The sequence below is a fragment of the Idiomarina zobellii genome (assembly GCF_900100855.1).
Taxonomy (GTDB): domain Bacteria; phylum Pseudomonadota; class Gammaproteobacteria; order Enterobacterales; family Alteromonadaceae; genus Idiomarina; species Idiomarina zobellii.
The window spans coordinates 1-324022 of the sequence record NZ_FNCB01000001.1 but is presented as its reverse complement, the minus strand read 5'-3'; the positions used below and the strand labels follow the sequence as shown (position 1 = coordinate 324022).

Genomic DNA, 324022 nt, shown 5'->3' with positions numbered 1-324022 from the left:
GTCCCCTTCGTCTAGAGGCCTAGGACACCGCCCTTTCACGGCGGTAACAGGGGTTCGAATCCCCTAGGGGACGCCATTTTTAAGGACAACACACCAACCGCCCGCAGGCGGTTTTTTTGTGCCTTTATTTTGCTAATTCCAATAAGTAGGGCTCTAAAAAGTCAGCAATTTTGGGCTGCGCTTCAGCGGTTGGGTGAATGCCATCGTTCTGCACATTATCTGGATTGGTCGCTATCTGCTCCATAAAAAAGGGCACTAATTTAACCCCTTCTTCTTCTGCAACCTCTTTAAATACCTGGCGAAACTGTTCAGCAAACCTCTGGCCATAATTCGGTGGCACCATAACCTGACTCAATGCCACTTTAACGCCTTGTTGCTGCGCTTTATCGATCATTTGTTTTAAGTTTGAACGAACTGTGTTGAGGTCAAAGCCTCTAAGTCCATCGTTACCACCTAATTCAATAAATAATGCATCGGGTTGGTGACGCTCTAAAACGCTTTCTAAGCGGCTTAAGCCACCACGAGTGGTTTCGCCACTAATACTGGCGTTTATGATGTTAATATCGGGGTGAGAGCTGTTCCACCGGCGGTCGAGTTCGGCCACCCAGGTTTGCTCCTGTGAAAGGCCGTAACCAGCGCTTAGGCTGTCACCTAAAACGACAAGTGAGACATTTGCGGAAACACTGCGTATAACTAACAACAGTGATAAAAATAGACACGTTTTCAAAAGGAAGTTTTTCATTTTATGCTCATTCAAGCTCAACAACTGGAAAAAACCGTAGACACCTCTGAGGGTCCATTACAGATTTTGCAGCCAATTAACGTCAGTATCAATGCTGGCGAGACTGTTGCCATTGTCGGCGCGTCAGGCTCCGGTAAATCAACGTTATTGTCGCTGCTTGCGGGGTTAGACCTCGCATCCTCCGGAGAGGTTCTTATAGAGAACGAAAAACTGAGCGAATTGGATGAAGAGCAGCGCGCGAAAGTTCGTGCTGACAAAGTTGGATTTATTTTTCAGTCGTTCCTATTGGTGCCAAGCTTAAGTGCTCTGGAAAACGTCATGCTACCGGCTGAACTGGCCGGTCATAAAGGCGCAGAGAAGGAAGCCCGCGAACTATTAGCCAAAGTTGGGCTGGAAGATCGCTGGCACCATTACCCGAACCAGCTGTCAGGTGGTGAGCAGCAACGTGTTGCCATTGCGCGGGCATTTGTCGGCCAGCCGAAAATTCTGTTTGCTGATGAACCTACCGGTAACCTTGATGCAAAAACCGGTGGTAAGGTCGAAGAATTATTATTCGACCTCAACAAAGACTACGGCACAACGCTGATTATGGTGACACACGATCAGCAGCTGGCGAAGCGCTGCCAGCGCGTGTTGCAAATGGAAGCAGGGCAGTTATCGGAGGCAGCACAGAATGTGGCATAAAATTTCGTTTCGTTTGCTAAAGCAGGAGCTGAAACGAGGCGAGCTGACAATTATGGCGCTGGCAATTATTTTGTCGGTGACCGCTGTATTGTCTCTTTCTATATTCAGTGATCGCTTACAAGCCGGGCTCACCGAGCGTAGCAGTGAGTTTTTAGCGGCTGACCGTGTATTGAGCTCACGCCGTGATATACCTCAGGAATGGCTGGACCAAGCCGGACAAATGGAGCTGCAAACTGCCTGGAAAGTCGTGTTTAACTCCATGGCGTTTTCTGGCGAAAACATGACCTTGGTCGATGTCAAAGCTGTCAGCGACGGTTACCCGTTACGGGGTGAGCTCGAAATCGCAGACCAGCCGTTTGGACAAGGTTACGTGGCTGAAGGACTGCCTGCTGCAGGCGAGGCTTGGGTGGCATCACAGCTGTTTCAGGCTTTACAGCTGGATATTGGTGACTCCATTGAAGTGGGTAACAGCAGTTTTAAAGTGACTAAAGTCGTCACTTACGAGCCTGATGTCGGTTTCTCGGTCTTTACTGACAGCCCAAATGTCATTATTCGCCATTCTCAACTAGAAGAAACGGGGCTCATTCAACCGGGTAGCCGTGTGCGTTTTAACGTATTAATGGCTGGGGAACCAGGCGCTATTGATTCGTACGAAGACTGGCTGTTACCTCGGCTTAATGACGACACGCATAGCTGGCGCAGTATTGAAGATGGTGATAGCCCGTTGTCACGTTCATTAAACCGTGCTGAGCGCTTCATGATGTTGGCAAGCTTATTGGGCGTGGTGTTAGCCGCTACCGCTGTTGCTGTGGCTGCGCAACGTTATTGCCAGCGAAACTACGATGTCGTTGCCATTTTTAAAACGCTGGGCGCAGACAAAAAGCAGATTCGTCGTATCTTTTTACTTCATTTGCTACTACTTACAGCTGCGAGTGTGGCGGTAGGTATGGCGCTTGGCTGGGCTATTCAATATGTGGTTATTGAATGGGTTGCACAGAAACTGGATGCGACCTTACCTCAAGCCGGATGGCAGCCTTACGCATTAGCCGGAGCGACAGGTGTTATCAGTGCGGTTATGTTTACCCTGTACCCATTGTTTAGGCTGGTCTCGATTCCTCCTTTGCGTGTATTGCATCGTCAGCTAACAGCGGGTAACGCCATTCGTTGGCTGCAGTGGGTATTAAGCGGAGGCACCATTTATGCCTTGTTGGTAATTTACAGTCAGCAATGGTGGCTATCGACCGCCTTGTTTGCCGGTGGTGCCGTTGCCGCTGTTATCTTGCTAGGACTAGGACGCTTATTCATATCTGCGAGCCGCAAAGCGGGTATGCAAGCAGGCAGCAGCTGGCGCCTCGCAATGGCTGGCCTGCAACGTCGGGCAGCGCAGAATAGTGTACAAATGTTGAGCTTTTCAACGGCGATTATGTTGCTGTTATTAGTCATTGTTTTGCGCAACGACTTACTGGAAGACTGGAAACGGCAGTTGCCAGCAGACGCTCCGAACTACTTTGCCATTAATATTGCCCAGGACAATGTGGATGATATGCAGGCAATGTTCGAGCGCGAAAATATTCCGTCGACTGATTTGTACCCGATAGTTCCTGGTCGCTTAACTCACATTAATGGTGAAAAGCTGCGAGATGAAGTCACCAAGGAAGATAGTGATGAAGACGAAACAGAACGACGGGAAGGTATTGGTCGAGAGTTATCACTGACTTGGCGCGATAGCTTACCACCGAACAACGAGTTAACCGCCGGTGAGTGGTGGGGAGAAGACGCCAAACCTCAGGTCTCTGTCGAATTGAATGTATCAGAGCGACTGGATATTAAAGTGGGTGATGAACTACGCTTTAACTTAGGTGGCGAAGTCTTCACGGTGCCGGTCACCAGTTTGCGAAAAGCCGACTGGAATACCTTACAGCCTAACTTTTACATGATATTCAATACGTCGACACTAGAAGACTTTCCGGCGACTTATATCACCAGCTTCAGACTTGGTGAGGAACGTAAAAGCGAACTCTATGAGCTCTTTAAACCTTTCCCACAAACGTCGTTGATTGATCTGGACGCTATGATTGATCAGATACGAGAAGTCATTGGGCAGGTGAGCTTAGCCATTGTGTTCGTACTGGTGCTTGTAATTATTGCTGGTGCGTTAGTGCTAGTGGCGCAAGTACAGGCCAGCATGGAAGAGCGCCAGAAAGAGCTAGTGATTCTGCGCACGTTAGGCGCGCCCGGTAAGTTATTAAGTCGCAGTATTACCTATGAATTCCTGGTGTTGGGGGCTATTAGTGGGTTAATAGCCACGTTGGCGATGGAAATATCCTTGTTCATATTGCAAAACCAGGTGTTTAACATGACGCCGGTAATTCATTGGAAACTATGGCTTGTAGGACCGCTTTGCGGAGCCTTGGCTGTGGGTATTTTAGGTCGTTTGTCATGTTATCGCCTAATTAAACGCAATACAGCGCAACTTATTCGCAAGCTCGCGTAAGTTTGCGCCAGTGATCGACTCAGGAGGTGACCGATGAATATTTTGATGACGGGAGGTACTGGCCTAATTGGCTCCGCGTTTATTCGCACGTACCAAAGTGAGCACAAGTTTACGGTCACCACGCGCAACAAAGAGCGTGCCCGGAAATTAATGGGCGACGATGTCACTTTACTGTCCTCGGTCGACGAGGTGGTAGATATTGGTCGATTTGACGCTGTTATTAACTTGCAGGGGGAGGGTATTGCCGACAAGCGCTGGAGCGATTCCCGCAAACAGGCGTTAAAAGACAGCCGCTGGCAGGTTACCGAAAAGCTGGCGGCTATGATTAAGGGTGCCGAAACGCCTCCTAAGGTATTTCTGAGCGGCTCTGCGATTGGCTATTATGGCCCGCGAGACTCTTCGCCGGTAAACGAAGAGGGCAAGCCCGAGCATACGGATTTTGCAGTGACGCTATGTCAGGAGTGGGAGCGCAGGGCTTTAGCGGCTGAAAAGGCCACTCGCGTTGTTTTACTTCGCACAGGCGTCGTGCTGGCAAAAGGTGAAGGTGCGTTAGCGAAAATGCTGCCGCCTTATAAATTCGGTTTAGGCGGACCTTTAGGTGAAGGTAAGCAAATGATGTCCTGGATACAGCTTGAGGACATGATTCGGGCAATACAGTATCTACTGGAGCACGATAACTTAATGGGTCCCGTGAACATGACCGCTCCGGGCCCTGTTGCCAATGAAGCTTTTAGTCGTACTTTGGCGTCGGTACTGAATAAACCGCACTTTATGAGAGTGCCTGCATTTGTGCTTAAACTTGGTTTGGGGGAAATGTCTTCGATGCTACTTGAGGGGCAAGCTGTGGTACCGGACAAACTGCGCAATCATGGTTTTGAGTTTAAGTATCCGACGGTGCGCGAAGCTTTTCAGGTGAGTGTGTAAATCTTTACGGGGTCTTTTTATTTCCTTAACGGACACTGCTTTCGGAACTCAGTAAGATTAAGGAATGAAAACTAAAAACACACACTCCGTAAAAAAGTTCATGCTTGGCGCCAGTTTATTGATGCTGGTGCTGAGTGGCTGTAGCTCCATTCCGGCGAAGAGTCCCAATAACTTAATTGGCAAACAAGAGTCCGGAAAGGCGTCGTATTACGCCATGAAATACCAATTCAGGACCACAGCCAGTGGTGACCGGTATAACCACTTCGCAGACACCGCCGCTCACAGAACCTTGCCATTTGGTACCAAAGTTCGAGTCACCAATATCGCTAACAACAAAAGCGTCGTGGTCAAAATTAACGACCGTGGACCTTTTATTGACGGCCGGATCATCGATTTATCCCGCTCCGCGTTTGGCGAAATCGCTGACTTGGACGTCGGTATTATTGAAGTGACTACTGAAGTAATTCGATAAGGTTTACGATATTTACCAACCCATAATCCTTTGCCAGGTGTTATGTGAACCGTCACTCATGAGTATATGGTAAAGCGGATGCATGGCGGCGGTTGCACAGGCGTGGTTGGGCAATATGCGCAATTGCGAGCCAACGGGAAAGTCTTCTGGTTGGTAAGCTTCGGTTAATTCGATAACGCCGTGCTCTTGCGATGTGCTGTTAACGCACAATTCAGTTAAAACAGAGCCGTCTTGTCTACAGACTTGTCCGTAGCCAAAATCTTTACTCTGGCCTGCGGTGCCGCGATCACGCGATAGTGCCATCCAGCCGCTGTCTGTCAGTACCCATCCTTTCTCTTTGTTGTGTCCGATAATGGTTGTTACTACCGACATGGCGATGTCTGAAAAGTCGCACACACCGATGTTTTTCATGACCAAATCGAATGTCGTGTAAACGCCGGCACGCACTTCGGTAATATCACTAAAGTCTTCGCCATAATGCGCAGTTGGTGTTGAACCGACGCTGGTTATTGAACAATGAATGTTAGACGCTTCCAATCGGCTTTTAGCGCTGCGAACCGCATCACACTCTCGCTTAGCGAATGCTTTTAAAGCGTCTGCGGTATTACAACCGTATGAGCCACCGGCATGGGTCATAAGTCCGGTAAAGTGTCGACCAAGTTGCTGCGCAATATCAATAAGCTCGGGCGCTTCGGGCTTAATACCACCGCGATGATCATCACTGTCTATTTCAATAAAAACGGAAAAGTCCTGTTGGTGTTTTTGTGCAAAGTCACTTACTGCCTTTGCCTGCGCCATATTATCGAGCAGTATATGTAGGTTAATACCGCGCTTACGTAGTTGAGCGACGCGTTCCAATTTTGCCGGTGCAATGCCTACGGCGTAAAGTAAGTCGGTGTAGCCAGCGTTTGCGTAGGCTTCAGCTTCTGCCAGTGTTGACACTGTGGCTGGCCTGGTTTTATCCGCGAGTAAGTAATCGGCGGCCTCTAACGTGCGCAATGTCTTCAGGTGAGGACGTAGGTGACCTCCCAGTGATTCAACCCGGTTTTTCAAATGCACGATATTGCGCTTTAGAATGGCTTCATCAATCAGCAAATATGGCGTATCAAGGGTATCTATCCACTGAGGTACTGTCATTTAATCCTCCTACTTTTTAAGAGCTTAATAGTTCTGCATAGCGGCTTATGTCGACATTGCCACCGCTAATGATAACGCCAACTCGTTTGCCTCGAAGCTCATCTTTAAGCTGCTCCACAGCAGCGAAACCGAGACATCCCGTCGGCTCAACAATCATCTTCATTCGCTCGGCGAAAAAGCGCATGGATTCAACTAAGCTTGAGTCGCTGACGGTGAGAATATCATCGACATTATTTTGAATAATAGGGAAGGTATACTCGCCCAAATACTGTGTTTGAGCGCCATCAGCAATGGTTTTGGGTGTTTCAATACGGACAATTTCCCCTTTACGGAACGACTGTTGGCCGTCGTTTCCGGCTTCGGGCTCAACACCATAAACTTTGCAGTCAGGTGCGAAGTGGCGCGCCGCTAACGCGCAGCCAGAGAGCAATCCGCCGCCACCTAGACACACGAATAGCGCGTCAAGCTCTCCGACTTCCTCAAACAGCTCTTTTGCGGCAGTGCCTTGCCCTGACAAAATGTGCGGATGGTCGTAAGGCGGTATGAGCGTATAACCGTGTTTCTCAGCAAGCGCTCTGCCTATTTGTTCGCGGTCTTCGGTATAGCGATTATAGTGAATAACGTCGGCACCATACCCGCGGGTCGCGTTCACCTTCGCGACAGGGGCGTCTTCGGGCATGATAATGGTCGCTTTAATACCGAGCAATTGAGCCGCTAAGGCTATCGCTTGTGCGTGATTCCCCGAGGAAAATGCAATGACACCGGCTTTCTTCTGCGCTTCATCAAACTGCAGTAGCGCATTCATGGCGCCGCGAAATTTAAACGCGCCCATACGTTGGAAGTTTTCACATTTAAAGAAAAGCTCAGCGCCCAACTTTTCGTTCGCTGTGCGCGACGTTAGCACCGGCGTCTTATGAGCGTATGGACGGATGCGTTCAGCGGCAGCAGCCACTTCTTCATAATTGGGTAGTGATAGCAAAACTCCTCCTTTTAAAGCACGTGCCAAAAGCCATAAAGCAAACCGGGAACAACCGCTAAAATCATGTAGGCAGCGTATTTGTAACGCTTGGCTTTAAATGTCTCTATTTATATATCCTCAAGACAAAGACTTTAGTTGACCTGTAGGGCGTCTAGCAAGCTTTTACGCCAAAGCGACTCTTTAAATTGACTGCGGAAGAAGTTGAAGTGACCAATACCCTTACTGTTTGCCATGTCAGGGGTTAAGTCTGTTAATGACTTTTCGGTGTTCGGGTAATGACTCAACAACGCCTCAATATTTGATCGCTGAAGTAACTCATCGTCGGTAATATGGAACGCACGAATGGGCGCGCTGAAGTCATCGTAGCGCGCTTTTTGTTCGTCAGTAATGTTATCGAACAAGTAGTTTTTGCTACGGCACCAACGACTCCACTGCTTCATGGCTGGTGCCGGCATATCTCCCACCATGTTCAGGCGCTTACCCGGAAAATAACCTGCTATGGGGGTACTGATTGGAGCCGCAAAATACCACAGTAGCCAGGATGTCCAGCGAACTTGTTTGCTGGCTTTTAACCAATAACCGGTTCCGCTGGCAATAGTCACCATTTGGTCGATGCTGTCACTGTTAGGTGCCAGGGCAACTATCTGACCCCCCAGGCTGTGAGCCAGCCAAATGAGCGGTTCATTTTGCTGGCAAGACTTGGCGTAGTCGAGTACGGTTTTAATATCCAGCTCGGCCCATTGGATAATATCGGACTTTATTTGTTTCAGCGGTTTATCAACCGACTGGCCAATACCGTAGTAGTCGAAAGTGATAACCCGATAACCCTGTTCGCTCAGCCAGCGTGCTATGGGTTGGTAAAAACGTTGTTTCACACCAAGAGCGGCAGCGATAACAATAGTTGCTCTGGCTTCTGCCTCTGGCTCAAATTTAATGCAATGAAGGTAGCGGTTGTTATCGGTTAGCTCGATACTTTTCATGTTTGTTGGCATAGTGACAATTAATTGGGGAGCACGGCATTGAAGGGTTTTACCGTCGCTTTTTTGTAAACCCCGGCTTCCCAGTATGGATCGTCATTTGCCCATTGCTCAGCGTCTTGCAGAGTGTCGAACTCAGCAATAACCACAGAGCCAGTATAACCCAGTACGCCCGGGTCAAGTTCGGCTATGGCAGGGCATGGACCCGCAACCAGCAAACGCCCGTCGTTTTGTAATGCTTTTAGACGCTCAAGATGAGCAGGGCGGGCTCGCTTGCGCGCTTCCAGTGAGTCCGGGTGATCTTCTGCAAAAATAACGAACCACATTATTGAGTGTTCTCCTCATCTTCTGCGTATTTGTTTATATAAATTTCAGTACCTAAAATAAACAAAAATGTTGCAATCAGAATCCCGAAGACTTTGAAGTTCACCCATACTTCCTGACTCAAAAATTCAGCAATGTAGAGGTTAATAGCTGCAAGGAAAAGGCAGTAAACAATCCAGGAATAGGTTAACCGAATCCATACAAAATTTGGTAATTCGATGTTCTGCCCTCTAATTGACTGGATAGGGTTTTTCTTTTTTAGTAGTAAGCTGCCGGCCAGAAAAAGTGCTATAGCAGCGTAAATAACTGATACTTTCATTTTTATGAACCAGTCATCATGCAGAAGCAGAGTCAGTGAACCGAAACCAATTACGACTAGGGGTAAAACCCAATGTCGGGTTGTCATAGGATGCTTAATTAGTTTCAACCCAATAAACTGGACCACAGTCCCTGCCATTAAAACACCGGTTGCGACATAAATGTCCGCCATTTTGTAGAACACAAAAAAGGCGATAATCGGTATATATTCTAATAACAGGGCCATCTACTACTCCGGTGTTTCGTTTTTCTTTATTTCAGCGATGTAGCGGCTTTCATGCTTTGGGTAAAAGCTTTTAAGTCCGCAAGTTGTTGCGCGTTATTGTCGAGGTTTTTCTCAATAAGCGCAACCACAGCTGAGCCGCTAATGGCACCGTTCGCTCCTGCAGCCAAAGCCTTTTGCACATGCTCAGGTTGCGATATGCCAAAGCCGAGCAAAATGGGTGGCGCCCCGGCGTTTTTTAGTTTGTCGATAAGCTCTGAGGCGGGCGCCTGCATTTGTGTCTCTGCGCCAGTAACTCCTGAGCGACTCAATAAATACACATAGCCCGAGCATTTCGTTGCAATGGTTTGTAGTAGGGCATCGCTGGCGTCAGGCGGTGCAATAAACACGGCGTCTATACCAACGTCTTTTGCAATTTCCGCAAATCGCTTGGCTTCTTTGGTGGGAACGTCGGCAATAAGCACTGAATCGACGCCAACATCTTTCATTTGCTGATAAAACTCATGAACGCCTTTAGCGTAAATTAAGTTCGCATAAACCAGTAAACCTATGGGTATTTGCGGTGAATAGTCGCGAACAGCTTTTAAAAGTTTCAAAATATCACTAAAGTTAGTGCCTGCATCCAGCGCGCGTAAGTTAGCACGCTGAATCACTGGTCCGTCGGCGACGGGATCAGAAAACGGCAAACCTAACTCCAGTGCGTCGGCGCCGCCGTCAATAAGTGCCTTTATAACTTCAAGGCTTTGCTCAGGTGTCGGGTCACCAAGCGTAACAAAAGGAACAAAAGCGCCTTGATTATTGGCTTTTAAATTAGCAAAACAGTCTTTGTAACGGCTCATTATTGCTGTTCCTCCGTAGCTTTTTCTTGGGCATTAAAAATACGACGAACATGATCAATGTCTTTGTCACCACGCCCCGATAAATTAATAAGCAGAATTTCAGGAGCGTCTGGCTCTGCCGCTCTTTTCAGGGCGTAAGCCAGCGCATGTGCTGATTCCAGTGCCGGAATAATGCCTTCATGACGCGATAATAACTTAAATGCCTCTAGAGCTTCCTCATCAGTGACAGATTCGTAGCGCGCGCGACCAATAGCTTTTAAGTGTGCGTGCTGCGGACCAACACCCGGGTAGTCAAGGCCGGCTGAAACCGAATACGATTCTTCAATTTGGCCTTCGGTGTCCTGCATTAAGAACGACAGGCAACCGTGCAAAATACCCGGTTTGCCGGCAGTAAGCGTTGCACCGTGATGAGAGGTTTCGACCCCTTTACCAGCAGGCTCGACACCGACTAAATCAACACCTTCCTCATCAATGAAGTCCGCAAACATTCCAATAGCATTGGAGCCACCGCCAACGCAGGCAATGACCTCGTCGGGTAAACGTCCTGCTTGCTCTTTAATTTGAGCCTTGGCTTCTTCACCAATCATGCGATGAAATTCACGCACAATGGTTGGGAAAGGGTGTGCACCCGCTGCGGTTCCTAACAAATAATGAGTATTGGGGTAGCTAGCCGTCCAGTCGCGCAAGGCTTCGTTAACTGCATCTTTTAGCGTGCCGCTACCGGTATCGACGGGAATAACCGTTGCCCCCATAAGCTCCATGCGAAAGACATTGGGTTGTTGGCGCTCGGCGTCCTTTTTACCCATGTAAATAATGCACTCTAAATCGAGCAGGGCGCAGGCAAGGGCCGTTGCAGTACCGTGCTGACCGGCACCGGTTTCCGCGATAATGCGGGTTTTGCCCATACGCTTTGCAAGCAGAGCCTGTCCCAGCACCTGGTTGGTTTTGTGGGCTCCGCCGTGAAGTAAGTCTTCACGTTTTAAATAAATTTTGGTGTTGTTTGAGCTCTCCAGCGGCAAATTACGGCATAGGCTCAGCGGTGTTGGTCTGCCTAGGTAGTTTTTCAGTAAGCCTCGAAACTCTGCCTGAAACTCTTCGTCTTGCTGGGCGTCAATAAAAGCTTGTTCCAGCTGTTCAAGCGCCGGTAATAAGATTTCAGGAACAAACTGGCCGCCGAAATCGCCAAAATAAGCGGGTAATGACTGACTCATACAGCCTCCTGTTGAATACGTTGAGAAACGTTCTTCTCTGAAAATCGCCCATACTGGCGAATTTTCATGAATGTTTGCGATACTTTCTGGCTATTTTTAATGCCCGGCGTCCATTCCACGCGAGAGTTCATATCGACACCTGCAAAACCAAGTGTTATTGCTTGATCAATACTTTCAGGACCAATACCGCCTGCCAGTAGGCAACGCTGGCGCTGCCGGGGCGTTAAATTTTCTAGTAATGACCAGTCAAATACCTGGCCACTACCGCCTTTTCGATTATCCAGGACAAAGGCATCGACGGGTAAGTCGGGTAACTGAGCGGGTGTTTCGATAGCCATAGCTTTCCATATTTTCACAGCGCTAAGACCTTGCTCACGCAGTTGCTGGCGCAGCTGCACGATGTAATCGATGTCTTCGTGCCCATGCAGTTGAACTACTGATAAACCTACCTCAGAAACAGCTTCAACCACTTTCTGCAAGGCGGTGTCGGCAAATACACCAACATAATTTAGGCCGTTGACTTCAGTGGTTATTTGTTGTGCTTGCTCGATATTAATGCAACGAGCCGAGTGCTCGACAAATATCAAACCGCCGTAGGCTGCACCTTGTGAGCGTGCGTTAATGGTATCTTCTGCGCGCGTTAAACCACAAACTTTGTTTTGCCCAAAAAGCAGCTCGCGACAGGCTAAATCGACATTGGGTTGTGCGCTCAAGGCGCTGCCGACTAAAAAACCATTAACGTAAGGAGCAACCCGACGAATGTCTGCATGTGTTGAAAAGCCTGATTCCGCGACTAGCAACGCACCCTGCGGTGCTAACGGCGCTAACTCTGCGCTGCGGTTCGGATCAATGCTTAAGTCGGTTAAATCGCGGTGGTTAATACCAATGATACGGGCATCTAATTTAACCGCTCGCTGCATTTCTTCTTCGTTAGCAACCTCAGTCAGAACATCCATACTAAGTGAATCAGCAATATTGCGAAGCGCGGTGTATTGTTCGTCATTAAGCACTGACAACATCAGTAAAATGGCGTCCGCGCCAAAGTAGCGAGCACGGTAAACCTGCTCTTCGTCAATGAAGAAGTCTTTGCACAGTACTGGCTGAGTCACTTGCTGGCGAACGGCTGTCAGGTAGTCCAAACGGCCCTGGAAAAACTCCGGCTCTGTCAGAACAGAAATGGCAGCTGCGTAGGGCGCGTAGCTCTTTGCCAGCTCAGGAGCGTCAAAATTGGCACGAATGAGACCTTTTGACGGAGACGCCTTTTTGCACTCCAGAATAAAGCCTGCCTTCTCACCGTTCAATGCTTCATATAAGCTTCTGTCGCTGCGGCTTAGTTGAGGCTTTATCTCACTCAGTGGCATAAGCTCAGACTGGACTTTGTTTTGCTCAACTTTGCGATCAACAATGGTTTTCAGTACATTTTTTTGCAGTGATATTGCATTAGACATGATACGTCTCCTGAGCGTCCTGAACACGGCGTAAGTGCAACAGCGCCTGCCCGGTATCTAAATGCTCAAGGGTCGCCGCTGTGGCCGCTTTCATATTGTCGTATTGTCCGCTTAAATACAGCAGGGCAGCAACATTCATGGCAACAGAGTGGCGCTGTGCAGGACTGCCTCCACCGGCCAAAATATCTTCGAGTATGCGAGCATTAAAGTCAGCGTCCCCACCTTTTAATTCACTGAGCGGTGCCGATGGTACGCCAAAGTCAGCGGGCTCGACCTGATATTCGTTAAGTTCACCGTCGCGTAGCTCAATAACTCGGGTCGGCCCGTGTAAAGCCAGTTCGTCCAGACCACTGCCGTGGACAACCATAGCACGCTTTACGCCTAATCTTTGTAGGGTTTCAGCCATTGGTTGTACCCATTCATCGCTGTACACGCCCAGAAGCTGTGCGTCAGGGCGCGCCGGGTTAACCAGTGGCCCAATTAAATTAAACAGAGTCCGTGTTTTTAAGGTTTGTCTTACCGGCATCGCGTGTTTAATACCCGGGTGATAGTGTGGCGCAAACAGAAAGCAAAAACCGTTATCTGCCAGTTGCGAAGAAGCGTCAGACGGGTCTAAGTTGACGCGCAGTTTTAACGACTCTAAAACGTCTGCAGACCCTGATCGCGAGGACACACTGCGGTTACCGTGTTTAGCAACCGCCAGTCCCATGCTTGCTGCTACCAAAGCGGCGGTGGTCGAGATATTCATAGTGTTACTGCCGTCGCCGCCGGTACCGCAGCTGTCAATAACGGTTGAATCCGGGCGAATAAAAGGCTTCGCTGCTGACAAAATAGCCTCAGCGGCACCAGCCAGTTCAGCGGGTGTTTCGCCACGCATTTTCATTGCGATCAGCGCGGCTGTCACTTGAGTATCGTTGAGCTCGCCTTTAATCAAGCGCTGGAAAAACTCACGGGTTTGATCTTGTGTCAGAGACTCACCGGACATCAGAGTTTGTAGGGCCTTCATGGCTGTGCTCCTTCCAATAAATAATGAATGCTGTTACTGAGTAATTGTTTTCCCTTTGGTGTTAGCAACGACTCGGGGTGGAATTGAAAACCAATAGCGTCGCTATGGCCGTGACTATCAAGAAACTCTGCCGCCATGGGAATACTGCCTTCGGGACCGTTAATTTGCCCAATGACCTTTACGGTGTCCGGCAGGTCGTAACCACTTAACGAATGATAACGAGCGACAACACATTGGTTGTTGTCAGTCGCATTAGTAAATACGGCGTGTTGCAGGGTGGTGATAGTAGCCGTCTTGCCATGAACGATTTCGCCACAGGTATCCACACGACCACCTGCGTATTCAACCAGTGCCTGAAAGCCCAGACAAATGCCCAGCATTGGAATACGACCGCTGCAAAAGCGAATAATTTCCATTAAGTTACCGGCATTAGCGGGGTGCCCCGGTCCCGGAGACAGACACACCAGTTGCTGTCCCTGATAATTATCTAGTTGTCTTATGACATCTTCAGCAGCCAGCTGATTACGATAGACCACCAGAGGGTAACCCAGTTGTCGCAGTTCATCGACCAGGTTGTAAGAAAACGAGTCGACGTTATCAATGAGTACAATACGAGTTGGTTGCGTCATGATTGCACTCCTTGTTGAACCGTGCTGTGTTGAAACGTATCCTCCTGAACTGAATGCGCCTGTTGAATCGCTAAAATAACGGCTTTGGCTTTACTTTCTGTTTCTGCAACTTCGCTGTCAGGGTTTGAATCGTGAACGACGCCGGCACCAGCCTGCACTATGGCTTCGCCGTTTTTAACGAACGCCGAGCGAATGACAATGCAGGTGTCCATGTCGCCATTTCCGGCAAGATAACCAACGGCTCCGCCGTAACTACCACGACGCTGCTTTTCGACCTGACGAATTAACGTCGCAGCGCTGACTTTGGGGGCGCCAACTAATGTGCCCATATTCATGCAAGCCCGGTAAGCGTGCAAAGCGTCGCAGTCGTCTCTTAATTTAGCTACCACGCGTGACACTAGGTGCATGACTTGAGAATAACGGTCCACTTGCAGTAAGTCGGCGACATAACGGCTACCGGTTTCACTAATACGTGCGAGGTCGTTGCGGGCTAAGTCCACCAGCATTAAATGTTCTGCCAGTTCCTTTTGGTCGAGTCTTAATTCCAGCTCCATACGGCTGTCTAAGTCGAGGTTAATACTGCCGTCCGCATTTTTGCCGCGTGGGCGCGTACCGGCGATAGGGTATAGCTCGACTTGGTTCGAATCTTTTTGGTACTTAAGTGCGGACTCAGGTGAAGCACCAAACAGGCAGAAATCCGGGTGACTCATAAAAAACATATAAGGCGACGGATTGTTCTTCTTTAACTGATTGTAGGCAGCCAGAGGCTCCGGGCAGGGCATTTTAAACCGGCGCGACGGCACTACCTGGAAAATATCTCCGGCGACGATGTTCTTTTTCAGCTGGGTAACAATGGAAGCAAATTCGTCAGCCGAGGGTGTTGCGGTTACTGAGACATCAACCGGCAGTGGTTTCGGTGTTATTGCCGGTAACTGGCAGCGCGCCGCTAGTTCACCAACGCGCTGACTCATGGCCTGGTAACGCTTATCATGGTCTTTGCCCCCAAACACACTGCCAAGCAGTTCGGTGGTTTGCGCTTGATGATCAATAATGAGCAGTGTTTCAGCTAAGTAAAAAACGTAATCAGGGCAGTCGTTCTCACCTTCTTCAACTTGTGGTAACGGTTCGTAGCTGGCGACAAAGTCATAGGCAAAGGCACCGCCAAGAAACACTGAAAATGGGTGCTGCTGTGCTGTGTCGTTTGCTTTCATTAATTGCTGCTGAAGAATGCGTAATGGCTCCATATTGCTTATTTGGCGCAAGCGGGAGTCTTCATCTACCGGCACATCCCCTTGAGAGGGGGTTGTAAGGGTGAAATCGGCGACTAAGCCATTACCGAGGGCAGTAATGGTTGCACAGCTTTCCAGCTTTTTCTGAATCCATGGAAGCAGGGCGTTACCATTATCTGTCAGCGCCTGAATGGTCACTTGTTGCTCGTTACAGGTAAGCTGCAACGCGGCATCAATCAGCAATAAGCTTTTGACTTGTTGTTTGGTACCAATGTCAGCCGAATCAAGCAATAAATGAGCACCATTGGTTTGGCAGGTATTTTGATAAACCTGCAGCGGCTCCGCTTGATAAGGCAGTGACACTCTTAATGTCTCTAAATTGCCGTCTTGTTCAGTTGTCAGGTTGTCCACCTCAGACCTCGTTTTCTCTTGTTGATTTTTAAACCTGCTCCAGTGAAACGGCAATAAAAAACCCGCTCAAAGGAGCGGGTTTCTCAAAGTGAAGCTATTTACGTTACACGCACAACTACACCACCCGCTCGTTCGGGAAGTGCCACCACCAATGTTGGGTTGTTGTACGTAAAAACATAAGTTGTATAGCTCTCTTAATTTGCGTTAATGCTGACAAACTAACGTTTGTGCGGAAGTCTGTCAACAGTTGTTTTGACTTGTGTATGCAAATAGTTACTTATATTCAGCCGGTTGACCTTTAGAGTCAGACTGACGAATAAACTCACGTAAATCGTCATTGGCTTTTTCCAGGTCGGCACGACGTAAATACATCATGTGACCACTGCGGTAGCCTTTAAAGTCGATACGATCGCTCATTTGCGTACTCGGATCTAAGTGCCACATGTTGTACTTCGCATCGAAATAGTTAGTAGCGCCGTCGAAGTAGCCTGACTGAATCAGTACATTCAGGTAAGGGTTCTGAGCCATCGCCTGACGTAACTGCTTGCCGGTGTTGTTGTTTGAGCGATCCCACGGGTGAACGGGACCAAACATGTTGTATTTAATGTCAGTTTCGAAGTTGAGTTCTTCACGCAGGTAATAGTTAATGGCTGGCGTGAACGAGTGCAACCACGATGTTAATTCAGCGTTGTAGTCAGGACGGTCGCCTGAGCGTTTTTCATCCAACCCTAAATAGCGCGAGTCAAGGCGGCCAATAGTGCGGTCGCGGTCACGCAGGAGTTCTTTCCAGAAATACCAAGTGCTTGGAGCCAGGTTGTTATCTAATACCGCTTGCTTAGATAACCCGGAGTAATAGGCCACACGCTCAGCCATTTGCTCGCGGGCGTCACCGGTCAGCATAGCGCCTTTCGCTAATGCTGGCAGGTATTGCTCAAGTGCGAAACGCTCAACTTCTGGTAGCATTTCTTCCAGATCTTTGTTTTGCAAAGCGTCTGGAAGTGCATCGTGATACCAGGCGGCTGCAGCAAAATAAGGCAGCTGGTTAGCTTGTTTTACCGGGCCGTCGCGGTCAATACCAATATCAGTTGGTGACACTAGAATAACGCCGTTTAGGTACATCCACTGACTGTTTTGAAGCTCTAAAGCAAGGCCAGATACACGAGTTGTACCATAGCTCTCGCCAATTAAGTACTTAGGTGACTGCCAGCGGTTCATGCGTGAAGTAAAGGTGTTCATCCACTCGGCAAGATATTTAACGTCGGCATTAACACCGAAGAACTTTTCTTTTTGCTCTGCACGCGAAGGCATTTTGCCGTCTTCATTTGGCAGAACGCGCGAGTAACCGGTATTCACCGGGTTAATGAAAACAATGTCAGCGACATCGAGAATAGAGTGCGGGTTGTCCTGCACGCCATAAGGCTGAACTGGATAACCTTCGTCGCTCAGGTTTAATACTTTTGGACCCGTGTAAGCAATGTGCATCCAAACCGATGCCGAGCCCGGACCACCATTGAATGAGTATACAATAGGGCGTGACTCACGGTTATCGACGTCCTGACGCTCGTAGTAGGTATAGAACAGCGAAGCGGTTGGGTTGCCCTCGTCGTCCCATACCGGTTGAGTGCCGGCTGTGGCTGTGTAGTCGACAGTTTCGCCATTAATTTCTACGCTGTGCTCGGTAACCACTTCGGTGTCGACCGGCAACATGCGTTTATGATTCGTTGAACTCTCTTCGGCAACAACAGGTGCTGATACTACAGAGCAACCCATTAGTGACAAAGAAGCAATTAAAGCGAGACTCTTTCGCATGAGATTGTTCTCCGTTTTTTATAATGTCGCTTCAGATTAACAAATAATTACTTTAAAGAGTCAAAGGTTATGCGATTATTGGTTTTATTCCTGCGACTGGACTCTCGTATTGAGTCTCGTTTTCTAAAAGAGTGGGTTTTTAGAGGTTAACAATGATGAAAAACAAACTAGTGGCTGCGGGGTGTGGCCTTTTATTGTCACTGAGCAGCATTGCGGTGTTTGCTCAAAGCTTGTCCGACGCCATGAAAGATGGCTTACAAACTATGGCGTCAGAGCAGCTAAACGCAGATTTAGAGGTTAGCGAGCTACAGGTAAACTCACTGACCAACGGCTTAACAGCAAATAAAGTTCGCCTGGCGACCCGTGTTGACGAATTATCAGAGCCAGAGAATCAGTTATTGCTGGCGAAACAGCTTGTTTTGACCGGAGACTGGCAGGCGTTAGGCAGTAGTCGTGTCGATATCTCTAAAATAGCGGTGTCAGATGCTCAGCTTACGGTTTCCTATTACGGAACAGGGCGCTCAAATTTGCATGAGTTTTTAAAGCAAATGAGTGACATGAAAGTGCAAAAAGTCAACTCAGTGCCGCTTCGCTGGCAGGTCGATGAATGGGTGATGGACAATGTCACTATTAACTTGTTTGATAAAGGCGAACCGATTCTCAGTGTTCACGTGGATGAGCTGGCTTTAACCGACTTACAGTCAATGCAAGACCCTGATGCTCAGGTGAAAGAATTACTCTGGCCGATTTTAGATCAGGTTGTTGAGCAGGTACAAAGCGGTAATTCGAGCCTGCAAGTGGACAGCATGGCGCTCTCGCGGTTTTTATTGCGTGAAGCCATGGCGTTCTAAACTTGAGTTAAACGGGTTTACGAAGTACAGTTAGGAAAAAATTAAACACCCGTTTAAAATAAGAGGTTGGCGTGGCAAATTCATACCCAAATTTACTAAAACCCCTTGATCTTGGCTTTACAACGTTAAAGAACCGAGTGCTGATGGGGTCAATGCATACTGGCCTGGAAGAAGAAAAAAATGGCTTTAGTAAATTAGCCAGCTTTTATGAAGAGCGTGCTAAAGGCGGCGTCGGGCTGATTGTCACCGGCGGTATTAGTCCAAACTTTCGAGGACGTTTAGCGCCCTTTGGCAGTGAAATGTCAAAGCCCTGGCATGTGGGTAAACACCGTCAGGTGACCGATGCCGTTCATAAGTATGGCAGTAAAATCTGTCTGCAACTTCTGCACGCTGGTCGTTACAGCTACCATCCGTTTTCGTTAGCGCCCAGCGCGATAAAAGCGCCTATCAATCCGTTCAAACCGAAAGCCATGTCTGAACGGCAAATTCTCAAAACCATTAAACACTATGCCCGTGGCGCTAAGTTAGCGCAGAAAGCCGGCTATGATGGTGTTGAGATCATGGGATCAGAAGGTTATCTGATTAACCAGTTTTTGTGCCCAAGAACCAATAAGCGCACTGACGACTGGGGCGGTAGCTTTGAAAACCGTATGCGTTTTCCGTTGGAAATTGTTAAAGCCGTGCGAGCCGCTTTGGGTGAAAAATCGATTATTATTTTCCGCTTGTCGATGCTGGATTTGGTGGAAGACGGACATCAGCTGGACGAAGTGCTGCAGCTGGGTAAGCTACTGGAGCAGGCGGGCGTGACCATTATTAATACCGGCATTGGCTGGCACGAAGCAAGGGTTCCAACCATTGTGACCTCGGTGCCACGTGGCGCCTTCAGCTGGATAACTGAGCGCGTGCGCCGTGAGTTGTCGGTACCTGTTGTTGCTGTTAATCGTATCAACACGCCGGAAATTGCCGAGCATATTTTAGAAAGTAACCAGGCTGACATGGTGTCTATGGCACGGCCATTATTGGCTGACCCAGAGTTTGTTAATAAAGCGGAACAAGGTCAGTCTGAACGCATTAATACCTGCATTGCCTGTAACCAAGCGTGTTTAGATCATGTCTTTGAGAATAAACGAGCTTCTTGTCTGGTGAACCCAAGAGCCTGCTATGAACAAGAGTTGGTTATGAAGCCCGCTGATAAGAAAAAGCGTCTGGCCGTTATTGGCGCAGGGCCTGCGGGCTTAGCTTTTGCCTGCAATGCGGCAGAGAGGGGACACCAGGTTGACTTATATGACAAAGCTGCGGAAATTGGCGGTCAGTTTAACTACGCGAAACAAATTCCGGGTAAAGAAGAATTCTATGAAACGCTGCGTTACTTCAAACACCGTATTGAAGACACTGGTGTGCAGCTTAAGTTAGGTAAAGAGCAAAGTTGTGAAGGCCTGCTGGCAGAAAAATACGATGATGTGGTTCTGGCAACCGGCGTCAGTCCTCGCAAGGTCGACATTCCTGGTGTCGATTTACCGCATGTTCTGGGCTACTTAGATGTTTTGCGCGACCACAAAGCTGTGGGTAAGAAAGTGGCTGTGATTGGTGCCGGTGGTATTGGTTTTGATGTCTCTGAATACTTAACGACCGAAAAGTCACTGACGCTGGATGAAAAAGAGTGGTCCGAGCGCTGGGGTATAGACAAAGACTACAGCGATCGTGGCGGCTTGAAACCCCAGCAACCAGAGCCAAGCCCGCGTCAGGTATGGTTGTTGCAACGTAAAGAGAGCAAAGTCGGCAAAGGCTTGGGTAAAACATCCGGCTGGGTGCACCGCAACGAGCTGAAAAGTAAGTCGGTTAATATGTGGAACGGTGTCACCTACCACCGTATTGTGCCGGAAGGCATAGAAATTGAGCGCAATGGTGAAAAACAGTTGTTGGAAGTGGATAATATCGTTATTTGTGCCGGTCAGGTGCCTCAGCGTGAACTTCACGACGCTCTGGAAGCGGCCGGTCAGTCAGTACATTTAATTGGTGGAGCTGACGTTGCGGCCGAGCTGGATGCGAAGCGCGCTATTCGTCAGGGAACCGAGTTGGCAGCAAGGATTTAATGACTTTATACGACCTGCATTGTCACAGCACGCATTCAGATGGCTCCTTGTCTGTCGAGGAGCTTTTGCGTCGTGCCTGCGAGCACAACGTCGATGTACTGGCGTTAACCGACCACGACAGCGTTGAAGGGATAGCTGAAGCAAGAGCGTTGGTCGAAAAAGAACAGCTGCCGCTTCAGTTTATTAACGGCGTGGAAATTAGCTGTCGCTGGGAAAGTTTTGAAATTCATATTGTTGGTTTGAACTTTGACCCTGACAACGAACATTTAAAAGGTTTGTTGGCACAACAACAGCAACGGCGCTATGACCGCTTTGCAGCCATTTTAGAAAAGCTGGAAAAGCGTGGTGTCATGTTGTCTGCTGAGGAATGTCAGGTTGATGGCATGCCAACCCGCAAACACATAGCCGATACCCTGGTCGAAAAAGGCATTGTCAGCCATCCGCAAAAAGCGTTCGATCATTACATTGGAAAGGGCAACAGCGCTTATGTTACGCCGCAGTGGTGCGACATTCCTGAGGCCATTGAAGCTATTCATAAGGCCGGCGGCCAGGCTGTACTGGCACATCCTCATGCCTACAAAATGTCGAATAAGTGGCTGCGTCGATTATTGGTCGAGGGGAAGGAGTGGGGTCTTGATGGCATGGAAGTCAGTTTAAGCCAGCAGTCACCGGGACACCGTGATGCGCTCGCTAAAATGAGTCAGGAATATGGCTTAAAAGCGTCTCAGGGGTCTGATTTTCATTACCCCGGCAATTGGCGTGAGCTCGGTAAAAACCTTTGTCTGCCAGCCGACTGTGTGCCAATATGGGAGCATTGGTCACAGTAGAAAAAGGTTGGGGGAGGTTATGAGTCAATTTTTTGAAATTCATCCGGAAAATCCTCAGGCGCGTTTAATTCAGCAAGCCGTACAAATTATTCGCCAAAGCGGGGTTGTGGTTTACCCAACCGACTCAGGGTATGCCATTGGCTGCCAAATAGGCGATAAAGCGGCTGCAGACCGTATTTGCCGTATTCGTGATATCGATAAAGAACACAACTTTACGTTGATGTGCCGTGACCTCTCGGAGTTATCAACTTTTGCCCGCGTCGACAACGATGCGTTCCGGTTACTGAAAAACAACACGCCGGGGCCTTACACCTTCATTTTAAAAGGCACGAAAGAGGTGCCGAAGCGTCTGTTGAACCCAAAACGGAAAACTATCGGCATTCGTGTACCAACCAACCGTATTGCAATGGCGCTTTTAGAAGAGCTTAATGAGCCGTTAATGTCGACCAGCCTTATTCTCGGAGATGGCGAACTGGCTGAGTCAGACCCTGAAGAAATTCGCGATAAGCTTGAGAAATTAGTCGACTTAATTGTTGATGGAGGTCACTTAGGCGAACAACCGACTACGGTTGTTGATCTGTCAGAAGGAGCGCCGGTGATACGTCGTGAAGGCTCTGGTGAGACGGAACCTTTTGATTTTTAAGGCGACTTAAATGGCTGAACAACAGTCGTTACCACTGGGATTTGTTCGTGGAGAGCCGGTTATTGAAAAACCGGAAGACCTCTACATTCCGCCCGACGCACTGGAAGTTATATTAGATACTTTCAGTGGTCCTATGGACTTGCTTTTATACCTTATTCGCAAGCAAAAGCTCGATATCGTCGATATGCCGATTCTCACCATTACCCGACAGTACGTCGAATACGTGGAAATGATGAAAGAGCTGAAGCTTGAGCTAGCAGCTGACTATTTGGTAATGGCGGCTATATTAGCGGAAATAAAAAGCCGTTTGCTGCTTCCGAAGCCACCGCAGGAAGAGGACGAGGAAGACGATCCAAGAGCAGAACTGGTGCGGCGCTTGAAAGAGTATGAGGCGATACGCGAGGGTGCCGAGCATATCGATTCACAACCGCAGGTTGGCCGGGATATTTTATTAAGCGAAGTGGCAACTGATGCGCGCGAGCATGTGACGACACCACCACCGGAAGTGACTATTGAAGACTTAACGCTCGCGTTTAGCCGGGTGTTGCAGCAGGTTGAACTCAATGCCCATCATCATATTCAACGTGAGCAGCTGTCGACCCGTCAACGTATGAGTCAGGTTATTGAATTGTTGTCTGAGAAAAAATACGTTGCTTTCAGTCAGTTGTTTAAACGCACAGAGGGGCGTGCAGGTGCGGTGGTCAGTTTTTTAGCAATTTTAGAACTTGTGAAGGAATCAATGATAGAATTGTCGCAAGTTGAACCCATGAGTGATATTCGCATCAGTTTGAGAAACCGTCAGCAGGATGAATCAGTTACAGCTTAAACAGCTAATAGAGGCGGCATTGTTTGCCCATCCACAGCCGTTATCGGCAGAGCAGCTTCATCAACTGTTGTTGAGCGAAGGTGAAGCCTCTTTGACTATGGTTAAAGGCTTACTGAAAGAACTGCAAACCGATTACCAGGAGCGTGGTATTGAATTAGTGAAGGTGGCTTCTGGTTACCGGTTTCAAACACGGGCGGAACTTGGGCAGCGCCTCGCTTCGTTATGGCAGGAAAAGCCTCAGAAGTATTCTCAAGCCCTGTTGGAAACTCTGGCTTTGATTGTTTACAGACAGCCTATTACCCGGGGTGAAATCGAACAAATACGGGGTGTGAGTGTCAGTAGTAATATTATTAAGACACTACAGGAAAGAAACTGGATAAAGGTGGTGGGCCATAAAGAAGTACCGGGGCGACCGCAACTGTACGCCAGCACCAAAGAGTTTTTAGATGACTTTAACTTAAGTGACTTGTCCGAATTGCCGGATATCGACACGCTTGATGAAGACGATGAACGTACCGCTGAGACAGCGATTAACGAGAGAGAACAGTAAGAATGACCGAAAAGTTACAAAAGGTATTAGCCCGCTCAGGACATGGCTCAAGACGAGAAATTGAAGCCAAAATTGCTGCTGGACGCATTCGTGTAAATGGAAAAGTGGCGCAGCTGGGCGAGCGAGTTGATGCAGACGCAAAAGTTCGCATTGATGGTCATGAAGTTGAAATAAAGCCTGAAAAAGAAGTTATCTGCCGGGTCTTGATGTACCACAAGCCTGAAGGCGAGTTGTGTACACGCAAAGATCCTGAAGGACGTCCAACGGTGTACGACCGTTTACCGCGCATGAGCGGAGCGCGTTGGGTCGCTGTTGGTCGACTTGATGTAAATACCTCAGGATTGTTGTTATTTACCACCGACGGGGAATTAGCCAACCGGTTAATGCATCCGAGCCAGCAGGTTGAGCGCGAATACGCAGTGCGTGTTTTCGGTGAAGTCGACGATAAAATGATGAGTCGTCTTAAAAAGGGTGTGCAGCTGGAAGACGGCCCCGCGCATTTTAATTCGATAAAGCCGGCTGGTGGTGACGGCATGAACCGTTGGTACCACGTAACCATCAGTGAAGGCCGTAACCGTGAAGTGCGCCGCTTGTGGGAGTCACAGGAAGTGCAGGTGAGCCGACTGATTCGTGTGCGTTACGGTGACATTCCTCTTGAGCAAGGCTTACCGCAAGGTGGCTGGTCGGAAATGCCGCTGGAGCAAGTGAATGCGTTGAGAAAGCAGGTGAAACTGCCACCTGAAGAGCGTTCGTTTATTGACCCTCGGAATCAAGAGTCCAGGCAGCGTAAGTTCGCTAAAATACGCCGAGCGACGGCAAAGCACCGCGAATACAAAAAGACAGATAAGCGTCGCAGATAATGAAAGGCTCTACCAAGCGCTGGTTAGCAGATTTTTCTGATAACCAGCGTTTACTCTTAGCCTGGCCTTACCGCCGGGACGTTTGGCGAGATAATGCATTGCCTGCTCGCGAAGTCATTGCTGAGCTGGCGCGTCAGGTCAGTCACTATACCCCCGTTACTTTACTGGTTCATCCAGACTACCAGGGTTCTGTGCCAAAGAAGCTGTATGACTGCTGCTCTGTTATCGTCGAGCGATACGATGATATTTGGCTACGAGACACCTTGCCGTTATGGTTTTCAAAGAAGAGGCAGACGTCTGGTATCGTGTTCCAATTTGATGGTTGGGGCGGCGTTCAGTCAGCGGTGGAGTGTGATAGAGCCTTAGCCTCACAACTGTCGTTAAAGTTGGAACGCTCGTTATCAGTCTGTGATTTGGTCACAGAAGGAGGCACCTTTACTCATAATGGTCAAGGTACATGGCTTGTTGGCTTATCCAGCATTATTCAGCGTAATCCCTCGTTATCGAAAGACGTTATTAAGAATAAGCTAAACGACTGCTTTTCGGGTGAGTCGTTGTTTTTCTTTGAAGGCGCTCTGACTGCTGATGAGACTCAGGGACATATGGACAATATGGCGCTATTTCTTAATGAAAATACTCTTATCTATGCGCTAACTAAAGACGAAAACCACCCCGACTATAAAACCTGTAAGCGGTTAGCGGAGCTTATTGAACTGCTGCCTGATTCAATTCAGAAAGTAGCCGTTCCATTACCTAAGCCATTGCGACCGACACGGATTGAACGAGAAAGTCTGGAACAGCTTCAGACGAGTTTAAACAGAACGGAAGAGCTTCCGTTGCTGTGCAGCTATATTAATGTGTTACAGACTGACACTCTTGTGGTTGTGCCGGAATTTGGCTTGCCGGAAGACACTATTGCCTTGTCGATAATACGAGAAGTGCTGCCCGAAAAAAGGGTATTGAGTGTTCCTGCGCGGGAGTTAGTATTAGGCGGCGGTGGACTGCATTGTATTAGTCATAACCTAGCTGGATTAAGCGATAACCAAACGCTCACGGCCTGACTTTTTCGCGTCGTAAAGTACATCATCGGCGCGCTTATAGAGTTCGTCAAAGGAGTCATCGGGCAGCGCTTCAGTAAAGCCCATGCTAAAGGTTATTTGATAGTTTTCAGGAATTCCTTCTATGGGCTGACTGTTCAAACCTTCCTGAAGTCGCTTGAACAGTTGTTGGGCATCTTCTTTTGAGGCATCTAAGAATAGCAACAACCACTCTTCACCGCCTAAACGGCCGTAACTGTCTTGTTCCCTCAGGGACTCATCGGCAACCTGTGCAAACCTTTGCAATACGCGGTCGCCGGCGTCGTGTCCGAATTCGTCGTTGATACTTTTGAAGTAATCGAAGTCGACCACTGCTAAGGCAAGGCTGCGGTTTTGTTCCTTAGCTTGTTCTAACTCTTTTTTGCAACGTTGCACAATGGCTCGGCGGTTAGGGGCCTGGGTTAAATCGTCTTTAAGAGCGAGCTCGGCAAAGTTTTTACGCGCTCGCCATTGTTGAAGCAGAAAACCAGAAATAATAACAACCAGCAAAGCAACCGTGATGATTGCCAAGACGAGCAAATAATAAGAGTTTTGCTGCTCTTGTAACGCTAGTTGCTGTATCTGGTTTTCTTTTTTGAGAAGCTCGTTCGTTGTTTCCTGCTCTTTAATCTCCAGGCGAACCATAACTTCCTGAACTTGCTTGTCCTGAAGGTTCTCTTGCACGGCTTTCATTTTCTCAACCGAGCTTTTGTAATGTGTTAGCGCCTTTTCAAACTGTTGGGTTTCTTCGTAATAGCGAGACCACTTGCTTTCAAGGCGTTGTTTCAGGCCGTCATCGTTAAGTGTATTAATTAATGAGGTAGCGGCTTCAAGCTCTTGTTGAGCGACCTCTATTTGCTGAGTTGCCAAGTAAACTTCAACCTGGCTGAGTCGTGTTTCGGCCTCCATGGGATGTGCCCCGGCAGACCGAAACTGAGGCAAGGCTTGCTCAAAGTTAGATAAAGCAGCTTGGTAATTCTCATTATCCAGCTCTAATGTCCCCAAGCGGAACATGGCATAAGCGACGCCGAGTTCGTCTTCTATTTCGCGGCTTATTTCCAGAGCTGTTTCAAAGTGCTGTCGCGCTTTATTGGGCTGACCCGCCTGGTGATAAATTCTGGCAAGGTTATACTCTAGAACCGAGGTGTCCCACTGGCCAAGATGCTCCTTGCTAATCTCCAGGGCTTCAAGTGTGTGTTCAATAGCGATATCAAAGGCACCGACATCGGTGTAGATAATGCCGATAAGACCATGAAACTCAACTTGAAGTTTGGGTATAGCGCTGTATGCGTCTCGGTTTAAGCCTTCTAAAATTTCCAGAGCTTCGGCAATATCTCCGGCATGTTGCATGACTTGAGCGTGAAGTATCTCCGCTTCAATAAATAAGTCTTCACTACCCGACGCTTTGGCGTTTTCAATAGCATAAATGACACTGGCGTTAGCTTGCTGTAGTTGACCACGCTGAAGTTGATACCAGGTTTGATTGATACGAAGCAGGGCGGAAGCGACTTCAGAATCTGCTAATTTAGCGAATCTCAGTCCTTCTTTAACGGTTTCAATAAGCTTGGTTTCATTGCCGGAATAGCGGTAGGCCTCAGATTGCAGGGCATAAGCGAGTGCGAGCTTTTCGAACTCGCGACCTTCATCGTATTGGCTTATCCATTGATTGGTTTTGGTTATCCATTCGTCCGGATTGCTGCTTGCGTCAATACGCTGCTGCTGCCACTCTTGTGCAAAGAGCGGCAACGACAGTAACAGCAATACGATGTAAATGAATCGCAACTTAAAAACCAATTGCTACTTTTCTGTTAATAAAATGTTGCTAATTATTCTACCTGACTCGCGTCCCGACGCAATCAATTAATTGCCTTTGTTTTGTATGTTTTCGACACTAAATACAGCTTCAACGGAGGCTTCGATGGTTTGTTGACCCGGCAGCGACACCTTGTCAGAACGTACACTGGCTTCTGCCATTTGCATCATAAATGGGCGCGAGATTGAGCGCTCAGTAATACTTAAGGTACCGGTGAGATCAAGGCCGGCTGTACTCGCCAACTGTTCGGCTTTTTGCCGGGCTTGTTTGTAGGCATTAATTAATGCTTGTTGATAAAGCGCCTGTTGGTCACCAATTTCGAACTGAATTTGTCCAACCCGGGTCACACCTCTAGATAAAGCTAAATCAATCACATTGTCATAATTTTCAGGGTTGCGTAGAGTCACTTTTATCTCTCGTCTGACAATAAAGCCGCTCTGCTTGGTTTTACCGTCGGAGTCTTGTTCGTACTGCGGGTAAATTTGCAACTGGTAAGACTGAATGTCTTTTTCTGCAACGTCTTCTTTAAGTAAGTCGTTTAGTAAGCGTTCAGTCGTATTGTCGACCACGGTTTTTTGCGAACTGAGTTTATTGCCGCGCTCTTCTATCCAGAAGGTAATTCGCATTAAATCCGGCACGGCACTGACGCTGCCGTTGCCTGTCGCCGTAATGCGCTGCTCTGTTGCTTGTGAGACTTGGTGGAAGCCTGCTGTAAGAACTAACAGACAAACCGAAAGAATGCTTGATTTTAAGTAACTCTTGGTCATGATTAGTGTCCCTGTATAGAATTCCCATAACTCTTAGCTATGGAGTATAGGTCATGGGTGAAAGTTCAGAAGAATATGATGAAAGCGCATTGAGAGACTCGGTGTTTCGCCTGTTAGGGCGTCGTGAGCAAAGCTATCAGGAGTTGCGCCGAAAATTGATTCAAAAGCGTTGGCCCAACGACATGGTTGACGCAGTGTTGAAAGACTTTAAAGAAAAAGGCTGGCAAAGCGACGAGCGGTTTGCCGAAATTTTCATACGTGAAAAGGTATCGCAAAAACAAGGTCGGCTGAAAATTTTAGCTCAGGCAACTCAGCAAAAAGGATTATCGGTAGAGCTTGTCGAGCGGCTGTTGGAAGAAATGGAAGTGGACTGGTTTAGCTTATGTGCGGAATTAAAGGAGCGGCGTTTTGGGGAAGAACCACCCGCTGACCAGAAACAATGGCTGAAACAAGTTCGCTTTCTGCAGCAACGAGGTTTTAATTCGGAGCAAATATTCGCTTGCGTCAATCGACCAGAAAGCTAGGCTGAGCAACGACTTCGTGATAATCTAACAGTATATAAGCAATTACACCCATAGGCTTTTGGCAAAGCAAGCAGGACAAACTAGACAAACTAAAAGTAGGACAAACTATGAGCATGAACAGTGCCCAAATTCGTGAAACATTTCTCAGTTATTTTGCGAAACGAGGACACGAAAGAGTGCCTTCGGCATCAATGATACCGGGTAATGATCCAACGTTATTATTTACTAATGCCGGTATGGTGCCGTTTAAAGATGTTTTTTTGGGGAGCGATAAGCGTCGTTACGACAAGGCAACTTCTGCTCAGCGTTGCCTGCGCGCTGGCGGCAAACATAATGACCTGGAAAACGTGGGGTATACGGCTAGACACCATACATTTTTTGAAATGATGGGTAACTTCAGCTTTGGTGACTACTTTAAAAAGCAAGCTATTGAATATGCTTGGGACTTTCTTACCAACGAATTGAAATTACCGGCTGAAAAGCTGTGGGTGACTGTCTTTACAGAAGACGACGAAGCTTACGATATCTGGGCAAAAGATATTGGTGTACCGGAAGATCGTATTTCACGTATTGGCGAAAAAGATAACTTCTGGTCGATGGGTGATACAGGGCCGTGTGGGCCATGCTCAGAAGTCTTCTACGACCATGGCCCTGAAGTATGGGGCGGTCCTCCGGGCACACCGGAAGAAGACGGTGACCGTTATATTGAAATTTGGAATTTGGTTTTCATGCAGTACAACCGTCAGGCTGACGGTACGCTGGAACAATTGCCAAACCCTTCAATAGATACAGGCATGGGGTTAGAGCGTATTTCGGCCATCATGCAGAATGTCCACAGTAACTACGAGATTGACTTATTCCAGGCACTGATTCAGTCAGCGGCTAAAATCATTGGTACTGACGACCTTAACAATAAGTCATTGCGTGTTATTGCTGACCATATCCGTTCATGCTCTTTCTTAATTGCTGATGGCGTAATGCCATCGAATGAAGGGCGCGGTTATGTGTTGCGCCGTATTATCCGCCGTGCGGTTCGACATGGTCACTTACTGGGTGCTAAAGAAACATTTTTCTTCCAGCTGGTTGATGAACTTGTTAACCAGATGGGCGAAGCGTATCCGGAACTGGTAGAAAAACAGTCGATTATAAAAGATGCGTTAGAGCGTGAAGAGCAGCAGTTTGCGCGTACGCTTGAACGAGGCTTGGCAATTCTCTCCGATGAGATCAAGCAGCTTGATGGCACTGTTATTCCTGGTGATGTCGTCTTTAAGCTTTATGACACATACGGTTTCCCGGTTGATTTAACCGCTGACATAGCTCGCGAACAAGAGCTAACGGTTGATGAACCCGGCTTTGAAAAGGCAATGGCTGAACAGCGCAAGCGAGCTCAGCAAGCCTCTCAGTTCGGTATGGACTATAACGAACAAATTAAGTCAGAGCAGAAAACGGCATTTACTGGTTACGAGCAGGTCAATGGTGACGCTAAAGTCGTAGAGCTTTTCAAGGAAGGTAAAGCGGTTGAACGTTTAGAAGCGGGTGAAAGCGGCATTATTGTCTTGTCCGAAACTCCTTTTTACGCAGAAAGCGGCGGTCAGACTGGTGATACCGGTAAATTAGTAGCGAATAGCGGCGTCTTTGAGGTCACCGATACTCAATATATTGGTAAAGCGATTGGGCATCACGGTAAGGCGTCGGCGACTATTCAGCTAGGTGATTCAGTGAAAGCTGAGATTGATGCTGAACGCCGGGAAAATATTAAACGGAATCACTCTGCGACACACTTGGTGCACGCTGCATTACGTAATCTGTTAGGTGAGCACGTTACTCAGAAAGGCTCGCTGGTAGAAGCGGACAAAATGCGTTTTGACTTTTCACACTTTGAACCTGTTTCCGCTGAACAAATCGCTCAAATTGAGCGTGAAGTGAATGCGCAAATTCGAGCGAACTTGTCGCTAGAAACACAGTTAATGGACATTGAAGAAGCAAAAGCTGCTGGTGCAATGGCGTTATTTGGTGAAAAGTATGACGAGCAGGTCCGTGTGGTACGCATGGGTGACTTTTCGATGGAGTTATGCGGTGGTACTCACGTTCGTTCAACCGGTGACATTGGTTTATTCCGTATTACTTCTGAAGGTGGTATTGCCTCGGGCGTGCGCCGTATTGAAGTGGTTACCGGTGAAGCGGCTATTCGCTATACACAAGGCCAGCAAGCTATGCTTAATCAGGTTGCGGCCGAAATTAAAGCGAAACCTGATAATTTAATTGAGAAGATTCAGCAGGTGTTGCAGAAGCAGCGTGAGCTAGAGCGTCAAAATGAGCAGCTTCAGAAAAAACTGGCGTCTCAAGCGGGGGGCGGTTTGGTTTCACAAGCGGCTGAAATTGCAGGCGTTAAAGCTATTATTGCTGAGTTAGATCAAGCTGATCCTAAATCACTGCGAGAATTAGTTGATGATCTGAAGAACCAAATTGGCTCTGGTGTCGTATTACTTGGAACTGCCAATGGCTCCAAAGTGAGTTTAATCGCTGGCGTTACTGGCGATTTAACCGCTAAAGTCAAAGCAGGAGATTTAGTCAACCAGGCCGCTAATGTAGTCGGCGGCAAGGGTGGTGGTCGTCCTGATATGGCGCAAGCCGGGGGTTCACTGCCTGAACATTTAAATGAAGCCTTGGCTACGGCAACAACTTGGTTAGAGCAGCAGCTATCGTAACTTAGGGTTATGAGTTTCGTTATAGTGTAATCATTGCCATTATTGGTAGACTGCTTACATCACATTTAGGGAAATGTTCGATCGTTGCGGTAACATCGGGACAGTATTGAAGGAGCAATTTATGCTAATTTTGACTCGCCGTGTAGGTGAAACACTGATGATAGGTGATGATGTTTCGGTCACTGTCCTTGGCGTAAAAGGGAACCAGGTACGTATTGGTGTAAATGCCCCGAAGGATGTTTCCGTCCATCGAGAAGAAATTTACATGCGCATTCAGTCTGAAAAAGACGATGAACATGACGAAAAAGAATAGTTAGAAAAAACCGGCATTCGCCGGTTTTTTATGCGCAACGCATAATTTGCGGAAAAATCCAACGAGATGGTTAATTATCCCACACTTGAACCATTGTTTTTAAAAAACCAATTGACATTATTGCCAACATCGCTAGAATTCACGCCACAACGATTTGGAGAGGTGGCCGAGTGGCTGAAGGCGCTCCCCTGCTAAGGGAGTATAGGGTTTGTAGCCCTATCGAGGGTTCGAATCCCTCCCTCTCCGCCATTCGTTAAGTGAAAAATTTGCGCCCGTAGCTCAACTGGATAGAGTACCTGGCTACGAACCAGGCGGTTAGAGGTTCGACTCCTCTCGGGCGCGCCATTTTCACTTCAAAACACTTCAGGCAATGCGCCCGTAGCTCAACTGGATAGAGTACCTGGCTACGAACCAGGCGGTTAGAGGTTCGACTCCTCTCGGGCGCGCCATTTCTTTGCTTTTCCATACATTTTATTTTTGCTATTTATTCTCATATTTCCCTTATTTAGCTGTTGAATACCGACTATTTGACGCTGCAAATTCTTGCGCTACTTGCTACCATAGTATTTAATAAATTTATAACAATTTGCAGTCGTTCCGAGGTGTTTTTTGCAAGAGTTACTTACCCAGGCAGCACAGCTTATGCTCGTTGGTATGGGCGCTGTCATTGTCTTTTTGTGCATATTGGTTGTGTGTATGGCCGTTATGAAACGGTTAATACCGACACCGACTCCAGCACCAGAGGCACTCAGTCAAACCCGTTCTGACGCTCCCGCCGGGACGTCCCCAAAAGTGATTGCAGCAATAACTGCTGCTGTGCACCAGTACCGTCAGAGCCATTCGGCCGCAGAAAATAAGGAGATGTCTAAATGAGTAAGCCTTTGTTGTTAACTGAGCTTGTTTTAAGAGATGCTCATCAGTCTTTACTAGCGACCAGAATGCGCTTAGACGATATGTTACCTATTGCCGAAAAGCTGGACAAAGTCGGCTATTGGTCCATGGAGTCCTGGGGTGGCGCCACTTTTGATTCTTGTATTCGTTATCTGGGCGAAGACCCATGGGAGCGCATTCGAGAGTTAAGCAAGGCAATGCCAAATACCCGTCAGCAAATGCTGTTGCGAGGACAGAATTTGTTGGGCTACCGTCATTACGCCGATGACGTTGTTCGCCGTTTTGTTGAACGAGCAAAAGAAAATGGTGTGGATGTATTCCGTATTTTTGATGCTATGAACGACGTTCGCAACTTAAAAACTGCAATAAAGGCGGCTAAAGATGTTGAAGGGCACGCTCAGGGAACCTTGTCATACACCGTAAGTCCGGTACATACATTGGATAAATGGGTCGAGATGGCGCAAGAACTTGAAGGCTTGGGTTGTGACTCATTATTTATTAAAGACATGGCTGGCCTGTTGCGTCCGAATGACGCTTATGAATTAGTCAGTGCACTTAAAGAAAAGACCGACTTACCTATTTCTATGCAGTGCCACGCAACCACAGGCCTAAGTGTCGCAACCTACCAAAAAGCAATTGATGCGGGCATTGATATGCTCGATACAGCGATTTCTTCGATGAGTATGACTTACGGTCATTCGCCAACAGAAACACTGGTTGCAATGACGGAAGGTACTGACAGAGATACTGGGTTGTCTTTACCTGATTTAGCGGAAATTGCTTCATACTTCCGCGACGTTCGTAAGAAGTATGCTCAGTTCGAGGGCTCGCTGAAAGGCGTGGATGCCAGAATTCTGTTAGCTCAGGTGCCTGGCGGTATGCTGACGAACATGGAAAGCCAGCTAAAAGAGCAGGGCGCTATCGATAAGTTTGATGAAGTGCTGGAAGAAATTCCAAAGGTTCGGGAAGATCTCGGCTTTATTCCACTGGTAACACCGACTTCGCAAATTGTCGGGACACAGGCGGTACTTAATGTATTGAGTGGAGAACGATATGCCAACATTTCTAAAGAAACCGCTGCTGTTCTTAAAGGTGAGTACGGGTCGACTGCTGCAGAAGTGAATAAAGAGCTGCAAAAGCGTGTACTCGATGGCGCAGAGCCAATTACCTGTCGTCCGGCTGACTTAATCGACGATGAAATGGATGCTCTTACCGATGAGCTTAAGAAGACAGCCAAGGAGCAGGACATTCGTTTGGCCGACAACATTGAAGATGATGTATTGACCTATGCGCTGTTCCCGCAAATCGGTCTGAAATTCCTGAAAAATCGTGATAACCCGGATGCCTTTGAACCAGCTCCTGAGGAGCCCGGTGAGAGTTCAAGTAAGACATCTGGAGAAGAGTCTGTTGCGGCACCGTCCAGCGGTGGTGTTGAGCTTTATGATGTGGAAGTTGACGGTCAAAAGTTCAGTGTGAAAGTGGGGCCTTCTGGTCAAATTGATTCAGTCCAAGCACAAAGCTCAAGTAACGATCAGCAGGCATCTAAACCCGCCAGTAATGGTGAAGGGACAACGATAAAAGCGCCATTAGCAGGGAATATTTTCAAAGTCGTTGCAAAAGAAGGAAGCCAGGTTAAAGCCGGGGATGTTGTTTTGGTTATGGAAGCCATGAAAATGGAAACCGATATCAAGGCGGAAAGTGACGGTACCGTCAATGCTATTCATGTAAAAGAAGGCGATGCGGTAACGGTTGGCGATAGCTTAGTAACGGTGGGCTAACATGGATAAGTTAATGACTTTGTGGGAAACCACCGGTATTTCCGCAATGACGCTGGGTCAGTTTAGTATGATACTGGTCGGCGGGTTATTGTTGTACTTAGCTATTGCGAAAAAGTTTGAACCACTACTGCTTTTACCTATAGGTTTTGGCGCGATACTGGCTAATATTCCCCTGGCGGGCTTTACCGAGCCGGGTGGTGTGCTTTACTACGTGTACTCGGTGGGAATAGACACGGGTGTGTTTCCGTTACTTATTTTTATGGGGGTCGGTGCATTAACTGACTTTGGTCCGTTGTTGGCTAACCCGAAAATGCTGTTTCTGGGCGGCGCGGCGCAATTTGGTATTTTCGCAACTTTGTTTGGTGCTATTGCTTTGAACATTGTGCCAGGTATTGAGTTTTCAATGTCAGATGCGGCTGCTATTTCCATTATTGGCGGCGCAGATGGACCGACAGCGATATTTTTGGCATCAAAGTTAGCGCCGGATTTACTGGGAGCAATTGCTGTTGCAGCTTATTCTTACATGGCGTTGGTGCCAATTATTCAGCCGCCAATTATGAAGCTGCTTACAACAGAAAAAGAGCGTCAGGTTAAAATGGAGCAGCTGCGACCTGTAGCGCGTCGCGAAAAGCTGTTTTTCCCGCTTATTGCTATTACCTTAACGCTACTGTTTTTGCCGTCGGCAACGCCGTTGGTTGGCATGTTTTGTTTAGGTAACCTAATGCGTGAGTCTGGAGTTGTTGAACGTTTAACCAAAACGACTCAGAACGAGCTTATTAATATTGTCACTATTTTCCTTGGCCTTGCGGTAGGTTCAAAACTTCAGGCTGATCAGTTCTTAAGTTTCCAGACGTTGGGTATTTTGCTGCTTGGTGCTGTGGCATTCTCTATAGGTACGGCAAGCGGTGTACTTATGGCGAAATTAATGGCTAAGTTTAGTAAGGATCCAATCAACCCGCTTATTGGTGCCGCAGGTGTTTCGGCTGTTCCTATGGCAGCGCGAGTGGTTAATAAGGTTGGGTTAGACTCTAATCAGCAGAACTTCCTGCTGATGCATGCAATGGGGCCAAACGTTGCCGGGGTCCTGGGCTCAGCAGTTGCTGCAGGTGTCTTGCTGGCTCTTGTTTAACAGTTAAGACACTATCGCCCCGTAATAAACATCATCGCCGTGTAAAAAGCGGCGATGACTGCACTTATCACCGCAATATAAACAAACCCTTTGTATCCCTGCTTTATCGTCCAGCCGTTGGTCTTAAGGTAAAGCAACCAAAGCAGGCTTAGCAGCAAAGGAATTAAAAAGAAATAACGTATCATAATTGGCCTTTAAGATTGGTGCTGCTGAATGGTTTCTAAATCTTGTGCCGCCTGATGAGCGAAACGCAAACGCTTTTCCAGTTCGGTAATTTGGTCGGCAACCTTATCAATTTCGCCTTCCGCCATGAATGCCTCTAAGTCAGCGGCTTTATTTCTAAGCTGAGTGAAACCTAAGTTAGCTGCAGCGCCTTTTAATGAGTGGAAATAACGCTTAGCACTATCATGCTGGCCACGAGTAATAAAGTCAGAGACTTTGGTTGCGCTGCCTTGGTAGCTCTCATAAAGCTGTTCTACCAGCTTCAGGTACAATTCAACATTGTATTGCAGACGGCCAAGGGCAGATTCAAAGTCGATACCTTTCACCTGGGGGATTTTTATTGGCGCTTTCTGTGCAGGCTCTGGTTGCTGTTCGGCTGAGTCAACGTAATTATTGGTGTCATCGGCTGAGTAGTCCCCTGGGACCGCCCAATTGGCAATGGCCTTAAGTAACACTTTTTCATCGATAGGCTTAGGTATATGACCTTGCATGCCGGCGGCTAAAGAGCGCTCTTTGTCACCACTCATGGCGTTAGCCGTCATAGCTAGAATCGGCAGTTGCTGGTAGGTAAACTCAGTGCGAATATGTTGAGCAGCTTTCAGCCCATCCATTACCGGCATTTGAATGTCCATAAGCACTATGGCGTATTTTTTCTCGCGAACAGCATCAACCGCCAGTTGGCCATTCTCGGCAATGTCCACCTGAAACTTATGGCTGCTCAATATCTCTCGGGCAACTTGCTGATTTATTTCGTTGTCTTCAACGACTAACACCGGTGCACCGGTGAGGTTATCAGGAACGCCTTCAGTTGACTCAGAGCTCATGTCTTCATCAATATCACGATGGAGCAGTGTTGACGTTAAACTGCGCCCAAGCGTCGAGGCGGTAAACGGCTTCGATAAAATATCGTTTACGCCGGCACGCTTGGCTTTTTCTGAGAGCTCCTCTGCGTAGTAACCCGTTGCTAATGTTAGCTTAGGTCGTACGTCAGCCTCGTAGGTCTGTGTTATTTTCTCACACAAAGTCAGCCCGTCCATTCCTGGTAACCGCCAGTCGACTAACAATAACTCGTAAGGGTTTCCTTCATGAACGGACTCGTCAAACACTTTAAGAGCTTGCTCGGCCGTACGGCATACTTTGACATCGACCTGATAGCTTCTAAGCATTTCATAAAGCATTTCACGGGTGCTGAGATTGTCATCGACCGCCAAAATGCGTTTGCCGGTTAAGTGCTTCAATAAATACTCGTGATGCGTATTGTCCTGCTCTCGTTGAACCGGCAACTTTATTTCTATATAGAATGTAGAGCCTTGCTCGACCGCACTGGTTACGCCAATATCCCCTCCCATTAAGAGAATTAACCGACGAGATATAGCCAGCCCCAGGCCAGTGCCGCCGTATTTTCGCGTGGTTGATGTGTCGGCTTGAGTAAACTCTTTGAAGAGGTTCGCGCGTTGTTCTTCGTCCATGCCAATGCCGGTATCGGTAACGGAAATACGCAGTAGAACGTCTTCATCAGAGCTGTCTAATAAGTTCACTGCAACATTAATTTCGCCGTCTTCAGTGAATTTGATGGCGTTACTAATTAAGTTAACAAGGACCTGATTTAAGCGTAGCGGGTCACCAATTAGCTTGGTGGGGATATTAGCCGGCAAATTGATAATAAACTCGAGATCTTTGTCGTAGGCGCGATACGCAAACATGTCAGCTAATGATGTAAGAACATCCTGTAAATCAAACGGAATTTCTTCAACAGTAAGCTTGCCGGCATCAATTTTTGAAAAGTCGAGAATATCGTTAATAACACCTAATAACGCCTGCGAAGAGGAGTCGATAACTTTTATATAGCGTTTTTGTTTTTGGTTTAACTCTGTCTTGAGGCACAGGTTAGCCATCCCAACAATGGCATTAATTGGCGTACGAATTTCATGACTCATATTAGCGAGAAATTCGCCCTTAGAGCGGTTAGCATTTTCCGCAGTTTCTTTTGCTTTCTCCATTTCCTCGGCAACTGACTTAATGCCGGAAATGTCGTAATAGCTGCCTAAAATACCAATAATATTGCCGTCGTCATCATGCAGGGGAACGCTGGAGTGCTCAACCCAACGACTGCCTTGCGCGAGAGACAGTTCTAGCTCGTCGTTAGTAGACGGCTTTTGCGTTGCGAAGGTTGTTTGATCTTTCTCTCGTAAAATAAGGTTGTTCGCGAGCACCGGGATATCATTGTCAGACTTCCCGGTTACTTCTTCCGGATTAAGGCCTAAATCTTTGGCGAAGGCTTCGTTACCGCCTAATAAGTTGAGTTCCGAGTCACGCCAGTAAACGCGCGTCGGCAAGTCGTTAAACACTTGTTCAAACAGCTGCATTGAATCTGACGATAAAAACGGCTGACGGAAGGGCGCCGTTAACGCGTTGCGGCGCGACCACCACCAAATGGCAATACCAATAATTAAGCTGAACGTTATCATTGCGACCAGAACGGTGTCGCTCCATGGAGAGGGGAGTAGAGCGTAGAGCACGAGGCTCGATACCTGCAGAACAACGAAAATTAGCTGTAAAAACGTCCAGAATGAGCTCATGGTAGTCCATAACCGAAAGGGGTTGTATACGTGCGTTAGTCTGCCATGTCGGCGGCGAATCGCCAAGCAATATTAGGAAAATTAGTGTCTCTATCATGGACGTTTAAAGTAATTACCAGTAAGCTTAGCAACAGAAAATAATCCGTTTTGGTCAATGGAGTAGTCTTTTGCAAGCCACATTTCAATCAGTTGTAGAAACGCTTAAGCAAAGTGATAAGCCAGATGTTTGGCAGGGAATAAAACGCGGTATTGAGCGCGAGGCCTTGCGAATAAATGAAAATGGTACTTTGGCAACAACCGACCACCCGAGAGAGCTGGGTCGGACGTTGACTCACCCGACTATCACGACAGACTACTCTGAGAACCTTTTAGAGTTTATTACGCCTGTTGCGACGGATATAAATACTACGTTAAAGCAGCTTAGAGATATTCACCGAGTGACTTATAACGCCATCGGTGAAGAGTTGTTGTGGCCAATGAGTATGCCGTGCTATTTGGGGTCAGACAAAGATATCCGTATAGCGAAATACGGCGACTCTCATTCCGGACGAATGAAAAGCCTTTATCGTCGTGGGTTGACCTATCGCTATGGTGCAACGATGCAGGTTATTGCCGGTGTGCACTATAACTTCTCAGTGTCTGATGACATGTGGGAGCAGTTGGCGCAAGTGGATGGCGAAGTGAACGATAGCGCCTACCGCAGTAAGAGGTATTTTGGGTTAATTCGCAACTTTAAACGCCTCGCCTGGGTTATCCCTTATCTTTTTGGCGCCTCGCCGGCGCTTTGTAAGTCGTTTTTTACACAAACAAATAATGAAGAGCTGCTGAAAAAGTGGGACTTTGACACTGTTGGGAAGGGCACAGTGTTTTTGCCGTACGGCACGTCGTTGCGCATGAGCGACTTGGGCTATACCAATAAAGAGCAGGCCACACTAAAAATTACTTATAACTCTCTGGAAGAGTATGTGGCAGGGTTACGTAAGGCGATAACTACGCAGTCGCAGCAGTTTTCGAAAATTGGTGTAAAAGTCGACGACGACTATCGTCAACTAAACGATAATATCCTGCAGATTGAGAACGAATTTTACTCACCGATTCGCCCTAAGCAGATTGCTCAGGATGGTGAAACTCCTAGCCAGGCACTCGAGCGTGGTGGGGTTGAGTATATTGAAATACGCGCACTCGATGTTAACCCATACAGTGATGTTGGTATTACGGCTCAGCAAATGCGTTTTCTCGACTTGCTACTGTTGTACTGTCTGTTGCAGCCGAGTGAAGAAATGACTTGGGAACAGCAGCAGCAAGCGGATAAAAACTTTACCAAAGTTGTTATGGAAGGGCGTAACCCGCGCTTAAGCTTGGCGCAAAACGGTATTGATCGGCTTATGGCCGACTGGCTGGAAGAGTTGTTTGCCGACCTTTCTATACTAGCGAAGACGTTGGACAATTCAGCCGATACAAAGGATTATCAAAATGATTTGGCGGACTTGTATGAATGGGTGCTGAATCCAGAGCGCACATTGTCCGGGCAAATTATGCATCAGTTGCAGTCGGAGAACTGGGACAACAGCCGTATCGGTATGCTGTTGGCTAAAAAGTACAGACAGGAAATGACAGACTCTGCGTTAGAGTTTTACGATAAAAGTGACTTTAGCGAGTGGGCGCAAGCGTCTGAAAAAGCGTTTAGTGATCGTTACGAGCAAGACAATACCGTCGATTTCGATACGTTTTTAGCCAATTATTTTGAAAACGCAAAACAGCCTGGATAACTACGCTAGGCTCGAATGCATAAAAAAACGCAGCCAATGTTGGCTGCGTCAAATAAAACGTTCAGGGGATGAACAAATACGTTAACTCACAATGTGTTCATATACTCAGAGTGGCCTATTTGAAGAAAGTTCAATGAAAACGATTTTTTTTAAACCTATACACCGAACAACCTTATCAGCAGCGGCTTTCGCTATTCTGTTAAGTGGCTGTGCCACACCTCCACCTGAGAACCCTGAAAATATTTGTGCGATTTTTGAAGAGCACCGTGACTGGTACGATGCGGCGGAAGACGCGCGTGAACGCTGGGGCGTGCCCATTCATGTCCCCATGGCAATGATGTATCAGGAAAGCTCCTTTAAACACGATGCGCTGCCGCCAAGAGACTATTTATTAGGTTTTATCCCCTGGGGAAGAGTCAGTTCTGCGTATGGCTATTCGCAAGCCAAAACCATGACTTGGGAAGACTACCAGCGTGAGACCGGAAACAGTTGGGCGAGTCGCTCTTCATTCGAAGATGCTATCGATTTTATGGGTTGGTTTATTTATAAAACCTATCAAGTTAACGGAGTATCTAAATGGGATGCTTACGGACAGTATCTGAATTATCACGAAGGGTGGGGAGGCTACCAACGTAAAACCTACCTGAAAAAACCGTGGTTGGTGCGTGTGTCTAGAATCGTTAAGCGTCGCTCGTTAACTTACGCGACGCAATTGAAAACCTGTGAAGAGGACTTACAAAAAGGGTGGTTGTGGCGCCTCTTCTTTGGTTAGTCGTTATTGGTTTCTGTCGGTGCTTTATAAAGTGCCGGCAGAACCCGAGCTTGTTTTATCATCGTATCTCCGACTTCTACCAGCTCAACCGGGTAACCACCAAGGCGTAAGCATAAGCGTGAGTCAGGAATATCACCAAACTGTTCTATAATAAGACCACTAAGTGTCTTAGGACCGTCAATTGGGAAGTCCCATTCCATTTCTTTATTCAACTCGCGCAGGTTGGCAGAGCCGTCAACGACATAGACTCCGTCACTTTCCTGAGTAACCGATTCGCTTGGCGCTGGCGCCATTGTTGTCGTGAAGTCTCCAACAATTTCTTCCAGTATGTCTTCCAGTGTTACTAGCCCCTGGATGTCACCGTACTCATCGACCACCAGCCCTATACGTTCTTTACTGCGCTGAAACTTTAATAGCTGGACATTGAGTGGAGTGCCTTCTGGAATAAAATAAATATCTCGCGCCGCCCTGACCAAAATGGACTTATCGGCATTAAACTGATTCTTTGTCATTAACCGCATGACATCGCGAGCATGCAGGAAACCGACAACGTCATCAATTTCGTTGCGGTACAACAAAACTCGAGTGTGCTGACCGTTAGACAGCTGCTTAACTATGGACTTCCACTCGTCGTTAATATCAATACCGATAATTTCATTTCGCGGAATCATGACATCTTCGACCGTCACTTTTTCTAAGTCGAGTATGCTGACCAGCATTTCCTGGTGAGACGACGGAATTAAATTGCCGGCTTCGTTAACCACTGTTCGTAACTCTTCCGAACTCAACGCATCGGCCATTTGCGACTGTTTGGGGTTGACGCCCAGAATGCGCATAAAAGTGTTAGTAATTGCATTGACGCCAATAACAACAGGGTACATGACTTTAAGCAAAGGCAAGAGAATCAATGAGCTTGGAAAGGAAACCCGCTCTGGATGCAAAGCCGCGATGGTTTTCGGGGTGACTTCCGAAAAGATCAAAATGATTAAGGTTAACCCGAAGGTTGCTATGACAATACCGGCGTCACCGAACCAACGCAAGCAAATGATGGTGGCTATGGCTGACGCGCCAATGTTGACCAGATTGTTGCCAATGAGAATAAGGCCGATAAGCCTGTCAGGGCGGTCTAATAAATGCTGGACACGCTTAGCTCCACGGTGATTGCTTTGCACCAGATGTCTTAGGCGATATCGGTTAATCGACATCATCCCGGTTTCAGAGCCTGAAAAGTAAGCGGATAAAAATATCAGTACGGCTAAAATAACGAGCAACAAGCTCGTCGATATCTCGTCCAACGGTTATTTCCTTACGTTAACTTAGAATGTGACAATTTAGAGTGCTGAGCCATGAAGTCAAGGGTTGATTAGCCCAAAAGGAAGTCTTTAACAAAACGGCTGCCAAAATACCCGAGTGTCAGAAGTGTGCTGGCTATAAGCGTCAGCAATACGATAATGCGTCCGCGCAAGCCGGAAATCCGGTGCAGAATAAGTGCTATCAGATAAATAACTGCCGCCAGGCTGGTTAAAATTGTTTTATGAGCCTGGTTCTGAGCAAACATATCTTCCAGAAACAAAAAGCCACTGCCTAAGGCGACAAATAGAGCAATGGTTCCTAACGCCAATAAGTTAAAGAAGTTTCTTTCAATGCTCATTAGTGGTGGCAGTTTGCTGAGTAGAGAATGATTTTTGCGCTGCTTTAAAATGCGGCTTAGATAACTGGTTTGTATTGCGTATAAAGTTGCTAAAGCCAGAATGCCGTACGCAATTAATGACAGAGCAATATGAATAAACAACGCGTGTTTCGAGCTGATGTCAGCTCCCAGGTGAACCGGAGTGAAGACTAACAAAACGCAGGTTAATGCTGAAAACAGATAAATGACCGGTTTCAGAAAAAGGTTATTAAAACGCTGGAATCGAACAAATGAAGTAATAGTTACAAACAGGGCAACAATACTCAGGCTTGACGATAAATTAATGTGGTCGAAGTCATCGAGGGCGAGCTGCTGAACGATAAGCCAGCCATGCGCAATAATGGCAGTGCCTGCGGGAATAATCTGTAACGCTGGTTTATGCGCTTTGCCATTAAATACCGTCTGTAAAATAATGAAAGCACTTGCCGTATAACCTACGACACTAATTAGCAGCAATATAAAGAGCATCACGCGCTCACGTTCCCTGATGTTTGTTGTTCTTGATGTTGAGTATACGTTGTCAAACGGGTAAACCCAATACTTCGGGGGCGAAACTTTCTTGCAATTCAGATATACTGCCCCCATTAACTTTCTACGCCAGAATTCCAGAATTAGAAGAGACGACCGATATGTTTGAGAATCTATCAGAACGCTTATCGCAGACCATGCGTTCTATCGGTGGCCGGGGTCGGCTAACAGAAGATAATATAAAGGAAACGTTACGCGAAGTGCGTATGGCGTTACTTGAGGCCGATGTTGCGTTGCCCGTGGTTAAAGACTTTATTGCTAAGGTCAAAGAGCGAGCAGTTGGTACGGAGGTCAATAAAAGCCTGACACCGGGTCAGGTGTTCGTGAAAATTGTCCAGTCAGAGCTGGAAGCGGCAATGGGCGAAGCCAATGCGCCTTTGCAGTTAAATACACAGCCACCAGCTGTTATCTTAATGGCGGGTTTGCAAGGTGCGGGTAAAACCACCAGTGTTGGTAAACTTGCTAAGTTCCTGACAGAGCGCCAGAAAAAGAAAGTGATGGTGGTCAGTGCCGACGTTTATCGTCCGGCAGCCATTAAGCAGTTGGAAACTATTGCTGAGCAGGTTGGTGTCGAGTTTTTCCCATCATCTACTGAACAAAAACCGGTGGATATTGCAAATGCAGCCATAGCTGCAGCGCGTAAGCAATTTGTTGATGTCGTCCTAGTGGATACTGCCGGTCGTCTTGCCGTCGACGAAGATATGATGGCCGAAATTCAACAGCTGCATTCAAGCATTAACCCTATTGAAACGCTGTTTGTTGTTGATGCCATGACCGGTCAGGATGCGGCAAACACAGCTAAAGCATTCAGTGACGCTCTGCCGTTAACCGGTGTTATTTTGACGAAAACCGACGGTGATGCACGCGGTGGTGCTGCGTTGTCAATTCGTCACATTACCGGTAAGCCTATTAAGTTCCTCGGGGTTGGCGAGAAAACCGATGCCCTGGAAGCCTTCCACCCAGACCGTGTCGCGTCACGTATTCTTGGTATGGGTGACGTACTGTCACTGATAGAAGAAGTCGAACAAAAAGTCGACAAAGAAAAAGCCGAGAAAGTTGCCAAGAAGGTCATGAAAAAAGGCCAGTTCTCATTGGAGGATTTCCGTGACCAACTTGTGCAAATGCGTGAAATGGGCGGCATGATGGGGCTGATGGATAAAATGCCCGGCATGGGAAAAATGACCGATCAAATTAAAGGTCAGATGGATGATAAGATGACCGTCCGTATGGAAGCTATTATTAATTCAATGACCCCTCAGGAACGACGCCACCCAGACGTCATTAAAGGTTCTCGTAAACGCCGTATAGCAACGGGTTCAGGTACACAAGTGCAGGACGTGAATAAGTTGCTGAAGCAGTTTATGCAGATGCAAAAAATGATGAAAAAAATGAAAGGCGGCGGCCTTCAAAAAATGATGCGTGGTATGGGCGGCAAATTCCCTCCGGGAATGTTTCCAGGCCGTTAGGAAAAAGCGCGTCAAGCTTGCATTTCAACGAAAAATCAGTAGAATTGCCGAGCCTTCCGACTCAGTCGGAGGGCTTTGCTATTTTTTACATTTAAACAACAGTTATATTGAGGAACGCAATGGTAACCATTCGTTTACAACGTGGCGGTGCGAAAAAGCGCCCCTTCTACCAAATGGTAGTTGCTGACAGTCGCCGTTCACGCGACGGTCGTTTCATCGAGAAAGTAGGATTTTTTAACCCACAGGCTCGTGGTCAGGAAGAGAAACTTCGTGTTGATGTTGACCGCATTGAGCACTGGGTAGGCAAAGGCGCACAATTATCTGAGCGCGTTGCTAAATTAGTTAAAGATGCAAGCGCTGCGGCGTAAGCATTAATTGTTCAGGATAGTTAATGATGTCTCAGTCAGAACATATCGTTATAGGTCGCTTAGGTGCGGTATATGGCGTCAAGGGTTGGCTGAAAGTGCAATCATTCACGGAAGATCCTGAGTCAATATTTGAATACAGCCCTTGGCTGCTCAAACAAAAAGGTGAGCAAACTATCGAAGTCGCTGAGTGGCGTCGCCACAATAAGGGACTGATTGCTCGACTGGAAGGTGTGTCCGACCGTGATCAAGCTGCGCGCCTGACTGGAGCGGATATCTGCATTACTGCAGATGAGCTGCCTGAATTAGCCGACGACGAGTTCTACTGGCATGACTTAATTGGTCTGCAAGTAGTGAACCTTCAAGGTTATGACATGGGGGTGGTTGAACAGATAATGCCAACCGCATCGAATGATGTGTTGGTGGTGAAAGCGAATAGCAACGATGCGTTTGGAAAGTCTGAGCGTCTCATTCCGTTTATTCAAAGTGAATATATCACTGAGATAAACCGGAAAGAGAAGCGTATTCAGGTTGACTGGCCATCTGACTTCTAATGGAAGTCCCATTGAAAATTGGTGTTATTAGCTTATTTCCTGAAATGTTTTCTGCGGTTACCGGTTTCGGTGTTACCGGCAGGGCTATAAAGGAAGGTTTGCTTGAGGTCAGTGTCTGGAATCCTCGCGATTTCACTCACGATCGCCATCGCACGGTCGACGACAGACCATACGGTGGAGGACCTGGCATGCTGATGATGGTACAACCACTGGTTGATGCTATTGAAGCAGCTAAAAGCGACCTTGGTCAGGACACCCCAGTAATTTATCTGTCACCTCAAGGGCAAAAGTTGGATCATAAAGGAGTGCAGTTGCTCTCTGGTAATGATCGAATGATACTAATTGCTGGCCGTTATGAAGGCATTGACGAGCGCGTTATTGAAAAATATGTCGATGCACAATGGTCAATTGGGGACTACGTGTTAAGCGGTGGTGAGTTACCAGCAATGGTACTTATTGACGCAGTTTCACGGTTAGTACCTGGCGTATTGGGTCACCAGGACTCAGCAGAAGAAGACTCTTTTGCGAACGGATTACTGGATTGCCCGCATTATACGAGACCGGAAGTTTATAACGAGCAGCAGGTTCCCTCAGTACTACTGAGCGGTAACCATGAAAAAATACGTCGCTGGCGGTTGCAGCAGTCCTTAGGGCGAACATGGCTGCAACGTCCGGAGTTACTTAAAGACCTAGCTCTGACTGACGAGCAGGAAGCCTTGTTGAGTGAATTTATCGAACAACGGTCATCCAGCTAAAAAAGCGGACAGTTTATCTAGGATAGGAGATATAAAAATGGCAAAAGTTAGCCAAAATATCATCAAGGCTCTTGAAGAAGAGCAAATGAAAAAAGATTTACCTGAGTTTGCACCAGGTGACACTGTTGTTGTAAATGTAAAAGTTAAGGAAGGCAACCGTGAACGTCTGCAGGCGTTCGAAGGCGTTGTTATCCGTATTCGTAACCGTGGTCTTCACTCTGCATTTACGGTACGTAAAGTATCGAATGGTGAAGGTGTTGAGCGTACTTTCCAAACGCACAGCCCATTGGTAGATAGCATTAAAGTTAAGCGTCGCGGTGCAGTTCGTCGTGCGAAACTTTACTACTTGCGTGAGCGTTCAGGTAAGTCTGCACGTATTCGCGAGAAGCTTTCTTAAGAACGCGATTAAAAACCGAAATAGCAAAGAAAAACCCAGCCTTGTGCTGGGTTTTTTGTTAGCCTAATTGCTATGGAAGAAGACATTGAAATACTTATCCAAATTTTGGCTGAATGTTTGGACTCCCAACATCACTGGACAGAGCATCAACTCATTGAAGCTTTGCAAGCCGAGCCATATCAATTCTTTGATAAGGCGGCGCTGCGCGACCCACTGAACTTATTTCAAACCCACTTCATTTTATTCCATAGTTTATACAAACTACGAGAGCGTTGGCGTTTGCAAAAGAAGTATGAGTTATTCATTCATACGCTGAATATAGAATGTCAGCCCTGGCAGCAAGGTGAGAAAGATTTAGCCGAAAACGACCCTCTAGCTGAATACTATTTAGATTTGAGTCAATTAAGCAGTACTTCAGAAACCGATGTCGAGTCGATGCTTAATGACTTTTGGGAAAGAATGGGGCAAGATTTTTCGACTAAGCAACTTATGCCGACCGACGAAGCTTGTGAAGTGATGGAATTAACACCGCCGTTGACCGAAAAACAAGTGAAAAAGCAGTATCGTCGCCTGGTACATAAATACCACCCCGACAAAGGGGGAAGTGTTGCCAAGATGCAGAATGTTCAAAGAGCGTACCGCGCTATTCTAGTCAGCCTTAATTAAAGCGAAGCCCATGAATAAAACACCGCAAGAAAAATTAGACGAGCTACGACAGTCGATAGACAGCACTGACGAAGAACTCATCCGCTTACTGGCGAAGCGTGAGGCATTAACCGCCGAAGTCGGGGACGTCAAAAAAGCATTGCGGCAGCCGCTCTATGTGCCTGAGCGCGAAAATAAAATGATACAGTCACGCAAGCAAAAAGCGAGAGAGCTTGGGGTTTCAGAAGACTTTGTGGAAGATATCTTACGCCGGGTTATTCGCAACTCTTACCAAACTCAAACAGGGCAAGCCAGCCAGACATCGAATGCACCGCAAAGGCCGGTCATGATTGTGGGTGGTAAAGGCGCATTAGGGGCTAAATTTGCGGAGTTTTTTCAACAAACGGGTTATGACACTATTATTATCGACAAAGGCGATGTCTGGCCAAATGCCGAAACCCTTAAAAGCTTACAGTTAGTGCTTATTAGTGTCCCTATTAACAATACTGAGGCAGTGATAAAGGCATTGCCGGAACTTTCAAGCGACTGCGTTTTAGCCGACGTGACAAGCACTAAATCGGGTCCTCTTAGCGCAATGATGAGCTCCCATAAAGGCCCGGTGGTGGGGTTACACCCAATGTTTGGCCCTACGATTAAAACATTTGCCAAGCAGCTTATTGTGGTGACGCCCGGTCGAGATCCGGACAAATACGAGTGGTTGATAGATCAACTCTCGAACTGGGGAGCACACCTTTATCAAACCGACGCTGACTCACACGATGAAGCAATGGGCTGGGTTCAGGCCTTCAGGCATTTAAGCACCTTTGTGTATGGCCTGCATATGGCGAGAGAAAATGTCGATATTGATAACCTACTGAATGTCAGCTCGCCTATTTATCGTATGGAGTTGATGATGGTTGGTCGTCTATTCGCACAGAACCCGGAGCTATACGCTGACATTATGCTGTCTCATGGTGAACGCACAGAGTCTATCAGCCGTTATCTTGATTTATTTTCGGAGTTGCTGGAAACTCTTAAGAAAGGCAATAAACAAGAGCTTATTGCGTTATATGCAGAAGCTCAGAGCTATTTTGGGGACTTTTCCCAACAGTTTATGAAGGAAAGTGAAGCCTTAGTCCAGCTGGCTGACGACCAACGCTTTAAGGAGCGTTAAGACTTCACGTACTCTTTAAAAAGCTCTTCTAAAGCCTCAGGTGATACCGGCTTATGTAGCGTGGCATCCATGCCGGCCTCTCTGCAGGCCGTCATTTCACTGGCGCTTTGGTGGCTAGTAATCGCAATAATCGGCGTATTTTCAAATTCTGGTTTGCCGCGCAGTGTTTTACAAACCTCAGCACCAGACATATCAGGCATTTCGTAATCGAGGAAAATAAGGTTAGGCATTTCTTTGGCTTGAGCCAGCGCTTCCTGGCCGGTTGTAGCGGTAAGAATCTCGACGTCGTATTGGCCGAGCATCGCTTTTAAAACTTCCAGACTGATAAAGTCATCGTCAGCAATTAAAACTTTCGTCATGCCTACTACCTTTTTCATTGAATTAACTATACCCTAGCACCTGGTACCGGTTTTTCCTAGTGTTTTGGAGTTAACACGATGATTCAGAAAGAAAATCCTGTAAAAGTCTGGGACAGTTTTGTACGTCTTTTCCATTTACTGATTATTCTGTTAGTTGCCGGCTTGTGGTGGACAGCCGATAACGGCCGTATGGATTTGCACAAAGACTTTGGTATCGCCATTTTATCACTGTTAGTCATGCGTATTGCCTGGGGTGTCTTTGGTAGTAGTAACGCACGTTTTAAAACATTCGTTCGCTCTCCTTTGCAAATTCCCTCACATTTGAAAAAGCTTTTTAGCGGCCAGTATCAGTCGGAAACAACGCACAGCGCAGCCGGCGGATGGGCAGTAATTATCATGCTGGGTTTGTTAGTTGCTCAGGCGGTGACAGGCTTGTTTTCTAGTGACGGAATTTTATTTTCGGGACCATTGGCAAGCTGGGTTTCTTCTGACGCACAAGAGCTCCTGACTGACTGGCACAAAACTCAGTTTGATGCGATTTTAATTGTTATTGGGCTGCACATAGTTGCTGTGCTTATGTATCGTCTGAAAGGGGTGAAGCTAATAGGTGCCATGGTTCATGGATACAAAAAGACCACACAACCGGCCCCGCAATTAAAGCCCGGGTGGCAAGGTTTGCTGCTGGCGATAGCTGTGTGGCTGCTGTTTATGTTACTGCTTTAAAATTAGTCTTTGTATTCGTCATGACAACCTTTGCAGGTTTGCGCTGTGTCCATAAATACGGGTTTAATGTTATCCATTGAACCCGACTCTGCGGCGCTGGCAAGCTTTGAAGCGTATTGTTGTAAGTCATTTGAACGCTCTTGAAAGTCTTCCCAGTTGTCCCAAATTGCGGTTAATGCATCGCTGTTATCGCCGGGCATAGCACCTTCGACAGCGAAACCACTCCAGGGGATGCCAGCTAGTTTCTCAAAATCATTTGCACGGTTTGCAAAAACCTGCGCGTCATAGTCCACTTCGCCTTTAACCATTTCTGCCATAGCAGCAAAGTTTTGTTGCATCACCGACAGCGCCTTTTGACGGTACTCAACAGCTTTGTCGCCGTCGTTAAACGCATTCTCGTCTGCTACGGCACTTGTCGATAAACCTAAAGCAACCGCTGTAAAAAGTACGGATAGTGATTTTTTCATTGGATATTCTCCTTTTTATCGTGCACTTACCGTTAATAATACACGATTTATCGGTTAGTGCTTGTTTCTGGCATGATAAACGCTTTAACTTGTATACGAAATAATAAAAGAAAAGCTCATTATAGTGGGGAACACATTCATGAAGACAATGCATAAGCTCAGTGCGGCAGCGTTAGCGGTTACCTCCGTGCTGGCGTTACCGACGAGCGCTGATCAAACCTCTCGAACGAATGGTATGCGGGACAACACGCCCAGCTTAACCGCCATTCAAAATGCCGCGGTTGTGACCGAGCCTGGCGAAGTCGTCACCAACGCAACGCTGGTTATTGAAAATGGTAAAGTAAAAAGCGTTGAAAGCGGTAACCGCGCACCGGCAGGGGCACGCGTTATCGATGGCACCGGCTACACCATTTACCCGGGCTTTATCGACCCTTATGCCAGCTATGGTATTGACGTGACTTACGAGAAAGCCGATACCGACAAGCCTATTTATAACAATGAACGTGAAGGTGGAAACGCGGCAAATGACGCCATTCACGCTGAAAAAGACTGGTACAGTGTCTTTAAAACCAACTCTGACGATGCCAAAAAGTGGGTTTCTGAAGGTTTTACCAGCGTTCAGACGGCTAAGCTAGACGGTATTTTTCAGGGGCAGGCAGCGACAGTTTCGCTGGCCGATAAAATTGCCAACGATGTTATTTATCGCAGCGAGTCCAAACACTTTGGCTCTTTTGACAAAGGAACCTCGCAGCAGCAGTACCCGTCGTCCTTGATGGGTAGCATCGCTTTGGTCAGACAAACCCTGTCTGACGCGAACTGGTACGAAAATGCTTACGGTAAGCAGTCACATAATCAGCCGGCGGAGTTTAATGCTGCGTTGGATTCACTTAAAAATATTGAATCTGAAGGCATCGTGTTCAAGGTTTCTGATGAGAAAACCTTGCTACGTGCCGATGACGTGTTGGATCAGTTTAACGTACCAAGTGTGTATGTTGGCTCGGGTTATGAGTACGCTCGTCTGAACTCAATAAAAAATACGGGAAGTGATTTAATTTTACCTCTTAATTTCCCGGCAGCGCCTAATGTCAGTGGTGTTGATGCCCATCTTGATGTTGATTTAGCTAAGTTACGCCATTGGGAGCGCGCTCCGTCAAATCCGGCTATGTTAGCGAATGCCGGCGTTGATTTTGCCTTGACCCTGAATGAGCTTGAGAAGTCAGGCGACTTCTGGCCAAACCTGCGTAAAGCCGTAAAGCACGGTTTAAGTAAAGAGAAAGCGCTTGCTGCATTAACGACAACCGCCGCTAAAATTGCCGGTGTTGATGACAAAGTGGGACGCTTAGCCAGTGGCTATATGGCCGACTTTGTCATGGTGAAAGGCGATATTTTTGAAGACGGTGAAATACAGTCAGTTTGGTTACAAGGTGAAGAGAACGAGCTGGTTTCTCGAGAATTGGTGGACTTTGCTGGTAACTACACCATTGACTGGAATGGTCAGAGTGTGGCGCTCACTTTGAAGCCGGGCGCTAAGTTAAGCGGCGAACTGACGCTTGGTGATAACACTCAGTCTCTTCGTAATGTAGAGCGTACGGAAGATACCCTGTCTTTTGTGGCCGATATGGATGTCCAGCCAGCGGGCACATGGCGCTTTAAACTGACTCCTGCGTCTCAACAAAACTTCACACTGGAAACGGTTTCTCCAGAAGGTGAGTCACAAGCTCTGACAGCTGAAGTTAGCGACGCTAATGAAACGAGTGAAGAAGCTCAGAGCGATAGCAACAATCAGGTTGACTATGTCAGCCAGCTTACGTTCCCGAACGTTGCCTATGGTCTAGATGGCCTGCCGGAGCGACAAGATGTGCTAATTCGTAACGCGACGGTCTGGACTGCCAGCGATGACGGTATTCTTGAAGAAACCGACGTATTAGTTAGAGATGGCGAATTTGCCGAAGTCGGTAAAAACTTAAGCGCACCGTCAGGCGCAATGGTTATTGATGCAGCGGGTATGCATTTAACACCGGGCATTATCGATGAACACTCACACATCGCAATTGATGGTGGTGTGAACGAAGGCTCTGAAGCCATCACCTCAGAAGTTCGTATTGGTGACGTTGTAAACCCGGACGATATTCATATTTATCGCTCATTAGCGGGTGGTACGACAATGGCTCAGCTGCTGCACGGCTCTGCTAACCCGGTTGGCGGCCAGGCGCAGGTTATTAAACTGCGCTGGGGGACTGATGCTAATATTATGAAGTTTGATGCGGCACCTGAGTCTATCAAGTTCGCATTAGGTGAAAACGTGAAGCAAAGTAACTGGGGCGACAACATGACCGTTCGTTACCCTCAGACTCGCTTAGGCGTTGAAACCATTGTTCGTGACGGCTTTCAGGCGGCGTTGGAATACCAGCAGCGTAAACAAGCGTATGACCGCATGAGTCGTTCTGAGAAGAACCGGATTGCACCACCAAGACCAGACTATCGTTTAGAGACGTTAATCGAAATTCTAAACAGCGAGCGCTTTGTTCATGCGCACTCGTATGTCGCGTCTGAAATTCTTATGCTGATGGAAGTGGCTGAAGATTATGGTTTCACGCTGGATACTTTCACTCATATTCTGGAAGGTTACAAAGTCGCAGACGAAATGGCGGAGCACGGTGCCAGCGGGTCAACGTTCGCTGACTGGTGGGCATACAAATTCGAAGTGTATGACGCAATACCTCAAAACGCGTGCTTAATGCATGACAGAGGTGTATTAACCAGCATTAACTCGGACAGTAATGACTTGCAGCGTCGTCTGAATACCGAAGCGGCTAAGTCGGTTCGCTATTGTGGTATGGACCCACATGAAGCGTTCAAAATGGTCACTATTAACCCTGCTAAACAATTAAAAGTTGATAAGTACGTTGGGTCAATTGAAGAGGGCAAACATGCTGACTTTGTGCTTTGGAGTCACTATCCGTTAAGCGCTTACGCGCGAGCAGAGCAGACCTGGATTAATGGTCGTAAGTTCTTTGACCGCGAACAAGATAAACAGCGTCAGCAAGCGGTAAAACAAGAGAAGAATGCTCTCATTCAGAAAGTCTTAGCAGCCGGTGATGAAGCTCTGAAAGGCGACACCGACGGTTATAAAGACGCACAGCCGACCTGGCACTGTGATACCGAGCATGACTTCTGGCTGGATCACTTCACTACGCAAGCGCATCAGCATGGAGGACAACACTAATGAAGACTTTACTATCCACATTGAGTGCTGCGCTGATTGGTGCAGTGACCGTATCGACCGCCGTTGCTCATGACGAAGTGCCTGGCGATGCACAGCAACAACCTATAGTTTTGCAGGGTGGTACTTTGCACACGGTGACTAACGGCGTTTTAACCGACTCTGATTTGGTTTTTGAAGACGGCAAGATTACAGCCATTGGAAAAGATCTTGAGGTTCCTGGTAACGCGCAAGTCATAGACGTGTCCGGTAAGCATGTTTATCCGGGTGTTATCGCGATGGACACCACTTTGGGTTTGAACGAAATTGAAGCGGTGCGAGCGACGCGAGACGCACGCGAAGTGGGTCCGGTACACCCGGAAGTGGCTGGGCACATCGCTTTTAATGCGGACTCAGAAGTTATTCCTACGGTACGCTATAACGGCATTACCCATGCGCAAGTGGTTCCGGAAGGCTCATTGGTCATGGGGCAGTCGTCGCTCATGCACCTTGATGGCTGGAATTATCAAGACGCACTGGTTTCTGGTGAAATGGGTGTGCATGTGAGCTGGCCGAGAACCTATGTTATCAACACATGGTGGGAGCGCCGTTCTCCTGAAGAGCAACGCAAGGCTAATGAAGAGGCTCGTAAAGAGTTGATGAAGGTGTTTGCTGATGCGAAAGCCTACTTTGATGCGAAAAAAGCAGACAGAGACATCGATATGGATCAGCGCTGGGAAGCAATGCTCGGGCTGTTTGACGGTAGCAAAACTCTGTATGTGCACGCCAACGACAAACGCCAAATGGAGCAAGCCATTGATGTGAGTCGTGAGTATGGCTTTAAGTTGGTACTTATGGGGGCAAGAGACGCCTGGCGCATTGCTGATAAACTGGCTGAACTTGAGGTTCCGGTTGTTTTCGGTTCACCGTTCGGGTTACCGGGCCGTGACGACGAAGGTTATGATCAAGACTTTTCTACGCCAGCTAAATTGGCGGATGCCGGTGTTAACTTTGCTATCTCCTACCCAGGTTACTGGGATGTTCGGAACCTGCCTTTCGCGGCCGGACACTCGGTTGCCTTTGGCTTGGATCAGCAAAAAGCACTGGAAGCTATTACGCTTCAGCCAGCCAAGTTTATGGGCGTTTCAGACAAGCTCGGTTCGCTTGATGTTGGCAAGAGCGCTTCCTTGATAGTTTCAGAAGGGGACTTGCTGGACCCTATTGGACAGAGCCTAACGCACATGTTTATTGATGGTCGCAATGTGAGCTTAGAAAGCCGTCACACTGAGCTTTACAACAAGTATCAGGAAAAGCCGGCTAATTAAAATGAGTTAACGGCTAAATAGAAAAAGGCCCCTGGCGTGATAAAGCGTCAGGGGCCTTCTTTTTATGGGTTACTGTTGGTCAAGTAAACGTGAGATTAAGCCGCGTATGGCTGCCGGCTCAAAGGGTTTGTCGGTCAGAGCATCGACGCCGCTTTGTTTTACGTTTGCCAGTTGTGGCTCATTGGCGCGCGCTGTCACCATCAGTACAGGAGTGTGTGCATGTGCTGAACTGTTGCGAATATATTGTGTTAATTCACGACCATTCATTTCCGGCATATTGAAATCGGTGACAATTAAATCGAACTGATGTTCTTCTAATATATCAATGGCTTGTTGACCGTTTTCGGCTTCAACAAATATTTCAACGCCCAGGTTTTCAAACACGCGACGTAATACATGACGCGAAGTCAGGCTGTCATCAACAATAAGCACCCGTAAGTCTTCTATGTCATACAGCTCTAGGTGGAGTAATTCCGGCTCCATTAAGTCCATAGTCGCCGTAATAGCGCGCTGTAATTGCTCCGGAGTAAAAGGTTTCGGTAAAATAGCAATAATACCGGCTTGCTTAAACTGTTCGAGCTGGTCGGCTCGGTGTTCAGACGATACCAACATAAAATGTAAGGTGTCGTGAAGATCGTTTCGGTTGATGAATTGAATAAGTTCATGCGCCGTACCATCTTCAAAATACATGGCGCTCGTTACGATATCAGGCTGCCAACGCAGGATTTCTTCTTTTGCTTCCGCTATAGTAGAAGAGCCTCGGGTATGTTGGATACCTGCCTGATTGAGGTGTTGGGTAATGACTTTACGCTGCACATCGGAAGGCTCGATGAGCAAAATTCGGAGTTCGTCGAAGGCTATCGCCATAATCGGTCAAAATGAGTTTATGATGTAGCAAAGATTAGGGTATTCAGGCAATAAACTCAATCATAAAATTGTGTTAGGCTCATGAAAAAAAGGGGTACCTATGAGCGTTAGTCGTGAGTTTTCAAATGATGGCAAACAACTGATTATTGCCATTCAGGGTAAGTTTGATTTCAGTTTGGTACAAGAATTTCGTCAGGCTTATAGCCATATTGGCGACTCTCAGCCAACGGTGATCATTGACTTGAGAGAAACCGAATACCTGGACAGTTCAGCGCTGGGTATGTTGTTGAATATGCGTAAGTCTTTAGGCAGCAGTGTTAAAGACATTCAGCTTATTAACGCCAAGCCGGATGTTCGTCGTATTCTTGATATTTCTCGTTTCGATAAGATGTTTACTATTGCTTAATGCACATACTTATTGTTGATGACCAAGCCGCTAATCGGGTAATGCTGAGGGGGCTTATTGAGCGTTTTGGACACAATGTGAGCTGCGCGGAAAACGGTATGCAAGCGCTGGAGCTTTTCAGTCACAAAGGTGCTGACATTGTGTTGCTTGATGTCATGATGCCGGTTATGGACGGCCTTACAACCGCAAAACACTTAAAACAGTTAAGTGGTGAAATTCATCTTCCTGTGCTGTTTATTACTGCACTTGATGATCAGAAAACTCTTTTAGAATGCCTGGATGCGGGCGGCGATGACTTTATCAGTACGCCGCCAGAGCCTATTGTTTTACAGGCTAAGCTAAATGCTCACGCACGTGTGCGAGAATTGAGCTTTAAGCTGAAAGAAAAGAATGAAGTACTGGCTTATCACTCGAACCGCATGGAGCGTGAGCAAAATGTGGTGAGCCACATGCTAAGCAACGCACTGTTAGAAAATGAACTGAGGTTCGATTTTCTGCAAACCTATTTATCGCCGGCAACCGAATTTAATGGTGACTTGGTCCTGTCAAAAGGGGGCCCCTTAGGAAACTACTATATTTTTGTCGGTGACTTTACCGGTCATGGCTTGGCGCCGGCAACGGGAGCACTGCCGGTTGCGCAGACGTTTTTCGATTTGGCTGAGAGAGGGTTGTCGGTTGCGACTATGGTCAAAGAGTTTAATCGGCGCCTGGTAAAATTGTTACCTGACGACATGTTTTGTGCAGCATTTGTCGCAGAGCTATCAGCAGGGGGCGACCGCCTCAGCTATTGGAACGGAGGCATTCCGGACGCTCTTTTCATTGATAATAACGGAGAAGTAACCAATCGCTTACCGTCTGAGCATCTCGCACTGGGAATTTTACCGCCCGACGAGTTTAACAGCTCTCTGAGCCATTGTTTTATCGAGCGTGGACAACGGCTGGTGGCATACACAGATGGTGTGATTGAAATGGCGAATACTGACGGTAACCGACTGAAAGAAAGTGGGTTTGAAAACAAGCTCAAGCAGTTTGGTCATCAAGACCAGTTCGATGACTTGGTGAGTTCTCTTGAAAGCTTTCAGCAGGGAACAGAACAAAGCGATGATATTTCATTAGTCGTTGTGAACTGCGTGCCAACCGGTTTACCGGTAAAGCAGGATGATCACTCAATAATCCACCTGCCATTTGAACTAAAAGTGAGCTTAACCGAACACAATATCAAAGGGGAAGATCCGGTCACTCGGCTAGTGGACTCTTTGTCGCACCTCGAAGGGATAAAAGCTCATAAAACGACGCTTTATTTGTTGTTAGCTGAAGCGTTCAATAACATTTTAGAGCATAATCTATTGCGTCTAAACTCCGACATAAAAGAAGAAGACGAGGGCTTTGAGCGTTACTATTCTGAGCGTGAGCGCCGCTTGAAAAGTCTTGAAGACATAGAAGTAGCAATTGATGTTAACTACCAGCCTGTTGATAGTGTGATTTGTTTCGGTATTCGCTCTAACGGAGAGAATGGCTATCCGGCAGACGAATTTTCGCCAGTGCTGGATGAAGAAAAAATGCACGGGCGCGGAATGCAGTTGATTAAAAATTTCTCTCGTTATTATGAGTGGAAGGACGAAGGGCAGTGCCTATATATAGAGTATGACCTTAACCTCCCGAGCGTTTAACCTTATAGCCTTGCACTTTTAAATAGTTTTCAATACTGTCTCGCTGGTCACCCTGAAGTTCAATATCGTAGTCTTTGACAGAGCCGCCCACACCACATTGTTGTTTTAGCTTTTTCGCAAATGCCTTCAGTTCGTCTTTTGGCAGCGCCAGACCAGTGACAATAGTAACGCCTTTTCCTTTTCGGCCTTTGGTTTCTCTTCTAAGGCGTACAATGCCGTCGCTTTCTGGTATCTGCTCAGGCTCTTTCTCGGGTTCAATGCGGCCTGAATCCGTCGAATACACCATTTGGCTGAGTTGATTTTTCCAGTCAGACATAAACTACCATTTCTTTTTCGGTTGAAAGAGTTCTTCCAGGTCGTCTTCTTTTTTGTTCTTTGCTTGATCACGAGCATGTGCGTCGGTCAGCTCTTGCGCAATTTGTTCCAGAGCTTTTTTAATGGACTCCTCACGAGACGTTGTGTAATCGTCAGAAAAGCTCTGCTCTTCGATAGTGCGCAACGCTTTCTCGTAGTATTGACGCGCTGACCCTAACATATGGCTTTCATAGGCGTGACGACCGCGACGGATGAGCGTTTCAATACTAATTTTCAGCTGTAACTTGCTTAAACGCTGGTCTTCTACACTAAATACATTACTGTCAACGCGGCCACGAGCGTGCTCGCTTCTTAGGGTCGCTTTCAAGCGCTTGAGCGCATTGATCATGGCAATAATTTGCTTGTTGTTCTGTGGAATTTCAAACTCTTCACTAATTAGAGAAGTGTCTTTTGGATCAACTCCTTCCATTCTTTCTTTGTAATCTTCAATACGAGCCTGAAAGTCTTTGGTCGGTGATACGGCATACATTTGTTGCAGAACTTCGTAGGCACGCATATTCAGGACAGCCAACATCGACTTACCAATAGGGAAGAAGCTGGACATGTGAATAAGGTCTTCAATCTGCTCCAGAGCGCTTCTGTATCGGGCAAGTTTTTTGCGTCGCTCAAGCTCCTGACGCTGCTTATGTTGTTGCACTGAACCGACGACAATCGCCAGTATTATCAAAAGTATAATCAGTGCTATAACAATGGTGTAAATCATATAACGCTCATTAGGTTGTTATTATTTTTAAGGTAATGTCAGAGAAAAAACACCACCACCTAAGTGTCCATTATTTTTCAGTTCGATAAAACCTTTTTTATCGTTTCTTTGGTGGGCTTCAGCGATTAGGTGGGCAAAATAAAGCCCTAAACCGGTACGGCCTTTTTTCATATCCAGTTGCTGCATGGGCATTTGCGCTTGTTTTAGCATGTCGTTCGGAAAACCATCGCCATTATCGTGCACTGAAATCTGACACCCTTTATTCTCGTCGACTGTCACTGTAATAAAGAGTTTATCGGCGGTATAGCGCATAGCATTAATAATAACGTCGTTCAGTAAGTGGCTAATGAGGTCTTTGTCAAAATAGCCCGCCGCTGACTCGTCGATATCGGTTGTTACGCTGATACCACGTTGCTCAAGGTACACTTCATTGTTAAGTAGCAGTTCCTCAAGCACCTCGTCCCAATGATGTTCGTCAACATTCAGCGGCAACGCTCCCTGCTGGTCTCGGTATAAGGTCAGCAGTTGTATAAGCCCTGAGTTAATTCGTTGCGCCTCGTAATGGACTTTTGCCATGTTTTCTGTTGCACTGCCTTGTGGTACTTGCTCGGAAACCTCTTCAATTAGCTGAATAAGCAAGCAAAGCGAATTTTTCATGTCGTGAGCAGAGGAGGCGAGTATCGCAGAAAAGTCGAATGTGGGCTGTGTCATAGTTGAATTCCGGTTCCAGCTGCTTATACCTACCAGCTTTTCTATTTGTCATAGTTAATAAGATTATTATACTATTTTTTTATATCACAATTCGCAAACTGAGTGGCATGTCCTGCTATGAAATTACAGCAATTAAAATATATTGTTGAAGTGATGAACCATAATTTAAATGTTTCTGCGACAGCAGAGAGTTTATTCACTTCACAACCAGGTATTAGTAAGCAAATACGAATGCTGGAGGACGAGTTAGGGGTTCAGATTTTTGGGCGAACAGGTAAGCACTTAACACATGTCACCCCTGCAGGGCAGGACATCATTCGGGTGGCAAAGCAGGTGCTCGATAATGTTAATTCAATAAAGACAGTGGCGGCAGAGCACACGCAGCCCGATCAAGGCAAATTAACGATAGCAACCACACACACTCAGGCTCGTTATGCGCTACCCAATGTGATCAAGCGGTTTATTGGTCAGTATCCGAGAGTGTCATTGCATATGCATCAGGGCTCTCCGCAGCAAATTAGTGAGGCGGCGGCAAAGGGACGCACCGACTTCGCTATAGCGACTGAAGCATTGCATCTTTATCAGGATTTAATCATGCTGCCGTGCTACCACTGGAATCGCTCAATTGTGGTGCCTAAGTCACACCCGCTGGCACAATTAAAAGATATCTCTATTGAAGATGTTGCCCAGTATCCAATTGTCACTTATGTGCATGGATTTACTGGTCGTTCTGAGCTCGACAGAGCCTTCGCTCAGGCAGGTAAAGAGCCGCAAATTGTTTTTACGGCGACAGACGCAGACGTAATAAAGACCTATGTGCGCATGGAGCTGGGAATTGGGGTCTTGGCTTCAATGGCATACAAAGAAGATGAAGATCGCGATTTAGTGGCCATTCCGGCCAGTCACTTATTCGAAGCAAGCACCACTAAAATTGGCTTCCGTCGCGGAACATTTTTAAGAACTTACATGTATGACTTTATTGAAAGCTTTGCCCCGCATCTGACACGTGAACGAGTGCAGCAAGCGGCGCAGCTTAAAACTCAAGAAGAAATTGATGCGTTATTTGAAGGGTGTGAGTTGCCGATGCTGTAATACACCGGCTTCGTTTTTCAGCACTCGATAATATTAACCGCTAAGCCGCCCCGGGCGGTCTCTTTGTATTTAGTCTTCATATCGTTACCGGTATCCCACATGGTCTTAATGACCTTATCCAGAGACACCTTATGGTCGCCGTTGCCACGCATTGCCAGACGGGCTGCGTTAATGGCTTTGACGGAGCCCATTGCATTACGCTCAATACACGGAACCTGAACCAGGCCACCGACAGGGTCACAGGTTAAGCCAAGGTTGTGCTCCATACCAATTTCGGCAGCATTCTCAACGGTTTCAGGGCCTCCGCCCATGAACTCAGCCAGTGCGCCGGCGGCCATGGAGCAGGCAACACCCACTTCACCCTGACAACCGACTTCAGCGCCGGAAATAGAGGCATTTTTCTTGTACAAGATGCCAATAGCGGCCGACGTTAGTAGAAAGCGAACCGCAGAGTCTTCGTCCAGTGTTTCAATGAACTTATCGGCATAACTCATGACCGCCGGAACGATACCTGCTGCACCGTTAGTTGGCGCGGTGACAATACGACCGCCCGCAGCGTTTTCTTCGTTTACTGCCAAAGCGAATAAATCGACCCAGTCCATAACTTGCATGGCATCGCTCGACTTTTCTTTTTTCAGCCGCTGATACAACGAAGACGCTCTGCGACGCACTTTCAAGCCACCGGGTAAAATACCTTCGGTGGTAATACCGTTGGTGATACTTTGCTGCATGGTGCGCCAAATTTTCATTAAGCCTTCGCGAATCTCATCTTCGCTACGGAACACTTTTTCATTCGCCATCATTAATGAGCTAATGCGCAGTCCGTGCTCCTTGCAATGACCTAATAGTTCAGCGGCACTGTCGAACGGATAGGGAATAGGTTTAGATGACTGTTCAATGGCTTCTTCTAAGGTTTCATCAAAGTCTTCGTCACGAACAATAAAGCCGCCGCCAATAGAGTAGTATAGGTCGCTATAGATAATATCGTCGCCTTTTAGGAGCTTAAGCTCCATAGCGTTGGCATGCTTTGGCATGGTTTTACGACGATGGAATGTAATAGCGCCTTCTGCCGGGAATGCGACTTCGTGCTCACCTAATAAAGCCAGTTTCTCGGTTTTGCGAGTCTGTTCAAGGAAGTTGTCAACGTTGTCGGTGTCTACGGTCTCCGGTAATTCGCCCGCCAAACCTAAAATAACCGCTTTGCCGGTGCCGTGACCTTTGCCGGTTTGCCCTAAAGAGCCAAACAACTCAACTTTAACGCCGTCTGCCTGAGTTAAGTGGCCAGCTTCTTTAGCGGCTTTCAGGAAATCGAAGGCCGCTTTCATAGGACCCACTGTGTGGGAACTCGAAGGACCGATACCAATTTTGTAAATATCAAAAACGCTGATCATACTTATCCTTACCTGTCGCGTTCGTTACTATTAATTATAGTATTGTCGCATGAATTGTGTGGGGGCTGGCAAGCTTTATAGCGAAATAACTGGTCAGTTGAGTGGCTTAAAGTGACTTTTCCGCTCTGGCTGAAGCTGCTCAGCCAATTCTCGCAAAATTCCTGCGGTTGCTCCCCAGATATTGCGGTGTTGCCAGGGGATAAAATAAACCCGGTCATAAATGAACTTGCGAATGCGGTAAACGTAATGATTGCTCGGATCAAGAATGTCCGCCAGAGGGACTTCGAATATCTCGGCGACTTCACTCTCTTCGGCAACAAGCTCCTGCTGAGGCGACACAAAGGCCACATAAGGACGTATCATAAAGTAAGACAATACCGGATAGTCATGTAGACGACCAATCACTTCAACCTGAGACCGAGGCAAACCAATTTCTTCCTCGGTTTCTCTTAATGCCGTATCCAGCAAGTCATTGTCGGTTCTGTCGTAGCGACCACCGGGAAAGCTAATTTGTCCGGCATGTTTTCTTAATGAAGCGGAACGACGTGTCAGTATCAATGACAGCCCATGCGGGCGCTCAATGATAGGAATAAGCACTGCTGCTGGTCGCAAGCGTTTACGCAAGGGCTCGTCAAGTTTTCGGTCAACTGACGGCGATGGGGTGAGGCTGAAACGTCGAACAAACTCGGCGCGGTTTTTGATAGTCATGAGGTTAACACCGGCAAAATACGAGACACTTTGTCCTTGGTTTCCTGGTATTCCTCATCGGCTTTAGAGTCGGCAACCAGACCTCCGCCGGCCCAGCAATAAAGCTGACCGTTTTCTGCTAATAACGTGCGAATGGTAATACTAGAGTCGCTTTGGCCGTTCTGTGAGAAGTAGCCTATGCTGCCGCAATAAATGCCGCGGCGATTCGGCTCGAGCTCTTCAATAATTTGCATAGCCCGAATTTTAGGAGCTCCGGTAATCGAGCCACCGGGGAAAGCTCCTTTAAACAGACGTAAAGCAGAGCCGCCCATTTTTAATTGCCCGGTAATGGTTGATACTAAATGATGCACAGCCGGAAAGCTCTCTATGGCAAACAGCTTCGGCGTTTTTACCGAACCGGGCTCGCAGTTTTTACTGAGGTCATTACGCAGTAAATCGACAATCATCAGGTTTTCGGCACGATCTTTCTCTGAATTCAGCAAGGCCTGTTTACTGGCGGAATCCCTGCTGCTGTCTTCATAACGTGGGCGGGTGCCTTTTATCGGCTTAGTTTGCACCTCTCCCGCACCAGTAGTGCTTAGGAAGCGCTCAGGAGAAACGCTGAGAATGGCGCTTTCAGGGGTGCGCATGAAGGCTGAAAACGGCGCGTTATTAGAAGCCCTTAACTTTTTATAAGCTGCCCACTCACAGCCTTGATAACTCGCCTGATAACGTTGCGCTAAGTTAATTTGATAGGCGTCACCGCTAAGTAAGTAGGCTTGTACCGCATTAAATTTAGTATGGTACTCTGCCTCTGACATATTGCTTCGCCAGGCGCTGGCCAGCTTGAAAGGAGTGTTTGAGTCTGACTGCGGTGACTGCTCCCAATAAGCTTTCTGCGTTTTAAGCGCCTGTTCAGGAGCGACCAGCCAAACTTTGTTGCGCTTTTTATCAAAAATAACCGCTTCGCAATAGTACGCAAGTACTGCATCACTGGAGTTGTATTCGTCACGGTTAAACTCAGGAATGACTTCCAGGCAACGGCCGAAATCGTACCCCACTGCGCCGGCAAAACCGCCCTGGAAAGGCAAGTGTTCGGGGCCGTTATAATGGCCTGTCAGCGCCATTAATTGCTCAGCGTAATCGAACATCTGGGCAGCGTGAGTTGGGACTTTCGGGAGTTGGGCTATGCTATTGGCGGAGACAGTGAGTTGCTCGTTTTTACTTCGGATGACGCATTCAGGCGCTCTGAAGATAAAGTCATAATGAGCGTCTTCGTGTGTTGTCGAGGCTGAGTCAAGGAAAAGTGCATAAGGTTCGCTTTGGCAGAGCTCAAATAGCTCAAGCGCTGTTAGGGTGGTTTCCAGTTTTACGGCACACAAGTTAGGAAAAATGCTCACACTTAGCCCTTTGATTTACTTAATAACAGCCACGAATTAAGGATAAGAATCATTCTATCACAGTGACACTAACTCGGTTAGTTACACTGGTCAGTTGTTAGTGAAAACGCTATTATAGCGCCACGTTTATCAGAACCAATATCGGAACCGTTCGATATAAAAATGAAGAGGTAGAGCCATGACCACCATTCGTCAGGCGGATTTTATTGACAGTATTGCCGATGCCCTGCAGTACATATCTTATTATCACCCATTAGACTTTATTAAAGCGTTGGACGAGGCGTATCAGCGTGAAGAGAGCGAAGCAGCAAAGAATGCCATTGCTCAGGTGCTGACGAACTCGCGTATGTCTGCGCAAGGGCACCGTCCAATTTGTCAGGACACCGGTATTGTCACCTGCTTTGTTAAAGTTGGTATGGGTGTGCAATGGGATAAGACCGACCGGACAGTTCAACAAATGGTAGACGAAGGAACTCGCCGAGCTTACAACAATCCGGATAATCCATTACGAGCGTCAATTGTCGCAGACCCGGCAGGTGCGCGCAAAAACACAGGTGATAACACTCCAGCCGTTGTTCACATCGATATGGTGCCGGGCGACGAAATTGAAGTCATGATTGCCGCAAAAGGTGGTGGCTCTGAGAACAAGTCGAAAATGGCTATGCTAAACCCCAGCGACTCGATTGCTGACTGGGTTGTAGAAACTCTGCCAAAAATGGGCGCTGGTTGGTGTCCACCGGGTATGCTGGGTATTGGTGTTGGTGGTACTGCTGAGAAGTCAGCCGTATTGGCGAAAGAGTCGTTGATGGAGTCTGTGGACATCCATGAACTGATTGAGCGTGGTCCGCAAAACGCGGAAGAAGAATTACGCTTAGAAATTTTCAACCGCGTTAACGCACTAGGTATTGGCGCCCAGGGCTTAGGTGGCTTAACAACGGTGCTGGATGTGAAGATTAAATCACTACCGACACACGCCGCTTCTAAACCTGTGACCTTAATTCCAAACTGTGCGGCGACTCGCCACGTTCATTTCACACTTGACGGTAGTGGTGCCGCAGACTTAGCGCCACCGAAACTGGAAGACTGGCCGGATGTCACTTTTGAGCTGGGCGATGATGCTCGTCGTGTGAACCTGGATGAAGTGACGAAAGAAGACATTCAAGACTGGAAAATGGGTGAAACAGTGTTGTTGTCCGGTAAGTTACTTACTGGTCGCGATGCCGCTCACAAGCGCATTAAAGGTATGCTGGATAACGGTGAAGAGTTGCCGGTTGATTTCAACAACCGCTTTATTTATTACGTCGGACCTGTCGATCCGGTGGGTGATGAAGTGGTAGGCCCTGCTGGCCCGACAACCTCGACACGTATGGACAAATTTACCGACCAGATGCTGGAAGAAGCCGGTATTATCGGCATGGTGGGTAAAGCTGAACGCGGGCCAGAAGCCGTCGAGAGTATTCGCAAGCACAAAGCCGTCTACCTGATGGCTGTGGGCGGTGCGGCGTACCTGGTTGCTAAAGCGATCAAGAAAGCCAGAGTCGTTGCGTTTGAAGACTTGGGTATGGAAGCTATTTATGAGTTTGAAGTGGAAGACATGCCAGTCACTGTCGCTGTCGATAGCGACGGTCAAAATGCACATACTCAAGGTCCTGCTATTTGGAAAGCGAAAATTGCTGACTTGAACGAAAAATTAGGAGCTTAATGATGTCGCTGGCACTGTGGCAATGGATGGCAATAATAGGTGTGCCAGTTCTGACTGTTATTACGGCGTTGTTGTTGCTTTGGCAGCAGCAGCGCCGTTTGCGTATACAGACAGAGCAACAAAATAAGGCACTGGAACAAGATGCAGAAATTCTTCGTGAGCGTATCGATGAATTGCAGCACGACGTCTATGAAAAAGACAGTCGTCTGCGCGAGACGTTGGCCCGCGCTGATCACGAGCAAAAAACCGCAGAAGAAAAGCTGAACTTGTTAAAAGCCAGCGAGGAGCGACTGACGCAGCAATTCGAGAACCTGGCTAACCGTATTTTTGAAGAAAAGTCGAAAGGGCTGCAGCAACATCATCAGCAGTCTTTGCAGGCAACATTAGAGCCCTTTAAGCAACAAATCGATGCATTTAAAAAGCAAATTACTCAGCAGTATACCGACGAAACAAAAGAGCGTTCAGCGCTTAAAAACGAGCTGTTGTCACTGAAAGACTTAAACCGTCGTATGGCCTCTGAAGCTGAGGCGCTGACTAAAGCATTGAAAGGCGATACCAAGCAGCAGGGTAACTGGGGGGAGGTTGTACTAGAACGTATTCTCGAACAGTCGGGGCTGCGTGAAGGGCATGAGTATCAAACCCAGGCACACCATCGCGATGAAGACGGTAAGTCATTCAAACCAGATGTTATTGTGCATTTGCCCAATAAAAAAGACGTGGTTATCGACTCGAAAGTCAGTTTGTCCGCTTATGAGCGTTACTTTAACTCCGACGATGACCTTGAGCGCGAACGAGCATTAAATGAACACGTTCAGTCACTTAAACAACACATAAAGCAGCTTGGGAAAAAGAGCTACCACCAATTGGAAGGCTTGAGAACGCTCGACTATGTGTTGATGTTTATTCCAATTGAACCGGCATTTCTATTGGCGGTTGACCGTGACCCAGAGCTCATCCGGCTGGCGCTGGACAATCAGATTATGCTGGTGAGCCCAACTAACTTGCTGGTTGCACTACGTACGGTTCACAATATCTGGCAGTATGAATATCAGAATCAAAACGCTGAGAAAATTGCCACCGACGCTGCGCGCTTGTACGACAAGTTTGTCGGGTTTGTAGAAGATCTGGAGAAAATTGGTAACGGCTTACAAACACTGGATAACCGTTATCAGGAAGCGATGAAAAAGCTGAGTACTGGTCGCGGGAACCTTATTGGTCGAGTCGACAAGTTCCGCCAGATGGGTGTACAAACGAATAAACGGTTAAGTTCAGACTACTTAGAAAATGACTCAGAAAGCGACGACTGAGCAATGCGCTCAGTCGTCTTCTAAGTCCTTTAGCGCTGCTCTAATGCACTGCGACGGTAATGGTCGACCCACAATGCTGTCGCACCCGATACAGCCAGCGGCATAATAATTAGGTTCACAAAAGGAATCATGGTTAATAGCGTGATTCCCAAGCCAAACGAGAAAGTCCGACTCCGCTGTAACCCCAACTCAGAGCGCATACGATTAAATGAAATTTTGTGATTATCGAACGGATAATCCAAATACTGAATAGACATCATCCAGCAAACAAAAACGTACCAGAGAATTTGCCCAAATACCGGGATAATTAAAGACAGCAAGAAAAAGCCGATGGCCCGTGGCAGGTAATACATGAGTTTTTGAAATTCACGGCCAACCGTTCGGGGTATGTCCTTAACGAGTCCCATAAACCCCTCATCCCCTAAAGCTTCGCCACTTTCATAACGCTCGACTTTTTCCGCCAGTAAGCCATTAAAAGGTGCGGCGAAAAAGTTCATGATGCTGGTAAAAATAAAGGAGAAAAAGGCGACCATCACAATGACCACCAGTGGCCATAAGATAAATTCCAACCATTGGAAAAAGTCGGGTAGCCAAGCCATGAATTTATTAAGCCAGTAGTCGGCTTCGCCGTACAGCCAGCTGAAGGCAATGGTGAAGAGAATCAGGTTGGCCAAAATAGGGACAATAACGTAGCGGCGTAGCCCTTTGGTGCGGATGAGCTGTAAACCCCTTCCTATATAGGATATTCCCGACTCACTGTAGATCGGTTTGTGCATGCGAACTCCTGCTGTCACTTTTGTTGCTCATAATAGGGCAAAACCACCCTTATGTGTGGTTGAAATTGTTACAAATGACTACGGGATCTGCTAGAGTCTTTGGATTATAAATAACGTCAGTAATAACTATAAAAACAGCCGAATGCGACTGAAACACATCAAACTTGTGGGCTTCAAATCATTTGTTGACCCGACCAAAGTTCCTTTTCCCGATCAAATGACCTGCGTAGTGGGTCCGAACGGCTGTGGCAAGTCGAATGTCATCGACGCTGTGCGCTGGGTTCTGGGTGAAAGCTCAGCGAAAAACCTTCGCGGCGATGCCATGACTGACGTGATTTTTAATGGTTCTAACGCCCGTAAGCCTGTGTCTCAAGCCAGTGTTGAACTGGTATTTGATAATAGCGCAGGGCGTATTCAGGGTGAGTATGCCGCGTTTAACGAAATCTCCGTCAAACGCTTAGTTACCCGGGACGGCCAGTCGAACTATTTTCTGAACGGCAGTCGTTGCCGACGCCGCGATATTACTGATTTATTCCTCGGGACCGGCCTCGGCCCCCGAAGCTACGCCATTATTGAACAAGGCATGATCTCCCGCTTAATTGAGTCAAAACCTCAAGAGTTGCGGGTGTTTATTGAAGAAGCTGCGGGTATTTCTAAATACAAAGAGCGTCGCCGTGAAACAGAAAACCGGATGAATCACACGCGCGAAAATTTGGAGCGTCTGAGTGATGTGCGTGAAGAATTGGGTCAACAGCTGGATAAGCTAGAGCGTCAGGCGGCTGCGGCAATTCGATATAAAGAACTGAAAAAACAAGAGCGCCAGTTGAAAGGCGAACTGCAGGCATTGCGTTGGTTAAAGTTAGATAACCAGCGGCAGCAACTTGATGCCCAATACTCTGAGCAGCAGGCTGAACTTGAAAAGTGGCAAGCGCAGCAAAGCGGCGACGAACGTGGAGCTATAGAGCTGAGAGAAAGGGCTGAAGAGTTACGCTCTCAAGTTGAACAATCGCAAGAGAAAATGTTCATCCTGGGTAATGAAGTGACTCGTATTGAGCAAACTCTAAAGCATCAGCATGAAATTAAAGCGCAGCGTGAAGAGCGTTTGCAGCGAATTCAAAGCGAACTGACGCAACTTGAGTCGCAACTTGACGAAGATAAACTGCAAAAAGAGCAGTTGGCTGAGCAGGAAATGATGCTTGAACCGCAGCTTGAAGAGCTAGCCGAACAGGTTGAAGAGGTGTCTGAGCAAGCGCAACAGGCTGATGAAAACTACCGAAGCTGGCAACAGCAGCAACGCTCACAGCAGCAAAAAGTGCGCGATATTGAACAACAGCATCAGCAGGCGCAGCTGAAAGAACAACAGCTTCAGCAAAGCCGTGATTACACTAAGCAACAGCTAGAGCAAGTTAACGACCAGCAACAGGACGTTAAAAAGCAGCTTAGTGACGTATCGTTAGACAGCCTGCAACGCGAATTTGATGAGGCTAGTGAGCGATTAAACAGCGCTATTGAGCGGCTTCAAACAACAAAGCAACGGTTAGCGGACAGTCGCGAGCAGGTTGAGCAGGCACAGGAAGCGAAGCGCAGTGTTGAATTAGAACAAAATAAAGTACAGGCGAACCTGCAAGCCATTGAGCAGTTACTCATCAAGCATCAGTCAGGCGATGACAGCGCGGATGAGTGGCTTGAAACGCATTATCCAAATACCCCGAGAGTCCGTGACGTTCTGAAAGCAGAGCCTGGCTGGGAATTGGCTGTTGAGCAGTTTTTGTATGAGTGGCTGGATGCCGCGGTTCTTGAAAGCTCACCTGAGCGAACTGAGTCAGTAGCAGGTCTGAAACTGATATGGCCAAGCGCCGGAGAGGCTAAATCGGGTACTTTGGCGAGCAAAGTCTCTGGCGCATTAAGACATTGGCCGCCGTTGCAACTGTGTGCTGTGGCTGACAGTGATGAGCAAGCACAAAAGCAGGTATTAGATGGTGAGGCTGAGTTTGCTGTGTCAAAACAGGGTAACTGGCACTGGCCTAACGGGTTTATGTCATCGCGAATTGATAGCAACACCAGCCAACTGCAGTTGCAGAGTCAGTGTGACAGCCTGAAACGTGAGCAAGAAGAGTTAGAAAACTCGCTAGAAACAGCGACACAAAAATTGGAACAGGCACGCGCTTCTCAGAAAGAGATTGAGCAGGAACTTGAGCGCGAGCAAGAGCAGCAACAAACCGCGCAGAATGACACAAATAAAGCGGAGCAGCAGTTAAACTGGGCTAAGCAACAGCAACAACAGTATACGCAACAACTGGAGAGGCTTAGCGAGCAACAATCAGAGCTTGAGCAAAAAGCAGAAGAGCTTAATGAGCGTATTGAGGAAGCTGCATTACAAAGAGAAGAGCTGAACGAACGGTTATTGGAGAGCGACGCGGCGAATGACGACTCAGGTGATGAGTTAGAACGGCTGGCCAGCGACAAGAAAGAGCAGCTGCAGGCACTAAAGTCTAAACAACAGCAGCTGTCTATGCAGCAACAAAACATTACTGTTCAGGTACAGCAGCTCGACACGGTCTTACAACGCAGTGAACAGCGTTACCAGCAGTTAGTGGATGAAAAGACCACGCAACAAAGCTCTGACGGCGAAGAAAATAAGCAGGAATTGGAAGAGCGACTGACAGAGCTTCTTGACCAGCGTCAGGAGCAGGAAGCCATTTTGCAGGAGCAGCGTGCGCAACTGTCTGAGTTAGAACATGAATTGTCAGAGCTTAATCAAGGTCAGTCGGCTGTTCAAATGCGTATTGCGCAAGCTAAAGAAGCACTGCAAAGCACTGAGATTGAAAAGGCCAAGTTGCAAGAGCGCAGCCAGGGTGTGCTTGAGGGACTGGCAGAAACCGGCATGACCTTGAAAACCTTACTGCAGGAGTTGCCACAGGAAGCAGAGGAGCAGCCGTGGCAGACTAACCTGGAGAACGTGCAGAATAAAATTAAGCGCCTGGGAGCCATTAACCTGGCGGCGATTGAAGAAGCTGAAGCGCAAAGAGAGCGTAAACAGTATCTGGATCAGCAAGTGGATGACCTATCATCGTCTTTAGAAACGCTGGAAACGGCCATACGAAAAATTGATAAAGAAACCCGGCATCGTTTTAAAACGACTTTTGATGCGGTGAACAGTGACTTACAGGTATTGTTTCCAAAAGTGTTTGGCGGCGGTAGTGCCAGTTTAGAACTCACTGACGACGACTTGCTGGAAACAGGCGTTACTATTATGGCAAGGCCACCGGGTAAAAAGAATAGTACGATTCACCTGCTAAGTGGTGGAGAAAAAGCATTGACCGCATTATCATTGGTGTTTGCCATTTTCCGGTTGAACCCAGCACCATTTTGCTTGTTAGATGAGGTTGATGCGCCACTCGATGATGCGAACGTAGGCCGCTTTTGCCGCTTAGTGAGTGAAATGTCAGAATCGGTACAGTTTATTTATATCAGTCACAACAAAGTGGCTATGGAAATGGCGTCACACCTTGCCGGGGTGACAATGCAGGAAGCAGGTGTGTCGCGCCTGGTTGCCGTTGATGTAGAGCAAGCCGTCGCTATGACGGAAGCCTGACAATAATAAGAAGGTTGATAGAGCACATGGGCAATTTACAATTGACGCTCGGAATTTTAGGGGTACTGGCCATTGCCGGTATTATCGCGCACGGATTATGGAAAATTCGTAAAGGGAACCAGCAGCAACGCCAACAAGAACAACGTGTTGCTGAAAAGCGCCAGAAACAAAATAGTGGCTTTGATGATGATGGTATAGGGGAAGTCAGGGTGGTTCGTCAGGCTTCGTCTGAAGCACCGGATACCACGGACTCGGTGCCAACTGACGATGAAGACACGAGTACCAGAGACCCTAGTGCTGAGCCGAAGCCGTCAATGCGTGAAGAAAAGCTTCAAGAAAAAGCTCAGGAGAAACCGAGTCAGCCTCTTTCTGCGGCCGAGCAAATGGCTATGGACCTGGACGTCGACGACGAAGTCGATACGCCGCTACCTTCTATGCGTGTGGATAAAAATGAGGAAGTAGAGCAATCTGAGTTGGCGTTAGAGCCTTCAGACGAGAAACCACTGAAACAGCCTGAAGCGTCAACTGAGCAACCTGAAGAGCCCGAAGAACAGGGGGAGACAGACATTGGCGAGCCAGAAGAAGTTATTGCATTGCATGTAAAAGGCTCAGTGCAGGGCGCATTATTGTTACAAATGATGACCGAACTCGGCTGTAAGTTTGGCGACTTAGGTATCTTTCACCGTTATGAAAATACGGCGGGTACGGGCGAGTTAATTTTTAGTGTTGCCAATATGTTTAATCCGGGAACTTTTGATCTCGACAACCTGGAAAACTTTGAAACAGAGGGCGTTGCGTTTTTTATGACCTTGCCGATGAAGTTTGACGGCCAGCAGGCCTTTAATATGATGCTTAACGCAGCCAAGAAGCTGGCGACTGAAATACCTCAAGGGCAGGTTTTAGATGGTCAGAGACAATTGCTAACCCGTCAGTCTATTCACGAAGCACGACAAACTATCCGTGAGTTTGAACGTCAACATTCAGCATAGAATTAGGTGTTATGAGTCAATCTACTGCCCAGCGAATGCAAGAGCTGGAACAATTACTGAATCGCTACAACAAAGAATATTACGAAAACGATGAGCCGTCGGTTCCTGATACTGAGTACGACAAACTATTTCGTGAATTGCAGACGCTGGAAAAGCAAAATCCAGACTTAAAAAGCAAAACCTCACCAACGGCGAAAGTGGGTGGTAAACCGCTAGCCAAATTCAACACGGTAAAACACGAAGTACCTATGTTGTCTTTGGATAATGCGTTTTCTGCGGAAGAATTCGCAGCGTTTTCTAAGCGTATTGGGCAAAAGCTGGATGAGGGGACTCAGGTCACGTTCTGCTGTGAGCCCAAGCTTGATGGTGCGGCCGTCAGTTTACTGTATGAGTCGGGAGTGCTGGTACGCGGTGCCACTCGAGGTGACGGCGAAAGTGGTGAGGATATTACTGAAAACGTCAAAACCATACGCAACATTCCCCTCAAGTTAAAAGGCGATGTCCCTGACCGACTGGAAGTGAGAGGCGAAGTGGTGATGCCAATCGGCGCTTTTGACCGCTTTAATGAAAAGGCTCGTCAACAGGGCGAAAAGGTTTTCGCTAACCCAAGAAATGCCGCTGCCGGGAGTTTGCGTCAACTGGACTCCCGAATAACGGCAAAGCGTCCATTGCATTTTTACGCTTATAGCCTGGGGTTAGTGTCTGAGCATACGGTATTGCCCGACAGCCATTATGAACGTCTACAACAGCTAGCCGAATGGGGGCTTCCCGTTAACAGTGAAATTGAACGGGTAGACTCTGTTGAAGGTTGTGACAGTTATTATGAAAAAATTCTTGAGCGCAGAGACTCGCTGAATTACGACATTGATGGTGTTGTCTTTAAGGTTGATACCATAGCTCTTCAGGAAGAACTTGGCTTTGTTGCCAGAGCGCCGCGTTGGGCTATTGCCCGTAAGTTCCCGGCACAAGAGCAACTGACGACTATTACTGGCGTCGACTTTCAGGTAGGACGTACCGGAGCTATTACTCCGGTTGCCCGGCTAAAGCCTGTCAGCGTTGGGGGAGTAACCGTATCGAACGCGACTTTGCATAACGCCGATGAAATTGAGCGTTTGGGCGTGCGCATTGGTGATACGGTAAGCATTCGCCGCGCTGGGGACGTTATTCCTCAGGTTGTCAGCGTTTTGAAAGAAAAACGGCCTGACAATACACAGGAAATAGCTTTTCCAACACGCTGCCCAGTTTGTGACTCTGACGTTGAGCGCATTGAGGGGGAGGCCGTGGCTCGTTGTAGCGGAGGACTCTACTGCGCAGCTCAGCGTAAAGAGGCGATAAAACACTTTGCCTCGCGTAAAGCCATGGATATTGATGGTTTAGGCGACAAGTTGGTTGATGTGTTGGTTGAAAAGGACTGGGTAAAATCTCCTGCTGACTTATATCGTCTGAGTAAAGCTGAATTGGCAACGCTGCCAAGAATGGCCGCAAAATCTGCTGAGAATTTAAAGAACGCTATAACAGCGACTAGGGAGACTACACTCGCGCGTTTTCTTTATGCGTTAGGCATTAGAGAGGTCGGAGAAGCCACAGCAAAAGCCCTGGCCAGACATTTTAAAACCTTTGACGCCGTTCAGTCCGCCAGCAGTGAACAATTGCAGGAAGTCCCTGATGTTGGCACGGTCGTGGCTGAACACATTGTGCGCTTTTTCCGTGAATCGCATAACGAAAACGTTGTGAAAGAGCTACGTGAGTTTGTCCATTGGCCGGAAGGCGAAGAGGCAGGCGACATACAAAGCGATCGTTTAGCTGGAAATACTTACGTGATTACCGGTACTTTGTCGACAATGACTCGTGACGAAGCCAAACAGGCGTTAGAAGCGTTAGGAGCAAAAGTCAGTGGCAGTGTGTCTAAGAAAACGACGGCGTTAATTGCCGGAGAAAGTGCTGGCTCAAAACTGACGAAAGCCCAATCCCTCGGGCTTTCGATACTGTCTGAAGACGAATTAAAAGAGCTTTTGGGCGCTTAGCGGCCGCGTGTGCTCAGGTCTTTTAAAAGGCCTGAGCCGCTAATATCAGCTATGCCTTTTTCTTCATCGAACTCGAACTTAATGGTTGGGTGTGTGCTATCTAACAAATAGCTTCTGTCGTTAATTCTGACGCGCAAGTGCTTCAACGGCTCTTCGTCATCAAATTCCCGGCGATGCTCAATAACGATGTTGTGCTCACCAATGGCCAGTTCGAAGCCTTTAAAAAAGCCTTCTGCAAACTCGGCAACATAGACCTGACCTTTGTCATTCACAAACATATTGAGAATGTAATTAGGCGGCATTTCAGAAGTGCGCATTTGCGACTTGCCCGCGGTGAATATCACCGTGTCATAGACTTTTTTATACTCAAACCCGAAGTTAAGAGGTTCAGTCCTACCTGAAGGGTAAATAACTTTACCTTCGCCTTTGGCTTCCCAGTCAGCCAAACTCTGGGTACTGAATAACAAAGCAATACAAGTAATAGCGTATTTCAAAATCTTCATAACGGGCCTCAACTACTCACCTCGGTTACATCTACTTTCAGTCTCAGCATCTGTCCAGGCTGCAGGTAACGGTTGCGTTGAATATTATTCCATTGCTCAATTTGGCGAATGGTCACGTTAAACTTATTAGCTATCCTTGCAAGAGAGTCTCCTGAACGTACGCGGTAATTAACCGTTCGAATAATGCTGTTAACACTACTGCGTACGACGGAAGAGGCCTCAGCTTCAGTCCAAACAACAAGCTCTTGCCCAGGTCTTAAGTAGTCTCCGGGCGCCATTGAATTCCATCGAGCTAGATCTCGTAGATTGACGTCATAAGCACGACTGATATCCCAGAGAGTGTCACCCGACTGAACAATATAATCAATACGTTTGCCGTCGCGTTTTTGATCTTGACGGTTTTCACGGCGCTGATCTTGCGACAAGGTGTAATTTTCAAGACCTAAGGTGGCAACAGGAACCAGTAAGTGCTCACCGGCGCGAATAATATGGCTGCTAATGTCGTTAAGTTGTTGAATGACATCGACAGAAGTATTGTATTTTTTTGATATCGTTAGCAGGCTTTCTCCTGACTTCACCTTGTGGCGTGTCCAGGAAAGCCAGTCTTTAGGCTCGGTCTCTTGCAATGCCAGGCTGAACCGCTCTGCATTTTCAGCCGGTAACAAAAAGCGGTGAGGGCCGTCAGGTGCTGTGGCCCAGCGGTTATAGCCCGAGTTAAATTGGTGCAGTTCTTCCAATGACAAATCAGCCATATCGGCCGCGAGGGCTAAGTCGATTTGCGCTGGCGCTTCTACTACTTCCAGCATTGGCTGATTCTCAATGGGGTACCAGGTAATACCGTACTTCTCGCTATTGGCTAAAATATCAGCCAAGGCTAATAATTTAGGAACATAAGCGCGAGTTTCACGCGGTAAGTCCAGGTTCCAGAAGTCGGTTGGCTTGCCGGCACGCTTGTTTCTTCGAATTGCATTACCAACGCGCCCCTCACCTGAGTTATAAGCAGCCAAAGCATGCATCCAGTTGCCGTCGAAATAACGGTAGAGGGCTTCTAAATAGTCCAGCGCAGCATGGGTCGCGGCAAATACGTCCCGGCGGCCGTCGTACCACCAGTTAATATCTAAACCATATTGACGGGCTGTGCCCGGAATAAACTGCCAAACACCGGATGCACTGCCATGAGAATAGGCGAACGGGTCAAACGCACTTTCGACAATAGGCAACAGCGCCAGATCAATAGGCATTTCACGGCGCTCTAATTCTTCGACGATAAGATGTAAATAAGGCTCTGCGCGTTTAGCAACCCGGTCTAAATATTCAGGATGACTGGCGTACCAGTTTCGTTGACTTTGGACTCGTTGCACATTCGGCACGTCAAACACCAATTGTTGACGAATACGCTGCCACAGGTCGTCTTGTTCCTGCGGTGTCAACTGAACCGGCTCGGGCTCTTTTTTTGTTGTCGCTTCTGCAGCAACAATCGTTTCTTCAGGAACCGGTATCAGCTCTAAAGAGGTTTTTTCATGGTTAGTTTCTTGCTTTTTCTCAGCAAAGAAAAGGCCAGTGCTTTGGCATCCTGAAAGAGCGATAGCGCTTGTCAGTACACTTAATTTTAGCCAAGTTGTGCGGCTTCTTGTTATAACCATGAATTTTAAAACCCTGAATATGTTAAAACTTGGTGAAGTTTAAAGAATCAGCCGTTATCTTTCCACTGTCTAATAGTGTAAAAAACGTCCTCAGGGGCATTTTTTACACTTCCGGCATGTTCCGAAGCCGCTTTCATCACACTTTTCTGATCAAACCGTAAGAATGGGTTTATCGCTAACTCAAGGTTTAACGTACTTGGTAGAGTAATTTCATTTTGTTCGCGTAGCATTTTGACCTTTTCGGCATAACTTTTCAGTATCGGGTTGTCAGGTTCCACTTTTTGGGCGAAAGTTAAGTTAGCTTGTGTGTATTCATGTGCGCAAAAGACCCGAGTATCCCCCGGAAGCTGACGAAGCTTAAGTAACGACTGACTAAATTGCTCAGGCGTTCCCTCAAACATACGCCCACAGCCGCCGGAAAATAACGTGTCTCCACAAAACAGAAAGCCGGGCGTGTAAAAACTAATGTGATCAAGTGTGTGTCCCGGAGTTTCTATCACTTCCCAGTCAACGCCAGCCATTGAAAAACGCTCACCTTCTTGAACCGCCTGGGTAATTGTTTTTATCTCTGGGTTGTGCGGACCAATAACCGGACATGAGTATTTTTTAGTCAAGTCAGCAATGCCGCCGGTATGGTCATAATGATGGTGCGTGACGAAAACAGCGGTAATGGTTTTATTGTTTTCTTTCAGCCATTCAAAAACCGGAGTGGCTTCGCCGGGGTCGACGATAATGACGCCATCGTTTGTGTTTGTCTCAATAGCCCAAATGTAATTGTCGTCGAACGCACAAATAGGGTGAACTCGCATAGAAACCTCGATAACGCTAAGCTATGATGAGTTAGCGATAGTGACAGAATGCTCCCATAATACAGGATGACGCAGTGTTTATTAAACCGGCATATTCTAAGGTCCCGTTAAAGACACCTACACAGTGGAGCAGTCTGGCCTGCGGAGAGTTCATTAAGTCGCAAACCCGTGAGGTTATGCACCGTTATGAGCGCAAGATGAAGCCAGGCTGTCAGGTCATTGTCGGCAATTTGGGGGCAGAACTTCAGCAACAAGAGCATATAGACAGGGTTTCAGTGGCGCCATCAGGGCAGGCTGACATGTTAGGCATATTGACCGAGCTGCCAATAAAAACCGACAGTGTCGACACGTTAATTAGCCCCTTTACCCTTGAATTTCACCAACATCCCCACCAACTTTTAAGAGAGTACACGAGAGTATTGGACGATGACGGGGTATTGGTTCTAATGGGTTTTAACCCGGTCAGTCCGGCGGTAGCCAGTGGCTTTTTTGTGCGTCATGCAAAACCATTTCCCTGGTGTGGACGTTATTTTTCAATAGCAAGAATGAAAGACTGGCTGGCGCTTTTGGGGTTCGACGTAAAATACAGTGAATACTTCGTTCCTCATTTATTGCATAAAGCGGAGTTCCAGGGGTTGGATTGGTCCAGCTCGCTGTGTGAAAAAGTCAGGGTGTTTAATGCGGCTTATGTATTGGTCGCAACCAAACAAACATTGATTGGTCGAATTAATACGGTTTCGACACGCAGAAAAGTGCGTTTATCAGGGCAGCAGCCCGCCACTGCCATGACATCGGACAGTTTTAAATTAGATAAGTCAGAGAGGTAATTATGATTACAGCAAAAGAATTATGTGGAAAAGCGAAAGCAAACGTAAAAGAAGCGAATACGGAAGAGTTGCAAAAAGCCATAGAGCAGGGCGCTAGAGTGATTGATGTGCGCGAACCGGCGGAATACAGTCAGGGTCACATTCGCGAAGCAGTGAACATGCCGCGTGGGGTTCTGGAAATGCAGCTGAATCAACATCCCGACGTTGCTGGATACGATGATGCATTAGAACGTATTGCTCAAAAGCCCCTGTATCTTATCTGCAAAACCGGAGGGCGTTCGGCGCTAGCCGCTGAAAGCCTTGAGCGCATGGGCTTTAATAACGTTTATAGCGTCGACGGCGGCATGACCGCATGGCAAGAAGAGAAACGTCCAGTCGTGGCGGGTGAGTAACTCACCTAATCGGGTTTAAACCCTGTATCTTCGAGTAAAGGCTCGCGACTGGCGGCGTCGCGGGCCAGCTCATCACAACGTTCGTTTTGAGGGTGCCCTGAATGGCCCTTTACCCATTGCCATTTTATTTTATGGTTTCGAACCTGTTCGTCTAATTGAATCCAGAGATCCTGGTTTTTTACCGGTTTCTTTGCCGCTGTTTTCCAACCGTTTTTGCGCCATTTGGTCATCCACTGTTCAATGCCTTGTTTGACGTACTGGCTGTCTGTGGACAAAACAATATCGCAAGACCGTTTCAGTGCTTTTAACGCAACAATAGTTGCCATCATTTCCATACGGTTATTAGTCGTTAACTTATAACCCTGGCTCATTTCCTTATGATGGGAGCCATATTCCATAACAATGCCGTAACCGCCGGGCCCCGGGTTGCCAAGACATGAGCCGTCAGTATAAATGTGAACAGTTTTTGAGTTGGGCATGTTAATTGGTACTATATTGAATGATTTCAGCCAGTATATCAGGAATTTTAAATGCGTCAGGTCGTTTTAGATACGGAAACCACGGGTATAGACCCTCAGAAAGGGCACAGAATTATTGAAATAGGCTGTGTTGAGCTTATTGACCGAAAGCTCACGGGGAATCATTTTCATGTGTACATCAACCCTGAACGAGTGGTGGAAGAAGAAGCCATAAAAATTCATGGTATTACCAACGATTTCTTAATTGATAAACCGGTGTTTGCTCAGGTTTGTGACGACTTTATTGAGTTTATTAAAGGCGCTCAGCTGGTTATTCACAATGCACCGTTTGACGTCGGGCATATGGACGCTGAGTTTTCGAGAATTAAGCCTTTCCCGGGCTTGACCAGCGACTTCAGTACGGTATTGGATACTTTGCAGCTCGCCCGGGAAATGCGGCCGGGTCAAAAGAACAACCTAGACGCTTTGTGCCGTGCTTATGATGTCGACAACTCGTCGCGTGAGCTGCACGGAGCCTTACTCGATGCGGAAATACTGGCTGACGTTTACTTAATGATGACTGGCGGGCAAAGAGCCCTTAATTTGTCAGAAAACAAAAAGTCAGCTTCAGGTGTAGCCGGTGAAATTCAGCATCAGGCCATTGAAAACCGTCCTCCACTAAAGGTTTTGCGTGCATCAGCCGATGAAGAAGTATTGCATCAACAACGGCTTGATAAAGTTAAAGAAGAGGGTGGACGCTGTTTGTGGCTAGATTCGTAACTCAGTTTGGTTGGGCTGCACTGGCTCTGTTTTTGTTTAGCTGCTCGGTGACAGCGGTTCAGCAAACATCTGGCGCGTCAGACAAAGAGGAGGTTCTTAAAAAAGCGATGTCGCTGATTGAAGGCGATATGAGCAATAAACTTCCTATCGACGGTCAGCGCTTTCGAATTGATGAAAATGTTGATGAAATTACCCTGCTATTTTTCCGGGAGCCCGGCAGTAAGCCCTTAATATTAATTAAGCCTGACGGCAGCAAGTGGTATGACAGTCGTTATCCTACCGACCAAGTAACTTGGTATACCGATCCAAACTTCGACATTATTCGCATTAAAAACCCGCAGCCTGGTCCCTGGCAAGCGGCAGGGCGCATCGACGAAGAAAACAAAGCCTTGGTTGTTTCCGATATTCGTTTCGAGGCCGACCCATTGCCGGAACCGCTTTACCAAAATGAAGAGCTGAAGGTCGAGGGGCGACTTTATAACGGTGAAGAAATTGTAGAAACCGCACGCTTCCGGCAAACAGTGACGCTCGATGTGCTTTTTATCAGCACCAATAATGCTGATTTTGATAACTTTGGGGCAACACCGGTACGAGTTGCGCAGTTCCTGGATAATGGGCGAGGTCATGACGAGCGTGTTGGTGACGGTGTGTTTACCGGCTTTTTCAACCTAGATGTTGAGCCCGGTCAGTGGATGGCAACCTATGAAATGACCACACCGCTTTATGAGCGAGTCTTTGAGTTTGGTCCTTTGGTGGTAAAGCCACTGCCGGTGAATTTTGAGGTGATTGAGTCTGAAGCGGTCGAAGATGATCACCAGTTGAAAGTCACCGTTAATGATGAAGAAATAGATCCAAAAAGTTTGGTGGTTAATGGTGAAACGCAATTCCCCAATGGCGAAGTGCGTAAGTTTACCTTTAGTCAAGTTGATGAATTTCCTTATCAGGTGCCCATTGCGAATCTGGCTTTCGGGAAACACTTAATTGACATTGACATTTTTGCGACGACGTTGGACGGGCGTGAATTTGAAGCAAGGCTTGATGACTTTAGTTTTATTGCAACAGAGCCGCCGCCACCAGAGCCGACAGCTGCAGAAATAGCAGAACAGCAACGCATTGAAGCAGAGCGTCAGAGAGAAATAGAACGACAAGAGCGTCAAGCAAAAGAAAAGCAGGCCATGATGAACTTAATTATCATTGTCATGGTGAATGTATTGATAATTGCTATCGCCCTTTTTGCGCTATGGTGGTTTAAGTTCAGAAAGAAGAAAACTGATAAAAATGACGCTTAGTGGTCAAAAAACCGCAAAACTGAATATAAATCAGACAAACAGAAAAAATCTTTAAAAAAAGTGTTGACTCATTTGTCCCTCACTCGTAATATGCACGCCGCGTTGAGGGACATACTTCAACGCAGTACTGATGCGGAGTGGTAGTTCAGTTGGTTAGAATGCCGGCCTGTCACGCCGGAGGTCGCGGGTTCGAGTCCCGTCCACTCCGCCATTTAGTACATCCCCAAGAAATTTGCGGAGTGGTAGTTCAGTTGGTTAGAATGCCGGCCTGTCACGCCGGAGGTCGCGGGTTCGAGTCCCGTCCACTCCGCCATTTTTCTTAAGTGCGACTCAGCACAAGATAAGTATCACTTCTTCTATCGAAATATTCCCAATACCGCCTTTGCGGCTTTGTTATCGCCTGTTTTCTGGCGCCGTTTCTACCTTCTGCTTTTTACCTCTAATAATGGGCTTTTTGACGTTTACCCCTTGAGCAAGCGCTCATACAGGGCTAGAGTAATGGCACAAAAATCACAATGACAAGAAACAGTGGGAGTTATCCATGCGTAAAACATTATTAGCCGTTGCAATTGGTGCTGCGGTATCACTCGGCGCCTGTAGCGATGCGAGTAAGCCGTCAAATACTGAAAACAGCTCTGCGAAAGCTGAAAGCAGCCAGGAAGCGACAGCGATGAACCCATTCTTCGAAGCCAGCCCGTTGCTTTATCAAGCACCTGACTTCGATGCTATTGAGTTTAAACACTTCAAGCCTGCTTTTGAGCGTGGCATGAAAGAGCACATGGAAGAAATTGAAGCCATTGCGACTAACTCTGAAGAACCAACCTTTGAAAACACCATTGTTGCAATGGAAAAATCTGGTGCAATTCTTGGTCGTGTAAGCTCAGTTTTCTATAACCTGTCTTCGTCTCATTCAAACGATCAAATTCGTGAATTACAGGCTGAGCTGGCGCCTAAAATGGCTTCACACAGTGACAACATTCGTTTAAATGCTGACTTATTCGCGCGCATTAAAACATTGCATGAACAGCGTAATGATTTGGACTTAGACAGTGAAGCGAAGCGTTTACTGGAAGAAACTTATAAAGAGTTCATCCGCGCAGGCGCACAGCTTAACGATGAAGAAAAAGCGCAAATTCGTGAAATTAACGAGCAGCTTTCAAGCCTGACTAACGAATTCCGCGATGGCTTAATGTCTCTTACTCAAGAAACCGTTGTGTTTGTTGAAGATAAAGAGAAGCTAGCAGGCTTAAGCGAAAGTCGTATTGAGAGCTTAGCGAACGCAGCGAAAAGCCGCGATAAAGAAGGCCAATACGCCATTGTTCTGACGAACACTACACGCCAGTCTATCTTAGCGGAGCTGGAAAACCGTGAATTGCGCCAACAAGTTTGGGAAGCGTCAGCGAACCGTGGTACGGGCGATACAGAAACTGACCAGCGTCCATTAGTTAAACAGCTTGTTAAACTGCGTGCCGACAAAGCTCAACTATTAGGTTATGACTCTTGGGGCGACTATGTTCTTGAAACAAACATGGCAGGTAACCCTGAAGCCGCACAAAAAATGCTGCGTGACTTAGTACCTGCAGTTGTTTCAAATGTAGAAAGTGAGGCGGCTGAAATTCAGGCAGCGATTGACGCTGACGGTAAAGATTTCGAACTGAAACCGTGGGATTGGTTCCATTACGCAGAAAAAGTGCGTGCTGAGAAGTATTCTATTGACTCAGATGAAGTGAAAAAATACTTCGAGTTTAATCGTGTATTAGAAGACGGCGTTTTCTATGCGATGGGCGAGCTGTTTGGTATTAGCTTTGAAGAACGTAAAGACATTCCTGTGTATCAGGAAGACGTCAAAGTTTATGAAGTGTTTGATGTTGACGGTAGCAGCTTAGGCCTTTTCTATGCCGACTACTTCGCTCGTGACAGCAAGCGCGGTGGCGCGTGGATGAGCTCGTTCCGCACGCAATCTGAGCTAATGAATCAGAAGCCCGTTATTCTGAACAACATGAACATTACCAAGGCACCGGAAGGCGAGCCTACGTTGTTAAGCTTCTCCGAGGTTTCAACTATGTTCCACGAAATGGGACACGCGTTGCATGGTATGTTCTCAGACGTAACCTACCCGTCGCTGGCAGGTACATCTGTTTCACGTGATTACGTTGAGTTTCCGTCAACTTTCCAGGAAGACTGGATGCTGAATGAAAAAGTGATTAACAACTTTGCGAATCATTATGAAACTGGTGAGCCAATTCCTCAGGAACTATTGGACAAAGTTTTGGCAGCGCGTAATTTCAACCAAGGCTTTGATACCCTTGAGTACGTTGCGGCGGCATTGCTTGATCTTGAATATCACACAGTGTCGGCAGGGACAGAAATTGATGACGTTGAAGCGTTTGAGAAAGAAGCGTTAGAGCGTAATGGTGTTGCTGTAGAAGCGGTTCCGCCTCGTTATCGCTCAACTTACTTTGCGCATGTTTTCGCCGGTGGTTACTCAGCGGGTTACTACGCGTACATGTGGAGTGAAGTATTAGCAGCGGATGCGTTCAAACACATGAACAACAATGGTGGTTTAACGCTGGAGAATGGCCAGGCTTTCCGTAAAGAGATTCTCTCTCAAGGTAACAGCAAAGAGCCAATGCAGCAGTACATCGACTGGCGTGGTCAAGAGCCAACGGTTGAAGCTCTGTTGGAACGTCGTGGACTGACGGACCCTAGCATTGACTAATATGTTTTAAATACGACTGAATAGTCGCTATAAAAAGCCACTGGCGTTATCATCGTCAGTGGCTTTTTTGTATCTATAATGCGAGGCAAGCAATGAAAGAGCGTATCGTGATTGTTGGAGGTGGTGCAGGGGGACTTGAGTTAGCTACACAGTTAGGTCGCAAATTGGGTCGTAAAGGTAAGGCTCAAATTACCCTGATAGACCGCAATACAACACATCTTTGGAAGCCATTACTTCATGAAGTGGCTTCAGGGGCTTTGGACTCCCGACTTGCCGAAGTTGATTACCGGGGGCAAAGTGCCCGCGAAGGGTTTCAGTTTTTAATTGGTACTCTGGAGCATGTGGATAAAGAAGCGAAGACTGTCACGCTTGCTGCAATTAATAATAACGAGGGCGAAGAAGTTTTAAGCTCACGGGACGTGCCTTACGACCGTTTAATTTTAGCCCTTGGCAGTGTCACTGCAGACTTTGGTACCGCCGGTGTGCAAGACAACTGTTACTTTCTGGACTCACTAAAGCAAGCCGATGCTTTTCATGGTGAGTTATTAAATGAGTTTTTAAAAGTTAACCAAGCATTAGAAGACGGGAAAGACGCTGATTTGTCGCTGGCTATTGTCGGCGGTGGCGCAACGGGCGTTGAATTGGCCGCCGAGCTTATTCATTCGGTCTCACTCCTGTCTATTTATGGTCTTAAACATCTGGATAAAACCCATTTTAAAGTTCGTTTGATTGAAGCCGGTGAACGGTTATTACCCGCATTACCAGAGCGGTTATCGAACTCGGTTCTGAAAAAGCTTCGTAAGCTGGGCGTGGAAGTCATTTTGAGTAACCCGGTAAAAGAAGTAACGAAAAACGAGCTTTGCTTATCCGAAGGCGAACCTGTAAGAGCCGATATGATGGTTTGGGCAGCGGGTGTCAGAGCACCTGATATTACTCAATCGTGGAACCTAAACACCAGAAAGAATAATCAAATTGAGGTAAACGAGTACCTTCAGTCGATTTCTGATAGCGCAATATACGCAATTGGCGACTGTGCGGCTTGCCGAATTGATAACGAACGCTGGGTACCGCCACGCGCTCAATCAGCCCACCAAATGGCAGAGTGCTTATACAAAAATATCTTACGAGAGTACGGCGGACGTGAGCCTAAGCCGTTTCGCTATAAAGACCGGGGCTCGTTAGTTTCACTGAGTCGTTTTTCTGCCGTTGGTAATTTAATGCAAAGTAAAAGTGTGTCGATGTCGATTGAAGGCACGCTGGCACGTTGGGCTTACGCGAGCTTGTACCGCATGCATCAGCGGGCATTGCACGGTTGGTGGAAAATGTTTTTGATATTGCTGGTGGACAAGTTAAATCATGCGGTGAAACCACGCTTGAAGTTGCATTGACGATATACTTCAGTAGTCGCATCAGGCACAATATGGCGTCTGATATTAGAATAAAAACGTAAACTGAAACGGCGAAATGACAGCACCAAATTTTATCCATTTACGCATTCATAGCGACTTCTCCATGGTTGACGGCTTAGCAAAAGTTGGCCCTATCTGTGAAGCGGTAGCTGACGCAGGTATGCCGGCATTGGCCATGACCGACCAAATGAACTTTTGTGGCTTGGTTCGCTACTACGGTACGGCTCATAAGCTGGGGTTAAAACCTATTATAGGTTGTGACCTGTGGGTGCAACACAGCTACCCGGATGGGGAAATTTTTCGTCTGACGGCGCTGGCAATGGATAACGAAGGGTATCAACAAATTACGCAGTTGATGTCTAAAGCGTACCTGAGAGGGCACATTGCAGACAAACCGGTTATCGATAAAGACTGGCTAAAAGAGCATAACCAGGGCGTTATTCTGCTCTCCGGCGCTCGGGAAGGCGACATTGGTCATGCTTTACTTAAAAATAACGACAAAGAGCTCGACGCCGCACTGGACTTCTATCAGGAATATTTTCCCGACCGTTTTTACCTTGAGCTGATTAGAACAGGCCGACCAAAAGAGGAAGACTACCTCCATAAAGCGGTGAAGCTGGCGGGCGAGACTCAGTTACCGGTGGTGGCAACAAACGAAGTGGTCTTTTTAAAAGAAGAAAACTTTGACGCGCACGAAATTCGAGTCGCTATTCATGACGGGTATCAGTTAGAAGACCGCCGTCGTCCGAAAAAGTATTCGCCGCAACAATATTTAAGAACGCCGGAAGAAATGGCAGAGCTATTCTCTGACATTCCCGAGGCACTTGAGAACACTGTTGAAATTGCAAAGCGTTGTAATGTGACGGTTCGCCTGGGTGAATACTTCCTGCCGAAATTCCCGACAGGCGATATGACTACTGAAGACTATCTGGTTAAGGTGTCTGAAGAAGGGCTTGAAGACCGACTTGAGTTTTTATTTCCCGACCCGGAAGAGCGGGCCGCTAAACGACCTGAATATGACGAGCGTCTGAAAGAAGAGCTTAACGTCATTAATGGTATGGGCTTTCCAGGTTACTTCCTTATCGTTATGGAATTTATTCAGTGGAGTAAAGACCACGGCATACCCGTTGGTCCCGGACGGGGCTCTGGTGCTGGCTCATTAGTTGCTTATGCATTGAAAATTACCGACCTGGACCCGCTGGAATTTGACCTGCTTTTCGAACGATTCCTAAACCCTGAACGGGTTTCCATGCCTGACTTTGACGTCGATTTTTGTATGGATCGCCGCGATGAGGTTATTGACCACGTTGCCGATTTGTACGGCCGCGAAGCGGTTTCGCAAATTATTACCTTCGGTACTATGGCCGCAAAGGCAGCAATTCGAGACGTAGGGCGTGTTTTGGGGCATCCGTACGGCTTTGTCGATCGCATATCAAAGTTAGTGCCCGGCGATCCGGGAATGACACTGGAAAAAGCGTTTGAGATAGAGCCTCAGCTTGGTGAAGCGTACGACCAGGACGGTGAGGTTAAAGCCATTATTGATATGGCGCGGATTTTAGAGGGTGTTACCCGTAATGCCGGTAAACACGCCGGTGGTGTGGTTATTTCGCCAACGACTATCACTGACTTTTCTCCGTTGTATTGCGATGATGAAGGCAAAAACCCGGTCACTCAGTTTGATAAAAACGATGTCGAGTCGGCTGGTTTGGTTAAGTTTGACTTCCTAGGCTTAAGAACACTGACCATTATTCAGTGGGCTGTCGATATGGTGAACGCTCGCAAAGAAAAAGCAGGTGAAGAGCTTATCGATATAACGGCCATTGATTTGACCGACCCGGCGTGTTTCAAACTACTGAAAAAAGCCGAAACAACAGCCGTCTTCCAGCTGGAATCCCGCGGTATGAAAGAGCTGATTAAGAAGCTGCTGCCGGATTCTTTTGAAGATATTATCGCATTGGTTGCTTTGTTCCGACCGGGTCCTTTGCAGTCGGGCATGGTCGATAACTTCATTGACCGTAAGCATGGTCGTGAAGAAATCTCTTACCCCGATGTTAAGTATCAGCATGACAGTCTTCAGCCTATTCTTGAGCCGACGTACGGTGTCATTTTGTACCAAGAGCAGGTCATGCAAATTGCTCAGGTTTTAGCCGGGTATACACTCGGCGGCGCTGACCTTTTACGTCGAGCTATGGGTAAGAAAAAGCCCGAGGAAATGGCGAAACAGCGAGAGATATTCCGTGAGGGTGCGGCCAAGAACAATATTGACCCAGAGTTGGCGATGAAGATCTTCGACTTGGTAGAGAAGTTCGCAGGCTACGGGTTTAACAAATCGCACTCTGCTGCTTATGCGTTAGTCTCTTACCAAACGTTGTGGATGAAAACGCACTATCCGGCTGAGTTTATGGCTGCGGTTATGTCAGCGGATATGGACAATACCGACAAAATTGTCACGCTGGCTGACGAATGTGAGCGAATGGGGCTTGAGTTACTGCCGCCAGACGTCAACAAGGGCGAATATAAGTTCACGGTCGACGAACAGCAACGGGTGGTTTACGGCATTGGCGCTATTAAAGGCGTTGGGGAAGCTCCCATTGAGTCAATCATTCAGGCCAGAAATGAAGGCGGTCCGTTCAAAGACTTGTTCGACTTCTGTTGTCGAGTGAACTTGAAGAAAATGAATAAACGGGTGCTGGAGCGCTTAATTCGGGCGGGCGCTATGGACAATTTAGGTCCTCACCGAGCGGCGCTTATGGCGACGCTGGAAAAAGCCATTCGCCAGGCAGAGCAGCACTTGCAGGCAGAGCAAATTGGTCAGTCAGATATGTTTGGTGTGCTGACTACCGAGCCTGAAGCGGTCGAGCAGGAGTTTGTGCAGGTACGCCAATGGCCAGAAGCAGTGTGGCTGGAAGGCGAACGGGAAACCCTTGGGCTTTACCTGACAGGCCACCCAATTAACCGCTTTAGAAGTGAGTTGAAACACTATGTGTCAAATACTCTGTCTAATGTCGGCCCGACACCGAAAGATCAAAGCGTTGCTATTGCCGGACTCGTTATAGATATTCGCGTGCTGACAAATAAACGAGGTCAGCGTTTTGCTATAGTGACCTTAGATGACAAAACGGCGCGCATGGATGTACGATTATTCAGCAATGAATACGAAAGTTATCAAGAATTGCTCGAAAAAGACCGAATTTTGTGGGTAAAAGGTGAGGTCAGATTTGATAACTTTAGTAATAGCAATACAATGACCGCTAGAGAAGTGATGGCTATCGAGCAAGCGCGTGAGAGTTATTTGCGTAGTTTGTCGATTACGCTGACGGAAGATGCACTTGAAAATGGTGTGGCAGGTAAGCTGGAAACAGTGCTAGAGCCTTACGCAAAAGGAACCTGTCCAATAAAGCTTCGTTATAACTCGTCTTACGCGAGAGCGGAATTGTCAGTGGAAGCGAATTGGTATGTCACGCCATCGGATGAATTAATAGACGAATTACAGAACTTGCTGGGAAATCAGCAGGTTTCACTCGAATTTTAAAGGAAATGACAGCGAATGAGCCTTAATTTTCTGGATTTTGAACAGCCAATAGCAGAGCTCGAAGCGCAGATTGAAGAGTTAAAGTCAGTCGGCAAGCGCGGCGAGCTCGATATTAATATTGAAGAAGAAGTTCAGCGTTTAACCAAGAAGAGTCAGGAACTCACCGAGAAAATTTTTTCTGATTTAGGTGCCTGGCAGGTTGCGCAACTTGCTCGCCATCCCCTGCGTCCGTACACACTGGACTACATTCGGATGATTTTTACCGAGTTTGATGAGCTTGCGGGCGACCGAACTTTTGCAAATGATGAAGCTATTGTCGGTGGCATGGCTCGTCTTGATGGCAAACCTGTTATGGTCATTGGCCAGCAAAAAGGTCGTGAAACAAAAGAGAAAATTCGTCGTAACTTCGGTATGCCAAAGCCTGAAGGCTATCGAAAAGCGCTGCGTTTAATGGAAACCGCTGAACGTTTCAATTTACCGATTATTACTTTTATTGATACGCCAGGAGCCTACCCAGGTATTGGCGCGGAAGAACGCGGCCAGAGCGAGGCTATTGCCCGTAACTTAAAAGTTATGTCGCGACTGAATGTTCCCATTATTTGCACTGTTATTGGTGAAGGCGGCTCAGGCGGCGCTTTAGCTATTGGTGTTGGCGACAAAGTAAATATGTTGCAATACAGCACTTACTCAGTTATTTCACCGGAAGGTTGCGCATCCATTTTGTGGAAAAGTGCCAGTAAAGCACCTTTGGCGGCAGAAGCTATGGGCGTTACGGCGCAGCGCAGTAAAGAGCTCGGACTTATCGATGCCGTTATACCTGAACCGTTAGGTGGAGCGCACCGTCATGCTGAAGAAATGGCGGTTCGCTTGAAGAAACAGCTTCTGTCAGACGTTAAGTCTCTGGAAGGGCTAAGTAAGTCTGAACGCTTAGATCAGCGTTACAAAAAGCTGATGTCGTTTGGGTACTGCTAAGTATAATGATGACTGATGCGCTTTATGAGCGTTTCTTAGCAGCTATTAATAAACTCTCTCTGCAGCCAGGGCAGCAACTTGTTGCTGCTTTAGGTGGCGGGGCTGACTCACAGACTATCCTCGACTTATTGATGCGCTTTCGGCGCGACAACCCACAGTACCGATATTTAGCAATTCATCTGGACCATAGCTTTCATCCCGACTCAGGCCAGTGGTCTGACACTATTCATGAAGCGGCAAAAGCTTATGGTATTGATACCATTTTCGAGCCCCTTGAAGTGCCGATGAAAACGCGTGTGAGTAAGGAAGCTATTGGCCGCGAACTTCGTTATAACAGACTGGCTGAACTGACAGAGCCAAACGCCGTTCTGCTGGTAGGGCAACATAAGAATGATCAAATAGAAACATTCTTGTTGCAGTTAAAGCGGGGCAGTGGTCCTAAAGGCTTGGCGTCTATGGCCGAGATTCAGCCCTGGGAGGGCGAGCGCACACTCTGTCGACCGTTACTGACAACCAGTAAGGACGAAATTTTAGAGTACGCAGCGCATCACCAGCTTATCTGGATTGAAGATGACACCAATTACGACACGACAATAGAGCGGAATTTCTTAAGACACGAGGTTATTCCAACGCTGGAAAGCCGCTGGCCACACTTTGGCATGAGTGTTATACGCTCTGCCAGACTGTGTGCAGAACAACAGGATGTCATGGATGAGCTACTTCTGGAAAAGCTGCACGCGGCGCGGCAAAAGCAAAGTCCAGATTGTTTCCCGTTGTCGTTACTTGAAAATACATCGGCGGCAATGCAACGAGCACTATTACGTACCTGGCTGCAGCAATTAGGCAAAAGTTTGCCAAGTTACGAGCAACTTGAGCAAATTCGCCGGCAAAGCTTGAATGTGCGGTTAGATACGCAGCTGGCAATTAATTGCCAGGGCTATTCGGTTCGTTATTTTAAAAGTGCGCTCTGGGTTGATGACGGTGTTCCTGAGCTGTTCTCTGACGTGGCGATCTCGGAGCCAATAACGCACTTCGGGCAGTGGGGTATACTGCAGATTGCGGAAGATGTAATAACAGAATCAGAGACTCTTACAGTGAGCTTAACTCACCCAAAAGGTAAGTTAGGTAAACCCGGCAGAGAAGGACGAAAAAAACTGACAGACTGGTTTAAAGAATGCGGCTTAGCGCCTTGGTTAAGACAACGCGTACCTGTTTTGCAGGTCAACGAGCATGACGTTTGGACACCCGTTACCGGCTGGTTAACTCCAGCGCCGGAAAGTCATAGTGTACCCACAGTAAGTCCAAGCTGGCAAACCACTTTAGAATGGCTTAGCAAGTCTTAGTTAGCTATAGAGCGCAGCGATTTAGCCTCGTATAAGCGTTTATCGACTTCATCAAGGACATCATCGGCTGTGTGAAAGCTTTCCATCTGCAAAGAGCCTGAACTAAAAGCAACATTCAAAGACATTAACTTTGAGTCGTGACTAATCGCTTTTTCCAAACGTTCAATAATATCATTTACCTGGCTTTTGGGTGTATCTTCCAATACCAACACAAACTCATCACCGCCGTAACGGAACACACGGTCAGTGTCTCGAAGCTGATGTTTTATGAGCTGCGCAAATTGTTTTAAGACTTCGTCGCCAAGTTGGTGACCGAAGTTATCATTAACCTGCTTAAAGTTGTCCATATCGATAAGTACGATACTGACATTTTTTTGAGGGTCACGCTTAAGCTTGGCGGTTATGTGTGCCAAAGTTTCATCGAGCAGAGAACGGTTACCAACACCAGTTAGATGATCTTTTACTGCGGCTTGCCGCACTTTTGAATAGGTCATCGCATTACGCAGAGGAAAGGTTAGCTGCTTATGCATTTGTTCCAGGCGAAGCTTAACCGCGTAAGATGCAGGTTGTTTGAACTGATAAAGCATTTGACCCAAGTATTGGTCATCGGCATAAAGCATGACAGCATATTCAAAATGGCTTTCGTCATATTGGCCGTGTAGGTTAATGACTTGGTCATCGGAGACAAACTGCAAGGCTTTTACAGGCAGGCGCTCTAATACGGCATGACTGTATATTGACAGTAAAGACGTAATATCCAGCGTTGTTTGTAATTTTTCTGTCAATGATGACGAGTTCGCTTTGATGTCCTCACTTGAGGTGAGTTGGCTGACCAGCGCCTGAGTTTTGTTGATAGCAGAGTTTAAGCGATCTCTAATTACAGCTTTACCTAACATGTGCTTTTCGACTCCAATGAATTTTGTCTGTTTTGAAGTAAGCAAAATTCAAGCCAAAAAATTAAAAGTTATTTAAAACAATGATTTATAAAATCAATTTTTCTGAAACAAAAGAGTGTTAATATTTTGACAGCCATATTTAGAAAACGAGGGACCGAATGAACGGAACATTTTCCAGCCTGCTGATGCTGCTTGCTATAGCGGTCGTGCTTGTATGGTTATTTCGGCGCATAAAGCTACCAGCCATACTGGCTTACCTTGTCGCCGGTATTATTGCCGGACCGGAGGTTATGGAGTGGATTAAAGATCCTGATGATTACCACTTGGTTGCTGAGCTGGGTATTGTTTTCCTGCTGTTCTCACTTGGCCTGGAGTTTTCGTTACCTAAAATGATGGCAATGCGGCGTTGGGTATTTGGTCTAGGCGCTGCGCAAGTTATTGGTTCGTTGCTTGTCTTCATGCTCATCGGTTTTTTGTGGCTGGGTGAGTGGGCGGCTTCGCTGGCTATTGCCGGAGCTTTGGCGTTGTCGTCAACCGCTGTGGTTATTAAGCAGCTGAAAGAAAGCGCGCAAACGGCCACACGTCGAGGCCAAATGACAGTTGCGATTCTACTATTCCAGGATATTGCGGTTGTTCCCTTACTGATTATTATTCCGTTGTTAGCTTCAGATTCCGGCAGTATTGGATACACCTTACTAATTGCGTTGGCTAAAGGCACCGCGGTTATTGCTGTACTGATGGCTGTTGGTAAGTGGGTATTACCTTATCTGTTTAAAGAAATCGCCAAGCAAAGAACCGACGAGCTTTTTGTGTTGGCAACGCTGCTGGTTGCGCTGGTTGCCGGTGGTATGACGCATTTATTCGGTCTGTCTATGGCGCTTGGAGCGTTTTTAGCCGGAATGATGCTGGGTGAAAGCCAATATAAGCATCAGTTGGAAGCTGATATTCGTCCGTTCCGTGACATTTTAATGGGGCTGTTTTTCACCACCATAGGTATGCAGCTGCAATTAACGGGGTTTGTAAACAATCTGCACTGGATTTTACTCGCAGTGTTGGTCATGTCGATTGTTAAAATAGCCATTATCAGCTCTGTAGCAAGGCTTATGGGCGAGCGCGACACTGACGCTTGGGGCAGTGCAATATCGCTCTTCCAAATGGGGGAGTTCGGCTTTGTTATTGTAGCTTTGGCAAATAACCATAATTTGCTGTCTCCGGAAATTGTCACCAGCATGATAGGTATTGGTGTTTTCAGTATGGCGATAACACCTATCATTATTCACCGACTGAAACCTTTGGTCGACGCTATTATTCGCACGCCCGACCCCATTGAGCAAATTGAAAGCCAGCACACCCCGCAAGGCGATGGCCTTGAAAACCAAGTGTTAATTTGTGGCTTTGGGCGCACCGGGCAGACGATTAGTCGCTTCCTGGATGCTGAGGGGATTACGCACATTGCGGTTGATAACGACCCTTTACGTGTTCAGGAAGCGGTGGCTGGCGGAGCGCGTGTTTATTTTGGTGACAGCGCCCGAAAAGATATATTACGGGCGGTTGGTGCTGAAAAAGTTGATTTGGTTATTATCAGCTTTGCGGACGATGCGCGTGCGGTGGAAGTTTTAAAAGAGCTGCGGCTATTAAACCCGAATGCCTATGTCATTGTGCGCAGTAGAGACGACCAAAACTTAAATGCTTTGCAAAACGCCGGCGCTTCTCAGGTGGTACCCGACACACTTGAAGCGAGTTTGATGTTGATATCTCATGTATTAAGCCACAGCGGCATTCCTATTCGCCGTATTTTGGCACGTCTGGATAAAGAGCGTCGTAACCACTATGGTGAAATGCATGGGTTTTTCCAGGGCTCAGAAACCGACATGGGCCCAGAAATGGTCGATAAACTGGAATTTTTGCGTGCTGTGACTTTACCGGAAGGCGCATGGGCGAACGGAAAAACCGTGGCTTCGCTTGATTGGGAGCAACATAACGTTCAGCTTAAAGCAATACGCCGAGAAGACGAAGAATATCCAAACCCTGATGACGCCACCGAATTTGAACCGCAAGATGTGGTCCTGTTAGTTGGCAAGCCGCGCTATGTTGAGGCGGCGGAACGTTGGTTACTGGAGGGATAACCGGGTTTTGTAATAGTCCGTTACAACTTATTAGGGAAAAATCACAGTTCGCAACAGTTAAGGTCTAACAATTTACATTTGTTAGGCGGATAATAACACTATAAGAAATTTTAAAATTAACTAAAGCTGAGCGAACTGTGATGAAACTGAAAAAACGCGCTTTTATACCACCTCTCATTATTCTTGTGGCTATTCTGCTAGCTGTGTTAGCGAGTATGGCTGCTAAGCCCCCTGAAAAGAAACAGCAGCAAAAGCCTGCCGTAATGGTGGAAGTTAAAGAAGTAAAAGCCCGCGACATGACCTTCCTGGTCGACTCGCAAGGCTCCGCTACCCCTAAATACTCAACGACATTGCTGGCGGAAGTCAGTGGGCAAATTGTTGATGTTGCAGATAAATATAATGCCGGTAGTTTTTTCAAAAAAGGTGAGACATTACTGCAAATTGACCCATCCGATTACAAGGTTGCCGTTCAACAAGCTCGCGCTCAGTTGCTGCAAGCACAAGCTGCGTTGGAAGAAGAAAAAGCCCGGGCTCGGGTGGCGGAAGAAGAATGGTCTCAGTTTACCGAAGGAGAAGCGCCTGCTCTGGGCTTACGTAAACCTCAGCTAGCGAGTGCATTAGCTTCACTGGAATCTGCTGAAGCAAACCTAGCCATGGCAGAGCGTAACCTGGAACGTACTACAATTAGAGCGCCTTATGACAGCGTTCTGCGTAGCAAGCAAGCTGATTTAGGACAGTTTGTTGGTGCCGGTGCTCAAATTGCAACATTGTATGGCACCGAAGTGGCCGAAATTCGTTTGCCACTCAGTGACCTGGACGTTACTTACCTTAACCTTCCGGAAGAGTCGCAGACAGAGCCTAAAGTGTTACTAGAGTCACAGGTATCTGGTGTTGATACTCAGTGGCTCGGAAAGCTGGTTAGAACGGAAGGTGTGCTGGATGAAGCAAGCCGGGTTATTTACGGCGTAGTCCAGGTTGAAGACCCTTATAACCTTAATGGTCAAACACACGAAGAGCCATTACGTTTTGGTCGCTTTGTGCAGGCGCAAGTGGAAGGGCAGCAAGTGACCGGGGTTATGGAAGTTCCGACCTATGCGATTAACCCTGATGGAACGGTTTGGACCGTTGCCGATGAGCGCAAACTTCAGAAGAGAGAAATTGAAGTCATTCGCACGCAAGCCAACACCAGTATTGTCAGTGAAGGCCTTGAAGAGGGTGACTTAGTTGTTCTGACACAGCTGAAAAACGCGCTGAATGGCATGAAAGTTCGCTTGGAAGGCGACCCGTTGCCAGAGCAAATGGAAACCTCCGCTAAAAATGAAGATACAGTTGCCGCAAACGACAACGAGCAAGGTGAGTAAGCGTCATGGAAAACGAAAAGCAAAAAGGTATTATCGCTTGGTTCGCGAATAATCCGGTCGCTGCGAACCTATTAATGATAGTCATTTTGGTTGCGGGCACGCTGTCGGTCTTTACTGTTCGCAAACAGATGTTCCCTGAAATTGAACTTAATATTATCAGTATTCAAGTACCGTTCCCTGGTGCTGCGCCGCAGGAAGTTGAGCAGGGTGTCATCATGCTTATTGAGGACGCCATTGAAGATGTTGATGGTATTGAGGAAATGACCTCACAATCTCGTGAGGGAATTGGTAGTGTCACGCTGGAGGTTGAGCCTGACTATGACGTTCAGGTGGTCATGGACGAGGTTAAAATGCTTGTCGATGCCATACCCAACTTTCCGCAACAAATCGAAAAACCGAATATTTATCGAGTACGACCGAACCGCGACGTTATTTGGATGACGGTATTTGGTGACGCCAACGAACGAACCCGCAAAGAGCTGGCGAAAAGCATTCGGGATGAGCTCAAAAGCGTTGGCGGCATAACCAAAGTGTCAGTGGTTGGTGCACGCGACTACGAAATTGCTGTTGAAATTTCGCAGGAAGATCTCGAACGTTACGGTTTAACCTTCCAGCAAATAGTGAATGCGGTTCGGGGCACCTCGATAGATGTTGCCGGCGGCTCTATAAAAACACCCAACGGTGACATTCTTTTGCGTGCCAATAACCAAGCGTACTATGGCAGTGAATTTGAGAAAATTGTCCTCATTAGTCGCCCCGACGGTACCCGTTTAACCCTGGGGGACATTGCAACGGTAGAAGACGGCTTCGTCGAAACTGAGGCATTCACGCGCTTTGATGGTAAGCCAGCCACATTTATTCGTGTCAATTCGGTCGGTGACCAAAACGACCTGAAAATTGCCGAGTATGTAAAAAACTATGTCGATCGCAAGAAAAAGGAGTTACCGAACGAAATTCAATTAGCGTCGTGGGGTGATTCATCTTATTACCTCCAGGGTCGCTTGGACCTCATGTTAAACAACATGTGGATTGGTGGCTTGTTGGTATTCTTAATGCTGTCTCTCTTCCTTCAGTTGCGCTTGGCGTTTTGGGTCATGATTGGTATTCCGGTATGCTTCCTGGGAACCATCGCGTTACTGCCGCTACCGATGGTTGATGTGTCTATCAACATGATTTCCTTATTCGGGTTCATATTGGTCCTCGGGATAGTAGTCGATGACGCTATTGTCATAGGAGAAAGTGCCTATACCGAAATAGAAGAGAAGGGAAAGAGTGTCGACAACGTTGTTGCTGGCGCCAAGCGTGTCGCGATTCCTGCGACCTTCGGGGTACTGACGACAATGGTGGCCTTTATTCCGATGCTGATGGTCGAAGGCGGAATGGGGGCTATTTGGGAGTCGATAGCCTACGTCGTAATTATTGCGCTGGCTTTCTCTTTAATTGAGTCAAAGTGGATTTTGCCGGCTCACATTGCGCAAATGAAATATTCAAAAGACGGCAGTGAGAAACCGAACGGCTTCCAGCGTTTTCGCAATAAGTTTGCCGAGGCGATTCAGCGCTTTGTCTATAAGTATTACCGCCCGTTTTTGAAAAAGTGCCTGCATTATCGTTATGCGACATTGGCAAGCTTCGTTGGCATGATGATTCTGATGATAGGCCTTATGAGCGGCGGTATTGTTCGCTGGGTCTTTTTCCCGGATATTCCAAGCGACTTTATTCAGGCCAATGTTGAAATGCAGCCGGGCACCTCGGAAGAGCGGACTATTGAAGTTCTGGAAAGTGTATCTAAAGGTCTGGCTCAGGTTGATGAGAAAACCGAAGCGGCTGAAGGTGACGGTGTGGTGCGTCATACTAACATTTGGATGAATGGCACTGAAGCCGGTACTGTTTTCGCAGAGCTTAAGAAAGGTGAAGACCGTAATATCGACGGCTATGAAATTGTTAATCAGTGGCGAGAGTCGGTGCCTGAGCTAGCTGGTGTTCGCACTATTAACTTTCAGGGCGGCATAGGCGGCGGTGGCGGCTTCGACATTGAGTTTCAGTTAGTGGGTGATGACCTTGATGAACTGAAAGCGGCTGCCGACGAGCTGAAAGCCGTGCTAGGCGAGTACGACGGTGTTTTTGACATTGAAGATACTTTTGGTGACGGTAAAGACGAAGTTCTGGTGACCACCAAGCCGTTAGCTGAAGCAATGGGCATTAATCTGGCAGAATTGGCGACTCAGGTGCGCTATGCGTTTTATGGATCTGAAGCTCAGCGTATACAACGTGGTGACGAAGAAGTGAAAGTCATGGTTCGTTATCCGGAAGAGCAGCGACAGTCTGTGGGGAACCTGCAAGACATGAAGTTACGCATGGCTGACGGGTCTGAAATTCCGTTCACTGAATTGGCTGATATTGAGTTTGCAGAAGGCTATTCAACCATTACGCGAATTGACCGTGAGCGTTCGGTGAATGTGCGCGCTCGAGTTAACAAAGACCGGGTTGAGCCATTCCGTGTGGTTAATGAAGTGCGAGAGCAGAAGTTACCTGACATTCTTGACCAGTACTCCAGTGTGGGCTTTAAACTGCAAGGCGCTACACAGGACGAAGCGGAAGCGACAGACTCTTTAGCTTTAGGTGGCTTGTTGGCAATGCTGGCAGTGTATGCACTAATGGCGATTCCACTGAAGTCATACAGTCAGCCGCTTATTATCATGTCGGTTATTCCTTTCGGTATTATCGGTGCGGTTATTGGACACTGGATATTGGGTATGCCGGTCAGCATTTTAAGTCTGTTTGGTATTATCGCGCTGTCTGGTGTTGTGGTTAACGACAGTCTGGTTATGGTCGACTACGTCAATAAGGCGAAAGAAGCGGGTACCGACTTGCGACATGCGGTCTTAGATGCAGGTTGCCGTCGCTTCCGAGCCATTACCTTAACCTCGTTGACAACCTTCTTCGGGCTGCTACCCATTGTGCTTGAAAAGAGTATGCAGGCGAAGCTGGTTATTCCAATGGCAATATCATTAGCGTTCGGTATTATTTTTGCGACGATAATTACGCTGTTATTAATACCATGTCTGTATTTGATATTAGCGGACGCAAAACGCAATACGCAGTCGTTTTTATCCTGGTATGGGCTGGCGAAGCCACCGGAGCCAAAAGATATGACGACAGAAGAAGCATTAAAAGACTATTAGCTTTAAGTCAGAAGAATACAAAGCCGGGGCAAAATGCGCCGGCTTTGTCGTATGTGCTGTCATAAACTGGTAAACTTGATGTTATAAATTTTAAGACACTATTTGAGGCTTCGGGTCATTTACATGCTGCTGTCATTCCTTGATATTTTTGCGTTGGCCTTGTTCTTCTTTTGCTGGATAGGCTACTCTCTTTTTGCCCGAAAGCGCGCTAAGACCACCCACTGTCTATCGAGTATTTTATGTTCTTTGCGAATTGACTGGTTTAACACCGTGGTTCATAAAGAAAACCAGGTTGCTGATGCGTCACTTATCGGTAATGTTGAGCGCACGGTGACCTTTTTTGCATCGTCTACCATTCTTGTACTGGCGGGGGTTATAACGGTACTGGCACATGCCGAAGAAGTTGTGACAGTTTTAAATGAGATTCCGTTAAGCCCGGACACGAATGCGTTGCTGGTACAGTTTAAACTGGCAGTGCTGGCGCTCATATTTGTGTATGCGTTTTTCAAATTCACCTGGTCGATACGCCAATTTGGCTTTGTTTCTGTGTTACTCGGCGCATCGGTTGAGTTTCATCAGGAAAACAAGACAGAAGAAGAGCGCGACCGCTTTGCCCGCCACGCTGCAAAAGTGTTGGATCAGTCTGGACATGAATACAACAAAGGGCTGCGGACTTACTATTTTGCATTAGCGTACTTATCGTGGTTCTTGCATCCGGCAATGTTAGTCGTTTCAAGTCTCATTGTTGTTGCTGTTCTCTATCGTCGTGAGTATCGCTCTCGAGTATTGCGTGAGTTGCTGGCAACAAAAGGTTTCGTACCTGGTAAAAAATCATAGGAGTTTGGTTTGAATAAGGCATTTGAGGACTTTTTAGCTTGGACATGCGCCAATGAGTGGGGCAGTGAAGAGACTCAGAAAAAGACACTGAATAACGGTGTAACCCTGTCAATATGGGACAGCGGTGTATTGGAAGTCTCGCCGCCAAAACCTGGTAAAAAAGATATCGTCTTGTCTTGTGCTGTGCACGGTAATGAAACTGCTCCTATTGAAATATGCCGCGATATTATTAATGACATTATCACTGAAAAGCAGACAGTCATTCATAGAACCTTATTTTTGATAGCGAACCCGGCGTCTATCAATAAAGGCGAACGCTTCGTTGAAGAAAACATGAACCGGTTGTTCAGCGGTGCGCACAGTAATGGTAAAGCGCACAACAAAGAGCGTGAGCGTGCGGCGAAAATAGAACAGTATGTGAAACGCTTTTATGAAACGTCGCCAGAAGGCGAGCGAGAGCGACTGCACTATGATTTGCACACGGCTATACGTGACTCAAAGCGCGAGAAGTTCGCTGTCTACCCATTTACTCATGGCAAGCCTTATAACAAACACCAGCTTCAGTTTTTACTAGCCTGCGGCGTGGACACGGTGTTGCTGAATCAAGCACCGACAACCACGTTCTCATACTTCAGCGTGAATGAATTTAACGCGCACGCGTTTACTGTTGAGTTGGGAAAAGTACGCCCGTTTGGCGAGAATGACCGTTCGAAGTTCGCTGCTGCAGAGCAAACGCTACGCCGGTTAATTAGTGAAGACTCGCTCGACTTTGGCTCGTTCGAGCCTAATAAACACTTTATCTTTAAAGAAGCTCAGACAATTAATCGCATGAACGAAGATTTTGAGCTTAACTTTGCAGACGATGTGGCTAACTTTACGTCTTTTGACAAGGGCGATTTACTGGCGCGAGACGGTGATGAAAACCTTTACGCACAGCATGACGGCGAGCATATTATTTTCCCGAACGCCAAGGTTGCTTTGGGACAAAGAGCCTTACTGACTGTCGTGAGAGTACCGACAGAATCACTCGAATTGGAGTAGACTAAACTGGTCTAAGTAGTCAGGCTTTATTGTTAATCCTGTTCGTTTCTATTTACACTTACTGCGTTAACTTTTCGTTAGTTTGTGGTTTGCATGTCACTTTACGTAAAGGTAAAGTAGCGGCAAATTTCACCCAGCTTGCAACCGAAAGAGAAGGTTATGGCAAAGGATAAAAAACACAACACAGAGATTGTGACTAAGCCGCAATGGTTTGACGGTGAGTCGGTTACAATTCCGATGCTACAGATCCTCAAAGAGGACGGTAGCTTCCATAAAGGCGCTGACATGCCTGAGTACGATAAAGACCTTATCGTTAAAATTCACGACACAATGCAATTTATTCGTACGCTCGATGAGCGCATGATTGCCGCGCAGCGTCAGGGGCGTATTAGCTTCTATCTGGCTTCGCGCGGTGAAGAGGCAGAAAGTGTCGCTTCTGCGGCCGCCTTAGATGACGGCGATATGATCATGGGACAGTATCGCGAGCAGGGTGCCTTGGCGTACCGCGGCTTTACCGTGGAACAGTTCATGAACCAGTTGTTCTCGAACGAAAAAGACTTAGGTAAAGGTCGTCAAATGCCAGTTCACTATGGCTGTGCTGACTTAAACTTTATGACTATTTCTTCGCCGTTGGGTACACAAATACCACAAGCGACCGGTTATGCGTTCGGGCAGAAGATGGATAAAACCGGCAAGTGTACAATTTGCTATTTTGGCGAAGGTGCCGCTTCTGAAGGTGACTTCCACGCTGCCCTAAACATGGCATCGGTTTATAAAGTACCGGTTATTTTCTTCTGTCGTAACAACGGTTACGCCATTTCAACGCCGTCGCAAGGCGAGCAGTATGGCGGTGATGGCATTGCGCCACGCGGTATTGGCTATGGCATGAAAACCATCCGTATCGATGGTAACGACGTGTTTGCCGTACTAAGAGCGACTCAGGAAGCACGTCGCTTAGCGGTGGAAGAGAACGAGCCTGTACTGATTGAAGCCATGTCTTATCGTATGTCGGGTCACTCGACGTCGGACGACCCAACGGGCTACCGTACGCGCGAAGAAGAAGACGACTGGAAAGTAAAAGATCCGCTTGATCGTCTGCAAAAATGGATGATGAACGAAGGCTGGTTGGATAAAGACCATGTTGAAGAGCATCATGCAGAAGTAAAAGCGAAGGTTCTGGCGGCATTAAAAGAAGCCGAAAAAGTACCTGCGCCACATATCGATGAACTGATTAATGATGTATATGACGAACCGACGCCATTGCTGAAAGAGCAATTGGAAGAGTTGAAAGAGCATATCCGTAAGTATCCGGATGCGTATCCGAAAACGTCAGGGAGAATCGACTAATGGCTAAAATGAATTTATTACAAGCCATCAACAGCGCACTCGACCTGGCGATGGCCAAACACGACAATGTATACAGTTTTGGTGAAGACACCGGTGGCTTTGGCGGCGTATTCCGTGCAACTTCTGGTTTGACCGAGAAATACGGCAAGCACCGCAACTTTAATACACCACTGGTTGAACAGGGCATCATTGGCTTCGCTAACGGCCTGGCTTCACAAGGAAGCTATGCGGTTGCTGAAATTCAGTTTGGTGACTATATATTCCCGGCATTTGACCAAATCGTTAACGAGTCGGCTAAGTTCCGTTACCGCTCAGGCAACGAGTTTGATGTAGGCGGTTTAACCATTCGTACGCCATACGGTGGCGGTATTGCTGGTGGTCACTATCACTCTCAGTCGCCGGAAGCGTATTTTGCGCACACCCCGGGTATGAAAATTGTAACTCCGCGTAATCCTTACGAAGCTAAGGGTCTATTGCTGAGCGCCATTTTTGACAAAAATCCGGTATTATTTATGGAGCCGAAGCGCCTGTATCGTGCATCGACGGGTGAGGTTCCTGAAGAAGAATACACTATTCCATTAGGCAAGGCTGACGTCGTTAAAGAAGGTACGGATATTACCGTACTGGGCTGGGGCGCACAGATGGAAATGACCGAAAAAGCGGTCGAGAAAGCTGAAGAAGACGGCGTGTCTTGTGAAGTGATCGACTTACGGACTATTTTGCCGTGGGACGTTGAAACTGTCACTCAGTCCGTACTGAAAACCGGACGTTTGGTTATTTCTCAGGAAGCCCCGATTACTGGTGGTTTTGCCAGCGAAATTGCTGCAACGGTGCAGGATAAGTGTTTCTTATACCTTGAGTCACCAATCGCGCGTGTATCAGGTATTGATGTGCCGTATCCGTTGTGTCACGAGAAAGAGTACATGGCTGATCACTTGAAGATCTACGAAGCCATCAAACGCTCAATGAACTACTAAGGACCCATCGACATGAGTAAAGATTTTATTCTGCCCGATATCGGCGAAGGGATCGTAGAGTGCGAAATCGTTGAGTGGCTGGTAGCCGAAGGCGACGAAGTTAAAGAAGATCAGCCCGTTGTTGAGGTCATGACTGACAAAGCCATGGTTGAGATACCGGCGAAAGACGACGGCGTGGTTGAAAAGCTGTATTACCAAAAAGGCGATATTGCTAAAGTCCACGAGCCGTTATTCCGCATTAATGCTGCGGGCGATTCAAGTGAAGCTGCTGAAGAAAAAACGGCTGAGAAAGAAGCGCCAAAATCTGACAGCAAGCCAGATAGTAACCAGGCAACTGGCGGCGAAACCACTGACTTTATTTTACCGGATATCGGTGAAGGTATTGTTGAGTGTGAAATCGTTGAGTGGTTAGTTTCTGAAGGCGATGAAGTGAAAGAAGACCAACCCGTGGTTGAGGTTATGACTGATAAAGCCACGGTTGAGATTCCAGCGAAAGATGATGGTAAAGTCGTTAAGCTGTATCACAAAAAAGGTGATATCGCCGAAGTACATAAGCCTTTATTTGCCTTGCAGCCAGCCGGTGGCGCTCAGGCTTCAGGCTCTGGTGAGACTGCTCCAGGCAGCTCGTCGCAGAATAGCGCTGAGTCTAAACCGCAGGCAAGTACAAAAGCGGAGGCAGAACCACCAGCGAAAGCGCGTCAGGGTAAAGCTATTGCCAGTCCGGCAGTACGTCGCTTAGCTCGCGAGAATGATATTAATATCGCTGACGTTCCTGGCTCTGGTAAGAAAGGTCGCGTCGTGAAGAAAGACATTGAAGCTTTCAAGTCGGGTGGTCAAAGTGCTACAACCAGCACCGACAGCAAACCGGCACAGCAGCCAGCAGCGACTAGCGGCGGTACGCGTACCGAAGCGATTCGTGGCGTGAAAGCAGCTATGGCTAAGCAAATGATGAACTCGGTCAGCACCATTCCTCACTTCACTTATGCCGATGAGTTTGACGTTACGAACCTGATTGCGCTGCGTGAAAAGCTGAAAGAGCACTACAAAGAGAAAGGCGTACGCTTAACTGTCATGCCGTTCTTTATTAAAGCTCTGTCGCTGGCGTTAAAAGAGTTCCCGGTAATGAATGCGCAGGTGAACGAAGACTGCACTGAAATTACTTACTTCGATGACCACAATATCGGTATGGCAGTCGATACCAAAATTGGCTTGTTAGTACCTAACGTAAAACAGGTACAGAACAAGAGTATTATCGATGTGGCCAATGAAGTGACTCGTCTGACTCAAGCTGCTCGAGAAGGCAAAGTGCCTCAGGCTGATATGAAAGGCGGTACTATTAGCATTTCGAACATTGGTGTTATCGGCGGTACGGTGGCAACACCTATCATTAATAAGCCGGAAGCAGCTATTGTTGCCTTAGGTAAAGTGCAGGAATTACCGCGTTTTGACGAAAACGGCAACGTGGTAGCCCGTAAGATAATGACGGTAAGCTGGTCAGGCGACCATCGTATTATCGACGGCGGCACCATTGCTCGTTTCAACAAACTCTGGCAGGAGTACCTCGAAGACCCAACCAGCATGCTGGTTAACATGGTCTGAGATAACGGAAGAGCCAGAAACTAAGAGTTAGGAAAGTTAAGAAACACGCCGTGAACCCTCCTTGGGGGCTTGAGTGACGCCATCCTTGGCGTCACACAGTTTCTTAACTTACGCCTAACTCTTTTTTTGTTTCTGGCTATCTACATCTGCGTTCAGTAAGTTAAATAAAGCTAGCAGATCCTACGGATTGTGGGCGTAGCGTTTAGAGTTAAAACCCTCTGATACAGGAGTGTCGAAGGCCATGGATGGCCTTCGTCAAGCCCTCATGGATGAGCTTGTTGCGTCTCCTGTATCAGAGGGTTTTGACTCCAAGCGGAGCACGCTATCCGTAGGAGCTCCACCAAGCTTAACACTTCCTTTCCCCTTATTTTCTATAGCTGTGCTATGGTTTTCTTATCTGAAAAGCATAGAGAGCCAAGATGTTTGAAATTATTTACCTTTCTTTAGCGATATTACTGGCTGTGCTGACGTTAGCGCCGTTGTCGTGGTCGCAGGTTTGGTGGATTCGCGGGTTGGATTTTCCGCGTTTGCAGCTTTCGGTGCTGCTTGGGGTACTGTTGATCATTGGTTTTGTGGTTATACGTGACTGGACGTCGGTCACTGCGGTGGCTATGGGGCTGATTATTGGTTGTCTTGTTTGTCAGCTGTGGTGGGTGGTGCCTTATACGGCTTTATTCCCGAAAGAAGTGAAAGCGGTTGATGTAGGCGAGGCAGGGGCTCGGCTTAGAATTATGACGGCGAATGTGCTGATGCCTAACCGTAACAGTGATGGTCTTATTCAGCTAGTGAGGGACTATACGCCGGATGTTCTGGTAACGCTTGAGTCTGATGGATGGTGGGGGGAGCAGTTAGAGGCTATTGAATCGAACTACCCTCATACGGTTAAGGTGCCTCTGGATAATCTCTATGGTATGCATCTCTATTCTCGGCTGCCGTTATCTGACGTTAGCGTTGAGTACTTAATTGAGGACGATAAGCCGTCGATACATTGCTTTATTGAGTTACCGACCGGGCAAAAAGTGAAAGCGCACTTTGTGCATCCGGCGCCGCCGAGTCCAACGGAAAATGAGGAGTCGGAGGAGCGTGATGGTGAACTCCTGTTAGTTGCGAAACACGTAGAGCCCCAGAAGCATCCGACTATAGTCACTGGCGACTTGAACGATGTGGCCTGGTCGAGAACCACTTTGCTCTTCCGTAAAATCAGTGGATTGTTAGACCCGCGGGTGGGGCGGGGTATGTTCAACACTTTTCACGCGGACTATTGGTTTGCTCGCTGGCCGCTTGATCATATTTTTCATAGCCACCATTTTGCACTGGTTTCAATGACGCGACTGCCTGGCTTTGGGTCTGATCATTTTCCTCTGCTAACGGAACTGGCTCTCTCGCCTGGTGAAAATAGTATTAATGATGGCCCTTCGCCTGACGAAGAGGACAAAGAAGCGGCGGATGAAATCGTTAAAAAGGCTATGGCTTAAGCTTTTTCTTAAAGTGAAGCCGCTGCACTAATAAACCGGTAATAATAAGTGCCAAGCCCACAATAGTGCTGACATAAATGGTCTCGCCAATAATTGCTGACAGTAGCAGCAGTGAAATAAACGGCGATATAAATATCAGGTTGCTAATAAGTGCGGTGTTGGTGGCTGTTTTCATAGCTTTTAGCCAAAATAAAAAGGTAATACCCATTTCAAATAATCCGACATAACTGACAGCTGCCCAGCCTTGCCAGGGTATGTTCGACCAGTCGCTCCAGACAAAGCTGGCAATAATTAAAATTGGCAATGCTAAGCCAAAGGACAAGACTAGGCTAACGACTGAGTCCGCATTACGTCGGGTGTTGAGTATCCAGTAACCGGCCCACAGGAAGGTTGATATCAAGGCTAATAAAACACCCCAGGGATTACTAAAGCTAAGCCCGAATAGGTCACCGCGGGTCGCTATAATTAACACACCGAAATAACCCAGTGCGCAGGCGACCCAGTCGCGGCGACGAATATGCTGCTTTAGAAACAGGGCGGCCATAATACTGAGTGCTATTGCCCATGTGTAATTCAGGGGCTGAGCTTCGGAGGCGGGTAGCAGTTTATAAGCTTGAAAGAGCACTAAATAGTAGATAAGAGGGTTAATAAGCCCCATTAGTACGTAGTACAAGGGCATTTTCCGCAGCTCAAGCAATAACAAGTGAGACTTTTTCTGAATCACACAGACCAAGCTTAGAACAGCAAAGGAAACGACACTGGCGGCTGTCACCATTTGTAATGGCGTCATGTACTCTAGTGTGATTTTAAACGCTGTAGCGACCGTCGACCATAATAAAACGGCAATAAGGGCGTAGATAAACGCGATTTTATCAGCGGCTATGGTGTGATGGCATGGTGCCCCCTTAACTCATACGTCGATGAGTACTGCAGCGTGTCGGTATTCAATCCAAAGAAAGGCATTCTGCTGATATCGGCGGGCGAGGTCAATAACTGTTTGCTGTTGCGCACCAAAAACCATAAAACTTTCTTCGGCTGGCCATTGAAGGCTACGATCCTGACCGGCTCCGTAAAAGTATCGAATGCCTTTAAAACCCACTAATTCAGCTTCTAATTGCTGGTTTCTTTCGCGATTCTCGTCAAAGGTTAACTGCCGACTTTGAGGGTTATAAGCGGTAATAAAGGCCCCTGTTTTGCAGTTTAAGTCATGACAGAGTGTATTAAAGTCGCTATTGGTGCTACCTACCGATAAAGTCATTTTTTGGCCATTCACAACAAACCAGTAGTCGGTATTTTTATAATGTTCCAGCAATGTTGCGTCCATACTTTGACCATCACTTAAGCGTTAATTAAAGTAAGAGTTTAACTTTTGAGGCAGTAAGATTCTATGAACCCAAGTATCAGTGTTATTACGCTGGGAGTCGATGACTTAAAGCGCGCACTTGCTTTTTATCAGGACGGTTTAGGCTGGGAAACGAAGGGCATTGTCGGTGAGGACTTTGAAAATGGCGCTGTTGCCTTCTTTAAGCTGCCTAGTGGTTTGAGGTTGGCTTTGTGGCCGCGTAAAAGCATTGCTGCTGAAATGGGTGTTGATGTCGCTAAAAATGCCAATGAAGTTCTGTTAAGCCACAATGTTAGCTCCCGCTCTGAAGTCGATGCCGTTATGAATGAGGCTAAATTGGCAGGAGCAACCATTCTTCATGAGGCTAAAGACTTATTTTGGGGTGGCTACGGCGGTTTCTTCAAAGATCCGGACGGCCATATTTGGGAAGTCACCTGGAACCCGGCATGGAGTTCTTAATGCCGGCTTCAGCAAGTTTGATATAGACCAAGTATTGGTGAGTATTTACTCTAAAATAGATCTTTTTTTGATCTGATACATGTGAGGGAGCGTAAACTACTGCATTCAAATGTCCTTATTTGCAGTAGGAACGCCCAAATGCTTTGCGCTAAAACGAAACACCAGCTCGCTAAAACCACTGAAGAACTGTCGCAATATAAACAGTTAATGGATGCCATTGACAGTAATGTTGCGCGTATTGACTTTACCCCTCAGGGCTATGTTTTAAATGCCAATAATCAGTTTCTGGAAACCATGGGATATGGTCTCGATGATGTTATCTCTAAACATCACAAAATGTTTTGTGAACCGAGTCATTCGTCTTCTCAGGCGTATCGAAATTTTTGGCAGCAGCTGGCAGAGGGTAAGTCGCAGCATGAGCGATTTAAGCGCATTTGCAGTAATGGCGACATTATTTGGTTAGAAGCGACGTACTTTCCTGTTAAAAACGAGAAAGGCGAGGTTGTTTTCATTACGAAAATTGCCAGTGATGTTACTGACGAAGTCACCGCCTTAGAGCAGCAAACCGCCATTAATACGGCAATTAATAAGTCAATGGCGACTATCGAGTTTTCACCTGACGGAGTCATTACCTGGGCAAATGATAACTTCCTAAACACCGTGGGTTATTCGCTCAGCGATATTACCGGCAAGCACCATAAGCTGTTTTGTGAGCAAAGCTTTTACGATGAAAACCCGAGCTTTTGGCGTGAACTTGGCAAAGGTGAGTTCAAAACCGGGCGATTTAAGCGTGTCAGCAAGCACGGGCAACCGGTTTGGCTGGAAGCCAGTTATAACCCAATTTTTGACAGTAATGGTCGAGTTGTAAAAGTCATTAAGTTTGCCAGCGATATTACCGAACGAGTGTTAAAAGCCCAACAGACCACAGAAGCTGCAGAAATTGCGTATTCGACGTCTCAGCAAACAGCCATGATAGTGAAAGACGGTAAAGCGTCTATTGATGTTTCTGTGGAAACCTCTAACGAAATACTCACTAAAAGTCAGCAAACCGACGCTATTATTGAGCAGTTACAAGAGCAAGCCGTTAGTATTGAAGAAATTGTTAAAACCATTAACGCACTAGCTGAACAAACAAATCTTCTGGCATTAAATGCGGCGATTGAAGCTGCCAGAGCGGGTGAGCATGGGCGTGGGTTTGCTGTGGTTGCTGACGAAGTAAGAAATTTGGCGACTCGAACCACTCAGGCCACTAGCGAGATATCGGGCGTTATGCAGCGCAGTTCAGAAGTTTCAGAAGCTATCTCGTTGTCTATTGACGATATTCAGGAAATGGCAAAGCGCGGGAAAGAGCAAATTGAAAAAGTGAAAGCCATAATGGATGAAATAGACGAAGGCGCAACCAATGTGGTTAACGCCGTCAGCCATTTATAAAAAAGCCAGTGCGCAAGGCACTGGCTTTATGTTCATTTGCAACAAGACTTTTAGCCTGCCGGGTAGGTATAACTAGCCTGGAAGCCCAGAGGAATGCCTAGAGTCCAGTATAGAATCAGGAAGGCAGACCAAAGCACCAGCAGTGAGACTGTGTATGGCAGCATCATGGAAACTAGCGTGCCTATACCGGTCTTTTTAACGTAACGCTGGCAGTAAACCACAACCAGAGGGAAGTACGGCAGTAACGGAGTAATGATGTTACTGGACGAGTCGCCCACACGGTAAGCCGCTTGCGTTAAGTCTGGCGAGTAACCCAGTTGCATCAGCATAGGCACGAAAATGGGTGAAATAAGTGCCCATTTAGCCGACGCTGAACCCACAAACAAGTTGATAAACGCGACCAGGAAGACAATACCCACCATGGTAACGCCGCCTGATAGCTCTATGCTGGCAAGGAAATTAGCGCCTTTTACTGAAATAAGTGTTCCCAGCTGCGAGTCACCAAAAGCCTTTATAAACAGCGCACAGAAGAATGCCATGACCATATAGTAAGCCATACCTTCCATCGACTTGCTCATGGCGCCAATAACGTCTTGTGAGTTGGTGAAATTACCCGACACGTAACCGTGAACAATGCCCGGAATAATAAACAGCAGGAAAATTAATGGGACAATCATGCCCATTAACGGTGCGCCCAGAGAGGCTAATTCACCCGTTTGTGGATCGGCCAGCGGCGAATTTTCTGCTGTTGCTGAAAATACAGTAATACAATACCCGCAAGCATGGTGAGAGAAGCCGCGTAAAATGCTTTGCGATCACGCGGAGATACATCATCAACCGCCGGCATATCGTCAGGATGGCCGTCGATTTCAGCGCCGCGCAGACGCGGTTCAACCACTTTGTCGGTCAGGAACCAACCAATAGCGACTACCACAATGGAAGATGCAGCGGTAAAGAAGTAGTTATTCAACGGGTTCAGCTGAATATCAGAATCAATAATTTGCGCCGCGCTTTGAGTAAAGCCTTGTAGTAATGGGTCAATAGCAGAAGGTACAAAGTTAGCACTGAAACCACCGGAAACCCCGGCGAATGCCGCTGCAATACCCGCCAGTGGATGACGACCTGCGGCGTAGAAAATAACGCCGCCAAGTGGAATAACAAGCACGTAACCAGCGTCGACTGCAGTGTGACTGACAATTGCGACCAAAATAAGCATCGGTGTGAGTAAGGTTTTTGGCGTTACGTTCAGCATAAGCTTAATGGCCACGTCAATATAACCTGAACGTTCAGCTACACCGACACCCAGCATTGCCAGCAATACAACGCCTAACGGCGCAAAGCCCATAAAAGTATCGACCATGTTGGCCAAAAACGCGGTGATTTCAGGGCCGCTGAGCAAGTTAGTAACGCTAATAGCCTCACCGGTTAGTGGGTGAGTTTCGTCAAAGCTAACGCCTGACATCGCCCAGGACATTACCCAAACAATAATGAGCAAGCCAAAGAACATAACGGCTGGGTCAGGAAGCTTATTGCCGACTTTTTCTACGCCGTCGAGCAGGCGGTTGAGCAGACTGTTCGGCTTTTCCTTTTGCGAACGGTCCGGTTGTGGAGATTGAGCCATGATGTATTCCCGATTGTTATTTTATTGGTCTAATTATTATGCGCAGGTATCATAACCATTATTTGGCGTATGAACAAAGCAACAAGGTGAAAATTTCCTCATGATTTGTGGTGTCGATGAAGCGGGCCGAGGTCCTATTGCAGGACCCGTTGTTGCCGCTGCGGTTATTCTTGATCCTGAACGTCCTATTGAGGGGCTTAATGACTCAAAGAAACTGAGTGAGAAGAAGCGCGAGAAGCTCAGTGTGGAGATAAAGGAAAAGGCGCTGTATTGGGCAATAGCGCAGTCAGACCCTGACGAGATTGAACAAATAAATATACTCTGGGCAACCATGAAAGCTATGCAACGCTCAGTAGAAGCGTTACCCGTATTACCCAGCAAAGTGCTGATTGACGGTAACCGAGTGCCCGAATTGACGGTACCCGCTGAAGCTATTGTTGGTGGTGACGCTCGTGAAGAAAGCATTGCTGCTGCGTCTATTTTGGCAAAAGTAGAGCGTGACAGACAGATGCTGGAATGGCACGAACGCTACCCGCAGTATGAGTTTAATAAACACAAGGCATACGGAACAGCACGGCACATTGAACTACTGAAGAAATACGGACCTTGCCCCATTCACCGACGTGACTACAAGCCGGTTCGAGAAGCGCTGGCTAACTTGTGATTTTGTTGCCTAAGCCCTAAAATACAGGGCTTTCCTGTTTTCCTAAATTAATAAGTTGGAACGCCACCATGCAGTCTATTCCGCACGTCGATATGCGACGTTATCACGATAATTTTGATGCATTTACTCAGGATGTTGGCCAAGGTTATGAAAAGTATGGCTTTATTGCATTAACGCAACACGGTGTTGATACAGCGCTTATTGAACGTGCGCTAGACACGTGTCGTGAGTTATTCGCATTGCCGGACGAGGTGAAAAAACAATATCACCGTCCCGGAGAAGGTGGCGCTCGCGGCTATACGCCTTTTGGCACTGAAATAGCGAAAGACGCAGAGCATGTGGACTTAAAAGAATTTTGGCATGTTGGGCGCGAAGTGGAAGGTACGCCGGCTTATCCGCAGCTGTTACCGAATGTTTGGCCAGAAGAGTTACCAAAGTTTAAAGACGACATGCTGGCCATCTATGAAGCACTGGATAAGCTGGGTAACCAGGTGTTAGATGCACTGGCCGTTTACTTGGGTCAGCCAAAAGACTTTTTCCGCAACAAGGTGAATAACGGCAACTCAATTTTGCGCCCACTGCATTACCCGCCTATTATTGATGAAGATACACCGTCTGTACGAGCGGGTGCGCATGAAGATATCAACGTTCTGACCTTATTAGTTGGCTCAAGAGAGCCGGGTCTGGAAGTTCTGGCGAAAGACGGTAGCTGGGTGCCGGTAACCATTATTGAAGGTGCCATTATTTGTAACGTGGGTGATATGCTACAGCGTTTAACCAACCATGTGTTGCCCTCGACTACGCATCGTGTGGTTAATCCGCCTGCGCCTTACAATGAGAAGTCGCGTTACTCTATTCCGTTCTTCTTACACTTTAACCCGGACGTAATGATAACCCCGTTGGAAAGCTGTATAACTGAACAAAACCCGCAGCGTGACGAACCCATTACGGCGGATGATTATTTAATGCAGCGTTTGCGTGAAATTGGTCTTATTAAAGACTAATAGCAACCGACACTAAGGAGTATGCAGGTGAATAAGAACAAGCGTCTTTTGAGTCAGTTAGTGCGCGGTGCTGCTATTGCGTTCGGCTCTGTTGCATTACTGAGCTGTGCATCAACACCAGAGCAAGCGCCCCAAAATGAGAGTTTTGAGCTGACAGTGCTGCACGTTAATGATCACCACTCAACCTTAGACGCCAAACAGCAAACGCTGGTATGGGCTGAGCAGGAGTGGCAGGTAGAAGCTGGTGGCTTTCCACGCGTTGGCGCGCAGATAAAAGCGCTGCGAGCGGCTAATGATAATGTTCTTACCCTGCATGCCGGTGATGCGGTGACAGGTAGTTTGTATTTCACGCTGTTTGGCAGTGAAGCCGATGCCCGCATGATGAATAACGTTTGTTTTGATGCCTTCACTATTGGTAACCATGAGTTTGATAACGGTGATGCAGGCCTTGCTAAGTTCTTACAGCAGTTAGGTACCGAGCAGTGCCAAACCGCCAAATTAAGTGCCAATATTAAGCCTGAGGTGGGTGAGTCGCCACTGACACCAGACAACGAGTGGCATATGTTTAAGCCTTACACCATTGTTGAGCGTGGCGGTGAAGAGGTAGCAATTATTGGTTTAACCATTGCCAGTAAAACAAAAAAGTCTTCTCAGCCAGACCGAAGCACCGAGTTTTTAGACGAATTTGAAACGGCGCAAAAATATATTGCCGAAGTTCAGCGCCAGGGCGTTGAGAAAATTGTTTTGCTCACTCACATTCAATATGAGCGTGACAAGGAACTGGTTAAACAATTACCTGGCGTCGATGTGATTATTGGTGGTGATTCGCATACTTTACTCGGTGATTTTAGTGAGTTTGGTATGAAGTCTGCCGGATCGTATCCGACAGAATTAACCAATGCGGATGGTGACAAAGTGTGTATTGCCCACGCCTATCAGTACTCGCTGGTTGTCGGTGAATTAAAAGCTGAGTTTGACGGCGATAAAATCGCAGCTTGTGGTGGGCGACCTCACTACTTATTGGGTAAAGACATTCAGGTGTCTGACGGTATTGTGACGACCTATGAACCGATTACCACCGCATTAAAAGAGAGCGGTGTTTATAGCTTCGTTGAACCCGATACCGAGCTTCAGTCCATATTAGAAGACTATCGAAGCAAAGTTGACGATTTTTCAGCAGAAGTTATTGCGGATGTGCCTCAGCAAATTTGCTCTCAACAAGTTGATAGAAACCGTCGTGCTGGCTGTGCGCAGGTAATCAGCTCAGGTGCTCATCGAGTGGTTGCTGAGGCCTTTTTGCACTCTGTACCAGAGGCTGACTTTGCGATTCAAAATGGTGGTGGGGTGCGCTCAGATATTTCAGAAGGCGACTTTACCGTCGGTGACGCTTTTACCGTGCTGCCTTTCGCGAATACTTTGGTGAAGCTAGAGCTGACAGGCTCCGAGTTTAAGCAGGCAATGGAAGAAGCTTTAGCCTATGCTGTTTCTGATGGCGGCTCTCAAGGGGCTTACCCTTATGGTGCCGGCATTCGTTATTCAGTCGATTTAACGGAAGAAACCGGCTCCCGCGTATCTAACCTGGCAGTGTGGGATAAAGGCAGCCAGACCTGGCAGCCTATGTCGGCCAGAGCGACTTATATTTTGGTAACGAACAGCTTCATTGCTGGCGGCCAGGACGGTTGGGATACATTCTACCGTATTAGTGAGCGGGGGCGTGCCCGCAATACCGGTATTGACTATGCTGAGTCACTAGTGAATTACGCCAGAGCTCAAGAGGTTCTGCAACGACCTGAGGAGTTTGCAACTCAGTCATATACGCCTGTAGAGGATAAATAATGGCTCACTCGTTTGAGCCCAGGCCTGTCTCCGATAACGCCAGATTCGATTTTATTGTTGTCATTCTGGCGTTACTTACCGCGTTTGCGCCGCTGTCTATTGATATGTATTTGCCGGCGTTTAGTGCTATCGCCAGCGATTACGTAACCGACACTCATCACGTCGAATTATCGCTTACGTCGTTCTTCTTTGGCTTGTTCATAGGTCAGCTGCTGTACGGTACGGCTACCGATAAGTTTGGCCGTAAGAACCCACTTTATATCGGTTTGGCAATTTATGTTGTTACTTCCGTTGCCTGTGCTTATGCACCGGACATTCAGTGGTTGATTGTGCTGCGATTCTTTCAGGCTATTGGTGCCTGCGCGGGGATTGTTATTGCCCGGGCTGTCGTGCGTGATCTCTATACGCCGCAAGCATCAGCGCGGGTCTTTTCGTTTTTAATATTGGTTATGGGCGTTGCGCCTATTTTGGCGCCGTTGTTCGGGGCATATATTACCGAATGGATGGGCTGGCGAGCACTGTTTCTTATTGTCGCGGCTCTGGGGGTTGCTTCCGCAGTGACTATTCACTTTGTGCTGCCGGAAACACGCGGACGCCGTTACGATGTGCGTATGCGCCATACCGGAACAACCTATTGGGCGGTATTTCGGGATCCTTCCTTTTTACGCTATTCACTGACAGGGGCTATTGCTCAGTCCGGGCTGTTCGCCTATATCACCGGCTCGCCGAAAATGTTTATTGAAATTTTCGGGTTGGATCCAACGCACTACAGTTGGTTATTTGGTGTGAATGCTATTGGTATTATCGGTTTTTCTCAGCTCAATGGTTGGTTACTGAAATATCATTCCTCACGAAAAATACTGAATGTCTCTTTGCCGATACTGGCCATTGTTTCGACTATTATGTGTGTGATGGCGTATATTCATGCCAGTTTCTGGGGCATTTTGCTGCCTTTATTTGCTTATATATCAACGCTTGGCTTAGTCTTTCCTAATGCTATGGCGGGGGCGCTGGCAGAGCAACAGGAGCGCGCAGGTTCGGCGTCCGCCGTTACTGGTAGCTTACAGTTTTTAATTGCGGGGTTGGTATCGGCCGGCGTAAGTCAGGCAGGGAGTTTTACCGATTACGCAATGGCGTGGGTGATAGGTGTGGCCGGCTTATTAGCGGTTATTGCATACCGCGTAATGCGCCGGCCAGAATAAGAGTTTATCCGTAATAAGTTGGGGCTGCCGGACCAACTGGTAGCCCAAAGCCGAATACCCAAATAAAGAACAATATTGTCCAACCGATGAAAAACATCATTGAGTAAGGCAGCATCATCGCGACCAATGTGCCAATACCTAAATCTTTCTTGTAACGAGCTGCAACAGCCAGTATCAAACCAAAGTAACTCATCATCGGTGTTATGACGTTAGTCACCGAATCGCCGATACGGTAAGCCGCCTGAATCACTTCTGGTGAGTAACCAATAAGCATCAGCATAGGTACGAAAATTGGCGCAGTAATAGCCCATTGTGCCGATGCTGAACCCAGCATTAGGTTTACAAACCCACAGACCATAATGAAGAACACAAAAATGAGTGGGCCGGTCATGCCTATATTGGTCAGAAACTCTGCGCCGTTAATAGCGAAGATGGTGCCAAAGTTGGTCCATTTAAAGAAGTTAACGAACTGCGCGGCGAAGAAAACCAGCACAATGTACATACCCATGGTTCCCATGCTGTGCGACATTGCGTCAATGACGTCACGGTCGTTTTTCATGGTGTTTACGACACGGCCGTAAACAAAACCCGGAATGGCAAAGAAGAAGAAAATGTAAACCACGACACCTTTTAAGAATGGAGAGCCTTTCACTAAGCCGGTTTCCGGGTGTCGGAGAATGCCCCATTCGGGTACCACAGTGAGAGCGAGAATACCTGACAGTACTAACACACTTAGTCCGGCTAACTTTAAGCCACGCTTTTCCAGAGCACTTAGCGGCTCCATAGAAGACTGATCGGACAAATCAATAGAAGCTTCGTCTTTATTGTATTTGCCAAGTTTGGGCTCCACGATTTTGTCCGTAATGACTGCACCCAGAATGGCGATGAGAAAGGTGCTTATCATCATGAAGTACCAGTTGGCTTCAGCGCCAACGGTATAGTTCTCGTCGACAATCTTTGCGGCTTCCTGGGTTATCCCTGACAGTAATGGGTCAACGGTACCAATTAACAAATTGGCACTGTAACCTGCAGAGACACCGGCAAATGCAGCGGCCAAACCAGCCAGTGGGTGGCGGCCTAAGCCGTAAAAAATCATTGCTGCAAGCGGAACCAACACCACGTAGCCGAGCTCCGATGCCGTGTTAGAGATAACACCGGCAAAAACGACCGTTACGGTAATTAACTTAGGTGGGGCTTTCATAACCAAGCCACGCATAGCCGCAGAAATGAGACCTGAACGCTCAGCCACACCAACACCTAATAAAGCGACAAGCACCGTCCCCAATGGCGTAAAGCCAGTAAAGTTCGTCACCAGGTTGGTCACAATTTTTTGTATACCTTCGGCGTTTAATAAGCTGACTGCCTGGATAACAGTCTCGCCGTCGCGAGGGTCGATAGCGCTGACACCAAAATAAGCAGCAATGCCACTAGCGACAATAACCAGCAGACAAAAAATTGCGAATAGCGTTATAGGGTGAGGAAGTAAATTACCCAACCACTCGACCATGTCGAGGAAGCGAGTAAACCAGCCGCGCTTGCTGGTCTCTGAGTAACCATTATTGGAAGACTGCATACCTTTCGCCTTTATTATTTTAAAGTCAGAATGTTTAAAACAGCGCAGAATTCTAGCATAAAAAAAAGGCGACCCTGCAAAACAGAGTCGCCTTATTTGCGTTAAGACGCTTAGCGTTTAAGCTGCATCACTTTCTTTTAGGTTTTTCAGCGCGTAATCAAACGCCGCTTTACCTGCCAATAAGTCTTCCGGTGCGAAGTCGTCAACATTGATAGTGCGTAAACGGCCTTCTTCCGCTTTTTCCAGAAGAGCAACTTCGTCATCGCTTAGTACGCCCAGTTCTTTACCTTTGGCACCAATTTGGTCCAACTGAGTAAAGCTGAAGCGTTTACCCGCTGCTTTACAAACTTTGTCGTACAGTGGCTCAGCGGCAATAACGTTTTGTAGTGTTTCTTCTAAGAAGCCAAAGTGACCTTCAGGGCTCAGGAACTGGCCTTTACCCAGGCGAGTACGTACGTCATTAGGTGACATCAGCATACGCGCAATTTTGTGGTCGTTCTTGTCGCTTGGACGCTTCGCAATGCGGCCCAGCGGGAACATAATGGCGCGCATGACAGAGCCAACACCACCAAAGTTATCCAACATAGACAGTTGAGCTTCCTGAAGCTTGTGCAAGGTATCCTGCATAGCCCAATGCATCAGTGGCAAGTCTTCTTTAATTTGCCCTTCATCATGGAAACGTTTCAAAATTGCAGAGCCAATGTATAGGTAGCTCAACATATCGCCTAAGCGGGCCGATACACGCTCTTTACGCTTCAGGCTGCCGCCAAGCACACCCATAGCAACGTCAGATAATAATGCCATGTTGGCGCTGAAACGGTTCATTTGTTGGTAGTACTTACGTGCAGGACCACTGACTGGTACTGAACTTAAGCGGTGACCACCAAAACCATAGAATACCGAGCGCATGAAGTTGCTTGCCGCAAAACCGATATGACCGAATAGGGCGTTATCGAACTTCTTCAGTGCTTCAGGACCTTGTTCTGCAGACGCTTCCATTTCCTTAAGAACGTAAGGATGGCAGCGAATGGCGCCTTGACCGTAAATCATCATGTTACGAGTCAGAATGTTCGCACCTTCAACGGTAATAGCCACTGGCACGCCCTGATAACCACGACCTAAGTAGTTGTTTGGACCTAAACAAATACCTTTACCACCATGAACATCCATTGCGTCATCCATGCAGGCACGCAATTTTTCGGTCATGTGGTATTTCGCGATAGCACCGATAACGCCAGGCTTTTCACCCAAGTCGATGCCTTTTGTTGAAAGGGTAGTGACTGCGTCCATTAAGTACGCATTACCAGCCAGGCGAGCCATTGGCTCTTCAACACCTTCCATTTTACCAATTGGTAATTTGAACTGACGACGAATGCGTGAATACGCACCGGTCGCCAGAGCAATAGATTTAATACCACCAGCACTGTTTGACGGTAGGGTAATTGAGCGACCAACCGACAAACACTCAACCAGCATACGCCAGCCTTTACCGGCATTTTTCTGACCACCGATAATGTAATCAAGTGGTACAAATACGTCGTTACCGCGAATAGGACCGTTTTGGAACGGAACGTTAAGCGGGAAGTGACGACGACCAATTTCAACGCCTTTGGTGTCACGCGGAATAAGCGCACAGGTAATACCCAGCTCTTCTTCTTCACCGATTAAACCGTCAGGGTCGTACATTTTGAATGCCAGACCTAATACCGTCGCAACCGGTGCAAGCGTGATGTAACGCTTGTTGAAGTTAAGTTTAATACCAACAATTTCTTCGCCGTTCCATTCGCCTTTACAGACAACACCTGAGTCAGGAATAGCCCCTGCGTCAGAGCCTGCTTCCGGACTGGTCAGCGCGAAACATGGAATTTCGTCGCCACTAGCCAAGCGTGGCAGGTAATGATCCTGCTGTTCTTTGGTACCATAGTGCTGCAACAATTCGCCAGGACCTAATGAGTTAGGTACACCGACTGTTGATGCTAATACCGTACTAACGCCCGCAAGCTTTTGCAGCACACGAGACTGAGCGTACGCTGAAAACTCAAGACCACCGTATTCTTTTTTGATGATCATGGCGAAGAATTTTTTCTCTTTCAGGTACTGCCAGACGTGCTCAGGCATGTCTGTCAGTTCATGCGTAACTTCCCAGTCGTCCAGCATTTTGCAGACTTCTTCACACGGGCCGTCTAAGAACTCTTGCTCTTCTGCTGTTAGCTCAGCTTTTGGTACGTCCAGTAACTTCTTCCAGTCCGGGTCGCCACTGAATAAGTCGCCGTCCCACCAAACTGTACCGGCTTCTAACGCATCGCGCTCAGTATCAGACATTTCTGGCATGACTTTGCGATATGCTTTAAGAATCGGTTTGGTTAGCAAGTTCAGGCGAACGGGTGCTAAATTAATAGGTACTAAGATAACGGCAAGAATTGTCCAAAGCACAGGGCCGACAATTTCCAGTACGTTACCAATAGCAAACATAGCGACCATGCCCACGCTGAATAACAGTAGGCTGGCGCGCTTGTAAATAAGAGCTGCCGCAACAATAACGGTAGCGATAATCCAAAGTGCAATACTCATAGTGTAATACTCCGATTTGGAGGTCTGACCAGTTATACTGTGCAAGTTAGATCAACCAGACATTATTTTCAAGAAAAATTTGAACGCGCGTTTGAATTTTCTGTCAATGTAAGTATCCAGTTGTCACGGCGAATGGAGTGGTGATGTTAAAACGGACAATGTATTTTTTAATGGCTTCTACTGTACTGAGTTTCTCTCAGCTTGCGCCAGTTCACGCAGACGATACTGCAAAAGCAACTCAGGGCATTAACGATACCATGAAACCGTATGAAGCAAACTACGTTATTACACGTGGCGATAGTGAATATGGTGAGGGCTATCGATATTTAGAAGTGTCGCCTGACAACGAGTGGCAGTTGCGCACAAAATCTGACATTTCCTGGTTCATTTTGTCGGACACAAGAGAAGCTCGGTCTGTCTTTATTGTGGATGATGAAAATAATCGACTGGAGCCCCGCGAGTTTATTTACATGCGTACGGGAACCGGATCAGACAAGTCTTTTCATGGTGAATTCCGAGCAGATGATAAGAAGGTCCGCAATGTCGATACCGGTCGTATGTTGGATATAAATTGGGAAAATGCGTTGTTTGATGAAGCGAATGTCATTGAGCAGTTACGCATTGATGTATCGGGTGGAGCGGAGCAGTTTAAATACCGGGTGGTTAATGAGAAAGGTGAAGAAGACGAGTACCGTTTCAGAGTGATGGCCGAGAGTCAGATTCTGTCCTTGCCATATGGAGAAGTTGAAGCGATAAAAGTAGGGCGCGTTCGCGACAATAACCGCCGCCAGACGTTTTTCTGGTTTGCCCCCGAATTAAACTACGTGATGGTTAAAATGCAGCAATTCAAAGAAGGTGACGAACAAGCCACCATGTCTTTGAGAAGTTTAGATATGTGATCAATTTACTCCGAGGCGTAGCCCTGAGCGCCTAATACTTCACCGTCTAAGGTCACGCGGCCGTTTTCGAGCTTTAAACGCTCCTGACAAAACCAGTTAACCACAAGCGGGTAAATGCGGTGCTCTTGTTCGTGAACACGGGCTTGAACTTCGTCGACTGTGTCGCCTTCAAAAATAGGTACTTTGGCTTGCAATACGATCGGACCGCCATCGAGTTCTTCGGTGACGAAATGGACGCTTACGCCATGCTCGGTGTCGCCAGCGTCTAATGCCCGTTGATGGGTATTTACACCTTTGTATTTCGGCAAAAGAGAAGGGTGGATGTTGAACATGCGACCTTCGTAATGGCGCGTGAAGTCACCAGTAAGTATTCGCATAAAGCCAGCTAAGACGACTAAATCGGGCTGGTAACTATCAATTAACGCTTTAAGTTCAGCATCGTAAGCCTCGCGTGAATCAAATTCTCTGTGGCTCAGCACTTCGGTGCTAATTCCCTTGGCTGCGGCTTTTTCCAGACCTTTCGCGGAAGCTTTATTCGAAATAACGGCAACCACTTCACCGGCGACTTTACCGTCTTCGCAGGCCTGTTGAATGGCCTGCATATTACTGCCGGTGCCTGATATCAATACAACAATGCGTTTCATTAGTGAGTCTCGTCGGCCAGAATGTCGACTTGCTCTTCGCCTTCTGAGGCATTGGCAATGCGGCCGATTTTCCACGCATCTTCGCCAGCGTCGGTCAGTATCTGAATGGCTTTATCGGCTTGGTCATTAGGCACGGCAATAACCATACCCACACCGCAGTTAAAAGTGCGGTACATTTCTTTCATACTGACGTTGCCGTTGTCTTTTAACCAATCGAAAATAACCGGCCAGTCCCAACTGTTCCCGTCAATAACCGCTTTACTGCCTTTCGGAAGGACTCGTGGAATGTTTTCCCAGAAGCCGCCCCCGGTAATGTGTGACAATGCATGTACAGGAACATGCTTAATCAGTTCAAGCACTGACTTCACATAAATGCGAGTTGGCTCTAGTAAATGATCCGCTAGCGTTTTGCCTTGTAGGTGAGACTCTAAGTCGGCACCGCTGACTTCAATAATTTTACGAATCAGTGAGTAGCCGTTTGAGTGCGGGCCGCTTGATGCCAGAGCGATTAAGGCATCGCCGTCAGCAACTTTGGTGCCATCGATAATTTCTGATTTTTCGACAACACCGGTACAAAAACCCGCTAAGTCGTAGTCGCCGTGTTCGTACATGCCCGGCATTTCTGCTGTTTCACCGCCGATAAGTGCGCAGCCTGATTGTTCACAGCCGTCACCAATGCCTGCGACTACGTCAGCAGCAACGTCAACGTCCAATTTGCCTGTTGCGTAGTAGTCCAGGAAGAACAGAGGCTCTGCACCTTGCACAATAAGGTCGTTAACACACATCGCGACTAAATCGATGCCGACACCGCGGTGTCGTTTAAGGTCGATAGCTAAACGTAATTTTGTACCAACACCGTCAGTACCTGAGACTAAAACGGGTTGTTTGTATCCTGCCGGAATTTCACAAAGTGCGCCAAACCCACCAATGTTACCCATTACTTCTGGTCGATGCGTGCGTTTAGTCACGCCCTTGATACGGTCAACCAATGCATTACCAGCGTCAATATCGACGCCCGCGTCTTTGTAACTTAAAGAAGGTTTGTTATCGCTCACAGAATTATCCCGACAGGCAAAAAATTTGCGCGCAAGTTTAACACGATTCGTGGTACAAAAGGTAGTCTGTAGCCTGAGGTTATTCCCTCAGGAACTTTGTTATGAGGTGTGCTCTAAGTATGGCTTCTCAAAGCTATAAAATAACCTGTGCTCAACCACTTCATCTGGATGCCGTAGCAATACTGGAAGCCCGGACTTACCCCGAAGATGCCATCAGCAAGCGTAGCTTCCGCCGTTTTATTGAGTCTGAAACGGCCGACTTTTATGTACTTGAAGTGAACGGCAACGTCGAAGGTTATGTTGTGGTGTTGTATCGCAACAACACCAACTTGGCTCGTTTGTATGCGCTGGTGGTCAGTGAGCGTTGTCGTCATAAAGGCTACGGACGTTTATTGCTTCATAAAGGCGAAGAGTTAGCTGACGAACGGCATTCTTTATTTTTACGCACCGAAGTGGCGGTGTCTAATAAAGTCGCTCAAAAGCTACTTATTGGTGATGGGTTTCACTCTATAGAGTTGCGTGAAGCCTACTTTCCGGTGACTCAGTCACAGTCGAGTGACGCGCTTGTTCTGCAAAAACTCCTACCACGCTATGAACTCGGCGAAGATGCCGGTGTGGGCGCTACCGAAACCTACGTTCCTATGTTAACCCAGTCGACAGAGTTCACCTGTGGGCCGGCGAGCTTATTAATGGCGCTTGATTACTTTGGCTACCCAAGTCATGACCCTCAATCTGAAGAGCTGGAAATTTGGCGCGAAGCAACCACTATTTATATGACCTCTGGACACGGCGGCTGCGGGCCTTATGGATTAGCTCGCGCCGCGTTAAAAAGAGGCTTGAATGTTCGTGTTGAGGTGAATACCGATCAGCCATTGTTTGTCGACTCGGTAAGGCATGAGCAGAAGAAAGCCGTTATTGAGCGAATACAGCAAGTCGATATCGGCTATTTGCGTGAAAGAAATGTAGCCGTGTCTGTGGGCGATTACACACTAGAGTCGTTGTGTCGTGACTTGGCGGCCGGGTCGTTGGTCATGGCGCTTATTTCAACCTATTTGTTTGATGGCATTCGAGCACCCCATTGGGTTCTGATATGCGCCGCAGACGACGGTTTTGTTTATATTAATGACCCCGATTACGATACCTTACCCTGGCAGTCGCCGACAGAAAGACAATACCTACCCATACCGGTCAAAACGTTCAGTAAAGCCTTTGGATATGGCGGCAAGAAGCAAAAAGCGGCAGTCATTTTATCGGTTAAAAATAGATAAAGTGATCAAATCACCTTGAAATCTTCGTAAATATGCACAAAGTCATAGATTAGTTCCTAACAAAAAAGGATTCCGTATGAGCTCTGCATTTGATGATTTCGAGTTAAAAGGCCACAAGTTTGATAATCGCTTTGTGGTTGCGCCAATGACCCGCACCAGTGCTGATAAAAAAGGTAAGCCAACCGAGCTTATGGGTGAATACTACGAGCGATTCGCTAAAGGTGGCTGGAGTATGATTATCAGTGAAGGTGTTTATACCGACCGTCAGGCAAGCCAGGGATATATCAATCAGCCGGGTATTACTGATGCACCGCAAACCGATGCCTGGAAAGAAATTGTTGAAAGAGTACATGAGCATGGCTGCAAATTTATATTACAGCTGATGCACGCGGGCGCCCAGTTCCAACACAATGAATATACGGACACGCCGATCGCGCCAAGTGCCGTGCAGCCTAAAGGTGAGCCATTGAGTTTATATGGTGAAACTGACGGCTGGTCAGAAGTTAAAGCAATGGATGAAAGCGACTTCGATGCGGTTATGCAAGGCTTCGTTGGCGCCGTGAAGCGCGCAGAAGAGGCAGGGTTTGACGGTATTGAGCTGCATGCCGCCAATGGTTATTTACTGAATGAATTTTTAAGTGACTATTTCAACCAACGTGAAGACCAATGGGGTGGCAATATTGGTAAGCGTATTAAGTTTGTTGAAATGGTTGCAAAAGCGGCGAAAGCAGCTGCAAAAGATGACTTCATCATCGGTATTCGACTGGGGCAAATTACGGTGACCGACCCGGATTATCATTGGCCAGAAGGCGAAGACGCGATGATAAAGCTGGTGAAAGCCTTGAAAGAGGCTGGAATAGACTATATTCATACAGCGGATACCGACGTAAATCGTAAGCCATTTAAAGGTGGCAGTGCGAAAACGCTGGCGGAGATTGTGCAGGAATTCAGTGATATTCCATTGATAGTCAACGGCGGCATTGACCAGAGTAATTATGAACACGTAGCCGCGCATTATCCGAACGCGATGTTGGCGGTGGCTAAAGCGGCGTTGGCAAACCCTGACCTCCCGAAGCGTTTGAAGTCAGGTGACAAAATTGAAGATTTAGACTTCGCCATGTTGCAGCCGACAGCAACGCTTGAAAATGAATGGAAATGGCGAACTGAGCACGATAAACATATAAACGATAAATAAACTGACGTTTAAGTAGAGGTTTTTATGAAAAAAGTAGCGGTACTATTGTCAGGTTGCGGTGTGTTTGACGGCGCTGAAGTGAATGAAGCGGTATTAACTCTGTTGCACCTTACCAAGCAAGGTGCTGCTTATCAGTGTTTCGCTCCCGACATCGAGCAAATGCACACCATTAACCACTTGAAAGGCGAAGAAAATGGCGACAAACGTAATGTACTGGAAGAAGCCGCACGCATTGCTCGGGGAGAGGTGAAACCGTTAAGTGAACTGGAGGCATCAGAATTTGATGCCTTGATGTTACCGGGAGGCTTTGGTGTTGCGAAGAACTTTTGTGATTTTGCAGTGAACGGAGCCGAAATGACCGTTAACGAGCAAGTTCTTAAGGTTGGTAAAGCCTTTATTGATGCAGAGAAGCCTGCAGGCTATATGTGCATTGCGCCTGTTTTACTGCCACATATTTATGGTAACGGTGTGAAAGTGACTGTGGGGAATGACCAAGAAGTCGCTGGCTCAATTAATACAATGGGTGGCGAACATGTTGACTGTGGCGTGCGCGATATCGTGGTGGACGACAAGCACAAACTGGTGACAACGCCTGCTTATATGTTGGCAGACAACTTAGCGGATGCGGAAGAGGGCATTCGCAAATTGGTAGAAAAAGTGCTTTATATGGCAGCATAAGGCGTGAAAGCCTAATAATTCACCGTTTAAGTACGGAACTTATAGCGCTTAAACGGTGTCTGAGTTATAGTATCGACATTACGTCATTAAGAACTGACAGAAAACTTTGGGGCTGATCAGGATTCGACGGGATACACGAAACCCAAGGTGCATGCCGAGGTGAGGCTGGCCTCGTAAAAAGCCTCAACGTTATAGTTGCAAACGACGACAACTACGCTCTAGCGGCTTAATAACCCGCTAAGCCCGTCCCCCAGCGCTTTGTCTACGAGACTGGATCAGGACGGCTCGACCTAAGGTAGACTCGCGTGGATGCTTTGTCCGGAGCTGAGGCGTTAAACTTAATCGGACTCACCTATGAACGAAGCCTGTTAGTCGGCGTCGCATAGGTTAAACAAAAGACTGACTAAGCATGTAGGACCGAGGATGTAGGTATTGCGGACGCGGGTTCAACTCCCGCCAGCTCCACCAATTCCATAAAAAGCCGCTCACCCGAGCGGCTTTTTCATTGCCTGTAGCCGACGTTGCGCGTCAGGTGTAGACTCTATCCAAAGAAGTAAGCCGGATAAATGAGGAGTGACTAATGAGACAGGTTCTATATATCGCTCACGGTGGCGGCCCTATGCCACTATTAGGCGATAAAAGTCATGAAAGCCTGAACAACGCGCTTCAGGATGTTGCCTCGCGTATGCCAAAACCCGATGCCATTCTTGTTGTTAGCGCTCACTGGGAAGCTGATATTCCGCATGTAACGACCGGTGAAAAACCGGAGCTAATTTATGATTATTACGGTTTCCCGCCAGAATCGTACCAAATCACTTATCCAGCACCTAGCGAGCCTAATTTAGCTAAAGAACTACTTGGAGCAATAACGGCGGCGGGCATCGAGTCGGTGGGGGAGCCGGAGCGTGGTTTTGACCATGGCCTTTTCGTGCCGCTTAAAATTATGTTCCCACAGGCTGATATTCCTTGCGTACAGCTGTCGCTGTTGAATACGCTTGATGCTAATGCTCACATCAAACTGGGGAAAGCCTTGGCGAACCTCGATTATGACAACCTGCTAATTTTGGGGTCCGGCTTTTCATTCCACAATATGAAGGCATTTTTCTCTCCGGAAGACGCGACAGCAGATAGTAAAAACGCAGAGTTCCAAAGCTGGTTAGAGCAAGTATGCAGTAGTAAAACGTTAAATGAAGAAGAGCGCGCTGATAAACTCAGTCATTGGCAACAAGCACCATTTGCCGAGTTTTGTCATCCGCGCGAAGAACACTTGCTACCGTTACACGTTTGCTACGGCGCTGCAGGAAAAGCCAGTGACGAAGCGATTACCGTAACAGCACTTAATAAAGAAGCTCGAATGTTTTACTGGCAGCTAAATTAGCCTTTAGTTAGAGAGTCTGTGAAAACGACGCTAATTGCTGCGCCAACACACCATCAACTATCGGAGCTAGCTTGGTAAAGTCGGTGGTTGGGTAGCCGCCGACGATGTAATTCAGCGACACTTTGTTATCGCTAAAACTAATGGTCATGGTGCCGTTCATACCTAAGGATTGTAATGGTCCTAGACCACCGACTAACCGCAGGGTTTTTCGTGGGTCAACATAAGCAACCTGCATGTGCATTGCCTGCAAATCTCCGTTAATTTCGCAGAAACACCCGCCGGCTGTTGCTTCAATACTTAAGTTCGCCGCATCGCCAAACCAGGTATGATCGTCCAGCCACCATTCACTAACGTTATTGATAAAATGTCTATAACCCTGTTGAGCAGAGCCCTCAAAGCTTTGCTCTAGTTGTATTTGAAAGCCGTGCTCTGATGATGAAGCGACTTCAGCCTGGCTGAACGTAGCGAAACAGAGTGCTACCGCTGCTAAAGCCATTTTTATTGTTGTTTTCATTTTGTGTTCCTATTCTTAGTGGGCGGCTATTTTAAAGTAGACCTCAGGGTCTTCGTTGATAGTTTCTAATACTTTAGCAGCTAACCCAGTAGGGTTTCTTCTTTTGCTTTACCCAATTTCAGTTAAACTGGACGAAAGTTTGAAATGAAAGCAACGGATACAACACCTTCATGCAAAAACTCTACTTAACCTACGTTGGCGGTACTGCTCCCGGTGCGAATATTGAGCTACATGATGTTCGTTTTGTTGTGGGGGAAACTATTGAGAATACCTATTCGGCCATTCGAGCAGGTTGGTTCGGTACACAAAAAGGCTTGCATCTGGACAGCTATGTTCAGTTGCACCATGTCGATGGTTATCGTATTGAACTTGCACAAGAGCCACAATCGACTTGTGCTAAAAAGCTTTATTTCGTGAACTTTGGCGGTTACTTTGACGGTAAGTTGGCGGAGTTTCATGATTTTACGGTTGTTGTGGCCGAATCTGTTCAAGCGGCTAAACAGTTGGCGAAAGTACAAGTTATCAATAAAGGCTTAGCTGGTGCGGAGCAATTGCATAAAGATGACTTGATAGCTGTCGACGATTGCCTGTGTCTCGATCTTATCGATAGTCACTACATTCACTTGTACCACGACGGCAAAAGCCAGCCTTTGGTTCCTGATTGGAAAGGTTATCAGCCGCTTCCGTGATGAGCGTATTAAATGACATGGGTATTACTGTTCGAGCTTTTTATGACGAAGGTTTTTCCACACGTGATAAACCAACGAAATGGTGAAAGCCGTGGCAAAGTGTAAAACGCCGGCGTGTCCCCAGGTAAACTCCCCAGTTTGAAAGTAAGTGACGAGCATGGCGGCAACTGAGTAACCACCAACCAATACTAGTGTTAAGTATAGCGTAGAGAGTACCGGGTTACTGTCTGAAACCATAACGGCATATTCCTTCGGTTGTTTATTAATCTTCATAAGGTAAGTTATTAAAACTACTAGTCAAATTTTTCGATGCAACCATAAGGAAGTGCTTGTTTCACACCAACACACTCTCAATATCTTCATCTATTTTAAATGTAGCTAAGTCATCAGCGCGGGTTTTACCGCGTGTTAAAATGGCGATGGGTTGGTTATTTTTAGCGGCCTGGCGGGCAAAGCGATAACCCGAAAACACCATTAATGATGAGCCTATAACTAATAACCCTTCGCTTTCAGCTAACGCCTGCTTTGCTTCTGCGACACGGGTCTTCGGCACCGTGTCGCCAAAGTACACTACGTCTGGTTTTAAAATACCGCCGCAATTTAAGCAGTCGGCTATTTGGAAGGTTGAGAAGTCGGTTTCTATGTCAGCATCGCCGTCGGGTAGGGCGGTGGCGTCCATTTCAGCGAACTCTGGGTTCAGTGCCAGGCAGCGTTCGTGCATTTCCAAACGAGGCGATTGTGCGCCACAGCTCATGCAAACCATTTCATTAGCGTAGCCATGTAAATTTATTACGTCTGTGGCTCCGGCTCTTTGGTGTAAGCCGTCTACATTTTGAGTAATGATAGTACCGATTAAGCCTTCTTTCTGCATTTTTGCTAGTGCCAAATGTGAAGCATTAGGCTGTGCGTTATAGAGCACCGGCCAACCGTGTAAAGCGCGTGCCCAGTAACGCTTGCGCAGTAGCTCGTTAGTCATGAAGTCGCGATGCTGCATCGGAGGAGCGCTTTTCCAGTTACCGTTACTGTCGCGGTAGTCGGGAATACCTGAAGCCGTACTTAAGCCTGCACCTGTTAACACGGTTACTGGTTTATTCTGCTCTAAAAAATGTTGGAGTGTTTTTCTATTCTCAGACATAAAGCTTCTAGTTGAGCCTAACCTTGCAGCAAACGCCGCTGCAGTAATGCTTGCATATCCCGGCGACCATCAGCAACGATAAGAACAAAAACATCGGTGTTGATTATTCTGTATATACAGCGATACGGAGGCGTTTGAATTTGACGAAACTCTTTTATACCAAGTGACGTAAGTTCGTTTGGGTATGCCCCACGCTCCGGCGATTCGCTTAAGCTGGCAACTGAAGACCTTAACTTTTCAAGAGTATTAAGCGCTTTAGCTTTAGAGTCGTTTAGAGCTATGTAATCAACAATGTCCTGAATATCTTTAATTGCGTCAGCGGTCAGTTTTACAGAGTAGGTCATTAACGATCATTAAGCTCTTGTTTTAGATTATCAAAAGCGCTGTCGGCCGCTTGAATGTTGCCGCTCTCTATTTGCTGGTTACCCAAGGCTAGAATTTTAAGCATGGCCAGTGTTTCCTGAGTCTTTTCAAAGCTCTTTACGTCCTGAACCACCATCTTCGCTTCACCATTCTGAGTAATGTACATTGGGCCTTCACTCTCAGTGAGCTCTAATGAAATTTTCGCAGCATTGGCTTTTAAATAGCTTATCGGTTTAATTTTGTCAGAAAGTGCCATAACAGATCCTGGTAACTAAATTTGGTCTAAATATAGTCTTTATTTGCGATGCGGTCAAAAAGCTTTACTATGAAAAAAACACGCAACAAAGAAGCTTATGACAATAACCCCCGGTATTTACGAACACTACAAAGGCAACCGTTACCGAGTGATAGACATGGTAACGCACAGTGAAACGGAAGAAACGCTGGTACTGTATCAGCCGCTGTATGGTGAACAAAAACTATGGGTAAGACCGTATGATATGTTTATCGAGTCAGTCGACGTTGGAGGGCAGAGCGTGCCTCGATTTCGTCTCATAAAGGAGTAGTCCGGCAGTATGGACTCAAAATTGAAATTTAACGAGCTCATGATGGAATGCAAGGAAGGTCAGCTGAAGCCGAACCTCCGCATTATTCTCCCTATTCTGCTTGCTATTTTGTTGCTTGTTCCTGTTACTCGTGCGGTGACACTTCAAGTGTTGTCGGACGCGTTTTTGCAGGTATCTGTATTTGTCTTTGCGTCGCTGGCGCTGTATTACAGTTTAACTCGCAACCTCGATAAAGAGCGTTTAGCCAGTTATATGCAACGGCATCCACTACAGGAAGTTGCTATAGCTGCGTTACTGGGCGCGTTGCCCGGCTGCGGTGGCGCCATTATTGTCGTGACACAGTTCACTCGCGGTATGACAAGCTTTGGTGCAGTGGTTGCTGTGTTAACCAGTACTATGGGCGATGCTGCGTTTTTACTGCTGGCACAAAAGCCTGCTGATGCGTTACTTATTGTCGCAATAAGTTTGGTGGTTGGAGCCATCAGTGGCTATATCGTTAATCTGTTTCATAAAGGGAAAACCGATTGGCTACTGAGTAAAGGCGCTACTGAAAGCAAAGAAAGCCTGTGTGGACCCGAGCCAAGCAGAACCCGCAAAACGGTGCTGAGGTGGTCTGTGCGTTTTTGGAAAGTTATTTTTATACCCGCACTTATTGGGGCAGTCGCGGTTGCACTTCAACTTGAGCTTAACGAGCCGTTAAATTTACCCCCTAATACCGTTGAGACCATTGCCGCAACAGCGACTTTTCTTATTTTGGTGTTATGGGCGTTTACGTCAGATCTCACCGGTTATTCATCGATTACCAGTGAAGAGCCCACAACGCATCATGAAGGGTGGTTGAATAAATCGGTTCTAGACACTCAGTTTGTAACGGGATGGGTCGTCCTGGCGTTTTTAGCTTTCGAGATTCCAGTACAGCTTTTTGGTATTGATGTGGCTGGCATGTTTAATTCCTGGGGACCAATGGTCGTATTAATGGCTGTGGTTATTGGCTTTTTGCCAGGCTGTGGACCGCAAATACTCGTGACTAGTTTGTACATTAATGGTTCTATTCCTTTTTCTGCCCAACTTGGTAATGCTATTAGTAATGACGGCGATGCGCTTTTTCCTGCCATCGCGTTAGCTCCAAAAGCGGCAATGTTAGCAACGGTTTATTCGGCTATCCCAGCCTTTATTGTGGCTTATGGCTATTACTTTTTATTTGAGTAAGGGCTGGGCGTTTCTGTGTTACTATGCGCGCCAATCTGAAAACGCTTAACCTTTTATATTATGACTGTTATTGCATTAATCCTCCTTGCGTTTGCTATGTCAACGGATGCGTTTGCTGCAGCAATTGGTAAGGGAGCAGCATTACGCAAACCAACGTTCAAACAAGCCGCTAAAATAGGTATTCTGTTTGGTGTGATTGAAGGTTCTACTCCGCTTATCGGCTGGCTTATTGGCTATTCCGCAAAGTCTTACGTGCAGGCGTGGGATCATTGGTTAGCTTTTGGGCTATTAACGATATTAGGCCTTCACATGATTTATGAGGGAGTAAAAACAGAAGAGGATGACGCTGACTTTACTCCGAATACTGGCTCTTTTCTTAAGCTAGTCGTGACCGCAATAGGAACGAGTATTGATGCGCTAACTGTAGGAATAACCCTGGCATTTATTGAAGTGAACATCTGGCTTGCGGCTGGGTTAATTGGGCTAGCGACCGCAATAATGGTAACTATTGGTGTGCTCTTGGGCCGTATCGTTGGAGGCTGGCTAGGGCAACGAACAGAAATTTGTGGTGGTGTGGTTCTAATTACTATTGGTATATGGGTTTTGTATAGTCATTTATAGTTATCAGAAAATACTAGGTGTAGGTTATGAGTAGAGAGCTGTGTCCATGCGGCAGTGGAGATGAGTATTCAGGGTGTTGCGAACTGTTACATATTGAGACGATGCGGGCCGACACCCCAGAGCAACTGATGCGATCACGTTACAGTGCCTTTGTAAAACAGATTACCAATTACCTACTGAAAACCTGGCACTCCAGCACACGTCCCATGATGCTTGACTTATCGGACTCACCTGATTGGCTAAAATTACAAGTCATGTCTTCTGAACAAAAAGGTGATAAAGGCAAAGTACACTTCCGGGCGTTTTATAAAGAGGGCGCTGACGTGGATTTTATGGAAGAGTATTCCGACTTTGTGCGCGAGCAGGGCCGTTGGTTTTACCTAAGTGGTAAGGTGAAATAACGACGCTCCTAAGAACGTCGTTTTAAAAAGAGAGCGACAACAGCTGCGGTGATTGCGCCCATCACCAAGGCGCCTATTGCTGATTGCATCATGTACGATGTCAGATTGAAATATTTTTCAGCCTGGTCGTCGTTCATCATGCCAGATGCAATGGCGTGGCTTTTCATATTTGGAAAGAACTGCGGAGAAATAACATAGTGAACCAATAATTGCACAGCGGGCGATAGCACCGCCACCACAACCGCAATTTTCAAACCGCTAATAAAACCTTGTAACCATGTCATTTCTTGATTGGGTAATGACGCCCTTTTATCGCGTAACGCAATGATATAAATGACAATGGCCACCATGGCAAACACGTTGGTAAATATCGCGTGATACTCGATATTATGAGTGTGTAAGCCTGTTAGCCTCTCAATGATCAGCCACAAAATAATCGCTGCAACGAAAATTAAGCCCCATTTTATTTCTTTCATGTTGTAACCTTTGTTTGTTTATTCAATTATTAGGTTATAAAGATAGCAGTAAACTCTGAGATTACTTAAAACCGTTAATATTTTCAGCGGTTAACTCAATAATGCGCTGCCTTGCCTCCGGAGAAGTCCAGGCGTTATGTGGTGTAACAATCAAGTTTAGTGGTTCATTTAATGCATCGAGTAACGGGTGGCCGTCTTTTGGCGGTTCTTGTGGCAGAACATCGGTCGCATAGCCGCCGATTTGGCCTTTCCGTAATGCGTCCAGCACGTCCTCTTCATGAGCCACACCACCGCGGGCATTATTAATAACTAAAGTGTGGGGCGGGCAGTGTTGGATGTTGTTACGATTGAGCAAACCTTTCGTTTCCTCCGTTAGCGGGCAATGAAACGAAATAACATCGGCTTCAGGCAATAGCTCATCAAAACTTGGGCGCGAGTCGTCTGTTTTACCTGGTCGTGCGGTAAAAGTGACGCGCATACCTAATGCTTCAGCTTGTTTTTTTACTGCTTGCCCAAGTTCGCCTGAACCAACAATCACTAAATGCTTGCCTTCGAGTTGATAAGTAGGCGGGTTAAGCAGAGTAAATAACGGGGACTTTTGCCAGTCGCCAGCGGCCATACGCTTTTGCATAACCGGCATTTTTGTTGCTAACGACAGCATCATCATTAATGTGTGCTGAACCACACTGGGTGTTCCGTAAGCTTCGACATTTTTAACGGGAATGCCAAGCTTTTCAGCAGCTTTTAAGTCGATATTGTTCATACCGGTGGCTAGCACACAAACCAGCTTCAGCTCTTTTGCCTGTTTTAAGCTGTCTTCGTTCAGCACCACTTTATTGGTAATAACAATGTCAGCGTCTTTAATACGTTCATCGACTTGTTCGGGCGAAGTCAGTGAATGGCAAATGAACTCGTTAACCTGATTTTCAATAGGAGATAAATCAACGCCTTCACCCAAACTGTCGTTATCTAATATTACCGCTTTCATAATGACTCCTACTGCAAACAATATTTATTGGTTTAGCGATAGCTTATCATTAACTCCAAGTTTTGCTGGTACTGTTGAGGAAGAAACATTAAGCTTTCTTCCTCAATTCAAACAAATTGATATTGCCAACCGTGCTCTACTATAAAAACAACAAAGCACTTATTTCGCTGCTAAACACGATTAAAAGCAAAGTATCGCTAAGCCGCTCCAGGGAGGAGTTAGACGTGGTTATTTCCGAGCTGAAATCGTTTCCCGGTGGTTACCAACTTAAAACAAAAGTCTACTGGGCTATTTTTACCGGCTTATTATTAGCAACAACGGTATTCGGTTACTGGGACTGGTCACAACGTCAGTATTTTCAGCAAAGTACCTGGATTATTATTGCCATTGGTGGTTTGTTAACGGTGCTTGCCGGTATTACCGCCTATTATCCGCATCATCTGATGTCGAAAGTGTCCCATGCTTTATTGCAGCGCGACGGTCTACTCGACAACAACCTGACGTTGGTAAGCTTTAACGGCAAAGCTACCGCTCAACAGTTTCAGCAACGCTTTAGCGAGTTTAATCGAGGCAACTACAGCCGTGAAATTAAAGAACTGTTTAAAGGCAGTTACCAGGGCGATGAATATTCGTTTGACTATCACTATTACCATTTTCATTACGTCGATGAGCGTATTGTTACCGAAACCTACACTGACAGTAACGGCCGGGTAAGAACGCGCACTCGTCGCGAGTACGATCATTATGATCGCTATGGTCTGATTTTACCTTTTGGCTTACTGCGTAATTTTGTGGTTATTGGTTTTAACCTTCCTGGAGCGGGTAAAGCTACTTACAAGCCTGCATCTAACCGTTTTAATAGGGTATTTAAAGTTATAGCGGCGAGTCAAATTGAAGCGGCTAAAGCCATGAAGCCGACCGTTGTTGTCGCGTTTGAAGAACTTAGCAATGTATTATCGAAAATAAACTTCGAGGTGAACGACGCGGCCGATTTATGTCTTTCATTTGCCGACAAAGATCTTATTGCAACACCGAACAAAGTAAATATTAGCGAATTTGACGCCTTTATTGAAGCGTTGGAAGGAGAACAGGAATTTGAAAAACTAAGAGCGACACTGAGTCATGTTCATTATGTAATGACTAAATTGGACAGTAATTTTTAGGAGAAAATAAATGACTGGAATATGGATAACGGTTGGTATTGCGGTAGTTTTGGTGATAGCCATTATTGCCATTTATAACGCCATTATTAACCGGGCGAATGCCGTTGAACGGGCTTGGGCAAACGTTATTACGCAAGAGCGCCAGAAGAATAAAATCATTCCGCATTTAGAGGATGTGGTAAAAGATTACAAAGAGTTTGAACAGGGAACACTGACTAAAGTCACCGAGCTTCGCAGTGCGCTACAGGGCTTAGATAGCGGGAAAGTTGATACAGCGAAACTTGAACAAGCTGAAGCAAAAACGGGTGAGTTACTAAAAAGCTTAAACGTGACGGTTGAAAATTACCCTGAATTGAAAGCGTCAGAAACCTATCAGAAACTCATGCGCGAAATTACCGACCAACAGGAAAACATTGGCGCAGCGATTCGTATTTTTAACCAAAACGTGGAAGACTTTAATAATGGTATTGAAGTGTTTCCGAACTCACTGGTTAATGCCATGCTGAACCGTAAAGAGAAGATAAAAACCTTCTCCGACTCTCAGGCAGAAGAAGGTTTTGAATATAAGCCCAATATCTAGCTCTGGGTTGCGTAAAAGAACTGCAAATGGCGTTAGCGAATTTCTGATTTGATGCTAATTTTATGAGTACTCAAAGCGTTAAAAAGGAAACGGTATGAAGAAGTTAGCGTTATTAACGGTAATGACATCTCTCGCCTTAGTCGGCTGTGAGAATATGAGTAACACTCAAAAAGGCGCGACGATTGGCGCGGTGACAGGTGCTTTATTAGGAAAAGGCACGGGTGACCACGATAAAAGCCGTTATGTCTGGGGGGCGGCAGTTGGTGCATTAGCGGGTGGTGCTATTGGTTCCTATATGGACAAGCAGGAAGAAGAGTTTAGGGAAGAGCTGGCTGACAGCGGCGTTAAAGTCATACGTGAAGGCGATAATATCCGTCTGCAGCTACCAAGTAACATAACTTTCGCTACAGGTAGCGCAACCATCTCGCAGAGCTTCAACCCGGTTTTAGACGACGTTGCCCGAGTGCTGAAAAAGTATGAGAAAACCACCATGCTTATTCAGGGACACACGGACAGTACAGGCACCGCTGAATACAATCAGCAGTTGTCGTTAAACCGGGCTAACGCGGTGCGTAACCACTTAGTGGGTAATGGCGTTGACACTCGTCGGGTGACAACCGAAGGGTATGGTGAAAGTCAGCCAATAGCAGACAATGACACAGAAAGCGGACGTCAACTCAATCGCCGCGTTGAGCTGCGAATTGTCCCCAATACCAAATAAACTTACGCGTAAAGACTAACGCTGAAACTCCAGAAGTTGATTGTTTGCCGGCATAGTATGGGTGTTTTTCAAATGAAACCCATGCTGGCTGGCAAGCTCTGAAATCCATTGTTTATCACGGATTCCCATTTGGCTGTCACGCGCTTTTAATGATTCATCAAATGAGCGGTTACTCTCACTGGTAAACTGACCGTTGTCGTTGAATGGTCCATAAATGCATAAACGCTTTACCGACTTAAGGCTGTTTCCCAAATGCTCAAACAGTGCTTTCACTCCTTCTTTAGGCATAATGTGGCAGGTATTGGCGGTAAATAAAGCATCGAACTGACCCGCAGGAGCCTCTTTAAATACGTCGAATTCCACCGGCAAAGCTTGGCCTGGCGCTCCTTCTTTTAAAATTCGGGCTTTTACGCCCGATAAATAGGCCGGTTGGTCACTTGCCTGCCATTCTATATGAGGGAGTTGCCTAGCGAAGTAAACCGCATGTTGTCCGGTGCCACTGCCTACCTCCAAAACTTGTGACGCATTAGCAAAAGCGACTTCCAGAACCTCAAGTATTGGCTTTTTATTGTTTTCACATGCTTGTGAGAACGGTAGCTCCATAAAATATCACCGAGTTGTCGTCGTTAGTAATCGATACTCTAACAAAAAAGCGGGCCGTGTTTTACATCCAGGATTTCTTTAATGACTCAACCTGATGTAGCGTTTCGTCAATTAAAGCGTCACCTGTGGTTTCCTTAATAAAAGGAACTGACTGCCCACCACAGGCAAGCACGAAGCCGACAGAGCACAGTTTAAAGCGGCGCATAAACCAGCTTTGGTAAAACGAGGTTTGTTGAACTTTGTGAATGGGAAAGCAACGGTAATTAACGCCAATGAGACCTTTACGAATGTATATAAACTGGTCGTCGCTTGCATACCCCCAGCGCTTCCAGCGTAGCGAGATAAGAGGCAGGCTAGCTAGGAACAGGGCAACTAAGGCGGCTGAAAGTTGGTAGTGGCCAAAGTAACTTATAACTAGTGCAGAACCCACCAATAGCCAAAAGGAGACCAATGCGTTTCGCACCATTAACCGCTTGCTTATCGGGTGAAACTTAATGCTGCCCATTTGATGCTCAGGCCAGGCATTGCCTGCCAGTTCCCCAGCTTCACTCAAAGTAACGGAGGGAACCATTATTTTTCCACTCGCTGTGGAAGCATTGTGCCGCTCAACACTGGAATTGAGTTGCTCAAATTTCAGGTTCACGCGCTGTAGCAAGCGGTCCAGCCAGTTTTGTTGGTATACGATCATCTGTAGCCGACGCAGTCGCATTGCTACTTCGTGACGGGTAAATAGACCATTTCTTCGAATATAGCGATCGCCTGAACGAGTAAGTCGAAAATCGTAAAAGGTAATGACCGAGCCAATGACAGAAATTAACGCCAGGAACGCAACAATAATGAAGGTGGCCGAGGCAATAACCAGAATGTATTGCCACATCGCGTACTGAGTGGAGGACATGAGCGCTTCCAGATCGACACCGAAGCTTTCTATTCCCTCAATCACTTGTTCAGAAATCGAATTAAAAAAGGGCGCTAATGCCCCTAAGACAATCCAAATACGATTGCTTGCTAGGCCGTGAATTACGAGATCTCTCACTGAACGAGTATTAAGAACTGTTTCTCGCTCTTCTTGCTTTTGTTCGGGGTCTGGATGATCTTCAGTGTTGGTTTTGTGATCTTTAAACAGCAGTATTTCTTGTTTAAGCGCCTCGGCGACGGGTTTGGGAAGGGCGATGATTTTTGCTTCCGCCTTACTCGAGCCGGCAGTGTCGAGCAACATGCAGACGTGATCAGTAAGGCGGTAATAAATAGGCTGTTCAAAGCGAATGTTCTGAATACGCTCAAAGGGTAAATCAATATGCTTTTTTTGAAAAACTCCCGAGTGAATTTGTGCTCGTTGTCCGGTAATTCGGTATTGGTAAAAGTAAAATTTAACCAACGCACTGATGGCGATAAACGCCAATACTCCGGCTACTCCAACAATAATAGAAACAATATTGTCTGCCAGCTTCTGATACCCAATAACGAACGCTGGAATCAAATAAACGAAGTTACTGGCGGTATTTTTAATAAATTGAATCGCAAAATAAATGATCGCGACCGGAGACAGCTTGAGCCATTTATCACGATATTCTTCAGTGGCAGTGTCAATACTGCTTGTTTGTTTGTTATTCATTGGCCGCAATATCACTGTGTTCAAGTATATACTGACGAAGCTCGCGGGCTTTTTCTTCGGGCAAGCCAGGAATAGCGAACGTATGCATAGCACCGCCGGCACTGAATACCTCTAAGGAGGCGAGCCCAAAGTGGCGGTCGATGGGCCCATGTTTTAATTCAACATGCTGTATTCGTAATATGGGCTGACTGATGATCGACTTAAAAATAACACCGCTTTTGTAACTTAAATCATGCTCTCGCAGCGCATAGCCTTTAATTTTGTCGCCAATAACGCCGTAAACGGATAGCAATAGCCCTAATGAGGCAATAGCAATGAGTAAGCTGGGAATTGCTTTTTGCATAGGGCTGGGCAGTTCAAACCAGGGCTGCCAGTAAACGACAACCAAGGCGACTAAAATCACAAGCCAAAGCAGTAAGCGGCAAAGTAAATTGACTTTAACGTAGGCTGGACTTAACGGTAAAAATCGTTGTTCACGAGCTTTAGGAAGGCTGCTGCTTTCGATTGTCTCGTTTGAAAATGAACTGGTAGACATGACAGGCTGCTTGTTATTGTTGTTGGAGCCTAAGTTAGCAAGCTTTTAAGTCTCCTGCTAGTGCCTGAAATGCTTTGATACAAATAAAAAGAGCGGCAAATTTGCCGCTCTTTTTGACGCTAAGTGACGACGTTATTTTTTCACTTGAAGGTCGTTTTCAATGTCTTTCACGCCTTCGACTGTAGAAGCTAAGTTTTCAGCTGTATCAATATCAGCGTCGCTCTCAACAAAACCTGACAGCTGAACAATACCATTGTTGGTTTCAACGCTAATATTCATGCTGTTGAGGTTATCGTCTTCAAAAATAACGGCCTTAACGCGCGTGGTGATGATAGAGTCATCGATGTAGTCACCCGCTTGATCTGCTTTTTCTTCAGCGTAGTCGCCAGCTTCCTGAGCTTCCTCTTTGGTTTTATTCCAGGCATCTTCAGACGTTTCTTTGGTTTCATTCCAAGCGTCTTCTGACTTTTCCTGAGCGTCGTCCATGGTTTCCTTTGTTTTTTGCTCAGCCTGTTCCATTTTACTCTCAACTTCAGACTCTGCTTTGTTTGCTTCTTGTTCACTACAACCAGACAGTGCCAGAAGCGACAATGGAATTAAACTTGCGAATAAAGCTGCTTTTACGTTTTTCATCACTAACCTCCAGTGTTAACTAAAATACTAACGCTATTAAATATAGAACAATAATTTACGTTTATGGTGTTCTTTACAGATGTTTTTCAAAATACCCACAAAAAACAAAGTGATATTCATTAAGTTGATTTAGCTCAATAACGGGTTTGCGGCGCTCTCGTAAACTGATGAAAACAAAATAGGAGTATCCGTTATGAGTTTATGGCAAGAGTTTTTCAGTGACCCCGTTATCTTTATTTCTTTTAGTGGGCTGGCTATTGTTATTGGTATGTGCTTTTTCTACGCTGTATTTTTTTATATAAAAATGGTGAAAGCGGAGAAAAAACGAAAATAACTATACCAGTACGCGAATAAAGGAGAGTAATGAAATATATTTTTCAGGTGCGTATAAAAGAAGGGTACACAGCAGAAGACTATGCAGAAGCCTGGGTTAAAGCCAGTGAAACTATTCAGCGTGCTCCGGGCGCACGAGGCACCGAGCTCCACCGTAAAATTGGCGATGATAAAACACTGATTGCTATTGCATCCTGGGACTCGAAGGCGCAGCGGGATGCAATGGAAAACCAACACAACCCAGACGTCGCTGAGATTATTCGCGGCGCTGCGCCGTTTTGTGAGATTACGGCCTTAGGGGAGTTCGAAGATCCAGAGTGGGTCGTCTTACCGCCTGGAAAAACGACCTAAAAGTGCTACATATTTCAGATTTTGGTTAGCCAACCATGTGTATCTTCTGTTTTGCCCCATTGAATATCATTTAAGGCCTTGCGGAGCTTCAGTGTGGTTTCGCCTGTGTTGCCATTGCCGACTGAGAACTCCTGACCATCATGAATAAGAGTACCAACTGGTGCTAAAACGGCTGCCGTACCTGATAGAGCGGCCTCGCAGTTTGGTTTTGCTGCGCGCTCTAATAATTCTTCAACACTTAGTTCCCGCTCTGACACTGTCATTCCTAAGTCTTTAGCAATGGTGAGAATAGAGTCACGAGTGACGCCGTGCAAAAAGCTGGTATCCAGTGCTTTGGTGATAATCTCATTGCCATCGATAAGTAGAAAGTTTGCAGCCCCGGTTTCCTGGACGTCACCATTAGGGCAAAACAGAACCTGGTCAGCGTTAACAGAAGCACGAGCTTTAAGAATTGGCTGGAGCGCGCTGGCATAATTACCGCCACTTTTTACCATCCCCATGTGGGCGGCACAGCGTGAACCATCTTCTTCAAGCAGTAACCGCAATGCTTTATCGCCGCCTGAGAAATAGTCGCCAACAGGAGACAAAAGAACATAGAGCATGGATGAGTGCGTAGGCGAAGCGGCTTTACCAATAGCGGCTTCGGTGCCAATGTGGGTTGGTCGAATGTACATAGAGCCCGGAGGAGCAGGGACTTCTCCGCTAAAGTGTTTTACAACATCGATAATCATATGTTCGAGCATAGATTCGTCGAACGCTGGCAATGACAGCAGCTCACTGCTCTGTTGCATACGTTTTACATTTCTATCCATACGAAAAATATTAATGGAACCATCGTCGTGTCGAAACGCTTTCAGCCCTTCAAAACAGGTGCTGGCGTAGTGTAAAACGTGGGCACCCGGGTGTAATTGAATGGCGTCGGAGGAAACCAGTTCAGGCGTGCTCCAGTTTGAGTTTTCAAACGCCGCCAACGTCATTTGCGGCATAAATACAGAGCCAAAAGCTGCCATAAGTTAATCCTGCTCGAGTAAAAAGTTGCGCAGTAATATACCATATTTTTTAACAATCGGATGACACTGACTGAACAGGTTCCTTATGATTCAAATTTCTCAGCGCGTTCAAATTGCAGAAAATGAAATAGAATGGCAGTTTATCCGTTCCAGTGGGGCGGGTGGTCAGAACGTCAATAAGGTGGCCACGGCCGCTCAACTTATTTTTGATATTCAGGCTTCGTCACTACCGGATTTTTATAAACAACGACTGCTTAAAAAGCATGATCACCGTATTACTCAAAGTGGCAAAGTGATTATTAAAAGTCAGGAAACACGTAGTCAGGCAAGGAACAGAGAACTAGCATTAGAGCAACTGACAGAGCTTATTCGAAGCGTTTCGAAAACACAGAAAAAGCGTATTCCGACCAAACCAAGCCGGGCAGCAAAAGAGAAGCGCTTGAATAAGAAGAAGCAGCACGGCCAGAAAAAGGTGCTTCGCAAAAAAGAGTTTTAGCCTCCCACATTTCTGGTTTCACTTGAGCAGGTTATCCGGGCGCACTCCAGTATTAGCTCTTTTAACTCGCATTGACTACAGTAGTCACAGCAACGAATATCACTGGCGACAAGTCGCTTTTCTAAGAGTAAGAGCTTCAATTGCTCCTTACTCATAGACAGTTGCAAACGCTCAGGTTTGTTCCTGCGCATGGTTCAGTTCCTCCAGCTGTTGAACATAGTGACCCACACAACGAGAATGTTGGCACCCCGTAACAAGTAATTGGCAGCAGTAGCGGCATAAATCTTTAACTTGTTTGGAGTTCGAGGTTGTTCGCCATTTTTCAAGCTGCCGACTCGCATCTTCTTGCTTTTCCTGAGCAAGGAATTGGTTATTGAGTCGAATATAAACAGCGATGAGCAAAACTGATGCTGTCGTGTAGGTTTGTATTGCATTCGCAGTTAATGCTGCCTCTTCTGCAGCACATCGAGCATTGCCAATAGCCTCAGATAGTATTGAGGCTGCGCTGCAATAGTTTTTCTGCTGTAAATACCGGGTAGCTTCTTGCAGATGTTTTTGGCTGCTAAAGTAAGCTGTGTAGGCATTATTCATTTTTGTCTCTTTCCCTATTGATCGTTATTGAAAACAAGTTAACGCAAATGATAACTGTTCGCAATAGTGTTTTTGTAAATGTTCTTTTAAACGATCAAAAGCGGCTATTTGTGCGTAACACAGACTATAAGTAAATTTCTGAGGTCATTATGAAACACTATAAACAGAGCGACTTAGCTCAAATGAAAGATAGAGAGCGGGCTCGTTTCGTGAACTGCTTGTCTGGCTTTAAGAGCGCCAATGTCATAGGTACACGCGATCGGCGCCAGCAGGATAACCTGGCTATTGTGAGTTCGGTTGTGCACCTTGGAAGCAATCCGCCGTTTCTTGGCTTTGTTATGCGTCCACAGTCAGTGACACGGCACACCTGGGAGAATATTGAGGAAAGTGGTGTGTATACTATTAATCATGTTGGCGAGAGCTTTTTTAAAAGGGCGCATAAAACCTCTGCCCGCTACCCGAGAGAGCAGTCCGAGTTTGATGCTTGTGACCTAACACCTGAGTTTATGGATGGTTTTCACGCGCCCTATGTGGCTGAGAGCTCTTTGCGTATTGGTATGCAATTGGTTGAAATTATTCCGATACAACACAACGACACGGCGCTTATTGTTGGCGAAGTGCGTTGGGTCGATGTACAAGAGGATGTAGTTCAAAGTGATGGTTATATCGACATTGAAGGTCTGGGTACTATGACTATTTCCGGACTAGATGGTTATCACTCGACCTCTCGCGCAGTGCGTTTGTCTTACGCAAAGCCCGACGAAGAGTTGCGCGAATTGCACATCAACGGCGAGACTAAAGGCTAATAATATCGGGCGCTTTACGGCTGTGTTCTTTAGTGATCCAGAATAGCAATAAGCCTGCGAGGGACAAACCGCAGCCGACCCAACCGGTACCTTGCCAGCTCAGGGGGGAAACAATAGCTAAACCACCTAGCCAGGCGCCTAAGGCGTTGGCCGCGTTAAATGCCGAGTGATTCAGCGATGCGGCTAAGGTTTGTGCTTCTCCCGCTACATCCATAAGGCGAACCTGAAGCGCGGGAACCAAAGCCGCTGCACTGCCAAGTAGCAGGACCATTGGCATAACGCTCCAAATGCTTTCTAGCGTAAAGGGGAAAATACCTAGTACAACCGCTGACCAAATAAGTGAGCCACCAATCGTTAACTTAAGGCTTCGGTCCGCTGCCCAACCGCCGACTAAACTTCCTGCTAACGAGCCGATACCGTAGATAAGCAATGCAATAGGTATCCAGTGGGGAGCCAGTCCGGTAGCGTTAATCAAGGTGGGGGCTATGTAGCTTAAAACCGCAAACATGCCGCCAAAACCGATAGCGCCAATAGCCAGCGTTAGCCAAACCTGTGGGTTCTGTAAGGCTCTCATTTCGCCTCGAGCAGAGGTTTTTTGTTCGTTTGGATGTTGTGGAACCACAAGTGCAATCATAACCAGTGCAACTAAACCTAATGCACCAACAGTGTGGTAGACCGTACGCCAGTCGATGAGCTGCCCGAGCCATGTAGCTAGAGGGTTACCAACCAAAATGGCGATGGTAAGGCCCATCATAACCATAGTGACAGCCATACCGCGTTGGTTCCGGCGTACCATATCGGCAGCGACCAAACAGGCTATGCCAAAATAAGCCCCATGCGGCAGACCAGTTAGAAATCGTAAAATTTGCAGCAAAAAGTAATTATCGGCCGATGCGCTGGCAAAATTACCAATAGCGAAAACGAACAACAGTATGAGTAGCATAGGCTTACGAGGAAAGCGCGCAAAGAGGATAGTAATAAGTGGCGCACCGACAACAACACCTAAAGCGTAAAGACTGATTAAGTGCCCGGTTGTACGCGTGTCAGTATTAAAATCGGTAGCGACGTCAGGCAGCAAACCCATAATCACGAACTCACCGATACCAATAGCAAAACTGCCAATGGCCATGGCAAATATAGCCAGTCGAACTTGTGCTTTGGAGAACTGAGTCATGGGGCTGGCTGTATTCCTGTACTTATCGTCTTTATTAAGAGTGCGCAGTTTAGCGAATGTGGCAGCTATTGCAATTACTTGCTTTATACTGTACAAATAACCAGTATCTGTAAACCTCAGCAAAGGACACAACCATGGCTGTAGTAACCCAATACGTAGTGATTCGCGATGGAGCCGAAAAAATGACATTTACCTCGAAAGCCGAAGCTGATGCACACGATAAAATGTTGGATATGGCAGAGGCGCTAACGCCCTTAATTGAAAGCAGCGAGCTTTTTACTGACGACAAGCAGCTTGAAGATATGGCGATGTTTTTAGCGAAAGAACGAGAAAATGTATTAATTGCTCTGGGCGCTAAGAAACCGAAAAAGCCGAAAGCGGAAAAAGCACCGACAGAGAAAGCTGACAATAAAGCAGAAAGTAAAGAGTCGACTAAAGCGGCTTAGCTTTGGTGCTTGTGAAGATTTTGGTAGTATAGCTGCCTCTTTCAAAGACGTAATGGATAGGATCAGACTATGACGCAAGAAACGATTTACCACATTGGTACTCCGGGTAAGCCGTGGGGTGCAGAAGAAAAAGCGCAATGGTTAGCGGAGCAAACTCAAAAGCGTTCATACTTTGATGATGTTGTCAGTAAGATAGAAACATTTAAAAACGATTTTGACGTTGAGCAATATGGTGAATTGGCTTATGAGAGCGCTACTTATCCGTTGTTCGCAGTGAAAACCAAGAGCTGGGACAGTAGTAAGCCAACGGTATTAGTCACTGGCGGTGTGCATGGCTATGAAACAAGTGGTGTTCACGGCGCGCTGCGTTTTATTGAAACCAAAGCCAATAGTTATGCTGAGCACTTTAATGTCGTTGTTGCGCCATGTTTAAGCCCATGGGGTTATGAAACCATTAACCGTTGGAACCCGGCCGCGATTGATCCGAACCGTTCATTTGTTGCTGAGTCACCGGCAGGTGAGTGCGCGCATATTATGAAGTATGTCGCTGGTTTGGACGTAGATATTCTGGCACACATTGACTTGCATGAAACGACCGATACTGACAACAGTGAATTTCGTCCGGCAAAAGCCGCAATGGACGGTACTGTGAACACCAACTGGAATATTCCTGACGGCTTTTATTTGGTGGGGAATGCTGAGAAGCCTTATCCTGAATTCCAGAAGGCCGTACTGGACTCTGTCGAGAAAGTCACACATATAGCGGACGCTGACGAAGAGAATAAACTGATTGGTGAAGACATTGCTCAGCGTGGTGTTATTTTACTGCCAACGTCTAAGCTTGGACTTTGCATTAGCTTCAGTAAAGCCGAGTACGCCACAACTACAGAAGTTTACCCCGACAGCCCAAAAGCAACGCCTGAGCAGTGTATTGAAGCCCAGGTCGCTGCGGTAACGGGGGGGCTGGATTTCTTAAAGTAACACCCCCGCGACCAGTAAGGTTATGAGCGCCGTGTCGCTGGACGTTTTTGTCGTGGTGCGCGGCGCGAATTATTTGGTCGGCTACCTCTGGGTTTTTGGATAGGCTCTGGTTTTATGCTTGGATCAGGCTCAAAGCCCGGAACCACTTCTTTGGGTATTTCGTTTTTAGTTAGTTTTTCAATGTCGCGCAGCAACTTGTGCTCGTCCACACAGACCAAAGAAGCCGCTTCACCCTCACTGCCGGCACGCCCGGTTCGGCCAATTCGGTGTACGTAGTCTTCGGCAACCTGCGGTAATTCGAAATTGATAACGTGTGGTAATTCATCGATATCAATGCCACGTGCCGCAATATCGGTTGCGACTAAAACACGTAACTTTCCTGCTTTAAACTGCGCTAAAGCTTTGGTTCTGGCGCCCTGGCTTTTATTGCCGTGAATAGCCATTGCTGGTAGACCGTCGTCGCTAAGTTGAGTCGCCAAACGATTGGCTCCATGCTTGGTACGAGTAAAGACTAATACTTGCCGCCAGTTTCTGCTGCCAATCAAGTAGCTTAGTAACTCACGTTTGCGTTTTTTATCAACCGGATAAACGCGTTGCTCAATCGTGTCAGCAGTGGCATTTTGTCGAGCAACTTCCACCAGTTTAGGTTGATGCATAAACTGCTGAGCCAGCGCTTTAATTTCTTTAGAAAACGTCGCCGAGAACAGCAGTGTCTGACGCTGTTCAGGAATCAGCTTCATGACTTTCTTAATGTCATGAATAAAACCCATGTCCAGCATGCGATCGGCTTCATCTAATATCAGTACATCAATCTCGCTCAAGTCGACCGTTCCTTGACGGCTGTGATCAAGCAGTCGTCCTGGTGTCGCAACTAAGATATCGACGCCGCGACGTAACGCATTAATTTGCGGGTTGATACCAACACCACCGAAAATGACCAGCGACTTAAGGCCTGTGTATTTTGCGTAGGTGTTGAGGTTATCCTCAACCTGAGCTGCTAACTCGCGTGTCGGTGTTAATATTAGCGCTCGAATAACAGGCTTACTTTCTGTCTTCGTCAAAGACAAGTTATGCAATAAAGGAAGCGTGAAGCCTGCTGTTTTCCCGGTTCCGGTTTGTGCCGCTGCCAGTAAGTCATGACCTCTCATTACGGTCGGAATGGCTTGCTCTTGAATCGGGGTAGGGGTGGTATAACCGCATTCATTTACGGCTCGTAAGATATTGTCGTTCAGTCCTAGTGACTGGAACGAACTCTGATTTTGTTCTGTGGACATGAAGCTCCGGGAATTGTTTTAAGTAGGCATCACACTTGCTGTGACTTTCCCTGCACTATATCACATTCTCCGTAACTCGGATTCAGTAATTCTATTTGATCTGAGTCAAGTTTTACCTTCGGAGAAGCTATTCTAAACCGCTTCTGGGCGATTTTGCTTAAAGCTTCAACAGAACTGTTATATATTAGTTATCTTAGTTAAAACATTCGCTTTAAAGGGCTGTGCTGTAACGGAGAATGCTCATGGAAGTAAAACAAGCCTTTACCGATTTTCTCGAGATTATTCCCGATGGTGCAGTCGTTATAAACACTGAAGGGTTGATTGTCGCTGTGAATCAAGCAGCAGCGACAATGTTTGGTTATTCGTCGTCTTCAATGTTGGAAATGCCGTTAAATTGCTTATTGCCCGAAGAATTCCGGGAAAAGCACGATGAACACCTGGTGAAGTTTTTTAAACACCCTGGGCGGCGTTCAATGGGGAACGGCCTAATTTTTCCCGCCGTTCGCCGTGATGGTTCTAAGTTTTATGTTGATATTATGCTGAACCAGATGGAAATTGATGGTGAACTGTTTGGCATTGCGATAGCTCGCGATTACACGTTGCTAAAAAAAGCGGAAGATAAAATTCGTTTGGAGCTGGAGTTTGAAAAACGTCAGGCGCTGACGGATCATTTAACTGGCATAATGAACCGACGAGCGTTTACAGCGCAGTTGACCGATGAAATTACGCAGTTGGAGCAGCATGGAACGCCGTTCGCCGTTAGCTTTATTGATCTTGATGACTTTAAAGAAATTAACGACGAGTACGGTCACCAGTATGGTGATGAAGTCCTACAAAAGATAGCTGAACTTATTCGTTTGCACAGTCGGCATACCGATTATGTCGCTCGTATTGGCGGCGACGAGTTTGCGACCATTCATCCGATGATTGCAGCAAGTGACGCTGAGCAAATGATGGAACGCTTAAGAGCTGAATTAGTCAGCGGAATAGGGCATGCAAAGTTGCCGGTCACCTTGTCTATAGGTTTATGCCAATGCGACAAACCGTCAGAGCATTACACTGTTGAAAATATTATGGCGCGGGCAGACCGGGCTATGTATCAGGCTAAAAAGGAAGGCAAGAACGCCGTTGTTCTGACGGGTTAGTGAGTCTTGCGTTAAGTCGTGTAATTTTGTTTGATTATTGTCCATGGTCTAGCCTAGAGTTGTTTTAGACTGCGTAAGGAGAGAGCATGGGTGTTGTCACATCTTACCTGAGAATTATTTTACTGATTCTGGGCGTACTGGCTGGTATTCAATTACCGGGCTTTGTTGATCAATACGGCAAAAGTCTTAATGCTCATCTAATAGAGTCAGAGAAAAGCCTTGATGCATTCAGAGATGAAGCAGAAAAGTTTTTTGACGGTGATATCGAACAGCTCATTGCTCACTATGAGGCCAGTGACGATATTGTCTTCCGGGAAGGCGGGCAAAGCATTAGCGTTATATACACACGCCACCAGCTATTACTCAGTGCGTTGAATGAATTTAATGAAAGTGCCTGGAACGCTTATACTCAGGCTTTTATTTCTCCTGTACCAGATATACAACAGGAAGTCAGAAGCGACTTTTCCTACACTGTTAAGCTGAACCCGGGCGCTATCCTATTTGGCTTGGTTTGCGGCTTAGTGCTGGCTATTGTTGGTGAATTATTTATTCGTTTGTTGGCGCGCCCCTTTCGACGATCGCAGCACAATTAAGCCCACTCGGCATGGTCCCGTAATTCAAGCCACTATTGGACGCTAAGCGGCTTTTGCAAAAGGCGTCAGCAACATCATTTGTGGAGTGTTGCAGTAATAGTGCCCCCTGCAAGCCTACCGCCATTTTGTCCGCAATAGTCCTTGCCTGATATTGCAGAGTGCTTATATCACTAAATTCAGATTTTAAGCTACGCACAAAGGTATCAAAGTGTCGATCCGCTCCCTGAGCCTTCTCTAATTCAGTAAAGTACGCATCGAGAACCTCCGGCTGTTTTTCAATTGCACGCAAAATATCAAGGCACTGAACATTGCCGCTGCCTTCCCATATCGCATTCACCGGCGACTCCCGGAATAAACGCGGCATAATATGGTTTTCCATAACACCGCTGCCGCCAATGACTTCCATCGCCTCGTAGGCATGGTTCGGTGTACGCTTGCAAATCCAGTATTTGCCAACGGGTGTGGCAATGCGGGACAACAGCTTTTCATGCTCGCTGTTCTGGTTGTCCATTGCTCGGGCAATGCGCATGGTGTATGTCATAGCTGCTTCACTTTCTATTGCCAGGTCAGCCAGCAAGTTTTGCATGAGCGGTTGTTCGCTTAACCGGGCACCGAAAGCTTCCCGATTCGAGGCGTGATGGATGGCTTGAGCCACAGCTTGGCGCATGCCGGACGACGAGCCAATCATGCAGTCGTAGCGAGTGGTAGCAACCATTTCGATAATCGTGCGAACACCGCGACCTTCTTCGCCGACCATCCAGCCCAAAGCTCCGCGCAACTCGGTTTCGCTGGAAGCGTTGGCGGCATTGCCCATTTTTTGTTTCAACTGCTGTATTTGTAGCGGATTTTTTGAGCCGTCGGGACGCCAGCGGGGGACTAAAAAGCACGATAAACCATTTGTCGTTTGTGCTAATACAAGAAAAGCGTCACACATAGGTGCTGAAACAAACCATTTGTGTCCAATGAGCTCATAGGCTTCCCCTGAGCCTTGTTGACTAATGGCGTAAGCGCGAGTCGAATTTCGACGCACGTCAGAGCCACCTTGCTTTTCGGTCATCGCCATACCAATCGTCACGGCGCTTTTTTCGGTATGAGGACGATTGTTTGGGTCATAAACGCGGGCTGTGATTTTAGGCGCCCACTCTTTGAGTAAATTGGGTTGGTGGCGCAGAGCCGGAAGAGCGGCAAAGGTCATCGTAATAGGGCAGCCGTGCGCGGCTTCGACTTGAGTATGCAGGTAATATTTTGCGGCGCGAGCCACATGAGCTCCCGGTTTAGGGTCGCTCCAGGGGCTGGCATGCAACCCATGCTCAATGGCGGTTGTCATTAATTGGTGATAACTGGGGTGAAAGTCGACCTGATCAATACGATGCCCATAGCGGTCGTGAGTTCTCAGCTCCGGCGGATATTTGTTTGCCTGAAACCCAAGCTCAATACTTTCACGTTGACCGACCAGTGCACCAAAAGCAATAAGGTCAGAATAGGCCCAGCTGGCTCCCTCACGTTCGACCGCCGCTTGAAGCGCCTTGTCAGCTAAATAGAGATTATAGTTTTCTAAAGGCTCCGGCTGGTTTTCAACTTCATGCGTGCTGGCCATGAACTCATCGGCTTTTGGGTATTGTTGCGTCATGTTTCACTCCTTATTAGCTTGAGTGAAGCAAGTTAAATTACCTTCGTCAATACACTAAAGGTTGCCTTTTGAGCGTTTTTTGATAACAGTTAGAAGCATAACGAAAAATAAAAAGAAGCTAATTTTGCGCCAATACCTACTACGAACATTTTTTCTAACGCTGGCCTGGTTACTCTTGTGGCGTGTTGCCGCTGTCATGGAGTACGGCCCCCACGCCAGTATTTGGTTTCCACCGGCGGGTCTGACATTTGCGGCTTTTTTGGTCATGAGTTGGCGAGCGTTCCCGGCAATACTGCTGGGAGGTGTTATTACCACGTTGTGGGTCTCGGATTTATACGGTGATCTAACGCCTGTTAAAGAGTTGCTGGTTACTGGTGTGAGTTTTGGAGTAGCTCATACGGTGCCTTATTTCTTAGGGGCGTGGTTATTGCGCTCCAAACTACTTCGCTTAGGCAGCCACGGTTTGTCTAACACCATTATGACGTTTTTAGGTATTGCTGCACTGTCATCATTTTGCGCGGCGTGGTTGGGTACTGAGGTCATGATTTCCGGTAATTTGCTTCAAGCTGAGGCGCTTTGGTACACCTGGCTGCCTTGGTGGATAGGGGACTTGAGTGGCGTTATTGTGCTCACGCCTATTTTCATTGCGTTGGTGAGTTGGCGCTACCCACAAATAGAACGCTGGTTAGGCGGCTTAAAGTTTACCGAAGGTGGGGGCAGTTGGTCGTCCTTTTCTACAAAGTTGCTAATTATTGTCATTATGCTGGCAGTTTGCTTAGTCATTTCTATGTTTTCCAGCTATGAAGAGGCTGCCTTTCTGGTCTTCTTTTTAATTTTACCTTTACTTTGGATTTCCTATACCGAGTCGCCATTAAAAACCGCTATAGCACTTGCTGTTTTTAGTACCATTACGGCCTTCTCTATTGGTCTATTGGGGTTAATGGACTACGCAATTGTGTATCAGTTTGCGGTCACTGTTATAGCGTCAACGGCATGGTTTGGATTAACGGTTCCGGCGCTAGTCGCACATAATCAATACTTGACGCATCAAGTGTCGCAAGACGGTTTAACAAGCGCGGCCTCTCGTGAACACTTTATGCAACAAGCGGACTTACTACTGAAAATGGCTCGGCGACGTAACAAACCTATTTCAGTCATTATGTTTGATCTCGATAAGTTTAAATCAATTAATGACACTTATGGTCATATTGTTGGTGACTCAGCGCTTGTTGAAATTACCAATGCGGTCAATGCGCAGTTGCGGGAGTCGGATGTACTCGGTCGCTTTGGTGGTGACGAGTTTATGATTTTACTCCCTGATACCGATCAAAGCCATGCTGTGGGTGTTGCGCATAAACTGAGAGAGGGTATATCGAAAATAGTCATACCATCACTTGCAGAGCGTTTGTCATGCAGCTTTGGTGTGGCACAGGTATCAAAAAATGAACATATTATGGTCGCTGTTGACCGGGCTGATAGGGCGTTATTACAAGCAAAGCGAAACGGCCGTGATCGCATAGAAAAGGATGCTGTATGACTATTGTATCTATGCAAGCCACCGCAAGAGCATCTGTGACATTCTCGCACGGCAAGTGTCTGTTGCGGATTATCAAGGGGTGTATCATCTATAGAAAAATGGCACTTAAAAGTGCCATTTAATCAATAAATTCGGGTTTTTCTCGTTAACACCATCAATATAAAACTTGTTGCGCCAGTAAACGTACTCGACACCAACGTAAAGTGGCGCAGACAGGTCAAAATAAGGCGCTAAATTCCACTTGAGCTGTGAAGTGAAGTTCATATTAGCCGGACCGATACCGCTAATACCAGAGGCGTAATCTAAAAAGCCATCGTACATCCATTGGGTTTCACCAACAGAGAAAGGTACTCCCCAAGACAAGGTCACTTGGTAGTTGTTGTCGAAACCATCATTGTTTCTCCTGTACGCATCAACTTCAAAAAACTGAAAGCCAGGTATATCGAAAGCTGCGCCTATGCCATAAAGGTAGTGAGTAAAACCGTCACCAACTTCTGCGGTCGTGGTAACGCTTAAATTGTTGACGATGTTGTCTTCAAACTGCACGAAGTAGACTTCCGGAGAGACCTCAATATAGGTTTCTGTATCGCCGTTATCAGATTCTAAACGGTCGGCGAAAGAGAAGATCTTGCCCCAACTGTACCCGCCAACGTACTCAAGAGTGATAACCTGGCGGTCAGGGTCGCCAACTTCATAGTCACTACCATTTAAGTAGGTGAGACTGGTGTCCGACCAATACTTTTCTGCGGTTGCTGAAAAAGGCAAAGCCAAAAGAATGAACAAAGAGAAAACGATGTGTTTCATGGATAAAGCGCCTAAACTTTAGTCAAGTTTGCAAAAACGGAGCGATTATACGCAAGCTGTACTGTAAATTTAAAGAAATATCTGCGATTGCGGGCTGTTATTATTCAATCGAATTCGTTACATTACAAAAAGCTAACATCTCTACTGAGTCGCTGAGGTAATCAAGCGCGAATGCGTGATCAATTTTTGTTTAAGCAGTACATAAATACGTTAGAGTCAACTGCGCTTTGTGCCCGACTGTCGCCGTCTGGTCACATTCGGTGGTTAAGTGACTCCATGCATAAGCTGCTCGATATTCACTACCTAAAACAGACCACAGCGTTTCGTGATTTCCTGCACCCTGACAACAGACAGCATGTAACAGAAGTTATAAGCTATGCAATTGAATCGGGTAACAGCTGGAACGGTACGGTTTGCCTTGAAAGCAACACACGCACGAACTGGTGTCGCTGTATGACCATTCCACTTTACGACGAAGCGGGTACGCTAAATGAACTGGTTCTGTTGTTTCAGGATATCTCACGAGAAGTTCACCTTAACGAACTGCTGCAAGAAGCGCGCTATGATCGGGTAACGGGGTTACCAACCAGAGTTGACTTATTAAACGACCTGAAACGTGTAAAAGCACAATGTCTGGCCGTACTTGATATACGAAAATTCCGCAGTTATGCGGACTTCTATGGTTTGGACTTTGGTGACGAGTTGCTTCGTAAATTCAGTTTATGGGCACAGAAGCAGCTAAAGCCAAACCATATTAATATTTATCGCTTGTACAGTGACAAGTTTGCGCTCATTCCTGATTTTCGAATGATACCTACGTTGTTTGAAAGTCACTTACTGCACTTTTATGAAGCCTTGTCTGACCTTAAGTTGGAAGTGCGTGACGTTGAGGCGAACTTGGACGTGGCCATAGGTATGGGGGTCGGTGACAGCAAGCATCTGCAGCTCGCAGAGAGTGCTTTATCAAAAGCTAAGGCAATTTATTCCGGGCACAAAATAGAAGTCGTGCGAGAGCGTGAGTTCTTAAAAGAAAACAAGGTTAATTGGATTCCTAAAATTCAATCCGCCATCACCGATCACCGCTTTGTGAACTATTACCAACCAATTAAAAGCACCTCGAACGAGCGTCCGAGTTATTATGAAGCGCTGGTGAGAATGCGTGACAACAACAGTGATTTACCTCCGGGAATGTTTCTAGATAAAGCAAAAACGACTCGTTATTACTGTGAAATTACACGTTCAGTCATAGAGCAAGCGGTGTTAGCGTCTGAAGAATTTGGTGTTGCGATATCGGTGAATTTATCGATTGAAGACATACTCAACGACAAAACCGTAAATTTCATACGGTATGTGCTCATGGAGCACAAAAAAGCTAAGCTGATATTTGAAATCACCGAAACGGAATCGACCGAGGATTTCGAAAAAGTTCAGACGTTTGCGCAAGAGGTAAGACAGCTGGGTGGCCAAATTGCGATTGATGATTTTGGTGTAGGATATTCGAACTTCTCCCGACTAATTAGTCTACGTCCAGACTACCTGAAAATTGACGGCAGTATTGTTCAGAATGTTTTATATGACGAGACCAGTGCCAGCATTTTGAATGGCATGATTAGCATTTGTAAGGAATTGAATATTCCTATTGTTGCCGAGTTTGTTGAAAATGAAGAAGTTAGCAGCTACTTGTGTAGCCAGAACATCGAGTACTTGCAAGGCTACTACATTGGCAAACCAAGCCCTGAAGTAAACCGACTACTAAACTGATTTCCCTATGACTGATTTTATAGAAACTTACGATAATGCATTGTCGTCAGACTTTTGTAAGCAGTTGATTGATACTTTTGAGAGTTCCGGACACACTTTTCAAGGCCGCACTGGCGGTGGAGTGGATGTGGAGAAAAAGTCGAGCACAGACTTAATGCTCAACTCTCACGCAGAGTATCAAGATTTACTGCTGAAAATTCAAAAAGCGACAGCAGACCATGCACTGCAGTACTTTAAAAAGTATCATTTTGCACTAATTGCGCCGGTCGCACTGACACTGCAACACCCTAAAACTCAACAACCAACGCCTTTGACCCATGAAAATTTTGACGAAATAGCCAAAGGCAATGAAATGGCGATTATGCAAAAGCTGTTTCGGGTAGGCGCCATTCAAATGCAACGCTATCGTAAAGGTGAGGGCAATTATAACTACTGGCATTGCGAGACGTTTCCGCAAAAAGGCTCGACCGAGCCACTGCATCGTGCTTTGTTATTTATGTACTATTTAAACGATGTGGAAGAAGGGGGGGAGACTGACTTTTACTACCAGGAGCGTTCGTTAAAGCCCAAAGCCGGACAAATGGTTATTGCTCCCGCGTATTTCACCCATACTCACCGTGGCAGAACGCCAGTGTCTAATGACAAGTACATTCTTACCAGCTGGATTCTGCATAGCCGCGCCGAGCAGTTATTTGGCGCCTAGTTGCTCGATGCATTAATGTGCTTTAAGGCATAAAAAGCCCCGGCTTAACGATTAAGCCGGGGCTTTTTATTGAGAGCACCTTACCCTTTATTCTTCGTCACTTTGAAGAATCGTGACTTCACCCAGGTTCAACTCGCGAACCTTATCTTCAATTTCAGCTAAGTCACCAACAATAACCCAGGTCATTGCGTTTGGCGTTAACACCTTGTCGGCGCTTTGTTGAATATCATCCAACGTTATAGCGTTAATACGCTGGCCATAAGACTCAAGATACTCAACGTCTTTGCCTTTGTTAAAGGTACTGACTAGACCGCCTAACAAGGCACCTTTGGTTTCATAAGCACCAGGCAGTTTAGCGGTTTTGTTCGCTTTAACTTTAGCAAGTTCGTCGTCAGTGGCCGGCTTGTCGTCTTCATACTGAGTAAACTCTTTGACAATCTCCTGAATAGACTCTTGGGTCTTGTCGGTTTGAACCGGCGCAAGCGCCATCAATAGTCCCGGGCCTTCGTTGTCTAGCCAAATAGAACGTGCGCCGTAAGACCAACCTTTGTCTTCGCGAAGGTTCATGTTTAAGCGACTGGTGAAGCTGCCGCCAAGAATTGTATTCATGACATCGACAGTGTCGGCGTTATCGACCTGACCCGAAGGTGCTAGCTGACCCGCTATAATCAGTGACTGCGGTGTTCCTGGCTTATCAATTAAGAACACTCGGTTTTCGTCTGACGCAGCAGATGCATCCAAGGTTTTTTCAGGTTTAGGCGTTGCTGGAGCCTGCCAGCTGGCGAATTGCTCTTCCAGCAGAGATTTAGCCTGCTCTACTGTGGTATCACCTACAATAACCAGTTTTGCGTTATCCGGGCGTAGCCAGGTTTGTGCGTGCTCAACTAAGTCGTCACGCGTCAAAGACTTAATAGACTCGACTGTACCAGAGCCTGTTAATGGTTGGCTGTAAGCATGGCCATCACCAAACATTAAGCCTGGCAGAACTCGCAAGGCCTGAGTTTGAGGGCGAGCTTCTTCTTTGCGAATACCTTCAATCCAGTTTGAGCGCTTACGTTCAATTTCTTCTTCTGAGAAAGCTGGGTTTTGCAGCACGTCATTCATAAGCCCCAGACTTTCTGCAAAGTTAACGCTCAGTGTGTCCATACTAATGCGCGAGCTATCCAGGCTAGCTGATGCATTCAGGTTAGTCCCTAAAGACTCCAGACGTTCACTCAACTCTAGCGAACTCAGACTCTCAGTACCTTCTTTTAGCATCGACATAGTGTAACTTGCCGTGCCCAGTTTGCCGCCAACGTCAGAGGCGTAACCACTGTCAAAGACTAAGCTCATTTCGATGGTTGGCGTATCGGTACGTTGTGCTAAGTAAACGTCTAAGCCATTCGATAGTGTAAATTGTTCAACTTCCGGCAGCTCTAATTGTGGTAAGTCACCCACGTTCGGAAGCTCAGAACGATCAGCATCCGTTTCCTGCGCCGTGTAGTTTGGTTGTGGAACAACGTTCAGAACGAAATCACCGCTTGAAAGCCACTGTTGAGCCGCATTTTGAACGTCACTAACGGTTGCTTGCTTGGTCCACTCCATTTCCTGCGCGTAGAAGCCAGGGTCATCGTGGTAGACAGCGCCAGAGGCTAGAATGTCTGACTTACCACCGAAACCACCTACTTTTTCAGCGCGGCGGACAAAGTTCGCTGTATTACTGAATTTAGTGCGTTGCAGTTCAGCTTGGGTAGGCCCTTCTTTAATTAAGCGCTGTAACTCTTCATTAATAATTGCTTCAATTTGCTCGAGCTCAACGCCCGCTTTGGCATCGGCGGTAATCATAAACTGCCCGGCAAGAGTACGACCATATTGGAACGCGCCGACTGAGCTGGCAATTTGCTCTTCGTATACTAAGCGCTCATAAAGACGTGAGTTTTTACCATTAGCAAGGATGTCGGCAAATAGTTCAAGGTATTCGGAGTCAGCCGTACCCATTTGCGCGGTATTCCAAACTTTATATACACGAGCGGCTGGAACACGGTCTTCCATAGTCGCTCGTTTAGTTTCATTGCGCTTAGCAACCCAGGCTTCTTGTTTTTTCAGAGGCTTGCCCGGACCAATATCTGCAAAATATTTAGTCACTTTCTCTTTAGCGGTTTCAACATCAATATCACCGGCTAAAACTAATACCGCGTTTGCAGCACCGTAATAATCTTTAAACCATTGATGGACGTCGTCCAAAGTTGCCGCATTTAAGTCTTCCATGGAGCCAATAACCGACCATGAATAAGGGTGACCTTCCGGGAATGTTTGCTCGGCAATGTAGCTCCAGGCTTTACCGTATGGCTGAGCTTCGCCCTGGCGCTTCTCGTTTTGCACAACGCCACGTTGTTCGTCGAGTTTTTCTTGAGTCACAGCGCCTAACAAATGACCCATGCGGTCCGACTCCATCCATAACGCCATATCAAGCGCAGGAGTCGGGACATTTTCAAAGTAGTTGGTGCGGTCATTGTTGGTGGTGCCGTTCATTTCGGTTGCACCAGCACGCTCGAAGGGACCGAAGTACTCATCGTCGTAGTTTTCAGTACCATTGAACATCAAGTGTTCAAACAGATGGGCAAAACCAGTTTTACCGGGTTTTTCGTCTTTAGAGCCAACGGCATACCAGACGTTAACAGCAACAATTGGCGCTTTGCGATCTTCATGCACAACAACGGTTAAACCGTTATCTAAAGTAAAAGTCTCATAATCGACTTTAACTTCTGGAAATTGTGACTGGCTAACGGCCGTGGTGTTATTAGCAGAGCTGGTTGACTGACAGCCGCCTAATAATACTGTTGTCACTGCCACTGCAGTGAGGGTTTTCATCATTTTCATCGTTGTTCCCAATTTGTTTTTATAAGCTCGTCTACTATACGAAAGGACGGCTTGTTATGCTCATGAAAAGGGCTATTAAATTGTAACGAAATTAAACATATTGAAATGATGGAGGGTTGTTTGTGTGAAATAAGGTCTTAGTCAAGTCTTTTAATTACACAGACAATCAAGGATAATTGCGCGCGGTTTGCAGCAAATAGATACGGTATCTTGTGAGTAAGACGACAGTTATAGCAATAGCAGGGGCTTCAGCATCAGGTAAAAGCTTGTTTGCCTCAACGGTTTATCAGGAGTTAGTGGCCGAACTCGGCACTGACGGTATCGCCATTCTCGCCGAGGATGCCTATTACCGCGACCAAAGTCATATGACAATGGAGCAGCGCGTTCTTACAAATTATGACCAGCCTGCAGCGTTTGAGCATGACTTGCTCATGCAACACCTCAAGCAGCTGAAAGCTGGCGAAGCAGTCGAAATGCCACAATACAGTCACAAAACACACACTCGCTTGCCTGAAAGTATTAAAGTCGCACCGGCAAGGGTGGTTATGGTTGAAGGTATTTTGCTGCTGACGGACGAAAAGCTTCGCGAACAGTTCGACATTTCCGTATTTATGGATACGCCGTTGGATATTTGCTTGCTGCGTCGTATTAAGCGCGATATTGAGGAACGTGGCAGAACACTACAGTCTGTTACTGAACAGTATGAGCAGTACGTGCGCCCGGCGTTTTTTGACTTTATTTTCCCATCCAAGCAGTATGCAGATCTTGTTGTCACTCGCGGTGGCCAGAACGAAATAGCCATTGACATTATAAAAACAAAAATACGTCAGTTGCTGGCGGAATAAACTGGTTTTCTTATGAATAGTATTCTTGGCATTGCCATTATTTTTCTCGTTGCTTATTTGGTTTCTACTAACCGTAAAGCTATCCGCTGGCGCACCGTTCTCGGTGCGTTTGCTATTCAAGTGGTGCTTGCCGGATTTGTACTTTATGTGCCTATAGGGCGCGAAATGCTGTTTGGGTTCGCGCAAGGTGTTTCGACCGTTATAGGTTATACAAAAGCGGGTATCGATTTTCTTTTTGGCAACTTAGCGTCCGAAGACTTTGGTTTTGTGTTCGCCATTCAGGTGTTGTCCGTTATTGTCTTTTTCTCATCACTTATTTCAGTGCTTTATTACTTAGGCATTATGAAATGGGTCATTCGCATACTAGGCGGTGGCCTGCAAAAACTGCTGGGTACCAGTCGCCCGGAATCAATGTCGGCAGCAGCTAATATTTTTGTGGGGCAGACTGAAGCGCCTATGATGGTGCGGCCCTTCATAGGCACTATGACCCGTTCGGAATTGTTTGCCGTGATGGTTGGCGGAATGGCGTCCGTTTCAGGCTCCGTATTGGCGGGCTATGCGGGCGTGGGTGTTGAGCTGAAATATCTAATCGCGGCAAGCTTTATGGCAGCTCCGGCAGGGTTCCTCATGGCAAAAATGATGATTCCTGAATGCGAGAAGCCACGTAACGACTTAGAAGAAATAGAAGTTGAAGAAAATTCAGCAAACGTGATTGATGCCGCTGCACAAGGCGCGTCCAGCGGTTTGCAGCTAGCCATGAATGTGGGTGCAATGTTGTTAGCCTTTGTGGCACTTATTGCATTAATTAACGGCATTTTTGGTTGGGTCGGTAGCTGGTTTGGTTACGCGGACTTAACTCTGCAAGAAGTCTTTGGCTACGTCTTCCAGCCGGTTGCCTATGTATTAGGGGTCAGTTGGGACGAAGCGAACCTGGCTGGTAGCTTCATTGGCCAAAAGCTGGTTATTAATGAATTTGTCGCCTACCTGGACTTTGTGAATTATAAAGACCAAATGAGTGAGCATTCGCAGGTCATTATTACTTTCGTGCTTTGTGGTTTTGCGAACTTCTCATCTATTGCTATTTTGCTTGGTGGGCTAGGTGGCATGGCGCCGAGTCGTCGTCATGATATTGCCCGACTGGGTATGAGAGCTTTATTGGCAGCGACACTCGCCAATATGATGAGTGCCGCTATTGCAGGGTTCTTTGTTTCTCTAACCTGATAAAACCCGGGAGACCGCAATTAACTGCGGTCTCTCATGACACCTTCCTGAATGGTCGATGCGACCAAAACACCGTCTCTGGTATAAATCTGACCACGTACAAGTCCACGCTGCCCGCTGGCCGAAGGACTGTCTATTGCGTATAACACCCAGTCATCCATGCGGAAGTCCCGGTGGAACCACATAGCATGGTCAATGGTAGCAACTTGCATATTAGGTTGCGCAAAACTGACGCCGTGAGGCTGCAAGGCTGTCGGTAAGAAGTTAAAGTCTGAGGCATAAGCCAATAGGTATTTATGTACGCGAGTATCCGCAGGCATGTTGCCGTTGGCTTTTAACCAAACATAACGCTTAGGTTCATCTTTCTCGGGTTTAAATGGGTTATAGGGTGTAACAAAGCGCATTTCTATCGGCTTTTCGCAGATAAACTTATTTCTCAGCGGCGCTGGGATAAGCTCTTCATGCTCGCGATAAATATCCAAGTCAGAAACCAAGCCTTCGGGACCCGGAACCTGTGGCATCACATCTTGATGCTCAAACCCTTGCTCCTGTTGTTGAAACGAGGCTGTCATGTAGAAAATAGGCTTGCCATATTGAATGGCCTGCACCCGTCGTGCCGAAAAGCTTTTGCCGTCACGAATATTTTCTACGTCATAAACAATGGGCTTTTTTGCATCGCCCGGACGTAAAAAGTAGCTGTGAAACGAATGACTTACACGCTCTGGCGGCAGTGTTTCCTTCGCAGCAGATAAAGCCTGCCCAATGACCTGACCGCCAAATACGGCACCAAAGCCTAAATCCTGACTTTGGCCACGGTAAAGACCATCTTCAATGGTTTCCAGTGTCAGTAGGTTCAATAAGTCGTCGAGTACCTTGCTCATTTCCTGCGTCCTGTGATGCTGGTTAAAACTTAAGTCTTATTGATCTTAAACGGTTTTTCCGGACTATGTAATATAAAGTAAGAAAATAACGATTATAGTGGATTAACTGAGCATTTAGCGCCCAGTATGTTGGCACAAGTCTTTGATTTGTGTTTGCATAGAAAGCACTTTATGTGGCTCAAACGATTCAAATTGTCTATATTAGAAGTATCGTTTGGCTTAACAAAACGCTTAAGAAGCGAATGGGAGAGTATCTATGTCAGGCAAAGACAGTCTGAAAACCTTAAGTACATTAGAGGTTAACGGAAAAACCTTTCATTACTACAGTTTGCCGAAGGCGGCAGAAGCTCTAGGGGATATTTCTAAACTTCCGGCTTCAATGAAAGTGTTATTAGAAAACTTGCTGCGAAATGAAGACGGCAGCACAGTGAATGAAGACGATTTAAAAGCCATGGTCGATTGGCAGAAAGATAAGAAAATTGACCGTGAAATACAGTATCGCCCAGCGCGTGTTCTTATGCAGGACTTTACCGGCGTGCCGGGCATTGTCGACTTGGCGGCCATGCGTGACGCGGTGGATAAAGCAGGGCACAACCCTGAAACCATCAACCCGCTGTCGCCTGTTGATTTGGTCATTGACCACTCGGTTATGGTCGACAAATACGCAAGTCCCGAAGCCTTTAAAGAAAACGTTCGCATTGAAATGGAACGTAACAAAGAGCGTTACGAATTTCTGAAATGGGGACAGGGCGCGTTTGAAAATTTCCGTGTTGTACCGCCAGGCACAGGTATCTGCCACCAGGTGAACCTGGAGTACTTAGGCAAGAGTGTCTGGACCAAAGAGGAAGACGGTAAAACCTTTGCGTTCCCGGATACGTTGGTCGGTACCGACTCGCACACCACCATGATCAACGGTATTGGTGTGTTGGGCTGGGGTGTTGGTGGCATTGAAGCGGAAGCTGCGATGCTTGGCCAGCCTGTGTCTATGTTGATTCCTGAAGTGGTTGGTTTCCGTTTAACCGGTAAACTCAACGAAGGTGTGACTGCAACGGACTTGGTTTTAACTGTTACGCAAATGCTGCGTGAAAAAGGCGTAGTTGGTAAGTTTGTAGAGTTTTACGGTCCAGGTTTAGACAACCTGCCACTGGCAGACCGTGCGACTATATCAAATATGGCTCCAGAGTACGGTGCAACCTGTGGCTTCTTCCCGGTGGATGATGAAACACTGCGTTACTTCCGTTTGTCTGGCCGTGATGAAGAGACCATTGAGCTGGTTGAAAAATACAGCAAAGCTCAGGGCTTATGGCGTGACAACGACAACGAACCAGAATACACCGATTCGTTGGAGTTAGATCTAAGCGATGTGACAGCATCGCTTGCAGGACCAAAACGTCCGCAAGATCGTGTCAACATGGAGCAACTGGGTAGCAACTTTGACCTGATTCTTGAGACAAACGGTCAGTCAGCTGAAAAAGATAAAGAAGTACCAGTAAAAGGTAAGGATTACAGCTTGTCACATGGTGACGTTGTTATTGCTGCTATTACCTCTTGTACGAATACGTCAAACCCAAGCGTTATGATGGCAGCGGGCTTATTAGCTCAAAAAGCCATAGAAAAAGGGTTAATGCGTAAACCGTGGGTTAAGTCGTCACTGGCACCTGGTTCGAAGGTGGTTACTGATTACTTGGCGAAAGCAGGTCTGGACGAGTACCTCGATAAACTCGGCTTTAACCTTGTGGGCTATGGCTGTACGACCTGTATTGGTAACTCGGGTCCACTGGACGATGAAATTACTGAAGCGATTCAGGAAGGCGACTTGACGGTTTCCTCAGTGTTATCCGGTAACCGTAACTTTGAAGGGCGTGTTCACCCAGAAGTTAAGGCAAACTGGCTGGCCTCACCACCGCTAGTCGTTGCTTATGCGTTAGCCGGTACAACTCGTACTGACTTAACCAAAGACCCTATTGGTAAAGACAAAGACGGAAACGACGTATTCTTGAAAGACATTTGGCCAAGCAGCGCTGAAATCTCAGAAGCGGTGAAAACGGTTGATAACCAAATGTTCGGCAAAGAATATGCTGAAGTCTTTGCGGGCGACGAAGAGTGGCAGAACATCAGTGTCGCTGAGGGTAAAACCTATAATTGGCAGGATGAGTCGACCTACGTTAAGAACCCACCGTTCTTCGAAGGTATTGATAAGCCATTAGAAGGGCCTAGTGACATAAAAGACGCAAATGTTTTAGCGGTGTTTGCCGACTCGATTACCACCGACCATATTTCACCAGCGGGTTCTATTAAGCCAGACTCTCCTGCGGGCAAATACTTGCAGGAAAACGGTGTGGCCGTGAAAGATTTCAACTCGTATGGTTCGCGTCGTGGTAATCATGAAGTCATGATGCGCGGCACATTCGCCAATATCCGTATCAAGAACCAAATGCTCGACAATGTTGAGGGGGGCTTTACTAAGTTCATTCCAACAGGCGAGCAAATGCCAATTTACGACGCTGCCATGAAGTACATGGAAAATGACACACCATTAGTCGTGTTGGCAGGTAAGGAATACGGTACGGGCTCTAGCCGAGACTGGGCAGCAAAAGGCACTCGTTTGCTGGGCGTTAAGGCTGTTATCGCAGAAAGTTACGAGCGTATTCACCGTTCTAACCTAGTTGGCATGGGCGTTCTGCCACTGCAATTTGCAGACGGAGAGAGCGTTGAAGAGCACAAGCTTACTGGTGAAGAGCAAATTTCGGTATTGGGACTGAGCGATGACCTTAAACCGGGTCAAATGCTGGACGTTGTTGCAAAACGCAAAGACGGTTCAGAGGCTAAGTTCAAGGTGAAATGTCGTATCGACACTGGTAACGAAATGAACTATTACAAGAACGGCGGTATTTTGCACTACGTACTGCGTCAAATGCTTAAGTAATCGTCAGCTGAAATGACAAAACCCCGGCTTTTTAGCCGGGGTTTTTTATTGGCTATTCGTTAACAGGTAACGGCACTACAAATTAAGCGCTCTGCCGCCATCAACTTTTATCGACTCGCCGGTTAGAAATGGGTTGTCACGTAAAAAGCGGACGGTGTCTATCATTGGCTCTAATCCACCTTCTACCTGTAAAGGTGTTTCGTCCAGCACCTGCATTTTATGTTCGTTGTCGTGTTCCGGAAGGAATAAAATCGGTCCTGGTTGAATGGCGTTCACACGTACATCCGGTGCTAATGCTTTCGCAAAGGCCTGAGTCATATTGGCTAAGCCGGCTTTCGCTGCGCAGTAAGCAATGTAATTAGTGGAAGGTTTGTCGGTGTATATATCCGTAATGTTGATTATAAGCCCATTGTCGGAATTCGACAGCTGTTGTTGTAAGCCGGTAATAAGCAAATAGGGGGCAATATTGTGTACCTGAAAGACGGTTTCAAGCGCTTCTGAATCGTTGTCTACGCTGTCGTTATCGAAAAAACAGGACGCATTATTAATCAACAAGTCCAGTTTGGAGCCACTTTTCTTAATTTGAGTAACCATCTCTTTAACGTCGTGCTGGCGTGCAAAGTTCGCTTGAATGGGCTCTGCACCTAATTGACTCAGTTCATCGACACCGTCTTTTGAGCTGTTGTAATGTGCAAATACTTTGTAGCCGTCTTCTATAAGTGCTTTGGCGACTTCAAAGCCGAAACGGCGACCAGCGCCGGTAACAAGTGCGGTTTTTGTCATGAGGCAAGCCCTAACTCTGTGGTCAGTGATTGTAAATAGTCTGGTACGTCAGGGCGTTCATCAAGAAGCCCTAAAATATCGATATCGATGGTTCTGTCTTTTTTGCTTCTTTCCGGGTCACTGCGGTCGCGACCCAGAGCTTCTTCTATTTGGTTAAATTGCTGCTTTAGCTCATCTGAGCTAAGCGGTGTATCGATAATAAATAAGGCGTTGAGAAAACCGTTGTTTGTATCAATATCAACAGGCTTCGTGGCTATGTTTTGGCTGAACAAGCAGTCGCCGCTGAGCGTTCGTAACTGTTGTTTTGCGTGATGGATGTTCATTTCAGGATCGATATTCGACCCCAGGCTGCATAAATACTTCATAAGTTAAAAGCCACTAAACGTAAAAATTATGTTGTGTCATATACGGTGTACAGCGTAAAACAGATGACCCCGTGAAACAGTTGAAATTGCTATAATTGGCTGATAGCCTGAAATTTCAACTTGCGTTGGCGAGCAGATGTCTTAATGACAAAAAACAAAAAAAGCTTTAACTATTGCTATATCTTGTTTTTATTTTGTTTTATTGGCTTTCTGCCAACGCCAACCCTTGCGAATGAATCAGCTCACCAGCTTACCATTGAAGGGCCTACTTCAGTTATTAAAGAAGGGTACTTTAATGTCTCAGTGTCTGCAAAGTCAGAGCAGCAAAAGCTCGACAAGTTAACGATTGAAGTAGCGACAGACGCAAGCTTTACTGAAAGCCAGAAACAGTTTCCTGCACTGGGTGACTTTTCCACCATATCGTTAACCGGGTTTTCAAATGGCAGTTATCACTTAAGAGCCAAAGCCGAAACCAAAAGCGGCGAGTCGCTGGTCAGTAATGTTATTCAGGTTACCGTTAAGCATTATCCTCTGTGGCAGGCGCTGACACTATTTTTTATTGGTTTAATTATTTTTGTGGCCGTCGTAACCACGTTGCTTTTACTTCATCGTAAATGGACACACTCGCGGCACCATCCCCATGACTGAATTTGCACTGGACACAAGTACCGGCATTCTCATCATTGTGCTTTTTGGCCTGTTTTGGATAGGTTTTGGGTATTGGCTGGGTCGCAAAAATAAAAGCCATGAAGACTTTGCGTTAGCCGGCCGAAACGTCGGTTTTGCTTTTGCAGCGGCGACGGCGATGGCAACCTGGGTGACCAGTAATACCACTTTGGTTGCGCCGCAGCTGACGTTCCAGTTTGGCGTGTGGGGCATGATAGGCTACTCATTTGCAGCGCTGGGGCTTATTTTGTTCGCCCCCATGGCGAAACGCATTAAACAGCTGCTGCCTAACGGTTATACCTCAGGTGACTTTATCCGGCTGCGCTATGGGCAGTTTGCCTGGGTTGTGTTCATTATTATTTCTGTGGTCTATGCATTCGGCTGGTTAATCAGTCTTGGCATGGCGGGTGGTATTCTTCTGGAGTCTTTAACCGGGCTCGACTACCACATCGGGATGACCACAATTTTGATCATTTGTGTGGGATATACCTTGTTTGGCGGTATGCGCGCGGTTATCGCAACCGACTTTATCCAGGCTCTCATTATTATCGCTGGGGTCAGCTTTATTGCCTATTGGCTTATTGACAATATCGGTCTTAGCAGTATTCATGAAAATTTGACAGCGGAGCACCCAAAACTGCTGGATGTCCTATTTCCTGCCGCCGTTATGTTCTTATTTAATAATATTTTCTTTGGTCTGGGTGAGATATTTCACTCCAACGTATGGTGGTCACGGGCATTGTCGTTTAAAAAAGGTGTCGCTTATAAAGCCTATTTGACCGGCGGGTTAATGTGGCTGCCTATACCTATTGTTACTGGTTTTATTGCTTTGGCGGCCCCGCAGCTGGGCATATTCCCGCCGAGCATGGACATGATAGGCCCCACGGTTGCTGCTGCGGTGTTAGGGAAAGCTGGCGCGGTTATCGTTTTTATCGTGATATTTTCAGCCTTAGCGTCCAGTCTTGATTCTTTGCTGGCTGCGACCTCAGATCTGGTTACACAAGATATTTATCACAAAAAGCTAAAACCAGGTGCGTCAGATAAAAACCTGATGCGGTTTAACCGAAGCTGTATTTTAGGGCTTGGTATTGTGACCTGGCTTTTCTGCCTTCCAAAAATAGCCACGCTGGGGGCATTACTGAATTTTGCCGGCGCTTTTGTGGCAAGCACTATCTGGCCAATATTACTGGGGCTTTATCATAAGAAGCTGACCGGTACTTATGCAGCAATAGCTATGGCAGCGGGTACCGCGTGCGGCATGATAGGGTATTTCATCATCGGGTTTTATGTGGCTGCGCTGGTGTCGTGTGCCGTATCGGGCGTGATATGTGCTGTGGGTATTATGACCAGCCAAGACAGCTTTGACTGGAACCAGCTGCAGGAGGAAGACGCACATGCTAATGAGTGAGTCGGTATTCGAGTGGATGATCATCATCGCATTGATCCTCAGCTGCGTAGCGCCTGTAATACTTCTGGTGCTCTGGGTAAAAGATTTAATTTCAAAAACAATATGGTAATTCTATGAATATAAAGGATGTATCCTTCGAACGTGAGCGCCCGGATGTCTGTGGTGATGCCCACCCGAAGGCGTTGTTGAAAGCCATTCAGGAGGACGGCGATTACCTACTGAAACTAGCGAATCAACACATCGTGTCGGCTGATCAGTTTTCTCAGCAAGGCATGTTGCAGTTGTTTCGCTTGGCGGCAAAGTATGAAGCTAATCCGCGTCGTTTTAGTACGTCGTTACAGGGCAAGATTCTAATCAGTGCTTTCTACGAGCCCAGCACTCGTACGCGGCTGTCTTTTGAGAGTGCCTGGCATCGGCTAGGCGGCGATATTATGTCAATAACCGACCGCTCAACTACTGGTATCGCAAAAGGCGAGTGTTTGTCGGACATCGCTGAAATGTTCAATAATTACGGCGATTGCGTGGTGCTTAGGGACAACAACGAGACCTCGTTAGAGGAAATGATCGATTCGCTGCGTATCCCAATTATCAACGCCGGTAACGGTGCCGATGAGCATCCAACTCAGGCGCTGTCTGATATGTACGCGATATTTAAATGGCGTCCTGACTTAGTCACCGAAGAGGCGGAAAAAGCGTCGATAAAAGTCGGTATTATTGGCGTACCGGACAAAATGCGCACGGTCAGAAGCTTCATTAAGTGTTTAACCAAATTTCCTAAAGCTATTGATGAGCTGGTCATTATTCATGATGAGGCTTCAACAGAGCAATTATTTGGTAGTGAACAAAAAGAACAGGTAGAGCAGGCGGGGATAAAAATTCGCAGTACCAGAGAGCTCGATGAGGTATTACCAGAGCTTGATGTGGTTTATATCAATGCCATTTCATGGGAAGGTAATTCAGTGAATACGTACGGCAGTGAGTTTCACTTGTCGGCAAAGTCGCCACTAAAAGAAAGCGCCATTATTTTGCATCCACTGGCGCGTGGTGAAGAACTTTCAACGGACTTAGATCATACGCCTCATAACTGGTATTTCAGTCAGGCCAGAGGGGCAGTGTTTTTACGTATGGCGCTACTGACCTGCATGGTTCAGCGAGCTGAGCGCGTCATTGATGTCGTTTAATACGAGGAAAAGCAAAGAATGTGCGGAATTGCTGGCGTTTTTCATCACCAAACGGAAAGAGACATTGATCCTCAAACTCTGGTTAACATGGCAGCGATTATGCATCATCGCGGTCCTGATGGGTTTGGTTACAAGATTCAACCAGAGCGCGGCGTAGGCTTTAGTCACGCTCGCTTATCTATTATTGACCTCGATGAAAATCGGGGACGTCAACCTTTTATGTCGGCAGATAAACGCTTAATGCTGACACATAATGGCGAATTTTATGATTTTAAACGTATTCGGGCTGATTTAACGGCGCGCGGTGCAAACTTTAACAGTAAAAGCGACTCAGAAATTGTTTTGCACTTGTTCGAGCGTTATGGACTGGAAGAAACGCTAAAAGAGCTGCGTGGCGAGTTTGCATTCGGTTTGTTTGATGCCGAAGACGATAGTCTGTATTTAGTGCGCGACCGTTTCGGCATCAAGCCATTGTACTGGACGGAAACCGAGCACGGCGTGGTGTTTGGTTCGGAGCTGAAAGTTTTATTTGCGCACCCGGATGTTAAGCGTCAATTCTCGGCGGAAGGTTTATATCACCAATTAATTCAGGTCATGGTGCCGGGCTCTACAGCGTTTGAGGGCATAAACCAGGTGCAACCGGGCTATGTCGTTAAATTGCAGCGTAAAAACGGCAAAGTGGTTGCGTCAGAGCATAAATACTGGGACGTCGACTTTCCTCCCGAGCACAGTTACCCGGGGGCTGACGTCGATGAAGAAGAGTACATTGAAGGTGTCCGTGCCAAGTTATTAGAGGCGGTCCAGCATCGAATGACCGCCGATGTACCGGTCGGCTGTTATTTGTCAGGTGGTATCGATTCGTGTTCGATACTGGGGCTGGCTTCCGCGTCAACTCAAACTTCCGTAAAAGCCTTTACCATTGGTTTTGACTCGGACGACTACGACGAAACACCAATAGCGAAAGAGATGGCGGAAGCGACCAACGCTGACCATCATATTATGCGACTGAATGCGAACGATCTTTACGATCACTTTGTGAAAACCCTATGGCATACAGAGCGAACTATATACAACACGCTGGGTGTGGCGAAGTATTTAATGAGTCAGCAAGTGCATGAAGCCGGCTATAAGGTGGTTATGACAGGCGAGGGCTCGGACGAGCTCTTTGCGGGCTACCCGGCGTTCCGTAAAGATATGTTCCTGCATGGTCTTGACCATTTGCCGGAAGTTGAACGAGTTGAATGGCAGGAGTTACTGGAAAAGAACAATGCCTTATTCAAGGGCGCTATGCTGGCTCGCGAAGAGTTTGTCAGTGACGCGTTCAATAAGAAAATGGGTTTTACCCCAAGTTGCGTGCAGCCTTGGTTGTCCTGCTCGTCAGTCGCTTTACCATTAATGTCGGCTGAGAAGCGTCAGCAGGTCGAGCATTATGACCCGAGCGAAGCTATTGCGGATACTTTGGATGAAACCATGCTGGAAGGCCGTCACCCGTTAGACAGAGCTCAATATGTATGGATAAAAACCATGCTGGAAGGGCAAATACTGACCTGGGGTGGTGACCGCGTCGATATGGCAAACTCGATGGAAGCGCGTCCTGCGTTTCTTGACCATCATTTGGCGGAATATGCGTTTACTGTGCCGCCGCATTTACGTATTAAGGGCAACAAAGAAAAGTATGTACTGCGTGAAGCGATGAAAGGCCTCTTGCCGGAAACCCTGTATAAGCGTGAAAAGTTTGCCTTTATGGCACCGCCTGCGCATACCGATCCGGAAAAGTGGAAAGCTGTAGAAAAGCTCGCTGAGCAGTTCTTAAGTAAAGACGCGGTGGAGTCTGCAGGGTTACTCGACTATGACGAAGTGGTTAGAACCTTTGAGCGTCATCAGGACGAAAACGTACCTAATGAAGAGCGTGTACAGCTGGATGCAGTGATTAATCACATGCTGGGTGTTCAGGTATTGCACCATCACTTTGTAGCAACAGACGTGCCTCAACAAGCAGCACAGCGAGCAAAAGAGCTCGGCTGGACTGCTTAGTTTTCTAACTTTTTAATCACCGGTGACTGCAGAAATGTAGTCACCGTATCCTCTCTCTTCCATGTCTTCCAGTGGAATAAACTCTAACGCTGCCGACGGTTGCTCACCACCAGGGTTTTCTTCGGTGCCGCCAGCGTAACCGGACACCACTTCCCGCACACCGCTCAGCTGCTCGAAAGCTTCTTCCACACACCAAAAACAGCCACCCGCAAATGTGGCGACTTTTTCATTATTTTGCTTTGTTGGCTCAGTATTTTGTGCCATGCTGAAACAAGAAAATAACAGTGTGGCACTAACAATAGTAATGAGCTTTTTCATGGCAAACTCCAAACGCCAGGGTTAATACTTTATAGACCAACTTTTATGAAAAAGATTACTTACTCAATTATTCTCACCTTAAGTTGCTCTTTACCGAGCCTTGCAGCCGAGCAGGAACAAAAGGACGACGAGTTTTGGCTGGATGGATTCAGGGTCGGTTTAGGTGACACAGTCGATGCAACCGCACTGTGGTTTGACGGCCTTTTTGGTGATGGCGAATTTGAAGACGACTACCACCGCTCGTATGGGCGCCTTTCGGTAGCACCGCAGTGGGACGAATACGACGGTTTTGAGGTTAAGTCGCGGTTTCGTGCTCGTGTTGCATTGCCTAACCTCAAAGATAACGTGTCCGCGTTTATCGGGCGTGTTGATGACGACGAGTTTTTAGACGAAGAGTCAACGGGTAAACCGTCGGTGATACGCTCGCCTGAATCTGACCGAGAATGGTTGGTTGGATTGGGGTTTGACCCCGAGATACATGAGGGGCATCGAGTATCGTACAGTGTCGGTATCCGCGGTGGCTTGCGCTTTGATACTTACGTGAGAGCACGCTATATGACGGGCTTTGTCATATCGGACAAACAGCAGCTTAAATTTCAGTCGGCAGCATTTTGGCGAGATAGCGATGGCTTTGGCGTCTCGCAGCGTTTCAATTATGAGTCGGCATTAGATGAACGTTGGCTGTTACAGTGGGGGGCATTAGGTACTTTTGCTGAGGAAACAGAAGGACTGCGCTGGAGCTCAACTGCACGCCTATATCACTTATATAACGAAGATAAGGCCTGGGCAACGGAGACTTGGATAGAGGGGCAAACTGACCACGAGGTGCCTATTAGTGACTATGGTTTACGGCTATTAAACCGACAGCGCTATTTAAGAGAATGGTTTTTTGTTGAAAGCTGGGTGGGCTATCACTGGCCTCGTAATCACTTACAAGAGCAACGGCAAGGCCAGTGGTTAGTGGGTATTGAGTTCGAAGTTCACTTTGGTACTACAAACGCCTACATGCCCGATGCCGAAAAGCGCAAATCCAATACTAATGGATCATGGTCTGATGAACGATAAGGCGTTGGTTCATAAAAGTCCGCATTACGGTAGTCATAAATCCACGGTTCGTCAGCGTTAAACGGTAAATGGTAAACGCCTGAAACATTGTCTTTTAGGGTATCGGCCACAAAGATATGGTCAAGCGCGCCAGCCTGGCTGTCATAAACGTAGGAATAGTCAGTTGCCTTTGATGGATTATGAAAGCCGTTTTCTGAAAAGTAACGAATAGGATCTTCTTTGTAATAGGCGTTAAAGTCACCCAGTAATACCGCATTCGGGAAGGCTTCTTCTGCAATCCATTCAGTCAGCTGCTCCGCAGATTTTACCCGCAAGTCGTTCCAGCAAGCTTGTCCGTCATTTTGGTTGCTATTTGGGCTTTCGTTGTCTTCCGGACAGCTTCCTTTGGACTTAAAGTGGTTAACGATAACAGTAAACTCTTCGCCAGTGTTTTTATCTTTCAGTGTTTGTGCCAACGGCGGGCGACTTCCCCAAGCGAATGCACCGGATGTGTTAATTAATGCGTGAGAAGACGCAGAGACAGTATCTTTGTTGTATATCAGTCCAACGGTTATTTGGTCACCGCCAATGCGCTGAGCTTGCGGTTCAGAGATGTAATAAGTGACTGAACCGGACTCGTTTAGCGCATCGACTAGCTGTCGAATGGCACTGTGCTTGCCAAAACCGTCATTCTCAACTTCCATAATACCTATGACATCGGCGTTTAATGCGTTTATTGCCGACACTATTTTGGTTTGTTGCCGTTTCATTTCTTCTGGCGTATCGGCGCCGCGTGGCGTTGGAAAGCCTTGCCCCTGGCCATTACCATTAAAGAAATTTAACACGTTAAAACTGGCGACTCTTAGTGTGCCCCCGGCTTTTTCGGGAGTGTCAGAAACAATCGGTTTTCCGGGCCCTTTGAGTTGCGGCGTGTCTAATGGCTGAAACCGATAACGGTTATTAAATTGACTGACTACGCCAACTAACGGCTCTATTTCAGAGCCTGTACGTAAACTCTTCTGAGGACCTGAAAATAAACTGTCAAAAGGCAATGGGCGAGGCTCTTTTTGGTTGCTATTGTCGTCCATTTGAATGCGATTGAGCTCGTTTTTTGCTGACAGTTCACGGGCTTCGTCACCAGGATTAACAACCTGCGACGGTGTCCATAAACGACCCGCAGAAACATCTACAAAGCCGTAGCGCGAGTAATTGTAATTGCCTGAAACGGTGAGAGGCTCATTATTACTACTGGAAAGTGTTACGCGCATGCCTTCGACACGCTCAAAGTCGCTTTTATCGGCTGCAGGCAGAGTAAACTGAGTGGCTGCCGGTAAAGCATCAAGAGACCCACAGGTAGTCAGTTCGTTAACCTCGGTTAAGGTAGTGACATCGTTGATTTCCTGAATGACTCCGGAAAGAACAATAGTGTCCTTGGGCGACACGTTACTAATGTGGTTGTCTGCTTGCACGAATAAGCCTTCAGACGTCTTGTCATTGTCGTCAGCGTCATCTGGCGCACTTTCAATAAAGAAGCCGCCAAGCTTTTTTTCGGCTTGCCAGCTGGCCGTTACGATACCTCTCACCGTGACGCGAGTGTCGACCATCGGTGAGTTAAAGCTGCTGCCCTGAACGGCATTAATGGGCGTAATATTTGGGTTGTCGGTTTTACAGACATCAGCGGCTGCGGCAAATGGAGAGGCCGCAGCTATTAACGCTGTGATGAGCGAAGCTCGTGTGAACAGTGAAGCAGTCATAATTAATGATCCAGTTTGTGATAACTACCGACTTCTAACACCGGGGCAGCGTCGAGTCGTTCAGCATCCATCATATTGGCAATGCGCTGCATGGAAGAGAGCAGTAAGGACTGCTCCCATTCTTCTAACGCCTGAAACTTTTCAATAAAGTCTTCCTGCAACGGCTGTGGCGCTTTATTCAATAACTCCATTCCGCTGTCGGTCAAATACAGTGACACCCGACGCTTGTCCTGTTCACTGCGATGCCGGTGAATAAGCTGACGATGTTCGAGCCGCTCAATCACGTTAGAAACAGTGGCGGGACTTAAATTAATATTCTGAGCCACTTTACTGGCGGTAATGCCATCGGCGGCTTTAATTTCTCTTAGAATAAGCAGCTGCGGGGCAGTGAGCCCGGAATACTTGTTGAGTTGCTTGGAATAGAGGTCAATGGCTCTAATCACTTTTCTGAGTGCCAATAAAAGCTCTTCGTACTTTTCCATTATCGGTCTCCGTTTTAGTATCGTGGAGCTGACAAGTCAGTTCGACGAATTTGGACGACAACACCGAGTCTCGGATGATCAAAGTAATGTGTTTCGTGGCTAATTACGCGGCGCAGTTGCGAGAAGTAATAACTGCGTAAAAACTCTGTATCGGTTTGCGCACCAGCTAAAGCGAGTTGTGCCTGTTCTTCAATGCTATTACCAATGCGCTCCAGGCTGCTTTTTTCCCGTAAATTGAATTCGCCGTCAATGTGCAGGTAGTTACCAATAAGGTATATGTCGATAAGACCGTCAAACTCCCAAACCAGCGGGTTCTTCTCATTTAACGACCGCATTTGCTCTGGCTGCGGTATTTTGCTTAAAGGTTTAAAGGGCTTACGACCGCTTTCAATAAGTGCAAACAATTGCTCAATATCGGACTGAAGCGCATGACTACTTTGGTTTTCCAATGGCGCTATAAACTCATCGTCTTTTTTAGGGAAGCCATCATAAAAGAAGTCATTCGAGTAATTTGTTCCGGCAAATAGACGGTACTTGGGACCAACACCTTTTTTGAAAACCGGTTGGCGCCAGGCTAGGTGTAATAACGGCTTAGCATGGCCTTTTTCTTCAAGCTCGGTACGAATTTCATTGAGCTCCAGCTTGTCAGCAGGCACTAAAAACGGGGCTGCTGCGGTATTAATGTCGCCACCCTTGCCGTCAATGACCACCGGGGTTTCAGGCAACGCCATAAGCGGCGCTGGCGGAGCTAAAGGGTTACCGGCAATCGGAATCCATTGCTCTTCGTTTTCATAGCGACAGGCTAAATCAATTTGTTGAGTCTCGTCTAATGGCTCACAAACGGGTAATCCACTGATTAAGGCCCGCGGTTTTTGATTTATGAAAGGCGCAATTAAATTTCTTTCGTTACGACTTTCAATGTGAGTCGGTGACAATTGGAATTGTTCACTGGAGTCATCAGCAATGCGTTGTTTGAATACCAGAACTTCGACTTCAAACCAGCGCCAGTAGTCTTTATCCGGCAAAGCTTTCGCGCTAACCGGGTAAATTGCCGCAACGGCAATAGCAGCAATTAAACTGTGTTTAATCAGACTGGTGACTGACGCCATTAATTTGCTCTCCTTGTGCGCTAGGCTTCCGACTGTTCAGAAAACTCATTAAGTAATGACTCTATCAGTTTTAAGCGGCTTTGAGTATCTTCAAGCGACTGACTGATGCGCAGGCGGTTTGGACCGTCCAGTTTGTAATGATGCGGTGCTTTTTGAATTAAGCCGATAATCACTTCCGGGTTTATCTTAGTGTTATCAGCAAACTCAATGACACCGCCCTGATTACCCACATCCACTTTGCGAATGCCCAATTGTTCGGCATGGTTTCTTAGACTGGTTTGACGCAACAAGTTCTTAGCGGCGTCAGGCAGTAGTCCAAAGCGGTCAATTAACTCCACCTGAATGTCATCAATTTCTTTATTGGTTTCGCAATTAGCAATGCGCTTATACAGGCTAAGGCGATTATTAATATCCGGAATATAGTCGTCAGGCAGTAGCGCCGGTAACTTCAAGTCAATTTCTGAGCGCTCATGCAGAAGTTGAGACAGCGACGGCTCTTTGCCTGCTTTTAAGGCGTCTACGGCTTGCTCGAGCATGTCCATGTATAAGGTAAAGCCAATGCTCTCAATTTGGCCGCTCTGATCGTCGCCAAGCAATTCTCCGGCGCCACGAATTTCAAGATCATGGGTGGCCAACATGAAGCCAGCGCCCAAATCTTCCAACTGAGAAATGGCCTCCAGGCGCTTCGCTGCGTCTTTGGTCATCCGTTTGGGGTGAGGGGTCAGTAAATAAGCATACGCCTGATGGTGAGAACGTCCGACACGGCCACGCAGCTGGTGCATTTGCGCAAGGCCTAGATGGTCGGCGCGATCCATAATAATGGTATTAGCGCTTGGTATATCTATGCCGGTCTCAATGATGGTCGTACACACCAATACGTTAAATCGCTGGTGGTAGAAGTCCGACATAATTTGCTCAAGTTCACGCTCCCGCATTTGGCCGTGGGCAATAGTGACACGAGCTTCAGGGACCAGCTCTTCAATGTCGCGGGCGGTTTTCTCAATGGTTTCTACGTTGTTGTGCAGGAAGTACACCTGACCGCCACGCAATATTTCACGCAGAATGGCTTCTCGCACTGTTGGCTCGTCGTATTCACGCACGAAGGTTTTAACCGCCAGGCGCTTCGCCGGTGGTGTCGCGATTATCGACAGGTCACGAATGTTATTCATGGCCATGTTCAGTGTTCGAGGAATCGGGGTTGCGGTTAATGTCAGAATGTCGACATCAGCTCGCAGTCGTTTAATGGTTTCCTTCTGGCGCACCCCAAAGCGATGCTCCTCATCGACAATCAGCAAGCCAAGATCACGGCATTTTACCGTGTCCTGCAGCAACTTGTGTGTGCCGATAATAATATCGACTTTACCGTCAGCCAGGTCGCTAAGAATGGCGTTGGACTGCTTGGCTGTTTTAAAGCGTGAAAGTACCTCGACACGCACTGGCATATCGGCGAAGCGGTCGCTGAAATTCTCGTAATGCTGCTGAGCCAGCAAGGTGGTTGGTACCAGCACCATGACTTGTTTGCCTTCGTTTACCGCAATAAAGGCGCCGCGCATGGCCACTTCCGTTTTACCGAAACCAACGTCACCACAAACCAGTCGGTCCATAGCTCTTGGTTGCTGCATATCATTTTTAACAGCTTCAATGGCGGCTTGCTGATCGATGGTTTCCTCAAACGGAAAGCCTGCTGCAAAGCGTTGGTAGTCTTCATCGTTAATTTTGAACGGGTAACCGGGCTTAGCCTCTCGGCGAGCGTAGATGTCGAGCAGTTCAGCAGCAACATCCCGCACTTTCTCTGCCGCACGTTTTTTAGCTTTTTCCCAAGTGTCGTTACCCAGCTTATGCAGTGGTGCATGGCTTTCTTCGCCACCGCTGTATCGACTCAGAACATTAAGATTAGCCACTGGCACATAAAGCTTCGAGCCACCTGCATATTCAATGGTGACAAACTCGGTAGTGACGTTACCGGCGTCCAGTGTTGTGAGCCCCTTATAACGGCCCACGCCATGGTCAAGGTGAACCACGGGTTGACCGGGTTGCAGTTCCGCCAGATTGCGAATGAGGGTATCGGCACTGACGGTTGCTTTTTGTTCGCGTCGACGACTTTGTACTACGCGGCTGCCGAAAAGCTCCGTTTCTGTAATGAACCAGAGTTTGGCGTCGGGTAAGTAAAAGGAGTTGACGATGGGGCTGACAATTAATCCAACACCTTTTGCAGGTGCGTCTCCTAAATGCTGGCACAGCGTGACTTTATGACCCAGTTTCGCAATGATTTCTCTCAGTGCTTCGCGTCGGCCGGCTGTTTCACCAGAAATAATAACCCGCTCTGAGTTCTCGAGCGCATTAGTGATAACTTTATTGAGCTTTTCAAAAGGCGCCTTTTGCTGGTGATCTGCGGCTATCTCAGTCACTGCCTGAGACTCAAATTGTACGGAACCCGGTTGTGCCATGTCGGCAGGAACGCTGGCTCGTACTCGTCGATACTCCTTAAAGTTAGAGTGAATCGCATCGACAGGTAAAAACACCTCATTAGGGTGCAGTAGCGGACGCAATGGGTCGAACTGGCGTTGGTCGTAACGGTGATTAATGTCCTGCCAGAGTCGCTCAAGGCTTGCCTGAATGTTGCCAAAGGTCACCAGAACCGTGTCTTCAGGTAAGTAGTCAAATAATGAAGCCGTTTCCTCAAAAAACAGCGGCAAATAGTATTCAATGCCGCCGGGTAGCTGGCCTTTACTGACTTGCTGATAAACCGATTCGCGCTCGGTACTGGCTTCAAAACGCTCGCGATACTGGGCACGGAACCGCTCAATCGCGGTTTTAGTCATTGGGAATTCGTGCGCCGGCAGCAGATTAATATCTTCTATTGGGTCTTTTGACAGCTGTGTTTCCGGGTCAAATGGACGAATGGTGTCAACTTCGTCATCGAAAAAGTCCAGTCGATAAGGCGTTTCGCTACCCATTGGGAACAAATCTAAAATGGAGCCACGCGCACTGAATTCACCGTGCTCCATAACCTGATTAACATGCCGGTAGCCAGCTCGCTCCAGTTTTTCCCGCAACTTAATGGCATCCAGTTGCTGGCCTTTTTCTATTTGTAGAGCCTGTCCCGACACGTAAGAGGTTGGGGCAATGCGGTGCATCAAGGTATTGACGCTGACAATAAGCGCACCACGCTTGGCAGAGGGCAGACGTGCCAGCACTGACAGACGGTCAGAGATAATATCCTGATGCGGTGAGAAACTGTCGTAGGGCAGAGTTTCCCAGTCTGGAAAGAGTGTTATGTCGTCATGATACTCGGTGTGTTCGTCGGCAAAAAACTTAACTTCCTCCTCAAGGCGATAGGCCTGATTGGCATCGGCAGTAACCACCAATACCCGGCCCGGAGTCGAGTCAATCAGTTTGGCCAGAGCAAGTGCCGGAGAACTACCTTGGAGCTCCTGCCAGGTAATGTCTTTGTCTTTAGATGAAGGAAAGGGCGGTCGTAATACAGATGCCTTAGTCATGACTACTCAATAGTTACGTTAAAAAGGTTGCAGTAAAAGCTGCGCGAACGACGGTATTATACTGAAAATGACTAGGAATTGGATGAGTCGTCAGCTTTTTCCTCTGCATTATCTTTTTGTTCGCGGCGTTGTTTAGAGCGCTGCTTTAATTGGCGACTTTGCGCGTGCAGGCTGGCACGTATGAGGAGTTCCTGGTCTTCTTCGCGGATACGCTCGAAAGTTAGGGTGCATAAGTAGGTGTCGTTATCGTCGAGCGCTTCTGAGCTCTCAAGACGGACATAGCAGAATATAGCCAGTGCTTCTTCTTTAAAAAACAGCTTCGCCTGAAATAATTGGCCGCTTTCTAGTGGTGAGCCTGAAATCACCCGAATACCGCCGCCGCCATATTCTTTTCCGGAAAAGCGGTGTGTCGCATCGTCTTCATTACGAAGCATATAGCCCAGCAGAATATTCATGCGTTTGTGCTGCTGCTCAAGGAAGTCAACAAGAGCGCTGCCGGCAGGTTGCTCGACTTTAATGGCTTGTATTTTCTGGGTGTCGTTTTCAGCCATGCTAGAGGCAATTAAAAACAGTTCAGGAATTTGTGTTTCAAACTCCTCATCGGTTGGCAGCTGATCAGTATTCTCTAGCGGTACCAGGTTAACCGGGAAGTCTTCCTGCACGGTGAAGAAATCGCCTATTGGTGCTGTCATCGATGTCTGCGATTGCATCATTGCCTCTGCTTTTAGTTGTCAGGCTGTTAACAAGTCATTATCCTTGCTCGTAATGAATTAGCAACCACAAAAACATTGAGGGAACATGTTTCAGCCCGTCGAGCTGTTTATCGGACTGCGTTACAGTCGCTCGCGACAGGGATCACCCTTTACCGCCTTTATTAATCGCTTCGCTTTTATCGGCATTGCGCTGGGGGTTATGGCGTTGGTGGTGGTCATGTCCGTTATGAATGGCTTTGAAGGACAGCTGAAAGAGCGCATTTTAGGTGCAGTACCTCAAGTGACGGTGCATGACACAAACAACTCGCGCCAGTTATCGAATTGGCAAGACGCCCGCAAAGCGCTGCCGGACATTGACGCAGTGCAACAAACACTTCCTTATGTTCAAACTCAAGCCATCTTGCAATTAAATGAAAAGCTTTCTGTGGCTCAAGTGCAGGGTATTTACCCTAATAAAGCTGAGCTGCCGGACTCGTTACGAAACAAATTGACACAGGGGCAGTGGACTTCATTAAACGCCGGCGACTACCACTTAATTATTGGGGAAAGGCTGGCGCAAAGACAAGGCTTAACGCCGGGCGATACTGTGCGTTTGGTGGCCGCAGAAGGTGGTGTTTATACGCCTTTTGGGTTGGTTCCCTCACAGCGACGTTTTGTTATCAGCGGGATATTCTCCATGGGCTCTGAAGTCGATGACTCGGTGGTTTTTGCACATGGCGATGACCTTGCCCGTTTAATTCGTTTGCCGCGAGACACCGTAACCGGCTTGCAACTGTATTTGGACGACGCGTTCAAGGCGCCTGCCGTGGCAGAGAACATTCGTAGCAAAACCGAGTTTACTCTGTCTGACTGGCGTTCAAGTTATGGCCAGTTGTTTGAAGCGGTGGGCATGGAGAAGCGCATGATGTGGTTGATGCTGGCGCTGATTATTGCGGTGGCCGCGTTTAATACGTTGTCGGCGCTTATTATGGTAATAAATGATAAGCGTCACGATATTGCTATTTTGCAGACTATAGGTCTTTCTCATAAAAGCATTCGGTCGGTATTTCTGATGCAAGGCTCTTACAACGGCGTGGTGGGCTCCATTATTGGCGTTATTCTCGGGCTGCTGGTCAGTCTGTTTTTGAATGACATTATGGCGTTAATGGGCGGAGGCCTGGCCGTGGGTAACGGCGGTTTACCCGTATCGATTCATGCAGGACAAATTTTCTTGATAGCAGTCGCCGCTATTGCACTAACCATTCTAGCGACGGTTTACCCAGCGTTACGGGCGGCTCACACGCAACCTTCGGAGGCGCTTCGATATGACTGATTTACTGCATTGTAGTGAGCTGAGTAAAACTTACCAGGACGGTGAAAGCCAGGTCGACGTATTAAAGTCGGTCGACTTTTCCATTTCTGCCGGGGAAATGGTTGCTATTGTGGGGGCTTCCGGCTCAGGGAAAAGTACTTTACTGCATATCCTCGGAGGTTTGGAAAAGCCGAGTAAAGGCAGTCTGTTGTTTAACGGTCAGGATATGACAACCTGGTCTTCAGACAAGCTTTCAAGCTGGCGCAATAGTAATCTCGGTTTTGTGTATCAGTTTCATCATTTGCTGCCTGAGTTTTCAGCATTAGAAAATGTGGCTATGCCAAGACTGATAGCCGGCGAGAATCCTAAAGCGGCTAAGCAGGCGGCAGAAGCACTGCTAAAGCGAGTTGGCTTAGAGCATCGTTTATCTCATCGGCCGGCTCAGCTGTCCGGTGGTGAGAGGCAACGGGTGGCGATTGCCAGAGCCCTTGTGAACAACCCGGATATCGTATTAGCAGATGAACCAACAGGAAATCTTGATGGCGAAGCTGCTGCCAGTATTTACCAATTAATGCTCGAGCTTAATAAAGAAAAGGGCACGGCTTTTATCGTTGTGACTCACGACAACACGCTGGCTGAACAGCTGCACCGAGTGGAGCGATTGGTTGGTGGTACTTTGGATGGTAAGCAGTTGAGAGACGACGTACAGGTGAACCATCAATGAGTTTAGCTTGGTTATTGGCAAAACGGTTCCGTAGCCGCCGCAATAAAAAGGGGTTTTTATCCTTTATTTCGGCGTCTTCGACAACAGGTATTGCACTGGGATGTGCGGTGCTCATTGCCGCTTTATCAATGATGAATGGCTTTCAGAGCGTTCTTCAGAACAAGCTTTTGTCGGTTGTTCCGCATGTTGAATATAGCGCGGTAGAGGGAGAGCTCAAAAACTGGCAGCTCATCAGTAAGATTGCGAAGGAACATCCCGATGTTGTTGCGGCAGCTCCCGGTATTAACAGTACCGTTATGGTGCAAACTAATACTAGCTTTCACGGTATTCAGCTTAAAGGTATCGACCCCAGTCATGAAAACAGGGTATCTGACCTCAGTAGTTACGTTAGTGATGAAGACTGGCAACGCTGGACTTCCGAAGGTGGCATTTTGCTGGGAGCAGGAATTGCGGAAAAGCTTAATGTACAGATCGGTGATTCGTTATCCATTCTGTTTCCTGAAAAATCTGCCAGAGGGTTTCAGTCTCCAAAGCGCAAGCGTTTAGAAGTGACAGGGCTGTTTGAATTTGGTGGTGAAATTGATCATCTGAACGCCTACGTATCGCTTAGCACTGCGATGGATGAACTTAGTATTGCCGATGGTGTGACGTCGGTCCGACTGGCGCTAAATGATGTATTCAAAGCGCCGACAGTTGCACAAGAGATCGGTAACCAACTGCCTGAATTGGTCTACCTGAATGATTGGACACGTACCCATGGTCACTTGTATAGAGACATTGAGCTAGTTCGCTCAGTGGTTTATCTCGTGTTGGTACTGGTTATGGCGGTTGCGTGCTTTAACATTGTGTCGACACTGGTTATGACAGTGGCCAAAAAGCGTCGTCAAATTGCAATGCTGAAAACGTTAGGTATGAAAGACCGGACTTTGTTACTGGCCTTTATGTTCCAGGGCATTATGAATGGGTTATACGGCGTGCTTTGGGGCGCTGGTATTGGTATTTTACTGGGACAATTTATGCCTGAGATTATGCGCTTTATTGAGTCTTTGTTTCATATCGACATTCTTGACGGCGGTATTTATTTTGTGAGCGAAATACCCTCGCAGTGGCAATGGAGCGATGTTGTTCTGGTGAGTGCTGTTGCGCTGGTAATGAGTTGGTTGGCGACAATTTATCCGGCCTGGCGTGCTATGAAAGTGGAGCCCGCAAAAGCATTACACGAGAGAGGTTAGTCGCTTTGGCGATTGCGCCATGCTTTAACCACAGAGCGGCGCCATAGCAAGCGAATGGCAACGTAGCCAATTAAGCTCGACAGTGTTCCCAGAATTAAACAGCCAAGAATAAATGCGGGGCCAATAGTGGAAATACTGTGTCCCAGCCACTCCCAGCTTAACTCAAATGCAAAAGGCTGTGGAGGCTCGGCCAGAATGGCATTGCCTACCAGATAACACAGATAAAACATGGGTGGCATGGTAATGGGGTTGGACACCCAAACCAGACCCACAGACAGCGGCAGATTAACCCGGAAAGGAATGGCCAAGGCTGCGGCTAATAACATCTGAAAGGGAACGGGAATAAACGCACAAAAAAGGCCAACAGCGAACGCCCCAGAGGCTGAACGCCGGTTTAAATGCCATAAATTTGCATCATGCAAAAGGCTGCCAAATATTCTTATTGCCTTAGACTCACGCACTTTTTGGTGGTCAGGCATAAAGCGTTGAATAAAGCGTCTGGCCATAATGTGATGTTTAATACCTGTTTCGATTTGCTCCAGGGAGGGAGCAAGCGATGGACTCTAAAACCATCAGGTTACTACTCATTGTTGTATTTTGCGGTATTTCGTGGGTGAATGCCAACCTTTATTGGCAAGAGTTTCAGTCACTACCTAAGAGCTATCTGGGCGCAGAATACTCTATTGAAGTAACACTCGACGAAATCCCTCAAATCTATCAATACCATACGCGTGTTACGGGCAGGGTTTTGCGTGTGAATGAATTCGTTCCGTCTTGGTACCAAGGCATTCGGGTACAGTTAAACCTTTACACTTACGACGGTACTTACGACGAAAGTATAGCCTTGAAAGCGGGCGATACAGTACGCGGAACTGCGGTTTTTAAAGCTCCTAAAAGTTACCGTAACGATGGTAGCTTTAATTACAAAGCCTATTTAAAGCGACAAGGCATAAGTGCGGTTGGCTCGTTAAAAGACGTGACATTGCTTAACCGGAGCCCCAGCATTCGCCAGCAGATTTTCGATACTATCAAGAAAGCTGACCTAAGCTTTGCTGGTATTATTGCCGCTTTAACCATTGGCGAACGTAGCCTTTTGCCATACCAAGTCAAACAGATTTGGCAAAAAACAGGGTTAGCGCACAGCCTCGCAATATCCGGCTTGCATATCGGTATGGTTATTGGCGCTGTGTTTCTTTTTGTGTCATTAGTTTTTCGTTATTTACCGCTAAGCCCGGCTTTCCGGGAGCGCTACAACAAAAGGTTGGTGAGCGTTTGCGCTGGCATTGCGGTCGCTGTTTTCTACGCATTTTTAGCAGACTTTGCGATATCGACGGTTCGTGCTCTTGTGCTCGCAGGTATTGTTCTGGCCCACAAGTTAGTTGCTGTTCGAATAACGCCACTGCAGTTACTGCTTAGAACCTGTCTTGGCGTTTTTATTGTTGACCTTTTCGCCTGGCAGGATGCTGGCTTCTGGCTGTCTATTTGTGCCGTCACGGCATTGTTTTTCAGTTCCTGGCGCTGGCGCCCGAAAGAGGGGCGTTTTGCCAGCCTCCGACAACTTTGGTTCATTCAATGGGTGCTGTTAATTATTATGGCACCGTTGTCGGTGTATTTATTCGGTGGGTTTTCGCTGTTCGCACCCCTGGTCAATTTACTGATACTGCCAATTATTAGCTTTTGGATTTTACCGTTGTCTCTTATTGCAACGATGTGCAGCCTATTCGACGGTGTCAGTTACGCGCAGTGGCTATGGCATATTGCGGAACAGCCGCTGGCTTATGTCATGCCGTATTTAGAGAAGCTGAGCGCGCACCCGTCGAACTGGCTGGCAATCGATGCTCTAGCGGTTACCAGAGAAGCGCGTTTCGGTGCTTTATGGGCGCTTATTATTGCCTTTATTGTTCCAGTAGTCCGCAATTGGCAGCGAGCATTGCTGATTCTGTGTCTGCCGCTTTCCGCCTTTGTATTGCTCAATAGTCGTGACGGCCAGCTGCGCGTTCACATGTTAGATGTTGGACAAAGTCAGGCGGTCGTTGTTGAAAGGAATGGCCGTGCGCTTCTTATGGATACAGGTGTTTCGTACCATAGCGGGTTTAGTGTGGCGGAGCAGGTTATTGAACCCTTTTTAAGGTACCACGGACTCGTGCCGGAGCTTGCCGTTATTAGTCATAAAGACATTGATCACAGTGGTGGTAAAGCGTATTTAGCAAAACGCTACCCGAACATAAAATGGCAAGGCGCTAAAACGAATAATCCTTGTGAGTCCGGGCGGGTTATTCACTGGAACGGTATGTCTTTGCATACCTACTGGCCGACAGCGTCCTATGCAAAAGGTGGTCAATTGAGCCGCAATAATGAGTCTTGTGTTGTTCAGTTACGCTGGAATGACTTTCAAATGTTGTTTCCCGGTGATATTGAAATGGCGGCAGAGCAGTCGTTACTCGCTTCTATTGAGTCGAAAGGCGTGCTTAACTCCACCATACTTGCTGTTCCACACCATGGGAGCAAAACCTCGACAAGCTGGCCTTTGTTACAGGCGGTAAATGCCAAGGCTTACGTTATTAGTTATGGTAAACATCGTGGCTACAATTTCCCGCACCGTTATACTGTACAGCGGCTAGAGCGCACCGGGTCGCCGTGGTACGGAACGCAGGAAGTCGGGCAAATAACAATAATCAGCGACGGGGACTCATGGAGTTTGGAGTTACCACATGAAAACAGGTAGAATGCACAAAGTTTTAATGACTTATATGAGACTACATGGATTCTCAGCAAAAAAAACAGACGACCTTTAAGCGTTTAATTGGTTATATCAAACCTTATAAGCTCGCTTTTATCGCCGCAGTTATCGGCATGATTGGTTATGCAGGCGTCGATACTCTATTTTTCTCTCAAATTGAAACCCTTATCGATGACGGGTTAACCGAGCAAAACTCCGATATTCTTCTCTATGGTGCTATTTTTGTTCCGTTTTTCTTTATTATCCGTGGCTTTTTTAACTTTGCCTCCAGCTATTTCTTAAATTGGGTTGGCTTTAAAGTTGTCACTAAAATGCGACAGCAGTTGTTCGACCATCTGATGAAGTTGCCTGTTGCCTTCCATGACCAGCATTCAACCGGCGATTTAATTTCTAAGATAACCTATGACACCCAGCAAGTCGCTGAAGCCAGTAGCCGGGCTTTATTGGTGTTAGTTCGCGAAGGCGCTTTTGTTATTGGCTTATTAGGGCTGATGTTTTATCAAAGCTGGCAGTTGTCGTTGGTGTTTCTCGTTGTCGGGCCGCTTATTGCTAAAGTTGTCGCGGTAGTGTCTAAACGCTTCCGTAAAGTCAGTAGCCGTATTCAAACGGCGATGGGCAATGTGACAACCACCGCAGAGCAAATGATCAACGGCCACAAAGTCGTCGTGATGCACGAAGGACAGAAGAAAGAGTCGACGCGCTTCGCAGAAATCAATAACACTACCCGTAACCAAAACATGAAATTGGTGAACACACGGGTTATTAGCACGTCGGTTATTCAATTTATTGCATCACTCAGTTTGTCCATGGTGCTGGTTATAGCCAGTTTTCCGGAAATGCTGGGTGAGTTATCGGCAGGTGCATTCACGACCTTGCTAACCTCTATGATCATGCTGCTACGTCCGCTGAAACAGCTAACTAACGTAAACAGCGATTTCCAGCGCGGTATTGCAGCGGCAACGAGCGTATTTACTATTCTCGACGAGCCTATCGAAATTGATAAAGGCTCAAAAGTGATTGACCGTGCGGCGGGCCATATTGAATTTGACGATGTCAGCTTCGGTTATCAGCAGGGCGACGATTTAGCGTTACAGCATGTTAGTTTTAACGTAGAGCCGGGCAAAACCATTGCGTTAGTAGGACGTTCCGGCAGTGGTAAGTCAACAATTTCGAACTTGCTGACGCGTTTTTACGATGTCGAGCAGGGGCGCATTTTGCTTGATGGCCACAACATTAATGACTACAAACTGAAATGCCTGCGTCGACAATTCGCACTGGTGTCTCAGCATGTCACCTTATTTAATGACACTATCGCTAATAATATTGCTTATGGTGCGTCAAAAGAGGTGTCAAAAGACGACATAATAAGAGCTTCTGAGCAAGCTTATGTCACTGAATTTACCGACAACATGCCAAATGGTCTGGATACTATGGTGGGTGAAAACGGTGTTATGTTGTCTGGTGGTCAGCGTCAGCGTATTGCAATTGCACGGGCGCTTTTACAAGACGCACCAATACTTATTCTGGATGAAGCAACCTCGGCTCTTGATACCGAGTCTGAGCGCCATATTCAGCAAGCCTTAGGCGCATTGCGACAAAACCGTACAGCTATTGTTATTGCGCACAGGCTATCGACCATAGAAAACGCCGATGAAATTTTGGTCATGGACAGTGGTGAAATACTTGAACGTGGTACTCACCAACAACTTCTCGACCAGGAAGGCGCGTACTCTCAGCTGTATAACTTGCAGTTCCATGGAGGCGCTTAATGTGGCTACAGCAGCAGTGGTATAAAGGACGTTTACATCCGCTACTGTTACTGCTCACGCCTTTGTCATTGCTGTTCTGGTTATTGACCAATTTGCGCCGCAGTTTTTATTTTATTGGCCCTTTTAGGCGCTATAAAGCAGATGTGCCGGTTATTGTGGTGGGGAATATTAGTGTCGGTGGTACCGGTAAAACGCCGATGGTTATTGCGCTTTGTCAGTGGTTAAAAGAAGAAGGGTGGACACCCGGTATTGTTAGCCGGGGCTATGGCGCAAAAGGTCCATTCCCACACTCTATCAATGTCGGAGATGATGCAGAGAAGGTGGGTGACGAGCCTTTGGTTATCCGTAAACGAACCGACTGCCCTGTGATTATATCTCCGAAGCGCGTTGAAGCGGCTAAGTATATGGCCGAACAGCACCCTGATGTTGATATTATTATTTCTGACGATGGTCTCCAGCATTATGCACTGAAGCGTGATATTGAACTTATTATGTTGGATGCAGAGCGCGGCGTGGGGAACGGATGGCTGTTGCCGGCCGGCCCTCTTAGAGAAGGACCATGGCGACTTAAAGGCTCTCAGTGGGTGGTATCAAATTATGGTCGCCACCCGTTTGCCCGCTATGTAACGGAAGTTGAGAACGGTCAGTGGTATCGGGTTAACGACGATGAACAAACCAAACTGGATAAAGAGCAAGCCTATAACGCAGTTGCTGCTATAGGTTACCCTCAACGATTTTTTAACTCTCTGAGAGACCAGGGTTTTGAGGTAAAGCAGACCGTGCCTTTTAATGATCATCACGAGTTCGTTGAAAGCGACTTTGATAACCTGACAGATTTACCGATATTAATGACCGAGAAAGACGCTGGCAAATGTCAGTCATTTGCTCGGGGAAATTGGTATTATCAGCCAATAGCGACCAAACTGCCTGACTCTTTGAAAGAGCAGTTACTGAAAGAACTGGAAAGGAAACAAAATGCCCATTGAAGCTAAGACGTTAAACATTTTGGCGTGCCCTAAGTGTAAGGGAAAGCTGGTTCATTATGCAGAGAAAGACGAACTGGTTTGTCGTGGTGAACAACTTGCCTATCCTATCAGTGAAGGTATTCCTGTTCTGATTGCCGATAAAGCCCGGGAAATCAGCAGTGAAGAGTTAGAAAAGGTTCCTTCATGAGTTTTACCGTTGTCATTCCTGCTCGCTATGGTTCGAGTCGTTTACCCGGTAAACCTTTAGCTGACATTGGCGGCAAGCCCATGGTTCAGCATGTGTACGAACGTGCGCAGGAAAGTGGTGCAGGGCGGGTTATCGTTGCGACTGATGACAGCAGAATAGAAAGCGCGGTAAAAGCCTTTGATGGTCAGGTATTAATGACCTCGCCGGGTCATAACTCTGGTACTGAGCGCTTGGCGGAAGTAATAAGTAAGCTCAATATTGAAACGTCCGAAGTGGTCGTCAATGTGCAGGGCGACGAACCTTTTATTCCACCTGAAATTATCCGTCAGGTTGCGGATAACCTGGCTAATCAGACGGCAGCACCCATGGCGACTCTGTCTGTGCCCATTGAAGATGCAGAGGACGTATTTAACCCCAATGCAGTCAAAGTGGTTACTGATAGCAGAGGTTATGCATTGTATTTCAGCCGTGCAGCTATACCGTGGAACCGCGATGAATTTGCGAAAGATCAGCCATTACAGCCGGCGGTTATTGAGAGTTATCAACGTCACATTGGTATTTATGCGTATCGTGCGGGTTTTGTATTGGACTACATTACCTGGGAAAGCAGCCCACTTGAGCATATTGAGTCGTTAGAGCAGTTACGCGTACTTTGGCATGGCGAGCGTATTCATGTCGCTGAGGCAATAAAAACGCCCGCGGCAGGTATCGACACTGAAGCCGACTTGCAGCGGGCGCGAGCACTGGCCAGCAGCTAAGCTGGCCTTGCCGAATCTCTTAGTCCATCTTTGACATTTTCGCATACTCATCTTCGAAGAAGAACTTCTCTTCCCCAAACGCCGGCTTAAGATGATGCAGCCATGTTGCATCCGGGTCATATTTTGCGAAGAATGGGCGTTGTACCCAGTCAGGATTACGGCCCTGAATAAAGCGCAATGCAAACACTTTCTCACCGGCAATTTCCGTCACACCCTGAACTTCGACTTTTCCTGGCCCGGCACTCATTGATGGCCCACGAACAGTACGGGCAATACCCGAAACTTGCTGGTACGCCTTTTGGAAAATTTCCCAAGTACGCTCAAGTGGTACTTCAAAGTAGCGTTTCGCGCCGGTGTCACGTTCAACGAACATGTAGTATGGAATCATGCCCAGCTGCACTTGTTTCGTCCACATATTTGCCCAAGCGTCCGGATCATCATTAATGTGGCGCAGTAAAGGCGCCTGACAGCGAATTTGCACGCCAGTGCTGCGTAAACGACGAATGGCTTCCTGACACACCTCAGTGCGCAGTTCATTTGGATGGTTAAGGTGCGCCATAATGGACACGTGTTTACCACCATCAACCAGACGCTCAAGTAGACGCAGCATTTCGTCTGCATCCGGGTCGGTAATAAAACGATACGGCCAGAAAGTCAGAGACTTAGTGCCAATACGAATGGTTTTAATGTGTTCAAACTCAGGCTTCAGCAGCCCTTCAAGGTACTCCGCTAGCTTACGGGTGCGCATAACCATTGGGTCGCCGCCCGTTACCAGTAAGTCTGTCACTTCTTTGTGCTGTGCCAAGTAGCGATGCAGCTGATCGGCGTCGTTAGAGTTAAACCGTGTTGCCTTGCCCACAAACTGTGCCCAACGGAAGCAGAAAGTACAGTAAGAATGACAGTATTGTCCCTGCGCAGGGAAAAACAGAACGGTCTCACGGTATTTGTGCTGCATACCCGGTAATGGCTCGCCATCCACGTGAGGTACGTTCATCTGCATTTGTCCGGCCGGGTGCGGGTTCATTTCCTCACGTAACTGTGTTGCCAGGTCAAACACTTCATTCGTTGTGTGTTTACCCGACATTAAGTCAGCCATGCGCTGAAACGCAGACGGCTCAAGCATGTCTTTTTGTGGGAAAGTTAGCTGAAACAGCGGATCGTTGGGTACATTCTCCCAATCAATAAGCTCGTTAAACACATATTCATTGACCCGAAATGGCAGTACGTTGGCAACGACTTTCATTTCAAAACGCATATCAGCAGGCACTTTGTTCAATGCTTCTATTTTATCAAGCTGTCGGTGCTGATAGACCTTGAATCGACGAGGTTTAATGATGGGTTGTTGTACGTTAACTACTTGCTGCATAAGCCTCTCTGTAATTATCTGCAGTAAGTGACAGACACTCACTGAAAATGAAATCGGCCTTGTCGCTATGGGTGGCCAGCGAAATGCGACGTAGTATAAATAAATTGAAGGGCAGTTGCACGTTTTCTAAGGAATAAAAAGCAACGTACACGAACTAATTGTCGGTATCTTCGGGAAAATTATTGAATTTCGAGCAATAAAAAAGGCGCTCATCGAGCGCCTTTGTAAGCAGTAGTTAGCCTTACTTTTTAATCGGGCTAAATTCACGCTGTGTGTAGCCAGTGTACAACTGACGAGGACGACCAATTTTCTGGTTTGCTTCGCCCATCATTTCGTGCCAGTGAGACACCCAGCCAACAGTACGTGACAGTGCAAAGATAACGGTAAACATATTCGTTGGAATACCGATAGCTTTCAGCACGATACCTGAGTAGAAGTCGACGTTCGGGAAGAGTTTCTTCTCGATGAAGTAGTCGTCTTCAAGCGCAATGCGCTCCAGCTCCATAGCAACGTCCAGTAATGGATCGTCACGGTTAAGCTCTTTAAGTACTTCGTGGCATGACTCGCGCATAACTGTTGCACGTGGGTCAGTGTTTTTGTAAACACGGTGTCCAAAGCCCATCAGACGGAATGGGTCATTTTTGTCTTTTGCTTTTTCGATGTACTTAGGAATGTTCTCAACAGAGCCAATTTCAGCCAGCATACGCAAGCACGCTTCGTTAGCACCACCGTGAGCCGGCCCCCACAATGACGCAACACCCGCTGCGATACACGCATATGGGTTTGCACCTGAAGAGCCTGCTAAACGCACAGTAGAGGTTGATGCGTTTTGTTCGTGGTCTGCGTGCAACGTGAAGATACGATCCATAGCACGAGCAACCGCCGGGCTAATTTCGTAGTCTTCAGCAGGTACAGAGAACATCATGTTTAAGAAGTTTTCTGCGTATCCTAAGTCGTTACGTGGGTAGACGAACGGTTGGCCGATGCTGAATTTGTAAGCCATTGCTGCAATCGTTGGGATTTTAGCAATTAAGCGATACGCACTGCGCAGACGCTGATTTTCATCATGAATGTCTAAGTCATCGTGGTAGAACGAAGACAAAGCACCCGTGACAGCACATAGCATTGCCATTGGGTGTGCGTCGCGGCGGAATCCGTTAAAGAAGTTGTGGATGCCCTGATGCACCATTGTATGTTTCGTGATAGTGCTCTTGAATTCTTGGTACTGTTCTTCAGTTGGCGCTTCGCCGTGCAACAACATGTAGCAAACTTCTAAATAATCTGCTTTTGTTGCAAGCTCACCGATAGGGTAACCGCGGTGTAATAGCACACCGTTTTCGCCATCGATGTAGGTGATAGCCGACTCGCAAGAGCCCGTAGCCAGGAACCCTGGGTCAAAAGTGAAGTAACCATGTTTTCCCAGTGTTCGGACGTCAACTACATCCTTACCTGCCGCCGGTGAAAGTACTGGCAGTTCAATGGATTGGCCGTCAATCTGTAAAGTGGCTTTACGATCAGCCATAAGGAAATCTCCTCACTGTTTACTTTGAAAAAGTGGGCTAATTTAACTCGATCATGCCCGTAAATGTCAATTTAATTCGCAGAACGTGAACTAATTCTAGCAAAGTATACGTAGTGAAGATGAAGAAAAGATTACTCATTTTTGAGTTAAGTTAGACTTTAGTCGCATGACTAAACAGTTCACTTATCGAATCGTTGTTTTGTCGTTGTAAAATGTGGCTTGGGTCGATATACTCTTTCACCGTATTTGTAACAAATATCTTGTTGCACACACGTGAAAGACATTTCTTTTGTGCTTTATTAAAAGGCAATCTATCGTGAAAAAAGAAAGACCTGTTAATTTAGACTTATCAACTATTAAATTTCCTGCCGCTGCCAAAGCATCTATTTTGCACCGTATCTCAGGTGTCGTAATGCTGGTGTCTCTTGTTTTCCTTATTTGGGCGTTTGCTGTTTCCCTGAGTGGACCAGAAGGCTTTGCTCAAGTTGAAAACCTGATGACCAGCTTTATCGCTAAATTTATTGGCTGGGGTATTTTGACAGCGCTAGGATTTCACTTAATTATAGGCCTGCGCCATTTAGTGATGGATATGGGCTACTGGGAAGAGCTTGATTCGGGAAGAACCAGCGCGGTTATTTCAATTGTGCTTTCTATTCTTCTTTCCGTGCTAGTAGGAGTTTGGCTATGGTAACAGCAGCAGCTACTTTCGGACGCAGCGGTTCGCACGACTTTATCCTTCTTCGTGCCAGCGCTATCGTTATTTGTTTATACGCATTATTCATGGCGGGCTTTTTCATTTCTACGCCAGATGTCACCTATGAAGTTTGGAGTGGGTTATTTGCTAACATCTGGATGAAAGTAGCCACTATGCTGGTTCTGACAGCCGTTCTTATCCACGGTTGGATTGGCATTTGGCAGGTACTGACTGACTACGTAAAAGCCGCTGGCTTACGTGCTTTCATTCAGCTGGTTTTCAGCGTTGGTCTCATCGCTGTTTGGCTCACTGGCTTATTCGTACTGTGGGGTGTTTAAGTGAACGTTAAAACTTTAGAATTTGATGCAGTGGTGATTGGTGCTGGCGGTGCCGGCATGCGAGCAGCGCTGCAAATTTCCCAAGAGGGAATGAGCTGTGCGTTGATGTCGAAAGTGTTTCCAACGCGCTCTCACACGGTTTCTGCACAAGGTGGTATTACCGTTGCTTTAGGTAATGCACACGAAGATGACTGGCAATGGCACATGTTCGACACCGTAAAAGGGTCGGATTACATTGGTGACCAGGACGCTATCGAATACATGTGTAAAGCAGGTCCGGAAGCTATTTTGGAACTGGAAAACATGGGCTTGCCTTTCTCACGTTTTGAGAACGGTAAAGTTTACCAGCGTCCATTTGGTGGTCAGTCAAAAGAGTTCGGTGGCGAGCAAGCCGCACGTACCGCAGCAGCTGCTGACCGTACTGGTCACGCACTTCTGCATTTGCTGTATCAGCAAAACGTTAAGAACAAAACTACCGTGTTCTCTGAGTGGTATGCACTTGATCTCGTGAAGAACCAAGACGGTGCTGTCACGGGTGTAACAACTCTGAACATGGAAACCGGCGAAGTTTATTACGTGAAAGCCAAAGCGGTTGTCTTAGCAACTGGTGGTGCTGGTCGTATCTACGCTTCAACCACGAACGCACACATCAATACCGGTGACGGTGTTGGCATGGCGTTACGTGCCGGCGTTCCTGTACAAGACATGGAAATGTGGCAGTTCCACCCAACCGGTATTGCCGGTTCAGGTTGCTTGGTAACTGAGGGTTGCCGTGGCGAAGGTGGTTACCTGTTAAACAAAGACGGCGAACGTTTCATGGAGCGTTATGCACCAAATGCAAAAGACTTAGCGTCGCGTGACGTTGTTGCCCGCTCAATGATGACCGAAATTCGTGAAGGCCGTGGTTGTGAAGGTCCTTGGGGTACACACCTTAAGTTGAAACTGGACCACTTAGGTAAAGAAACGCTGGAAAGCCGTTTGCCAGGTGTTTGTGACTTGTCTCGTACCTTTGCGCACGTTGACCCGGTTAAAGAACCTATTCCGGTTATTCCAACCTGTCACTACATGATGGGTGGTATCCCAACCGACGTTAACGGTCAGGCTCTGACAGTTGACGATAAAGGCGAAACTAAGCCTGTACCTGGTCTGTTTGCTTGTGGCGAAATTGCCTGTGTATCTGTTCACGGTGCAAACCGCTTGGGCGGTAACTCACTGCTTGACCTTGTTGTATTTGGTCGTGCGACCGGTATGCATTTAGGTGAAACCTTAGCGGCTAACAGTGAAGCGCGTGAATCTTCAGCATCTGATGTTGAAGCGGCAATGGCTCGCTACAACCGTTGGGAAAACACACAGAAAGGTGAAGACCCGGCGCAAATTAAGAAAGACCTGCAAAACTGCATGCAGATGAACTTCTCGGTATTCCGTGAAGGCGACGCAATGGCAGAAGGTCTGAAAGAATTGAAAGAAATTCGTGAGCGCTTGAAGCATGCACGTTTAGACGACACGTCGAAAGAGTTCAATACTCAGCGTGTTGAGTGTATGGAACTTGATAACTTAATGGAAACGGCATACTCAACTGCGGTTGCAGCAAACTTCCGTACTGAAAGCCGTGGTGCGCACAGCCGTGCTGACTATCCTGACCGTGACGACGAAAAATGGTTGGTTCACTCTGTTTACCGTCCAGAATCTGAAGACATGGTTACTCGTCAGGTTAATATGGCACCGAAACTGCGCGAAGCTTTCCCTCCGAAAGCTCGTACGTACTAATTAAGGGGTTAAAGCGATGAAAACATTGAATATTTCGATTTATCGTTACAACCCGGATGTTGATGACGCACCTTACATGAAGGACTACACCCTAGAGGTGGAAGAAAACCAAGACATGATGGTGCTGGACTTGCTTATTAAATTGAAAGAGCAAGATCCGTCGTTGGCGTTCCGGCGTTCATGCCGTGAAGGCGTTTGTGGCTCTGACGGCCTCAATATCAATGGTAAAAATGGGTTGGCGTGTATTACGCCAACATCAGCATTGAAAGGCAGCAAAATTGTCATTCGTCCATTGCCAGGCTTACCGGTTATTCGTGACCTTATTGTTGATATGAGCCAGTTCTATCAGCAGTATGAGAAGATTAAACCGTACCTGATTAACGACGACAAAACGCCGCCGGCGCGTGAGCGTCTGCAGTCTCCTGAAGAGCGTGCTAAGCTTGATGGACTGTATGAATGTATTTTATGTGCATGTTGTTCAACATCATGCCCGTCGTTCTGGTGGAACCCTGACAAGTTCATCGGTCCTGCTGGTTTGTTGCATGCGTATCGATTCTTAATCGACAGCCGTGACACAGCAACCGACGAGCGTTTGGATGATTTAGACGATGCATTCAGTGTGTTCCGTTGCCACGGCATTATGAACTGCGTCAATGTTTGTCCAAAAGGGTTGAACCCAACTAAGGCTATTGGCCACATTAAATCGATGCTGTTGAATCGCGCGGTTTAATAACCAACGGCGCGTCAATTTGAACGGTTTATGTTGTGGATAGCCATCCCACAAAGGATGGCTATTTTTTTATAAAATCGGTTTACATATTTAGGTGAAGGAAACGCAATGCAAGACGGTGTAATGCGTGAATGGCTAGAAACTTCGCATCTAGCCGGTGGGAACGTTGCCTACATTGAGCAAATGTTTGAGGCGTATCTGGATGATCCAACCGCTGTCAGCGATGAGTGGCGTAAGGTCTTCGATGCTCTGCCAAGCGACGGCCAGGTAACAGATACCAAAATGAGCGATGTTCGCGAACAATTTCGCGAGGCTGCGAAGAACAAACTCAAACAGTCTGGAAGCGGCAGCTCAGTCAGTGATCAAAAGCAAGTTAAAGTATTACAGCTGATTAACGCTTACCGTTTCCGAGGTCACCAACACGCTAATCTAGACCCTCTTGGATTGTGGAAACAGGACAGGGTTCCTGATCTTTCTCTCGATTTTCATGAGCTTTCGAAAGACGACTTGGATCGTGAATTCAACGTGGGCTCGCTTGCCGTTGGCAGCGAAACCATGAAATTGAAAGATATTCACCAAGCGTTGGAAAACATTTACTGCGGCTCTATTGGGGCTGAGTACATGCACATCGTTTCTACTGAAGAGAAGCGTTGGATTCAGCAGCGTTTAGAAGGCTCTTTAGGTAAAGCGAAGTTCGACAAAGAGCAACAAACCAAAATTCTGCGTGAGCTGATTTCTGCTGACGGTCTGGAAAAATACTTAGGCTCAAAATTCCCGGGCGCTAAGCGTTTTTCATTAGAAGGCGGCGACAGCCTGGTACCGCTTCTTAAAGCGTTAATTTCTCGCTCTGGCGAGCAAGGCGCAAAAGAAGTGGTTATTGGTATGGCTCACCGCGGGCGTTTGAACGTTTTAGTGAACGTCTTAGGTAAGAAGCCACAAGACTTATTTGACGAGTTCGCAGGTAAGCACGGCGAAAGCAAGGGCTCTGGTGACGTTAAGTATCACATGGGCTTTTCTTCGGACTTCGCTACGCCGGGCGGCGATGTGCACTTGGCACTGGCCTTCAACCCGTCTCACTTAGAAATTGTAAACCCAGTTGTCATGGGGTCTGTACGTGCTCGTATGGATCGCTTAGAAGACAAGGTTGGCGAAAAAGTTCTGCCAATTACCATTCACGGTGATTCGGCTATTGCCGGTCAGGGTGTGGTACAAGAAACCTTTAACATGTCGCAGACCCGAGCGTATCAGGTTGGCGGCTCAGTACGTATTGTTGTGAACAACCAAGTCGGCTTCACAACGTCTAAACAAGAAGATGCGCGTTCAACTCAGTACTGTACTGATATTGCGAAAATGGTGCAGGCGCCAATTTTCCACGTCAATGCAGACGACCCGGAAGCGGTTGTTTTCGTTACGCAATTAGCGCTCGATTATCGTAATACCTTTAAGCGTGACGTAGTTATCGACCTTGTTTGCTATCGCCGTCACGGCCATAACGAAGCGGACGAGCCAAGTGCAACGCAGCCGTTGATGTACGCAAAAGTTAAGAAGCATCCAGTGGCGCGAGAGTTGTATGCAAAACGCTTAAACGAATCAGGTGCCGTCAGCGAAGAAGACGCTAAGCAGTGGATACAAGATTACCGCGATGCATTGGATAAGGGTGAAGTCGTTGTCGAAGAACACCGCCCAATGCGTGCGCATTCAGTCGACTGGTCACCGTACATTGGTAATGACTGGGACGTTGAGTATGACTACAAAGTATCAGCGAAGAAGTTAAAAGAGCTGGCGGATAAAATTTCTTCGTATCCGGAAGAGCATAAGCTGAACTCGCGTGTTGCCAAGGTCTATCAAGAGCGCCAGAAAATGGCGAAAGGTGACAAAGCGTTGGACTGGGGCTTTGCAGAAAGCCTGGCTTACGCAACTTTAGTAGACCAAGACGTCCATATTCGTTTAACAGGTCAGGATTCAGGCCGCGGTACGTTTTTCCACCGTCATGCAGTATTGCATAATCAGGACGATGCTAGCGTCTATATGCCTCTGAACAATATCAGAGACGATCAGGGCCAAATTGAAATTTATGACTCAGTGCTGTCAGAAGCAGCTGTACTTGCGTTTGAGTATGGTTACGCAACGGCAGAACCAAAATCACTGATTATGTGGGAAGCTCAGTTCGGTGACTTCGCTAACGGCGCTCAGGTAGTTATTGACCAGTTCCTCAGTTCCGGTGAGCAGAAGTGGGGCCGTTTATGCGGACTGACTCTGTTATTACCGCACGGCTACGAAGGACAGGGGCCAGAGCACTCTTCAGCACGTCTGGAGCGTTTCTTACAGCTTTCTGCTGATCACAACTGGTCAGTCTGTGTGCCAACCACTCCGGCACAAGTATTTCACATGATTCGCCGTCAACAACTGCGTCCGGTTCGCCGTCCGCTTGTTGTTATGACGCCGAAATCATTGTTGCGTCATCCTCTGGCTATCTCAGAGATGAGCGAGCTTGAAAATACCGGTTTCCAAAATGCGATTGGCGAAATCGACTCTTTGGATCCGAAAAAAGTAAAACGCGTGGTGTTATGCTCTGGTAAGGTTTATTACGACTTACTGAAAGAGCGCCGCGACCGTGAACAAGACGAAGTGGCTATTATCCGTATCGAACAGTTGTATCCGTTCCCTGCGGAAGAAGTAGCCGATATCATGAAAGATTATCAACACGGCAAGGACTTTGTCTGGTGTCAGGAAGAGCCGCAGAACCAAGGTGCCTGGTATAGTAGCCAGCACAACTTCTGGGCTGCGATACCTTCCGGTGCTCAGTTAACTTATCGTGGTCGGGACGCGTCAGCGGCTCCAGCGGTGGGTTATTTATCAGAGCATAACAAACAGCAACAAAAACTCGTTGACGAAGCGCTAACCATTAAATAGGTGAAGATGAACCATGGCGATTGATATTAAAGTTCCTCAATTACCCGAATCTGTTGCAGATGCTACCATCGCAACATGGCACGTAAAACCTGGCGATAAAGTATCGCGCGACCAAAATTTGGTGGACATCGAAACCGATAAGGTAGTGCTTGAAGTTGTCGCAGAAGCTGACGGTGTTTTAGGCGAAATTACTGCTGAAGAAGGCACCACAGTTACTGCTGAAGAAGTAATTGGTAAAATCGAAGAAGGCGATGGCGCTGAAAGCTCTGACTCAAAGAAAGAAGAGAAGTCAGACGACGGCGACAAAAAAGCCGATAAGAAAGACGACAAAAAAGACTCCGGCTCTTCTGAGAAAAAAGGCTCAGGCGAGAAGATGAACGTGACTGTTCCTCAATTACCAGAGTCTGTATCTGACGCAACGATTTCAGCCTGGCACGTTAAAGAAGGCGACGAAGTTAAACGTGACCAGAACTTAGTAGACATTGAGACCGACAAAGTGGTTCTGGAAGTCGTTGCTCCTGCTGACGGTGTGTTAGTTAAAATTGAACACGACGAAGGCGCAACGGTTGGTGCTGACGACGTTATCGGTATTGTGGAAGCGGGTGCTTCTTCAGGCGGTAGCGTAAGCAAATCAGACGATAGCAAGTCTGAGTCTGCTGCTGAAAGCAAAGACGACGGCGGTGACAGCGAAGTGGCTGGTCCTGCAGTGCGTCGCTTATTAGGTGAACACGGCCTTAAGCCAAGTGACGTTAAAGGCACGGGTAAAGGCGGACGTGTCACCAAAGAAGACGTTGAGAAGCACGTGAAAGCAGGCTCATCATCTAAGTCTTCGGACAGCAGCAAGCAGCAATCTGCACAACCTGCAGTTTCAGGTGACCGCGACCAGAAACGTGTACCTATGACACGTTTGCGTAAGCGTATTGCAGAGCGTCTGCTACAAGCGAAAAATGACACGGCCATGTTGACGACGTTCAACGAAATCAACATGAAGCCAATTATGGACTTGCGCAAGAAGTATAAAGACGTCTTTGAAGAAACTCATGACACACGTCTTGGTTTCATGGGCTTCTACGTTAAAGCAGTAACAGAAGCACTGAAACGCTTCCCTGACGTGAATGCGTCTATCGACGGTGATGACATTGTTTATCACAACTACTTTGACGTAAGTATTGCGGTTTCAACCCCTCGTGGTTTGGTAACGCCGGTTCTGCGTGATACAGACAAAATGTCAATTGCAGATATGGAAAAAGGCATTCGCGAGCTGGCTATTAAAGGTCGTGACGGTAAGTTAACCCTGGATGAAATGCAGGGTGGTAACTTCACTATCACTAACGGTGGTGTCTTTGGTTCACTGTTATCCACGCCAATTTTGAACCCACCTCAAAGCGCAATTCTGGGTATGCATAAAATTCAGGAGCGCCCAATGGTTGTCGACGGTAAGATTGAGATCTTGCCAATGATGTACTTAGCTCTGTCTTACGACCACCGTATTATCGATGGTAAAGAATCGGTTGGCTTCCTGGTCACCGTAAAAGAGCTGTTAGAAGATCCTCAACGTCTTATCCTGGATATCTAAAGACGCTGAGAACCAGCCGCAATGCTAATTTAGCTTGCGGCTGTTAATTTTGCGCCGTTCACGTTAAAATTCGGCGCGGTATTCGGGTAGGCAGCAGGTAAGCTGCTTTTGTTGTTTCAACGAATCGGAAGAGCATCATGAATTTGCATGAGTATCAGGGTAAGCAACTCTTTAAAGAGTTCGGTTTACCAGTATCTGAAGGTTTTGCGTGCGACACAGCTGATGAAGCTGTAGAAGCGGCAAAGCGTATTGGTGGCGACATTTGGGTCGTAAAATGTCAGGTTCACGCAGGCGGCCGTGGTAAAGCGGGCGGTGTGAAGCTGGTTAAAAGTTTAGACGAAGTTCGTGCATTCGCAGAACAGTGGTTAGGCAAAAACTTAGTAACTTTCCAAACCGACGAGAAAGGTCAACCGGTTGCTAAGATTTTGGTTGAAAGCTGTACTGATATTGCTGACGAGCTTTACTTAGGTGCGGTTGTTGACCGTGGTTCACGTAAAATCGTGTTCATGGCATCAACTGAAGGCGGCGTAGAAATCGAAACCGTTGCTGAAGAAACACCAGAGAAAATTCTGAAAGTTGAAATTGACCCAACGGTTGGCCCTCAGCCATACCAGGGTCGTGAATTAGGCTTTAAACTGGGTCTGACTCCAGATCAGGTAAAGCAATTCACTAAGGTTTTCTTAGGCTTGGCGAAAATGTTCGAACAGTACGACTTAGCACTGTTAGAAATTAACCCATTAGTTATCACTGACGAAGGCAACGTACACTGTCTGGATGCGAAAGTCGGCATCGACGGCAACGCACTGTATCGTCAGCCTAAAATTCAGGAAATGCACGATCCGTCACAAGACGACGCTCGTGAAGCGGAAGCTGCTAAGTGGGAACTGAACTACGTAGCGTTAGACGGCAACATCGGTTGTATGGTTAACGGCGCAGGTTTGGCGATGGGTACTATGGACATCGTTAAGCTGAGTGGCGGCGAGCCAGCTAACTTCCTTGACGTTGGTGGCGGCGCAACAAAAGAGCGTGTTTCTGAAGCGTTCAAAATTATCTTGTCTGACAGCTCTGTTAAAGCCGTATTGGTTAACATCTTTGGTGGTATCGTTCGTTGCGACATGATCGCAGAAGGTATCATTGGCGCGGTTGAAGAAGTCGGCGTTAAAGTACCAGTGGTTGTTCGCCTTGAAGGTAACAACGCTGAACTGGGTACACAGAAATTGAACGAAAGTGGCCTGAACATTATCGCTGCAGAAAGCTTGTCTGATGCTGCCGATAAAGTGGTTGCTGCGGCAGGAGGTCAATAATGAGCATTTTGATCGATAAAAACACCAAAGTAATCTGTCAGGGTTTCACTGGCGGTCAGGGTACTTTCCACTCTGAGCAAGCAATTGCTTACGGTACGCAAATGGTTGGCGGTGTAACACCTGGTAAAGGTGGTCAAGAGCACTTAGGCCTGCCTGTATTCAACACCGTAAAAGAAGCGGTAGAAGCAACTGGCGCAACTGCATCAGTTATCTACGTACCGGCTCCTTTCTGTAAAGATTCAATCATCGAAGCAGCAGACGCTGGTATCGAACTGATTGTTTGTATTACTGAAGGTATCCCTACGCTGGATATGCTTTACGTTAAAGAATACCTGACGCACAAAGGCGTGCGCATGATCGGTCCAAACTGCCCGGGGGTTATCACTCCGGACGAGTGCAAAATCGGTATCATGCCTGGCCACATCCACAAGAAAGGTAAAGTGGGTATCGTGTCACGTTCAGGTACATTGACGTACGAAGCGGTTAAGCAGACTACTGACGCAGGTTTTGGTCAGTCTAGCTGTGTTGGTATCGGTGGTGACCCTATCCCGGGTTCTAACTTCATCGATATTCTGGAACTGTTTGAAAAAGATCCAGAAACCGAAGCTATCGTAATGATCGGTGAAATCGGTGGTACAGCAGAAGAAGAAGCGGCAGAGTACATCAAAAACAATGTCTCTAAGCCGGTTGTTTCTTACATTGCTGGTGTTACTGCTCCTCCGGGCAAACGTATGGGCCACGCTGGTGCGATCATTGCCGGCGGTAAAGGTACTGCTGACGAGAAATTCGCTGCACTTGAAGCAGCAGGCGTTAAAACTGTACGCAGCCTGGCCGATATCGGCAAAGCTGTTGCAGAGAAAACTGGCTGGTAATATCCCGCCAACGCTTAAACAAAACCCGGCCTTCGTGCCGGGTTTTTTGTGGCTGTTCTCTAAGGAATAAAGTCGGAATAAGCCAAGAGCCGGCGGTTGGGTGTTGTAGTTCTGCCATGTCAGGGACGCTACTAGCACGTCCGTGTGGGCTTGACGAAGGCCATCCTTGGCCTTCGACACCCTGACATGACAGAACTACAACACCGGGCACCAGCCCTTGTCTTATTTCGCCTTTACTGCGCGCAGTCACAAAGCGATCTTCCTGATAATTTTATGCGTAAGCTTAATTGAAACGTTAATAAATCAGGAGGCAATATGAGTAGCAATAATGCAAGCCAAGTTGCAGACTTTACAGCACCGGGAATGAAAAGTGAGTCGGCGGATAAAGTCATAGCAATTCTTGATGATCGCTTAGTCGCACTTCTTGACTTACAACTTACGCTAAAACACGTTCATTGGAATGTCGTTGGTCCAAACTTTATCGGCGTACACGAAATGTTGGACCCACAGGTTGACGTCGTGCGCGAAATGACCGATACCATCGCAGAACGAATCGCGACCATGGGTGGCGTACCGTTAGGTACACCGCAGTCGATTGTCGACCGTCGTCGTTGGGATGAGTACAGTATTGGCAGAGGACTTGTTGTCGACCATCTGGCAGCGCTGGACAAAGTCTATAATGGCGTTAATTCAGACCATCGTGCAGCCATCGAAAAGCTCGCAGATTTAGATCCCGTGTCCGAAGACCTGCTAACAGGACAACTGGGTGACTTAGAGCAGTTCCAATGGTTTGTACGCGCGCACATCGAATCAGCCAGTGGCGAATTAAAACGCTGATTCGTAGGTTACCTCGATGAGTTACTAAGCCCAGCACGGTCATCGCTGGGCTTTTTTATTGCCTCATGATTACCTAGCCAGCGATTAACTGCGTCGTTCACTTGATTGTCATAAATCATCATCTCCACATGACCACGATTATCGAAGTGTCTCAGTTCAACCGCATCAATGGTGGCAAGCGCTTTAATTTGCTCAGGATCGCTAATCTTGTCTAGCCCTCCCGCTAAAATGAGTGTTGGGGGTAAAGAATCAGTCGTTTGGCGTAATAAAATGCGCGGCGTTGATAACTGTCGAGAATTCGTTTGCCGCTCAGTCAGCACGTTCTCGAAGGTAGTTTGCAGCCACTGGTCAGACACGAGCTTAGTAAGCAAAGGACTTGAGCTTTTGGCCATTCGTGTGGCCGCGGGCGTAAAATCAGTCATCGGCGCGACAGCAATAAACCCGGAGATACTGCCATACGACGCAATATACTGCGCGGCAATAGATGCACCATAGGATTTTCCATAGAGAATGACCGGTAACTGATACTGTTGTTTAAGCGTCGTGATTAAACGATGTAAACGCTTTAGATCTGCGGCACCAAAGCTCACTGGCTTCTGTTTTGCCTGACCATGCCCCAACAGGTCAAAGCAGGCGGTATGATAACCCTGCAGCTGCAGCGCCACGTTGTCAAAGAAAACCGATTGGGCATTAGTGCTGTAGCTGTGTAGCAGAATTATAATACCTTTGGCAGATGGAAAATCCTTTGGAGGGGACTCAAGTTCTAGTTTGTATTTACGTACTGGTTCGATGCCTTTTGGCGCGTTGCTGTAGCGAAAAGTGAAATCCATCTTTGGTGGCATAAAATCGGCCGTCAATGCTTCGGCATCACCGAAGTAAAATGGGAAACCTTGTTGGCCGGTAACCTCGCGCGCTTGCAGATGATAAATTTCGAGTAGCTCGCGGTCGTTCACGCCCTCAACAACCATGCCGCCGTCGCCAGGATAAAGTATTTGTTGCTCGATAAAGTGCGCACAACCCGAGGCCATGCTGAGTAGCAAAGCAATACAAATAGTGCCTGAAGGTTTTCTAAAGCGCATTGATGCGGATTCCTCTTAACGAGCTGTGTTTTATGGTTAGTGCTAAGTTATTTAACCTGTAGTGTCATCGCAGCGTCAAAACGCAGTTCACCATTAGTGACCTTTGGGTTGTTTTTGAGTGACCTGATAATGGCATTATGCTGATCGCTGTTATGACGCTTAGATAGTTCAATCAAAATCGAATTGGGCGTATTGGTATTGCGTGCCAGTTTTATGTCGGTGCCGATTTGATTCTCTCGTTGATATAGCGCCCGCAGCGTGTCGACGGGCGTTGATGGATTTGCCGCGAGTCTGTTATCCATTTCGTAACCATAGCCCAGGTCGGCTTCTGCGAGGGATGCCAGGCGCTGCGATGGCGTCGATGGATCGGCTGCAGCAATGAGTGCGTTACTTAGCTGCATTGCGCTCACACTGAGGTAGCCCGCGTAACCGACAACTAGAAGCGCCAATGCACCGCTGACAACCGATTTAAACCGATACTTCTGCGCGAGCCCTTGCAGAAAGTAGAACGCGGCAATGGACAAAACTAACCAGAGCGCCGCGTTTAAAATCAGTGAGTACATGATGACAATGCCGCTCTGGGCATCTGGTGCGATCTCGGTAACGCGCGTCTGCAGGTTGAAAGCCGAATAGCTGACGACAAAACTGAAAGTGACAGCGATTACTGCCGCCTGCCATAGTCGGAGATTTTTTAGCAGTGTCATACAAATTCCTTTTTTGTGACTAACACGAACCCGAGCTTGGCGTCGTTGCAGCAGTGATGGCAGGCATAATCACAGCAACCATAACCGCGGCTTCAATGGCCTGGACAGCTTCTTTAGCGGCTTTAGACACAAGTTCGCCATTTTCTAGCTGCTTAATGCGTTGTTTGCGGTCTTTCAGTTCTTGCTTACTGAACACCTGTGGCAGTAGCTTGGCACTATTGGCTAATGCGACGGCAATAGCAATTTGCGGTTCAATATCTTCGCTATCACTGAGTACTGCATCTCGCATGGCCTGACGCAACTCCTGCTCTGGTTGCGGGTTTACTTCGGGGTAAACCTGGCGCTCGAACAGCCACAACACTTTCTCTTTTTCATGAGACACAATGCCGTCATCAGCTAATGCTTGTGCAACTTTATGTTTCAGGTTCTTAATGCCGCCGAGTTTTTGCACCCAGTCCTTGAGTTTACGCGGACGTTTGGCTTCAGCGATCATCGTTAAAGCTTCATCTAACAACGCATCGCTAGTAGGGCTGTCATCGAGCACTGCAACTTTGTTTTTATTATTTTCATCAGTCTTAATTCGGCCGAGCATTAAAAGTTCAGCGGCTATGGCTCCAGCGGTGGCATACTCCACGTACATGCCGTTCATGGTGCCCTTTTCCTCGCACAATGCGAGCAGCATAACGGCTTCATAGAGTTTTAAGTGTTCTGGCATGGTGTACCTGTCGTCGAATCATTGTTGAAAGAATAGTATTAACAAATTTATCAATTATCTTCTATGCTTAATGTAAGTTCGACGTCTCACCGATAAATTAAGCAACGGCTAATTTCTATGACGAATAACCGCGACAAGCAAATTAGCGAAGCACGGTTCCATAAGCTCTTCGATGATACACAAGCTATGTCTATTCAAGGCTATCGCGTGGATGGCTCGGTCGTCTATTGGAATGCCGCTTCAGAAAGAATATACGGTTATTCCACCAGCGAAGCGCTTGGGCGCAGCCTTTTTGACTTAATTATCCCTCATGAGATGCGCGACGAAGTAAAGCAAGCCGTTGCCTGGATGTTTGACAACGAAGAGGGTATTCCACCAGCGCGATTGAACCTCAAACATAAAGACGGCTCCACGGTGCCTGTTTACTCAAGCCATACCGTCGTTTCACTGCCGAATGACGAGCCTATTATGTTCTGTATGGATGCGGATATGCGTTCATTAGAAATGGCTGAAGCAGAAGTTCAGCGCCTGTCTTATTATGACTCACTAACTGGGTTACCCAACCGTCGTTTAATACTGGAGCGAATAACCAGTGCTATGCGCAACACCAGCAGTGACACCTCCGCTGCTGCGTTGCTTATCGTTGATATTGAGAAGTTTCACAGTATTAACGATAGTCTGGGCTACAGTGTTGGTGACAGGGTCCTGGTAAGTTGCGCTGAATCTTTGCAGCAATTTAGTTCTTCTCCAGATGACCTGGCTCGTCTTGGTAAGGATGAGTTTGCTCTTGTTTTACCTTGCTCGACATCCTCACTCGATGCTGTTGCAGCAGAGGCCGAACTAATGGCAACTCAAATTCTTCAAAAATTAAAAGCGCCATTAATTCTTGATGGACGGTCGCACCAACTCAATGCCTGCATTGGAATTACGTTGTTTCATTGCCCCGGAACATTACCCGGAGAAGAACTGCTGCGCCAGGCGGATATCGCACTCAAAATGGCGAAACGCTCCAATACAACCGATATCAGTTTCTTCGACTCACAGATGGAGTCATCGGTTAAAAAGCGCTTAGAAATATCACAGGCGCTAAATCACGCTGTCGACAATGACGAACTGGCTCTGGCGTTACAGCCGCAAGTCGATCAGAATCAGAACATTACTGGCTTTGAAGCGCTTCTTCGTTGGCATCATCCTAAGTTTAAGACACTCTCGCCCAATGACTTTATTCCTATTGCCGAAGCGAATGACAGTATTATCGCGCTGGGTGACTGGGTCTTAGAAAAGAGCAGTGAAAGCTTTAACATATCTGTCAATGTTAGCCCGGTTCAGTTTCGTCGGGGGGACTTTGTTCAGCGCGTGAAAAATATCCTCAAAACCACCGGGGCAAACCCCAAGTGTTTATGCCTTGAACTGACAGAGAGTCTCATAGCCGACGATATTGATTTTATTGTTGAGCAAATGGCCAGTCTGCGTGAACTGGGCGTGTCGATTTCACTCGACGACTTTGGCACTGGCTATGCGTCTCTAGCCTATCTTACACGGCTGCCGCTTGATGAACTCAAAGTTGACCGAGCTTTTGTGCGTGACTTAGATGGACACAGTAAAGGCGCTTTGTTAACGGAGACAATTATTAGCTTAGGTCGCAGTATGAACCTTACCGTCATTGCAGAGGGGGTGGAAACGGAGCAACAGTTCAAGCGTTTGCAGAATATGGGGTGCGAGCATTTCCAGGGGTACTTCTTTGGTAAGCCTTCTACAGATATTGAGCATTATTTACCAAGCAAGTCACTCTAATTTACACCGCTCAATCGACTCGCCTATTAGCTTTTCAATGGCTTTCAGCGCTTCAGCGTCCTCGTCTGTAACCAAAGAAATAGCATGACCAGTTTGACCGGCTCTGCCAGTACGGCCAATACGGTGTATGTAGTCTTCCGCGACGTGGGGGAGGTCGTAGTTAATCACGTATGGCAGCTTTTCAATATCAATGCCACGCGAGGCAATATCAGTGGCGATAAGTACCTGCACTTTGCCACTTTTAAAGTCGGTTAACGCTTTAGTGCGGGCGCCCTGGCTTTTAGCGCTGTGAATAGCCGCTGCCGAAAAACCGGCTTTATCCAGCTGCTTAACTAGCCGGTTAGCCCCTTGCTTAGTGCGCGAAAACACAAGCACTTTGGGTTGCTCCAGACTTTTCAGTAGCTTTAATAACAGCCCCAGCTTTTGGCTTTTTTGTACCTCATACAAAGTTTGTTCAATAGGCTCGGCAGTTGCGTTGGGTAGTGCCACCGAAATTTCGACCGGGCTTTTCAGTAAGCCTTTAGCCAGCGCACGAATGTCGTCAGAAAAGGTTGCCGAGAACAGTAGCGTTTGGCGTTTAGCCGGCAGTAACTTAATAATGTTCTTAATGTCGTGAATAAAGCCCATGTCGAGCATGCGGTCGGCTTCATCCAGTACCAGCACTTCTAACTTAGGAAAGCGAACCGCGTTTTGTTTGTATAAGTCCAGCAGGCGGCCAGGTGTGGCCACCAGAATATCCACGCCTTTGCGAAGCTTCATCATTTGCGGATTAATTTTTACACCACCAAACGCCACCGCGTAATTCAATGGCAGACCCGCGCTTAAGTTCGCAACGTTTTCACCGACCTGAGCCGCCAACTCGCGAGTGGGCGTTAAAATAAGCGCACGCGCTGTGTTTGCCTTGGCGCGGTCGTTACCTTTCAGAAGCTCTAAAATAGGTGCCGTAAAGGCCGTTGTCTTTCCCGTACCCGTTTGCGCCGCGGCCATGACATCCTTCCCCGCCAGCACCAATGGAATAGCTTCCGCCTGAATGGGCGTGGGTTCGCTATAACCCTGACGTGAAAGGGCAGTAAGAGTTTCAGGGGAAAGTGCGAGATCAGAAAAGTTCATGTGGTCGTGTGTGGTTTTATGGTGTTTAGGGCGAGTATTGTACGTTAGATGTGATGTGTTTGGTACGGGGGAACGGCTTGTTATTAGTGGCTCGCTGATTCAACTGCTGGTGGTGATGCTTTGCGCATATCGGTCGGCGGAGTTGCTCGATTTAGTATTGCCTTATGGGGTTAACTCTTTTATCGTCATAGATATAACAAAAAATTAAAGTCTCATATTGCGCATTAATAAGAGCGAAAGTGAGCATGCTCGAATAGTTTTTTCGGGTAAGTTCGAATTAAGAGTAAAAATAGTACTTTTTATCAGTCATTTAAGGCGGTTAGGAGTGCTGTTTTTGGGCGTTACAAAATGCGTCTGCAACATATATAATTGTTAGCTGATTAGTGCAACCGTTCAAAAGGAATATAAATGCAAGATGCCACTTTAAAATCGATTACAGCCACAGTTCAAAATGGTGTTGCAAAAGCAGATGGGAAATTTTGGATTACTGAAACTGATATTCATTTTTCCCCATATAATAAAGGTTATGGGCTTGGGCCTCTTAAAATTGAAAGGAGCTCAATTTCAAAAGTAGAAAAATGCTCAGGTAAAGGTGCGGGTATTCTGCCTATAACATCTGATGCAATCAAAGTTTCATTACTTGATGGCAGTACATTCCAATTCATAGTGTCAAATCCTAACGAGTTAGTTGTACTCCTGAGCAAATAATCAGCTAACAAGGCGCTTAAAACGCAACCCGCGGGGCGGGTTGCTGGGACAAAAACACAATGCCGCTTCGCGATTATGGCATTGTATTTTTGCCCTTTAGCTAGTAGTTATAAGCCATTGGAGACGAGGTGATTCATTCAAGCGAAACAAAAAATCAACACTTTATTTCTCGAGCAGAGCTTAGGCTTAATTCCATTAATCCTGGAGCTAGCCTAAAGAATCAAAGAGTATACTCCTTTGAGGTTACAGGTAGAGAAGCTTTTGGCTATGAGTTATCTTCTGATAGAGGAGCCAAAATTGATGATTCTCTATCTATTCATGATTTATTTAGCTTTGATGTTGTTGATAGAAGGCTGCGCCTGAATTTTGAGAATATCTTTACTAAATATGAAGGGCGAATTGGAAGTGATACTGAAAGTCTTTTATCGAAAATAGATAAGAATAATTCCGATATTAAAGGAGAGGTTCTTAATTTATTTGTTGCTAAGTTCCTTAATTTCGTAAGAAATCCATATTCAGTTGAGAAGCTTCTGAATACATTTGCTGTCCTGCGAAATTTTAAACCTGCTCAAGAGCCATTGAAAAGTCAATTTGAAAAACTACTAGCAGGAAATAGACCTCAACAGGAATACTTATGTTCGCAGCTTGGCATTACCCATAATCAATATGTCACTTGGTTAGGCTCATTGTTTATGTTGCTCTCTGAGTTTAGGGAGGGCGAGCCTAATTTCATGGAGGAAACTATACGGTCTCTCTTTGAGAACCCCGATACAGCAGTGTTTGTAATGATTTATAGGTATACAAACGGCACATGTATTGTGTCTGATCGAGGTCATACAATTCCAGTACCTGATGGAAAGCATATGGCATTTGATTTTAATCTTAGCTCTAATGCGTTTATTAGGTATATGTTTGGTGACCTAGAGTCTCTAACTCCAAAGGGCGTACCTCAGAAGATTGTAGATATGTATAAGGCCCAGAAAAAGGAAGTGAAAGTTTTTCCATTTGAAAATGATATGAATGAACTTGAGGTATATAATCAGCGTACTTTGTACCAGTGTCATTCTCGAGTATATAGCTCGGCAAGAGAAAACCATGGCTTATAACAAGGCGCATCACTCACTTCCGTTGGTTGCTAGGGCGTCAATCCGCTACGCGGCTCGTCGCCCGTGTGCTTTGCGTTAATTGGTTTTATTGAGCTGATGACTTCTTCTCTTCGCTATCAAGTTCATTGATTAACGATTCAAGGTCATACTCCGTTACGCTACTTTGCTCACCTTCTACAAGCAATTGACATAAGGTGCTTATCCTCAGTTCTTGGGAGCTGTCGGAATGTGCATCGAAACATTTTGGCATTGCCATAACCTTAAGTTTACTAGTTGAAAGGGGTACTAAGCCTTAAATATAGCCCAGTCTAGCTATGGAGACAAAACGAGTGATGTGAGATTGGGGCATCGAAGGCCATGGATGGCCTGAGGTGAGCGCTCATGGATGAGCTTGCAGCGTACCCAAACTCACATCACTTGTTTTGCTCCATCCTCCAACTCTGGTTGTACCACCAACACTTTCACGTCTACAATGCTGTTAACTATTCGTTGGGAGCGGGCATTATGGACTTTTCCTACAGTGCGAAAACAAAGGACTATTTGGCGCGGCTTGACGCGTTTATGCGCGAGCATATTGAGCCGTATGAAGACCAGTATCAAAAAGAGAATTATCGGCTGAACAGCACGCCGCATTGGCGCGAGTGGCAGGTGCCGCCGCGGGTGGCAGAGCTTAAGCAGTTAGCAAAAGAGCAGGGGCTTTGGAACCTGTTTTTGCCGGACAACGAACTGGGTGCTGGCTTAACGACATTGGAATATGCACCACTGGCCGAGCGCATGGGTCGAAGCTTGTTAGCGCCCGAGGTATTCAACTGCAACGCGCCCGACACGGGTAACATGGAAGTGCTGTATCACTTTGGCGATGACCCGCAGCAAGAGCAGTGGTTAACGCCGCTTTTAAACGGCGATATTCGCTCGGTGTTTTGTATGACCGAACCCGATGTCGCGTCCTCTGATGCCACCAATATGCAAACCACCATTGTTGCCGACGACTCAGACTGGGTTATTAACGGCCGCAAGTGGTGGAGTACCGGTTTAGGCCACCCTGACGCTGAAATTGCCATTGTTATGGGGCTTACTGATGAAGACGCTGAAAAGCATCATCGTCACTCTATGGTGCTGGTGCCGCTCAACACCCCTGGCGTTAATATAGAGCGCATGCTGCCCGCGTTAGGCGAATACGACGCGCCTTATGGTCATGGTGAGGTGGTGTTCGACAACGTGCGCGTTCCCAAAGAGAACATTATTGTCGGCCCCGGTGCGGGTTTTAAAATTGCGCAGGGGCGTTTAGGCCCGGGGCGTATTCACCATTGTATGCGCGCTATTGGCGCGGCAGAGCGGGCGCTGGAGCTGTTCATTGAGCGCGGTACGTCACGCATTGCCTTTGGCGAACCTTTATTAAAGCTGGGCGGCAACAGTGAGCGTCTGGCAGACTTGCGTGTCGCTATTGATCAAGCGCGTTTACTGACTCTGCACGCGGCCTGGCAAATTGACAACATTGGTGCCATGAAGGCCATTAAAGAAATATCGGCCATTAAGCTGGTGGCACCGAATGTGCTGCAAAAAGTGGTGGATGAAACCATGCAGCTGTTTGGTGGCGCTTCTATGTGCCACGACACACCGTTACCGGGCTTACTGACTGTGGCTCGTTCACTACGTATTGCCGATGGACCCGATGCGGTTCACCGTGCGACCATTGCAAAAAACGAATTAAAACAGTGGAAAGGGCGTATTAATGACTGACGCGTCAACAATAACGGACCAAGCGAGCGAGGTTCGCGAAGAGGAAGCGTTGCCGGTTGAAGCACTGGACAACTGGCTGACTGAGAACATAGGACGTGAGCTACCGGACAACCGAGGTGAGCTCAGAATTACGCAGTACACCGGTGGTGTGTCGAACTGGACGTACCGCTTAGACTATGACGGTTTAGCGTTAGTGTTACGTCGCCCACCTGAGGGCACAAAAGCTAAGTCAGCCCACGACATGGGGCGTGAATACCGCTTACAAAAGCGTTTACGTCCGGCGTTTCCCCATGTGCCTCGTATGCTGGCGCACTGTAAGGACGAGTCGGTTATTGGTGCTGAGTTTTATGTTATGGAGCATGTTACCGGCATTATTCCACGCCGCCGTTTCCCTAAAGGTCTGGACTTAAGCGCCGGGCAGGCTCGTCAGCTTTGTACGAACGCACTCGACAAGCTTATTGAACTGCACAATGTCGACATAGACAGTACAAAGCTTCGTAAAATAGCCAAAGGCAAGGGTTATACCGAGCGTCAGGTTAACGGCTGGTGCAGTCGTTATGAAAAGGCGAAAACCTGGAATGTGTTTGGCGCTAAGTCGGTTATGCGCTGGCTTAAAGGCAATCAGCCAGAGAACGAAAAAATATGTCTGGTTCATAACGACTTTCGGTTAGATAACCTGATTCTGAACCCGGAAGATCCAACCGATATTATCGGTATTCTGGACTGGGAGCTGGCAACCTTAGGCAACCCGTTAATGGACTTAGGTAATTCGCTGGCGTACTGGATTGAAGCGGGCGACGACAAAGTGGCACGAGCAACCAAACGTCAACCGAGTGATTATCCGGGCATGCTAACGCGCAAAGAAATTATCGATTACTACTGCGAACGCACTGGCACCAAGGTGGAAGACTTTGCCTTTTATGAGGTGTTTGGCTTGTTTCGCTTGGCGGTTATTGCGCAGCAAATTTACTATCGGTACCACCATAAGCAAACCAATAATAAAGCTTTTAAGAACTTCTGGTTCCTGGTGAATTATTTGCTGTGGCGCTGCCGTCGCCGTATCGCTAAAGCTTAACGAATTATAATAAAAAGAGAGCTCAACAATGCCGCAAGAACGGAAGACCATTTTAATTACCGGTGCCAGCTCTGGCTTAGGGCAGGGCATGGCGCGCGAATTTGCTGCAGAAGGCAAAAACTTATGTTTGTGTGCCCGCCGTTTAGATCGCTTAGAAGCGCTAAAAGCCGAGCTGGAAGATAAGCATTCAGGCATAACTGTCAGCATTAAAACGCTGGACGTAAATGCTCACGAAGACGTATTCCGTGTGTTTCAGACGTTTAAACAAGAGCAGGGGCACATTGACCGCTTTATTATTAATGCCGGCATGGGCAAGGGCGCGGCGTTAGGTACTGGTTACTTTGAGGCGAATAAAGCCACGGCAGAAACAAACTTTGTAGCGGCGCTGGCGCAATGCGAAGCCGCTATGGAAATTCTGCGCGAGCAAAAGCAGGGCCATCTGGTGACTATTTCGTCCATGAGTGCGTTCCGTGGCATGCCACGGGCAATGACGGTGTATGCGGCAACTAAGGCCGGGCTGGCGTCGTTAACCGAGGGCATTCGTGCGGACTTAATGAAAACCTATGGCAGCAACAGCCCAATTAAAGTATCGACCATTTATCCGGGCTACATTCGCTCTGAAATTAACGAGAAAGTGAAAAATACGCCTTTTATGGTGGATACCGAGACGGGGTGTCGACTGCTGGCGAAGGCCATTAATAAAGAGCCAGTAAAAGCCTATGTTCCTTACTGGCCCTGGGCGCTAATGGCGTTCCTAATGAAACGCCTGCCACTTAAGTGGGTGTTAAAGCTGGCTTAGCTTTTATTTGTCAGAACAAACGGCGTCGCCAGCGGTAGACACTTGCACCGACAGTGACTGACTCACTCCGTTGGCGTCGTTATATAAAAATACCGGTTCCACCAAGTTCATATTGCCGCGGTCGCCGTCGTGGTTAATGTCCAGTTGCTGATCGCTCAGCGTTAATTTCATGCAGCCGTCGTGCTCGGTTGTCAGTATACGCTGCCACTTTTCAACACGCGGCTCATAAAGCCACACTTCATGTCCTTGCCACTGCTTGTCGCTACCGCGCTCACACCAATAAGTATGCGCTTCTAATGAACCGTCGCCATTATTCACCAGCTGCTGAATGTTGCAGTCTTCGTCGGTGGGTAAGTCGGGCTGCATGGTCGTTTTTTGATAAATAACCGCGCTGCCGAGAATAACGCCGACAGTAATAATAATGGCGGCAATTGGTAGCAGAATTCGTTTTAACATATGGCCTCAGAAGCTGATACAGTATAGAGTCATTACAGTAAAACGATTAGTATAAAGCGATTAACAACAAGAACAACTATAAGAACAAACGCGGGGGATGTATGTGGCAAAGGGTACTGGCTCTTTTAATACTAATAGCCGGGCTGTTAATGGCGGTGCTGGGAGTTGTCAGCGACAATGACACCAATGTTCGTTTGGCCGGTGCGGCATTGATGTTGGTAGGTATTATTTGGCTGTATCGCCAACCAACGCTGAGCTCGCTCGACTCAAAAGGGCAGACAGCACCGTTAAAATGGTATCAGTCGCCTATTTTGTGGGTGCCTATTATCGCTATTATTATTTTTATTATCAGCCTCTTCGTTTAAGAGCCTAATTAGGACATCGGGAATTATTCATGGATTTAAAAAAGCGGATTGTCATTTTAGCCGGTGCAGTGGGGCTATTCTTTTACTCAGCCACTCAAGAGCAACTGATTAGCGTTATCGCAGACTACAATCTGGGTTGGTATCAGCTGGGTATGCCAATTGCCTGGGGTGTGGTACTCGGCGGTGTGTGCGCGTTGCTGAAATTTCGTTGGTTGCTGTCGTGGTTACCGCCGGTTGTGTTAATTGCCAGTGCCATAACGACCATGGGCATTATTGGTGGTGTGGCTGTTTATGTGAAGCATCAGCTGTTTGTACTGGCGTTACCGCCGCTTCAGCTGGGCGCTATAGGTATTGGCTTGTATTTATTTGCAGTCAGTTTGACGCGCCTGTTAGGTGACATTGAAGCACGAAGCTCAGAGTCAGAGAAAAAGTCGTAAATGAAGAAGGTAAGTCTTAACGCAGATATTGGTGAGAGCTTTGGTGCCTGGAAAATGGGCGCCGATGAGCTCATTATGCCGCATATAGACTGTGCGAATATTGCTTGTGGTTTTCATGCGTCTGACCCGCTCACCATGATGGATACCGTACGTCTGGCGAAAGAATATGGGGTTACTATTGGTGCGCACCCTGCGTATCCCGATTTGGTCGGTTTTGGGCGTCGGCACATGGTTTGTAAGCCGGAAGAAGTGACGGCGATGGTGCAGTATCAGGTGGGTGCTTTGCAGGGCATTTGTGCCGGTGAGCACGCTAAAGTGGAATACGTAAAGCCACACGGTGCGCTGTATAATGACATGCTGAATGACGGACCACTGTTCGACGCTGTATGTCAGGCCATTGCGGCCTTGCAGGGAAACGACGAGTTGCCGCTTATGATTATGGCAACACCAGAGAACCATGCCTGGAAAGAGCGTGCCGCACAATTTGGTGTGACCTTGTGGTTTGAGGGCTTTGCTGACCGCGCCTATGACGACAACGGTAAGCTTCGCTCGCGTAAGCACGACGATGCGGTACACAGTGAAACTGAGGCTATGCTGGAGCAGGCACAGGCCTTTACCGAAGGAAAACCTATTACCAGCGTTAACGGTACACCACTGAGTATTCAAATTGATTCGTTATGTGTGCATGGCGACAACCCCGGAGCCATAGACACCGTCAAGCAGTTGAGAGAGATAGTAAAAGGAAGTGATGAGTAACGCAGAGAGTGCTTTTCCTAAAATAGTCACCGCCGGTGCTGACGCCATTTTGGTGTATCTGGGCGAAGGTATTGACCCCGACGTGAACGCTCGGGTCATGGCACTAACGAATCGAGTTGGTAGTGCATTAGGTGACAAGCTCTATGACCTGGTGCCTTCTTACAATTCCCTGATGATCTATTACAACGTGCTGGCGGTTTCAGAGGACGAGCTGCGTGAATGTGTGCGTAAGCTTATTGATGAATTGCAGCAAGACGGTGATGCAAGCGGTGCTTCCAAGCAGAGCACCTTGCATACCATTGACGTTTATTACGACCCAAGCGTCGGGCCCGATTTAGAGCGTGCGGCAAAACAAACCTCCTTGTCGATTGATGACATTATTAGAATGCACACCGAGCAAGAGTATCGAGTGTACGCTATGGGCTTTGCGCCGGGGTTCGCATATTTAGGTGAGTTGCCCGAGAAGCTGCGCTTGCCGCGTTTAGATAACCCAAGAACTAAAATACCAGCGGGCAGTGTGGCCATAGCAGAGGCGCAAACGGCGGTGTACCCGTCAGAGTCGCCTGGGGGGTGGAACATTATTGGCCGTACGGCAGAAACCCTCTATGACCCGCAGGCAGACAATATTAGCCCAATGAAGGTAGGCGACCGAGTGCAGTTTAAAGCGGTATCAAAAGACGAATTTGAGCAAGCCGGTGGCTCGCTGGAGTCGTTGTCATGATAAAAATTCTTGATGCAGGCATGAGAACGACGGTTCAGGATTTTGGCCGTTTTGGTTATTTATCCAAAGGCTTAACCCGCGGTGGACCGGTGGATGAGCAGGCATTTTTATGGGCAAACCGATTGTTGGACAATAATTTTAACGCAGCCCAGCTCGAAATTACCTTAGGTGGTTTGGAAATTGAATTTCAGCAAGATGGTTGTTTTGCGCTGACCGGTGCTGATGCCGATGCGCACCTGGATGATGAGCCGTTAACTCTGTGGCAGAACTTTGACGTGAAAGCCGGGCAGCGTTTGAAAGTTGGCTACGCCAAAGCAGGCTTACGCTTGTACTTGGCGGTGCAGGGTGGCTTTCAGGTAGAACCGAAATGGCACAGTTGCGCCACGGTTGAACGAGACAGTGTCGGAGGCTTGTCGGGCGACGGCTCGCCGTTACAAAGCGGCGATACTCTGCGCTTTCAGTGTGACACACCGCAGCCGTCCAGGCGCGTGAGTTGGGCGTATCGCAGCGACTACACGAAGACTCCGGTACTGGGGCTGATTCCGGGGTATCAGTATGACGACTTTCCAATGTCCGCCCGTGAAGCTTTTTGTTATAAAGACTTCGAGGTCAGTAAAGACAGCAACCGCATGGGTATTCGTCTAGCCGGCAAAGCGCTGGCAACGCCGAAACAAGGTCTGGTTTCCGAAGGCATTAACATTGGTTCGGTTCAGGTACCGTCTGACGGACAGCCCATTATTATGATGCACGACCGGCAAACGCTGGGCGGATACCCGAAACTTGGGGTTATTAACCCAGTCGACTTAGGCAAGCTGGCGCAATTACAGCCGGGCCAAAAAGTGCGTTTCAGCCGCGTTGAAGCGTCGGTTGCACAACAGCAGCTGCGCCGCTTTTATCAGTTTTTTAATGTGCGTCTGCCTTGTCAGGGCGGCGATAACCTGCGATCATAGCGCCTTTCTAATTTCCCGTGTTCATTCTGTAGCGGAGACAAAAACTTAATGGCTGATACCGATTCTCGTCCCAGTAACTTTATTCGCCAAATCATCGATAAAGATTTGGCCAGTGGTAAACACTCTACGGTGCATACCCGTTTTCCGCCGGAGCCGAATGGCTTTCTGCATATTGGTCATGCCAAATCAATCGTGTTGAACTTTGGCATTGCGGAAGACTACAACGGTACTTGTAATTTACGTTTTGACGACACCAACCCTTTGAAAGAAAAGGTCGACTACGTTAATTCGATTAAGCAGGACGTTGAGTGGCTGGGGTATCAGTGGGAAGGCGAGCCACGTTATTCGTCAAATTACTTTGATCAGCTACACGCCTATGCGGTAGAGCTTATCGAGAAAGGCTTGGCCTATGTCGACTTTTCGTCGCAGGAAGAAATGCGCGAAATGCGCGGCACTTTAAAAGAGCCGGGTAAAAACAGTCCTTATCGTGACACCTCGGTTGAAGAGAACCTGAAACACTTTGCTGACATGACAGCCGGTAAGTACGAAGAAGGCAAAGCAGCGCTGCGAGCCAAAATCGATATGAGCTCGCCGTTTATGTGCATGCGTGACCCGGTTATTTACCGTGTGCGTTTTGCGCATCATCACCAAACCGGTGACAAGTGGTGTGTCTACCCAATGTACGACTTTACCCACTGCATTTCCGATGCGCTGGAAGGCATTACGCATTCTTTATGTACGTTGGAGTTCCAGGACAACCGTCGTCTGTACGACTGGGTGTTGGATAACATCAGCATTGACTGTCACCCACAGCAAATTGAGTTTTCACGCTTAAACCTGCAGTACACGGTCATGAGCAAGCGCATTATTAATACGCTGGTAGAAGAAGGCAAAGTCACCGGGTGGGACGACCCGCGTGTTGCTAGTGTCGCCGGCTTGCGCCGTCGTGGTTATACACCAGAGTCTATTCGTGAGTTCTGTCGTCGCATTGGTGTGACGAAAATGGATAATCAGGTTGAAATGAGCATGCTCGAAGCCTGTATCCGTGACGACTTAAATGAAAATGCGCCGCGTGCAATGGCAGTGATGGATCCGGTTAAAGTGGTTATTGAAAACTATCCTGAAGACCAAACCGAGTCGTTGAATGCGCCGAACCATCCGAATAAGCCGGAAATGGGCGAGCGAGACGTTACCTTCAGCCGCGAACTGTGGATAGAGCGTGAAGACTTCCGCGAGTCAGCGAATAAGAAGTTCAAACGCTTGGTGCTGGACAAAGAAGTGCGCTTAAGAAATGCGTACGTTATTCGTGCTGACAGAGTCGAGAAGGACGCTGACGGTAATATCACGACTATTTACTGTCACTATGACGCAGACACTTTGGGCAAAGACCCGGCGGATGGTCGTAAAGTAAAAGGTGTCATTCACTGGGTATCGGCAGAAACGGCGAAAGACGCAGAGTTCCGTGTGTACGATCGCTTATTCCAGGTGCCAAACCCGGCCGCCGAGGAAGACTTATTCTCAACGCTAAACCCAGAGTCTTTGGTCATTAAGAAGGGCTTTGTGGAAGCGAACCTGGCGAACGCGAAGTTAGGTGAAAACTTCCAGTTTGAACGCTTGGGTTACTACTGCTTAGATACAGATGCCGAGAAAGAAGGGCGTCTTATTTTCAACCAAACGGTCGGCTTACGCGACAGCTGGGCGAAAATAGAGCAGCAACAGGCTACTGAATCGTAAATTGGTCCAGTAGCTTAGCGCCGTATAAACGAGAGGGGGTGTAAAAGCCCCCTGTGTGTTTCTGGCTTAAGGTATGTACAGCCAACTCAACAGCACCCTCGGCTGTTAACGAGTAACCGTTTTTCACTTTTACGCGCAGCTCTTTTGTGTTGCCGCGGTCATCTGAAATTTCGCCCCAAACATAGGTTGGGTTGTCTTTTCGTTCCTTCTCTTCCGGACCTGCTGGCTGAGACTCGAGCTTTTGCTTCAGTTTGCGCTGTACCCACTTCCAGTTAAAGACAAAGCGGAACCAGTTCATGCGGCGCATTTTCTTGACTAAACGCGGGCTGGCCGGAATGTACACCTCAATGTTGGGAATGTCAGTGGTGTAGTAAGCGGTTGAAACGTCGCCCCACGGAATGGTCATGGCGCATTTTTTACCGTTACCAAAGTCTATCCATTGCGAATGCCAGGCGTGCGGTACATCGACAATTTGTCCATTTACCCGCGCAGCGCCACCACGCCCTAAGCGCTCAATACTGGTTTTAGCGGTGCCGCGACTCATGCGTGAGCCGGAATCAAAGCCCAGTTTTAAGCGCGTCGCTTCCGGCATTTGTGCGTTTAAACGCGCCGCCACACAGTCGGTTGGAATAACGTCAAAGCCAACACCAGGGCATAGTACAATACCGGCGTTTTTGGCCGCCTGATGTTTGGAGTGGGCATATTCGAACACATCAATTTCCCCGGTAATATCCAGGTAATGTGTTTTGGTATCGATACAGGCTTGAATAAGAGGGGCGGCTGTTTTGCTAAACGGTCCGGCGCAATTCAGAACTAAATCGACATCGCTCAGTTGGCTTTTAAGAGTGTCGATATTGTCTAGTGAAAAACTGCGGTATTCGAATTCGAGATGACGCGCCACTGGCTCCAGTGACGCTTCATTACGACCGGCGAGAATAGGGTGGTAACCTCGGCGTTTGGCTTGATGTGCGATGAGCTTCCCTGAATACCCGTAGGCACCATAAATGAGCCATCGCAATGCCATACTATTCTGCCTCTATTGCCAGTTTGTACTCACAGTTTTCACCGCGCTGGCATTCACCGTACAAATACAAGCTATGGTTGGTCAACGTCAGTTTATTAGTCTTCGCCACTTTTTCCTGGCGCTCTTCAATGACGTCGTCTTCAAACTCAAAAACGTGACCGCAGGTCAGGCACACTAAGTGGTCATGGTGCTCTTTAGCGCTCAGTTCGAATACCGAGCGACCACCTTCAAAGTGGTGACGAGTAATAATGCCTGCATCGTCAAACTGGTTCAGAACACGATAAACCGTGGCTAAGCCGATTTCGTCTTTTTGCTCAAGCAGTATCTTGTACACGTCCTCAGCGCTAATGTGCTGGTTCTCTGGCTTTTTCAGAATCTCCAGAATTTTCATGCGTGGAGACGTGACTTTTAAGCCTGCTTTTTTTAACTGTTCGTCGTTACTCGCCATAAATTATTCTTAATCTCAGTCAAACTTACTAAACAGCATACCCTGTATTAACTGTCATTTGCCAGTTCTGCCAGGCACATTTCTTCGTAGACTTGTTCGCACCACTTTTTGACGCGCTCTTTAGTCAGTTCAGGCTGACGGTCTTCGTCAATACCCAGACCGACAAAGTGGTCGTCGTCGACTAAGCCTTTAGAGTCTTCAAAGTTATAGCCTTCGGTTGGCCAGTGACCAATAATAATGCCGCCTTTAGCTTCAACAATGTCACGCACCATGCCCATAGCGTCAAGGAAGTACTCTGCGTAGTCTTCTTGGTCGCCACAGCCAAAAATGCCGATTAATTTATCGGTAAAGTCGATTTCCTCCAGCTCGGGGAAAAAGTCGTCCCAGTCGCACTGAGCTTCACCGTAGTACCACGTAGGGATACCGAATAGCAGTAAATCGTAATTGGCAATGTCTTCTTTGCTGGACTTAGCGATGTCTTTTACATCGACCAGCTTTTTTCCAAGCTCTTTTTGAATCATCTGAGCGACGGCTTCTGTGTTGCCTGTGTCGCTACCAAAGAAAATTCCAACCGTTGCCATAAATTATTTTCACCTGTTTATACGAATCAACAATACTGAATGGATTATTTCGTAATTAAATAGAACGCAACCATTCAGTGACGTAAATAATTTTTTAAATACCCGACTCCCACAGGACTTGGATAATGCCTTTTGCAATGAAGCCAAAACAACCCAGGAATAACACCAGCCAAACAATAATTTGGCCAAACTTGGGTACTGAGGAGCGTTTTAAAACGTCGCGTATTGCCAGACCAATCAGCAAGAAAAGAATTCCCAGCGTTATATTGGTACCAAGAATTTCCAGTTGTTCATAATATTCAGCCAACATACAACTACTCCTTGCTGACATTTGTCGCTAATACGGGACTTGTTTTGAGCCATCGTAGAATAGCATAAAGTCGTTAAAGTAGCGACCTTAGGCCGTTAGAAAGTCGCGCACCAAACGGTTAAATATACGAGGTTTTTCGGCATGCAGCCAATGACCTGTGTCATCAATAACCTTAACCGATGCGTTGGGAAAACGTTTTTTCACGGCGTCTTCGTGTTTCTCCGTCAGATAATTCGAGTTTCCGCCTTTAATAAAAAGTACTTTTCCGTCGTAGGTGTTTTCACTCACAGCGCCGGATATTTCGCTGTAGCATTCTCTCAGTGCGTTTAGGTTTAAGCGCCACTGATAGCCCTCGTCAGTACGTTTTAAGTTTTTCAGCAGAAACTGACGTACGCCTTTCTCAGCAATGGCATCGGCCAGTTGCTTGTCTGCGTCACCCCGGCTTTTAACCTGAGAAAGGTCAAGCGCACAAAGTGCCTCCATAATGCGGTCATGGGTGCCTTCATAAGCAGCGGGGGATATATCGGCAAAGACCGCTGACAAGACACGCTCAGGGGAACTCATGGCAACTTCCATAGCAATTTTGCCACCCATCGAGTGACCAACTAAATGAAACGAATCTAAGTTGAGGTCGTCGGCAAGCGTAATAATGTCACCAGCCATGCTTGGATAGGTCATATCATTGCTGTGGAATGAGTCGCCATGGTTTCTGACGTCTGGCAAGACACAGAAAAAGTCAGACTCAAGTTCGCGAGCCAGTCGCTTGAGGTTGTCTTTGTCGCCAAAAAGCCCGTGAATGATGATAACCGCCGGGTTCTTAGAGTTACCAAGCGTTTCATGATTCAATTGTTTAGAGTCTGCCATCGAGTCGCCTTTAGTGATAAACTTTGCGGTCTATTTTCAAGGCTTTGTGGTGCCGATGCAAGCGACAAAGCCATACATAATGGTTTATTAGAGGTCGGTCATTAATAATGAAACGGATAGACATTGACGACGATTTGTACGCCTATATAGCTAGCCACACTCGCGAAATTGGAGAAAGTGCTTCCGATATTCTGCGCCGTTTGCTGGATGTTGATAAAACGACAGAGCCGGCACCTGCCAAGCCGGAAAAGACGAAAGCAGACAGTGTCTTTAACCGCCTAAATGAGCAGGACGTGCGCATTCAAAAGAGTGTCGTCGCCCGCTTTTTATACATATTAAGCATGCTGTACAAAAGTCACAGTGACCGTTTTGCTGACGTGTTGGACATACGCGGTCGTGACCGTCAGTACTTTGCGCGCACTGAAGACGCGCTGCTGAGCACCGGTAACAGTACCAATCCGAAACAAATACCTGATGCGCCGTACTGGGTTATAACCAACACCAATACGACCAAGAAAAAGTCAATGCTGACGCAGGTTGCAAAGACGTTAGGCTACAGCTCTGCTGATGCAGAAAAGATAAGGGATTTTTTATAATGGCAAATTCATCGCGCGCCGGGCAATTGGCGCAAGCTAGTGACTTAACCAACATTGCACAGTTGACCAGTGCCTACTATGTGTATGAGCCAGACCCACGCAAAGCCGAACAAAAAGTCAGTTTTGGTACTTCGGGTCACCGAGGTAGTTCGTTAAAGCGTTCCTTTAATGAAGCACATATTTTGGCGATTGCACAAGCGATTTGCGCGTACCGCGAGGAGCAGGGCATTACCGGTCCTATTTTGGTGGCTAAAGACACTCACGCACTGTCTGAGTCGGCGTATTTAAGTGCTTTAGATGTGTTTTTAGGCAATGGTCTGGAAGTGCATGTTCAGGCAGCGCACGACTACACGCCAACACCGGTATTGAGTCGAGCGGTTATTCAATGGAACAAGAATAATAGCGCCAAAGCCGATGGTGTGGTTATTACCCCGTCGCACAATCCACCGCAGGACGGCGGCTTTAAATACAACCCGCCACACGGTGGCCCAGCGGGCGGTGACGCCACTAAGACCATTGAAAAGTACGCAAATGCGTTGTTGTCGTCAGGACTTATTGGCGTGAATACCTGCGAAAGCGAAGACGTTCTTGAACACCCGGGGCTGACGTTTGTAGATTGGCGCAAAGACTACATTGAGCATTTAACCGACTGCGTGGACATGGATGCTATTGCGAAAGCTAACTTAACGCTGGGCGTTGATGCCATGGGTGGCTCGGGTGCAAAGTACTGGTTACAAATTGCTGAGCATTATGGGTTAAACATTGATGTCAAAAATGCGGTGGTCGACGCGACGTTCTCGTTCATGTCGCTCGATAAAGATGAAAAGATTCGCATGGACTGCTCGTCACCTCATGCAATGGCGTCGCTGCTGGAGCTGAAAGACAAATACGACTTAGCCATGGGTAATGACCCGGACTATGATCGTCACGGTATTGTGACCCCAACGCATGGTTTAATGAATCCGAACCATTATTTGTCAGTGGCTATCGACTATTTGAGTAAGAACCGCTCCTGGTCAGACGCTGCCGCTATTGGTAAAACGCTTGTATCCAGCGCGATGATAGACCGAGTTGTCGCTGCCAATGACCGAAAACTGATGGAAGTACCGGTTGGTTTTAAATGGTTCGCAGAAGGCTTAGCGGACCAGAGCATTGCGTTCGCGGGCGAGGAAAGTGCTGGTGCAACCATGCTGGACCGTAACGGTGATACCTGGACGACAGACAAAGACGGTATTGTTTTAGCTTTGCTGGCCGCTGAGATTCTGGCGACAACGGGCAAGAACCCCAGTCAATATTATGATGAACTGTGCGAGCAGCATGGTACGTCGTTTTATCGCCGGGTCGATACAGCATCCTCAATAGAAATGAATCAGCGCTTTAAAGGCATTCGTGCTTATAAAGTGAAGTTGCCAACGCTTGCCGATGAAGCAGTCACGGACATTACCACCAAAGCGAAAGGGAACGACGCGCAGTTTGGCGGTATTAAAGTGACTACTGAGAACGGTTGGTTCGCGGCGCGCCCGTCAGGTACAGAACCTGTTTACAAAATATACGCTGAAAGTTTTGTTGGTGAAGAGCATTTAGAAGCGATACTCCAGCAAGCCGCTGAGTGGGTCAACGACTTACTGGCTGATAAATAACCTTCTGCTAACGGAGGATAGCGTTACTTTCTATTTCGCTATCCTCGTCTTCCTCTTCTTCCTCAAGACTTTCAGGCGCTTCTTCCGCCATTGATGTTAACAGCTCGTCAGAGGTTTGTGACGGTGCCAAAATAGCGAAGTTGCTGTGTAGCTGGTCTTCTGCTTTTGCACGACGAGTCACTCGATACAGCGTATACAAGCACACCAGCGCGGTAAGACTGGCCAACAGTAAGAAGAAGAAATTTATGGCGCCAAACTGCATGAGTGCGGCAACGGCCGGTGCCCCGATAATAGAGCCTGCACCACCTATTTTGATAATAGCGCCGGTGGCACCAACCATCTGATCCTTTTCCAAATAGTCATTGGTGTGCGCCATGCCTAGCGAATACAGAGGCAATATAAAGGCACCCAGTAAACCCACCGCCAGGTAAATTAAAATAGCGTTGGATGCGCCCAGTTGTGAGAGCAATACGGCAACACCCGTGCCGCCGGCCGCACAAATAGCAATAACAAAACGGCGATCAATTCTGTCCGATAAAAGTCCAAATGGCGCCTGGGAAATGAGTCCGCCGAAAATGAAGGCTGCCATAAAGATGGTAATTTGAAAGACACTTAGGCCAATGTAAGAGGCATACATGGGTCCAATGCCGTAAAACATTGCGTAGCAGGCCTGCATAACGAACGCATTCACAACCCCTAACGGCACCGTTTTTAATAACAGTGAAACCGGCACTTTTTTGTTTTCATGAGTGGTTGGCTCGACCGTAACGCTGACCAAAATGGGTATAAGCGCCAGGTTAATGAGCAGGGCAACAATAGCGAAAGCAACGAAGCCAGCAGGGTCGGCGACGCCTAGTATCAGCTGGCCGGCAATGAGTCCGCTGTAGATAATCACCAGGTAAACCGACAGCAGGGTGCCGCGGCTTTTGTTGTCGGCCATGGTATTGAGCCAGCTTTCAACAATGACGAAAATACCGGAAATGGCAAAGCCGGTAATAAAGCGCATAACAAACCAGACAACCGGGTCGACCCATATTGCCTGCATTAAAATACTGAACGCGGCAAGAGCGGCGAGGCCACCAAACGAGCGAATATAGCCGACACGACGAATGTCTTTCGGTGCGCGGGTTGAGCCAAATAAATAGCCAATAAAATAGGCTGACATGATAAAACCGGTAACCAGCGTACCGAAGTCTTCGATAGTGGCGCGCAAACTTAACAGGGTACTGGTCATACCCACTACAACACCAATGAGACTGATGCTGGTAAGCAGTGAGCTGATTCCCCGAAGTTGTTGTTTTAGCATGTCTTTACCGCTGTTTTTGAATTTATGGCAATCATAGCGTCAGTTGCCTTTTTTTCATAGGGGAGATTCCCACAAGCTTATCCACAAGTTGTTACTTGCTGTTCTGGTTTTGGCTGTTTAATATGCTCTCAAAGTCTTATTAGGATGATGTCATGTCACGGTTGCTAAGTCGCTTTGCTTTTATTGCGTCAATTACATTGCTGACAATGCTCTATAACGGCAGCGCTCAGGCAAAGCTGGTTGATAACCTGTATTCAGCGGAAGTGGAAGTTGCCTCGCAAAGCAATTCTCATAGGCAACAAGCCATTCGAGAAGCGTTTGAGCGGGTTATTTTGAAAGTGACCGGACAACCTGAATCTATTGAACATAAGGCTGTTGAGCGAGCGTTACGCAGTGTCAGTAACTATCTCATTCAGTACGGTTACAGTGACAATCAAGGGCAACGCACATTAACAGCGACTTTCGATGGTACCAAGATACGTTCACTGTTAGCAGAGCATCAATTGCCGTATTGGGGTAGCCGCCGACCAGAGCTGTTAATGTGGATTGTGACGGAAAACGAAGATGGTCGCAGAACCATACTCGACAGTTCCGGACAGTCGGTTTTTCAGCAGCAACTCAGTTTTTTCGCACGCCAGTTAAGTTTGCCAATACGTATGCCTTTAATGGATTTAACGGACTCTTTTACGATTTCGCCAACCGATGTATGGGCGCGTTTCATGCAACCTATTAAAGAAACGTCTAAGCGTTACGGTTCCGATGGACTTTTTGTCGGAAAAATAATGCGCAACGCGGAAAGTGAAGAGCCATGGGTTCTGGACTGGTCAGTGGAAGTGGGCGACAGACGTTTGTACGGTAAAGTCTCTGCAACAAGCAAAGACTGGTTGGCAGAGCCGTTAATGCAACAGTTGATGGCTAAGCTGTCTTCTATCTACAGCATGACAGCGTCGGACGAAAGTGTGAGCCAAACCATGGCCATAAAGGTTGAAGGGCTAAACAAACTTCAGCATGTATTAGCGCTTGAGTCGTTCTTAAAAAGTATTGTGTCAGTGCAGGACGTGACATTAAAACAATACTCTCAGAGTCTTTCTGAGTTCGATATTGTGATTAACGGCTCGTTAGATCATGTTATTCAGTCGATAAACCTCGACGGTCGTTTAAAAGTGCGTGACATGGGGCCTTTTGTCAGCATGAGCGAGAATCAGGTACAGACTTATGAATGGCGCGGGGGCAATTAATGCCTCCTCAGCAGTTGCCTTTAGCCGTTCAGTTACCTGACGATGAGACCTTTGAAACCTTTCACAAAGGCAGTAATGAAACGGCGTTAAAATGGTTGCATACGTTGCCTCAAAAGCAGGCACCGTTAGAAACCAGTGAACAGCTGACCTGGCTGTCCGGACCTGAGGGAGTTGGCAAGAGCCATTTGCTGCATAGTCTGGTCGCATCTTCCTCTGAAAATAACCGCGTTTTCTATTTCCCGCTAAAGGAGCTCGCAGGGGTTGACCCCGACGCCGTGCTTCAAGGGGCAGAACAAGCCAGTATTATTTGTCTGGACGACGTCGACAGTGTTACTGACAATGAAAGCTGGTGTTACGAGCTGTTTGCACTGATTAATCGCGTAACTGACAACGAATACAGCCGCTTAGTTATGACCGCGCAACAGTCTGCCGTAAAAACAAACGTCAGTTTGCCCGATTTACACTCCCGTTTTCAGTGGGCGACGGCTTTTCAGTTACAGCCATTAACCGATGAAGACAAAGCACAGGTACTGTCCTTACGAGCGCAATTTCGGGGACTGGAGTTACCTGATGATGTTGCGGCTTTCATGATACAGCGCTTGGGGCGCTCAATGCGTGAGTTGATGAATACGTTGAACGAGTTGGATAAGGCGTCGATTACCTATCAACGCCGTTTAACCATACCTTTTATTAAAAAGATCTTGTCGGTTTAGTCCTGATCTTTCAATTTCTTTAAGCCCAATCCTAATTCGCGACCTTTATAGCGGGCAAAACCCGTTGCTCCGATAAAAGCACCAACCGCAAAAAGCAACTCTAACGCAGCCCATACGCGCTCATCCGGGTGTGTCCATAAAGTGGTTAAAGCATGCAGAAAGTAAAGCATAAGAATAAAGTTCGCCCAGGCATGCGTGTATGGCTTACCGCGCACAAGCCCGGTTAGCGGGAATAGTAGCGGCAATACCCAAAACAGCAAAGAAAGCGAAGTAGGCAAAGACGCCGGTTCCGAACTCGGTAGGCTATGCCACAAGGTGACAAGAACCAGCAATGGCCAATAGCAAAGCTGCGTTAAGACACGATAAAACTGTGGAGATGTTGGCATGAATAAATCCTAAGACATTAACTTTTGAGCGGCTGAGGCAACGCGCTTACCCAAAGCAACCGCAAGTTGGCGTTCATGCTCGGTGAGTTTACCTGAGCCGTCGACATGACTTGCACCATAAGGAGACCCGCCAGACTCGGTTTTATGCAGGGCGGGCTCAGAGTAGGGCAAACCCACCAGCAGCATACCGTGATGCAACAACGGCAGAGCCAGGCTTAGTAAGGTCGACTCCTGGCCACCATGTAACGAGCTGGACGAGGTAAAGACAGCCCCGGGCTTATCAGCTAAGGTCGCCGATAACCACTGAGATGAGGTGCCTTCCCAGAACTTCTGTAAGCCGGATGCCATGTGTCCAAATCGTGTGGGGCTGCCAAGAATCAGAGCATCGCATTGCTCTAAGTCATCGTTGCTGACATCGAGGTCACGTTCGCTGGCAGCATCACTGGCCGTATTAACGGTTCTCAATACGGCCTCGCCACCAGCGCTCGCAACACCTTCAGCAATAGCGTCGGCCAACTGTTGAGTGGCACCACCGCGGCTGTAATAAAGGATTAAAACCTGCGCCATTAAAGAATATCCAGTACCGACTCCGGAGGCCGCCCAATAGCCGCCTTATCGCCTTTAATGACTATAGGGCGTTCGATAAGCTTAGGGTTATTGACCATGGCGGTAATCAGTTCATTTTCGTCACTGACACCAGCAAGCCCCAACTCTTTGTAGATAGCCTCCTTTTTCCGCATAAGCTCGTCTGCAGAAAGTCCAAGTTTGCTCAGAATGTCTTTTAATTCAGCAGCGTTTGGCGGAGTTTTGAGGTACTCGACAACTTCTGGTTCAATAGACTTCTCTTTGAGAAGCTCAAGGGTTTGTCTTGACTTTGAACAACGTGGGTTATGATAAATTGTTACTTCACTCATTTTTGTCGTACCTTGTAGTCTCTCGTAATGCACTAATACTAACTAAACGGGGTTAAGAATGAAACTCGCAGTCATTGCTTTCGTTGCTTCTTTTATGCTGTTGGGCTGCTCTGAGTCAGTCGATGTCACGACCGATACTGGTAACACTTACGACTGGTCTTCAATGCAGGGGCAAACGGTGGTGGTTAACTATTTTGCCGAGTGGTGCGCTCCGTGCTTAAGAGAGTTACCCGAACTGAATGAGTTTCACCACCAAAAGCCTGAAAACGTCGAGCTTATTGGTGTCAGCTTTGATCCTATGTCGAATGAAGATTTAGCCGCATTGAAGAAAAAGCACGGTATTGAATTTCCGCTGTCACTGACTCAGCCGGCACCCGCATTTCCATTCGAGCGACCCAATATGCTGCCGGCAACCTATGTGATCCGACCGGATGGCAGTGTTGATGGACCGCTCATGGGCGAGCAAACGTTGGACTCCCTGAATAACGCTGTGGGCGCCGAGTAACATCACATAATGTTTCTGGCTTGGTTTTCGAGCGCTCGCAGTTGGTCTATGCGAGCGTTAATGCGCTTACGGGTAATATCATTGTCCGTGTGGTTATGCGCTGTGTGCAGCTGATTAATGGCCAGCGAAAAGTTACCACGTAACGCCAATGCCTCGGCGCGAGTTTCGTACATGGCGGCTCGCTTCCCACTTTTCTCATACACGCGGGTCAGTAAGTCGAGTGCTAACGGGTGGTTCGGGTTTTGCAGCAAAAACTCGCGCAATAGCTTTTCAGCGAGCTTACCGTTACCGGATGTAAGTGCCGCATTGGCAAAGTTAATGGTAATGACCGGCTCAGTGGGTTGACGAATATACTTACTTTCCAGCCACTCCATAACGTATTCGTAGTTTTCCTGCCCCAACAAAATGTCAGTTTGAACATCTATGTAAAATGGGTTGTTGGGATCGTTATTAAGTAAGCTTTTTATATGCTCTTCGGCAGCGTTGTAATGACCTCTATCCAGGGCGATTATTGCCAACCCGTAAGTGCCAGCGCGTTGGTTAATTGGGTTACTGCTGTTCGCCATATCCTGAAAATCGGAAACTGACGGATTACCCGCGTAGCGAGCTTCAACACGAGCTTTTGCTAAGGCAAACTCAAGACTGGGTTTTACATCGATACGGCGCATCGACTCCGCTCGTGCTCGAGTGTCAGCAATACGTGACTCGGGGAGCGGGTGAGTCATAAGCATTTCTGGTGGTTTACTGACATAACGATACTTTTCCGCTAAACGACCGAAAAAATCCGGAGCCCCCATGGGATCAAAGCCAGCGGCTAACAGAACAGACAAACCAATGCGGTCAGCTTCTTTTTCATACAGGCGCGTGTAGTTAATTTGCGACTGTCCAGTTGCCCCCAATGTCGTATACAAACCGGCCATACCGGCTTCCGGGTTAGCCATACCTAAAAGAATTGAGCCAATAACGCCGGCAATGGTCATGGGCATATTCTGTTGTTGCTCTTGCATGCGGCGGACAATATGGCGCTGTGTTACGTGAGCCACTTCATGCCCGAGTACAGCGGCCAGCTCGGACTCGGTGCGGGCTTCCTGAATAAGTCCGGTATGCACACCTACGTAACCACCCATAAACGCAAAGGCATTAATTTCGTTATTGCGTATCCAGAAAAAGTTAAAGGGGTATTTCACGCCACTGCTGTGGCGAACTAAGCGTTGTCCTAAATTACTTAAGTAGTTATCAAGAACTGGGTCGTAAATAATGGGAGCCTGCGCCCGCACCTGACGCATGTAAAAGTCGCCAACTACTTGCTCGCGTTCAATGCTCAGAAATGCTGCGCCAGTGGTGCCTATTTCAGGAAGTCTGCGACTGTCTTGTGCGCTGTAAGCAAATGCAGTAAAAAAGGTGGTAACAGCAACAACAGCGGGCAGCAAAGTTTTTAGCAGCGTTTTATACATCGACGACTCAATTAGTGAAGTTACAAATACTCAGGTTTTGTCACTGATAAGAGTGATTTTTTCATCTTTAGTTCCTTTTTACTCTATGGGGTTACGGAAAGATTGCAAGGACTGATATTATCCTTGTAAGAATCTCCGGGAGATAACAGTTCATGTTTGATTACATAAAGCAGTGGTATCAACGTAAGTTTTCAGATCCTAACGCGGTTACCTTATTCCTGTTACTGGTGGTGACAGTCGTTGTCATTGTTCTGTTTGGTAACTTACTGGCGCCGCTTATTGTTGCTATTGCGCTTGCTTACCTGCTTGACTGGCCGGTGACTCGTCTTATGTATATGGGAATGTCGCGGTTAACGGCCACTATTATCACTTTTGTAGCGTTTTTGGCGCTGGCTGTTCTGGTGCTGCTGACACTGGTTCCGGTTATATGGCAGCAAAGCACCATGCTTATTCAAGAGTTGCCGAATATGATAGGTAACTTACAGATATGGTTGCATAAACTGCCGGAAATGTTCCCAAGCGTTATCGATGAAAGCCAAATTAATGAGCTGACTCAGTCGTTGAAGAGTCGTGTCGTTGGTTTTGGCGAAAGCCTGGTAACAGTCTCTGTCACTTCGTTAATAAACCTTATGGCTATGTTGGTTTATTTAATAGTCGTGCCGCTGCTTATTTTCTTCATGTTGAAAGATCGTGACGTGTTAATGGCTAACTTCAGTAAGTTACTGCCTTCTAACCGCGCACTTATTACTCAGGTCGGGCAGGAGATGAACCTGCAAATTATGAATTACATTCGCGGTAAGGTAATTGAGATTATCGTCGTGGCGATAGTGTCCTTTGTGACCTTTAGCTTGTTTGGGCTCCAGTTTGCTTTGTTACTGGCCATTCTCGTCGGCTTTTCGGTGCTCATTCCGTACATTGGTGCAGCGGTGGTCACAATTCCTGTCGTTTTAGTCGCGTTGTTCCAGTTCGGACCTACCGCCCCGTTTGTGTGGCTGACGGTTGCTTATCTCATTATTCAGGCGCTCGATGGTAACTTACTGGTGCCGCTGCTGTTTTCTGAAGCAGTGAGTTTAAACCCGGTCTACATTATTGCTGCGGTATTGATATTTGGTGGTATTTGGGGGTTCTGGGGTGTGTTCTTTGCCATTCCGCTGGCTAGCTTGGTTAAAGCTGTGATAACCGCCTGGGATACCGGTACTAGCAATATAGAACAAACGGAAGCGAAAACGGAAAAAGCCTCGTCATAAAGTGACGAGGCTTAGTGCCTAATATGAGTATGGTTTAGCCTTTCAGGTGCTCTAAGACCACGTCGTGGTGTTCTTTGGTTTTGAACTTATTGAATACCTTTGAAATGGTTCCGTCTTGTTCAACCAAAAAGCTAATACGATGAATACCGTCGTATTCTTTGCCCATAAATTTCTTCAGGCCCCAAACACCGAAGTCTTCAGCAACTTTATGGTCTTCGTCGCTAAGCAGGGTGAAGTTCAATTCGTCACGTTCAGTGAACTTCGCCAAATGCTTAGGGGCGTCAGGGCTAATACCCACTGAAACAACGTTATGCTTCGCCAACTCGTCACGCTGATCTCGCAAGTTTTGAGCTTGCACGGTGCAGCCTGGTGTCATGGCTTTCGGATAAAAGTAAACCAGTACACGGTGCTCTTTCAGCAAGTCTTTTAGCGACACTTCGTTTTCATTTGCGTCTAATAGTGTGAACTCAGGCGCTTTGTCGCCAGCTTGTAATGTATTCATGACTGTCTCCTTAGTCTTCCAATAAATGAATAGGGGTATCTTAACCAACAGCTTATACGTTAGGAAAGCTTAGTCCGGTTTTTCTTAGGTTTACGGAACCTTCTGACTAAGATACGTTCCTATCACTTGTGTTTCGTTAGGGCTGGCATTAACATTGTTGCCCAAAATTTAGGACTTGGAGAAGGTATGCTGAAAGGCAGTATCGTTGCACTGGTCACTCCTTTTACCAAATACGGTAATGTGGACTACAGCGAACTTGAGTTTCTGGTAGAACAACATATAAAAGCAGGAACCGACGCTATTGTTGCCGTGGGAACAACCGGCGAGTCAACGACATTAACCCACGAAGAGCATATTAATGTGGTCAATGCGGTGGTTGAGCTGAGTGCAGGACGTATTAGCGTTATCGCTGGAAATGGTTCAAACTCTACCAGTGAAGCCGTGCAACTGACCAAAAAAATGACCCAAGCCGGCGTTGACGGCTTTTTGAATGTCACACCATATTACAATAAGCCTTCCATGGCTGGTCTGATGGCGCACTTTGAAGCTTGTGCCGACGTTACCGACAAACCTCAAATTCTTTATAACGTGCCGGGCAGAACTTGCTCTGACATGACGCCAGATATCATCGAGAAGCTGGCACAAATCCCCGGCGTTGTTGGCGTGAAAGAAGCCACTGGCGATGTCAGCCGTGTTGCAGAGATTAAAAAGCGCTGTGGTAACGGCTTTATTTTGTTAAGTGGCGATGACCCAACGTCTCGTGAGTTCATGCTTGCTGGAGGTCACGGTGTTATTAGTGTCACTGCAAATATAGCGCCAGAGCAGGTGAAAGCCATGGTTGATGCAGCCGTTAAAGGCGACTCTGAGACAGCAAACAAACTCGATGAACAACTAGCGCCGCTGCACGACATGCTATTTATTGAATCTAATCCTATTCCGGTCAAATGGGCGTTAGCGCTCATGGGTTGGTGTAGTGCCAATTATCGCCTTCCGTTAACACCGCCAGAAGAGGCGAATCAGGCCATTATTGAGTCGGTGTTAGAGAAAGCTAATCTTATTAATACTCAGGAGTCATAATGAAATTGTCCTACCTTGCCCTGGCGCTAATCGCAGCGACGCTTGCTGGTTGTTCCGCGGCAGATAGAGAAAGAGCCAGTGGCGGTTTTGATTACGTCAATATTCAACCAACGGATACCTTGACGTTGCCTGGCGATCTTGAACGTCCTGAGCGGGATTCTGATTACGCTGTGCCGCAGACCGATATAAAAAATGCTCCGATTGGGCAGCGTGTCAACATTACAGCCCCTCAACAAGTGCGTCCATTAGGCCTAGGTAGCCGGGTACTGGAGACTGAAACTGAAACGCGGGCGTATTTCGATATTGTTGATGGTATGGGTGATTCTGTTACTGAATTTGTAAAAGAGGCCGCAGAAACGGTGCTTGAGCGTCGTGGTATTAGCTATGACGTGCAAAGTGATGGTCACTGGTTAACTGAAACGATGAGTCTTCAGCAAACACTGGACGGCGAGGGTGGTTTTCTCGGCTTTGGCGGTGAAGAAGATAAGTTACAAGAACGAACGTTCCGCTACGAACTTATTCAGGAAACTGAGTCGCACAACCGCACCACGTCACTGCGAGTTAACATTGATAACTTTACGCAAAAAGTTGATGGTCGCACGGTGGATGTTGCGCCAGTAGTCGGAAATAACCTCGAAGCAGACTTACTTAATGCTATTATTTCTGAAGTAAACCGTAAGCAACAGCAGGCTGTGGCACAGCTTAAAGCTGAAGGTATTGATACCCAGCTGACTCAGTCTGACGCTGGAGAAAATATCTTGTTGGTTGAAGATAGCTTTGATCAAGCATGGCCATTGGTGAATCTTGCGCTACAAAGCATTGGCTTTGAAGTCGAAGACTTAAACCGTGAAACCGGTACTTATTTTGTTAGCTACAGCGAACCGGACAGCGGCTTCTTGTTTATTGGCGGCGACGACTACGAACCGCTGAATATCGAAGAAGGTGAGTACGAATTTAGATTGCTTGAGTCTGGAGAGAATACTGCTGTACGCGTCTATCAAGATGATACAATGGTATCTGAGCAGTGGCTGCAAGCGGTTTATGAGAATTTCCGAGCAGCTGTCAAACAGCAAAGTAAACTGTAATTAAGTGCGAGTGGAACAATCAATGGAAAAGCGCAGTGAGTTGTACCGGGGTAAAGCGAAGACGGTTTACCACACCGATGATCCAGACCGTTTAATTCTGGAGTTTCGTAACGATACATCGGCTTTTGACGGTGAAAAAGTTGAGCAGCTTGACGATAAAGGCAAGGTAAACAATAAGTTTAACCACTTTATCATGAGTAAGCTGGAAGAAGCCGGCATTCCAACCCAGTTGGATGAATGTATCAGCGATACCGAATCGGTAGTGAAAAAGCTCGACATGATTCCAGTCGAGTGCGTGGTGCGCAACTATGCTGCGGGCTCTTTGGTTAAACGCTTAGGCGTTAAAGAAGGTATGGAATTAAATCCGCCAACCTTTGAGTTCTTCCTGAAGAACGACGCGCTGCACGACCCAATGATCAACGAGTATCACATTCAGGCATTTGGTTGGGCAAAAGCTGAGCAAATTGAAAAAATGAAAGAACTGACGTTCAAAGTGAATGATGTTCTGAAAAAGCTCTTTGCTGATGCAGGCTTGCTGTTGGTTGATTATAAGCTTGAGTTTGGTGTCTTTAACGGCGAAATCATGTTAGGCGACGAATTCAGCCCGGATGGATGCCGCTTATGGGACGCCGAAACCCGCGAAAAGCTCGACAAAGATCGTTTCCGCCAGGGTCTTGGTGGTGTCGTTGAAGCTTATCGTGAAGTGGCTAAGCGACTAGGCGCGGATATTTAATCCCGCTTGTCTTTATGGTCCGTTTCAGAGTCGTCTTTCTTTTCTGATGACTTTGTTCCGGGCCATTTAAATTTCGCACTGTATTTTAAGACCATCAGATTACTGACAATAACACCTATTACCAGGGCTATTAGTAACCACACCAAATGTTCGTCCATCCCTCATCCTCAGTTATTGTATCAATATAATGTTTTTTTATCGTTGGCAGGTTATCCAGAATACAGGGTTTGCCTTCAATATCGAGCGCACTAATAGTGCCCTCCAGAACCTCTAATGACAGCAGCTTGTGACACTGACTGGAAATTGGCCGGTAACTTAAGTGCCAGGGCTCTTGTGCGACACCGCCCTGATAACGGGCATACGGGAAAAAGAAGCCATACTCATGAGCGTGCTGAGTAAGCCATTGCCATAGTTCATAGCACGGGCCGGATTCATTGACGTACTCACCGGGCACGAGCTCCAATTTTAGCGTTTTGTCAGCTTCGAAAGGGCGCGGATCATAAACATCTAAATCCGTTCCCCAATGATGTCGACTGCCACCAGGAAGTGCCGACCAGTGCAATATTGCCCACAGCTTTTCAGTATCGCTTAAGGCATTGGCGTTAATAATCTCGCCATTTTTATCGCGCAGAGTGAGTTCTCCCCGCCACTTGCGATTCCAAATTGACAGCTGGCGATCTAAAGAACGGAATCCCGATGCAATACGAACTTCAATGCCGTTATTCGAAGCCGCTTGTTTGAGCTTAACGTAGGCCCTTGCCGCTTGCTCTTCGAGTCGCTGGTTTTCTATATCGACCAAATGCGATTCGTCGGCGCCGGTGACTTGCCTTAGCGTTAACACAGCAGGTTCTCCATACAACGCAGGTAGAGCGCACTGAGTTTGTCTAGGTCGTCGGCTTTCACTCGTTCGTTCACTTTATGAATGGTGGCATTCACCGGTCCTAATTCGACAACTTGGGTGCCTGTTGGTGCAATAAAGCGACCGTCAGATGTGCCGCCGCCGGTGGATAACTCAGTCTCGAATCCGCATTCATCCTGTATGGCGTGGGTAACCGCTTCAATTAAACCGCCGGAATCGGTTAAAAATGGTGGGCCGTTGAGCTTCCACGTCAGTGAGTATTTTAAGTTGTGCTTGTCCAGAATAGCTTCGGTGCGCTGCTTTAATTCTTCAGCAGTGACCTCGGTGGAAAAACGAAAATTAAACTGTGTGTCTATACGACCGGGTATTACATTACCCGCACCGGTGCCTGCGTTTATGTTAGACACTTGGAACGTTGTCGGAGGGAAGCTTGCGTTACCTTCGTCCCATTGCTCATTAACCAGGTCACTTAACGCGGGCGCTATTTTATGCACCGGGTTATCCGCCAGGTGAGGGTAGGCAACATGCCCCTGAATGCCCTGTACTGTTAGGTCGCCGGTTAAACTGCCACGGCGCCCGTTTTTAACCACGTCACCGAGCTTATCAGTGCTCGAAGGCTCACCGACAATGCACCATTCAATCGGCTCATTGCGCGCTTGTAAAGTCTCTATGACACGTTTGGTGCCATTTATAAAAGGGCCTTCTTCGTCACTGGTAATGAGAAAGGCGATATCCGCATCAACATTGGGGTGTTTTTCGATAAAGGCTTCGGTGGCCGTTACCATAGCCGCCAGGCTGCCTTTCATGTCGGCAGCACCTCGGCCGTATAAGTACCCATCATGAATAGTGGGCTCAAATGGCGGAAACTGCCAGTCGTTGACATCCCCGGGTGGAACAACATCTGTGTGCCCGGCAAAGCAGAACACTTTACGTCCCTGACCGCGGCGTGCCCATAAGTTGGTGGTGTCTTCAAACACCATGGTTTCCAGCTCAAAACCCAGTGCTGCCAAACGTTCGCCAATAACTTGCTGGCAACCTTCGTCTTCCGGTGTGACAGAGGGCCGGGAAATGAGCTCTTTGGCTAATGCTAGTGTTTCGGAACTCATAAGTAGCGTTTACTCCACTGTGCATCTTTAAAGCCACAGTGAATACCGTCACTGTCTTTTACTAATGGGCGTTTAAATAAGGTCGGTTGCTCTGCAACCAATTCAGCCAGCTGGTTATTATCGGTTAAGGCTTTTTGGTCATCAGAAAGGTTACGCCAGCTGGTACTGCGTTTATTAATGAGTTGTTCAGCCGGTAGTTCATTCAGCCAGTCCAGAACCGTTTCTTTTTCCAGAGGTTGCTCACGAACATCAATAAACTGATAGTCAACGCTGTGTTTATCTAACCACTTCAGCGACTTCTTAACAGTGTCACAGTTTTTAATTCCGTAAATGGTCAACATACTTCTATTACTCCGGTTCTTCGTTAAGACAGGTTTCATTGGCAAAAACACGGCCGCTTTGCAGCCAGTGCACGGGCAATTCACTTGCTTGCTCGGTTAATGCAGATAATAACACGCTTAACCCTTGCTGTGACTGCGGTAAACTGCGTAGTCTGGGGAGGTTTAACGAGGCAAGCGGTGCACCTTGCTCCACTCGCTCAGCGCGACGACAAAGCACTTTTAGCGCGTCATGCGTTAAGTATTGTTCACCACGACCTAAAATGAGTTGCAGGGAAAAGTGCTCGTTGACTTTAATGGCGATATAATCGCCACTCTGGCTTAAGTGCAGCAATTCGCCGGATACTGGCGCATATAAGGTACTGCCTGTTATGCTGAGTTGCAGGCCTCGGCCAAGCAATTCGCTTCCCGGAATAGCGGAGGCAGAACGCGCCGACTGAACCCGCCCGGTTATAGGCGCGTATATTGATGGAAGCTGAGGTTGGGGCACTGCGGTTGACCCTCTTATGGCGTTAATTTTAAGAGTATAGTGACAAAGCGTGGGAAGCTTATCAACTGTATCCACATTATCTGTGGATATCTTTGTGCACTACACGGTTGTAACAGTGTAAGGCACTGAAAAGTAAAAGTTATTTGCAAAGGTCGAATATCGTACAACGGTCATTTAATTGATCATTAATGCAGCGGTTTTAGGAGTTATTCAGTTGAGCCAGTCGTTTTTTCAAACACTTCGTGACGGAAAAACCTACGCTGAAACGTGGCCTCACCACTCAGTGGTTGCGGCAATGACAGAGTCCCGGGTTATTCCAATGACACGCAAAGGTGTCAAATGGGTGCCGGGTATAGCAGTAATTAATGCATTACTGACCTGGCAGTTTTTGCCACAAGAGCAGTTGGCAACAGGCATTATGCTGTCGCTGATTATGCTGAGTTTACCGTTACAGGGTATTTATTGGCTGGGATGGCGTTCACAGCAGCAGCTGAAGCCGCTGTTAAAACGTTGGTATTTGGAGCTAAGGCAGAAGCTTGAGGCGCAAGGTATTCCGGTTAAAGCGGCTAACAACAATGCGCCTCGATACATGGATTTAGCCATTGTTCTGCGACAGGCGCTTGATCAGCTCCCGCCGCATGAACATTAAGGTTACACGTTAAAGGTTGACCAAACAGGGGCGTGGTCAGAAGGCTTTTCTATACCGCGAAGCTCGTAATCAATGCCGGTATCTTCACATTTCTCGGCCAGGCTCTCGGTCGCTAAAATTAAGTCAATGCGAAGGCCCCGGTTGTCGTCAAAGCCACGAGAGCGATAGTCAAACCAGCTAAATTCGTTGTCCGTATCCGGGTTCAGCAGGCGGTAAGTGTCCTGGAAGCCCCAGTTCATCAGTGTTTGAATCCACTCACGCTCTTCGGGTAAGAAACTGCATTTACCGGTGCGCAGCCAGCGCTTGGCGTTGTTTTCACCAATACCAATGTCATGGTCAATGCGCGAAATGTTCATATCGCCCATAACAATCACCGGGTCGTCGGCAGAGAGTTCGGTATTCAGGTAATTCATTAAGTCCTGATAAAACTTTTCTTTTGCCGGGAATTTGGTGGGATGGTCACGACTTTCGCCCTGTGGGAAGTAGCCATTCAATACACGTACACGTTTACCACTTTCAAGTGGGTAGTCACCCATAATCATTCGGCGCTGCGCGTCTTCATCGTCAGTCGGGTAGCCAAACTGTGGGTTTTCCAACGGCTTTTTGCTGAGCATGGCAACACCGTAGTGACCTTTTTGGCCATGATAAATGACGTGATAACCCATCGCCTCGACATCTGCCAGGGGGAATTGGTCGTCATGAACTTTGGTTTCCTGCAAACCGATAATATCGGGCTGGTGTTTATCGATAACCGCCTGAAGTTGGTGCAAACGTGCGCGAATACCGTTGATATTGAATGATATTACTTTCATTGAGTGTCCTGTCGTCATGCTATTTTGCCAAAAGCATAACATAAGCGGAGAAAAACTTGGGATGCGAAAATATAAGAAAGTTCGTATACTCGGGCGGGCGTTAGGTAGGGAGAATAAGACGTGCAGCAGCTACTTAATAATTTAGGAATGATGATTCGTCCGCATTTTTATGAAATTGCGATGATGATTGTGGCCACTTTGTTGGTCATTTACGGTAATGAAATTAATAAAATGGTTAAGCGCCAGGTTGCGCATTGGCACTTCCTTTTCAGAACCTTAGTGTTTGTGGTGGTGTGTGCCTTTGGCTACGGTTGGCTGTTGGTTTGGTTTACACCGGTTTTAGCCGGCTGGCTGGGTCACATACCACTTCAGTTTGTAGCTGTCAGCACTATAGGCATTGTCTTTTTGCTGGGTACTCTCGCCGAACGAAAGAAACAATTATAAATCAGGGACAGTAGTATGAGCGACTGGATTGATATTAAAGCCGGTGCGCAAGCGTATCAGCACATTCAGGAAAAGCAGTTAACCGCTGACGACATTGGCTTGTTGTTGGGCGCATCAGGCGGACCAAAGTGGTTTGTGCTGCAGGGCATTGACCGTTGGATGTTCGGTGACTTTTTTAAAAACAACAATAGGCCCTTAAATACACTGGGCACCTCTGCCGGTGCATGGCGTTTTGCAGCGCTTGGTCAGCAGGACCCGGTCGCTGCCAGTGACTTGTTTTGTCAGCTCTACAGCACACAAACCTACAGCGAAAAGCCGGATCGGGCGGAAATTACCAGCGAAGCCAAAATATTGCTCGATAAGTACATTTCTGACAAAGCCGTTGAAGAAATATTGGGGCAGTCAGCGTTCCGTCATCACTTTATTGTTGCCCGGTGTCGCGGGTGGACAGCCTCGGAGTCACGTCGACAACTCGTTGGACTGTTGAATTCAGCGGTTGCTAACGGCATCAGCCGGCGTTGGTTAGGCCGTTTTTACGAGCGTGTTATTTTCCACCATCCGGACTCTGATGCCGCGTTTACAAAAGACTGGAATGATTTACTCACTACCCGAGTCGCGCTGAGCCAGGAGAACTTCCAGCCCGCTATTTTGGCGACTGGCTCAATTCCTTTAGTGCTTGACGGTGTTAAAGATATTCCCGGTGCGCCTAAAGGCATTTACCGTGACGGCGGTGTTACTGACTATCACTTCGATCTCGATTTCAGCAATGTTGACGGTTTGGTGCTATACCCGCACTTTAATCGCGATGTTATTCCGGGCTGGTTCGATAAACGACTTACCTGGCGTCGGACTACTGGCAAGAAGTGGCCTAATGTTATTTTTATTAGCCCTTCTGAGGCGTTTATAAAATCGTTACCTTACGGAAAAATTCCGGACAGAACCGACTTCGCTAATTTAGATGCAGAAACACGGATGAACTACTGGCGTAAGGCAATTGACGCTGGACGTCGAATGGGTGACCAATTACAAGACTGGGTAGAAAACGGCACGTTAAGAGAAAAAGTAAAACTCTGGACGCCTTAGTTGTTAAAACCCTTACAAGCCGTGAGTATCAAAACTGGCGTCGCATAACTGTTCAAAACGCTCGGCGGCCAAGCGTCGGGCGCTATTCAGTTGTTTTGCTGTTAATTGATGAATCAGTGACTGCAGCAGTTCGCTTGCTCCCTCTTCACCGGCATTTTCTGCCAATGTTAACCAACAGCAGGCATGAAAAATACTGTGGGGTAAGTCGCGACCTTGCATAAACATTTGGCCTAAATACAGCATGGCTTTGCTGTGTCCGAACAGTGCAGCGCGGCGAAAATGCTTAGCTGCTTCAAACCCTTGACCCTCTTTCATTAAATCGGCAGCTCGTACGTAGTGGTGTTTAGCAAAGCGTTGCCAGTACTCAGGACCACGAACCGTGGGTTTATTTTTAGCGGGCAGGCGAGTCTTGGCCAGCTCAATGAGCTGATCAACCTGTTGTAATAATGCGTTTTGCCATTCGTTGACGTTCGCCTGACTCATCCGGAATTGGTTATTTTTATGTTATTGTTGGCGTCAGTGTACACTATGTTTTTCAGTGGGCAAACTGCCTGAGTAACAAGGACTATTCGCGCTTCAATGAAAACGCCAATTTCAAATGATAACCTCGCCGCGCTATTAAACGCAGGGAACTGCCTGAGTCTTTTTATTTGGGAAGATGTGCCGGGCTGGCCGGTTCTGTTCGTGTCAGACAATGTCGAAGCGCTTTTGGGTTACCCGAAAGACCAGTTAATGAATCGCGATATCGAGTATCAGTCGCTGGTGCACGAAGAAGACTTGCCTCGGGTTCTGACAGAAGTTGAAGCACTCACCAGTCTTGAGTCTGGAGAGTCTATTACTCACGAAGACTACCGCTTAAAGCATGCCAATGGGCACGATATTTGGGTATCGGATACCACGGTGGTTATCACCGACGATGATGGCGTGAATTACTTGTACGGGTATCTTATTGATATTACCGAGCGTAAGCAGTTGGAGCTGGCCTTAGAAACAGAGCGTAATCGCCTTAAACTCTTGCTGGATGCGACACGTTTGGGTACCTGGGAATGGAACCCGCAAACCGGTGTGACTTTGTATAACGAGCGCTGGGCACAGATGTTTGGTTGGGAGCTGCATGAACTAGAAGCGCACGTGGCGAACTGGTCCAGTATTTTGCACCCTGACGACTATGAGCAAGTGTGGGAGTCGATAAAAAACCACCTTGATGGTGTAACGCCTTATTACGAGAGCGAGCACCGTATTCGTCACAGAAATGGCAGTTGGGTTTATGTGTTGGATCGCGGAAAAGTCATTGAGCATGACGAAAACGGTAGAGCCACTCGTTTTACCGGAACCGTGACTGACCTGACTGAACAGAAGCAGTCTGAATTAGACGCAAAACGAGCAGCGCACGCGAAAAACGTATTTTTGGCGAACATGTCTCATGAAATACGTACGCCATTGCACGGTATTCTCGGAGTTACGTCGGTTTTAGAAGCGTCAGAGCTCAACAGTAAGCAGCGTGATCTGGTTGAAACCATTAAAGACAGTGGCGACTATTTGCTGACTACTTTGAACGATATTCTCGACCTGACCAAAGCGGAAGAAGGGCAGTTAAAGCTGGTTTTGGGCTCGCATTCGCCTAAAAAAGTGCTTGAGCACATTGCGCATTTGTTTGAAAAGCCAATCGTCGACAAAGGCCTCAAGTTTACTCTGAATATAGCCCCGGATATTCCTGAAGTGACACAAATGGATCAGTCGCGTACGGCGCAAGTGGTCAGTAACTTGGTGAATAATGCCATGAAGTTTACTGAGACCGGCGAAATTAGCCTTTCTGCTAGCTGGGACCGGGAGTCTGACTTTGTCGGAGAGCTTATTATAGAAGTGAAAGACACCGGCGTAGGCATTGAAAATACCCAGCGTATTTGGCAGCTGTTTGAGCAGGAAAAGTACGGTTTGAACAGGCCGAAGGGCGGCAGTGGTTTGGGACTGGCAATTGTCCGAAGTTTGGTGCAGTTGCTCGATGGCACTATTCGGGTCGACAGTGTGCCCGGCGAAGGTTCGTGTTTTACTGTCGTGCTTCCCATGAGGACACAAACAGGAGCAAGTGCGCATACGCCCAAAAGAGAGCTGCCAAGCCTTGCGACCCACCGTGTTTTGGTGGTTGATGACAACCGAGTTAACCAGCTAATTATCAAAGAAATGCTGATGTCGCTTGGGCAAAAAGTGGAAATTGTCAGCAATGCCGAAAAGGCCTTTAAATTGTTCGGTACGCATTCCTACGACGCGCTGTTTATGGACGTGCACATGCCGAATATTGACGGCATGCAGGCTACCCAAAAGCTGCGTGGAATGAAGATAAAACAGCCGTATATTGTGGCGCTAACAGCGGATGCCTTTCCCGAAACTCGCAGACAAGCGATAGATGCGGGGATGGATGATTATGTCACTAAACCTTTTGTTAAAATGGATATTGCCGAAGCCCTTAAACGCTTTGAAGAGCGTCAGAATTCGCACACACATAAGCGTTTGCGATAGTATGGACACCACTTTTAAGACAAAAACAGAATAGGATCGCCGAATGGAGTTTAACAGTCGTTCTTACGTAGTATCTAAAGAGTTGGCGACAGCCGTTAATGCAGCGGTAACACTGGAGAAACCCTTATTACTAAAAGGGGAGCCCGGTACTGGTAAAACACGCCTGGCAGAAGAGTTGGCCGATGCATTGAGCACCGAGCTGCTGACCTGGTCTATTAAGTCGACCACTAAAGCGCAACAGGGGCTGTATGAATATGACGCCGTGTCGCGCCTGCGTGACAGCCAACTCGGTAGTGACAAAGTCCATGACATTAGCAACTACATTCGTCCCGGTAAACTTTGGCAGGCCTTTACTGCCGATAGACGGCCGGTACTGCTCATTGATGAAATTGACAAAGCCGATGTGGAGTTTCCCAACGACTTACTGCATGAACTCGACCAAATGGCGTTCCATGTTTACGAAACCGGAGAGCAAGTAAAGGCGCGTGTACGTCCTATTGTTCTCATTACCTCGAATAACGAAAAGGCGTTACCGGATGCCTTTTTAAGACGCTGTTTTTTCCACTACATCCAGTTTCCTGACGAGGCGACTCTGAAACAAATTGTTGATGTGCATTATCCGGATATTCAGAAAGAGCTGATTGATACAGCATTGTCGCTGTTCTTTGATTTGCGCGAAGTGCCCGGGCTTAAGAAAAAGCCGTCAACATCTGAACTGTTAGATTGGTTACGCCTGTTACTGACTGAAGATGTTAGTGCCAGCCAGTTAAAACAAAGCCAGCAAAGTGGTGACTTATTGCCGCTCTCTGGTGCGTTATTGAAACATGAGCAGGATATTGAACGAGTGACTGAACTTGCCCGCATGCAGCGCCGGTAGTTGTTATGTTTGTTGAGTTTTTTCAGACATTACGTCGACATGGGCTAAAAACCAGCATTACGGAGTGGTTAGATTTATTGGCGGCAATGAAGGCTAACCTCGCGTTTGCCGATGTTGACCAGTTCTACCATTTGTCGCGGCTCATTCTGGTTAAAGATGAGTCGTACTATGACAAGTTTGACCGCGCGTTTAGCGAGTACGTCGAAAAGGTGGCAAAGACCGATGTCGCCGACAAAATTCCGAACGACTGGCTTGAGAACGCCTTAAAGCGTGAGCTTAGTGAGGAAGAAAAACAAAAAGTTCAGCAGCTTGGTAGCCTGGAAGAGTTAATTAAAACCTTTCACGAGCGCCTTAAGGAGCAGCAAAAGCGGCACCAGGGCGGTTCTAAGTGGATAGGCACCGGTGGTACCTCGCCGTTTGGGGCTTACGGGTATCATCCGGGCGGCATTCGCATTGGCCAGGACGGTAATCGGAATCGCAGCGCGTCAAAGGTTTGGGATAAGCGAGAGTTTAAAGACTTAGATAAGAGCGCGCGGCTGGAGCAACGGGGCTTTCAGGTGGCGTTGCGTAAATTAAGGCAATTCGCGCGTACCGGAGCTGCGTCAGAGCTTGATCTTGATGAAACTATAGCCGCAACGTCCAGAAAAGGTGGTTTGCTTGATTTAAAATGGCGAGCAGAGCGGCATAATGCCGTTAAAATCATTCTGCTGCTGGACGTTGGCGGCTCAATGGACGACTACATTTATCAGTGTGAACAGCTATTTACGGCACTGAAAAGTGAATTTAAACACTTAGAACTGTTTTATTTTCACAACTGCGTGTATGAAGGTGTTTGGCGTGCGAACAGCCGTCGCCGGGAAGAGCAGATTCCTACTCAGCAACTGATTCAAACCTACGGCGAAGACTATAAGTTGTTGTTTGTGGGGGATGCCACTATGGGTCCTTACGAAATTGCTTACCCCGGAGGCAGTGTTGAGCATTGGAATGAAGAACCTGGTCAGGCATGGCTGGAGCGCTTAACTCGCCATTTTGACAAAGTGGCTTGGTTAAACCCGCAACCTAAGCAATATTGGCAGTATTACATGTCGGTTCGAATGATAAACGACTTAATGGCTGGTCGAATGTATCCGCTGACCATTGAAGGACTTGAAGAGGCTATGGAAAAGCTACGATGACACCCAAGGCTAAAGTTGCACAGGCCAGTCAATTTCAACTGCTGTCCGATGCGCATCAGGCACTTATTGAGCGGGTAAAGCTGTTGCGCTCGGCGAAGCAGCATATTGCTCTGCAATACTACCTGTGGCGACCGGATACCAGCGGTTTAACGCTGTTGAAAGAGCTGCTTAACGCGGTTGAGCGGGGCGTTACTGTCGACTTGTTACTCGATGATCACCACAGCAAGCCCATCGAGCCTTTACTACGTGACTTATCCAGTCGCAGCAACTTTAACGTTAAGTTTTTTAACCCATTCAAACACCGCCGCTGGCGCTGGGTGAACTGGCTGACAGACTTTAAGCGTATGAACCGGCGGATGCACAATAAAGCCATGATCATCGACGATCGCATTGCTATTGTCGGAGGCCGTAATGTCGGCGACGAATATTTCGGTACGCATGCTGGTCAGCTTTTCTCGGACTTAGACGTAATTGCCCGAGGCCCGGTAGTTGCCAAAATAATGGAAGACTGGCGTCACTATTGGCTGTGTGCACTGTCTCGGTCTATTTCGCTGATAAAACGAAGTCACCGCAGTCGACTGTTTGAAGAGATTTGGAAAGTCTTTGAGTCTAAGCAGGAAACCAAAGATTTGAATCAATACGTGTTGTCCGATAAACAGCTGACGGATGATACCAAAGCCATACCGGCATTTTCGGCGTTGGCACAAGTAGTGAGTGATGACCCTTTAAAAGCAGACTTGTCCTCAAAGCCAAAACGTTCTTTAACCCAGCAGATAGCGAAAACTATTGGTTCGGCTACTCAGTCTATTTTGTTGGTATCGCCATACTTTGTACCAACGGCAACCGGTGTGAAAGAGTTAGAAAAACTGGCAGAGCAGGGGGTTGAGGTACGAGTATTGACCAACTCTCTGGCGGTGACGGACGTACCAGCGGTGCATGCCGGTTATCAGCGTCGCCGTCGTCGTTTATTACTGGCAGGTGTAAAGTTGTTTGAACTTCGCCGAACAGAAGAAACGCTTCGAAAAGACATGAAACCGTACTTTCGTCGTTCGGCGTCGAGCCTGCACGCAAAAACAGTAACGGTTGACGGTAACAAGGTATTCGTTGGTTCGTTTAACTTCGATCCAAGATCAGCTCAGATTAACACAGAGTCCGGTATTATCATTGAATCGGAAGCGATGGCCATGCAAATTAACTCAATGTTTGACCACGAGTTACCCATGCGTACTTACGAAGCGAGGTTGAATCGGTTTTATAAACTGTATTGGCTTGATAAAAGCCAAATTCCGGCGCAAAAGCTTTACAAAGAGCCTGGGGCAGGCATCGGCAGACGCTTAACGGTGTGGTTAACCGCACGCCTGCCGGTCGATCATCTGCTCTAAAGTCGTTCGGCTATCCAGCGTCTGACCTTTTGCTCCAGTATAACCAGCGGTACAGCGCCGTCTTCCAGTACCACACGGTGAAACTCTTTAATATCAAATTTGTCACCAAGCTTGTCTTCCGCACGGCGACGTAATTCACTGATTTTTAATTCACCGACTTTGTAGGCAAGAGCTTGCCCCGGTAGCGCCATAAAACGCTCTGCTTCAGAAACTGCCCGCGCCTCAGCTACCGGCGCATTTGCATACATATAGTCAAGCACCTCCTGACGCGTCCAGCCTTTTGAATGAATGCCAGTATCCACGACTAATCGAATAGAGCGCCACAATTCAGCAGCCAGCTGGCCAAAGCGTTGGTATGGGTCGTCATATAAACCTAAATCGTAACCCAATGCTTCAGAATACAGTCCCCAGCCCTCTGTATAAGCGGTTTCACGACCGTACTTGCGGAACTCGGGCAAGTCTTCAAGTTCCTGCTGAATGGAAATTTGAAAGTGGTGGCCCGGCGCGGCTTCGTGTAAAAACAGTGCCGTTTTAGCCCAATTCGGGCGCGAGCCTAAATCATAGGTGTTCAGGTAAAATATCGCCGGGCGTGAGCCATCGACAGGCGCTGACTGATAAGACCCCGAGCTGGCTGACTGCTCGCGGAATTCTTCCACCTTTCTGACTTCGTAGTCTGCTTTGGGGAATATATCGAAAAGTTGGCTGACTCGTTCGTCGACCGTGCTGCGCAGTGAACGGTAGTCTTCAACCATAGCTTCACGGCTTTCGTAAATAAATTGTGGGTCATTGGTCATGAAGTCAAAGAACTGCGCTAAGTTACCATCGAATTCAATTTCTTCCATAATGTCGCGCATTTCCGAGTGAATGCGCGCTACTTCGTCTTTGCCTATTTTATGAATGCGATCGGCGCTGAGTTGAGTCGAGGTGTTGGCTTCAATTCTGTGTTGATACCATGCATCGCCACCCGGGAGTTGGCCAATGCCAAAGCTTTCGGTGCGAGTGTGTGGTAAATATTCTTCTTTTAGATAGGTGGCCAACTTTTTATAGGCAGGCATAACTGTATCACTTAATACCTGTTTGTAGCGTTGTTGAAGCTGCTTTGCTTCTGACTCTGTGACAGACTCTGACAGATTAGTTATAGGTGCCCAAAACAATGTGTTTTCTACATTCTCATCAATGTGTGCGGTAATTTGCGGTATGGCTTTTTCAATCAGCACGCGTGGTTGAACAATGTTTTTTTCTACACCTTCTTTCATATTGGCAATGGCTTGTTCAAATAAACGCGGAATTTGTTCCATTCGCAGTGCCCAGTTTTCATAATCCTGAACTGTATTAAAAGGTTGTGCAGACTCACCGGAGCCAAGCATCGCTAAACGTCCTGCGAGGTTATAAAACTGGTTAATTGGAATAAGATGCTCTGGATACTTCAGACCTTCTAGCTCCAATTCCAGCTTGCGTTTAAAAATGTCGTAGCTGATGCGTTGACTGCGCGACAATTGTTCGACATTAATGCCGGATATTTTCTCCAAAAAGCGCTGGTTTAAGTCACGCTGCTTGGCAATATGTTGTTTGGAAAGGTAATTGGGTAACTGGTCATTGTACCGCTTATCGCCAATGTAAGTCGCCAGCAGCGGGTTCAGTTTGAGGTTCTGTTCAAAGTAGTCGTTATAAATAGTATCGAGCTGCTCGGAAACGGATGACTGCTTGATAACTGAACCGGCTTTTTCAGAGCCAGAGCTATTGGTTGCATCGCCGCAGCCACCTAGTAGTAAAGAAATAGAAACCGCAATCAGTGCCTTTTTCATCATTGAACCTTTAATTATCGTTATTGTTGCTAAAATACTAGGGGTTTGGATGTTATGGTGCAATCCAAAATGCGAAATGCACAGTAGAAGTACTACACCGTTTTAAGAAGGAGTTTTTATGACCAAGGCATACGCAGCAGAATCTGAACACTCAGGTTTAGCCCCTTACGGTATTGAACGTCGCGAACTAAGAGACGATGACGTTGCTATCGATATTCTTTATTGTGGTGTGTGTCATACAGACATTCACTATGCTGAAAATGACTGGGGCGGCACCATTTATCCGGTGGTTCCGGGCCATGAAATTATTGGTCGCGTCACGTCTGTAGGTAAGGATGTTAAGAATTACAGCGAAGGTGACTTAGTGGGTGTTGGCTGTATGGTCGACTCATGTCGTGAGTGCAGTTCGTGCGACCAGGGCTTAGAGCAATACTGTCTGAATGGCATGGTGCCAACATACAACGGCGAAGACCTGCATGATAAAAGCATTACTTACGGTGGTTACTCAGAAAAAATTGTTGTCAGTGACCGTTTTGTGGTTCGGGTTCCTGAAAATCTGGATGCTGCGAAGGCGGCGCCATTGCTTTGTGCGGGTATTACAACCTACTCACCGCTACGACACTTCGGTGTGAAAGAAGGCCATAAAGTTGGTGTCATTGGTATGGGCGGCTTAGGTCACATGGGCGTTAAGTTTGCCAAAGCCATGGGTGCTGAAGTCACTATTTTTACTCGCTCTGAGAGCAAAGTCAGCGAAGCTAAAAAGCAGGGCGCCGATCACGTTATTATCTCGACCGATGAAAAACAAATGGAAGAGGCGACAGAAACCTTCGACTTCCTGCTCGATACGGTACCGGTACAGCACGACTTAAACCCGTACATTAACTGCCTGAAAGTCGACGGTACGCATATTCTGGTTGGCTTATTGGAGCCGGTAGACCCTGCTTTACAGGCTGGGCAACTAGTAATGAAGCGTCGTGTCTTAGCGGGCTCGCTCATTGGCGGAATTCCTGAAACGCAGGAAATGCTGGATTTTTGTGCCGAGCACGACATTCATTGCGACGTTGAAATGCTGGATATCAAAAACATCAATGATGCGTTCAAACGCATGAAGAAAGGCGATGTGAAGTATCGTTTTGTGATTGATATGGACACGTTAAAGCAGTCGTAGATTGAATTTAAACCACAATTTGTGGTTTACTAACGTCTGGAAGAGGTGCGGTACTCAGGCAGCTTAGCAAGCATCTACCAAAGAGCTAAGCGAGGGGAGTAACCGCCGAGGCGCAAGTGCATGGAATGGCTTGCGTCGGCCGTCGAGTTTGAACACTTGCGGCTGTCACCGCTAGGTGGAGAGCTTCTGGAGACCCTCCTTTTTAAGCTCTCTGAACGTTGTTGTATTCAGTTCAGGGGAAACTATGTTACCCATTCATGTTGCGAAGTTTGGCGGCACCAGTATGGCCAATGCCGAATCGATACAAGCCTGTGTCGACGTTGTTGAGCGTCAGGAGAATCCGACGCTTGTTGTGGTCAGTGCCTGTGCCGGTGTCACCAACCGCTTAGTCGCAATAAGCCATTCTCACACACAAACAGAACGCCAACGCTTGTTCGATGAAATTGTCGATATTCATTGCCAGGCGGCGTCTGCGTTACCTAAAGAAAATGCAGTGCATCATCATCTCGCGCAATTGCATCAGCTGTTACACATATTGGTTCAACAAGCGCCTGACGCATTGGAAAGCCATCAACGGCAAAAGCGGGATGAGCTATTAAGTTTTGGTGAGCGCTGTTCGTCTCGTTTGTTTGCGGCCTACTGGTCACAAACATCAGCGACAAATGCCGAAGTCGCTGATGCGCGCTCTTTGCTGGTGACCAATAATAACTTTGGTAATGCGTCCCCCAATATTGACAAGACCCGAGAGCACTGTGCTGATTTACGGGAACAGTTAAATCAAGGCGCCAGAGTGGTGACTCAGGGCTTTATTGGCTCCAGCGAGGAGGGCAATACTACGACCTTAGGGCGCGGAGGCAGTGACTACAGCGCGGCAATACTGGCTGCTGCCCTCGATGCTGAACAGCTGAATATCTGGACGGATGTCGCCGGTATTTACACAACTGACCCGCGTATTTGCTCAGACGCCAGACCTTTAGAGCAAATTAGCTTTGCCGAGGCTGCAGAATTGGCGACCTTCGGTGCAAAAGTGCTGCATCCTAAAAGTCTGAAACCTGCTATTGAAAACGGCATTAAGGTCTTTGTGGGTCATAGTCGTTATCCAGAAAAAGGCGGCACGCTTATTTTGCCTGAGCCCGATGAACGCCCCTCTATTCGTGCACTGGCGCGCCGGAAAAATCAGACGCTGTTGACGGTAAATAGTGTCGATATGTTGCATGCGACCGGCTTTTTAGCGTGTCTATTCGACATTCTGGCACGCTATGATATCAGTGTGGACTTAGTGACCACCTCTGAGGTGAGCATTGCACTGACTCTGGACGAGGAAGGCTCGCAAGCGAATGGCCTTTCTGTGTTACCCGAAGCCATGTTGGAGGAGTTGCGGGAATTTGCGACCGTAACGATTGAGCAGGGTCTGAGTCTTATTGCTGTCATTGGCAATGACATTGGCCACTTTGGCGATATTTCTCCCTGGGTGTTAGAGGCCGCTTCACCGGTGCCTATACGACTGATTTGCCAGGGAGCAAGTCGGCATAACCTGTGCTTTTTAGTGACGGACGAACAGGCGGAAAACATCATTAAAAAACTTCATGCAAAACTATGACGGTAGTGCCCACTTCGGTTTATAATGCTCGCCAATTTCTGGGCAATTAAAGACAAAGAGCGAGTCGTTAAATGGAGCTTTGGCAAGCCATTATACTAGGGATAGTGCAGGGTATTACTGAGTTTTTACCGATTTCCAGTTCAGCGCACCTTATTCTCATGCCAGTGCTTACTGGTTGGGATGACCAGGGCGTTGGCTTTGATTTGTCGGTGCATGTGGGGACTTTGCTGGCGGTTATCCTGTACTTCCGCAAAGACGTCGGTGCGCTGTTTTCAGACGGTCTTCGCTCTATTCCGGCCCAACAAAATGTTGGCCGTAGTAAGCTGGGCTGGATGGTTGTTATTGCCACCATCCCTGCCTGCGTTTTCGGAGTGCTACTGCTTGACTATATCGATACGGTACTGCGAGCGGTATGGGTTATCATAACCACCACTGTGGTATTTGCGGTGTTGCTGGCTGTTGCTGACCGTTGGGGACGCGGCCGTCGCCAGCTTGAGTCAATTGGTTTAAAAGACGCCATTATTGTTGGTTTAGCACAGGCTGTTGCGCTTATTCCCGGCACATCGCGTTCAGGAGCGACAATTACCGCAGGCCTGTTTATGGGGCTCGATCGCGAAACGGCTTCAAAGTTCTCGTTTTTTATGGCCATACCAATTACGACAGCCGCTGCGTTAATAAAGCTGCTGAGCATATACAACGACGGCATAGCGGTTGACTGGAATGGCTTTATCGTGGGCGGTGTCGCTTCTTTTATTACCGCTATTACCGCCATTCATTTCTTTTTAAAATGGCTTAATGACTTTGGTATGTGGCCTTACGTTATTTATCGCCTGGTGCTTGCTGCTGTCCTATTTTGGGTGTTCGTGTAAACCATGTACGAGAACTTAAAAAAACAATTATTTGCGCTAAAAAGTAACCGAATTTTTGAATTTGCGGTTATTGCCGTCATTATTATTTCTGCATTAGAAATTGGTGCGAAAACTTATGACCTGCCCGGTTTTTTAAATACAGCTCTGCTAGGGCTGGACTGGTTTATTACCGTTTTCTTTGTGGTTGAAATTAGCATTCGCTTCATTGCTGACCACGACAAAAAGAACTTCTTTAAAAACGGCTGGAATGTATTTGACACCCTGGTTGTGGTGGTCAGTTTAATTCCGATTAATGACTCGGAACTGGCGTTATTGGCTCGCTTAGTCAGAATTTTCCGAGTGTTAAGGATGATTTCCATTATCCCGGAGCTGCGAACGTTAATTACCTCGCTGTTAAAAGCATTGCCGCAAATGGGCTATGTGGTATTGCTGATGTTTATTATCTTCTACATCTATGCCGCAGTAGGCAGTTATTTGTTTGCCGATATTAACCCGTTCCTGTGGGAGAACATTGCGGTATCCATGCTGACACTGTTCCGCGTTATGACCTTTGAAGACTGGACGGACGTTCAATACGAAACCATGGAGGTGTATCCGTGGAGCTGGATATTCTACATGACGTTCATATTCCTGACCGCTTTTGCGTTCTTGAATATGGTCATTGGTATTGTTGTGAATGTCATGGACAAAGAAAGTCAGGCTGAGGCTGAGGAATTACGTCGGCAGCTTGAAGAAGAGCAGGGGCCCGAGCCGACTATGCGAGAACTCCAGGATGAGATTCGAGAGTTAAAAACTTTATTGCAGGGCCAGCATGCACAAGTCAGCCAGCACTCTGCACGAGAAACAAGTGAGTAAATCATGTATGTAGGCGATTGCAAAGTTGAGATAACTCGCAAGCGCATTAAACACCTTTACCTACGGATAAAAGAGCCCGGCTGCGTTCATGTGTCAGCACCAAAACATTGGCCGGGAGACTATATACAGTCGGTAATAGAAGCCCGAAGTGAATGGATAAAAGAGCAACAGCAGAAGCTGCTGCAGAGGCAAGAAACAACGCCCCGGGCTCAGTCTTACGAAGACCACGCGGAGATCGTTGTTGAAGGGCAAAGCTACTGTTTAAAGGCGGTACGAAAAAGCGCATTTCCCCAGCTTAGTGCGGTAACGCTTTGCCGTGAAACCAAGACACTCACCTTAAGTATGTCTGATCCGTCCAACTTAGAAGCCCGTAAAAAACAACTGGATAAATGGCTTCGGGCCCAGTTAAAAGAGCGTATTGCGCAGCTACTGGAACATTGGCAACCCATTATGGGCGTAGCTGCCAGTGACTTTGGCGTGCGGAAGATGAAGACCCGTTGGGGCAGCTGTAATATTCGTACCCATAAAATTTGGTTAAACTTTGATTTAATGAGTAAAGCGGCTGAGAGCCTCGAATACGTTGTGGTGCATGAGCTCACGCATTTGTATGAGCGTTACCACAACAAACGATTTTATCGTCTTATGGACAAGTATCTACCAGACTGGCGAGAGCGCAAACAACGGCTGAATAGTTAGCGCAGACTTTGCCCTAACTGATTTTGCGCAATAAGACGGAAAACATAAGCGACTTTAAATAAGCCGGCTAGAATCACTTGCGATAAGTGTAAGAATACGAGCAGCATTAGTGGCAGGTTTTCTTCCTGAAACCAAGCTAGATAAAACACAACAATTGAAAGCAGCAGAAACACCACCATAGAGGTGTTAGAGGTTTTGAGTAACGTATTAGGTTTCATAATAAACATTCCCAATGCATGTTTAATAAGTGCATATTAAATGTATCTTTAATATAGATCAAGAAAAACGCTCAAGGAGTAGGCAATGCGATATTTACATACAATGGTTCGGGTTCATGATTTGGAGCGCTCATTGCATTTTTATTGTGATTTGCTCGGTTTAGAAGAGGTGTATCGAAAGGACAATGAAAAAGGCCGTTTCACCTTGGTGTTTTTGGCAGCTCCTGATGACGTAGAACGGGCTAAAGAAACCAAGTCTCCTATGCTGGAATTGACCTATAACTGGGACCCGGAGACTTACAGCGGCGGCCGTAACTTTGGTCACCTAGCGTTTCGAGTTGAGAATATCTATGAGTTGTGTCAAAAGCTAAAAGACAACGGCGTCATTATTAATCGGCCACCCCGTGACGGGCATATGGCATTTGTACGCTCGCCGGATAACATCTCAATTGAGCTTTTGCAGGAGGGCGAACACCTGCCGCCTGAGGAGCCTTGGGCGTCAATGGAAAACATCGGTACATGGTAATTTAAGGCCAAATCGCCTATAATCTTGCCACTTTTTTTGCGTATTTACTTTAGGTCCAACGAATAGGAATGACTATGTCGACTGATAAAGCAAAGATTATTTACACTGAAACGGACGAGGCGCCACGCTTGGCGACATACTCGTTGTTGCCAATTATTGAAGCATTCACAAAGGCGGCTGGTGTTTCAGTGGAGACCCGCGATATTTCTTTGGCTGGTCGTATTATTTCGCAGTTTCCGGAGTACCTGACCGAAGAGCAACGTCAGTCAGACGCTTTAGCTGAGCTGGGCGAAATGGCGAAAACTGCTGAAGCAAACATCATTAAACTGCCAAACATTAGTGCGTCTATTCCACAAATGACGGCATGTATTAAAGAGCTTCAGGAACAAGGCTACAAACTGCCTGACTTCCCGTTTGATCCGCAAACAGACGAAGAAAAAGACGTTCGCGCGCGCTACGACAAAGTTAAAGGCAGTGCGGTAAACCCGGTCTTGCGTGAAGGTAACTCAGACCGTCGCGCACCAAGTGCTGTTAAAAATTATGCAAAAAAGAACCCACATCGCATGGGCGAGTGGTCTAAAGATTCTAAGTCTCACGTAGCTCACATGAGCGACGGCGACTTCTACAGCAGCGAAAAATCAATGACATCTGCTGCTGATGACAGCTTCAAAATTGTCTTAGAAGCGAACGGTGAGCAAAAAGTACTGAAAGAATCTGTACCAGTACTGGCCGGTGAAGTGGTTGACGCTGCAACAATGAGCAAAAAGCAGTTGCAGGCGTTCTTTGAAAAAGAAACCGCTGCGGCAAAAGAAGAAGGCGTTTTACTGTCGTTGCACTTAAAAGCAACCATGATGAAAGTGTCAGATCCAATTATGTTTGGTCATGCCGTACGTGTTTTCTTTAAAGACGTTCTAGAGAAACATGCCGACGTCATGAAAGACATTGAGTTTGATGCCAGCAACGGTATTGGCGACTTGTACAACAAGCTTGAGAAGCTGGACGCTGATAAGCGCGCTGAAATTGAGTCTGACCTGGAAGCGGTTTACTCGAAGCAACCAGAGTTGGCGATGGTTAATTCGCACAAAGGTATTACTAACCTGCACGTACCGAGTGATGTCATCATTGACGCATCAATGCCTGCAATGATTCGTGATTCGGGCAAAATGTGGGACAAAAATGACAGCCGCCAAGATGCAAAAGCGATGATTCCAGATCGCTGTTATGCGGGCCTTTACCAGGAAACCATTGACTTCTGTAAAGAAAACGGCGCGTTCGACCCATCCACTATGGGTACCGTGCCTAACGTGGGCCTAATGGCACAAAAAGCAGAAGAGTACGGTTCGCACGATAAAACCTTCGAAATTCCGGCAGACGGTGTTGTCAAAGTCTTAAACAAAGCGGGCGACGTTGTGTTTGAACACAAGGTTGAGGAAGGCGATATCTGGCGTATGTGTCAGGTGAAAGACGCACCTATCCGTGACTGGGTGAAACTGGCGGTTAACCGTTCACGCTTAAGCGGTATGCCTGCGGTATTCTGGCTGGACAGCAACCGTGCACACGACGCTCAGTTAATTAAGAAAGTCGAAGAGTATTTAAAAGAGCACGACACCGACGGTCTTGATATCCAAATTATGGCGCCGGTAGAAGCGACTCGCCACACATTGCAGCGTGTTAAAGAAGGTAAGGACACTATTTCGGTTACTGGTAACGTTCTGCGTGACTACCTGACCGACTTATTCCCAATTCTGGAACTGGGTACATCAGCGAAAATGCTGTCTATTGTGCCTCTGATGAACGGCGGCGGTCTATTTGAAACAGGCGCTGGCGGTTCTGCACCTAAGCACGTTCAGCAGTTTGTTGAAGAAAACCATTTACGTTGGGACTCTTTAGGTGAATTCCTGGCTCTGGCAGCGTCTCTTGAGCACCTAAGCCGCACTTTTGATAATAAACGTGCACAAGTGCTTGCTGACAGCCTTGACGTAGCAACGGCCAAGTTCCTGGATGAGAACAAGTCGCCGTCGCGTAAAGCCGGTGAGATTGATAACCGTGGTTCTCACTTCTACCTGGCTATGTACTGGGCAGAAGCGTTGGCGAATCAAAACGACGATGCTGAGCTTAACGAGCGCTTCAGTAAGTTGTCTGAAAAGCTGTCTGGCAATGAGCAAGCGATTATTGACGAGCTGAACGGCGTTCAGGGCAAGAAAGTGGATATTGGTGGTTACTACCAGCCAAACTCAGAGAAAGTGTCTGCAGCAATGCGCCCTTGCTCTGTATTGAATGAAACCTTAGCAAGCTTATAATTAAGCGAGCTAAGCTCAATAAAAAAGCAGGCTTCGGCCTGCTTTTTTATTGCTTATAAGTTATCGACTAAATTTCAGGAGTATAGCGAGTGGCCAATGGCAACTATTTAATTAACTTGTACGAGCGTTGTTTGAAACTGCCGTTTGGGCGCAAGATTTTCTCTGCAATGTTTGCTCGAAAAGCGCCTTATTTTGCAACTATTAAGCCGCTTATTACTGAATTAGAGCCTAACTTTTGTCAGCTTACGTTCAAAAAGTGCAAAGCTGTTCAGAACCACATTGGTACGGTGCACGCTATTGCGGTGTGCAATGGTATGGAAATGGCGATGGGAGCATTAGCTGAAGCTTCTATTCCAAAGCATTTGCGTTGGATCCCCAAAGGTATGAATGTTCAGTATCTGGCAAAAACAAACAGTGACGTGACTATTGAGGCGAAGGCATCAGATCAGACTTGGCAAGTGGGTGAGCAACCAATAACCGTGGAAGCGAAACGGGATGATGGTACCGTGGTTGCTGCTGGTGAGATTATTATCTACGTTTCCGAAAAGCCTAAAAAGTAAATCGGACATACTAAAAAAGGGACCCAAAGGTCCCTTTTTAAATGCTAATTTCTTAACCTTTATTAAGGTTTGCCAACCGGCTCGTTAGCATCAATAACTGCACCTGGGTGTTCGTCTTCGCCATCGTCCGGCGCCAGTTTTTCCCATTTACGGGTAAACAGAGCCAATACGAAGACCGCCGCACCAACGCTTACACCGAACACAAAGATGGTCCAGTAAAGCTCAGGCATTGCTTGTGGGTTCTCCGGGTCAAGGCCACCAGCCAACAAGCCAGCAACAACGTTACCGATGGAGTAGGTGAGTACGAAGATACCCATCATCTGGCCCGCCATACGCTTCGGTGACAACTTACTTACTGCACTTAGGGCAACCGGGCTTAAGCAAAGCTCACCAACGGTATGAATGAAGTAAACCGCAACCAGCCAGTATGGCGCCACTTTAAGTCCACTTGCAGCGGCTTGTGAGGCGAAGAACATGACAATGAAGCCTGTCGCCATAATGATAAGGCCAATAGCACTCTTAAAGCCGTACGACGGGTTGATCATACGCTTGCTCAGGTTGATCCAAAGCGCCGCAAAAAATGGCGACATAATGACCAGGAATATCGAGTTCAGTGACTGGAACCAAGTGGTTGGAATTTCGAAGCTACCAACCATGCGATCTGTTAAGTCACGGGCAAACAGGTTAAATGAAGAACCTGCCTGTTCGAAGCCTGCCCAAAACATCGTTGACGCAATACACACCAGGAATAGCGCACCAAGGCGCTTCATTTCATCTCGAGTCAACTTCCCGAAGATAAAAACGGACAGGTAGTATACGAAAAATATAACGGTGAAAATAATCGCAACGTTTCCGGCAACTACGGTTGGGTCAATCGTGACGTAGTCGTTCAGTGCTAAGTAGGTATAAACAGCTAGGCCTGCTAGTAACAGCCAAATGATTCCCCAACTGCGTTTCGTACCTTTAGGACTCATTGGTTTTGGTGGTTTTTCGCCAACGCCGTTCAACTTACGCTGAGTCAGTTTGTACTGAATAAGGCCGAATGCCATACCAACAGCTGCTGCACCGAAACCCCAATGGTAACCCGCGTTTTCCATTAGGTAACCGGTAACAAAGTAACCGATGATTGAACCAATGTTGATACCCATGTAATACAGGGTATAGCCACCATCACGACGATCATCGTCAGAGCTGTACAGCTGACCGACCATAGCAGTGATGTTTGGCTTTAACAGGCCGGTACCCAGTACCACCAAAATCATACCAACAAAGAAGCCTGCTTCACTAGGAATGGCCAATACAATGTGGCCAAGCATAATGATGATGCCGCCGTACCAGGTGGCGCGTTGACCACCTAACAAACGGTCGGCAATCCAACCGCCTGGTAAGCCCATGAAATAGACCGCACCGGTGTATAGGCCGTAGATAGCGGTTGCAGAGGCAACGGTTATTGCGAGTCCACCTTCTTGCAGACTGGCGGTCATGAATAAAACGAGTAGCGCGCGCATGCCATAGTAACTCATGCGCTCCCACATTTCGGTAAAGAACAGGGTTTGTAAGCCCCCTGGCTGTCCGAAAAAGCTTGAGTCTTTATCGACTATATTTTTAGGATCCATTCTTGTTATCCATTTTGTTATTTAACATCAAATAGTTATGTCTATTTTTAGCTTATTCGACTAAAGTCGGAGTCGAAAAAGGTGGCAATACTTTACTAGCGGTAGCCACAGAATGGAACCGAAAACGACGAATTCACTGGTTTTGCTGTCTAAACTCGGGCTCGGCAACAGGTTTGCTGAATAAATAGCCCTGGAAGTAGTCACAGCCTAATGAAGACAAGTAGTCAAAGTGCTTTTCTGTTTCGACACCTTCGGCAACCACTTTAAGCCCCAGGTTATGTGCCAGTTGCACAATCGTCTGCACAATGGCTTCTTTTTGCTTAGACTGAAACATATCTCGCACGAACGACACATCAATTTTCAGAACATCAAACGGCAGCTTCATCAAGTAGGAAAGAGATGAGTAACCCGTGCCAAAGTCATCGAGCGCGAACTGAATGCCTAGTTGCTTCAACTCGTTAATTTTGTGAATGACTTCATCCAGGTTTTGCATTAACACGCTCTCAGTCAACTCTAGTTTAAGTTGGCCGGCAGGCACTTCGTAATGCTTCAACAGGCTGTTTAGCTTGTCGACAAAGTCCAGTTGCTGAAACTGCGGTGCGCTGACATTAATAGAAAGAACCCAGTCGTTTAAACCCAGCTGTTGCCACTGACGAATAATTTGGCAGGCTTGCTCATTAATTAAGTCACCCAGACCAATAATAAGACCGGTTTCCTCGGCCAGCGGAATAAATTCCGCAGGAGAGACCATTCCCCGCTCGCTATGATGCCAACGAATAAGGGCCTCTGCGCCAATAACAGTTCGGTTTTCATTAAGCTGGGGCTGCACATAAAGCTCTAAGCCGGTGCGCGTTTCTATCGCATGGCGTAAATCTGACTCAAGCTTCACTCGCTTTTCAATGGCATCGGCCATTTCAGGGTGATATAAGCGAATTTCGCCCATGCCATTGCGTTTTGCTTCGGCTAAGGCTAATGCCGCCTGAACCAGTATGTCTTCTGACGATTTGGTTAAGTCGCTGATAACTGTTGCACCAAGACTCATTGAGCACTGATGACGGTAATCTTTTAATGAATAGGGCGCTTGCAGCTCTTGTTGCAGTGTTTTAGCCATGCTCAGCGCGTGCGACTGCGCCTGTACCGGATTATTGCTCTTGCGCACCCGGGCAACCACGGCAAACTCGTTAGAGCTGGGGCGTGCAACCATATGCACGTTTAAATTGACGCGCTCGAGTCTGTGAGTGACTGATTGCAACAGTAAATCGCCCAGGGTCGGTCCAAGCGTGTTATTCAGAACTTTGAACTTGTCGATGTCGAGCAAAAATAGAACAAGGTGTTCGTCTTCAGGTATTTCCTGCTGCTGTTGAGATAAGTAGTCCAAAAGAGAGCGGCGATTCGGCAAACCTGTTAGTGCATCGTTGAAAGCTAGCTCCCGAATGCGCTTGTCTGACTGACGTATGGCTCGGTAATTATGTTGAAAGCGTCTATCAATGACTGATGAAACCCAGGAGATAAGCGCGATAAGTGCGACGGCAATGACAATAGCGTAAATCAGCCATAAATGTTGGTGTTGAGCACCGGTTGTTAAGCTAATGGTGGTTTCATTTGCGTAAAAGCGAGCGGCCAGCATCGCAACATAGTGCATACCACTAATAGCGGCAGCGATAATCAGCGCAGTGACAAACTGTATTTTTCGAAGTTCGCTTTTGGCGCCGCGAATGGTGTTCGAGCGGCTATAAGTACTCATGGCAAGAATACCTAGAGCCACCGCAATAACTATGGAAGTCGCAAACCAATAGGGCGAGTAAAGTAGCTCTGCATTTAACTGCATAGCTTCCATGCCCAGGTAGTGCATTAGTCCAATACCGGCACCTAAAATAGTGCCCGAAAGAATGTTTGTTTTGCTTGAAACCTGGTTGCGTACTCTTTTGAAACTAGCCAGTTTGTCTGCGGACAGGTGCAAAGAATAGGCAAAGTAATTGCCGATAATAGCCGGGGCTATCGAGGCCAGAGTCAATCCAATACTGTGTGAAACCACCACAGGCAACTGGAACGCTATCATGCCTATAAAGTGCATGCTCCAGACGCCAATACCGGCAACAATTGCGGTAATAAGCGTCCAGGTTCGCTGTTGGCTGACTGAACGATGACGATGAGCACGCTCAAATATCTTTAACGCGGTAAATGACGCTATAAAAGCAACAAGGTAGGACAGGGCAACAAGCCAATAATTGTAATTGCCGGGTAGCGGAGCTTGTGAGTACTGCCCCAGATCAAAAAAAGTCATTAAAACGTCATTCATAAAAGCATCTTATCAGATCATTAAACGGCATTGCTAAGCCAAATTTCCCCAAGTGCAGGAGTGCTTAAATTGTCGACAATGCGATTGTTTTGGAATTGAAAAACGTGGTTATTTAGACTACCCTGTGTAGATTGTCGACAACCAAGTATTTTCTACTTATTTAAATAATATATGCAGACTTTTTACGATCAGTCGTACTCATTCAGATCACCCGTCACGTCAGCCGATCGTGTTCTTGTTGCGGTGCAAAAAGCGATTGTTGAAGGCGATATTGCCGCCGGCAGTAAAATTAGTGAAGCGGGTCTTGCTAAACAGTTTAATGTTAGCCGGGCACCATTGCGTGAAGCATTAGCGCGACTAGAGCGTTGTCACTTGGTTGAGCGTACCCCGAATGCAGGAGCTCGCGTTGTCACATTAACCTATGAAGGCTTAATTGCGTTGTATCAAATACGTGAAGAGCTGGAGGGGTTAGCTTGTCGTCTTGCAGCGGAACAAATGGCCGATGACGAAATTGATGCCTTGTCTAAACTGTTAGAGCAACATTTGGAAAATCAGCGGGTGCGTGAAGGCGAAAGTTATTATCAAGAGGCGGGGGATGTCGATTTTCATTACCGCATTATTCTTGCCAGTAAAAATCAGTACTTAATTAATATGCTCTGCGACGAGCTTTACTTTTTAGTTCGCATGTACCGTGTTCAGCTTGGTATGAATGGTCCGCGTGTGTCGCGTGCTTTTGATGAACACAAAGCGATTATTACCGCCATTGCGAACCGCGATGGCGAACTTGCCGATTTGTTGATGCGCCGCCATATCAGTGCATCACGCAAAAACATTGAAACAAAACTACAAGCACATAAGGAAGTATCATGAGTCAATTACAAAGCCCAGGTGCGAAACTGCGCCAAGCCGTAGCCGACGAGAGCCCACTGCAAATTGTCGGTACCATTAATGCTTACACAGCCATGATGGCTGAAAAAGTCGGTCATAAAGCGTTGTACTTGTCAGGTGCTGGCGTGGCTAACGCGTCTTTTGGCTTGCCTGACTTGGGAATGACTTCGTTGAACGACGTATGTGAAGACATTCGTCGTATTACCGGTGCCAGCGACTTGCCACTGTTGGTGGACGCCGATACCGGTTGGGGTGGCGCATTCAACATTGCTCGTACGGTAAAAGAAATGAGCCGTGCCGGCGCCGCAGGTTTTCATATTGAGGATCAGGTTGCGCAGAAACGCTGTGGCCACCGTCCAAACAAAGAAATAGTTAGCCAGGGCGAAATGGTTGACCGTGTCAAAGCGGCTGTTGATGCGCGTATTGATGATCAGTTCTACATTATGGCGCGCACTGACGCGTTCCAGCAGGAAGGTATCGAGTCTGCTATTGAGCGCGCACAAGCTTGTGTAGATGCAGGTGCAGATGCAATTTTTGCCGAAGCGGTGCACACGCTGGAACACTACAAAGCCTTTACTGATGCACTAGATGTGCCGGTACTGGCCAATATTACCGAGTTTGGTGCGACGCCGCTGTTTAACAAGCAAGAACTGGCCGATGTGGGCGTAGAAATTGTGCTTTATCCATTAAGTGCTTTCCGAGCTATGAACAAAGCGGCACTGAATGTCTACAATAGTATTTTAGCGAACGGCGACCAGAAAGAGGTTGTCGATGATATGCAAACGCGAGCGGAATTGTATGAATTCCTGAACTATCACGACTTCGAAGAAAAACTCGACCAATTATTTAAAAAATAAACAAATTAAGAAGGGAAAAATCATGGCAGAGAAGAAACTAAGTGGCGCAGGTTTGCGCGGACAATCAGCCGGCGAAACGGCACTATGTACAGTTGGTAAAAGCGGCTCAGGCTTAACCTACCGCGGCTATGACATTAAAGAGCTTGCCGAAAAAGTCAGCTTTGAAGAAGTGGCGTACCTGCTGGCAAAAGGCGAATTGCCGACTCAGTCGCAACTTGACGACTACCGCAAACGCTTAAAGTCACTGCGCGTATTGCCACAGGAAGTCAAAGACGTACTAGAGCGTATTCCAAAATCAGCGCACCCGATGGATGTGATGCGCACCGGTTGTTCAATGCTGGGTAACCTGGAAACAGAAGAGAGCTTCGACGAAGCCGATGACCACATTGAGCGATTCTTAGCAACGTTCCCGGGTATCGTGCTTTATTGGTATCGCTTTACTCACGACGGCGTTCGTATCGATACGGACTCAGAAGAAGAGTCAATCGGCGCGCACTTCCTGCGTTTATTGCACGACAAAACGCCTTCACAGCTGCACGCTGACGTGATGAATACTTCGCTAATCTTGTACGCAGAGCACGAATTTAATGCGTCGACCTTTACTGCGCGTGTTTGTGCTTCGACACTATCTGACATTCATTCATGTGTTACCGGCGCGATTGGTTCGTTACGTGGTCCACTACACGGTGGTGCTAACGAAGCAGCAATGGAACTTATCGAAGACATGAAAGACGCGGAGGATGCCGAGCAAACGCTGATGGGCATGTTAGAGCGTAAAGAAAAAATCATGGGCTTCGGTCATGCGATTTACAAAGAGTTTGACCCGCGTAACGACATCATCAAAGCATGGTCTAAGAAACTATCTGAAGAAGTCGGCGATAGCCGTTTGTACGATGTTTCTGTACGCTGTGAAGAAGTCATGTGGCGCGAGAAGAAGTTGTTCCCGAATGCGGACTTCTTCCATGCGTCTGCCTACAACTACATGGGCATTCCAACCAAATTGTTTACGCCAATTTTTGTTATGTCGCGGGTAACCGGCTGGACCGCGCACGTTAAAGAACAGCGTGCTAACAACCGTATTATTCGTCCGTCTGCGGACTACACCGGTCCAGAGGCGCGTCCAGTTCCAGCTATTGGTGACCGTTAATATGAACAATGAATATCGTAAAAAACTAGACGGCACGACGCTCGAGTATTTTGATACTCGAGCAGCCGTTGAAGATATAGAACCGGGCGCTTACGACAAACTGCCGTACACCTCACGGGTACTGGCAGAAAACCTGGTACGCCGTTGTCCGCCGGATATTTTAACGCAGTCGTTAGAGCAATTGATTTACGGCAAAAAAGAGCACGATTTTCCGTGGTTCCCGGCTCGCGTCGTTTGCCACGACATTCTCGGGCAAACGGCGTTGGTTGATTTAGCTGGCTTGCGTGATGCTATCGCCGAAAAAGGCGGTGACCCGGCTAAAGTGAATCCGGTCGTGCCTACGCAACTGATTGTTGATCATTCACTGGCGGTTGAGCACGCCGGCTTCGAAAAAGACGCGTTTGAGAAAAACCGCGCCATTGAAGATCGCCGTAACGACGACCGTTTCCACTTTATTAACTGGACTAAAACGGCGTTTAAAAACGTCGATGTGATACCACCGGGCAACGGCATTATGCACCAGATTAACCTGGAGAAAATGTCGCCGGTGGTGCAGGTTCGTGACAACATCGCTTTTGTTGATACCTGTGTCGGCACGGACAGCCACACGCCGATGGTTGATGCGTTAGGCGTTATTTCTGTAGGTGTAGGTGGTCTGGAGGCCGAAAGTGTGATGCTGGGGCGCGCCTCTTATATGCGCCTGCCTGATATCGTAGGTGTTGAACTCACGGGCAAATTGCGTCCGGGCATTACCGGCACCGATTTAGTGTTGTCGTTGACTGAGTTTTTGCGTCGCGAACGAGTGGTTGGCGCCTACCTTGAGTTCTTCGGTGAAGGTGCAGAGGCATTGACTGTTGGCGACCGTGCCACTATATCTAACATGACACCGGAATACGGTGCCACCGCAGCAATGTTCTACATCGATAACCAAACTATCGACTATTTGAAACTAACCGGTCGTGATGACGATCAAGTGGAGTTGGTCGAGAAGTTTGCTAAAGAAACCGGCTTGTGGGGCGATAGCCTGAAAACTGCCGAATACGGTCGAGTCTTGCGTTTTGACTTGTCAAAAGTCGAGCGTAACCTGGCAGGGCCGTCTAATCCGCATGCTTTATTGCCGGCAGCTGAACTCAGTGAGCGTGGCGTAGCCAAGCATATTGAACAGCCGGAAGAGGGCAAAATGCCTGACGGTGCGGTGATTATTGCGGCGATTACCAGTTGTACCAATACCAGTAACCCACGCAACATGATTGCAGCAGGTTTGATTGCGCGTAACGCTAATAAACTAGGCTTAACGCGTAAGCCTTGGGTTAAATCGTCTCTGGCACCGGGCTCTAAAACCGTCAAAATGTACCTGGAAGAAGCTGACTTATTGCCGGAACTGGAAGATTTAGGTTTCGGTGTGGTGGCGTTTGCCTGTACCACGTGTAATGGTATGAGTGGCGCGCTGGATCCGAAAATTCAGCAAGAGATCATCGACCGTGATCTGTTCTCAACCGCGGTATTGTCGGGTAACCGAAACTTTGACGGACGTATTCATCCGTATGCTAAGCAGGCGTTTTTGGCATCGCCGCCGTTGGTTGTGGCGTATGCGATTGCCGGCACTATCCGCTTTGATATCGAAAAAGACGTGCTGGGGTATGACCACGATGGTAACCCGGTAACGCTTAAAGATATCTGGCCGAGCGATGAAGAAATTGACCGTATCGTCAAAGAGAGCGTTAAGCCTGAGCAGTTCCGCAAGGTCTATGACCCCATGTTCAATCTGAGTGTCGACTACGGCGAGAAAAACAATCCGCTGTATGATTGGCGCGAAATGAGCACTTATATTCGTCGTCCCCCTTATTGGGAAGGTGAGTTAGCCGCAGAGAATACGTTAACCGGTCTGCGTCCGTTGGCGGTACTGGGTGATAACATCACTACCGATCATTTGTCACCGTCCAACGCCATTATGGCTGACAGTGCTGCAGGTGAATACCTGACTAAAATGGGCGTGCCGGAAGAAGACTTTAACTCTTATGCTACCCACCGCGGCGATCATTTAACCGCACAGCGTGCCACCTTCGCTAACCCGAAGTTGTTTAACGAAATGGTACGTGACGACAATGGTGACGTGATTCAGGGATCGCTGGCGCGGATTGAGCCGGAAGGCAAAGTCGTGCGCATGTGGGAAGCTATTGAGCACTACATGAACAATAAGCAGCCGCTGATTATCGTGGCCGGCGCTGATTACGGTCAGGGCTCATCGCGCGATTGGGCAGCGAAAGGTGTTCGCTTAGCGGGTGTTGAAGTTATTGTTGCCGAAGGTTTTGAACGTATTCACCGTACCAACTTAATTGGTATGGGCGTATTGCCACTGCAGTTTGAAGAGGGCACTACGCGCAAAACCTTAAACATCGATGGTACCGAGACCTTTGACGTTAAAGGTACGCCGGCACCGGGGGCTGTATTGCAGCTGACTATCCACCGTAAGGACGGGTCGTCACAGCAAGTACCGGTTATTTGTCGGCTGGATACCAAAGAGGAAGTCTCTATTTACGAGGCTGGTGGTGTATTACAGCGCTTTGCACAGGACTTTTTAGAAGCGGAAGCAAGCTAAGGAGTTTGAGCTATGGCGTTTAAGCCACAAATCAAAATTCCCGCCACCTATATGCGTGGCGGGACCTCAAAGGGCGTATTTTTCCGTTTGCAGGACTTGCCTGAAGCAGCACAGCAACCGGGGGCGGTGCGAGATGCCATTTTGTTGCGTGTCATTGGCAGCCCGGATCCTTACGCCAAGCATACCGATGGTATGGGCGGCGCGACGTCCAGCACCAGTAAAACGGTTATCGTTTCTAAAAGCGAACAGCCGGATCATGACGTGGATTACCTGTTTGGTCAGGTGTCCATAGACAAGCCATTTGTCGACTGGAGTGGTAACTGCGGTAACTTATCGTCAGCGGTAGGCCCTTTTGCCATTGCGAATGGTTTGGTAGCGCCTGAACGCATCCCCGAAAACGGGGTTTGCGAAGTCCGTATTTGGCAGGCCAATATTGGCAAAACTATCGTCAATAAAGTGCCTATGGTCAACGGTGAAGTGCAGGAAACCGGTGATTTTGAGCTGGATGGTGTTACCTTCCCGGCAGCGGAAGTGCCCGTAGAGTTTATGGACCCATCAGCTGATGGTGAGTCGATGTTTCCGACCGGTAATCTGATCGATGATTTAGACGTTTCGGGTATCGGCACCCTAAAAGCAACACTGATTAACGCCGGTATTCCGACCATTTTCCTGAATGCAGAAGAAATTGGCTATGATGGCACCGAACTGCAGGAAGCTATTAACGGCGACCCGGCAGCTTTGGAGCGTTTCGAAACCATTCGTGCGCACGGTGCAGTAAAAATGGGCTTGATAGACGACGTTTCAGATGCAGCTAATCGCCAGCATACGCCGAAAGTGGCGTTTGTCGCGCCGCCGAAAGACTATATCGCCTCCAGTGGTAAGAAAATTGCCGCCAGTGACGTGAATCTGTTGGTGCGTGCTATGTCGATGGGCAAACTGCATCACGCCATGATGGGCACAGCCGCAGTGGCTATCGGAACTGCCGCAGCCATTCCGGGTACTACTGTTAACCTGGCGGCTGGCGGGAACGATCGCACCATGGTTAATTTCGGCCACCCTTCAGGCACCTTACAGGTTGGCGCCGAATGTAAGCAAGTCAACGGCCAGTGGACCGCTATAAAAGCTATTATGAGCCGCAGCGCGCGCGTTTTAATGGAAGGTAACGTGCGTATTCCGGGTGACGTGCTGTAAATTCAAGAAGTCGCGCTTAGGCGCGACTTCTTATTAGTGTTTTTCAAACCTAGTCCGCATAGCCCCATGGAGTAGGGGGAGTATCAACGGTTTCTGTTAAATCAAAATCCACCCGAAATTCTCTGCCTTCGCGAATTAAGCGGTAGGTAAAGGTGTCGTCGTGAATATACATTTGCCAAATATTGGTATTCGACTGCGGCACACCCAATTCAATAAATAATTCTTTTGAGTAGGCGTCAGCCGGGAACGACTGTGCAGTCGGGTAGCCTTTGTCGACCGTATGACCACCATACATAGTTAGCGGGTCATAGTTGCCGTCGGGTTTGCGGTGATCATGTTTAAGGCTAATGCCAGACCCTGTTTGCGTTAAAATCCAGGTGCGCGAATGGTCATCGCCAACATGAAAAGGAATTTCAATTTTCGCATCGCCGCACTTGCGCACATGCATAATCAACGGGCCTTCAAAGCCCTCACTTGAAGGGGTATCAACTGTTACTTCGCCAGCGTATGAGTTGCCACAGTGCTGGTTAATTGCCTCAAAAAATTCAGCTTGAGCCTGGGTAGTCACCTGCGGTGCAGGCTTAATTACCTGAGCAGAGCTGGTAAATGGTGCAAAGCTTGCGACGGCAATTGACGTAAGAAAAACGATATTTTTCATTTTTAGACCATTGGATAATGTTTAATTTTGAATTATATGAGAAAGTAAAACCTGACATGAATCAAAGGCACATGCCAGTATTTTTACGTAAACTTATGATACCAAGTGCAGTAACCGAAATTTCCGATCTCCAACATATTCTGGATAGTCTCGACGCCGTTGTGTACGTATCTGACGTTGAAACTCACGAACTGCTTTTTATGAACAAGTATGCGCTAAAGAATATTGGCGGCGTAAACCAGTTCGATGATGTTAAAGGCAAGCGTTGCTTTGAGGTTTTACAGAAAGGTCAAAAAAAGCCTTGTGATTTTTGTACTAACCCTTTACTCCCGAAAAGTGGTGATACGTATCTTTGGGAGTTTAAAAATACACGTAATAATTGCTGGTACCAATGTCGTGACCGCTTGATCCGTTGGCATGACGGACGCCAAGTGAGGCTAGAAGTGGCAGCAGATATTACTGAACGAAAAACGGTGGAAGAAGAGCTGCGAGAAGCACAAAGAGAGTTAAAAGTACTCGCAGAAGTGGATAGCTTAACTCAACTGTATAATCGCCGTGCATTTTTTATGTATGCGGACAAGTTACGAAAAAGTCTCCCTAATTCATCTAGTTTGGGGTTAATGATTCTCGACCTGGACTACTTTAAAGACATTAATGATAGCTATGGGCATGAAGCTGGTGATACGTTACTAGCGGCAATCGGGCAAAAGCTTCTTTCATTTTCCGGTGATGGCACTGTGGTGGGGCGTATGGGCGGTGAAGAGTTTGCTATCGCTTTCCATGAAACCCAGAAACGCGAAAAAGAAGACTTTGCAAACCTAGTCTATAAAGCGGTTAGTAACGTGAAAGCCCTGTATTTTAAAGACACACTGCAATGCACGACGAGCATTGGAGTGTCATCACAACCAGTTAGCACTCCGTTAAGGAATATCATGCGCCAAGCAGATGATGCTCTATATCGAGCAAAATCTGCCGGGCGCTCTCAGATAAAAATGTCCTAAGGCAACCAAATATCGCCAATGGCGGTCTCAGCAGCAAAGTGGTGGGCAACCTGTGCTTGAAGAAGCTCGCCGCAGGCAAGAGCGTCGGTCATGGCGTCGTGGGGGGCGTAAAAAGGCAGATTGTAACGCTCCCGGCTGTCAGCCAAACGGATAGAAACAGGCTTTTTGCCGGTTAACTTATCCCACAAACTGCGTTTTTGGCGATGAAAGCGTGCCTCAATTTCCATGGTATCTATGACTGGGAAGTGGATGGTTTCGTTCAAACGCTCTTCAAAAGCACCTTGTAAAAAAGGGCGCTCAATACCATTGTAATGGACGACCCAAACTTTGCCTGCAACAGCGTTTAACAATGGATCAATGATTTCAGCCAAATCTGGTGCTTGCTCTATCTCGCTGTGCGTTATGCCATGAATAGTAACTGACTCTTCAGTGAGCAAACGCCGGGGCTTTACTACCCACTGTTGTGCTTTGCTCATGTCTATTCGACTGAGTGTCATAGGTACCACAGCGATGCTGATAATTCCGTGTTTGTCTGGATTCATACCAGTAGTTTCAAAGTCGACAGCAACCATTGGTACGTTGTCAATAGAAGTGTCTGCGCTAGCTATGCCAACTTCATAATAGCGTTTAAGCGCAGGATGCTTCGCTGTTTTTGCAAGCTCCTGAAAACGCTCCGGCCAGTTTACTGCGCTTTTCTCTTGTTTATTCTCGGCGTCTGGCGGCAAATACAGCACAATTAGCCTCCAGAATATTTGTAACGCAGGTATTTCTGCGCGTTACTGAGAATTTGGAAAGCGTCTTTTAAATTTTTACGCTCAAAATCAGACAAGTCCTCCGGTGCCACGTTGTTATCCGGTGATTCACCGGCTTCTAATGCCAGAGCCTGGTGACGAATGCGCACCATAGAAATCAATTCCAGCGCATCGCGTAAGTCGGGACCACGACCTTTTGGCAATATATTAGCGTCAATAATTTCCTCGAGGCGGGCAAATGAGTTTTGACGTTGAGCACTAATCGCCAAAGCATGTACACGAATTAAGTCAGCGACAGGACCGGTTCCACGGCGCTTTGTATTAATGCTGTCCCGGTGTTTGCCGTCTTTTTCCATGACAAAATCTTTGAAAAAACCGAGTGGTGGCGTACGGTTTAACGCGTTACGTGCCATAGAGCCCAGAAAGCGCTTGTGCTTAGGCGCTTTTTTACGAATGAGCTGGTTGAGCTCTTTGGCAAAACGCATTTCACCACTAACACCGTCTAAGTCAAAAAAAATTGACGAATGCAGCAGTTTTTCAGGTGAGGGGTTTTCTATCCAGTCCGTGAAATACTGCTTCCATTTTGATAAAGGCTGACGCCAGTTACGGTTTGTCGCCATAATATCGCCGGTGCAATAGGTATAACCACAGGCGTTTAGACCATCGGAAACAAATTGCGCGATATTTAAGAAATATTCATCATGTAGTTTAGGGTCAAAGCTGTCATCGAGCACCATTGCGTTGTCCTGGTCGGTCACCACGGTTTGCTCGTCTCTAGCCATAGAACCCAGTGCTAAGAAACAGTAGGGCACTGGTGGTGGTCCGTATTTCTCCTCGGCTAACTCCAGTAGTCGCTGTTTAAAGCTACGACCAATAGTCGCCATAGCGGAGCCAATAATGCGTGAATTAGCGTCTTCTTCAACCATACGCACAAAGCTTTTATGTACGTCAGGGACTAACTGTGAAAGCTCTTCAATACTGGTTTGTTTAAAAATACTGGAAACGATGTACAAACTGCTTTGGGATTCATGTCGAGCTACATCAGATAAAGCAATAACGCCAGTAACTTTGGATTGGCGCAGTACTGGCAAATGGTGCAAGTTGGTGCGCAGCATAGTTAGAAATGCTTCAAACACTCGATTGTTGTGCTGCACGAACACCAGGTTCTCAGACATAATATCGGCGACTGGGTCGGAGGCGTCTTTGTCGACTGCCAGTACGCGTTTGCGTAAATCTTTGTCAGTGATTATGCCGGCCGGAATATCACGCTTTTCGTCGTCATAAATGAGTAATGATGACACTTTCTCGTCCGTCATTAGACAAGCAGCTTCGCGTATTGACGCGGTTTTATTTATCGCAATAGGCTCACGAGTAATTAACGTTTCAACACGGGCTGATAATGTTCGGTTACGACTCTCATGTTCTTTTACCGCATGACTGACACGGCGCTGCTCTTCAACTTCAACAGCGTCGGCAAAAGCATCGTACTCGTCATAAAAGCGATTAAATAAGTCGCCGGGAATGTAATACAGCAGTGTATCTTCAATGGTTTTCACAGGAAAGCGCACTCGACCTTTCCGCAGTAGACCCGCCTCGCCGAAAAAACCACCTTCATCTAATCGATTAAACAGTGATCCGTCTTTGTGGTAAGTTTCAACCGATCCGCTTCTGACAACATGGAGTGCGTCAATATGCTGGTTGAACTCAAGAATTTGAGTGTCTGCTTTGAAGTAAGCGACAGAGGTGTTTTTTGCCGCTATTTGAAGTTCTTCTTCAGGTAACTCGTTAAAAGGAGAGTACTTGCGTAAGAAGTTCAGAATTTCGACGTGCTCAGCTTCCATATAAGCACCTTAAAAAAGATGAGCGACACCCAGAGGTGTCGCTCGTGGTCGGTTATTTTGTGGTTTTACCAACTCTTGGCTCAGAGCGCAAGCCTTGGACTAAAGCCACGGATGCTGCTAAAAGCACAATAGTAAACGGTAGGCCTGCTGATACTGCCATGGCTTGCAGAGCCACTAAGCCGCCGCCAAGTATCAAGGCAATTGCAACGAGCCCCTCAAAGGTACACCAGAATACACGTTGTGGTACAGGTGCTTCGACTTTACCGCCTGCACTGATGGTATCAATAACCAACGAACCAGAGTCAGACGATGTAATGAAGAACACCATAACTAGTATAATACCGATGAATGAGGTAATGCCTGTCCAAGGTAAACCTTCTAACATCACAAATAGCTGCAATGACAGGTCGACGTTAGCAACTTCTTCTGCGCCAGCCAGGAACTGCTCAATAGCGGCTGTGCCGAAAACGCTCATCCAGAATACGCAGGCGAGTGAAGGAATCAGCAATACTGAAACCAAGAACTCACGTACTGTACGACCACGCGAAACGCGGGCAATGAACATACCGACAAACGGTGACCACGCTATCCACCAAGCCCAGTAAAATGACGTCCAGCCTTGTGAATAGTTTAAGTCTTCTCGTCCAACTGGATTAGACAGAGCAGGTAAGTTCACAATGTAATTGTAAAGGTTGTCAACGAAGCCTGTCAGAATTGCGACAGTAGGCCCAACAATGATAACGAACAGCATTAATAGTGCTGCCAATGTCATGTTGATTTGAGATAAGCGTTGTACACCTGACTCAAGACCGGCGAGTACTGACACTAAAGCAACGGCAGTGATACCTATGACCAACAATACCTGTGTTGTATTACCTTCGTCCCAGCCAAACAGGAAGTTAAAGCCTGAGGCTGCCTGCGACGCGCCTAAACCTAACGATGTAGCTAAGCCGAACAGAGTTGCCAAAATAGCAACAATATCGATGATGTGGCCTGGCCAGCCCCAAACTCGCTCACCCAGAATAGGGTAGAAAATAGAGCGAATGGTTAAAGGTAAACCTTTGTTGAAAGAAAAAATAGCAAGACCTAAAGCCAGAACCGCGTAAATAGCCCACGGGTGCAGTGCCCAGTGGAATATTGTTGCAGCCATACCTAAAGCAACCGCTTTCGCCTCGTCACCCTCTGCGCCACCAAGTGGAGCCCAATCGGTACGAAGCCCGTCAGATCCGGTTTCAGTGCCTCCTAAGGCTGTACTGAAGTGAGTTATGGGCTCTGAAACGCCATAGAACATTAAACCAATACCCATGCCGGCTGCGAACAGCATTGAAAACCAGCCGAGATAGGAAAAGTCAGGTTTGGCTTCTGTGCCCCCTATCCGAACTTTGCCTAGCGGTGAAACCACCAATACCAGACACAAAATAACAAAGATGTTAGCGGCGCTAATAAAGAACCAATCTAAGTTAGCCGTTAACCAATCTTTGGTATTCGTAAATATTGGGCCAGCCTGATTTTGAAAAGCTAACGTAATGAATACGAAAGCCACAATGGCTAAGCCCGAAATAGCAAAAACGCGGTTATGAAAATCGAGTCCAAATGGACCTATTTTCATGACAACGTTGTCTTGTCCTACCTGATAGTCTGTATTGATGGGGTTAACTTCACCATTGGGAATCATGGGATCATCTGCTTGGCGCTCGCGTTCTAAATCCTTGTCGCCGCGCAGTACCTCTTCTTCTTTTTTGGTCATTTAGCTTCCCCTTTATTAAAAATAGGCGCTGATACGCATTTGAATTTAAAGCTAATTTTAAATTCACGTGTAGAGTATAGGAAGCTACGGAGATATCTTAAAGTTAGATCGGTAGAAAATTAGAATTGTTTTTCAAATTAGAGTAGAGGAAGGCTGGGGGAAGCTAACGGATAATCCTTTATCCGCCAGCTTATAGGGGGTTAGAAGCTATAACGAACGCTCGCACCTATAGTATCGATATCCTGATCAATTTCATCTAGATCATACAGTTTGTAACCAACACCAAGTGACAAGTTGTTGGTTAAATGAAAAAACGCTGAAGCGTCATAGCGAATGGCGTTTTCATCGTCAATATCCAGATAGTCAGCTTTGACAGAGAGTTCGAAAAAGTCGGTTATCATAGAGCGTATACCTAGCCCTGCACCATAGCCAGATTCGTCAAATGACTCTGAGCCAATAGCATCAATAGAACCAACAAGCTCTATTTTCTCATACGTTACAGTCGCGAAGATATCAGTAGAGTCGGTAATGCCATGGTTAAAGCCTAGACCGGCATTCAGAGAGTCCAAGTCAACATCACCAAAGTCTGACTCGTCACCCACTGAGTCAAAGTTTGCCAGAACAAAAACGGAGTCACTAAGCGAAAGAGAGCCCGATACGGCGTAACCATCCATAGAAATGTCTTCATCAAGCGGTGTTTCTATATCGGTTTCGATATAAGTTGCCTGAATTTTATCCCAGTTAGGAGAATCAGCTAAAGCGCCTGTTGAAGTCCCAATTAAAGCGAGTGCAATGATTGTCTTTTTCATGATACTTCCTTAGTGGTTGGTTGCTAAATACAACGTGTTTCCGTTGTTATGAATAAAGTTAGAGCCGCTCGATAAAAGCTTCAATGGCTTTTACGAAACCTTTAATTTAAGCGGTTAATTAAGGAAATTAAGGCTGCTTCAGCAACGCGTTTAATATTGTCACGATCTTCGCTGTCGCTGACTTCGTAAGTGACTGCATGAGCCGCGAACTTATCAGTGATGAACTGCTTAAAAACACCGCTGTCAGGGTGTGCACCCGGCTGATATTCAAGCTCTACAGAGTCGACCATTTCAGCGATTTCTTCAATCCAGTTATAGACTCGCTGAGGGTTTCTTAAGGGCACACCAGAGCTGGGTTCGTAGTCTTTAGGTATCGTATAAAAAACATTGCGATGAGTAGAGTGAAAGTCAATGGCAAACTCAATTCGACCGCCGTCGTTAGTTAACTTTGTTAGGTATTTAGCCAGGGCTTGGGTTTCAGGCAGAGTTTGGTTCTTCCAGTCCCTGTTCATATCAACACCAGCAGCGGTTAAGCGCCAATTGCCGTGATAAACTCCATCGGGATTCATATTAGGGACGAGTAAAATGTTGTATTGCTTACGAAAGTCAGAAACGTATTTTTCATCACTAAATAGCAACTCACCAAAATGGAGAAGAGCAATTGCGCCAGTCACTTCTGGTGGATGTTGACGGCCAATCAGTATCAGCCATTTATTACTTGAAGTAACCGTATGCTCTAATGCTGCCAGGTTTCTTCCTTCGCTTGATACCCCCAGAGAGATAACCTTTGAGCGTTCAGGCTCTTTAATTAAACTACTTAGCCATTCTATATAATGGACGTTATCGATAATTTCCTGTCCGGCAATAATTTCTTTTTCTTTTGCTGGCAGAGTGACTTCAAACTTTAGCCATCCGTCTCCTTCTGAGAAAGGGATAGGGTGCCACATGTCTTCGCCTATACTGCTGCGTTTCGGTTTGTACCTTGAAATGCCTTTGTTGGCAAACAAAGTAATAGTAAAGGTCTTGCTCTCATCGGCCATGTTTTCAACAGCAAAAGCGTACCAGGGACTGGGGTTGATATCTTCTTTTTCCGGTTTCAAATAAAGCTTAAATTCACCGTCCTTATCCTGTTCGCAATGATGCAAGCGTCCTGCAGCAAAGTCAGTAGTAAATTCGACTTGCGAGAATGAGCAGCCATCAGGATTCCTAGGTTTGTCCTCCTGAGGCTGCTGAAGCGTTAACTGGCTAAATAACGCAACGCTGGCTAAAGAGAGCATTTAGTCCTCAAGTAGATACGCGGTTCCTCACTTCTTAGTCACCCATATCTATAGATATATACGCAGCCTGATACTTTTACCTCCATATTTATTTTTTCTTAACAATTGATAAGGCAACCCGAGTAAATAAGAACCTCCCGATTACCCCAATCTATTTTTCGAATCTATTTGAGCCTACCGAAATTGCTGGTTTGGTCTATTATTATTTGCGCCCAAACTGGTGTTTAACAAAAAGGTAATAAACCATGTTTAAGAAAACACTTCCTATACTTTCTGCGGTATCAATTGCGGTATCGTTGTCAGTGGCTTCTGGTGTTGCTAGTGCACAGGACAATATGTCTTACGATGTGAACAAGCCAGAGCCTAAATCCAATGAATTCTGGTGGCCTAACAAGTTGAATCTTGAGCCATTGCGCCAGCATAGTCCTGAATCAGACCCCTACGGTGATAACTTCGACTATGCTGAAGCCTTTAGCAAACTTGACCTTGAGCAGGTTAAAAAAGACATTGAAGAATTAATGACGTCTGACCAGGACTGGTGGCCAGCTGATTATGGACATTACGGTCCTTTCTTTATTCGTATGGCTTGGCACGGTGCTGGTACTTATCGCGTGCAAGATGGTCGTGGTGGTGCAGCTGGCGCTCAACAGCGGTTTGAACCTCTAAACAGCTGGCCGGACAATGTCAGCTTAGACAAAGCGCGCCGTTTATTATGGCCAGTGAAACAAAAATACGCTCGCAGCTTATCGTGGGCTGACTTAATGGTGTTAACAGGAAACGTCGCGTTAGAGTCGATGGGTTTTGAAACCTATGGCTATGCTGGTGGTCGGGAAGATGCCTGGGAGCCGGACATTGTTTACTGGGGACCAGAGACTGAATGGCTTGGCGGCGACAAACGCTACAAAGGCGATCGCAAGCTGGAAAACCCATTAGCAGCAGTACAGATGGGGCTCATTTACGTAAACCCGGAAGGTCCTAACGGTAAACCTGATCCGTTATTAGCAGCAAAAGACATTCGCGATACCTTCGGCCGTATGGCTATGAATGACGAAGAAACCGTGGCACTTATTGCCGGTGGCCATACCTTTGGTAAAGCACACGGTGCGCACAAGCCGGAAGAGTGTTTAGAAGCAGAGCCTGCGGCTGCTCCTGTTGAACAGCAAGGTCTTGGTTGGAAAAACAAGTGTGGTAAAGGTAATGCTGAAGACACTATTACCAGTGGCTTAGAAGGTGCGTGGTCGGTTAACCCAACCGCATGGACCACTCAGTACCTGGATAACCTGTTTGGCTTCGAGTGGGAACAAACTAAGAGCCCGGCAGGGGCTATTCAGTGGATTCCGGTGGATGGCCAAGCCGCTAACTTAGTGCCAGATGCGCACGTAGAAGGTAAACGTCATGCGCCAATTATGTTTACCACTGACTTGTCACTGAAGTTTGACCCTGAGTATCGCAAAATTGCGAAACGCTTCCATGAAAATCCGGAAGAATTTGAAAAAGCTTTTGCAAAAGCGTGGTTTAAGCTGACTCACCGTGACATGGGGCCAAACCAACGTTACTTAGGTGACATGGCACCAACCGACGATCTGATTTGGCAAGACCCAATTCCAGATGTCGATTTTGAGCTTATCGACTCAAACGACGTTGCTGAGTTGAAAGAAGCATTGCTGGATTCAGGTTTGACGGTTCAACAGTTAGTTCGCACAGCCTGGGCTTCCGCTTCAAGCTTCCGTGGCACAGACATGCGTGGTGGTGCTAATGGTGCACGCATTGCGTTAGAGCCGCAAATTAACTGGGAAGCGAACAACCCGACAGAGCTGAAAGATGTTTTGGCGACACTGAAAGAAGTACATGAGGACTTTAATGATGATCTGTCAGGCGACAAGTATGTGTCACTGGCTGACGTTATTGTCCTTGGTGGGGCAGCAGGCATTGAAAAAGCGGCAGCAGATGCGGGCTATGATGTGACCGTGCCATTCGAGCCAGGTCGTACTGATGCGACTCAGAAAATGACAGATGTTAACTCGTTCTCTTTCTTAGAGCCAAAAGCTGATGCATTTCGCAACTACTTTGGTGAAGGCAACCGCTTGTCACCAGCTCAGATGATGGTGGATAAAGCCGACCAATTAACTCTGACGGTCCCTGAAATGACAGTGTTGATTGGTGGTTTACGCACCATTGGTGCGAACTACGATGGCTCTGAGAACGGCGTATTAACTGACCAACCAGGTACGTTGAATAATGACTTCTTTGTTAATCTGCTAACTATGGATAACGAGTGGAAGAAGTCAGAAGACAACGAAGCGGTGTATGAAGGTTATGATCGCGAAACGGGCAAACTGAAATTTACAGCAAGCCCGGTTGATCTTATCTTTGGTTCAAACTCTGAACTGCGCGCAGTCTCTGAAGTGTACGCAATGAGCGACGCTAACGAGAAGTTCGTCAACGACTTTGTTCTAGCATGGACAAAAGTGATGCAGTTGGACCGCTTTGACCTGAAATAAGTAAGGTTAAATTGGTGAAATTAAAAGCGGCGCTATGAGTTAGCGCCGCTTTTTTTATGGTTCTTGCCAATACCAGCGCTAATAGTCAGCTGCAAGGCTTCTGCCGGCTTCATGTCGAGCGATTCAACGCAGTCTTTCGGCACCATGATCATGTAGCCACCAACGTTATAACTCATCGGTAAAAAGACGGCGACTTGCTCGTCTTCGAGAATTTCCGATAACTTGTCATCGTTATTACCGCTTTTCTTCGTCACTATACCAATAAGCTTAGTGTTACTGTTCGGTAGAGTTACCATCACGACGGACTCATCGGCGAAGTCTTTACCTGACATCATTTCAAATACGTCATTTACCGTGCCATATAAGCTGCGTAGAAGCGGCATTTTGTTCATGAGTTTGCCCGGCAATTGCCAAATAGAATTGAACAGGCTCCAACGTGAACTAAAGCCGACGAGCAGGGCAAGGATAAGGAAGCTAATAAAGGCAAGGCCAGGAAAATAATAGGCATCTCCGCCTAGTGCCATCCAAACAGGCTTTAGCGATTGTTCAATAGTTACCAGCAACCAACGGATGAGGTAAACGGTAATAACTATCGGCAGTAAAATCGCCAAGCCTTTCAAGAAGTAATTCAGTATTTTTTTCATAAGCCTGCTTTTTAGTTCGGGTTTTGATACAAGCTTAGCGGTTTTTTAGGGTTCGTGAAATTCTTTACGGTTTGTTAATGAAAACTGAAATGAATTATGGACGTGAGACAGAGTCTCTCTCTATCAAATGCGGCTCAAAGACCGTTTGAATAGAGCTATTATTTTGCTGATAAACACGTTTTAAAATAAGCTGAGCGGCCATTTTTCCCATTTCACCCATTGGATAGTTAATGGTGGTTAGCTTGGGAAAGGTATAGTGTGAAAAGTTCACATTATCGAAGCCGATAATTGACAGACCGTCAGGTAGAGAGCGTCCTAGCTCGCGGGCGGCTGTTAAGGCACCTGCGGCCATTTCATCGTTGGCGCAGACAATCGCGGTTATTTCAGAGGCCTTCTGCAAAAGCGCCTTTGTTCCGAGTGCACCACTTTCTTCGTGATAATCGCCTTCATAAAATAATTGCTCTGAATGGGGAATGCCAAACTCAGTTAAGGCGCGTAAATGGCCTTTATAACGCTGCTCTGCGTCGTGTTTCCATATCGGACCTGAAATATAGCCTATATTTTGATGCCCGTGTTCAAGCATATGGCGTGTCGCTAAATACCCACCATGCTGGTTGTTTAGTGTTATGCAGCGATCATAGAGCTGCGGCACGAAGCGGTTGATAAGGACGAATTTCACCTTTTTTTCCATCAGTTCAACAAGGTATTCGTCGGTAACCGCTTCAACGTGCAGAATTAAGGCGTCGCAATTTCGGCTTTGTAAAAAGCTAATGCTTTCTTTTTCTAGTTTTTCGTCACTGTGTCCGGCGGCAATAATGACGTGCTTTCCTGCTTGTCGAAAACTGTTTTCGATATCACTCAACAACGTTCCGAAAAAGGGACCATTGAGCTCGGGGACAAGTATGCCAATGCTATTTGAACGGTTCGATGCTAATGACTGGGCTACTGAATTGGGCTGATACCCCAGCTCTTCCATTGCGGCTAAAACTTTAAGGCGGGTTTCTTCTTTAACTGGAGTATTGTTATTTAAAACGCGAGATACGGTTGCCAGCGATACACCTGCAAGTTTAGATACCTCGTATATTGTCGCCATTGATTGTTTTACTCCGTGTTAACCGTTCAGCTAGCGTTGGGCTAACAGTTGATTAATTTCTTGTATTTTGGACTGAGTTAAAGTGTACCCGCGCATGACAAAGGCGACAAGTAAAGAGGCCAGTGCCGGGTTTAGTCTGCCACTACATGGGGTTGCATACGTAGTCATTATAAAAAGGTGGTTTTCCATTGCTAAACCCATAAACTATGTTATAAAGTGCGTTACAAATGAAAGCGCTTACATCATACTAGATGGTCTTTACGCCATCGTCAAAAAAATAAAAAAGACAAGAGGGATTTATGACAACGCCGCAAACCTCGGCGCTCGTGGGCGGAAGCGATAACAATTACCGTTTTGCTCTCACCGCGCTCACTTCGCTGTTCTTTATCTGGGGCTTCATCACCAGCCTCAACGACATTCTGATACCCTATTTAAAGCTGTTATTCGAGCTGAATAATACCCAGTCGATGCTAATTCAATTCTGCTTTTTTAGTGCGTATTTTATTATCTCAATTCCGGCCGGCCTGATGGTGGGTAAAATTGGTTATAAAATGGGTATCGTTACCGGACTGCTAATAGCGGGGGCAGGGTGTGTACTGTTTTATCCGGCTGCCATGCTCGAAATCTATGGTTTATTCCTGCTAGCGCTCTTTATTCTGGCGTCGGGCGTAACCATACTACAAGTTGCTGCTAACCCTTATGTAACCCGCCTGGGTCCTGAGGAAACCTCGTCAAGCCGCTTGACCATGACACAGGCCTTCAACTCTCTTGGTACCACCGTTGCGCCACTATTTGGTGCGTGGCTTATCTTTGGTGGAGTGGCAGATCCTGAGGTAACGGGTGTGAGCAAAGATACTGTCTCAACACCGTATTTTATTCTGGCCGCAGCTTTGGTGATTATGGCGATTGTTTTTGTCGCATTGAAATTACCGAATATGGGTAAAGTTGATGCTGCCGCACCATTACCGACCAAAGGCGGTGCCTGGGGACAACGTCACTTGGTACTGGGTGCCATTGGTATTTTTGTGTATGTCGGTGCCGAAGTGGCTATCGGCAGTTTCCTGGCAATATATTTGTCGCAATCTGATATTGGCAATATGTCTATGTCGCAGGCTTCGCACTATATTTCCTGGTACTTTGGTGGAGCTATGGTCGGGCGCTTTATCGGTGCTGCGGTGATGCAGAAATTCGCCGGTAACAAAGTGTTGCTATTTAACGCGACTATCGCGGTTATTTTAGTTGCCACCAGTATTAATACGAGTGGCGCTTTGGCTATGTGGTCATTGTTATTTGTCGGTTTGTGTAACTCGATTATGTTCCCGACTATTTTCAGCCTGGCGTTACAGAATCTGAAAGAGAGCACCAGCCAGGGCTCAGGCATTTTGTGTCTGGCTATTGTTGGTGGCGCAATTATACCTTTGCTGCAGGGCGCTCTTGCTGATGCAACCAGTGTCCAGTTAGCGTTTATTTTGCCGTTATTGTGCTACGTGTACATTGCTTTTTATGGGTTCCGTGGCTACAAGCCGCAAGCGCTTAAATCAGCTGCGGTTAAACAGGAGTCGGAATCATGAAGCGCGCTTACCTTACAACCGCTATTGCGCTTGCACTATCAACCGCGGTGGGCTGTTCGCCTGCCTCTAATGAGCAGCCATCGGCTGCTGCAGAAAATGAGATTTGGCCTAAGTTAAACTTGCCGGTTAAGCAAAAACCGGCAATGGAACAACGTATTGACGAGCTATTGGCTAAAATGACGCTGGAGCAAAAAGTCGCGCAAATGATCCAGCCGGAAATTCGCGATATTACCGTCGAAGATATGCGTAAATATGGCTTTGGCTCCTACCTTAACGGCGGTGGGGCCGTACCTACGAAAGCTACTCCGAAAACCCGCAGATCGTGCATGACTATGCTGCCGCTATCGTGGAAGGTTTACAGGGCGATGTTGCCAAAAACTTTCTGGATGAACGTCATGTCATAAGCACGGTAAAACACTTTATTGGTGACGGTGCAACAACAGACGGCATCGATCAGGGCAATGCCGAAATTGGTGAGCAAGAACTGTTTGATTACCATGCACAAGGCTACGTAGGTGGTTTGCAAGCCGGTGCGCAGACTGTCAGCGTAATAACCCGGGTGACCAAGAGTTATTAGAAAGCTTAAAGGAACAGGGTATTCCTGTGGTGTCGGTGTTCATCAGTGGACGTCCTATGTACGTTAACCCGGAACTAAATGCATCTGACGCCTTTGTGGCGGCTTGGCTACCGGGCTCTGAAGGGCAGGGCGTTGCCGATGTTATCGTTGCTGACGAAAGTGGCGAAGCACGTTATCCCATTACCGGTAAACTGCCTTTCTCGTGGCCGGCTGACCCGTCGCAGGGACGATTAAATGCTGATCAAGATGGTTATGAGCCCTTGTTAGAGCTCGGTTTTGGCTTGAGCTATGGCGATGAAAGCACGTTATCTAATGATTTGCCGACTGACTTTGCTGATCAGGATGCTCTCGCCGAGATGGCTATTTTTGACCGTGCGCCACAGAGCCCGTGGCAGCTTCAGATCTTTAACGAAGAGCAGCGTACTGCGGTAACCAGCAGTGTGCAGGAAATCGATAGTCTGTTTAGCACCACTTTCGATGACCAGGTACAAGAAGACGCCCGCGAATTTGTATTTGATGGTTCTGGTATGGCTGGTTTTAGCTTTATTAGTCCATTTAGCCGTGATTTACGCGCGTTTGCCGGTGAGATTGGTGCCTTGACTCTTTCCTACAAAGTTGATCACTTACCTAAGCAGCCTGTGTATTTGCAGATGAACTGCCTATCCGGTGAGTGTCAGGTCAAAATTGATGTACAGCAACAACTGCAACAAGCGCAACCCGGCGAATGGGCGACCTTGTCGTTATCGCTGCAGTGTTTGCAAGACGCTGGCTTAGATACCGCCGCAGTAGGCGAGGTATTTAGTCTTTCTCATGCCGGTAACCTGAGCTTTAGTATTCGTGATATACGGTTAGTCGCTGAGCAAGCAGAAGCCGCTAAAACGGTTTGCTTAAACTAACTCATCAAGGCAGCATAAAAAAAGCGCCGATGTGATGCATCGGCGCTTTTTTATTGCTTTTTAAAACCCCAGGGAAGGTGTTTAAAAGCGCTATTTAAAAGGTATAGCGCGCACCTAAAGCGTAACGAGGGCCATACTGGCGAGCGAATAAGAATTGCTCTTCGTAACGGCCGTAACCTTCTTCGGTTTCGTTATTCAGGTTAATCCCTTCAAAGAATACCGTCAGCTTATCGGTCACGTCGTAGTTGACGCTCAGATCCCACTGTCCAAATGACTTAGCTGAGCGACATCAAATGTGCTGCATTGTCCAGCATACGGTTGCTAAAGCCCCATTCGTTGTCATACCAAGCCATCACTTTAACTAAACGTCCGTTGACCCGGGTTTGGTGTGTATCAAAAACACTGGATGCGGGGTTGTGGTTAAAGTCCGTCGATACCAAAGGTAACTCGTTAACATCGAGTACAGCACTCAGAGGCGATTTTGCAGCCGCTTGCTGTACAATTTTGTTGACTTCTTCAACGCTGGTGTCGCGATTGGCAATAAAACTAAGGTCTACGAGTGACACATTGGGTGTTGGAACCCGCACAGCAAGGCCGTCGAACTTGCCATCAAGCTCTGGAATAACTTTACCAATGGCTGCGGCTGCACCGGTTTTTGATGGGATCATTGACTGCGCAGCGGCACGGGCACGCTGTAAATCACTGTGGTAGGCATCCAGCAGACATTGATCATTGGTGTATGAGTGAACCGTTGTCATCAGTGCGCTTTCAATACCCAGGGCTTCGTTAAGCGGCTGAGCAATCGGCGCCAAACAGTTGGTGGTGCAAGACGCATTAGAAATAATAGACATATCAGGCTTCATATCCTGATGGTTAACACCATACACGAACAGACCGTCAACGTCTTTTGCCGGCGCTGAAATTATTACTTTTTTAGCTCCCGCTGTCAGGTGTTGTCCGGCGCCGTCACGATTAGTAAATAAGCCGGTGCATTCCATCACCACGTCTACGCCCAATTGCTGCCAGGGTAAATTTTTAGGGTCACGCTCGGCATAAACATTAATTTTGTGGTCATTAATATAGATGGCGTTTTCGTCGGCACGAACGTCAGCATTAAACTGGCCATGCACGGTGTCAAACTTTAATAAATGTGCCAACGTGGCAGGGGCGCCTAAATCGTTAATGGCGACAACCTCAAACTGATCATTGCGCTGACTTTCAAAGATAGCGCGGGCGATGTTTTTTCCGATACGGCCAAAACCGTTAATTGCGACTTTAATGGTCATAATGAATCCTTCTTACTGCGGTGGAAAACGTGAATCTTTGAGCCCGGCTTTAACCCGGGCTAACTGCTGTTTAATTTCTTCGCCTTGGGCAAGCGCGAAGCCGGCGACGATGGCATCAATCAACACCATTTGCGCAATTCGCGATGCCATAGGCATATATTGGTCGGTATCTTCCGGCACTTCGGTACTCACCACGACATGGCAGTACTTAGCCAGGGGACTGCCTTTGGCAGTGATGCCAATAACCGTGGCCTGATTGTCATAGCCCAGCTGCGCAATTTCACACAGCGCTTTGGTACGTCCGGTGTGGCTAAAGCAAACGATAACGTCGCCCGGCAAGCTGTTTAGCGCTGCGACTTTTTGTACCAGTACATCATCAGAGAAAATCGCCGGCGTGGTAAAACGGGCGAACTTATTCTGTGCGTCATGAGCGACCGATGCTGATGCGCCAAATCCGAAAAACGAGATCTTGCGAGCATCCTTTAGGTAACTAATGGTTTTTTCGATGGCCGCGTGGTCCAGTGTGCGCTGGGTATTGGCAAGCGCAGAAAGTGTCGACGAAAATATCTTGTCGGTAACCGTGGATACGTTATCGTCATCGTCAATTTGCGAGTTAACGTACGAGGCGCCCTTAGCCAGTTGCTGTGCTAGCTGCAACTTAAAGTCAGGGAAGCCCTTGCAGCCAATGCGGCGACAAAAGCGGTTAATGGTGGGCTCACTGACATTGGCCTGTTTAGCCAGCGTCGCCGTCGATACATGAATAATAGCTTCAGGATCGAGCAATACCTGCTGCGCCACCTTATATTCATTTTTACTCAAGTCTGACAGGCGATCCTTCACCGTTTGCACTATATTCATGGGCAAAAGCTCCAACAAAGTGTTGTTCGTTTTTGTAATTTAATTACATTAATATTTGCCATGCTAACCTAAACGTTGCTAAAGTGTGAATAGAAATGTAGTAAAATTACAAAAATTAATGAAAAACGATTTCAAACCATTCAACTGAAAGTGGACAAAAGCAATGCCAAATGATTGCCCGAACTGTTGTGACATGGTGCTTTTTGGAGCGCTTGGGGATTTGTCCCGGCGTAAGTTAATCCCGGCCTTGTATCAGCTGGAACGTGCTCAACTTATCGAACCACAAAGCCGCATTATTGCCGTCGCCCGCGAAGACATGCCGGCGGCTCAAATTACCGAGCGTGTAAGCGACGTGCTGAAGCAATTTGTGGCGGAAAACGAGCGCGACGATGATTCGATGGCGCGCTTCTGTAAGCGCTTTCAGTATGTCTGTATGGATTTCTCGGATAACGCGAGTTATCAATCGCTGCAGCAATGCCTTGAGCAAAAACAGCATCAGCGCATCTTTTACCTGGCCACGCCGCCTGCGCTTTATGCCACTATTTGTAAGGGGCTGCACGATGTCGGCTTAACTGAAGAGCCTACCCGCGTTATTTTAGAAAAGCCCATTGGTCACAATCTGTCGTCTTCAAAAGACATTAATGAAGAGGTTGGACGCTACTTTAACGAAAGCCAAATTTATCGTATTGACCATTATTTGGGTAAAGAAACCGTACTCAACCTGTTAGCGTTGCGCTTCGCAAATTCGCTATTCTCGAACAACTGGGACCATCATGCGGTCGACCACATTCAGATAACGGCGGCTGAGCAGGTCGGTGTTGAAGGGCGCTGGAGTTATTACGACGACGCAGGTCAGCTTCGCGACATGGTACAAAATCACTTACTGCAAGTGCTGTCGTTAATAGCGATGGAGCCGCCGTCGCGACTCGATGCGGAAAGCATTCGTGACGAAAAGCTCAAAGTATTAAAAGCCCTGCGACCGATTAATGCCAGCAATAGTCAGCAAATGACGGTGCGCGGGCAGTATGCCAAAGGCTTCTCCGGCGAGAAAAAGGTGCCCGGCTACCTCGAAGAAGAAGGCGCGAAAGAAAACAGCGAAACTGAGACATTCGTGGCGTTAAAAGCTCATATCGATAACTGGCGTTGGTCTGGCGTGCCTTTTTACTTGCGCACCGGTAAACGTATGCCGGAAAAACGCAGCGAAGTGGTAATAACCTTTAAAAAGCAGCCGCATAATATTTTCCATGAAACCCTGCCGGACTTACCCCCTAATAAACTGGTTATCCGCTTACAGCCCGACGAAGGTGTAGAAGTTGAGATGATCAACAAGATACCGGGGCTGGGTAAGCAGATGCAGCTAAAAGCGACCACCCTGGACTTGAGCTTTGACGAAACCTTCAAAAAAAGGCGTATCGCGGATGCCTATGAGCGCTTATTACTGGAAGTGATGCACGGTAATCAATACTTATTCGTGCATCGCCAGGAAGTCGAACAAGCGTGGAATTGGATTGATGGCATTATTGCTGCCTGGGAGACCACCGACGAGTCACCTAAGCCATACCCTGCGGGAAGCTGGGGTCCGGTCGCTTCGGTGAGTCTGTTGGCACAAGATGGTCGTGAATGGGACGAATAAAGAGATTAAAAAAGATGAATAACGAGGACAAATCAGTGAAAACCTTTGCCAGTAACGAACAACTTTCTGAACAGCTTTGTCAACGCGTTAGTGCGCAACTCAGTGATGCTATCGCAGCGCGCGGGCATGCCTATCTCGTGGTTTCAGGTGGCAATACACCTAAGCCCTTATTCGAAAAGTTATCCCGAACTGACATCGACTGGAAGCACGTGACCATTATGTTGGCCGATGAGCGTTGGGTATTACCCGACTCTAATGACAGCAACGATAAGCTAATCAAGACCGTGCTATTAAAAAACAAAGCGGCTAAAGCGCATTATATTAGCTTGTATACGGGTCATGAAAAGGCTCAGAATGCAGCCCCTGTTTTGTCTGAACAGTTAAACGAACTGCCTGAGTTTGACGTGATTATTTTAGGTATGGGCGATGATGGTCATACCGCTTCGCTGTTTCCGGATTGCGCCGAGCTGCAACAAGGCTTAACGGCTAATGATGCGGTTATTGCAACGCAGCCAACTAAGGCGCCGTATGCACGGGTTAGTTTAACCAAGTCACGTATCATGAACAGTCGCAATATTTATTTGCACTTTTGTGGCGAAAACAAGCTGCAAGTGTTTAAACAGGTCGAAGAGAGTGGAAAGGCTATTTTGCCTATCGGTGAATTCTTGCACCAGCAGCAAGTCCCCACTGAGGTTTACTACGCAGCGTAGCTTGCGCCTGAGGCGCAAGCTACCAGATAGCCATGTAACTTGCGCCTGAGGCGCAAGCTACTCGCACGCAAGCGACCCAAAAAGATCAGGAGCAATTATGAATCCAACAGTAGCCGCCGTTACCGAGCGTATCGAAAAACGCAGCGCGGCCAGTCGCAAAGATTACCTGGCACGCATGGCAAAAGCCCGCAAACAAGGGCCGCATCGCGGCGCATTGTCTTGCGGTAACTTAGCCCATGGCTTTGCCGCCTGTGGTAAAGACGACAAACAAGAGCTGCGCAGTCTGACCAAAGCCAACATTGGTATCGTCACGGCATATAACGATATGTTGTCGGCGCACCAGCCGTACCACGATTATCCTGATAAAATTAAACAGGCGATACGTGAAGTAGGCAGTGTTGCACAGGTAGCGGGCGGCGTGCCGGCTATGTGCGACGGCGTAACGCAGGGCCAGCCGGGCATGGATCTGAGCCTACTCAGCCGTGATGTGATCGCCATGGCCAGTGCGGTGAGCTTGTCGCACAACATGTTTGATGGCGGCTTAATGTTGGGCATATGCGATAAAATCGTACCGGGATTGCTTATTTCCGCACTGAGCTTTGGTCATTTGCCGTTTATCTTCGTACCGGCGGGGCCTATGCCATCGGGTATTCCCAATAGCGAAAAAGCCCGTATTCGTGAATTGTATGCCGAGGGTAAAGTTGGTAAAGCGGAACTACTCGATGCCGAGTCGGCCTCGTATCACACGGCTGGTACCTGCACGTTTTATGGCACGGCTAACTCCAATCAGTTAGTGGTTGAGTTGATGGGCCTGCATTTGCCTGGAGCTTCGTTCGTTAATCCGGGTAACGACTTGCGCGAAGCACTGACCCGTGCAGCCGCTCAGCACGTGACTCGTATTACCGACTTGGGCAGTGATTACCGTCCGATCAGCGAAATTGTAACCGCTAAAACACTGGTAAACGGTATTGTCGGTTTGTTAGCGACGGGTGGTTCGACTAACCACACGATGCACTTAGTCGCCATTGCTAAGGCGGCGGGATACGATATCAATTGGAGTGACTTTGAAGCCTTGTCAGATGTCACGCCGATGCTGACGCGTGTTTACCCCAATGGTCAGGCTGACATCAACTACTTCCAGCGTGCCGGTGGCATGGCATTCCTGACGCGCGAACTACGCGATGCGGGTCTGTTGCATAACGACGTGGAAACGGTCGTTGGTCATGGACTGGATCTCTACACCAAGAAGCCGGAACTGGGCGAGGACGGTAAGTTAAATTGGGTTGAGATCAATAAAGAATCACTGGACGAGGACGTGCTGCGCCCAGTCAGTAATCCGTTTAGCGACCATGGTGGTTTAAAAGTATTAAGCGGCAACCTGGGGCGTGCTGTTATCAAAACCTCGTCATTGCCTGAACAAGCCGAGCCTATAACGGCACCCGCGGTTGTATTTACCGACCAAAACGATCTGGATGCGGCATTTAACGCCGGCGACCTAAATAAAGATTGTGTGGTTGTGGTCAAATATCAGGGCCCCAAGGCTATTGGTATGCCGGAGTTGCATAAATTGACGCCGCCACTGGGCGTATTGCAAAAGCGTGGATATAAGGTGGCGTTGGTGACTGACGGCCGCATGTCGGGTGCTTCAGGTAAAGTGCCGGCAGCTATCCACGTAACGCCGGAAGCTGTCGATGGCGGCTTGATTGCCAAGGTTAAAGACGGCGATATGGTTAAGCTCGACTTTTTAACCGGCGAGCTGGAATTGTTAGTCGATAGCAACGAGCTTGAACAGCGCGAACCAGAAAAAATTGATTTAACTGACAGCCACTTTGGCATGGGACGTGAATTATTTGGTAATCTACGCGCCAGTTTTAGTGGTGCCGAGCAGGGCGCTAGTGTGTTATTTAAGGACGACAAAGAGCATGGTGAGTAGCGAACATACGCCAATTATCGATGGTTTCGCGGTAGTCGCGGACATCGGTGGCACAAACGCCCGATTTGGCCGCATTAATTTAGACACTTTCGAGTTAGACCGTATTCAGGTATTCCCTTGTGCGGACTACCTGAATCTGACCGACGCTATGATTGCGTATCGCGAGCAGCAGGATGTGCCGTTAGAACACGTCGCCATCGCTATTGCCTGTCCGGCTGAGTCAGACGCCATTCAGATGACGAATCATCACTGGCAGTTTTCGGTACAGGGCACCAAGCGAGCGCTAGGGCTTAAGAGTTTTATTGTGCTAAATGACTTTGCCGCAGCTGCCATGAGTTTAGTCACGCTCAATAAAAAAGAGCAGAAGAAAATAGGTGGCGGCAAAAAGCAAGACGACGCGCCCAAAGCCGTATTAGGCGCAGGTACCGGACTAGGGGTTGGTCATTTAATTACCCTGCCAAACGGCGATGTTATGCCGTTGCCGGGCGAGGGTGGTCACGTAGACTGGGCGCCAATTAACGAGAAAGAACGGGTTATTTACGAGTTTTTAGCGCACCGTTTTGAAGGACGAGTGTCCGCCGAGCGTGTTTTATCGGGTCCCGGCCTGGAAAACCTGTATCAGGCCATAGCGGCGTATCATGACCGCGCCGTTCCGCCGTTAAGAGCAAAGACGATAGGTGCGCGCGCCCTCAGTGGTTGTGACGCCATTGCCACAGAAGCGGTTGAACAATTTTTTGCCAGCTTGGGCAGCTTTGCCGGCAATCTCGCATTAACACTGAATACGCGTGGCGGTGTTTATATTGGCGGCGGTGTTGTACCAAAGCTATTACCGATGATGGCGGCGTCTGAATTCCGCTCTCGATTCGAGCAAAAAGGCCGTTTCTGCAACCTCGCCGAGTCCATTCCGTGTTATGTCATTACCGCTGAACATGCCGGCATGCGTGGCGTTGCACAATATCTGAAACAACGCTTACAACAACGTCAGTTAACCAAGGAAAAGTAAAATGTCACTAACAGCAAAGGATATTTTTGAACGCGCTACCATTATTCCGGTAATGACGGTCGATGACGTTGAGCGAGCCGTGGAAGTCGGTGCCAATTTATACGAGCAAGGCTTTGAAGTGCTCGAAGTAACCTTGCGTACACCGCTTGCGATTAAGGCGATAGAAGAAATGCGCCGCCGCTTGCCACAAGCCTTAGTTGGTGCAGGAACCGTGTTGAACGAAGAGCAGTTGCAACAAGTTGTTGCCGCAGGCGCGCAGTTCGCAATAAGCCCCGGTGCAACCCCCGCACTGCTGCAAGCAGGTAAAACGTGCGGCATTCCTTTAATTCCGGGCGTAGCGACAGTGTCCGAAGCAATGGTTGGAATAGAGCATGGCTATAGCGAGTTTAAACTCTTTCCAGCCGAAGCGGTGGGCGGCGTTAAGCTGTTAAAGTCCATTGCAGCACCACTGCCCGGCATCAGCTTTTGTCCAACCGGTGGCATTAATGAAGCCAATTATAAAGACTATTTAGCGCTACCTAATGTGAGCTGTGTAGGCGGAAGCTGGATTATTGCATAGGCGTACTTTCTGGTAGGCTAAAACCTATTGTTAATTGCAAAAGGAGCTTGCCATGTCTTCACAAGGGTCACGTCAAACACTGGTACGGCAGTGGGAGTTACTGAAGCTGCTGCCGACAAGACCACCGGGAATAACAGCCAAAGACATTTGTCAGCAGCTTAACGACGAAGGCTTTGAAGTGTCTAAGCGGCAGGTTGAACGCGACTTAGACCAGCTGTCGCAGTCATTCGCACTGGAATGCAACGACAAAGGTAAACCCTACGGCTGGCACTGGATGGAAGGGGCTGGTGCCGATATGCCGGCAATTTCAGCCGCTGAAGCGCTGTCGCTGACCATGGTTGAGAAAGTTTTGAAGCCACTAGTGCCCAATACCGTGCTTAAGTCTATTGCGCCGCGATTAAACCAGGCGAAAGACAAACTCACCAAGTTGCATCAGGGCGCGTCGCTGGGCAGCTGGCAAAGCAAAGTGGCCTATGTTCCGGCAACATTGCAGCAACAAGCACCGGCAATTAACGACGACGTGTTAAATAACGTACAACTGGCGTTGCTGCATAACCAGTGTGTCGATGTGAGTTATCAGCCCGGCTCACAGCCCGACACAGTAAAAGACTACACCTTACACCCGCTGGCTATAGTTCAACGTGGCGTCAGCACCTATTTAGTGGCCTGTGTTGACCCTTACGACGACCCGTTATTGTTTGCCTTGCATCGCATTCGTGAGGCCGTACCTCGGGAAGATAAACACGCCAAAACGCCTGAAAACTTCACCTTAAAACGCTATTTAGAGAAGGGTGCGTTGCAGTTTTCTGACGGCAACACGCTAAAACTAAAAGCCCGCATTAACGACAACCTAGCCATGCACTTAACGGAAACACCGCTTAGTGACGACCAGCAAATAACGGCCGACGGCGAAACTCATATACTGACCGCAACCGTTATCGACTCCTGGCAACTGCACTGGTGGGTGAAGTCTATGGGCGCACAAATACACGTATTAGAGCCCAAAGCATTGCGTGACAGTGTTGTTGAAGAGCTGCGAGATACTCTAAAACTCTACGGGCGTTAATATGCAAAGCTCCGGTTCTGGAAGATAGGGGCTGTTATGAGGCTCAGTTGGATTTAAAACGGCTCAGTCCCCTTTACAGCTTTGCAAAAACCAAGCACATTATGGAACATGAAATACCACAATAAAAACATCAGCTATTATTCGCAGAATGCTGAAACCCTGGCGGACAACTACAACAGCGTGCCTGTTGAGTCGGTGCATAAAGATTGGCTCGATCAATTACCAAAAGAGGGCATGGTGCTGGATGTCGGTGCCGGTTCGGGGCGTGATGCCGGCTTTATGGCCGCCAAAGGTTTAAATGTGGTGGCTGTAGAACCTGCTGAGGGCATTCGCGAAGTCGCGCAAGGTTATACCGTGGGTAAACCCGTGCATTGGCTTAACGACAGCCTGCCCGATCTCAGCCAGGTGTTTGCACTACAAACCAAATTTGACCTTATTCTGCTTAGCGCCGTGTGGATGCATATTCCGTCATCGCAGCGCGAACGCAGCCTGCGTAAGTTAAGCTCGTTGTTAAAACCTAACGGCAAGTTAGTGATTTCGCTACGTCACGGCGCCTGCCACGACGAGCGCACTATGTACGAGGTTTCCGCCGACGAACTGGCGCAATTAGCGAGTCGCTTTGGCTTAACCTATCAGTTACTGACGCCCGAACAACAAACTGATGAGCTTGGCCGTGGCGATGTCAGCTGGCAAACCGTCCTGCTCACCTTACCCGATGACGGTACCGGCGCCTTTCCGCTGCTGCGCAACATCGTGGTTAATGACAAGAAAACCTCGACTTACAAAATCGCGCTGCTAAGAAGTTTGCTGCGTATCGCCGAAGGCCATCCCGGTGCGGTGTTGGATCAAACCGAAGATCACGTCGCACTACCCATGGGACTGGTGGCGCTGTATTGGTTAAAGCTCTATAAACCCTTAATTGACCATTACGGCATGCACCAAAACAACAACACCTCGGCGGGATTGGGTTTTGTGCAGCCACGGGGTTGGGAGTTATTGCAACATACCACCGCGGCCGATTACGCTATTGGCGCGTACTACAGCGGCACCGAGCAGGCGTTACCGCTTTATCAGACACTGAAAGACATCGCCGCCACCATTAAAAAGAACCCGGCTACTTACACCACCTTGCCCGGTAGCAATACGGCCGTGTTTGAGGTTGAGTTGAATCGTACCAACAAGCCAACAAGCGGCCTGACAATGGATCTGCCTTTTTTAGCTTCGCTCGGGACCTTTTATGTACCCAAACACATCTGGGATTCGTTAACCCGCTTTAGCGTATGGATAGAGCCGGCGCTGATGAATGAGTGGGCGGCGTTGATGCACAGTTATGAAGTCAACCGGCAACAATTTAACCGCAACGATTATTTAGAGGCCTTGGATTGGAAAGACGATACCCGCAGCACCAACCGTGTTCGCAGTCGGGTTAATGAACTACTCGCAAACGACGAGGTTGCTTGCTGTTGGTCTGGAAAACAAATAAAACCCAGCGATTATGCCGTTGATCACGCATTTCCGTTTGCCCGCTGGCCCAATAACGACTTATGGAACTTACTGCCCACCCGCACAGCGGTAAACGCCAATAAATCTGACCGCCTGCCAAGCAGCGACAAGCTGATATCCTCGCGCGAACTCATCTTGCATTGGTGGCAACAAGGCTGGAGCGACAGCCACAGAGAATTCTTTACGCAAGCTAATTTGGCACTGCCGAACCTAAGCCATAATAACCGAAGTTTTAGCGATGTTTTTGAGGCATTTTCTCTGCAGCGTGACCGTATAAAAGATATTCAGCAGTTGGCGGAGTGGGGATAGTTGCATTTTTGAAAGCGTTATCTTGTTCAAGTTTTGATTCAGGGACGGCCTAAAGCCAAACTTCAACATTTTGACCTTTAATTATTGCGACTATCTCAACATGCGTTGCTTTTATTCGATAATAAATACTGTCACTACCGCACGGACAACGACGATAGCCAGGTCGGATGTGATCAACAGCAGGGTAGAGCAAAGGATTGTATGCAATGTTCGCGAATGCATCTGTTAATCTAGCAAAATAAGTATCTGCCTGCTGTTCACCAAAAGTTGTAACACCGTACTCATAAATACGGTAAAGATCCTCTTTGGCATTGGCTGTAAGCTTGTAAGAACTCAAGGTTATCGTTTTATTCGGTACTTGAATTCTTTAAGCATGTCTTCAGGTGACTGCTCAACGAGCCCACTGTTTTCAGAGGCCTCAAGCTTTTTGTTGATTTCCTCAACGCGTCGAGCCCTGCGCACTAAGTCATTAATCAGCTCGCTTTTCGTGTTGTATTCGCCGGTTTCTTCTACTTGGTAACGCAACCAAGCTTCGTTTTTGTCGGTTAACGTAATACTTTGTCTACTCATGATTATTACCTGTGTGAGCAATATTGATGCAAATTTACACCAATGTTGCTCATATGTCACTATTGCTCAAACCGAATGCATATAGAATCCTTAATGCCAGCCACAGCTTAACCAACAACTTACCTTTATTATCGCCACTAAAGAACAGGTTTAGGCCTTTTACTTCGGATATGGACTAACTTTGCTGTGCGACGTGTCGTAAATTGAAACCAGAAGCTACTCCATCAATTATTCTTCTCTTCTTGGTTCTGAAACAATTTGACAACGCACAGGGAGGGTATCAAAATGATAGCTATCATTTTGATAGTTTTCGCCAGGTAAGATAACTCACCACTGTCAGTTCTTGTTATTGTTTGGGCTCATTAGGGGGTTATATGTATCATTACACTGAAAGCGGACTGCCGAATGTTTATCTCAAAAATGGTTACACTGCTGCGATTATCGGTGGCGAAGAATGCACAAGCATTGAGGATATTGACGGCTTACACCAAGCGATAGCTGAAAGCATTACTGCTAATAAAAAGTCACTGTCTAAAAGCGAGTTCAAGTTTTTAAGAGTAGAGCTTAATCTTTCACAAAAAGTACTTGGGAAACGGTTTGGCGTAAGCGAGCAAACTATTGCACGATATGAAAAAGGACAATCGGTTATTCCCAGAACAACAGATGCAGCTCTGCGCTCTTTGTATGCTGAGAGTCGATATAAGAATAACCCTGTTAGCTACTTTTTAGACTTATTGGCTGATGTTGAAGCCCGACAAGCGGAAGAAAAAATATTGCTGCAAGAAATACATAATCATTGGGAGAGGGTGGGTTAGACGCTAACTTTCCCGAGAGAGTATGCGCACCCGTTACTATTATTTGAAACGAATGCGCATTTCGCTCTGGTAATGGCTACAGCTTAACCAACAACTTACCTTTATTATCACCGTTAAAGAACAGGTTCAGGCCGTCAATAGCGGACTCCAGACCTTCCAGCGTGTGCGCACGGTATTTAATTTTGCCGTTCATGACATACGGGGTGAGTTTTTCCAGCAGGCTAGGCACTTGGTGGAAGTGATCCGGCATGGTGAAGCCCTGAATGCTTAAACGCTTTTTAATTATAGGAATCCAGCTTGGGCCGGGCGCTGGTTCGGCTTTGTCGTAGTCGGCTATCATGCCGCAGACCACAATCCGGCCGTGGGCATTCATGTGCTGCATTACATGATGCTGAATAGGGCCGCCGGTGTTCTCAAAGTACAAGTCAATGCCTTCGGGCGTTAGCTCTTTCAGCTTGGCGTCTAAGTCGTCGGTTTTGTAGTTTATAGCGCCGTCAAAACCTAATTCGTTGGTTATCCAATCGGTTTTTTCGTCACTGCCAACCACGCCAATTACACGCAAGCCATCGGCTTTGGCTAATTGTCCGACGATAGAGCCAACTGAGCCAGCGGCTCCTGTAACCAGCAGAGTTTCGCCTGACTTGGGCTTGCCGACGTTAAATAAACCTTGTGTGGCGGTTAAGCCGGGTAGGGCAAAAACGGATAACACCATTTCGTCAGGCACGTCGGCCTGTACTTTATTAATGCCTTGTCCGTCGCTTAGTGCATATTGCTGCCAGCCCATCATACCCATCACACGGTCGCCTTTGGCAAAATCCGGATGCTTGCTTTCTACCACTTCGCCAACGCCGGAGCTGCGCATCACGGTATTTAGCTCCACCGGCGGAATGTAACTTTCGGTATCGGGGCTCATCCAGCCAAACATGGCCGGGTCTAACGACATGTGAGTTTGCTTAATTAAAAACTGACCGTCGTTAACTGTTGGTAGCTCTTTTTCAACCACCTCAAAAATATCCGCACTGACTGGACCCGGATTCGGACGCTTAACCAAATTAATCGCTTTGTAAGTTGTCATATTCTTCCTTATTACGTCTTTATTATGTGCCGTTAGCATAACGCTGTGGCTTGTATGCGTAAAAGAAAAATAAACGGGTGTTTGAATTTATTGAGCGTTGTATAGAAACTGGGTTGGTAAGAGAGCTCTGACATAGCTTGATGTTATTGCGTATTCAGCACTAGTAGTTTCCTTAAACAGTTAAACTGATTCACTCCTTTTGTAATTGTTCTGAATAAAAACTTTAAAACGTACGATTATTGTCGTACATTGGGTGCTGAATGGGGTTTAAAAGAGTAAAAAAGCAAATACTGGAGTGTTTGCAGAGCGGAAATATATTGCATGAGTCGCGCGGTGATATTGATGTTAAGAATTTACTTCTAATCGAGGAGTTATCGATCGACGAGTTAATTAGTATCGTCGCTAGAGCACGTGGGAATGAGTATGAATGCAGCCCACACCACATTTCTGCTGACATTGATGTTCACATCGTGAAAACCGTTTATGACGGTAAGAGTTGGTATATCAAGTGGTACTTCGTCGAACCTAGCTGCATATTCATTAGTGTTCACAATTAAGGTGGAAACATGAAAATTTTTAAAGTTGGTGACACTCAGAAAGTCATGTGTGAATCGTGCCAGTCGCTAGAAACAGCAACATTCGGCTTGCGTGATGTTCCTTTTAGTGACGGCCATGGTCTAGTTAAAAATGTTTTGGTTGGTGTGTGTGACAAGTGTGACCGGGTTGCGGTAATACCCCAACAATCGGTGCCTGCAATAAAAAAACAGTTAGACGCAAGGAAGAAACCTATTGAGAGTCGAGTTCCTGCTCATATGGTAGATATACTGAATTTGGCGAGTAGCTCTCTTGGGGCGAGTACAGACTTTTCAGCGGCACTTATTAAGTATTTTATTCACACAATTTATGAGAATGAAAAAACGGCTGACAGTTTGCTTAAATATCTGGACAGCGATCTTGCAGAAGGCAAAGCCCAAAAGCGCATATCTCTAAAAGGGCGTCTGGTTTTGGACGAGCTAAAGACTATTAGAGTGCGTGCGCATTTAACGAGCAATACCGATGTTTTAAAAGCGGTAGTGCTTAAAATAAACGATGATGTTTTGGTGAACCCAAAAGCTCAACTCATTAATGAACTGAAAAGTGTTGCGGCAACTTATGCTTAACTAGAAAAGTGGTGCGTCCGAGTTGACTCGAACAACCGACCTCTGCCATGTCAAGGCAGTTACGGGTATATCACTTTAATTCTTACTAATCTACATTAATGTACACCCCTTGTAAATATTGGCTTTTAGTCAAATTTCTGCAATGAGCAATTTAAGTACATAGAGGTAAATCAGGGTGGTCAATTTAATCTATGGTCACAAAAAATATGTACTAAATTGGTCATTATTAAGGCCGGAAACGCTGTCTCAGATGAATCTTTATGCAGTTTTAGCCAACCCTTGCGCGTGTCATAAAGCTGGTTATAACCATTCATAATGTCCTGTGCATCACCTGCTGATTTCCATTGACTCGCCTTACACTCTGTTACTAACTCTGCTGGCTTGAAGCATGTCGGTGATGACCAAAAGCTGGGTGCTCACCAACTGAAATATTTGGAGCTCAAATATGGCGGTTTATTACTGTTGGAGGACATTAGAAAACTAAAAGAAAATAACGCTATCAATAAAAGCGACGGCCTCTTTGTCATCAAGGTCAGTCCTGGTTATTATCAGATTTACGTTCGTTATAAAACAAAGAGTATGCTGTGAATGATATTGATAGGACTGGAGCTAAAGCAAACGCAAAAGTTGCTACAATCTCTGATATCTGAAAACTCCTGTTTGTCGTTGATTAACGTTTGCTCTCTCCCTCGACCAAAGAACCGTTAAGCCAGCGTTTGTCTTCAACGCTTAAAACAAAGTCATACTTAGAGCTTTTGGATAGTAGTTGATCGAGGCTGTACTCTTTAGTCGTCTTTTTTTGACTTAGTTTTCCCAGTGGCTTCTTTTTACATTTCATCTGCCTAACCTTTTCGTGTTGCTTGGATCAGTTCTGACTCATCTGTATGACTGGTAAACTCGTTTCTCAAAAGCAGATGGACATGCTCCTTATATTAAGCTCAAACTCTTTCTTTGCATGAATAACTAGTTTGGCTTGTCATCTCTTACGAAGCGAATACTGGTAGGTGCTATGGTAAAAATTGTTCGTAACTGTCAGCGCCAAAATTCCAAGTGGCCTGCATTTCTAATTATGATATAACGCCGATAATTTAGCAAAAATAAATGGTCATATGCTAGTTTTAGAGACGTTAAATTTACTTAATGATTTTTGCATTAGATAAAGGAGGGGCATAATGACAACCGGACAGATTGGTCTTTTGCTTCTGTTGATCTTTGGGCTTATTGCATTTTTTACTATCGGTGTATGGGGTATAAACCGATTGAAGTTGACGGAAGAAAATCGTGATGAGTGACACAAATGTATGAGAAGCGCATGAAAAAAGGCGAGGTTATTCGGATTGAACTTGGATTGGTCGCGATATACCTTTAAAACTTTGTGCACGGAACATTAACTATGGAACTGACAACGCTGCAAGCTGTATTTATCGGTGCGGCACCCTTTGTTTTATTGATTGGTGTTGCAACAATCTTTATAGGCAACAAGAAAAAAACTAAAAATAGATTAAAGTCGAGAGGGCTTGACTCAAAAAACTGCCGGAATAATCGTTCAGCCGACATGTGACTATGTATTGTCGCGTGCGAGTATAAACAACGTGGCAATCCTCTCTATGACCTCTTATAAATAGGGAAGCGGCGGTTTTAATGCTAGCCTCGGCTCGTCGTCCGATTCGACGACATAAAAACAGATGTGTTTAATTTCAGCAGTTTGGATTCAGATAGAAGCCACCGATTAAGGTGGCCTCTGAGCTGCTATAAGTCGATGTTAAAAGAAATAACGAGCCTGAAGTGTCACAACACGCGGTGCTAAATACTGCTTACTAGTCACTCCCACACCGTATGTATCGGTATGAACAGAGGCAACAGAGTCGTCGTCGAATAAGTTACGCACGTTCAGCTCTAAATCCCAATTACCATGTGAAGGAATGTAATTCACGTTTAAATGAGCGATATCATAGCTTTCTACGACGTCACGCTCAGGAGAGTTAAAGACTCGAGCGAAATAGTCACCTCGGTGTGTATAGCCCAATGATGATCTTAATGTAGCCCCATTATTGAGCTGATGTGTATAGCTTAAGCGAATATTACCGACTAAATCTGGCGTTTTCGCTAATTCGTTACCCGTTAAGTTAACAGCAGTTTCCTCGCGGGCGGCGTTAATCGCCTCGGTTGGGGCTCCATCTAGGATCAATCCGACTGAAGCATTTTCAGCTTCGGCTCTATCGATTGCATCGCGCCCTTCAATAACCTCTGACTCCATCCAAGTTAAGTTGGTATCTAAACGCCAACCTTTACCAAGGTTCGCTTGAGCTTCAACTTCTAAGCCATAGACTTCTGTTTCAGGCAAGTTTGATGCGCCTGAGTTAAAGCGTTCAATACCACTTGATTCAAATAAATAGTCACTGTAATCATAATAGAAAGCAGCGGTATTTAGACGTAACCGGTTATCAAATAAATCATTTTTGAGACCAAGTTCGTAAGCGATGATTTCTTCCTGATCAAATTTTTCAGGGAAAAATCGCGTGTCGGTCGAGCTATTTGAGCCTGCTGGTTTTACGCCACTTGCAACAGATGCATAGCCCATAGTTCGCTCTGTGAACTGATAGTCCAGCGCAAACTTCCCTGTCACGTTATCAGTTTCATCAGATGGTGTGCTGGTGATAGGGGAGCGAGTGGGAACACAGTTTAAACTGCAACGCTCATCAGAAAACTCGTTATTAGTATAACGTAAGCCCGTCGTCATACGCAGTGCGTCTGTTAACGCATAACTTACTTGGCCAAAAACTGAATACGATTGAAAGTTACGGAAGTCAGAGTTTATGAAATCAATATCCGCATTATTGTCGAACACATTGGGTCCTGCAACAACCTCACTGACTGGGTTGCCATCTCTGCCGGCGTCGTAAAAATTACGTGTATTTGAGAAAATCTCAGTATCAAGGTAAAAAGCACCAACTAACCATGTTAAATCAGCCGTTGCATCAGGTGATATCAAGTTGACTTCAGCCGTATAGGACTCATCTTCCTGTCGCAAATTACCGATAAATTCCGGTATAGGAACTTGTCCTAAGCTTGTCGGCTCTTCACCATCAGACAGAGGAAATGGTGCTGGATCATTGGCAGTCAAACTGCTTCTATCCATATCCAGGCGACGGCGCATGTCATAGTTTTGCTGGCTGAATATACCGCGTAACTGAGCCCAGTCCATAGCATAATGCATATGCAAGCTGGTCATATCCATGTCTAGTTTATAGTACTCACGGGTATCATGGTAAACCACGCGAGGATCATTGCTAATTAGGTCGAAATTACCTTTCAGCGCAGGGCCGTTTGTATCTGAGCTGAACTGCATATGTTGAAGCTGAATATCGAAGTCTTGAGTGGGTTGCCAACGTAATTGTGCTCTAACTGTCGTGTCATTTTTATCGTCTAAACGATAATCATGAGTAAGCGCTCTATTTTCTGTGAAGCCGTCATGCTCTCGGTGAGATCCAGAGAACCGTACTGCCAAATTGTCGTCTAACTTCAATGTGGTAGCACCACGAAAGTTCATCGTGTCGTACTGACCCATTGTTGCTGATACTGAGCCATCACCATTTATAAAGTCAGGCTTTTTGGTGTGCACGTTAATGGCTCCGCCTGTCGAACTATTTCCATAAATGGTTCCGTCAGGGCCTCGAGTGACCTCAACACGATCAATATCAACCAAGTCAGCCCAAAGTGCATAATCATTGGCCATAAATACACCATCAATATGATATGCCACAGCTTGCTTGGTTCCAGCGTTATCAGGTATTTCATTGCCGACGCCTCTAATTGATACAGAGGGGCGATAGCCTTGCACGCTCGATACCACAAGCCCGGGTACTTGATCACTCAAGTCAAATATATTTGCAACATTAAGTTGATCCAGTGCGCTTCCTTCGACAACAGAGACTGCGTCGGGCACTTCTTGAAGGCTTTGCTCTGATTTTTGCGCTGTCACAATAATGGTTTCAAGCTGATCTGTTTGTTCTTGGGCGTTAATGGTGAAGGACGTCCCAAGTAACAGGGCGCTCGTTACTGCAAAAGCTAACGCGTTTGGTCGAAACATTGACATTAATTACTCTCCCTGAAGCAGGTTGTTTTACGATTGAATGAATTGTAAAGGCGTGCGAGAGAGTAATAACTTAATATGACATTTAACGTATGCTTTCGCGTCATTTTGATGACATATTTAAGTCACAGGGAATGTATTTTTACTGTCATATTAATGCGGTTTAATAGAGCAAAACTTAATCCCCTTAATGAAAAGGAGTGCACTTTGAAAACGTTGCGCCACCTGTTTATCTTACATTCAGTATTTTTGAGTTTGCTACTGGTGAGCACTGATGCGTTCTCTCACGCTAGGGACGTAATTCAGGTAGCGCCACTTGAACTGCACAAGAATAGCCCGTTTGATCGAGCCTACACTCTTGCTCCTATTTCGGGTAGAACCGGAAATCTCGAAATACGATGGCCCGATAACTGGCCGTCAAAAAAACCATCAGAACATTTAAAACTACGAATTTTCCACATCAATGATTTACACAACAAACACATAATAGAAAAAGAAGATGGTGATGTTCGCTTTGTGACTGGCCTCATAGCTGCCCATGTCAGCAAGGCTCGTCGTGAGGCAAGTTCAAAAAAAGAGCATGTATTATTTTTATCCGCTGGAGATGATCATACCGGTGCCGTATATGATGAATTACTCGGTTACAGTCCAGGATCTTTCAAAAAAAGCTTGGCCTACCACGCTTATTCATCGGCAGGTCTTGATGCGGCAGTATTGGGTAATCATGAATTTGATCGCGGCACCCAAATCCTAAAGCAAGCCATTAACGCTGATGCCAATTTTCCACTATTGAGTTCAAATCTTGTTGCTTCTAAAAATTTAGATGCTGACGATTACGCTTCTGTGCTACTTGGAGTAATTAATGGGTGGCGAGTCGCGGTAGTTGGACAAACATCATCAGAAGATACGAAAAGTAACCTGGCTGACGATCCGCAATTAAAAGTTGCTCCGCAACTGGAAAATATGAACCAAATACTGACCGCTGTTGAAGGTAAGGTTGATGTCATTATCGCACTGACACATATTGGCTATCAACAAAGCGGAAAAGTTGGCGATCAAGACATCGCAGAGCTATTAGCAAAAGCGTCGGTTCCCGCTATTGTCATCGGCGGTCATTCGCACGATACACTGCATAAGTCAGGGATTAATAAAGAGCACATTTACAGTGGAGTTCCGGTATTTCAGGCTGGACAGTGGGGCGATTACATTGGGGATATTCAACTGAACTTGCGACATGACTCAAAAGAAGTCGTAATATCTAACAACACCGTTTTGCATTCTCTAAAGCAAAATAGCGCGTCGCTTATAAGCTTTAGTGAGGAGTTTTATAAAACGTCCATTGCTCCTATCATCACTGATTTTGACGATGTATTAAATGAGCCGTTAGGGCGCATCCCTGATGACTCAGCACTAACAAAAAATGCGATACTGGTTGACCGTTATACTGCAGAGCTTGCAGTTGCAAACTTTATAACGGATGCTGTTATGCAAACGGTTAATACAGATAATGAAATCGCTGATTTGGCAGCAATCAATGCATCCAGTATTGTTAACGGCTTTGAGCCGGGCGAAATGGCGACTTTTTCTGATTGGTACAATGTTATTCCCTATGCAGACACGCTTCAATTAATTGAGCTTACGCCTAATCAACTCAGAGAGCTTATAAAGTCTAACGCTCAACGCCTAGTTATGCCATCAGAGCAAGAAAGCCTCGATTTAACCGGCTTTATTAATCAGGGTTTTTTACACTTCTCGGATGCGTTACGTTATGAAGTGACTTACGAACAAGATAGACGACCCCAAGCAACCAATATTCAGTTCAACGGTAAGCCTCTCGAACATTATGCTGGTCAAACGATCAAATTGTTAGTTGGAGATTATATAGCTTCTGGCAATCTAGGATGGAGGGGCCAAACGATACATTTCCCGAATGGTGACAAAGTGGCTGGTTTTGATATTAAGTCGCTCCCAATAAAGCCCACAACTTACAAGCTCCGCGACAGCGTTTTAAAAAACCTGCGAGCGTCACATCATAAAACTATTGATATCAGAAAAGACGGAAGAATTAAGTTTAGCCGAATAAGCCAGCAAGCCGAACAAAACAAATAATAGCGTAATTAAGCAGCCATCCAAAACGCCGCAAAGTAATCCTATCGAGGATGGGGCGGGGTTAATGCGGTTTAGTGTGCAACCGCTGCGTCGGGAATCCCCCACCGACATTAGGTGGGGGAGGCTGTCAATAGAACACTGAGCTAGATCTCAAGTTCAGCGCGTTATAAGCGCCTCGGTGAGCTTAAAAAGATAAAGAGAAACCAATACTGACAGCTTCGTTTTCAATGCTCTCATTATTATGGCTCTCAGCTTCCATTGATGACAGCTCTGCTGACACTGTAAACATTTGCCATAATGTATGATAAACACCCAAACTAAATTTACTTTGTTTTTCTACCTGACTAAGCTGGTCAATTCCGGCTAAATCTACTTCTGATACACCATAATTCAAACCAACCTTAGTTGCTCCAAATGTTTGCGTTACCTGGGTAAACCAACCAGAGCTATCGCGCGGCGTACCGTTAGCATCCGCAGCATCTATCAGTAGCCCATAGTAACCGAGTCCCTTAGCATCAAATAGTGAGAGGGAGATACGAGTGTTATCCAATTGAAGTGCGCCGGTTAAATCGACACCTCTAGCGCTATAATCTCCGATATCGGTTGTGACATGTTGATTGTAAAACGTTGTAGAAATAAAGCCGTTATCATGATTGTAGCGCAAGCGGCCATGAACTCCTGGGCGCTCTGAGCCGGAATCACCCACATAGCCGTTTCCTCCGAAGCTTACTGAGTCTAGAGGTTGAAAAATACCAATATCAGCTTGCCAGTTGTCAGCAAATGACCGACTGTAAGTGATTTGAGATAACCTATCTGCAAAAATATAACCATAGCCGGCAGCGCCTAAGGTTGTGTTTAATGGACTACGGATTGATGCCGGTGCACCAACACCTCCCAGCGCCATGTCCTCAATCACCACATCAATACCGAACACACCATAACCACGACCAACTTTGAGTGTTCCTACATCGTCATTACCGACAGTAAAGTAAGCACGATATGCACGGTTATCTCCGTTCCCGTTAAATGCGCTGTTATCAGTTGAGCCCGGCTCGATTGCAAGAAACGCTTTTAAATCGAAGCCCTGAGCCTGGGTCGTCGCTGAAAATTGAAAACTGGAAGGGCTATAACCGTTTGATACGGAAGTTGCATCTTCCCCTGTGCACAGCAAAGCGTTGCCGGCTACTGTAGCCCCTGAGTCATCGCAGCTCGCATACACAGCGTGAGCATTTATGTATCCGTTAAAGGAAAAATCCCATTCCGGTGCAGAAACTGACTGAGCCATAACCGCACTACTTGCCAACATGGTTGAGACCAATGTCGTAGTTGTAAGAGCCCGCAGTTTAAGCTTATCGTTATTTTTCATGTGGTATTCCCCTGTTTTTTTCTTGTTATTAAGAATGTGCAAGATAAGCTCTGCAACGGTTATGCCAAAGCCTGAAAACTTTTAAGGCACTGTTTTTTATATAAATATTTAAAGTCGAACCAAATCATTTTGATGAATAATTTCATCATTTTCTCTTTTTTTTGATGGCTTAAAGTCATCAGAAAAGTAAGCTAGATTTATTTCTCGTGGTACGGTGATTAATTAAGTGCAATAAAAACAATGGCTTAAATTTTTAATCTAAGTTGGCACAGGGTTTGCTGTGTTATTGATAATAAAGTGTTAAAAAATAACGACAAAAAAGGGAACGCAATGACTGAGACACGCGTGCAAGTATTTAAAACCGCTCGACGGTTACTGACGGGATATGGTGCAAGTGCACAATTGGCGGCAGAGGCCGAGGCTCTCATGATGAAACGCCCTTTAATTGTTACCGATAAAGGAGTAATGGGCTCTGGCGTTATTGAACCAATTTTAGAAAGCTTCCAACATGCCTTTACAGACAGTACAACACTGTACTCAGATATTTCGGCTGAGCCGGAAACACATGTAGTCGAAGACTGCCGTCACCGTTTTATGGCAAGTAAATGCGACGGCATTATAGCTATAGGTGGGGGCAGCGCGATGGATACGGCTAAAGCCGTCGCTGTTTATATCGGTGATGATAGAAAATTGGAGGCGCTCTTTGGTGAAGATCAGGTTCGCACCAGAAAAACTCCCCTTATCTGTTTGCCGACCACAGCAGGAACAGGCTCTGAGGTGACCAATATTGCGATTTTGTCAGACGTAAACGCGCAGTTAAAAAAGGGTATTGTCAGTAACCAGTTGTTACCTGACGTTGCCATTGTGGCACCGGAATTGACCGTGAGCTGTCCACCGGCCGTCACCGCTGCGAGCGGCGTTGATGCCTTAGTGCATGCCGTTGAAAGTTATTTATCCAATTTTTCCACTGAGCTCACTCGCCCATTATCATTACGCGCGATGACGATGATCAACAAATCGCTATTACAAGCCTATGAAAATCCCAAAGATATGAATGCGCGCGAGCAAATGGCTACAGCCAGCCTTATGGCTGGCTTAGCCTTTGGGAATGCTGGAGTTGGAGCCGTCCACGCACTGGCATACCCCTTAGGAGGACGTTTTCACTTGTCACATGGTGTCAGTAATGCCGTTATGTTTACGGAAGTGATGCGTTGGAATTACGCTAATTGTCGAGCTCTATTTCTTGATATTGCTTATGCGTTGGGAGCTCCTAACACTTTGGTAAAAGAAGACGCTGGGGACTTTGTAGTTGAGCGACTGGCCCAGCTATGTGAGCAGGTTAATATTCCTAAAACGCTACGCGAGTTTGATATTCCAAGAGAAGCTATTCCTGAGTTGGCTGAGTCTGCTCATGGAGTAACTCGACTGTTACGCAATAATCCTCGGGAATTGAGCGTGGATGATATTGCAGCTATTTACACTGCTGTTTACTGAGGAAACGAGCCATGTCGTTATGGAAGCATCGTAAACCGGGCGCGGAAGCACCATTTTGGGGATTAGGGCCATTTAAAATTAGGCTGCCATTTTTACATTATCGCTTCGAGTGGCCTGATTACTTTCAGGGATTGTTGATGTGCGCGGTAGATTTAGCCGCGATTTCATTAATGGCTGAGCTTCTGGGTATGCCGTTTGAAGCTGCACTCGCGATCGTCCTGATCAATGGTCTATTTTACTTGCTTCACCATTTGCTTGGTGATCCAGTCGTACCAGGGTGGATAACTCCTGCAATACCTTTGTTAATGATGTATGTCTCAACCTTTCCCGAGGGGGAGAGTCGTGTACATGCACTAATCGCCTTTCAAATGATGTTGGGCGCATTTGCCATGGTATTGGGTGCTTCGGGCATCGCCCGACGAGTTGTTCATTATATTCCAAGCGCGATCAAGGCTGGCATCATTATGGGCGCCGGCTTAGCGGCTGTTGCTGTGGTATTTGAAGAAGGGGGACGTTTTGAATCTTTCCCCATGACAATATCCATTGCGGTTGGTATTGCATTCTACCTAATTTTTTCACGTCACTTTGCAGCCATTCAAAATAAACATTGGTTATTAGCGCTGATAGGTAAGTTGGGAATTTTCCCCATCATTGCACTTGCCATCGTGGTCGCACCGCTGTTTGGTGAGGCTCCCTGGCCAGATATTGAGTGGGGACTGACATCACCAGATTTTGTCACGATGTTTACAGAATACACGCTCTTCGGTGTTGGACTGCCACCATTAATGATGTTTGTTACAGCAATTCCGACGGTGCTAGCGGCTTATATCGTACTTTTTGGTGATGTCCTGCAGAGCAAGGCAATTTTGGATGAAGCTGATGAGGCTCGCCAGGATGAAAAAATTGATTATAGCCCTGATCGCGCTCACATAATTTTTGGAGCTCGCAATTTTGGTATGAGCATTATTGGACCAGACGTAGCAATGTGCGGACCTCTATGGGCGGCAATGCATGTGGTAATTGTTGAACGTTTTAAAAAAGGCCGCAAGGCGATGGACTCCATCTTCGGTGGCGCAGGATCGTTTCGCTGGGGCACCAATACCGGTTTACTACTACTGCCAGTCGTTAGTCTAGTGCAACCGATCTTGGGGATTGCTCTGGCACTGACACTATTGATCCAAGGTTACGTCAGTGTACGCATAGGTATTCAGGAAGCCAAAAGCGAGCGCGATCTGGGAATTGCCGGTGTTATTGCCGCAATTTTGGTAGTAAAAGGTGCAACTTGGGCGTTCGCTGCCGGGATTCTATTGTGTTTTTTGATTTATGGCTGGCGTCTACGGACACCTTCTAAGGAGACACGCTGATGTTTCACGGGGATAACCTGCAACGGGTATTAGATGCCATGAGTGATGGCGTTTACATTACCGATGGGAACGGAGTAACCATCACAGTAAATAAAGCCTATGAGCGAATAACAGGAATTCCAAAGCGCACTTTGCAGGGCATGCACATGTCAGAAGTGGTTAAAGCCGGCTACATTTCACGTTCGGTGTCGTTAGAAGTATTGAAAGAGCGACGCGCTGTAACACTGACACAGGCTCTGACCGATGACCATAAAATTTTGGTATCGGGCACTCCGATGATTGATGCCCGAGGACGCATTGAATATGTAGTTACAACGGTGCGAGACGTAACCGAGTTATTGCAAGCCAAGCGTGCCGAAGAGCAACTAGAACAGTTGTTGAATGTGCGAGAGCAATACGGTCCGGCACAGCATGACTGGCCGGCTGAGCCATTTATTGTAAGCCCGCGTACCCAAGCATGTTACGAGCTTGCGAAGCGCGTAGCGAACTCAGCGGCAAAAGTACTGTTACAAGGCGAGACCGGGACGGGTAAAACATTATTAGCACGCACTATTCATCAATATAGCCGATGCAGTAGCGGACCCTTTATTGAGCTTAACTGTGCCGCAATGCCCGAGTCACTGTTGGAAGCAGAGCTATTCGGTTATGTACCAGGCGCATTTACTGGTGCGTCAAATAAAGGAAAAACAGGGCTGCTTGAAGCGGCTAATAACGGCACTCTATTTCTGGATGAGATTGGCGACTTACCCCTGTCGTTGCAAGCAAAACTATTGAAGGTGATTGCCGAGAAGCGTTTTTTGCCGGTCGGAGGGACCGAATTCAGGCAGACGAATTTTAGACTCATTTCAGCCTCGCATCACGATTTAAAGGCGCTGGTTGCCGAGAGCCGCTTTCGGGCCGATCTTCTTTACCGGATATGTGTGGTACCTATCGAGCTACCTGCGCTTCGCGAGCGTACTGAGGAAATTGAGCCGCTATTGGAACACTACCTTTGTTATTTTAATCAACAATATGAATTTGACTGTCGTTGGCATCAGAGCGTTGTTGAGCGCCTTACTCGTTACGATTGGCCTGGAAATATTCGAGAATTAATAAATTTAGTAGAGCGGTTAGTGGTGACCAGTGAGCAAGCATTAATAACGACCGCTCATTTACCTCGAGAACTTATCGGTGAGCAGTTTCTAGGAAAGCAGGGGCTTTCGTTGAGACATCGGATGGATGAGCTTGAATTAAGGCTTATAAGTGAGGCTCTCCAAGTTCATGGTACGACACGAGCTGCGGCACAAGCATTGGGTATAGACCAGTCAACATTAGTAAAAAAACAACAACGATTAAAAGCAAAAATGATGGGAAATCCAACTCAAGATGATGAATGAGAAACAGGTAGATTTAAAGCAGGCGGCCTTAATTGGCGTAAATTGGATCCCGTGTAGCGGGAGCAATACGTTGAAGGTTTTTAATCCAGCTAGTGGAGAGCTGCTAGGCACTGTTCCAAAGCTCTCTGAGGAGCAAGTTCGCTATGCGATTACCACTGCTGAGCGTGCTTTCAATAGTTGGCGTAAGACTTCGATAAACGAACGTTGTGCAGTACTTAATAATTGGTACCAAAAGATAAAAGAGAATGAGGAGCGGTTAGCGTCAATCATTACTCTAGAACAAGGAAAGCCGTTCGCTGAGGCCCTGGGAGAAGTTCGTTATGCGGCGAGTTATGTAAAGTGGTACGCACAACCGGCGTTGCAGGATAACGGGAGCGCAATGCCCAATGGTTCCGAGGGTGAGTCGTTGAAAACAATTACAGAGCCGGTCGGTGTCTGTGCTGCGATAACTCCCTGGAATTTTCCAGCAGCGATGTTAACTCGAAAGGTCGCACCAGCTCTGGCTGTAGGATGTTCAATGATAATAAAACCTGCACCTGAGACTCCATTTACAGCACTTGCATTGTCAGAGCTGGCGCTTTTGGCCGGCGTTCCTCCGGGTCTGATTAATGTAGTAACTGGTGACGCACAACTTATAGGCGACATAGTGTGCACCAGCAAACAGGTTAAAAAGCTCAGCTTTACTGGATCAACAGCTGTGGGGCGGCACTTGATGCGAGCTTGTGCCTCTACCGTTAAGCGCCTTTCGCTTGAATTGGGCGGTAATGCCCCGTTTATAGTCTGTAGCGATGCTGATATCGATAAAGCAGTTGAAGGAGCGATGCAGTCAAAGTTTCGCAATGCCGGACAAACTTGTGTCTGTGCGAATGCGTTTTATGTTCATGATTCGCTATATGACCGTTTTGCGAGTGCTTTTGAAAAACGAATAAAAGCACTTTCCTTAGGCTTAGGCAGTGATCCCCATACCGATATAGGTCCCCTCATTAATGAACGGGCTCTGGAGAAGGTGGAGGCACTAGTTAGAGATGCCAGAGAAAAAGGCGGCAAGATAGTGTATGGAGGCGAGCGTTGGGCAGAGTCGGAGCGTTGGTATCTTCCTACATTGATCACAGAAGCAACAACCGATATGCGCTGTGTTCAAGAAGAAGTTTTCGGCCCAGTCGCCCCTTTAGTTCGCTATAGCGATGAAGATTCGCTCATTGCGTCACTTAGAGCACAGGATACAGGTTTAGCGGCTTACTTTTACAGCGAGAGTCTGAAACGGATCCACGACCTCGCTGCGGAGTTAGAGGTGGGTATGGTAGGCGTTAACACTGGCGTTATCTCAGATCCTGCGATGCCTTTTGGCGGAGTTAAAAGCTCTGGCTTAGGCCGAGAAGGAGGTCGACAAGGCATTACGGAGTACCTCGAAACAAAGTACATCAAGCTTTGTTACTAACAAGTAAAACTACGAGCAACAAAAGGAAAATAACAATGAAAAAATCCAAAAATATCTTATCTGTCGCTGTGTTGAGCGCCCTTGTGGGACTAAGCTCTTCATCACTGGCTTTTGCTCAAAGCAGTGATATTGAAAATTTACAAAAGGATATGCCGAAAAACTGGGGGAAGTGGGGTGAGAATGACCAAATTGGCGCACTAAATTACCTCGATGATGAACAAGCACTGCGTGGCGTTAAGGCTGTAAAAACAGGTGAAAAATTCACCCTGCAATTACCGATTACTCATGGAGTCGGACCTGTCTTTCCTGGAAGAGTGCCAGCCATGCATTTCATGACACAGGATGAAAGTATGTATTCTGTGGATAAACTTGATGAGTTAGCCGGTGGGGTGAAGTACTCCGACGATGCTGTATTCATGTATTTACAAGGCACGACTCATATGGATGCATTAGGTCACGCTTGGTATGGCGATAAAGTCTATGGTGGCGTTTCAGCCGATAGTACAGTACATGGGCACGATCATGTTGATGTAGGCAAACTTGCTGAGCACGGCATTGTTGGTCGTGGTGTCTTATTGGATGTTGGAAGTCACAAAGGCGGTCAGTCTAGCCGTTTGGCACCAAGCTCTTGCGTTACACTTGATGATTTACGAGAAACAGCTGAAGCGCAAAACGTAACAATCGAGAAACGAGACATTTTGTTGATAAGAACGGGTTCCGTTGGCCGCTTTTATCAGGACGAACCAGACGCGCCATGGAGCGCAACTACAGAGCCCGGATTGTGTTATAGCAAACAACTAATCAACTGGATTGATGATATGGAAATACCAGTGATTGCAGCGGATAACCTTGCTGTCGAACTGGTTCCGCAAACTATTGACGGAAAAGATTACGTGATACCACTTCACGGAGCATTGATCCGGGATTTGGGTGTTGTTCTTAGTGAGTTGTACTGGCTAGATGACCTTGCAAAAGACAGCGCTGAAGATGGGCAGTATACCTTTATGTTTACAGCAGCGCCGCTCAAAATGGAACGTGGCTCAGGCTCACCTATTAATCCAATTGTGATTAAATAAAATAAAGGAAAGAAAGGGGGAAAGTGCTTCCCCCTTATAAAAGCACCGCTAAACCACCTAATTAGCTAGCGCAAATTTAGTGTGCCACTAAAGCGATAACGTTCAGGTTAACCACTAAAAATCCTCCCAGCCATCTGATCCAACTGCTCCTTAACTCGCTCCCAATTAGGCATAACTTGTCTCATCAGCCGATAAAATCGCTCGCTGTGGCTGTGTTCAGCTATTGGTTAAGGGGTTGTCGTGGGTGGTTTGAACTTCTCCTACAGAGGCTGCGTTGCATTAGCGATTTACAAATATACTGCTATCTTTCCATATAGCTTAGAAAGATCATAGGAATGACTTTAGTGAAGAAACTTGACCTCAGTATTTATCCTACGCCATTAGAGATAAAAAATTTATTTTATCTAGACTCAGCTGGTGAATTACGGTGGAAGACAGATCATCTTAGAAATAAAGCCGGAGATAATGTAACTTTTTACCTAGAAAAAGATCGTAGCCTTCGTCTCAGGTATTGGAGCAAAAAGAGTAGAAAATTTCATCTAATTTCTGGTGCAATAATAGTCTGGGTGCTAGTGAAAGGCGAACTACCGTCTGAAAGAGGGATTTTCAGCTTGAATGGAGACAATACAGATTTATCTTTCGCTAACTGGGCTGAACAAGATGTTACCCCGGTAAAAATTGATGCCAGCAATATTAAGGAGTTTGTGTATTACAATGAACGGACAGGAACTTTCAAATGGCAGTTCAGAAGGCCACGCAACTCCAATGATCGCAGCTTTTTGAATAAAAATGCCGGTAAACCTGTTCGTGTTAGGTATCATGACGGCTATCAAATTTTTAAAATTTGCAATAAAGAACGCAAGGCTCACCGGTGGGCATGGTTATACGTGTTTGGTGAACTGCCAGCCGAAGGGCTTGTCATCGACCATATCGATAGAAACCCAGCAAATAATTCAATCAATAATCTTCGTGTTGTCACTCAAGCAGAAAACGCTCGTAACACTTCAAAATACAAACCAAAAATTAAAAAAGGTAAAACACCAATCAAAAACCCTTTTCCTGACGGCGCTGAAATTAGAGCAGCATTTTATTACGATGCGGTGCGGGGTAAACTTCATTGGCGAAAGCGTGAAGAAGTGACAAAAAGCGATAAAAAGCATAACACACAGTATGCTGGGGAAAGAGCTGGTCGTTACATAAAGGGGCAGCCTGTATTGGTGCGCTTCAAGTCACGCAGGTACACAGCTCAAGAGTTAATCTGGTCGTATGAAGGTCGACCAAAGCCAGATCATGGTTTAATTTGTAAAAATGGTGATAAACACGATTTGCGAATCGATAACTGGTTGGCAGCCTGTCCAAGCGAGGACTACTTTCAAAGTGAAAAAGACCCAATTAAAAAGCAAGCAGTTTTAAAAGAGCTCATTCACTACGATCCTCACACGGGTATTTTTACACTTAGACAAAGAAACTTAAAAAGGAAAGGTGATGCTGGCTTAAACACGAGACTTACAAAAGCTGAGCCTAGTGGATTTCGGCGAAACAGGTATCATTATTGCACAGTGCTTGGTAAAGATTATCATTCCTCACATCTCGCGTGGCTTTATTGCTATGGTGTCTGGCCGCCTGCAACAGGTCTCGAAATAGACCATATCAATTTAAACTCTCTGGATAACAGGATCGCAAACCTCAGATTGGTAAGCCACGCACAAAATATGGCAAATCAGCCCCTAATGAAAAGCAACACGACTGGCTTCGCTGGCGTAGTCAAAGACTCTCAACACGAAGGCAAGTGGCGCGCATACCTTTCTGGAAAAACCATAGGGACTTTCCACACCAAAGAAGAAGCGATAAAGGCACGGAAACATGCGGAAAATAAATCCAAGCGCTTTGGATAGTCATAAAATATGGCTTCTGATAAGAGCTGACAAGTAGTTTCCAAAAACACGGTTACACCACCTAATTAGGTTCACAAATTTAGTGTGCCACTAAAGCGATAACGTTCAGGTTACCCATTAAAAATTCGCCCAGCCATCTGATCCAGCTGACCCTTAACACGTTCCCAATTCGGCATAACCTGTCCCATAAGCCGATAAAACCGTTCGCTGTGGTTGTGCTCAGCGATATGGCAAAGCTCGTGCAGTATGACATAGTCAATGCACTCTCGGGGTGCTTTAACCAGCAGAGGGTTTAAGGTGATGCGTCCGTTAGGCGAACAGCTGCCCCATTGGGTTTGCATCGTGAGTATTCGCAGAGGAGGGCGCTTATCAACCCACAATGCTTGCTCTAAAACGGCGTCTAAACGCTTGTGGAAGACGTCTTTGGCTCTGACCTTATACCAGCATTCTAATGCTGTCTTTACACGCTCAGTAGTGTACTCACGCACGCTCACTTCAAGTTGACCGCGAAGTAGTTTAACACCAGCTGCTTGGTCGGGTTTTATCAGCACTTTGAGTACGTATTGCTTGCCCAGGTAGTAATGACTTTCACCGCTAACATAACGGCGTGGAATAATGTGCGTTAGCTGCTTACGAAACTCTCGTAGTTGCTGGTAAATCCAGCGCGCCCGTTTTTTGGCAGCGCGTAATACCTCATCATCGGAGCTGTCTTCAGGAGCAGCAACTTTTACCGAGCAATCAGGCAAAACCTTTATTTTAATTTTACGATCAGGGCTTTTAGCGGCAACGCGCTGAAACTCAATCAGCTCGTCGGAATAATAAAAGCTAAGTTTATCCCCGTATGGCTGATGTTTCTCAGAAACCTGATCAGCAAAACGTATCGCAACGTTCATGGCTTAATGACCTAATTGCCCAACACGAACAACTTGCACAACGGCTTCGACAATCTTTTTCGCCTGCTCGATACCGCCGCCGACGGCTTTGCATTCCGCAAAAATCTTCGGCAGTAGCTTTTTACGGATATCAGCTTCAATGTTATTCGGGTTAATCGAGTTTTCCGCAACGGACTGGCTAACGATGCTATCGACATCAAACGCAATCTCTACCCATTTATCCTGCGCTTGTTCATCCATGACTGTAAACGCTTCAGGTAGGTGCTTTTTGAACACGCCGTAATAGGCTTGTGCATGATGGTTGCCGGTCAACCGTTCAGGGATATCATCCAAGCGACGCTCTTGTACCTGCTCCTCAAATTCACGGAACAGCATGTACTGTTTCAGCGGATGCTCAAACAGCTTTTCCGCGTCTTCAATGGCTTCACGCAATAGCTTAGAAAAGGCTTCCTGAGCGTAAGGGTCGTCACCGAGCTCTTGCTCAATCATTTTGGTAACGCGAGTTTTGATGATATCGGTTTCGTTGCGGGTTTTATCTTCGCTCCAGTCTTCAGGTGCTTGTTTCTGGCCCATTTTACCGACTTCATAAACACCTTCCGAATCACGGACGCCAACGCTGACCACATGTTTGTTCAGTAGCTTTTTGACTTCCTGTGCGTACTCGTCGTAACTGATACGCTCGCCGGAATCCTGTTGCACGGTTTGACGAAGACTGGACAGTTGTTTCACCGTCTCTTTGTATTGTCGACGGTCTTTATCGGAAAAGCTCTTATCTTCAAAGAAGGTAGCCGACTGCAGAGCAACTTTAAGGCAAGTGGCAAAGGCTGTGAGTGCTTCGTAAAAGTCTTCGCGGCGTTTTTGGTTTTTATCGACCATTTCGCCGTTTATTTCTTCCATACGAGGCAACAGGGCATGACGTAGCGCTTCGGTGTCTGATTTATTCTTAACACCGTCAAATATCGCCCACAGCTCTTTATAAAGCTGGGGTAGGCGTTTGTACTCGGTACTCATCTGCTGGTAAAGACCATCAATATCATCGATGTCGTAACCGCCCTGGGTACGTGAAGCCAGATCCTGATATTCCTTTATGGTGGTATCGAGCTCGGACAGAATGCCGCGATAATCAATCAGCAGACCAAACTTCTTGTCGGGGTGCAGACGGTTCACGCGAGCAATCGCCTGAATGAGGTTGTGACCTTTAAGCGGCTTGTCGATGTAAAGCACAGTATTTTTTGGCTCATCAAAGCCGGTTAATAGTTTATCAACCACAATCAATAGCTTCAGCTTAGGGTCTTTATCAAAGCGTTCGACCAGCTCTTTGGTGTAATTCTGTTCATCAGATGAGCCTACATGCTCCTTCCACCATTTACTGACTTCCGGCATGGTTTTTTCGTCAACCGAGGTATTGCCTTCGCGAGTATCGGGTGAGCTCATGACCACGGCTGATTCAAATAAGCCGACTTCGTCCAGATATTTTTTGTACTTTATAGCTGAGGCTTTGCTGTCACAGCACAACTGACCTTTTAAGCCTTCATCGATATTTTTATCGAAATGATGAGCAATATCGTACGCAATAAGCTGAATACGCTCGTCAGTGCCATATACCTGACCGCGACGGCTGAATTTTTTCTTTAAATCGCCTTTTTGCTCGTCACTTAAGCCGTCCGTCATACGCTCGAACCAGGCGTCGATAGCTCGCTCGTTCACGTCCAGGTCGGGTATTCGCTCTTCGTAGAGCAGGGGCGTCACGGTTTTATCTTCGACCGCACGCTGCATGGTGTAGGCATGCACAATGGGTCCGAATTTATTCGTGGTTTTATCGTCTTTTAACAGTGGTGTGCCGGTAAAGGCGACAAAGGACGCATTCGGCAATGCCTGGTTCATGCGAATGTTGTTTTCGCCGCCTTGACTGCGGTGACCCTCGTCAATCAATACAATAATGTTGGGGCTGTCGTTGTGACACTCCGGCAGTTTGGTGGCTGAGTTAAACTTCTGAATCAGCGTAAAGATAATGCGCTCATTGCCTTTACCTATTTGCTGAGCCAGGCGCTTGCCCGACGTGGCCATGGCCGCCTCTTTGTCTTTTTTACTGGACAGCTCGCCGCCAGAGGCAAAGGTCTTCGAGAGCTGGTTTTCTAAATCAACACGGTCGGTGACAACGATGACCCGGCATTGCTTCAGCTCTTCGTGCAAAATCAGCGCTTTGGATAAAAACACCATGGTGAAGGACTTACCCGAGCCGGTGGTATGCCAGATAACACCACCTTCGCGACCGCCTTTGCTGTTGCGCTTTTGAATACGCTCGATTAGCCGCTTGATGCCAAAGACTTGTTGGTAACGTCCGACAATCTTGCCAATCTTTTTATCGAAAATAGTGAAGTAGCGCACCATATCGAACAGGCGCTCTTTAGACAGAAGGCTTATCAGCAGCTTATCCTGGCCGGTCACCATCAACTCACCACCGGCAAGCAGGTTTTGATACCAGCTCAGGTCACGCTTATCACGGTGATCGAACAAATGTTGCAGGGTGGCATCATCCAACGCTTTATTTTTCAACGCCATCATTTCAGCGTCGGTGATATCTTCTTCTTTCCAGGCGGCCCAGAATTTTTCCGGGGTCTCTACGGTGCCATAGCGCCCATCAATGCCATTGACCGACAACAACAGTTGCGAATACGCAAACAGGTGAGGGACTTCGTCAGGGCGCTGGTTACGTAGACTCTGGGAAATGCCTTCGTTTATCGTTGGTCCTTTTTGCGAATTACCATCCGGGCGTTTGGCCTCAATGACCACCAACGGTAGACCATTTACAAAACAAACTAGATCAGGACGACGGCTATCAAAGCCTCCGGCACGCGTCACCGTGTATTCTTCGGTAAAGTGAAACTGGTTATTGTCCGGGCTCTGCCAGTCGATGATAGAGACGGTGGGCGTGACCTTTTTCCCGTCGACGAACTCCGTCACCGGAATACCGTACATTAAATGGTTGTAAATCGCCTCGTTGGCGTGCTGGAGGCCTTCATTTAGGGCAGGGCTGCACAGGTGCGAGACGATGTTATCAATGGAGTTATCGGACAACGGATAGCTTTTACCGGCGTAATGAAAGGTTCGCTTGTTCAGCACATCTCGTAATACTTCGCGCAGCACGACTCGGTCTTGCTTACCCCCGCGCATCGCCAGCGCTTCCTGCGGCGATAAAAAGGACCAGCCCAAACCGGCTAATAGTGTCATTGCGGGTATTTTAGCAGCGTATTCTTCCTGAAATTTTGGGGCGTTAGCCATTAGCCTGACTCCGTGTCTTACTGTTAAGCTCTCGTTTAAACTTAACTAATTCTTTTACTGAACTAGTGTAGGGATCAAATACCCACTCGTCATCAAAAAGTGCACCCAATTGCTCACTCTTATCTATAGACGCGATGGTTAGAGAATAAAACTGGTTTCCGTTTTGTTGCAGTCTCTCGATTTTTGACACCAAACGCTTCGGTATATTCCCCATGATAAAGTCAGATATAACTAACAAATCTGCGTCTTTATATACTTCTTCCGACATAACTTTTATTGCGTGTGATATTGCTGGCGTTACATCGGTTCCACCATTAAAAGACATTTTTAGAAATTCAATCAACGATTCCAAACCAACGCCTTTGCCGACATCAAAATAATGGATGTCGTTGGAGAAATTGATGAGATAACAGCTTCGCTTTTGTTTTTCGGCTGTACTAGCAATAAATAATGTCACTGCTTTTGCAACAGCCTCAGGTTCACCAGTCATAGAGCCACTTGTATCGACACAGATAATAAAAGGGCCATTCTCTTTTTCTTCGTTAGCCAAATGCTCTTCGATAATCTCGCGCTCTTCAGAAATAAAGCCGGCCCCTTGCAGATCAAAGCACATGAGTCTTGATTCGATAAGTTTAAGGTCAAAAAGTAAGGATGCGTCCGGGTCTGAAAGCAAAGCGAGCTCACTCGGTATCGCATTCTCGATGTCGTTGCCTAGTTTGATACCAATTATTTCTTCTTTTGAGTTTAAATTGGAGGTAGGGATGTCAACATTATGACTTACCTTCACAGATTCTAATCGCTCACGAGCCTCATCATGGCGTATTCTTCCAAGTAGTTCGCAGAGCCTTTTTATGCCGTCATCGTCCTCTAAATAGGAGGACCAACGTTTGATAAGCTCTATATCTCCCGGCTTGAGCTCGCCGGTTGCAAGAGGACTGAAATAAATATGAGGGTCAAAACCCAGTGTTTGAATGTGTTGAGTCACTATCTCGACGTTATTAATGAGTTCAAACATGTCTTGAGTGAACTTGGCCCGTTTTATTGCCAGCTGTTCGTGTTGCCATTGCAATCGCGCTTCGTCAATCAGCTTTTGCCATTCAAGATCTAAAAGCTTGGAGACAGTAAACAGTTCCTCTGTATCGTTATTATTAGCGGATTCAAATTGCGTCGCTTGCTGATCCCAGTATGACAGGCTTATTGAATTGCCTAAAGTAGTAGCTGTGCTCATGAAAAGCTTTACCGCTTCTGATAGCTTAACTGGATTGACATCACCATTTTTAATGTCTTCGGCCCATTTTTTTGCAAGAAATTCTTCTTGCATAAATGGGTCTTGGGTTTTTAGTTCATGAGTAATACGGGTTCGCCAGATAAGTCCGCGCTCTTCAACCTGGTTCAATAAAAATGCACTGCTCGGCAAGTTTGGGTTTATTTTAGAAGTCGCTGCTTCAGTTACTTGCTTTACTGAAAGTATGATTGGCTCTAACTGCATAACGCTTCAATTTTATTACAATCTTCGCGTTGCAGCTTCAAATGCTCTAGCTGGTCGGTTACAGCTAAATGGATAAACTTAACGTTCTCGGGCATTATAAAAACAGAGTTTAGTTCGCTCTGTAAATTTTCTGCGCGACGTTTTATATCGTTTATACAGCTTTCAAGCTGATCTTTTACGCCAAAAATTAATGAACGCCAATGTTCAACTTGTTGGTCACTTACATCGTTACGCTTACTGCCTTTTTTAATTCGTACGTCAGGCGTAGCTATGTAAGTCTCAAAGTCACTATTTTGGGAGAAAAACTCAAAGCTTCCCTCATCAGTTGAGTTACATCGAAAAAGATGAAGAACATTGCCGTAACGGTCAGTCGGTTCGAGAACTGAGTTGGTCTTATACATTTTACGAGGAATAAGGACCGTACGTGAGTGAGGCTGTTTTTTACCATGGTTGTAATGTTCAGGATCAGGAACTTGCAAGACTAGGTGGGGTTCATTGTTTACGATTATCTCTTTAAACACATCCTCTTGGTAGAACAGCTTTTGCTGGATCTCTTTCTCGATGCGTTCTTTATCTTGAATTAGCGCTGCAATATTTTTTTCATGAATTAAACCGGTGTCTTTTATGGCCTGATGGACAATATGCATTACATCCGACCGGTGTTTTTGCTCTGTCCACAAACAATGTGATAGCAGCAAGTTGTCACTTGGGTTTGTCATTGTTCTACCGTTAAAGAAGGCCGATGATTTCAGCAAAAGAGCAGCTTTTTGCCAACGTCTATCGGAAACGTAAATGCCAAGTTGATCGAACTTACTCGCTAGCTGTTCCCTAATTAAATGGACGGTTGTTAAGGTTTCTCGCGACAGCTTCACGTTATGAATGTCTTCTCGCCAACCTTCCCATTCAGCGGTAGTCACTTTAATACTGTCATCAACTTTTACTTTAGCCCTAGACGGTTTGGAGTTGATAAGCTTTTCGAAGTGCTCAAGTTTACTAATTGGTGGCACATGCAATCGGATTATGAATCGGTCATAAAGTGCCTCCAGGCCTTGGTTTTCAGGAGGCGTCTCATTGGATGCCGCAATGAGAGCTTTTAGAGGAACACTTTCTGACGTGTTGCCATTGTGAAAGGTTCGTTCATTAATGACGGTAAGCAGAGCGTTTAGAATTGCAGGGCTAGACTTCCAAATTTCATCAAGAAAGGCAAATTCTGCCGTTGGCAGATACCGGTTCGTTTTACGTATGTAGTTGTCGTTCTTTAACTCTTTGATTGATACCGGACCAAAAACCTCTTCTGGCGTACTGAACCGGTTCATTAAATATTCAAAATAGGAATGCTCACCAAACGCACTGGCAATTCTTCGAGATATTAAGCTCTTAGCTGTTCCCGGAGGTCCATGGAGGAATGTATTTTGGCCGGATAGCGCACCGAGTAGAGCGAGTGCAATGATTTCCTCTCGCTCATACATTCCCTCGCTAATATCACTAATCAGTCCAGAGACTCTCGCCTTGATGTTCATATAAGTCCTTTTTATTTTATCCTTTAAGTTGTTTTAAGTGTTAAATCCTCAGGCCATATAGATTTACATATTTCGCAATACAGTGCTTGCCGCTTTTTAATATCTTCCTTTTTGAAATTTATATGAGCTGAAAAAGGTAGCTCTAACTTATTGGTCAAGAGCAAAAAGTTTGGGTTGTTTTTATAGGCTAAAGGGCAAAGTGACTTAACAAGTAAGTTTTCTTTAATGTAGTGAGCCTGTTTTTGCTCGAATGGTAAATCTCCGTATGACTGGTTAGTACCACGGGGTAGCAGTACTAAATCACCTAAGCGGTTACGAAAAGCTTGAAACTCATGTTCCTGTTCGAATTCGTCTTTATGTCGGGAGAATTTGTCAGCCCAAATATGCTCTACTTCGAAAGGCTTGCCAGTTTTAGGTTGATAATACGTATCGAAATCCGTACTCATACCTGCTTGCTGTTCACACCATGCAGTCATACGAGCAAGTAAAAATTTAACAAAGCGCTTATTTTGACCATGCATACGAAACTTATCCATACCATCGAACGACTCCTTCATGTCTGTTAATCTTTGAGACAGAAGGCGCTTTAATGTCGGTAAATCAACACTACGTATTTCCTTTACTAAGCTGTACATTGTGTAACGAATGGAGCTGGCAGAGAAGTTTCGAAAATTAACTGCTCTTCTAACAACAAAGGTTTCTATGTAGGTCGCTACCGTTTTTATCTTATCTGTTACTGTCGCCTCATCGTCATTGATGTTTAATGCCGCTAGCATTAAAGGAAAGCTTAGAGTAGGGGCGATGCCCCAATGCTTTATGTAATAAACTGGCTCTAGGCCATGAGTTAGTTTGCGCTCCGCATCTAGGATGCGTTGGTAAGCCTTTAGGTAAAAATGTAAATCCTGCTGCACAAAACGTTCAAAGGTCTCGGTATCGCTGGTATCTAGATTTACCTTTTGTAGATTATCGCGCACCCAACTATGAAATCGTGTGCCTATTTTTTCAAAATCCTCATTTTTGGAGCCTGCTTTACCTGGTCGAATACTGTCTGCGTATCTAGCTCTTAACCAGGACTGAAAAAACCTCTGATCCTCATCTTTGTCATAGGCTTTAAGCTTGAGCATGGAGTGCTTCCATAGCTCGTTGGCTTTGTGTCGTTTATTGGGGTTGTCTAGACGAGATAGAACATAACCCTTTAACATTTCTGAAGGGGTTAAATTAAGACCTCTGTCGTTCATAGTCTCAAATATCGTGTAAGCGTTCTCATCAGAATAAGCGATAATTTCAACCATGATTACGTTTAACTGTAGCCAGTCAATAAAAAATGGAAAAGCATCACTTTTGAGCTCATCAGGAAAAGCTCTAACTATATCCTGATAACGCTCTGCCATATTACGAGTTGATTCTGATGTATCATCAGAGGGTATGAATTCGCCGTGATTGAAGAGGCTATCAAGGCAAGGGGTACGTTCTTCCACCGTAATATTAAAGGACTTACTGCCTCGAAGCTCTGAAAAAATTAGGGGTTCAATTACTTCGTTATAGCCGAGCTCTTTTTGTAAATTGTTTAGATAAATTAAAAATAACGTCAGTGAGGTTAAACGTTGCTGACCATCGATAATGCTGCGCTTTCCATCTTTGCTACTGACGACAAATGGGCCTAGATAATAATTATTGTATTGCTCGCCTTGTTCGCGCTTGTCGCCTGGAGTGTACTCACTCAAAAATGCAGACGTTAAATCAGTTACAAGCTCTTCGATATGTTTTTCGCTCCAGCTGTATTCGCGCTGGAAATAGTCTACTGTATACTTTTGCTGGTTGAGAACGTCGTAAAGATTACGGTGTCTTGCTTCGATTTTGTTTTCTAATTTGCTCATAAAACCTCCTTGTTTAACTGATACTAACTCTTCGTTTTCCCGTAAGGAGCTGCTGCATTAGAGCTTTCTTTTCAGCTTTCAAATGTTCAATTTTCTTTTGTGTGCGTATTTCGGGGTCATCCGGACATTGATTTCGGTCTGAGCCGGACAAGCATTTCGGTATCATCCGGACAGTGATTTCGGCGTCGTCCGGACAACCGTTTCGGTCTCATCCGGACAAGTTTTTCTTCCCTCGCTTTTCGAGTTTCGGCATAACAGAGTTTTTATCTGTGAGCCGAGGCAACCATGACTAAAGCAAAGAAAAAAGCGAGGACGGATATGCGGACTTATCTGGACATTTTTCGTTTGAAGTTTGAGCGGCGGATGACTGATCGGCAAATAGCATTAACGCTGAACATCGGTCGCTCAACCGTCAACAACATCCTGACCCGGTT

At 47.0% G+C, this 324022-nt stretch carries 291 protein-coding genes, 6 tRNA genes, 1 other RNA gene, 3 pseudogenes, 1 riboswitch and 1 other annotated feature; of the genes and pseudogenes, 181 read left to right on the top strand and 120 right to left on the bottom strand.

Translation table 11 applies throughout. The features are described 5' to 3' along the window. A tRNA-Glu gene (locus BLT32_RS01520) sits at positions 1–76 on the top strand. 48 nt (positions 77–124) lie between these two features. On the opposite strand, the gene BLT32_RS01515 is transcribed toward BLT32_RS01520, so the two are convergent. Continuing rightward, entirely contained in the window at positions 125–742 is a 618-nt protein-coding gene (locus BLT32_RS01515) for an arylesterase (protein ID WP_053952538.1), read from the bottom strand. Positions 743–745: 3 nt separating this feature from the next. On the opposite strand from BLT32_RS01515, the gene BLT32_RS01510 reads away from it, so the two are divergent. The 4 genes from BLT32_RS01510 (at position 746) to BLT32_RS01495 (ending at position 5316) form a co-directional block, all read left to right on the top strand. Next, on the top strand, positions 746–1426 hold the full coding sequence (locus BLT32_RS01510; protein ID WP_053952537.1) for an ABC transporter ATP-binding protein: 681 nt from the start codon (positions 746–748) through the stop codon (positions 1424–1426). Further along, on the top strand, positions 1416–3920 hold the full coding sequence (locus tag BLT32_RS01505) for an ABC transporter permease (protein ID WP_053952536.1): 2505 nt from the start codon (positions 1416–1418) through the stop codon (positions 3918–3920). Before BLT32_RS01510 ends, BLT32_RS01505 begins: the two co-directional genes overlap by 11 nt. 33 nt (positions 3921–3953) lie before the next feature. After that, entirely contained in the window at positions 3954–4844 is an 891-nt protein-coding gene (locus BLT32_RS01500; protein ID WP_053952535.1) for a TIGR01777 family oxidoreductase, read from the top strand. Between the two features lie 64 nt (positions 4845–4908). Further along, positions 4909–5316, top strand: coding sequence for a septal ring lytic transglycosylase RlpA family protein (locus tag BLT32_RS01495; RefSeq protein WP_053952534.1), 408 nt, complete (start codon positions 4909–4911; stop codon positions 5314–5316). A 12-nt stretch (positions 5317–5328) separates the two neighbouring features. Here the strand turns inward: BLT32_RS01495 and BLT32_RS01490 are convergent, their stop codons facing one another. From BLT32_RS01490 to BLT32_RS01435, 12 genes are all read right to left on the bottom strand, one after another. Beyond that, a complete protein-coding gene (locus tag BLT32_RS01490) occupies positions 5329–6453 on the bottom strand; it encodes a DSD1 family PLP-dependent enzyme (protein WP_053952533.1) in 1125 nt (374 codons plus the stop codon). A gap of 16 nt (positions 6454–6469) precedes the next feature. Further along, complete coding sequence (locus BLT32_RS01485) at positions 6470–7432, bottom strand: threo-3-hydroxy-L-aspartate ammonia-lyase (RefSeq protein WP_053952532.1); 963 nt, start codon at positions 7430–7432, stop codon at positions 6470–6472. Between the two features lie 131 nt (positions 7433–7563). Next, complete coding sequence (locus BLT32_RS01480; protein ID WP_053952531.1) at positions 7564–8412, bottom strand: alpha/beta hydrolase family protein; 849 nt, start codon at positions 8410–8412, stop codon at positions 7564–7566. Positions 8413–8432: 20 nt separating this feature from the next. Further along, the gene (locus tag BLT32_RS01475) at positions 8433–8735 is read right to left on the bottom strand and encodes a YciI family protein (protein ID WP_053952530.1); all 303 of its coding nucleotides are present in this window, start codon (positions 8733–8735) and stop codon (positions 8433–8435) included. Then, complete coding sequence (locus BLT32_RS01470) at positions 8735–9277, bottom strand: inner membrane-spanning protein YciB (RefSeq protein WP_053952529.1); 543 nt, start codon at positions 9275–9277, stop codon at positions 8735–8737. The genes BLT32_RS01475 and BLT32_RS01470 overlap by 1 nt, the downstream gene beginning before the upstream one ends. Positions 9278–9303: 26 nt before the next feature. Further along, positions 9304–10113 (bottom strand): tryptophan synthase subunit alpha, encoded by an 810-nt coding sequence (gene trpA, locus BLT32_RS01465; protein ID WP_053952528.1) that lies wholly within the window; start codon positions 10111–10113, stop codon positions 9304–9306. Beyond that, positions 10113–11324: a tryptophan synthase subunit beta gene (gene trpB, locus BLT32_RS01460; protein WP_053952527.1), complete on the bottom strand. Its 1212-nt coding sequence runs from the start codon at positions 11322–11324 to the stop codon at positions 10113–10115. The genes trpA and trpB overlap by 1 nt, the downstream gene beginning before the upstream one ends. After that, on the bottom strand, positions 11321–12772 hold the full coding sequence (gene trpCF / locus BLT32_RS01455) for a bifunctional indole-3-glycerol-phosphate synthase TrpC/phosphoribosylanthranilate isomerase TrpF (protein WP_053952526.1): 1452 nt from the start codon (positions 12770–12772) through the stop codon (positions 11321–11323). The genes trpB and trpCF overlap by 4 nt, the downstream gene beginning before the upstream one ends. Next, positions 12765–13778 carry an anthranilate phosphoribosyltransferase gene (gene trpD / locus BLT32_RS01450; protein ID WP_053952525.1) on the bottom strand — a complete coding sequence of 338 codons (1014 nt, stop codon included), beginning with the start codon at positions 13776–13778 and terminating at the stop codon, positions 12765–12767. Before trpD ends, trpCF begins: the two co-directional genes overlap by 8 nt. Next, the gene (locus BLT32_RS01445) at positions 13775–14407 is read right to left on the bottom strand and encodes an anthranilate synthase component II (protein ID WP_053952524.1); all 633 of its coding nucleotides are present in this window, start codon (positions 14405–14407) and stop codon (positions 13775–13777) included. The genes trpD and BLT32_RS01445 overlap by 4 nt, the downstream gene beginning before the upstream one ends. Then, on the bottom strand, positions 14404–16047 hold the full coding sequence (locus tag BLT32_RS01440) for an anthranilate synthase component 1 (protein WP_053952523.1): 1644 nt from the start codon (positions 16045–16047) through the stop codon (positions 14404–14406). Before BLT32_RS01440 ends, BLT32_RS01445 begins: the two co-directional genes overlap by 4 nt. Before the next feature lie 52 nt (positions 16048–16099). After that, positions 16100–16204, bottom strand: a sequence feature (Trp leader region). Between the two features lie 116 nt (positions 16205–16320). Next, positions 16321–17856, bottom strand: coding sequence for a S10 family peptidase (locus BLT32_RS01435; RefSeq protein ID WP_053952522.1), 1536 nt, complete (start codon positions 17854–17856; stop codon positions 16321–16323). Between the two features lie 152 nt (positions 17857–18008). Here BLT32_RS01435 and BLT32_RS01430 point away from each other — a divergent pair, with 152 nt between their 5' ends. From BLT32_RS01430 to BLT32_RS01395, 8 genes are all read left to right on the top strand, one after another. Then, positions 18009–18707: an AsmA family protein gene (locus BLT32_RS01430; protein ID WP_235443931.1), complete on the top strand. Its 699-nt coding sequence runs from the start codon at positions 18009–18011 to the stop codon at positions 18705–18707. Between the two features lie 71 nt (positions 18708–18778). Then, a complete protein-coding gene (locus BLT32_RS01425) occupies positions 18779–20800 on the top strand; it encodes an NADPH-dependent 2,4-dienoyl-CoA reductase (RefSeq protein WP_053952521.1) in 2022 nt (673 codons plus the stop codon). Next, the gene (locus BLT32_RS01420) at positions 20800–21627 is read left to right on the top strand and encodes a PHP domain-containing protein (RefSeq protein WP_053952520.1); all 828 of its coding nucleotides are present in this window, start codon (positions 20800–20802) and stop codon (positions 21625–21627) included. Before BLT32_RS01425 ends, BLT32_RS01420 begins: the two co-directional genes overlap by 1 nt. Before the next feature lie 19 nt (positions 21628–21646). Beyond that, on the top strand, positions 21647–22270 hold the full coding sequence (locus BLT32_RS01415; RefSeq protein ID WP_053952519.1) for an L-threonylcarbamoyladenylate synthase: 624 nt from the start codon (positions 21647–21649) through the stop codon (positions 22268–22270). Positions 22271–22280: 10 nt separating this feature from the next. Continuing rightward, positions 22281–23096, top strand: a complete 816-nt coding sequence (locus BLT32_RS01410; protein WP_053952518.1) for a segregation and condensation protein A — start codon at positions 22281–22283, stop codon at positions 23094–23096. Continuing rightward, positions 23077–23646 carry an SMC-Scp complex subunit ScpB gene (gene scpB / locus BLT32_RS01405; protein ID WP_053952517.1) on the top strand — a complete coding sequence of 190 codons (570 nt, stop codon included), beginning with the start codon at positions 23077–23079 and terminating at the stop codon, positions 23644–23646. The genes BLT32_RS01410 and scpB overlap by 20 nt, the downstream gene beginning before the upstream one ends. 2 nt (positions 23647–23648) lie before the next feature. Next, a complete protein-coding gene (gene rluB / locus BLT32_RS01400; RefSeq protein ID WP_053952516.1) occupies positions 23649–24506 on the top strand; it encodes a 23S rRNA pseudouridine(2605) synthase RluB in 858 nt (285 codons plus the stop codon). Further along, on the top strand, positions 24506–25567 hold the full coding sequence (locus BLT32_RS01395) for an agmatine deiminase family protein (protein WP_053952515.1): 1062 nt from the start codon (positions 24506–24508) through the stop codon (positions 25565–25567). The genes rluB and BLT32_RS01395 overlap by 1 nt, the downstream gene beginning before the upstream one ends. On the opposite strand, the gene BLT32_RS01390 is transcribed toward BLT32_RS01395, so the two are convergent. Continuing rightward, on the bottom strand, positions 25538–27364 hold the full coding sequence (locus BLT32_RS01390) for a tetratricopeptide repeat-containing diguanylate cyclase (protein WP_235443930.1): 1827 nt from the start codon (positions 27362–27364) through the stop codon (positions 25538–25540). The two genes, BLT32_RS01395 and BLT32_RS01390, sit on opposite strands and share 30 nt — an antisense overlap. Positions 27365–27442: 78 nt before the next feature. After that, positions 27443–28162 carry an SIMPL domain-containing protein gene (locus BLT32_RS01385; RefSeq protein ID WP_053952514.1) on the bottom strand — a complete coding sequence of 240 codons (720 nt, stop codon included), beginning with the start codon at positions 28160–28162 and terminating at the stop codon, positions 27443–27445. 53 nt (positions 28163–28215) lie between these two features. On the opposite strand from BLT32_RS01385, the gene BLT32_RS01380 reads away from it, so the two are divergent. From BLT32_RS01380 to BLT32_RS01340, 9 genes are all read left to right on the top strand, one after another. Further along, complete coding sequence (locus tag BLT32_RS01380; RefSeq protein ID WP_053952513.1) at positions 28216–28686, top strand: regulatory protein RecX; 471 nt, start codon at positions 28216–28218, stop codon at positions 28684–28686. Between the two features lie 107 nt (positions 28687–28793). Beyond that, positions 28794–31394, top strand: coding sequence for an alanine--tRNA ligase (gene alaS, locus BLT32_RS01375; protein ID WP_053952512.1), 2601 nt, complete (start codon positions 28794–28796; stop codon positions 31392–31394). Positions 31395–31515: 121 nt separating this feature from the next. Beyond that, positions 31516–31707: a carbon storage regulator CsrA gene (gene csrA / locus BLT32_RS01370; RefSeq protein ID WP_053952511.1), complete on the top strand. Its 192-nt coding sequence runs from the start codon at positions 31516–31518 to the stop codon at positions 31705–31707. A 156-nt stretch (positions 31708–31863) separates the two neighbouring features. Then, positions 31864–31956 (top strand) — tRNA-Ser (locus BLT32_RS01365). 19 nt (positions 31957–31975) lie between these two features. Further along, positions 31976–32052: transfer RNA gene (locus tag BLT32_RS01360), tRNA-Arg, on the top strand. A gap of 27 nt (positions 32053–32079) precedes the next feature. Further along, positions 32080–32156 (top strand) — tRNA-Arg (locus BLT32_RS01355). Positions 32157–32316: 160 nt separating this feature from the next. Beyond that, complete coding sequence (locus tag BLT32_RS01350; protein ID WP_053952510.1) at positions 32317–32580, top strand: oxaloacetate decarboxylase subunit gamma; 264 nt, start codon at positions 32317–32319, stop codon at positions 32578–32580. Further along, the gene (gene oadA, locus BLT32_RS01345) at positions 32577–34376 is read left to right on the top strand and encodes a sodium-extruding oxaloacetate decarboxylase subunit alpha (RefSeq protein WP_053952509.1); all 1800 of its coding nucleotides are present in this window, start codon (positions 32577–32579) and stop codon (positions 34374–34376) included. Before BLT32_RS01350 ends, oadA begins: the two co-directional genes overlap by 4 nt. Before the next feature lies 1 nt (position 34377). Further along, positions 34378–35505: a sodium ion-translocating decarboxylase subunit beta gene (locus tag BLT32_RS01340; RefSeq protein WP_053952508.1), complete on the top strand. Its 1128-nt coding sequence runs from the start codon at positions 34378–34380 to the stop codon at positions 35503–35505. A 194-nt stretch (positions 35506–35699) separates the two neighbouring features. On the opposite strand, the gene BLT32_RS01335 is transcribed toward BLT32_RS01340, so the two are convergent. Further along, positions 35700–38306: a response regulator gene (locus BLT32_RS01335; protein WP_053952507.1), complete on the bottom strand. Its 2607-nt coding sequence runs from the start codon at positions 38304–38306 to the stop codon at positions 35700–35702. A 167-nt stretch (positions 38307–38473) separates the two neighbouring features. On the opposite strand from BLT32_RS01335, the gene gshA reads away from it, so the two are divergent. Further along, positions 38474–40075 (top strand): glutamate--cysteine ligase, encoded by a 1602-nt coding sequence (gene gshA, locus BLT32_RS01330; protein WP_053952506.1) that lies wholly within the window; start codon positions 38474–38476, stop codon positions 40073–40075. A 133-nt stretch (positions 40076–40208) separates the two neighbouring features. Further along, a complete protein-coding gene (locus BLT32_RS01325; RefSeq protein WP_053952505.1) occupies positions 40209–40847 on the top strand; it encodes a transglycosylase SLT domain-containing protein in 639 nt (212 codons plus the stop codon). On the opposite strand, the gene BLT32_RS01320 is transcribed toward BLT32_RS01325, so the two are convergent. Further along, entirely contained in the window at positions 40844–42142 is a 1299-nt protein-coding gene (locus BLT32_RS01320; RefSeq protein WP_053952504.1) for an HlyC/CorC family transporter, read from the bottom strand. The two genes, BLT32_RS01325 and BLT32_RS01320, sit on opposite strands and share 4 nt — an antisense overlap. A gap of 68 nt (positions 42143–42210) precedes the next feature. Continuing rightward, a complete protein-coding gene (locus BLT32_RS01315; protein ID WP_053952503.1) occupies positions 42211–43005 on the bottom strand; it encodes a cytochrome C assembly family protein in 795 nt (264 codons plus the stop codon). A 161-nt stretch (positions 43006–43166) separates the two neighbouring features. Between BLT32_RS01315 and ffh the strand changes: the two genes are divergently transcribed. The 7 genes from ffh (at position 43167) to tyrA (ending at position 48421) form a co-directional block, all read left to right on the top strand. Next, on the top strand, positions 43167–44531 hold the full coding sequence (gene ffh, locus BLT32_RS01310) for a signal recognition particle protein (RefSeq protein ID WP_053952502.1): 1365 nt from the start codon (positions 43167–43169) through the stop codon (positions 44529–44531). 119 nt (positions 44532–44650) lie between these two features. Then, positions 44651–44899, top strand: coding sequence for a 30S ribosomal protein S16 (gene rpsP / locus BLT32_RS01305; RefSeq protein ID WP_053952501.1), 249 nt, complete (start codon positions 44651–44653; stop codon positions 44897–44899). A 26-nt stretch (positions 44900–44925) separates the two neighbouring features. Continuing rightward, entirely contained in the window at positions 44926–45450 is a 525-nt protein-coding gene (rimM, locus tag BLT32_RS01300; protein ID WP_053952641.1) for a ribosome maturation factor RimM, read from the top strand. Between the two features lie 11 nt (positions 45451–45461). Then, complete coding sequence (gene trmD / locus BLT32_RS01295) at positions 45462–46205, top strand: tRNA (guanosine(37)-N1)-methyltransferase TrmD (RefSeq protein ID WP_053952640.1); 744 nt, start codon at positions 45462–45464, stop codon at positions 46203–46205. 37 nt (positions 46206–46242) lie between these two features. Continuing rightward, positions 46243–46602, top strand: coding sequence for a 50S ribosomal protein L19 (rplS, locus tag BLT32_RS01290; protein ID WP_053952500.1), 360 nt, complete (start codon positions 46243–46245; stop codon positions 46600–46602). 72 nt (positions 46603–46674) lie between these two features. After that, on the top strand, positions 46675–47268 hold the full coding sequence (locus BLT32_RS01285; RefSeq protein WP_053952499.1) for a DNA-J related domain-containing protein: 594 nt from the start codon (positions 46675–46677) through the stop codon (positions 47266–47268). Positions 47269–47278: 10 nt separating this feature from the next. Continuing rightward, entirely contained in the window at positions 47279–48421 is a 1143-nt protein-coding gene (tyrA, locus tag BLT32_RS01280) for a bifunctional chorismate mutase/prephenate dehydrogenase (RefSeq protein ID WP_053952498.1), read from the top strand. On the opposite strand, the gene BLT32_RS01275 is transcribed toward tyrA, so the two are convergent. Next, entirely contained in the window at positions 48418–48780 is a 363-nt protein-coding gene (locus BLT32_RS01275) for a response regulator (RefSeq protein ID WP_053952497.1), read from the bottom strand. The genes tyrA and BLT32_RS01275 overlap by 4 nt on opposite strands. 78 nt (positions 48781–48858) lie before the next feature. Here BLT32_RS01275 and BLT32_RS01270 point away from each other — a divergent pair, with 78 nt between their 5' ends. Then, positions 48859–49503, top strand: coding sequence for a cytochrome b/b6 domain-containing protein (locus BLT32_RS01270; RefSeq protein ID WP_053952496.1), 645 nt, complete (start codon positions 48859–48861; stop codon positions 49501–49503). A 2-nt stretch (positions 49504–49505) separates the two neighbouring features. Here the strand turns inward: BLT32_RS01270 and BLT32_RS01265 are convergent, their stop codons facing one another. After that, positions 49506–49970 carry a c-type cytochrome gene (locus BLT32_RS01265; RefSeq protein WP_053952495.1) on the bottom strand — a complete coding sequence of 155 codons (465 nt, stop codon included), beginning with the start codon at positions 49968–49970 and terminating at the stop codon, positions 49506–49508. A 139-nt stretch (positions 49971–50109) separates the two neighbouring features. Between BLT32_RS01265 and BLT32_RS01260 the strand changes: the two genes are divergently transcribed. Together BLT32_RS01260 and BLT32_RS01255 are read left to right on the top strand one after the other, a co-directional pair. Continuing rightward, positions 50110–53196 carry an amidohydrolase family protein gene (locus tag BLT32_RS01260; RefSeq protein ID WP_053952494.1) on the top strand — a complete coding sequence of 1029 codons (3087 nt, stop codon included), beginning with the start codon at positions 50110–50112 and terminating at the stop codon, positions 53194–53196. After that, on the top strand, positions 53196–54497 hold the full coding sequence (locus tag BLT32_RS01255; protein WP_053952493.1) for an amidohydrolase family protein: 1302 nt from the start codon (positions 53196–53198) through the stop codon (positions 54495–54497). Before BLT32_RS01260 ends, BLT32_RS01255 begins: the two co-directional genes overlap by 1 nt. A gap of 69 nt (positions 54498–54566) precedes the next feature. On the opposite strand, the gene BLT32_RS01250 is transcribed toward BLT32_RS01255, so the two are convergent. Then, a complete protein-coding gene (locus BLT32_RS01250) occupies positions 54567–55364 on the bottom strand; it encodes a response regulator (protein WP_053952492.1) in 798 nt (265 codons plus the stop codon). A gap of 100 nt (positions 55365–55464) precedes the next feature. Between BLT32_RS01250 and BLT32_RS01245 the strand changes: the two genes are divergently transcribed. Both BLT32_RS01245 and BLT32_RS01240 read left to right on the top strand, forming a co-directional pair. Then, the gene (locus BLT32_RS01245; RefSeq protein ID WP_053952491.1) at positions 55465–55770 is read left to right on the top strand and encodes an STAS domain-containing protein; all 306 of its coding nucleotides are present in this window, start codon (positions 55465–55467) and stop codon (positions 55768–55770) included. Then, positions 55770–57440 (top strand): PP2C family protein-serine/threonine phosphatase, encoded by a 1671-nt coding sequence (locus tag BLT32_RS01240; protein WP_053952490.1) that lies wholly within the window; start codon positions 55770–55772, stop codon positions 57438–57440. The genes BLT32_RS01245 and BLT32_RS01240 overlap by 1 nt, the downstream gene beginning before the upstream one ends. Here the strand turns inward: BLT32_RS01240 and yciH are convergent. From yciH to BLT32_RS01225, 3 genes are read right to left on the bottom strand one after another with little or no spacing between them, the layout of a single operon-like run. Next, on the bottom strand, positions 57421–57756 hold the full coding sequence (gene yciH, locus BLT32_RS01235) for a stress response translation initiation inhibitor YciH (protein ID WP_053952489.1): 336 nt from the start codon (positions 57754–57756) through the stop codon (positions 57421–57423). The two genes, BLT32_RS01240 and yciH, sit on opposite strands and share 20 nt — an antisense overlap. A gap of 3 nt (positions 57757–57759) precedes the next feature. Then, positions 57760–58518 (bottom strand): hypothetical protein, encoded by a 759-nt coding sequence (locus tag BLT32_RS01230; RefSeq protein WP_053952488.1) that lies wholly within the window; start codon positions 58516–58518, stop codon positions 57760–57762. Positions 58519–58545: 27 nt separating this feature from the next. Then, positions 58546–59229, bottom strand: coding sequence for a sensor histidine kinase (locus tag BLT32_RS01225; RefSeq protein ID WP_053952487.1), 684 nt, complete (start codon positions 59227–59229; stop codon positions 58546–58548). A gap of 117 nt (positions 59230–59346) precedes the next feature. Here BLT32_RS01225 and cysB point away from each other — a divergent pair, with 117 nt between their 5' ends. Continuing rightward, entirely contained in the window at positions 59347–60321 is a 975-nt protein-coding gene (gene cysB / locus BLT32_RS01220) for an HTH-type transcriptional regulator CysB (protein WP_053952486.1), read from the top strand. Between the two features lie 17 nt (positions 60322–60338). Here the strand turns inward: cysB and BLT32_RS01215 are convergent, their stop codons facing one another. The 3 genes from BLT32_RS01215 to pabB all read right to left on the bottom strand — a co-directional run bounded on the left by BLT32_RS01215 (position 60339) and on the right by pabB (position 63799). Beyond that, the gene (locus tag BLT32_RS01215; protein ID WP_053952485.1) at positions 60339–61712 is read right to left on the bottom strand and encodes an L-serine ammonia-lyase; all 1374 of its coding nucleotides are present in this window, start codon (positions 61710–61712) and stop codon (positions 60339–60341) included. A gap of 93 nt (positions 61713–61805) precedes the next feature. Next, on the bottom strand, positions 61806–62420 hold the full coding sequence (locus BLT32_RS01210) for a CoA pyrophosphatase (RefSeq protein ID WP_053952484.1): 615 nt from the start codon (positions 62418–62420) through the stop codon (positions 61806–61808). Continuing rightward, on the bottom strand, positions 62417–63799 hold the full coding sequence (pabB, locus tag BLT32_RS01205; protein ID WP_053952483.1) for an aminodeoxychorismate synthase component I: 1383 nt from the start codon (positions 63797–63799) through the stop codon (positions 62417–62419). The genes BLT32_RS01210 and pabB overlap by 4 nt, the downstream gene beginning before the upstream one ends. Positions 63800–63977: 178 nt before the next feature. Here pabB and BLT32_RS01200 point away from each other — a divergent pair, with 178 nt between their 5' ends. Both BLT32_RS01200 and rmuC read left to right on the top strand, forming a co-directional pair. Further along, positions 63978–65501: a fumarate hydratase gene (locus BLT32_RS01200; RefSeq protein WP_053952482.1), complete on the top strand. Its 1524-nt coding sequence runs from the start codon at positions 63978–63980 to the stop codon at positions 65499–65501. After that, a complete protein-coding gene (rmuC, locus tag BLT32_RS01195; protein ID WP_053952481.1) occupies positions 65501–66808 on the top strand; it encodes a DNA recombination protein RmuC in 1308 nt (435 codons plus the stop codon). The genes BLT32_RS01200 and rmuC overlap by 1 nt, the downstream gene beginning before the upstream one ends. 29 nt (positions 66809–66837) lie before the next feature. Here the strand turns inward: rmuC and cysZ are convergent, their stop codons facing one another. Continuing rightward, positions 66838–67584, bottom strand: coding sequence for a sulfate transporter CysZ (cysZ, locus tag BLT32_RS01190; RefSeq protein ID WP_053952480.1), 747 nt, complete (start codon positions 67582–67584; stop codon positions 66838–66840). Positions 67585–67726: 142 nt separating this feature from the next. On the opposite strand from cysZ, the gene smc reads away from it, so the two are divergent. The 3 genes from smc to ligA are packed head-to-tail and all read left to right on the top strand — an operon-like array spanning position 67727 to position 74192. After that, on the top strand, positions 67727–71179 hold the full coding sequence (gene smc, locus BLT32_RS01185; RefSeq protein WP_053952479.1) for a chromosome segregation protein SMC: 3453 nt from the start codon (positions 67727–67729) through the stop codon (positions 71177–71179). A 26-nt stretch (positions 71180–71205) separates the two neighbouring features. Further along, a complete protein-coding gene (zipA, locus tag BLT32_RS01180; protein WP_053952478.1) occupies positions 71206–72168 on the top strand; it encodes a cell division protein ZipA in 963 nt (320 codons plus the stop codon). A gap of 11 nt (positions 72169–72179) precedes the next feature. Beyond that, positions 72180–74192 (top strand): NAD-dependent DNA ligase LigA, encoded by a 2013-nt coding sequence (gene ligA, locus BLT32_RS01175; RefSeq protein WP_053952477.1) that lies wholly within the window; start codon positions 72180–72182, stop codon positions 74190–74192. Here ligA and BLT32_RS01170 read toward each other — a convergent pair. The 3 genes from BLT32_RS01170 to gloB are packed head-to-tail and all read right to left on the bottom strand — an operon-like array spanning position 74189 to position 77147. Further along, positions 74189–74695, bottom strand: coding sequence for a hypothetical protein (locus BLT32_RS01170; protein ID WP_053952476.1), 507 nt, complete (start codon positions 74693–74695; stop codon positions 74189–74191). The genes ligA and BLT32_RS01170 overlap by 4 nt on opposite strands. Positions 74696–74703: 8 nt before the next feature. Further along, positions 74704–76338 (bottom strand): lytic transglycosylase, encoded by a 1635-nt coding sequence (locus BLT32_RS01165; RefSeq protein ID WP_053952475.1) that lies wholly within the window; start codon positions 76336–76338, stop codon positions 74704–74706. 47 nt (positions 76339–76385) lie between these two features. Beyond that, the gene (gene gloB, locus BLT32_RS01160) at positions 76386–77147 is read right to left on the bottom strand and encodes a hydroxyacylglutathione hydrolase (RefSeq protein WP_053952474.1); all 762 of its coding nucleotides are present in this window, start codon (positions 77145–77147) and stop codon (positions 76386–76388) included. Positions 77148–77221: 74 nt separating this feature from the next. On the opposite strand from gloB, the gene BLT32_RS01155 reads away from it, so the two are divergent. Then, entirely contained in the window at positions 77222–77974 is a 753-nt protein-coding gene (locus BLT32_RS01155) for a class I SAM-dependent methyltransferase (RefSeq protein ID WP_053952473.1), read from the top strand. Positions 77975–77976: 2 nt separating this feature from the next. After that, positions 77977–78366, top strand: a complete 390-nt coding sequence (locus tag BLT32_RS01150) for a rhodanese-like domain-containing protein (protein WP_053952472.1) — start codon at positions 77977–77979, stop codon at positions 78364–78366. A 5-nt stretch (positions 78367–78371) separates the two neighbouring features. Here the strand turns inward: BLT32_RS01150 and rnhA are convergent, their stop codons facing one another. Then, positions 78372–78845, bottom strand: a complete 474-nt coding sequence (gene rnhA, locus BLT32_RS01145) for a ribonuclease HI (protein ID WP_053952471.1) — start codon at positions 78843–78845, stop codon at positions 78372–78374. 51 nt (positions 78846–78896) lie between these two features. Between rnhA and dnaQ the strand changes: the two genes are divergently transcribed. The 9 genes from dnaQ (at position 78897) to tilS (ending at position 90868) form a co-directional block, all read left to right on the top strand. Then, on the top strand, positions 78897–79604 hold the full coding sequence (gene dnaQ / locus BLT32_RS01140) for a DNA polymerase III subunit epsilon (protein WP_053952470.1): 708 nt from the start codon (positions 78897–78899) through the stop codon (positions 79602–79604). After that, positions 79589–80893 (top strand): TIGR03503 family protein, encoded by a 1305-nt coding sequence (locus BLT32_RS01135; RefSeq protein WP_053952469.1) that lies wholly within the window; start codon positions 79589–79591, stop codon positions 80891–80893. Before dnaQ ends, BLT32_RS01135 begins: the two co-directional genes overlap by 16 nt. A 134-nt stretch (positions 80894–81027) precedes the next feature. Further along, a tRNA-Asp gene (locus BLT32_RS01130) sits at positions 81028–81104 on the top strand. Between the two features lie 25 nt (positions 81105–81129). After that, positions 81130–81206: transfer RNA gene (locus BLT32_RS01125), tRNA-Asp, on the top strand. 228 nt (positions 81207–81434) lie between these two features. Beyond that, on the top strand, positions 81435–83612 hold the full coding sequence (locus BLT32_RS01120) for a M3 family metallopeptidase (RefSeq protein ID WP_053952468.1): 2178 nt from the start codon (positions 81435–81437) through the stop codon (positions 83610–83612). Positions 83613–83704: 92 nt separating this feature from the next. Next, positions 83705–85000: an NAD(P)/FAD-dependent oxidoreductase gene (locus BLT32_RS01115; RefSeq protein ID WP_053952467.1), complete on the top strand. Its 1296-nt coding sequence runs from the start codon at positions 83705–83707 to the stop codon at positions 84998–85000. 76 nt (positions 85001–85076) lie between these two features. After that, complete coding sequence (dnaE, locus tag BLT32_RS01110) at positions 85077–88553, top strand: DNA polymerase III subunit alpha (RefSeq protein WP_053952466.1); 3477 nt, start codon at positions 85077–85079, stop codon at positions 88551–88553. A 15-nt stretch (positions 88554–88568) separates the two neighbouring features. After that, complete coding sequence (gene accA, locus BLT32_RS01105; protein ID WP_053952465.1) at positions 88569–89525, top strand: acetyl-CoA carboxylase carboxyl transferase subunit alpha; 957 nt, start codon at positions 88569–88571, stop codon at positions 89523–89525. Between the two features lie 5 nt (positions 89526–89530). Further along, on the top strand, positions 89531–90868 hold the full coding sequence (tilS, locus tag BLT32_RS01100) for a tRNA lysidine(34) synthetase TilS (RefSeq protein ID WP_053952464.1): 1338 nt from the start codon (positions 89531–89533) through the stop codon (positions 90866–90868). Here tilS and BLT32_RS01095 read toward each other — a convergent pair. Continuing rightward, positions 90865–91764, bottom strand: a complete 900-nt coding sequence (locus BLT32_RS01095) for a GGDEF domain-containing protein (protein WP_053952463.1) — start codon at positions 91762–91764, stop codon at positions 90865–90867. The genes tilS and BLT32_RS01095 overlap by 4 nt on opposite strands. A 158-nt stretch (positions 91765–91922) precedes the next feature. On the opposite strand from BLT32_RS01095, the gene BLT32_RS01090 reads away from it, so the two are divergent. The 9 genes from BLT32_RS01090 (at position 91923) to BLT32_RS01045 (ending at position 105709) form a co-directional block, all read left to right on the top strand. Next, the gene (locus tag BLT32_RS01090; protein WP_053952462.1) at positions 91923–93890 is read left to right on the top strand and encodes a monovalent cation:proton antiporter family protein; all 1968 of its coding nucleotides are present in this window, start codon (positions 91923–91925) and stop codon (positions 93888–93890) included. Between the two features lie 140 nt (positions 93891–94030). Beyond that, positions 94031–95251 carry an efflux RND transporter periplasmic adaptor subunit gene (locus tag BLT32_RS01085; protein ID WP_053952461.1) on the top strand — a complete coding sequence of 407 codons (1221 nt, stop codon included), beginning with the start codon at positions 94031–94033 and terminating at the stop codon, positions 95249–95251. A gap of 5 nt (positions 95252–95256) precedes the next feature. After that, positions 95257–98433 carry an efflux RND transporter permease subunit gene (locus BLT32_RS01080; protein WP_053952460.1) on the top strand — a complete coding sequence of 1059 codons (3177 nt, stop codon included), beginning with the start codon at positions 95257–95259 and terminating at the stop codon, positions 98431–98433. Between the two features lie 123 nt (positions 98434–98556). Further along, complete coding sequence (locus BLT32_RS01075) at positions 98557–99270, top strand: DUF599 domain-containing protein (protein WP_053952459.1); 714 nt, start codon at positions 98557–98559, stop codon at positions 99268–99270. A gap of 9 nt (positions 99271–99279) precedes the next feature. Beyond that, positions 99280–100311 carry a succinylglutamate desuccinylase gene (gene astE, locus BLT32_RS01070; protein ID WP_053952458.1) on the top strand — a complete coding sequence of 344 codons (1032 nt, stop codon included), beginning with the start codon at positions 99280–99282 and terminating at the stop codon, positions 100309–100311. 159 nt (positions 100312–100470) lie between these two features. Continuing rightward, positions 100471–101658: a thiamine pyrophosphate-dependent dehydrogenase E1 component subunit alpha gene (locus tag BLT32_RS01065; RefSeq protein WP_053952457.1), complete on the top strand. Its 1188-nt coding sequence runs from the start codon at positions 100471–100473 to the stop codon at positions 101656–101658. Further along, complete coding sequence (locus tag BLT32_RS01060; RefSeq protein ID WP_053952456.1) at positions 101658–102635, top strand: alpha-ketoacid dehydrogenase subunit beta; 978 nt, start codon at positions 101658–101660, stop codon at positions 102633–102635. Before BLT32_RS01065 ends, BLT32_RS01060 begins: the two co-directional genes overlap by 1 nt. 12 nt (positions 102636–102647) lie before the next feature. Next, positions 102648–104234 (top strand): dihydrolipoyllysine-residue acetyltransferase, encoded by a 1587-nt coding sequence (locus BLT32_RS01055; protein WP_053952455.1) that lies wholly within the window; start codon positions 102648–102650, stop codon positions 104232–104234. Between the two features lie 419 nt (positions 104235–104653). Then, positions 104654–105709, top strand: coding sequence for an endonuclease/exonuclease/phosphatase family protein (locus BLT32_RS01045; protein ID WP_053952453.1), 1056 nt, complete (start codon positions 104654–104656; stop codon positions 105707–105709). Here the strand turns inward: BLT32_RS01045 and BLT32_RS01040 are convergent. Together BLT32_RS01040 and BLT32_RS01035 are read right to left on the bottom strand one after the other, a co-directional pair. After that, positions 105699–106568 (bottom strand): DMT family transporter, encoded by an 870-nt coding sequence (locus BLT32_RS01040; RefSeq protein WP_321163931.1) that lies wholly within the window; start codon positions 106566–106568, stop codon positions 105699–105701. The two genes, BLT32_RS01045 and BLT32_RS01040, sit on opposite strands and share 11 nt — an antisense overlap. Before the next feature lie 51 nt (positions 106569–106619). Further along, entirely contained in the window at positions 106620–107033 is a 414-nt protein-coding gene (locus BLT32_RS01035) for a DUF3293 domain-containing protein (RefSeq protein WP_053952451.1), read from the bottom strand. A 63-nt stretch (positions 107034–107096) separates the two neighbouring features. Here BLT32_RS01035 and BLT32_RS01030 point away from each other — a divergent pair, with 63 nt between their 5' ends. Together BLT32_RS01030 and BLT32_RS13085 are read left to right on the top strand one after the other, a co-directional pair. Continuing rightward, on the top strand, positions 107097–107510 hold the full coding sequence (locus BLT32_RS01030; RefSeq protein WP_053952450.1) for a VOC family protein: 414 nt from the start codon (positions 107097–107099) through the stop codon (positions 107508–107510). Between the two features lie 138 nt (positions 107511–107648). After that, a complete protein-coding gene (locus tag BLT32_RS13085; RefSeq protein WP_053952449.1) occupies positions 107649–108941 on the top strand; it encodes a methyl-accepting chemotaxis protein in 1293 nt (430 codons plus the stop codon). A 50-nt stretch (positions 108942–108991) separates the two neighbouring features. On the opposite strand, the pseudogene BLT32_RS01020 reads toward BLT32_RS13085, so the two are convergent. Continuing rightward, positions 108992–110562: pseudogene (locus BLT32_RS01020) on the bottom strand (AbgT family transporter). 100 nt (positions 110563–110662) lie between these two features. Between BLT32_RS01020 and rnhB the strand changes: the two are divergent. From rnhB to BLT32_RS01000, 4 genes are all read left to right on the top strand, one after another. After that, positions 110663–111226 (top strand): ribonuclease HII, encoded by a 564-nt coding sequence (rnhB, locus tag BLT32_RS01015; RefSeq protein ID WP_053952448.1) that lies wholly within the window; start codon positions 110663–110665, stop codon positions 111224–111226. A gap of 68 nt (positions 111227–111294) precedes the next feature. Then, entirely contained in the window at positions 111295–112230 is a 936-nt protein-coding gene (locus tag BLT32_RS01010) for an isopenicillin N synthase family dioxygenase (protein WP_053952447.1), read from the top strand. 27 nt (positions 112231–112257) lie between these two features. Next, entirely contained in the window at positions 112258–114066 is a 1809-nt protein-coding gene (locus BLT32_RS01005) for a bifunctional metallophosphatase/5'-nucleotidase (RefSeq protein ID WP_235443929.1), read from the top strand. Further along, entirely contained in the window at positions 114066–115268 is a 1203-nt protein-coding gene (locus BLT32_RS01000; RefSeq protein ID WP_053952445.1) for a multidrug effflux MFS transporter, read from the top strand. The genes BLT32_RS01005 and BLT32_RS01000 overlap by 1 nt, the downstream gene beginning before the upstream one ends. A 4-nt stretch (positions 115269–115272) precedes the next feature. Here the strand turns inward: BLT32_RS01000 and BLT32_RS00995 are convergent, their stop codons facing one another. Further along, on the bottom strand, positions 115273–116841 hold the full coding sequence (locus tag BLT32_RS00995) for an AbgT family transporter (protein ID WP_053952444.1): 1569 nt from the start codon (positions 116839–116841) through the stop codon (positions 115273–115275). 117 nt (positions 116842–116958) lie between these two features. Next, positions 116959–119412: an acyl-CoA dehydrogenase FadE gene (gene fadE, locus BLT32_RS00990; RefSeq protein WP_053952443.1), complete on the bottom strand. Its 2454-nt coding sequence runs from the start codon at positions 119410–119412 to the stop codon at positions 116959–116961. 143 nt (positions 119413–119555) lie between these two features. On the opposite strand from fadE, the gene BLT32_RS00985 reads away from it, so the two are divergent. Further along, positions 119556–120311, top strand: coding sequence for a DUF3108 domain-containing protein (locus tag BLT32_RS00985; protein WP_053952442.1), 756 nt, complete (start codon positions 119556–119558; stop codon positions 120309–120311). Between the two features lie 5 nt (positions 120312–120316). Here the strand turns inward: BLT32_RS00985 and purN are convergent, their stop codons facing one another. Then, complete coding sequence (gene purN, locus BLT32_RS00980) at positions 120317–120955, bottom strand: phosphoribosylglycinamide formyltransferase (protein WP_053952441.1); 639 nt, start codon at positions 120953–120955, stop codon at positions 120317–120319. Continuing rightward, positions 120955–122010 carry a phosphoribosylformylglycinamidine cyclo-ligase gene (gene purM, locus BLT32_RS00975; protein WP_053952440.1) on the bottom strand — a complete coding sequence of 352 codons (1056 nt, stop codon included), beginning with the start codon at positions 122008–122010 and terminating at the stop codon, positions 120955–120957. The genes purN and purM overlap by 1 nt, the downstream gene beginning before the upstream one ends. A gap of 119 nt (positions 122011–122129) precedes the next feature. Here purM and BLT32_RS00970 point away from each other — a divergent pair, with 119 nt between their 5' ends. The 5 genes from BLT32_RS00970 (at position 122130) to BLT32_RS00950 (ending at position 126529) form a co-directional block, all read left to right on the top strand. Further along, a complete protein-coding gene (locus BLT32_RS00970; RefSeq protein ID WP_053952439.1) occupies positions 122130–123278 on the top strand; it encodes a peptidase C39 family protein in 1149 nt (382 codons plus the stop codon). Positions 123279–123354: 76 nt separating this feature from the next. Further along, on the top strand, positions 123355–124473 hold the full coding sequence (locus BLT32_RS00965) for an NADH:flavin oxidoreductase (RefSeq protein ID WP_053952438.1): 1119 nt from the start codon (positions 123355–123357) through the stop codon (positions 124471–124473). Between the two features lie 24 nt (positions 124474–124497). After that, positions 124498–125151, top strand: a complete 654-nt coding sequence (gene elbB, locus BLT32_RS00960) for an isoprenoid biosynthesis glyoxalase ElbB (RefSeq protein ID WP_053952437.1) — start codon at positions 124498–124500, stop codon at positions 125149–125151. Positions 125152–125259: 108 nt separating this feature from the next. Further along, positions 125260–125619: a transfer-messenger RNA gene (gene ssrA, locus BLT32_RS00955) on the top strand. Between the two features lie 112 nt (positions 125620–125731). Further along, the gene (locus BLT32_RS00950) at positions 125732–126529 is read left to right on the top strand and encodes a DODA-type extradiol aromatic ring-opening family dioxygenase (protein ID WP_053952436.1); all 798 of its coding nucleotides are present in this window, start codon (positions 125732–125734) and stop codon (positions 126527–126529) included. A gap of 7 nt (positions 126530–126536) precedes the next feature. On the opposite strand, the gene BLT32_RS00945 is transcribed toward BLT32_RS00950, so the two are convergent. Continuing rightward, on the bottom strand, positions 126537–127043 hold the full coding sequence (locus BLT32_RS00945; protein ID WP_200906788.1) for a hypothetical protein: 507 nt from the start codon (positions 127041–127043) through the stop codon (positions 126537–126539). Between the two features lie 170 nt (positions 127044–127213). Between BLT32_RS00945 and BLT32_RS00940 the strand changes: the two genes are divergently transcribed. Then, the gene (locus BLT32_RS00940; protein WP_053952435.1) at positions 127214–127732 is read left to right on the top strand and encodes a DUF1543 domain-containing protein; all 519 of its coding nucleotides are present in this window, start codon (positions 127214–127216) and stop codon (positions 127730–127732) included. Between the two features lie 24 nt (positions 127733–127756). On the opposite strand, the gene BLT32_RS00935 is transcribed toward BLT32_RS00940, so the two are convergent. From BLT32_RS00935 to BLT32_RS00920, 4 genes are all read right to left on the bottom strand, one after another. After that, complete coding sequence (locus BLT32_RS00935; RefSeq protein ID WP_143020932.1) at positions 127757–128005, bottom strand: hypothetical protein; 249 nt, start codon at positions 128003–128005, stop codon at positions 127757–127759. A gap of 61 nt (positions 128006–128066) precedes the next feature. Continuing rightward, positions 128067–128867, bottom strand: a complete 801-nt coding sequence (locus BLT32_RS00930; RefSeq protein ID WP_053952433.1) for an NAD-dependent protein deacetylase — start codon at positions 128865–128867, stop codon at positions 128067–128069. Between the two features lie 17 nt (positions 128868–128884). Further along, complete coding sequence (locus BLT32_RS00925) at positions 128885–129211, bottom strand: type II toxin-antitoxin system RelE/ParE family toxin (protein ID WP_053952432.1); 327 nt, start codon at positions 129209–129211, stop codon at positions 128885–128887. Then, on the bottom strand, positions 129211–129486 hold the full coding sequence (locus BLT32_RS00920) for a type II toxin-antitoxin system Phd/YefM family antitoxin (protein ID WP_053952431.1): 276 nt from the start codon (positions 129484–129486) through the stop codon (positions 129211–129213). Before BLT32_RS00920 ends, BLT32_RS00925 begins: the two co-directional genes overlap by 1 nt. 97 nt (positions 129487–129583) lie before the next feature. On the opposite strand from BLT32_RS00920, the gene BLT32_RS00915 reads away from it, so the two are divergent. The 4 genes from BLT32_RS00915 to BLT32_RS00900 all read left to right on the top strand — a co-directional run bounded on the left by BLT32_RS00915 (position 129584) and on the right by BLT32_RS00900 (position 132027). Continuing rightward, positions 129584–129796, top strand: coding sequence for a DUF1653 domain-containing protein (locus BLT32_RS00915; protein ID WP_053952430.1), 213 nt, complete (start codon positions 129584–129586; stop codon positions 129794–129796). A 9-nt stretch (positions 129797–129805) separates the two neighbouring features. Beyond that, positions 129806–131005, top strand: a complete 1200-nt coding sequence (locus BLT32_RS00910) for a putative manganese transporter (RefSeq protein WP_053952429.1) — start codon at positions 129806–129808, stop codon at positions 131003–131005. 96 nt (positions 131006–131101) lie between these two features. Next, positions 131102–131626 carry a manganese efflux pump MntP gene (locus BLT32_RS00905; RefSeq protein WP_342341494.1) on the top strand — a complete coding sequence of 175 codons (525 nt, stop codon included), beginning with the start codon at positions 131102–131104 and terminating at the stop codon, positions 131624–131626. Between the two features lie 26 nt (positions 131627–131652). Beyond that, positions 131653–132027 (top strand): YchJ family protein, encoded by a 375-nt coding sequence (locus BLT32_RS00900; protein WP_074668854.1) that lies wholly within the window; start codon positions 131653–131655, stop codon positions 132025–132027. Positions 132028–132035: 8 nt separating this feature from the next. Here BLT32_RS00900 and BLT32_RS00895 read toward each other — a convergent pair whose 3' ends face one another. Then, a complete protein-coding gene (locus BLT32_RS00895; protein ID WP_053952426.1) occupies positions 132036–132503 on the bottom strand; it encodes a DUF4199 domain-containing protein in 468 nt (155 codons plus the stop codon). Positions 132504–132564: 61 nt separating this feature from the next. After that, positions 132565–133491, bottom strand: a complete 927-nt coding sequence (locus tag BLT32_RS00890; RefSeq protein ID WP_053952425.1) for a D-2-hydroxyacid dehydrogenase — start codon at positions 133489–133491, stop codon at positions 132565–132567. Positions 133492–133715: 224 nt separating this feature from the next. Between BLT32_RS00890 and BLT32_RS00885 the strand changes: the two genes are divergently transcribed. The 3 genes from BLT32_RS00885 (at position 133716) to BLT32_RS00875 (ending at position 135955) form a co-directional block, all read left to right on the top strand. Further along, a complete protein-coding gene (locus BLT32_RS00885) occupies positions 133716–134654 on the top strand; it encodes a hypothetical protein (RefSeq protein WP_235443928.1) in 939 nt (312 codons plus the stop codon). A 10-nt stretch (positions 134655–134664) separates the two neighbouring features. Next, the gene (locus BLT32_RS00880) at positions 134665–135234 is read left to right on the top strand and encodes a LemA family protein (RefSeq protein WP_053952424.1); all 570 of its coding nucleotides are present in this window, start codon (positions 134665–134667) and stop codon (positions 135232–135234) included. A 94-nt stretch (positions 135235–135328) separates the two neighbouring features. Continuing rightward, the gene (locus BLT32_RS00875) at positions 135329–135955 is read left to right on the top strand and encodes a YiaD family glycine zipper/OmpA-like lipoprotein (protein ID WP_053952423.1); all 627 of its coding nucleotides are present in this window, start codon (positions 135329–135331) and stop codon (positions 135953–135955) included. A 15-nt stretch (positions 135956–135970) separates the two neighbouring features. On the opposite strand, the gene BLT32_RS00870 is transcribed toward BLT32_RS00875, so the two are convergent. The 4 genes from BLT32_RS00870 to BLT32_RS00855 all read right to left on the bottom strand — a co-directional run bounded on the left by BLT32_RS00870 (position 135971) and on the right by BLT32_RS00855 (position 139341). After that, positions 135971–136558: a DUF938 domain-containing protein gene (locus BLT32_RS00870; protein ID WP_053952422.1), complete on the bottom strand. Its 588-nt coding sequence runs from the start codon at positions 136556–136558 to the stop codon at positions 135971–135973. Positions 136559–136619: 61 nt separating this feature from the next. Then, a complete protein-coding gene (locus BLT32_RS00865; protein WP_053952421.1) occupies positions 136620–138173 on the bottom strand; it encodes a PH domain-containing protein in 1554 nt (517 codons plus the stop codon). Further along, the gene (locus BLT32_RS00860; protein WP_053952420.1) at positions 138166–138708 is read right to left on the bottom strand and encodes a PH domain-containing protein; all 543 of its coding nucleotides are present in this window, start codon (positions 138706–138708) and stop codon (positions 138166–138168) included. Before BLT32_RS00860 ends, BLT32_RS00865 begins: the two co-directional genes overlap by 8 nt. Positions 138709–138840: 132 nt before the next feature. Beyond that, complete coding sequence (locus tag BLT32_RS00855) at positions 138841–139341, bottom strand: BON domain-containing protein (RefSeq protein WP_053952419.1); 501 nt, start codon at positions 139339–139341, stop codon at positions 138841–138843. Between the two features lie 193 nt (positions 139342–139534). Between BLT32_RS00855 and BLT32_RS00850 the strand changes: the two genes are divergently transcribed. Both BLT32_RS00850 and BLT32_RS00845 read left to right on the top strand, forming a co-directional pair. Next, positions 139535–139675 carry a DUF3149 domain-containing protein gene (locus tag BLT32_RS00850; RefSeq protein ID WP_074668852.1) on the top strand — a complete coding sequence of 47 codons (141 nt, stop codon included), beginning with the start codon at positions 139535–139537 and terminating at the stop codon, positions 139673–139675. A gap of 29 nt (positions 139676–139704) precedes the next feature. Further along, positions 139705–140025, top strand: a complete 321-nt coding sequence (locus BLT32_RS00845; protein WP_053952418.1) for an antibiotic biosynthesis monooxygenase family protein — start codon at positions 139705–139707, stop codon at positions 140023–140025. A gap of 14 nt (positions 140026–140039) precedes the next feature. Here BLT32_RS00845 and BLT32_RS00840 read toward each other — a convergent pair whose 3' ends face one another. Next, positions 140040–141035: a branched-chain amino acid aminotransferase gene (locus BLT32_RS00840; protein ID WP_053952417.1), complete on the bottom strand. Its 996-nt coding sequence runs from the start codon at positions 141033–141035 to the stop codon at positions 140040–140042. 85 nt (positions 141036–141120) lie between these two features. On the opposite strand from BLT32_RS00840, the gene arfB reads away from it, so the two are divergent. Beyond that, positions 141121–141531 carry an alternative ribosome rescue aminoacyl-tRNA hydrolase ArfB gene (gene arfB, locus BLT32_RS00835; RefSeq protein ID WP_053952416.1) on the top strand — a complete coding sequence of 137 codons (411 nt, stop codon included), beginning with the start codon at positions 141121–141123 and terminating at the stop codon, positions 141529–141531. Positions 141532–141702: 171 nt separating this feature from the next. Here the strand turns inward: arfB and BLT32_RS00825 are convergent, their stop codons facing one another. Then, a complete protein-coding gene (locus tag BLT32_RS00825) occupies positions 141703–142122 on the bottom strand; it encodes a hypothetical protein (RefSeq protein WP_053952415.1) in 420 nt (139 codons plus the stop codon). 149 nt (positions 142123–142271) lie between these two features. Here BLT32_RS00825 and BLT32_RS00820 point away from each other — a divergent pair, with 149 nt between their 5' ends. Next, on the top strand, positions 142272–142928 hold the full coding sequence (locus BLT32_RS00820; protein ID WP_053952414.1) for a flavin reductase family protein: 657 nt from the start codon (positions 142272–142274) through the stop codon (positions 142926–142928). On the opposite strand, the gene BLT32_RS00815 is transcribed toward BLT32_RS00820, so the two are convergent. Further along, positions 142918–144102, bottom strand: a complete 1185-nt coding sequence (locus BLT32_RS00815) for an MFS transporter (protein ID WP_053952413.1) — start codon at positions 144100–144102, stop codon at positions 142918–142920. The genes BLT32_RS00820 and BLT32_RS00815 overlap by 11 nt on opposite strands. 134 nt (positions 144103–144236) lie before the next feature. Between BLT32_RS00815 and BLT32_RS00810 the strand changes: the two genes are divergently transcribed. Together BLT32_RS00810 and BLT32_RS00805 are read left to right on the top strand one after the other, a co-directional pair. Beyond that, positions 144237–144548, top strand: coding sequence for a YebG family protein (locus tag BLT32_RS00810; RefSeq protein WP_053952412.1), 312 nt, complete (start codon positions 144237–144239; stop codon positions 144546–144548). A 69-nt stretch (positions 144549–144617) separates the two neighbouring features. Next, a complete protein-coding gene (locus tag BLT32_RS00805; protein ID WP_053952411.1) occupies positions 144618–145529 on the top strand; it encodes a M14 family metallopeptidase in 912 nt (303 codons plus the stop codon). Positions 145530–145549: 20 nt separating this feature from the next. Here the strand turns inward: BLT32_RS00805 and BLT32_RS00800 are convergent, their stop codons facing one another. Then, positions 145550–146803, bottom strand: a complete 1254-nt coding sequence (locus tag BLT32_RS00800) for a DEAD/DEAH box helicase (RefSeq protein ID WP_053952410.1) — start codon at positions 146801–146803, stop codon at positions 145550–145552. A 242-nt stretch (positions 146804–147045) separates the two neighbouring features. Between BLT32_RS00800 and BLT32_RS00795 the strand changes: the two genes are divergently transcribed. Together BLT32_RS00795 and BLT32_RS00790 are read left to right on the top strand one after the other, a co-directional pair. Then, complete coding sequence (locus BLT32_RS00795) at positions 147046–147948, top strand: GGDEF domain-containing protein (protein ID WP_053952409.1); 903 nt, start codon at positions 147046–147048, stop codon at positions 147946–147948. A gap of 86 nt (positions 147949–148034) precedes the next feature. Then, positions 148035–148541, top strand: a complete 507-nt coding sequence (locus tag BLT32_RS00790) for a DUF2937 family protein (RefSeq protein ID WP_053952408.1) — start codon at positions 148035–148037, stop codon at positions 148539–148541. Here the strand turns inward: BLT32_RS00790 and BLT32_RS00785 are convergent. Next, the gene (locus tag BLT32_RS00785) at positions 148495–150171 is read right to left on the bottom strand and encodes an isovaleryl-CoA dehydrogenase (protein ID WP_053952407.1); all 1677 of its coding nucleotides are present in this window, start codon (positions 150169–150171) and stop codon (positions 148495–148497) included. The genes BLT32_RS00790 and BLT32_RS00785 overlap by 47 nt on opposite strands. A gap of 124 nt (positions 150172–150295) precedes the next feature. Between BLT32_RS00785 and BLT32_RS00780 the strand changes: the two genes are divergently transcribed. Beyond that, on the top strand, positions 150296–151708 hold the full coding sequence (locus BLT32_RS00780; protein ID WP_053952406.1) for a sensor domain-containing diguanylate cyclase: 1413 nt from the start codon (positions 150296–150298) through the stop codon (positions 151706–151708). 105 nt (positions 151709–151813) lie between these two features. Here the strand turns inward: BLT32_RS00780 and BLT32_RS00775 are convergent, their stop codons facing one another. Then, on the bottom strand, positions 151814–152512 hold the full coding sequence (locus BLT32_RS00775) for a hypothetical protein (RefSeq protein ID WP_053952405.1): 699 nt from the start codon (positions 152510–152512) through the stop codon (positions 151814–151816). A gap of 171 nt (positions 152513–152683) precedes the next feature. Here BLT32_RS00775 and BLT32_RS00770 point away from each other — a divergent pair, with 171 nt between their 5' ends. Further along, the gene (locus BLT32_RS00770; RefSeq protein WP_053952404.1) at positions 152684–154273 is read left to right on the top strand and encodes a sensor domain-containing phosphodiesterase; all 1590 of its coding nucleotides are present in this window, start codon (positions 152684–152686) and stop codon (positions 154271–154273) included. 7 nt (positions 154274–154280) lie between these two features. Then, positions 154281–154976: a 2OG-Fe(II) oxygenase gene (locus BLT32_RS00765; protein WP_053952403.1), complete on the top strand. Its 696-nt coding sequence runs from the start codon at positions 154281–154283 to the stop codon at positions 154974–154976. An 87-nt stretch (positions 154977–155063) separates the two neighbouring features. Here the strand turns inward: BLT32_RS00765 and BLT32_RS00760 are convergent, their stop codons facing one another. Then, on the bottom strand, positions 155064–157835 hold the full coding sequence (locus BLT32_RS00760; RefSeq protein ID WP_053952402.1) for a M16 family metallopeptidase: 2772 nt from the start codon (positions 157833–157835) through the stop codon (positions 155064–155066). A 212-nt stretch (positions 157836–158047) separates the two neighbouring features. Between BLT32_RS00760 and udk the strand changes: the two genes are divergently transcribed. Together udk and BLT32_RS00750 are read left to right on the top strand one after the other, a co-directional pair. Continuing rightward, positions 158048–158680 carry a uridine kinase gene (udk, locus tag BLT32_RS00755; protein ID WP_053952401.1) on the top strand — a complete coding sequence of 211 codons (633 nt, stop codon included), beginning with the start codon at positions 158048–158050 and terminating at the stop codon, positions 158678–158680. 12 nt (positions 158681–158692) lie between these two features. Next, positions 158693–159901, top strand: a complete 1209-nt coding sequence (locus tag BLT32_RS00750; RefSeq protein ID WP_053952400.1) for a NupC/NupG family nucleoside CNT transporter — start codon at positions 158693–158695, stop codon at positions 159899–159901. 20 nt (positions 159902–159921) lie between these two features. Here BLT32_RS00750 and tesB read toward each other — a convergent pair whose 3' ends face one another. Continuing rightward, on the bottom strand, positions 159922–160782 hold the full coding sequence (gene tesB / locus BLT32_RS00745; RefSeq protein WP_053952399.1) for an acyl-CoA thioesterase II: 861 nt from the start codon (positions 160780–160782) through the stop codon (positions 159922–159924). Positions 160783–161038: 256 nt separating this feature from the next. Here tesB and acnA point away from each other — a divergent pair, with 256 nt between their 5' ends. Further along, the gene (acnA, locus tag BLT32_RS00740) at positions 161039–163708 is read left to right on the top strand and encodes an aconitate hydratase AcnA (RefSeq protein ID WP_053952398.1); all 2670 of its coding nucleotides are present in this window, start codon (positions 161039–161041) and stop codon (positions 163706–163708) included. A 75-nt stretch (positions 163709–163783) separates the two neighbouring features. Here the strand turns inward: acnA and BLT32_RS00735 are convergent, their stop codons facing one another. Both BLT32_RS00735 and folK read right to left on the bottom strand, forming a co-directional pair. After that, a complete protein-coding gene (locus BLT32_RS00735) occupies positions 163784–164491 on the bottom strand; it encodes an SDR family NAD(P)-dependent oxidoreductase (protein WP_053952397.1) in 708 nt (235 codons plus the stop codon). After that, positions 164488–164856, bottom strand: a complete 369-nt coding sequence (folK, locus tag BLT32_RS00730; protein ID WP_053952396.1) for a 2-amino-4-hydroxy-6-hydroxymethyldihydropteridine diphosphokinase — start codon at positions 164854–164856, stop codon at positions 164488–164490. Before folK ends, BLT32_RS00735 begins: the two co-directional genes overlap by 4 nt. 144 nt (positions 164857–165000) lie before the next feature. Between folK and BLT32_RS00725 the strand changes: the two genes are divergently transcribed. The 4 genes from BLT32_RS00725 (at position 165001) to asnB (ending at position 170145) form a co-directional block, all read left to right on the top strand. After that, positions 165001–165504: a hypothetical protein gene (locus BLT32_RS00725; RefSeq protein WP_053952395.1), complete on the top strand. Its 504-nt coding sequence runs from the start codon at positions 165001–165003 to the stop codon at positions 165502–165504. After that, positions 165497–166930 carry a sodium:solute symporter family protein gene (locus BLT32_RS00720; RefSeq protein WP_053952394.1) on the top strand — a complete coding sequence of 478 codons (1434 nt, stop codon included), beginning with the start codon at positions 165497–165499 and terminating at the stop codon, positions 166928–166930. The genes BLT32_RS00725 and BLT32_RS00720 overlap by 8 nt, the downstream gene beginning before the upstream one ends. Before the next feature lie 113 nt (positions 166931–167043). After that, entirely contained in the window at positions 167044–168111 is a 1068-nt protein-coding gene (locus BLT32_RS00715; RefSeq protein ID WP_053952393.1) for an aspartate/ornithine carbamoyltransferase family protein, read from the top strand. A gap of 18 nt (positions 168112–168129) precedes the next feature. After that, positions 168130–170145, top strand: coding sequence for an asparagine synthase (glutamine-hydrolyzing) (gene asnB, locus BLT32_RS00710; RefSeq protein WP_053952392.1), 2016 nt, complete (start codon positions 168130–168132; stop codon positions 170143–170145). 12 nt (positions 170146–170157) lie between these two features. On the opposite strand, the gene BLT32_RS00705 is transcribed toward asnB, so the two are convergent. Continuing rightward, the gene (locus tag BLT32_RS00705) at positions 170158–170463 is read right to left on the bottom strand and encodes a peptide-methionine (S)-S-oxide reductase (protein ID WP_053952391.1); all 306 of its coding nucleotides are present in this window, start codon (positions 170461–170463) and stop codon (positions 170158–170160) included. A gap of 45 nt (positions 170464–170508) precedes the next feature. Here BLT32_RS00705 and BLT32_RS00700 point away from each other — a divergent pair, with 45 nt between their 5' ends. Further along, positions 170509–171528, top strand: a complete 1020-nt coding sequence (locus BLT32_RS00700) for a hypothetical protein (RefSeq protein WP_053952390.1) — start codon at positions 170509–170511, stop codon at positions 171526–171528. On the opposite strand, the gene BLT32_RS00695 is transcribed toward BLT32_RS00700, so the two are convergent. The 5 genes from BLT32_RS00695 to BLT32_RS00675 all read right to left on the bottom strand — a co-directional run bounded on the left by BLT32_RS00695 (position 171465) and on the right by BLT32_RS00675 (position 179065). Further along, positions 171465–173261, bottom strand: a complete 1797-nt coding sequence (locus tag BLT32_RS00695; RefSeq protein WP_053952389.1) for an ExeM/NucH family extracellular endonuclease — start codon at positions 173259–173261, stop codon at positions 171465–171467. The genes BLT32_RS00700 and BLT32_RS00695 overlap by 64 nt on opposite strands. A 2-nt stretch (positions 173262–173263) precedes the next feature. Next, entirely contained in the window at positions 173264–173743 is a 480-nt protein-coding gene (locus BLT32_RS00690; RefSeq protein ID WP_053952388.1) for a MarR family winged helix-turn-helix transcriptional regulator, read from the bottom strand. A gap of 14 nt (positions 173744–173757) precedes the next feature. After that, positions 173758–174852, bottom strand: a complete 1095-nt coding sequence (locus tag BLT32_RS00685) for a CsiV family protein (RefSeq protein ID WP_053952387.1) — start codon at positions 174850–174852, stop codon at positions 173758–173760. A gap of 20 nt (positions 174853–174872) precedes the next feature. Beyond that, a complete protein-coding gene (gene mfd / locus BLT32_RS00680; RefSeq protein WP_053952386.1) occupies positions 174873–178352 on the bottom strand; it encodes a transcription-repair coupling factor in 3480 nt (1159 codons plus the stop codon). Positions 178353–178423: 71 nt separating this feature from the next. Then, complete coding sequence (locus BLT32_RS00675; RefSeq protein ID WP_053952385.1) at positions 178424–179065, bottom strand: PilZ domain-containing protein; 642 nt, start codon at positions 179063–179065, stop codon at positions 178424–178426. An 85-nt stretch (positions 179066–179150) separates the two neighbouring features. On the opposite strand from BLT32_RS00675, the gene BLT32_RS00670 reads away from it, so the two are divergent. The 3 genes from BLT32_RS00670 to BLT32_RS00660 are packed head-to-tail and all read left to right on the top strand — an operon-like array spanning position 179151 to position 182312. Next, positions 179151–180377 carry a lipoprotein-releasing ABC transporter permease subunit gene (locus BLT32_RS00670; RefSeq protein WP_053952384.1) on the top strand — a complete coding sequence of 409 codons (1227 nt, stop codon included), beginning with the start codon at positions 179151–179153 and terminating at the stop codon, positions 180375–180377. After that, a complete protein-coding gene (gene lolD / locus BLT32_RS00665) occupies positions 180370–181080 on the top strand; it encodes a lipoprotein-releasing ABC transporter ATP-binding protein LolD (protein ID WP_053952383.1) in 711 nt (236 codons plus the stop codon). Before BLT32_RS00670 ends, lolD begins: the two co-directional genes overlap by 8 nt. Beyond that, a complete protein-coding gene (locus BLT32_RS00660) occupies positions 181077–182312 on the top strand; it encodes a lipoprotein-releasing ABC transporter permease subunit (protein WP_053952382.1) in 1236 nt (411 codons plus the stop codon). The genes lolD and BLT32_RS00660 overlap by 4 nt, the downstream gene beginning before the upstream one ends. On the opposite strand, the gene BLT32_RS00655 is transcribed toward BLT32_RS00660, so the two are convergent. Then, positions 182309–182818 carry a DUF2062 domain-containing protein gene (locus BLT32_RS00655; protein WP_053952381.1) on the bottom strand — a complete coding sequence of 170 codons (510 nt, stop codon included), beginning with the start codon at positions 182816–182818 and terminating at the stop codon, positions 182309–182311. The two genes, BLT32_RS00660 and BLT32_RS00655, sit on opposite strands and share 4 nt — an antisense overlap. Before the next feature lie 50 nt (positions 182819–182868). Here BLT32_RS00655 and BLT32_RS00650 point away from each other — a divergent pair, with 50 nt between their 5' ends. Genes BLT32_RS00650 through kdsB form a run of 5 tightly spaced genes read left to right on the top strand, consistent with a single transcriptional unit; the run spans position 182869 to position 188752 of the window. Beyond that, on the top strand, positions 182869–185037 hold the full coding sequence (locus BLT32_RS00650; protein WP_053952380.1) for a DNA internalization-related competence protein ComEC/Rec2: 2169 nt from the start codon (positions 182869–182871) through the stop codon (positions 185035–185037). Between the two features lie 35 nt (positions 185038–185072). Next, positions 185073–186821, top strand: coding sequence for a lipid A export permease/ATP-binding protein MsbA (gene msbA / locus BLT32_RS00645; protein WP_053952379.1), 1749 nt, complete (start codon positions 185073–185075; stop codon positions 186819–186821). Further along, the gene (gene lpxK / locus BLT32_RS00640) at positions 186821–187807 is read left to right on the top strand and encodes a tetraacyldisaccharide 4'-kinase (RefSeq protein ID WP_053952378.1); all 987 of its coding nucleotides are present in this window, start codon (positions 186821–186823) and stop codon (positions 187805–187807) included. Before msbA ends, lpxK begins: the two co-directional genes overlap by 1 nt. After that, entirely contained in the window at positions 187797–187994 is a 198-nt protein-coding gene (locus tag BLT32_RS00635; protein WP_053952377.1) for a Trm112 family protein, read from the top strand. The genes lpxK and BLT32_RS00635 overlap by 11 nt, the downstream gene beginning before the upstream one ends. Continuing rightward, positions 187991–188752, top strand: coding sequence for a 3-deoxy-manno-octulosonate cytidylyltransferase (gene kdsB, locus BLT32_RS00630; RefSeq protein ID WP_053952376.1), 762 nt, complete (start codon positions 187991–187993; stop codon positions 188750–188752). The genes BLT32_RS00635 and kdsB overlap by 4 nt, the downstream gene beginning before the upstream one ends. A gap of 19 nt (positions 188753–188771) precedes the next feature. Here the strand turns inward: kdsB and BLT32_RS00625 are convergent, their stop codons facing one another. Together BLT32_RS00625 and BLT32_RS00620 are read right to left on the bottom strand one after the other, a co-directional pair. Continuing rightward, positions 188772–190118, bottom strand: coding sequence for a KamA family radical SAM protein (locus BLT32_RS00625; protein WP_053952375.1), 1347 nt, complete (start codon positions 190116–190118; stop codon positions 188772–188774). 241 nt (positions 190119–190359) lie between these two features. Further along, complete coding sequence (locus tag BLT32_RS00620) at positions 190360–191640, bottom strand: citrate synthase (RefSeq protein ID WP_053952374.1); 1281 nt, start codon at positions 191638–191640, stop codon at positions 190360–190362. A 316-nt stretch (positions 191641–191956) separates the two neighbouring features. Here BLT32_RS00620 and sdhC point away from each other — a divergent pair, with 316 nt between their 5' ends. From sdhC to dps, 9 genes are all read left to right on the top strand, one after another. Continuing rightward, the gene (sdhC, locus tag BLT32_RS00615; RefSeq protein ID WP_053952373.1) at positions 191957–192331 is read left to right on the top strand and encodes a succinate dehydrogenase, cytochrome b556 subunit; all 375 of its coding nucleotides are present in this window, start codon (positions 191957–191959) and stop codon (positions 192329–192331) included. Further along, positions 192325–192672: a succinate dehydrogenase, hydrophobic membrane anchor protein gene (gene sdhD, locus BLT32_RS00610; RefSeq protein WP_053952372.1), complete on the top strand. Its 348-nt coding sequence runs from the start codon at positions 192325–192327 to the stop codon at positions 192670–192672. Before sdhC ends, sdhD begins: the two co-directional genes overlap by 7 nt. Continuing rightward, the gene (sdhA, locus tag BLT32_RS00605; protein WP_053952371.1) at positions 192673–194439 is read left to right on the top strand and encodes a succinate dehydrogenase flavoprotein subunit; all 1767 of its coding nucleotides are present in this window, start codon (positions 192673–192675) and stop codon (positions 194437–194439) included. A gap of 16 nt (positions 194440–194455) precedes the next feature. After that, positions 194456–195169 (top strand): succinate dehydrogenase iron-sulfur subunit, encoded by a 714-nt coding sequence (locus BLT32_RS00600; protein ID WP_053952370.1) that lies wholly within the window; start codon positions 194456–194458, stop codon positions 195167–195169. A 108-nt stretch (positions 195170–195277) separates the two neighbouring features. After that, positions 195278–198082 carry a 2-oxoglutarate dehydrogenase E1 component gene (gene sucA / locus BLT32_RS00595; protein WP_053952369.1) on the top strand — a complete coding sequence of 935 codons (2805 nt, stop codon included), beginning with the start codon at positions 195278–195280 and terminating at the stop codon, positions 198080–198082. 13 nt (positions 198083–198095) lie between these two features. Then, on the top strand, positions 198096–199658 hold the full coding sequence (gene odhB, locus BLT32_RS00590) for a 2-oxoglutarate dehydrogenase complex dihydrolipoyllysine-residue succinyltransferase (RefSeq protein ID WP_053952368.1): 1563 nt from the start codon (positions 198096–198098) through the stop codon (positions 199656–199658). A 137-nt stretch (positions 199659–199795) separates the two neighbouring features. Continuing rightward, positions 199796–200962: an ADP-forming succinate--CoA ligase subunit beta gene (gene sucC, locus BLT32_RS00585; protein ID WP_053952367.1), complete on the top strand. Its 1167-nt coding sequence runs from the start codon at positions 199796–199798 to the stop codon at positions 200960–200962. Then, the gene (gene sucD / locus BLT32_RS00580; protein WP_053952366.1) at positions 200962–201834 is read left to right on the top strand and encodes a succinate--CoA ligase subunit alpha; all 873 of its coding nucleotides are present in this window, start codon (positions 200962–200964) and stop codon (positions 201832–201834) included. The genes sucC and sucD overlap by 1 nt, the downstream gene beginning before the upstream one ends. Before the next feature lie 315 nt (positions 201835–202149). Further along, a complete protein-coding gene (gene dps / locus BLT32_RS00575) occupies positions 202150–202671 on the top strand; it encodes a DNA starvation/stationary phase protection protein Dps (protein ID WP_053952365.1) in 522 nt (173 codons plus the stop codon). 8 nt (positions 202672–202679) lie between these two features. Here the strand turns inward: dps and BLT32_RS00570 are convergent, their stop codons facing one another. Genes BLT32_RS00570 through BLT32_RS00560 form a run of 3 tightly spaced genes read right to left on the bottom strand, consistent with a single transcriptional unit; the run spans position 202680 to position 205169 of the window. Next, positions 202680–203750 carry an alpha/beta hydrolase gene (locus BLT32_RS00570; protein WP_053952364.1) on the bottom strand — a complete coding sequence of 357 codons (1071 nt, stop codon included), beginning with the start codon at positions 203748–203750 and terminating at the stop codon, positions 202680–202682. A 47-nt stretch (positions 203751–203797) separates the two neighbouring features. Beyond that, positions 203798–204454 carry a hypothetical protein gene (locus tag BLT32_RS00565; RefSeq protein WP_053952363.1) on the bottom strand — a complete coding sequence of 219 codons (657 nt, stop codon included), beginning with the start codon at positions 204452–204454 and terminating at the stop codon, positions 203798–203800. A gap of 19 nt (positions 204455–204473) precedes the next feature. Next, a complete protein-coding gene (locus BLT32_RS00560; RefSeq protein ID WP_053952362.1) occupies positions 204474–205169 on the bottom strand; it encodes a GOLPH3/VPS74 family protein in 696 nt (231 codons plus the stop codon). A 117-nt stretch (positions 205170–205286) separates the two neighbouring features. Between BLT32_RS00560 and BLT32_RS00555 the strand changes: the two genes are divergently transcribed. Next, positions 205287–206963: a putative bifunctional diguanylate cyclase/phosphodiesterase gene (locus tag BLT32_RS00555; RefSeq protein ID WP_074668848.1), complete on the top strand. Its 1677-nt coding sequence runs from the start codon at positions 205287–205289 to the stop codon at positions 206961–206963. On the opposite strand, the gene BLT32_RS00550 is transcribed toward BLT32_RS00555, so the two are convergent. Next, positions 206955–208073 (bottom strand): DEAD/DEAH box helicase, encoded by a 1119-nt coding sequence (locus BLT32_RS00550; RefSeq protein ID WP_053952361.1) that lies wholly within the window; start codon positions 208071–208073, stop codon positions 206955–206957. The genes BLT32_RS00555 and BLT32_RS00550 overlap by 9 nt on opposite strands. 408 nt (positions 208074–208481) lie before the next feature. Between BLT32_RS00550 and BLT32_RS00545 the strand changes: the two genes are divergently transcribed. Further along, positions 208482–208781, top strand: a complete 300-nt coding sequence (locus BLT32_RS00545; protein WP_011234736.1) for a hypothetical protein — start codon at positions 208482–208484, stop codon at positions 208779–208781. A gap of 128 nt (positions 208782–208909) precedes the next feature. Further along, complete coding sequence (locus BLT32_RS00540) at positions 208910–209887, top strand: hypothetical protein (RefSeq protein ID WP_053952360.1); 978 nt, start codon at positions 208910–208912, stop codon at positions 209885–209887. Between the two features lie 85 nt (positions 209888–209972). On the opposite strand, the gene BLT32_RS13145 is transcribed toward BLT32_RS00540, so the two are convergent. Further along, the gene (locus BLT32_RS13145) at positions 209973–210137 is read right to left on the bottom strand and encodes a type II toxin-antitoxin system ParD family antitoxin (protein WP_407716533.1); all 165 of its coding nucleotides are present in this window, start codon (positions 210135–210137) and stop codon (positions 209973–209975) included. A 254-nt stretch (positions 210138–210391) separates the two neighbouring features. Here BLT32_RS13145 and BLT32_RS00535 point away from each other — a divergent pair, with 254 nt between their 5' ends. Genes BLT32_RS00535 through BLT32_RS00525 form a run of 3 tightly spaced genes read left to right on the top strand, consistent with a single transcriptional unit; the run spans position 210392 to position 213501 of the window. Further along, on the top strand, positions 210392–211627 hold the full coding sequence (locus BLT32_RS00535; protein WP_053952636.1) for an acyl-CoA dehydrogenase family protein: 1236 nt from the start codon (positions 210392–210394) through the stop codon (positions 211625–211627). Beyond that, on the top strand, positions 211620–212702 hold the full coding sequence (locus BLT32_RS00530) for a phosphotransferase family protein (protein WP_053952359.1): 1083 nt from the start codon (positions 211620–211622) through the stop codon (positions 212700–212702). Before BLT32_RS00535 ends, BLT32_RS00530 begins: the two co-directional genes overlap by 8 nt. Positions 212703–212730: 28 nt before the next feature. Continuing rightward, positions 212731–213501 carry an SDR family oxidoreductase gene (locus tag BLT32_RS00525; RefSeq protein ID WP_053952358.1) on the top strand — a complete coding sequence of 257 codons (771 nt, stop codon included), beginning with the start codon at positions 212731–212733 and terminating at the stop codon, positions 213499–213501. Between the two features lie 3 nt (positions 213502–213504). Here the strand turns inward: BLT32_RS00525 and BLT32_RS00520 are convergent, their stop codons facing one another. After that, positions 213505–213957 (bottom strand): hypothetical protein, encoded by a 453-nt coding sequence (locus tag BLT32_RS00520; RefSeq protein ID WP_053952357.1) that lies wholly within the window; start codon positions 213955–213957, stop codon positions 213505–213507. A gap of 59 nt (positions 213958–214016) precedes the next feature. On the opposite strand from BLT32_RS00520, the gene BLT32_RS00515 reads away from it, so the two are divergent. From BLT32_RS00515 to glnS, 6 genes are read left to right on the top strand one after another with little or no spacing between them, the layout of a single operon-like run. After that, positions 214017–214322 (top strand): DUF3040 domain-containing protein, encoded by a 306-nt coding sequence (locus tag BLT32_RS00515; protein ID WP_268762557.1) that lies wholly within the window; start codon positions 214017–214019, stop codon positions 214320–214322. A 29-nt stretch (positions 214323–214351) separates the two neighbouring features. Further along, positions 214352–214759, top strand: a complete 408-nt coding sequence (locus tag BLT32_RS00510) for a hypothetical protein (RefSeq protein WP_053952355.1) — start codon at positions 214352–214354, stop codon at positions 214757–214759. Continuing rightward, a complete protein-coding gene (locus BLT32_RS00505) occupies positions 214760–215515 on the top strand; it encodes a 5-oxoprolinase subunit PxpA (RefSeq protein WP_053952354.1) in 756 nt (251 codons plus the stop codon). Continuing rightward, on the top strand, positions 215508–216236 hold the full coding sequence (gene pxpB / locus BLT32_RS00500; protein ID WP_053952353.1) for a 5-oxoprolinase subunit PxpB: 729 nt from the start codon (positions 215508–215510) through the stop codon (positions 216234–216236). The genes BLT32_RS00505 and pxpB overlap by 8 nt, the downstream gene beginning before the upstream one ends. Further along, a complete protein-coding gene (locus tag BLT32_RS00495; RefSeq protein WP_053952352.1) occupies positions 216233–217186 on the top strand; it encodes a 5-oxoprolinase subunit C family protein in 954 nt (317 codons plus the stop codon). The genes pxpB and BLT32_RS00495 overlap by 4 nt, the downstream gene beginning before the upstream one ends. Positions 217187–217234: 48 nt before the next feature. Beyond that, positions 217235–218920, top strand: a complete 1686-nt coding sequence (gene glnS / locus BLT32_RS00490) for a glutamine--tRNA ligase (protein WP_053952351.1) — start codon at positions 217235–217237, stop codon at positions 218918–218920. Here glnS and BLT32_RS00485 read toward each other — a convergent pair. The 5 genes from BLT32_RS00485 to BLT32_RS00465 all read right to left on the bottom strand — a co-directional run bounded on the left by BLT32_RS00485 (position 218907) and on the right by BLT32_RS00465 (position 222147). Then, positions 218907–219944, bottom strand: a complete 1038-nt coding sequence (locus BLT32_RS00485) for a saccharopine dehydrogenase family protein (RefSeq protein WP_053952350.1) — start codon at positions 219942–219944, stop codon at positions 218907–218909. The genes glnS and BLT32_RS00485 overlap by 14 nt on opposite strands. Position 219945: 1 nt before the next feature. Beyond that, on the bottom strand, positions 219946–220392 hold the full coding sequence (gene fur, locus BLT32_RS00480) for a ferric iron uptake transcriptional regulator (RefSeq protein ID WP_053952349.1): 447 nt from the start codon (positions 220390–220392) through the stop codon (positions 219946–219948). A gap of 47 nt (positions 220393–220439) precedes the next feature. Continuing rightward, positions 220440–220973: a flavodoxin FldA gene (fldA, locus tag BLT32_RS00475; protein WP_053952348.1), complete on the bottom strand. Its 534-nt coding sequence runs from the start codon at positions 220971–220973 to the stop codon at positions 220440–220442. Positions 220974–221067: 94 nt separating this feature from the next. Further along, positions 221068–221283: a DUF2788 domain-containing protein gene (locus tag BLT32_RS00470; protein ID WP_053952347.1), complete on the bottom strand. Its 216-nt coding sequence runs from the start codon at positions 221281–221283 to the stop codon at positions 221068–221070. A gap of 87 nt (positions 221284–221370) precedes the next feature. Continuing rightward, positions 221371–222147: an alpha/beta fold hydrolase gene (locus BLT32_RS00465; protein WP_053952346.1), complete on the bottom strand. Its 777-nt coding sequence runs from the start codon at positions 222145–222147 to the stop codon at positions 221371–221373. Between the two features lie 107 nt (positions 222148–222254). Here BLT32_RS00465 and BLT32_RS00460 point away from each other — a divergent pair, with 107 nt between their 5' ends. Both BLT32_RS00460 and pgm read left to right on the top strand, forming a co-directional pair. After that, positions 222255–222743: an N-carbamoyl-L-amino acid amidohydrolase gene (locus tag BLT32_RS00460; protein ID WP_053952345.1), complete on the top strand. Its 489-nt coding sequence runs from the start codon at positions 222255–222257 to the stop codon at positions 222741–222743. After that, positions 222743–224383, top strand: coding sequence for a phosphoglucomutase (alpha-D-glucose-1,6-bisphosphate-dependent) (gene pgm / locus BLT32_RS00455; RefSeq protein WP_053952344.1), 1641 nt, complete (start codon positions 222743–222745; stop codon positions 224381–224383). The genes BLT32_RS00460 and pgm overlap by 1 nt, the downstream gene beginning before the upstream one ends. A 7-nt stretch (positions 224384–224390) precedes the next feature. Here the strand turns inward: pgm and BLT32_RS00450 are convergent, their stop codons facing one another. Next, the gene (locus BLT32_RS00450) at positions 224391–225689 is read right to left on the bottom strand and encodes an MFS transporter (RefSeq protein ID WP_053952343.1); all 1299 of its coding nucleotides are present in this window, start codon (positions 225687–225689) and stop codon (positions 224391–224393) included. A gap of 152 nt (positions 225690–225841) precedes the next feature. On the opposite strand from BLT32_RS00450, the gene BLT32_RS00445 reads away from it, so the two are divergent. Continuing rightward, the gene (locus BLT32_RS00445; protein WP_053952342.1) at positions 225842–226927 is read left to right on the top strand and encodes a DUF2066 domain-containing protein; all 1086 of its coding nucleotides are present in this window, start codon (positions 225842–225844) and stop codon (positions 226925–226927) included. Further along, positions 226927–227640 carry a DnaA regulatory inactivator Hda gene (gene hda, locus BLT32_RS00440; protein ID WP_053952341.1) on the top strand — a complete coding sequence of 238 codons (714 nt, stop codon included), beginning with the start codon at positions 226927–226929 and terminating at the stop codon, positions 227638–227640. The genes BLT32_RS00445 and hda overlap by 1 nt, the downstream gene beginning before the upstream one ends. Here the strand turns inward: hda and BLT32_RS00435 are convergent. The 3 genes from BLT32_RS00435 to arsC are packed head-to-tail and all read right to left on the bottom strand — an operon-like array spanning position 227637 to position 228940. Beyond that, positions 227637–228026, bottom strand: a complete 390-nt coding sequence (locus BLT32_RS00435) for a DUF2069 domain-containing protein (RefSeq protein ID WP_053952340.1) — start codon at positions 228024–228026, stop codon at positions 227637–227639. The genes hda and BLT32_RS00435 overlap by 4 nt on opposite strands. A gap of 9 nt (positions 228027–228035) precedes the next feature. After that, positions 228036–228593, bottom strand: a complete 558-nt coding sequence (gene wrbA / locus BLT32_RS00430; RefSeq protein WP_053952339.1) for an NAD(P)H:quinone oxidoreductase — start codon at positions 228591–228593, stop codon at positions 228036–228038. Beyond that, on the bottom strand, positions 228593–228940 hold the full coding sequence (gene arsC, locus BLT32_RS00425) for an arsenate reductase (glutaredoxin) (protein WP_053952338.1): 348 nt from the start codon (positions 228938–228940) through the stop codon (positions 228593–228595). Before arsC ends, wrbA begins: the two co-directional genes overlap by 1 nt. A 58-nt stretch (positions 228941–228998) precedes the next feature. Here arsC and BLT32_RS00420 point away from each other — a divergent pair, with 58 nt between their 5' ends. Beyond that, positions 228999–229445 carry a TlpA disulfide reductase family protein gene (locus tag BLT32_RS00420; protein ID WP_053952337.1) on the top strand — a complete coding sequence of 149 codons (447 nt, stop codon included), beginning with the start codon at positions 228999–229001 and terminating at the stop codon, positions 229443–229445. A gap of 2 nt (positions 229446–229447) precedes the next feature. On the opposite strand, the gene bepA is transcribed toward BLT32_RS00420, so the two are convergent. Next, on the bottom strand, positions 229448–230899 hold the full coding sequence (bepA, locus tag BLT32_RS00415; RefSeq protein ID WP_053952336.1) for a beta-barrel assembly-enhancing protease: 1452 nt from the start codon (positions 230897–230899) through the stop codon (positions 229448–229450). Between the two features lie 152 nt (positions 230900–231051). Between bepA and BLT32_RS00410 the strand changes: the two genes are divergently transcribed. Further along, positions 231052–232146, top strand: coding sequence for an AI-2E family transporter (locus BLT32_RS00410; protein ID WP_053952335.1), 1095 nt, complete (start codon positions 231052–231054; stop codon positions 232144–232146). A 34-nt stretch (positions 232147–232180) separates the two neighbouring features. Here the strand turns inward: BLT32_RS00410 and bcp are convergent, their stop codons facing one another. Beyond that, positions 232181–232648: a thioredoxin-dependent thiol peroxidase gene (bcp, locus tag BLT32_RS00405; RefSeq protein ID WP_053952334.1), complete on the bottom strand. Its 468-nt coding sequence runs from the start codon at positions 232646–232648 to the stop codon at positions 232181–232183. Positions 232649–232834: 186 nt separating this feature from the next. Between bcp and dapA the strand changes: the two genes are divergently transcribed. From dapA to purC, 3 genes are read left to right on the top strand one after another with little or no spacing between them, the layout of a single operon-like run. Beyond that, positions 232835–233725: a 4-hydroxy-tetrahydrodipicolinate synthase gene (dapA, locus tag BLT32_RS00400; protein ID WP_053952333.1), complete on the top strand. Its 891-nt coding sequence runs from the start codon at positions 232835–232837 to the stop codon at positions 233723–233725. Beyond that, complete coding sequence (gene bamC / locus BLT32_RS00395; protein WP_053952332.1) at positions 233725–234810, top strand: NlpB/DapX family lipoprotein; 1086 nt, start codon at positions 233725–233727, stop codon at positions 234808–234810. The genes dapA and bamC overlap by 1 nt, the downstream gene beginning before the upstream one ends. Positions 234811–234832: 22 nt before the next feature. Then, on the top strand, positions 234833–235543 hold the full coding sequence (gene purC, locus BLT32_RS00390; RefSeq protein WP_053952331.1) for a phosphoribosylaminoimidazolesuccinocarboxamide synthase: 711 nt from the start codon (positions 234833–234835) through the stop codon (positions 235541–235543). Here purC and BLT32_RS13010 read toward each other — a convergent pair. The 5 genes from BLT32_RS13010 to BLT32_RS00365 are packed head-to-tail and all read right to left on the bottom strand — an operon-like array spanning position 235540 to position 238336. Next, the gene (locus BLT32_RS13010) at positions 235540–235638 is read right to left on the bottom strand and encodes a hypothetical protein (RefSeq protein ID WP_235443937.1); all 99 of its coding nucleotides are present in this window, start codon (positions 235636–235638) and stop codon (positions 235540–235542) included. The two genes, purC and BLT32_RS13010, sit on opposite strands and share 4 nt — an antisense overlap. Positions 235639–235673: 35 nt before the next feature. Then, the gene (locus tag BLT32_RS00380) at positions 235674–236384 is read right to left on the bottom strand and encodes a M15 family metallopeptidase (protein WP_053952329.1); all 711 of its coding nucleotides are present in this window, start codon (positions 236382–236384) and stop codon (positions 235674–235676) included. Next, a complete protein-coding gene (gene dapE, locus BLT32_RS00375; protein WP_053952328.1) occupies positions 236378–237508 on the bottom strand; it encodes a succinyl-diaminopimelate desuccinylase in 1131 nt (376 codons plus the stop codon). The genes BLT32_RS00380 and dapE overlap by 7 nt, the downstream gene beginning before the upstream one ends. After that, positions 237505–237849: an arsenate reductase gene (locus BLT32_RS00370; protein WP_053952327.1), complete on the bottom strand. Its 345-nt coding sequence runs from the start codon at positions 237847–237849 to the stop codon at positions 237505–237507. Before BLT32_RS00370 ends, dapE begins: the two co-directional genes overlap by 4 nt. Before the next feature lie 7 nt (positions 237850–237856). Continuing rightward, on the bottom strand, positions 237857–238336 hold the full coding sequence (locus BLT32_RS00365) for a PTS glucose transporter subunit IIA (protein WP_053952326.1): 480 nt from the start codon (positions 238334–238336) through the stop codon (positions 237857–237859). 214 nt (positions 238337–238550) lie between these two features. Between BLT32_RS00365 and yfbV the strand changes: the two genes are divergently transcribed. Then, complete coding sequence (gene yfbV, locus BLT32_RS00360) at positions 238551–238985, top strand: terminus macrodomain insulation protein YfbV (RefSeq protein ID WP_053952635.1); 435 nt, start codon at positions 238551–238553, stop codon at positions 238983–238985. 2 nt (positions 238986–238987) lie between these two features. Here the strand turns inward: yfbV and xthA are convergent, their stop codons facing one another. Then, complete coding sequence (xthA, locus tag BLT32_RS00355; protein WP_053952325.1) at positions 238988–239797, bottom strand: exodeoxyribonuclease III; 810 nt, start codon at positions 239795–239797, stop codon at positions 238988–238990. A 120-nt stretch (positions 239798–239917) separates the two neighbouring features. Here xthA and BLT32_RS00350 point away from each other — a divergent pair, with 120 nt between their 5' ends. Together BLT32_RS00350 and BLT32_RS00345 are read left to right on the top strand one after the other, a co-directional pair. Then, on the top strand, positions 239918–240241 hold the full coding sequence (locus BLT32_RS00350; RefSeq protein ID WP_053952324.1) for a DUF3392 domain-containing protein: 324 nt from the start codon (positions 239918–239920) through the stop codon (positions 240239–240241). 15 nt (positions 240242–240256) lie between these two features. Further along, positions 240257–241324, top strand: a complete 1068-nt coding sequence (locus BLT32_RS00345) for a hypothetical protein (RefSeq protein ID WP_053952323.1) — start codon at positions 240257–240259, stop codon at positions 241322–241324. A gap of 12 nt (positions 241325–241336) precedes the next feature. On the opposite strand, the gene BLT32_RS00340 is transcribed toward BLT32_RS00345, so the two are convergent. Beyond that, entirely contained in the window at positions 241337–241807 is a 471-nt protein-coding gene (locus tag BLT32_RS00340) for an SEL1-like repeat protein (protein ID WP_053952322.1), read from the bottom strand. Positions 241808–241903: 96 nt separating this feature from the next. Between BLT32_RS00340 and BLT32_RS00335 the strand changes: the two genes are divergently transcribed. From BLT32_RS00335 to BLT32_RS00320, 4 genes are read left to right on the top strand one after another with little or no spacing between them, the layout of a single operon-like run. Then, positions 241904–243841, top strand: coding sequence for a PAS domain-containing hybrid sensor histidine kinase/response regulator (locus tag BLT32_RS00335; protein ID WP_053952321.1), 1938 nt, complete (start codon positions 241904–241906; stop codon positions 243839–243841). Between the two features lie 43 nt (positions 243842–243884). Continuing rightward, on the top strand, positions 243885–244718 hold the full coding sequence (locus BLT32_RS00330; protein WP_053952320.1) for an AAA family ATPase: 834 nt from the start codon (positions 243885–243887) through the stop codon (positions 244716–244718). A gap of 5 nt (positions 244719–244723) precedes the next feature. Beyond that, entirely contained in the window at positions 244724–245893 is a 1170-nt protein-coding gene (locus BLT32_RS00325; protein WP_053952319.1) for a vWA domain-containing protein, read from the top strand. Beyond that, positions 245890–247275 carry a phospholipase D-like domain-containing protein gene (locus tag BLT32_RS00320; protein ID WP_053952318.1) on the top strand — a complete coding sequence of 462 codons (1386 nt, stop codon included), beginning with the start codon at positions 245890–245892 and terminating at the stop codon, positions 247273–247275. The genes BLT32_RS00325 and BLT32_RS00320 overlap by 4 nt, the downstream gene beginning before the upstream one ends. Here BLT32_RS00320 and BLT32_RS00315 read toward each other — a convergent pair. Continuing rightward, positions 247272–249083 carry a DUF885 domain-containing protein gene (locus BLT32_RS00315; protein WP_053952317.1) on the bottom strand — a complete coding sequence of 604 codons (1812 nt, stop codon included), beginning with the start codon at positions 249081–249083 and terminating at the stop codon, positions 247272–247274. The genes BLT32_RS00320 and BLT32_RS00315 overlap by 4 nt on opposite strands. 115 nt (positions 249084–249198) lie before the next feature. On the opposite strand from BLT32_RS00315, the gene BLT32_RS00310 reads away from it, so the two are divergent. From BLT32_RS00310 to BLT32_RS00290, 5 genes are all read left to right on the top strand, one after another. Next, positions 249199–250248, top strand: coding sequence for an NAD(P)-dependent alcohol dehydrogenase (locus BLT32_RS00310; RefSeq protein ID WP_053952316.1), 1050 nt, complete (start codon positions 249199–249201; stop codon positions 250246–250248). 32 nt (positions 250249–250280) lie between these two features. Next, positions 250281–250442: riboswitch (Lysine riboswitch) on the top strand. 50 nt (positions 250443–250492) lie between these two features. Beyond that, positions 250493–251848, top strand: a complete 1356-nt coding sequence (gene lysC, locus BLT32_RS00305; RefSeq protein WP_053952315.1) for a lysine-sensitive aspartokinase 3 — start codon at positions 250493–250495, stop codon at positions 251846–251848. A 71-nt stretch (positions 251849–251919) separates the two neighbouring features. Next, the gene (locus BLT32_RS00300) at positions 251920–252717 is read left to right on the top strand and encodes an undecaprenyl-diphosphate phosphatase (RefSeq protein WP_053952314.1); all 798 of its coding nucleotides are present in this window, start codon (positions 251920–251922) and stop codon (positions 252715–252717) included. A gap of 3 nt (positions 252718–252720) precedes the next feature. Beyond that, entirely contained in the window at positions 252721–253572 is an 852-nt protein-coding gene (locus tag BLT32_RS00295) for an ion transporter (protein ID WP_053952313.1), read from the top strand. A 3-nt stretch (positions 253573–253575) separates the two neighbouring features. Continuing rightward, positions 253576–254268 (top strand): M48 family metallopeptidase, encoded by a 693-nt coding sequence (locus BLT32_RS00290; RefSeq protein ID WP_053952312.1) that lies wholly within the window; start codon positions 253576–253578, stop codon positions 254266–254268. On the opposite strand, the gene BLT32_RS00285 is transcribed toward BLT32_RS00290, so the two are convergent. Next, entirely contained in the window at positions 254265–254486 is a 222-nt protein-coding gene (locus tag BLT32_RS00285; RefSeq protein WP_053952634.1) for a hypothetical protein, read from the bottom strand. The genes BLT32_RS00290 and BLT32_RS00285 overlap by 4 nt on opposite strands. An 85-nt stretch (positions 254487–254571) precedes the next feature. Here BLT32_RS00285 and BLT32_RS00280 point away from each other — a divergent pair, with 85 nt between their 5' ends. The 3 genes from BLT32_RS00280 (at position 254572) to BLT32_RS00270 (ending at position 257872) form a co-directional block, all read left to right on the top strand. Continuing rightward, positions 254572–255012 carry a VOC family protein gene (locus tag BLT32_RS00280; protein WP_053952311.1) on the top strand — a complete coding sequence of 147 codons (441 nt, stop codon included), beginning with the start codon at positions 254572–254574 and terminating at the stop codon, positions 255010–255012. A 74-nt stretch (positions 255013–255086) separates the two neighbouring features. After that, positions 255087–257312, top strand: coding sequence for an NADP-dependent isocitrate dehydrogenase (locus tag BLT32_RS00275; protein ID WP_053952310.1), 2226 nt, complete (start codon positions 255087–255089; stop codon positions 257310–257312). 89 nt (positions 257313–257401) lie between these two features. Beyond that, entirely contained in the window at positions 257402–257872 is a 471-nt protein-coding gene (locus BLT32_RS00270; protein WP_053952309.1) for a hotdog fold domain-containing protein, read from the top strand. A gap of 62 nt (positions 257873–257934) precedes the next feature. Here the strand turns inward: BLT32_RS00270 and BLT32_RS00265 are convergent, their stop codons facing one another. Together BLT32_RS00265 and BLT32_RS00260 are read right to left on the bottom strand one after the other, a co-directional pair. Further along, positions 257935–259488 (bottom strand): peptide MFS transporter, encoded by a 1554-nt coding sequence (locus tag BLT32_RS00265; protein ID WP_053952308.1) that lies wholly within the window; start codon positions 259486–259488, stop codon positions 257935–257937. Positions 259489–259621: 133 nt separating this feature from the next. After that, entirely contained in the window at positions 259622–261787 is a 2166-nt protein-coding gene (locus BLT32_RS00260; protein ID WP_053952307.1) for a putative bifunctional diguanylate cyclase/phosphodiesterase, read from the bottom strand. 171 nt (positions 261788–261958) lie between these two features. Between BLT32_RS00260 and BLT32_RS00255 the strand changes: the two genes are divergently transcribed. Genes BLT32_RS00255 through prpF form a run of 5 tightly spaced genes read left to right on the top strand, consistent with a single transcriptional unit; the run spans position 261959 to position 268469 of the window. Then, positions 261959–262657, top strand: coding sequence for a GntR family transcriptional regulator (locus tag BLT32_RS00255; RefSeq protein ID WP_053952306.1), 699 nt, complete (start codon positions 261959–261961; stop codon positions 262655–262657). Further along, a complete protein-coding gene (prpB, locus tag BLT32_RS00250; RefSeq protein ID WP_053952305.1) occupies positions 262654–263532 on the top strand; it encodes a methylisocitrate lyase in 879 nt (292 codons plus the stop codon). The genes BLT32_RS00255 and prpB overlap by 4 nt, the downstream gene beginning before the upstream one ends. A 22-nt stretch (positions 263533–263554) precedes the next feature. Continuing rightward, positions 263555–264679 carry a bifunctional 2-methylcitrate synthase/citrate synthase gene (gene prpC, locus BLT32_RS00245; RefSeq protein WP_053952304.1) on the top strand — a complete coding sequence of 375 codons (1125 nt, stop codon included), beginning with the start codon at positions 263555–263557 and terminating at the stop codon, positions 264677–264679. 1 nt (position 264680) lies between these two features. Continuing rightward, positions 264681–267278 carry a Fe/S-dependent 2-methylisocitrate dehydratase AcnD gene (acnD, locus tag BLT32_RS00240; protein ID WP_053952303.1) on the top strand — a complete coding sequence of 866 codons (2598 nt, stop codon included), beginning with the start codon at positions 264681–264683 and terminating at the stop codon, positions 267276–267278. Positions 267279–267290: 12 nt separating this feature from the next. Continuing rightward, positions 267291–268469 (top strand): 2-methylaconitate cis-trans isomerase PrpF, encoded by a 1179-nt coding sequence (prpF, locus tag BLT32_RS00235; protein WP_053952302.1) that lies wholly within the window; start codon positions 267291–267293, stop codon positions 268467–268469. 49 nt (positions 268470–268518) lie between these two features. Here the strand turns inward: prpF and BLT32_RS00230 are convergent, their stop codons facing one another. Continuing rightward, entirely contained in the window at positions 268519–269127 is a 609-nt protein-coding gene (locus BLT32_RS00230) for a hypothetical protein (protein WP_053952301.1), read from the bottom strand. A gap of 17 nt (positions 269128–269144) precedes the next feature. On the opposite strand from BLT32_RS00230, the gene BLT32_RS00225 reads away from it, so the two are divergent. Continuing rightward, entirely contained in the window at positions 269145–270128 is a 984-nt protein-coding gene (locus BLT32_RS00225; RefSeq protein WP_053952300.1) for a sensor domain-containing diguanylate cyclase, read from the top strand. On the opposite strand, the gene BLT32_RS00220 is transcribed toward BLT32_RS00225, so the two are convergent. The 5 genes from BLT32_RS00220 to BLT32_RS00200 all read right to left on the bottom strand — a co-directional run bounded on the left by BLT32_RS00220 (position 270125) and on the right by BLT32_RS00200 (position 276554). Next, entirely contained in the window at positions 270125–270862 is a 738-nt protein-coding gene (locus BLT32_RS00220) for a 3'-5' exonuclease (protein ID WP_053952299.1), read from the bottom strand. The genes BLT32_RS00225 and BLT32_RS00220 overlap by 4 nt on opposite strands. A gap of 2 nt (positions 270863–270864) precedes the next feature. Continuing rightward, on the bottom strand, positions 270865–272721 hold the full coding sequence (locus BLT32_RS00215) for a DUF294 nucleotidyltransferase-like domain-containing protein (protein WP_053952298.1): 1857 nt from the start codon (positions 272719–272721) through the stop codon (positions 270865–270867). A 52-nt stretch (positions 272722–272773) separates the two neighbouring features. Next, positions 272774–274468, bottom strand: a complete 1695-nt coding sequence (locus BLT32_RS00210) for a BCCT family transporter (RefSeq protein WP_053952297.1) — start codon at positions 274466–274468, stop codon at positions 272774–272776. Positions 274469–274668: 200 nt separating this feature from the next. Beyond that, on the bottom strand, positions 274669–275277 hold the full coding sequence (locus BLT32_RS00205; RefSeq protein ID WP_053952296.1) for an outer membrane protein: 609 nt from the start codon (positions 275275–275277) through the stop codon (positions 274669–274671). A 101-nt stretch (positions 275278–275378) separates the two neighbouring features. Next, positions 275379–276554: a M14 family metallopeptidase gene (locus BLT32_RS00200; RefSeq protein ID WP_053952295.1), complete on the bottom strand. Its 1176-nt coding sequence runs from the start codon at positions 276552–276554 to the stop codon at positions 275379–275381. A 245-nt stretch (positions 276555–276799) separates the two neighbouring features. Here BLT32_RS00200 and katG point away from each other — a divergent pair, with 245 nt between their 5' ends. Beyond that, the gene (gene katG, locus BLT32_RS00195; RefSeq protein WP_053952294.1) at positions 276800–279055 is read left to right on the top strand and encodes a catalase/peroxidase HPI; all 2256 of its coding nucleotides are present in this window, start codon (positions 276800–276802) and stop codon (positions 279053–279055) included. Positions 279056–279087: 32 nt separating this feature from the next. On the opposite strand, the gene BLT32_RS00190 is transcribed toward katG, so the two are convergent. Next, entirely contained in the window at positions 279088–279699 is a 612-nt protein-coding gene (locus BLT32_RS00190) for a DUF502 domain-containing protein (protein ID WP_053952293.1), read from the bottom strand. 94 nt (positions 279700–279793) lie between these two features. Beyond that, the gene (locus BLT32_RS00185; RefSeq protein ID WP_053952292.1) at positions 279794–280792 is read right to left on the bottom strand and encodes a LacI family DNA-binding transcriptional regulator; all 999 of its coding nucleotides are present in this window, start codon (positions 280790–280792) and stop codon (positions 279794–279796) included. Between the two features lie 299 nt (positions 280793–281091). On the opposite strand from BLT32_RS00185, the gene BLT32_RS00180 reads away from it, so the two are divergent. The 3 genes and pseudogenes from BLT32_RS00180 (at position 281092) to BLT32_RS13130 (ending at position 283836) form a co-directional block, all read left to right on the top strand. Continuing rightward, positions 281092–282363 (top strand): sugar MFS transporter, encoded by a 1272-nt coding sequence (locus BLT32_RS00180; RefSeq protein WP_053952291.1) that lies wholly within the window; start codon positions 281092–281094, stop codon positions 282361–282363. After that, positions 282360–282907 (top strand): annotated as a pseudogene (locus tag BLT32_RS13140) (glycoside hydrolase family 3 N-terminal domain-containing protein); the annotation flags it as partial. The gene BLT32_RS00180 and the pseudogene BLT32_RS13140, both read left to right, overlap by 4 nt. 59 nt (positions 282908–282966) lie before the next feature. Next, a complete protein-coding gene (locus tag BLT32_RS13130) occupies positions 282967–283836 on the top strand; it encodes a putative glycoside hydrolase (RefSeq protein ID WP_053952288.1) in 870 nt (289 codons plus the stop codon). Positions 283837–283930: 94 nt separating this feature from the next. On the opposite strand, the pseudogene BLT32_RS00160 reads toward BLT32_RS13130, so the two are convergent. The 3 genes and pseudogenes from BLT32_RS00160 to hexR all read right to left on the bottom strand — a co-directional run. Further along, positions 283931–284116, bottom strand: a pseudogene (locus BLT32_RS00160) (hypothetical protein); the annotation flags it as partial. Beyond that, a complete protein-coding gene (gene gap / locus BLT32_RS00155; RefSeq protein WP_053952287.1) occupies positions 284112–285122 on the bottom strand; it encodes a type I glyceraldehyde-3-phosphate dehydrogenase in 1011 nt (336 codons plus the stop codon). The gene gap and the pseudogene BLT32_RS00160, both read right to left, overlap by 5 nt. 12 nt (positions 285123–285134) lie before the next feature. Then, positions 285135–285980: a transcriptional regulator HexR gene (hexR, locus tag BLT32_RS00150; RefSeq protein ID WP_053952286.1), complete on the bottom strand. Its 846-nt coding sequence runs from the start codon at positions 285978–285980 to the stop codon at positions 285135–285137. A gap of 163 nt (positions 285981–286143) precedes the next feature. On the opposite strand from hexR, the gene zwf reads away from it, so the two are divergent. The 7 genes from zwf to BLT32_RS00115 all read left to right on the top strand — a co-directional run bounded on the left by zwf (position 286144) and on the right by BLT32_RS00115 (position 294696). Further along, a complete protein-coding gene (gene zwf / locus BLT32_RS00145; RefSeq protein ID WP_053952285.1) occupies positions 286144–287613 on the top strand; it encodes a glucose-6-phosphate dehydrogenase in 1470 nt (489 codons plus the stop codon). Between the two features lie 14 nt (positions 287614–287627). Next, the gene (gene pgl, locus BLT32_RS00140) at positions 287628–288323 is read left to right on the top strand and encodes a 6-phosphogluconolactonase (protein ID WP_053952284.1); all 696 of its coding nucleotides are present in this window, start codon (positions 287628–287630) and stop codon (positions 288321–288323) included. A 97-nt stretch (positions 288324–288420) separates the two neighbouring features. Continuing rightward, positions 288421–290256 carry a phosphogluconate dehydratase gene (gene edd, locus BLT32_RS00135; RefSeq protein ID WP_053952283.1) on the top strand — a complete coding sequence of 612 codons (1836 nt, stop codon included), beginning with the start codon at positions 288421–288423 and terminating at the stop codon, positions 290254–290256. After that, on the top strand, positions 290246–291259 hold the full coding sequence (gene glk, locus BLT32_RS00130) for a glucokinase (RefSeq protein ID WP_053952282.1): 1014 nt from the start codon (positions 290246–290248) through the stop codon (positions 291257–291259). Before edd ends, glk begins: the two co-directional genes overlap by 11 nt. Position 291260: 1 nt before the next feature. Further along, positions 291261–291818: a bifunctional 4-hydroxy-2-oxoglutarate aldolase/2-dehydro-3-deoxy-phosphogluconate aldolase gene (gene eda, locus BLT32_RS00125; protein WP_053952281.1), complete on the top strand. Its 558-nt coding sequence runs from the start codon at positions 291261–291263 to the stop codon at positions 291816–291818. 52 nt (positions 291819–291870) lie between these two features. After that, the gene (locus tag BLT32_RS00120) at positions 291871–292884 is read left to right on the top strand and encodes a helix-turn-helix transcriptional regulator (RefSeq protein WP_053952280.1); all 1014 of its coding nucleotides are present in this window, start codon (positions 291871–291873) and stop codon (positions 292882–292884) included. A 108-nt stretch (positions 292885–292992) separates the two neighbouring features. Beyond that, the gene (locus BLT32_RS00115) at positions 292993–294696 is read left to right on the top strand and encodes a class I SAM-dependent methyltransferase (RefSeq protein WP_053952279.1); all 1704 of its coding nucleotides are present in this window, start codon (positions 292993–292995) and stop codon (positions 294694–294696) included. 49 nt (positions 294697–294745) lie between these two features. Here BLT32_RS00115 and BLT32_RS00110 read toward each other — a convergent pair whose 3' ends face one another. Continuing rightward, entirely contained in the window at positions 294746–295033 is a 288-nt protein-coding gene (locus BLT32_RS00110) for a type II toxin-antitoxin system RelE/ParE family toxin (RefSeq protein ID WP_053952278.1), read from the bottom strand. Between the two features lie 2 nt (positions 295034–295035). Then, positions 295036–295266, bottom strand: a complete 231-nt coding sequence (locus BLT32_RS00105) for a ribbon-helix-helix domain-containing protein (RefSeq protein WP_053952277.1) — start codon at positions 295264–295266, stop codon at positions 295036–295038. 374 nt (positions 295267–295640) lie between these two features. Between BLT32_RS00105 and BLT32_RS00100 the strand changes: the two genes are divergently transcribed. Further along, positions 295641–296081, top strand: a complete 441-nt coding sequence (locus tag BLT32_RS00100) for a helix-turn-helix domain-containing protein (RefSeq protein WP_053952276.1) — start codon at positions 295641–295643, stop codon at positions 296079–296081. 76 nt (positions 296082–296157) lie between these two features. Here the strand turns inward: BLT32_RS00100 and BLT32_RS00095 are convergent, their stop codons facing one another. Further along, positions 296158–297156, bottom strand: a complete 999-nt coding sequence (locus BLT32_RS00095) for an NADP-dependent oxidoreductase (protein ID WP_053952275.1) — start codon at positions 297154–297156, stop codon at positions 296158–296160. 566 nt (positions 297157–297722) lie between these two features. Between BLT32_RS00095 and BLT32_RS00085 the strand changes: the two genes are divergently transcribed. Together BLT32_RS00085 and BLT32_RS12900 are read left to right on the top strand one after the other, a co-directional pair. After that, positions 297723–298316 carry a hypothetical protein gene (locus BLT32_RS00085; protein ID WP_053952273.1) on the top strand — a complete coding sequence of 198 codons (594 nt, stop codon included), beginning with the start codon at positions 297723–297725 and terminating at the stop codon, positions 298314–298316. Positions 298317–299709: 1393 nt separating this feature from the next. Then, complete coding sequence (locus BLT32_RS12900) at positions 299710–299877, top strand: hypothetical protein (protein ID WP_161802655.1); 168 nt, start codon at positions 299710–299712, stop codon at positions 299875–299877. Between the two features lie 201 nt (positions 299878–300078). Here the strand turns inward: BLT32_RS12900 and BLT32_RS00075 are convergent, their stop codons facing one another. Beyond that, positions 300079–302412, bottom strand: coding sequence for a TonB-dependent receptor (locus BLT32_RS00075; protein WP_053952271.1), 2334 nt, complete (start codon positions 302410–302412; stop codon positions 300079–300081). Between the two features lie 204 nt (positions 302413–302616). Here BLT32_RS00075 and BLT32_RS00070 point away from each other — a divergent pair, with 204 nt between their 5' ends. Beyond that, positions 302617–304518: a bifunctional metallophosphatase/5'-nucleotidase gene (locus BLT32_RS00070; protein WP_053952270.1), complete on the top strand. Its 1902-nt coding sequence runs from the start codon at positions 302617–302619 to the stop codon at positions 304516–304518. A 184-nt stretch (positions 304519–304702) separates the two neighbouring features. On the opposite strand, the gene BLT32_RS00065 is transcribed toward BLT32_RS00070, so the two are convergent. Further along, on the bottom strand, positions 304703–305884 hold the full coding sequence (locus BLT32_RS00065) for a porin (protein ID WP_053952269.1): 1182 nt from the start codon (positions 305882–305884) through the stop codon (positions 304703–304705). Between the two features lie 330 nt (positions 305885–306214). Here BLT32_RS00065 and BLT32_RS00060 point away from each other — a divergent pair, with 330 nt between their 5' ends. The 5 genes from BLT32_RS00060 to BLT32_RS00040 are packed head-to-tail and all read left to right on the top strand — an operon-like array spanning position 306215 to position 312632. Then, complete coding sequence (locus BLT32_RS00060; RefSeq protein ID WP_053952268.1) at positions 306215–307378, top strand: iron-containing alcohol dehydrogenase; 1164 nt, start codon at positions 306215–306217, stop codon at positions 307376–307378. 11 nt (positions 307379–307389) lie between these two features. Next, positions 307390–308742 carry a hypothetical protein gene (locus BLT32_RS00055; protein ID WP_053952267.1) on the top strand — a complete coding sequence of 451 codons (1353 nt, stop codon included), beginning with the start codon at positions 307390–307392 and terminating at the stop codon, positions 308740–308742. Then, entirely contained in the window at positions 308742–310118 is a 1377-nt protein-coding gene (locus BLT32_RS00050; protein WP_053952266.1) for a sigma-54 interaction domain-containing protein, read from the top strand. Before BLT32_RS00055 ends, BLT32_RS00050 begins: the two co-directional genes overlap by 1 nt. After that, positions 310108–311556, top strand: a complete 1449-nt coding sequence (locus tag BLT32_RS00045) for an NAD-dependent succinate-semialdehyde dehydrogenase (RefSeq protein ID WP_053952265.1) — start codon at positions 310108–310110, stop codon at positions 311554–311556. The genes BLT32_RS00050 and BLT32_RS00045 overlap by 11 nt, the downstream gene beginning before the upstream one ends. 35 nt (positions 311557–311591) lie before the next feature. After that, positions 311592–312632: a cyclase family protein gene (locus tag BLT32_RS00040; RefSeq protein WP_053952264.1), complete on the top strand. Its 1041-nt coding sequence runs from the start codon at positions 311592–311594 to the stop codon at positions 312630–312632. A 107-nt stretch (positions 312633–312739) separates the two neighbouring features. On the opposite strand, the gene BLT32_RS00035 is transcribed toward BLT32_RS00040, so the two are convergent. Further along, positions 312740–312856: a YgjP-like metallopeptidase domain-containing protein gene (locus BLT32_RS00035; protein ID WP_268762556.1), complete on the bottom strand. Its 117-nt coding sequence runs from the start codon at positions 312854–312856 to the stop codon at positions 312740–312742. A gap of 111 nt (positions 312857–312967) precedes the next feature. Between BLT32_RS00035 and BLT32_RS00030 the strand changes: the two genes are divergently transcribed. Then, the gene (locus tag BLT32_RS00030) at positions 312968–314527 is read left to right on the top strand and encodes an HNH endonuclease signature motif containing protein (protein WP_053952263.1); all 1560 of its coding nucleotides are present in this window, start codon (positions 312968–312970) and stop codon (positions 314525–314527) included. A 110-nt stretch (positions 314528–314637) separates the two neighbouring features. Here BLT32_RS00030 and BLT32_RS00025 read toward each other — a convergent pair whose 3' ends face one another. Genes BLT32_RS00025 through BLT32_RS00005 form a run of 5 tightly spaced genes read right to left on the bottom strand, consistent with a single transcriptional unit; the run spans position 314638 to position 323588 of the window. After that, entirely contained in the window at positions 314638–315420 is a 783-nt protein-coding gene (locus BLT32_RS00025) for a M48 family metallopeptidase (protein ID WP_082343041.1), read from the bottom strand. Between the two features lie 3 nt (positions 315421–315423). Then, complete coding sequence (locus BLT32_RS00020) at positions 315424–318702, bottom strand: type I restriction endonuclease subunit R (protein ID WP_053952262.1); 3279 nt, start codon at positions 318700–318702, stop codon at positions 315424–315426. Then, entirely contained in the window at positions 318695–320191 is a 1497-nt protein-coding gene (locus BLT32_RS00015) for a VWA domain-containing protein (RefSeq protein WP_053952261.1), read from the bottom strand. Before BLT32_RS00015 ends, BLT32_RS00020 begins: the two co-directional genes overlap by 8 nt. Next, the gene (locus BLT32_RS00010; RefSeq protein WP_074668841.1) at positions 320182–321711 is read right to left on the bottom strand and encodes an AAA family ATPase; all 1530 of its coding nucleotides are present in this window, start codon (positions 321709–321711) and stop codon (positions 320182–320184) included. Before BLT32_RS00010 ends, BLT32_RS00015 begins: the two co-directional genes overlap by 10 nt. A gap of 23 nt (positions 321712–321734) precedes the next feature. Further along, positions 321735–323588 (bottom strand): DUF262 domain-containing protein, encoded by a 1854-nt coding sequence (locus BLT32_RS00005; protein WP_053952259.1) that lies wholly within the window; start codon positions 323586–323588, stop codon positions 321735–321737. Positions 323589–324022 lie beyond the last annotated feature (434 nt).

Excerpts from the sequence above, each read along its gene's own strand:
- BLT32_RS01515 (WP_053952538.1), bottom strand. The coding sequence starts at position 742 with ATGAAAAACTTCCTTTTGAAAACGTGTCTATTTTTATCACTGTTGTTA.
- BLT32_RS01510 (WP_053952537.1), top strand. The coding sequence starts at position 746 with ATGCTCATTCAAGCTCAACAACTGGAAAAAACCGTAGACACCTCTGAG.
- BLT32_RS01505 (WP_053952536.1), top strand. The coding sequence starts at position 1,416 with ATGTGGCATAAAATTTCGTTTCGTTTGCTAAAGCAGGAGCTGAAACGA.
- BLT32_RS01500 (WP_053952535.1), top strand. The coding sequence starts at position 3,954 with ATGAATATTTTGATGACGGGAGGTACTGGCCTAATTGGCTCCGCGTTT.
- BLT32_RS01495 (WP_053952534.1), top strand. The coding sequence starts at position 4,909 with ATGAAAACTAAAAACACACACTCCGTAAAAAAGTTCATGCTTGGCGCC.
- BLT32_RS01490 (WP_053952533.1), bottom strand. The coding sequence starts at position 6,453 with ATGACAGTACCTCAGTGGATAGATACCCTTGATACGCCATATTTGCTG.
- BLT32_RS01480 (WP_053952531.1), bottom strand. The coding sequence starts at position 8,412 with ATGAAAAGTATCGAGCTAACCGATAACAACCGCTACCTTCATTGCATT.
- BLT32_RS01475 (WP_053952530.1), bottom strand. The coding sequence starts at position 8,735 with ATGTGGTTCGTTATTTTTGCAGAAGATCACCCGGACTCACTGGAAGCG.
- BLT32_RS01470 (WP_053952529.1), bottom strand. The coding sequence starts at position 9,277 with ATGGCCCTGTTATTAGAATATATACCGATTATCGCCTTTTTTGTGTTC.
- trpA (WP_053952528.1), bottom strand. The coding sequence starts at position 10,113 with ATGAGCCGTTACAAAGACTGTTTTGCTAATTTAAAAGCCAATAATCAA.
- trpB (WP_053952527.1), bottom strand. The coding sequence starts at position 11,324 with ATGAGTCAGTCATTACCCGCTTATTTTGGCGATTTCGGCGGCCAGTTT.
- trpCF (WP_053952526.1), bottom strand. The coding sequence starts at position 12,772 with ATGTCTAATGCAATATCACTGCAAAAAAATGTACTGAAAACCATTGTT.
- trpD (WP_053952525.1), bottom strand. The coding sequence starts at position 13,778 with ATGAAGGCCCTACAAACTCTGATGTCCGGTGAGTCTCTGACACAAGAT.
- BLT32_RS01445 (WP_053952524.1), bottom strand. The coding sequence starts at position 14,407 with ATGACGCAACCAACTCGTATTGTACTCATTGATAACGTCGACTCGTTT.
- BLT32_RS01435 (WP_053952522.1), bottom strand. The coding sequence starts at position 17,856 with ATGCGAAAGAGTCTCGCTTTAATTGCTTCTTTGTCACTAATGGGTTGC.
- BLT32_RS01430 (WP_235443931.1), top strand. The coding sequence starts at position 18,009 with ATGATGAAAAACAAACTAGTGGCTGCGGGGTGTGGCCTTTTATTGTCA.
- BLT32_RS01420 (WP_053952520.1), top strand. The coding sequence starts at position 20,800 with ATGACTTTATACGACCTGCATTGTCACAGCACGCATTCAGATGGCTCC.
- BLT32_RS01415 (WP_053952519.1), top strand. The coding sequence starts at position 21,647 with ATGAGTCAATTTTTTGAAATTCATCCGGAAAATCCTCAGGCGCGTTTA.
- BLT32_RS01410 (WP_053952518.1), top strand. The coding sequence starts at position 22,281 with ATGGCTGAACAACAGTCGTTACCACTGGGATTTGTTCGTGGAGAGCCG.
- scpB (WP_053952517.1), top strand. The coding sequence starts at position 23,077 with ATGAATCAGTTACAGCTTAAACAGCTAATAGAGGCGGCATTGTTTGCC.
- rluB (WP_053952516.1), top strand. The coding sequence starts at position 23,649 with ATGACCGAAAAGTTACAAAAGGTATTAGCCCGCTCAGGACATGGCTCA.
- BLT32_RS01395 (WP_053952515.1), top strand. The coding sequence starts at position 24,506 with ATGAAAGGCTCTACCAAGCGCTGGTTAGCAGATTTTTCTGATAACCAG.
- BLT32_RS01385 (WP_053952514.1), bottom strand. The coding sequence starts at position 28,162 with ATGACCAAGAGTTACTTAAAATCAAGCATTCTTTCGGTTTGTCTGTTA.
- BLT32_RS01380 (WP_053952513.1), top strand. The coding sequence starts at position 28,216 with ATGGGTGAAAGTTCAGAAGAATATGATGAAAGCGCATTGAGAGACTCG.
- alaS (WP_053952512.1), top strand. The coding sequence starts at position 28,794 with ATGAGCATGAACAGTGCCCAAATTCGTGAAACATTTCTCAGTTATTTT.
- csrA (WP_053952511.1), top strand. The coding sequence starts at position 31,516 with ATGCTAATTTTGACTCGCCGTGTAGGTGAAACACTGATGATAGGTGAT.
- oadA (WP_053952509.1), top strand. The coding sequence starts at position 32,577 with ATGAGTAAGCCTTTGTTGTTAACTGAGCTTGTTTTAAGAGATGCTCAT.
- BLT32_RS01340 (WP_053952508.1), top strand. The coding sequence starts at position 34,378 with ATGGATAAGTTAATGACTTTGTGGGAAACCACCGGTATTTCCGCAATG.
- BLT32_RS01335 (WP_053952507.1), bottom strand. The coding sequence starts at position 38,306 with ATGAGCTCATTCTGGACGTTTTTACAGCTAATTTTCGTTGTTCTGCAG.
- BLT32_RS01325 (WP_053952505.1), top strand. The coding sequence starts at position 40,209 with ATGAAAACGATTTTTTTTAAACCTATACACCGAACAACCTTATCAGCA.
- BLT32_RS01315 (WP_053952503.1), bottom strand. The coding sequence starts at position 43,005 with ATGCTCTTTATATTGCTGCTAATTAGTGTCGTAGGTTATACGGCAAGT.
- ffh (WP_053952502.1), top strand. The coding sequence starts at position 43,167 with ATGTTTGAGAATCTATCAGAACGCTTATCGCAGACCATGCGTTCTATC.
- rpsP (WP_053952501.1), top strand. The coding sequence starts at position 44,651 with ATGGTAACCATTCGTTTACAACGTGGCGGTGCGAAAAAGCGCCCCTTC.
- rimM (WP_053952641.1), top strand. The coding sequence starts at position 44,926 with ATGTCTCAGTCAGAACATATCGTTATAGGTCGCTTAGGTGCGGTATAT.
- rplS (WP_053952500.1), top strand. The coding sequence starts at position 46,243 with ATGGCAAAAGTTAGCCAAAATATCATCAAGGCTCTTGAAGAAGAGCAA.
- BLT32_RS01285 (WP_053952499.1), top strand. The coding sequence starts at position 46,675 with ATGGAAGAAGACATTGAAATACTTATCCAAATTTTGGCTGAATGTTTG.
- tyrA (WP_053952498.1), top strand. The coding sequence starts at position 47,279 with ATGAATAAAACACCGCAAGAAAAATTAGACGAGCTACGACAGTCGATA.
- BLT32_RS01275 (WP_053952497.1), bottom strand. The coding sequence starts at position 48,780 with ATGACGAAAGTTTTAATTGCTGACGATGACTTTATCAGTCTGGAAGTT.
- BLT32_RS01270 (WP_053952496.1), top strand. The coding sequence starts at position 48,859 with ATGATTCAGAAAGAAAATCCTGTAAAAGTCTGGGACAGTTTTGTACGT.
- BLT32_RS01265 (WP_053952495.1), bottom strand. The coding sequence starts at position 49,970 with ATGAAAAAATCACTATCCGTACTTTTTACAGCGGTTGCTTTAGGTTTA.
- BLT32_RS01260 (WP_053952494.1), top strand. The coding sequence starts at position 50,110 with ATGAAGACAATGCATAAGCTCAGTGCGGCAGCGTTAGCGGTTACCTCC.
- BLT32_RS01255 (WP_053952493.1), top strand. The coding sequence starts at position 53,196 with ATGAAGACTTTACTATCCACATTGAGTGCTGCGCTGATTGGTGCAGTG.
- BLT32_RS01250 (WP_053952492.1), bottom strand. The coding sequence starts at position 55,364 with ATGGCGATAGCCTTCGACGAACTCCGAATTTTGCTCATCGAGCCTTCC.
- BLT32_RS01245 (WP_053952491.1), top strand. The coding sequence starts at position 55,465 with ATGAGCGTTAGTCGTGAGTTTTCAAATGATGGCAAACAACTGATTATT.
- BLT32_RS01240 (WP_053952490.1), top strand. The coding sequence starts at position 55,770 with ATGCACATACTTATTGTTGATGACCAAGCCGCTAATCGGGTAATGCTG.
- yciH (WP_053952489.1), bottom strand. The coding sequence starts at position 57,756 with ATGTCTGACTGGAAAAATCAACTCAGCCAAATGGTGTATTCGACGGAT.
- BLT32_RS01230 (WP_053952488.1), bottom strand. The coding sequence starts at position 58,518 with ATGATTTACACCATTGTTATAGCACTGATTATACTTTTGATAATACTG.
- BLT32_RS01225 (WP_053952487.1), bottom strand. The coding sequence starts at position 59,229 with ATGACACAGCCCACATTCGACTTTTCTGCGATACTCGCCTCCTCTGCT.
- cysB (WP_053952486.1), top strand. The coding sequence starts at position 59,347 with ATGAAATTACAGCAATTAAAATATATTGTTGAAGTGATGAACCATAAT.
- BLT32_RS01215 (WP_053952485.1), bottom strand. The coding sequence starts at position 61,712 with ATGATCAGCGTTTTTGATATTTACAAAATTGGTATCGGTCCTTCGAGT.
- BLT32_RS01210 (WP_053952484.1), bottom strand. The coding sequence starts at position 62,420 with ATGACTATCAAAAACCGCGCCGAGTTTGTTCGACGTTTCAGCCTCACC.
- BLT32_RS01200 (WP_053952482.1), top strand. The coding sequence starts at position 63,978 with ATGACCACCATTCGTCAGGCGGATTTTATTGACAGTATTGCCGATGCC.
- rmuC (WP_053952481.1), top strand. The coding sequence starts at position 65,501 with ATGATGTCGCTGGCACTGTGGCAATGGATGGCAATAATAGGTGTGCCA.
- cysZ (WP_053952480.1), bottom strand. The coding sequence starts at position 67,584 with ATGCACAAACCGATCTACAGTGAGTCGGGAATATCCTATATAGGAAGG.
- smc (WP_053952479.1), top strand. The coding sequence starts at position 67,727 with ATGCGACTGAAACACATCAAACTTGTGGGCTTCAAATCATTTGTTGAC.
- zipA (WP_053952478.1), top strand. The coding sequence starts at position 71,206 with ATGGGCAATTTACAATTGACGCTCGGAATTTTAGGGGTACTGGCCATT.
- ligA (WP_053952477.1), top strand. The coding sequence starts at position 72,180 with ATGAGTCAATCTACTGCCCAGCGAATGCAAGAGCTGGAACAATTACTG.
- BLT32_RS01170 (WP_053952476.1), bottom strand. The coding sequence starts at position 74,695 with ATGAAGATTTTGAAATACGCTATTACTTGTATTGCTTTGTTATTCAGT.
- BLT32_RS01165 (WP_053952475.1), bottom strand. The coding sequence starts at position 76,338 with ATGGTTATAACAAGAAGCCGCACAACTTGGCTAAAATTAAGTGTACTG.
- gloB (WP_053952474.1), bottom strand. The coding sequence starts at position 77,147 with ATGCGAGTTCACCCTATTTGTGCGTTCGACGACAATTACATTTGGGCT.
- BLT32_RS01150 (WP_053952472.1), top strand. The coding sequence starts at position 77,977 with ATGATTACAGCAAAAGAATTATGTGGAAAAGCGAAAGCAAACGTAAAA.
- rnhA (WP_053952471.1), bottom strand. The coding sequence starts at position 78,845 with ATGCCCAACTCAAAAACTGTTCACATTTATACTGACGGCTCATGTCTT.
- dnaQ (WP_053952470.1), top strand. The coding sequence starts at position 78,897 with ATGCGTCAGGTCGTTTTAGATACGGAAACCACGGGTATAGACCCTCAG.
- BLT32_RS01120 (WP_053952468.1), top strand. The coding sequence starts at position 81,435 with ATGCGTAAAACATTATTAGCCGTTGCAATTGGTGCTGCGGTATCACTC.
- BLT32_RS01115 (WP_053952467.1), top strand. The coding sequence starts at position 83,705 with ATGAAAGAGCGTATCGTGATTGTTGGAGGTGGTGCAGGGGGACTTGAG.
- dnaE (WP_053952466.1), top strand. The coding sequence starts at position 85,077 with ATGACAGCACCAAATTTTATCCATTTACGCATTCATAGCGACTTCTCC.
- accA (WP_053952465.1), top strand. The coding sequence starts at position 88,569 with ATGAGCCTTAATTTTCTGGATTTTGAACAGCCAATAGCAGAGCTCGAA.
- tilS (WP_053952464.1), top strand. The coding sequence starts at position 89,531 with ATGATGACTGATGCGCTTTATGAGCGTTTCTTAGCAGCTATTAATAAA.
- BLT32_RS01095 (WP_053952463.1), bottom strand. The coding sequence starts at position 91,764 with ATGTTAGGTAAAGCTGTAATTAGAGATCGCTTAAACTCTGCTATCAAC.
- BLT32_RS01090 (WP_053952462.1), top strand. The coding sequence starts at position 91,923 with ATGAACGGAACATTTTCCAGCCTGCTGATGCTGCTTGCTATAGCGGTC.
- BLT32_RS01085 (WP_053952461.1), top strand. The coding sequence starts at position 94,031 with ATGAAACTGAAAAAACGCGCTTTTATACCACCTCTCATTATTCTTGTG.
- BLT32_RS01080 (WP_053952460.1), top strand. The coding sequence starts at position 95,257 with ATGGAAAACGAAAAGCAAAAAGGTATTATCGCTTGGTTCGCGAATAAT.
- BLT32_RS01075 (WP_053952459.1), top strand. The coding sequence starts at position 98,557 with ATGCTGCTGTCATTCCTTGATATTTTTGCGTTGGCCTTGTTCTTCTTT.
- BLT32_RS01065 (WP_053952457.1), top strand. The coding sequence starts at position 100,471 with ATGGCAAAGGATAAAAAACACAACACAGAGATTGTGACTAAGCCGCAA.
- BLT32_RS01060 (WP_053952456.1), top strand. The coding sequence starts at position 101,658 with ATGGCTAAAATGAATTTATTACAAGCCATCAACAGCGCACTCGACCTG.
- BLT32_RS01055 (WP_053952455.1), top strand. The coding sequence starts at position 102,648 with ATGAGTAAAGATTTTATTCTGCCCGATATCGGCGAAGGGATCGTAGAG.
- BLT32_RS01045 (WP_053952453.1), top strand. The coding sequence starts at position 104,654 with ATGTTTGAAATTATTTACCTTTCTTTAGCGATATTACTGGCTGTGCTG.
- BLT32_RS01035 (WP_053952451.1), bottom strand. The coding sequence starts at position 107,033 with ATGGACGCAACATTGCTGGAACATTATAAAAATACCGACTACTGGTTT.
- BLT32_RS01030 (WP_053952450.1), top strand. The coding sequence starts at position 107,097 with ATGAACCCAAGTATCAGTGTTATTACGCTGGGAGTCGATGACTTAAAG.
- BLT32_RS13085 (WP_053952449.1), top strand. The coding sequence starts at position 107,649 with ATGCTTTGCGCTAAAACGAAACACCAGCTCGCTAAAACCACTGAAGAA.
- rnhB (WP_053952448.1), top strand. The coding sequence starts at position 110,663 with ATGATTTGTGGTGTCGATGAAGCGGGCCGAGGTCCTATTGCAGGACCC.
- BLT32_RS01010 (WP_053952447.1), top strand. The coding sequence starts at position 111,295 with ATGCAGTCTATTCCGCACGTCGATATGCGACGTTATCACGATAATTTT.
- BLT32_RS01000 (WP_053952445.1), top strand. The coding sequence starts at position 114,066 with ATGGCTCACTCGTTTGAGCCCAGGCCTGTCTCCGATAACGCCAGATTC.
- BLT32_RS00995 (WP_053952444.1), bottom strand. The coding sequence starts at position 116,841 with ATGCAGTCTTCCAATAATGGTTACTCAGAGACCAGCAAGCGCGGCTGG.
- fadE (WP_053952443.1), bottom strand. The coding sequence starts at position 119,412 with ATGAGTATTGCACTTTGGATTATCGCTACCGTTATTGTTGCGGCAGCT.
- BLT32_RS00985 (WP_053952442.1), top strand. The coding sequence starts at position 119,556 with ATGTTAAAACGGACAATGTATTTTTTAATGGCTTCTACTGTACTGAGT.
- purN (WP_053952441.1), bottom strand. The coding sequence starts at position 120,955 with ATGAAACGCATTGTTGTATTGATATCAGGCACCGGCAGTAATATGCAG.
- BLT32_RS00970 (WP_053952439.1), top strand. The coding sequence starts at position 122,130 with ATGGCTTCTCAAAGCTATAAAATAACCTGTGCTCAACCACTTCATCTG.
- BLT32_RS00965 (WP_053952438.1), top strand. The coding sequence starts at position 123,355 with ATGAGCTCTGCATTTGATGATTTCGAGTTAAAAGGCCACAAGTTTGAT.
- elbB (WP_053952437.1), top strand. The coding sequence starts at position 124,498 with ATGAAAAAAGTAGCGGTACTATTGTCAGGTTGCGGTGTGTTTGACGGC.
- BLT32_RS00950 (WP_053952436.1), top strand. The coding sequence starts at position 125,732 with ATGAGACAGGTTCTATATATCGCTCACGGTGGCGGCCCTATGCCACTA.
- BLT32_RS00945 (WP_200906788.1), bottom strand. The coding sequence starts at position 127,043 with ATGAAAACAACAATAAAAATGGCTTTAGCAGCGGTAGCACTCTGTTTC.
- BLT32_RS00940 (WP_053952435.1), top strand. The coding sequence starts at position 127,214 with ATGCAAAAACTCTACTTAACCTACGTTGGCGGTACTGCTCCCGGTGCG.
- BLT32_RS00935 (WP_143020932.1), bottom strand. The coding sequence starts at position 128,005 with ATGAAGATTAATAAACAACCGAAGGAATATGCCGTTATGGTTTCAGAC.
- BLT32_RS00930 (WP_053952433.1), bottom strand. The coding sequence starts at position 128,867 with ATGTCTGAGAATAGAAAAACACTCCAACATTTTTTAGAGCAGAATAAA.
- BLT32_RS00925 (WP_053952432.1), bottom strand. The coding sequence starts at position 129,211 with ATGACCTACTCTGTAAAACTGACCGCTGACGCAATTAAAGATATTCAG.
- BLT32_RS00920 (WP_053952431.1), bottom strand. The coding sequence starts at position 129,486 with ATGGCACTTTCTGACAAAATTAAACCGATAAGCTATTTAAAAGCCAAT.
- BLT32_RS00915 (WP_053952430.1), top strand. The coding sequence starts at position 129,584 with ATGACAATAACCCCCGGTATTTACGAACACTACAAAGGCAACCGTTAC.
- BLT32_RS00910 (WP_053952429.1), top strand. The coding sequence starts at position 129,806 with ATGGACTCAAAATTGAAATTTAACGAGCTCATGATGGAATGCAAGGAA.
- BLT32_RS00905 (WP_342341494.1), top strand. The coding sequence starts at position 131,102 with ATGTCAACGGATGCGTTTGCTGCAGCAATTGGTAAGGGAGCAGCATTA.
- BLT32_RS00900 (WP_074668854.1), top strand. The coding sequence starts at position 131,653 with ATGAGTAGAGAGCTGTGTCCATGCGGCAGTGGAGATGAGTATTCAGGG.
- BLT32_RS00895 (WP_053952426.1), bottom strand. The coding sequence starts at position 132,503 with ATGAAAGAAATAAAATGGGGCTTAATTTTCGTTGCAGCGATTATTTTG.
- BLT32_RS00890 (WP_053952425.1), bottom strand. The coding sequence starts at position 133,491 with ATGAAAGCGGTAATATTAGATAACGACAGTTTGGGTGAAGGCGTTGAT.
- BLT32_RS00880 (WP_053952424.1), top strand. The coding sequence starts at position 134,665 with ATGACTGGAATATGGATAACGGTTGGTATTGCGGTAGTTTTGGTGATA.
- BLT32_RS00875 (WP_053952423.1), top strand. The coding sequence starts at position 135,329 with ATGAAGAAGTTAGCGTTATTAACGGTAATGACATCTCTCGCCTTAGTC.
- BLT32_RS00870 (WP_053952422.1), bottom strand. The coding sequence starts at position 136,558 with ATGGAGCTACCGTTCTCACAAGCATGTGAAAACAATAAAAAGCCAATA.
- BLT32_RS00865 (WP_053952421.1), bottom strand. The coding sequence starts at position 138,173 with ATGAATAACAAACAAACAAGCAGTATTGACACTGCCACTGAAGAATAT.
- BLT32_RS00860 (WP_053952420.1), bottom strand. The coding sequence starts at position 138,708 with ATGTCTACCAGTTCATTTTCAAACGAGACAATCGAAAGCAGCAGCCTT.
- BLT32_RS00855 (WP_053952419.1), bottom strand. The coding sequence starts at position 139,341 with ATGAAAAACGTAAAAGCAGCTTTATTCGCAAGTTTAATTCCATTGTCG.
- BLT32_RS00850 (WP_074668852.1), top strand. The coding sequence starts at position 139,535 with ATGAGTTTATGGCAAGAGTTTTTCAGTGACCCCGTTATCTTTATTTCT.
- BLT32_RS00845 (WP_053952418.1), top strand. The coding sequence starts at position 139,705 with ATGAAATATATTTTTCAGGTGCGTATAAAAGAAGGGTACACAGCAGAA.
- BLT32_RS00840 (WP_053952417.1), bottom strand. The coding sequence starts at position 141,035 with ATGGCAGCTTTTGGCTCTGTATTTATGCCGCAAATGACGTTGGCGGCG.
- arfB (WP_053952416.1), top strand. The coding sequence starts at position 141,121 with ATGATTCAAATTTCTCAGCGCGTTCAAATTGCAGAAAATGAAATAGAA.
- BLT32_RS00825 (WP_053952415.1), bottom strand. The coding sequence starts at position 142,122 with ATGAATAATGCCTACACAGCTTACTTTAGCAGCCAAAAACATCTGCAA.
- BLT32_RS00820 (WP_053952414.1), top strand. The coding sequence starts at position 142,272 with ATGAAACACTATAAACAGAGCGACTTAGCTCAAATGAAAGATAGAGAG.
- BLT32_RS00815 (WP_053952413.1), bottom strand. The coding sequence starts at position 144,102 with ATGACTCAGTTCTCCAAAGCACAAGTTCGACTGGCTATATTTGCCATG.
- BLT32_RS00810 (WP_053952412.1), top strand. The coding sequence starts at position 144,237 with ATGGCTGTAGTAACCCAATACGTAGTGATTCGCGATGGAGCCGAAAAA.
- BLT32_RS00805 (WP_053952411.1), top strand. The coding sequence starts at position 144,618 with ATGACGCAAGAAACGATTTACCACATTGGTACTCCGGGTAAGCCGTGG.
- BLT32_RS00800 (WP_053952410.1), bottom strand. The coding sequence starts at position 146,803 with ATGTCCACAGAACAAAATCAGAGTTCGTTCCAGTCACTAGGACTGAAC.
- BLT32_RS00795 (WP_053952409.1), top strand. The coding sequence starts at position 147,046 with ATGGAAGTAAAACAAGCCTTTACCGATTTTCTCGAGATTATTCCCGAT.
- BLT32_RS00790 (WP_053952408.1), top strand. The coding sequence starts at position 148,035 with ATGGGTGTTGTCACATCTTACCTGAGAATTATTTTACTGATTCTGGGC.
- BLT32_RS00785 (WP_053952407.1), bottom strand. The coding sequence starts at position 150,171 with ATGACGCAACAATACCCAAAAGCCGATGAGTTCATGGCCAGCACGCAT.
- BLT32_RS00775 (WP_053952405.1), bottom strand. The coding sequence starts at position 152,512 with ATGAAACACATCGTTTTCTCTTTGTTCATTCTTTTGGCTTTGCCTTTT.
- BLT32_RS00770 (WP_053952404.1), top strand. The coding sequence starts at position 152,684 with ATGCGTGATCAATTTTTGTTTAAGCAGTACATAAATACGTTAGAGTCA.
- BLT32_RS00765 (WP_053952403.1), top strand. The coding sequence starts at position 154,281 with ATGACTGATTTTATAGAAACTTACGATAATGCATTGTCGTCAGACTTT.
- BLT32_RS00760 (WP_053952402.1), bottom strand. The coding sequence starts at position 157,835 with ATGAAAATGATGAAAACCCTCACTGCAGTGGCAGTGACAACAGTATTA.
- BLT32_RS00750 (WP_053952400.1), top strand. The coding sequence starts at position 158,693 with ATGAATAGTATTCTTGGCATTGCCATTATTTTTCTCGTTGCTTATTTG.
- tesB (WP_053952399.1), bottom strand. The coding sequence starts at position 160,782 with ATGAGCAAGGTACTCGACGACTTATTGAACCTACTGACACTGGAAACC.
- acnA (WP_053952398.1), top strand. The coding sequence starts at position 161,039 with ATGTCAGGCAAAGACAGTCTGAAAACCTTAAGTACATTAGAGGTTAAC.
- BLT32_RS00735 (WP_053952397.1), bottom strand. The coding sequence starts at position 164,491 with ATGACAAAAACCGCACTTGTTACCGGCGCTGGTCGCCGTTTCGGCTTT.
- folK (WP_053952396.1), bottom strand. The coding sequence starts at position 164,856 with ATGAAGTATTTATGCAGCCTGGGGTCGAATATCGATCCTGAAATGAAC.
- BLT32_RS00725 (WP_053952395.1), top strand. The coding sequence starts at position 165,001 with ATGACAAAAAACAAAAAAAGCTTTAACTATTGCTATATCTTGTTTTTA.
- BLT32_RS00720 (WP_053952394.1), top strand. The coding sequence starts at position 165,497 with ATGACTGAATTTGCACTGGACACAAGTACCGGCATTCTCATCATTGTG.
- BLT32_RS00715 (WP_053952393.1), top strand. The coding sequence starts at position 167,044 with ATGAATATAAAGGATGTATCCTTCGAACGTGAGCGCCCGGATGTCTGT.
- asnB (WP_053952392.1), top strand. The coding sequence starts at position 168,130 with ATGTGCGGAATTGCTGGCGTTTTTCATCACCAAACGGAAAGAGACATT.
- BLT32_RS00705 (WP_053952391.1), bottom strand. The coding sequence starts at position 170,463 with ATGAAAAAGCTCATTACTATTGTTAGTGCCACACTGTTATTTTCTTGT.
- BLT32_RS00700 (WP_053952390.1), top strand. The coding sequence starts at position 170,509 with ATGAAAAAGATTACTTACTCAATTATTCTCACCTTAAGTTGCTCTTTA.
- BLT32_RS00695 (WP_053952389.1), bottom strand. The coding sequence starts at position 173,261 with ATGACTGCTTCACTGTTCACACGAGCTTCGCTCATCACAGCGTTAATA.
- BLT32_RS00690 (WP_053952388.1), bottom strand. The coding sequence starts at position 173,743 with ATGGAAAAGTACGAAGAGCTTTTATTGGCACTCAGAAAAGTGATTAGA.
- BLT32_RS00685 (WP_053952387.1), bottom strand. The coding sequence starts at position 174,852 with ATGGCGTCAGTCACCAGTCTGATTAAACACAGTTTAATTGCTGCTATT.
- mfd (WP_053952386.1), bottom strand. The coding sequence starts at position 178,352 with ATGACTAAGGCATCTGTATTACGACCGCCCTTTCCTTCATCTAAAGAC.
- BLT32_RS00675 (WP_053952385.1), bottom strand. The coding sequence starts at position 179,065 with ATGATGCAATCGCAGACATCGATGACAGCACCAATAGGCGATTTCTTC.
- BLT32_RS00670 (WP_053952384.1), top strand. The coding sequence starts at position 179,151 with ATGTTTCAGCCCGTCGAGCTGTTTATCGGACTGCGTTACAGTCGCTCG.
- lolD (WP_053952383.1), top strand. The coding sequence starts at position 180,370 with ATGACTGATTTACTGCATTGTAGTGAGCTGAGTAAAACTTACCAGGAC.
- BLT32_RS00660 (WP_053952382.1), top strand. The coding sequence starts at position 181,077 with ATGAGTTTAGCTTGGTTATTGGCAAAACGGTTCCGTAGCCGCCGCAAT.
- BLT32_RS00655 (WP_053952381.1), bottom strand. The coding sequence starts at position 182,818 with ATGGCCAGACGCTTTATTCAACGCTTTATGCCTGACCACCAAAAAGTG.
- BLT32_RS00650 (WP_053952380.1), top strand. The coding sequence starts at position 182,869 with ATGGACTCTAAAACCATCAGGTTACTACTCATTGTTGTATTTTGCGGT.
- msbA (WP_053952379.1), top strand. The coding sequence starts at position 185,073 with ATGGATTCTCAGCAAAAAAAACAGACGACCTTTAAGCGTTTAATTGGT.
- lpxK (WP_053952378.1), top strand. The coding sequence starts at position 186,821 with ATGTGGCTACAGCAGCAGTGGTATAAAGGACGTTTACATCCGCTACTG.
- BLT32_RS00635 (WP_053952377.1), top strand. The coding sequence starts at position 187,797 with ATGCCCATTGAAGCTAAGACGTTAAACATTTTGGCGTGCCCTAAGTGT.
- kdsB (WP_053952376.1), top strand. The coding sequence starts at position 187,991 with ATGAGTTTTACCGTTGTCATTCCTGCTCGCTATGGTTCGAGTCGTTTA.
- BLT32_RS00625 (WP_053952375.1), bottom strand. The coding sequence starts at position 190,118 with ATGCAGCAAGTAGTTAACGTACAACAACCCATCATTAAACCTCGTCGA.
- BLT32_RS00620 (WP_053952374.1), bottom strand. The coding sequence starts at position 191,640 with ATGGCTGATCGTAAAGCCACTTTACAGATTGACGGCCAATCCATTGAA.
- sdhD (WP_053952372.1), top strand. The coding sequence starts at position 192,325 with ATGGTAACAGCAGCAGCTACTTTCGGACGCAGCGGTTCGCACGACTTT.
- BLT32_RS00600 (WP_053952370.1), top strand. The coding sequence starts at position 194,456 with ATGAAAACATTGAATATTTCGATTTATCGTTACAACCCGGATGTTGAT.
- sucA (WP_053952369.1), top strand. The coding sequence starts at position 195,278 with ATGCAAGACGGTGTAATGCGTGAATGGCTAGAAACTTCGCATCTAGCC.
- odhB (WP_053952368.1), top strand. The coding sequence starts at position 198,096 with ATGGCGATTGATATTAAAGTTCCTCAATTACCCGAATCTGTTGCAGAT.
- sucC (WP_053952367.1), top strand. The coding sequence starts at position 199,796 with ATGAATTTGCATGAGTATCAGGGTAAGCAACTCTTTAAAGAGTTCGGT.
- sucD (WP_053952366.1), top strand. The coding sequence starts at position 200,962 with ATGAGCATTTTGATCGATAAAAACACCAAAGTAATCTGTCAGGGTTTC.
- dps (WP_053952365.1), top strand. The coding sequence starts at position 202,150 with ATGAGTAGCAATAATGCAAGCCAAGTTGCAGACTTTACAGCACCGGGA.
- BLT32_RS00570 (WP_053952364.1), bottom strand. The coding sequence starts at position 203,750 with ATGCGCTTTAGAAAACCTTCAGGCACTATTTGTATTGCTTTGCTACTC.
- BLT32_RS00565 (WP_053952363.1), bottom strand. The coding sequence starts at position 204,454 with ATGACACTGCTAAAAAATCTCCGACTATGGCAGGCGGCAGTAATCGCT.
- BLT32_RS00560 (WP_053952362.1), bottom strand. The coding sequence starts at position 205,169 with ATGCCAGAACACTTAAAACTCTATGAAGCCGTTATGCTGCTCGCATTG.
- BLT32_RS00555 (WP_074668848.1), top strand. The coding sequence starts at position 205,287 with ATGACGAATAACCGCGACAAGCAAATTAGCGAAGCACGGTTCCATAAG.
- BLT32_RS00550 (WP_053952361.1), bottom strand. The coding sequence starts at position 208,073 with ATGAACTTTTCTGATCTCGCACTTTCCCCTGAAACTCTTACTGCCCTT.
- BLT32_RS00545 (WP_011234736.1), top strand. The coding sequence starts at position 208,482 with ATGCAAGATGCCACTTTAAAATCGATTACAGCCACAGTTCAAAATGGT.
- BLT32_RS13145 (WP_407716533.1), bottom strand. The coding sequence starts at position 210,137 with ATGCCAAAATGTTTCGATGCACATTCCGACAGCTCCCAAGAACTGAGG.
- BLT32_RS00535 (WP_053952636.1), top strand. The coding sequence starts at position 210,392 with ATGGACTTTTCCTACAGTGCGAAAACAAAGGACTATTTGGCGCGGCTT.
- BLT32_RS00530 (WP_053952359.1), top strand. The coding sequence starts at position 211,620 with ATGACTGACGCGTCAACAATAACGGACCAAGCGAGCGAGGTTCGCGAA.
- BLT32_RS00525 (WP_053952358.1), top strand. The coding sequence starts at position 212,731 with ATGCCGCAAGAACGGAAGACCATTTTAATTACCGGTGCCAGCTCTGGC.
- BLT32_RS00520 (WP_053952357.1), bottom strand. The coding sequence starts at position 213,957 with ATGTTAAAACGAATTCTGCTACCAATTGCCGCCATTATTATTACTGTC.
- BLT32_RS00510 (WP_053952355.1), top strand. The coding sequence starts at position 214,352 with ATGGATTTAAAAAAGCGGATTGTCATTTTAGCCGGTGCAGTGGGGCTA.
- BLT32_RS00505 (WP_053952354.1), top strand. The coding sequence starts at position 214,760 with ATGAAGAAGGTAAGTCTTAACGCAGATATTGGTGAGAGCTTTGGTGCC.
- pxpB (WP_053952353.1), top strand. The coding sequence starts at position 215,508 with ATGAGTAACGCAGAGAGTGCTTTTCCTAAAATAGTCACCGCCGGTGCT.
- BLT32_RS00495 (WP_053952352.1), top strand. The coding sequence starts at position 216,233 with ATGATAAAAATTCTTGATGCAGGCATGAGAACGACGGTTCAGGATTTT.
- glnS (WP_053952351.1), top strand. The coding sequence starts at position 217,235 with ATGGCTGATACCGATTCTCGTCCCAGTAACTTTATTCGCCAAATCATC.
- BLT32_RS00485 (WP_053952350.1), bottom strand. The coding sequence starts at position 219,944 with ATGGCATTGCGATGGCTCATTTATGGTGCCTACGGGTATTCAGGGAAG.
- fur (WP_053952349.1), bottom strand. The coding sequence starts at position 220,392 with ATGGCGAGTAACGACGAACAGTTAAAAAAAGCAGGCTTAAAAGTCACG.
- fldA (WP_053952348.1), bottom strand. The coding sequence starts at position 220,973 with ATGGCAACGGTTGGAATTTTCTTTGGTAGCGACACAGGCAACACAGAA.
- BLT32_RS00470 (WP_053952347.1), bottom strand. The coding sequence starts at position 221,283 with ATGTTGGCTGAATATTATGAACAACTGGAAATTCTTGGTACCAATATA.
- BLT32_RS00465 (WP_053952346.1), bottom strand. The coding sequence starts at position 222,147 with ATGGCAGACTCTAAACAATTGAATCATGAAACGCTTGGTAACTCTAAG.
- BLT32_RS00460 (WP_053952345.1), top strand. The coding sequence starts at position 222,255 with ATGAAACGGATAGACATTGACGACGATTTGTACGCCTATATAGCTAGC.
- pgm (WP_053952344.1), top strand. The coding sequence starts at position 222,743 with ATGGCAAATTCATCGCGCGCCGGGCAATTGGCGCAAGCTAGTGACTTA.
- BLT32_RS00450 (WP_053952343.1), bottom strand. The coding sequence starts at position 225,689 with ATGCTAAAACAACAACTTCGGGGAATCAGCTCACTGCTTACCAGCATC.
- BLT32_RS00445 (WP_053952342.1), top strand. The coding sequence starts at position 225,842 with ATGTCACGGTTGCTAAGTCGCTTTGCTTTTATTGCGTCAATTACATTG.
- hda (WP_053952341.1), top strand. The coding sequence starts at position 226,927 with ATGCCTCCTCAGCAGTTGCCTTTAGCCGTTCAGTTACCTGACGATGAG.
- BLT32_RS00435 (WP_053952340.1), bottom strand. The coding sequence starts at position 228,026 with ATGCCAACATCTCCACAGTTTTATCGTGTCTTAACGCAGCTTTGCTAT.
- wrbA (WP_053952339.1), bottom strand. The coding sequence starts at position 228,593 with ATGGCGCAGGTTTTAATCCTTTATTACAGCCGCGGTGGTGCCACTCAA.
- arsC (WP_053952338.1), bottom strand. The coding sequence starts at position 228,940 with ATGAGTGAAGTAACAATTTATCATAACCCACGTTGTTCAAAGTCAAGA.
- BLT32_RS00420 (WP_053952337.1), top strand. The coding sequence starts at position 228,999 with ATGAAACTCGCAGTCATTGCTTTCGTTGCTTCTTTTATGCTGTTGGGC.
- bepA (WP_053952336.1), bottom strand. The coding sequence starts at position 230,899 with ATGTATAAAACGCTGCTAAAAACTTTGCTGCCCGCTGTTGTTGCTGTT.
- BLT32_RS00410 (WP_053952335.1), top strand. The coding sequence starts at position 231,052 with ATGTTTGATTACATAAAGCAGTGGTATCAACGTAAGTTTTCAGATCCT.
- bcp (WP_053952334.1), bottom strand. The coding sequence starts at position 232,648 with ATGAATACATTACAAGCTGGCGACAAAGCGCCTGAGTTCACACTATTA.
- dapA (WP_053952333.1), top strand. The coding sequence starts at position 232,835 with ATGCTGAAAGGCAGTATCGTTGCACTGGTCACTCCTTTTACCAAATAC.
- bamC (WP_053952332.1), top strand. The coding sequence starts at position 233,725 with ATGAAATTGTCCTACCTTGCCCTGGCGCTAATCGCAGCGACGCTTGCT.
- purC (WP_053952331.1), top strand. The coding sequence starts at position 234,833 with ATGGAAAAGCGCAGTGAGTTGTACCGGGGTAAAGCGAAGACGGTTTAC.
- BLT32_RS13010 (WP_235443937.1), bottom strand. The coding sequence starts at position 235,638 with ATGGTCTTAAAATACAGTGCGAAATTTAAATGGCCCGGAACAAAGTCA.
- dapE (WP_053952328.1), bottom strand. The coding sequence starts at position 237,508 with ATGAGTTCCGAAACACTAGCATTAGCCAAAGAGCTCATTTCCCGGCCC.
- BLT32_RS00370 (WP_053952327.1), bottom strand. The coding sequence starts at position 237,849 with ATGTTGACCATTTACGGAATTAAAAACTGTGACACTGTTAAGAAGTCG.
- xthA (WP_053952325.1), bottom strand. The coding sequence starts at position 239,797 with ATGAAAGTAATATCATTCAATATCAACGGTATTCGCGCACGTTTGCAC.
- BLT32_RS00345 (WP_053952323.1), top strand. The coding sequence starts at position 240,257 with ATGAGCGACTGGATTGATATTAAAGCCGGTGCGCAAGCGTATCAGCAC.
- BLT32_RS00340 (WP_053952322.1), bottom strand. The coding sequence starts at position 241,807 with ATGAGTCAGGCGAACGTCAACGAATGGCAAAACGCATTATTACAACAG.
- BLT32_RS00335 (WP_053952321.1), top strand. The coding sequence starts at position 241,904 with ATGAAAACGCCAATTTCAAATGATAACCTCGCCGCGCTATTAAACGCA.
- BLT32_RS00330 (WP_053952320.1), top strand. The coding sequence starts at position 243,885 with ATGGAGTTTAACAGTCGTTCTTACGTAGTATCTAAAGAGTTGGCGACA.
- BLT32_RS00325 (WP_053952319.1), top strand. The coding sequence starts at position 244,724 with ATGTTTGTTGAGTTTTTTCAGACATTACGTCGACATGGGCTAAAAACC.
- BLT32_RS00320 (WP_053952318.1), top strand. The coding sequence starts at position 245,890 with ATGACACCCAAGGCTAAAGTTGCACAGGCCAGTCAATTTCAACTGCTG.
- BLT32_RS00315 (WP_053952317.1), bottom strand. The coding sequence starts at position 249,083 with ATGATGAAAAAGGCACTGATTGCGGTTTCTATTTCTTTACTACTAGGT.
- BLT32_RS00310 (WP_053952316.1), top strand. The coding sequence starts at position 249,199 with ATGACCAAGGCATACGCAGCAGAATCTGAACACTCAGGTTTAGCCCCT.
- lysC (WP_053952315.1), top strand. The coding sequence starts at position 250,493 with ATGTTACCCATTCATGTTGCGAAGTTTGGCGGCACCAGTATGGCCAAT.
- BLT32_RS00300 (WP_053952314.1), top strand. The coding sequence starts at position 251,920 with ATGGAGCTTTGGCAAGCCATTATACTAGGGATAGTGCAGGGTATTACT.
- BLT32_RS00295 (WP_053952313.1), top strand. The coding sequence starts at position 252,721 with ATGTACGAGAACTTAAAAAAACAATTATTTGCGCTAAAAAGTAACCGA.
- BLT32_RS00290 (WP_053952312.1), top strand. The coding sequence starts at position 253,576 with ATGTATGTAGGCGATTGCAAAGTTGAGATAACTCGCAAGCGCATTAAA.
- BLT32_RS00285 (WP_053952634.1), bottom strand. The coding sequence starts at position 254,486 with ATGAAACCTAATACGTTACTCAAAACCTCTAACACCTCTATGGTGGTG.
- BLT32_RS00280 (WP_053952311.1), top strand. The coding sequence starts at position 254,572 with ATGCGATATTTACATACAATGGTTCGGGTTCATGATTTGGAGCGCTCA.
- BLT32_RS00275 (WP_053952310.1), top strand. The coding sequence starts at position 255,087 with ATGTCGACTGATAAAGCAAAGATTATTTACACTGAAACGGACGAGGCG.
- BLT32_RS00265 (WP_053952308.1), bottom strand. The coding sequence starts at position 259,488 with ATGGATCCTAAAAATATAGTCGATAAAGACTCAAGCTTTTTCGGACAG.
- BLT32_RS00260 (WP_053952307.1), bottom strand. The coding sequence starts at position 261,787 with ATGAATGACGTTTTAATGACTTTTTTTGATCTGGGGCAGTACTCACAA.
- BLT32_RS00255 (WP_053952306.1), top strand. The coding sequence starts at position 261,959 with ATGCAGACTTTTTACGATCAGTCGTACTCATTCAGATCACCCGTCACG.
- prpB (WP_053952305.1), top strand. The coding sequence starts at position 262,654 with ATGAGTCAATTACAAAGCCCAGGTGCGAAACTGCGCCAAGCCGTAGCC.
- prpC (WP_053952304.1), top strand. The coding sequence starts at position 263,555 with ATGGCAGAGAAGAAACTAAGTGGCGCAGGTTTGCGCGGACAATCAGCC.
- acnD (WP_053952303.1), top strand. The coding sequence starts at position 264,681 with ATGAACAATGAATATCGTAAAAAACTAGACGGCACGACGCTCGAGTAT.
- prpF (WP_053952302.1), top strand. The coding sequence starts at position 267,291 with ATGGCGTTTAAGCCACAAATCAAAATTCCCGCCACCTATATGCGTGGC.
- BLT32_RS00230 (WP_053952301.1), bottom strand. The coding sequence starts at position 269,127 with ATGAAAAATATCGTTTTTCTTACGTCAATTGCCGTCGCAAGCTTTGCA.
- BLT32_RS00225 (WP_053952300.1), top strand. The coding sequence starts at position 269,145 with ATGTTTAATTTTGAATTATATGAGAAAGTAAAACCTGACATGAATCAA.
- BLT32_RS00215 (WP_053952298.1), bottom strand. The coding sequence starts at position 272,721 with ATGGAAGCTGAGCACGTCGAAATTCTGAACTTCTTACGCAAGTACTCT.
- BLT32_RS00210 (WP_053952297.1), bottom strand. The coding sequence starts at position 274,468 with ATGACCAAAAAAGAAGAAGAGGTACTGCGCGGCGACAAGGATTTAGAA.
- BLT32_RS00205 (WP_053952296.1), bottom strand. The coding sequence starts at position 275,277 with ATGAAAAAGACAATCATTGCACTCGCTTTAATTGGGACTTCAACAGGC.
- BLT32_RS00200 (WP_053952295.1), bottom strand. The coding sequence starts at position 276,554 with ATGCTCTCTTTAGCCAGCGTTGCGTTATTTAGCCAGTTAACGCTTCAG.
- katG (WP_053952294.1), top strand. The coding sequence starts at position 276,800 with ATGTTTAAGAAAACACTTCCTATACTTTCTGCGGTATCAATTGCGGTA.
- BLT32_RS00190 (WP_053952293.1), bottom strand. The coding sequence starts at position 279,699 with ATGAAAAAAATACTGAATTACTTCTTGAAAGGCTTGGCGATTTTACTG.
- BLT32_RS00185 (WP_053952292.1), bottom strand. The coding sequence starts at position 280,792 with ATGGCGACAATATACGAGGTATCTAAACTTGCAGGTGTATCGCTGGCA.
- BLT32_RS00180 (WP_053952291.1), top strand. The coding sequence starts at position 281,092 with ATGACAACGCCGCAAACCTCGGCGCTCGTGGGCGGAAGCGATAACAAT.
- gap (WP_053952287.1), bottom strand. The coding sequence starts at position 285,122 with ATGACCATTAAAGTCGCAATTAACGGTTTTGGCCGTATCGGAAAAAAC.
- hexR (WP_053952286.1), bottom strand. The coding sequence starts at position 285,980 with ATGAATATAGTGCAAACGGTGAAGGATCGCCTGTCAGACTTGAGTAAA.
- zwf (WP_053952285.1), top strand. The coding sequence starts at position 286,144 with ATGCCAAATGATTGCCCGAACTGTTGTGACATGGTGCTTTTTGGAGCG.
- pgl (WP_053952284.1), top strand. The coding sequence starts at position 287,628 with ATGAATAACGAGGACAAATCAGTGAAAACCTTTGCCAGTAACGAACAA.
- edd (WP_053952283.1), top strand. The coding sequence starts at position 288,421 with ATGAATCCAACAGTAGCCGCCGTTACCGAGCGTATCGAAAAACGCAGC.
- glk (WP_053952282.1), top strand. The coding sequence starts at position 290,246 with ATGGTGAGTAGCGAACATACGCCAATTATCGATGGTTTCGCGGTAGTC.
- eda (WP_053952281.1), top strand. The coding sequence starts at position 291,261 with ATGTCACTAACAGCAAAGGATATTTTTGAACGCGCTACCATTATTCCG.
- BLT32_RS00120 (WP_053952280.1), top strand. The coding sequence starts at position 291,871 with ATGTCTTCACAAGGGTCACGTCAAACACTGGTACGGCAGTGGGAGTTA.
- BLT32_RS00115 (WP_053952279.1), top strand. The coding sequence starts at position 292,993 with ATGAAATACCACAATAAAAACATCAGCTATTATTCGCAGAATGCTGAA.
- BLT32_RS00105 (WP_053952277.1), bottom strand. The coding sequence starts at position 295,266 with ATGAGTAGACAAAGTATTACGTTAACCGACAAAAACGAAGCTTGGTTG.
- BLT32_RS00100 (WP_053952276.1), top strand. The coding sequence starts at position 295,641 with ATGTATCATTACACTGAAAGCGGACTGCCGAATGTTTATCTCAAAAAT.
- BLT32_RS00095 (WP_053952275.1), bottom strand. The coding sequence starts at position 297,156 with ATGACAACTTACAAAGCGATTAATTTGGTTAAGCGTCCGAATCCGGGT.
- BLT32_RS00085 (WP_053952273.1), top strand. The coding sequence starts at position 297,723 with ATGAAAATTTTTAAAGTTGGTGACACTCAGAAAGTCATGTGTGAATCG.
- BLT32_RS12900 (WP_161802655.1), top strand. The coding sequence starts at position 299,710 with ATGGAACTGACAACGCTGCAAGCTGTATTTATCGGTGCGGCACCCTTT.
- BLT32_RS00075 (WP_053952271.1), bottom strand. The coding sequence starts at position 302,412 with ATGTCAATGTTTCGACCAAACGCGTTAGCTTTTGCAGTAACGAGCGCC.
- BLT32_RS00065 (WP_053952269.1), bottom strand. The coding sequence starts at position 305,884 with ATGAAAAATAACGATAAGCTTAAACTGCGGGCTCTTACAACTACGACA.
- BLT32_RS00060 (WP_053952268.1), top strand. The coding sequence starts at position 306,215 with ATGACTGAGACACGCGTGCAAGTATTTAAAACCGCTCGACGGTTACTG.
- BLT32_RS00055 (WP_053952267.1), top strand. The coding sequence starts at position 307,390 with ATGTCGTTATGGAAGCATCGTAAACCGGGCGCGGAAGCACCATTTTGG.
- BLT32_RS00050 (WP_053952266.1), top strand. The coding sequence starts at position 308,742 with ATGTTTCACGGGGATAACCTGCAACGGGTATTAGATGCCATGAGTGAT.
- BLT32_RS00045 (WP_053952265.1), top strand. The coding sequence starts at position 310,108 with ATGATGAATGAGAAACAGGTAGATTTAAAGCAGGCGGCCTTAATTGGC.
- BLT32_RS00040 (WP_053952264.1), top strand. The coding sequence starts at position 311,592 with ATGAAAAAATCCAAAAATATCTTATCTGTCGCTGTGTTGAGCGCCCTT.
- BLT32_RS00030 (WP_053952263.1), top strand. The coding sequence starts at position 312,968 with ATGACTTTAGTGAAGAAACTTGACCTCAGTATTTATCCTACGCCATTA.
- BLT32_RS00025 (WP_082343041.1), bottom strand. The coding sequence starts at position 315,420 with ATGAACGTTGCGATACGTTTTGCTGATCAGGTTTCTGAGAAACATCAG.
- BLT32_RS00020 (WP_053952262.1), bottom strand. The coding sequence starts at position 318,702 with ATGGCTAACGCCCCAAAATTTCAGGAAGAATACGCTGCTAAAATACCC.
- BLT32_RS00015 (WP_053952261.1), bottom strand. The coding sequence starts at position 320,191 with ATGCAGTTAGAGCCAATCATACTTTCAGTAAAGCAAGTAACTGAAGCA.
- BLT32_RS00010 (WP_074668841.1), bottom strand. The coding sequence starts at position 321,711 with ATGAACATCAAGGCGAGAGTCTCTGGACTGATTAGTGATATTAGCGAG.
- BLT32_RS00005 (WP_053952259.1), bottom strand. The coding sequence starts at position 323,588 with ATGAGCAAATTAGAAAACAAAATCGAAGCAAGACACCGTAATCTTTAC.